The organism is Picosynechococcus sp. PCC 8807 (genome assembly GCF_001693295.1).
Lineage (GTDB): Bacteria > Cyanobacteriota > Cyanobacteriia > Cyanobacteriales > MRBY01 > MRBY01.
In genome coordinates this window covers 855,373-1,309,554 of record NZ_CP016483.1, presented here as the reverse complement: position 1 = coordinate 1,309,554, position 454,182 = coordinate 855,373, and the positions used below count along the sequence as shown (strand labels likewise).

Sequence of the window (454,182 nt, the reverse complement as noted above, 5' to 3'; positions counted from 1 at the left end):
ATTCCCAGGGCTGTTGGGCGTTCACGGTTTTCAAAATCTGTTCAAAGATCGACCGACAATGGTTATCGGTATGGAGGGGGAGTTCTTGGTTTTTCGCCACAAAATCCACTTGCAGTTTGCCATCTTGAACTTTGTTGCGGTCAAATAGGACTTCAAGCTCCACAAGTTTGGTGAAAGAGACGTTGCCGGGTTTTTCTTTGGCCATGATGTAACCTCCCGTCTCATAGGTGAGGTTGAGGTCGCATTCCTGGATGATATCCCTGAGGGAAGCGAGCATCTCTGGTTCGGAGAGTCCAACGAAGTAGGAGCAAGTATAACGCGCCATAAAAAATATCTTTCAACCATGCTGAAGCATTCTTTTTTATATTACCGAACGGGAGGCCCCTAACCGAATGATTTCTCTCGATCAGGTTCTTGGTCAACCCCAAGCCGTCTCACTCTTGCGTCAGGCGATCGCCCAGGATCGTCTGGCTCCTGCCTACCTATTTGCGGGGCCAGAGGGCATTGGTCGCAGTTTGACAGCCAGGGGTTTTACGACGGCCCTTATGACCCAGGAAGTACCAGAAGCAGCCCAACGTCTGATTCGTTATAAGCTCCTAAAAAATAATCACCCCGATTTGCTGTGGGTAGAACCCACCTACCAGCACCAAGGCAAACTCTACACCCCAGCCCAGGCCCAGGAAGCTGGCTTAAAACGGAAGGCACCGCCCCAGATTCGCATTGAACAGATCCGCCAATTGGGGGAATTTCTCAGTCGTCCGGCCCTGGAAGCTCCTCGTTGTGTGGTGGTGATCGAGGCGGCCCAGACCATGGCAGAGGCTCCGGCCAATGCTCTTTTAAAAACCCTAGAGGAACCCGGCAACGCGACGTTAATTTTACTGGCCCCCAGTGGCGATAGTTTGTTGCCGACCCTCGTTTCCCGCTGCCAAAAGATCCCCTTTTATCGCCTTTCCCAGGACGATGTGGCGCAAATTTTAACGGCCCAAGGTTATCAACACATTTTGGCCGATGAAACGATTTTGGCGATCGCCCAGGGAAGTCCCGGTGCCGCGATCCAAATTTATGAGCTACTGAGTAATGTCCCCCAGGACTTATTACAAAGCCTCCAGCAACTCCCCCAAAACCCCCTTGGCGCTTTTAGCCTCGCAAAGGAAATTCACAATGCCCTTGATATAGAAGTGCAATTGCAACTTATTGATTACCTCCAATATCAGTACTGGCAACGGTTTCACAATGATCAACTGATCCAGCGCCTCGAAACCACCCGAAAATACCTCCGTAGTTACGTTCAGCCCCGTCTTGTGTGGGAAACTTTCTTCTTAGAATTTTGCCAAACTAGCCCTTAACACCACTGCTGCTGTCACTGGGGATGATGTAGCGCTGTAGGAAAACAAACAGGATCATCACCGGCAGGATAGAGATAATCGAACCCGCCGCGATCAAGCGCCAATCAAGGGAAAATTGGCCCGCCAAGGTTGCTACTCCCAGGGGCAAAGTATAAAATTCCGGACGGTCAATGACGATCAGCGGCCAGAGGAAATCGCTCCAGGCACCGATAAAGACAAAAATTGCCAGGGTAATCAAAGCCGGACGCACGGCAGGCACCATAATGTGCCACCAAATGCCCAGTTCCGAACAGCCATCAATGCGGCCCGCTTCTTCTAATTCCTTGGGCACCCCTTGAAACGCCTGTCGCAGCAAGAAAATCCCAAAGGCAGAGGCCAGACTGGGAAAAATAATCCCTAAGTAGGTATTACGCAGACCAAGCTGCACTGTCAGGACATACAGGGGAATCATCACGATCTGAAAGGGGATCATGATCGTCGAGACGATGGTGGCAAAAATAGCATCCCGGCCCCGGAAGTCCAGACGCGCTAGGGGATAGGCTGCCAAGGCACAAAAAAGAAGATTGAAGCCCACGGTGAGAACCGCAACAAGGGTGCTATTGAAGAGGTAGCGGCCAAAGGGATGTTGTTGCCAGACGGTGACGAAATTATTCAGGGTCGGCGCTTGGGGAATGAGTTGGGGTGGAAAGCTAAAGACGTTTTCGGTGGGGGATTTGAGGGCGGTGCTCAACAACCAGAGCAGGGGAAAAAGCATCACTAGGGCGATCGCCCCCAGAAGGAGATAAGTGGCAGCGGTTTTCAGGCGATTCATGGAGGGCCGACAGAGAAGATTGCAGCCTTATTTTGTCACATTCGGCTGGGAATCTCGGCAAGGAAAACGTTAGGCAAAGTGTTGAAAAGTTTGGGTTTGGCTTAAGGACATAGTTTCACCTGCATGATTGACGATCGCCACCATTGGTTCTGCGGTAATGTGGCCGATAATCGCCCCTTGACCTGAAAGCTTGGCCAGGAGCTGTTCCGCCGCCGTCGGGGGGAGACAAAGCACCAGTTCAAAATCCTCGCCACCATACAAAGCCCACCGTAAAGCCGTTTCTGGATCTTGATAACGCCGGAGGGCCGGGGACAGGGGAATTTTCTCTGCTTCCACTACGGCACCGACACCACTGCGTTGACAAATTTGCAGCACGGCATCGGCTAAACCATCGCTACTATCCATCCCTGCTGGGGGCGAATCTGAGGGGTTTAAATGCGGCAGTACATCCAGGCGGGGTTGGGGCGTTTGGTGGGCGCGGATCAAAGCTTGGCGATCGCCTGTCGATAAAGTTGGGGCGTGAGAATCACCATGAAGCAGCAATTCCAGACCCGCACGGGAATCCCCATGGCAACCTGTGACGAGAATCATGTCGCCTACTTTTGCGGTACTGCGTTGAATCGTGCGGTGCGGTGACACGACCCCAAAGGCCGTAATGCCAATGGTTTTGATGGGCGATCGCGTCAAATCTCCACCGACTAGAAGCGTACTATAACGACCCAAACAGGCGGCCAGTCCTTGATAAAGCTGGTCGAGCCAAAGGATCGGTGTTTCTGGGGGCAGAGATAAACCCACGGTAATGCCGATTGGCGTTGCTCCCATCGCCACTAGATCCGATAAATTCGCCGCCACTGCGCGCCAGCCCACTTTCTCTGGAGACATTGTGCGATCGCCAAAGTGCACCCCATCCACCAGCACATCCGTCGTCACGACCAAATTCTGACCAGGGGGAAACCCTAAAACCGCTCCATCATCGCCGATAATTTCTGCCGGACAAAACCGCTGCAGCCGCTGGAGAATCTCCGCTTCCCCAAAATCCTTGAGACATTTCATTTCTGCCATGGTTCTTTAGCCAAGCCCTCCATCATGAACCGTTTACACCTCGAAAAAGTATAGTAATTGACTAAATCCATTACTTGTTCTGTAAAATCGAGGAAAGAGTAATGGACTATGACAACATGGGTACCAAAAATAAAGCCGTCACCGCCTATCTCCCCGAGGAAATTGAAGCACGTCTGACCGCTTTTTGTTTGGAAAATGGTCTGTCCCGCCAAGGCAAAAAAAGCGGCAAAGAGAAGCCCGCCCTGGGCACAGGCATTATCGAAGTGCTGCGGATCTTTTTTAGTGCTGACCTTAATGGCAACACCCCTACCCCTGTTTTAGACAAAGATGAACTCCAGGCCATTGTCTCTAAAACCCTCCCCAGTAATGTACCAACCCAGGAATGGGTACAAACGGAAATTCAACAGGCGATCGCCCAGCTCAAGTCCGAATTAAACGGCCCGGCCCAAACCACCGAAACCCAGCCCAGCCCCGAAAAAAAAAGTCCTCTTGTCCTGAAACAAGCTGATCTCGCCCGCCGCCTCCGTTCCAATCCCTCGACCCTGAGTCGCCACAATCAAAAAGGGGGCCAACATTTTGCCCAGTGGTCGAAGGCCAAAGACCCCGAATCTGTCGCCTGGCAATACCGTGGCGTCGAAGAAAATAGCAAAATGTATGAAACAATTGAGCTTTGAACTAGATGTCTTTCGCGTTTTGATGTTTTTCTAAGCGATAACTTTGGACTTTCCAAGGTTGAATCGGTATGTCAATTGTTTGTGAAATCGTATCTTCTAAGCCATTCACTCGCTCTGCGATGGTTAACCCCAAAGTATTACGGTAATTTAATTTGGTTGTTTGGCCACAAGCTTCATAGAAACGAAGGATATAACCTTGAGTTGATTCTGCCTGTTTCAAAGCTAATAAAACCAAATTATCTGAGCCTAATGTCAAAAAAGAATGGTGGGGCAACAAATCGTTTTGGGTGGTCGTAATGTCGGGAACCAATGCCCGTAAAGGTGAATTAAAATTCCGTGCTAAATTAACGGTTCTCGCCCTTTGCCATGGGCCACTATGGGGATATAGAGCATAGGCTAAATAGTGTGTTCCCCGATCTGCTTGAGGGTCAGGCCAGAGAGGACTTTTTAATAACGTTAGGCGCAATTGACCGGATTTTGCATCGTAGCCATGGTGATTTTTGGTGAGAATACTAATGCCATACTTCTCGTTATGAAAATCAGCCCAGCGTAAGGCTGGCACTTCCCATTTTGCGGAATCAATTTCCGGTTTTCGTTCAATGGCACCACAAGAAGTTTCATAGGTACAAGTAGCCCCATCAATGGCTAAGGGAAATGCCACTTTTAAGACAACTTGATCTTCCTGCCAATTTACGGTGCTGTAAATCCTTAGCATTTTTCCCTGGTAATCGAGTTGATAATCCTGGCTAAAAGTGGATTGATTTAATTGCTTTTTCACACGGATAATTGAGCGCACAGCATTTTTTTCTCGCCAGTAAATTGAAACTACTTCAGGGGAATGGAGAGGTTTGCTTTCATAATCAGGGGCAATATCCCAGGCGTCCCAGTATTGGCCTTTATCTTCAAAGGCTTGCAGTTGATTGCCCGCATCAAAAAAGATATTTTTTTTATTTATTTTGTCAAAATATTGGGCAATATTTCCTGTTTTCGGGGCGATTTCAATACGAAGAAAATTATTCTCTAAAATAAAGTCTGGTTCATTATGTAAATCGCCTTCTCTTTGGGTTGGTGCTTGCGGATCGGGACACAACCAGTAGAGGGAATAACCGACGGATGGCACTGTCGCGAGAAAAGATAAATATTTTTTGTCGTTGTGATCTGCCTGTAAATCTTCAACAATGATTTGTGGCTCGACTTTGTTGCCGTTCCAGTCGTAAACTGTCACTAAATCTGGAATACTTAAACTAACAACCTCTGTGCGCTCCCAGTTGAGGTCATTAAAAAGAAGTAGTGGTTTAGCCGCCTTTTCTAAGGGGCAATCATAGGTGATTTGCGAGGCGATCGCCTTAAAGCTTTGGGATAACATCGCTTCCCCAGTATTAATCACTTCCTGCCATTGTTGGTTAGCTTCTGTAAAAACTTCAGGAATCGAGGTGCCGGGCAAAATATCGTGAAATTGGTTAAATAAAACTTTTTTCCAGAGGTCTTTTAATTGGTTTTGAGATATTTCTGATCTCAAGGAATCTGTGTGAGGTAAATTGTTGGCGATCGCCGACCAAATTTCAACTTGACGTAGTAGGGTTTCACAGCGATTATTAAAGATTTTTTGATCCCGGTGCACGCTATAGTACCCACGATGCAATTCTAAATAAAGTTCATCCTGCCAAACTGGTAAATTGGGGGTTTCTTTAACATGATTGAGGTAACTTTCTGCGGTGGAAAATTCTAATTTAGGAAAAAATGGCGACTGTTGCCACTTGCGAGCCACCTGCAACATATCCTTTGTGGGGCCACCACCATGATCACCTACGCCCGGCAACCAAAAAATATCTTTTAAATGGGTTTGTGCTTCCCATTTTTGGGCATAACTGGCCATCGTCAGCGGATTGGTATCCATAATTCCGGTGACATTGGGAGGAGTCATAAAGGTTAACAGTTCTGTGCCATCGGGCGATCGCCACCAAAATAAACCATGGGGAAAAGGAGCCGTATCATTCCAGTGGAGCTTTCCGGTGCCAAATGCTTTAATACCGCAATGCTGGGCCAGTTGAGGAAATTGATTGGGAAACCCAAAGGAATCCGGTAACCAAGCAATGGTTGAACGTCGGCCAAATTTTTCTAAAAAATATTGTTGACCATAAAGAAATTGACGGATAATAGATTCCCCAGAAACCAAATTTACATCGGGCTCGACCCACATTCCGCCCAATAATTCCCAACAATTATTATTAACCGCCTGTTGAATTTTCTCCCAAAGATCAGGACGATTTTTTTCAATCCAATCGTAGAGGGCTGGGGTGCTATGGCCAAAAATCAATTCAGAAAATTCCCCTTGGAGATTTAAAACCGATTGAAATGTGCGTTGTCCCACTTCCCAGGTTTCAGCCGTTGTCCAGAGCCAAGCCATATCTAAGTGGGCGTGACCCAAAACATGAAATTTTCGTGTTTTAAGGCAACTGGCAACTGGTATTAGGTTTGTCCGAATTTCTGCTAACGCTTGATTAAACGCTTGTGTATCTGTGACTTGTGCCCAAGGGATACGATTTAAGTGCGCTTCTACAAAATTTATTTTTTCCGGATCATAACGCGCTAAATAGTCGGTCAAAATTTGTAATTCTGTGGCAAAACTCCCCGCTTCTAAAATGTCTAAGGTAGGTGATTCAAAAATCAATTCAGATTTCATCAATGCGCCAATATCATGGCCCGGACTAACGAGGGCGATCGCCACCTCAAAAATCTGATTCGCTTGGGCCTGATCCGTTAATAGCAGCCGCGTTGAAGAATCAAATAAATCGCCTTCACAAACTAATTTGCCGTTGACAAAAATTGCAGCAATTTCGGCCCACCAAGTAAGATTTAAGCGGGCATTTAATCCGGAAATATTATAATTATTAATACTTTCAGGGAGGGTGATTTTTTGGTGAAACCAAGCGAGCTTTAACCCCTTTTCAAAAACGAGATAACCATTATTATTTGGTTGAATTGCTGCGAGCTGAGTGGGTTGAAAGGTTGCTAAATCTGAGCGAAATGTTTTCGGAACAGCGGTCTCCGCTTGGTAAAATTGCCATGTTGTTTGGGTCGGCGATGTAACAAAACTTTTTAGGCGCTCGATAGTCGCTTGGATAATAGGGAATGCCATGGGGGATTTTCAGCCAGAGAACTGACTTTTATCTTAAACCCCAAGAGATACTGGCGTTTTCGATGAAATTGAGCAAGTGTTACCAGAATCGAGTTGGGCGATCGCCTGCCAGTTGATCACATCTTGAAAGAGCATCGCATAGCCTCCGCTGTTGGGGTGGAGACCGTCGGCGCTGAGGTGCTCATTGACCCAGTGGGTGCCGCGACTGAGCCACAAATCAAAAATATCCAGGTACGGAATTTGGCGATCGCCGCACAGCCTTTTTGTCAATTCTTTGTAACGATATTGTTCGCTGTGACTGTAATATAGGCAGTCAAGAAAAGGCATTTTGGCTTCATTAACGGGCACTTGACCGATAAAAATTACCGGACAAAATTGTTGCGCCTGTTCTAACAAATTGTCTAACTGGCTTTGGAAAAGGTCAAAATCCGTAAAACTTTTCCCATCGGGACGCCCCAGGCGCGGCGAATCATTGACCCCGACGGACAACAAAATTAAATCCGGCTGTTTATTACGCAATTCACCCCGTTGTTGGTACTCGGCTCCGAGGCGATCGCCTACCAATTTCACCGTATCACCCCGCACACCGAGGTTATAGAGCACATGGCCTTGGGGATTGCCCATCCAGTGGAGCCGTAATTGCTCGACCCAACCACCCCGGACTGGATCGCCAAACCCATACACCAAACTATCCCCGAAAGCGACCACCCGCAGCGGATGACGTTGGGCGTAGCTGGGGTTGATGTGGGTAGGACTAAGGGCAGTCATGGCAGATGTATTGGCAAAATTAAGCTTGCTTCATAAATCTACATCAAAAATGCGACTTCCTCCTTTACTGATAGCGATTTTCAATCATTTGACGGAGTTTGATTCGGTTTAACTTTCCCTGGGCATTGCGCGGCAATTGTTCAACCAGCAACCAATGTTTTGGCTGTTTATAAGGGCTTAATTGCTTGGCGATCGCCTTTTTAATTTTGTCTAAACCACTCGGATTTTTCAAACTCAGCACAGCAATGACAACTTCTCCCCAGTAAGGATCTGGCAAACCTAAAACCGCCGCATCCTTAACGAATTTTGTCCCCAGAATTACCGCTTCAATTTCCGCTGGATAAATATTTTCACCACCACTAATAATCTTCTGGCTTTGGCGTCCCAATAAATGTAAATAGCCCGCTTGATCAAAGGCACCAACATCATCTGTTTTTAGAGTTTTAGGATGATCAAACTTGGGGTAGTAACCGAGAAATAACGATTGGGCCGCAATGGAAATCAAGCCTGTTTCTGATAAAGATAAATTGGCATGGGGCAAAACTTGGCCCGCACAATCTTTGCCGTCTAAAAAGTCTGCGGGTTTTAGGGCTACCACCTGGGAAGCGGTTTCCGTCATGCCATAGGTCAGAGCAATCCGGAGCTGCAATTGCCGGGCTTGCTCAAGGAGCGATCGCCAAGGTGGTGCGCCACCGAGTAATATTAAGCGGAACTGGGCTAACCATTGGGGGCAAACTTGGAGCAATACTTGTAATTGAGTTGGTACTAGGGATAGACAAAAATTACTCATATCCCCCTCCGGTAAAATGCCACGTTTTAACGCTGGATAATCGCCGAGTTTAAAGTCACCCCCACTCAAATGCGATCGCCACCATTGCATCAAGCCGCTGACATGGTAGAAGGGCAAAATACAAAAACAATTTACCCGTTCTAAAGCGAAGAAACGTTGGAAAGCCTGGGCCGAAGCAGACAAGGTTTCAGGGGTATGAATTGCTAACTTTAGTTGTCCTGATGTGCCGCCGGTGGGAATTAAAATGTGGGATTTTTTTGTTAGAAGTTCTGGCCTTTGATCTTGCCCTAAGAGTGATTTAATTTGTGTCCGTTCTGAAGTTTGCCAAGTAGAATTGACTAGCAACACGGATTCGTGACGGGCGATCGCCTTTTGAAACGCTTCAATAAAGAAGGCTGGATTTTTTTGATCAATAATTTGGAGCGACGACATCGAAGCAAATAGGCAGAATCCTTTAAAATACGGAGACAAACGCCCCTTGGTTGCTGATTATTCCATAATGTTCTCCAAAGAAACTTTTTTTGCCCTGTCCCTGTTTCCCTATCTCGGTTTTTTATGGTTCCTGACCAAATCCGGGAAAACGCCAAAACTGGCCCTGATCGGCTTTTACGTCCTCCTCGTTTTTGTGGCGATCTCCATTCCCGCCGGCATTTACGCCCAGGTGCAATATGGCGAAGAGTTGGCAAATGTGGACTGGCTCCATGGCAGCGCTGAATCTTTTTTGACCCTCTCCAACGTGCTGGTAGTCTTGGGTTTTGTCGGGGCGATCGCCAAACTCAAACAGACCAAATCTGAATAATTTAGATTTTAAAAACCCCCTCCGGATTCACCGAGAGAATCGGCCGCCGCTGTATCCCTTCCCGCTGGAGAATGCCATTGGCGGCGAGCAAACCGCTACTGATTGCCCGTTCCATCAAGCCACAGGGGAACGGCATTTTTACCCAATCCCCGGCATACATGAGATTGCTAATTTCGCTTTCGGTGGTGGGGCGATCGCCATAGCTATTGGGGGGATAGCCAGAGAAATTCTTTTGGTTCACCAGTTGCCGATGGAGCACCGTCGCTCCCTTGAGTTCCGGTACAATTTCGTATAGTTCCTGCTCAAAGGTGGCCAACAGTGCCTCTTGGGTCGGAAATTCTTTTTCTTTATAACAGTAAGCATGGAGCTCCACCACACTACCCCCGGTACGGGCGGCCCAATCCTTAAACTGGGTCTGGATTTGGTGATATAGGGTAATGCTATCGGTCAAGGCATAGCCCGACAATGATGCAAACTTACTGTGCTCCCAGGGGAAATCTCGATCCAACCAGAACCGTCCCACCGCAAAGGGATCAGACACCACCAATTGATCAACTTTACGTTCTGCCTCTGGATCCCGGTCTCCCACTAAGCGGGTAAACAAATGGCGAGTTCCGGGCACGTCCGTCGCCAGCACCACATAATCGGCGGCAAGGGTGCCCCGCTGGAGTTCATCACTGGGATTTTCGGCTACTAACTGTACCTGATCAGCTTCACGGGCCTGGACTTTAAAGGGAGCTAAATCCCGTTGGGCGGGGCCACTCAGACGTTTACCATTGGCATCGTAGCGCGCCCCGTGGCAGGGACAGAGAAAAGAGCCATCCGCTTGCCGACCAACGGTACAACCCTGGTGGGTACAGGTTAAGGACAAGCCTTCCTCCGTTGCCGGATTGACCGCATACATTGCATCCCCAGCGCCGTAGTATTCCAGACTGTCATCGGTAATCAATTCATTCTGCTTCGTCCAGAAAGGTACATCCGTTTGCTCGTCTCCCTGTTGGTAGGCGATCGCCTGGATTTTGTTGTCCTGACATTGAATTTCGCTGACGGACACATCGGTCAAAATTTGGCCCCCTTTCGCGCGGATGGCATCGGCAATGGGTTGAACGAGGCTCGTGCCCATGTCATCTACGGTGCCGTTAAACGCTAGGCCCTCTGGGTTCCCGAAAAAGTAGAAGTGAAAAAATTGCAGCAATTCCCCTGTGCTCAAGGTATCGGGGGCATTGAGGCTAGATTTGGCGAAGGGTAAAAAGTAGAGGTCATAAAGGCCCTGGGGAAATTCACCCCGGACCCAATCCGCCACGGTAATAGTGTCGTAGGTGTCGTAGGTACGGGGGATTTTAAAGCCCGTGATCGCGTGAAAAACCTCTAAATGCTTAATTTTCGTGAGGTTAATGCCCCAACGGAGTCGGTTCGGCGAAGAAATGGCGAGATCCACGATATTCCAAGGAAAGGCGGTATTACTGGGACGAAATACCTCTGGGCGATAGCGGTCTGGGTCTTTGAAAACGAGGGAATAAAAATCTAAGGATTGAAAATTGTCGTTGATGCTCAGTTCACTGACCAAGCTCTTGAGGTTGTAATACTGGGGGAAAAAGCCGTGGAAGCCGTGTTCCATCATGAACTCATCTTCACCGACATTAATTTTCCAACTGGCGACCTTGCCACCGAGTTGGGGGGCTTTTTCTAACAGCGTGACCTGAAAACCCCGTTGGCTTAATTCGTAGGCGGCGGCCAGCCCTGCTAAACCGCCCCCAATGACAACGACTTTTTTCCCCTGGGTGTGATAGTGGGGTAAATCCAAGGATTCTTGCTGGTGGATCGTCGGGTGGGGTTTGGCGAAGCGGGTGTACCCGACCATCGATCCGGCGGCTCCCACCCCAAGGAGTTTGAGGGCGCTACGGCGGGAAATGGGGGGAAGGGAAGTGTTGTCACTCATGCCATTCAGTTTAATTGCACATCTAGTGTCAATTATTATGAACTGATTTGCTGGGGGTGGGTTGTTTTTTTCGGCACTTTGTCACATTTGCGCAAAAAGACTTAGTTTCGGCGGATATTGAAGCAACACCATTCGTCTTTCTTCCAGAGGGCGGCGATCGCCCAGCCATTTTGCTCGAGGGTATCGGCGATGGGTTGAATCTGTTCGATCAGAATGCCGCTGAGGATTCCCCAGGTGTCCGGTTTGGCGATCGCCGACATCTTGGGGATTAGCTCAATAATAATTTCCGCCAGGATATTACAAACAATCCCGTCAAAGGGCTCTGGGTACATTTGGGGGAGGGTATCGATGCTACCCTGGGCGACGACCATGCGCTCTGGTTCGATGTTATTGAGCGCCCGATTACTGTTGGAGGCAGTCACCGCCAAAATATCCGTATCCACCCCAAAGGTTTGCTTCGCCCCCAAAAGGAGAGACCCGATGGAAAGAATCCCCGAACCACAGCCAATATCCGCGATTACCTGGGTTTCTGGTTGCTGCCCTAAACGCATTTCTAGGGCTTCGAGGCACAGTTGGGTGGTCTGGTGAGCGCCAGTCCCAAAGGCAGAACCCGGATCGAGGCGCAATAGGAGGCGTTCTGAATGGGTGGGCACTTCTAACCAGGCTGGGTAAATCAACAGGCGATCGCCAATTTCTTGGGGTTGCCAATGGCTCTTCCAGCTACTTGACCAATCTTCCTCATCAATGAGATGCCACTTAACCGCGGGTTTAGGCAAACGGGCAAGTAAAGCATCCTGTTTCAGTAGCAGCGCTAAGGCCGCAAGATCCAAATGATCAAACTCCGCCTGGGGACTGTAGGCACGAATCAGGTAGGACTGCCCCTTCTGCTCCCCCGCCATTCCCCGACAGCCAAAATCATCTAAGCGCCAGAAAATCGTCTCTTCTAAACTCGGGTCGCAGAGGATCTGTAATTCCCACCAGGTTGTTGTCATCTTTTTCCCCTTGTCATTGGCCAGGGGAAAGTATCCAGAGACCTTTCCCCTGTAGCTTAACCTTACAGCTTAACCGTATAGGCATCCCGGATGCCGGTTACCTTCGTAATCTCACTCAGAACGCCTTCTGGCAGCGGATCATCCAAGCTCAGTACCATCACGGCATCACCCCGGACAATCTTGCGGCCCACCTGCATACTGGCAATGTTCACATTAAAGCTGCCCAGCAGAGAACCGATTTTTCCGATAATCCCCGGCACATCCCGGTGGAGCGTAAAGAGCATATAGCCCGTCGGCGGCACATTGATGGGGAAACCATTGATACTGGTAATGCGGATATCCCCATCACTCAACAGCGCCCCATTGACGGAGTGTTCCCCATCGGCCCCAGTGGCTTCTAGGTGAATAGCCCCGGTGTAATCACGTACCGATTCATCACGGGTTTCAATGATCCGGATGCCCCGTTCCTTCGCTTCAATTTCTGCGTTTACATAGTTGACCCGTTCCCGCAATGCTGGAGAAAGTAAGCCTTTAAGAGCAGCTACAACCAAGGGCTTGGCTTCTTTTTCGGCTAAATCCCCTTGGAGGGTCACATTTAATTTTTCGATGCGGCCCCCGGCCAACTGACCGACCATGTTCCCTAGGGTCTCCGCCAACTGGAGATAGGGACGCAGTTTTTCCATGACGTTAGCATTGAGGCCAGGAATATTCACCGCAGAGCGTGCTGGCAACCCTAAAATGACATCCCGAATTTGCTCGGCAACATCAACGGCAACATTTACCTGGGCTTCAGCGGTAGAAGCACCCAAGTGGGGCGTAAGGACGACGTTATCCAAGGCCCGGAGTTCGGATTCACCCAGGGGTTCTTCTTCAAAAACATCCAAAGCGGCCCCACCAAGGCGACCTTCTTGGATCGCTTTAGCAACGGCGGCTTCGTCAACAACGCCACCGCGAGCACAGTTAACAATTCGGGTGGTGGGCTTCATTTTGGCGATGGACTCTTCGCCAATCAAGTGAGTGGTTTCGGGGGTTTTGGGGACGTGGAGGGTAATGTAGTCGGCTTCCCGGAACAGGTAATCGAGATCGACGAGGCGACAACCCAATTGTCCGGCCCGTTCTTCGGAGATAAATGGATCGTAGGCGAGGAGCTTCATGCCTAGGGCTTTACCGACGCTAGCTACGTGGGCACCAATTTTGCCGAGACCGACAACGCCGAGGGTCTTTTTGTAAACTTCTGCGCCGATGAATTTTTTCCGGTTCCATTCTTTGGCTTTGACGGACTGGTTGGCATCGGGGATGTGGCGAGAGAGGGACAACATCATCGCGAGGGCATGTTCGGCGGCGGCAATGGTGTTTCCTTCGGGGGAGTTGACGACGATGATCCCTTGGCGGGTGGCGGCGGGAATATCGACATTATCAACACCGACTCCGGCACGGCCAATGATTTTGAGGTTTTTACCGGCTTCGATCACTTCTTTGGTGACTTTGGTCCCGGAGCGAATCATCAGGGCATCGTATTCGGGAATAATGCTGATGAGTTCTTCGAGGGGTAATCCGACTTTAACGTCTACTTGGGCGACCTGGGAGAGGATATCGATTCCGGCTTGGTCGATAGAGTCGGAAACAAGAACTTTAGCCATAACAATTCGATTAAATATAAATGTTTCGTTTGGGTCGGATACTGCGGGTCGTGTCGCCGGGGGCGGGGTTTGGGGGAAGTTCCCGTGGGCACGAGGGCTACAGATCCTTAAGTTTTTGTATAGAACAAAGGATTATTCTATCCTGACTGCTCACCCTGGACGGATTTTTCCCTGGGGGCGATCGCCTTTTTTCTAGATTTACAGGCGGAGTTTTGGTACTTAAATCTCAAAAAGTCCGGGAGGGGCATCCACTTCCAGGCGATTTTCTACTAGATCAACGACGGGGACAATGGCCTTCACGAAGGGGACAAGGTGCTTTTTCTGGTTGGCATCGGTGACTTCGAGGACGTCCTGGGCCGCCATGTAGAGATCGCTGACAATCCCTAGTTTGGCTTGGGTGTTGTAATCAAATACCTCAAGGCCAATCAGGTCGCTGACATGGTATTCGTCGGCTTCAAGTTCGGGGCGATCGCCAGCCCGCACCAGAACTTTAGCACCCCGGATATTTTCTGCTTGGGTGCGGTCTTGGATATGTTCAAATTTCACGACAAATAAATTTTTACCAGGGATTTGTCGGCCCCGTTCGAGTTCTACCGATTGGGGGTCTTGGTTGGGTAATTGTAACCACCGTTGACCGGGCACTTCGAAGCGTTCGGGAAAATCAGTGCTGGGATTAATCCGCACTTCTCCTTTAAGACCCTGGGCGGCCACCACCTGGCCAATGATGATCCAATCCTGTTCTGCCATGTTGCGCCTCGATGCCTTTTTTAGAGCAATGTGAAAAATGTGGGTTAAAAACTCAGGCTTCTTACTTTATCGGATTTTTCTGACGGAACGCGCCCTTTACAATACTTATAAGTTTTACTTGGAATCTGGCCCTTAGCTATGACTGACACAAATTCTGGACAAAATAAACTCAAAGGTCTCGTAATTGGTTTGGTGGCGATCGCCCTGGCGGTATCCCTCGCCCTGGGGATCAAATTCCAGCCCCCTGCCGCTACCCTCGAAGCCCAGGCCGCCGAAGCTGTGCCCCTCACCGTCGCCCTCGACAATGGTCGCCCGACTTTGATGGAATTTTATGCGGATTGGTGTACCAGTTGTCAGGCCATGGCCCCGGATCTTCGGCAAATCAAACAAACCTACGGCGATCGCCTTAATTTTGTGATGCTCAATGTCGATAACGGCAAATGGCTCCCGGAAGTGCTGAAATACCGCGTTGATGGGATTCCCCACTTTGTTTTCCTTGATGAAACTGGTGAGGCGATCGCCGAAACCATTGGCGAACAACCGCGCAGTATTTTAGAAGCCGACCTCAATGCCCTCCTCGCCCACAACGACTTACCCTACACCTACGACCAAGGCCAAGTTTCTAAACTCGATCGCCCCAATCAACAACCTCGCCAGAGTGATCCCCGTAGCCACGGCGCCCAGGTTAAGTCCTAGGTTTTGGGCGAAAAACTTGCCTCACAAATTTTCCCAGAAAGGTTGGCTATAATTGAAGCCAATTTTAAGGCCCTGGCCCGTTCGTGCTGGTGCCTCAGTTTTCTAAATACCCTAGGTTTCAGGTTACGCCCTGTTTCAGTAAAGTACCTATGAATATTAAGTCTCTCCTCACCACCATCACTTGCTTGTCAGTCGGCTGTCTCGCCCCCAAAGCAGCCCTGGCCCACGCCATTGAAACGAATTTCCAAGTGCGCTTCGATAACTTTGAGCTCCAAAGCACCTTTGGTGATGGCGAAGTTTTCCCCAATGCCCCCGTTACGGTTTACTCTCCAGAAAATCCTGACCAACCGATCATGATTGGTCGCACCGATGAAAACGGGAAATTTAGCTTCAAAGCCGACACTACCAAAGCCGGAGACTGGGCCGTAGAAATTGGTTCCGCCGACGATAGCCACTGGGATCGCCTAATTGTGCCCGTCCAAGCAGAGGGGATCGACGCCAACGCCATTAGCGAACTGCCCCAACCGGAACACAGCCATGATTACTTTGCCTATTCATTCCTAGCGGGAATCGTCGGCTTGGGCCTCGTCTTTGGGATGCGCCAAAACCAAGACCGCGCTTAAACACAAATTATTTTTTACAAATTAAGGCTCACTGCCCCTTGACGGAGAATGCGCCAGCCGGAGCCTGTCCACTGGGCCACCGTCGAGGGCTGTCCACTGCCAATTTTGCTTGTTCGTTCCTGGGTTGTGCAATCAAGCACTGGGATTTCGGGAAATTCTTTGGCGATCGCCGCCATCCATTCGAGGGGGTCGCTACCGGAACGGTTGGCGCTGGTGGTGGCGAGGGGGCCTGTTTCTCGCAAAATCCCTTGGGCCAAGGCCAAATCGGGGACACGCACGCCAATGGTACCGGAATTAGTCGGATTCATTGCCGCTGAAACCTTTTCAGAAGCGGGCAGGACAAGGGTCAACGCCCCTGGCCAATATTGCTGGGCGATCGCCTGCCATTGTGCTTTTTCTGTTTCACTACCCACTACATAGTCCCAAATCTCTGGCAAGGAAGCCGTCATTAGGATCAACGGTTTGTCGGGCGATCGCCGTTTCAATTGATAGATCAGGGGGGCGGCGTCGGGTTTTGCCGCGAGGGCAGGCACGGTATCCGTGGGGAAGCTCACCACTTGGCCATTGTTTGCCTGGTCAACCAGGGCAGCAGCAGTAACGAGGGGCATTAATTATTGGGTTTGTTTGAGATGGTCAAATACACTTTTATCACCAATATCATCGGCGGGCTTTTGTGTAAATTTCCGGGCCGCAAAAATCACAAACAAAACGCTCCACAGACTGAACCCAATTTGGGCAACTTCTAGAGGTAAAAGCTGGGTTAGATGACCGAGTAACAGGAATGGCACCAAAGGCGTCAAAAGCATTGTTTCCAAACGCCGAAAACAAAAACCCTCCTTAAAGAAAATTCCCGTCAAGGCGGCAAAAAGAAAGCCAATGCCCCAGAGGGTTTGGGGTTTTTCTAAAGCGGTGACGAATAGCGGTTCTGGAAAAATGAGACCAAAGACGATCGCCGCACCACAGCCCACAAGCCAAAAGCCCTGGAGCAGTCGGTGTAGAGGAATTAGATAAATATGAATCTTTGCCAAACTGAGACCCAGACCACCACAAAAGGCGACGAATAGTCCAGAAATTAATCCCTGCGTCCAACCCTGATCGTCTAAAGCAATAGCTAAAACAGTACCAAAGCTAAAGGCACCAGCGGCGATCGCCAACCCCAGACGATAAAGAAAAACTTCCTGGCGATCGGCAGCGGTGATCGTAAATTCGCCGTAGTAACCTGTGTAAACTTCCGGGGTTTGGGGTGATAAAGAGGCATCAGACATCGTTATTTCCAGTCATCCATTTCCAAAACAGCTACGTTTATCGTTTCAAATTATTCAGTTCTGCTTGGAGAGATTCCACTTCCCGTCGGAGCCGTTCCGCTTCGTCCATGGCGTCGGTGTTTTCGGGTTCGTCATCGTCAAGGATTTCAATGCGGCGCGGCTCTTTGGTCTCGCTGTTGGAGCTTGTTGTCGTTTCTGGGCTTTGGGGCACCCGCTGTTGGGCCTGCTTGACCATTTCATTGACAAATTTTTTGGCCTCCTCGGCGTTCATCTCCCCTTTTTGCACCATCTCATCGGCGATGACCTGGGCCTGTTCGCGCAGATCATGGATCGTTGCCCCTGCTTTTTCGGCAGCGAGGGAAGCGGCCCCGACCCCAAGGTAAAAAGCTTTTTGTACTAAATCACTGAAGCCTGCCATAGTCTAAAGTCCTGTGTCATCAAGCGTGCTGTTTTAAGCATAGTCGATAAATTTGAGGCTTGGGCTGGGGGCGATCGCCTGTCCCCGTAGCGAAGAGCAATATTCCGGAGCATCCTTTGGGGAGAAATAGCGAAACGTTGATCTTCTTGCAAGGAATCGGTTACAAACAGTAACAACAAGCAGTACATCTTTGAGGAAAAACCCTTGCCCCATTCCATTGTGACTGACGTTTGCGAAGGCATCGCGGATTGTGTCGAAGCTTGCCCTGTGGCTTGTATCCATGATGGCCCCGGTAAAAATGCCAAAGGTACCGATTGGTACTGGATTGACTTTGATGTGTGCATCGATTGCGGCATTTGTATTCAGGTTTGTCCCGTCGAAGGGGCGATTATCCCAGAAGAAAATGCCACGTTACAGCGTACTCCCTAATTGTTGGGACTTGATCTAGATTGTTTTGAGACATAACAAATCCCCGCAGCAGGGGATTTTTATTAGCTGTATTAAATCTCTATTACCTTGAGCCAAGAGTCTTGATAAAGCTCTGAATGTCAGCGGCGTTTAACCCATTGAGGTGAATGGTTTGTTGGGGTTGGCGAAAATGACGGGGCAGCGATCGCCGATAGGTGGGGTCATAATGCGCTTCGAGGATTGCCTCCACAAATTCTGGCCATTGTTGAGCATCGATTAAGTTGTACCAGGCTTGGATTTTGCCCTTGCCATATTTGGGTACGAGGTGACTGAGCAATTGTTTCAGGGTCGCTGGATGTTCGATGAGGTGGGGATATTCCGCGATGAGTAACTTAACCCGTTCGGCCATCGGTAAAACCACTTCCACCACAGGCGATCGCCGCATATTTTCCCAGAGGGGTTTCGGCACATGGATTTTGCCAATGGTCTTACTTTCTGACTCCACCCAAATCGGTCGCCTGGGATCAAAGGCTTGGAGCTGGGCCACCAGTTGCGACTCAAACCACTTTTGCGCAGGCTGTTGCTGGGGGGTTTCTTGCCACATTTGTCCCAACAGAGATCCCCGGTGGGCGGCGAGGGCTTCTAAATCTAAAACCTGAAACTGTTCTGCCTGTAATGCTTGGAGTAATTTGGTTTTGGCGCTGCCCGTATAGCCGCAGAGTACCCGCAAAGACAGGGTCGTTCCGAGATGGGCAAGGGCTTGGCGCACATACTGACGATAGGTTTTGTAGCCCCCCGTTAACAGGGTTGTCTGCCAACCGATTTGGCTCAGTACCGTCGCGAAACTGTGGGAACGCTGGCCGCCCCGCCAACAGTAAATAAGGGGATGAAAGTCCTTGGGCTTCTCTAAAAAATGCGTTTCTAAATGACGGCCAATATTTTGAGATACGAGGGCGGCCCCAATTTTACGGGCTTCAAAGGGTGATCGCTGGGTGTAGATGGTGCCCACCAAGGCCCGCTCTTCGTTACTTAATACCGGAAAGTTGACGGCACCGGGAATATGATCCTCGGCAAATTCCGCTGGCGATCGCACATCAATAATGTCTGTGTAGGGTTGAAAATTCTGATCCCAAGGATTTGTCGTGCTGTGAATCGGAGGAGCCATCGCCACCTAACTTTACGTTGTGAATCAAGCCTTCACCATAACAAAAAGACAGCCACGGGGCTGCCTTGGGGGTTTAGGTTTTAGCACAAGTCTAGGGAGATCTAGAACAGAGGAGATAGGGGCGCGCTAAAGAAGATTGCGGCGAGGGCAAAGGCGACACCACCGGCTAACAACACATTGTTATAGAACCAACCAATTTCTTTTTCTTGGCCAAAGAGGTTTTCTTCTTGACCCGCCGAGAAGAAGAGAGACCAAGCTTGGGTCGCGGAAATGGTGGCGTTGCTGAAGTCCTTACGGAAAATAACGGGGGTGAAGAGATTTTCGGGTTTGTAATTAAAGTTGGTAACCATAAAATTGCCTGTTTTGTTTGTCTATATTAATAATCTTAACATAAGTTTACGAAATATTGCAAATTGTTACAAAGGCATTGACTTTTGTTTGAGCCTTCAAAAATTAATTTCCTAGCCAGTTGGGTTCAAGGTAATTACACACAGAACAGGGCTGGAGGGCATCGAGGATTTGTTGACCGTAGGCGCGGTGGTTGATGCGGTTGTCGAGGATGGCGATTACACTTTGCTCTTGGTGGAGGGGATAGGTAGCCCGTTGCATTTCCTGGAGGGCCGTGGGGAGTAGGTACAGGCGAAACCAATCTTGGCGTTTTTGTTTGTATTGGGCGACGCGGGCTGCCACCAGGGGATTTTCTAGGGACGGGAGAGGGAGGGTGGCGATCGCCATCAGTTGAGGTAACGGGAAGCCCACGGATTGACCATAGAACAAGGGATCCGTGAGCCGCCGCCAAAAGGCCCAACCACAGATCAAAATGCTATCGGCTTGGGGATTTGCTGTTTCTACCTTGACCCGCGACCCAAACTCAGCGGCGAGGGCCGCCCCCATCTGTGCCTGGAGGGGCACGTCGTTAATTAATAAAACAATGGGACGCTTCTGGTGAGGGTGGCGGCGAATTAGATGACGCAGTTGGTGCAATAGTTCCCCTTGGAATTCTGGGGTATTGGGTAAGGGAAGGCGCTGTTCTGGTAGATAAACGCGCACTTGATCCTGTTGACGGGGGGGCGCAAAGTCTACGCAAGTGAGCTGGTCTGGGTTGAGGCCAATTTGTGTACAAAAGCTTGGGGCTTCTCGTTGGGGTTCGAGAAAGCTTCCAATCAATAAAGTCGGCTGCCGTTGCCAGAGGGGTGCAAGGCTTTGGTTAAGGGTTTGAGGAGCTACTTGGAGAGAAAATCGGCCGTCCCGTTGGTGGAGGTGCGCCCAGCAGAGAGGTGACTGGTGACGGTGTTGCCAGGTGGCCGCAAAGGTACGCCAAGCTGCGGGGAGGTGGGGGAGTTGAAAACAGGTGGCCAAACGGCGTTGATTGTCTGGGTCGAGGGGATAGCAATGGTAGGGATTCGGCGATCGCCGCAGTAGTTGTGCCTTTAATTGGTCGTGCTGGCTCTGAATAAAATCCTGCTGGCCGGGGTTTTGTTGCTTGAGCATTTCCCAATCGGCAAGTTGCAGCTGGCAACGGTAAAAATCTTGGGCCCACTGCCATAGCTCATCGACAGGATTAAGAATCGTTGTCACGGGGGCCGGGGGGCGATCGCCAGTCATTCTTCCGAACCATTGGGGAGGGGTTAAAAGCGTAATGGCGCTGGGCTGGGTTTGGTCTCCGGTTTCAAGGATGGCAATGGGGCGCTCGGTTCCCAGTAAACGCTGTAGGCGAGGGATTTCCTCTGCCTGGAGCCAAGTTAACAATAGCTGAGGGACAACGATGGTGACAGGCTCTGAACTCAAGAGGGCAGGGGTCAGATAGCTGAGGGCATAGTCTTCGATACCCGTTCTGGTTTGAATTAGAGCAGAGCGACCTAAGCGTAATCCCCGCGCCACTAACCGGGCCAGGGTTAAATGGTGGGGCCAGGGGCTAGTATTTTGCTCACGGGCGATCGCCACCAGGATTTGGTGTACCTGTGCTTCCATCATGGCGTCACTTTTCCCATTAACACAACAACCCAGAATTTCCTAAGCAAGAATTGATCCCCCCGCAAAAACGCTTTCTAGCCTATCAGAACCCTATTGCAGCGGTAGTGATGGGTCTGGTATATCCATGGATATGGATCAAAAAACCCACTTACGACAAACCTTTAAACAACGGCGGCGATCGCTGCTTGAATCAACTTGGCAACAGGCCAATGCCGCCATCTGTCAGCAACTCCAGGACAGCTTGCTCTGGCAAAATTCCACAACAGTTTTGGGCTACCTATCCCACCACCGAGAGCCCTGTTTACAAGCCTTACTGAGTGCTCCTAAAACCTGGGGATTACCCCGCTGTGTCGGGGACGATCTCGCTTGGCACCATTACCAAATGGGCGATCGCCTGATACCGGGCAAATTTGGCATCCGCGAACCGGAAGCCACGGCTCCTTTAATTGATCTAACGACCATTGATCTAGTGCTAGTACCAGCCCTTGCCTGTAGTCAAACGGGCGATCGCCTCGGCTACGGCGCTGGATTTTATGATCGATTTTTTGCCACCCTACCCCAACCCGTCACCACAGTGGGCATTGTGTTTGAATGTTGCTTTGTGCCAACCCTGCCCAACGATCCCTGGGACGTGCCCTTAGACTATGTTTGTACAGAAAAACGACTGATTAAAATTGCCCAGGAGCTTTCCCAATGACCAGCGTCATCCTCAAATCTTTGCTGTATTTTGTGCTGGCGGGGCTGTTTGAAATTGGTGGCGGTTATCTCGTCTGGCTCTGGCTTAGGGAAGGAAAAAGTTTACCCGTCGCCCTTTTGGGCTGGCTACTGCTGATGGTTTACGGCGTGATTCCGACCCTGCAACCGGCTCACTTTGGTCGGGTCTATGCGGCTTACAGCGGTATTTTTATTGTTTTGTCGTTGCTGTGGGGCTGGCGTATCGACCAAGTTCGTCCCGATAACTACGATTGGCTGGGCTGTGGTTTGGCGATCGCCGGGGTTTTGGTCATGATGTATGCTCCCCGCAATTAAGCGCCGTTAGGATTTTTCGCCCCTGACTTTTGCGAACCCATCAAAAAGCCCCCCAACCAGCTAGGGATTGAGGAGCCAAGTGCTAGGCGATCGCCAAATGATTAGTTAGCGGTTTCTTCGCCTTCAGCAGGTGCTTCTTCAGTCGCTTCACCTTCAGCGGGAACTTCTTCTTCAGTTACTTCACCGTCAACGGGAGCTTCTTCGGTAACTTCACCTTCAGCGGGAACTTCTTCCGTGGTGGTTTCATCGGTGGGTGCAGTGGTCTCAGGGCCGCAAGCACCTAAGAAACCAAGGCTCATAACAGAGGCGATCGCCACCAAGAGAAAACGTTTGATGTACATAATATAAATACTCCTTAATCTAAATTAAGACCAAGTTAAAACAGCTACTAATTATAGCGACGGAAAATTGCCCTTGAGTAGCCGTCAAGTCAAGAACCATAAAGGTTTGAACAAAAATAAAGCTGATCATCAGAAAGGCTAATCAAAACACTATTGCTTTTCTGGTTTTTTCCGCCTGGAGGATCATGATCTTTTTAGCTAACCTAAGCTAAAGCTTTAACAAACGTTTTAGTGAACCGAATCCAATTCTTTCGCTATTAATTCTCAACAACAATTATTGATAAGTAAAACTACTTATTCCCACCAGCCCCGAAGCCCAGAAATTAAGATCAAGAGCCAGTGCTGTTTCGGGTTTTGCAAAAAATGTTGATGGCTCTGGGTAAAAATGATGCGAGTCTCTCAAATTGTCTCTGATATTACCAATATTTTAATTGTGAATTTTAAGAGAATGATTGGTGTTCCAATGTGCCTATTTTCATCAAGGTAATGCTACATTCTAAATAATGACCATGGCTTTCTTAAAATAAAAATTCGAGAAAAATGATTGGATTATTATTGGGACTAAGTGCTTTCTTTTTGGTTACAACCTATGTCACAACTCAATTTGCTGTGATTTATGGCTACTGGGGGTTCAACTCCCTCGTTCAATTTAGTCAACAAGCAATATTTTGGGTCGGGGTTCTCTTCGTGGTTTGGTGCTTTGCAGAAGATTAACCTTAAACTCATGATTACATTTTATTTAACTACCTCCTTTATCCTGGGCAAAGTTTCAATAATTCCTTAACCAAAATTATCTTTTTCAGCAATTATTATTGGCCCAATCTTTGACTTGTGTAAGCCCATGGACGCTGCGGAAAAAATTTGCCATTCTTTCCTCCGGGGTCAGGTGATTCCCCGCTATTCCCAGGATATTTGGCAGGTGGAACGGGGCGTGTTGCAGCTCCGGAGCCATACCCCCGAAGGAACGGTGACGGTATTGGGTTGGCTGCAAAAGGGCAGTTTTTGGGGATCATTTATGACCAAACTGGAAGGGATTGAAGCGATCGCCCTTGTGGACAGTCGTCTGGTGCGCCACTCCGCCAAAGCCGTGAAACAGTCTCCCAGCCTCCAGCAGGAATTACTCCAACAAACCCTCCAGCGCCTCCGTCAAGCCGAATATCTTTTGGCGATCGCCGGTCTCAAACGCATTGAAGACCGCTTAATTTCTTTGCTGCTGCTCCTCAAGGACGAAATGGGCAAATCAGAAGCAACCATCACCCGGCTCCGTTATCGTTTCACGCACCAGCACCTCGCCGATACCATTGGGACGACCCGCGTCACCGTCACCCGACTTTTTAAGGAATTTCAACAGCAAGGCTGGCTAAAAATTGATGGCGATCGCCACATTTTATTATTAGATGATCCTCAAGGCGATCGTCTCCCCCTGCCTCGACTCTAGGTGCTTGCCCTAACCCGAACATTGTTGACGCCACATCACATCGCCAATTTCTCCGCCTCCCGTGCGGGAACCACCCTCCACATTAAAGTAATGATCATAGGAGCCAAACCCTGAGATTACCGCATACTCTGATTTCACATCCCCATAGGTCGGCATTAAACGACCATCGAAAAAGTAAATGGGAAAGCTAGGGGGATCTGTCGGCGTTGTACTGTTTTGCAAAATGAGATTGGCCCTGGGATAGCCCACCGAAATTGAATATTCAAATCGGGCCACCTCTCCCCGCTGCTGATGATTAATAACGCCAATGTAGGGAACAGTCACAAAGCCTTGGGCTGGCTCAAAGCGCAATGACACTTGGGGATTGCCAATGGCTTGAAAGGTCACATTGCCGTTGCGACAAGCTTGGGCATTGTCACCCAGTTGAAGCGTACCTCCAGGCCCAGGCTGAAACAAATCGGGACGATTACCAGGGGGCACCCGCACTGGTTCCGGTGATGCCGCCACAGACCCAATGGCACCAATGGCATCAATATCTGGGCCACCGTAGGGACTACCACTTGTTCGCCAGTCGGGATAATCACGTAAGCGCACGAAGCGATATTGGGCACCAGGGGGCAAATCATTAAACCTCGCTAAATCCACAGAACGGGTAGCGCCTTGAATACGCCCCAACTCGTACCATTGCTGTCCATCTATAGAAATCGCCACGTTGGTGGCCTCCACCGCTGGCCCCACTTCAAAAATGTAAAGATCTGGCCCTAGCACGTCCACCAGGCGATTATTTACGAACTCCACAATCAACGCAGAAGAATTCATTTCATCTGAGGCATTACCGAGGGAGACGTGGTTACCATCTGGAATGCCTAGGGCGCGGGAGCTGTCACGATATTCACCACTGACATTGGTGGCCCCGTTGTATTCCAAGCTCACGACTCGATCTGCAAAGGAGCTGGCCCCCTGGGGAAAATCAATCCCTTGGTAAACTTCGGCTTTCACGGAAACGGCGAGGGGAAGGCTCAAAAATAAGGCACTGCTGAGGCAGATCTTGACAGATGATGGTATCGAACTTTGGTTTTTGGTTGGGACATCCATGGTGGCAATAAGACGGGCACACCACTTCAGTATAGTGAAATAATTCGCCACTACCATCCGCCAAAACTCGGAAAATAACGATAGTAATAGTTAGCGGTATTTTTGCTGTTGTTGAAATATTTTTTGTGGTCAAAGGAGACAAATTTCAATTAAACAGTATTAATCGCTGGGGACTGGAAATTTAATACTTAATTGGCCGTCGATTTGCTTGGAAATACGGGGGATCAATAGGTAATGTCAGTTTCAATGGTTACTTCTAGGGTCTCTTCATCGACCGTAATAAACAGGCGGTTCGGCTGACAACAGACTTGGCAATCTTCGATATAATTTTGGGAAAAACCACCACTGAGATCTACAAAAGTAATGCTTTCTTCGCCACAATAGGTACAAAAATAGTTCGCTGTATTTTCCATAATGAATTGCCCGCTTAGTTTGTTTTTCTGTCACTAAATGTTTCTCAATATTTTCTGGGGGAGCACCTCAAGTTTTATGAAGGCTAAGGGAGGGGATTTCGTCTCCTAAGACACAATAAAAGTAGTTAGATACTGTATATGGGACGTAGGAAAGATGGTCATGTTTCAGCAGCGATCGCCAAAGACAGGATTAGCAGAGAACTGCGCGGCAGACCAGCCCCGGGACCGAATTTTAAAGGCGGCACTACAGTTATTCGCCCAAAAGGGATACGAAAAAACCACAACGAAGGAATTAGCCGCCAAGGCCCAGGTGGCAGAGGGAACTTTGTTCCGTCACTTTAGCAACAAAAAAACCATCCTCGTGGAAGTGGCGACCCTCGGCTGGATGGATCTCCTCACGGATTTTTTAACGGAAATGAGTGAGATGGGCAGCTACAAGGCGATCGCCCAGGTGATGCGCCATCGGATGCTGAATATGCACAAAAATAAAAATCTGCTCAAGGTTTGTTTTATTGAAACCCAAGCCCACCCAGAACTCCAGGAAAAAATCCAGGCAGAAGTGATCGATAAAATGACGGGTATTGCAGAGGCGTTTTTCGAGTCGGCCATGGAAAAGGGCATTTACCGGAAAATGAACCCCCACATTGTCGCCCAGGTCTTTTTGGGGATGTTTGCGATCGCCGGCTTTTCTGACGTGACCATCGCTGACCCCCACGCCACCCCAGAGTCACTCCGGGAAATGGCAGAAGGCATCGCCGACATCTTTCTCCATGGTGTTTTGGCCTAGAACCCAAAGCAAGGGGCGCATCCCAATAAGAACACGCCCACCCTTAAACATTGTCAATTTACAGCACTCTATTTGTAAGCTTTGACGCACTCTTCCACGAGGGGCGCAACGGCATCGATGTCTTTCCAGCCTAAAATTTCCACTTCTTTTTTCTCCAGATTCTTGTAGGAGGCAAAGAATTCGGCAATTTCATCTAGGCGGTGCTGGGAGATCTGTTTGATGGATTTAATGTCGTTGTAACGGGGATCTTCGGCGGGAACACAGAGAATTTTTTCGTCGCGATCGCCACCGTCGATCATTTCCAACATCCCAATGGGGCGGGCAGCGATGACACAACCGGGGAAGGTCGGTTCGTCCATAATCACCATCCCATCGAGGGGATCGCCATCATCGGCGAGGGTATTGGGCACAAAGCCATAGTCGTAGGGATATTTCACCGAAGAAAAGAGCACCCGGTCGAGGGCAAAGGCATTCATATCCTTATCGAACTCATACTTGTTTTTGCTGCCGCCGGGAATTTCGATCAAAACATTAATCAAACCAGCTTTCGGTTGGGCAGGAATCCGAGATAAATCCACGGGTAATTTCTCCAAATATATCCAGAACAAAGGGTTGAGGCGGCCCTAAAACACTCTAAAAAAGTGCGAGGCGATCGCCCTCAAGCATTCTACACAGAAGCGGTTCCTTTGCCCGCAGGATTATTCCAATAACACAGAGGAGGTGAGATCCGGTGCGAGGTTCTGGACAGGTCGGTCGGAGTAATACCCAATAATCAGTAGGGGAATGGTCAAGGTCAAAAGGGCGATCGCTGTACCAAGCAGATCAGACCATCGGGGGGAAGGGTCGGCAGGTTTGCCGGGAGAGCCACTGGAGTCCATAGGTGTCAGGGCCTGCTAACACAATTGTTAGGAAGCCAATGTTTTTAAAAAACTAAAAAATTAAGTGGTTAAAGAAGGTGCTGTTATTCTAACTAAGAATTGGCCCAGAACTGTGTTGGGTTTGACGATTTTCGCTACCCTTAAGATTTCTTTAATCGTTGGGGTCTTTTCATCACAGGCTATTGGGACGAATTCAAGGCTTGTTCTGCCACCAAAAAATCAACAAATTGGCGGGCGGTTCGGCCGGAACGACCATTGTGGCGGGTGGCCCATTGCTTCGCTTGAAAATCCAACTCAGCCGGAGCCAAATTTAAACTAGCTCTTTGGGCTAAATGGTGGACGATTTCTAAATAGGTGGCCTGATTAGCCGGGGCAAAGGTCAGGGTCAACCCAAAGCGATCACTAAAGGATAATTTCTCTTGAACCGTATCCCAGTGGTGAATTTCTTCTGCTTGACTGGGTCGGGGCCGTTCCTCAAAGAATTCCCGCACCAGATGACGGCGATTGGAAGTGGCATAGACGACCACATTACTTGCCTTAGCCCGGATACTGCCTTCGAGCACCACCTTGAGGGACTTAAACACTTCATCATCCTCTTCAAAGGACAGATCATCAACGAAAATAATGAATTTTTGGGGTTGTTGCCGGAGGATCTCCACAATTTGCGGTAAATCTCCCAGACCTGTTTTGTCCACTTCAATTAGTCTAAGGCCCTGGTCATAGTAGGCCCCTAACAAGGCTTTTACCAGGGAAGATTTACCAGAACCACGACTCCCGTACAGGAGGACATTCAACGCCGGTAAACCCTGGAGCAGGGCTTCGGTATTACGAATCAAGGCAGTTTTTGGCTCAGGGTAGCCCACAATGTCGGCGAGGGGGAGCCATTCGGGATCAATGACAGGTTGCAAACTTCCTTCAGCCCAGCGGAACGCACCATATTGGCTAAACTGGCCTGCGCCATGGCGATGGTAATAACCAGCCAACTGCTCCAGGGAGTCGGGCCAAGCGTCGTGGGAATGGAGAAAAGCAGAATCTTTGATGGGCGATCGCCGCCAAGGGGTGAGGGTTGTGGCGACCTGGGTCGCAACGGTGACCCAATAGCGGACGGTTTCGGGTTCGCACGAATACACTTGGTGCAAAATCGTCAGGTCATGGCGTACCGCTTCCTGGAGGGAACGGCTCATTTCCCCTAGGGATTTCACCTGGGCCTGACGACTAAAGGGATTATCGTCCTGGAGAATGCGCCCCACAAGCCAATCTTGCCAACTCACATCGGCGATCGCCAAAGCTTGAAACCAGCGCCCATAGCGTCGCAAGCACTGAATACTGGCCGTTGACCCGGAGGATTGGGCTGCTTGATCTGAATATAAGCTTTCTAACAACGCCAAAAAGGTCTGACCAACTGGATCCGCAAACACCCCCTGAAAAATCAGTAAAGATGCAATTTGCGGATAAAGTAGCCTGGTGGAAATTGTGTTTGAAGCGGGAGCAACCATAAAAATATCTGCCGATGTAATGGGCTAGAAGAATCCAGATGAACTGTGCTGATAGCGCTATACCATTCTGCTAAGAATTTACCGCATTGGGGAAATGGCGGTATTGTATTCCTCAGCATCCTTTACATTTTCTCAATCTGGATCAGATGGCATATTGGCTTTTTCAAGGGAACCCCCGCTATCATCGTGTACTTGATGCCATCCGTGAACAAACGGAAATGCCCTGGCTTGTGACCCGCTACAAAAACAAAATTCAAGTCGGTGATGGCGTTTTAATTTGGATGGCCGGTGAAGCTGCCGGCATTTATGCGATCGCCGAAATCATTAGTCTCCCCACAGTTATTTCCCCCAAAGACATTCAAGACCGCGACTATTGGACGGATCCCAAGCGACTCCGGGCCGATAAACCCCGCAGCCAAATCCGCTTTATTCGCAAGCTCCTCGGTCAACCCCTACGCAAGATAGAATTGCGATTTGATGGCATCCTGCGCGATCTCGATGTTATCCACACGCCCAGCAGTACCAATTTCAAAATTACCCCCGAACAATGGCTGCGGGTGCACCAACTGAAAGGCTGATTTCCCCTAACTTCCCCAAAAACCTCCGTTAAAATAAAACTCTGCTGTGCACCTTTCTTCACCATGACCTCGACCCAAAGTAAAATGCCCCCAACCGAGTCCCCAGATCCCATGCGGGAGATCCCCGATGAAGCAGAAATGTCCTTTTTCGATCACCTCGAAGAACTCCGCTGGCGCATTTTTTATTCGCTGATTTCCGTTGTTGTCGGTTGGGTCGGTTGTTTCTTTTTTGTCAAACCCATCGTCCAGATCTTAGAAGCGCCTGCTGCTGGGGTGAAATTCATCCAGGTGGCCCCCGGCGAATTTTTCTTTCTCTCGTTTAAAGTAGCGGGCTACACCGGCGCTTTACTGGCGAGTCCTTTTATCCTGTACCAAATTATTCAGTTTGTTTTGCCGGGGCTAACCAGGGGAGAACGGCGTCTTCTCGCTCCCGTTGTCTTGGGGTCTGGTGTGCTATTTTTTGCGGGCTTGGCCTTTGCCTACGTGGCGCTGATTCCAGCGGCTTTGAATTTTTTCATTACCTATGGTGCTGATGTCGTAGAGGCGGCCTGGTCCATTGAGCGATATTTTGAGTTGGTGCTGGGTCTAATGTTTTTTACGGGGCTAGCGTTTCAGGTGCCTGTGGTGCAAATGATCTTGTCTTGGCTGGGGATTGTTTCTTCGAGCCTGATGCTCAAGGGTTGGCGCTTTGTCGTTCTGGGGGCAGTGGTGCTCGGCGCGGTGATTACGCCCTCGACAGATCCGATGACCCAATCGCTCTTGGCTGGGGCCGTCCTGGGCTTATATTTTGGCGGCATTGGCATTGTGAAACTTTCAGGACGCTAGGGGCTTGGCGATCGCCTGCAGTACAGCAGCCATTAATTCGGGGCGACCAAAGGGTTTACGGAGAAAAGAATCGGGCTGTGGCACAGAATATTCTGGTAAGGCATCGGCACTGATCAAAATAAACGGAATTTTTTCGGTGGATTGATCATGGCGCAATTGACCAAAAATTTCTTGGCCATCGAGACAGGGCAAGCGAAAATCACAAATAATCACGTCTGGTGTTAGTCGCCGCGCTAAATTAACCCCCAGGGCACCATTTCCTACGCCCGTCACTGCATAGCCTTCAACGATTAAAGAAATCACCAAGCTACCTCGCAGATCAGATTCATCTTCGATCACTAAAATTTTCGGAATCATGATGTGTCACCAAGGGAAACAATGATTTTTGAGGAGAAAATTCAAGACTCTTTAGTGAGCCTAAATCAGGGAAAAATACGACGGATCTCAATAGTCAATAAAAGTTGTAATAGGTCGGTCTGGCTGAGAAAAAATATGATTGCTCAAGAGAAATTTGGCAGAAACAGCTACGGCAGAAAAAGTAATTTTGCAGCGTTGACCTAACTTGCTTACGCTACTGATCATAGAGGCGACCTTGCTTGGAAAAAATAAACCCTAATGAACATTTAAGGTTTCCCAGAAGCAAACTTAATGAATTTTGCTTTTTTTAACTTGCCTGTGGTTTTGTAACTAATTTTCTAAAAAAATATTGCGATTTGCTGAGAGCCTATCTATAAAGTAAATCTTTAGGTAACCAATCGCCGTAGCATTAAGCGAGTCATGCAAGCATAAATTGCCGCCTCCGATACTTCGGGGAATTTTTCATATTCCTTACTCAGACGACGATACCAATTCAACCACCCAAATGTTCGCTCCACAATCCACCGTTTTGGTAGCATCTGAAATTCTCGCCCCTCTCTTTTGATTACTTCTACTGTCGCCTGTATCATCAGCCAAATCCCCAGTCCAAAGACCTCGCCACGATATCCGGCGTCGACCCACATTAATTTCACTCTCTCTAACAACTTTGGCTGTGTTTCTAATAACTCCATCACCGCCGCCTTTGCTAAGGTTCGTTCTGAGGCATTCCCCTCTGCCACCATGGCTTTATAGACCAGACCTAAGCTATCCACCAACAGGCCCCGGCATCTTCCCTTTACTCTTTTGCCTCCATGGAAGCCAAATACCTCCCCCTTTTTTCCGTCGTTTTTATCGACTGAGCATCTACGATTAACACACTTGGTTGTACTGATTTACCTACTTGTTGTCGACATAGGCCGCGCAGAGCATGGTTAATGCTTTCCCATACCCCTTTCCTTTGCCATTTTCGATAGTAGTAGTACACCGTTGGGGAGGGCGGGAAATCCTTTGGTAAATATTGCCACTGACAGCCTGTTTTGAGGAGATAAAAGATACCATTGCAAACCCGTCTCATGTCAGTAGTCCGAGGATGACCACCGGGTTTGGCGGGGGGAATCAAGGGTTGGATTAAGGCCCATTCTGCATCGCTCAGGTCGCTAGGATAGACTTTATCTGTCATGGGTCAAAGCCTCACCACAACGCTCAGTTACCAACCAATCTAGCCTCTATCTTTTCCAATTTTCATCTTTTTTATCTTTACTTTATAAATACCCTCTGAGAGTTGCATCGAAATCAGAGTTTATTTTTAGGTATTTTGTCTTACTGCCTGAAATGATCAATTAAAAATATTTTTAGCTTGTTTGATCTCTGTGATCGGGCGCTATCTGAAGTCAAACAAAATTCGAGCTAATTTTCACGTTCGTTTTCACTAGGGGATTTTTAATTTATGACTTTGACAGCGGCAGCCGTAATTGAATATTTGGGCCTAGAACCCCATCTGGAAGGGGGCTATTTTCGGGAAACTTACCGCTCAACACTCTCCATGGCCACCGAAAGACCGGGAGGCGATCGCCAATTGTTAACCTCGATTTACTATCTGCTCAGTCAATCGCGGCCCATGGACTATCTGCACCGCAACCAATCGCCAATCATGCACTATTTCCACGGCGGTGCGGCGATCACCTACCATACCCTTTCTCCGGAAGGCCAGTGGCAGACCACAAAGCTCGGCTTTGACTTGGCGGCGGGAGAAGTGCCCCAACTCCTGGTACCAGGGAGCTACTGGAAAACGGCCATTTTAGAAGCGGGCGAATTTGGTCTTTTGGGGGAAGCGGTGGCCCCAGGATTTGACTACCAAGATTTGGAAGTTGCCCAGGGGTCAGTGCTCCAAGAACTTTATCCGGAGCATTGGCCGCAACTCAAAGCTTATATTCATCCGAGCCATTAACGAAAGGAAATCATTGCCTCGTTTTGGCGATCGCCCAGGGAAACCCGTTACACTTTGGCTAACGGATCGGCAACCGAGGGAAACACAATGGCAATTTGGGATTTCGGTCGCTTTATGCAGACCCTTATTCAGTTCGATGTTATGCCGGGGAGTCAACTGATTAAGCCTTGGTTGGGTCAAGAAAACGTGGCAGCGGATAATGAAACATTTGGAGGCAGCGCCCAGATGGGAAAAATTTTAGTGGTGGGTGGCGATCGCCCAGAAAATCGAACCCTTGTGCAAGCTCTTTTGGATCGTAGTTACCAAACCCATTGGGCACAAGATGCTGATGAATCTCTAGGTGGCGCGGCCATGCTTATTCTTTGTGCTGATCTCGCCGCCACAACCAGAGACTCTCTCCTCGCCCAGGTGAGCCAAGATCCCCAATGGCGATCGCCCCAGTGGGAACTGTTTAATTTTCGCCAAGCGACCCCTGCCCTCGCCCAACTGTGGGGGGCAGTAGACGACGTGGTGATGGGAGGTGTTAGCCAAAGTCAATTGCGGTTAACCCCGACTGGGGCGCTATTTACAGGTAATGTCTCCACCGATAACAATGGCGGTTTTGCGTCGGTACGCACCAAAAGTTTGGCAAATCCCTGGGATCTATCTAAATATGCGGGGTTCCGGCTCCGGGTAAAGGGCGATGGCCAACGCTACAAATTTATTGCCCGCTGCGAAAACCGTTGGGACGGCATTGGCTATAGTTATTCCTTTGAGACCACCGCAGATCAGTGGTTGAGCGTGGATATTCCGTTTAGCGAACTTGTGCCTGTTTTTCGGGCCAAATCCGTACCGCAAATGGGGCAATTTCAAGCTGACCGGGTCTATGCGTTGCAGTTGATGCTCAGTAAGTTTGAATATGATGGGCAACTCAATCCCAGCTTTCAGCCGGGGTTATTCCAACTAGCCATCGAGGCGATCGCCGTTTATGGTGGTGAACCTTTCCCCCAAATTATTGCCCTGAGTCAAACCACCGCCCCCCAGGAAGCGCTCCAGGAAACGGGGCTCCCCTATTGTCTAATCCATTGTCCCCAGGGTTTTACCGCAGAAAATTTGCAAACTGTGATCAATGTCATTGGCGATCGCCAAGCCGTTAACCAAATTATTACCTGTGCAGCGTCACAGTAACCAACAACTGGCCACCCATGGCAAAGAATTGCGGGGTATCCGGTTAGATATTTAGCATAAACAAGTAAGATCGAAAGCATAAATACTTTGGCTGCCTTAATCCTGTCCCCTTAAACGCTGGTTTCCCGTGGGAATTGTTTCTCAACCTATGACTCCCCCTGTCTCTCTCCAAGCCATCATTCGAGAGTTAGAACAACACCCAGATGCCCAACGCATCAAAAAGTTGTTAATTTATACTGCTGTCAATCGGTGGGAAAGTAATCCCCAGTTACTCCAACGTCTCTCCCTGGAGCGCATCGTCAAAAAAAATCTTGACCAGTTCTTGAGTTTCAAAGAACTCCAGCGGGCCTTTAGTACCTCTGTCAGTACCCTCAGTCGGCCTGCTACCTATGGTCGCCTTGCCAACGACATCTTGACCCAGTTAAGCCCCCTCTACGAAAGCGAAGATCAAGATCTTTCGACGGGTATTGTTGCTGCTGGCCAGAATAGCCACCAAAGCATTACAGAAATTCACCTAGAAGTTGCGGTGCAAACCCTCGAAGAACACCGCGAGAATATTCGCATCAAAAAATTGCTCTATGCCCTTTGTTTTAAGCGTTGGGAAAATAGTTTTCAGGTTTTAGAAGAATACAGTTTGGCTAACCTGTTACGCCAAGTCGTTGTTAACTACCCCACCCGCAACCAATTTGAGACGATCCTGCGCAAATTAGTGTCTCTGCTTAACCGCCAACAAATCTATGGCCAATTGGCTGATGTAATTCTTGGGGCGATCGCCCCCCTATACAAATCTGGTGATTCTGCCACGGGTTTAACCCAACCCACCGCAGACCCCCCAGCGCCAGTTTCCACCCCAGTGGTGCCGCCCCCTCCCCCTGCCCCAAGTCCAGCACCAGAGTCTGTGAACTATAAGCAGACCATGGCTTTTAATATTGACGAGCTCCCCATTCCCAAGCCTGCCAAGTCGATGGATCTTGATTTCAGTGAAAATCAAACCCTGGCGCTAGATCCAGAGACCCAGATGACCCAGACGATGTTGCTCAACACCGGCCCCCCTCGACCAATGCCGGCCCCTACGCCTGCTCCAGTACCGAAAAAAAAGCATTTTGCGGCGGCTCTCAACATCTACGAACTTAAGCTGGAGGTGATGAAATATGCGAATCCCCTCCGCACGAAAATTTTGCTGTTTTCCGTCGTCCATCATCCTTTTGACCTCAGTGGCAAAGACTGGTCAATGTTGCGTACCTGTGATTTTGATGAGTTATTATCCGAAGTGCTGCGGGATGCCTCTAGTCTCAAGGCCCTGGAAATCAAACTTTCGGCGATCGCCCGGTCACTCTTTGACGCCAACGAACATCTCCAGGCCGCCGGAGCCATTGTTCAAGCCGTGACGACTTTCACCAATCCCCCCGTCCATGACCTATGACCCCCCAAGAACTCATTGCTAAATATGCGCTTGGAGAAACCCATTTCCCAGAAGCCCAACTCGATGGCGCGAACTTTTGGGGGGCAGATCTCATCGGCATTAATCTCCAGGATGCTGACCTCCACAACGCAATTTTGATTTTTGCCTATCTCAGCCGGGCCAATCTAAAACAAGCCAATTTCATTAATGCCAACCTCAGCGGCGCTAACCTCAACCAAGCCAATTTAACCTTGGCAGAACTTCATAACGCTGATCTCCATGGTGCTGTTTTAATTGGTGCTAACTTAACCAACGCCGACCTGACCCTGGCAAATTTACTCGACGCCAACCTGATGGGAGCAGATCTCCGGGGGGCAGACCTAAGCGGAGCGAATCTTTCTGGGGTCTGTTTGCGGGAAGCCAATCTTCGGGAAGAAAAGCGAGTTTATAATTCCAGTCTGCGGGGCACCATCCTCCGGAAAGCCGATCTACAGGGGGCAAACCTCCAAGGTGCCGACCTCGCCCGGGGCGAATTAAGTGGTGCCAACCTCAAGGGTGTTAATTTCCGACGGGCCGATCTCCATGAAGCCGATCTCAGTGGGGCCAACTTAGAAAACGCAATCTTGACCGAAGCGAATTTGATTGGGGCAAACCTCGTTAAAGCTAATCTCAAAAATGCGAAATTTGAGCGGGCGTTGATGGAGGATGCTGATCTTCGCCTAGCCAATCTTACCTGGGCTAATCTTCCTGGTGCCCGCCTCAATCGCGCCAAACTCAATAAAGCCAATTTGACCAATGCCCGTCTCAACCGGGCGGATCTCAGTCGCACCAACCTCTCCCAGGCCAAATTAATCGATGCTGAAATGATTGATACTTACCTTGCCCGCGCCAATCTGATGGGAGCAGATTTAACCCGGGCGAACTTGATCCGTGCTGAAATTAGCAGCACAAATCTTGCTGGGGTCATTCTGACTGGGGCGATGATGCCCGATGGCTCTGAACACCGCTAGGCTAACAACCAATTACGCCAACACATAAAAAAACCAGCCTAAGCTTCAGGGCTGGTCAGTTTGAGCTTGCTGTATGAGAGGAGAAACTCAATGTCAAGACGGCGCATGGTACTTTGCCGACAGATCCACTGGAATGGAAATCTGTAAAATCTTGGAGTGAGCTTTGTTAAAAATTGTAACAAGCACCGTCGATTTTTGCAACATTTCTTTACAGATGGCGTAATTTTTTGTCCAGGCCTTGATTTCAGATCTGGCGATCGCCAGCAAGATTAATCACGGAGAAATTGATTCTCTTAAAGATGAGTTGTTTTATTTTTGATGTGAGAATAGATATTTAAGTCCTAGAGAATAGGTAATTATACTCAATTGTTTTATCTAAACTTTTCTTTCTTTGGCGATCGCCTTTGGTTTTTCAGTTGATAGGATGAAATTCCATTCTTCAAGACGTTCTGTGTTTGGAATTGTCTTTGGGAATGAACAGATAAAACAACATCAAATCTTAAATAATTGTTTATTGTTTGCCAGATCAATAGACATTACAGAATTAATCAGCAGGAACAAATGAGTATGAGGCATTATTGCGACGAGTGGATTCAAGAGTGGTGTGATGGCAATGGCTGGACAGATCCAACGTTAGTCAGTACCAATTTTTATTGGGCTTTTCCGCCAAATGGCGTGATGCCCGAACCCATTCCTGGAGAAATTCTCCGCCTCATTAAATCGGAAAAAGGTTTTACCCAAGATGAAAAACGTTGGTTGGCTTTTGCCGCCGGGGTGACCTTAGTTTCAGGTATTTTTACTTATTATTGGCATTGCCCTTTACCGTTGGTGATGGCCTTTGCCTTTAGTGCTGTCACAGCGGCACGTTTGGAGGTTGAAATTCCGGCAACGGCTTAGGAAAAAAAAGAGTCATTTCTCTTGAATCGGTATTTGTCACCCAATAGCCTACGGTAAGCAATATCAAAAATTCATCAATAAGTTTGCAAAAAAGTCCAGGAGAAGCAACCCTAGGATCGAGCATCCTTTGCGATAATAGGGAAGCATTTTTTACCCTTAAAACGTGTTGGCTAACAAAGATCTCCTCCACCATTTTTTGACGTATTTTACTGAGGTTAAGCATTGGGCCTTGGAGGCAAGGTTGTTGCGATGGTTGACTTTGTTGTGGCTTGGGCTTGGATTAGTCACCCTCTTTTCCGCTTCTTATCCGGTGGCAGCCGTCGAAAATGGTGATGGTTGGTACTATGTCAAGCGGCAAATCGTTTGGGCGATCGCCGGTTTGATCTGTGCTGGGGCGATCGCCCGCGTCCCCCTGAAAAAAATTCGCTTGATTTCGTTCGGCGGTTTAATAATTTCTTTTGTACTCATTCTGCTGACGATTGTCGGTTTTGGTCGGGGCAGTGAAGAATGGGGCGCTTCCCGTTGGATTGGGATTGCCGGATTTGCCCTACAACCCTCGGAGTTTGCAAAGCCTTTTTTGGTCTTAGAAGCCGCAAATGTCTTTAGTCGTTGGCGTCAGTTAAAAATTTGGCACCGAGCTGTTTGGTTGAGCTTATTTGCTGGGATTTTATTGGCAATTTTGAAGCAACCCAACCTAAGTACCACCGCCCTTTGTGGTATGACGATCTGGTTTATTGCCTTGGCCGCAGGTATTCCCTGGCTATTGCTGGGGGGAGCCGCTGGTGTCGGGGGATTGGCGGCCTTAGCGAGTATTAGTGTTAATAGTTATCAACGGGAGCGATTGACGTTTTTCCTTGACCCTTTCCGCGCTGCACGGGATGAAGGTTACCAGTTGGTGCAAAGTTTGCTGGCGGTTTCCTCCGGTGGTGGTTGGGGCTTAGGCTTTGGCGAATCCCAGCAAAAGTTATTCTTTCTGCCTATTCAACACACGGATTTTATTTTCGCGATTTTTGCAGAGGAATTTGGTTTAATTGGCTCTTTGGGACTATTGGGGTTACTCTTCGCCTATGCCTCTTTGGGGAGTTATGTGGCTTGGCGATCGCCTGTGCTCCGTCACCGACTGATTGCCATTGGGGCCACCTTTATTCTCATTGGTCAATCTTTGCTCAACATTGGCGTGGCAACGGGAGCTTTACCGACGACGGGTTTACCCTTGCCCCTCTTTAGCTATGGTGGCAGTTCAATTATTTCTAGTTTGATGCTGACGGGACTTTTGGTGCGGATCGCCAGGGAAAACGGCGAAGCAACAGTCATTTCCCTCGCAGAACGACGGCAGCAGCGACAAGAAAATCCAACATAAACGCTCAACATTGAACGAACCAATCAGGAGTCAGACAATTTCTGTTCCAGGGCTTCTAGCTGCTCTCGGCGTACCTCTAGTTCGAGTTGACGACGGGTAAAGTCTTGGCTTTGGGCCGTCATTTCTTGCCGCCAAGTTTCTATTTTTTTTGTTCTTGCTGGACAAACTCCGGGGTGATTTTGCCTGGGACAAAATAATGGTGCACCACATTCAAGAGCCAGTCCGTCGCGTCTTGGATGCTGGCCAATTGTCGCTGTTTATCAAGTTGAATTAAAACCAGTGCCCCCACAGCAAATTCCGTTTGGGAATAAACCATGGAGGGGCGATCGCCTTGGTCATGGATGAGCCAACTCCCGTCAGGCTGCTCTTGCGCCACAAACACAAGTTGAAGCTGAGTCGATTGGGGATGACGTTGAATTTGAGCAAGGTGACGCATCACAGGTAAAGGAAACGCATTACTGAAGTCGTTGTAAACGTTCCGTCAAAATAGATTGTTGTGCTTCAGCTTCGGTAAGGGCAGACCGGGCACCTTCGATCACCTCTGCTGGAGCTTTATTGACAAAGCCAGGGTTATTCAAACGTCCACTGAGGGATTGAATTTCCTTATTCACTTTTACGAGATTCTTCTCTAATTTTGACCGCAGTGCAGGAATATCGACAAGGCCTTCGAGGGGAATTAAGACCTGAATCGTCCCCACGACTCCGGCGATCGCCTGTTTGAGGGCATTATCGACGGTATTGGTCAATTTTAAAGTTTCTACCTTGGCTAATTTAAGAATATAGGCTTCCCCTTTCGCCAAGATGTTGAGTTCCGTTTCCGTTTCACTTTGGAGGATCACGGTGACCGTTGCCCCCGGTTTAATGTCCGCTTCTGCCCGCAGGTTCCGGATCGTGCGGATGGCTTCGATGAGCAGAGCAAATTCATCCTCTAGGGAGGTATCGACTAACTGATCATTTTCGGCGGGGAAAAGCTGCGTCGCGAGGAATGTTTGGCCGTCCGCTTGGGTAAGGGTCTGCCAAATTTCCTCGGTGATGTGGGGCATAAAGGGATGGAGTAATTTCAGAATGTCCTCTAAGACCCACGCCAAAATCTGTTGGGCAACGGTGCGGGAAGCTTGATCTTGCGCTTCCTTGGCATAGAGACGGGGTTTGACCAGTTCGATATACCAGTCGCAGAAATCGCCCCAGATAAATTCGTAGAGGGCTTTGGCGGCTTCCCCTAAGCCATACCCTTCGAGGTTTTTGTGGGTGTCGGCAATCACTTGGTGCAGACGGGAGAGAATCCAGCGATCGCCTAATTCGAGATCCTGCATTTCAGGACGACCCAAATCGGTGGGGGTTTTCCCATCGAGGTTCATCATCACAAACCGCGCCGCATTCCAAAGCTTATTGGCGAAATTCCGGGAGGCTTCTACAGACTGGGATTCATCGGTTTTGCGGTCGTATTGCAAACTGATATCCTGACCTGCCCCAGCGACCTCACGGATCAGGGTATAACGCAACGCATCCGTCCCGTAGCGATCGCACATCAGCAGGGGATCGATGCCGTTATTGGCAGATTTCGACATTTTTTTGCCATTTTCGTCTCGGACTAGCCCGTGAATGTAAACATCCTTAAAGGGAATTTTTCCGGTGAAATGGCTGGACATCATCGTCATCCGCGCGACCCAGAAAAAGATAATGTCAAACCCCGTCACCAGCACGCTATTGGGGAAATATTTCTGGAAATCTTCGCTATTGTCGGGCCAACCCAAGGTCGAGAAGGGCCACAAGCCAGAGGAAAACCACGTATCCAACACATCGGGATCCTGTTCTAGCTGGCAATCTTCGCCGTATTTGGCGATCGCCTTTTGTTTCGCTTCGGTTTCATCATGGGCAACGATAAAGGGCGTGTGATCCTGAATTTCGCCATTGGTTTCACTAACCACATACCACGCCGGAATTTGGTGGCCCCACCACAACTGCCGCGAAATACACCAATCATTCAGCTTCACTAACCAATCCCGATAGACCTTACGCCACCGTTCCGGCACATAGTTCGGTTGATTGTCCTCATCCAAAAAGGCGAGGGTTTTCTCTGCTAGGGGGTCAATTTTGACAAACCATTGGGTGGAAAGGAGTGGTTCTACGGGAACCTTCCCGCGATCACTGTGGGGAACACTGTGGCGATAATCCTCCGTTTTGACCAATACACCATCCTCTTTTAATTTGGCGACAAGATTTTTCCGCGCCTCAAAGCGATCCTGTCCTGCAAACATCCCCGCATTTTCATTTAACGTACCATCGCGATTCATGATGTTAATAAATTCGAGGTTGTGGCGTTTCCCCATCTCAAAATCATTCGGATCATGGGCGGGCGTAACCTTCACACAACCTGTCCCAAATTCAGGGTCTACGTGCTCATCGGCAAACACCGGAATTTCCCGCCCGACAATCGGCAGCGTTAACGTTTTTCCAATTAAATTTTTATAGCGTTCATCATTGGGATTCACCGTAACGCCCGTATCACCGAGCATCGTTTCTGGGCGAGTCGTTGCCACTTCCACATAGCCACTGCCATCGCTCAATGGATAGCGGAAATGCCACAGATGTCCGTCTACTTCTTTGTTTTCCACTTCGAGATCGGAGACGGCGGATTGAGATTCGGGACACCAGTTCACCAAATAATTGCCGCGATAAATTAAACCTTCTTCGTAGAGGGTAATAAAGGCTTTTTTAACGGCTTCGCAGAGATTTTCGTCAAGGGTAAAACGCTCCCGCGTCCAGTCGGCGGAGAGTCCCAGGCGTTTAAGTTGGTTGACGATCGCCCCACCAGATTCTGCTTTCCATTCCCAGGCTTTTTCGAGGAATTTTTCGCGACCGAGATCGTAACGGGTTTTGCCTTCGGCTTTAATTTGTTTTTCGACGAGGGTTTGGACAGCGATGCTGGCATGGTCTGTGCCGGGGAGACAGAGAACATTTTCCCCCTTCATGCGGTGATAACGAACGACAGTATCGATCAGGGAGGTATTGAAAGCGTGGCCCATGTGCAACTTGCCCGTGACGTTGGGGGGCGGAATCACGATGCAAAAGGGATCGCCTTTTTTCTGGGGGTCGGCCCGAAACACTGACCGTTCAAACCAAGTCTGTTGCCACTTATTCTCGGTGTTGTGGGGATCGTACTGACTGGGAAGATTGGGGATATCGGTAGTCATTGGGCCGTCTTGGAGAAATAAAAAAACTTGAGAGCTGCTTCATTGTAAATCGATCTTCGCCCTAGATTGTGCCATGCTGGGTTAGTTCTCCCCAAATTTGTTTGGGGACGGCGATCGCCTAGGATGTTAATCGGCAAATTTGGCGCGACACCGAAACACGGAACAATGTGCTAGAAGGAAGATGAGTTCGCACTATATCTGAACAAGATGGCAAAGAAAGAATATTTTTTATATGGTGGTTTGTTCCTGGCTGGGGCAATTTTGACGCCAGCGGCAGTTGGTTTATTCGGTCAAGGCGATCGCCCCGCTGAAACAACGGAAACAGCCGCTAATGAAACCTTTGGCAATGGCGACTCCGAGCCAAGTTTTATGGCCGACGAACCCACTACGGCCACCTTTGCCGAAAACGACAGCCGCGAACAGATCCTCAAAGATTACGAAACGGTCTCCCCCGAAGCACTCCGCAACATTCCGACGGCGATTCCCCAGTACGCCACCAACCAGCCTTCCGTGCCGCCCTATCCCAACTATTGGGCAAATATCAGAATTCCAAACTTCGCCAGTCAGCCCCTCAACCCCAATCCCAGTGCGGGTCAACCCAGTGGGCAAACAGCAGGCGATCGCCCCCCTAACAATGTCGCCAGCGTACCGACCCTCGATTCGCAAACACCCCCAGACGCTTTTCAGCCTGACCCAGCAACGTCCGCCCAGGAGAATCCTAATTTCCAGGGCCAAGACACGATCCAAGCCCCAAGCTCTGTCAATCTCCGGGATTTTGTGAACTCCGCTCCGGCCCGGGAGCTTACGCCGCCCTAGCTTGCAGAAAATCACGCACAATTTGCAAGATTTGCGCGGAACTGGTGCCATCCCCAAAGGGATTTACCGCATTGGCCATTTGCTCATACTTTTCCCGGTTTGTGAGCAAGAGTTGGGTCGCTTGGAAAATATTGTCCTGGGCGGTACCAATTAATTGGGCCGTACCGGCGGCGATCGCCTCTGGTCGTTCGGTATTTTCTCGCAAAACTAACACCGGCTTACCCAAGCTCGGTGCTTCCTCCTGGAGCCCCCCGGAATCCGTGAGTACCAGATAACTCCGTTGCATCGCCCCGACTAACTGCGGGTAATCTAGAGGTTCGGTGAGAAAAATTTGGGGATGTTGGCCTAGGATTTGCTGAATTGGCTCCCGAACCGTGGGGTTGCGGTGCATCGGTAATAAAATCGCCACATCTGGAAACGCCGTAACAATCTTATGTAACCCCTGCAAAATGTCCTGGAGCGGTTCACCCCAATTTTCCCGGCGGTGCACCGTCGAAAGAATCACCCGTTGCCGTTCCCAATCTAAACCGGGAATGTCACAGGGGGGATTTGCCGCTGCGACGGCTAAAAGGGCATCAATCACCGTATTCCCTGTGCAATAGGTGCCCCCTAAAATGTCCGCTTTTTTCAGGTTGGCGATCGCCTGGGGAGTCGGTGCAAAATGCAACTGAGCAATCTGAGAAATTAGGCGTCGGTTTGCTTCCTCTGGGAAAGGATTCATTAAATTATCCGTTCGTAAGCCCGCTTCCACATGACCTACCGGAATCTGCTGATAAAACGCCGCTAAAGCTGCCGCAAACGCCGTCGTTGTGTCCCCTTGCACCAGCACCATATCCGGGGATAACTTTTGGTAAATCGCCTGTAAACCCGCCAAGCTCCGGCAGGTAATGTCCGATAAGGTTTGTCCCGGTTGCATAATTTCGAGATCATCATCGGCCCGTAGATCAAACCACTGCATCACCTGATCAACCATTTCCCGGTGCTGCCCCGTCAAAATCACATGGGTTTTAAAATCAGACTGCTGGCGAAATTGCCGGATCACAGGCGCGAGCTTAATCGCTTCCGGGCGGGTACCAAGAGTGATACAAACTGAGGGCATAAAACACTCACCAAAAGATCTTATCCATTCTACAGATTCCCTTGCCGGTCACGAAAAAACCCGGCAAATTACCGGGCAGACACAAGCATCTTTTTTTAGATCACTATGAACTTTGGAAAACTCTAATCAACGAGGCAGTGTACAGGTGTGCCTCTAACTAACTTCACAGGTTAAAGGGCAGGCTGCAAAAATAGAATCCGATGCGACCTCTGCATTTCCATGGAGCCAAGTTAACCAAGTCACTTCTTGGGGGTGAACTCCCTTGGCTGTTAGCATTGCCGCTGCGACCAAAATGCCCATCAAGGTGCCGCCAATAATCGTTCCGGCAACAACGAGCACTGCACTAACCGGCAAAATAGACTGGAGCACAATGGCCATGAGCGAACCAATGGTCATCATTAAAACAACAATTGGAAAACCGACAACCAAAAGGCAAACCAGTAGCGTAAAACTCCAGATCAAAAAGCTTTTTAATAGTACAGATAGGTAAGCTGAATCCCAACTGCGCGTCGATGAGTAGTCCATAATCTGTCCCCTCCCAGGGATATGTTTAGTTGTCAAAAAACTTAAATGGAAGCATCAATATTTCTGGGTGTTGATGCCCTTCGATAGTAAATAGTATAAACAGGAATTAGGTGAAAATGAGAATCCCTTTACATAAATTAATTTCTAAAGCTTTTTTTATGGTAGAAATTCAAGGAAAAATATCGAAACCACTGATTATTCAAGTCTTTTGCTCCCTCTAGGTCATTAGAAATAGTTATTTATACTCAGGTAATAAAAAGCCGTTTCTGGACTGCTATTAAACGCTTTTTTGTCGTCAAAACTTTGCCCTAGCACCTGAGATTCTGTTACATTAATTCACATCAAGTCATGGGTATTTATGCTCGGTTTAAAAGAGATTGTTTCCCCCTTGGGGACTGCCCCAGAAAACAGTAGAAATGTTGTGGCAAAAGATCCCTAGATAGAGCTGGAGATTGTGTTGGTGGCAAATCGTTAAAGATGAAGGGCGCGATCTTTGATTTTTGGGTCAAGACAAATGGCGATCGCCCGCAGCATTTCCCCTTTAGCAGAGCGAAGATTTCAAGTTACCATAGGGAAAGTCAGCCAATAAATTTAGGCAAAATTCCCCGGTTAAACCCACACAACACCAGGGTGTCCCCTCATTTTCAGTCCCCTCCATTGCGGAAAGATACCTATGAGTGATTCCATGCCTCCGAACCGTTCTGCGGGCTCCCGTCCTCCCGTTCCCCCTGCCAGCGAGGCAACCCAAATTATCTCTGCACGGCCCCAACCTGCTGTTTCGGCGGATGAAACACAAATTGTGATGCCCCAACAGCGGCGTCCCCAGCCCACGGCCCAACCCAAACAACGTCGCCCGGCCTCTCCGCCACCGCCACCGCCGCTGCAACGGATGCCGCCGCCACCGCCTTTACCTACGCCACCTCGACAATATTTAGGGGCCAATGCCGAACGAATTCCCCAACGGGGGCCAGGGCAACCGAGTTTAAAGGAACTGGTCACCAGGGCTCACAAAGAAGGATTTTCTGATGTGCACCTTGGGGTCGGGGAAGTGCCTCGGTATCGTGATCGGGGGGAAATGGTGATCACTGAATATCCGGTGACTGACCAAGATACGTTTTATGCTTGGCTGCATGAAGTGCTTAAACCACAGGAAATCCAACGCTTTAAGGACACCCTTGATTTTGACGGTGCAACCCAATACGAGTTCGCGCGGGTGCGGATCAATATTTTTGATTCTCTAAATGGCCCCTCTTTGGTCTTGCGTTTGATTCCACTCAAAATTTTGACCATGGAACAGTTGCGCCTACCACCCATCTTTAAGAATATTTCTGATGCAGAAAAAGGCCTCGTTCTGGTTACAGGGCCAACGGGTTCGGGTAAATCCACAACCATGGCGGCAATGGTAGATTACATCAACAAAACCCACCCAAAGAACATCATCACCATTGAAGATCCGATTGAATTTGTTCACCAAAGTCGGAAATCTCTAATCAAGCACCGGGAAGTGGGGATGCACACCCTAAAGTTTGATAATGCGCTCAAAGCGGCCCTCCGGGAAGACCCAGACATTATCCTGGTTGGGGAAATGCGGGACAAAGAAACGGTGAATACCGCCCTCAAAGCCGCCCAAACGGGGCACCTTGTCATGGGAACGCTCCATACCAACAGTGCGATTAAAACCATTGAACGGATTCTTAATCTCTACAGTGCAGATGAGCAGAATGCGATGAAGGTGGCGATCGCCGAATCCTTGGTTTCTGTTATCGCCCAAGGTCTATGCCGTACCACCGATGGAAAGCGGGCGGCTTACCATGACATTTTGGTGAATACCGAAACCATGAAAGATTACATCGTCAGCGGTCAGTACGACAAAATGCTCGAATTGATGCAAAATGGTGAATTTGATGGCATGGTCACCATGAATCAGTCGTTGTTTAACCTCTACCAAGAAGGCCGGATTACAGAGGAAATCGCCCTAGAAAAATCGCCGACGCCCAACGAAATGGCGATGATGCTCCGGGGACGGATCTAGGCAGAGACCCGTTTCTTGGTAAGCTTGTAACGAATTGTAACGATCAAGAAGTTATGTCCGATTTTCATTCCCTCTTTTTGGCAGTTGCTGGCCAACCCTTTCCTTTATACTTCACCCTCGTTTACGTGGTGGGCTTTGTGGCGGCGGTATCCATTGGTCTGATCGCCTTTTTTAATTCCAAGCGGCCTTCGGGTTGGGAAGATGCCAAACGCCCGGATCTGATTCCAGATTTGCAGAAAAAAGAGTCCCAGGATCAGTCTTAGTCGGTTCCGCCGCTGGGTTTAAAGTCGGGGCCAAGGATTTCTTCCATGTCTGGATGATCCTCTGGCTCTGGAGGAAAATCAAATTCGGCGATCGCCTCAATATCAGAGGGGTCGCGGGTGATCTTGACCTGTTGGAGGCGGGGGCCATCAATGCCCATCACTTGAAATTTCAGGTCTTCAAAGTGAAAGACTTCACCCGTTTCTGGGATTTTTTGCCATTGGTAGAGCAAAAAGCCACTGAGGGTTTGATAATCGTCGGTGTAGGGCAATTCAACATTTAGCAAATCATTGAGTTCTTCGAGATCAATTTGGGCATCGACCAGGAAAGTCTGTCGATCTAAAGCTTTGAAATGGAGTGGCGCATTGGGATGACTGTCGAGTTCATCGCCAATAATTTCATTAATAATATCTTTGAGGGTGACAAGCCCGGCGGTACCCCCAAATTCGTCTACTACCATGACCATCGGTTGTTTGGTGCGCTGCATTTTCGGCAAGAGGTCGGCGATCGGGGTACCCTCGGCGACGAAGGGAATAGGCTTTACCCAGCGATTAATGGCCGTATTGAGATTCATCCCCCCGGCGGCTAGGGGTTTAGCAAAATCCCGGAAGCGCACAAAACCGACAATGTCATCGATGGATTCTCCATAAACGGGATAGGCGGAGTGATTGGTCTGGCTGACTTTTTGCAACAGTTTGCCGAGGGTCGCGCCATTGGCGATCGCATGGATTTTGGTGCGGGGCGTCATAATTTCTTCGGCAACCACATCACCAAATTCAATGACATTACTTAAAAGCTCCCGTTCCTCCGCCTCTAGGCCCATGGATTCTTGTTCGGTGGTGATAATCAGTTGGAGTTCTTCTGGTGTCAGTCGGTCATACCAAAGCCCCTGCTGAATCGGCGCAATGCCCCCAAGGCGCAACAGGAGACGGTTAGATTGATTCAAGATCCAAATAAACGGTTTAAAAATTCGGGCGATCGCCAAACTGGGAGGGGCCAACCAGCGGGCCATTTCTTCGGCATGGGAGAGGGCTAAGGATTTAGGACAGAGTTCCCCCAAGACGATCTGCAAATAAGCAATTAAGAAAAAAGCAAAAGGGATCGAAATAGAAACAGCAAAGGGTTGAATCCAGTCGTCGGGGAGAGGCAATCCCACCAAAAATTGAGCAATAACCGTCGCCATGGTATCTTCCCCAATCCAGCCCAGGGCCAAACTAGAGAGGGTAATCCCCAACTGGGTCGTCGAGAGGAGGCGTTCCAAGCGGGACTGGAGGGCTTGCACCATCTTGGCCTGGAGATCCCCCTCCGCAATTAGTTGACTAATGCGCGATCGCCGCACCGAGACAATCGAAAATTCTGCGGTCACAAAAAAAGCATTAATTGCGATCAACAACAACACAGACAATAATCGGACTAAAATTTCACCGCTCGATAACATGGAATTGCGCTATAACCCTTGCAGGCGTACTGTTTCTACCTAACGTATCACTGGAATCTGAGAAAGTTCTAGGGAAATTTCCCGGTCTGGATAGTCCTGAAGTTGGAGCGACAGGGTTTGCGTCTCATCCAGGATCACCGCCGGAATCCGGATGGTGCCAGCATACTTTTGCCGATTTGCAGGGATTTCGTTGGGGAGACCGTCCATTTGGGTACTTAACAATCGTCCCGTTTCGGTTTTAATTTCAAGGAAGTTATACAAAAAATTCACCGCTTCCTGGCCATTATTTTGCAGATTTACTTCCATGAGCCAATCGTTGCCAGAAAGTTGGCCGCTTACAATTTCTAAAGTGACATCGTCTGCACTGGTGCTGAGGGGAAAGGTTTTTTGGTCGGCGGTTTCTGCAGGTTGTTCCTCAATAAAGGCGTCCTTTTGCGGTGCTGCTGCCGGGGTGGCCTTTTGGAGTTCCTTTTCTTGGGCCTGGATCTGATCGTAAACAGACACAATAATTGATCGCTCGGACACAAATTCTAAATTTTCGGCGGGATCTGCTTCACCATTATCGGGCTGACGGCTACGAATCAGTTGCTGACTCGGATTTCCTTCGGGCTGCTTGACACCTTTTAGGGCTTCGTAACCGACGGTAAAGCCATAGAGGGCACTCACGGTTCCAGCACCAAACATCGCCAGTAGGAGCAGGAAAGTAAAAGCCAGGGTCGTTTGAAACTTCATGGGCGATCGCCGAGGGAACAGTTAAGGAAAAGAAGAAATTGTACTATGATAGCCTGTGGGCAAAATCGCCCCAACAAATTTGCCAGGGTTGGCCGAGCGGTTTAGGCAACGAACTCATAATTCGTCCCAGGCAGGTTCAACTCCTGCACCCTGGACTTTCAGATAAATTTTCGAGCTTCAAATTTGCAAATTTAAGGTTGCGAAAAAAAACGCCCCAAAGGCGATCGCCTTTCGTTTGGGAGCATTACCGCTTGGGTGAATGTTATTGCGCCCTAATAACCCATGTTGTAGTCGAAGGCAGCTTCCGTTTGCAGGGAAGAGTTAAACGGATTCGGCAAATCTTGGGTGCGCAGCACCGGGTCACTGTCTACCTGTTGCAACAAAATATCCCGGTAAAGAATATCGATTTTCTTGATATCTCGTTTTGCCCGTTGTTCGGGATAGCCTGCCCCATTCAAGCCAAAGGGAGAAACACCAAAATAATCATTGAGTACTTGGCCCGTGCTAAAGCTCGCAAAGGTATCCTGCAACTCGTAGTAGAGGGCGCGGGTAAATACATCATTTGTATGTTCTGGGTAAGTGGGGTATCTTCCCTCTAGATACGTTTGGGCGATCGCCCCTTGGCCAATTCCCTGTACCGCCGCACCTACCACAAAAACTGTGGTTAAATGATGAAACCATTTTTTCATGGCATTACATCCATAAGTCAAATCTTTACCAGCATCTTTGCTCACAAAACCCAATTGGTCAAGTTTTCTCTGTACTGAACTTCATATACAACCATGCCTGCCCTTTCTGACCTCCTGACCGCTGATCAAGCCACCCTCAGACAAACACTCCTCAATCAAATCGCCACAGATGCGTATAAAGAAGGCGACTTCACCCTCTCTTCCGGACAAAAAAGCACCTACTATATCAACGGTAAATTGGTCACCCTCACCCCAATGGGAGCGCTCCTCATCGGTCGTCTGATCCTTGCTCAGCTCGATCAAGACGTTGCTGCTGTCGCTGGTTTAACCCTAGGGGCTGACCCGATTGTTAGCGCCGTCAGTGTTGTGTCAGCCTACGAAAATTGTCCCATTCCGGCTCTGATTATTCGCAAAAAAGCAAAGGGCCACGGCACCCAAGCCTATATCGAAGGGCCATCCCTTACCCCAGGCGCGAAAGTGGTTGTCCTTGAAGATGTTGTGACCACGGGACAGTCCGCCGCCCAAGCCGTTGAGCGTCTCCGGGATGCCGGTTACCAAGTAGAAGAAATTATTGCCCTTGTTGACCGTCAGCAGGGAGGGGCCGAATTTTACGCTAGCCAAAATCTCAAATTTTCTAGCTTGTTTACGATCACCGAAGTACAAGCCGCCTACCGCGCTTTAAATGCTTAGTCCCAGACATTGAATCTAATCAAAGTCCTCACTCAATCTGGTGGGGACTTTGGGAATTGGCCCCTGCGTAATGTTTGGTAAATGCTCCCTTGGCTAGGTTGGTGCGGCAGTGCTATGACTGAGGCAAGTGGCCATGGTGGAGCTTAGGATAATGGCGAATCGCTACCCGACACAGATCAACGCCCTTTGGATGGCTTTTCTTTTGGGAACCTTGTTTCATACGGACTTGGGATTGATGCCTCTGTTCCACGACCAGGCGGTGGAGCATTCCCATGCTGGAGGTAACCTAGATCTCGTTTTCGGGTTTATGCTTTTTTTCTTCACCATCCCCATGATGTTGATCATTTTGACGACTTTCACCAATAGTAAAGGGTTTCGGCGACTGCATTTTCTGGTGACTGTATTATATTCAGTGCTAAATGTTGGCCATTTGATCGCAGACATTGTGGTGCAAGCTCCCTGGTATCAGCTTGTGTTGATGACGTTACTCCTGGGGATTGGTCTTTTATTGAATTTGGTGTCGTACCAGTGGCTCCAAAAACGTTACCATCGGATCAGAAAAACAATTCCTGCCGCCTAGGGTTTTTGTGTTGTGAGCGGCAATTGTGCAGTGTAATCAATGAAAATTTTATGTATTCACGGCCTCAGCCGGACGCCCTTTTCTCTCCTGGGGTTAGCTCAATATTTGGAGCGCCATGGTTGGGCAACGGAGCAATTTGGCTATTTTGCGGCCACGGAAAGTTTTGAACAGATTGTGGTACGGCTTCGCCAAAAAATTCAGGCGATCGCCAAAACCGGAAAATACAGTATCGTGGCCCATTCCTTGGGAGGAGTCCTGACGCGGGCTGCCCTCACTTGCCCGAAAACCCCAGACCCAGAACATGTAGTGATGTTGGGCACCCCGAACCAACCACCTCGTTTAGCGGCTTGGGCTTGGCAATTGCCTCCTTTTCGCTGGTGGACAGGCCAATGTGGGTTTAATTTAACAGATCCGGCTTTTTACAAAGCTCTCCCCAATTTAGATGCACCCTACACGGTGATTGCTGGCGTTGGTGGCCCCAGGGGGAGCTTAAGTCCATTTGGCGAAGAATTTAATGATGGCATTGTTGCCTTAGAAGAAACACGCCTTTCTCCAGCAGATCCTGTGATCCAATTACCGGTACTGCACACTTTTATGATGAATCACTTGCCCCTCCAACAGACTGTCCGCGACATTTTGCGCCCCCACTCTCCCGCGTCTTGGTGAAGATAAAAAAAGACGCACTCCGGTGCGCCTCAAAAGATCAACAGCAAATTTTTTAACTCAACGTTTAGAAATTACTAAATTCCTATTGGAATGCCGTTGTGATCCGTTTCATTGCTTCGAGCACGTTTTCACGGCTATTGAAAGCAGAAATACGGAAATAGCCTTCCCCAGCGGCCCCAAAGCCAGATCCAGGGGTACCAACCACATTACAGTTGATCAAGAGCTTGTCAAAAAAGTCCCAACTCGATAAACCAGCAGGGGTTTTGACCCAGACATAGGGCGCATTCACGCCGCCATAGACATCAAAACCAACCGCTTGGAGTTCCCGACGAATAATGGCCGCATTTTCCAAGTAAAAATCGATCAGTGTTTTGATTTGGGCTTGACCCGCTTCGGAATAAACGGCCTCTGCCCCCCGTTGGACGATGTAAGAAACGCCGTTAAATTTGGTGGACTGACGGCGGTTCCAGAGGCTCCAGAGTTGCACGGCTTGGCCATTGCTCGCAGTAACAGTCAGATTTTTCGGCACAACGGTAAAGGCACACCGAGTCCCTGTAAAGCCTGCATTTTTAGAGAAAGAACGGAATTCGATGGCGCAATCCTTCGCTCCTTCTAGTTCGTAGATCGAGTGAGGTAGGCTTTCGTCGGTAATGAACGCTTCATAGGCAGCGTCAAAGAAAATAATCGAACCATTGGCTTTGGCATAATCCACCCAAGCTTGGAGCTGTTCTTTCGTCGCCGTTGCCCCGGTGGGATTATTCGGAAAACAGAGATAGATCAGATCGACTTTTTCTGTGGGGATTTGGGCCACAAAGTCATTGTCAGCGGTGATGGGGATGTAAGTCAGGCCACCATATTTACCAGACTCATCGGCTTCCCCGGTATGTCCTGCCATCACGTTAGTATCAACGTAAACGGGGTAAACGGGGTCAGTGACGGCGATGGTGTTGTCTTTGCCAAAGATATCAAGGATGTTCCCGGTATCGCATTTGGCACCATCAGACACAAAAATTTCAGAGGCGTCAATGTCACAACCGCGGGCCTGGAAGTCGTGGACAGCGATTTTTTCCCGTAGCCAAGCATAGCCTTGTTCTGGGCCATACCCTTTAAAGTTGGCGCGATCGCCCATGTCGTCAATGGCCTTTGCCATCGCTTCTCGACAGGCAGCGGGTAATGGTTCGGTGACATCACCAATCCCTAATTTGATAATGGGCGCATTGGGGTTTTCTGCTAGAAACCCATTCACTCGCCGGGCAATTTCGGGAAAGAGATAACCTGCTTTAAGTTTGAGGTAATTTTCGTTAATTCTAACCATAGAAAAATCAGGGGCAAAAGACCGTAAGACAGCTTAACCTATCATCCCATGCCCCAGGGAAGCCGCTAGATCTTTTTGGGGTGAAGAGGCCGGAAAAATTATCCATCGCTACTCACCTGACCAATCCATCGCACCGGGTTACAAAAATCGAAACGCCATCCCATCACGGCACAAATTCTGCAACCCTAGGAATAGATCTTGATCCAAAGGCGATCGCCACCTCGGTTTCCTGGACTAACAAGGACATTCTGTTATTTTTGAGAAGGATTATCAACCGTTGATTTTTAGGTGAAATCCCTGGCTTGCCAAAATACTTCTATGTTCTCCATTTCTGGCCTAAATGCCCTTAGTTTTGCCGAGATTATCTTTTTCCTAAAGGTATACAAAGCGCCTTTTTTTGAATAAACTGGACTTATTGGTCAAAAAAATATTCTTTTTCAATCTTTTAAACGGTAGTGATCATCACAAGGGATACTGCAACCATGGGCAAAAAAGTCTATCCCTGGGTGGAGTTAACCCCACCGAACTTGATCTTATTCGCGCGAGAAGATACACTATAAGAAGTGAAAAGTCTTAACTGATGGGCGTCTCCCTGTACCTCTACTGCAATAGAGGTCTTATTTTTGAGAAATGTTTTCCCCGAAAGGGCCACCCTTATCGCATTGAATAACATATTGCAACGACACTATATTTTTAATTGAGTCTGTCGATATTCCAAGTTCGGTAATCCCGCATCTTTTCCCCTTTTCAAGCTCTTGGTCAATCAAGGAGAATTAAGTATAGAACGCCGATGAATTCCCCATCCCTGAGATTTTAATGAATCGTTGAACCTTTTTCGATTGTTGCCCGTCTAAAGTAGTGAGCGCTCAATTAAAAGTTATAAAGCGTAAGAAAGTTAAAGGGTATGTCGTTTATTTTTTAGAAAAATTCTTTGTGTTCTAGATTGTGACCTACATGATGATTGTTTTGTAAAGTATCTGCCCCCCTGGGCCGCACCATATAGTTCTTCGTTCTTTAGATTTAAGGAGTTAAAGCGTAAATGCCTAAAGTAAATCTTCAACAAGCCCCCAATAACGGCAAAAGTTCTGCGGATATGGTGCGTACCTATCTCCGGGAAATCGGTCGGGTGCCCTTGTTAACTCACGAAGAAGAAATTGTCTATGGGAAACAGGTTCAGCGCCTGATGGCCCTCCAGGAAAAACGCCAAACCCTAGAAGAATCCCTTGATCGCGAAGCAACCCGTGAAGAATGGGCCGAGGCCGCTCAACTGACACCAAAGCAACTCCAACGGGATCTCCAAATCGGGGAACGGGCAAAGCGCAAGATGATTGAGGCAAATCTCCGGCTTGTGGTGGCGATCGCCAAGAAATATCAAAAGCGCAACCTAGAATTCTTAGATTTGATCCAAGAAGGCAGCCTTGGTTTAGAACGGGGTGTTGAGAAGTTTGACCCCACAAAAGGGTATAAGTTCTCCACCTATGCCTACTGGTGGATTCGCCAGGCGATCACCCGGGCGATCGCCCAACAGGGTCGCACGATTCGACTCCCGATCCACATTACCGAAAAGCTCAACAAAATTAAGAAAACCCAGCGGCAACTGGCCCAAGACTTAGGCCGGGCGGCTACCATCGCTGAAATCGCCGAAGCCCTCGAATTAGAACCGGCCCAGATCCGTGAATATTTCCGTGTTTCCCGGCACCCAATCTCCCTCGATGTCCGAGTTGGTGACAACCAAGATACCGAGTTAATGGATTTACTCGAAGACAGCGGCGAATCCCCCGATAACAACGTCACCTATGAGTTGCTCAAACAGGATTTGCGCGACCTGATCGCGGATTTGACCCCCCAGCAACAGGAAGTAATTATTCTGCGCTTTGGCCTGAACGATGGCAAAGAACTATCCCTGGCAAAAATTGGCAAACGCATGAACCTCAGTCGGGAACGGGTGCGCCAGCTAGAACGCCAGGCTTTGAATCATCTGCGGCGCCGGCGATCGCAAATTCGTGAATATCTGGTTGCCAGCTAAATTTTTTAACTTTTCACCACGACTTAGGCATTCTGAGATGGGGCATTCTCCCCATCTTTTTTTTGTCCATCTGGACGGCTAATAAAAAAGATTTTTAATATTGTTGACTTAATTTATCAACTAAGGGTATTCTAAAGATGGTGTTTTTCTCTCAAGGATGTACAGGGTGGGTGGTCCCACCTTTTTTATTGCCAAAAATGCCAGCACACAGCACTGGTAAGCACGCTTGCAAAGGCAATGAATGATTTTCTAGGCAACAATAGACAAAGATTCGAGGGCAATGCAGGGGGTATAACAAGAACCCTGCCAGCGGCGATCGCCTCCCACTTGAATAACTTGTTTGAGGGCCTCATAAACGTTGCCAGTGACCATCGTATCCTTAATCCGTCCGGTGATCTGCCCTTGTCGTACCTGGTAGCCCAGGTCAATATTGACGGAAAAGTCTCCTGAAAGGTCTGCGTCTCCTCCCAAGATTTGATCGACGACAATTGCCGTATCTAATTGCGAAATAATTGTGTTAAGACTGCCTACGCCAGGGGCAACAATCAAATTAACAAGCTCCGGGGTTGGATAGCGCCCGAGGCTGGCCCGAAATCCGTTGCCTGTCGGTCGCATCCCAAGGCTTCGACTTGTTTGGCGATCGCCGTAGATGTCTTGGGCAGAACCTTCCCGCACCAGGGACAAAGAGCGGGTCAGGGTGCCTTCGTCATCAAAGTGGCAAATGTAGGGTTTGGCGGTGGGGTCTTGGTAGAGGCTGATCTGGGATGAGGCGACCCGTTGGCCAAGGGCTTGGCTCCAAGGAGAAGACTTTTCGAGGATATTTTTCCCATTGAGGGCGGCGGCAACCGTTGACCATAGCAGGGGCGCAGCATTACTGGTGAAAATTACTGGTATTTTGCCCGTGGTGGCCGGACTATTTTGCTTCGCCCAGTGGAGACGCTCCAGAATCCTTTGTACCGTTGCCTCTGGATCGAGGGAATCCTGGGTAATATCCCCATCATAAATGCCCAAGAAGTCATCCCCCCGCACCCACTCCACCTCTAGGCCATAGCTGAGGGAAATATCGGCGGCAGTGCAATAGAGACCTTCGGAATTGACCAGGAGTGTATGGCTCGATTCGCAGTCGAATACACCGCTACAGAGAATATCGGGATAGTGATCGCGCAGTTGGGCGATCGCCGCTTTGCCTTTCTCGACTAGAGTTTCCACGGCCATGGCAGAGCCAATGGGAGGATTGATATCACGGCGCGGCTCACAGACTTCTAGAGGCGTCGGTTCCTGGAGTTGGCTCAAGGCGATCGCCTTTTCTACTAATAGTTGTGGTGCGACATGACCATAGGCCACCGCGAGCCCAGGCCGCCCTTGGTACCAAAGCCGCAGTGCCGTACCGATGGATTCAGCCGTTTCTAATTGTTTGAGACGATTCGCCTCAAAGGTGACGGGGTGGGAAACGGAACTTCCCTGGTAAACTTCCGCAAACTCGGCTCCTTGCTGGCGCGCCAGATCCAGGAGCTGCTGGGCAAAATCGCTCATAAAATTTTCCTACCGATACCCTACAAACTATAAATAACGCCACTTAGCGGAAACTTTCGATTCAATCCTAGTGTCCCTAAAAGACTTTCGCCTCAGGCAAAATGAGCATCGCATCTCCAAAGGAATAGAAACGATATTCCTGGGCGATCGCCACCTGGTAAACGTCGAGCAATCTTTCGCGCCCGATCAACGCACTAACTAGCATCAGCAAGCTCGATTTTGGTAAATGGAAATTTGTGATCAGCCCATCCACCACCTGCCACTCGTAACCCGGATAGATAAATAAATTGGTTTGTCCCTGGAAAGACTGTAATTCCCCAGGAGAAGCGGCGGCCATTCCCTCTAGCGATCGCACAACCGTTGTCCCGACCGCAATGACCCGACCGCCCTTTGCTTTCGTTTCCCGGATTTTTTTCACTGTTTCCTCCGGCACGTCAATCCACTCATAGTGCATATCATGGGCGGTGATATCTTCTACTTCCACCGGGCGGAATGTGCCCACCCCCACATGGAGGGTCACAAAGGTTTTTTCAATGCCTTTTGCTTCTAGTGCTGCAAATACCTCCGGCGTAAAATGTAGCCCTGCTGTCGGTGCCGCCACAGCTCCAGGGGTATCAGCATAAATCGTTTGGTACTGGTCGGGTTTCGCCTCAGAATCTGTCACATAGGGAGGAAAAGGTATTTCTCCAAAATCGTCTAACACAGACCAAAGGGTTTGGTTTGGCCGCAATTGAAATTCGAGTAAGCGCCCCCCTGTCTCTGGGTCTCGATCAACCACCGTTGCTTTCAGAGTTTGGCTCAAATCATGGGGCGCGGTGAATAAAATTTCTGACCCTAGGGTAAAACGTTTCCCCGGTTTCACTAAAGCCAGCCAAGTATCCGCTGAACGTTCTTCCAAGAGGAGGACTTCTACCGGAGCGCCCGTTGTCTTACGACCATGGAGCCTTGCTGGGATCACTTTCGTATTGTTCATCACCAACAAGTCATTGGGCTGTAGCCAATCAACCAGGTGGTAAAAATGCTGATGCTGGATGCTATCGGCAGAATCAAGCACTAACAGACGGGAACGATCACGGGGAGTGACAGGGGTTTGGGCGATGCGTTCCGGCGGCAGGTCATAGTCATAACTTGAAAGGCTTTGGTCTGGGTTCATAGCTCACTGAAGCGAATAAAAATCTCCGATATAATGAACACAACTTTGAGGACGGCACAGCAAAATTTTTTTATTCCAACTATACCGACACAAGTGCAATGGTTGAATCTAGCTTACATTACCCTATTTTTGGTGCTGAAATTCCCTGTCCCCATTGTCGTCAAATGATTCCAGCGTTAACTTTGACGGATAGTTATCTCTGCGATCGCCATGGTGCTTTTGAAGCAGATCCAGAAACGGAAACCTTAGTCCATCTCCAGTCCAGTCGCCAATGGAAACGCTGGGAGGAAAAATGGTACCGTCAACATACCCATCCTGACGGCATTCGCTTTGAGATCCACGAAGCCCTTGATCGCCTTTACACCCAGGGGTTACGGGCCACAAAAATTACTATCGCCCAACGCTACCAAACCTTAATGCGGCGCACCCTCGATTTTAAATCGACTCCTGGACGGGGAGACATAACCCCAACGGACTATGCTGCTCCCCCTTCAGTGCCCCACCTATACGGCCTCCCTGTGTTTTTCCATGATGCTGGCGATCGCCAAGACCGTTGGCAGATTGTCAACTTCGAGCTTGAAACCGAACCCGGCTCCCCCCGGCGTTATCCCTACCATTACCTGAGCCGAGAATAATCCCCATCAAACCCTTATTTTTGACCTGATTCTAGACCCTGGGGCATCAGCTCACTCAAATCAAACTTTTTCAACTGATTGGCAAATTGGGGCAAAATTTCGAGACAAAAGGCTTCCGCTGCCTTGGAGCGATAACGGTTTGGATTGACGATCACACTTAAAATACGCCGCACTTCCACATCTTCAATGCGCGCCCGGTGCAACACGCCCATCCGTAGTTCTTTCTCAATGGCCGTCACTGAGACAAAGGAAGCCCCTAGACCCGATTGCACAGCATTTTTGATCGCCTCGATGGAATTAAGTTCCATTTCAATCTTGAGCCGTTTGGTATCGATATCGCAGCGGGTTAAGACTTGATCAATAACCTTGCGGATCGTCGATTGAGAATCGAGGGCAATGAATTTCAGTTTGTACAAATCATCTCGATAAATGGTTTCTGCCTTGGCGAGGGGATGACTCACGGGCAAAATTAGGGACAGTTCATCCTCGGCATAGGGAACAATCTTTAACGTATCTTGCAACTCCGAAGGAACTTCGCCGCCAATGATTGCGAGATCCACTTGACCGTTAGCCACTCCCCAGGAAGTGCGTCGCGTCGAATGTACTTGCAACTGGACTGCCACATCGGGGTATTTCTGCCGGAAGCAACCAATCATCCGGGGAATGAGGTAGGTACCCGTGGTTTGGGAGGCGCCAACAATCAGGGTGCCCCCCTGGAGATTTTGTAAATCTTCAATGGCCCGACAGGTTTCTTGGCAGAGGGTAATAATTTTTTCGCCGTAATCGAGGAGAAGATAGCCGGCTTCGGTGAGTTGGGCGCGCCGTCCACCCCGGTCGAAGAGGGGGACATTGAGCTGTTTTTCGAGGTTTTGTACCTGGAGGCTGACGGCAGGTTGGGAGACGTAGAGACTATCTGCTGCCCGTTTAAAGCTTCCTTCGGTGGAGATGGCTTTGAGGATACGGAGTTGATCCAGGGTAAATGGAATGTCAGACATATAGCCTCGGCAAAAAGGGACGACAAAGAGGGATCACGGCTGGTTTTATGATTGACAGTACCATAATAAGGGGATCGTATCTCTTTTCATGGATAATATAGCCTGTACTAATTTTAAGCAAAATACTTCGATCGACGGAATTATGACGGATTTGAGCTGGTTTTCGACAAGTCACTGGATTATGGCGGGTCTTTTGCTCGGTTTTGCGATCGCCCATAGTGGTTTGGCGGCGTTGCGTCCCTGGGGCGAACAAAGAATCGGTTCTCGCCTATACCGGGTGCTCTTTGCCTTGGTGAGTATTCCCTTCGCCACTGGTTTGATTATTTACTTCTTTAACCACCGCTACGATGGCCTAGTGTTGTGGCAAGTCCAGGGGGACGTTTGGGTGAAACCGACGGTGTGGTGGTTATCGGCGATTTCGTTTTTCTTTTTGTATCCTTCGACATTTAACTTGCTCGAAATTGCGGCGGTCAAGCAACCCCAGGTGCATCTCTACGAAAAGGGGATCATTCGCATCACCCGTCACCCCCAGATGGTCGGTCAGCTGATTTGGTGCGTGGCTCACACCCTCTGGATCGGCAGTTCTTTCACGCTGCTCACTTCCATTGGTTTGATGGCCCACCATATTTTTGCGGTTTGGCATGGCGATCGCCGTCTGAGATCCCGTTATGGACAGACGTTTCTGGCGGTGAAAGAACGCACCTCGATCATTCCCTTTCTGGCGATTCTCCAGGGACGTCAACAGCTTAAACTAGAAGAATTCCTCAAGCCTGCCTATGTCGGTGTTACAGCCTTTATTGCCCTGCTCTGGTGGGGACACCCCTGGTTGATGGTGATGACGGCTAAAGTGCCCTGGTAACGGAAAAAAAGATGATCCCCAGGACCGATACAGGTAAGATAAGAGACCACAGATAATATTGAGTATGTGAGCGAAAAGAACAGGCAATTATGGTTCTATCAATCACCGAAGCGGATTTTACCCAGACTGTTTTAGAAGCCAATCAACCTGTTTTGGTGAACTTTTGGGCACCCTGGTGTGGTTTGTGTCATTTGCTCCATCCCTTTTTGGTGAAGTTGCAAAAGGAATGGGAAGGACAATTTCTTTTGGTCGATGTTAATGCCGACGATAACCTAAAGCTCGCCAATACCTATCGCCTCAAAACCCTCCCGACTTTGATCTTGTTCAACGATGGCACGATCGTCGAGCGCATCGATAAGTTCCAAAACCGCGATCGCCTTAATGCCCAGCTCGAACAACTCCTCCAGGGCGTGGTGATCCCCTAAATTTTTTATGACTGCCCCCCTCATCGTCATCTGTGGTGCCACCGCGACGGGTAAATCCGGTTTGGCCCTCAAACTTGCCGAAAAACTGGACGCGGTAATTCTTAGCGCCGATTCGCGTCAAATTTACAAAGAATTCGACATCGGTACAGCGAAACCAACCCCTGCAGAGCAGCAAAGCATTCCCCATTACCTGATCGATATCTGCGAACCGACAGAAACGCTCACCTTGGCGGAATATCAAGCCCAGGCCCAAGCACTAATCGCGCAATTTCACGCCGAACAGAAACCCGTTTTACTCGTCGGCGGCACTGGCCTTTACATTAAAGCGATTACCAAGGGCTTAAAAATTCCTCGGGTTTCGCCTCAACCGGATCTGCGCCAGCAATTTACCGACCTGGGCCAAGTCTATAGCTACCAATTGCTCCAGCAGGTTGACCCAGAAGTTTGTCAAAAAATTCATCCCAATGACCAAGTGCGTACCCTCCGTGCCCTAGAGGTTTTTTATGTCACCGGGGAACCGATTAGCGGCCAACAGGGAGAGAATCCGCCGACTTATTCGATCCTCGAAATTGGTCTCGATTGCGCTCCCGACCACCTCGATCAACGGATCCGTCAACGCACCCAGCAGATGGTTGACCAAGGCTTTGTTGCTGAGGTTGAACATCTCGGTAAAAAATATGGCTGGGATTTACCGCTCCTGAATACCCTGGGTTATGCAGAATTTCGGGATTATGTACGCGGTCAAGGGACATTAGAGGAGGCGATCGCCAACACTGTCCTCCACACCCGCCAATTTGCCAAACGCCAACGCACTTGGTTCCGCGCCAATCCAGATATTCACTGGCTCGATAACACCGCCCCAGATCTCCTGGAGCAAGCCCTCAATCTCATTACTCAACAATAGAGATTTGAAAGATTTTCCACATAAAAAAGCACCCTTTCGCGAGAAAGAATGCTTCAACGAATTTAAGGTTGAAAAATCAGACAAACATTAAGGACGTTCTTCAATTACCTTATCGATCAGGCCATATTCCAACGCTTCCTGGGCTGACATAAAGTAATCCCGATCCGTATCCTTCTCAATTTTTTCGATGGATTGACCCGTGTGGGCCGCCATCAATTCATTAAGTTGATGCTTAATGCGGATAATTTCCTTGGCTTCAATGTCAATATCTGTCGCTTGACGACGGCCTTGAATCCCACCGAGGGGCTGGTGGATCATAATCCGGGAGTGGGGCAGGGCCAGACGCTTCCCTTTCGTGCCCGCAGACAACAAAAACGCCCCCATAGAAGCCGCTAAGCCCACACAAATGGTGACTACTTCCGACTTGATGTGTTTCATCGTGTCGTAAATCGCCAGACCCGCCGTCACCGAGCCACCGGGGGAGTTGATGTAGAGATAGATCGGCTTGCTGGGATCTTCAGAATCGAGGTAAAGCATGATGGCAATAATCTGGTTTGCCAAAGCATCATTGACACCCCGACCGAGGAAAATAATCCGTTCACGGTACAAACGGTCATAGATATTGATCCAGTCAGAATAGGGCTGACCGGGCATTTGATAGGGAACTTTGGGTACACCGATGGGCATGGATTTTGTTTACCTTGATCTGAACAACGGGAAAAAATGGGGTGATTTTAAGCAATCACGAAGGCTACATAGCCGGTACGGGGGACGGCAAATCCTTCGAACTTTCGAGCACTTTATCGATAATGCCGTATTCGAGGGCCTGCTGGGGTGTCATGTAAAACATCCGGTCAGTGTCCTTTTCGAGTTTTTCGAGGGGTTGACCAGTATATTTAGACATCATTTGCAGGATTGTCCGTTTGTTTTCGATCACTTCCTTCGCCCGAATTTGAATATCGGAAGCTTGGCCCTGGGCTCCTTGGCGCGCTTGGTGAAGAATAATCGTCGAGTGGGGTAGGCTCGCGCGGCAGCCCTTCGTGCCAGCAGCAAGGATCATGGCCGCTGTTCCCATCGCTTGACCGAGGCAAATGGTGTGCACTGGCGGCGTGATGTAGTTGAGGGTATCGCAGATGGCAAAGGCTTCTGTTTCAAACCCAATGGAATCACCACCGTACCAAGAAGTCCCAGTGGAGTTGATGTACATATAAATCGGTTTATCGGGATCATCAAACTGTAAAAATAACAGTTGGGCGATGATCAGTTCGGTCACATCGACGCCAATTTGATCTTTATACTCGTCGGGAGAGACCAGGGGAAGGCCGAGATAAACGATGCGTTCTTTTAGCAGTAGGGAAGGGAGATCTGGCGGTGGTGTCCTGTAGGTGGAGCCGCCACCTCTGTAGGGTGCTTGTACAGCCTGAATCGGTGAGTTCATAGATCTTTTAATGCGTTGGGTAACGTGTTGGCGTTACGGTTGCGGGGTGTTTTTGTCTGATTTTGTCTTAGCATCTAATTTTAACGCAAGGTTTGACGGTGGTTTAGGGCGATCGCACATGGGAAAAGTATTTTTGCTGGGAGCGGGTTTAGGGACAAAGGACTATTTAACGGTGCGGGGTTGGGAGATCCTCCAACGGGCGGAAGTGGTGATTTACGACGCCCTGGGTTCCCAAGAACTGTTGGATCTGCTGCCCCAGGACTGTTTACGGTTATTCGTCGGTAAGCGAGGCGGCCAAAAGAGTACGCCCCAAGAAGAAATTAATCGCCTTTTGGTTGAGCATGGACAATCGCCAAAACGGGTGGTGCGCCTGAAGGGGGGAGATCCGTATATTTTTGGGCGATCGCACCCAGAGATTTTGGCACTCCAAGAGGCGGGCTGTGATTTTGAAGTGATTCCTGGCATTTCATCGGCCTTCGCAGCACCTTTGCTAGCGGGAATTCCCCTTACCCACAAGGATTTGGGGCGCGGCTTTTTTGTAGGGACAGCCCATGATCTAGAGGCCTTTGATTGGACAGCCCTAGCCCAATTGGAAACTTTGGTTTTTTTGATGGGGGGACGCAATTTAGAAGACATTTGTCGGCGCTTGATGGCAGCGGGGCGATCGCCTCATTTACCAGTGGCCATTGTGCGGGCAGCGGGATTACCAGAGCAGCAGGTCTGGACGGGAACGTTACAGACCATTACGAAGCAAACGGCGACGGTTCAAAAACTTTCGCCCTGTGTGATCATTGTGGGTCAGGTAGTTAGTCTCCGGGAGGATTACATGGATCGGGCTCCATTGGGTGGCAAAACAATTCTGATTACCCGCGCTGCGTCGCAATCCAGCGAATTTACTAAACTTTTGGCGGAAACTGGCGCAAAGGTCTTGGAAATGCCCGCTTTAGAGATTCGTGAGCCCTCCACCTGGGAACCCCTCGACCAGGCGATCGCCACCCTAGAAACCTTTGATTGGCTGATCCTCACCTCGGCCAACGGCGTTGAATATTTTTTCCAGCGACTCGCAACCTTGGGCAAAGATGTCCGCGCCTTAGGTAAGCTCAAAATTGCCGTCGTCGGTAAAAAAACAGAAAAATTCTTGCGCCAACACGGCCTAAAAGCAGACTATATTCCCCCTGATTTCATTGCGGATTCTTTGGTGGAAAACTTTCCCGATCCGCTGCAAAATCAAAAAATCCTTTTTCCCCGGGTCGAAACAGGCGGGCGAAAAATCCTGGTGCAAGAACTCGCCCAACAGGGTGCTCATGTGGTTGAAGTGCCCGCCTATGAATCGGGTTGTCCACGGCAAATTCCGGCGGCGGTCTGGCAAGCTCTCGAAGCACAAACCATTGATCTGGTGACCTTTGCGAGCTCTAAAACAGTGCGCAACTTTTGGCAGTTGATCCAGCAGCAGGGGGGGGATTTAGCGTTGTTAAAACCGCTGAAAATTGCCTCCATTGGCCCCCAAACTTCCCAGACTTGTTTAGACCTTTTCCAGCGGGTTGATCTCGAAGCCGAGGTCTACACCCTAGAAGGCTTACGGGATGCTATTCTGGCCCATTACATATAATTCACAATCCCGAAGAGCGGACTTGATAGGGGATTTCTTCGATGGGGAGATTGTCTAAATTCCAGTCGGCGTAATGTAATTGGAGGCGTTTTTCGCCCGCATATTCAACGATTTTGCCGCCATATAAACGGGCATCGGTGCCGAGGCTTTGGATTTTGATGCTGCCGTTAAAGACCGTGGCCCGGGCGAGATAAATCACCAAATCGTCGCGGGAAGGGCGATTGACCGTGGTACTGGCAGTGAGGTGGGCTAAACCCCGTTCGTCTAATTCTTGGGCGATCGCCACCGCTGTATTGCGAATGCCACGAATCGCCACAATATTAGCCGCCACCGCCATCGTAATGTCAATTTTTTTTGTATCCGTCAGGACGGCATTGTGGGCTAAAAAATGGAAATTTTCTTCCCCTAAATCATTGCGAATGCGGCGATGGATCGGATTATGGGCGTTGTAATTTTTCAAAGTACCGACAATTGCACCACAGGCGTTGCGGGGTTCGCGCCACGGCGATTCACGGGTTTTGCCATAAACCTGTTTGCCATCCTGACGCAGTCGGCCCACATGGGTTTTGAGATCAATGGCCACAAGGGAAATGGACTGGGGATTGCCTGCGTACACACGCCGCTTTAAAGATTCATCTAGCTCGTGGGCCACGGTGACATGGGCTAAGGTTTCGCCGTCATCGGTGCCCCCACCCGCCGGGAAAAAGGCCTCTAATTTTAATTCGCCAATTTCCGAGAGGGTGGCAAAACGGGAAGCAACGACATCTCGATAACGCTTTGTGGCTTCCCCCTGGTGAATGCGATCGCCGCAGTTGGTGTAGGCGAGGGTCGTCACCACACTGGGCAAACTCATATCGGCCCCGCAAGCTTTAATATCCGTTGAATCGGAGGCAACAAATTGCAATTCATCCCGCAAAATCTGGAGGCCGCTGATCAGGGCATAGCGATCGCTGACGATTTCGTTCAGGTAATTATGATAGGCATTACGCTCCATCCCAAAACTGGCCGCGAGTTGCCAAAATTGTTTAACCCGTGCTTCGGTGGGGGCCGCATTAAAGGGTAGAGTCATAAAATTTTATCTGGAACGTTGATGTGATTGATTGTGGCGTCTTGGGGGAGATGACTATGGTCAGTCTATTTAACGACCCATAATTGCGGTGCGGCCCATTGCTGATCATGATCTGTGACAGTTTTGCTTGGATTTGGAGGAAGCAGGGCGATCGCCTTTTTATTCTAGCGAACCACGGGTCACCCCTAATTGATTTTGGAGCTTGAGGGTTTGCCAAAGCTGTGCCCCAGAAATTTTTCCTGTGAGTAATTTTTGGTAAAGATCAATGGTTTTGGTAATCTCTGCGGGAGATTCATCCACAAATTCAACGCGGAAGTGCTGCACTCCCAAATCCATAAAATGCTGCATATATTCTGCGCCAGTCTGGGCGGTGCCATTAAACACCGTATTCCGACAGCCCGCATCAGCAACTAAAACATGCTCAATACCCGTGCGATCGCCTAATTTCACTTCATGACTTTCGCAGGGGCGACCACAATTAGTGAAATCGGTTCCATCGGAGAGAAACGCGCAGAAAACACAATGTTCCATGTGAAACATCGGCATATGTTGGTGGATCGTGATTTCAAACCAATTGGGGGGAGCTTTTTTAAGGAGCGATTCTAACTGGTGAATATTGAGGTCATAGGAGGCCGTGAGACGTTCTAGGGGAAAAGTTTGTTTAAAATAATTGGCACTGATTGGGTTGGAAATATTTAACGAAAAATCAGCGGTAATCCGTTCATTTTTAAAGAATTTGAGCTGGTCATAGTTCCGAATCAAATAGCCATCTGCTTGACTAGACAGCACTTGCTTGAGAATGTATTGTTCCTTGGGTTTGATGATTCGGGGCGGTGCCACCCAAATTTCCGGTTGCTGCTCAGTTTGTTGCGCCAGTTTAACTGCTTCACGGTAGTTAATCGGATTTTCAAACTCACAATAAATGGTCTGGATATTAGCCTTTAAAACAGCTTTTAATTGCGTTAAATTACGCACTAAGACAATAATTTGTGCTGCCTGTGGTGCTATTTTTTCGACAGTCGGCAATAAACTTTGATAGGATGCATCGCGATTCGATTGCCAACGCTTTGGTTGAGCGCGTAAAGTTTCTAGTTGACTGACCATTTCCCGCCGCATTCGATTTAGTTCGCTCACGGGAAGAATGGCCTCACCAAGCAGATTATTCTCTAAATCCTGGAGATAAAAAGGGGTATTTCCTAAGCGGCCAAATTGTTCCGTTAAACGTTCCGTTGTTAGGGGTTTCTTGATCGCTATGTCGAGAAGAATTTCTGAGGCGACTTGGACAATGTTGCCCTGCCCATCGCGGGCGATCGCCGTCAATTTTCCGCCAATTTCTCCGTGAATTTCTATTGTAATCGGCCGCTGGAACTGAATTTTTTCACTGGTAAAGGTTTGACGTAATTTTTTATCCAGTTCTGGATCGCTGGTTTTCCAGAGGCGATCGCCCACCCGCACCCTACGCAAATCCACATCCCGCCGCCCAAAAGTAACAATCGTATCTTTTCCCTGGGTTTCAACGGCGTAAACTCGCCCCCCTTGTTCACGATCTGCGGGTTTCCCCTGATCAAAGACCACCCCATCCCCAGCCTTTAGGGGCGCTTCTAAGTGCAAAATCACTTGTTTATCGCGACCATCACGAATTTGCTTGATTTCACCAAGGAATACACCTCTTTTCTTGCCAAAGCGACCATGAACAAGGCTTTGATTATCGATGCCGTCGAGCCAACCCGTGTACAACCCACGCGAAAAGGCCATTTCTAATTGATATTTTTCCTGGTCTGAAACCTCTTGCTCAATGCCCTGCACCGCCCGATCAATGGCCTGGCGATAAACCTGGGTGACACTGGCCACATATTCCGGTTGTTTTAAGCGTCCTTCGATTTTTAGCGACACGACGCCCGCTTTAATTAAGTCCGGCAAAACAGGTAATCCCGCCAAATCTTGGGGGCTTAGTAGGTAACGTCTGTCACCCAGATCAAATGGCTTACCATCGACAATCATTTCGTAGGGCATCCGGCAAGCTTGGGCACATTCCCCCCGATTTGCCGACCGTCCACCGAGGGATTCACTCGTTAAACATTGCCCGGAATAGGCGACGCACAACGCCCCGTGGACAAACACTTCTAGCGGCATTGAGATCTTTTGTTGCCCCAATTCCTGCTGAATTTTATTGATTTCCTTGATCGAACATTCCCGCGCCAATACCACCAAATCACAACCCAAATTTTGCGCGAACTCGACCCCTACGGCACTGGTGACGGTCATTTGCGTTGAACCATGAATCGGAAAATCGGGCGACAATTGCCGAATTAATTGGCACAGCCCCACATCCTGGACGATCGCCGCATCGACTCCCGCCGCAATAATCGACCGCAAATATTGTTCGACTGCCGCCAATTCCGAGGTGAAAATCAGCGTATTTAATGTCACATAGCCCTTCACGCCGCGCCGATGTAAGTATGCCATCAACTCCGGCAAATCTGACTCGACAAAGTTTTGTGATCGCATCCGGGCGTTGAATTTATCCAGCCCAAAATAAATCGCATCGGCTCCATTTTCTACGGCGGCGATCGCACAGTCCCAATTTCCCGCCGGAGCTAACAATTCAGGGGTGTGTAGTCGGGCGGTAGATTCTACGGATATAACAGGAGGAGTAGACATAGGAGTATCAAAATAGAGAGGCGATCGCTCCAGTAGTATAGTGGCATCCCGCCTAGGAAGGATGGGGAATAATTGGGGTGATAATCAAGCAGTGACAGCCAAAGTCAATCCACAGTTACTGATGAACGATAATTTGTGTACGGTTTAGTTCAATGTAGCGATGTTGCACAAAAAGTTGGCTAATTTGTTGAATATTTTGGGAAATAATATCTTCTAAATCTTTATTTTTGATATTGCCTGTCGAGATTAAAAGTAGTTTATAGGGCTTATTTTGGAGAAAAAAAGATTCGACAAAATCCGCATCTTTCGTAATGACAATCCTTTCTTCTTGGAGGGACAGATCATTGATGAAAGAATCAGGTGTTGCGTTTTGGGCAGGCAGATCACTCGTATGTTTCGCATCGTACCCTGCTTGATTTAAAAAATTCGCAAGTCGCTTGGGAAGTTGGGCATCGACAAGGAACTTCATGAAGCCAGACGAGTGATGGTTTTAACTTGGCTCAGTTGAGCAGCATAGAGAAGAACCGCAAAAATATCTGGTTCTTCTAAATCTTGATAATCTTCTAGAATTTCTGCATGGGTCATACCTGAACTCAGTAGTTCTAAAATGAAGGTCACAGGATAACGTAAGCCGCGAATACAAGGTTGCCCATGACAAATATTTGGGTCAATGGAAATTCGTTGGAGTAGTGAAACGGAGTGGTTATCCATCGGTATACAGTAAATTTTCTTAAGTGTATCAAGTCTCTCTAAAGGTAGGCGATCGCCTTTTATGGATATTGCAGATGGGATAACGGTAGCTAAGCTATTCCGGTACAGTACACTCAATGCTATCTGCTCCTCCAAGCATAGCGACAGAGCCTGACTTGTGCAGCAACTAAGGTCTTCACCCAATTCACTTCCCCCGGCAGGGCTATATCCCCTAACCGCATTACCAGAACCCTATCAAACCGCCTTTCGTCAGGGAAGCGTCCACCATCTGCCAGGACGGTTTTTACGTGCACAGACAGATTGGTTTGTCCAAATCTGCTTACTGCCCTTCATGATTATGTATGCATTGCCCATTCTGGGACTGGTGCCAGCTTTAATTTCCCAGGCTATCTATCAGCCCAGCAGCTACGAACGACTTTGGCAAACCCTGACCCAACAGAACTTACCGGAATTGGGGTTTACGCTTCTATTGTTCCTAATCTTGGCGGTTTTGATCGGCTATTGCACCTATCTTGCTTGGGATCTGGCCCAATCGTTCTACCGTACCTGGCATTGCTCTCGATTGCGCAAACGGAAAGAAGAAGGCTACGGGATTGTGTTGTTGTCCCATGGGCTGGTGGGCCGCTTGATTGATAATCTAGGGCGACATAATTGTCTGTGGTTACCGCGCCAGGCGATCGCCGATATTGCTTGGCACCGAATGCGCGAAGAAGGAGCGAAACGAGCCTACTGGGTAAATCGAACGCGCATCTGCTACGTTTCTGCCCAGGGGAAAAAGCACTGGCTCACCCTAGAAGGTCGCATCGTAGATCTGGGGTATTCCAACCATGGACATACCGATGACCGCGCCGATCGTGCTCTTTATGAAGTCTTAGTGAAATGGTGGAAAGGGCGATCGCCTCAATAAATACAATCTCAAAGGGAAGGCGATCGCCGTCTTTGCTGCTTGTTTTGGCGAATAATCAAGAATCCCATCGCTAGCCAGAAAATCAACAGCCCGCCCGTGAGTAATAGCACCGGCACCAGGCCAAATCGAACAACAAGCGCCGGAGCTGCCGCTGTGAATAATCCGCCGCCGACAATCGGCTCAAAGAATAATTGTTTATAAGCAAAACTCTCAAACGCACCGGTGCGGTTCTCCGGATCGACCATTCTCAATAATAAAATTCCCGTGGCCGTCACTCCCATCGACTGACCCATATCGCCGATTCCTTTTTCAAACCAATGACTCGGAAAAATGCGTGGGGCGAAATAAAGAAACATCACCACATTCCAAGTGATGCCTACGACACTCAAAATGGTAAATACACCCAAGTTGGAACCAATTACACTCAGGGAAATGGATGCCAATGCTGTCACCACCACCACATCCAGAGCTAAACCCGCAATGTTACTCATCAGCGAGCGAATAATCAAAGGCGCTAACCCCAGACGTTCCATCACCAACTGCACAATGATGCCGCCAATCAGAGCCATCGGGAATAACGGCACATAGGAGATGACTTCAAATCCCGTTTGTCCCCAGGTGACCGACTCCACCCAAACCAGTGCTTCTAGAATGAGCCAACCAATCACAATCGCCACACCGACAATCCCAAAATTGATCGACAGAGGATCAATCAGTAGATTACGCATGAGTTGGGCGCGACGACGGCGTACCTCAGGGGATTCCGTTTCTGTCAGTTCTGGCACACCGTCTAAATCTTCTACAGCTTTCTGAAAAGAAGTCACATGGCCCTTACGCCGGCCCCAATCTGCTAGCGCCGTACCAGCAACAATTCCGCCAACAATGCCCACCGTGGCAATGCCCAAGGCCAGATCCGCACCTGCCTCAAAGCCCAGTTCAGTAAACGTCTCAGCCATCCCGCCGGCGGTGCCATGCCCTCCTTCAAAGCCAATCTCGATCAAGCAAGCAGCAATGGGATTTACGCCAAATAGCGGCATCAAAATCAGCAGGGTTACCAGGATTCCCACCACATATTGACCCCAGGCCAACGTTTGCCCAAAGACGACTTGAGGGGCTGTTTTTGTCCAAATATCTTTTGGTCGTGGAATAGTCTCCCCAAGGAACAAGGCCGCAAAAACGATATTGATAAAGATCCCTGGGGATTGTGACCAAACGGCGCGAATCGGTTCTGAAAAAAGCCCCTCTGACAGGATCGAGGTTCCCCCAGAAATAGCAGTGGCGATCGCCCCCAAAACTTGAGGCCCCAGAAGTAGTGCTAATACACCAGCCACAATGGATTCCGGTAAATAAAGCCTCTGGATCCAGCGCACTTTTTGTTTGACGTACCGCCCCGCTAAAACCAGTAACGCAATTAGGATAAAGGCAAAAAAAACATCTCTGAGAGTAAACATGACCCCGTTTCGTCCACTAAATAAATATCCTGGACAGGAAAGTAATAGACTGTGCAACAGGCATGAGTACAACAAAATTCATCCTGTTTTTCCTTAATTTCATGGATGAGTTGTGCGCTAACTTACTGTTTCACTGACCTGAATAGGATTGACTTGCATCATAGGGAAAGTTTGGAATTACGGAGTGATTAGAGTTACAGAACTCTACAGAACCGCTTATCTAATGTGCCGTGTTTTACACATTGCCGTTACTGGCGAGACTGGCGAGGAACAACTCCCTTGGTCTGGCTCTACGTCGTAGGGAGTTGCGATCAGATGGCGGCACAATTTCGCCTGTTTCAGAAGGCGATCGCCCTGACCCAATTGCCCGCCGGAGTAAAGAATTCAAGGAGATTTCAAGGAACAACATCAAAAGGTTGATTTCCGGGAAGGCGATAAATGTAAAAATCTCGGTCAAGGGTAAAAATTGTCTTTTGATTCAAAACTTCAGCCGCAGTGACTAAGGAAGCATCCGCCAAATCCATCGGCACATCCCGATACTGTTCCATTAGCTGTTGCATTCGTCTCTGTTCTGCCTCGTTAGATACGTGCAATACAAGAAGCTCGTCGGCAATATAACTCCATAATTCCTGCTGCGCGAGCCATCCACCATACCGACCTAGCAAATGCATCGCCTCAGTAAAACAAGACCAAGTTGTGACCAATGGAGCTTGAAGTCTTGAAAGTACAGCCGCACAACGACTTTGATTGTTATCGTTCCGGTTAATCAGGGCAATCAAAGCCGAAGCATCGCATAGAGTCATGAAGGATGACCCCATGACTGATTTTTATCTGCCAACATATCCGCAAAAGCGTCCTTTGTCCGTGCAGATAGATCAGAGGGCTGAAACTGAACTCGGCCAATTCTATCTTGTAGTGTCTGTTCTAAGGTCATTGGCTGCTGAGGCTGTAATGCTTTAGGAGATAAAACCGTTAACCTTACTTGCTGTCCAGTCAACTCAGATGCATGCTGTAAGATCTCTTCCCAAGTTCCTTCAATCGTGCGTTGATTCATAAAAGATAGCTCTAAAAAGATATACCCACAATTATGCCAAACCTTTGATAAGCGACTTTTATCTACATCTTGATGGTGGGCGATCGCCGACGGGAACGATCAATAATAGAAGGCTGCCCATTCTACGATTCCCATGGCAAAACTCCGCGAAATCACCGTTTCCCCCCAACTGAAAAAGCATCTCGTGCAAGGCCATCCTTGGATCTATCGCGATAAATTGCCGAAGAGTCTCCGCTTTGAAACAGGGGAATGGTTGCGAGTTAAATGTGGCAATTGGACGGGATTCGGCCTTTGGGATAACAAAAGTCCCATTGCTGTGCGTATTTTCTCCCAACGGCATCTGCCTGACCGCCGCTGGTTACAACAGCAGGTACAAACGGCCTGGGATTTACGGGAACCCCTGCGCCAAAGCAGTTGCACCGCCTATCGCTGGCTCTTTGGGGAAGGCGATCGCCTGCCGGGAATTACGGTGGATCTGTATGGGGAATACGCCGTCGTGCAAACTTATATGGAAGCGGCCAATGTACTGCTCGATTGGCTCGTGCGATCGCTGCGGGAAGTCGCCCCACTACAGGGAATTTTATGGCGCACCAAACATTTAGAAAATTTAGAAGATCGCGATACAGACAGCAAAACCCAAGTGCTCTGGGGCAAGGAACCCAAGGGCGATATTACCGTGACCGAACATGGTCTGGTTTTCCAGGTAAACTTGCAAACGGGCCAAAAAACAGGCCTATTCCTTGATCATCGGGAAAATCGTAAATTTATTGGCGAAATTAGCCGCGATAAAACCGTTCTCAACTGTTTTTCTTACACCGGAGCCTTTTCTCTCTACGCCCTGCGCGGTGGTGCTAGCCAGGTGACCAATGTCGATGTGGGCAAACAATTAGCGGAAGTCGCCAACACCAACGTGCGCCTCAATCAGTTTGACCCAGGTAAACACACCTTTGTCACCGCCGACTGCTTTGATGTTCTCAACCGCTACGCCCAAGCAAAACAAACCTTCGATCTTGTAATTCTCGATCCACCCAGTTTCGCTAAAAGCAAAAAAAATCGGTTTGCCGCCATCCGTGCCTATACCAAACTCAATGCCCTCGCCCTCCAATGCGTCGCCCCTAATGGATTATTGGTTTCTGCCAGTTGCACTAGCCAAGTCAGCCCTGAAGCCTTCCGAGAAATGCTTGCCAGTGCCGCCGCCGCCGCCAATTATTACCTGCAAATTATCCACGAGGCCGGACAACCCTGCGATCATCCGGTGCCAGCCGCTTTTCCAGAGGGACGCTATTTAAAATTTGTTGTTGCGAAGGTCAGCCCCATTATTTAGCGATTATTTAACTCATGCCTTTGGGTGCAAAATTCCAAACACGGAAGTGTAGCCATGCAAAAAGGTGCGATCGCCGACGGGGCCAATTTCCCCATTGCAGAAAAATCCCCCTAAATTGGGTGTTGGCAAGGCCGTAGAAAAGAGGGTCGAATCAAAATTTGGCTCCCCATAGAGTCCCTTCCCGCGACCGAGACAGGCAAACATCAAGGCTCCAAAAGGAGGTTCCAGCGGATCATTTGCTTGGAACTGTTGTAACAGCACCGAGAGATCTTCCGCTGAAGTCTCTGCATCCCGCAGGTGAAACTGTACCCTTTGGCCCGCCCGAATGCGATCGCCCACGGCGATCGCCCCAGCCCTAGGGTCTACCCCAAGTAAGTTGCGAATGAGAAAATCCCCGTGGATAAGCTTTTGTTTAAAGGCATCCATCGCAATGCCGATAAAAAGAGAATCCTGGGCGAGGGCTTGATCTTCTTCATCCAACTCGGCGATCAACTCCTGCAAAAATCGTAGGGGGGAGCCATGGCGGAGCTGTTCACCCTCGGCCACCGATAATTCCGTGATGATATTGCGATCGCATTGGGTAATTTGATACACCTCACCGATGGGCCGACATCCCTGGGCGACAACGGTCTCCATCTGGATATTTCCAGCCAAAGCCACCCCCACTGTGCCAGACCGCAACAGGGTTGGTTCTTGGTCGGCTTCGTAGTAAAACAAACCGCTGGCTGTTCTGCCGCCGGAGCTTGTTAGTCCTCCTACCTTTGCCGCATTTGGATAGGCAAAATCAAGGCCCGCCAACAGATCCGTAATACTCGACGAAAAGGGATCCGCCAGCAAAATAAAATTCGGTTCCGCCTCGGGGCTAACCCCAAAAATGTCGATCCAAGGGTCTGGGGCGCTATCTAAATCAGGTAAATCTTTCTCGGTGACATGGAAAGGCACGACTTCCACATCTGGTAAATGGGCCACCGTTAAACTAAGGGCGGGTTGTCCTTCACATTCTTGGGTTTCTCCGGTTGCGTCGGTGCCAATAATACTCACGCCACCGCAACCAATCACTACTTTGCAGGCTAATTTTTCAGTCAAGAGCGGCAAGATCCGGGCATATTCGCTGGCAAACGCGGCTGAAATGAAGAGAATGGCCAGATCTGCACTACCAGAGAGATTTTCTTGGATTTGGGCAACGGCTTCATCAATGGCTCCTTCTAGGGACGCTTGGGTCGAGAGGGCATTTAGCCACTGAAAAGGATGGGTATCGACTGCGGGTTGTGCCCCAGTGATTCCTAATTTTTTCCACAATGCCTTAAGCATACTGACACATCTTGAATCGGTTGCGGTTTTTGAGATTCTCCCAAAGTCTTTAGCTTACAGGGAAAAGGCCAGAGAAAACCAGGGTCTACCCCCAGACAGATGGCAATTTCCTCACAGTGGCAATCGCCTAGATTTTGTAACGGAATATTACAAAAAAGACGGCATAACGCTATGGCAGCTTGACGGTCTCCGGTGGGCTGGGTACAGTAGGGCGGTATACCCCATCGGGTAAAGCTTCCATTAGTTGTATGCAAGATAAGCAAAAAGTCACCCTCTATCTGCCTGCGGCGATCCATCGTCAGCTCAAAATCAAGGCAGCCCTCGATGCAGATTCCATGTCTGCTTTAGTGGAAAAAGCCGTGGCCTTCTATCTACAACACCCTGAAGTGGTAGAAGAAGTACAAGAAACCTATGGCCAGACCCACCGTGTCCACATTTGTCCCGATTGCGAAGGGGCGGTGGTACTCCGGGATGGACAACTGGTTTCCCTCAAGAGGCAGCCAACGGTACTCCTTGATGAAGAGATTGCACAGGATCTGCAAAGTGCAAAGGGTGCTGCGGATGGGGCAGAACTAGTCACTTGCTAGCTGTCCGATTGGCGATCGCCGTTTATTTTTCTCCCGATTTACCTCCACTCTGGTCGATGTGGTGCCGCCTAATTCCCCCTTTTAGAACGTCAGGACTAAACCCATGAAAGAAGAGCTCAATACCCTCATTCAAGCTCAATACCCCCTGATCTACCTCATCACCCCCGAGGAGGAACGGGCCGAGGCGGCGATCGCCCACATTGCGCAACTGTGCGAATACCAAAATGTTTTCGTCTGGACGATGACCCATGGCTTGGTGGAATATGGTTCCGACCGAAAGCCCCAAACTCGCACTCTCTCAGCAGAAGCGGCCATTCGTGAAGTCATTCACCATAACGACTCTGGCATTTTTATCTTTAAGGATCTACATCCATTTTTAGATGATCCCAGCACCGTCCGTTGGTTACGGGATGCGATCGCCAGCTTTAAGGGTCAACAGAAACACATCATTTTAATGTCCCCTTACCAAAAGGTGCCCCTCGAACTCGAAAAAGACATTGTTGTCCTCGATTTTCCTTTCCCGACCCTTGACGAACTCGATCAAGTGCTCGCCCAGTACCTCAATCCCCGGCACCCCATCTCCCCCGTCGTGCGAGAAAAACTCCTCAAGGCAGCCCTGGGGTTGACCAAGGACGAAGCGGAAAAAGTCTATCGCAAGGCCCAGGTTAAGGCGAAGAAACTGACCGCCTCGGAAGTAGAAATTGTCCTCTCCGAGAAAAAACAACTGATTCGCCGTAACGGTATTCTCGAATTTATCGAAGAAGACGAAACCATTGACGCCATCGGCGGCTTAGAGGAACTCAAGCGCTGGCTTAAACAACGCTCCAATGCCTTTACCGAAGCAGCACGGGAATATGGACTACCCCAACCCAAGGGAATGTTGATTCTTGGTGTACCGGGTTGTGGTAAATCACTCCTGGCTAAAACAACTTCTCGGTTATGGGGTCTTCCCCTCCTGCGTCTCGATATGGGGCGGGTATATGATGGCTCCACCGTAGGCAAATCCGAAGCAAACCTCCGCAGTGCCCTTAAAACCGCCGAGTCCATTTCTCCAGCGATTCTCTTTATCGACGAATTAGACAAAGCCTTTGCCGGTTCCTCTGGATCTGCGGATTCCGATGGAGGCACCTCCAGCCGTATCTTTGGCTCGTTTCTCACCTGGATGCAAGAAAAAGAATCCCCCGTTTTTGTAATGGCCACCGCAAACCGAGTGGATCGGCTACCAGGGGAATTTCTTCGGAAAGGACGATTCGACGAAATCTTTTTCGTGGATCTCCCCAACCCCAGCGAACGAGAAGCGATCTTTAATATCCATCTCCACAAACGTCGGCCAGTCGGCGATCGCTTCGACACAGAACAACTGGCAAAAATTTCAGAAGGTTTTTCCGGTGCGGAAATCGAACAGGCGATCATTGCCGCCATGTACGAGGCCTTTGCCCAAGATCGCGAGTTTACCCAACTCGACATTATCGCCGCGATCAAGGCAACCTTGCCCCTTTCCCGCACCATGACTGAACAGGTCAATAGTCTCCGCGATTGGGCCAGACAGCGCGCCCGACCTGCTTCAGCCTCCGTCGCCGAATACCAGCGATTGGAGTTCTAACAGGCTTAATCTGTCCCGGATTAAGGTCAACAAGATTCCCAGCTTGTTGGCATTTAAAAAACCACTTTATTAGTGGTCTTTACACAAAAAAACTCAAATGTTGTTGTTTTTGGAGAATTATTCCAATGTCCCACTTTAGCACTCTCCGCACTAAAATTACCGATGCCGCAGTTCTCAAGACTTCCCTGCAAGACCTCGGAATTTCTGTGAATACCGATGCTGCAGTTCGTGGCTACAACGGCCAACAGATTCAAGCAGACATCGTGGCTACTCTCGAAGGCGATTATGACCTCGGCTGGACTCGCAATGCCGACGGCAGCTTTGACCTCATCGCCGACCTATGGGGTGTCGCGAAGAAGCATAACCAAACTGAACTGATCAATTCCATCAACCAGAAGTACGCTATCAATAAGACCCTCGCTGAAGTTAAGCAACGTGGTCTCAACAATGCGAACGTCAAGCTGGTATTGCAAAAGTAACGACTAAATGCGTTCCCACGAAGAGCTAGGGTTGGTCTCATCGCAGAGATCAACCCTTTTTCATTGGGTCTTGTGCTGGGGTCTGAGGGTAGATCAATATTTCAGCAGCGAGACTCAATTAAGTAACATTAAAAGAAGTGCATCTCCTTAGTCTAAATGTTTAGGATTGCAGAAAGCGGCCCATCGTTTTGTGCCTCATTATTTTTGGCATGGAGAAGGTCACGGGCTCAATTTAAAATGTTGGTCTAAAATTTTATGAAATCTAAATTTTTACTTTTTTTGAGTGTCGCAACGCTTCAGGCTGCTCTATTCGGCTGCGGACTCGTTGGCAATAATACGTCCGGTGAGCAAAATACTTCAGGTACAGAAGAAACAACCAGTGAATCAACCGCGACGAATGAGTCCACCAACGTCACGGCAGATTGGGTTGATTTTCAAACGGAAAATGGCAAACTCGCAGTTAAATTTCCAGGCACGCCTCAAACGGAAAGTCAAACAACTCCCTCTGATCTGGGTGAACTACAGTTCACGATGACTTCCTACGCGGACGACGCCAACACGCAATTTTTTATGGTGAGTAGTGTTACGTATCCGGTTTCTCCTGATCAATATGATGCGGCCCAGGGACTTGAAGCGGCCAAGGAAGGGGCGGCCAGCAACTCAGGTTCAACGATTGTTTCCGATGAGCCGAGTGATAAGTTTGGGATTCCGGGGAAAAAACTGGTGATGAACGCAGCCCAGGATAATGGCGAAGTTTATACCACCCGCGCTGAAATCTACATCGATCCCAACGGTCCCACCCTCCACCAGATTTTGATGGTGACGGAAGGCGATCGCGTGGATAGTCCAGAAGCCAACGCATTTTTTGATTCTGTCAATATTACGCCTATCTAAACTTTTCGGTTGGTAAAAGCCTGATATAGCAATAGCCCCGATGGATAAACACCAGGGCTATTTTTTTATGGTCTTTTTATGGCCAAGATTTAAAGGGAAAATTTATCGCACGCTACATTGGAGTGTCCGGAGGGTGGCAGCGGCGGCATAGTTCCGTTGGGAGGCAGTATCGGGGAAAAAGCGATCGCCACTTTCATTCAAAGGAGAAGCGACGCGACAGTAAGTAGACATCTGGGCAGCCAAATCATTGGCCCAGTGACCCGCTGTATCACTAAAAGCAATGGGGCCATTGGTGGCCACGAGGGTCATCGGTTGACCTTGGGCGGCCTTGGCATATTCTGCGGTGCGACGGAGAACAGCTAACAGTTCGGCCCGGGTGACGGGTTGAGTAGGTTGGAAAGTCCCATCGGGATAGCCACTGACAATATTGTTCGCCTGGGCCCAGGTAATTTTCGCCGCACTCCAACGGTCGGCAGCCACATCAGGATAGGGGGCATTCGCAACTTGGGTGGGCACAGCCAGGGAAGCATTGGGAAGAGCTTGGAGACCTTCAATGGCCATGGAAACCAACTGTTCGCGGGTCAGGACATCGGTGGGCCGGAAGGTATTGTCGTTAAAACCAGCAATAAAACCGACATTCACCGCTTGGGCAATTTCGTTACGGTAAATATCACCACTGATATCAGTAAATTGGGCCACCGTACTGCCGGGATCAGGCGTTTCAGAGGGATTTGTAATTTCTGGTGGGGAGATTGCCAGACCGGGGAGACTATCGACCGTCACAATTGAACTCTGCGTAATGCCCGCAACTAAGTCATCAATGGTGGGTTTTTTAAGGACGGCGAACTGGCGGCCCTCGTTAGAAAAGTAAAAGTGGCCCAGGGGTCGCTCTTCAAAGGTACGGCGGGTAAATTCCCAACCGGGGAGGAGGTTGAACTTAAGGAAGCCTTCGGTGAGACCATTACTACGGCCAATGACAATTTCTTCTTGATCGTTATCTTTGGGAGTGGCGACCAACAAAATTTCATTTTCGAAGCGAGTGATGCGCAATAGGTGGCTCTGGCCAAAATCTTGCCCATTGATCCGCATGGAGTAGCCATTACTATCGGTGCTGCGGCGACAATAGCCAGTAAAGTCAAAGTTCAGCAGCAGGGGATCAATGCTGGTCGGATTTGCGCCACTTTCGGCCCAACATTCTTTGCGGTCTTCCCGTTCGAGCTGTTCGACCACGAGGAGGTTATAGCCACCGTTACTGAGGGGGACGGCGATCGCCGCCATGGATTCGGGGTTGATCTCTGCTTCTCCAAAAACAGTTTGGGCTTGGGCGCGTCCCAAAGGTACAACACTACTGAGGGTTGCAAGGGCGATCGCCAACATTTTTCCGGATAAGGCAGCTTTAGACATGACAAATAATCTTGGATTTTAGACAACTACTGCTCCCATTAGACTGAATTTCGCCTATTTTGAGCCCAGCTATTACAAAAGTCTTACATATTTTCCGAATCTCGAAGTGAATCGAGGTCAGGGGCTTCATTTTTGAAGATGAGTACACGGCGGGCAAAGGGAATTTCGATCTGTTCGCGGTCGAAGGCTTCTTTGATTAACTTCCGCAGGAGACGCTGCACCGGTAGATGTTTTCCTGGTTTCACCTTGGTAACCGTGCGGATGGTGAGTTCAGATTCGGCAAAGTTATCGAGGCCATCAATGCGGGTCGGTTCGAGCACATCAGGGTGTAAGCCTTGAATTTGGTGGCCCACATCCCCTAGAACCTGATACACATGGTCTAAATCTGAGTCGTAAGCGACCCCAACATAAACCACCGAATACACATAATCTTTGGAGTAATTCACAATGGTCTTGATGTCGCCATTGCGGATGATATGTAGCCGTCCCCCTGTATCGCGGATGCGTGTGACCCGCAGATCCATTTCTTCGACAAGGCCTGTGGCATTATCCGTTTCGACAAAATCACCGACAAGGTAGTAATTTTGCAACAAAATGGAAAAGCCATTGACGAGGTCATTGATTAAATTTTGCGCCCCAAGCCCCACTGCTAAACCCAAGATCCCGGCCCCGGCGAGGATCGGTGTCGGGTCAATGTCAAAGACATAGAGAATTGAAACGCCACTCACAAAATAAATGCAGTAGCGTACGGTGTTTTGCACCAGGGGGATAAAGGTTAAACGACGGCGTTGTTGGACAGGACTGAGGTTTGGCGATCGCAACAATAATTTTTCGACAATGATATTGCTCAGTTCGATCACCAGGGCCGCGATGAAAATAATCAGGATAATTTGATTCGCCGGGATCGCATAGGGGGCAATGTGATCGAGTAGGGGAAATTGGGCACAAATCACTCCGGCGATCGCCAGATAAATGCCCGTTTCTAAACAACGTTTTGTGAGGCCCAATAAATAACGAAACCGGGGGTAAAATCGCAGGGGAGACCGGGGATGTTTGGCAATAAATTCCGTTGATAAACCATCTAAAGTATCCAGCAAAGAAAACGATGCCCGCACAGCAATGATCCCAAAGCAAAGCAAAAAATAAACTTTGATCGCGAGATAAAAATATTGGGTAATGCTCGGAGGGACAAACAAAAAATTGAGGCACACCACCAGGGCCAAAATCCAAAGACCATTGGCGATCGCCAAATCAATGGCCTTAAAGAGCGTATCTAAGCTGTGGTTATTGCCTTCGATATTTTTCCAAGCTTTGAGGCGATCGCCAGCCCGTTTCAAGCGTGGCCGCAGAGAAGCGATCATTAAACTCACGAGCAACAGAAGTAAAACACTTTTTAATAAACCGAGGGCGAGCCTTTGCCACTGTTCCGGAGAGATGCCGTTAATTAAATCAAGGAGATAAAGGTAAGGGGATTTTTGTTGAAGGAATAAATAACCATTTAAGGCAGCAATGATTATGGCCCCGGTGATCTTAATGACGAAGAGGGATTTATTAAGGATTTTTTGGGTTAAATTTAGGGGATTTTGTCCTTGTTTTTCTGGCACCCATTGGGCTAGACGTTTCAGGGTCAAAATAATTAAAAATTGTCCCACAGTGATCGCGATTAAAAAGAGAATAATCTCGGCGATCACCACACCAAGATCGAGGAGGATCCCATTCATGTTTTCTGTCTTTGCACCGTTTTTGACTGAAATTCGAGATTGCGGTTAGTTCTTTTTTTTAACAATCTCGGCTTCAACTTAGCAAAAACACCATCCCATACCGCAGCCCAAAAATAAATTACAAAAAAAATTAACCTACTGTATTTACCAACGGGCAGCAACCATCATTTTTTTCCTTAACGCTCCAAAGATCAAGCTAAACCATCGCCTGGGATCGCAATGCGAGTCACGATCTAAACTTTTTTGGGGTGGTGAAAGTTCAGCCAAAAAATCACTGTGGATAGAGTCGGAGTTGTTTTCTGTGATCAAGATTCAATTTACTCCTTGCCATGGTGATTAAGCGGCTATTAGTAACGGCTTTTGGGTGAGGAAATTTGCGGGAAACAGAGGGAGATTTTGGCGTAAAACCAAGGGAAGCACCCCGATTAGGAAAGGAAAACTCTAGAATAAGAACAGTTTCTCTGTCGTTGTCCCTCCGAAATATGAAGCACTATCGTCACCTCCTTCCGAGCAAGCAGAAGCATCAGGCCAAACCTCGTTTTAAGTGGCGAGCTGGGATGGCTAATTTTCTTTTGAGCCAAGCCTTACTGTGGGGAGGGGGAACGGCGACGATCGCTCAGACAGAATCAACGGAATCGACGGAGACCTTGAACTACGGAGAGCTGCTCCAGGATATCCGACAAAACCAGGTGGATCGCTTCGTCCTTGACCCAGAAACCAATACGGCCCAGGTCACACTCCGGGGGCAAACTGAGGAAGAAGCCCAGACCATCCAGCTCCTTAACAATAACCAAGAACTCCTCGCCGCTCTCCGGGAAAATAATGTTGACTTTGAGGTGGTGCCTTCCCAGGATCATTCGGTGGCGATCGCCATTTTTACCAATCTCCTGCTTTTTGGGATTCTGATCGGGGGGCTAGTGCTGATTATCCGCCGCTCGGCCAGTATGCAGAATAACGCCATGAACTTTGGTCGCTCTAAGGCGCGTTTTCAGATGGAAGCGGAAACGGGGATCATGTTTAAGGATGTGGCTGGGGTCGAGGAAGCCAAGGAAGAACTCGCCGAAGTGGTCACTTTCTTAAAAGAACCGAATAAATTTACGGCAATTGGTGCGAAGATCCCCAGAGGAATGCTCCTCATTGGCCCACCGGGGACGGGTAAAACGCTCTTAGCAAAGGCGATCGCCGGGGAAGCTGGGGTGCCATTTTTTAGTATTTCCGGCTCTGAATTTGTGGAAATGTTCGTGGGGGTTGGCGCGTCACGGGTGCGGGATCTCTTCCGCAAGGCCCAGGAAAACGCTCCCTGTCTTGTTTTTATCGATGAAATTGATGCGGTCGGTCGCCAACGGGGCGCAGGCATTGGTGGGGGAAACGATGAGCGGGAGCAGACCCTAAACCAATTGCTCACAGAAATGGATGGTTTTGAAGGAAATTCCGGAATTATTGTGATCGCCGCCACCAACCGCCCTGATGTCTTAGATCAAGCCCTCCTGCGTCCCGGCCGCTTTGATCGCCAGGTGACTGTGGATTATCCAGACCGTTTGGGGCGTTTAGCGATCCTCGAAGTCCATGCCCAAGATAAAAAAGTCGCTGAGGATGTTGATCTAGAGGCGATCGCCCGGCGTACCCCTGGTTTTTCGGGGGCAGATCTAGCAAACTTACTCAACGAAGCCGCCATTTTCACCGCCCGCCGCCGCAAGGAAGCAATTACCACTAGCGAAATCAATGACGCTATTGATCGGGTCGTAGCAGGGATGGAGGGGACAGCCCTCACCGATGGCAAAAGTAAACGTCTCATTGCCTACCACGAAGTGGGCCATGCCATTGTTGGCACCATCCTCAAAGACCACGATCCCCTCCAGAAAGTCACCATTATTCCCCGGGGCCGCGCCCAAGGCCTAACCTGGTTTACCCCCAACGAAGAACAGGGTCTGACCACCAAAGCCCAATTCCGCGCCCAAATCGCCGTGGCCCTGGGGGGACGTGCCGCCGAGGATATTGTCTTTGGCTACGATGAAATCACCTCTGGAGCCTCCCAGGATATCCAAATGCTCACGAACATTGCCCGTCAAATGGTGACAAAGTTTGGGATGTCTGAACTGGGTCACTTTGCCCTAGAAACCAATCGGGGTGAAGTTTTCCTCAGAAATGATTGGTTTGGGGAGCGGCCTGAATATTCCGAGGCGATCGCCCAGCGCATTGACCTCAAGGTGCGCGAAATTATCAACGAGTGCTACGAAACTGCCAAGCAAATCATTCGGGACAATCGTCAACTTGTCGATCGTCTGGTGGATCGTCTCATCGAAGAAGAAACCATCGAAGGCGAAGACTTTAGTCGTCTCGTCAACGAAGCCCTTGGTCAAACCATCGACCTCCAAAAAACCGCTTCCGTTGCCTAAATGCCATGAAAAGCTTAGTCCTCTGGAGCATCAAAGGCTACCGTCGCTGGATTTCCCCCCTATTCCCCCCTAGTTGTCGCTTTCAGCCCACCTGTTCCCAATATGCCCTCGAAGCCGTGGAACGCTTTGGTGTACTCCGGGGCAGTTGGCTCGCCCTGAAGCGCCTTGGCCGCTGTCACCCGTTTCACCCTGGGGGTTATGATCCGGTGCCCCATCTTTGCCATCACGATTTAGACAACACGCCCTAGGACATTTGTTCCTCATTTCGGTTTTATCCATCGCTCACCATGACCATTACTTCCCCCGCTCATCCCCATACCGATTACAGCTGGCAATGGCACGGCTTCAGTATTAACTATCGTCAGTGGGGCACCCAGGGGCCGCCCGTTCTTTTCGTCCATGGCTTTGGGGCCTCGGCCGGTCATTGGCGCAAAAATCTTCCGGTTTTAGGGGAACAGTACCGCTGCTATGCCATCGACTTACTGGGCTTTGGGAAATCGGCAAAACCCCAACCGGAGGTTGAAGCGGACTACACTTTTGAAACTTGGGCCACCCAGATTAAGGCGTTCTGTGCTGAAATCATTGGTGAACCGGCTTTTCTAGTTGGTAATTCCATTGGTTGTGTCGTTGTCATGCAGGCGGCTGTGTCCTATCCCCACTGGGTGCGGGGGGTCGTGGCACTCAATTTTTCCCTGCGGCTGTTCCATGAGCGCAATCTTTTAAAAGCACCTTTTTATCAACGCTGGGGCGTTCCCCTCTTCCAAAAACTCTTGACCCAAACCCCCCTCGGTTCCTTGTTCTTTAAGCAATTGGCCCAGCCGAAAACAATCCGCAAAATTTTAGCCCAGGCCTACCGAGACAAAGCAGCGATTACCGATGAGTTGGTGGAGCTGATCCTGACCCCCGCCCAAGACCCAGGGGCTGCGGCGGTTTTCCTGGCCTTTACGAGTTATTCCCAGGGGCCACTCCCGGACGACCTGCTGCCCCAGTTGCATTGCCCCACGGCAGTTTTATGGGGAACAGCCGATCCATGGGAACCGGTTGATCTGGGCCGTGCCCTTGTCGCCCAATATCCTCAGATTGAGTTTATTCCCCTCGATAATGTCGGCCATTGCCCCCAAGATGAAGCTCCGGCATTAGTCAACGGCTATTTACTCGATTGGTTAGGGCGACAACAGTCAGCGTAGCCTGGGGCTTTTACACTCAAATCAGTTGAAACCAGGCCCTCCATAATCGAAGGCACGGCTGATTTTGGGAGGATTTACCGTGGGGAGGGAACTCACGGTTTAATATGGTTAACTAGGCTATAGCCCGTGGGTATTCGTAAAAATTGCTAGGATACGGAGTCCAGAATTTCCATTCACAGGAGTTGCTAAGGCATACATGGTTGGTCAATTTGCAAATTTCGTCGATCTGCTCCAGTACAGAGCTAAACTTCAGGCGCGGAAAACCGTGTTTAGTTTTCTGGCTGATGGCGAAGCGGAATCTGCGGCCCTGACCTACGGAGAATTAGACCAAAAAGCCCAGGCGATCGCCGCTTTTTTGCAAGCTAACCAGGCTCAAGGGCAACGGGCATTATTACTTTATCCACCGGGTTTAGAGTTTATCGGTGCCTTTTTGGGATGTTTGTATGCTGGTGTTGTTGCGGTGCCAGCTTACCCACCACGGCCGAATAAATCCTTTGACCGCCTCCATAGCATTATCCAAGATGCCCAGGCAAAATTTGCCCTCACCACAACAGAACTTAAAGATAAAATTGCCGATCGCCTCGAAGCTTTAGAAGGTACGGATTTTCATTGTTTGGCTACAGATCAAGTTGAATTAATTTCAGGAAAAAATTGGCAAAAACCGAACATTTCCGGCACAGATCTCGCTTTTTTGCAATACACCAGTGGCTCCACGGGCGATCCTAAAGGAGTGATGGTTTCCCACCACAATTTGATCCACAACTCCGGCTTGATTAACCAAGGATTCCAGGATACAGAGGCGAGTATGGGCGTTTCCTGGTTGCCGCCCTACCATGATATGGGCTTGATCGGTGGGATTTTACAGCCCATCTATGTGGGAGCAACGCAAATTTTAATGCCTCCCGTGGCCTTTTTGCAGCGACCTTTTCGGTGGCTAAAGGCGATCAACGATTATCGGGTTTCCACCAGCGGTGCGCCGAATTTTGCCTATGATCTCTGTGCCAGCCAAATTACCCCGGAACAAATCAGAGAACTCGATTTGAGCTGTTGGCGACTGGCTTTTTCCGGGGCCGAACCGATCCGCGCTGTGACCCTCGAAAATTTTGCGAAAACCTTCGCTACAGCAGGCTTTCAAAAATCAGCATTTTATCCCTGTTATGGTATGGCTGAAACCACCCTGATCGTTTCCGGTGGTAATGGTCGTGCCCAGCTTCCCCAGGAAATTATCGTCAGCAAACAGGGCATCGAAGCAAACCAAGTTCGCCCTGCCCAAGGGACAGAAACAACGGTGACCTTGGTCGGCAGTGGTGAAGTGATTGGCGACCAAATTGTCAAAATTGTTGACCCCCAGGCTTTAACAGAATGTACCGTCGGTGAAATTGGCGAAGTATGGGTTAAGGGCGAAAGTGTTGCCCAGGGCTATTGGCAAAAACCAGACCTCACCCAGCAACAATTTCAGGGAAACGTTGGTGCAGAAACGGGCTTTTTACGCACGGGCGATCTGGGTTTTTTGCAAGGTGGCGAACTGTACATTACGGGCCGTTTAAAGGATCTCCTGATTATCCGGGGGCGCAACCACTATCCCCAGGACATTGAATTAACCGTCGAAGTGGCCCATCCCGCTTTACGACAGGGAGCCGGAGCCGCAGTATCAGTAGACGTTGACGGGGAAGAACAGCTAGTCATTGTCCAGGAAGTGGAGCGTAAATATGCTCGCAAATTAAATGTCGCGGCAGTGGCCCAAGCTATTCGTGGGGCGATCGCCGCCGAACATCAACTGCAACCCCAGGCCATTTGTTTTATTAAACCCGGTAGCATTCCCAAAACATCCAGCGGGAAGATTCGTCGCCATGCCTGCAAAGCTGGTTTTCTAGACGGAAGCTTGGCTGTGGTTGGGGAGTGGCAACCCAGCCACCAAAAAGAAGGAAAAGGAATTGGGACACAAGCCGTTACCCCTTCTACGACAACATCAACGAATTTTCCCCAGCCTGACCAGCACCAACAGCAAATTGAAGCCTGGCTTAAGGATAATATTGCCCATCGCCTCGGCATTACGCCCCAACAATTAGACGAAACGGAACCCTTTGCCAGTTATGGGCTGGATTCGGTACAAGCAGTACAGGTCACAGCCGACTTAGAGGATTGGCTAGGTCGAAAATTAGACCCCACCCTGGCCTATGATTATCCGACCATTCGCACCCTGGCTCAGTTTTTGGTTCAGGGTAATCAAGCGCTAGAGAAAATACCACAGGTGCCGAAAATTCAGGGCAAAGAAATTGCCGTGGTGGGTCTCAGTTGTCGTTTTCCCCAAGCCGACAACCCCGAAGCTTTTTGGGAATTATTACGTCAAGGTAAAGATGGAGTTCGCCCCCTTAAAACTCGCTGGGCCACGGGAGAATGGGGTGGTTTTTTAGAAAATATTGACCAGTTTGAGCCGCAATTTTTTGGCATTTCCCCCCGGGAAGCGGAACAAATGGATCCCCAGCAACGCTTACTGTTAGAAGTAACCTGGGAAGCCTTGGAACGGGCAAATATTCCGGCAGAAAGTTTACGCCATTCCCAAACGGGGGTTTTTGTCGGTATTAGTAATAGTGATTATGCCCAGTTGCAGGTGCGGGAAAACAATCCGATCAATCCCTACATGGGGACGGGCAACGCCCACAGTATTGCTGCGAATCGTCTGTCTTATTTCCTCGATCTCCGGGGCGTTTCTCTGAGCATCGATACAGCCTGTTCCTCTTCTCTGGTGGCGGTTCATTTGGCCTGTCAAAGTTTAATCAATGGCGAATCGGAGTTGGCGATCGCCGCCGGGGTGAATTTGATTTTGACCCCCGATGTGACCCAGACTTTTACCCAGGCGGGCATGATGAGTGCAACGGGCCGCTGCCAGACCTTTGATGCCGAGGCTGATGGCTATGTGCGGGGCGAAGGTTGTGGGGTCGTCCTCCTCAAACCCCTGGCCCAGGCAGAACGGGACGGAGATAATATTCTCGCGGTGATTCACGGTTCGGCGGTGAATCAAGATGGACGCAGTAACGGTTTGACGGCTCCCAACGGGCGATCGCAACAGGCCGTTATTCGCCAAGCCCTGGCCCAAGCCGGTATTACCGCCGCCGATTTAGCTTACCTGGAAGCCCATGGCACCGGCACCCCCCTGGGTGATCCCATTGAAATTAATTCCCTGAAGGCGGTTTTACAAACGGCGCAGCGGGAACAGCCCTGTGTGGTGGGTTCCGTGAAAACAAACATTGGTCACCTCGAGGCAGCGGCGGGCATCGCGGGCTTAATCAAGGTGATTTTGTCCCTGGAGCATGGGATGATTCCCCAACATTTGCATTTTAAACAGCTCAATCCCCGCATTGATCTAGACGGTTTAGTGACCATTGCGAGCAAAGATCAGCCTTGGTCAGGCGGGTCACAAAAACGGTTTGCTGGGGTAAGTTCCTTTGGGTTTGGTGGCACCAATGCCCACGTGATTGTGGGGGACTATACTCAACAAAAATCTCCCCTTGCTACCCCGGTTACCCAAGACCGCCCTTGGCATCTGCTGACCCTTTCTGCTAAAAATGCCCAGGCCTTAAATGCCCTGCAAAAAAGCTATGGAGACTATCTAGCCCAACATCCCAGCGTTGACCCTCGCGATCTCTGTTTGTCTGCCAATACCGGGCGATCGCCCCTCAAGGAACGTCGTTTTTTTGTCTTTAAACAAGTCGCCGATTTACAACAAACTCTCAATCAAGATTTTCTGGCTCAATCTCGCCTCAGTTCTCCCGCAAAAATTGCCTTTTTGTTTACGGGGCAAGGTTCCCAATACTACGGCATGGGACAACAACTGTACCAAACCAGCCCAGTATTTCGGCAGGTGCTGGATGAGTGCGATCGCCTCTGGCAGACCTATTCCCCCGAAGCCCCTGCCCTCACCGACCTGCTATACGGCGACCATAACCCTGACCTCGTCCACGAAACCGTCTATACCCAGCCCCTGCTCTTTGCCGTTGAATATGCGATCGCCCAACTATGGTTAAGCTGGGGCGTGACGCCAGACTTTTGCATGGGCCATAGCGTCGGCGAATATGTCGCGGCCTGTCTGGCGGGGGTATTTTCCCTGGCAGACGGCATGAAATTAATTACGGCCCGGGGCAAACTGATGCACGCCCTACCCAGCAATGGCAGTATGGCGGCGGTCTTTGCCGATAAAACGGTCATTAAACCCTACCTATCGGAGCATTTAACCGTCGGAGCCGAAAACGGTTCCCATTTGGTGCTATCAGGAAAGACCCCCTGCCTCGAAGCCAGTATTCACAAACTCCAAAGCCAAGGGATCAAAACCAAACCCCTCAAGGTTTCCCATGCTTTCCACTCCCCTTTGATGGCCCCCATGCTGGCAGAGTTTCGGGAAATTGCTGAACAAATTACTTTCCACCCGCCGCGTATCCCGCTCATTTCCAATGTCACGGGCGGCCAGATTGAAGCGGAAATTGCCCAGGCCGACTATTGGGTTAAGCACGTTTCGCAACCCGTCAAATTTGTCCAGAGCATCCAAACCCTGGCCCAAGCGGGTGTCAATGTTTATCTCGAAATCGGCGTAAAACCAGTGCTCCTGAGTATGGGACGCCATTGCTTAGCTGAACAAGAAGCGGTTTGGTTGCCCAGTTTACGTCCCCATAGTGAGCCTTGGCCGGAAATTTTGACCAGTCTCGGCAAACTGTATGAGCAAGGGCTAAACATTGACTGGCAGACCGTGGAAGCTGGCGATCGCTGCCGGAAACTGATCCTGCCCACCTATCCCTTCCAACGGCAGCGGTATTGGTTTAATCAAGGCTCTTGGCAAACGGTTGAGACCGAACCTGTACACCCAGCCCCTGACGATCTCAATGATTGGTTGTATCAGGTGGCGTGGATGCCCCTGGACACTTTCCCCCCGGCCCCTGAACCGTCGGCTAAGCTGTGGTTAATCTTGGGAGATCGCCATGATCACCAGCCCATTGAAGCCCAATTTAAAAACGCCCAGCGGGTGTATCTCGGCCAAAGCAATCATTTTCCGACGAATGCCCCCTGGGAAGTATCTGCCGATGCGTTGGATAATTTATTTACTCACGTCGGCTCCCAAAATTTAGCAGGCATCCTTTACCTGTGTCCCCCAGGGGAAGACCCAGAAGACCTAGATGAAATTCAAAAGCAAACCAGTGGCTTCGCCCTCCAACTGATCCAAACCCTGTATCAACAAAAGATCGCGGTTCCCTGCTGGTTTGTGACCCACCAGAGCCAACGGGTGCTTGAAACCGATGCTGTCACCGGATTTGCCCAAGGGGGATTATGGGGACTCGCCCAGGCGATCGCCCTCGAACATCCAGAGTTGTGGGGGGGAATTATTGATGTCGATGACAGCCTGCCAAATTTTGCCCAGATTTGCCAACAAAGACAGGTGCAGCAGTTGGCCGTGCGGCACCAAAAACTCTACGGGGCACAGCTCAAAAAGCAACCGTCACTGCCCCAGAAAAATCTCCAGATTCAACCCCAACAGACCTATCTAGTGACAGGGGGACTGGGGGCCATTGGCCGTAAAATTGCCCAATGGCTAGCCGCAGCAGGAGCAGAAAAAGTAATTCTCGTCAGCCGGCGCGCTCCGGCAGCGGATCAGCAGACGTTACCGACCAATGCGGTGGTTTATCCTTGCGATTTAGCCGACGCAGCCCAGGTGGCAAAGCTGTTTCAAACCTATCCCCACATCAAAGGAATTTTCCATGCGGCGGGTACCTTAGCTGATGGTTTGCTGCAACAACAAACTTGGCAAAAGTTCCAGACCGTCGCCGCCGCCAAAATGAAAGGGACATGGCATCTGCACCGCCATAGTCAAAAGCTCGATCTGGATTTTTTTGTGTTGTTTTCCTCTGTGGCAGGGGTGCTCGGTTCACCGGGACAGGGGAATTATGCTGCCGCAAACCGCGGCATGGCGGCGATCGCCCAATATCGACAGGCCCAAGGTTTACCCGCCCTGGCGATCCATTGGGGGCCTTGGGCCGAAGGGGGGATGGCCAACTCCCTCAGCAACCAAAATTTAGCGTGGCTGCCGCCGCCCCAGGGACTAACAATCCTCGAAAAGGTCTTAGGCGCCCAGGGGGAAATGGGGGTCTTTAAACCGGACTGGCAAAACCTGGCCAAACAGTTCCCCGAATTTGCCAAAACCCATTACTTTGCCGCTGTTATTCCCTCTGCTGAGGCTGCGTCCCCAACGGCTTCAATTTTTGACAAATTAATCAACCTAGAAGCTTCTCAGCGGGCTGACTATCTGCTGGATTATCTGCGGCGGTCCGTGGCGCAAATCCTCAAGTTAGAAATTGACCAAATTCACAGCCACGATAGTTTGTTGGATCTGGGTATGGATTCGCTGATGATCATGGAGGCGATCGCCAGCCTCAAGCAGGATTTGCAACTGATGTTGTACCCCAGGGAAATCTACGAGCGGCCCAGACTGGATGTGTTGACGGCCTATCTAGCGGCGGAATTCACCAAGGCCCATGATTCCAAAGCAGCAACGGCGACAGCAGCGATTCCCTCCCAAAGCCTTTCGGTCAAAACGAAAAAACCGTGGCAAAAACCTGACCACAAAAACCCGAATCCCATTGCCTTTATCCTCTCTAGCCCCCGGTCGGGTTCGACGTTGCTGCGGGTGATGTTAGCTGGACATCCGGGGCTATATTCGCCCCCAGAGCTGCATTTGCTCCCCTTTGAAACCATGGGCGATCGCCACCAGGAATTGGGTCTATCCCACCTCGGCGAAGGGTTACAACGGGCCTTAATGGATCTAGAAAACCTCACCCCAGAGGCAAGCCAGGCGAAGGTCAACCAGTGGGTCGAAGCGAATACCCCCATTGCCGAAATCTATGCCTATCTCCAACGGCGAGCAGGACAGCGTTTACTCATTGACAAATCTCCGAGCTACGGCAGTGATCGCCACATCCTAGACCACAGCGAAATCCTCTTTGATCAGGCCAAATATATCCATCTGGTACGCCATCCCTACGCGGTGATTGAATCCTTTACCCGACTGCGGATGGATAAACTGCTGGGGGCCGAGCAACAGAACCCCTACGCCCTCGCGGAGTCTATTTGGCGCACCAGCAACCGCAATATTCTAGACCTAGGTCGCACGGTCGCTACGGATCGATATCTCCAGGTGATTTACGAAGATCTCGTTCGTGACCCCCGCCAAGTTTTGACAAATATTTGTGATTTCCTGGGGGTTGATTTTGACGAAGCCCTCCTTAATCCCTACAGCGGCGATCGCCTCACCGATGGCCTCCACCAACAATCCATGGGCGTCGGGGATCCCAATTTCCTCCAGCACAAAACCATTGATCCGGCCCTTGCCGACAAATGGCGCTCGATTACCCTGCCCGCTGCTCTCCAGCCGGATACAATCCAGTTGGCCGAAACGTTTGCTTACGATCTCCCCCAGGAACCCCAGCTAACGACCCAGAGCCAATCCTTGCCCTCCATGGTGGAGCGGTTCGTGACCGTGCGCGGTTTAGAAACCTGTCTCTGTGAGTGGGGCGATCGCCACCAACCATTAGTACTGCTCCTCCACGGCATTCTTGAACAGGGGGCCTCCTGGCAACTCATCGCGCCCCAGTTGGCGGCCCAGGGCTATTGGGTTGTGGCCCCAGACCTACGCGGTCACGGCAAATCCGCCCATGCCCAGTCCTACAGCATGCTCAATTTTTTGGCTGACGTAGATGCCCTTGCTAAACAATTAGGCGATCGCCCCTTTACCTTGGTGGGCCACTCCATGGGTTCCATCATCGGTGCCATGTATGCAGGCATTCGCCAAACCCAGGTAGAAAAGTTGATCCTCGTTGAAACCATTGTCCCCAACGACATCGACGACGCTGAAACCGGTAATCACCTGACGACCCATCTCGATTACCTCGCCGCGCCCCCCCAGCACCCGATCTTCCCCAGCCTAGAAGTGGCCGCCCGTCGCCTCCGCCAAGCCACGCCCCAACTCCCCAAAGATCTTTCGGCGTTCCTCACCCAGCGCAGCACCAAACCCGTCGAAAAAGGTGTGCAATGGCGTTGGGATGCCTTCCTCCGGACCCGGGCGGGCATCGAATTTAATGGCATTAGCCGGCGACGTTACCTGGCCCTGCTCAAAGATATCCAAGCGCCGATCACCCTCATCTATGGCGATCAGAGTGAATTTAACCGCCCCGCTGATCTCCAGGCGATCCAAGCGGCTCTCCCCCAAGCTCAACGTTTGACGGTTGCCGGCGGCCATAATCTCCATTTTGAAAATCCCCAGGCGATCGCCCAAATTGTTTATCAACAACTCCAGACCCCTGTACCCAAAACACAATAAAAAATATTGCAAAGTGCAGTCCGAAAACCCGTAAATATTAGATCCTAAACATCTATGGAACCTTGACCAAGATTCCCACACAACCCCACGGGATCATCCAGACTAACCGGGATCTTCTGATTAAAATTGTTAGACCTGATATCCTGAGAACTAGACCCCTTTATAAGATCGCTCTCTAGAAACACCCATGCACCTGAGTGAAATTACCCATCCGAACCAACTCCACGGCTTGACCGTCCGTCAGTTGGAAGAGATTGCCCGGCAAATTCGCGAAAAACACCTCCAGACGATTGCCGCAAGTGGTGGCCACCTCGGCCCTGGTTTAGGGGTGGTTGAACTAACCCTCGCCCTCTACCAAACCCTTGATCTCGATCGCGACAAGGTGGTGTGGGATGTCGGTCATCAGGCTTACCCTCATAAGTTGATCACTGGACGCTACAACGAATTCCACACCCTCCGGCAAAAAGATGGGGTAGCTGGCTACCTTAAGCGCAGTGAAAATGTGTTTGATCATTTTGGTGCTGGCCATGCCTCGACCAGTATTTCCGCAGCCCTAGGGATGGCATTGGCACGGGATGCCAAGGGAGAAGATTTTAAATGTGTGGCAGTCATTGGTGATGGTGCCTTGACCGGTGGCATGGCCCTCGAAGCCATCAACCATGCAGGTCATTTACCCGACACCAACTTGATGGTGGTTCTCAATGACAATGAAATGTCTATTTCCCCGAATGTAGGAGCCATCTCGCGATACCTCAACAAAGTTCGCCTCAGTGATCCCGTTCAGTTTTTGACCGATAACCTCGAAGAACAGGTTAAGCACCTCCCGTTCCTTGGGGACTCCCTCACCCCAGAGATGGAACGGCTCAAGGACAGCATGAAACGCTTGGCTGTCTCAAAAGTTGGCGCCGTCATCGAAGAATTAGGCTTTAAATATTTTGGCCCCGTGGATGGCCACAACCTCGAAGAGCTGATCCGCACCTTTAAACAGGCCCACAAGGCTAAAGGTCCGACCCTCGTCCACGTCGCCACAGTTAAAGGCAAAGGTTATGCGATCGCCGAAAAAGATCAAGTGGGCTACCATGCCCAGAAACCCTTTGACTTGGCCACAGGCAAGGCTTTCCCCTCGAAGAAACCAACCCCACCGAGCTATTCCAAGGTCTTTGCCCATGCCCTGACCACCCTCGCTGAAAACAATCCCAAAATTGTCGGGATTACAGCGGCGATGGCCACTGGTACCGGGTTAGATAAGCTCCAACAGAAATTACCAAAACAGTACATCGACGTCGGCATCGCCGAACAACACGCCGTTACCCTAGCAGCGGGCCTCGCCTGTGAAGGGATGCGGCCAGTGGTGGCGATTTACTCGACCTTCCTGCAACGGGCCTACGACCAAATCATCCATGATGTCTGTATTCAAAAGTTACCAGTCTTTTTCTGCCTTGACCGGGCGGGCATCGTCGGTGCTGACGGGCCGACCCACCAGGGGATGTATGACATTGCCTATCTCCGCCTGATTCCCAATATTGTGGTGATGGCACCCAAGGATGAAGCTGAACTGCAACGGATGCTCGTCACCGGTATTGAATACACGGACGGGGCGATCGCCATGCGGTATCCCAGGGGGAGTGGCATTGGCGCACCGTTAATGGAAGACGGCTGGGAACCCCTGCCCATCGGTAAAGGAGAAATCCTGCGCAATGGTGACGACATTCTCCTGATCGGCTATGGTGCCATGGTGCACTCGACCCTCCAGGTGGCCGAAATTCTCAGTGAACACGGCATTAGCGCCACGGTGATCAACGCCCGTTTTGTGAAACCCCTGGACTCTGAACTCATTGCGCCCCTCGCCAAGCAAATTGGTAAAGTGGCCACCTTTGAAGAGGGTTGCTTAATGGGTGGTTTTGGGTCTGCGGTCTGTGAAGCGCTCCAGGATCATGATGTACTGGTTCCCGTAAAACGCTTTGGCATTGGAGATGTACTCGTGGATCATGCAACTCCAGCGGAATCAAAAGCGGCCCACGGGTTGACCCCAGCCCAGATGGCTGAATCCATTCGGGCGGCATTTTTCCAGAAAGATGCCGCCAAGACAACCACCACCGTTTAAGCAAAATTGACTGTGCTTTGACTTTGATCCCCAGTGCTCCTCGCTGCCCTGGGGATTTTTTGATGGTGGAACCGTCACAGAAAATTGCGATCGCCAAACCGAACCCGTAAAATTTGGGAGCCTCCCTGTATTTTTGCCTATGAAACGCCGCCACCTGCTCAAATACGGAACCTTTGCTGCCTGGGGTTATGGTCTCACTGCTTGCAATCGACTCCCAGATACCGTTCGTCTGCCAGGAAGATCTGCGAAGCAAGCTAACTTAGAATCAACTCCGCCGGTATTAGATCTGAGTGCCCCGGAAAAGCAAACCCTCACCCTGGGTTATGTGCCAGACTTGGCGATCGCCCCCTGGCTGATGGCCCTCACCCAAGGCTTTTTTGAGCAGTATGGCCTGGAAGTTGAGCTGTATCCCCAGGTGGATCAACAGGCCGTGGAGCAGGGGCTACTAGAATCGCGTTTTGATGCGGCAATTACCTCTTTTTCGACACCACTGATTTATCAGCTCAAAAGTCCTAGGGTTGATCTAGTCGCGTTGATGCAGATCCATCGCCACGGCGGTGTTTTTTGTGGCCGCCAACAGACCTGGGTTGATAATATTCGTTCTGGCATCGACTATGCGAATTTTGCAGAATTTGCGGCGGCCTACCGGGACTATGTGCGGGCTTTACCGGAAAAAACCTTTGGGGTAGACCACGACTACAGCACAACGGCTTATCTTTATCGCTATTGGTGGGCGGCCCTGGGTTTCCATCCAGATCGAGATTTAGAATTGGTGACTTTTGCGCCCACGGAGTTGCGTCATAAATTGCAGGCAGGGTTGATCCAAGGTTACTGCAGCCAAGAACCTTGGGGACAAGAGGCGATCGCCACCGATTCTGGTTTTATCCAATATCTCTCAGGGGATATTTGGCAGGGCCATCCGGGGCCGGTGATTACCACCAGTGCAGGCTGGCTAGAAGAAAACCCAAATACAGCTAAGGCTCTCATTGCCGCCACCCTCCAGGGTTGCCAATATTGCCAAGATCCCACCAACGCGGCTACCATTGGCCCTCTCCTAGCCAGTAACCTTGACCTTGATCCCGCCGCCCTCACCGCCCTCTTCAGTGGCCAATATTTCTACGGGGGAGACGGCGATCGCCCCATTGCCCGGCGGGATAGTCCCATTTGGTTCGATCAAGGGCGACGGATTACGGCCCCCGACCAGGCTAATTATTGCTGGCAATCCCATGGCCTGTGGCTCCTCACCCAGATGGTTCGCTGGCGACATTTTGAGCTGCGGCAATATCCTCAAAATGCCCGTGAATTGGTGGCAACAGCCTATCCCTCGGAACCCTACGGGGCGATCGCCCAGGGATTTGGGTTACGTTTACCGCCTGAGTCTTTTAAGTCAGAGATTCACTTCATCGATCAACGGGCTTTTTTGCCGAACCAAGGGGCCAGCTATCTCAACCAGTTTAAAATCCGCACCTGACCCTATTTCCCGATACAAAAACGGCTAAAGATCCGATCCAAAACCGATTCAGTCACCCCTTCGCCGGTAATTTCCCCTAGGGCCTGGATCGCACTGCGTAGATCGATTGTCCAAAAGTCCAGGGGCAGCCCTTGGGCAATAGTTTCTCGTACTTGGATGAGGGCCTGTTGCGCCTGGGTTAAGGCTGCGGCTTGCCGTTGATTAATCGCAAAATCGAGAGCGGCGGCTCCCACTTTTCCCGCTTGCACCAAATTGGCGATCGCCGTTTCCAATTCATCCACACCCTCATGTTGGGCTGCCGCTGTTTTGACGACCCCTTGTACTTGGGGCGGAATTTCAATGGCTTCTGGTTGGCCAATATCAATTTTATTGAGGATCAAAATTAAGGGTTGATTGGCTTTTGTGGCCACAATTCGCTGAAAAATTTCTTGATCTGCCGCTGTCCATCCCACCGCCGCATCGATGGTAAACAAAATCAAATCCGCCTGCTGGGAAGCGGCGAGGGAACGGGCAACACCAATTTTTTCGACGGCATCCTCTGTATCCCGGATGCCCGCCGTATCCAATACCTGTACCGGGATACCCTGCACCACAAGCTGGGACTCTACCACATCCCGCGTTGTCCCTGGTAAATCCGTGACGATGGCGCGATCGCTGCGACTCCAGGCATTTAACAGACTCGATTTCCCCACATTGGGACGGCCCACAATCGCTACCTTTAACCCCGTGCGCAATAGTTCGCCCCGGTCAGAGGTCTGGAGAATTTGTGCCACTTTTTCGAGCACCTGGGTCAGATCCCGCTGAATTTGCGGCTCATCGAGGGGAGGTAAATCGTCTTCAAAATCAATGCGGGCTTCCACTTCCGCCAAAATATCTAAACATTGACCCCGGAGTTGTTGGATCGGTTGGGCCAGTTTCCCTTGGATGCCTGCTAGGGCCACTTGGGCCGATTGGGGTGATTTTGCCCCCACCAATTCCGCGACACTTTCGGCCTGGGTGAGATCAATGCGACCATTCAAAAAAGCGCGGAGGGTAAATTCTCCTGGCGTCGCCAACCGCGCCCCAGCCCCCAAACAAAGCTGTAGCACCTGCTGCACGGGAATAATGCCCCCATGGCAGTGGAACTCCACCACATCTTCAGCAGTGAAGGAACGGGGGGCCAGCATCAGCAGGAGCAGCGCTTCATCGACAATCGTTTGGGTTTGGGGATGACGGACATAGCCGTACAGAATGCGGTGACTCTCCCAGGTCTGCTGACCAGGGGCTTGAAAGAGTTGACGGGCAATGGGGAGAGCCGCTGCGCCAGATAGACGGACAATGCCAATGCTGCCTTGGTTTGGGACGACGGCACTGGCGATCGCCACAATGGTATCGCCTAGGTTCACAGTCTAAAACGGGATGTCATCGAGGTTCGGTTCCGGTTCGCTGGGAGCCGGGGCAGGATTAGGAGCGGGAGCCATGGGGTTGATGGGCACCACATTACTGGGGGTAACGGGTGAAGTCGAAGCAGAAGGGGTCATGGTCGTTCCAGGAGAGGTGGAGCCTAGACCAGCACCAATAGCTTGGATTTGCGAAATCACCAACTCTGCCTTCTTTTCTTTAAAGCCTTCGGGTCGTTCGATGGTGTTCATCGTCAGTCGTCCCGTCAAGATCACTTGATCACCGTCGTGGTAATTTTGCTGGATGTCTTGGCTGAGGTTATCGCCCCAACCTACAGCCTTGAGTCGGCAAGCGGGGTCTCCCTCCCGGAGCGCCGGAAATTCGATGGTGATCTGAGCCAGGGGGGTATTGTCGGGGGTATAGCGCAGTTCTGGTTCCCCTAGGATGCGCGCCATTAATACACAACTATTCATTTTGTCTCGGTTGGCGATCGCCTAATATACGGTTCAATTGTACTTTTTTAAAGCCACAGGTTGCCGTTTAGAAGCGGAGACCTAACCCTCCTTGGAGCGCAACGGCCTTTTCATTTTTACCTTCATAGGCATCAAAGGCAAACACCGCATTGGTAAAGAGCACCGTGTTGCCATTGGGTAGTGCATAATCAAGTCCCGGTTGAATCACCAAGGTGTTTCGATCGCCGACGGGGGAAGGGTTGTTTCCGGTTGCGAAGGAATAACCAGCACCCACATAGGCATCGAGTTGCCAGGTTAGGGGCACATCATAGGAAATGGTCGGCACAATGGCGGTACTACCAGAACCGATAAAGGCTTGGGTCCGGAGGGAAATAGGTAATTTCAGAAACTTATAACGGGCAGCAAGCACGGCACTCAATTGCTGTCCCTCACCGTTCCAGTCGGAGGAAACGCCAACGCTCGCCCCAGCACCCACATAGCTACCATAGGCGGCCTGGGCCTGGGCTGTGGATTGGTAAATCGCGCCAGTGAGTCCTGTTAGTAAAGTCGTGGCGATCGCCAAGTGACTTAAATGCTGTCGGCCGATGCAAGCAAGGCTCATGTTTATACTCCTCAAAACCAGGGGACGGAAATTGTCCAGAATTGCTGCTATTTTAAGGTAAATTTTAGCTTTCTACCACAGAGTTTCGGGGGCGCAAAGGACTTATTAGGGGCCGTTACTAGGTTGAGTAAATATTATTTGTCCAAATGATTTCGTCTAAAACTTAGGCTAAAGATTCAACGTTTTCTAAAACAACAATGCCCGGTTGAACCAATTCCCAAAGATTGTCTTGATCTGTGGTGGCAATGCGAGCGGGTTTGAGTAATTTAATCGTCTGTAAATCCGGCTTTTGGTTACCGTAGCAGATAAAAGTTTGCTGGAAAAAAGCGTAATTGTCAGGGGTAATTTTAAGCTGGGCGCGGGGCACAAGGTAATACTGATTTTGCACTTCGATGGCCCAATAGTCCCCTTGGTCATCGGTTTGGAATAATAACCCGCTCAGGAAATTTTCAGTTTCTCCGTCAGTTTCGGGATCTTGGGTCACAGGCGGTTGGACAGCCAAGGCGATCGCCTCTGGGGCCAGGCCCATGGCATCGGCATTATAGGTTTCCACTAGGGCATCGTAGACATTGAGAAATTGCACCGGAAAATCAGCGTCTGTGTCTGTATCAATTTCTGTTTCTACGGGGTTCGGATCTAGGTGATCGAGCGTTTGTGAAGCTGGATTGAATGCTTCTGGGTCGTCTAGGGTGTTCGCGGCTAGGGGCTGTGAATGCGGTGTTTTGCTGAGGGGAATAGTGGCGGGTTGGGTTGTTACTGGCGGCGGGGCGATCGCCGCAAAATTTTCCTTGGGCGAAAGATCGTAGGTGTTTTGGAGTCGCTTGATAAGCTTTGCTTCTAGCCGATCAAGATCCAAGGAATCCGGTTCCGCATCCGGGAAATAGCGATTGACAGGCGAAGCTGCTGGGGTCGGTTTCCGTAGATAAAACAGGGCAAGGGTCGCGGTGCCTAACAGAAGGAGCAGCCCCAGGAGAAAATTGGTGGTACGCAGGCGTTGTCGCAGGCGCTGATTATCCCGCTGGAGGGTTTGGATCATTGCCGAAAAAGTCGTGCCATCATCCACAACGGTATTTTCCAGGCTTAGGCTCGTGTAGAGATAATCAATCGAGGTGGCCAGATCCGGGGCGATCGCCCCTTGGGTTGTGGTTTCATTCAGGGTTTTGAGGGTTTCGCTGAGGTCACTTAACTGTTGTGCAAGATATTCTTCGAGTTCCGTTTGGGTAACGCTACCGTAGAAACCATAGTCCGCTTCACTGAGGTTGCGCCGTTCAAAAAAATCTAAAAATTCCTGGAGCCGCTGGATCGTTTCCGGATTAAAGCCATCCGTAAAGGGTTCAATCAGGTTGGCGAGATTATTGAGCTGCTGATCAAGGTTGGCGATCGCCGTTGCTAAAGCTTCCCGTTGGGCCGGGTCTTGAATCGTTGCCAGTTGCCCTTCCAGCAACCGGATCTGTTCTTGGAGTTGTTGCAGGCCAGCCCGATCATTCCGAAAAATTTCTGCATCGAAGGCCGCTGTCCCAGTGTTGAGCGCCGCCAAATTGTCAGGGAACTCTTCTAGTTCAGGCCGGAGACCAACAAAACCTTGGTTTAATAACCACAACTCCGCAAGGAATGAACGCCCTTGGGTAGTGGAGGTGGCTTCTTGGGCAAAGGTTGGAGGTATTAGGACAGGTGAGAGCAGTGCCGATCCGCCTGTGCCCAGCAGTAAACTCCCCAGGATTAAACTGTGCCAGCCTTGCCTCATTGCCATACTTTTTTCCTGCGATAGGATTCTTGAACCAAAAAAATTGTGCTCAGAATGTGTGAACTTACTTAAGGTGATTCTAAGGCAGCTTTCCCCCAGAAATTAGCTTAGCCTCAGAAATTTATCGCCGTCACACCCAGAAAATAAAAAGAGATATGCTACCCTAACCAGTGACTTTATGCCCGCCCCTAACTCCTATGAAAATCCGCATTGGTAACGGTTACGATGTCCACCGTCTCGTGCCTGGTCGTCCCCTCATTTTGGGAGGCATTCAGCTAGAACACCACCTCGGCTTAGATGGCCATAGCGACGCAGATGTTTTGACCCATGCGATTATGGATGCGATGTTGGGTGCCCTCAGTTTGGGGGATATTGGCCATTATTTTCCGCCTACGGATCCCCAGTGGAAAGGGGCTGACAGCATTGAATTGCTCAAGCAGGTACATCAACTCATCCAAGAACGGGGCTGGCAAATTGGCAATATTGACTCGGTGATTGTCGCTGAACGCCCGAAACTGAAATCGCACATCCAAGCCATGACTCAATGTCTTGCTGAAGCCCTGGGAGTTGATCCAGATCAGGTGGGTGTTAAGGCCACAACCAATGAAAAACTAGATGCCATGGGTGAGGAAAAGGGAATTTGTGTCCATGCTGTCGCCCTGTTAGTGCAAGTATGAGTCATGGATAATGAAAGTTAAAGAAATTATCAAACTTATAGAACAAGATGGTTGGAGCCTCACTAGAACTCGCGGAAGTCACCGTCAGTACAAGCATCCAACTAAACTAGGATTAGTAACAGTTGCAGGAAAATTCAGCGATGAACTAGCTCCTGGAACCCAAAATAGTATTCTCAAACAAGCTGGTTTAAAGTAATAAAGTAGAAATGATGCGCTATCTAATCGTCATCGAAAAAACCGATACGGGTTATTCAGCTTATTCTCCAGATTTATCTGGTTGTGTCGCAACAGGGGCAACAGAAGTTGAAGTGACGCAAAATATGCAAGAGGCGATCACCTTTCACCTTGAAGGATTGCAATTAGAAGGCTTAGAAATTCCACAGCCTTCTGTTTCTTCTGCCTATGTTGAAATTGCAGCGTGAAAAATAAATGCAGCAACAAAAAAGAGGAGACATTATTGGCCTCCTCTTTTTAAGGATTGATTTAAGAAATAAAGCTATTACAGCAGATAGACAAGGCCGAACAGGATAATCCAGACCACATCCACAAAGTGCCAGTAGAGTTCCGCTGCTTCGACACCAAAATGGGCTTGGCCACTGTAATGACCGGCTTCGCGCGATCGCCACAACACTGCCAAGGTAAATAACAGCCCTGCCGTCACGTGGAGACCGTGGAACCCCGTCAGCACATAGAAACAACTGCCAAACAGATGCTCCGTGAGGCCAAACTCCATGTGGGCATATTCATAGACCTGGCCACCGAGGAAGACCGCCCCCATCAATGCCGTAATCCCGAACCATAGCTGCAAACCTTTAACATCGTCGTTTTTGATCGCGCTTTGGCCCTTGTGCATCACAAAGCTACTGCTGACCAGGATGATCGTATTCACCGTGGGCACGAGCAATTCTAATTCCTTTGTGAAACCAGGCATCGTCGCCTTATAAATCAAAAAAGCGGCGAACAGCCCCAGGAAAATCATACTTTCTGCGACTAGAAACATCACGAGGCCAAACATCCGGTAGTCAGGATGACCATGGTGTTCCGTCGGAGGCGTTTGATAATCGGTGGCGATCGCCGTATTGGTGGTTGAACTTTGCATTTTTGCGACTCCTCTAACTCATTTCTGCCACTTCAGCGAGCATCTCTTCAATGGAATCCTCATCTCTGGGTTCTCCATCAATGCCATATTCATAGGGGCCAGCCCAAAGGACGGGTGGCTCATCAAAGTTTTCGATACTCGGCGGTGAGGTCGTTTGCCATTCCAGGGTGAGAGCACGCCACGGATTCCGTCCGGCCGCTTTCCCATTGACTAACCCCAAGATGATTGAGACCAAAAACGGCAACGTTGATAACGCCAAAATGTAAGACCCTAGGGTACAAACTTGGTTTAGGGGCTGGAACTGGGGATCATAGAGGGCAATGCGGCGGTTCATCCCCTGGAGACCCAGATAGTGCATCGGCAAAAAGGTCATGTTAAAGCCGATAAAGGTCATCGCAAAGTGAATTTTGCCCCAGGTTTCGTTGTACATTTTGCCCGTCATTTTCGGGAACCAGTGGTATACCGCCCCAAAGAGGGCAAAGACAGAGCCACCGAAGAGGACATAGTGGAAGTGACCCACGACGAAATAGGTGTCATGGACATGGATATCAAAGGGAGCTGCTGCCAACATCACCCCTGTTAAACCGCCAATCAGGAAAGACGAAAGAAATCCAATGGCGAAGAGTAACGCGGAGTTGAGTTGTAACTTGCCACCCCAGAGGGTCGCACACCAGCTAAAGATCTTGATCCCCGTCGGTACGGCTACGAGCATCGTTGTTGCCATAAAGAACATCCGCAGCCAGCCAGGGGTGCCACTGGTAAACATGTGGTGCGCCCAGACGATTAAACCGAGAAAGCTAATTGCTAAACCGGAGTAGGCGATCGCCCGATAGCCAAAGATTGGTTTGCGGGAGTGGACTGGGAGAATTTCTGAAATGACCCCAAAGAAGGGGAGCACCATAATGTACACTGCCGGGTGGGAATAGAACCAAAAGAGGTGCTGATACACAATCGGATCGCCACCGCCCGTGGGGTTAAAAAAAGCTGTGCCTGCCATCAGGTCAAAGGACAGCAAGATCAAAGCTGCGGCCAAGACCGGAGTCGAGAGCAAAATTAACGCCGAAGTCGCCAACATCGCCCAACAAAACAGCGGCATACTGTGGATGTCCATATCCGGGGCGCGCATCTTAAAAATCGTGGTGACAAAATTAATCGCCCCCAAAATCGAAGCCGTCCCCAAAATCAGCAGACATAAAATCCAGAGTTCTTCGCCCCACTTTCCAGAGATCAAACTCAAGGGCGGATAGGACGTCCAACCCGCCTGGGGTGCGCCTACAAAGAAGCTCAGAATCAGAAGAATACCGCCGACGGGCTGCATCCAAAAGGCCACGGCATTTAACCGAGGGAAAGCCATATCATCCGCACCGATCATCAGCGGGATCAAGTAATTGGCAAAGGCGGCTCCGGCGGGCACAATCCACAAGAAGATCATGATCGTGCCGTGCATCGTAAACATTTGGTTATAGACTTCGGGGGAAACAAAGTCTGGGTCTGGGGTCGCAAGTTCTGTGCGGACAATCTCTGCTAATGCACCACCAATGAAGTAAAACAAGAAAGCCGTAACGAGATATTGAATCCCGATTACTTTGTGGTCAGTACAAAAGGTGAAGTAGTCCGTCCATTTGCGATCGCCCGCATGGTGTATTGTCGCGTCACTCATGGTTGATCGTTGATTAGTTATCGTGCGTTTACTAAAAAATTAGTTACAGGTTTAGTTGGTTTAATTGTTGGAAAAAGCCTGACCTTATTGGGCCATCGACATCATTCCCAAAGGATTATGGGGAATCTGCTCTAGGGTATTTTCAATAATCCCCATCTCCTCGGCGTAGGCCTGGAGAAATTCTGCATCGGTTAAGGCCGTAGAATCGACGGGTAGCGGTTGACCCTCGCCATCTTGCAGCGCCACTGTGCGCGACTGCACCCATTGGTCATAACCCTCTGCCGTTTCAACGGTCATCGTAGTTTTCATGCCGCCATGGTAAGAGCCGCACAATTCTGCACAAATCACCGGGTAGGTGCCTTCTCGGTTGGCCACAAAGCTCAATTGTGAAACCTGGCCGGGCATCACATCTTGTTTAATGCGAAATTCTGGGAGCCAGAAAGCATGGATCACATCCGCCGCTTTCATATTGAGTTGAATCGGACGATCCACAGGCACATGGAGATCCCCGGAGACAATGCCCGTATCGGGGTAGGTGAAAATCCAGGCGTATTGCAGGCCATTCACGTCAACCACTAAAGGATCTTCATCATTGGCCGACATGGATTTACCAATGCCAATGGCAATTTTAGAATCTGGTTCCATTGCCACCATGTTGTCCATGGTATTGGGGTTATGTTGATGATGGTGGGCCATGGTCATACCGCCCCCAGAAACCATCGGGTCGAGGCCGCCCATTTTGTTATAGATTTCAAAGCTATAGATCGCCAAGATAAAGACGATGACGGTGGGGATCGCTGTCCAGACAATCTCTAGGGGAACATTGCCTTCGATCGCCGGGCCATCGGTTAAATCCCCCTGTTTGCGGCGAAATCGAATTAGACAAATCACCAAAACCCCTTCAATCAAGATAAAAAGACCAGTGGCAATGGTCATCATCAGATTAAACAATTCATCGACATCATTGGCGTCGGCGGAGGCGGCAACGGGTAGTAAACCATGGTTTTGACCGTACCAGAGACTGATGAGGGTAATGGCAATTCCAGCGATCAAGGTCGTGATGCTATTGGGAATATTCACGGGAAATGTTGGAGCTTTTTTGGAATAACTGCTGGTTACCACGTTAAAACAAACTGTTTGGAAATGCCTTTGGTTTGTCACAATCTTCATGGTTGACTGATGACAAATCTTGATGATTTTGTATCAAGGTTATTTAAAACTCAATTATGTAATCTATCTGGCCAAAAACTTAAGATTATATTTAGATTTCCTCGGTTATTCGTTGCTTAAATGTAAAGAATTTGTACAGGATAGGTCGCTAAACAGCAGCGTCTAAATGGGTTCACTACAGTGTTAATTAACGAGATTTAGCTATTTTTCTTAGCCTAAAATCTAATTTGTGTAGCTATTTACATCTGTGGCAGTTCTGACTCCGTAGATTGTTAAGCGTTTTGTGAGGAGGCTTCATGGCTCATTCCATTTCATCTCCAAATTCTTTTTCGCCAGCGAGTGATCAGGTGAAAACATGGGTTCGTCGTTTGGTTTGGAAAATGGCGATCGCCACCTTGTTGTTAATGGCGATTGGCAGTGCAACACGGGTGATGAATGCGGGACTGGCTTGTCCGGATTGGCCCCTGTGCTACGGGCAACTGGTGCCGACCCAACAGATGAATTTACAGGTTTTCTTGGAGTGGTTCCACCGTTTAGACGCGATGTTGATCGGTCTCTCGGCGATCGCCTTGGTGGGACTCACCCTCTGGTTCCGGACGGCACTACCCCGTTGGCTGCCATGGGCTGCGAGCTTTGCCCTATTTTTGATTGTGTTTCAAGGGATCCTAGGAGGATTAACCGTCACCGAACTGCTACGCTTTGATATCGTCACAGCCCACCTAGGTACGGCCCTCTTCTTTTTTGTTACCCTGCTCACCATTGGCAGTTGTTTGAGTGATTATCGCGGCAACGGCACTGCCGGAAAATTACCTTGGTTTGGTCTGACGGCAGCCATTTTTATTTATCTCCAAAGCCTGTCTGGAGGTTTAGTCGCCTCCCAGTGGGCCTTGCACCAGTGCTTTTTCCAAGGGGATATGTGTGTGGTGATGGACAGTCACATCGTCGGTGTTGTCCCTGCTACCCTCGCAACGCTCGTCACTGTGATCATGGCTTGGCGGACACCAGCGCTCCACCCTGCTCTCCGCAGCCTGGCCAATGTCGCCATGTTACTGGTGTGCTTACAAATTCTCATTGGGGTAGCCACCTTTAAACTGCATCTGCAAGTGGAGCCTCTCACCGTGACCCACCAGGCCGTTGGGGCGAGCCTCCTTGGGACTTTGGCGATGTTTTCTGTCTTTGCATTCCGCGATCGCCAGCCCCACACCAGTTAAGTCAAACCCCATCTCTCCATTCCTCTGCGTCTTTAATTAAATTCAGGTATTTTTATGCTCGGCACCAGCCTTTCTCCGCACCATGAAAACTTTTGGGCGGTTATCAAAAGCTATTACCAACTCACCAAACCCCGCATTATTCCCCTACTGCTGATTACCACCGCTGCTTCGATGTGGATTGCCTCCCATGGTCACATTGACCCGGTAAAGTTGCTGATTACGTTATTGGGGGGGACCCTCGCCGCCGCCTCTGCCCAAACCCTCAACTGCATCTATGACCAGGACATCGATTTTTCGATGCAGCGCACCCGTAAGCGGCCCATTCCTTCTGGTCGCGTTCAACCACGCCATGCCTTAATTTTTGCGCTGGTTTTGGGGAGTTTGTCTTTTTCCCTGTTAACGGTATTTGTGAACCTGCTCAGCGCCTGTTTAGCGTTATCGGGCATTGTGTTTTATATGCTGGTTTATACCCACTGGCTGAAACGGCACCACGTACAAAATATTGTGATCGGTGGGGCCGCAGGTTCGATTCCGCCCCTGGTGGGTTGGGCGGCGGTTACGGGTCAGTTGGATTGGTCAGCCTGGATTTTGTTTGCGCTGATTTTCCTCTGGACGCCGCCCCATTTCTGGGCCTTGGCCTTGATGATCAAAGAAGATTATGCAGAAGTTGAGGTGCCGATGCTGCCCGTGGTCAAGGGAGAGAAAATAACCGTCGATCAAATTTGGATTTATACATTAATCGTTGTGCCCTTTAGTCTGTTGCTGGTGTTCCCGTTCCAAGCGTCTGGGCTGTTTTATGCGATCGCCGCTTTAGTGCTGGGAGCCATTTTTATCCAAAAAGCCTGGGAATTGAAGCAAAATCCCTTTGATCAGCCCCTAGCGAAGTCAATGTTTAAATATTCGATTCTTTACATGATGTTGCTTTGTACAGCGATGGTGGTGGATAGTTTACCTGCGGTGCATGATGTCACTGCCCTGGTGACCACAACCTTAGCTTCCCTGACTTAAATTAATGACGCCCCTGTTTTCGCGCCTGCTCGCCCTCGCCCACGATAACCATGCAGCCTTCTATGCCCCCGGTCACAAAGGTAGTCAGGGGGTTTTTCCTGGGTTGGCACAGGCCTGGGGAACGGCGGTTTTTCGGGCAGATTTACCGGAACTCCCTGGTCTTGATAATTTGTTTGCGCCAGAAGGGGCGATTTTAGAGGCTCAAACCCTAGCTGCCGAAACCTTTGGAGCTGATCAAACCTGGTTTTTGGTCAATGGTTCCACCTGTGGGATTATCGCCGCCATTTTAGCGACGGTGGAGGAAGGGGAAAAAATTCTCTTACCCCGCAATGTCCATCAATCGGCAATTTCTGGCTTGATTTTGTCTGGGGCGATGCCAGTTTTTGTGAATCCTCCCTACGATCCCCAATGGGATTTGAGTTATGGTTTAACGCCAGAATCTGTTGAGCAAGCCTTGCAAATTCATCCTGATATTAAAGCGGTTTTTGTTCTTTCTCCCACCTATCAAGGGGTTTGTCCAAATTTAAAGGAGATCGCCGCCATTACCCAGCGCCACAATATTCCGCTCATCGTTGACGAAGCCCACGGTAGTCACTTTAAATTTCATCCTAATTTCCCGCCCCCTGTCCTCGAACTCGGTGCTGATCTGGTGATCCAATCGACCCACAAAACTCTGGGAGCGATGACCCAAGCTTCGATGCTCCATCGACAAGGAGCCAGGGTTGATCCCCAGAAAATCAACCGTGCTTTGCAACTTGTCGAATCCACCAGTCCCAGCTATTTACTCCTGGCTTCCCTGGATGCGGCCCGCGCCCAAATGGCAGCACAGGGCGAAACCCTTTGGTCAGAAACACTCGCTTTGGCGCAACGAGCACGGCAAGCTTTGACCTCGATTCCAGGATTAAAAATTTTTGATCCCCAACCCCAGGCAGGCATCGAATATTTTGATCCCACCCGCCTCACCGTTGATGTTTCGGGTTTAGGGTTAACAGGTTATGCCGCAGATGAAATCTTAACGGAAACTTTGGATGTGATTGCAGAACTCCCCCTGGGGCGATCGCTCACTTTTATCCTCACCTTTGGCAATACAAACCAGGATATTCAGCGGCTAATCGATGCGTTTCAAACCCTTAGTCAAAACAATCAAGCACAACAGCCTTTAAACAAGCCAAACATTTCAACCGATCAGCCTAAAACCTGCTATGGACTGCCACAACTCTCGCCGCGCCAAGCTTTTTTTGCCACCAGTAGAGCCATTACCCTTGAAGCCAGTCTCAATCAAATTTGCGCGGAGTTGATTTGTCCTTATCCCCCTGGAATTCCGGCGATCATGCCCGGCGAAAAAATTACGGTAGCCACCCTCGCCAGCTTGCGCCAGACGTTACAACTGGGGGGAGTGATCACCGGGGCTAGTGATCCGAATCTAAAAATGATTCGTGTGATTGATTAACTTAAAGCAAAAATTTGGCGATCGCCTCGGCGACCCCATCCTCTTCGACGGAGGTTGTCACAGCGTCCGCAACGGCTTTGAGGGCAGCAGGAGCATCCCCCATGGCTACGCCAAGCCCCGCATATTCAAGCATTTCCCGGTCGTTAAAATTGTCGCCAATGGCCATCACGTTAGTAGCCTGCAACCCCAGAATTTCTTCAGTGAGAAATTTTACCGCTTGGCCTTTCGTCGCCGTCGGTGAGGTAAATTCTACATACACAGCCGTGGACTGGGTACAGTAAATTTGCTGCTGGGTGTAGCGTTTTTGCACGAGGGGCAAGAGGGTTTTCGGTACCGTTTCTGTGTGGCAAACCGCAAGAATTTTTGTGGGAGCCTGGGCCACAATATCCCGCAAATCGGTGAGCAAATTTGCCTTGCAACCCGTTCTCTCTTGGTAGGCCGCAGTCCGCTCATTGAAATCATCGACATATAACTCGTCGTTGTGATAGACGTGCAAATGGAGCTGCGATCGCCAATTCTTAGTGCTAAGAAAATCGAGAATATCAAGGGCAATATCGGCTGGCACTGAAAGCTGTTGATGGGGGAGAGTTTGTAGCGGGTCTTGAATCCAAGCGCCGTTATAGGCAATCAAAGGAACATCGGAGGCAATGGCTTCGTAAAATCGCTTGGCCGAACAAAACATACGCCCGGTGGCGATCGCCACTTTGATCCCTTTCCGTTGGGCCGCTTGGATCGCCTCTAAAACCTGGGGACTCACTTGGTTTATTTTCCCGGAAATCGTGCCGTCAATATCCAACACCAGTAGGCGAATGTCCTGCATTGTTTCGGTCAAAATGGTTGCCCCTAAAGCATAGAAGAGTTCCCCTATCCCGGCAACGACCCAAACCCCAAGGCCGGATTGCCACTTTGTATAATAAAAAACACAAGTACAAATTATTGCTGCATTCAAGTTTTAGAGAATTTCACCATGACCACCGAGCGGGAATTTGCCGAATGGCCCGAAAAAATTAGACGGGTTCGTGGCCAAGCGCCCCAACGCCAAACCCAGCGTTCAACCCAAGCGCCCCGTTGGTTACCGATTCTGCTGTTCTTTTCGAGTTTGGCGATCGCCCTTTGGTTCAACCAACAACTCCAGCAACGTCCGGTACAGTCCGGTGGGGAATCGTCCGCAGTAAGACAATATCGGCTCTAGGGAATCAATTTTCTGTTCGTTTTCCCTGGATTTAATGTAGGTGCAAGCTGTTGCTAAGGTTTTTACGCCAAGGCTTTCAACTAAGGTCTACTTTTTGCAAGCTTAAATCACTATCTGAGTTACCCTGTGCTTGCTGAGTTACCCTGTGCTTGGTCTACGAGAGGATAAAAATCCGGTACTGACTGAAAAAATGTCCCCTGGGATAGGCTGTGAGGGAACCCTGACTTCGGTTATAAAATTGTTTAGATTTGAGAGGGCGAACGAGGGGACTCGAACCCCCGAGTGGCGGAACCACAATCCGCTGCCTTAACCACTTGGCTACGCTCGCCATAATCACGATTAATAATGTTATCGAATTGATTTTATTTTGTCCAGGTTTTTTATGAAATTTTCTCAAATTAGCGGTGTGGTCAGCGGCTTCGGCGTTGTTGTCCTTGGGGCGATCGCCTACTTAACCAATCCTCCCCTGAGCCAGTATCGCAATTATGCGGGCGAACAGATTGCCATCTATCTTAAGGATAATGTCTGCCAAAATTCGGGTGATGATCTGCCCCTCGGTTTAGGCAATCTCCAAAGCGATTTGCTGCGCAACTACTGCAAAACCCTAGTGGACGCGAGCCAGGCCCAATTGGGCGAAATCGTCAGTCGGCAAACCAGCGTCAATAATTATTTTTTCTTTAGCATCTACCAAACGGATATCGTTTTGCCGGAGCCCTTTCCACGGTACTCCTTTGAGACGGTGGGCATCTTTCAGCAGTTCTACACCTACCGAGCAGAAAAAAGCTAGGGGGAGCATTGCGCCCAGGCCTGATGGGAGAGTTTCAAACGGGCGATCGCCTCATCCACCGACCCAACACACACAGGAATTTCAAAATCCACTGCATCGGCCATCTGGGGCACCATGGTTTGTTCGGCCCACTGGACTAATTCTGTCCACATGTCGCCCACCAAAATAAACGGCATATTATGGATCGAACGCACCTGGAGCAACTGCCAAATCATCAACGCTTCGAGGGTTGTCCCAATTCCCCCCGGCATCACCACAAACGCATCGGAAACCAAAACGAAATGGTGCAGGCGTGAGAAAAAAGTCTGGTGCTGAAACACCTCTTCGACAAAGGGATTAACCTCCTGTTCAAACCCCAAATCCACGCGAATACCAATGGATTTTGTCCGGTCATGGGGATCTGCTAAAACACTGCCTTCGTTCGCTGCTTCCATCAAACCAGGGCCACCCCCCGTCACAATGTCACAGCCGAGGGTCGTCAACTCACTGGCTAAGCGGCGCACGTCTTGGTAGAGGGGCGAGTCGCGGGTAATCCGGGCCGAACCAAAAATTGTCACGCGATAGTGATCGCGGCGGGGCGGCTGAATACTACTCAGGCCATTGACCACTTGCCAGAGGGATAACACGGCTTCTTGCACAATGTCATAGCTCATGGTCTGTTCGCTGAGGCTGACAGGAAAGCAAGGGGAAGGTTGGCCGTTCGCTTCGTTTTTCATGGTGATTTTTGCCCGGTAATGGGAGCAATCTTACAATATTTCCGGGAATTTCCTCGATGGCGACTGGGCGGATTGATGGTTTAGGGGGCCACCTTGATGCCTGGGTCTGTCAGAAAATCAGTCTCATTTTGCCGTTGCCAGAGCCAGCGATCGCCAAGATTAACCAGTTGATTGAGGGCACACACATCGGGGCTCATGGTGTGGTTTGTTCCCAGTAGATAATTTAGACAAATGCCCAGGGGAATTTTGTGGCCGATGAAAAGCAAGTTGCCGGAATAGGATTTTAGTAACTGCTTGAGGGTCTTAATCGTCCGTCGCTGCACCTGGGCGGCATTTTCGGGGTAGTCGGGAAAACATTTTTCCTGGTAGTGCCAGTCGATATTGCTGTAGTTTTGACGCAAAAATGCTTTGGAGTGAGTTTTGGGCGGGCGAGTCATCCAATGGGGATTTTGCCATTCCCCCAGGCCCGGTTCTAGCTTCAGAGGAAGGTTTAAACGTTGGGCGCAATAGTGACCCGTTTGGATCGTGCGCAGGAAAGGAGAAGTGAAAATATGGTGGATCATTTCTGGGGCGAGGCGATCGCCCAACTCCTGGGCTTGGCGGTGGCCAGCGGGACAAAGGGGCGGATCATAGGGATAGAGGGCCGTGGTAAACCAAGCCGGTTGCACAAAATCCAAGCGATTTCCGTGGCGCACAAACCACAACTGTCGGCCCCAGGCGCTATGGGAAACGGGCTTAAACAGCATCTCTAGACGTGGAGATTTTCCGGCAAGATCACTTCCAAAGCCTCTGCCCAAACCGGGAGATCATTACGCACCAGATCCCAGACAAAGGCAATATTGACCGCCTCGTAATCTTCACTCATGGTTTTGGCGATCGCCTCTAGTTCAAACCAAGGCACTTGGGGGAGTTCTGGGTGCATCACCTTGGGAATATTTCGCGCCGCCAGACCCATAATTTCGATCCGCCGAATCACCGCATCCTGAACCACAATATTGCCGAGGAATTCCGTCCAACTCAGATCCGCTAGATAATTAATCGCGAGCCGCGCCGAAATGAGAATATCCAATAAAACTAATGTGTGCCGATCCGCCATGGAAAACCTCGAGATAAGCTCCGGGTGGAGTAGTAAATCGCTATAGTGGATAGAATGATCACTTAACAAAGTATCGTATCGACTTGATGGAGCCGCTGTTCCCCATAGATATCCGCTGATGAAACGTCAAACTCGTTCACGTTACGATCGCTCTCCCTACGACCGTCCGAGGTATCCCGAACGGGAACCCAAAAAGTCCCTCTTTAACTTCAACTATGCAACCCTGGCACTGTTTGGGGGAATTTTTGTCCTAGGGGTGACGGTGGGCATCGGCTTTAGCTCCAGTACCAATCTTAACCCGACAAGCATTGATTCTCGCCTGGAAATTGACCGTCAAGCTCCGGATGCTGAACTTTGCCAACAATTTGGTGCGAGTGCCATTGTGACGGACATGAAAATCTTTGTGACCCTCAACCCCTTCAACGTTTTTGTCACTCAGCCGCAGATGGAACCAGGCTGTGTGATTCGGCAAAATAACTGGGCCATTCTCGAACGCCAAAACCTGGTCACCTCAGAACAGGTCAACGACTGCAAACGGCGCATGAATACCTTTGGCTATACCGGCAGCCTACAAGGGTCACCGAGTATTAACTGTATCTATCAAAATGATGCGGCAGGGAATCTCTTCCTCAATCAACCCGGAACGACCTCAGTTCCAGAATCTGACCGCTTCTAGGGAACAAAAACAAAAATTCAAGGTTAAAGACTATAGGATAGTAACGGCTCATTTTTCGTGTAGGGAGACCTGATTTTATGTGTGGCATTGTGGGATATTTAGGCACGCAAGCGGCAACAGATATTCTGGTCTCAGGCTTAGAACGGCTAGAGTACCGGGGTTATGATTCGGCGGGCATTGCGACGATCTGGCAAGAAAAACTCCACTCGGTACGGGCCAAGGGCAAACTATATCGTCTCCGGGAAAAATTAGAAGGAAACAGTACCCCCGCCACCATTGGCATTGGTCACACCCGCTGGGCAACCCATGGGAAACCAGAGGAACACAATGCCCATCCCCATTTGGACATGGCGCAACGGGTGGCCGTGGTTCAAAATGGCATCGTGGAAAATTACCGGGAGCTACGGGAAGAACTCCAGGGCAAAGGCTATACTTTCCTGTCGGAAACAGATACGGAAGTCATCCCCCATCTGATTGCGGATCTGCTCCAAACGACGAAATCTGAACCGGAACCCCTCCTCGCTGCGGTACAAAAGGCTGTGCAACGGTTAGAAGGAGCCTTTGCGATCGCCGTTATTTGTGTGGACTATCCCGATGAATTGATCGTTGCCCGGCAGCAAGCGCCCTTGACCCTGGGGTTTGGCCAGGGGGAATTTTTCTGTGCCTCGGATATTACGGCATTAATTCCCCACACCCGGGCAGTCCTAACCCTTGAAAATGGCGAAATGGCCCGGATGACGCCCCTGGGGATGGAAATTTATAATTTTGCGGGCGATCGCCTCAAAAAAGCCCCCCGCACCCTCGACTGGAACCCCGGCCAAGTGGAAAAACAAGGCTTCCGGCACTATATGCTCAAGGAAATCTATGAGCAGCCGGCGGTGGTGCGCACCAACCTCGAAGTTTATCTCAATCCAGAAGCAGCCCAGCCGATCAACCTCGGTATTAATGACCCCATATTTCTCGACAACATCGACCATATCCAAATCGTGGCCTGCGGTACCAGTTGGCACGCCAGCCTCGTGGGGAAATATTTACTCGAACAACTCGCCGGCATCCCCACCTTTGTGCACTATGCCTCGGAGTTTCGCTATTCCCCTTCACCGATCATGCCCAATACCCTGACCATTGGCGTGACCCAGTCCGGTGAGACCGCCGATACGATCGCCGCCCTGGAAATGGAAAAAGAGCGTCGTCTCCACCATAACGACCACCTCAAGGCCCGACTTTTAGGCATTACGAATCGTTCGGAAAGCACAATCACCCACATCGTTGACCAAGTGCTCTATACCCATGCCGGCATTGAAATCGGCGTTGCGGCCACCAAAACCTTTACGGCGCAACTGATGAGCTTTTATTGCCTGGCCCTGGAGTTGGCGGCCCGACGTCAAGCCCTCGCCCCTGAAAAACTCCAGCACATTGTCACCGGATTACAGCAGATTCCGACCCAAATTGAGTCAATCCTGGCGGATCAAGAAAAGAGCATCGAAGAATTGGCCCATAATTTTACTGATACCCAGGACTTTATCTTTATTGGTCGGGGGATTAATTTTCCCATTGCCCTAGAAGGTGCCCTCAAACTCAAAGAAATCAGCTACATCCACGCCGAGGGTTATCCTGCTGGAGAGATGAAACATGGCCCTATTGCCCTCCTGGATGCGAAGGTGCCTGTGGTGGCGATCGCCATGCCAGGGGATATTTACGAAAAGGTGATTTCCAATGCCCAGGAAGCGAAGGCGCGGGATGCCCTTTTGATCGGTGTGACAGCCCTAGATGATACGGAAGCGACCCAGACCTTTGATGAGGTGCTACCTGTAGCGGCGGTGGACGAAATTTTGTCACCCCTATTGGCGGTGATTCCCCTCCAGCTCCTTTCCTATCACATCGCCGCACGACGGGGCTTAGATGTGGATCAACCGCGCAACCTCGCCAAATCTGTCACGGTGGAATAAAGGAAAAAATAAAGGCGATCGCCCCATATCTTCAGTCCGGGGAGAGCAATCATGTTCTCCCCAATTTTTTGGGAACCAATGCCTATTTATTAAACGGATCATATTCCGCCAACAATTTCTCGAGTTTAGCCTCATCAACCCGATTAAAGATTCGTTTTGATTCTTCTAAGTCCCTAGTCGTCTTTGCCAGGCTAATGGTAGAGCTAATCGAAAACACAAACCCCATGCCCAGGTAGCTTTTCATCCAACCGTTGAGGGGCAACAAATAAATGCCGATCCCCATGGCACTGAGGGACAGAATAAACGCTAACCAGGTTTGAAAAATCCAAGCGTTGGTGTGGGTGGCTGGGGCATCAAATTTAGGAGTGGCCATGATCTTGAACCTCAATGAAGACTTGTCGTTGCTTACTTTCATTGTCGGGAAAGATTTTCTGTAGTCGCAATGAGCAAACCCAAGCCCGTAGAAGTAAGGTGAAGTAGGATGAAGTAATTAGACTTCCAGAGAAAGCCATGATCACCCTCCAGGAGCTTGAGCACTGGTTCCCTGCTACCCAAAAGCAGGCCTTGCTGACCCAGCTAAAGCAGGTGGTGGGCCTCACGCGGGTGCGGGCTGAATATTTTTTGCGTCTTTGGATCTATCTCCTGGTGAAGGCGAAACTAACGCAACAGCCTCAACTACGGCCCCCCTTAACGGAACTGCAAACCCAATTTGGGGCGATTATTTGTACCCATCGGGAGGCGGCAGAATTGTTCTATGGCGATCAAGAAAAAGGGGGCGATCGCGCCGCAGGCATGATGTTAGATAAGCTGGCAGCCTTGGGGTTAATTCGCAAATATTTCGACGGCAACACCACCTGCATTGAAATTTTGCCGTTACCGCAACAGGTTTTGAGTGCTGAAACCGACGAGGTTGTTTCCCTAACCTTGGCGGAGTTTAATCCCCGTTGTGATGCGATCCCCGTAGCGAATTTGCTCGCAGTCAATTACAACTGGATGAACAAAAATAACGATGCCGTGCCCCACCGGATTGCCAGACTGTTGCGCCAGTGGGGACAACAATATCCCAGGGGAATGCGGGTGTTAAGGCGTGTGGATAATCAAAATCCGTTGGGCTTTTATCTGCTCTATCCGACCGCCGCCCGCTCCGATGTGAATTTTTTTCGGCCTGCAAAAAAGGCATTGCACCTCAGTACGATGGCGGCAATTGATCCGTTTACCCTGGCCACCGTGGGTGACGAAACCTGTGTATCGGTATTCATTCGCAGTTGGGTGATTGATCCGACATATTTAACGGCTTATCGACTGACCTTTCTGGTGGATGCCCAGCAAACCTTACGGAAAATGCAAGGGGATTTTCCTAATCTCTGTGATCTGCATACTCTAATCATCCATCCGAGCTATGCCCAACTAGCCACAGCCCTGGGTTTTCAGCCGACCCAACAAGGGGATTTAGGTTCGATCCACTGGATGTACCAAGCCCTGGATCGGTTTTTAGCTTTGGATATTGCCACGGCGATCGCCTCCCTTGGGTAAAACTAATCCTTTGCCTTTTCAATTGGCGATTGATTATGATCAGTGGGTTCCATTGTGTTTAGGAAGCAACCCCCTGTGAAACTGGCTTTTATCCTCGATCCCATTGCCAACCTTGACCCCTGCCATGATACGACGGTGGCTTTTATGGAAGCGGCCCAACTCCTCGGCCATGAGGTTTGGATTACGACCATGGAGCAGTTGAGTGTGGTTGACCACCAGGCCTGGGCAACGCTGCAGGCAGTGCAATTAGAGCCAGTGCGTTTGGAAAATGGTCTCTGGGTTGCTGAGGAACATTGGTTTCGCCTCGGAGAACGGAAATTGTTGCCCCTCACGGAGATGAATGCGGTCTTTATGCGCACCGATCCGCCTGTGACTTCGGCATATCTCTATGCCACCTACATTTTAGATTTGCTCATCCCCACCAAAACCCTGGTGTTGAATAATCCCCAGGGGATCCGCGCCGCCAACGAAAAACTCTACGCTCTCCGGTTTCCCACGGTGATTCCCGCCAGCATTATCACTACAGAAAAGGCAGTGGCACGACAATTTATCGAAGCCAAAGGAAAAGCCGTTTTAAAGCCCCTCGGTGGGAAAGCAGGGGAAGGGATTTTGTTAATCAAAAAAGGCGATCGCAATTTTAATTCCCTCGTAGAAATCAGCACCAAACAGGGGAAAGAGCCGGTGATGGTGCAGGAATTTTTGCCCGCTGCCCAGGCAGGCGATAAGCGTCTGATCGTCTTGGATGGAGACCCGATTGGGGCCGTAAACCGCATTCCGACGGGGGACGATTTCCGGGGCAATATGGCCGTTGGTGGTCGCATCGCCCAGGTGGATATTACGGAGCGCGACCGGGAAATTGCCGCAACCTTAGCTCCCCAACTCAGGGCCGATGGGTTATATTTTGTCGGCCTCGATATTATTGGTGGCTATGTGACGGAGGTGAATGTCACCAGTCCCACAGGTGTCCGGGAAGCCGATCGCCTCGATGGGGTCTCCATCGGTAAACAGGTGATTGAATGGGTGGCAGATCGATAAACAGGTGATTGAATGGGTGGCAGAGCAGACATCCCCCTAAATTTCTAGCAGAGGGCGGGTGCTAAAACGTCGGTGATCAGGTCGGCGCTGACTTGATCGGTGATTAAGACCTCCCCAATTTTGGTCGGGAGGACAAACCGCACTTTCCCCGACTTCACTTTTTTATCGCTCTGGAGGGTCTCCAGAATCGCTTCAATCGCTAAATTATTGGGGCATTCGGTGGGAAGACCCGCTTTTTTAATCAAGGCATCTTGGCGTTGGGTCTCAGCCGTCGTCCAGAGATTCATCCGGGTGGCGATCGCCCCTGCCAGGGCCATCCCAATGGCAACCCCTTCCCCATGGACAAAGGTTTCGTAGTGGGTCAAACTTTCGACGGCATGACCGAGGGTGTGGCCGTAGTTCAAAATGGCCCGCAAACCCGATTCCCGCTCATCTTGACTGACGACTTCTGCCTTCGCCCGGCAAGAACGTTCGAGGATGAGATCCAGCAAATCGGGGTCAATGGTTGCGTAGCTATCAATCTGCTCAGCGGCTTCGAGTTTCGTAAAGAGATCGGCGTCCCAAATCACACCGTACTTAATCACTTCCGCCATGCCCGCCCGGAATTCTCGCACCGGCAAAGTCTTGAGTACCGTCGGGTCGATGAGGACAAATTTCGGCTGGTAGAACGCCCCGATTAAATTCTTGCCTTGGGGATGATTGACCCCTGTTTTACCGCCAACGGACGCATCGACCATCGCCAATAGAGTTGTGGGCACCTGCACAAAGTTAATGCCCCGGAGCCAGGTGGCCGCTGCAAACCCAGTCATGTCGCCGATCACACCACCCCCAAGGGCGAGCAGTGTCGAGGAGCGTTCAAGGCGATTTTTAAAGGCTGTGTCGTAAATTTTTTCGATGGAGGCCAGATTTTTATATTGTTCTCCAGCAGGGATTAGGTGGGTATCAACGCTAAAGCCAGCGGCCTGGAGAGAATTCACCACCGTTTCGCCGTAGTGGCCGTAAATTTCCGGGTTGGAGACGATTAAGACCTTCTGACCCAAGTCGAGGGGACGGAGAAAAGTCCCGATTTGTTGGAGGCTTTCTTTGGCGATCGCAATATCGTAGCTATTTTCTCCCAGTTCTACCCGCGTTGTTGCGTCCATAATGCTTTGAGGTTGCTTGCTGCTAAAAAACTCAATGGTTAAGTGGGTATTTTACAAGGTGGCGATCGCCTTTTGGGGCACTCTGGAAATCCCGAAGCCCAATTTATTGCAGTCGCCACACCACATTGCCCGCATCATCCTCAGCGGTTACTGCCACAGAAGCCGAATTACCAGAGTTATCCGTGGCTGTGCAGTTAAAACTTTCGCCGGTGAGCAAGATCCGATAGGGAGCACCGCAATCGATGGTCGCTTCGACGTTCAGTTGTTCAGCGATACCCTGGGCGATTTGTGTTTCTAAAGTCTCACTGGAGATTAATCCCCGGAGATTTGCGAGGCCCTCATCGGCACTCCAGTTAACATTACCCTCGTCATCACTTTGGGTGACTTGAATGGCGAGGGTCTGACCTCCTTCCAAAGCGGCCTCACAGCTAAACACATTGCCCGCTTCGATGGCTTTATCTTCAGGGCAAGTCACTGCTGTCGTCGCCAATCCCGTTTGGGTGGTAAGTCCTTGGGAGATTTCTGTTTCGAGTTTTTCAGCATCGAGGGTTCTGTTCCCGAAACCAAAGGATAAGCCCTCGACGGAAAAAGAACAGCCAGCGAGGGTCAGCACCGTGAGGGGAGCAACGGCCCGTAGCATCGGTTGTAAAAAAGAATTTGTGAAACGAACCATGATCAATCAGTTAAAAAATCGACAATAAAGAAGGGCGAATTTTAAAGCAACCTCAAATAAACTGCCTTTTTTGGGGCGGTCTCAACCGATCGAAAAACGTTTGCTTAGGGTAAGATTTGAATTTTTTGAGGTCTTTTGCAGCACCTTGAAATATTTGTCATTGTAGTGACGATTTATGCTTGACAGTCGTTGCTTATTGTTTCTTAATCGCCAGTGGATACAAGGGCTGGGCGATTCAGGCGAGCAATGAAAATCAGAGTTTCGCAACACCTGATAAAACCAGTGGTGTATTTGACAAAACATGGCGTATTTAAGACCAGCAGAACTAACCGCTAAAAATTTAACAACCCTCTGGCTGCTCAAGGGCCTTGAATCTGCCTGGTTTCCCATTCCGGTAATTGTGCTGTTTTATGAATCCCAGGGATTGTCCATTGCCCAGGCGATCGCCCTCAAGGCGATTTTGTCAGCGGCGATCTTTGTGGGGGAAATTCCTTCGGGTTATTTTGCCGATCAATTTGGCCGCAAAAATAGTTTGGTACTGGGGGCGAGTTTGTGGTTGGTGGGTTGGCTGATTTATTGTACCCAGGGCAGTTTTAGTTGGTTTGCCTGGGCTGAAATTTTAGCGGGGCTTGGTGGCAGTTTAATCTCTGGGGCCGATAGTGCGATCGCCTATGAGAGTTTACTTGCCCTTGGCCGGACTGACAAATATGCCGCCTGGGAAGGGAAAGGGGTGGCGATTATGGGCATTACAGAAGCGGTTTGTGGTCTCATGGGTGCTTGGGTCGCCCAGTGGGATCTGCGCTATCCGTTTTATTTGCAAACTTTCTGTATTGGCGCTTATCTGGGGTTGGCGTTGACGCTCCGGGAACCGCCCCAGCAGCACCCAGAAAAAACACCGGGCTGGCGTACTTTGTTGCCGCAAATTCGGGCAATTTTTCAGGAAAGGCGATCGCTCCGGTGGCTGCTGCTCTTTTCGGCGTCCTTAAGTTGTGGTTCTTTTCTAGTGGTGTGGGTTTCCCAGGAATATCTTGTAGACCGGGGTCTGGGTTTGACCCAACTGGGCTGGGCTTGGTTACTCTTCCACGGGGCAATGGCCCTCATTTCTTGGCGCATTCACACCCTTGTCCGTTGGTTTTCCTACCGACGTCTGTTTGCGCTCCTGCCGGGCTGTATGGCGATCGCCTACATTGCCATGGGCCTGATTGAAAACCTCTGGGGGTTTTTATTCATTGTCGTGATTTATCTGGTACGGGGCTGCAACACCCCGCTGGTTTTGAGCTATCTCAATGAGCGAATTCCCTCAAACCTGCGGGCGACTCTGATTTCCCTGAATAGCTTTGCATTTCGGTTGCTATTTATTGGACTGGCGGCGATCGCCAATGGGGCAACGTTGCTGTGGGGTCTTAATGGCAGCTTGATTGTCGTTGGCATTGTGGTGGGCGTAACTGCTTTGTACGGCTATTTAAAATTACGCCCGGCTTTCTAACTAAACTAAGAGGTCAGCCAGGGGCTTAAAGGAAAATTGGCGATCGCCCCCCATTTCGATGACGACCTTAATTTGAGGATTTTCTTGGGTCAGGCTCACAAGGTATTCCTGTTCCTGGCGGGAGAGCACAAACCCTTCAATGATCCAGAGAATAATTCCTTTGCTCTTTTGGGGGAGATTTTCTAACTGGTAGCTCGCAATTCCCGGCACATAATACCGGAGGCCCACCGCCGCCCCACTGCCAGCAATGTCCTTTTTACCCAGGTGGGGAGGACGAATCCCGTGGTATTGCGTTAAATAAGCGGCCACATCTCCCAAACCCCGCGCCGTCAAATTCACCACCGAATAGCCAGAACTACGCAAACGACGCATATAGCGACCTTCGAAACCACCCTCAAGGGGAGCATAGACTGCAACTGCGCCAGACTTTTCTACGGTGCGGGTAAAGCTTTTGCCGGTGGTCAGAAGTGCCATGGTTTTACGATCTTGAGATGGATTGAACTTGCCAAAAAATTATATCGGATTCCCCTGGCCCCTGTCGCTAAACTTCTGGGCAGATCCATAGTGCCATGCCCCATTTGACCCTACTCCCAGCCCATCGATACAAATGCTTAATAATCCTCATAGCGAGAAATATCTTCTTCGAGGCCCGGACGTCCCAGGGGTTTAGTTGCTTGGGTTTGGCTCCAGAGGGTAAGTCCTTCTAGCGATCGCCGGGGCGGAATTTGACCCAGCAGAGAGATTCCATAGCCCAGCACAATCCCCAGGGGAGCCGCGATCGCCGATCGCCAAATGCCAGGGAAGGTCAGCCAACCCGCATTTGAGCCAATAATCACCAAAATGACTGCGGCCACCGTCCCATAGAAAGCACCCGTGCTGTTTACCCGAGGAAATAAAACCCCCATTAAGAAAATACCGAGCAAGGGCCCTAGGAACATGGTGGTGTAGCTCACCAGAAATTCCAGTAAATCTTTCCCGGTTGAAGCCACATAAAACGCCGCTCCAATGCCCACCAAGCCCCAAATCACGATCAAGATCTGCGCAATGCGTAGAGATTGTTTTCCGCCGGCCCTCGGTTGACGATAGCGGTCATAAAAATCGACGGTAATGCAAGTCGCGAGGGAATGGAGGGCCGAGTCAATGGAGGACATGGCTGCGGCAAAAATAGCGGCCACCAAAAACCCAGAAGCCCCTGGGGGCACCTGATTGATAATGAAATGGGACAAAATCCCATCGGCGGGCACTTCGGCAGGTAACCCCCCGTTGATGTTGTAAAAACTAAATAGCAGCACCCCTAGTAAAAGCGTGGCCGCCACCCCCACAAGACCGGAAAACCAACCGAGGAGAATCGCCTTGCGGGCAGAGGTTTCATCGGCACAGGAAACATAACGCTGGACAGATTGCTGATTAGTGCCAGCCACGGCAAACGCCAAAATCCCGTAGGCAAAGAGGGCCGTCGGTAAAGTTCGAATCGAGCCTGGATCCCAGGCAAAGTTAAAGACGGCGAGCTTATCATTGGCCGCCGCCACTTGCCATAGTTCCCCGAAACCGCCGGGAACCCCGGTCACAGCCGTCCAGATCCCCGCGCCAATCCCGACAAAAATCATCGCAAACTGCAATACATCTGTCCAAACGACGGCGGTGATTCCCCCAGCGACGGTATAGACAATCGAGACGAGCCCCACCAAAAGAATGGCGAGGCCTGTGGGAATATCGGTCACCGTGGCGACCACCAGAGAAGCGGCATAGAGCAATCCTCCTAACCGGGCAATGACAAAGAGCAAGAAGCAGAAGGAGCCAAGGGAGCGGGTTTTGGCATCGAAGCGTTTTTCGAGGTATTCGTAGGCGGTGGTGAGGTTCAACCGCACGAAAAATGGGAGGAGCAGAGCAATCACGAGGCCATAGCCCAGGAGATCCCCCAGTTGGAGTTGGAGGTACAAAAAGCCATTGGTATAGCCTTCCCCTGGCCCCCCTAATAGTGAGGCAGCAGAAAAGGAGGTGGCGATGATCGAAAAGGCGATCGCCCACCAGGGGATTTGCCGTGCGCCCCGAAAATACTCGTCTGTATTGGTTTGTTTGCGGCTGGCAATAACGCCGATGGCAATGACAATCAAGCCATAGATCGCCACAATAACCCAGTCAATCACACCCATTGTTGTTGCACCTCACAATTCGTTCGTCGGGGAGCCAATCAGGCTTGAACCATTGTATTGACTGGTTGGCCTGGCTCTATCGTTCTTGTAACAAAATATTTTTTAGGGACGAGAATCCCCTCCAGTTGACCTTGGCGATGACGTTTGATGCTGGATAAACCAACCAAAGGCCGCACTGGTGATGAACATCAGCAAAGAATAAATCGCGGCGGGGATTGCCATCGTCGGCGCATTTAAAAGGGTCGGGGTACTGGCAATGGCGATCGCCAAGGTGCCATTTTGAATCCCGACTTCCACACTAATGGACTTGGCACTGGGGCCATCTAGCTTCGTTCCGAGGGCGATCGCATAGCCCAGGAGCATCATCGTCACATTGAGCGCCAACATCACCCAGCCCACCTGAAGGAAGAAACTCACCACATTGGCCCGCTCTGCCAACAGTAAACCCGCAACGACCAAACCCAAGAAAAAGAGCGATAACCATTTCACATAGCCCTCGACCGTGGCCGCAAATTTCGGGGCGTAACGATGGAGCGTCATGCCAATCCCAATGGGAATCAGGGTAATCACCGCAATTTGGATCACCGTTTTGAGGAATGGCAATTGGAGGGTGGCGCTGGCCCCCAGAAAATATTGCATTGCCCCATTAATCACCAGGGGAATGGTAAAAACTGTGATCAAGCTGCTGACCGCCGTGAGGGTAATCGAAAGGGCCACATTCCCCCGCACGAGATAGGTAATTAGATTAGACGTTGATCCTCCAGGACAGGCCGCTAGTACCATTACCCCCACGGCCAATTCCGGGGTGAGGGGAAACAAATTTGCGAGGCCAAAGCCCACCAAGGGCAGCAGTAACAATTGGGCGATCGCCCCGACAATCACCCCCCTAGGTTCAACTAAGACCCGTTTAAAATCAGTGGGGGTCAAACCTAGGCCCATGCCCAGCATAATCACGAAAAGAGCCAGGGGAAGTAGCACCGCAGTCAGAAAATTGGCATTCATCTGGAATCGTTATTGGTCTTTGGCGAAGGAATACTCGAAATTTTAGGCTGATCTTACCCCTGTTCTAGAAGATAAATCTGGAGTCTTTGACGCATCAGTGAAGCCAGACCCATCGCCCTGGCAGCTTAAAAATATTGCAATCCATTGCCTAACGCCGAGAACCCAGAGGGGATTCTGTACAATTTGGGGAGCTTAAACCTTGCCTAACCCATGACTGACAGCACCCAAGTTCGTAAAGCCGACCATATCCGCATTTGTCTCGAAGAAGATGTCCAATTTCACCACAATCGCGCCGGTTTTGAACGGTACCGTTTTGAGCACTGCTGTCTGCCTGAATTGGACTGCGCCGATATTGACTTGAGTACCTCTTTTTTCGGGAAAAGCCTCGGTGCACCGATTCTGATTTCTTCGATGACCGGAGGGACAGCCCAGGCCCAGCAGATTAACTTTCGCTTGGCAGAAGTTGCCCAAACCCATCGCCTCGCCATGGGGGTTGGTTCTCAACGGGTCGCCCTCGAAAAACCAGAGGTGGCGGCTACTTTTGCAGTCCGTCAAAAAGCCCCCGATGCTCTCCTGTTTGCAAATATTGGCGCAGTGCAGCTCAATTATGGCTATGGCGTAGAAGAATGCCGCAGAATTGTTGATTTGCTCAAAGCCGATGCGTTAATTCTCCATCTCAACCCCCTCCAGGAATGCATCCAACCCCAGGGGGACACAAATTTTAAGGGGCTATTGGGCAAAATTGAACAGGTCTGTCACCAACTGCCCGTACCTGTAATCGCGAAGGAGGTGGGCAATGGCATTTCCGTCAAAATGGTGCAACGCCTCCGGGAAGTAGGCGTGCAGGTCATTGATGTGGCTGGGGCGGGCGGCACCTCCTGGGCGAAGGTAGAAGCGGCGCGATCGCCAAACCAACTCTTGCGCAATCTGGGGCAGACCTTCGGGGATTGGGGAATTCCCACGGCGGACTGTCTCGCGGCGATCGCCCATTACGATCCTGAAATTCCCCTCATTGCTTCTGGGGGTCTGCGGAACGGTTTAGATGGGGCCAAGGCGATCGCCCTGGGGGCTGATCTTGTTGGCTATGCCCAACCCTTTCTCAAGGCGGCGAGTGAATCCCCAGAGGCTTTGGCCGAGTGGGTCGAACTGCTGCTACTGGAATTGCGGACGGTGCTGTTTTGTACGGGCAATGCTAATTTTCAGCAACTGCAACGGGCGAATTGCCTGCACAAGTTCTAAGGTAAAAACTAAGACCTCTCTCCCGAATGCTCCAACCATGAAAGATTTTTTTAAACAGGTTTTTAGCAGTTGCCTCGGTACCCTGATCGCCCTCAGCCTTCTATCGACCCTCTCTCTGTCAGCGTTTATTGCCCTGATTGCCCTCTTCTCTGCCCAGGAAGGCGGCGGCAGGCCCAAGGAAAACAGTATTTTGATCTTCAATATGGGCACGATCATCCAAGACCGGGATCCCTCTAGTTCCATTGGTAATGTCATTGCCGGAGATTTTCCCGAAACCCTCAGTCTGCGGGATGTCACCGAGAGTATCCGCGCCGCCGCCGAGGATGACAAAATTACGGGTCTATTCCTCGATGGTCGCCAAAATAGCTTGAATGGTTATGCCACATTGCGGGAAGTGCGCCAAGCTCTCCAGGACTTTAAAGCCGCCGGGAAGAAAATCTATGCCTATGACGTGGAAATGACGGAGCGGGAATATTACCTGAGTTCCTTGGCCGATGAAATTTGGCTCAATCCCCTGGGGGTTGTGGAAATGAACGGTTTGGGTAGTGAGCAGCTTTTCTTTAAGGGAGCCCTGGATCAATATGGGATCGGGGTGCAGGTGGTGCGGGCCGGTGATTATAAAAGTGCGGTAGAACCCTTTACCCAAGAGGAATTCAGTCCTGAAAATCGCCAACAAACCGAGACCCTGCTCAGTGATCTCTGGACAGATTTTAAAGATACGGTAGCTGGCGATCGCCCCTTTGCCGCAACCCTACCCCAGAGCCTGGCTGACACCCAGGGGATTCTTTTGCCAGAGGTGGCCCAACAGGAGCAATTGGTGACGCGCTTGGCCTATTTCGATGAAATTCTGGCGGAACTTAAAACCTTTACGGACACAGAACTTGACGAAGATTTACCCCAGGTGGATCTGGCCGATTACAGTCTGGAACAGGATTTAGCCCAGATCGGGGTCACCTCGGAAAATACCGTGGCGGTGGTCTATGCCGAGGGCAATATCGTCGGTGGGGAAGGGACGCCGGACACCATTGGCGGGGATTCCCTCTCGCGACAACTGCGGGAGTTGCGTCAGGATCCTGAGGTCAAAGCCGTCGTGCTGCGGATTAATAGTCCTGGGGGTAGTGCGATCGCCTCAGAAATTATCCTGCGGGAACTAAAACTGATCCGCGAGGCAGACAAACCCGTGATTGTTTCCATGGGGGATCTGGCGGCTTCTGGGGGCTATTGGATTGCCACCGAAAGCGATCGCATTTTTGCCCAGCCCAATACCATTACTGGCTCGATTGGGGTGTTTGGCATTTTGCCCAATATCCAAACCATTGGGAATAATAATGGCCTCACCTGGGATAGCGTCCAAATGGGAGAACTGGCGAATTTAGGCACGGCGTCTCGCCCGAAAACCGAAGCGGAAATGGCGATTTTTCAAAATTTTGTCAATGATATTTACGGCAAATTTTTAGACCGGGTCAGTGCGGCGCGGGGTCTTACGGAAGCTGAGGTGCGCCAAATTGCCCAGGGACGGGTCTGGTCTGGGGAAGATGCCCAGGCGATTCGGCTCGTGGATGAGTTGGGGGGGCTATCGGCGGCGATCGCCTATGCCGTGGACACCGCAGAATTAGGGGAAGATTTCACTGTTCAAGAATATCCCCGACCCCAAACTTGGGAAGAAGAAATTTTTAGTAATCTATTTGGGGCTCAGATCGAAGCGAGCGATCCCCTCTCCCAAGAATGGCTCCGGCTCCAGGCCAGTATCAAACTGTGGCGATCGCTCAATGATCCCAAGCAGGTCTATGCCCTCATGCCCTGGCAACCCCAGATCGATTAGGTCGTATATTCGGCGTTAATGCGCACATAGTCATAGCTGAGGTCACAGCCCCAGGCCGTACCTTTACCAGAACCATTGCCCACACAAACAGCAATCAACACCGTATCGTCTGTGAGATAGGCTCCGGCAGCACGATCCACGAGGTATTGACTGGCTGCTGCCCGATCAAAAGAAAGAGGTTGCCCCTGATCCATGAGTTGAAAATCCCCCAGGGAAATTTGCAGCTCTTCTTGGTTAAAGGTCACCCCAGCCCGGCCAGCGGCGGCGGCGATGCGCCCCCAGTTAGGATCTCGCCCAAAAATCGCTGATTTCACCAAAGACGATCCGGCAATGGTACGGGCAATTTTCCGGGCCGCTTGATCATCTACGGTGCCAGACACTTGAATTTCCATTAAACAGGTGGCCCCTTCCCCATCTCTGGCGATGCACTTGGCGAGATACTGGCACACTTCCGTGAGCATCGCCTCTAGTTGTTGGGCACTTTTGGACTGGGGATCGGTGATCGCCGTGGTGCGGGACTGACCGTTGGCCAGGGCAATGACGCAATCGTTGGTGCTGGTGTCGCCATCGACGGTGATTTGGTTAAAACTTTTGGCCACGGCCCGGCTCAACATCCCTTGCCACAGTGGTGTCAAAACCGCCGCATCACAGGTGATAAAGCCCAGCATTGTTGCCATGTCGGGGTGGATCATCCCGGAGCCTTTACAAATGCCGCCGATCCGCACAGGCCGCCCTTCAATTTCTGTTTCCAGGGCGATCGCCTTTGGCACAAGATCCGTGGTCATAATCGCCTGGGCTGCTGCATCGCCTCCCTCTGGGGAAAGGGCAAATACCACCTGGGGGATTCCCGTTTCTAGGGCAGCCATCTTGATCCGTTGACCGATCACCCCTGTGGAGGCCAGCAAAATACTTTCTGGAGGAACATTGAGGGCTTTGCCTAACCACTGGGCCGACTGGATCGCATCTTGCCAACCGGCTTCTCCAGTGGCGGCATTGGCTTGCCCGGAGTTACACAAAATCGCCCGACTGCTGGGTTTTTCCTGGAGGCGTTGACGGCAATAATCGACACAGGCGGCGCGCACTTCTGACTGGGTAAAAACTCCGGCGGTAATCGCTTCGGTGTCAGAAACAATCAGCGCCAGGTCTGGTGCCCCCGAAGGTTTGAGTCCGGCGGTGATCCCTGCGGCCCGGAAGCCCTTGGGAGCCGTCACACTGCCAGAAATTTTGTGCCAATTTGCCATGGTTTTCGTCAACGCTAGATGGGTTGCAAGCCATTATACAGGGGGCCTCCGGGATTTTTCGCGGCAATTGTGGAGAATTGCTCACGCTGCCCTGGTTTGCTTGGGATTACCCTAGGATAAAAGGCGATCGCCTTGCCGTTGCAACTGTTGGGGTAGAGGATCGATGGGATTAATGATGAGACCCGGACAATGGCCCCCGGTCACCGTTTGTTCAGGCGCTCCTTGGAAAAAGAGCCAGCGGTTGCCGGGGTTTAACTCCAGGAGCGTTTGGGGGTTTTGGGTTAACCACAATAATGAACCTTCCGGGCGGGATAGAGACGTATTTTCTCCCAATGGCTCAGGATTAATCCGGGCCAGGGCTTCGAGGATCGTCGCGCGGCTGTTGAGCAGACCACTCTGGGCTGTCCAAAATTTCACATTCAGTTGCGATCGCCGGGCATAAAAATAAAGAGAAGCCGCTGCACTGGCCGCCTGTTCAAAACTATCGGCCTCCCAAGCAAAATGATGATCCAGGCAAATAATCAGTTCTTCGCCGCTCGTGGTGATTTCTAGTTCTCGTACCTTAAATTCCCCAAAGCGGGCACTACTGCGCCAGTGGATCAACCGCATTGGGTCGCCCATGCGATAATTCCGAATCGCCTTCGTCATCCCTTCGGTGGCGTTTTGATAGAGATTTTCACTCTGAAATTTGGTGCTGTCTTCACTGCCGATGTGGTCAATGATTGGGCAACTACTCAGGGGAAAAATTTGCGGATAAACCACAACCCGGCCCGGTACTGAACGCCGCCGCCGACACCAAAACAAGCCCAAGGGGTTTGCGGTGCGCAACTCGACTCCCTCCCACTGAAATACACCGCGTTTTTGGGCGTCTAGCTCGTAGACCCAATCTAAACTTTCCTGGGGTGCGAGGGTTTCTAGGACTGTCCGCCGGGGTGCCCCCAAGCCAGACGAAATTTGATCTGTGACAGCAATGAGGGTTTTGGCGTTTTTACTGTTATTGGTCAGGGTTAGATGGAGGCTTAAAACTTCCCCAACGCTAACCGGGGCCGTGGGCGATCGCCGAATTTCAAGTTGCCTCAAAGCTCGCACTGGCAGGATTGCCCCTAAACATAAAATGGCGAGGATCGTACCGCTGAGGACATATAGCCAGCCCGCCATCGTATTTGTGGCGGCCCCAAAAAAACAGAGGGCAATGACAAATAAAATGCCACCCCCATAGGCGGGAGCGACCCAACGTCGTTCGAGGCTGAGGTAAAAATTATGCTGCGGTTGTGCCATAGGTTGAAGAGAAAACCATTAAGGATGTTTACGATCGCCGCTCTCCGGGGGACGGCCTTACCTAGGATCAATAGTAATGCCCCTTTCCATTGTTCCCAATTGTCTATGTCTTTGCCCAAACTCGCTGAGTTAGACTTTCTGCCCTATATCGATGCTGATGGGGCGATCGCCCCGACCCTGGGGGGCAAAATTGGCCTCTATGGAATCTTCGATGGGAGCCAGACCCTCTGCTATGTTGGTTATTCCCGTGATGTGTCCAAAAGCTTGCAGCAGCACCTTATTCGTTGTCCGGAACAATGCCATTGGGTGAAAATTTTTCAATGCGATCGCCCCAGCCGGACTCTCCTAGAGGAAATGCGGGCTGCTTGGTTAACAGAAAATGGCACCGTGCCCACTGGCAACGGCGAGGCAGAATCCCTCTGGACGCAACCCATCGACATTAAAGAAGATTTGTCCCCAGCAGCACGGGAAGCCCTCCAGCAGAGCACCGAATTAGAGATGGTCAAACACCTGAAAAACTATGCTCGCCAGCGGGAAGCAACCATCAAAGAATATTTAATTGGGCGGGGCCTCAAAATTGACCTCCGCTTTCAGCCCAAGCTCAAGGAACAGGGGCTCCTAGACCTGAAATAATGACGGCTACAACTGCGGAAGAATATAGCGATCAAGAATTGTGGATAGTGCTGTTTAAGTATTTAATATTGACATCACACTAGAGGCAATGAGTCCCACAAGTTAAATACTCACTTTCGGATTTATTGCGTCAAAGGACAGCCCTGGTCACGGGTGAGGGAAATAACACTATGGCGAGCATAGGGTTCTTCCCCAGAACTTTTGGCAATGTCTAACTTGACTTTCAGGGCGCTCATCTGGGGATGGTCTGCAAAAATAGATTCGGCTAAATTCCGGTTCATAATTTCCCAGTAATCTGTTTCGTTGGGGTATTCCCGCAGAAAACGCTCAATTTCAGCGGCGAGGGGCACAAAATTAATGTAGTTTGACCGCTGGGCTGTGGGTTGGTCAACGTAGCGAAAATCGACAGCGATATTGAGAATTGCCCAATCTTGGTGCTCAATGGCATAGTCATCGATGGTGAAGCCAAAACTTTCTTCCCGCAGCAGGCAGGGATCAATGGGCGTGGCGATCGCCGCTGACATCGGTGAAGTAAACAGCAGTAGGGCCACGCTGAGGGCCAGTAACTTCTGGGGTGTGAAATGCAACATCATGGTTCAACCTGATTGACCGAATAACCCCACTGCTTTTTTCCCTTAGAGATCGACAAATACAACAGGCGATCGCCCATTGCGGTTTTGCGGGGGAGATGACTGTGGGGGACGGCAATTAGGATAAGCTAACAAAAGGAAATTGGCTGAGTGAGAGCATTAAAACTTCATGAGTGAAACACAGTTTGATTATGATTTGGTGATTATCGGCGCGGGGGTCGGTGGCCACGGTGCCGCGCTCCATGCCGTGAAATGTGGTCTAAAAACGGCCATTGTGGAAGCCGCAGACATGGGCGGGACTTGCGTCAATCGTGGTTGCATTCCGTCTAAAGCGCTGTTGGCTGCCTCCGGAAAAGTCCGGGAAATGCGCGACCAGAAGCACCTCAGCGAAATGGGTATTAATGTTGGTGCGGTTGATTTTAGTCGTGAGGCGATCGCCGCCCATGCTACCGATTTGGTAAACAAAATCCAAAGCGATCTCACCAATAGCCTCAAGCGTTTGAATGTCGATATTATTCGCGGTTGGGGAAAAATTGACGGCGTCCAGAAAGTCTGTGTCATAGGCGAAGATGGTGTGAAAAACATCACCGCCAAAGAAATTATGATTTGCACTGGCTCGAAACCCTTTGTCCCCCCCGGCATCCAAGTCGATGGCAAAACCGTTTTCACTAGCGACGATGCAGTCCGTTTAGAAACCCTGCCCCAGTGGGTCGCAATTATTGGAAGCGGTTATATCGGCCTCGAATTTTCCGATGTTTACACCGCTCTCGGTTGCGAAATTACGATGATCGAAGCCCTCGATGATCTGATGCCTGGCTTTGACCCAGAGATTGCGAAACTAGCAAAACGCGCTTTAATTGATAGCCGCGACATCGAAACCTATACTGGCGTCTTTGCCACGAAAGTTATTCCTGGCTCTCCGGTCAAGATCGAACTCACCGACGCAAAAACTAAAGAAGTCGTCGAAAATCTTGAAGTAGATGCTTGTCTGGTCGCCACCGGGCGCGTCCCCGCCACAAAAAACCTCGGTTTAGATGCCGTTGGTGTAGAAACAGACCGCCGGGGTTTCATTGAAGTCAATGACAAAATGCAGGTGATCAAAGACGGTCAACCTGTACCCCACCTCTGGGCTGTGGGCGATGCCACCGGAAAAATGATGCTGGCCCATGCTGCCTCTGGCCAGGGGGTTGTGGCCGTCGAAAATATGATCGGCAATGCCATGACCGTAGACTATGCCGCGATTCCGGCAGCAGCCTTTACCCACCCAGAAATTAGCTATGTGGGGATGAGCGAACCCCAAGCGAAGGAAGCTGCTGAAAAAGGTGGTTTTGAAATTGCTACGGCAAAAACGTACTTTAAAGGCAATTCCAAAGCCCTCGCTGAAAAAGAAACCGACGGCATTGCCAAGATTATCTACCGTAAAGATACCGGGGAATTATTGGGCGTCCATATTATGGGGATCCACGCTTCGGATCTGATCCAAGAGGCTGCCAATGCGATCGCCGAGAAAAAACCCGTCCAAGAATTGGCGTTTAACGTCCACGCCCACCCGACCCTCTCGGAAGTTCTCGACGAAGCCTACAAGCGAGCGAAAGTCACCGCGTAAATTACGTTAGAATTTGGCATCAAAACAGGGGTTGTTCGCTGAATAGATTCAAAGGAAACCTCTGTTTTGCCCTTATCTCACTCTTTTTTATAATCCCCTAAACCAAATCTTTGAGGCATAAAACCATGGTTTCGATGACCCCCAAAAGTGGTGTTTTATTATTACTATGCTGCGTCTTTGCGATCGCTGCTGTGGGTTGCGTGTTTGAACTCAGTTCCGGCGAACCCGATCTCGGTGCGACCAATACCACCATTATCCTGGCCCTCAGTATTCCCCTGACCATTGCTTCTTTTTTGTGGGCCGTCCAAGACACCCGTGCCAACCAAGAGTAGGCATCCAACAGCCCGTATCAATTTACAAAAATATCTTTAAGATCCGGCAATCTATCGTTATAACTAAAGTTGAGGCGGGGCGCTCCTCCGTCTTTTGCGTTTTAGAAAAAAATTATTACGATGCAAGCTTCTGGTATTTTGCGCCAAATTTCCACTGGCGGTGTTCAAGCCCCACTGCTGCCCGATTTTTCCCTTGATCATCGTCAAGAAATTCTCATTGGCCGCGAACCCAGTTGCCAGATTGCCCTCAACCCCAATCTTTACACCGTTGTCTCCCGTCGCCACGTTCTGATTCGCCCCCAGGGTCAAGGTTGGGAAGCCGTTGATCTCGGCAGTGCGAATGGCACCTTTATCAATGGTCAACGGTTACAAGGTTCACGAATCCTGCAAGCAGGCGATCGCCTCACCCTCGGAGACAATGGCCCCAGCTTTAGTTTCGAGCTCCAGAGCCAAGGCCACAATCCCCAGGCTCTCCTCGATCCCGGTTCCCACATCCCTGTCCCCGGTCCCATTGTCAGTCCCAACTCCAACCTCACCCTGACCCAACTTTTTCCCATCGCCGCCACCGGGAAAGACCTCTCCAGCAAAGCCTATCTCGTGCCGGGGATCCTCACCGTTATTTTTGTCGTCCTCATGTTCGCCACCATTGGCGCACCTGGACTCTTTAATTTTTTACTGGGAACCTATATTGCTGGGGCCGCTTTCTACTACATTTATCAACTCTGTGGTAAGCGTAAAGCTTGGATCGCTATACTTGGTTCCGGCTTCCTTACAGCCCTCATGTTAGTCACCCCGGTTGTTGATTTATTCATTTTTGTATTTCGAGTCATTCTGCCGGGCAATATCAGTGACGCTGATGGCGTGGGTCGGCTCTTCGTCGGCATGTTTTTTGGTGCTGGCCTGATGGAAGAAATTTTGAAGGCAATTCCTATTTTTGTCGCCATGGGCATCGGCAACCTGTTTGGCCCGAAACGTCGCGAAAAAATAGGTGTCACCGAACCCCTTGATGGTATTTTGCTTGGAGCGGCCTCCGCCGTAGGCTTCACTTTAATTGAAACCCTCGGTCAGTACGTCCCCAACATCATTAACGAAGTTTCCCTTCAAGTCGATCCCGGCACAGGGGAATTACTCGGTTTACAACTGCTCATTCCCAGAATCCTCGGTTCCGTTGCTGGGCACATGGCCTACAGCGGTTATTTCGGTTATTTCATCGGCCTCAGTGTCCTCAAACCATCAAAGTCTGTACAGATCCTGATTATTGGCTGCCTTACCTCTTCGTTACTTCATGCCCTTTGGAATACCGTCGGCTCCTTCAGTAGTATCCTGTTGGCGGTGGTGGGTGTTGCCTCCTATGCCTTTCTTGCTGCGGCAATCCTCAAGGCCCGTGCCCTTTCTCCTACCCGCGCAGAGAATTTTGCTACCCGCATTGCGAAATAGTCTTTCCCATAATTTGAAAGGTAAAACGAGAATCTCCGGTACTCACCACCATTTTGTGGTGGGGAAGTTGCCATAATAGAATTTACAAAAATTCACTTTTCCTAGACCTATGGCAGATCAACTCATTCGCGGTACCGCAGCAGACAATGGCATTCGGGTAGTGGGCGTTATTTCCACAAACCTCACTGAGGAAGCCCGACAACGCCATAAATTATCCTATGTGGCGACGGCTGCCCTAGGTCGCACCATGGCTTCGGCCCTGTTGATTTCTTCAAGTATGAAAAAACAGGAAGCCCGCCTCAATCTGCGCATCAAAGGCGATGGCCCCCTGGGGGGATTATTGGTGGATGCTGGCCCAGATGGTACCGTGCGGGGCTATGTACAAAATCCAGGCGTGGAGTTACCCCCGAATGCAAAGGGAAAATTAGACGTGGGCGGCGCTGTGGGCAAAGGGTTTCTTTATGCGGTGAAAGATTTTGGCCGGGGCTACCCTTACTCCAGTACTGTAGAGTTGGTTTCTGGGGAGATTGGCGATGATGTTACCCATTATTTAGCAACCTCGGAACAAACCCCTTCGGCGTTGTTAGTGGGGGTCTTTGTTGGCGCAGAAGGAGTCACTGCCGCTGGGGGAATTTTGCTGCAGATCTTACCGAAAGCAGCCCGTGACGAGAGCTTAGTGGCCAAACTAGAAAGTCGCCTGGGACAATTATCGGGATTTACGCCGTTATTGCAGCAGGGCAAGTCTCTCCATGATATTTTCCAGGATCTCCTCGGCGATGAAGATCTCAACATTTTCCCAGAGACACAAATGGTGCGCTTTGACTGCGGCTGTACCTTTGAGCGGATGATGGGTGCCCTGAAGATGTTGGGCCAGGATGAGTTGCTGGATATGATTGAAAAAGATGGTGGGGCAGAGGCCACCTGCAATTTCTGCAACGAGGTGTACCACGCGGATGTGGATCACCTGAGTCGCTTGGTTGAAGAATTAAAGGCTGATGCCCATTAGAAAAACGCTTCCCCTGTTTATCGCCTTGCTTTTAAGAGAGAATCCTCTTTAACTTATCGCTACTTTCTCCAGGAACAGATTGTATTTATTATTCCTGGAGCATCCAGAACCCGGCAAATTGTTCTTCGTCGGGGCTTTTTTGAATGGCAAGAAAATGAATCCCTGCTGCGGCTTTTTTGGCGGCTTCAAATGATTCTGCTTCCTTGAGGGTTTGGGCGTTGGGTAGGTCGGCGACGATCCAACTGTCGCTCACCCCTGTTTCGAGGACGAGGCTACTGCGGGGATTTTTTTGGAGATGGAGAAATCCGAGTTCAAGGCCAGACATCCAACCAGCGAGGGGGACAGCCCGAGGAGAAAAAATCAAAAGGCCGGGGATCTTTGTCGTGGGGTCGAGGTGGGTCAGGGGAAAGGGTTCGCCAAAGGCAATGTCCCATTCGTCAAAATCACTGAAGGCACTAGCCTCGAGGGAAACGATCGCCCATTTGTCTCCTTTATCCCCCCGGACGGCATCGGGGAGGGCGATCGCATTAAGGGCGGGATATTGGACGGAGCTAGATTTGGCGGATTTCTCGTCGTAGTTGGCTTCCTGGGGATAGACTTCCTGTTCCCGCTGGGTGATCCAGGTCATGAGGGTATAGGTGCGACGGGAGGGGGCGGCGGGAATGCCTGCATCTTCGCAACCTTTGGTGATCATGTTATTCATCTGGCGGCGAAAGAAGCGGATCTTGGTGGGGTTTTGACCGGAGCTGGCGATCGCCTTTTCGATGGCCGTCTTGAGGGTGATCGAATTTACATCGGTGTTGCTGCAAAATTCACTGTAACGGAAAAGGGTCGTCGGATCCTGCTGGATGCGGGTGGGGGTTTCGCAGATGAGGATTTCCCACAGTTTTTTGTCGTTATCATCCAAAAGCGGGCGCGAATAAAAATCAAGTTCCCAAATAGTCACGGTAAATCTCAACTACACAACTAAACCATTACTGATTTTGCCCCATTGACCTTGCTTTATTCAATTCCAGGGGTTGCATTTTCCCCAAGAATCGTCCTTGAGTCTGAAGGCACTAAGGCGATCGCCTTCTTGATCACCGCCGGAGATGAATTTTTTTTGGTAGTCTTATACACGTTATTTCGGGGTGGAAACACAAAACCATGGCGCTTTATCGACTTATTTACGTTAGCCAGGCGATCGCCGAGCTAGAGTACCGCGATCTCATCGAAATTTTGCAAAAATCGGAGTTTAACAATCGTCGAGCTGGAATTACGGGGATGTTAGCCTTTGGCGATTTGATGTTTTTACAAATTTTGGAAGGGAGTCGGCGGGCTATTAGTGAAACTTACAATCGCATTTTGCTAGATTCGCGCCACACCAACGCCGAATTAATCGAGTTTTCAGAAATTGACCAGCGCGACTTTGGGATCTGGTCGATGAAGGTTTTGCAACTGAATAATCAGGACGAAGTGCGGCAGATTATCCTGAAATATTCCCATTCAGAGACCTTTTCGCCCGTTTCGATGACCGGCCCCCAGAGCCTTAATTTTTTGCGAGAAATCACAGCCCTCTATCACCAGGGAGGCATCCAGCAATAGCGCGGCAGCGGCGGGGATTCTTTGTTAGTTTATGTTCTGGAATGCACATTTTTTAACGATATTTTTCCGAGGCGATCGCCATGGCTACCTTTCTCCGGACTCTCAGCTACCGTTATCAATGGCTTTACGACACCATTTCCCGCCTCGCGGCCCTAACCGTCGGTGGTGAGACCCGTTTTCGGAACCTCGCCCTCCAGGGCTTAACCGGAGACAAAACCCTAAAAATCCTCGATTTATGTTGCGGTGCTGGCCAAACCACCCAATTTCTCACCCAATATAGCGACAACGTCACTGGGCTTGATATTTCCCCCCTCGCCATTGAACGAGCGAAAAAAAATGTCCCCCAGGCGAATTATGTCGTTGCCCCCGCCGAAAAAATGCCCCTGCCGGATCAGCAGTTTGACCTGGTTCATACCAGTGCCGCCCTCCATGAAATGACCCCGACGCAACTGAGCCAAATTTTCCAAGAAGTGTACCGTGTTCTTAAGCCCGGCGGCATCTTTACCTTTATCGATTTACACCAGCCGACCAACCCTTTTTTCGTTCCCAGTCTCTATACGTTCATGTTTCTCTTTGAGACCGAGACCGCCTGGCAACTGATCAAAACTGATTTAGCCGAAAAACTCACCACCACAGGCTTTGAAATCCATAAACAAGAACAGTATGCAGGCGGAAGTTTGCAGATGATCCAGAGCCGAAAACCGGGAAGTGAGCCGCTAAAATAAAAGCTTGGAAATCAACAGCAACTGAGGTGTTATGGCGCTATTTAATTCCAATCTACTGGAGCCAAACTTAATTTTAGGGAAAACCATCTTGCATCTCAGTCCAGAGATTATCCGTCATCACCGTTTAAAGGGTTTGATCCTCGATGTGGATGACACGTTGGTCTCGATGCGCCAGAGCTATGCCTCAGATGATGTGCTGGAGTGGGTGACCCAAGTCAGACGGGTGGCGGATATTTGGCTCGTGAGCAATAACCTCAGCCAAAAACGGATTGGGCGGATTGCTGAGTCCCTAGAGTTACCTTATTTGTTCGGGGCGAAAAAACCCTCTCGGAAAAAGCTCCGTAAAGCGATGGATGCCATGGATCTGCGCCCCCAAGAAGTGGCGATGGTTGGCGATCGCCTTTTTACAGATGTCCTCGCTGGCAATCGCTTGGGTTTATTTACGATTTTGGTGGAGCCGATGATTGATCCCCTCGTGGCGACACGCCAAAACCCAGTGCGGAATATCGAAGTCTGGATTTCAAAATTCCTTGGGGCCTCCTTTGATGACATGAAACAAACCTTTACAAAAGGCCACAAAAGTAAACCTCGATAAATATAAAAAAAATGTTACGAATCTGTTGAGATTGGCAATCATCAGGCATAATCTTTTACAGAAAATATAACAAGGGATCACCTGATATATATAGATCCCAACATAATAAACTACTAAAATTCTTTTCAACTTGTTTCGTTCGGGTCGATTCCTCAGGGGATCGATTTTTTGTCTGTTTTGGATAAAATAACAGTGTTTCTTCTGGTTTTCAGCGAAAATCGTTACAGACCGAAATCAAAGAAAACATTTATCAATATTCCAAAAAGCGCAACTAGCTAAAGATAGACTTATTTCGTCAGCTAAGTTTAAATACCTATTCCGCAATCCAGATTTCTTAATTTTTACCTTCTAGTGATGGGTGATTGTCTATTAAATGGGCACTAAAAATAGCCCTGACAAAGTTCCCAAAAAGCATCATAATTGAATCCCTAAAACCTGGGTATAGGCACCCCGGGCCTGGGTGACACCAATGGTGCGCTGGGAAGCTTCGATCATCGGCCGCCGTAGACTGACCACCAAAAATTGCGCCTGGGTCGCCTGCTGCTTAATCATTTTGGAGAGACGCTCCACATTCGCCCCGTCCAAAAACATATCCACCTCATCGAAGGCATAGAAGGGAGAGGGACGATAACGTTGAAGCGAAAAAATAAACGATAGGGCCGTGAGGGATTTTTCGCCCCCGGACATGGAACTGAGCCGTTGTACTGGTTTGCCTTTGGGGTGAGCCACCAAATTCAAGCCCCCCGCAAAGGGATCCGCTGGGTCATCAAGTTGTAAGTAGCCATCACCGTCGGAAAGGGTGGCAAAGATTTTTTGGAAATTTTCGTTGACGGCGTCAAAGGCTTTTTTAAATTCCTGGAAACGGCGCGTGGTAAAGCGTTCAATGCGGGCCAGGACTTCGAGGCGTTCCTGTTCGAGGGTGGATAATTTTTCAGATAGCTCCCCAAGGCGAATTTGGGTTTGTTCATATTCCTTGAGGGCGAGCATATTCACAGGCTCGAGATCTTCGATTTTCTTTTGGGTGCGACGACTGGCCCGCTGCAATTTCTCAATCTGTTCTGTGATCTCCTGGATCGCTTGGTCGAGTTTTTCGGGTACTACCTCCAGGATCAGATGGGCGGGATCAAGATCCGGCGGCAGTTCGGCCTCTTGGGCTTGGAGGTGCTGTTGCAGTTTTTCGAGCTGTTGCGCCCGTTCCTGTTGCTGGGTTTGGAGTTTTTCCAGACGCCATTGACTGTCTTGGTGCTGTTTTTGGAGATTTTTGAGCTGAATTTCCGCCTGATCCCGTTGTTTTTTTACATCGCCCATCTGGGCAGAGAGTTCCGCCAGCAGGGTTTCAGTGGTTTGAATTTCCGTATCAATTTGATCGAGTTGCGTTTGGATAACAGCGATTTGGCCTTGGAGATCTTCTAGTTGGGTTTGGGTTTCCTGGAGTCGTTGTTCGTCGTTGGTTAATTTTTCACTGAGACGAATTAGCTGGGCGTCGCGGTCTTGGATCGTCTGTTGGGTGCTGTTGAGGGTCTGGGCAGCCGCTTGGAGGGTGACTTCCTGGGCTTTGATTTCCTGTTGGATTTCTTGCCACTCCCGGTGGGTTTGCTGGGCTTCGAGTCGGGCTAGATGTTGTTGTTGAGCCGCTAATTGTTGTTCGAGTTGCGGAATTGTCTGGGTGAGATCTTCGAGGTGGGTTTCGGCGATCGCCAATTCGTTTTGAGACTGCTGTTGCTGTTGTTGGGTTTGCTCCAGTTGGGGGCGCAATTTTTCGAGGGATTTCGTGAGTTGCGCCTGGTGCAGTTGGGCTTCCCGTTCCCGTTGGCGCGCTTGGGTCAGTTGTTGGCTGAGATCCTGGAGGCGATCGCCCTTGTCGAGGAGGGCATTTTCGGTGTAGCGCAGTAGGTGCTCAATTTCTTCGAGCCGTTCCCGTAGAGCAATAATTTCTGCTGAATCCCCCGTGGCCATGCTGCCAAAATGGAGGGTCGATTTTTGGGAGAGGCTGCCCCCAGTCATCGCCCCCGTGGTTTCCAGAAGTTCTCCATCAAGGGTGACGATGCGGGTTTGCCCCATAAAATTCCGGGCGAGATCGAGGCTTTCAAAGACAGCAGTGCTACCAAAGACGTAGCGAAAAATATCCAGATAACGGCGATCGCATTGGATCAGGTTAACGGCAAAATCAACAAAGCCCTGGGCGTAGCGGGGAATGGTGTTCGTGTGCAATTTCGGGGCGCGAATTTTATTCAAGGGCAAGAAAGTCGCCCGGCCTGCCCGTTGATTTTTCAGAAGTTTGATCCCCGTCGCCGCCGTTTCGTCATCTTCGACCACGAGGTGCCCTAGGCGACCCCCAGCGGCAATTTCTAAGGCCCGTTGGTAATTTTTTTCCACTTGACCCAGTTGGGCAACTAAGCCGTGGACACCGGGTAAATTGGCGTTCAAAATCACCTTCGTCGCGTAGGTGCCCTGGGCTTCCTGTTGAGCCTGGGAACGGGCTTCGAGTTGATCGAGTTGCCGTTGTTTGTCCCGTTGTTCTCGCTGGAGGCGATCACCGGTTTCCTGGTCGAGTTTGCGACTTTCTTCCAGTTGGGTGAATTGTGTCGCAAGGGTTTGGATGGTTTCCTGCTGACGGGTAATTTCCGTTTGAGCCGTGGCTAATTCCGTTTCCTGTTGGCTGATATCGGCGCTGAGTTGGGTAATTTGCTCAGTTTGGCTGGTAATTGTTTGCTGAAGCTGGCTAAGGCGTTCTTGCAGGAGGGCCTGTTCGGTGCGTTGGGGATTGAGTTGATCCTGGATGCCTTGAATTTCCTTGGCGATCGCCGCCTGTTCCTGTACCCAAGCTTCCGAAGAACTGGCTAACTCATCGGCCCGTTGGCGACTGTCTTGGAGGATCTTTGCGGCAGCGGCTTGGGCAGCCTGGTGCTGGGGGAGGGTTTCTTCCTGGAGGGTGAGTTTTTCTTCTTCGAGGCGCAGCAGTTGTTGTTGGTTGACTTGCACCGTTGCTAAAAGTTGGCGGTGGAGCTGGAGCGATCGCCGTTGGTCTTCCTCTAGTTCCGTTTGCCGTTGGCCCCATTGGTGCCGTTTTGCCTTTTGGGTGGCGAGTTTGGACGCAACCGAAAGTTGTTCATCTTCCCCAAGGGCTTTTACTTTCGCGTTTAAACTTTCTAGGATTTGACCAGTCTGAAAAATTTCCCCATCCAAAGCATTCAGAGTTTGAGTTAACTGGGTGCGTTCCTGGGCGCTGCTGGCGAGATCCCGTTGCAGTTTTTCTTCCTGGAGTTGGAGCGATCGCCAGGTTAAAAGAACTTCTTCCTGCTGCTGGCGGGCCAGGTCAATTTTAAGCCGTTGGTATTGTTCGGCCTTGAGGCGATCGTCGGCCAGTTTTTCTAAATTGCGTTCTAGCTCCTGGCGAATAATATGGCATTTTTCTTCCCGTTCTTTGACTGCATTGAGGGTTTCTCTGGTCTGGGTAATTTTGCGGTCAAATTCTGCCACGCCCGCCAGTTCATCGATGATTTCCCGCCGCTCCCGCCCGTTCATCGTAATAATTCGCGTCACGTCCCCTTGGAGCACGACGTTATAGCCTTCGGGGTAAATACGCAGGCGATTCAGTTGTTCGTGGAGTTCCGTAGCAGTGCAGGGCTGGTCATTAATGTAATAGGTCGAGGCATAACTGCCGCTTTTGGTAACCCGGAGTTTGCGCGTCACCGTCCAATCGTGGCTCTGGAATTGCGCTAAAAATTCCTTTAATTCCGAGGCTTCTGTGGCTTCCGTTTGATATTGCTGGGCGAGATCACTGAGATCAAAGGTGACCGACACCACCGTTTCGGCAGCACCTTTCCCTTGGCTGTGTTTGTGATTGATTAAGTCTGGTAATCGTTCGGCTCGCATCCCCTTGGAACTGGCGAGGCCCAAGCAAAACAAAATGCCGTCGAGGATATTCGATTTTCCCGAACCATTTGGCCCAGAAACCACCGTAAAACCAGGACGTAGGGGCACGGCGACGGTACCACCGAAGGATTTGAAGTGGGAAAGCTCGATTTGCTTGATGTGTACCATCAGCGCCGGACGGGGGACAAAACAGAGGTTGAGTTAGAATTTTAGCGTCTAACTGCCCAGGCAAAGTGTTTTATCAGTGGCGATCGCCAAATCTTCCTGAGAACTTTAGACAAGCGCGATCAATAGCCTGCTAGAGTGGATGCTATATCTTGACGCCTAATTTTTTGTCTATTTCACTAAGGTGTTGACGTTCGTCTATGTTGACTGCTGAATCTTTTCTGCCGAGTGTCCCTGTATTTCAGGTGTTGGTACATCTACACCCCAACTATTGCCAATGGCTGACTGAGCGGATCCAGCACCATCAGGGAACGCACGTGGTCACCCTCAACGCCGAAATTGCGATGATGACTGAAAAAAGCAAGGCGATCGCCAAGGTGATTAAGCAGGCAGATTTGATTATTCCCGACGGCGCAGGGATCGTCCTCTACCTCAAGCTCAAGGGCAAAAAACAGCACCGGGTACCCGGCATCGAACTCGCAGAACAACTGTTAGCCCAGGCCGCAGCCCATGATTGGCGTGTCGTCTTTTTTGGTGGCTCCCCTGGGATTGCTGACCAAGCAAAAGAAAATTGGCTCAAGCGTTATCCCAATTTAGATATCACGACCCAGCACGGTTATCTCACCCCAGAAATGGCAGCGGACTGGCAAGGTCAACTTAAACAGTTACAACCCCAACTTATTTTCACTTGCCTCGGTGTCCCGAAACAGGAATTTTGGATCGAAGAGCATCGGCACCTCTGTCCCCACAGCACTTGGATTGGTCTAGGGGGAAGTTTTGATGTGTGGGCTGGGGTAAAACAGCGGGCACCAAAACTTTGGCAAAAACTCCATTTAGAGTGGCTTTATCGTCTTTATCAGGAACCCTGGCGCTGGCGACGGATGTTGGCGTTACCACAATTTGTTTGGCGCGCTTTGTGGTCTTAGTCAATTCAAATGCTTGAAGTCAAAAGCAACATCTGCAGAATTGAGTAGGATTAAAGAAACATCATCAACGAATCAAGGTGCTTGGTATGGTAGACACCCTCGCCCAAAGACTAACCCTCCAAGCTTTTTTACAGCAACCAGAAACAACACCTGCCAGCGAATATATTGATGGAGAAGTCATTCAAAAGCCGATGCCAAAAGGAAGGCATAGTCGTTTACAAGGAAAGCTTTGTGCTGTGATTAATCAGGTTGCAGAAGACCAAAAAATTGCCTATGCTTTTCCTGAATTAAGATGCAGCTTTGGTACACGCTCCATCGTGCCTGATATTGCAGTTTTTCGGTGGGATCGAATTCCCTTTACCGCAACTGGCAGCGTTCCCGATAATTTTGATCTCGCACCAGATTGGACGATCGAAATTCTTTCCCCAGATCAAAGAGCGAATAAAGTGCTTGGTAATATTCTCTATTGCCTGGAACATGGCAGTCGTTTGGGATGGTTTATTGACCCAGATGATCTTAGTATTTTGTTTTTAGAACCCCAGCAACAACCCATCTTATTCCAAGGGGATCAAGAGGTTCCTGTCTTACCAGAGTTAGATATCAAGCTCAGTGTCGATCAGATTTTTCATTGGCTAAAAATGATCTAATTTAGAATCCTCTTTTTAGAGGCGATCGCCCCTAGTTTCTCAAGGTACTATCTGTACAAAATAGACTGAGGAATTGTTTTCAAAAAATCCACATCAAAATAGAACAACTTCCAAGCCATTCTTCTTGACCAAATGGAGTAGCTTTAATGCCATTCCACTTGGCTTTTTTTTGCCAATTTCCCACTTTTGTACAGTAGAAACACTAATATTTAGCAGCGCAGCGAATACAGCTTGACTGACTTGACAAGTTTCTCGGATTTCTTTGATTTCTTCGGGATTTAATGACGGTACTGGAGGCAAACAAAGCTGTTCAAATTCTCGTAACGTCATTTGATCCATCACTCCTGCTTGATGCAAACCATCAACGGTTTCATGGATCGCTTCAAGAAGTTTAGATTGTTTCATTACAAATTACCTCAACTAATTCACCTGCATCCTGGGCTATTTTTAAATCTTGTTTAGGCAGTGATAGATAGAACCGAGCCAATTTTTTTAAAGCTTCTTTCTCTCGCTCATCGATATTACTCCGTTCACTTTTAGAAAAACCATAGATAAAGAAACAGCGATCACCCTGATTAATGGCCAGCAATGTGCGAAAACCACCGCGTTTTCCCTGGCCTCGACGAGCCACCCTTTTCTTGATTAAGCCACTGCCTAAATCTCCATCATGCAGACCCGATAAAATTTCTTGTACCGCCCGACACAGATTTTGATCCGCAATATTTTGCTTTTTTGCCCAACGCCAAAATGTACGTGTTTGATAAATAATCATAGCGTTCCCCCTTGGCTAAGTATAGCACCAAGTACTAGCTTTTATAGAGGCTTTAATCGTTGATGTCTGATCCCTGTTTCCCGAATAAACCCGTTAAGCTATATTACGTACTCATTTTCAGACGGCAGACATGGCACGGGATTTACGCACATTTATCAAATTGGTAGAAGAACGGGGGCAACTGCGCCGCATTAAGGCTCTGGTGGATGCGGATCTAGAAATTGCCGAGATTGCAAACCGGATGCTCCAGGTGGGTGGCCCGGCGTTGTTATTTGAGAATGTGCGGGGGACTTCCGTTCCGGTAGTGGTAAACCTGCTGGGCACAGTGGAGCGCATCTGTTGGGCGATGAAAATGGAAAAGCCCGAAGAATTGGAAGATCTAGGCCGAAAATTGGCAATGCTCCAACAGCCGAAGCCCCCGAAAAAGATTTCCCAGGCGATTGATTTTGGCAAAGTGCTGTTTGATGTCCTGAAGGCGAAACCCGGTGGGAGTTTTTTCCCTCCTTGTCAACAGGTGGTGATTGAGCAGGAAGAACTAGATCTGGGTTTGATCCCGATGTTGCGTCCCTACCCCAAGGACGCAGGAAAAAATATTACCCTCGGTTTGGTGATTACAAAGGATTGTGAAACGGGTGTGCCCAATGTGGGGGTTTATCGTCTGCAATTGCAATCGAAAAATACGATGACGGTGCATTGGCTCTCGGTGCGGGGTGGGGCACGTCACCTGCGGAAGGCGGCAGAACATGGCAAAAAATTAGAGGTGGCGATCGCCGTTGGTATTGACCCAATTTTGATCATGGCGGCGGCAACACCGATTCCGGTGGACTTGTCAGAGTGGCTGTTTGCGGGGCTATATGGTGGTTCTGGGGTGGCATTGACCAAATGCAAAACTGTCGATCTCGAAGTACCCGCCGATGCGGAATTTATCCTCGAAGGGACAATTACCCCCGGCGAAATGCTCCCCGATGGGCCGTTTGGCGATCACATGGGCTATTACGGCGGCGTCGAGGATTCCCCCCTAGTGCGCTTCCACTGCCTAACCCACCGCAAAGATCCGATTTATCTGGCCACCTTTAGCGGTCGCCCCCCTAAAGAAGAAGCGATGATGGCGATCGCCTTGAACCGGATTTATACGCCGATCCTGCGGCAACAGGTTTCTGAGATTGTCGATTTTTTCCTGCCGATGGAGGCCCTCAGTTACAAGGCCGCGATTATTTCCATCGACAAAGCCTATCCTGGCCAAGCCCGTCGCGCTGCCCTTGCCTTTTGGAGTGCCCTGCCCCAATTTACCTATACGAAATTTGTGATTGTGGTGGATAAAGATGTAAATATCCGCGATCCCCGTCAAGTTGTCTGGGCGATCAGTTCTAAAGTTGATCCCGTGCGGGATGTGTTTATCCTGCCGGATACCCCCTTCGATACCCTCGATTTTGCCAGCGAAAAAATCGGTATGGGCGGCCGCATGGGCATTGATGCGACGACAAAAATCCCCCCCGAAACTGACCACGAGTGGGGTGAAGTCCTTGAGTCCGATCCTAAGATTGCCGAAAGGTGCGATCGCCGTTGGGCAGAATATGGCCTCGCTGATATTGATTTAACCGCCGTTGATCCCAACAAATTTGGCTACGAAATGTAGAAAACAATCCCGATCAAACCCAAAAATATCCTCAAAATTTCAGGGGCTAAACTCATACTTTGCCCAGCGAACAATCTGCCTTGCCTTGATAGAATATTGAATCCCTAGTCCTAACCCATCATTCCCCAAAACAAAACAATGCTGCGAACCCCCGTTGATTTTCAAGATGAGTTTGATGTCATTGTCATTGGTGCTGGCCATTCCGGTTGTGAAGCGGCTTTGGCCTCGGCCCGTTTAGGCTGCCGCACGCTGATGTTGACCCTCAACCTCGACAAAATCGCCTGGCAACCCTGTAATCCCGCCGTGGGCGGCCCCGCAAAATCCCAGCTAACCCACGAAGTGGATGCCTTGGGGGGGGAAATCGGTAAGATGGCAGACCGCACCTATCTCCAAAAGCGGGTGCTCAATGCGTCCCGGGGGCCAGCCGTCTGGGCCTTGCGCGCCCAAACCGATAAACGCGAGTATGCTGCGGTGATGAAAAATATCGTTGAAAACCAAGATAATCTTGTGATTCGCGAGGGGATGGCGACGGATCTTGTGTTAGGCGACAACGATGAAATTTGTGGGATTCAAACCTATTTTGGGACTTGTTTTGGGGCAAAGGCCGTTGTCCTGACAACGGGGACTTTCCTCGGCGGCACGATCTGGATTGGGAACAAATCGATGCCTGCGGGCCGGGCTGGAGAATTTGCTGCTGTAGGCATGACAGAAACCCTAAACGAGTTGGGGTTTGAGACGGGGCGTTTAAAAACGGGAACCCCCGCCCGGGTGGATCGTCGTTCGGTCGATTACAGCAAAATGGAAATTCAACCGGCGGACGAAGAAGTACGGTGGTTTAGCTTTGATCCTGAAGCCTGGGTAGAGCGTGAACAAATGCCCTGTTACCTGACTCGGACAACCCCAAAGACCCATCAATTGATTAAAGATAATCTGCACCTGTCTCCCATCTATGGTGGCTTTATTGATTCCAAAGGCCCCCGTTATTGTCCGAGTATTGAAGACAAGATTGTCCGGTTTGCTGATAAGGATTCCCACCAAATTTTTATTGAACCGGAAGGGCGCACGATTCCAGAGCTTTATATCCAAGGTTTTTCGACGGGACTGCCCGAAAGTCTCCAGTTACAAATGCTCCAAAGTCTGCCGGGGATGGAAGATTGTGTGATGCTCCGCCCAGCCTATGCGGTGGAATATGACTACTTACCTGCAACCCAGTGTTACCCCACCTTGATGACCAAGCGCGTCGAAGGTTTATTTTCAGCGGGACAAATTAATGGCACCACGGGCTACGAAGAAGCAGCAGCCCAAGGGATCGTGGCAGGCATCAACGCGGCGAAATTTGCCCAGGGTCAGGACATGGTTGTTTTCCCCCGGGAACAAAGCTATCTAGGCACTTTGATTGATGATCTGTGTACAAAGGATTTACGGGAACCCTACCGGATGTTGACTTCCCGTTCGGAATATCGCTTGATTCTCCGTTCTGATAATGCCGATCAGCGGTTAACGCCCCTGGGCCGGGAAATTGGTTTAATTGACGATCGCCGTTGGGCCTTGTACCAAACGAAGCAGGAAAATATTGCTGCCGAAAAAGAACGACTCCACACGGAGCGGGTCAAAGAATTGGATCCCTTGGGTCAGAAAATTGCGGCGGATACAGGCCAAAAAATCAAAAGTTCTGTGACCTTAGCGGATTTATTGCGGCGACCCAAGTTCCACTATGCCGATCTCGCCAATTATGGCTTGGGGAATGAGGCGCTCACCCAGGCAGAGCAAGCAGGGGCAGAAATTGATATTAAATATTCTGGCTATATCAAGCGGCAACAAAACCAAATTGACCAAATTAGCCGCCATGCGAATCGGAAGTTGCCGGAAGGTTTGGATTACTTGACGGTGGAAACCCTGTCGATGGAAGCCCGGGAAAAATTAAATAAGGTGCGCCCCCTCACCATTGGTCAGGCCACACGCATTGGTGGCGTCAACCCGGCAGATATTAATGCCTTGCTGGTTTATTTGGAGGTACAACATCGTCAAAAAAACGCCCAGGAAGCCGTTACCTCCTAAATCAACGATCCTGGGGGATGAATTCTGGGGTTAAGTTTTGCTCGCACGGGGTTAGCGATATTTCGATGCCCTAGGGGATCGCCTTGGTGGAGCGCGGCACAAATATGGGGCACATCGGCAGGAGTTACCTGGCAATACCACACCTCTGTGGGGACCAGGCGCACGGTCACACCCAAGTGGCATTGGCCTTGGCAGGGACTGGCGATCGCCAAGACCCGTGGCGGTAGGGATGCCCGCTGAAAAGCTTGGAGGACTGAAGCACTTCCCCGCTCACGACAACTCCGGTGCTGGCAGATCAACAGATGGCGATCGCCGGGCTGACCGGGTGGAATAATGGTCAAACTTGTTTGGGACATGGCGAAACAGGACACAGCAGGGGGCAGCGGGCAATTTTTAAATTAGGCGCGACAATGGGGATGAGCACTGATCTATCGCAACCGGGCCAATGACCTATCTTCCGCTGGCACAAGCATCAACCCTGACAAAGTCATTACTCCATATTTTGATTGTAGGGGAAGATTTAGGGCGATCGCCCCTGGAGGATTGCCTAGAGCAAATTTCTCGGTGGGATCTGAGTTGGCGATCGCAACCCTTTGTGACCCCCCTAGAACCCGCCGATTTGATCATTCTCTTTTGTCCTGAAGCACTAACCGAAATATGGCTTGATCAAAGCTTGGCCCTGGCACTCCCGGTGGTGGTGATTACCGCAGCTCCGCTCCCCAAGCAACCTGGCTTGATCGCAATTCCCCCCGGAGAGCTATCGCCGTTGACCCTAGAACTCGGTTTTCGGGCTGTGCTCCAGGAAAAATCCTCCGACTTGGTGCGTCAGCCAGCCCCCCGTCCCCTAGAAACCCATCTCCAGCTCACCACCATTCTGGTCAAATTTTCCCAGGCTCTTTTCCGCCCTGAAGCCACCCTAGATAAGGCCTTGGGAATCCTGGGACGCCACCTCCAGATGGAGCGGATCACTATTTTTCAATGGCATTGGGATGGAGCGGGTCAGATTAATTCGCCCCCCAACATTGTTGAACAATGGTCCTATGACGGTTCTCCCCCTTGCCAAAAAAAGGTCGCAGAATTTCCCCTCCACTGGTGGCAACAACTCCTAGAGCTTGGTGATGTCGTGGCGATCGCCCACCAGCACCAAGACCCAAAATTAGTTCCCTTATTGGAATTTTTAGATGTCAAGGCATTTTTGGGACTACCGATTTTTGACCACCAAGGCCACCACTGGGGTCATTTAATCTTTACCAGCGAAGTAGCCCGCACCCATCCCTGGTCAGCCCTAGAGATTCAAGCCCTAAAGATGGCGGCGGAACTGCTCCACCACAATTTGATCCGCACTGCTACCCAACGGGAACTAGAAGCCTCCGAAGCACTCTACGCCGGGATTGTGACCCATTCTGCGGAGGCCATTTTTTTGATCCGTGTCCACCGAGCGATCGCCATTACTGCTGCGGCTCCCGTTGACCTGACCGAATTGGTGACTGAGTTTACCTTTGAAATGGTCAACCCCACCTACTGCGAAAAAATGGGGGTTTATCCCCGGCAAATTATCGGGAAATCGCCCCAAACCGTCTTTCCCGAAAAGCTGGCGCAACAACTGTGTGATTCTTTCCAGGGTTGCCTCGAAATTGGTGAAACGCTGTTGTTTGAAGAAGTGCTCGAACTTCCCGACTGCACCCAAATTTGGCGAACTTGTCTGATCCCGATCCGCGATCGCCAGGGCACCATCCAACAGATCCAAGGCAGCGCCCGGGATGTCACCGAAGAGCGTCAACTGGAACTGACCAAAATGCGCTACAGCCGCCATCAACATATGTTGGCCTCCTTGACGGTTAAAATTTTGCGCTCCTGGGACATGGACAAAATGTTAACCACGACGGTGCAGGAACTCCGCAAAACCCTCCAAGCCGACCGGGTGATTTTTTGGGAGATCTTGAATGAAACTGAAGGTAAAGTGACGGCGGAGGCGACTCACCCCAATGTCCGCTCGATGCTCCACCATCGGTTTCCCCTGGCGGCTTTTAACCGGGGTGATTTTGATCTATTTCGCCAGGGGGAACTCCAGACCTGCATCGACGTAGAAGCCGCGAAGTTTCCCCCGGCCCACGATGCTATGCTCCGGGAATATGGCGTTGTCGCCTACGCTGTTTTACCCGTCCTCGTGAGCGCCATGGATGATCCCGAAGGAGAACCGCGGCTAAAGGGTTTGATTTGTGTCCAGCAGTGCCATTTTCCTCAAATTTGGAATGCCGATGAATTGCATCTTCTGCGCCAGCTCATCAATCAAATTTGCATTGCCCTCAACCAGGCGGAACTACTGCAACGCCAACGCCATTACACCAATGAACTGGCCCGTTCTAACCAAGAACTCGAACAGTTTGCCTATGTGGCTTCCCATGACCTCCAGGAACCGCTGCAACTGGTGGCCAATTATGCCCAACTGCTAGCCCGTCGCAATGGCGATCGCCTGGATGAGCGTTCCCAGCGTTATCTCCAGCACATCACCGCGGGCACCCGCACGATGCAAACGCAAATTCAAGACTTGCTGCGTTATTCCCGCCTGAATACCCGTCAAAGTAAACCGGAACTGGTGTCTATGGAGGATTGTCTCCAACGGGCGATCGCCAACCTCAAGCTCAAACTCAAGCGCACCCACACCCAACTCCACTGCCCCAAAACCCTCCCAGAAGTCCTGGGTGATGGGAGTCAACTCCAGAGCCTCTGGCAAAATCTCCTCAGCAATGCGATTAAATACCGGGGCGATCGCCAACCCAAAATCACGATCAACGTCACCGAGACCGAACACCACTGGCAGTTTATGGTCGCAGATAACGGCATTGGGATCGATCCCAAACATCAGCAGCGCATTTTTCAAATTTTTCAGCGGCTCCACACCCAGGAAGAATATCCCGGCACTGGAATTGGTCTCGCCATTTGTCACCGCATTGTCAAAATCCATGGGGGTGATATTTGGGTCACCTCCCAACCCCAGGCGGGGGCAACTTTTTACTTCACGCTGCCCATTTATCACCATTGAGTGATTAATCAACAGCAAGTTGAGGGGCGATCGCCTTTAGCCGCAAAATAACAGAAAAATTTAAGGCATCCGCAGGGTCATGCCCCTAGGTAGGTTCGATACCATTGAGATCGGTAGTATATTTTGAAAAATTTAGAGTCATCGTAGCCTAGACCCTTTCTTTGGCTTCTAACCCCAACGCCCTTGACCCAAACGCCCAACGCCCCCATTTATTCTGCTTGTTCCTTGACCGCCATCCAACGCTCCATTCTGATGGTGGACGATCAACCTGGCTATCTAGAGTTGATGGCAGAAGTCGTCGAAGAATACTTTCCAGAATTGCACCTCCAAACAGCCCCCAATGGTGAACAAGCCTGGCAGTTTCTCAATCAAGGACAAGCCCTCGCGCCGTCGGCAGCCGAGAGCCAGAGCCATTGGATTTATCCCTCCCTAATCATTTCAGACTTAAATTTACCCAAAATATCCGGCGTGGATCTCCTCCATCGCATCAAACAAGATCCCTACCTCCAGGCGATCCCGGTGATTATTTTTAGCACCTCCCAGGCTGAACAAGATATCCTCCGTTGCTACCAGGCCCAGGCCAATTGCTTTATCACCAAACCTAGTAATGTGGATGATTTTTTTACCGTGGTGCAGCAAATTATTGCTTTTTGGCTAAATTTAGTGACTTTGCCCCATTTTTCTCCTCAACAGATCCCTTGAGACCGTTTTGACGTATAGTTTTAGGTCTATTTCTCGGTTATCGCAGTTAGGGAATGTCCATGTCTCAATTTGTCTTACAAGATTTCATTGGTTCTGAAGTGGAACGGAGCTACGCAGAATCTCCGGTGGTCATTTTACCCATTCCCTACGAAGCGACAACCACCTATCGCAAAGGTTGTGAATGGGGGCCAGATGCCTTGTTAGAAGCATCCCACCAATTGGAATGTTATGACGATGAGTTGCGCCGGGAAACTTGCTTTGATGTGGGGATTTTTACCCACGGGGCGATCGCCGATACGCGCCAGAATCCGGAGCTATCTGCCGAGGAAATGTTAGCGGTCACCAGCAAGACCACCCAAAACCTCCTGCAAGATGGAAAATTTGTGATTGCCCTGGGGGGTGAACACGCGATCACCACAGGGGTGGTGCAAGGTCATCTGGAGTTTTACCAAGCACCCTTTACGGTGGTGCAAATTGACGCCCATGCGGATCTGCGCCAGAGCTACGAAGGTTCTGAACACAACCATGCTTGCATTATGCGACGGGTGATGGATTTAGGATTGCCGAGTTTGCCTGTGGCGATCCGGAGCCTCTGTCGGGAAGAAGCGGATTTATTGGCAGCGAAGGAAATACCAGTGATTTGGGCGTGGGAGATGCAAAATGATCCCAACTGGATCGAAACGGCGATCGCCAATATTAAAACGGAAAAAGTTTTCCTTACCATTGACCTCGACGGCATTGACCCGACCCTCATCGCTGGCGTCGGCACCCCTGAACCCGGTGGCATGGATTGGTACAGCACCCTGCGCTTTTTGCGTCGCCTGTTTCGGGAAAAACAAGTGATCGGCTGCGACATCATGGAACTGGCCCCCTTAGATGACTCTGTGGTTTCTGAGTACACCGCCGCCAAGCTGGTGTATAAACTCATCGGCTACTGGTACGAAAATCGCTAGACTTTTCCCAAGGATTGGGTCGTCTGGAAAAATCTTGGGGCAATGTAGGGCTTCGCTCAAAGCTCACTCTAGAGATCTGCTTTGGCCTAAGGAATAATACGATTATAAATTTTCAAGTGAACGCCTAATTCCATGACGACCCTGACGATTGGCCAAGCAGCCCCTGATTTTGCCCTTACCAATGCCCAAGGTGAAGCCCGTACCCTGGTGGACTACGGCGGCAAATGGCTTGTTTTTTATTTTTACCCCAAGGACAATACCCCCGGTTGCACCACCGAAGCCCTAGACTTTACGGCCCTTGTCCCCGAATTTACCGCCTTAGATACCGTGATCGTAGGCGTGAGTCCCGATTCGGAAAAATCCCATGGCCGCTTCATTGAAAAAAAAGAGTTAGCCATCGAACTGTTGAGCGATCCCGACCATCAAACCGCCGAGGTCTATGGGGTCTGGCAACTGAAAAAATTTATGGGCAAAGAATATATGGGGATTGTTCGCAGTACGTTTTTAATCGATCCCCAGGGTCAAGTGGCGGCAATTTGGTCAAAGGTGAAGGTTAAAGGCCATGCTCAAACGGTACTGGAGACGCTCCAAACCCAACTGTCGGGAAATTAGGGAAGAGCTTGGTGATCCCGCTGGCGACGGGCCTCGTAGAGCATCAAGGCACAGGCGATCGCCACATTGAGAGATTCTACCCCCGGCCCCATGGGAATCTGTACCGTTTCGTTGGCGAGGCTGGCGATCGCTGGGGACAAACCCGCCCCTTCATTGCCTAATAAAATCAAACTCGGTTGCCGCCAATCCACATCCCAGTAGGTTTTAGTTGCCTGGGGGAGCGTTGCCACAATCTGTACCCCCTGGGCGCGATACCGTTGTAGTTGTTCAGCAAAGGTGGATATAACCACGGGCGTCGTTTGGAACCAAGCCCCCACCGAAGCCCGCAGCACCTTCGGATTACTAGGATTGACGCTGTCAGGACTCAGCAACAGGCCATCGACCGCCGTCGCCGTCGCCGTACGAATGATTGTCCCCAGATTGCCCGGATCCTGGAGTCGCTCCACGGCTACCCCCAATTGGAGGGTTTGGGGTGGGGTCTGGGAAATGAGCGCCTGGTCGAGGGTAGCCACAATGCCATCAGGATTCACCGTGGTTGCCACCTTTTGCAGCACCTCTTCTGAAACTAAGGTTTGGCGATCGCCGTTGAGTTGACTAGCCAATGCCGGATATTTTGTCCGCCAAGCTGCCGTAAACAGTATCGTCTGGAAAGAAAATCCCTTGGCGATCGCCGCCTCGATTAGATTGGTTCCCTCCAATAACAAACGACCCTGTTTCTGCCGCTCCCGCCCTTGGTGCAGCTTGCGAATCTCCTTAACCAGTGGATTTTGTAAACTTGTGAGCATCCTTGCCCCCATCGACCTTACCGTTGTCGTCAAAAGGCTTCAGGCAAGGCAAATAATTTTTGCCAGGTAGATGCGGAACGCGAGACTTGAACTCGCAAGGGATAAAACTCCCACTAGAACCTGAATCTAGCGCGTCTACCAATTCCGCCAGTTCCGCAGGTAAATATGTAATTACACAATCAACAATTATTACTTAAAGAACGAAAAGCGTCAAGCCAATTGCCAAAAGATTATCTATTACCAAGAAACCCATTCTAAACCGTGAACAAAAAAGTGTAATTCTGAGCAACATAGACCAAGACTTTCCGGTAGAATCAAGACGAAAATTTGACAAAATTTCCCCCATCTTCTTTCCATTTGTGGAGGATCGACCCATTAAAACTTCTGCCCCCCTCACCCCCACCCGTGCGACCGCTGAAACCATCCTCAAAATTGAAGGGCGACATCCCCTCAGTGGCGAGGTTAAAATCAGTGGCGCGAAAAATTCTGCCCTGGCGATCATGGCGGGAACCCTACTCTGTAGCGATCAATGCCGTCTGACAAATATCCCGGATTTAGCGGACATTAAACGGATGGCTGAAGTCATTGCCGCCCTTGGGGTACAAATCGTCGCTACCCCTGGCAGCCTTGATTTCGATGCTCGCCACCTTAGGACAGCAGAAGCGCCCTACGAATTGGTTTCCAAGCTGCGGGCGAGCTTTTTTGTCATTGGCCCACTCCTGGCCCGCCTTGGGGAAGCAAAAGTGCCGATGCCGGGGGGCTGTGCCATTGGTGCTAGGCCCGTAGATCTCCATGTGCGAGGTCTCCAGGCGATGGGGGCCGAGGTAATTATTGAACATGGGGTTGTCCAAGCGACAGTCAAGGGAAATCGACGACGGCTCCAGGGGGCCAAAATCTACTTAGATTATCCGAGCGTTGGGGCGACCGAAACCCTGATGATGGCGGCAACCCTCGCTGAAGGGGAAACAATTATTGAAAATGCCGCCCAGGAACCAGAAATCGTTGATCTGGCGAACTTCTGTCGGTCTATGGGGGCACACATTAGCGGAGATGGCAGCAACAAAATTGTGATTCAAGGGTGCGATCGCCTCCACGCTACCGACTACCCGATTATTCCCGACCGCATTGAAGCCGGGACTTTTCTCGTGGCCGGGGCCATTACCCAGTCAGAATTTAGCGTCTTTCCCGTCGTCCCAGACCATCTTTTACCGGTGATTGCCAAACTCGAAGCAACGGGGACAAAGGTGATTGCCGAAGGGCCGAACCGTCTGCGGATCAAACCCCAAGGAATTCTCCGGGCGACGGACATTGAAACCCTACCCTATCCCGGCTTCCCTACAGATATGCAAGCCCAGTTCATGGCGTTGCTCACCCTCTGTGAAGGGAGCAGTGTCGTCACGGAAACGGTTTTTGAAAACCGGATGCACCACGTCGCAGAATTTAAGCGCATGGGGGCGGATGTCAAAATCAAGGGCAATAACGCCATTATTAAAGGGGTACCTTTCTTGTCTGGGGCTCCCGTAATGGCGACCGATCTCCGGGCTTCAGCAGCGTTGGTTTTGGTTGGTTTGGCGGCTGAGGGCACAACCATCATGCGCGAGGTACACCACATGGATCGGGGCTATGATGACCTTGAAGGGAAGTTTAAAGCTCTAGGGGCAAGGATTGAGCGTCTGACCGCGACCCTCTAACCAATCTTTCAATTTCTACTCAGTTTAAAAAAAGCAAGGAGGTTCAGCCCCAGGGTTGGGCCTCTTTTGTTGTGATTATCTACCAACATTGATACAGGCATTTCAAGCATTAAGAGACTGACCATTCACTACCCAGGGGGCGATCGCCATAGTGATTTTCGTGATTCGGGTGCAGTTCGGAAACTTTGTAGAATACTAAGCGCGATGTTTCAGGGCCTGGACTAATTGGGCCAGTTGGGCTTCGCTAAAGGCACTGTTCAAGATTTGGGCCGCCTCCTTGGGTTCTGTGGGAATCAGAATGTAGGGGAGTTGGGCGATCGCCAAATTTTTTAAATCCGTTGGCAGGCTAATGAGCTCTGGTTCGTTGCGTTCCAGATGGTCAGCAGCTTCTTTGATGCTTTTAAGCACAATGGGGGCAAGGGTCGAAAAACGATGGGCCGGATTTGCGATCGCCTTATGACTTGCCTTGAGTAATTTTTGCCAAGGTTTCGCTTTTTTATTCAGTTTAGCCAGTTCAATACAGAGCTTTTGGAGTTGCTGGCGGCATTCTGGGGTGGCATCCTGGCGAAATAGTCCCAACATTTGCTGTAATAAGCCACGAACTTGCGGCCCAAAAGAAAACCCCGTCGCCGTTGGTGATTCCATAGGGGCAGGCGTTAGCGGCGGCGGCGCAACCTCTGGAGAAACGACAGGATTACGGTTATCGCTGACGGCGAGACGATCCAAATACTTTTGTAATTCGCTGAATTGAGGGTCAGCCTCCGCCATGATTTTCTCAATTTCTTCTTCCTGGAGGCCAAAGGGACTTTGTAGCTTTTCGAGGAGCTCTTGGAGCACATCGTAGGCATTGAGAAAAAGAGACTTTAGGGTTTCATCGACGGTAATCGTATTGTCCTTAAAGACCTTGAACGCATCTTCGAGGCGGTGGGCCGTTTTTTGGATGCTCGTGTAGCCCAACATCGCTGCCCCCCCTTTTACTGAGTGGGCGGCCCGGAAAAGTTCATTGACCCGTTCGGTATCATCGACCACCTCCGACAGCTCCAGGATGCCCTGTTCTAAGGTTTCAAGGTGTTCTTTGGCTTCTTCAATGAAATAGCCGAGAATTTTTTGTTGACTGGCGGCATCCACAGTAGATTCTCCTCACACTTTAGGGCTGGGGTAGAAGGGATTGAGAGGCGTCTTAATCACCCTGTTTTAACGTTATCAAGGAACGGTGATTTCAGCTTAGATCAATGGTTGGTTTGGGGGAATTTTTATTTTTGCCAATATTCTAAGGATGATAAATCATATCGAGGAGGTTGTTCTGCACTTCGTACTGCATTGCGTCTGTGAGTTGCTGCAGGGTGTCCTGGCGATCGCCTTTATATTGGGCCACATAATCCTGGAGATTAATCGGCGTGCCTACCCGGAGCCAGCCTTCGTGGAGTCCCTTGGGCGCGGGAATTTCCACCCGAAACACCTCCCGTTCTAGGCGAGTGAGGGTATCAATAAACCGTTCAGGGCTTGGATGATCCCCCACATAGCCATCGTAGATCGCATCGAAGTTCAGCAAACGCACCGTTGTTTGGTAGAGGCTTTCGTAGGTGTCGAGGTCGAGGGCCATCTCTCCATCGGCTTTTTCGATGAGGAGCGCCTGCATTTTATAAACCCGTTCCCGGAGCGGGAAATCCTCTGGAAAATTTAGGCCCAATTCCGTTTCACAGAGACTGAGGGCCCGGTTCCGAATGCGCTCAATTCGGTCATTCCAGTCATCATCGGCCGCCGGAGTGAGGTTATATTCTGCTTCTAGTTGCTGCATCACCACCTGGGCGACCCCCCGCAGACGGCCATAGGGTTCGGGGTCACTAGGGGTAATTTCTAGTTTCTGCTCTAGGGTTTTGAGGCTCTGCTGAATAATCAGTTCAGGGGCCTTGAGGTAGCGATATTTGATGCTAATGGGCACCAGATAACAGGGGGGAAATTGACCCTCTTGTTTGGCGATCGCCAACATCGCTTGCATGGGCAACTGGATCGCCCCGGTGCGAAAGGGCATGATCGCATCATTTTGAAAGGAGCAGCCCCCCTCCGGAAAAATTACCATCCGGGAGCGTTCCTGTTTCAACAGATCTAACGTGTGGGCAATACTGCGGCGATCGCCAAGGCCCCGACGAATGGAATAACAGCCCATCTTTTGCAAAAACCCGGCGAGTTGCGCCGTAAAATTTTCGTAGGCCACCAGGTAATGGAAGATTTCTCCCAACTGGGCCGAGAGCAAAAATAGCACCAAACCATCGTCAAAGGTGGGGTGATTGGGCATAAAGATCACGCGCGCATCTCCCAAATCCCGAATCTTACCGAGATCTGCCTCGCTCACCCGCAATTTCAGTTGATATTTAAAACGCCCCACCCAATAGGCAATACTTTGCACTAAACGCACGAGCATCGGCTCAGTTTGGGTCGGGAAAAAATCAGGTTTAGACATAGAGACAGAATTATTTTCAGGCAAGCGCTTCCCATTATTTTGCCTAAATCCATCGCCCCGGCGCAGGAAAATATCCCAAAAATTTTATTTATTCACAAATAGAGGAACCGGCAATTGGGGCGACGACAGTCCGCTATTTGAAAAAATGAATTAAAAAATCTGTACGGAGAGGGGGGGATTCGAACCCCCGTCCGAGTTGCCCCGAAACCTGATTTCAAGTCAGGCGCATTCAACCGCTCTGCCACCTCTCCAAAAGTGATGAGCAGGAATATCATAGCGTGAATCTCGACTGCTGATCGGAAAAATTCTAAGAAAACCTGTGTGGCCAAGGCTGGCGACTAGAACGATAAAAAGGGTGTAACGGCGATCGCATCTAGGGGGAGTTGGCGTTTTTCGGCGGTGTGGCTATTCACTTGATAAATTTGGCGCTGATCAATATCAAAGGCTGTTAACCAGCCGCTTTTGGTGTGGTAGACCCCGGTGTCAATGTCCAACCAGCCCGGCCCCTGTACCACCTGTCCCGGTTGTACCCCCGGAAAGGTGAAGGTGATCGTATGGCCGACAATAATTAGCTTATTGGCAAAGTAGGGCTGGGTCATGGAATGAAACTCACTGCGCACCCAACAGAATTGTTCCGCCCCCTGTTCCTCGATGGGTAGGTGGGGAGAAAGACCCGCATGGACTAACCAAACATCCCCTAGATCGAGGTGGGTGGGCCGCTGTCGCAACCATTGCAAATGTTCGGCCGGGATGCGGTGGTTATAACTCTGGAGGGTATTGGCACCGCCGCTATGGTACCAGGCGATAAAGGTTTCTTGCTGGACGCTGCCATCGTTGGCGATCGCCTCTAGCATCATCATTTCATGGTTGCCGAGGAGAGACTGATAGGAACTACGGCGCACAAACTCAATAATGTCTGCACTTTTGGGGCCTCGGTCAATCAAATCACCGAGGAAGTAAACCGCATCTTCTGTTCCGGGCGCAACCAGCTCCAGCAGGGCCATCAACGTATCGTAATGACCATGCACATCTCCTATACAGATTCGTCGCTGACCCATGTGTCCCCTATCCCCGTCACTTGGTAGCCACTAGTACACCCATCATATCGCCGACGATGCCGTAGTGAATTGCGTTCCGAAAGCCCGCTTCTTTAGCCAGTTTTTCTTGGGTTTTTCCGGTGGGAAACCGTTCGATACTGGGTTGAATGTAGGCGTATTCGGGGGTGAGCTGAAATCGTTCTGCGAGGGGCACCACAAAGCGATCCAGATACCATTGTTGAAACACTTGTTTCCCAGGATTATCCGGACGGTGAAAATCTAAAATAGCCACTTTTTTACCTGGTTTTAACACCCGCTGTAATTCCCGGAGTGCCTGGGGAATATCGGTAACATTCCGCAGCCCGTAGCCCATAGTCGCCCCATCAAAATGATTGTCGGGGTAGGGTAAAGCCAGAGCATCTCCTTCCTGCCACTGGATATCGAGGTGAGGACAAAGACGGTTTTGTTTTTGGGCGGCGATCGCCAATTGTTGGCTCGCAAAATCAATGCCAACGGTTTGACCGTAAACGCCGACGGTTTTCGCTAGCAGTAAAGTTAAATCGCCACTGCCGCAACACACATCCAGGGCAAGATCGCCTCCGGTAACGCCACTCCATTTCACCGCCATTTTTTTCCAAATGCGATGCTGACCGAGGCTAATCCATTCATTGAGCGCGTCATACTGGGGCGCAATGCGATTAAAAATTCCTTGGATTTCAGTGGCAGCGTTCGGTTTGGACATGGTTGGGGGGCGATGGCTCTCCCTGGGAGCAACAATGGGGGATGTTCAGGGGATTCAGTTGAAAATTTTTAAGCTAATGTAGCAAGCGTTAAAGACATTCAGCCATTGTAAAGAAATACGGGTAGAGATGTCTTGTTCTAGCGCTGGGATTTGCGAAAAAAATGAGGCGATCGCCTTAAACTGGGGAACTAGATTGTCAATTTTTTCCACCCTGATTATTCAATCATTGAACTTGCCCCTGGAACTGCCAATGTCCCAAACCACGACAGAACCTTTTAAACCCCAGCAGATTGTTTGCTTAGCCGCTGGCGATCGCCGCTTATATGGTGCTGTTATTCAATTTATTGAAGCCCAGGCTAGCTATTGGCTACGGCCGCTTTGTTTGTTAAGCGCAACCGCCGAGGCCCCGACCCCCCTCCACCGCAGCGCCGATATCATTATTGCCGCCCCAAAAATTCGTGCCGCCTTGGATACTGAAATTCTCGATTGCTGGTCAGTGCTCTATGATGACTCCGGGGACTATGGCGACAATGTGGCTGGTCGCAAACTGGTGCAAGATTTTCTGCGTAGTCTGGATTGGGGTACAGCCACCCAAGGATAGCGGGCTCAAAAAATTAATCCGCTTTTGCGGTGTTGACGACAGTACCATCGCACCAAAAAAGTATGTCAAAATCCTAGGGAGTTTTCCTTGGGGTTGAATGTATGTGGCATTGGCGATCGCAACCGTTAGCACAACGCACTGGTGCAGAAATTTTCACGCGACTATACGGCCAAGCCAAGATTGCCACCCTCCTCGAAAGCCCCTACCCAACCCCCAAGGATTATCCCCAGCTTTCCCGCTACTCCATCTGTGCCGGGGCACCGAGGGCCAAACAGCTATTTACGCCCGCCCTAGGGGAAATTACTGCTTGTTTAAAGCAGCTCCTCGCCACAAAAATAGATCCCCCGGCGGCGATCGCCCATTTGCCCTTTACGGGGGGATATCTAGGCTGGCTCGGCTATGACTTTGCCTGGGAGATTGAAACGCTCCCCTACGAAAATCCAGATCCCCTGCCTTTTCCCGTGGCCTATTGGTACCAGCCCGATTCCTTTGCGGTGCTTGACCACCACCAACAGGTGCTTTGGCTGGCGGCGGCCACCGTTGCGGATCTCGATCGTTTAACAACTCAACTCAGTCAACCGCGTGCATCATCCGACCTTGATCAATTCCAAGTCAGCTCTGAAGCTCCTTCCCTTGAATTCCTCAGCGATCGCCAAGCCTACACCGACGCTGTGCGCCAGGCGAAACAATACATCCAGGCGGGAGACATTTTCCAGACCAATCTTTCCCTGCGCTTCCGTACCCAAACCGCCCATAGCAGTTGGGCCATTTATCAGCACCTCCAGCAGATCAATCCGTCCCCCTTTGCCAGCTATTGGCGATCGCCCTGGGGGGAGATGATCAGTTGCTCCCCAGAACGTCTGATCCAAAAACAGGGACGCTTTGCCCAGACCCGTCCCATCGGCGGCACCAGACCCAGGGGACAAACCCCCAGCGAAGACCAAGCCCTCGGCGAAGAACTGTTGCGGAACACCAAGGAACGGGCCGAACACGCCATGTTGGTGGACTTAGAGCGGAATGATCTTGGCCGGGCCTGTATCTGGGGCAGCGTCGTGGTGGATGAGCAATTTGTCCTAGAACGCTATAGCCATGTCATTCACCTCGTTAGTAATGTGGTGGGGGAACTGGCCGCCGATAAGGATGCAGTGAATCTAATTCGGGGAATGTTTCCAGGGGGCACGATCACCGGTTGTCCGAAGGTGCGTTGTATGGAAATTATCGAAGCCCTAGAACCGGTGCGGCGCAGTTTATTTTATGGTTCCTGTGGTTACCTAGATCAACGGGGAAATTTAGATCTCAATATTTTGATTCGCACCTTACTTTATGTGCCGAATACCCAGGGGTCAGCCACCGTTTACGGGCAGGTGGGGGCCGGTATTGTTGCGGACAGTGATCCAGAGCAAGAATGGGCCGAGTCGTTACAGAAAGCGAAAGCCCAACGCCAAGCCCTCAATTGCTAAGGGGTTTTTCCGGGGCGATCGCCTATCGCAATCCCAATCTCCGCCATTTTCACGAAATCTCCATTAATCCGAAAAACGCCGTTTAAATTCGTTATAACAGTCAAGACATCATTTTCGACATCCCTTGAGAAACAATTATGGAACGCCGTCAATTTGTAGGTTTATTCGGTTTAGGTTTACTTGCGAGTTCTTTTCCGACAATTTTAGCCGCCTGTTCTGGTGGCTCGGAGTCAACAGCAGTCAACGAGGCAGAAGAAGCTGCGGCCAATGATGGGGCGATCGCCGAAGCAGAAGATGCCGCGAATCTTGTGGCTGATTTCACCGCTGTGGGGAGTCTCGATGCTAATGGTGAACTTTCCACAGAGGTCAATGGGCAGAAAGTCTATGTTTTCCGCAATCCTAATGACCAGAGCCTTGTGGCCGTTGACCCCACCTGTAACCATCGGGGTTGTCCCGTAAAACTCGCCGATGCTGACCTGGTTTGCGATTGCCATGGTTCGCGGTTTGCTTTAGATGGGGAACTGATCCAGGGGCCAGCTACCGCCGGATTGCCCCGCTACGAAGTCCGCGAAGAAGGCGAGAATATTTTCGTGAAAGTGGCCTAAATTTCCATTTTCTGACCCGGCACATGATACTGCACTTGATGGGTTGTCATTGTTTGGAGGGGGCGGGCGTTCGGTGCATACAAGTTCTGGTAATGTTCGATTTGCGCTGCCCCCAGGAAAATAGGTTGTGCCACAACCAACCAAGCAATCCCTTCCGTGCAAGGGGGAGTCGTCAAGGAGCCAAAATAGCGAAAATAAGGGCGATCGCCTTGGGGGAGTAATGCTGCCGGGTTGAAATGAATCACCTGATTAGGATGGGTCTGGGTTGGCCACCGTTGCAAAATGTGGGCAAACGTCGGATTCATTGTTCCGGATTCAACCAGCACCGCCAAAACCGCGACTTCTTGGGGAGCGCGCCGATGGACAAAGTGAACTTCCATGGCATATTGTTTTCCCTGGACATGGTGCTCACTGGGATAATGAAAATGAATTTGCTCAAGCTTGTAGCGGTCAGCGCCGAGCTGTAGGGTATTATTCCCCGTCACTTGGATTTGTAGAGTGGTACTGGTCGCCTGGATAAGCCCGAGACTTGGTTGATACTGCCAAGACACTGACGCCCCCGAAACTGGAGTAGACGATTCAGGAAAAAGCGCCAAGGGTGATTGGGTTTCGCCAACGGCACAGGTCTGGAACTCTGGTTGCAACTCGCCCCACCGCTGGGGGCCAAGATCTGCGTAATTCCAAGGGGTTGCGACGATTTTTGCGATTGTCAAAAACTGCGATTGAGGCGCCGCCCAAACAACCCATAGACCCCACCATAAGGCAATGGCGATCGCCAAAATCACTCGCCTTAACATGATTCCAAATCCTTTCCCTGAAACCTCTAAACAATAAAAAAGAGCCATGGTGACCACAGCTCCCATCAAAATTAGCCAAAAATAGCTTTAAAAATTAAGCAACAGATTACCCGGAATCTCTACCTGTGATTTGTGCATCAACCGTAGAATTTTGTCGGAGAGAATCCATTTAAGGCAGTTGATTTCTTCTAAATATCAACCCGTAGATTTAGTAAACCCCAGGAATGAAATCAGGCGTGTCAAGGAGGGACGCTAAAAAATCGCCAAAAGGCTTGACTATTGTTGCCTTTTTAGCCTTCGTTGATCTGTTTTAGGTGAATGTGCTTGTAGCCAATTTTAATTTCAAATTCATCCCCTGGTTTCAGGTTCATTTGATTCGTGTAAGTTGAACCAATGACAATTTGGCCATTTTTGTGAACACTCACCCGATAGGTCGGCTCTCTCCCGCGGCCATCTTGACTGCCACCGGGGTCTAGGGGGAGTCCTTTTGCTTCAAGGACAGCATCATAAAAACCCGTCAAATTGACACGAGTCGAGCCATTTTTCGTACTGCTATATCCACAAAGCTTTGCTGTTTCTCGCCGGGGCAAATGGGATAATTCCTTTACTTTACTCAGCAGAGCCTTTCCTTTCAAAGGAGTTGTCGGGATGTCACTCATATTTCTAAAACGCTTGTTTTTTGAGTCTAAATTTTTGTCGGCAATAAACTTACCACATTTGTAAATATAACTGCAAAAATTCTGTTTTGCGCAGTTTTTTTAAAAAGTTTTTTAAAAGAGGCCCTGGGATTTTTTAAAGTTTTCGTAGTGGCGCTGATTATTTGTTAACTTTATCGACAATGGTTTTAACTGCCGAATTCATCCCGATAGACTAGGAAGGGAAGAAATTTGTGGCAAAAAGAGGTTGGCCATGGACATCGCCTTCAATATTTTGCGCCAACGGCAACGAAACGTCGCACCAGAATTTTTCACTTATCAGCTTTCTGTGCCAGAAAGTACAACAATTTTAGATTGTCTAAATCAGATCAAATGGCAGCAGGATGGCAGTTTAGCTTTTCGCAAAAATTGTCGCAATACCATCTGTGGGAGTTGTGCCATGGGGATTAATGGCCGGGCGGCCTTGGCCTGTAAAGAAAATGTGCGCCAAGAAATTACCCGTCTACAAGGCACCGATTCTGATCCTGGAGCCATTCCCAAAATTACGATTACCCCCCTGAATAATTTTCCGGTGATTAAGGATTTGGTGGTAGATATGACCACCTTTTGGCAACAGCTAGAAGCGGTAGTTCCCTATGTCCAAAGGCGATCGCCCCAGGTTCCCGAAACAGAATTTCGTCAGTCTCCCCAGGAGCGCGAAGCCCTCAACCAAGCCGGCAACTGCATCCTGTGTGGCGCTTGCTACGCCGAATGCAATGCCGTCACTGTCAACCCCGAATTTTTAGGCCCCCACGCCCTCGCCAAGGGAGAACGGCTGCTCAAGGATTCCCGGGATGATACGACTTCCGCCAGGCTAGATCACTACCACCAACCAGCAGTCGGCGTCTGGGCCTGCACCCGCTGTTATCAATGCAACTATGTCTGTCCCCAGGAAGTTGACCCCCTCGACCGCATTACCCAAATCAAAAGTACCCTCCTCCAGCAAAAAGATCCCGCTGAAAGTCGTGCAGTACGCCACCGGAAAACTCTCCTTCACCTGGTGCAAGCAGGGGGATGGATCGATGAACGGCGTTTTGCCTTGATGGTGATCGGACTCCAGAGCGTTGGTGAGATTTTTCCGTTGGGTTGGCGGATGCTGTGGCATGGCAAATTTCCCGTGACCTTCGAAGCTTCAGAAGGTACCGCAGCCGTGGCAGATCTGATGGCCCAGGTAATGGCTTCCAAGCAGGGAAGTCAAGATTATCCAGTAAAATGAGGGGGCTTAAATTAAATAAATTTTCTACAAAAAACGTTTATGGCAGCACAGGTGACAACTTCAACGGATAAAGTTTTGCGGCAGCCGATCCTCGGCTCTCGTCGTTTTAGTAATATGCTTTGGGCCAGTGTTTCTGCCATTGGTGGCATTGGTTTTCTGTTAGCTGGTCTTTCGAGTTATTTTCACAAAAATCTGCTGGGGGTGAGTGACCCCAGTAATATCCAATTCATTCCCCAAGGGGCTGCCTTAACGTTCTATGGCGTTGCCGGAACGCTATTGTCTGCCTATCTCTGGTTTGTATTTTTCCTTGATGTGGGCGGTGGTTACAACGAATTTAATAAAGAAACGGGCAAGGTGACTATTTTCCGGAATGGCTTTGTGGGCAAAAACCGGATTATTAATTTCCAGTATCCCCTCAAGGATATTTTGTCAATTCGAGCAGAGATCAAAGAGGGTCTAAACCCCCGGCGAGTGCTTTATCTCCGGGTAAAAAATCGGGGTGATATTCCCCTCAACCGAGTCGGAGAGCCGATTCCCCTTGCGGAACTGGAGAATCAAGGGGCTGAGTTGGCCCGCTTTTTAACCATTCCCCTGGAAGGTCTCTAGATCTTTCTAAGCACCTGAGACGAAAAAAAGACAGTGGGCGATCGCCTTCGCTGCTTCCTATAATTTCTCCAGGTTTTATCTAAAACAAAAGTACGACTAAATTTCTATGGAACGACCTTGGCAGCTATTATGTCTCGCACTCTTGGTGGGCAGTCTCAGCTTGAGTGGCTGTGCGCCGACAACGGAAACATCTTCCAATAATCCAACGGCCTCCCCACCCAGTGCCGAAAATTATAAGCCCCGTTTAAATTGCCCGGATCCAGCTTCTACCGAGGCCACCCCAGAAGATAGCTGTACAGCGGTGGTCGAAATGGTACTCCAGAGCCAATCTGAAGCAGTGGATGGCCAAACGATCCGCATTGAACTCAATGGTGCAGATGCGCCAGTGACGGCGGGGAATTTTGTGGATTTAGTCAGCCGTGGCGTTTATGATGGCACCGCTTTCCACCGGGTAATTCGGACGCCAGAACCCTTTGTTGTCCAAGGGGGAGACCCCCTCAGTAAGGACAGCCAAGTGCCCCTCAATGCCCTCGGTCGGGGTGGTTTTACGGATCCGGAGACGGGCATTCGTCGGGATGTCCCCCTAGAAATTAAGCTCCAGGGTGAAGAGCAGCCCGTTTATGGCAAGGCAGAACTTGATCCAAATCAGGTGGTGCTTAAGCATGACAAAGGGGCGATCGCCATGGCCCGTTCCCAACTGCCGAACTCCGCCTCGTCTCAGTTTTATTTTTCCTTGGGGCCGAATGATTTCCTCAATGGGAACTATGCAGTGTTTGGCCAAATTACCGAGGGTCTTGCGGTGATCGACAAAATTGAAATGGGCGATCGCATTCAATCGGCGCGGGTGATTGAAGGAGAAGATCTCCTCGTGAAGTAAAGGGACTGGGTCGCGTTTGAGCATTACCACGTCCCGTAACAGTTCAAAATATTGCCAGTGATCCAAATCTATCTGGGTCACTTTTTTGTTGGCAAATACAAAGGCGATCGCCCCTGCGCCCCCCTAGAAAAAAACGATACACTGTTGGGCATAGGTTTTCTCTGTCCCGTCGCCATCCATGAACAATTCTCCCACTACCTTTTGTCCCGTCCCGGAAGAGCAACAGCCCCTCAACGAATATGACCAACTTAAGGAATCCTGGTTTTTTAGTTGGGGCAACATGGAAATGGTCTGCTACATCCGCAAGGTAGCCTGGGTGTGGTTTTGGGCGACCCTCATCTTTACCCCCATTGCTTGGGCGAGTTTTCCCTTCGACCGCTATCCGATTAAATTGGTCTTGAGTGCCAATCTCGGCGGGATGTTTTTATTGAGTTTGGTTTTACTGCGCCTTTACTTGGGGTGGCGCTACATCCGCGATCGCCTCCAAACCGAGAAACTCACCTACGAAGAATCTGGCTGGTACGATGGCCAAATTTGGCGTAAACCCGAAGCCGTCCTCCAACGCGATCGCCTGATTGTGTCCTACCAAATTGCGCCGATCCTCGCCCGTATCCAACAAACCAGCTTGATTGTCGTGGCGATCGCCATCGGTTTGATCAGCGGTCTGTGGCTGCTATAAACCCTTAAATCTTCACAATCATTCCCGCCACCCCCATACTTTTCCCCTATCCTTTTACTGCTGAACTTTTACCCCCAATCGTTATGTCCAGAGGCAAACGCGTCCAAGCTCCCCCCCTTGAAATTAATCTCCTCCGGGAAGGTCTCAAAGAATCCACCCACATTGCCGAAGCCGTGGTGTGTGACACCAAAGGCCGTGTCCTGTCCATGGCTGGGGATGCCGAAAGCTCTGCCTTTATCCGGTCAGCCCTTAAACCCTTCCAAGCCCTCGCCGTGATTGGCACCGGGGCCTTAGATCATTACAAACTTTCCGATAAAGATTTAGCCGTCATTTGTAGTTCCCACCAAGGCACCAAGGAACACGCCCGTCAGGTGTTTCGCATCCTCTGGCAGGCGGATCTAGAATCTGACGTTTTGCAATGTCCGATTCCCCACGGCAAAGACAGCGCCCTCGAGCACAATTGTTCCGGAAAACACGCAGGGATGCTGTTGACCTGTAAGCATTGCAACTGGGGCCTCGGTAGCTATATGGAAAAGTCCCATCCCGTCCAGGCTCTGATCCTTAATAAGATTGCCGAATTACTCCAGATGCCCGCCCAGGAATTTATCGGCGCGCGGGATGATTGCGGTGTCCCCACCTATTTGATGCAGCTTAGCCAAATGGCTACCCTTTATGCCCACCTCGCGTCTGGCGATCGCCTAGATGTTGAGCGAGTTGTGCGGGCGATGACCTACCACCCCACCATGGTGTCTGGCCGGGGCGGCTTCGACACAGAATTAATGCGCCTCTCCGAGGGAGAAATTGTCAGTAAATCGGGTGCCGAGGGAATTCAATGCATTGGTCGCGTCGGTGAAGGGCTAGGTTTGGCAATCAAGGTCAAAGACGGCGCGAAACGGGCTAAATATGCCGTCGCCCTCTATCTTTTGACCCGTTTGGGCTGGATCACCCCGGCGGTCTCCGATACTTTGGCAGAACAATTTTTATCCCTCAGTCCCTATAAGCGTTTAGATGTGGTAGGCGAATTGTCACTGGTCTAAGCTGGAGATGCCTTTGCCGTTGCCCCCAGGAAACCCGATACAATAGCAAACAGTCTTTGGGCACGGCACCATGTGGGAAAATTTCAGTCTGCAACTGTATCACCTCCAGCAATTTAGTGACAGCCTAGTCAATGAGCAGCTGAGCCATTGGAGTTTGTTGAGTATCTTTTTGGTGTTTGGGGCGGGCCTCCTCACCAGCTTGACCCCCTGCACCCTCTCCATGTTGCCCATCACCATTGGTTACATCGGCGGCACCCAGGATAACGATCGCCTCCAAGCCTTTTTCCAATCCCTGTGGTTTTGTTTGGGGCTCGCGACGACCCTGGCGGGCCTGGGAATCGTGGCGGCGGGCTTTGGCCAGATCTACGGCCAGGTTGGTATTGGCTTACCAATCATCGTCAGTGCGATCGCCATTTTAATGGGTTTAAATTTGCTCGAAATTGTCCCCCTGCGTTTTCCTTCCCTGGGGGCGACCGACTGGATCAAGCCGGATTTCCCAAAAGCTGTGCGGGCTTATCTCATGGGTTTAACCTTTGGTTTGGTGGCTTCCCCCTGTAGTACCCCGGTGCTGGCGACCCTTTTAGCCTGGGTTAGTACCACCCAAAACCTCGCGTTGGGGGCGGCGCTCCTCCTTGCTTATACCCTTGGTTATGTGGTGCCTGTTTTGATTGCCGGAATTTTTACCGCTTCCCTCAAACGCTTGCTGTCCCTGCGGCAGTGGTCGGGCTGGATTAACCCCGTGAGTGGTGCTTTGCTCCTGGGATTTGGGCTATTTTCGCTTCTCATTCGCCTGCCCATTGGCCTCGCTTAGATTTTCCCTAACCCTGAACGGGCTTTTTTCTTGTTAATTTTTCTTTTCTCATCCCCTAAACCATGACAGTTTCTGATTCTTCTCCTAATTCTCCGTGGCACAGTTTTCCCCGCAAAGTCTGGCGCACGGGTTTAAAGTGGATTGCGGATCTCCGGGTGGCGATCGCCATGCTGTTGCTCATTGCGGTATTTAGCATTTTAGGAACCGTCATCGAACAGGGCAGTACCATCCAGTTTTACCAAGAGAACTACCCTGAAGATCCGGCGTTGTTGGGGTTTTTGTCTTGGAAAGTTCTATTAGGGTTGGGACTGGATCATGTTTATACAACTTGGTGGTACTTAGTTTTACTCCTCGCCTTCGGAGTGAGTTTGATCGCCTGTACCTTTCGGCGGCAACTGCCTGCCCTGAAAACAGCCCAAAATTGGAATTACTACAGCCAAGCCCGGCAATTTAATAAATTAGCCCTCAGTACGGAATTGGATCATGGTTCGCTCCAGAGCCTAAAACCCCAACTCGAAAAAAAACGCTACAAAATTTTTCAGGACGGCGAAAAGCTCTATGCCCGGAAAGGGATTGTGGGGCGCATTGGGCCGATTATTGTCCACATCGGCATGATCGTTACCTTGGTGGGTTCTATTTGGGGAGCCTTTGGGGGGTTCATGGCCCAGGAGATGATTCCCAGCGGCGTGAATTTTAAGGTCAATAATGTGTTTAAGGCGGGGATTTTTTCCGAGAGCGATCGCCCTTGGTCGGTGAACGTCAATCGTTTTTGGATCGACTACACCCCCACGGGTGACATTGATCAATTCTATTCAGATCTATCAGTGGTTGATAAACAGGGCCAGGAGCTTGAGCGCAAAACGATTTCGGTAAACCACCCCCTCCGCTACGATGGCATCACCTTTTATCAAACCAGTTGGTCTATTGGCGGCGTCCAAGTTCAACTGAATAATAGCCCGATTTTTCAATTACCCGCCGCCCAAATCCCCACGGAGAATGGAGCGAAACTCTGGGGCAGTTGGGTCCCCATTAGGCCAGATATGAGTGCTGGGGTCTCGATTTTGATGCAGGATCTCCAGGGCAGTGCCATTGTCTATAACGAGCAGGGAGAATTGGTCGGAGCGGTACGGGTTGGCGATCGCCTAGATGTGGGGGACATTAGCTTGAAACTGGTTGATCTCGTTGGTAGCACTGGCCTCCAGATTAAGGCTGATCCCGGTGTTCCCGTGGTATACACAGGCTTTCTGTTGGTAATGCTTGGTGTCGTGATGAGCTACGTTTCCTATTCCCAAGTGTGGGCCCTGGCCGCTGGCGATCGCTTTTATCTGGGAGGGAAAACCAATCGCGCCCAGGTGGCCTTTGAGCGGGAACTCCTGGAGATTATTAACACCCTCGAAACATCTTCTGCCCAAGCAACCCCAGCAAATACCTTGACATCAATTGAGCAATAAAATAACCGATTGGGCTACACCAACAAGGAAGCCTAATACTCCCCCCAAATTAACGATGGCTTGGAGTTCATTTTTGACAATGCCCTGGATGGCGCGTTCTAGTTCCCTGGGGCTGGTATTGTTCACTCGCTCAATGATTACTTGATCAATGGCGAGGATCGGGATCACCTGACTGATAATTTTTTCGAGGTCTTTTTCTAAATAGCGGTCCAAAAGCAAAGATAATTCTTGGCTAACGACACCCAGGGAACTATCTAAGACTTGAGACGCTTGGAGCCGCCGTAAAATCACCACCGACAAATTATCCCAATCCACCGACTCCCCAATATATTCCATCAAGCCCGCCCCTTTATCCTGGAAATACTGCCGGATCGTTTGGTGAAAACTTTTACGGAGTTGCCGCACCGTAGACACAGGCAAATTTTGGAGGGACAAACCCTGGAGCCAGAGGCGCAATTTAAGGCGAATTTCGAGGGTGAGGATTAACTCCTGGAGACGGGCATTGGCAATTTCTCGCTCCTCTAAACAGAAGGCTCGGAGGCGGGTCAGGCTATTTTTAACGCCAAATAGGTTCGCAACGACCCAATAGGTACCGCTGGTTTTTTCCCGGAGGCTGGTGTCGATAATTTCAATATTTTTGTCGGTAAGAAAATCAATGGTCGCCTGACGGAGAATATCGGGGGTTAGAACGGTACGCAACAGCCAATCGGTAAGCTGGCGGGCTTGGGCCTCCGTAAGTTTAAAGTCCAGCAGCAGTTGATCAAACAGTTGGTAAACCTGGGCCTCTAAAAAGGTATCTTCCCGAGACCAAACTTTAATGAGGCGGGGCAAAGATTCGCTGGCTAAGTCTCGCAGAATTGCCGCCAGAATCCCAGCGGTTTTTTGTTCTTGTTCCCCTTGGATTTGTGCAAAGGCCAATTGCAGCAGCCACCGGATCGCGGCTTCGATGCGTTCGGTTTGGAGCAGTTTTTGGGCGAGCTTTTGGATTTCTTCGGGGGTGAGCAGCGACCCCATAATAATCCGGGAAATATTGCGGGCGAGGCGGTCTTGGTTGGCGGGGATCAGGCCTGGGGTGAAGGGTAAACGGCGATCGCCAAGGTAGATGGCCTTGTAGGGACGAAACAGCATATTGATCGCAATGTCATTGGTGAAATACCCAATCACAGTGCCAGCCACAGGGGGTAACAGTAACGTCCAAAAATTCAAAGCTGTGGGTCATTTTGTACTCAACATCTCTGATTTTAGGGCTTTTAGTTGGGCGATCGCCTGGATTGAGATGTAACTTTATTGATTGCTAGGGCACAAAGGCTTCGCTTCCTTGGACTGACGGAAAGGGGTTAAAGGTTACTTCTGAATTGCTGGGTTCCTTACGCCACAGCTTTTGGAGACCATTGGCGGCGATGGTGATATACAGGACATCCTGGGGTTGCAGTTGCCGTTGCAGGAGGGGCCAACCGTGCACCGCTTCCCCCTGGGACTCGAGGTAGAGGGGGACAAAATTTTGGGCGATCGCCGCATCTTGAACCCGCTGTCCACAGAAAGGATGGTTTGGGGTAATCAAGGTTGCCAGGGCAATCCACAGCAGATCATCAGTCATGCCGTTGCCAAGAATGCGTCCCCCTAGGGCGGCAGCAGCAAAAGAATGGGTCGCCAACTCCGTCGGGGAAAGCACCAGATCAAAGGAAAAGACTTCCTGGGCCGACTGAGCAAAATTCGTATCTTGAATGCGGACAATCACATTGACCTTGGGGGCGATCGCCTTGGCACTCAGGGCAATTTCGACGTTGGTCATGTCCTGGCTGGTGGCGGCAATCAGGGCCGTTGCTTTGGCAATCCGTGCATCCCGTAAACTGCTGGTCACGCTGGCATCGGCAAGAATGACCGGAATCCCCAAGGTTCTGGCGGTGCGTAAAAAGCGGTTGTTGTGGTCGGTTTCAAGAACAACAACGTCATAGCCCTGGTGGTGCAGCTGGCGGGCGATCGCCATGCCCATCCCTCCCAAGCCACAGATCACGTAATGGTTTTGGTGGGGAATTTTTGTCGCATCCCAAAATTGGCGAATTCGACTTCCCAAAATGAAATCATTGATCAACGCATAGCAGATCCCCACGACTCCGGCGCCGACCACCATCATCACCGCCGTGAAAACCTTGACCCAATCGGGGGCGAGTTCCGCGACTTCTTCTTTTCCCCCGGCCCCGGTGATCATCCCCACTGAAAAATAGAGGGCATCCACCAGGGACAAATTAAAATTCACACAAACATAGGTAAAGGTGGCAATGCAGATGGTCACCAACAACGCCACCGTCACCAGGGTCATCGGCCGCACGTGATGTTGGTACTGCCGTAGATTGGCGATCGCCTTCCGAAATTTTTGCCAGAGGGAATAACGCTGACTTTTAACCTGGGGCGGCGTCCCTAAGATTAAATGATCCCCCACCTGGAGGGTTTGGTCGGCCACCACCGCTGACACCAAATCCATTTCCCCCTGGGCTGGTAGGTAGTGGATAAACATCCGCTCCGGATTTTCCCAAAGCTCACTGAGGGGTTGGCCTAACCAGGGATGATCCGTAGTGATCACTTCCTCATAGATCGGCCAGGTTTTTTCGTAGAGACGCAGTTGGCCGATGGCTTTATTGCCCAGGGCGGCAAAGGCAAAAATGGGGGCGGCCAGGGCCGAAACACTCATGGTCACATGATCCGGCAGGGTTTGATCGAGGCGATCGCCCAGGGCTTGGTTATAGATACGATTGACAATGCGAATATTCGGATTTAGCACCCGCGCTTGGGTCAGCACCGCAAGATTGAGGGCATCATCATTACTGGCGAGGACGAGGGTTTGGGCCGCATGAATGCCCGCCCGCACGAGGAGTTGTCCCTGCCTGGGGTCTCCCACAATAATTCCGGATGCTCGCTGATGGGTCGGGCGATCGCTAATGCCGATCACCTCAGCCCCTTGATTTTGCAGTAGACGAAAAATCTTATATCCCGTTCGTCCTAAACCACAGACAATAATTTTTGGTTGCATGGAAACTGGGCCTGGGTTGATCAGGACTTATCTCAACAGATCAATTACCCTTCCTGTTTTAAACCCAAACGTTCCCGGCGAGTGTAATGAACCACACAGAGCAAAACAACTTCACATTTAGAGGCCAGAATTAGCACCCCTCTGCAAGCAACCCAGGATGATTCCCCCAGACTTGCCCCCAAAGCCCTGTAGAATATTCTTGAAAAAATCAACAGTTTTCCAAACGTAGCTATGGTAGTTGCAGACGCTCACACCCAGGGCTTTTCCCTCGCGCAATATCTCCAAGAACAAAAGACCATCGTCGAAACCGCCCTTGACCAATCCTTAGTTATCACTGAGCCTGTCACCATCTACGAAGCCATGCGCTATTCCCTCCTGGCTGGGGGGAAACGGCTACGCCCGATTCTTTGTCTTGCCGCCTGTGAAATGTTGGGGGGCACCGCCGCCATGGCGATGAATACGGCCTGCGCCCTGGAGATGATCCACACCATGTCTTTGATCCATGATGATCTGCCCGCCATGGACAATGACGATCTCCGTCGGGGCAAACCCACGAACCATAAAGTTTATGGGGAAGATATTGCCATTTTGGCGGGGGATGCCCTGCTCTCCTATGCCTTTGAATATGTGGCTCGCACCCCGGATGTTCCGGCGGAACTTCTGTTGCAGGTGATCGTACGCCTCGGCCAGGCAGTGGGGGCTGAAGGCCTCGTCGGTGGCCAAGTGGTGGATCTCGAATCGGAAGGGAAAACCGATGTTGCCGTAGAAACCTTGAACTTTATCCACACCCATAAAACAGGGGCATTGCTGGAAGTGTGCGTTACGGCGGGGGCAATTTTAGCCGGGGCGAAACCGGAAGAAGTGCAATTACTCTCCCGTTATGCCCAAAATATTGGTCTGGCTTTTCAGATTGTCGATGATATTCTCGATATCACTGCCACAGCGGAGGAACTAGGTAAAACGGCGGGCAAAGACCTCGAAGCCCAGAAGGTCACTTATCCGAGCCTATGGGGTATTGAAAAATCTCAGGCTGAGGCCCGCAAGCTGGTGGCAGAGGCGATCGCCTCCCTCGAACCCTATGGTGAAAAGGCCAATCCCCTTAAAGCCCTGGCGGAATACATCGTTAACCGTAAAAACTAACCCGCGTCACGGCCAAGCACCATGGATAATTTCAGCGCAGTTTTCCAAAATCACATCCTGATTGTGGCATTAGTGGCCTGCATTACGGCACAGTTGCTCAAAATTCCCATTGATTTGATTCGTTATCAAAAAACCAGCCTCCGTTCCCTTTTTAGTGCTGGGGGGATGCCCAGTGCCCACTCTGCTCTAGTGGGGGCTTTAGCGACAGGGGTTGGTCAGGCGAAAGGGTGGGATAGTTCTGAGTTTGCGATCGCCTGTTTGTTTGCGGTGATTGTGATGTACGATGCGGCCGGAGTGCGCCAAGCTGCGGGTAAGCAAGCGCGTATTCTCAACCAGATCATTGATGATATGTTCCAGGAAAAAGAATTTAGCGAAGAACGGCTCAAGGAATTACTTGGTCACACACCAGTACAGGTATTTGTGGGGCTTTCCTTGGGCATTGCGATCGCCTTTTTCGCCAATAGCCAACTGGCCTAGACCCAGATCCTGACCTTCATCCCTAAACGAATTTCTTCTTATTTCTAAGCTTCATGATGCAATCTACGACTTATTTTTTCGGGGCGATCGCCCTGGCTTTTTCCCTGGGCGCCTGTACCCAAAACAGCACCACCCCAGAATCTAACGCCACTGGGGGCGGAACTGTTGCGCCCCCAGAAGCAGCACCGGAAACCCCAGCGTCGCCCCCAACCCTCCAATTCACTACCCTGGAATGGGAAGCCAGCCCCGTTAGCCTCGAAATCCAAGACCAGGTGGGACAGACCTTCGAGTTTTCCTGTCCGCCGGGGGATCCCAGCCAAAGGATTTGGGGCACGGGTGTTTACACCAGCGATTCTTCCATTTGTGCCGCCGCTGTCCATGCAGGTCTATTCGCCGCAGAGACCGGGGGGAATTTAACTTTAGAAATCCTCGCGGGCCAAGACCTCTACACCGGTAGTCAACAAAATGCAGTGACCAGTCGTGATTACGGCGCTTGGGATGGGAGCTTCCGTTTTCCGGAGGCTAGTGACAGTGCTGCGGCGACAACGCCGAATATCCAGTGGGATTCGACCCCAGGCTCCTTCGGGATTGCCGAAAATGTTGGCGATCGCTACAGTTTCAATTGCCCACCCAACGGTGAACTAGGGGCCTCGGTCTGGGGGACGGATATTTACACCAACGATTCCGCAATCTGTGTGGCGGCAGTCCATGCCGGAGAAATTGACCTAGCTACGGGCGGCCCGATCACCATCGAAATTGCCCCCGGTCAGGACAGCTACACCGGCGGCGATCGCAATGGCATAGTTACTGCCGACTATGGCTCCTGGGGCGGCAGCTTCATCTTTTTAGACGAATAAAGCAACCAAAGACGGTTCCCTAGGGTTCGGGGTAAGCATGGGTCACATAGGGAACCGCGACGACTTTTCCAGTCACTTCTCCTACTGTCACTTCTAACTCTTCTCCACCCACTTTCGTACGGATATAACCAAGGGCAAAGGTGTTATCCGGGTCAATACTGGTGATGACGCCGGCCCGTTCTTCACCCACAAAAACTTTGCAAGGGACTGCTACGGGGGCAGAAAGTTGAATCCCAAAGAGGCGCTGTTTAACGCCTTTGTAGGTATTGAGGCGGGCAATGGTTTCCTGGCCGATATAGCAGCCTTTATCAAAGGAAATGCAATCCCAAAGCCCTGCTTCCAGGGGATTATAGTCTTCGGTGAGTTCTTGGTCGGGGGCGGGTCTGCCTTGGTGAATGCGCAGTTTCTCCCAGGCTGCTTCGCCACAGGGGATCATTCCTAAATTCATCAGAGCCTGCCAAATTTCGACACCAGCCTCGGCGGGAACATACAGGGTATAGCCCGGTGATTTCAAACTGTTCCCCGTCGCACAGAGAATGTTTTGTCCCTGGATTTCTAGAAATTGATGGCCACCATTCGGAAAGTCAGTTAAGGTTATGCCAGTGAGTTTTTCGAGAATTTCTTTGGCCTGAACACCCATCAAAGACAGAATATTAAACTGCCCAGAAAGATCACTAATTTCTACTTTGTCCATCGGAAAGAGAAACCGATCAAACCATTCCAGGAGAAAGGTCTTTTTCTGGGGTGAGACCTGCACCCAGAGGGCATCATCCAGAATATGCACCGTGGCGAGATCGATGGTGCGGGCCGTGGAATTAACGAGGACAGTGTCACAGCTTTGGCCCGGTTGAAGCTGCTGGATTTGATTAGTGCTTTGGTTGTGGAGGTAGCGTTGACGGTCAGCGCCCGTAAAGTTGAGGAGACCCCAATGGCTTTGGTCATAGAGCAGACAGCCATTGCTGAAATCTTGGGAAATGTCGGCGTCGTTCCCAAAGGTTACAACGGCCTCACCGGAAGCTGTTAAAGGAAAGCCTTGGTGCTGGTGGTATTGCAAAAGGGGGGTCATGGCAGTGGTCATGGATACTCAATTTGGCACAGATTTCATTATGCCAAGGGGAGAGGTTACACTGACAGAGATATTTTCTATGTGTTGTTTGGGATCGCCACCTATGGACTTATTTCGTCAACAGATTCTGCCGTTCTTAATTTTGCTGGTCTTCCTCTTGGCTTTAGGGATTGTCAGCGCCCGGATTTTTCTCCCCACCGATATGCTCGCCCCAGCACCCATTGGTTTTTTGGGCTAGGTCAATGCTACCAGCGGGCTTTTCTCTGAGACGGGGTGCGATGATCGACCGACCGTTATTGTTAAAGTTTTTGCACCGCAGTTACCAGGAACTTTATCCGGAAACGGGCTTCGATCACCTCCGTACAACCTTGAACCATTATTTCACAGTGGATACGCCCCTCTGGTGGGTACGGACAGAAACGGAGCAAGTGGTGGGTTGTCTCTGGCTGGGCAATAGTGTTGATCAGATTAGCGGCGATCGCCACAGTCATATTTTTCTGTTGTATGTGATGCTGGAGTATCGCCGTCAGGGGCTGGGTTCGGCGCTTATGGCCACAGCGGAACGGTACGCGAAAACCAAAGGCGATCGCCAAATTACCCTCCAGGTTTTTACGAATAACCAGACGGCCCAGAGCTTTTACCAAAGCCTCACTTACCAGCCCCATGCAATCTTGATGCGAAAAATCCTCCCCTAAAGGATCTATGGCTCAATCTCGACTCCAAGTTTTTTGCGATCGCCTCGAACAGGAACTCCGACCCCACCTCGATCTCACCAGCGAGCATCCCCACCATCCTGTGATCGTGCGCCATTGTCCCAGCCCTTGGTATTGCGTGGGCACCGGGAACTATGCTGCGGTTGTCGCCCACCCTGATTTTCCGGCGTGGGTGGTAAAGGTCTATGCCCCCCACCGGGAAGGATTTGCCGCAGAAGTGGAAGTTTATCGTCGCCTAGGGACCCACGCTGCGTTTTCGGAATGTTACTACGCCAAGGATGGCATTTTAGTACTGCGGCGTTTGCATGGCACGACCCTCTACGACTGTGCCCACCGGGGGATTCCGATTCCGAGAAAAGTTATTGAAGATATTGATCAAGCCTTGGATTATGTCTATGCCCAGGGCCTCAATCCCCATGATGTCCACGGGAAAAATGTGATGCTGGGGGTCGATGGTCGGGGGCTTGTGGTGGATATTTCAGACTTCCTCAAACCAGAGCCCTGTTATGCCTGGAAAGATCTTAAACGGGCTTATTATTGCCTTTATCGACCCCTGATTGCTGGTCTCAAATTAAAAATACCCTATGCTTTTTTAGACCAAGTACGCACAGTCTATCGCGTTTATCGTCAGGTTGGCGATCACCTTTTTTTGAAACCTTGAAACCCTAGAGGCCGTGGCGTAACTGACGTAAAATCTGTTGGGTTTTCGGATCAAGACTATTTAAGAGTTGCCCCCGTCGCTGCTGGCGTTGACGTTTGCGATGATCCCGAGAACGTCGATTGGCGGCGGCCACATCCGATTGCAACTTTAAAGAAGACATCCATTCCGCCCCATAACCCACCACCGTATGCCGTTGGGCCTGGTCAGAGGTCACCACAATTACCCGTCGGGGCGTATTATAGTCGTGCCGAAAAGCGGCGCAGGCTTTTTCGATGTAAGTATCGGCAGTTTCCGAGAAAGCGGTGTAGTAAGCGGAAACAAATTGCGTATGTTCTTCTTCTTGGCTAGGGGTCTGCTGGTAATGGGCGTCAAAAACGACTTTTGTCTGGTAGCAGTTGTGGGAGGCGTAGTTAATTAAAACTTCAATCAATTCGTCCCGTGCCATCTCAAGGCCGTGGTGATCGCGGGTTGCCTTAAGCTCCTGCCAAGCACCAATGACGTTATAACCATCCACTAATAGTAGCGCTTCGGGGGATTGGGACTTCATGACTCACTCGTAACCTCCATGGTGAAAAAACAAAAGGATTTTAATGGATAAAAACCACATCCTAACAAGTTTTGTCACGCTTCTGCCATCGTCGAAATTATCGCTGCGGTCTGCTAATATCGTTCACCATTGCGAGAAGACAAAGACTTCCTTGGGGTTGCATCCCCTTGCCGTTCATTTTAGTTAAGGCTTTATTTTTAAGTTGCAATTCTTTTTAAATACCTCCCCAAAAAATATTATTTCAAGCAAAACGTTGCCCGTTTTTTTATTATGGTTTTGGGTAATTTTAGGCGGGATTATTCGCCTGACAAACCTTGGTGCAAAACCCTCTTGGACCGATGAATTTGCGACCCTCCTCTACAGTCGCGCCGAAAATTATAATCAACTGCCCTACGACGAAATTCTCACGGGGAAAGAGCTTTTAGCGCCCCTGCTCGGCTATCCAGACCAAGGGGTCACTGAAGCGGCCCATTTTTTGATCCATTACGATAACCACCCGCCGTTGTATTTCATGGTGGTTAACCTCTGGCAGCGCCTATTTCCCCTAGAGATGGGGGGGTACATTTCCATTGATGGGGTGCGTCTCCTCTCGGTGCTGCTTAGTTTGTTAGGCATTGGATCGCTTTATGGTTTGGCAAAGTGGCTCTTTCAGTCGGAAAAAATTGCCCAACTTACGGCGGCTTTGATGGCTTTTTCGCCCTTTGATATTTACCTGGCCCAGGAAGCTCGTCACTATACATTAATTGGTCTGTTTGTGATCGCTTCCTTGGGATTTAGTTTCCTAGTGCTGCGCCAAATTAAGACCCGGCAGGCGCTGTCCTGGGGGCAAGTTTTTGTGGGGATTGTCCTCTGTGGGGCGGGGCTGTTAGTGCATTACTTTTTTGTTCTGACGCTTCTGGCCGAGGCGATCGCCCTGGGGTGGTGGATGGTGACCTACCGCAAATATCCGATTCCGAAGCAATGGTGGCGTTTAGGAACGATCATTCTGACAGTGGGGCTTTTGGGGCTGATCTGGAAAACCCAAGTACTCCCCGACAGCTATGGCACGAGTATGACTAGCTGGATTCGCCTTGATCGCAGTGATTGGCTGGCATGGCTCAGTCCGGTCTTTCAGTTGTTGGCGACCGTTGTCACGATGGTGATGCTGTTGCCCATTGAGGTGGATTTTTTGCCGACGGTAATTGTCTGTGGTGCGGTGATGATCGTGGTGGGTATTCGTTTTTTGACCCTGTGGCGACAAGGCATCAAGGCCCAGAGCACAGTGCCTCAGTTTCAGGATGAGTTATTTTTTCTCTGTCGTTTTGTGGGGGCTGCCTGGGGGCTCTTTGGGGTGCTCAGTTTTGGCCTCGGCATCGATATTACCCGTGGTGCCCGTTACAGTTTTGTGTATTTTCCGGCGGTAATTCTCTTGGGAGCCGTTGGCCTGAGCTATTTTTGGCAGCGGGAGAATATTCGCTGTCTAGGGGGTGAAACGATGGGGACTCGGTTTCCCCAGGTGAAATCTGGGACAAAGGCGATCGCCTTTATGGTGTTGATTAGTTTTTGTAGTGCCTTAACTGTCGTCCATGATTGGGGCTACCAAAAGTACTACCACCCCGACAAAATCGTTGACCGACTCGCAACAGCAACCCAACCTGTACTGATGGTGCTCCCCCGGGAAAGCACCGTGCAAATTGGCGAAATGATGGGGATCGCCTGGGAACAGCAACGACGTGCCCTAGAACGTCCTGTATTTTTTGCTTTTGTACCAAAACAAGATACGCCAGCAGCTTACACTGACGATTTAGACAGAATCAGCGCTCAATTTTCCCAAACGCCCTTTGAATTATGGTCGATTAACCTCTTTGAACCGATTCCTCTGTCAAACTGCCGCGCTTCTGAACAAGTTTGGGTTTCTGGCTACTACAGTGATGTTTATCAATGTGGTGCCCCCTGATCTGCCATTTCCCAGGGGATAAATTTGAGCGGTTTTTCTCAGTGAATCTTCTCAGCAAGATCCAACCGCAAAGCACTTTTGTTAACGACTGTCCCTAACCCTGGGCCTCTAGCTTTTGGTTCGTGCGACTTAAACGCTCGGCTAAGGTTTTCATGATTTCGATGGCAAAGTAGGGATTTTGCTGGATGAGAAACGTAAATCGCTTTTGGTCAATCACCACGAGGCGACAATCCGTTTTGGCGATCGCCGTCGCACTGCGGGGGGAACCCGGCTCAATGACGGCCATTTCTCCTAAAGCTTCCCCTTCACCGAGGACACTCAAGGGTTGCCCTTGAAACTGAATTTCCACTTCCCCGGTTTGGATAATGTAGAGCAGATCGCCCGGGGTGCCTGCGCTAAAAATTACAGTGCCCGCCGCGAAATCCTGGGTGTCGTGGTCATGTCTAAATAAGTCAAAATGCGCCATCATGATTTAGTTCCTTCTGAACTCTCGAAATAAATTTCTAAAAACGAGCCAATGCCCGCCTATTCACGATCATAGTGGAGCTAAGGCCGCTTTTTTGCGTATTTCTTTGGGCTTATCGCGAATTTAACTTCCCCTTTACCAAGGCTGTTTTTAGCGGGGCGCTTCGGTAAAAGCCTGGACACGACCATCGGGATTTAAAACTAGGCGAAATGTCCGACTTTCAGCAGGAAAAGAAGCGCCAACATTGCGACCCACAGAGAGAAAAGCAAGTTGGGATTGATACAGTTCGGCGGCTTTACCAATGGGAAAGACCGTTTCAATGGCCCCTTGTTCACTGAGCTTTAAACGATATTCCAACACTTCACCGAGGTCAGCGGGACTCTGCCACTGGGTTTGAAAATGACGTTCAACTCGCTGTTCGGGGTTTAGCCTTGGGGCATTGGCGGGAGACAGGGTGATCGCCTCTTGCTGGGGCGCATCAGCAAATTGTTCTGCTTGATCGGCAGCGGTGGTTTTGGCCATTTGTCCCCCAAAGCTGGGGGCGACGCTCAGGCTGGTGTTCTCCCTGGGGGCAGTAGCTGTGATCGGGGCCGGAGCATTACTAGGGGGACTAGGGGGGGATGCGGCTGGGGGAGCCGGATTTGCAGTCGTGGTTTCCCCTGGCGTCGGTTGAGTCAGATCAACGGTTTGGGGGGCAACTCGTGGGTCATCTAGGGGCGCATCGGCTGCGGATGGCACTGGCGAGAAGGTATAGGAGGCGTGGGGATCCGGAGGGATAAGCTCTACTTGGTTGCCCGCTTCATCCGTAGCTTCGAGGTTTAGGGCACTACTGGTTTCCGGGATTTGTTGCTGTTGCCAAACGGCGTTACTAATCCCCACCACGAGGAGAAAAGACGCGGCGATCGCCCCCCAGCGAGTGACAGTCCGGCGTTGTTGGTTAGCAGTGAGGCTGGGTAAGGCCACCATGTCCGTCTGGTAGGTTTCGAGGGCCTCCGCCAGGTCATGGAGTTGGGTAGCGTTGAGTTGGAGGGTCGGGCCAGATTCCTTGGTTGCTAGGCGACCTAGGTGGAGGGTATGGGACAAAAGCCCCTGGGTGACAAGCTGGGGTTGGGGCAGGGTGGCGACGGTCTGACCAGGGGTGTTGTGGTAGCCATAGGCAGAGGCGGCTTGGGGCAGCCATTCTAAGTCGGGACTGAGGTCTTGGAGAAACCCTTGGACATAGTCATTGACGGCGGTGGCGAGGGCATCCAATTGGGGGCGATCGCCTTTGATGACGATGCGCTGGTCGGGGCCAAGGCGCGGATCATCAAAACTCAACTCAAAATTCAATTCTTTAATCAGCGGCTTCCCTGTCCACTGGGAGAGGGCCGAGGTTTTCGCTGCCACTTCCAGGCTACAGGTGGGGGGAGTATAGCGACGGGTGAGGGTGGGAGAGAGCATAGGAACCATCTAAGAACGAAAACAAACTACGGGGGAATTGAGTAAAAAAGAGAAAAAATCAAGGGTGGAGTTTAGGTCAAGTCTCTAGGTTTTGCCTTGATCGATTAATGCTAACCAGAGGCGTCGATGTCCATTTTTTGCCCCATAGAACAGCAAATCAATCAGTAATTTCAGAGCGAGTCCCACTAAAGAGGCTGAGGCGATCGCCTCCCCTTCCTCCATGCGTTCTTGGTAGGTATTGCTAAAGTTATCGAGGTAATCCCCTAAAAGGGCGGCTCGGTGGGGTTCCTGGCCTTGTTCGGTCATCTGTTCCAGGAGAGCGCAGGCGCGGCGAATGTCATCCTGCTGCTGGCGGGCTAAATGGCAGATGATCAACACCAAAGAGCGGGCTTCTTCGACGTCTAATTTTTTGCGGCCCCCACTACTTTTCCGGAGGGGGTTGGACTGTCGCAGTCGCCATAAGGTAACGCGATCGCCGATGACTGCCTCTAAATTTAGCTCTTTGGCCGCCTGTAACATCGCCTCTGAACTCAGGCCCGCTAAGGACTCCAACGCCAATAAGACCAAGTCCAGATGACTTTTAATATTCTCTAGCTGCTGACCATCGGGGGGCTGGGCCAGGGGCAAATCCGCAAAAGACGCAGGGATAGGAACGGCTTGGAGACTAGGGCGCATAGTTACAGCTTAGGTGAGAAAAATAGAGACCAGCGTTGGGTTACAGATTTTGCAACTCCCTTGTGGCAACCCCGTGATGGGCAACATATCCCCAATATTATGCCCCACCCCTAGGACGCGGCTCGGTCGTACTCAAGATGTAATGGTGGAAAAGTGGAGGTTTATGGTTGCCAAACCCCATGCTTGTCGGTCTTAACGGCGCATTTTCCCACACGGTCAAAAATGGTCATATTCACAAGGGAAAACAACGTTCAAATGTTGCCGATATGGATGACCGTTCATTGAACACTCCAGTAAAAAGTTGACATACTTTCCCGCCGTAAACGGTTGAAAATTTCTTGATACTTAGCTGGGTTGCAACACAATTAGCCTTATCATCTCTCCATGTCCGTTTAGGGTCTCCCAATGCTCTTTACCAGAAAGCTGTCCTAGAAGGTGACTGAACTTGCTGAAGTTAAGACGGGGCTTTAGAGCCATTCTTCTGGTCATTAATCAACGCCTTCAATAGGAGCAAAGCCTTGACGCTGAACATTTTCCGTCACATGGCGCGGCTCTAGGAATTGCAGGAGATAGTCAGGGCCTCCCGCCTTAGAACCTACACCGGACATCTTAAAGCCCCCAAACGGTTGACAGGCCACGATCGCCCCCTTCTCTCTCTCCACATGACTGAACTTCCGTTTATTTACCAAAATCTGCAAAGTAATCCTTGTTGGTTGCTAAGTCTTCTGGAGCCTCAACGCAGCCAACAATATCTCCAGCAAGTTCGAGGGCACTGACCTCTTTTTCTAAATTCTCTAATTTCTGTACTAAATCGACTGTCTCAGTTTGTTTTTGTCGCCGTTGTCCACGTGCCACAATCGGCATCTGTGTGAAGTCATATTCAGGACGCAAGTCGTCATTTATTTCCGAATTTTGAGGCATGTATTTTATGATGAGCAGTTTCAGTAAATCTATATTAGTATCTGGATTAAAATAATGTTATGTCAGTAGTTTGAGTCGTTATTCGCAAGGTTGCCTGCCTTACAGAAGGAGTTTCCCCATGTCCCAAGTCATAAAAGCCGTTTATCGAAGTGGTACGTTTATCCTTCAGACAGATTGTGACTTGCCTGAAGGCGTTGAAGTGGAGCTTTTGGTGCAATCCTCTCAAGTTATTCCTCCTAAAATCACTGACCTTGCCGCTCGACAAAACTTTCTAATGCAACTTGTAGAACGGATGCAAGAAACTCCTATCCCTTCTGATGCTCCTCGGTTTACGCGGGAGATGTTGCATGAACGCGGTTGATACGAACATTCTTATTTACGTTAACGATCCTCGTGACCCGCAAAAACAGGCGATCGCTTTTCTCTCTACACTCCTGAACGGCGATCGCCCCCATTTTCCGCATCAAAAGTAGAATGTGTTAGCGCAGTGTAACGCATCAATCACAATAATAAAAAGCGTGTTGTATTTTATTTAATACACTCTACAAGATTAGTGGTTGCTAATACAATTTTGCTAATTGGGAAAAATAAAATAAATTTTATGGAAATTTCAAGCAGGATGTTACAAAATATTGGATTTAGTCGATTTTCTGGAAATCACGAAATCGAGGCATCTTTCAAATCATTGAGGATCTACGATATCCAAGGAATTACACTAGAAGAAAATTTATCTTATGAACCTCAATCACTTCTTCAGTCTGTAGGACAAATCTCATTTAGTATTTGTAGTGGGAAAACTATCAATGAAATTATCTCTAGCCTGGTCTGCGACAAGTCTTTCTCTTTGGGTTTTGATCCAAACTCGTCTTCGACTTATCTTTTAATATTAAATTCATCTCCTGAATATGAAACGTGTAATCGAGGTTATTGGAAAGAGGAAGAAGGAAAAATAATTACATATAATTGCTTTGTTGATGCCAGAAAAAATATTGATGCTCATGACAAAGAGTATATCCCAGAATTATTAACAACATTAACTACTGCTTTTTCACCGCCCAACTCTTCTATTAGCTTGAAATTTCTATCTAGAGAAGTTTTCGCTCATACAAGAGATCAAAAAATATTAATTGATCTTTCATTGAAAATGAGTGGAGAAGGTTACTCCGCTTACAGGATTGTCCCTGAGGAAATATTGCGAACAATCCAAAATCTAGGTCCCATAAGTCAAAATCTATATGGTAATGTTGCACATTTTTTTGATCTTGGAACACAAGAGAAAGATAATTAAAAAAAATTTCTTTATTACTACCTTGCTATTGAGAGTCACATACATCAAACTTTCAAAAATATTGCTCAACCTCAATCTACTCAACTATCAAGTTACATTTCAGATAGATTCCAACAATCAGCCAATCAATTTCTTTCTAAAGAGAGAGACCCTAATCAGCAAAACAATGAATATCAAAATGCAAAATCTATATATTCACGTTTTATATGGTGCATCGCTCTTAAATGGGAAAACATTAACGATGACGACATTCAGGTGTTTAATGAATTAAGAAAAAATAGAAATAAAATTTCTCATGGGGAGAAAATCGATGAAAATTTGCTTCCAATACATAAGGCTCGCGTGTTAATAATTAAAATTCTGCAAAACTATCGCCCTCCCACTTATTAGTAGAAGGACGATATAACTTTTATGAATTAATCAACGCCTTCGATGGGTGCAAAGCCTTGACGCTGAACATTTTCCGTCACATGACGTGGCTCTAGAAATTGCAGGAGATAGTCAGGGCCGCCCGCTTTAGAACCTACACCAGACATCTTGAAGCCGCCAAAGGGTTGACGGGCCACGATCGCCCCCGTGATGCCTCGGTTGATATAGAGATTTCCCACTTCAAATTCCTCCGTTGCTCGCTCGATGTGTTGCGGTGTCCGGGAATAAAGGCCCCCGGTTAATGCGTAGTCCGTACCATTGGCAACTGCTAGGGCTTCATCGAAAGAACTGACTTTAATCACCGCTAATACTGGCCCAAAAATCTCCTCCTGGGCGATCGCCTGATCCGCTTGTACATCAGTGAAAATAGTTGGGGACACATAATAACCATTGTTGGGAACTGCCGTTTCAAAGGCGACTTTTGATTGTTCCTTGCCCTTCAAGATGTAGTCCTTAATTTTCGCTTGGGCTGCCTCGTCAATCACCGGCCCCATCTTGACGCTCGGATTATCCGTTTCACCGACCTGGATTGATTTCACCGCCTCCACCAAACGTTCCACAAAAATATCGTGGATTGCTTCCATCACAATGGCACGGGAACAAGCCGAACATTTCTGACCGCTATAGCCAAAGGCCGAATGAAGCACACCCGCCACCGCTTGGTCGAGGTCGGCACTATCATCGACGATAATTGCATTCTTGCCGCCCATCTCGGCAATGACCCGCTTCAAGTGCTTTTGGCCCGGTTGGACGATCGCCGCATTGGCATAAATATTACAACCCACTTCACGGGAACCCGTAAACGCAATCAGATGCACATCGGGATGTTTAACCATCGCTGCGCCTACGGTGGATCCACGTCCTGGTACAAACTGAAAGACACCCTTAGGAATCCCCGCTTCAATGAGGATTTCCGCGATCTTTGCGCCGATCACACTAGAGGTTTCAGCGGGTTTGAGGAGGGTACAGTTGCCCGTCACCAAGGCTGCAACGGTCATCCCCGTGGCGATCGCAAAGGGGAAATTCCACGGAGAAATCACCACCGCAAGGCCGCGCGGTTGGTAATGGTAGCGGTTGGTTTCGCCGCAAACATCGTATTTTTTGAAGCCCTGTACCTGGGATAAATCATCGGGTTTAACGGTATAACCCTGGTGCAAACGCTCCATTTCGTCGGCGTAGTAGCGACAAAAATCAATGGCTTCGGAGACTTCTGGATCCGCTTCCTTAAGGATTTTGCCCGTTTCTAGACAAATCCACGCATTCAACTCGTGGCGACGGGCTTCCATGATGTCGGCAGCTTTGCGGAGAATTTTGGCCCGTTCCGAGACTGGGGTTTTCTTCCAGGCGGGAAAAGCGGCTTTGGCGGCAGCGATCGCCTCCGTTGCTTGCTCTAGGGAAATTTGACCAACTTTACCAATGAATTCTGTGGAACGGGAAGGATTCACCGAGTCCACAAAATTTTCGGTTTGTACATATTCTCCGTTGATGTAGGGCAGATAACGTTTGTCAAACTGTTTTTTCACCTCGGCGATCGCAAATTGGGACTTATCCCGCAGTTCTGGCTCGGCATAATCAACGTTGGCAGCCCCGGCAAATTGCAGATGACTACTATCAAGGTCGTGAATCGTTGCCTTGAGATCACCAGTGGGGGGCGCGATTAATTCTTCAACGGGACGCTCTTCTAGGTTCTGGCGGAGGAAAGAACTGTTGGCGGTATTCTCCAACAAACGCCGGATTAGGTAGGCCATGCCCGGTAGAATTTTGCCGTAGGGACAATATACCCGCACCCGATAACCTTCTTTTACCAACGCCTTCGCAATTTGGTCGCCCATGCCGTACAGCACTTGACATTCAAAATTACGCCGGGGAATATTCAGTTCTTTTGCAATCGCACAGGCCACCGCCTGGGAACGCACATTATGGCTGGCGATCGCCCCGTAGAGAAATTGATGATTTTCCAACAGCAGCCGGGTCATGCGTTCGTAATTAATATCCGTCGCGCCCTTTTCGTTGAAAACTGGCTGTTCCCAGTGGTTTTGCAGCGCCGTAATCGTTTCTTGATCCCAGTAAGCCCCTTTCACAAGACGGACAGTGACAGGGGTACCCCGTTCCTTGGCCCACTCAATTAAACCCTCTAAATCTGCATAGGAATCCCGCAAATAGCCCTGTAAAGTCACGCCAATGTCACTGCGATCACGGAACTCCTCCTCCAGCAAAACCTCTTTCAAAATTTGCAGTGTCAGCGTTTTATATTCGTAATGCTCCATGTCAAAGTGCACCGCAACCCCCAATTCCTGGGCATGGCGTAACAATAGCCGCACCCGTTCCGCCACATTCTCCTTGCTGCCCGCCGGATCGAGGGGATCAAACTGGGAATAAAACGCTGTCAATTTTACAGATACTTGCACCTTGGCGAGATCATCACCGTCCGCCGCATCAATGGCATCGACCTTAGGCCAATGTTTTGCCGCTGCCGCCAAATCCGCCATTAAATCGAGGTAAGTTTGCTGATATTTCTGGGCTTCTGATTCGGTGATCACTGCCTCGCCTAAGAGATCAATGGTGAACGCCATTTTGTCTCGACGCAGACGTTCAACGGTTTTTAGCACCTGCTTGACGTTTTCCCCCGAAATATATTTAAACGCGAGGGTTTCCACGGATTTACTAATGGTTGCGGCCGCAATCTGTGCCGGAGGAGAATGGGGTTCGGTGAAATTGAGGATTTTTTTTAAGGCTCCGGGTAACTCCACCGACTCATCCCCTAGATACTGTTGGAGATGCTGGGCGATCGCCGTATTGTCCTTGAGGGCTGGCAACACATCAATGAAGCGAAACAGTTGCACCCGCAAATGGGGATTTTCCATGGCCCAGCCCAGCAATTTATCGTCCAGGCGCATCTGGTCTTGGATTTTCGAGAAAAATGACCGTTTTTCCCTGGTGGCAGCGATTAACTCCCTAGCAATTTGTTGGGTACGCGCTTCGTAACGATCCTGAGCATCGATGACCACAGCTAACAATTCTCCGAAAAGACCTATGGTTTAATTTTCCCGGAAAAAGGCAGGCCCAGGGGTAGAGGCTTTGTCAGTGTTTCAGGACTTGGTGAATTTATATTTTCAATCGCTCCAATCTGCGGCAACTGGCTGATTTTCACTGGGGGCAATGTTGATAGCCTGCACTTGTGTTAAAAATTCCCCAAAGCTGGTGGTGGCGATCGCCATGTGGGTGATTTCGGCCATGGTCAGCGCCGGGGGCAAATCGGGTAATTGTCCTTGATAGGTGAGGCTCGGTTCCCCAAACCGCTGCTGGAAAATTTCTCCAAGTACCGCCTTCAGGGTCGTTTGTTGTTGCTGCTGTAGTTGTTCGAGGGCCGCTGTTTGCTGGTTAATGGTCTGGAGCAACTGTTGGAGGGAGCGGCCTAAAATGCCCAATTCATCGGGGCGATCGCCAAAACTGGCAAACAAATCTGGGTCAAAATTTTGGTGCTCAATGGCGGCCACGGCCATTGCGGTGATTGTATAAAGTTCCTCTAGAGATTCGGCATTTTCCCGGTGATTTTGTTCCAGGGCGTCGATCACTTGGTTGTAACGAGTGGCAATGTGGCCAATTTCCGTAAAGGGTTCCACGGGTACCCGCAGGGTCAAGTCTTGGGTGGCGGCCTGGTGATCCATTACCTGAAAGAGTTCGTAGGCATCGGTTTTGGCCCCATGTTCAGAAATATTCAAACCCAGGGCTTCGGCTTCCGGGGAAACCCGCAAAGGATACCACCGCTGCAATAGTTGCAAAATTAGCCAAGTCAGCCCCGTCCCCCAAGCAAGGGCGATCGCCACCCCCAAGAGTTGTACCAACAGTTGACTATGGCGCGCTTCAACATTGCCAAATAACCCGACACAGAGGGTGCCCCAGAGTCCGGCCCCCCCATGGACGGCGATCGCATCCACCGCATCATCAATTTTGTAGCGCTTTAAAAGACTCGACACCCACCGGGCCACCCCCGCCGCCGTTATCCCCACCACCACCGCTAAGGGACTCGACACCAGATCGCAACAAGCCGTAATCGCCACCAGTCCCGCCAGGGAACCGTTAATAATTTCCTCGACCTCTGAGCGCTTGAGGTACCATTGGCTGAGGAGCATCGCCGTCACCATCCCCGCAGTTCCTGCCAGCACTGTATTGGTAATAATTTGGGGCACCTGGTCATTAAAAGCGAAGGTACTTCCCCCGTTAAATCCCAGCCAGCCCACCCACAACAGCAACGCCCCCAAAACGGCAAAGGGCAAGTTCGATCCTTGGATTTTTTGGGTTCCTGTGGGGGTAAATCGCCCTTCCCTAGCCCCGACTAAAAGCAAGGTGCCCAGGCTCACCCAAGCCCCCATGCTATGCACCACCGTACTGCCCGCAAAATCCAGAAATCCCAGTTGTCGCAACCAGCCCGCTTCGTTCCAGGCCCAATGTCCAAAAACCGGATAGATAAACCCCGACACCAGGATCACAATGATGATGTAGGCTTCAAACTTGAGGCGTTCGGCGATCGCCCCCGAAATAATCGTTGTGGCCGTACCGCAAAACATCGCCTGGAACAAGAAAAAAGCCGCTTCTTCGGGGTTCCCAGTCGTGCCCAAAAAGAAATTGCTCCCACCGATCCCCCCCCACTGAGATAACCCAAACATCAGACCATAGCCAATTCCCCAGAACAGCATCACTGACAGACCAAAATCGGAGAGGTTTTTAACAGCCACATTAATGTTATTTTTTGTGCGGGTCAGGCCAGATTCGAGGCACATAAAGCCAGCTTGCATCAACAGCACCAAACCAGCACAAATTAGCAACCACAATTGATCAATCATAAAGTAATGGGTTTCCTTAGGAACGGATAATTCATCGAGATTAAATTAATTTTGCTGAGGAAAAAAGCTTATTTAGGTTGAAATAATTGATAAAACCGGGCAAATTTAGGAATGTCTTCTTCGTGACCCAAAACCACTAAAATATCCCCAGAAGTTAACATTAAAGTTGGACTCGGATGGGTGATAAAATCGCCTTGAAATCGCCGTAAAGCCACCACAATAAAAGCCCCTTTGCCGCGAATTTCTAGCTCCCGGACTGTTTTCCCCACGAGGGATGATTGGGGGGCGATCGCCAACTCGATCATCTGCACATTAATTTGTTGCAAAAGATCATTCAGTTGTTCCTGTTGAGAAGACTGACTAAAAAAATCCGTTGCGGGTGGTGTCGTAATCAAATTAGCCATCCTTGCCCCACTGACACTGGCGGGCAAAATGACGTGGTTTGCCCCTGCTAACCGGAGCTTTTTTTCGGTACTGGGCACTTCCCCCCGCGCCAAAATCATTAACTCTGGGTTCAATTCCCGGGCAGTCAAAGTAATAAATACATTGCTGGCATCGCTATCAAGCACCGTTGCTAAAGCCTTGGCCCGCCGAATGCCTAACCCCTGCAAAATCAGCTCATCTGCCGGATCTCCCTCCTTGGTTAGATAACCCCGCTGTTCGGCGATCGCCAACTGTTCTGGATCAATACTGAGCACCACAAAAGCTTGCCCCGAATCTTCGAGTTTTTGGGCTAGAATTTGGCCAATATAACCAAAACCACAAATAATAATGTGACTTTCTAAATTGGAAATGCTTTTACGTTGTCTTTCTGCCTCAAACGCCCGATTAATCTCTCCCTCTGTCACCATTTGCACAAATCCTCCCACCCCATAGATGGCCGCTGATGTCCCCGCTAAGATGACAAAAATCGTAAATAGTTTTTCCGGCGTCGTCTCCAGGGGTTTGACTTCTCCATATCCCACCCCAAACACCGTGATCACGACCATATAAAACGATTCTAGGGCCGTCCAACCAAACAGCATGTAGCCGCAGATCGCAATCACAATGGTGATTAAAAAAAAGATCGACCCAGTTGTCACCCGTTGAAAAGGGGTTTGAGAAAATTGAGGTGCAGCGCGGGGACGATCCATACTCTGAATAACTTTAAAGCGATCGCGATGGTTACCCTAGAGTATGGCAGTTTCTTTTAATCTAGCTTGTATCTAATTTAGCTTCCCTGAAAATCGTAGTTTTCTGGAATCTAGTCTTAACTTTTTGTTCGGGATTTCTTACTCCGGAGAAAATTGATTAATTTATTCTTCTGGTGATTTTACAGGGATAGATAATGGTATTAAATAAAAAAAGACCCCAGGCCGCTTGAGGATTTTATGTTAAGTAAAAACTCTGAAAAATGACAGTATTTATCCTGAATTCTGCAGCTAAACTTAGGGGATAAAATGTAGAAAATTGGGCTCAGTTTTGGCAGCGGGTAGACGAGGCTGCCAGAAACAATTCCTTTAACTCAAAATGAATGACATCAGTCATTTTTTTAGAAGTATAGAGACGATTTCATAAGACATGTTTAATCACTTCTACCACCACCTAATAACCACATTAAATTAAAACCAACGCTCACATCATCATCAGATTGACGAATTAGGCTACCAATATTTCCTTTGCCTGAGGTGTTGGTACCATAAACTCCTAAACCAAAATTGGATTTGGGAAATAAATAACGCGCACCAGCTGCCCAAACAAAGGGATCATCACTAAGCATAGGAGTTACTTCCCCAATTAACTGTAGGCCGGGAGACAGCTGTAAATTAACACCTAAACCTGCACCAACAATGCTCTCGTCAGAAAATAACGCTACTTTCGGATTTAACGTAAAACTAATCATATCATTGGGAGAATAAGCAAAAGATAAATCTCCTAAAAAGGAATCGGTACCATCTTGAAATACAAGTGCAATTCTCGAACCTAAGGAAAAGGGATCACCTTGGGCCTGATTCAAAAAATTAAGTTTAGTCGCAACACCAGATTTAAAATTATTTTGTAACGGCTGATCATTATCTGCTAATTGCGAAGCTAGAAATTCTATTTGAGCAGTATCACTGAGACCAAAACTAAGCTGTGCGCCACCACTATCTCCATCAGTAGTAATGCCACCATCCAAAAGAATCATGCCTTTACGAACAGTGGTGGGACTACTAAGAAGAATGCCATCAAATAGTAATTGCTTCTCTCGATACGTCATAGGAGGAAAAGGGTTATCTCCAAAGTTCCCCCGATAGGTTTGAGCAAGATCAGGTGTATATCTAAGCTTAAATAGAGCTCCTACTTCATCACCATTGGGTGGAAAGGTTAGTAACTTAGTTGCTGGCGTGGTGCCTAGCCGGTTGGTCACTGAAAAATCCAAGGCGAGGTTCGGACTATGCAAATAACTAAAACCAGCATTCCAAACCACTTTTTCGCTAATACTACCGTCTGTATTGACGCTATTGCCGCCAGAAGAGCCAATCGGAAAATTAATGTCCGCTAGCAAACCAAATCTTTCGCTTAATTGAAGAGTTATCCCTGTACCAACATTAAAGAAAGTACCGTAGAAATCTCCCCCATTAACGGTCTCAGGGAAAATCGTCGCTCCAGCCACTGCATGCCACTGAGCATTTTCGGAGATATTATATGTCACTGGTAATTGAATGGTACCAGCCAGAACATTATCTTTTTGGCGGGCAGAAGTACCTTGTTCACTGAATAAACCATTTTCGGAACGGACTTGTATCCATTCAAGTGAACCAACAATTCCAAGACTATAGGAAGGCTCTTCGATCAGTTTGTATTTAACATTTGGTGCTACAGATGAAAAAGTTAGATTAGTTCTTTCTCCATTAAATCTATCACCTAAAACATCATCAAAAAATGAGACATCCGCACCTATTTGTAATCTGTCCGTAACACCATATTCAATAGAACCATAATATACTTGTAACCCCACACCAGTGGATTCTGAATTAGTAGGATAGACAATAAATCCAGAACTAAGATCAAGAACGCCTGAAGGCAATGTAGTTGCTGATTCTATAGTTGCAGGCTCTAAAAAATTAGCCTCGAAAGGACTGGTCGAATATTCAATGACTCGATTCCCTGTGACTGTTTCTTCTTGAGTATCGGCATCTTCCTGCTCAACAATATCTGAAATCAGTATCTGAGCACTATTTTCTAAGTCGAAAGCATTGGCATCTGTAGAATTTCCTATCAGAGATTCGTTGACTTCATCTGCTGCAGCCACAGCAAAAAAACTAGTCACTAAATTGATAGAGAAAAGATATAGGCTTAGTTTTTTTACATTCATGGCAACAGCTAATTGATTAATTCACACAATGATAACGCCTTAAATCATATCCAGATCTTTTTTTGAAGTCAATGATGGCCGCTGATGTCCCCGCTAAGATGACAAAAATTGTAAAGAGCTTCTCTGGTGTTGTCTCCAGGGGGTTGACTTCTCCATATCCCACCCCAAACACCGTGATCACCACCATATAAAAGGATTCTAGGGTAGTCCAGCCAAACAACATATAGCCACAAATCGCAATCACTATAGTGATTAGAAAAAAGATTGACCCAGTTGTCACCCGTTGAAAAGGGGTTTGGGAAAATTGAGGTGCAGCGTGGGGACGATCCACACCCTGAATAACTTTAAAGCGATCGCGATGGTTACCCTAGAGTGTGGCAGTTTCTAGCAAACCAGCTTGTATCTAATTTAGCTTCCCTGAAAATTACACTTGCTTAAAGTCTAATCTTAACCTTTTGTTGAAAATTTCTTACCTTGAAACAATTTGATCGGTTAATCTATTCTTCCGACCATTTGACAACGATAAATTCTGGTGCCAAACAAAAAAATCCCCCAAGTCACTTGAGGGAAATTACATTAAATTAAAACACCAGAAAATAGTGATGTTTTATATTTTTATTGAGCAGCAACCCGAGCGGCGGCCGCTTCATCAGGATGGATCCCTAGGCGGGTGAGATTAATGCGTCCTTTGTTGTCAATTTCGCGCACTTTAACCACCACTTCATCACCGACAGCAACTTCATCTTCGACTTTGCCCACGCGACCTTCTGCCAGTTGCGAAATGTGGATCATGCCCTCTTTCCCCGGCATAATTTCCACAAAGGCACCAATTTGAATAATGCGGGTGACTTTACCGAAATACACATCCCCTTCGTTGAGCTTGCGAGTCATGTTTACGATTAGGCGCTTGGCTTTCTCGGCATTTTCCGACTCAGAGGAGGCAATCGTTACGGTACCGTCATCGGCAATATCCACCTTGGCACGGGTTTGCTCGGTAATCCCTTTAATGGTTTTGCCACCAGGGCCAATGACCATCCCAATTAAATCAGGATCAATCTTAATGGTGAGTAGACGGGGAGCGGCTGGGGACAATTCCTTCGGCTCGGCAATGACATCGGTCATTTTTTCGAGGATATGGAGACGAGCGGGCAACGCTTGCTTAATCGCTTCTGCCACCACTTCAACGGCTAGGCCAGTGATCTTCATGTCCATCTGGAGGGCCGTAATCCCGTCCGCTGTCCCGGCAACCTTAAAGTCCATGTCGCCGAGGAAGTCTTCAATCCCCTGGATATCGGTGAGGATGCGGACTTCTTTGCCTTCTTTGATCAGTCCCATCGCGGCACCACTCACGGGCTTGGCAATGGGTACCCCAGCGTCCATCAGAGCCAGGGTAGAGCCACAGACAGAGCCCATGGAGGTAGAACCGTTGGAGGAAAGCACCTCAGAAACCACCCGAATCACATAGGGAAATTCCGTTTGGGGGGGGAGAACAGGTAATAAAGCTCGCTCAGCTAAGGCCCCGTGACCAATCTCTCGACGGCCAGGCGATCGCATTGGGCGAGTTTCACCCACGGAGTAGGGGGGGAAATTGTAATGGTGCAAGTAGCGCTTTTCGTCGGAGGGATGTAAATCGTCCATCTCTTGGGCATCACCGGGCGTTCCAAGGGTAGCAATGGATAAAACTTGGGTCAGACCTCGGTTAAATAAACCGCTACCATGGACGGCTCTCGGTAATACAGCAGTGCGACAGGAAATGGGGCGCACTTGATCCAATTTACGACCATCAACCCGAACCCCATCTTCGACGATTTGGCTCCGCATCAGCTTTTTCGTCAGCGCCTTGAAGGTGTTATCAATGAGCTTCGGTTCTTCTGTGGTTTTCAGCCGCAGTGGTGCATCTTCCGGCAGAGCTTCGATGGCCTCAATGATTTCTGTTGCTTTGATTCCATCGAGGGCGGCATCGCGACCATTTTTATCGAGATCAAATTGACTCAAGACTTTTTTGATCTTGTCCGTGGCGCGATCGCCAATGAATTTTTCGAGTTCCTCATCCTTAGCAGGTGGCTCAGCGCTGACCATTTCAACGCCAAGTTCCTTCATCAGCGCGCGTTGGGCTTCGATCAACTCTTGGATCGCCTCGTAGGCAAAATCAATCGCCTCGATCATGTCCGCTTCTGGCAACTGATTGGCTCCGGCCTCAACCATGATCACACCGTCGGGAGTGCCAGCAACTACGAGGTCTAAATCCCCATTCATCATTTCTCGGTAGGTGGGATTGAGGATAAAATCATCCCCCACCAGACCAACCCGGACGGCAGCCATCGGCCCGTAGAAAGGTAAACCCGCGAGCAATGTGGCCACAGAAGCCCCCGTCACAGCGAGAACATCCGGCGGCACCTCTTCATCGAGGGAGAGCGTTGTAGCGACAATCTGAATATCGTCCCGCAACCACTGGGGAAATAGCGGGCGCATCGGTCGGTCAATGAGGCGCGAAATGAGCGTTGCCCGTTCTGGGGGGCGGCCTTCTCTTCTTAGATAACCACCGGGAATTCGTCCTGCTGCGTATAACCGTTCTTCGTAATCTACCAACAAAGGTAGAAAGTCAATTCCTTGTCTGCCAGGGGCTGTCGTTGCACTGACTAAAACCGCTGTATCTCCTGATTCAATTAAAACTGACCCGCCGGCCTGAGGCGCAAACAAACCTGTTTTTAGTCGAATTTCTCGCCCATCGAAAGAAATCGACTGAATATGTTCTTGCATTATTGCGTGTTGTCCTTTTGTTTATGATCACTTTTCTTCGTTCTGTGGCAATCGTAACACTTTATGCTGGCCTCGATCCTAGACAGCATTGGCGATCGCCCCTGGTTCCTTGAACTCCCAAAAATCTCCTTCAAAGCGTCAATCTCTGTCTCAAGAATTAAGAACTGTCATGTTTTTTTGATGTGCCCCTTGCCAAGGCTCACTTTCTCCGCCTATAATGCTCGCTTGTGGCTAAATGTAACCAGTTATACGAAGTTTCCTAACGAAGCATAGAACCCCTGCCCCCTTGTTCGTCGCATCGGTTCAACCCAGAAACAGGCTTCCCTCAGGCTGCATTTTCCGGTCACAACTTTTAGGCGATCGCCTCAAGCGACAGCCCCCCTCCTGCAGTTACAGCAAGATACTGAAGCAAGCGCTTTAAGTCTTGGGTAAAACGTAGCACACCTACCTGTAGGCAAAAACCTTTCAGAGCCATAAAACACTCTGAATATCCAAGAGTAGAAGACAAGAACCACAACTCCTTCGGGAGCGGTTCATATTATTTCTACTCACCTTTTAATGTTGTCTATTAGTAGATAGAGGTCTCTGTTCCGTGTCACTCGGTATCCTCGGTACTAAACTCGGTATGACCCAAATCTTTGATAACGAAACCGGAACTGCGATTCCTGTTACCGTTGTCCAAGCAGGGCCCTGTACCGTCACCCAAATCAAAACCTCCGAAACAGATGGCTACACCTCCGTGCAAATCGGCTACGGAGACGTTAAGGAAAAGAACTTAACGAAGCCTCAACTGGGGCATCTCAAAAAAGCAGATGCTGCCCCCCTCCGCCACCTCAAGGAATATCGCCTCGATGACGTTTCTGGCTATGAACTTGGCCAAGCGATCACCGCGAATATTTTTGAGGCCGGCCAAGTTGTCGATGTTTCTGGAAATACCATTGGTCGTGGTTTCGCTGGTTATCAAAAACGCCATAACTTTAAGCGAGGCAACATGACCCACGGTTCTAAGAACCACCGTCTCCCCGGTTCTACCGGTGCAGGGACGACTCCCGGTCGCGTTTATCCCGGTAAGCGCATGGCGGGTCGTTATGGTGGAACCAAGATCACCGTCCGTAAACTCGAAGTCGTTCGCGTTGACGAAGAAAAGAATTTATTGCTGATCAAAGGTGCAATTCCTGGCAAAGCCGGCAATTTATTAAGTATTGCTCCGAGCAATATTGTGGGCCAAAAGTAATTGGGCTTGCGTGGCGATCGCCATTTGCAACCCCTTTACGAAAAACCACAACTTTATTTATTTCATTAGCTGATAACCGATAATCCGATACTTCATCACTATGGTTAACTGCGCAGTAAAAAATTGGCAAGGAGAAGAAGTTGGCCAAGCCAACCTCGACTTCAAAGTTGCCAAAGAAGAAAATGCCGCACATATTGTCCACCGCGCCCTTGTACGTCAGCTAAATAACGCACGTCAGGGAACTTCTTCCACGAAAACCCGTGCAGAAGTCCGTGGAGGTGGACGCAAACCTTGGCGTCAAAAAGGAACTGGCCGGGCAAGAGCTGGTTCAATCCGTTCCCCATTATGGAAAGGTGGCGGTGTCATCTTTGGCCCCAAACCCAAAGAGTACAATCTCAAAATGAACCGCAAAGAGCGTCGTTTAGCACTCCGTACCGCTTTCCACAGCCGGAACGAAGATCTCATCGTCGTTGAAAACTTTGCCGAGCAATTTGCCGCTCCCAAAACCAAAGAGTTGGTCAATGCCATGACCCGCTGGGGCGTCGCATCCGGTGAAAAAGTACTCCTTGTACTCGCTGAGATGACTGACAACGTATATCTCTCTGCCCGCAACATTGCTTCTGTGAAAATGGTTCCTGCCGATGGTTTGAATATTTTTGATATTCTCAACGCTGGCAAAATCGTAGTCACCTCCGAAGCACTGGCTAAAATCCAGGAGGTTTACAATGACTAGTAGAATGCCTACCGCGAGCCGGATTCCAACCCGTGACCTCGCTGATCTAATTCTCAAGCCCATTGTTAGTGAAAAGGCGACAATTCTGCTTGAAGACAACAAATATGTGTTTGATGTTGCTCTCAAAGCAACAAAAACCGACATCAAAGCAGCCATTGAAACTCTGTTTGAAGTCAAAGTTGTTAAGGTCAACACCAGTCGGCCACCCCGCAAGAAAAAGCGCGTCGGTCGCTTTATGGGCTTCAAACCCCAGTACAAGCGGGCAGTCATCACCTTGGCAGAAGGGGATACAATCACATTGTTCCCAGAAGTATAGTCGTCATTCACTTGAATAAATCATGGGTATTCGTTCATTTAGACCATATACTCCGGGAACTCGTCAGGCTACGGTCTCTGACTTTTCGGAGATTACCAAATCCAAACCGGAAAAATCTCTTACCAAATACAAACACCGCAAGAAAGGCCGTAACAACCGTGGTGTGATCACGTGCCGTCACCGGGGTGGTGGCCACAAGCGCCTTTATCGTCTGATCGATTTTCGCCGCGACAAGCGGGATATGACCGCCCAGGTGATTGCGATTGAGTACGATCCAAACCGGAATGCTCGCATCGCCCTGGTGCAGTACGAAGATGGCGAAAAACGCTATATCCTGCAACCAGCTGGCCTTGGCGTCGGTGACACGATTATCGCTGGGGAAGAAGCGCCCTACGAAATCGGCAATGCTTTACCGCTCTACAAAATCCCCCTTGGTACTGAAATCCACAATATCGAGCTTTATGCTGGTCGTGGTGGCCAGATGGTTCGTTCTGCGGGTGCTTTTGCCCAATTGGTCGCTAAAGAAGGTGATTATGTCACCATCAAGCTGCCTTCCAAGGAAGTCCGGATGGTTCGCAAAGAGTGCTACGCCACCATTGGCAAAGTGGGCAACGCCGAAGCTCGGAACTTAAAGCTTGGGAAAGCGGGGAGAACCCGTCACCTGGGACGTCGGCCCCAAGTCCGCGGTAGTGTTATGAACCCGGTAGATCACCCCCATGGTGGTGGTGAGGGTAGAGCACCCATTGGTCGCAGTGGTCCTGTGACGCCTTGGGGTAAACCTGCCCTCGGTAAGAAGACTCGCAAGAAGAAGAAGCAAAGTAGCTCTTTGATTGTGCGCCGTCGCCGTTAATTATCTATTTTTGTTCATTACACGCTGTAAGAAACTATGGGTCGTTCACTGAAAAAGGGTCCGTTCATCGCGGACAGCCTCCTAAAAAAAATCGAGAAGCTCAATGCTTCCGGTGATAAACAAGTTATTAAAACTTGGTCACGGGCATCGACAATTTTGCCTCAGATGGTGGGTCACACGATCGCCGTTCACAACGGTCGCCAACATGTGCCTGTTTTTGTGTCTGAGCAAATGGTAGGTCACAAGCTGGGAGAATTTGCCCCCACACGGACCTTCAAGGGCCATGCCAAGAGTGATAAGAAAGCACGTCGATAAGGGTTAAAGAAAACAATGACTATCGATACTCAAACTGAAGTCAAGGCGATCGCCCGCTATATTCGGATGTCTCCGATTAAGGTCAGACGAGTCCTCGATCAGATTCGTGGCCGTAGCTACCGCGAAGCCTTGATCATTCTCGAATTTATGCCCTATCGCGCTTGTGAACCTGTACTGAAGGTTTTACGATCTGCCGTTGCCAATGCGGAACATAACGAAGGGTTAGACCCCGCCGATCTCGTTGTCAGTGCAGCCTTTGCTGATGCTGGCCCCGTGTTGAAGCGGTTCCGCCCCCGGGCCCAAGGACGTGCTTATCAAATTCGTAAGCCCACCTGTCACATCACCGTTGCTGTGGCCCCTGGTGCTGCCGAATAGTACTCCTAACCTGTCGTAGATCGTAAACATCAAAAGGAACAAACCGTGGGACAGAAAATTCATCCAGTTGGTTTCCGTTTGGGGATTACAAAAGAGCACCTCTCCCGTTGGTACGCCGACCCCAAACAATACCCTGCCCTCGTGCAGGAAGACTACAAAATCCGCCAGCACATTGATGCAAACCTCAATAATGCTGGTATCTCCAAAGTTTTGATCGAGCGTAAAGCCGATCAAGTTGACCTAGAGATTCACACTGCCCGGCCCGGTGTTGTCGTTGGCCGTGGTGGTTCTGGTATCGAAGCCCTCAGAACGGGTCTCCAGGATGTCCTTGGCGATCAGCGCCAAATCCGCATCAACGTTGTCGAAGTTAACCGTGTTGACGCCGACGCTGCCCTCATCGCTGAATATATTGTTCAGCAACTTGAGCGACGGGTATCCTTCCGTCGGGTTGTTCGCCAAGCCGTTCAACGGGCCCAAAGAGCGGAAGTTCAAGGGATCAAAATCCAAGTAAGTGGTCGCTTAAACGGTGCAGAAATTGCCCGAACAGAGTGGGTACGTGAAGGACGTGTTCCCCTACACACACTCCGCGCTGACATCGACTACTCTTACAAAACTGCCCAAACCATTTACGGAATTCTTGGGATTAAAGTTTGGATCTTCAAAGGCGAAATTATTCCGGGTCAAGAAGAAACTTCTGCCGCTAATGCTGCCCCTCTGCCCCGTCGTAAATCCCGACGTCAGCAGTTTGAAGACCGTAGCGAACAATAAATTGCCCAACTACTGGCAATTTAATTTTCTACCCTCACTGTTTACCCTTTAGGAAACAATGCTAAGTCCAAAACGTACAAAATTCCGGAAGCAGCATCGCGGTCGCATGCGGGGAATGGCGTATCGCGGCAACAACATTCAATTTGGTGACTACGCGCTCCAAGCCGTTGAACCCAGTTGGATTACCGCCCGTCAAATTGAAGCCGCCCGTCGTGCGATGACCCGTTACATCAAGCGGGGTGGTAAGATTTGGATCCGAATTTTCCCCGATAAGCCCATCACCATGCGTCCGGCAGAAACCCGTATGGGTTCTGGTAAAGGTAACCCTGAATTCTGGGTTGCTGTGGTTAAGCCTGGCCGGATCATGTTTGAGATGAATGGTGTCGCTGAGCCGATCGCCCGTGAAGCCATGCGCCTTGCGGCCCAAAAGCTGCCGATTAAAACCAAGTTCATCACCCGCAACGAGGAGTATATCTAAATCATGCCTTTACCCAAGATTGAAGATGCTCGCAAACTCAATGACCAAGAGCTTGCTGACGAAATCGTTGCCGTCAAGAAACAATTGTTTGACCTCCGTCTCCAACAAGGTACTGGTCGCCTGGAGAAAACCCATGAGATCAAGCATGCTCGTCACCGTCTCGCCCAGTTGATGACAGTCGAGCGCCAAAGACAACTCCAAGCTCAGTAAAAGTAGGAGACAGAATCTCGTATGGCTACGAAAGAAAGAGTGGGAATGGTCGTCAGCGACAAGATGGATAAAACCGTGATTGTGGCTGTAGAAAACCGCTCTCCCCACCCGAAATACAAAAAAATCGTGGTTAAGACTAAGCGTTTTAAAGCCCACGACGAGGAAAATAAGTGCAAAGTTGGCGATCGCGTTCGTATTCGCGAAACCCCTCCCACCAGCAAAACCAAGCGCTGGACCATTGCCGAAATCCTCAACCAATAGTTTTCACTAACTGTTGACCCTAATCTATTTTCTTTACCCTTACCGTAAAGCCGTGATTCAACAACAAACCTATCTTAATGTTGCCGATAATAGCGGTGCTCGTAAACTGATGTGCTTACGGGTTCTGAGTACAGGGAATTGTCGTTATGGTGGCATCGGCGATCAGATTATCGCTGTTGTTAAAGAAGCAATTCCCAACATGGGTGTCAAAAAGTCTGATGTCGTTCGAGCCGTTATCGTGCGGACGCGTCAACCACTCCGCCGTGCTAGCGGTATGAGTATTCGTTTCGATGACAATGCTGCTGTCATTATCAATGCAGAAGGCAATCCGAAAGGCACCCGTGTTTTTGGTCCCGTCGCCCGTGAGTTACGGGATAAAAACTTCACCAAAATTGTTTCCCTTGCACCGGAGGTCATCTAACCATGGCAGGACGCAAAAGTTCCACCCCCACACGTCACAAAATGCATGTGAAAACGGGTGATACGGTTCAAGTCATTTCTGGTCGCGACAAAGGCAAAGTAGGCGAAGTCATTAAGACTCTGCCCAAATCCAGCAAAGTCGTAGTCAAGGATGTCAATATCCGCACCAAGCATGTCAAGCCTCAACAGGAAGGTGAGTCGGGTCAGATTCAAACCTTTGAAGCACCGATCCACAGCTCCAATGTGATGCACTATTCCGAGAAGGAAAAAGTCGCTAGTCGCATTGGCTACCAGCTGACTGAAGATGGCCGTAAAGTGCGTGTATTAAAGAAAACCGGTGAAGTGATCGACTAATCGGCTTTTCTTGAAATTTTTATCTACATTTAGTTTTTCCCTGACCAAGCCCAGGGAGGTTAAACGTAAAATCTATGTCTCAAAGACTCAAAACCCTTTATCAAGACAATATTGTTCCTAAATTAACGGAGCAGTTTGGGTACAGCAATGTCCATGAAGTGCCCAAGCTTGTCAAAATTTCAGTGAACCGGGGTCTCGGGGAAGCTTCTTCTAATGCCAAGGCGATGGAGTCTTCCATTAAGGAACTGTCAACCATCACTGGTCAACGCCCCGTAATCACCCGTGCGAAAAAGGCGATCGCCGGCTTCAAGATTCGTGAAGGGATGCCCGTCGGCGTGATGGTGACGCTGCGCTCCGAAAAAATGTATTCCTTTTTGGATCGTCTCATCAGCTTAGCCCTGCCCCGCATCCGCGACTTCCGTGGCATCAGCCCTAAAAGTTTCGATGGACGTGGCAACTACAGCTTAGGGATTCGTGAGCAACTGATTTTCCCTGAAATTGACTACGATTCCATTGATCAAATCCGAGGAATGGACATTTCCATCATCACCACCGCGAGAACCGATGAAGAAGGTCGTGCGCTGCTGAGAGAAATGGGTATGCCCTTCCGTGAAAGCTAAATCTTAGGAGAGATTAAAGGTAATAATGGCGGCTAACGATACCATTTCCGATATGCTCACCCGCATCCGTAATGCGTGCATGGTGCAGCATGACAACACAAAAGTCCCGATGACTCGCATGACCCGGAGCATTGCTGAAGTGCTGAAGGACGAAGGTTTCATTGACAACTACACCGAAGCAGGTGAAGGGATTGAAAAACACCTTGTTATTTCCCTGAAGTACAAAGGTCGTAATCGTCAACCGATTATCCAAAAACTTCAACGGGTAAGTAAGCCGGGGCTTCGGGTATACAGTAACCACAAAGACTTGCCTCGCGTGCTCGGTGGGATTGGAATTGCGATTATTTCAACTTCCAAAGGCGTGATGACAGATCGCCAAGCCCGTAAAGAAGGTATTGGTGGTGAAATTCTTTGCTACGTCTGGTAATCGTGGCTGAAGTTGATATCAGGAGAAAAACGAATGTCTCGTATTGGTAAAAAACCAATTCCCATCCCCGACAAAGTGACCGTTACCCTCAATGGTGCCAATGTTGCGGTTAAGGGCCCGAAAGGTTCCCTTGAGCGGACATTACCCGAAAAAGTAACTGTCACCCAAGAAGACAACACCGTTGTTGTTTCCCCCGTGGATAACTCTCGGACGGCCCGCGAACGTCATGGTTTGTGCCGCACCCTTGTGGCTAACATGATTGAAGGCGTTTCCCAGGGTTACTCAAAACAACTCGAAATTATCGGTGTTGGTTATCGGGCCCAGGTACAGGGAAATAAGCTCACCCTTAATGTGGGCTACAGTAAGCCTGTAGAAATGCAAATGCCTGAAGGCGTGACTGCGGCTATGGGTGAAAAAAATACTCAAGTGATCATCTCTGGTATTGATAAAGAGGTTGTGGGTAACACGGCTGCTAAAGTTCGTGCTGTCAGACCTCCTGAACCCTACAAAGGTAAAGGGATCCGCTACCAAGGTGAATACATCAGACGTAAAGCTGGTAAGGCAGGTAAGAAGTAGAGATGAAAGCAACTCGCAAACAACTCACGCAGCGTCGTCATTTCCGTATTCGCCGTCGTGTCGAAGGGACTGGCGATCGCCCCCGTTTAGCAGTATTCCGCTCCCACAAGCATATCTATGCCCAGGTGATTGACGATGAGAAGCAACATACCCTAGCGGCTGCTTCTACCCTAGACAAAGATCTCAAGGGCGAACTCGCATCCGGTGGTAACATCTCAGCTTCCACTGCAGTCGGTAATCTCATTGCCAAGCGCGCCCTCGAAAAAGGCATTACCAAAGTCGTCTTTGATCGCGGCGGTAACCTTTATCATGGTCGTGTCAAAGCCTTAGCAGATGCCGCTAGAGAAGCCGGTCTGGACTTTTAAGCTGTTGATGAAATCATTAGGAAAATAATTATGGCAAAGCGTCGTAAATCATCAAAGAACAAAGAAAAAGAAACAAACTGGCAAGAGCGTGTGATCCAAATCCGTCGCGTTAGCAAAGTTGTCAAGGGTGGTAAGAAACTCAGTTTTCGCGCCATTGTTGTCATTGGCAATGAGACCGGAAAGGTCGGCGTTGGCGTCGGTAAAGCAGGAGATGTCATTGGTGCTGTTCGCAAAGGTGTCTCCGATGCGAAAAAACACGTTGTCGATGTTCCTTTAACAAAAACCAACACCATTACCCACCGGATCAATGGCGTTGCTGGTGGCGCAAAAGTAATGATGCGTCCCGCTGCTCCCGGTACCGGTGTAATTGCTGGTGGTGCTGTGCGGACTGTACTCGAACTCGCTGGTGTGAAAAATATTCTCGCCAAACAATTGGGTTCTAGTAGCCCCCTGAACAATGCTCGGGCGACCGTTGATGCATTGGGTAACCTCCGGAGTTTCTCTTCCGTTGCCCAAGAGCGTGGCGTTTCTATCGAACGGATCTATGCCTAACCCTAATTTGGCGGGCTAAGGACATTAGTAAAACGTTTACTCAAAAAAACCATGAAGTTATCCAATCTATCCCCTAAAGCGGGGTCAAAGAAGCGTCGTCGCCGTGTCGGCCGTGGCATTGCTGCTGGTCAAGGCGCAAGCTGTGGCTTCGGCATGCGGGGTCAAAAATCCCGTTCTGGTACTGGTACAAAAGCTGGATTTGAAGGGGGACAAATGCCCCTTTACCGCCGTGTACCGAAGCTAAAGCACTTCACCATCGTGAATCCGAAAAACTTCACCATTGTGAATGTTGCTCAATTAGCTGATCTGCCAGCCAACACAGAAGTTACCCTTGAAAGCTTAATGGCAGCAGGCATTGTCACCACTAACGATGGCCCCCTCAAGGTTCTTGGTGATGGTGAATTGTCCGTTGCTCTCAAAGTAACTGCAGCGGCGTTTTCTAACGGCGCTAAAGCAAAAATCGAGGCGGCTGGCGGCAGTTGTGAAGCCTAGAAAAATTCGGGAACAAAGCACTAAGTTAGAATTTATCAAGGTTGCTTAATACTTCTTAGAACTGTTCATTACGTAAACTCCCGAAGAGAACATCACTATGGTTGTCAGTCGCGAAAAAACACCAACCGCCCAGGAAACCTTTATGCAAATGGCACAAGCCGCTGGCCTTCGGGGTCGTCTGCTTGTCACCCTTGGTCTTTTGGTTCTTGTTCGGTTTGGCGTTTTTATTCCAATCCCCGGCATTGACCGGGTGGCCCTAAGTGAGGGGATCCAAAATTCTCCTCTCTTGGGCTTTCTAGATGTATTTGCCGGTGGTGGTCTTTCCGCTGTCGGCATTTTTGCCCTAGGGATTCTCCCTTACATCAATGCCTCAATTATTATGCAACTCATGACGGCAGCAATTCCTGCCCTTGAGGATATGCAAAAGAATGATGGTGAGGCTGGGCGTCGTAAAATTTCCCAGATTATCCGTTATGTGACGGTGGGCTGGGCGGCTTTACAAAGTTTTGGGATTACGCTGCAAATTCTGCGCCCCTATGCTTTAGATCCTGGTTTTACTTTCGTGTTGGAAACCACATTAGCACTGACGGCAGGTTCTGTCTTTGTGATGTGGATTTCTGAGCTGATTACCGAAAAAGGTTTAGGCAATGGGGCTTCTCTGTTGATTTTCGTCAACATTGTGGCCGTATTACCAAGAACTTTAGGCAATACTATTGAATTTGCCCAGACTGGTGGTCGAGCAGTGATTGCTAAAGTCATTTTGCTGCTGGTCGTTTTTCTGATCATGATTGTCGGGATTGTGTTTGTGCAGGAAGGGACACGCCGGATTCCGATTGTTTCTGCCCGTCGTCAGGTGGGTCGTAAGCTCTATCGGGAACGCACAAGCTACTTGCCCCTACGGCTCAATCAGGGTGGGGTGATGCCGATTATTTTTGCCTCGGCTGTTCTGGTGCTGCCTTCTTCTTTGGCGGGTCTGGCTGGCTCAGGGGAAGGGTTCTTTGGTCAAGTGATCGCCACAATTTCGACACTGCTACAACCGGGCAGAATTCCCTATGTGTTGGTCTATCTCGCTTTGATTCTCTTTTTTAGCTATTTCTACGCGTCCTTGATCGTGAATCCGGTAGATATGGCCCAGAACTTGAAGAAGATGGGGTCTAGTATTCCTGGCATTCGTCCTGGTCGGGCCACGAGTGAATACCTCGAAAAAGTGATCAATCGTTTGACCCTATTGGGGGCAATTTTCCTTGGCTTAGTTGCAACGGTTCCTACTTTTGTCGAAGGGGCAACGGGGGTCACAACTCTACGGGGTTTTGGGGCCACTTCCCTACTCATCTTGGTGGGGGTTGCGATTGACACAGCCAAGCAAATTCAAACCTATGTTATTTCCCAGCGTTATGAAGGCATGGTTAAACAATAGTGTTTTTAGCAGGGTTTAGATATTAGCTGGAATATCTAAACTCTTTGTTGATTTAGTAAGCAATTTGGATGGGAATAGAGGCGTTATGGCTCAGGGAGTAAGGTTGATTTTTTTGGGGCCCCCAGGGGCTGGAAAGGGCACTCAAGCTCAGGTTTTGGCAGAGTCTTGTGGAATCCCCCACATTTCTACTGGCGAAATTCTCCGGGCGGCGATCGCCAACCAAACAGAACTTGGCCAACAGGCCCAGGGGTTTGTGGATCGTGGTGAATTAGTGCCCGATAGTCTAATTCTGAATTTAATTCGCGAAAGACTACAGGAGCAGGATGCCCAGCAGGGTTGGATTTTGGATGGTTTCCCGCGCAATGTGAGCCAAGCCGAGTTCCTCAACACCTTACTCACTGAGCTGAAGCAGCAATGTGACGTTGCCCTTAACTTGGAAGTTCCCGATGCCACATTGGTAGAACGCTTACTAAGTCGTGGCAGAAAAGATGACAACCAGGAGACCATTCGGCGTCGTTTAGAAGTTTACCGGGAGCAAACAGCCCCAGTTATTGACTTCTACCAAAAACAGGGTTCTCTGAAATCCGTCGATGGCGATCGCTCCCTCGAAGAAGTTACCGCCGCCCTAGAGCAGGCGATCGCTTCATAACTCCTGGTTAGAATTCGATGCCGATTGATGAAATTTATTAGGAGATCTATTTGTTTTGTCTAAACAAGATCTAATTGAAATGGAAGGTACCGTCACCGAGTCCCTTCCCAACGCTATGTTCCGGGTTGACTTGGACAATGGCTTTAATGTGCTTGCCCACATCTCTGGCAAAATTCGCCGGAATTACATCAAAATTTTACCGGGCGATCGCGTCAAAGTAGAACTGACCCCCTACGACTTAACCAAAGGGCGGATCACCTACCGACTCCGAAAAAAATAAGCCAATCCCATCCGTTTCTTATATTCAATAGCAAAAAAACTTGCTATGATGATAAGCTTGCGGAGTTTTGTGCTAATCGCCAATCGGTTCATAGCAGAATCAATATATAGAAAATTGCTAAATCTAACCTGAAAACCTATGAAAGTTCGAGCATCCGTCAAAAAAATGTGTGATAAATGTCGCGTGATACGCCGTCGCGGTCGTGTCATGGTGATCTGCGCCAATCCCAAACACAAGCAACGTCAAGGGTAAACCGTAGAAGTCGCTGAGGCATTTATTCCGTAACTTATAAATTATTGAAATTGTTCATTTAGGGAGAAAAAATCGTGGCACGAATTGCAGGTGTTGATCTTCCCCGCGATAAACGCATTGAAATTGCCCTGACCTATGTGTATGGCATTGGTTTATCAAGAGCCCAGGAGATCATCGCAAACACCGGGGTAAACCCCGACACCAGAGTAAGGGATCTATCTGACGAAGATGCTCTTAAGCTCCGGTCTTACGTTACCGATAACTACCAAGTTGAAGGGGATCTCAGACGTCTAGAGTCCATGAACATCAAGCGTCTGGTGGACATCGGCACCTACCGGGGCCGTCGTCATCGCCAAGGTTTGCCCGTACGTGGTCAAAGAACCCGGACCAATGCCCGCACCCGCCGTGGTCGTCGCGTCACTGTTGCCGGTAAGAAGAAAGCACCGCGTTAATCCCTTGAGTTTTACCTCACAAAGCTACGCATTTATCCTATCTTCTACAGATTAAAATTATGGCACGACAAAAGAAAGGCAGCCCTAAGAAGGTTAAAAAGAATATCCCCAACGGTGTTGCCCACATTCAATCCACCTTTAACAACACAATCGTCACCATCTCCGATACCAAAGGCGATGCCGTGTCCTGGTCTTCTGCCGGTGCAAGTGGTTTTAAAGGGGCAAAAAAAGGGACTCCCTTTGCTGCCCAAACTGCCGCTGATAACGCAGCTCGCCGCGCAATGGAACAAGGAATGCGCCAAATCGAAGTGATGGTGAGTGGCCCCGGTGCGGGTCGTGAAACTGCGATTCGTGCTCTACAAGCCGCTGGTTTGGAGATTACCTTGATTCGCGATGTTACCCCCATTCCCCACAATGGTTGTCGTCCGCCCAAGCGTAGACGGGTATAAATCCTCTGCGACTGAATTCTTGACAACAGGAAAATCAGTCCAAGTAAATATCCATCTTGTCTGAAGGCTTGGTGCCTGGCTCAGATCGCGAAAAACGGGAGATCAGAAAAAGCGTGACACAGTTTCAAATCGAGTGTGTAGAAAGCAAAACACACAAAAATCAAAGTCAATATAGCAAGTTTGTCTTTGAACCCCTAGAGCGGGGTCAAGGAACAACCCTCGGCAATTCCCTCAGACGAATTCTACTGTCTAACTTAGAAGGAACCGCCGTAACAGCGCTGCGGATTGGTGGCGTGAACCATGAGTTCGCGACGATCCCTGGTGTGCGGGAAGATGCCCTTGAGATTATCCTCAACATGAAGGAAATCATTCTCAAGAGCTACACCCATCAGCCCCAGATTGGCCGTTTAACAGCCACTGGCCCTGGTCAGGTGACTGCGGCTCAGTTTGATCTGCCTTCTGAGGTGGAGGTCGTAGACCCGACCCAGTATATTGCGACCCTCGCTGATGGTGCAAAGCTGGAAATGGAGTTTCGGATCGAGAAGGGGAAAAGCTATCGCGCCGTTCAGCGGAATCGGGACGAGGCCACTGCTTTAGATTTTCTACAGATTGATGCGGTGTTCATGCCAGTCACTAAGGTGAACTATAGCGTCGATAGTATCCATAGTGAGGGAGACGCGGTTCGCGATCGCCTAACTCTCGAAATCTGGACAAACGGCAGTATTAAGCCAGAGGAAGCATTATCCCAGGCAGCGGCGATCGCCGTTGAACTGTTTAATCCCCTCAAGGATCTCACCCTCGAAGCCATCCAAGATGAGTTGCAAGAGGACGAAGACCCCACCAGCCAAATTCCCATCGAAGAATTACAGCTATCGGTACGGGCTTACAACTGTCTCAAGCGGGCGCAAATCAACTCTGTCGCTGATCTTTTAGACTATAGCCAAGAAGATTTGCTAGAAATCAAAAACTTTGGTCAAAAATCAGCAGAAGAAGTGATCGACGCCCTCAAAACCCGTTTAGGCATTACTTTACCGGAAGAAAAAACGGCGAAGTAAGTTTAAATTTATTTGATTTTTCATTGACTGTACTGTTTACATCCTAGGGAGGAAGAAAAAATGCGTCACGGTTGTCGCGTTCCCGAATTGGGGAGACCGGCGGATCAACGGAAGGCCCTCTTACGTGCCCTCACCACTCAACTGATTCGCCATGGCCAAGTAAAAACCACCAAAGCGCGGGCTAAGGCGGTTCGTTCTGAAGTGGATCGCATGATCACCTTGGCAAAAGATGGTTCTTTGGCTGCCCGTCGTCGGGCTTTGGGCTATATGTACGACAAAGATCTTGTCCATGCCCTGTTCGCCCAAGCAAAAGATCGCTATGGCGATCGCCAGGGGGGTTATAGCCGCGTTGTGCGCACCGTTCGGCGTCGCGGTGACAACGCAGAAATGGCAATTATCGAATTAGTCTAACCCAGATTAATCTGCTAACTGTCCATGCCCATGTCCCAAGCCAACCCCAGAAAACGCATCGCGTTGGTCATCCAATATATCGGAACTCACTTTTGTGGTTGGCAACGGCAAACAGCAGAAAGAACAGTGCAAGCCGTCATTGAAGAGACGATCTCCACCGTTGTCGGCCAAAAAATCACAATTCATGGTGCCGGCCGAACCGATAGTGGTGTCCATGCCGCCGGACAATTCGCCCACTTTGAATGTGAAAGCCTAATCCCTGGTTATAAATGGGCCAAAATCCTCAACGATCGCCTGCCACCCGATATCAATATCCGTGGTGCTTGCGAAGTTCCCCAGGATTGGCACGCACAATTTTCTGCCCAATGGCGACGGTATCGATACACCATCTATACCCACCCAACCCCAAACCTGTTCATTCAGCCCTATGCTTGGCATTATTACCAAGCCCCCCTCGATGAGACTCTCATCCAAGCAGCCCTGACGCCCCTATTGGGTGAACATCACCTCGCTGCTTTTCAACGGACTGGTTCCAAGCGATCCCATGCATGGGTCAATGTACAGGCAGCAGAATGTTCCCGTCGAGGCTCCTTTATTCATATAGAAATTCAAGCCAATGGGTTTTTGTATGGGATGGTTCGCCTACTGGTCGGGATGCTAGTGGACATTGGACAAGGTAAACTTTCTTTAGCGCAATTCCAAGATATTTGGAAAAATGAGAAGCGACACCTTGTAAAATATTCAGCCCCAGCAAAAGGCTTATGTTTACTTAGGGTTGGTTATCCTGAGCCTTTGTTTCCACCCCATATTTGGTTTGATACCCAGCCAACTTTTCTACTAACTCATTAGTTGAATTCCTTATGCGTCATCTAGCGCAAAAATTTTATGATTAAGACACCTTTACCGAAACAAGAAACCCTCGACCAGAAATGGTACGTGGTCGATGCTGCTGACCAACGCTTGGGTCGTTTAGCCAGCGAAGTTGCCAAAGTACTCCGGGGCAAGAACAAAGCGGAATACACTCCCCATATGGATACTGGGGATTTTGTGATTGTCTTGAATGCCGAAAAAGTGGTTGTGACGGGTCGCAAGCCTGAGCAAAAGCTCTACCGTCGTCACTCCGGTCGTCCTGGTGGGATGAAAGTTGAAACCTTTAATCAGCTGCAAGACCGGATTCCTGAGCGCATTATCGAAAAAGCAGTGAAAGGAATGCTGCCGAAAAATGCCCTCGGTCGTCGTTTGTTCACCAAGCTAAAAGTCTATGCTGGGACTGAACATCCCCATGCCGCCCAACAACCCGAAGTTCTGACCATCAATACTATTCCCAGAGGAGATAACTAATGAACGCAACCGCTACTCAAGATCGCCCTATTTACTGGGGAACAGGTCGTCGTAAGGCATCCATTGCCCGGGTACGCCTTGTACCTGGTTCTGGCAAAGTTGTTGTTAACAACCGCTCCGGGGAAGATTATTTCAACCGGATTCCTGGTTACCTTGCGGTGCTAAAGTCTCCCCTGGAAACCTTGGGCCTAGAAAGCGAGTATGACATTCTTGTGAATGCCCATGGTGGTGGCTTGACTGGTCAAGCAGATGCTGTGAAGCTGGGTGTTGCTCGTGCGCTGTGTGAATTGGATCCAGACAACCGCCAGCCTTTAAAAATTGAAGGCTATTTGACCCGTGACCCCCGCTGTAAAGAACGGAAAAAGTACGGTTTACACAAGGCCCGCAAAGCGCCTCAGTTCTCCAAGCGTTAATTTATTTGGTCTGGCGTTCGTTATGGCTACTGTGGCGATCGCCTTTATGCATTTTATTAAACTAAATTGATTAGAGAATAATTCCCATGCCCAAAGCTGATATTCATCCCGAATGGTACCCAGACGCCAAAGTCATCTGTAACGGTGAAGTTGTGATGACGATTGGTTCTACCCAACCTGAAATCAACGTTGAAATTTGGTCTGGTAACCACCCCTTCTACACCGGAACTCAAAAGATTATCGATACCGAAGGTCGTGTAGACCGTTTCCTCCGGAAGTACGGTATGCTCAGCAACAATTCCGACGACCAGAAATAGGTATTTCCTTGAGTTTTCCCAACCCGGCAGCCCCCTGCTGGGTTCCTTTGTTTTTTAGGGATCTCTTTCCTTCCCCTAGCGTAAAAACGTTCTGTGCATTATGGCTGAAGCATACTTACTCGATAAACTAAAGTCCGTCGAACAAACCTTCCAGGAAATGACCCGACGCCTGGCCGATCCCGACATCGCGACGAACCCCGATGAGCTACAACGGGTGGCAAAAATTCGCTCCTCCCTCGAAGAAACAGTAAATACCTTCAATCAGTGGAAAGAAGCACAAGAAGAACTCCGGGGTGCCAAAGAAATTCTCAAAGAATCCGCTGGAGATCCCGAAATGAAGGAAATGGCGGCTTTAGAAGTCGAGGAACTCGAAAATACCATTGATACCCTCGAAAATCGTCTGAAGATTCTGCTGTTACCCAAAGATCCCAACGACGAAAAGAACATCATGTTAGAAATTCGCGCCGGAACAGGGGGCGATGAAGCGAGCATTTGGGCTGGGGATCTGCTCCGCATGTATTCTCGCTATGCCGAAGGTCAAAACTGGCGGGTGAAACTCCTGAGTGAATCGGCCGCCGACATGGGGGGCTTCAAGGCCGTCATCCTAGAAATTCAAGGGGAACAGGTTTACAGCAAATTAAAATATGAAGCTGGCGTCCACCGAGTCCAGCGGGTACCTGTTACCGAAGCTGGGGGGCGGGTTCACACCTCCACAGCAACCATTGCTGTGATGCCAGAAGTTGATGATGTCGAAGTAGAAATTGATCCTAAGGACATTGAGATGACCACCGCCCGTTCCGGTGGGGCCGGGGGACAAAACGTCAACAAAGTAGAAACGGCCGTTGACCTGTTCCACAAACCGACGGGAATCCGCGTCTTTTGTACAGAAGAGCGATCGCAATTACAGAACCGAGAGCGGGCAATGCAAATTCTCCGGGCAAAGCTCTATGAGATGGAACTCCAGCGGCAGCAAGAGGAAGTCAGTTCCATGCGCAAATCCCAGGTGGGTACCGGAGCCCGTTCCGAAAAAATTCGCACCTACAATTACAAAGATAATCGCGTCACAGATCACCGCCTAGGCCAAAACTTTTCCTTAGCCCCGGCCCTAGAAGGAGATATTGAGGATATGCTCCAGGCTTGCATTTCCCAAGACCAACAGGCTCAACTCGAACAACTCGCCGCCGAAAGCTAATAAATCCTTCCCTGGGGAAGGTGGCCGCAGGCCGGAAGGGGTTCTGCCCTGGGAAAGGTGGCCATAGGCTGAAAGTACTTCTTCCTTGGGAAAGGCGATCGCCGCTCGGCAGAAGTTCCTTCCCTATGGTTGAACCTCACTGCAAACCTGGTAAAAATCTGTTTCTGGCGGTTCTGCAAAGAGAGGATTCATTTTCGCCATAATTTTTTGGCTAAGCTCCGTCTGATTTTTATCCATATCCTCGATGTTGTCCCAAAGGATCATCGCAATGCCTTGATCACTGTTTGGCCCCATTTTTTGCAGCAAAAAAGCCCCTTGGAATCCCTCTGAATAGCTGGACACAATTTTTTCATAGAGGGTTTGGGCCTGGGCAAACCGTCCAGGTTTAAATTCACCGATCGCCACATACGCAACCTTATGGCGGAGACAGTCGTTAAGTCCTTGCATAGTTGAATTTCCCATTGTCTAAAATTACATGGCCTGGGGCGATCGCCTGTCGCCTCTGCCAATAATTTCACTGTAGCGAGAGAATCCCCCTAGAAAGCCTCTTTACGCATTTTCTTAACCGCTTTCGTGTTTATGTCAACTTTTTTGTCACATTTCCAACACACCACCGTCCGTCTATTTTTGAATCTTTAACCTGCCATTAATCCAACATCAAGGCGATATTAATCCTCCTTTGGTTCACTAGAGGTGCATCAAACCATAAACTAGCCCGTATCCAACTTTACAGATATTGAAAGTTGTGAATTTCTGGTGCTATACTGCTAAGCGGCGTTTTGAAAATGATTTGCAGTAATAAAACATGCTTATCAATAACATAAATGCCCAAGCTCAAAGTCAAAAAATATCTCAGGTGTGAGGTTCAATCGAATATGTCTAAAACAGTGAGAACTTTTCTCAGTGGCGCTTCCGTTGCCCTAGGTGCAACCGTAGCTTTTTCTGGCACTGCCCAAGCCAACACTGAACTTCTCGATCAAATCAACAGCTATAGCCAAGACGACATCGCTCAGGTTAATAGCGTTTTCCAACTCAGCGATGTTTCTCCTTCTGACTGGGCCTTTGACGCACTGCGCAACCTAGTCGAAAACTACAACTGTATCGTTGGTTATCCCGATGGCACTTTCCGTGGTAGCCGTCCCCTCAGCCGTTATGAATTTGCTGCTGGTCTAAACGCTTGTTTACAGCAGATCGAGCGGATGATTCAAAGTGGTACTTCTGAAGTAACCCCCGAAGATCTCGCTGCACTCCGTCGTCTCGTGAACGAATTTGAGGCCGAACTTGCGACCCTCGGTGCTCGTGTTGATGACCTTGAAGGCCGCGTTGAATTCCTTGAAGACAACCAATTCTCCACTACCACCAAACTCGGCGGGGAAGTGCTCTTTAACCTTGTTGGTGCCTTCGGTGAAGAGAAAGCTGACAGTGATGGCGAAGACATTGATGATCAAATTACTTTCAGCAACCGTGTTCGTCTAAATCTCGACACTAGCTTCACTGGCAGAGACCGCCTCCGTACTCGTTTGGAAGCTGGTAATGTTGCTGAGTTAAATGATGCGACTGGAACTCGTACTGCTCGTCTTGGTTTTGACGGTGATAACGGGAATGATGTCGAAATTTCTAAGTTGTATTATCGGTTCCCTGTCGGTTCCAGAGCCCGTGGTTACGTAGGTGCCATTGGCATGGGTATCGATGATGTCTTTACTGCGACTAACCCTTATTTTGAAAGCAGTGGTGATGGTGCTTTGTCTCGTTTTGGCCGCCGTAACCCGCTCACTTTACGTGGTTCTGACGGTGCTGGTGTCGGTTTCAACTACAATCTCAGTGATAGATTTACTCTCTCCGGTATTTATTTGACTGACGATGGCGACGTCAATAATCCAGAAGAAAAGAATGGTCTCTTTAATGGTAGCTATGTCACTGGGGCTCAGCTAGCATTCTCTCCCACCGACAAGATTGATCTGGCGTTTACCTATACCAACACATACCAGAAATCTGATGCGGTTAACCTCAGCGCTAGTACTATCGATGGCCTGCCCAGACGTCCTTTTGGGAATTTAGCGACGACTGCTAACAATTTCGGCATTGAAGGTAGTTGGATGGTTGGTTCTCGTTTTAATCTTGCTGGTTGGGTTGGCTACACCAAAGCCGACTTTGAATTAGGAGATGGCGAGGCAGACATCTGGAACTGGGCTGTTAATGCGGCTCTCCTCGATGTCGGTGGCGATGGCAACGTTCTTGGCTTCATCTTCGGTCAACCGCCTAAGGTAACTAGCGCTAGTGGCGTTGATGCGCTTGGTGAAAATGATGACACTTCTTACCTTGCTGAGCTCCAGTATCGTTATAAGTTGAACGACAATATCACTATTACTCCTGGTGCTTATGTCATTTTCAACCCCAACAATAACGATAATAATGACACCATTGTGGTGGGTGCAATTCGGACTAGATTTAGTTTTTAAATTGAGATTTCCGAGAATTGTTGTTCTTCACAACTAAGAGTATTTAGAGTGGGTCGATTTCGGCTCACTTTTTTTTGAAGTTATTAAGCTTTTAAATTTAGGGAACTGAGTTTTATTTTGACTTTAAGTTGTATTGTACATATACTGATAAATTGTGAGTTTTTTGAAAAACCATGAACGCTGAAGCAATCATTCGCTCCATCGAAGCGGAACAGCTCAAGGATGATCTCCCGACCATCCACGTGGGCGACACCGTTCGAGTCGGAGTCAAAATCAAGGAAGGTACCAAAGAACGGGTTCAGCCCTACGAAGGTACCGTTATTGCCATGCGCAATGGTGGGATTAACGAAACCATCACTGTGCGTAAAATCTTCCAAGGGATTGGTGTTGAACGGGTCTTCCTGTTGCACTCTCCCCTCGTTGATAACATCAAAGTTATCCGTCGTGGTAAAGTCCGCCGGGCTAAACTGTATTACTTGCGCGATCGCGTTGGTAAGGCAACTCGGATCAAGCAACGTTTCGATCGCCCGATCTAGGCTTTTTGTAATCCATTTGATTCGCTCAAAATGTTTTGCACAAAGCTTGCCACCTGTGCTAAGATTGCTAAGGCTTGTTAAGAGCAAGTACCCAAGCGTCCTTAGTTCAGTTGGTAGAACGCAGGTCTCCAAAACCTGATGTCGGGGGTTCGAGTCCTCCAGGGCGCGTTTCAATTTACATTAAACTTTAGTTGAAGTATTGCAGTGGCTCTGGGAGGAGTTTCTGATTGTGGCCAAAACAAAGAAGACCGTCGAGACTGAAGCCAATAAGCCCGAAGGTTTCGATGTTACGAAATACGCCAATGAAACAAAAGAAGAATTAGCTAAGGTTGTTTGGCCCTCTCGCCAGCAGCTCATTAGTGAATCTGCCGCTGTCATTTTGATGGTGATTCTTGTTGCGACTGTTATCTACGTCGTAGACAATCTCTTCATTTTCGTTTCAGGTGCTGTATTTTAAAAGACTCTTTAACTTTCTATGGAACATTCAGAAGAATACACAGGAACGCAAGCTGGACCCAAACCGCGTTGGTATGCCGTCCAAGTTGCATCTGGGTGCGAACAAAGAGTCAAAGCAAACCTTGAACAACGGATTCATACTCTCGATGTGGCGGATCGGATCTTTCAGGTTCAGATTCCCCAAACCCCAACCGTCAAAATCCGTAAGGATGGCAGTCGGCAACATGGAGAAGAAAAGGTTTTTCCTGGTTATGTCTTGATTCAGATGACCCTAGATGATGAAGCTTGGCAGGTTATCAAAAATACGCCCCATGTGATTAATTTTGTTGGGGCCGAACAGAAGCGTAGCTACGGTCGGGGACGGGGCCATGTTAAACCCGTGCCTCTCAGTAAGTCTGAAGTAGAGCGCATCTTTAAACAAGCTCAGGTTGTTGAACCGACTGTCAAAGTCGATATGGCCATTGGCGACAAAATTCTTGTGCTTTCTGGTCCTTTTAAGGATTTTGAAGGCGAGATCATTGAAGTCAGCCCTGAGCGCAGCAAACTGAAAGCTCTATTGTCGATCTTTGGTCGAGATACGCCAGTAGAACTTGAATTTACTCAAGTGGAAAAACAGAGCTAGCGATGGCAAAAAAAGTTGTTACGGTAATTAAATTAGCCTTGCCTGCGGGTAAGGCCAACCCTGCACCTCCTGTTGGGCCAGCCCTGGGTCAGCATGGGGTCAACATCATGGCCTTCTGTAAGGAGTACAACGCAAAGACTTCTGACCAGGCAGGTATGATTATTCCGGTGGAAATTTCGGTATATGAAGACCGGAGTTTCACCTTTATCCTGAAAACGCCCCCCGCTTCTGTCTTGATTCGTAAGGCAGCCGGGGTTGAGAAAGGTTCTGCCCAGCCTAATAAGCAGAAGGCGGGTTCTATCTCCCGGGCACAACTCCAGGAAATCGCCCAAACTAAAATGCCTGATTTGAATGCGAACGATATCGAAGCAGCAATGAACATTGTTGCCGGTACAGCGCGGAATATGGGCATTACAGTTACGGATTAGTAACTGCTTGGAAACTGAATACAACAGTTAAGTTTTTAATCTTTATGTTTGGGGAGAGGCGTGTGTCTCGTTATGTACCCAAGGAGTAAGTATGGCAAAAAAATTATCTCGTCGGCTTCGTGAGGCGCTTGAAAAGGTTGAAGATAGAGCCTATGAGCCTCTAGAAGCTTTGACCCTTTTGAAAGAAACTGCCACAGCTAAGTTTGATGAAACGGCTGAGGCCCACATCCGTTTAGGGATTGATCCGAAGTACACGGATCAGCAGTTGAGAACGACTGTTGCTTTTCCGAAAGGTACTGGTCAGTCTGTGCGGGTCGCCGTCATTACTAGCGGTGAACAGGTAAAGGTTGCAGAGGAGTCCGGTGCGGATCTTGTTGGTTCTGAGGAACTCATCGAAGATATCCAGAAGGGCATGATGGACTTTGAAGTCTTGATCGCAACGCCGGATATGATGCCGAAGGTGGCTCGTTTGGGTCGTCAGCTTGGCCCCCGTGGTTTGATGCCTTCGCCCAAAGGTGGCACTGTGACTACGGATGTCGCCACGGCGATCGCCGCATTTAAGGCTGGTAAACAAGAGTTCCGGGCTGACCGTGCAGGGATTGTCCACGTGCTTTTTGGTAAATCCTCTTTCGCTGCGGAAGATCTTCTGGTAAACTTAAAGGCTCTTCAGGAAACCATCGACCGGAATCGTCCTTCTGGGGCCAAAGGTCGTTACTGGCGGAGCATTTATGTCTCTGCTTCCATGGGACCTTCAATCCAGGTGGATATCAACGCCCTCCGGGATCTTTCCATTGAAGAAAAAGCCTAGGTCGTCTTAGGTAAAACAATTAAATAGATTTGTATTCATGCCAGAGACAGCAGGGGCGATCGCTTAATATCCTGCCGAGGTAAAACGCTACAAGACTAAACAAGTTTTTTTCCAAGTTTGCTTGGAAGAAGAGCGTGACCCTGGCATTGTCGCTGGGGTCTATTTTTTGTCCCTACTTTAATAACCTTTCCCCAAAAAGGAGGTGAGAACAGAATGGGAAAATCGCTAGCAGATAAGCAAGAATTGGTTGCTGAGATCAAGGATCTGCTCAAGGATGCACAACTTACTTTTGTGATTGATTACAAGGGTTTAACCGTTGCGGAAATCACTGATTTGCGTAACCGTCTTCGTCCTGCCGGGGCATATTGCAAAATTGCGAAAAACACGCTGATGCATATTGCCGTTGATGGTGACGAAACGTGGCAACCCGTGCAATCTCTCTTAAAAGATTCCTCCGCATTTTTAATTGCTGGAGAAGATGTTGCCTCCGCCGTTAAAGCTTACAAAGAATTCCGCAAAGCAACGAAGAAAACCGAACTTCGTGGCGGCGTTATGGAAGGTCAAGCTTTAACCAGTGACCAAATCGAAGCCCTCGGTGATCTGCCCACCAAAGACCAACTTTACGGTCAGATTGCAGGTGCGATCAATGCAGTTACTGCAAAAATCGCCATCGGCATCAACGAAGTACCGGGTTCTTTGGCCAGAGCCATCAAAGCTGTTTCCGAAAAAGAAGCAGCCTAACCCTCAACGTCGCGTGATTTATGTCATGGCGGCTTAATTTTCTCGTTGTTCTAAACGTAATTTTTATTCACTAAGGAGATAGATTAAATGTCTGCTACTACCGATGAAATTTTGGAGAAGTTGCAATCTCTAACCCTGCTTGAAGCAGCTGAATTAGTTAAGCAAATCGAAGAAACCTTTGGCGTTAGCGCTGCTGCTCCCGTTGGTGGCATGGTAATGGCTGCCCCTGGTGCTGCTGCTGCTGAGGAAGTTGAAGAGAAGACTGAATTTGACGTTATTCTCGACGAAGTTCCCGCTGACAAGAAAATCGCTGTTCTTAAGGTTGTTCGTGGCATCACTGGCCTCGGTCTTAAGGAAGCCAAAGAAATGGTTGAATCTGCGCCCAAGCCCATCAAAGAAGGTACTGGCAAAGAAGATGCTGAAGCCATCAAGAAGCAGCTTGAAGATGCTGGTGCAAAAGCAAGCGTTAAGTAATTTATATCAACTTGCCTATTGCTAGATAGGTATAGCTTCAATTTATGTTTAGTTGATTGATTAGCGAACAGGTCATCTGTTCGCTTTTTTTATCTTGATGATTGGGGCTCTGCTGCGGCATTTACGGCATAAAAAAATCCCCCTGCAGTGATTGAGGGGGACTGATAAGTTGAATTTGTTAAATTTGTTTTGTGTAAAGGCTTTTTAGAGTTGGGGTTCTTTCTGGTGCCAAGCCGTTGCCTGTTCATAGACATGGGCCACCTGAAGTAAGAGATCCTCTCGAAGAACATTGCCGATCAGTTGCATCCCGATGGGGAGTCCCTGGGCATCAAAACCACAGGGCAGATTCAGGGCGGGCAGACCAGCCAAATTGACAGGAATAGTCATCAAGTCAGAAAGATACATACTGAGGGGATCGTCGGTTTTTTCGCCAGCTTTGAAAGCGGTGCTGGGGGAAGTGGGACAAATGAGCACGTCCACTTTGGCAAAGGCTTGATCGAAGTCTTCTTTGATTAAAGTGCGTACTTTCTGGGCTTTGAGGTAGTAGGCATCATAGTAACCAGCGGAGAGGGTATAGGTGCCGAGCATAATCCGGCGCTTTACCTCGGGGCCAAAACCAGCGGCCCGGGTTTGGGTGTACATATCAACAAGGTTATCGGCTGCAGCATTACGGGTGCCATATTTGACGGCATCGTAACGGGCCAAATTTGCAGAGGCTTCGGACGGGGCAATAATGTAGTAGGCGGGTAAGCCGTAACGGAAGCGGGGACAGGAAATGGTTTCGACTTCGGCACCGAGTTCCTGGAGTTGGGCGATCGCCTTTTGAACCGCTTCAGCCACTTCTGGATCGAGCCCTTCCCCAAAAGTTTCTTGGATGATGCCAATCTTGAGGGGCTTATCCTTGGGGAGTTCCGGCTGGAGTAACTGACTATATTGGGGAATATCCACATCTAAACTGGTGGAATCTTTGGGATCATGGCCGGCGATCGCCTCTAAAAGAATTGCTGTATCTTCCACCGTCCGCGCAAAGGGGCCAATTTGATCCAGAGAAGACGCATAGGCCACCAAGCCAAAACGAGACACCAGGCCATAGGTCGGTTTAAGGCCCACAACCCCGCATAGAGACGCCGGTTGTCGAATCGAGCCGCCAGTATCTGAACCCAGGGCGATCGGCGCTTCTCCCGCTGCCACTGCCGCCGCTGACCCCCCGGAGGATCCCCCCGGTACCCGCGTTACATCCCAAGGGTTACCCGTCACTTGATAGCCAGAATTTTCCGTCGAACTCCCCATGGCAAACTCATCCAAATTGGTTTTGCCCACCATGATCGCCCCAGCTTCCTGCAACTTCTGGGTGACTGTCGATTCATAGGTCGGCACAAAGCCTTCGAGGATGCGCGAAGCACAGGTCGTCTGAATGCCTTTCGTACAGAGATTATCCTTAATCGCAATGGGAATGCCTTCTAGGAGGCCAATGGTTTCCCCCGCTGCAATTTTTGCATCCACTTGTGCCGCCTGGGCCAAGGCCTGCTCCTTAGTCAGGGTCAAAAACGCTTTAACCTTGGGTTCCACCGCTTCGATATGGGCAAACGTTTCCGTCAAAATTTCGACAGCAGAACGTTCCTTTGAAATGAGTTGTTGGTGTAGCGTGCGGATGGCTGACATGCTTTATATATTCTCTGAAATACCCCAATCAGTTTATCCACTTGCCTTCCTCCCTGACAATCATCTCTAAAAAATTATTTTTGCGGCGATCGCCTCGGAAGGGAACCAGCATCCGATACAATAAACTCCAGCTTATGTTAATTTAATAAGTCTATTTTTAGTCAGCACAACAAAATGCTAAATTTATGAGCGCTCATATTCTTTAACAAAGTATGGGAACCGCTCAGGTAGATTTTTAGGAATCATCAATGAACCAGGAAATTTTTGACAAAATTAAAAATATTATCGTTGATCAGCTGGATGTCGATGCTGACTCCGTAAGCCCCGAATCAAACTTCATCAGTGACCTTGATGCAGACTCCCTCGACACAGTCGAGCTGGTCATGGCCTTCGAAGAAGAATTTGATATCGATATTCCCGACGATGTTGCTGAAAAAATCACTACGGTGGGAGAAGCAGTTAACATCATCGCTGAAAAAACTGGCGCCAACTAAGCCATTTAGTCTAGTCAGTTTAACCTCAACTTCCAGAGCTGCGAACTTCCAAAAGTTATCGCGGCTTTCTCGCTAGTTTTTATGATTGATTGTCGCTTCCTTTGGATGCACAAGCCTTTTTTCCCACTGCAAAACCACTCAAATCAGCCATGGCACACTCATCTCCGTATCGCGTTGTAATCACCGGTTTAGGTGCGATCACCCCGATTGGTAATACCCTAGAGGAGTATTGGGAAGGACTCATGACCGGTCGCAATGGCATTGACCTCGTGACCGCATTTGACGCTTCCCAACATGCCTGTCGCATTGCAGGTGAAGTAAAAGGCTTTGATCCCCTCGCATTCATCCCGAAAAAAGAAGCGAAACGCATGGATCGGTTCTCCCAGTTCGCCGTGGCTGCCAGTAAACAAGCCCTCGCCGATGCTGGCCTAGAGATCAATGCTGACAATGCCCCCGATATCGGCGTAATGATCGGCACTGGCGTCGGCGGGATTAAGGTGATGGAAGACCAGCAGGAAATTTACCTGGAGAAAGGCCCCAGCCGCTGTAGCCCCTTCATGATTCCGATGATGATTGCTAATATGGCGGCGGGATTGACGGCGATCCATACCGGTGCCCAAGGCCCCAATAGCTGTACTGTGACGGCCTGTGCCGCAGGTTCCAATGCGGTTGGGGAAGCTTTCCGACTCGTCCAACAGGGTTACGCGAAAGCGATGATTTCTGGGGGCACCGAGGCAGCTGTAACCCCCCTCAGTTTTGCGGGATTTGCCTCGGCCCGGGCGTTATCGACCCGTAATGATGATCCGAAACACGCTTGTCGTCCTTTTGATCAAGATCGCGATGGCTTTGTGATGGGTGAAGGGGCGGGCATTTTAATCCTGGAAGAGCTAGAGCATGCCCTGGCACGGGGGGCAAAAATCTACGGGGAAATCGTTGGTTATGGCATGACCTGCGATGCTTACCACATGACGGCACCAACCCCCGACGGCGCTGGGGCAACCCGGGCGATTGAATTGGCGCTCAAGGATGGCGGCTTGGCTCCGAACCAAGTGAACTACGTGAATGCCCACGGCACCAGCACTCCAGCCAATGACATCACAGAAACGAAAGCCATTAAAAAAGCCCTCGGTGACCAGGCTTACAAAATTTTAGTGAGTTCGACAAAATCTATGACCGGCCACCTTTTGGGTGGCTCTGGGGGCATTGAGGCGGTGGCCACAGTGATGGCGATCGCCAATGATCGCGTTCCGCCGACGATCAACCTCGAAAATCCCCAGGAAGGTTGCGATTTAGATTACGTTCCCAACGAAAGCCGTGAACACCCAGTTGAAGTTGCCCTTTCTAACTCTTTTGGATTTGGCGGCCATAACGTTACCCTTGCGTTTAAGAAATATCGCCCGGAATAAAAATTTAGTCCGAGTAAATGTTAGCGATTTGACAGAATCATTCTTGCCCAGTGATCCTAACAGTGGGATGATGGGGGGGATTTTGAGGAGGGCAATTTGCGCTTCTTGATGGTCTAACAACTCCCTATAGTTTTTCTTTATTTGTCGTTTACTGTCAGAAATTTTCACTATGACCGTTGCAACCCAATCTATAGATCAGCTTTGTATTAATGCAATTCGCTTTCTAGCAATTGATGGCGTCGAGAAGGCAAAATCTGGTCACCCCGGTTTACCGATGGGCGCCGCTCCCATGGCCTACACCCTCTGGGACAAATTTATGCGGTTCAACCCCAAAAATCCGAAATGGGTTAACCGCGATCGCTTTGTTTTGTCAGCGGGTCACGGTTCGATGCTGCAGTATGCCTTGATGTACTTGGCTGGCTATGACAGTGTTTCCCTCGAAGACATCAAGCAATTTCGTCAATGGAAATCGAAGACCCCTGGTCACCCTGAGAACTTCGAGACCCCTGGTGTAGAAGTTACGACTGGCCCCCTCGGCCAAGGGATCGCCAATGCCGTCGGCCTTGCCCTCGCTGAAGCGCACCTCGCAGCCCGCTACAACAAGCCCGATGCCAAAATTTTTGACCATTACACCTATGTGATTATGGGTGATGGTTGCAATATGGAAGGAATCTCCGGGGAAGCGGCATCCATTGCGGGTCACTGGGGTCTTGGCAAATTAATTGCCCTCTACGACGACAACCATATTTCCATCGACGGCTCCACGGACATTGCTTTTACCGAAGATGTGTGTAAGCGCTATGAGTCCTACGGTTGGCACGTGCTCCATGTCGAAGATGGCAACAATGACATTGAGGCGATCGCCAAAGCCATTGAAGCGGCTAAGGCAGTGACTGACAAGCCCTCTTTGATCAAAATCACAACGACCATTGGTTACGGTTCCCCCAACAAAGCAGATACCGCTGGTGTACACGGGGCAGCCCTCGGTGCCGACGAAATTGAACTGACCCGTAAATCCCTCGAATGGAACTATGGGCCTTTTGAAGTGCCTGAAGATGCCCTCAACCATTTCCGGAAAGCCGTTGAACGGGGTGCCAGCGCCGAAGCAGAGTGGAACCAAGTATGGGCCACCTACAAAACAAAATATGCCGAGGAGGCTGCAGAATTAGAGCGGATTCTTTCTGGGAAGCCCCCCGCAAACTGGGCTGACGCTTTACCCACCGCAACGCCCGCCGATAAAGGTCTTGCGACCCGTAAGCACTCCGAAGTAACCCTGAATGCGATCGCCCCGGTATTACCAGAATTGATCGGTGGTTCTGCGGACTTGACTCACTCCAACCTGACAGAAATCCATGTTTCTGGCGATTTCCAAAAAGGTGCCTACGAAAACCGCAACGTCCACTTCGGCGTCCGGGAACACGCCATGGGCGCGATCTGTAATGGCATCGCCCTCCACGGTACAGGTTTAATCCCCTACGGAGCCACTTTCCTTGTGTTCTCCGACTACATGCGGAATTCCATCCGTTTATCGGCCCTGTCCGAAGCACGGGTCATTTGGGTAATGACCCACGACTCCATTGCCCTTGGAGAAGACGGCCCTACCCACCAACCGATCGAGCATGTTGCTTCGCTGCGGGCGATGCCGAACCTCTATGTTTACCGTCCGGCAGATACCAACGAAACCTCCGGTGCCTATAAAGTTGCTGTGGAAAGTGCGACAACGCCGACCCTATTGGCCCTCACCCGCCAAGGTCTCCCCAACCTCGAAGGCAGTTCCATCGAAAATGCTGAAAAAGGTGGCTATGTCCTTTCCGATAGCGAAGGCACCCCTGATCTGATTTTGATTGGTACAGGGAGTGAAGTGCAGCTTTGTGTCGAAGCAGCAAAAGCACTCCGGGCAAACGGCAAAAATGTCCGTGTTGTTTCCATGCCCTGTGTGGAACGCTTTGAAGAGCAAGATGCCGCTTACCAAGAGTCCGTCCTGCCGAAAGCTGTAACCAAACGGGTTGCCGTGGAGGCTGGTGCCACCATGAGCTGGTACAAGTACGTTGGCTTTGAAGGCGCTGTCATCGGGATTGACACCTACGGTGCTTCCGCTCCTGGTGGTGTGGTCATGGAGAAATTTGGTTTTACCGTGGACAACGTTGTTAAAACCGCTGAAACAGTACTAGGTTAAAACCCTGGGTCTGGTCATAGACTGATTCTTTTCAGTAAAACGTTTTGGAGGTAGGGGATAAACCTACCTCTTTTTTGTTTGCGACAATATTGCCTAGCCTGTCCGCCAGAGAATTGTCCCTGCGGCCACTAACCCCAATAGATTAGGAAACCACGTCCCCATAAACGGCGTAATCGTTCCCCAGACTCCCATGGAGCTGGAAATCACAGAAATGAGATAGTAGGCAAAAACGATGGCCACCGATAGGCCAACACTGGTCGCTCGGCTTGAGTTTTGCGGGCGCAGGCCAATGGCCGAGCCGACCATCGCAAAGACAATACAAACGAAGGGGACGGAAAATTTTTCTTGTTTTCTCACCTGGAGCGTCCGGATCCGCCTTTCATTACGACTTAACTTGAGGCTCTCTAAACAAACATCAATCACCTGGAGGGTCATTTCATTTGGGCGTTGACAGCGGGTGGCGAGGATCAAAGGGGCATCAGACAGATTTAAAAAGTTGGTTTCAAACTGCTCGATGTCACTAAAGGAACCATTGGCCCCAATTTGATAAATACTGCCATCCTGCACCAGCCAACCCTGTTCATTGGCATTCCACTGGGCGGCGGCGGCGGTGATAATTCTTTGGGTATCGACGGCGGCTCGATCGAGGATGGTGAGATTGTTCATTTGGGTGCCATCGAAGGTCTCGGCATAAAAGAGGGTTTTGAGGATTTCGCGGTTACCAGTGGCCGTTTTTACCCGTTGATATTCGGGGTAGATGATATTTTTTTCTTGGTAGTCAATGGTTGCTTCGCCCTGAGCAATGTTGGCAATGGTGCTGGCTTGTTTCGTGGTCTGGGGGACAATCCAATCGTTGAGGCCAAAGGTGATGCCCGTGATCAGTAACCCCAAAAGCAGACCGGGCAACATCAGCCGCAAGGGGGGCAAACCAACGCTCCGTAAGGCGATAATTTCACTAAAGGAAGATAGGCTGCTGTAGGCGGTGAGGGTACCCAGTAGGGTTGCCATAGGGAGGCCGAGGACGAGAAATTCTGGGAGACGGAGAGCGAGAATTTGGAAGGCGATCGCCCAGGTGATTTCATTGGCGACCACGTTGCGCATTACCTCAAAGAGAACGCCGATGGTGAGGCCCAAACTCGTGAAAATTCCTAACCCAAACAGGAAAGGCCCCACAAGTTGCGCCATAATGTAGCGATCTAATAGTGAAAATACCCTTAAAATTCTCAACATTGTGGTCTAGTCTGATTAGAGTGGAGAGTTTTAGAAACTGTTTAGCAATTAAAATCCCTAGCCCATCATGCCAAAGAAGTTACGGTTTTGTCTGAAATTGTGCCCCTTGACCACTGATTGATCACCGCGCGTCGGGAACTTAGAGCCGCGATAATGATTCAGTGCCACTGCACTTCGGTTTATTCTAAATTTACTTTTTTTGATAGAGTCCATGTTTGACCTGTTTGCTTCTTTGCTCATTGCCCAGGAATCTGCCCCTTTATTGGTGGCCCAAGAGAACAGGTCGAAGGAAGAGTTACTCCCCCACCAAGTACCACAACCAGGGGAGGATCAGGGGTCTTCTGTGGGGCGATCGCCGGCGGCCATCGTGACGGAACCCCAAGAGGTGCGCCCTTTGCCGGGGAGTCTCAATGAAATTCCGGTCTTTAACAGCAACAGCCCTGAAGTCATTGCCCAGGAAGGCATTTTATTATCGACCTTCCCGAAGGCTGGAAAAAGCCAGGCGATCGCCCACCTCGAAACCCCCCTCGAAGGACGCTTTGATATTTTTACCCATCACATTTCCCGTCCCGCCACGGAGCAGCGCACCCTGTACCAAGGCTTGTTGGTCAACAATCCGACCGGAAGCCCCCGCACCCTCAAAATTCTCCAAGGCATTAGTTACCTCAATAGTAAAGATGCCCCCTTCCGCGAACTATTACCCTTCGTTGAGGATCCCCAGGGTCATGTCTATTCCGGCCCTGGCTCCCGACTGGTGAGCGATACCCTCCGGGGCAAAAGCCAAACGCAATTCCCAGAGATTCTACGCATTCCCCCCTACAGCACCGTGGTTTTGGCGAACCTCCCGATCCCGGTTAGCGGTGCTCGCTCTACCTACTTACAAGTGGAAACGGATGGTAGCGTTTACTTGGCAAATTTAGCGAAATATGAAGTCCGCGAAGAAATTGCCACCAGCAGTATTAGCAATAATGGCAGTATTGTCGAAGGGAAAGCTGTCCGCTCCCGTCCCCCCAGCCTCAATGAATGGCGATCGCTCCTCACCCAAGGTCAGCTTGTAGAACCCCGGGATCTGCCCCCAGTTCCCAGTAAAGATCCCGGTCGCATCATTTATGGCCGGGTTGCAGGTATTTCCGTCGGTAGTCAGTGGGAAGCCACCGTCACCGATCCAGACGCAGAGAGTTTAGCAATCCCCGCCCCCGGTGAAGCGATTTCTTTCCCCATTAGCACCACCAGCACCGGCACCTTTGGCACCGACCAAGTTCAAAGCGCCCCCATGCTCACCCGTTACCCTGATACCGCACTCCAGGGCCATGGTAACTATTTAGTGCATTACAAACTGACTTTCCCCCTTGAAAATACAAGCGATGAATATCAGTGGACGTCGCTAACGTTTCAAACGCCGATTAAGGATGATCTCCATAGCGATCGCCTTTCCTTTTTTGAATCGCCCCCCAACCGTGTTTTCTATCGAGGCACTGTCCGCATCAACTATCCCAACGAATATCGACGCCAGATTACCCGCTATGTCCACCTAGTACAACATCGGGGCCAACGCTCAGAACCCCTTGCCACCCTGGAAATTCCCCCTGGCACAAGTCGCACCGCCGAAATTGACTTTTTCTATCCCCCCGACGCAACGCCTCCCCAGGTGATTACCGTGAGGACCCTCGCCCCAGAGGAGCGTTAAATCCAGAGGAGCGTTAAATATTGTTGAATATTCTCAAAAGAATGTAGCGATCGCCCTAGGCGCGTTTCGGGGGAAACAGTTGCCCCAACGGTAAGCCCCAACAGGCAAAATCGCGCCGGATACTCACGGTGGGATGGGGATCAATGGCCTGGGCCGTTGTTTCAGAAATAAAGAGTGTCGGCAACAGGGTCAAGGGAATTTGTAACAGAATATTCCCCAAGAAGAACAGCAGGATCGCGGCGAATAAGCCCAAAATATGCCATTGGGGGAGACCCGCTGTCAGTCCCACCGCAAGGGGCGCATAGTGGGCTACTTGCCACAACAAAATCACCATGGCGATCGCCCCCAGGACATTTAAAATCGGCTGCCGAGTTCCCTGCACGAGCCGTAAAATTTGTCGTTGCCGTTCATCAAGGCGTTCTGGCGGAATTTGAAACACAAAGAGACTGAAGGGCTGCCAAGGCCGGAGGATTTGCAGGAGCCACACCGGGACTCCCCCCAAGAGCACAATTAAGCCCAATTCAATATTGGCCACGGGAAACGGGATGCCAATCGCCAAGGCGATCGCCAACAAAGACCAGATCAAAGGCAGCAAAGCCAAGCCCGCAACATGCAACCAAAAATAAGGCTCAAACAACATTTTTCCGTCGCTCCAAGACTTAAACGACCAACAGCATAATGCCCTGAATATCCCACGGTGCCCCCTGAAAGTAAAGTGGCCCGAAGCGCCAGGTAGACGACAAATCAGCTTTTCTCCAATGGTCACTACAAATGTCAAGGAATATGACAAAAAATTAAGTTTGGTTTATCAAATTGTGTCAGAATGGCCAGCCTTTCCTAGGCCAACCAGCATTTTTTGCTAAAACTCTTTAAGTGCCTTCAGCTTGCTCACTCTCAGAACAGCAGCTTCTGCTCCATATAATGTGATGATGAGCAGGAGAATAGTTATAAATTTTTAATATCCATCTACTTGTCCAAGTAAAGGAGACTCACCATTTATGTTCACTAACGTCAAGTCCGCCATTCGCCACATCAAACCAGATGACATCAATAATCGCACGTTAGTGAAGGTGGTCTATGTCGTGTTGGAGTCCCAGTACCAGAGTGCCCTCTCTGCTGCGGTAAAAGCGATTAACGCGAACCACCCAAAGATTGCGGTTGAAATTAGTGGTTATCTGATTGAAGAACTGCGTGACCCCGATAACTACGAAGAGTTCAAACGGGAAGTCGCCCAAGCCAACTTATTTATTGCCTCCTTGATCTTCATTGAAGACCTCGCCCAAAAGGTGGTTGAAGCTGTGACGCCCCACCGGGATAACCTTGATGCGGCGATTGTTTTCCCTTCCATGCCAGAAGTGATGCGCCTCAACAAAATGGGCACTTTTTCCATGGCACAGTTGGGACAATCCAAGAGTGCTATTGGCGAGTTTATGAAAAAGCGGAAGGAAAAATCCGGTGCTTCCTTCCAAGATGCCATGCTCAAGCTGCTCCGGACATTGCCGAAGGTTTTAAAATATTTGCCCGTTGAAAAAGCCCAGGATGCCCGCAACTTCATGCTGTCTTTCCAATATTGGTTGGGTGGTTCCCCCGATAACTTGGAAAACTTCCTGTTGATGATGACCGACAAGTACATCCTCAAGGGGGCTGAGAAGCTCGATAAAGCCGATTATGCCGAGCCGGTAGTCTATCCCGACATGGGCATTTGGCATCCCCTCGCCCCGAAAATGTTTGAAGACACAAAAGAATATCTCCAGTGGTACAACAGCCGCGATGATATTAGTGACGAACTGAAAGATCCCCTCGCCCCTTGTATTGGCCTCGTGCTGCAACGGACACACCTTGTCACCGGGGATGATGCCCACTATGTCGCCATGCTCCAGGAGTTGGAATATCGCGGCGCAAAGGTAATTCCCATTTTTGCGGGGGGCCTTGATTTCTCGAAGCCAGTCGATGAATTTTTCTGGGATAACACGGTCGCCGGGGTCGAAAAATTACCTCTGGTGGATACGGTGGTTTCCCTAACTGGTTTTGCCCTCGTCGGTGGCCCGGCACGTCAGGATCATCCCAAAGCCATTGATTCTCTCAAGCGGTTGAACCGTCCCTATATGGTGGCGCTGCCGTTGGTCTTCCAAACCACAGAGGAGTGGGAAGAAAGTGATCTCGGTCTGCACCCGATCCAAGTGGCGCTCCAAATTGCGATCCCTGAACTGGATGGGGCGATTGAACCAATTATTCTCTCTGGTCGTGACGGAGCCACAGGTCGGGCGATTACGCTACAAGATCGCGTCGAGGCGATCGCCACCCGTGCTTTGAAATGGACAAACCTCCGGAAGAAGCCCAAGCTAGAGAAAAAACTCGCAATCACAATTTTTAGCTTCCCCCCCGACAAAGGCAACATCGGTACCGCCGCTTACCTCGATGTCTTTGGCTCGATCCATGAAGTAATGAAGGGTCTCCGGGACAACGGCTACGACATTCAAGATATTCCTGAAACTCCCAAAGAGCTGTTAGAGCTGATCATCCATGATGCCCAGGCGCAATACGCTTCCCCTGAGTTAAACATCGCCTATCGCATGGGTGTGCCGGAATATGAAGAACTGACCCCCTATTCCAAACGCCTGGAAGAAAATTGGGGCACCCCTCCCGGTGAACTCAACAGCGACGGTCAAAACCTGCTGATCTATGGGAAGCATTTCGGCAATCTGTTTATTGGTGTCCAGCCCACCTTTGGCTACGAAGGCGACCCGATGCGCCTGTTGTTCTCCCGTTCTGCCTCGCCTCACCATGGCTTTGCTGCCTACTACACTTACCTTGAGCGAGTTTGGGGCGCAGATGCGGTGCTGCACTTCGGTACTCATGGCTCCCTCGAATTTATGCCTGGTAAGCAAATGGGGATGTCTGGTGACTGTTACCCCGATAATTTGATCGGTAATATTCCCAACATCTACTACTACGCCGCCAATAACCCCTCCGAGGCGACGATCGCCAAACGGCGGAGTTATGCGAATACCATTTCCTACCTGACTCCGCCGGCGGAAAATGCGGGTCTGTACAAGGGCTTGAAAGAACTCAGCGAATTGATCGGCTCCTACCAAACCCTCAAGGATGGGGCGCGGGGCGTGCAGATTGTGAATACGATCATGGATCAAGCGCGGATCTGCAACCTTGATAAGGATATCGAGATCCCTGAAACAGATGCCGCCCAAATGTCTCAGGATGAACGGGACAACATGGTGGGCATTGTCTACCGGAAGCTGATGGAGATTGAATCCCGCCTGTTACCCTGTGGCCTTCATGTCATCGGTAAGCCTCCCACCGCCGAAGAGGCGATCGCCACCCTGGTGAACATTGCCAGCCTAGACCGCGAAGAAGAAGGTATTTGGAGTCTCCCCACGATCATCGCCAAGAGCATCGGGCGCAATATGGAGGAAATCTACCGCAACAGTGATCAGGGCATCCTTGAAGATGTGAACCTGCTTCAAGACATCACCGAAGCGACCCGTGCTGCCGTTCGTGCGCTGGTGATGGAGCAAGTCAATGCCGAAGGTCGTGTGTCTCTGGTTTCTAAGCTCAACTTCTTCAACATGGGTAAAAAAGCCCCTTGGGTCGAAGCTCTCCACGAAGCAGGTTACAAAAACGTCGATCAGGAACTCCTTAAACCCCTCTTCGATTACCTTGAATTCTGTCTCGAACAGGTTTGTGCCGACAAAGAACTTGGCGGTTTACTCAAAGCCCTCGAAGGTGAGTATGTCCTTCCCGGCCCCGGTGGCGACCCGATCCGCAACCCCAATGTCCTCCCCACGGGCAAAAATATTCACGCCCTCGATCCCCAATCAATCCCGACCCTTGCGGCAGTTCAATCCGCAAAAGTTGTGGTGGATCGCCTGATTGAACGACAAAAGCTCGATAATGGCGGCGAATATCCCGAAACGATCGCCTGTGTTCTTTGGGGAACCGACAACATCAAAACCTACGGTGAATCCTTAGCGCAAATCATGTGGATGGTCGGTGCAAGACCCGTCCCCGATGCCCTCGGTCGCGTTAACAAGTTGGAATTAATTCCCCTAGAAGAACTCGGTCGTCCCCGCATTGACGTAGTAGTCAACTGTTCCGGCGTCTTCCGTGACCTGTTCATCAACCAAATGAACCTCTTGGATCAAGCCGTCAAAATGGCCGCCGAAGCCAATGAACCCCTCGAAATGAACTACGTGCGCAAACATGCCCTCGAACAAGCCGAGGAAATGGGCATTAACATTCGCCAAGCCGCGACCCGTATTTTCTCCAATGCGTCCGGTTCCTACTCCTCCAACGTGAACCTCGCCGTTGAAAATAGCTCTTGGGAAGAGGAAAAAGAACTCCAGGATATGTACCTGAACCGGAAATCCTTCGCCTTCAACTCCGATAATCCCGGTGTGATGGACGAAAACCGTAAGGTGTTTGAATCTTCCCTGAAGAAAGCCGATGTTACTTTCCAAAACCTGGATTCTTCGGAAATCAGTTTGACGGACGTATCCCACTACTTCGACTCTGATCCGACCAAGGTTGTTGCTTCTCTGCGGGATGATGGCAAGAAACCCTCTGCTTACATTGCCGATACCACCACTGCCAACGCTCAGGTACGGACATTGTCTGAAACCGTGCGTCTCGATGCGCGGACAAAACTCCTTAATCCCAAGTGGTACGAGGGCATGCTCTCCCACGGTTATGAAGGGGTGCGAGAACTGTCTAAGCGCCTGGTGAATACGATGGGTTGGTCGGCAACCGCTGATGCAGTAGACAACTGGGTCTATGAAGATACCAATGAAACCTTCATCAAAGACGAGGAAATGTGTAAGCGTCTGATGGATTTGAACCCCAACTCCTTCCGTCGGATGGTCAGCACCTTACTCGAAGTAAATGGTCGGGGCTACTGGGAAACCAGCGATGAAAACCTTGAGCGTTTACAACAGTTGTATCAAGAAGTTGAAGATCGTATTGAAGGAATTGACGGCTAAGTAAGACTCTTAAAATTCTTCAAGATTGGGTGGGTTCGTCCCACCTTTTTTTGATTAAAATTTAGTATATTTTCATGGTAGAAAGTATGTCAGAGATAAAATTCATCAAAGGAAGTACAGTAAAAGAGAAAGAAAATAATATTGAATATAAAGGTATTTATTCAAAAGATCCCTACAGTAACAAAGGTCAAGAATCAATTAAATCAACTATTTTAGATGACTATTTAAAAAAATATGTTGTGGGTTTTTTAAATGCAGCAATCGAAGGAAAACTATTTCTCGGAATTAGTGATGCAAGAAAAGTAGAAGGAATTTATTTGACAGCGAAAACATATGATCATATTTTTGCACGATTTAGCCAAAAAATTCGAGAAATAGATCCTCCTAACGTTCCGGAAAGCTGCTGCAAAATCATTTCGCATCCCCTCTTTGATGAATCTCTCAATGAAATTGCTGATTTTTATATTTTAGAAATACAAACTTCACAAATATTAAGACAGAAATTTTTATACCGCACTTCTAATTCAGGTAAATTTTATTTTAGAAATGGAGCTTCTACTGAAGAACTGAAAGGAACGAGATTAACGGATGAGATAGATTACAGAAACAATCAATCCCTCCTGCAAGATTTAAATAAGATTGATGTAGAGTTACAAAATAAGCCCAAAAGTATAAAACTCAGGGAATGGAAAATAAATATACTTAAACATTTGGGTCGCACTGATGAATGTCTTCAGATTCAAGAAGAGTTATACAAGGATCAACCCAACAACAACAAAGTTAGAAAAGAATATGCGGCATCTCTTGAAGAGAATGAAAAACTGGAACAAGCGCTTGTCATTTTAGGGTTTGAAAAGCCCAACCCAGATGATTTAAAAGATCCTCAATGGTGTACTTTAGTAGGTATTTTATTAAGAAAAGAAAAGCGTTACAGGGAAGCGATTAACTTTTTCAAGCTAGCTCTTAAAAATGATCCTAAATATAGAAAAGCTAGTTACGAGAAAAATATTACTTATAAAGTACTTTACAACCAAAAATATTCTAGCTAGACTAACTGGAAGCACTTAATTAGTAAATATTGATTCCTGTCGTTGATACAGCGACGGCTAGACATAAAGCACCATATATGGCGCAATGGTCTTGTACTATCAGGTACACTGTGATCTGCCGAAAAGTAGAATATCCTAATTAAGTGCTTTTTATTCTCAAATAATCAAAATTATATATGTTGTCATGAGGAATCAGAAGACTATATTTCTAGAGGGAAAAACTGATGATCTTCAACAAGATTTTCTCAAAGTCCTCAATAATAGAGACTTAGCTAAGCTTCTGGAAATTTCTTATCCTCAACTTATTTATTATTCTCTCAAGACAATCAACTCTGATACTCGATATCGTACCTTTCAGATTCAGAAGAAAACAAAAGGAACTCGAACAATTTGTGTTCCAAATAAATCGTTAAAAATTCTTCAAACTAAAATTAGTCAAATTCTATATTCAATATATACACCCAAATCTTGTGTTCATGGATATGTTTTTGGCAAAAATATGATTACTAATGCAGCGGCTCATCGTCGTAAAGCTTTTGTTCTGAATTTAGATATCCAAGATTTCTTTGGATCAATCAATTTAGGCAGAGTACGAGGTCTGTTAATGGCAGAACCTTTTTCTTTATCCAACACAGTAGCTACGACAATCTCGAATTTATGCTGCTATCAAAATAAGTTGCCTCAAGGATCACCATCATCTCCCATTTTATCTAATCTCATTTGTCAGAAATTAGATCGAGAACTTTCACATTTTGCAAAGAAGCATCGTTTTTACTATACAAGATATGCAGATGATATTACTTTTTCTTCAAAATCTTTAGATGCCTTACCGTTTCTCATAAAAAATTTAGATTTAGTCAAAGAAAAATATCCGATACTCTTAAGTGACGAATTAGAATATATTTTCACAAGCAATGGTTTCACATTAAATCAAAATAAAATTCGGATTCTATACCCTCATCAAAAACAACAAGTTACAGGTTTGGTTGTCAACAAGAAGTTAAATGTTAATCGAAAATATATTCGTAATCTTCGTGCAGCACTATATGCTTGGGAAGAGTTCGGATTAGAGAAAACAAGTCAAGTTTACCTGGAAAAATATGCAAAAACTCCTACACTAAAACAAAAGAAAAAATCACCTTTTGTTGAAGCAATACGAGGAAAAATAGAATTTTTGAAGAATGTTCGCGGAAAAAGTGATCCGATAACTCAAAAGTTTTTGGATAAATATAGTGAACTTTACTCTAGAGATGTTACTCAAGCAAAAGATGACCAAGATAGTCAATCAACTTAAGCAAAAGAATTTTTAATTATAATCGCCGAAAAATTATTACTGGAATGAGGGACGGAGGATCGCCTTAATAATCTTTTAGCCACGACTGTAAACCGTCGCCAAATAGGGTGCTACGATGGGCAACAAAACCCTCTGCCATCCTGGAGAAGCTGAGCGTCATGGCCAAATCCATTGTCACCCTTGTTGATAATCTGCCGGAAAACAACATCACCACAAAAGTTTTGACGGCTCTCGATACCCTATTTCCAGGGGAATGGATAAATTTTCGGGGATTTGACGATGCAATCCGCCAAATTACCCAAGAGACCAATCCAGAGGTGTTGCAACGAATTCGAGACAAGGCGATCGCCCTCTATGATGACCCCAAAAACGGTTACCAGAGTGCGATTTTTCTGTACCAAACCGTTGATCGGGCTGACGCTGCCCTGGGGACTGCCGCCCTCGCCGACAAAATTGGTGAAAAAATCGGTCTTTTGGGCTTTCTCAGTAAATTGACCCCCAAGGCCGACACGAGCCAAACCATCGATCTCGTGCTGAAAATTTCCGTTGAGGCGATCGCCTACTGCAAACTAAACGGTCTCCCCCAGGCAAACCCCCAGGTTCTCGCCCAGGCCCTCCAAGAAAACTATCGGGGTGCCGCCCTGGTGCGCATGGGAACCCTCGTTTGTGTTGATGGCCTTTTACCCCTGGGGCCGGATTTCCTCGAAAAAGTCCACAGCATCATTGGCCAGGTCGATCAAACCGAAGTCCAAAATAATAGCGGTTATACGGTACTTGGTTCGGCTCTGCCAGGGGAAGATACTGCTTCCAAGCTGGGCTTTTTAAGCGAAAATTTCGAGGCTGTGCGGGGCTGGATGCAAAACTGGATCGCGAAAACCGGTGTGTCCCGTAGCTCTGTATTTAGTCAGTTGGGGCGATTTATTGAATTTGCCGACGACAATCTCGATTTAGTGGCTGCTTTTTTGGATCAAACCACCAATTACTTTACCCATACCGGCATTCAAACGGTGGCGACCCACCTCATTAAACGGGCTTACCAGGACGTACAAACAGAAATGGGTTTACTCCCTGAGACGGTCGCACCACCAGAGCCAGTACCCACCGACGCCGGGGCGACGACCCTACAGCTACCCCAACCCCAATTTCGCCATGTGCAAACGGATACGGTGCTGGCGATCCCAAAAGTTTCCATTGTTCACATCGGAAAGCCGAATCCCCAATATCCCCCGGAAGTCGATTTATCGCCGTTGCCCAATAGCGATGTTGTCTCCCGGCTCCACGCAAATTTGTGGAGTGATAATGGTTTTGAGTATTACATCCTGGATGTGGGGAGTTCCAACGGCACTTACCTCAATGGCGTTTTGTTGGAACCTAAGGAAAAACATCTGCTACAAAATGGCGATCGCCTCGATTTTGGCCGGGGCGAAAAGGTCAGCCTCATCTTTGAAATGGGCTAATTGAGAGGCTAATTAAAGATCAAAGTCTGTTGTGAAACTGTCACGGGTCATGGGTTGAGCAATTTCTAGCCCCTCGCCCCCCAACACTTCCAAAGGTTCCCCTTCGATTTGGAACCACACTCCGGCGGTGGGATCAAGGCTAGTGGCCGTATAGAGCACCTGGGCAACGCGACCAATCATCGAGGCACTGCCGCCGCCAAACTGGAACTCTTCGGACAAATTCACGACGATGCCATCCCCTTGGATAATCAGGCTTAATAGTTTGGTACCGGGGGGAATCGTGCTGCTAAGGCCATCCCCTGGGGTTTCTGTGAGTAATTGGGTAAACAGGCTTTCGAGTTGGCCTGTGGGGGTTTCTGCGGTGGGGGTCACTTCGACGGGAGCCAAAGCCAGGCGATCGCCTTCATCTTTAAGCCAGTACACCGTCGGCTGGGGCGTCGTTTCCCCAGGATTTGAATCTGGATTATTGTCGGTGGGATCTTCGCCTTCTGGGGGCTGATTATTCTCAGCGGGAGGCTGTTCATTCACCACCGGGGGCTGATTATCTCCATTGGGAACCTCGGTGCAAGCGGTCGTGAAGGCGATCGCCAAGGCCACTGTACCCAACCCTTGCCAAACGCGTCGTGTCCAGATCATTTGTTTTACCATTGCAAACTTACAGAGCAAAATCCTATACCTCATCCTTTGACAGTCGGTGACCCAATAAAGATTCACTCAGGTAAGTCACCAAAATATACAAAATCGGCACCACAAACAAACTCAACAAAGTCGCCACTAGCATTCCCCCAAAGACCGTCGTCCCCAAAGACTGACGACTGGCGGCCCCAGCCCCCGTTGCCAATGTTAAGGGAAAGATCCCCGATAAGGTCGAAATTGCTGTCATCAAAATTGGTCGGAGTCGTTCCCGGGCGGCCTCAATGGCGGCTTTGGTAATCGATAGCCCTTCGCCACGCAAATGGTTTGCAAATTCCACAATCAAGATCGCATTTTTACTCGCCAAACCAATCAACATCACCAGCCCCACCTGGCAATACACATCGTTAGGGAAGCCCCTAAGCACCAATGCCGTCAAAGCACCACAGATCGCTAACGGTACCGAAAGTAAAATAATCGCCGGATCCAAGAAATTTTCGTATTGCGCAGCTAGAACCAAAAAGACAAAGACTAACCCCAAACCAAAGATAATCGGCGCTTGGCCGCCAGACTCAATTTCCTCTAAGGCTGTACCCGCCCACTCATAACCAAAACTGCGGGGTAACGTTTGCTGGGCGATGCGTTCCATCGTTTGTAAAGCTTCACCAGAACTGACCCCCGGAGCCGCAGAACCATTAATTTCAATGGAACGCAACAGATTGTAGTGGTTAATGGTTTGCGCCCCAGAGCCGGGTGTGACGGTGAATAACTGCCCCAGGGAAACCATTTCGCCCGTGTCGGAGCGGGTATAAACCTGACCAATATCCGCTGGATTATCCCGAAATAGGCCATCCATCTGAACATAGACCCGATAATTATCCTGACCCAAATCAAAGTCATTGACATAGGTAGACCCAAAGGCCGTTTGTAATGTGCCATAGACCTGGGCAATATTGATATTTTTCGCCTTTGCAAAATCCCGTTTAATCTCAAGGTCATACTTGGGATTATTGGCGGCATAGGTACTAAACACCCCTTGGAGGGCAGGATCTTGGTTCGCAGCACCTAGCAGTTGTCCCATGGCTCCCACCAAATCCTGGATGGCAGCGCGTCCACTGCGGTCTTGGAGTTGGAACTGGAAACCACCAAAGTTACTGAGGCCCTGAATCGGCGGTGGATTCACAGGAAAGACGCGGGCTTCAGTAATTTGCGCAAAGGTCGGAAATAGGCGACCGATGATCCCTTGGGCTGTTTGTTCGGGTCGAGTCCGCTCTGACCAAGGTTTCAGGGGACAAAAAATAACGCCAGAATTGGCTTGACTACCGCCCCCAAAACTAAAGCCACTAATGGCAAAGGTGCCGTCAATTTCGGGGATTTTGAGGAGTTCGGCTTCGACCTGCGCCATCACAGCATCGGTGAACTGCATTGAAACCCCCTGGGGGGCCTGGACAAGGGTGATGATGTAGCCCTGGTCTTCTTCGGGCACAAAGGCGCCGGGGACAATTTGGTAAAGCCAGGCGGTTATCACCAGCAGGACAGTAAAAAGACTCACCACGACATATTTCATGCGGGTCAGTTGGAAAAGAATTTTTTGGTAGCGGCGACGGAGCCAATTTTGAAAGCGATTGAATTGGTTAAAGACTTTTCCCAAAGCACTGGTGGGTTCGGGGCGATCGCGCAACAAAACCCCAGCGAGGGAAGGCGTTAGGCTCAGGGCAATAAAGGTTGAAATCGCGATAGAGAAGGCAATGGTGAGGGCAAACTGCTGATACAAAGCTCCTGTTGTCCCTGGGAAAAAAGCCACCGGAATAAATACAGCCATCAGCACTAAGGAGGTGGCAATAACGGCCCCGGTCAACTCTTGCATCGCGGCGATCGCCGCCTGTTTTGGGGCCATGCCTTTCTCGTGGATGAGCCGGGCAATGTCTTCGACGACCACAATCGCATCATCGACCACTAGACCCGTCGCGAGGGTCAAACCAAAGAGGGTCAGACTGTTAATCGAAAAATTGAAGAGTTTAATGAAAATAAACGTCCCAATCAAGGCAATGGGAATCGTCAAGGTCGGCACGAGGGTTGTGCGCCAATCTTGGAGAAAAAGGAAAATCACAAAAATCACTAAGGCGATCGCCGTGATGAGGGTGATCACCACTTCCCGCATCGATGCCGCCACATAGTCGGTCGTATTAAAAGCAATCCGATAATCCAACCCAGGCGGAAACTGTTCCGAAAGGACTTCCATCTCCGCAATGACGCGATTTGCCACATCCAGGGCATTACTCCCCGGCCGCTGGAAGATCCCGATCCCGACAGCCTGGTTGCCCCGGTAGCGGACAGTGGTGTTGTAGCTCTCCGCTCCCAGCTCAACGCGGCCCACATCCCGCAGTTTGATAATCTGACCCTGCTCATCAACCTTGAGAACCAGTTCTTCAAACTCTGGCACTGTTCCCAGGCGTCCCCCTTGAATTTCTAAGTCAAACTGATACTGTTGTCCGGCGGGAGCGGGGGATTGGCCCAACTGTCCAGCCCCCACCAGGCGATTTTGTTCTTGAATTGCGGCGACTACGTCCTGGGGGATGAGGCGACGGGCCGCCAGACGATTGGGATCAAGCCAGACCCGCATCGCATAGCGACGTTCCCCAAAAATTTGGACATTACCGACCCCTTCTAGTTTGCGGAGGGCATCGAGCAAATAATTATCGGCATAGTTACTGAGAAAGACATCGTCATATTCGCCCGCCTCAGAGTACAAACCGACCCCAAGGACAATGTTATTGCTGCTTTTCGCCACCCTGACTCCGTTTCGCTGAACTTCTGCGGGCAGTTGTGAGGTGACGGCGGCAAGTCGGTTTTGGATATCGACGGCGGCCAGGTCTTCATTACGACTCGCATCAAAGGTGGCCACAATCGTGCTCAGACCGTCGTTACTACTGGTGGAGGAAAGATATCTGAGACCTTCGATCCCGTTGAGTTCTGCTTCAAGGATATTAGTAACGGTTTGCTCTACCACTTCAGCACTGGCCCCGGTGTAGCTGGCGGTGATGCTGATTTGGGTGGGACTAATTTGGGGAAACTGGGCAACTGGGAGGCTGGGAATCGTAATGAGACCGACCAGTAAAATAATCACACCACAAACCAGGGCAAAAATAGGCTTCTTGATGAAGAGCTTAGAAAACATTGGGAGAATCTGAGAAAAGCATCTCCCTATCGTAAGAGTTTTTTTCCAGAAAGGCCGGTAATTTTCTGGGTTTCGCGTCAAATTCTTTGTTTTTGTGTTTCAAATCAGAAAATCTTTAATGGGGAAAGGCTTGGCGTTAAAATTGGAATTCACCCCTGCTCACCCTAAACCCTCCACAGCAATGACTTCTGCTTCTCCGTCCCCTCAGCTCAGCGATCAACTGCCGCCAACGGTGGAATTACGGCCTAGCTATAACATTCCCCTGGTGCTGATTATTAGCGGGATTCCCCTGGCCCTCTGGCAAATTTGGGTGGGGGCGATCGCCTCTTTATTTGGTCTATTTTTACTTTTTCAAGCAGTAACCCTGCGACTAGAATTCACCGCCACGGATTTAGATGTTTATCGCAGCGGCGATCGCATTCGGCGTTTCCCCTATCGCGAATGGCAAAATTGGCGCATCTTTTGGACAAGGGTTCCCATCCTGTTTTACTTTAAAGAAATCAATAGCATTCATTTTTTACCGATTATTTTTGACCCCCGCACCCTCCAGCAGGTTCTCGAAGCGCGCTGCCCCCGCCAAGACTAAAACCCTTCATTAATGACGCTTTCCCCTGCGTTGTCACCCGTTGCCCCTAAGGACAAACTTTTATGAGTTCAGACCCCCAACAAGACCGACCCAAATTAGATCTGCAACCCACTCCCAAAGAACCCTTAAATTTGCCCTCTGAAGCGAGTGGTACCGAGACTGATGCCAGTGCTTCAACTCCTGCGCCAGACCAGGCCCCAGAGACCACGACAGACAACACTGAATTAGAACAATTACGGGCAGAGAAAGAAGCTCTCTTGGCAGAGATTGCCGCGCTTAAGGCAGAAAAAGAGGCCCTCTTACAGGCGGAAACAGGGGATCTGCAAGCTCAACTAGAACGGTTGATGGCCACAGGACTCCAAACCCTCGAAGACAGACAGGCAAGCTTGCAAAAATCTGTTGCCCAGTTGGAGCGACGCCGGGACAAAATTCGTGAGGAAATGCGCACCACTTTTGCGGGCACGTCCCAAGAAATTGCGGTGCGGGTACAAGGGTTTAAGGATTATCTCATTGGGAGCTTGCAGGATTTGGCGATCGCCGCCGAGCAGTTAGACTTACCCAGCTTTGATCAAGATTGGTCTGCGGCACCGTCACCAGTACCAACCCCGGAGCCTCCTCCTCAAAAATTAACTCCACCCCAGTTTTCGGAGCAAAGTTTTGCAGCTAAGGCGCGTCGAATCCAGGAAATGCTGGATCAATACCGGATGTCGCCGGACTACTATGGCCCCCCTTGGCAACTGCGTCGCACCTTTGAGCCGATCCATAGCGAACGGGTGAAGAAATGGTTCTTTGACCAAGGCGGACGGGGCGCGATCCGAAGCATGGGTAGCCGTCTGCAAAATATTCTTGTGGCTTCGGCCAGTTTATCGGTGCTCTACAGTCTCTATGGCGATCGCCTCCGGGCCTTGATTTTGGCTAATACCCCAGAACGCCTCGGCGAATGGCGGCGGGGCTTACAGGACTGTCTCGGCATCTCCCGCAGTGACTTCGGGCCAAACTCTGGGGTCATTTTATTTGAAAGTCCTGATGCCCTCGTCCAAAAGGCGGATCGACTCGTAGAAGATGATAGACTACCGCTAATCATTATTGATGAGGCTGAGGACAATATTAATCTGTCGTTGCTGCAATACCCGTTGTGGCTTGCATTTGCGCCGGAACCCCAGTCCGATTCTTCTTACTTTTTCTAAGTTTTTGCACGTGTTTTCTGCATCGGAGTAATGGGTTATGAATCTTTCGTTGGCGATCGCCCCCTTCTGCATCGGAGTGGCCTATTTATTGGGCGCTATTCCCACGGGCTACCTAGCTGGCAAGTGGCTCAAGGGAATTGATATCCGCGATTATGGTTCCCGTTCCACAGGGGCGACCAACGTCCTCAGAACCCTCGGTAAAAAAGCGGGGATCACGGTGTTGCTTTTCGATGCGCTCAAGGGAGTTGCGGCGATTTTATTTTTTAAGCTGCTTTATACCCACCCCGAATGGATTGCCTTTCCTGCCAACTATGACCAATATTGGCTCACCATGGCCGTGGCGATCGCCGCTGTCTTAGGCCACAGCAAATCTATTTTCATTGGCTTTAACGGCGGCAAATCCGTTGCCACCAGCATCGGCGTCCTTTTGATTATGGCTCCTTGGGTTGCCCTGGGCACCATCGTCACCTTTGCGGCGGCAATCACTTTAACCCAAATCGTTTCCCTGAGTTCGATCAGTGGGGCGATCGCCGTGATGCTTTTGATGATTGTTTTACAGCAGCCCCTCCCCTACATTCTCTTTGGGGCGATCGCTGGTATTTATGTCATTGTGCGCCATCGCAGTAATATCCAAAGAATCATCGCTGGTACCGAACCTAAAATCGGGGCTAAAGCGACAAACTAAATTTTGAAATTAATGCCCAAAAAATCAAACTCTGTTTGCGGAGATCGGGAAAGGGTTGTCTGCGTTTTTGATTGACTTTTCCGGTCTAATTTGTGAAGGTGTCGCTTTATTGAAGAGCCAGAATATTTGATGATTTTAAGGTTGTGTAGTCTTTGTTTATGGGCATAATCTTTTCAAATAAAGAGCTGAAATGACGGCTTTTTCCTAATTCGATTCGGGTCAATTTCCTTGATTACTTTTCTGCCGCCACAAAGTAAAAAATCAAGTCGAACCAATTAAAAAAGCACTGAGACTATTCCCAGTGCTGTTGTTTTATTAGATTATTAAAACCAAAATCCCAGTGATGTTTTATTTAAACCTACGGGTGGAATAAAAGATCAGGGAAGAAACGGTTGAACTCAATTAATAGTCCGGCCGTAAAAACCATCATTGCGGTCAACAACACCGGCGCAGAAGATAAGAACTTATCCATTTATTTACTCCAAAAAGAATGATAAATACTTAAAAATGAAAACCTAGCGAGGAGAGATGGGGACATCCGCATCCTTCACGACTAGCTCACCGGAAGTAAATTCTTTCAGAGCAGCCAAAGGCCAAGCAAAACCAGCCAACATCAAACTAAATGCCCGGGGGACATTGATGATGACTTCTTGCATTGCCGCATCTTTTTCATCACGGACTGCGATCAGATAAGCGCGACCAGCCCAGCCGATCCAACCAGCAATGTAGAGAAAGAGAATACTTGGAATTAAAAATTCACCGGCATGATCAAGACGGCCGTCCACGATGAGGTGGGGCAAACCTTCGGGGCCACAGAGGGCTTCAGAGTAAGCAGCGGCACGGTTTTGACCGGAGTTCGGGTCTGCGGTGGTGTTGCGGAAGTTCTTTGCTCTTTGTTTATAAGCGGCGGACTCACTACAGGGGGTTAAGTGAGACAAAGAATCTGCTTTCACGGGGGAAGCAAAACCCAGCCACAAAGTTAAAGAGAGAGCAAAGGCGCAAACAACAGCTACGAAACGTTGCATAAGTTTGTTTCCTTTTGTTACAAAATAATTAAGTTTTTTGTACAAAAGATACGCCAATCCATTTGTACTTTGGAAGCAATATTACTGTGACCAGCGTATCGAGTAAAGGCAAAAAAGGTTAAAGTTGTTAACTTAAATCTAAGTTATACCGATATATGAGCATTGTTTTAGCAATCGAAACAAGTTGTGATGAAACTGCCGTTGCAATTGTTAATAATCGTAAAGTTCTTGGCAATGTGGTTGCTTCACAAATCGACATTCATCGGGAATTTGGCGGCGTTGTGCCAGAAGTAGCATCGCGGCACCATTTAGAAAGTATCAATGCTTGTATTGACACGGCCTTTGAGCAGTCGGGGCTGAGCTGGTCTGAAATTGAGGCGATCGCCACTACCTGTGCGCCGGGCTTAGTGGGGGCTTTGTTGGTGGGAGCGGCCGCCGGAAAAACGTTAGCGATGGTGCATAACAAGCCTTTTATTGGCGTTCATCACCTAGAGGGACACATTTATGCCAGCTACCTCAGTCAACCGGAGTTAGAACCGCCTTTTCTCTGTCTCTTGGTTTCTGGGGGGCACACGAGCTTCATTGAGGTGCGCGGTTGTGGGGAATATGAACTGTTGGGAGAAACCCGTGATGATGCGGCTGGAGAAGCCTTTGATAAGGTGGCACGGTTGCTGAAGGTGGGTTATCCGGGGGGGCCAGTGATTGATCGTCTGGCTAAAGCAGGAGATCCCCAAGCCTTTAAGTTGCCAGAGGGGAGAATTTCCTTACCGGGCGGGGGTTACCATCCCTACGATTGCAGTTTTAGTGGTCTAAAAACGGCGGTGCTGCGTTTGGTGCAGCAATTTGAAACCGAAGGGAAAGCCGTGCCTGTAACAGATATTGCGGCCAGTTTTCAATACACTGTTGCCCAGGCTTTGACGAAACGAGCTGTGCGGTGTACAGGCGATCGCCAACTGCAAACCATTGTGGTCGGTGGTGGTGTGGCAGCAAACAGTGGTTTACGAGAAATTTTGACGGCGGCGGCGGCGGAAGCAGGAATTCAGGTTTATTTCCCGCCCCTCAAGTTCTGTACGGATAATGCGGCGATGATTGCCTGTGCGGCGGCGGAACATTTCCAGAAAGGCGATCGCTCCCGGCTAGATTTGCCTGTGGCCTCCCGGTTGCCGATTACCCAGGTGCAAACTCTATACGCCCCTCTAGTTCCCCTCAAGGGGAAATCTTAAGCTGCGCCACCTCCCTCCAGGGACACACCCCCTCTGGCCTATCGGCCACCTCCCTCAAGGGAGGATTTTTAGGCGAAGACGGCGGTGCGGTTGCCGTAAACTAAAACGCGATTTTGCAGATGGAGGCGGACGGCGCGGGATAAAACAATACGTTCTAAATCTTTGCCTTTGCGAATTAGATCTTTCACGTCATCCCGGTGACTGACCCGCACCACATCCTGCTCGATAATCGGCCCTTCGTCGAGATCCTGGGTGACGTAGTGGGCCGTGGCACCAATGATTTTTACGCCTCGGTCGTAGGCGCGGTGGTAGGGTTTCGCCCCCGCAAAGGCCGGTAAAAAAGAATGGTGGATATTGATCACCTGGTTAAACTGGCCGAGAAAATCAGGACTAAGCACCTGCATATATTTGGCGAGGATCACCAGATCGATGTTGTATTCCTGCAACAGGGCCAATTGTTTCGCTTCTTGCTCCGCCTTGGTAGCTTTGGTGATCGGGATATGGTGAAAATCAATCTTAAATTGTTGGGCGATCGCCTCTAGTTCCTGGTGATTGCTAATAATCAGGGGAATCTCTGCTTTGAGTTCTTTGGCCTGTTGTCGCCAGAGAAGATCCAGCAAACAGTGATCCTGTTTTGTGACCCAAATGGCCAACCGGGGAACCTGATCAGAAAAATGTAGGCTGTAGGTCGCCCCCAACGGTTTGGCGATCGCCCCAAAGGCCGGTTCAATGACCTCCCGTGGCAGGTTGAATCCGTCTAGCTCCCACTCGATGCGCGTCAGAAATAAACCAACGCTAAGATCCGTATGTTGGTCGGCGTGGATAATATTGCCGCCGTTGGCATAGATAAAGTTGGCAATTTTCGCAACCAGACCTTGTTGATCCGGACAGGACACTAGCAGAGTAGCAGTGGGCATTGCTTTTGTAGATTCTTAAAGGTTCGCAAAACTCCATTATTGTACGGGTTTCGCCTTGAAAATGAACGGTGTAGCGAGAAACTCACGAAAAAATGACACAGACTTGGGCGCAGGTACAGCACACTTTCCAACAAATTTGGGGCTACGATGACTTTCGGCCACCCCAGGATCAGATTATCCGCAGTTTACTCGCCGGACAGGATGCTTTGATTATCATGCCCACCGGTGGCGGCAAATCCATTTGTTTTCAACTGCCAGCTATTTTACAAACGGGTCTGACCCTGGTGGTTTCTCCCTTGGTCGCTCTCATGGAAAATCAAGTGCAAACTCTCCAGGCAAAACGCCTCCCGGCCCGACTCCTCCACAGTCAGTTGTCAAAATTAGAGCGGTGGCAAACCCTGCAGGCAGTAGCCAAAAACCAGTTGCGCTTGCTGTATCTATCGCCAGAAACCCTTTTAAGTCCCCCGGTTTGGGAAATACTGATTCAACCCCAGCTCAAGGTGAATGGTTTAATCCTCGATGAAGCCCATTGTTTGGTGCAGTGGGGGGATACCTTTCGTCCGGCCTACCGACGCTTAGGGGCTGTGCGTCCCGCCTTACTACGCCACAAACCCAAGGGCACAAAAATGGCGATCGCCGCTTTTACGGCCACCGCTGATCCCCAAGCTCGAAAGAGTATCAGCCAAACCCTCCAGCTCAAGAGTCCAAAAAAATTTGTCGAGAGTCCCTATCGCCCCAATTTACAGTTAGCGAGCCGCACCGTTTGGAGTCCCAAGGGCAAACGAGACCAGTTGCACCGATTGCTACAAACCAATGCCAAGGCGTCGGGGTTGATTTATGTCCGGTCGCGGCGGGAGGCGGAAGCCCTAGCCATGACCCTGGGGCAACAAAATTATCAGACAGCGGCCTACCATGCGGGTCTTAGTCCAGGCGATCGCCGCCAACAGGAAAAAGATTGGCAAACGGGGCGCTTACAATTTGTCGTTTGTACTAATGCCTTTGGGATGGGCATTGATAAAGCTGATGTGCGCTGGATTCTTCACTACCATCCCCCTAGTCTGCTGGCGGAGTATCTCCAGGAAATTGGTCGCGCCGGCCGCGATGGAAAAAAAAGCACAGCCCTAAGTTTGGTCAGTGAACCCACAGGCCTTTTAAACCCGGAGGATAAAAATCGCACGCGCTTTTTCCAACAAAATCTCCAAAAGCAGATCCGCCACGCCGCAAAATTGGCCCAGACCCTTCCTCTCCAGGGCAGCATTTTAGAACTCGATCACCAGGCAGAATTAAGCCTAGGGATTTTACACAGCACCGGACAACTCCGCTGGCGGGATCCGTTTACCTACGAACGTCAGCCAACCTTAGACCCGAAAGCCTTCACACTTCTGAAACAGCAACAAATCCACGCTGTTCGCCAGCTACAAACCTTTTGGCGACAAAAAACCTGCCGCTGGCAATTTTTAATCGACAGTTTTGGTTTCCATGACCAGGCCAAAGACTTCCGCTGTGGCCATTGCGATCGCTGTCAGAACTCTTCATGATCAAGGCAAAAGGCGATCGCCTTTTTTCCAGTTACCAAGGAGAAACCCCATGTACGTTTTAATCGGTGGTGCCGGGATGATGGGACGAGATCTCGCCAAAACCCTCCAACGAATGAACCACACCGTTGCGATCATTGATACCGATCCGGCCGCTTGTCAGGATGCCCGCGAAAAAATTGGTGTCATGGCCTTTGAAGGAAGTGCCGTTAAAACCAGTGTCCTCATCGAAGCTGGCATCCGCAAAGCCAACGCCGTCATTGCCACGCTCCGGGACGATGCCCTCAATCTCGCTTTGGTGACTCTCTGCAAACACTATGGTGTCCCGCAAATCATTGTTCGGATGCGCGATCGCGACTTTATCGAGCCCTACAAACTCGCGGGGGCAACCCACATTATCAGCACCACAGAACTGGCCCTCAATCGCGTGGTCAATGCCATCGAATATCCCGAAGTCGATGCGATGATGCATTTTGAACAGGGACAAATCGAAGTTTTAAAGCTCTCGATTCCTGAAAATTGCGCCATTGTTGGCCGGAGCGTCGCAGAACTGGCCCAGGATCATCGGTTTCCTGCCGGGACATTAGTAATCGGCTACCAAGCGCACCCCCACGAAGAATTACAAATCCCCAATGGCAGCACCCTCCTAGAGAGCGGTTCGACAATCCTCGCTGTCACCAAACCAGAACTGGTACACCAGTTGGTGGACTTTATGGGGTTGTGTGTCGTTTAGGGATCCCGCAAGGCGAGAATTTTTTGGTTCAACTCCTGTAAATAGGGCCGGGCCGTCTCATCACTGATTAAACCCTTGAGAATCGCTTCGTTGATGGCACTTTTTTCCGCGAGAAAGAGGCGATGGCGCAACCCTTCTAAATAAGCTTGGTTTTCAAACTGGCTCAGTTTTTGGGTGAGGCGCTGATTATAAAGTCCCCGCAGCTCTTCCTCGGCGTTGGCAATGCGGGCCTGGTAGCTGGCAAAGAGTTCTTCGTAGAGGAATTTTGGCAAACTGCCACTCTGCAACAGTTCCTTCAGTTCCTCCTGGGCAGATTTGGCGGCGATTAGATTAAGTTGCAAATTTTCGAGATGTTGGCGGACGGGGGAAGGCTTGGCGAGTTGGAGCTTTTTCACGAACCAAGGCAAGCTCAAACCTTGACCAATCAGGGAAACTAGGACGGTACTAAACACGAGGGTAATCACCTGCGATCGCCCTTGGAGGGTTAAAGGCAAACCGAGGGCGAGGGCCATGGACAAAGAGCCTTTCACATTACCGAAAATGAGTACGTGCTGCCAGCGGAGGGGCAAGGGGCGGTCAAAAAATTTCAGCACCGATAGCAGAGGATAAATCGAACAAATTCGCCCCACTTGATAGGCCACCACCGCCAGTAAAGCTGCCGGAATTGTCTGTAACAACGATAAAGGTGCGACCTCAATCCCCACAAACAAAAAAATGAAGGTATTCACCCCAAATCCCGCATATTCCCAGAAATTCAGGAGCGTAATTGTTACGGAGCCGGAGCATTCTCGCAGCGCCACGTTGCCGATCAAAAGTCCCGCGATCAACACGGCGATCGCACTAGAAACCCCCAAGGCTTGACCAATTTGAAAGGTGCCCAGAGAAACCGCCACCGTCAACAAAATATTACTGAGGGGGTCATCCAACTGCCGGAACAAGCCAATGCACAAATAACCCAGACCCAGGCCCAGCAAGCCACCCCCCACAAAGGCAATTAAAATTTGTTCAACCCCTTCCCCGACGCTAAATGAGCCTTGTAGATGAATGGTGGTCACGATATTTAGCAGAACAAGGGCAATCCCATCGTTAAACAAACTTTCTCCTTCCACAATGGTCGCCAGTCGCCCTGGTACTGGCACCGTCCGAAACGCCGCAATCACCGACACCGTATCTGTAATCGTGAGAATAACGCCCACCGCACAGGCCGTTAGCCAAGCTAAATCTAAGCTGACCTTCAGGAAAAAAGCGGTGATTGTCGCCGCCAAAAGCACCCCAGGCCCCGCTAAAAGGGCAATCGGTTTAATGGTGCTCCGCAAACGACTGATATCGGTATTGATCGCCGCCTCAAAAATTAGAATCGGCAAGAATAAATTGAGAATAACCTCAGGATTCAAGCCAATGGCATCGGAGAGAATTTGTTTGGGGATCAACAACCCTGCCAGCACCAGACCAATCACGTAGGGAATCCTCAACCAGCGGGTCACCAGTGCCACGACCGTCGCCACCAACAGCAACAAAATTAAAGTATTCACCAATCCGGTAAAGGCATTGGCCGGCAAAGAAACCGCTTGTCCGAACAGGAAGATGTGGCGCACAATGATCAGGGGAGGATTGGGCACGGTGGTAAGTTTCCTTGGTGAGAATAATCGGTTGCAACATCCTACGGTAACGGCGATCGCCAGAAATCGACAGGCTGACGCAAAATTTTTGATGCTTAGTGACGGGATATTGATATGGTGCGGGTAATGATAACGGGCCTGGGTTTACGCTGTGCCCTGGGCGATCGCCACCAGGCTTGGCAAAAATTACAACGGGGAGAAAGCGCGATCCAATTGCGGCAACCGTTTCGGGATTTACCCGTTATTCCGGTGGCGATGTTGGGGAAAGAACCTATAGATTTAGAAACACTCCGGCGATCGCTCGTTGAGGCGACCCTCGTAGATGCTGGCTTAGAACCGCCTTTAGAACATTGCGGGATTGTGATCGGCTCTAGTCGGGGCTTTCAGGGGCAGTGGGAAAAGCTGCGGTACGACGACCAACAAGGACATCAGAGGGGATTAGAGAATTGGTTAACTTATTTGCCCAACCAATTGGCGATCGCCACGGCCCAGCAAGTTGGCTCCCAAGGGCCAGTTTTAGCACCGATGGGGGCTTGTACCACCGGATTATGGGCGATCGCCCAGGGCTTTGAACTTTTGCAACGGGGCGATCACCCACAGGTGTTAGCCGGAGCAGTGGAATCTCCCGTCACACCTTTAAGCATTACGGGGTTCCAGAAAATGGGGGCTTTAGCGACGACGGGCTGTTTTCCCTTTGACCAGCGGCGGGAAGGCTTGGTTTTAGGGGAAGGGGGGGCGATCTTTCTGCTCGAAACCCTAGAATCGGCCCAGCAACGAAACGCCAAAATTTACGGGGAAATCCTCGGCTGGAGCTTTACCTGTGATGCCCACCACATGAGCGCGCCCCAAGGTAATTATCAGGTCGCAATGAAGGCGATCGCCCAATGTTTAGAGCGTTCCGGCTTGGAACCCGAAGATATAGATCACATTCACCCCCACGGCACCAGTACCCGTTTAAATGATCAAGCCGAAGCAACGATGATCGAAACGCTATTTCCCCACCGTCCTTTTGTCAGTGGTAGTAAAGGGGCAACGGGTCATACCCTCGGCGCATCGGGAGCTTTGGGGGTTGCGTTCTCGCTGTTAATGTTGCGGGAGCAACGGCTTTTTCCCTGTGTAGGCTTAGAACAATCAGAATTTGACTTGAATTTCGTCATGAAAGCCCAGAATACTCCACTCCAGAATGCTCTCTGTTTTAGCTTTGGGTTTGGTGGTCAAAATGGGGCGATCACCCTTCAAAAATATTTTTGAGGGATTCAGAATTTATGTACCAAACTAATCAAATCTTGGTAAACCACTCGGCATCAACATCGACTGACTCAATCAAATTGATTTTGACCCCTAGGCCAAGTTCTTTAAGTCGTTGAACTAACTGCTCACCATCTATTAAATCAATGGGCGGTGCACCATCACGAGTTGCTTCTTTGATTGCGTCTCGCGTAAAAGTTCCTGTTGTAATCATCAAGCCTTTATCAGTTCTCCCTTGCATTGCGCCTCGGAAATCTCGGATTTGACTTGCCGTCACTGAGCCTTGATAGCGCTTGCATTGAAAGAGTACATGAAAACTCAGAAATCCATTAATTCTTGCAATGCCGACCCCATCAATTCCCCCATCCCCTGATTTACCTGTAACTTGTACCTGAATAAAACCAGACTCACGCAGCAACCGTTGAGCTAATCGCTCGAAGGCGGCGGGGTCTAATGACAAAAGAATTTCGTGAAGCTGTTGATGCCAAGTGCTTTCATCTAAATTTTCCGTAGTTTCAGTTGATTGGTTTGGTAAATCTATCGAGGCTTTATTCTTCTTGTCTACTTCTCGAACAAACCTAACAACTTCCCTAGGATCGAGATCGTCGGGGTTGATCGTCGTTGAGGTTAAAGACCAAACGCCCCGTGCTGAATTTTCTAAAAGACCATATTTTTTTAGATAAGTCCGACTCCATGCCAGTCTATATTCGACTTCACTCTGGGATGTGTTTCCATGAATAATTTCAAGAATCTGATCTGGCAGATTTAATAACTGGATGACCTGTTCATAAATTTCTTCAATGGTGCCAGAGCCTCCTAATGTTTGCAGAGCTTGAACAGTAGGAACCAGCAAAGCATCAAAAGTAGGTACTGGGGGAGCTGAATGATTCATAAAAAGCGTGTGCTAATTTCTATGTCCATGATCAACACCCTAAATCTTAAGGGATTAAGCTTCTTACAAATCTTTGGAATCTTGTCTCAATTAAGTTGTAATTCCTTCTAAAACATCGTCCGTAAGGTCATAAAGATCACTTAGTTTTTGCAATTGTTCATCGGAAGCTTCCCAGAAACCGCGCCCATGGGCTTCCAGCATCCGCCCGACAATATTACGAAAAGCTTCGGGGTTGGCCTCTCGCAATTTTTGCGCCATGGCGGCATCGAGGGCATAAGTCTCTGCGGCTTGATCATAGACCCATTGATCCTGGAAATCGACTGTACCGCCCCAACCGATTAAAGCTGTCATTCGCTGGGAAATTTCGTAGGCTCCACCCGAACCCTGATCCGCCATCGCCTCGGCCCATTTGGGGTTGAGCAGCTTAGAGCGATATTCCGTGCGCAATACAGATTCCAATTTGCGGGGCGTTGTATCTTTTGAAAAACTTTCTACAAAGCTGGCCGTAACCGTTTTGCCGCTGGCATTTTCCGCTGCTTTTTTCAGACCCCCGGTATTGGCGTAGTATTCCTGGATATCTGTGAGGCCATATTCCACCGAGTCAATTTCTTGCACAAGGCGATCGCCTGTTTGGAGTAATTTTTTCAAGACCTCCGGGCGTGCCTGACCCTTATCATTGCGGCCATAGCTGTACTGGTTGCGGCCTTCCCAGGTTTTCGCCAGTTCATCACTGTTGTTCCAGTTGCCTTCGACGATTTGATCATTCACCAGGGAGCCGAAATCTCCGGCAGGATTGGAAAACAAGCGGGCGGTGGTATTTTCAACCCCTTCGGCCTGAAGTTCGAGACTGTGTTTGCGGATAAAATTTTGCGCGGGATCTTCGTCTATGGTGGCGGCCCGGTGGAATAGATCATCGAGTAGTTCAATGATGTTGACAAAGCTATCCCGGAAAATCCCCGATAGGTTCGCCAAAATATCGATGCGGGGGTGGCCGACGACCTCCAGGGGCAACAACCCATAACGGACAATGCGCCCCGTGCCCTCCTTAATCGGTTCTGCGCCCACCAATTCCAGCAGAATGCCTAAAGATTCCCCCTTTGTTTTAATCGCATCCAAACCCCAGAGCATCACCGCTACCGTCTCTGGATAATTGCCCGTTTCTTCAAGGTGTTGCTGGATGATTTTTTTGCCAATTTCTCGACCGCGAGCATAGGCCGCCGGGGAAGGCATCCGGTAGGGATCGAGGGCATGGATATTCCGTCCCGTGGGCAAAACCCCCAACCCATCCCGCAGCAAATCGCCTCCAGGGGCAGGGGGGATATATTCGCCGTTCAAACCCTTGAGCAAACTCACTATTTCTTCGTCCGTTTGCAGCAGGCGATCGCCAATTTCCCGCGCCTCTGTGAGTAAATCTGGTTGATCGCAAATAATTTCCTGCTCTCCCTGGGCGACCTTAGCGAGGACATTTTCCGAAAGGCGATCGCCAAAGTAAGCCGTAAGATAACTTTGGATAATTTCGGGACTAGGTTTTTCTCCCAGGACATGGAGACCAGAAGAGAAGAGCCGTTGCTCTAGGGTTTGCAGGTATTCATAAATGTGGACGAAATAATTTTGCAGGGCGTTTTTACTGAATAAGGAAGCATTTTCGACCGTAAACGCGATCCCCTGTTCTTGCCCCACCGTAAACGGACAATCTTCCGGCAGACCGAGATCGACAATTTTTTGGATAATGTCGGGGCGGAGAGCGTCATTTTTCTCTGGATCTTCGCGATATTCCCCAATCAGATCCCGCAGCACCAACAGTTCTTTGTATAAACCGGCCCGACCATAGGGGGGCACATTGTGGGAAATCAGGGTGCCGTAACCGCGCCGCTTCGCCAAAATCGACTCTGAAGGATTATTCGCCGCGTAAATATATAAATTTGGCAGATTTCCCAACAAAATATCCGACCAAGAATAGCTGGTATTCCCCAGGGGTGAACCAGGCAACCATTCCACCGTGCCATGCATCCCGAAGTGAATCAGGGCATCGGCGCGGAACTCATTTTGAAGCCATTTATAAAAGGCGGCATATTGGGGATGGGGCGTGAGGTCTTTTTCAAACATTAACCGCATCGGATCGCCAGAAATGCCCAGGGGCGGCTGCACGCCGATCCACACCTTCCCGAACTGGATCCCCCCCACCTGACATTTGCCGCCAAAGGTTTTCAGGCCCGTATTCGTTAAACTCTGCCACTGTTTTTCAATTTTCTGGGTCAGAAGATAGCCCAACCAACGATCCATGGTTTTGAGATCGATATTTTCCAGGGTCTGCTGGGGCGCCAAGGCAGGATCAAGGCGATAGGCTTCGTCAGCCGCTTTCACCAAGCGAATGATTTCTTCGCCATCTTCTGGAAAATTCCCCACGTCATAACCCGCCGCCTGGAGCACTTTGAGGAGATGCACTAAACTTTTTGGGACATTTAACAACGCCGCTGTGCCCGTCGCCCCGTAGCCCGGCGGAAAGCCATAGAGCAAAATGGCCAATTGGCGATCGCCTGGGGCGGTATTTTTCAGGCGAATCCAATTTTTTAGTCGTCCTGTGAGCCGTTTCACCCGTTCGGGGATCAGGTAAATTTCTTCCCCGACGAGGCCACCGAGGGGAATCGTATCAATTGCCCCATCCAGTTCTGGCAGGGCATAGAGCACCACACTTTGGAGGCCACCGATCCCTTGTCTCGTCCAGGAATGGAGGTCTTGGATTAACAAGGGAGCCGCAACGAGGTAGGGAATATTTTTCGCGCTCAAGATACTTTTCGCCACTTCCACCTGCCGCCCTGCTTCCATGGAACCGGCCGGGCCACCCACCAGGGGAAACCCAATCGTCGAAACAATGCCCTCGACCTTTACTGCATCAGCTTTAAGGGATTTAATGGCCACCTGACCATGCAAGCGTTGGTGCTGTTCGTAGTCAGTGGTCAGCCAATCCCGGACGATCACATGGGCCTCGACACCGTTGATAAAAATCGGCAGGGGCACCAACCCGTCGGCCTCAAATTTACGGATCAGTTGGGGAATGTAGGGTTGCTTTGTGACAACGTGCTTGCGGTAGAGGAGGACAGCAACGACGGGGTTTAATTTTTGTTCCGGGAAGCTTTGGCGATGCCAGTCGAGATATTTTTGGGGACTGAGAAAATAGCCTTCGTGGTCGGGATGAAGCAGGCCCAGATTTGGCGTTTCTACCACAGCCGGCAATTCCCCGATTTCTAAACCCAAATAATTTTCGGCGATCGCCCAACACATGGCCGCCACATTGTCCGTTCCGCCCGCATTCCAATAGCCATAGATAATCAGCCAATTGCGCAGATCCTGAACCTTTTTGGCGGGAATATATTTCAGCAGCTTCGGCCCGGTCTTGAGGAAACTTAGGTAGCCAGCGAGCTTATCTTCTTCTTTGCTGTTGGTGAATTTGCTGAGGATAAATTTAATCGGCTTCGGCATCCCCTTGGGTTGCTCGCCGATGACAAACTTGCCCAACCGAGTCAGGGCCATCAGCTCCAGGGCCGACTCAAACACAAGGCGCACCGGAATATTTTCGACCCGTTCCCGCAGCCAAATCACCTGGTCATAGTCAAAAATCAGACTGGTGAAAAAAACATCGGCCCCCTGTAAAGCTTGGGCCACGGCCTCTGGTTGACTAGCCAAATCCCGGTCATTAAAGGTCAACACCTCCAGGTCGGGACAACGGGCGATCGCCTTTTGGGCAGCATCCCGATACAAGCTGGCATTAAACGCTTCAAACCCGGTGATGATCACAATGCGCTTCATGGGAGCGGCCTTTACTTTCCGTTACACTGCGATCTTAGCAACTTTTCCTGGGGGAAAGTTCAGGTCAGGGCTTCCAAAAGGGAGGTCAATTTTAACTGGACTTCGGCATATTCCCGTTCCGGCTGGGAACCGGCGACAATTCCGGCCCCACCGTAGAGTCGCGCATGGTTACCCCGAATTAAGGCCGACCGAATCGCCACGATAAATTCACTATTGCCCTGACTATCGAGCCAACCGATAGGAGCGGCATAAAGGGTACGGTCAAAGGTTTCTGCTTGGCGAATTTCCGCACAGGCGATCGCCCTGGGGACACCGGCCACCGCTGGTGTCGGATGTAAATGGGCCACTACCTCTAGGGGATGAATTTGCGGCGGTAGGATTGCATGAATCGGTGTCCAGAGGTGCTGAATATTAGAAAGTTTAAGGAGCTTACGGGGAGCTGCCTGGGGATCGAGACCAAGGCTCTGGAGTTGTCCTAGTAGAAAATCTGCCACGGCTTGGTGTTCCCGTTGTTCCTTTTCACTGTGGAGTAGGCTTTTGGCAAGACGCTGATCTGTGAGCAAAGATTCCCCCCGGGGCGCAGATCCGGCGAGGGCATCGGTCACCAATTGTCCCTGTTGTACCGCTAACAAACGTTCTGGACTTGCACCGATAAATGTGTCACCCCGCTGATTTCGCAGCGAAAATACACAACAGTCCGGGTGGCGATCGCGCAGATTATCCAGGGCATGCACCACATCAAAAGCTTGATTGGCCGTGACATCGAGGGCATGGGCCAGAACGATTTTACTGAGTTTACCTTGGTCAATGAGTCGGAGGGCTCGCCGGACAGCCTGGGTAAATCCCGTTGAGGCGGTGCAGACAGTGCCCCGAATCCCTAGGGAGGGGACGAGTTCCTGGGGCAGAGTCGCGAGGAACTGGCGCAATTGTTGAGCGATTTGGCGTAAAAGAGTACGCTGTTGGCGATCGCCATTGAGCACTAAAAAATAATCCTGTTGGTGTTGCACCAGTTGCAGTCTAGGAATGGTGACCAAGCCAGCCGGAAAAGGCGCTTCGGGGGTTTGGGCACTAAAAAAAGTGAACCCACAGGAAAAGTAGGGAATCGGAACGTTGATATTGCGCTGAATTCTCGGTTGCCAATGGGTGATAAATTGCTGGGCTTGGCGAAAACGATCCTCTCCCTGGGGCACTAATTCGCTTAGGGTGCCAAAGTTGAGGCTCGCCCGTTGCTGTTGGCGATTTTCCCAATAGAAGTGATTGAGAGGACTGGGCAGAATTTGTTCAATGGCCCGGAGCACCACCAGACTATCCACCGCTGGAATTTTAGTGATTTCGCTGACAATTTCCCCAGATGGTGCGGGGGTTCTTTGGGTGAGCCATTGTTGCCAGGTTGATGGGGACAGTTGACGCCGTTGGCAGGAAGTTCCCATTCCCTCCCCCAATGCCGAACCGTGACTTTGATCCGGCTCTAGGCGATCGCGCCAAAGCGTTTTTCCCACAATTCAGATCCCTCTAGGACGATGGACAACGAAAAACAAAGATGTGCAATCAGTCGATGGTGCAGTCACTCAGGCCAGCAATGATGTCTTCCCAGTGACCATTCGGCTGTAGCGGGCTTACCACTCCAGAATTTTACAATCAAGACCTCAAGCTTATTTTATGTATGGTAACGAAACGCAGACTAACTTCATAGGTTCCGGGCTTGATTTGGCCGTGCTTTCCGGAAAAAGTCCCCTATTTTAGACATTTTTTACTTTTTCTTAAGTTTTTTCTTGATTTATTGGGCATTCTTTCATTTTGTGCTTCCCAAAAGATTGCTCCAGTATGGTTTCTGGAGCGGTTGTTTTCGCTATCAGCAATTTCCTGCAAGGGACTCTTTCCCAAGCAGTTACAGGGAAATAACCAGATATTGATTTTGAAATTTTGCCCCCTTTACAGGAGCACCTTTGAGGGGAGGCGGCAGCAGAATATTACGCCGTTGATCCCCTGCTTCGATGGTGATTTCGGGGCCATATTGGGTGAGCTTAACCTGTTTTTTGTCAAAGGTGGGGAGGAATACTTTCACCTGACGGGCAGCGGTATCGATGATCAGGGGCCGAGGAGCCTGGGCCGCTTGGCTAAAGTCAGGTAGATGGGAAATGAGGTCTTCCCAATGATCAGCCTCTACTGTGGGTAGGGCGGTATTTATCAGGGGTTCAAATTCAGGGCCAACATCTGCATCGCTACGATTGACGATGACACCACCGACAGTCACATTCACCTGTTGGGCACTGCCCCAGAGATATTTCGCTTTGGCGATCGCCCCAGCACTGGCATCGGTGACGAGGTATGCGGCGAAACGGTTGGGATCAGCCATCGCTTTTTTGCCTTCATCAAGGACTTGGTTTGCCTCTTGGGTAGGCTCAGCAGCAAAGTTATCAAACGTCCAGGACACATTCAGAATGGCGCTGGTCACGGGTTGAATAAAAGGTGAAACGGCACGACCTAGGTCAGAGGCCTGGAACACTTCCCGGAAGCGGCGGATGTACCAGCTTAAAATTTCGGGAGTTCCCAACAGTCGTAGGGTATTGAGGTCGCCATCGCCATCAAAGATAATCACATCGTACTGGCCACTTTTGTCGTAGTCCCAAATTTCCTTGAGGATTACAGCGCTATCCATCCCCGGCAAAATTCCTAATTCCTGACCATAAACGTTTTTCAGGGTGGGCGATCGCAGATATTTTGCTTCTAATGCTTTGACCTGCTCCCAGCCGGATTCGAGGGCAGCAGTGGCCATGATCTGCACGGCATCGAGATTATTTTCGAGGTTAACGGGACTAAAGCTCGGTGACATCCCCAGGGCGAGCCCCCAGGCGGGGCTCGGATCTTGGCCGATGAGTAAAACCCGCTTACCTGCTTGGGCATATTTTTTCGCGGCGGCGATCGCCACAGTGGAACGACCGACCCCACCTTTACCAAGGAATGTCAAAATAAAAGCCATAGTTCTCCATTGCACAAAACGATGATCTAACAGAAATTGTAGCGATTCTGCTGGATTATCTTGCGAGGCTATTTTGAATTAGTGCTAGGACTCCACCTAAGTCATTAATTGGGTGAGTTTAAGGGTTAGGGCAGCGGCGATCGCCTGATAGTCTTGCCCTAGCTGCTGTAAGAGAGTTGCCACGAGAGTCCAATCTTGGGCATGGGCTGCCCCCTCTAGGGCCTGGCATTGGCAAGCAAATTGCTCCATCTGAAATAGCCGACTACTGGATTTGAGGGTGTGGGCATTGCGCACAAGCTCCGCCTGATTGTGTTGTTCGTAACCCGTCTGCATCGCCGCAATCAGTAGGGGAGTATCTCCTAAAAAAGTTTCAACGAGGTCTTGTAATGTTGCTAAGTCATAGCTGACCATTTCAGCTAGTTGTTCTAAATTGACTTCGTCGGCAGCGGATGAAGAGGCCATAGACTTTAATCAGAAGAAGACTGGGTAGTGGAGAGGGACTGGTGGTAATGGTAGGCGACCTTCAGGGCATGGAGGAGCTTTTTTACTTGAATCGGTTTACTCAGGTAATCATCCATTCCCGCATCTAGACAAACTTGGCGATCGCCCTGCATCGCATTGGCGGTCATAGCAATAATCCAGGGACGCTTCCCCTGGGACTGGGGCGACCGGGCATCACGCTGGCGAATTTGTCTGGTGGCTTCGAGGCCATCCATCGCAGGCATTTGTACATCCATCAAAATGACATCATAGTTATCGCTTTGTAAACGGCTCAGGACTTCGAGGCCATTGGTCGCCACCTCTACACCATAGCCGAGGCGGGCCAAAATATTGAGGGCAACTTTTTGGTTCACAATATTATCTTCCGCCAACAGAATTTTGAGGGGGTAGGCTTGCCCCAAGGTCGCATCAAAGGGAGAGGCAGGCTCCATGGCCGTTGTAGGTAGGGCCTCGGCGATCGCCAAGGATAGGCAATGGTAGAGGGCTTCCTGCTTGATGGGCTGACGTAATTGTAGCTGCTGGGAGATGGCTGGATAATGAGTCGATTCGGCAGTACTTAGGGGCGGGGCGATCGCCACAATTGCCAGGTCAGGATTTTGACTAGATTGCTTAATTTGTCGGAAAAAATCTGCGGAAACAAGATCCGTTTTCATCTCCATCATCAACAGATCAATGGGACGTTGATGCAAGATATCCAAGGCACCGGAGGCCATGGTTGTATGGGAAACCGCTGCTCCAGTTGCTGTCAATAAATGGGAAATGCTGCGGGCAAATAAAGGACTCGGATGGAGGATCAGGAAGTTTTTCTCCTGGAGTTGGGGCGGGAGTTCGTGGAGGGTGATTTCTTTTGCGGAAATCGGGGCAATGGTAAAGGGAATTTGCGTATAAAATACCGTTTGCCGCGCCACGGATTGGAAGATTTTTGGCGGATCAGGGGACATTTCCTGGGGAAATTGACCAGCCATGATTCCACCACTTTCGACCCAAAGTTGCCCCCCCATCAACTCCACCAGTCGCTTGCTAATTACGAGACCCAACCCCGTCCCACCATAGCGGCGCGAAGTGGAAGCATCCCCCTGGCTAAAGGGTTGGAACAACCGGGTCATCTGCTGTGCCGGAATGCCGATCCCCGTATCTAGAATCGCAAATCGCAGGCAGACTTGATCCCCGTCACCCATCGCTGTGGGGACTTTTTGTACCCAGAGGGAAACATCACCACGATTGGTGAATTTGACGGCATTGCCCAAGAGATTGAGCATGATCTGTTGAAAGCGCGTCACATCTCCCATTAAGTAGTGGGGCACATCGGGATCAAGGATATAGCTCAGGTAAATGGGCTTAGCGATCGCCCGGGTCGACATCAAATCTAAACAGTTTTCTAAACAGGTTTGCAGGTTAAAGGGCTGCAACTCTAACTCAAATTTTCCCGATTCAATTTTCGAAAAATCCAGAATATCGTTAATGATCGCGAGGAGATTGCTACCACTATTACGAATAATGTCGATAAATTCCTGTTGTTGGGCCGTGAGGTTTGTATCCCTGAGAAGTTCCGCCATCCCAATCACAGCATTCATCGGCGTCCGGATCTCGTGGCTCATGGTTGCCAGAAACTCGCTTTTGGCACGGTTGGCTTGTTCTGCGTCTTCCTTGGCAAGCTTCAGTTGGATTTCGGCTTCCACTTTGTCTGTAATGTCGGTGATTGTGCCGACAATGCGGTAAGGGTTGCCCTGTTCATCTTTGAGGCACTTCGCTTTACTCAAAATCCACCGGTATTGGCCATCACAATGGCGTAGACGATGGACGTTTTGATAACTTGCGGTCAATCCCTGGAGATGGTTTGTCATGGCGGCCTGGGCTTGAGCTAGATCATCGGGATGAACGAGATCGGCCCACATTTGGCGACCTGTAATCCGAGGCCGTAGGTTGGATTCTTTGTAGCCCAGAAGACGAAACCAAGACCGGGAGCGATAAACCTGATCTGAACGGAGATCCCAATCCCAGATACCGTCATTGGTGGCGGCGATCGCCAACTCGTAGCGTTCTTCACTCTGCCGTAATTGCTGTTCAATCAGTTCTCGCTGTCGTACTTCTTCTGAGAGGGCTTTCGTTCTTGTTTCTACCTGTTCTTCGAGGTTGAGGGTTGTCGCCTGGATCGCCTGGAATTGTTGTCGTAGGGTATTGAGCATCACCTCAAAGTTTTGGCTCAGACGATTAAATTCACTGATATAGCTCTTGAGAGGAAGAATCGGTTCCTGCTGCTGCAGCTCCTCTTGAATATCGGCGGTCATCGCACTCAGTTGATTCAGCGGTGCTGTCAGCCAACGACTCATTTTTTCCGCCGTCACCACTGCCAACAACAGCAAAATCAGGACGATCGCCAGACTGCGAATGTAGTAACGTTCTAAGGCATCCATGTCCTCCGCCAGTCCCATGGTCAGCCATAACTGAGCCGGAAATCGCGTTCCTTCTAGGGGTTGAACAATAACTCCAAAGGCTTCTTGCCAGCGGGCGATCGCCGATTTACCAATGACAGTCTCCGGTAAGGAAATAGACGTTTCACTAAGTAAGGGTTGGTTGTCCCGTTCGTCGTACCAAACCCAGGGCTCCCCCGCAGCGATCTGTTTGGCAGAATCTGCAATCACTAAATCGTTTGCTTGGGTTGTGGCGATCGCCCGGAGCGGATATTGTCGTACCGCTTGTAGTTTTCGTTGCAAAAAATCCGCTAAAAAATCAACATCAACATCAAGATAAAATGAACCCAAATCACCCGGAATTTGCAAGAGGTAATCGATATGTAAATGTTCTTGGTCTTTGTGAATTGTCGCAACAATGCCGTTTTGTAAAAACTGGCTACTTTGGCGATAAGTTTGAATCGACTGGGTTATTTCTCCATTCACTTCCTGGAACACAAAATCAGAACGATCATTAAGGGCAAGCACTGAATTATTCGCCGCATCAAACACTTCGATATAAGCTAATTCCGGATAAACTCTTTGGAGACCTCTGAGAACATTGTCAAGTCTCTCTACTGGCAAACCATCCTTGGCAATACTATTAATGGCATATCGGCTTGCTTCTAGATAAGAGGCTTCCCAAAGTTTTAATTCTGTTGTTAGGGATTGACTAGACGTAACTAAAACATCATGAATTTCCTGTTTGATCGCTTCAAATCTTTCTTGAGCATTTAAAATCATCAACGTCAAAATGGGAAACACCACAAAGGCCAGGAGGACATCAAAGGCAATCTTTTGGAGTGAATTGTCACGTCGGTAGCGTTGGGGAATTACCCGCTGTAAAAAAGGTAGATAGTTAACAATTAAACTAGCAATTTCAGCATTAAAAATTCCATTCACAAATTGCTTTAGGGCAACTGTTGTTACGGCTTGGACATCCATTTTTAAAACTAAAAAATAAATGCTAAAAATTAGAATGCTACCAATCGTCAACCAGTAAATCGCGTCATAGAAAGGAATATTGATATTGCGGCGTTTTTTTTGCCAAAAAAAGCTCACAAAAAGCACTTCACTGACAAAAATCACCACGGCATAGGGATGGTGCCAGATAAAAAATGTATGCAGACTGGCGATCGCCCCAGCGATGATCGCCCAAAAAGGCCCATAGAAAAATAAAATTATCCAAACTGCAATAGAACCAAATAAAAAGTCAATACCAAAAAATAAGCTTAGTTTAAAGTAATTACCCAGGTAGCTAACGACGATCAAAGTTAACAACAACCAAGGGTACTCCACCTTTAAATTAAGGAGCTTGGATATAACTTTATTGAGTGTTTTTTGGAACTGAAACAGCATCACACTCAGAAAATTTTGTTAAAAACTCTATACTCATTAATCGTAATAACACTTGCCATCTAATATCAATCAAACGATATGATTCTTGACTAAGATAACGAAGGCATCCGGATTCTTTTTTTACTTTTTGACTAATTTGTCCGGCGATCGCCTTATCTACCTTAAAGGCCGTTTCTCCTAAACTGGCGACTAAGGGAGGCTTGTCAGATATCCTGTTTGCCTAATTAATTAACCTTTTGGAGATTGCCCGCTTTTACCCAGGCTTCTGTACCGTTCGCTAGGCGAATTTGCTGCCACACTTGATCGTCGCTCATGCCGAGCACTGTCACTTCGGCGTTATAATCAACACCCCCCAAGCGAGCGGAGTCTTGGGAAGGCTCTGCCCGTAAACTTAAGCCACTCGACCAAGTGACCGTCGCTTTATAGCTATCCGTCGATGTTTCAGACACCTCTGGTTCTGGGGCTTCCTCTTCCTCTGCTTCGGCCTCGGTTGCCTCTGGATCATTATTGGCAGCGGTGGCAGTGGGTTCAGGCTCGGTCTCCTGGGATTGAGGTGATGTTGGGGTGGTTTCTGGGGGATCAGCGACGGTCTCAGAAAACACCGGTTTAGGCGGGGCAGCGGCCATGCGGTTAAAGAAATAATAAGCAGCCCCAACACTGCCTACCGCCAACAAAAATACCCCAAGGATAAAACCAAGAATAAATTGAAAAAGATTAGAAATATTCATAAAATCTGCTCTCTGATCGGGACACCAACAACATCAAAGGAACGGCCCATAGAAAGCATTATAGTTGACCGCTCCCTGGGTCTTAGGGGTTCAAAAAATTTTGTTGTCGCGAGGCGAGGCGGGCCTTTCCAGAGGTCGCCCAATGTTGCAAAAACTCGATTTGCTCTTTCGCGGTGCGCGCCAGGGGAATGATTTGGCTCGCGGCTTCTAAAATGTCGTCGGTGGTGAAGTCTCGATTTTGGCTAAAGCCCAGGTGCATGGCCTCGATCAAGGTTTGTTCAATTTCAGCCCCAGAAAAATCAGGTGTCTCGTAGGCCAAACGCTTTACATCGTAGTTTTTGAGGTTATGGGGCCGCAGGCGGGAAAGATGGACATTGAAAATTGCTTCCCGTTCGGCCTGGCTGGGTAAACCCACAAAAAAGATTTCATCAAAACGACCCTTTCGCAGCATTTCGGGGGGCAGGGTGTGAATTTTATTGGCCGTAGCGACCACAAAAACGGGGCTTTGTTTTTCCGCCAACCAGGTGATGAAAGTGCCAAAGACACGGCTGGTTGTTCCCCCATCGCCTCCCCCATCAGCCCCAGCAAAAGCCTTATCAATTTCATCAATCCAGAGGATGCAAGGGGCAAGGGCTTCTGCGAGCTGGATCATCTGCCGGGTGCGGGATTCGGATTCACCCACTAAGCCCGCAAAGAGACGTCCTACATCAAGGCGCAGCAGGGGTAAATGCCAATGGTGGGCGATCGCCTTAGCGGTGAGGGATTTACCTGTGCCTTGAATGCCAACGAGCAACAGTCCCCGTGGGTGGGGCAGACCATATTCCCGTGCTTTTTCACTGAAAGCTCCCCCCCGACGTAATAGCCATTCTTTTAATCGATCGAGGCCGCCAATGTCAGAAATTTGCTCCGTGGCCGGATAGAAGTCCAAAATTTGCGTTTGGCGAATAGACTGGCGCTTTTCAGCGAGGATAAGTTCTACGTCTTCTGCTTGGATTTGGCCATGGTTCGCCAGGCTGAGGGTAAGCACACGGCGAATCCGTTCCAGGGAAAGTCCCTGGGCGGCCCGGACTAATTCATTCAGGAGTTGGGCTTCGGGGGTTTGGCCGACGCCCTGGAGGAGGCGTTCAATTTCGGTGCGGATTTCATTCGCGGTGGGCAGGGGAAATTTCACGATGGTGAGTACCTCCGCCAGATCCGCCGGAATTTTTATCTCTGGGGCCACAATCACAATATTTTTCGGTTCTGCCTTGAGGCGACGGGCAAGGTTGCGCAATTTCCGGGCGATCGCAATGTCTTCGAGAAATCGCTGAAAATCTCGCAGGATAAAAATGCCACCGATATTGGGGGGGAGTTTTTCGATGAATTCGAGGGCTTGGAGTGGATTCCGTTTACCAAAGCCGGTGTTATTGGGGTTGTCCTGGTAGCCATCGACAAAATCCCAGGTGTAGACCGTCCGCTGTCCTAGGGTCGCGGCACATTGGGCGATCGCCCCTTCAACCCGCTCTTCTTCGAGGGTGGGGATATACAGCAGCGGATAACAGGCACGGAGAAGGAGGCTAAATTCTTCGCGGAAGGTCATAGGTAAAGCGCTTTCAGCACAGGGCAACTCAATTAATGTTTAAGCTTAGGGGGAAATTTCCCTAAAACCAAGGGTCATCATCCTTGTGCGACTGCCTCTTTTGCTAGGAAGAGAGCTGTTGTTTGAGGTCAGCCAGCTTGGCCCAACGGGCATCGATTTGGGGCGTCGCATCGTCTGGGTTCGTTTCTGCCCCAGGACAACGTTGGGGATCGCAGACTTTCCGCAGGGGCATTTCTAAACAAAATTGTTCATAGAGCCAGGTTTCTGGTTCAAAGTAGCCATGGGGATCTAAAGACTCATCCAAATCTTCTAGGCTGACTTCCCGTTCTGCGGGGAGATCTTCGCCAAGGTTACTCTGGAGCCAAATCAGTTCGGTGCGGTCTATGGTGAGGCGGGTATTGTAATGCTGGAGGCAGCGATCGCAGGTGAGGGTCACAATCGTTTCGGCCTGGGCCGTGACTTCGAGGTAAGTTTGACGGTGGGCGATCGCCATTTCACCCCGCACTGGGGTCAAGGTCTCCAAATCCGCGAGGGTTTCCGCAAAAGCAAATTGCTCCTGTTGCTGGGGGGCCTTTAATAGTCGGGGAATAAAAATCCGATCCATCACCTCAAACCTCCGATGACGCGGCATTTATCAGCCCCATCCTACCGTAAAACTCCCACAAAAAAGACGGGACAAAGCCCGCCTCTTGGGAAATATTCAGGGTGAAGCCCCGTTATTGAGCCAATTGCACAATGAGTTGGCGGTGGGGTTCTTGACCTTGGCTTTCGGTTTTTAGGAGCGGAAATTCCTTAAAAAAGCCGTGCATTTGCCGCCGTTCCGCCGAGGATAAATCGCCAATCGCTTCTGCCTCCCCCGTGGCTTGGACCCGGAGGGCAATTTCAGTGGCGATCGCCTTGAGTTCATTGAGGCGGTTTTCGCGGTAGCCCCCTAGATCAACGGTGAGGGGATATTGCTCCTCCTTCGGCAGATCATGGTTCAGGGTGATGTTGGCTAAATATTGCATCGCATCGATTAAGTGACCGCGATCGCCAATTAATTTTTCCCGCTGGGCCTCAGATAGTGCTTGGTGATCAATGGTCAACCAGAGAGAATCTTCCCCATCAAGGCCTTGTTTCACCGCCGCAGTGACCGGAGCCGGAAGCGCCATCAACTCAAGCAGTGTCGCCAGCCAGGTTTCACCCCGTTGGATTTTGGTCTCGTTCATCTGCTCTTAACCTGAAGTTTTCTCTTTTTTCTTGCTACCTTTGCGCTCAAAGGGAAGCTTGTCGCGCCCTTTCTCCGACTTCTCCTGTTCATCCACCAGTTTCTGGAGATTTTCCGGTAAAGGTTCCTTCGTAAGGATGAACGTCTGTACCGTTTGGAACGCGTTGGCGATCGTCATATACATCAACACCCCAGCCGGTAACGGGAAAAACAAGAACATCCCTGAGAAAATCAACGGCGTAATTTTGTTCACCGTTTGTTGGGCCTGCTGCTGTTGATCGCCGCCGCTGTTGTTATTGCTGCTAGGAGCGCCCCCAGAAATAGTCTGGTTAATGTAAAGGCTCACCCCAAAAAACAGCACCATGCCGAGAATATCCCAGTGGATACCATCGTCACCATTGACCCCAATGCGGCCTAGGGCTTCAATGAAGAGAAATCCTTTATCAGCGGCGATCCCCGGCACAGTTACCTGGATGCTGACATCCCCAGGCGCAAGGGCCACGAGGGAACCATCGGGTTGAATCTCTACTCGTTCTTGACCTTTGGTAACTTCAAAGCTGGGCTTGATGTTACTGTCTGGATATTCGGCAGCCAGGGCCGCAAAGTCCTTCCCGGAGTCACTCTGGAGAACAAATTGGGTAGTTTCTCCAACACCGACTTTATTCCCAGCGGGTAAAGACAAGGTGATTGGGTAATGGATGCCGCTATCAAAATAAACATTTTGGGTTTTAACATCGACCGCCTGGGGCTGTACCTGCTCCATTTTCTCGCTGGGGAGAATTTGCAGATTAGCGGTGTAGTTGATGTTGGCAAATGGCGATCCCCGCAGGGTGGCGAAGAGGGCAAAGAGGATGGGCATCTGCAACAGAATCGGTAAACAACCGGCGAGGGGATTCCCAAATTCTTTGTAAACCTCTGACATCGCGGCTTGTTGCTTTGCCGGGTCATTTTTGTAGCGCTCTTGGATTTCCTTGACCCGTTTTTGCATTAGGGGCTGGGTAATCTTCGTGCGTCTCATGCTGCGGATCGATTTGGCGCTTAGGGGATAAACGGCAAATCGAATCACAAGGGTCAGGGCGATGATTGCAAAGCCGTAGCTCGGCACAATGCCATAGAAAAAATCTAGGATTGGCAACATCACGTTGTTTGATAAAAATCCGATCCCAAAATCCATGCGTCTGAAGTTCGTCTAGCTATGAGTTGTTTAAGGGTTAGTTTATCGGGTTTAGTTCTTATTTTTAATGGTTTCTTTTAAAAAAGCGATGGGAGAAATGGGATTAGGGGTCGCGTTTCTCCCGACTAACCACTGGGATTTCACCCAGAAAATAATCGATAAATAATTTTTATTGGCGCCTAGGCGGCGATCGCCTCTAGGGGAACCCCGGTGCGGTCGGCTGCCTTTTCGGCGATGTGACTGTAGATATCACGGAAGTTGGGCATGGAGCGCAACTCTAGGCGGCTACCATCCTGGAGGGTCACAACTAGATCTCCCCAAAGGCCAAATCCCCGGGGAATCTTGACGATTTTTCTAACTTCGCTGTAAATAATATCGGTGCGATCGCGCCCCTGCCAGCCCCCAGTAATCGAGATACGCCGACTGGTAATGCGATAGCGGAGCCACAACGCTCGGACAATCGCCCCGACGGTCAGCGGCAGACAGATCACCGTGAACCCCAGCAAGATATTGAGGATTAGATCCCCAATATGGGGGCCGCCCTCATAAATCACATCTTCTTTAATGCCCATGGAATACCTCGGCTTGTATGAGTAATCTTTTTAATTCTTGCAAAAAATGCTCATATTCGCATTCTCTGGCGTTGTACCGCACAGTAATGACGATGTGCCAACCGGGTTGAATCTGGGGCAGTAGCGTGCGACAGGCGTGGCGAATACGGCGTTTGATTAAATTCCGAACCACTGCTTTTTTACTGACTTTGCGGCTGATGCTGATGCCAATTTTGGTTGGGGCCGCTGGCTGGGGTAAGAGAATGATTGCTAGGGCATCTCCCCGGAAGCGTTTCCCTTGACTGTAGATCGTTTTAAAATCGCGCCAGTGTTTTAGACGGTGTTCTTTTGGCAGTCCCACAAAGAAAATGAGAGTGAGGTAGACGGCAAGTCCCCTCACCAAAATAATGGTTTGCGCGCTGGATTAGACAGTAAGGCGATGACGGCCTTTTTTTCTGCGGGCGCGGATAACATTCTGGCCAGTGTGGCTGCGCATACGAGCCCGAAAACCAGAAGTACGTTTTTGCTTGCGGACGGTGCCGCCTAGGGTCCGTTTAGTCATGGAAGTCCTCCTTATATTCCTTTGAAAATAGGTGCTCTCTCCGGAGGCGATCGCCGCCTTGCCGAAAAAATTAGAAAATGACAGTCTCTAATTATACCGTGTCCGTCAAGTTAACCAAGGGCTCTGGCGAAATTGATCGCATTTACCCCGGTCAGTACCCAGGAAGTAAAGAAACTGGCAATCCCTAAAAATCCACATCCAATAACCAAGAGCCCAAACGGCTGGGGAGAGGTGCCCCTTGGCTACGGGCAAAGGCCGTTATCAAGTACATGCCCCCACGGGAAGGATTGTTGACACTATCGAGGATAATCTCGACGTCGCTTTCGGGGCTGAGGGGTTCAGCAAGGGTAATTACCAGGGAGCGACTGCGAGGGCCTTCATCTTCTGGCTCTTCGGCAATCTCTGGTTCCGGAGCAGGATTATTGTTGTTGGTGTTGTTACTTTGGCTGGCCTGTTGGGCGGCGAGGGTTTCTGAATCGAGGAACACCAATTCGCCGTTGACCAGGACTAATTCACCCCCACGATCCGGTGTGGTTGTACTGGCGGCAATGTTACCGAGGATGGTTTGGCTCTGTTGGGCCGGATCGGTGGGTAAGCTATCGGGATCCCAGGCGGTAGCGGCTTCGTTGAGGGCAACTTCTCGGCCATTGACTCGGACCCGAATTTTTGCGTCATCGACCCGACCGTCAAAGTCTTCCGGGAAGCTCAGTTCAAAGGTTTGGAAGCGGTCAACAATTTTACTTTTTTTGATTTCTAAGTAGTAGCGATCGCGGCGGCGGGCACCGGAATTATATTCAACGGCACACTTGAGAATGTCCCCTTGGGGAATCGTTCCCCCCCAGTTGATCGTAAAAGACCCACAGGGTTGGCGGGCTTCAGCCATTTGGGGCATGAAAGTCAGGCTACTGCTTAACAGGGTGGTGGCGATCGCCAAACGGGAAAGGGGAGAACGGAAGAGTTGCATATTCACAGGCGCCTTCAAAGTCTGTAACCGATTGTGACTAAAGTTTGCGTTTTCAGCAACTCCCCTGACGAAATCCTGACGAAGAAGTGCCAACGCAACAGAGATTTACAAAAACTGATAAGACACATTACAGAGGGTGTCCGCCAAGGAAAAGATAGCACTACACTGCGAAAAGACGCCGTAACAGCCTTATGGGGATGGCCGACGGCCCTGGGTTCTCAAGGTTTTGCCACTGAATTGCTCTACATCTACCGTTCAGTCTGTTGCTATTGTTTCGTTAAGGAGTTTCTATGAAAATTGCTGTTGCTCGGGAAACCGTTGCCGGAGAACGTCGGGTAGCCCTGACACCGGATCAGGTTTCTCGTCTTGTTAAAAAAGGCTGGGAAATCCATGTGGAGGCCGGGGCTGGTGAGGCATCTCTCCTTCCCGATGCTGCCTATGAGGAAGCTGGGGCAAAAGTCGTTGGCGATCGCCAATCCCTCTGGAAAGAGGCTGATCTCCTCGTCAAGGTGGCTGTACCCACAGAAGAAGAGGTTGCCCTCCTGCCGGAAGGGTCAATGGTGGCGAGTTTGCTGAATCCCCTGGGACAACCAGAGATTATTCAAAAATTAGCAGATAAAAAGATCACCGCCTTGGGCATGGAGTTGATCCCCCGCACCAGTCGCGCCCAAAGTATGGATGTGTTGTCTTCCCAGGCTGGGGTGGCTGGCTACAAAGCGGTTTTACTTGCCGCCGCTGCCCTACCCAAGTTTTTCCCAATGTTAACCACAGCCGCTGGCACCATTCGTCCAGCTAAGGTGTTTGTAATTGGGGCTGGGGTAGCGGGTCTCCAGGCGATCGCCACAGCCAGAAGACTCGGCGCGGTGGTTGAGGCCTTTGACATCCGGCCCGCCGTCAAAGAAGAAGTCCAAAGCCTTGGGGCTAAATTTGTCGAAGTGCAACTAGAAGAAGAAACTGCCACGGCCGGTGGGTATGCCAAGGAAGTTTCCGAAGACTCGAAAAAGAAAAGCCAAGCCCTCATTTCAGACCATGTGGCCACCGCCGATGTGGTGATCACGACGGCCCAAGTTCCTGGTCGCCGTGCGCCCGTGCTCGTGACCGATGACATGATTGCCCGGATGCAAACCGGATCGGTTTTGATCGATCTCGCCGGCGAACAAGGGGGTAACTGTGAAGGCTGTGAGGCAGGCCGCGAAGTCCAAGTCCACGGAGCCACGATCATTGCTCCCATTAATCTTCCTTCCACGGTGCCTGTCCATGCGAGCCAAATGTTTGCCAAGAATATGGCGACCTTGCTACAACTGCTCATTCCCGAAGGCGCGATTAATCTCGATTTTGCCGACGACATCCTGGATTCTGTTTGTGTAACCCACCAAGGGGAAATTCGCAATCAACGGGTCAAAGACGCCCTGCAACAAATGGCTGTTACTGCCTAAGAAACAGACATTTTCTCAGTTTTGAACCTAAATCTATTCATCTTATCTAAAGGAGTTTTGACTGTTCATGACAACAGCAACACTGCTCAGTAGCCTATTCGTATTCGTATTGGCTTCCTTTGTGGGCTTTGAAGTAATTAATAAAGTCCCACCCACGCTACACACACCACTCATGTCCGGGGCCAACGCCATTTCTGGTATTGCCTTAATTGGTGCCCTTTTAGTTTCTGGCGAAGAACACTGGAATTTAACGGTCATCCTCGGTCTCATCGCGGTGGTCTGCGCCACAATCAATGTTGTCGGCGGTTTTTTGGTCACAGACCGGATGCTGCAAATGTTTAAGAAGAAGGAGGCCTAAGTGATGGATAGCTTACTTACCAATGGCATCGAACTGAGTTATCTCGTGGCGGCCTGTCTGTTTATTCTGGGCTTAAAGAAATTAGGCTCCCCTGCAACGGCCCGTCAAGGCAACTCCATTGCAGCGGTGGGCATGTTACTGGCAGTGGTGGCGACTCTGCTCAATCAACAGGTTTTAAACTATGGCCTGATCGCTGGGGGGATCGTCATCGGCAGTATCATCGGTGTGATCACCGCGAAAAAAGTCGAAATGACCGATATGCCCCAATTGGTCGGCCTCTTTAATGGTCTGGGGGGGGCGGCTTCGGCTCTGGTGGCGATCGCCGAATTTTGGCGACTCCTATCCCTCGGAGAAACCCTCTCTATCACCACTAGCCTCACGATTATTTTGGGGGTACTCATTGGCGGCGTCACCCTAACAGGAAGCCTCATTGCCTTTGGCAAATTACAAGGGATCATGCCCGGTCGTCCGGTAATTTTCCCGGCCCAACAGATCATTAATTTCGCCATTCTGGCAGGATTCCTCAGCGGCAGTATCTATCTGTTCGTGAATCCTGATCCGAATATTTTTCTCGGCTTAGTGGGGATCTCCCTTGTGCTGGGCGTTCTCTTTGTGATCCCCATCGGTGGCGGCGATATGCCCGTGGTGATCTCTCTTCTCAATTCCTACTCTGGTCTAGCTGCCAGTGCCGCCGGGTTCGTGGTGGGCAACAACATGCTCATTATTGCCGGGGCTTTGGTGGGCGCATCGGGGATTATCCTCACCCAGATCATGTGTAAAGCCATGAACCGCTCCATTACTAACGTCTTGTTTGCGGGCTTTGGGAGTGATGGCGGTGCCCCAGAAGGAGACAGTGGTGCGGCCATTGATGGCGCCATTAAAAGCGTAGATCCTGAAGAAAGCGCCATGATGCTTGGCTATGCCCGCAGTGTTGTCATTATTCCGGGTTATGGGATGGCTGTAGCCCAGGCGCAACATTCCGTCAAAGAGTTGGCCGATATGCTGGAGAAAAAAGGCGTAGAAGTCAAATACGCGATTCACCCTGTGGCTGGTCGAATGCCGGGGCATATGAATGTGCTCCTCGCGGAGGCCAATGTCCCTTACACCCAGCTTTATGACATGGACGATATCAATCCCCAGTTTGATAATACGGATGTGGCCCTAGTGATTGGTGCCAACGATGTGGTTAATCCGGCGGCGCGCCACGACAAGGGTAGCCCCATTTATGGAATGCCGATTTTGGAAGTAGATAAAGCCAAAACCACCATTGTGATCAAACGGAGTATGAGTACAGGCTTTTCTGGGGTACAAAATGAGCTGTTCTTCAAAGACAAAACAATGATGCTGTTTGGCAGTGCCAAAGACATGGTGGAAAAAATTTCTTCTGAAGTAAAAGAGCTTTAGGAAACTAACAGTATTCTTTGAAGTTGTTAGTGAATTAAAGATTGTATTTATGATTAGGCCCTAATTGTTAAGCGATTAGGGCTTTTGATTGATTTAGCTTTGTCTTTTTTTACATATACAGGAGTATTTACTTTTTTCGACTTTCAGAACCCTAACGCAATTTCAAGAATCGCAACTAAGCGATCCCCCAAGGGGACTGACCCCTAATAATAGTCATATAGAGCTGAATGACAAATCTCAGCGATAGACAAGCTTAAAGTGCAGTGGCAAACCCGGTTTGTTTCGTGGTTCTAACCATTGTATTTCAAGTGATTAGACGTGACGAGGCACAGCAACCATGAAAACGTTAGAAAAGCTTTTTCAGTATGTTTTACAGGGCATCAATCGGATTTTTTCACCGAATGAAGAACCTGTGCCAGAGGTAGGGGTACAACCCTTTGATGGGGATCCCTATGATGGATCATCAGATTTAGATTAGTTAGTTGGCAACTTGGTTTTAGGTTGTGGGCATCAACAACTAAACGGTATTGCAAGTATCGATGGGTACCAGAGTCCTTGGGCTGGTACTCTTTCTTTTTGGGCAAGTCTTGTTTCATCCTTGAGAAACTTGCTCCAAGGATGGGGATCAACGATCTTTTTCGGGAAAACCGTTTACAGTCCAACATTCACGACCTTGGCAACATAGCGCTCCATTTCTGGGCTTTCGTCACCATAGATGCTATCGATGTGCTCGAGGCAGCAATCAATGGCAAATTGTTGTAACTCTTCGGTGGGCACATCAAACATTTCGGTAAACGTTTCTGGAAGAACACGGCAAAAGCGGGGACGTTCGGTGTAGATCGTGCATTTGCGATGGGCTTGGTCGTAGTTGATGCACCAGCCGTCGGGGCCAACCATAGCGAGATATTGCTCTAGTTGAGCGGGGGTGAGGTAGTCCTCAAGGTCGGGGCGATCGCCGGGTTCGAGGTGGCAGCAGGCACCACAATTTTCAATGCATTGCCAAGTGGGCATCGGGATCCGTCTCCGGGGCGTTACAAAACTTCATTGATTTTTGCCTATTCTCAGCAAAGCAAGGCAGGCTTGACGGGGTATGATAGACATTGATTTTTAGGAAAAAAAAATTTACCCTGTTTTTTGCATTAACTCAGGAATAGGAGAAATATGGATTTTATCACAGGTTTTTTTGGTAGCCTCAACTTTGAAGTGATTTTTCAGTTGACTTTTGTCTCTTTGATCCTCATTTCGGGGCCTGTTGTTATCTTTTTGTTGGCCATTCGTGGCGGCGATATGTAATTTTTTCTCACAAACAAATTGTGCGCAGGGGCAACAAACCGACGGGGGAGTTGTCCTTTTTTGTGCTGATTTAGTTGGCTTGTTCGAGGGTGGCGATCGCCGTTTTGATCATCTGAAAAAAAGGGGGTTGGGTAACATCAACGGTTTGCTCACCGAGTTTGCCCTGCCGTTGACCTTTTTTGATCGCCAATAACTTACCTTGATCATTGCGAATTCTGAGGGTCAATCCCTGATCCGCGAGGGTACAGAAATACGTCCGGTCATTAAACAGAAAAGTCTTTTCTGAGTGCTGAGGTTGAGCTTGGGGAGACATTTCCTGGTCTGGAACCGCAGGACGCGGGGCTTCACTGGGACGCGCCCCGACTAATTCTAGCTCTAGGCTCACCTCACCATTCCAGCAATTTTCTTTGAGTTTGTAAGCAATGTCCAGGGTTGGGGGAAGTGGCAAATAGTCTCCCCATTGCCAGGCGATCGCCTTAATGGTGAATGTTTGACCGGCGATGGTTTGGCCGAGGCTGAATTTTAGGTGATTTTTGCCAATGGTACGTTGCTCTAGAATTTGTACATTTTTTGTCCAGAAAATCGGTTCTGGATTGCCGATGCCCCAGGGATGGAGTTGATCAATCTGTTGGTAAAACTCTGGGGTTAAATCCGTGAAATTTACCGCCCCGTCAATTTTCACCAAGGGTTTCAGGTGTTCGGGTTTGAGCAATTGGTGGGCAAATTCACTGAGCTTTTCGGTAAACGCAGCTAGGTTATCTCTGGCAAGGGAAAATCCCCCTGCCGCTTTGTGGCCCCCAAATTTACCCAGGAGATCTTGGCAATAGTTCAGCGCCTCAAACACATTAAATTCTTCGATGCCCCGGGCGGAGCCGCGAATTTTGCCATCTTCCTCAGCGGTACAGATAAAAACGGGCACGCCATAGCGTTCGACCAACCGGGAAGCGACAATGCCGATCACGCCATGGTGCCATTCTTCTTTGCAAACCACCAACACTCGCTGTCCTTGGTAATCGATGGGGGTTTCTTCTACTAGGGCGATCGCCTCCGCTTCGATCTGGGTGCACATTTCCTGGCGCTGCTTATTGATCTGCTCACATTGCATCGCCCGCTCTAGGGCCAAACCCGGTTCGTCGGTAGTTAGCAGTTCAATTACTTTTTGGGGATCATCAATGCGACCAACGGCGTTAATGCGGGGGCCAAGGCGAAAGCCAATATCATCGGGCTTGAGTTGTTTCTTTTGGTCATCGACCCCGGCAAGTTGCATGAGGGCCTGCACCCCTGCCAACTCCGACTGGGGTAAAAGCTTGAGGCCACGCTTCAACCAGCGACGATTCACCCCGGTTAAGGGCGCCAGATCAGCGATGGTCCCCAGGGTAAATAATTCTAAAATTTGGCTGGTGAGCCCTTCTAGCTTGTCTACAGCCTGGGCGAGGGACACCGCCAGCACATAAGCTACCCCAACCCCGGCTAAACCAGCATAAGGAGACATGGTCGGCAATAACTTTGGATTCAGAATCGCATTGGCGGGCGGCAGCTGATCCGGCAAGTCATGGTGGTCAGTGATAATCACATCTAGACCCAGATCCCGTGCCAAATTGATCGGCTCGTAGGCGGAAATGCCGTTGTCTACCGTGAGAATTAAGCCCACCCCTTCCTCGGCGAGCTCGGTGACGATGCGCTCATTGATCCCGTAGCCATCCTTCATGCGACTGGGGATCGCGTAGGTTACCTTGGCTCCCACATGGCCCAAGGCCCGCAACAACAACGCGGTACTGGTCATGCCATCGGCATCATAATCGCCACAAATGGCAATGAGAGTCTCTTCGGCGATCGCCTCCTGGAGAAGCTCGACACTGAGGGCCAGATCCTCAAATTCCACCAAGGGTGCAGGTAATCGCTGGGATTCCGGCTGGATGTAGATCTTTGCCTGCTCTGGCGTGCGAATATTGCGATTTACTAAAACCTGGGCCACAAGCGGATTAAGGCCCATCGCTTCAACCAATGATTGGGTGATGTCCGGTTGGCGATCGGCAATGTGCCAGCGCTGTTGGGGGAGGCGAAAATTCATGGCAAAGGAGATAGTTTGCAGCAAAAAAGTTAGTGGGTATAGAAGACGGTTCGTCGTTTAGAGACCTTGCGTCAGATCTAGCATCCCCAGTCAAAATTTAAGACCACGGTCAAACATTCATCCCAACCATGATCTTAAAAGTTTATCCGTACAATTCTTGGGGTTATTCATCACCCGGTTCGAGGATCCGCTGAAACAGATAACCTGTACCTCTGGCTGTCAAAATAAGTTCGGGATTGCTGGGATCATCTTCTAGTTTGGCGCGCAGCCGGGAAATATGCACATCCACAACGCGGGTATCCACATGGCGCTCTGGGGTGTAGCCCCAAACTTCTTGGAGGATTTCTGAACGAGAAAAAGGTTCCCCAGAGCGGCTGACCAGTAATTCCAATAGGCTAAACTCCATCCCTGTGAGTCGAATACGTTCATCGCCTTTGTAGACCTGGCGCTTATTGGTATCAATGCGGATCGAACCCACATGGATAACCCCAGAGCTGGGAATGCCCGTACCACCATTTTTTTCAACACGCCGCAGGACAGAACGGATGCGCGCTTCTAGTTCTTTGGGGGAGAATGGTTTTACGACGTAGTCATCGGCCCCAAGCTCCAAACCTGTGATGCGGTCCGCCACATCCCCAAGGGCTGTGAGCATAATAATCGGCACATCGGATTCTTTGCGGAGTTCTTGGCAAACGCCATAGCCATCGAGCTTGGGCATCATCACATCAAGAACTACAAGATCGGGGTCTGCTTCATCAAATGTGGCGAGGGCTTCTTCACCATCAGCGGCGGTCACAACCTCGTAACCAATCATGGAAAGGCGGGTTTCGAGGATGCGGCGGATGCTGGCTTCGTCGTCAACGACAAGAATTCTTTCTTTATGATTTTCCAAGTTCCTTCACGCTCCTGTTGACTTTCGGTAAGTGTTGTTGAAGTTTATTAAGTAGGGTTATCTAGATATAAGAATATCGCTTTCCTGAAATCTGATGGGAGTCTGAGGTCGGGTTTTCGGGAAAATGAGAAGTTTTTTAAGATTTATTTTGGAAAGTGTGCGGTTTTTCGGGGTGATGCTGCCACCGAGGGCAATTCATTGTGATGGGGAGATGACAAGTCATGGCTAAGGCAAAAACGGTTTATGTGTGTCGTGAATGTGGGGCAGAGGCGCGGCAATGGCTCGGTAAATGCCCAGATTGTGGGGTCTATGGGTCGTTGCAAGAAGAGATCCGCGAAAAGGAAAGCAGTACTGGTGTGAGTCGTACCTGGCACCATAAGCCGAAAACAACAAGAAAAGCCGCCAGTCCAGTCTCCCGCACTGCGGTGAAATTTACAGATATTGATACTCGCCAACGGATGCGCTTTGGGTCTGGGTTTGGGGAGTTAGACCGGGTGCTTGGCGGAGGGTTAGTCCCAGGTTCCTTGGTGCTGATTGGGGGCGATCCGGGCATTGGGAAATCGACATTATTACTCCAGGTGGCCTATCAACTCAGCACAAGTTTACCAAGAATTTTGTATGTGTCGGCGGAGGAATCGGGCCAGCAAATCAAACTCCGGGGCGATCGCCTCCGGGATGCAGCCCACCCCCCAGAAGAAAATTTATATGTACTAACGGAAACGGGCCTGGAAACGATTTTGGCTGAATTGGAAACTCTCCAGCCCCAGGTGGCAGTGATTGATAGTATTCAGACCTTGTATTATTCCGCCTTGGGTTCCGCCCCCGGTTCAGTGTCCCAGGTGCGGGAATGTACCTCGGCTTTGATGCAAGTGGCGAAGCGGGAAAACATTACGCTGTTTATCGTCGGTCATGTCACCAAGGAAGGGGCGATCGCCGGGCCACGGGTTTTGGAACACCTCGTTGATACGGTGCTTTATTTCGAGGGAGATAGATATGCCTCCCATCGGTTGTTGCGGTCGGTGAAAAATCGCTTTGGGGCCACCCATGAAGTCGGCATTTTTGAGATGGGTGAACAGGGTTTAGAGGAAGTGCTCAATCCCTCAGAATTATTTCTAGGTAACCGCGAAGAGGCCACCCCCGGCACTGCCACCGTTGTCGCCTGTGAAGGCACCCGGCCCCTTTTAGTAGAATTGCAAGCCCTAGTCAGTCCCACCAGCTATTCTTCCCCTCGACGTTCCACCACAGGCGTTGATTATTCCCGTCTCCAGCAAATTTTGGCGGTGCTAGAAAAGCGGGTCGGCATTCCCCTCTCAAAGCTAGATGCCTATGTTGCTTCGGCGGGGGGCTTGACGGTTTCTGAGCCGGCGGTGGATTTGGGGATTGCCATTGCTTTGGTGGCCAGCTTCCGCGATCGCCTTGTTTCACCCCAGACTGTGCTGATCGGAGAAGTGGGTTTGGGGGGACAAATTCGACCTGTTTCTCACTTGGAAACTCGCCTGAAGGAAGCAATGAAATTAGGCTTTACCCGTGCCATTGTGCCCAAAGGCCAAAAGTTACCAGACGGTTTGGATCTCGATATTATTCCCGTGGCTCGCGTGCTGGATGCAATCGTCGCTGCCCTGCCTGCCGATGGCAAAGAATAGACCCCGTTAAGGCAATTGGAGTTTGAGCAATTTAACGGACTTATTCTTTATCATTCATCGCTGTGGTGCCTTTGATCAGCATGAATAAACCGCTGGCGACGATCAAAAACGCCAAGACGCCCATCACAATATCTAAAGTTTGGGTTTCCATAATTAAAAAAAAGTAGGCGATCGCCTTCAAAATTTATCGCTAATCTGGCACTGACAAGCCCTTACTGGCAAGCCATTCTGGGTTAAAGAGGCGAGATTGATAACGGGCGCCACTGTCACACAACACCGTCACAATCGTATGACCCGGTCCCATTTCCTTCGCGAGGGCATAGGCCGCACCGACATTAATTCCTACGGAGCCTCCCATAAACAGGCCGTCTTTTTTTAGAAGCTGATACACGACCCGCACCGCTTCCTGGTCATCCACCCGAATGGCGTCGTCCATGGGCACCCCTTCCATATTGGCGGTAATGCGTCCTTGACCAATGCCTTCTGTAATTGAGCCGCCTTCCCGGTCGAGTTTGCCCGTTTTCACATAGCTGTAGAGCACACTGCCCATGGGATCGGCCACGACACATTTGATGTTAGGATTTTTTTCCTTGAGGTAGAGGGCAGTGCCAGCATAGGTGCCCCCAGTGCCCGTAGCAGCCGTCCAAGCATCAATTTTGCCGTCGGTTTGGGCCCAAATTTCCGGGCCAGTGGTTTCGTAGTGGGCGCGGCGGTTGGCCAGATTATCAAACTGATTGGCCCAGATCGCATTTTCTGTCTCTGCGGCGAGCCGTTGGGAATATTTCACGTAATTGTTGGGGTCGGCATAGGGCACCGCCGGAACCGTAATCACTTCGGCCCCCAGAGTGCGGAGCAAATCGATTTTTTCCTGGGATTGAGTTTCGGGGATCACAATGATGCATTTGTAACCCTTGGCATTGCAGATATGAACCAGACCAATGCCTGTGTTGCCAGCAGTGCCTTCAACAACGGTGCCACCAGGTTTGAGCAGGCCCCGTTCTTCGGCGTCTTTGATGATGTAGAGGGCGGCCCGGTCTTTGACGGAACCACCGGGATTGAGAAATTCTGCTTTGCCTAAAATTTCACAGCCCGTTGCTTCACTAAAACTGTTTAGGCGAATGAGGGGGGTGTTGCCAACTGCACCAACAAAACCGTCTTTGATATCCATAGGTTGATTCTGTTTCTTCTGTCTTTTGCACTGTGGGTCGCAATCCCCCTATTGTGACATGGGCTGGTTCGATTCCTGTGGTGAATTATGGAGGCGATCGCCTTTTCTTCGGGGAAACAAAATTTTGGGGAGGCCTGCCCCTGATATACTAATTTACGCCCTATCCCAAGCCTGCAAAGGTGACGAGGCATCGCTCCTGTGGGAGTGACCCTGTACAAACGAACGTAAAGAAAATCAGTGGATCTCAAACATCTTTTCCAGACCGAAAATCCCATCCTTGGCGTTGTTCACCTGTTGCCTTTGCCCACCTCTGCCCGTTGGGGAGGTGACTTTCGTCAGGTGATGGACCGCGCGGAACAGGAAGCAACGGCCCTCGCTGCGGGGGGGATTGACGGCATTATTATCGAAAACTTCTTTGATGCCCCCTTCACAAAAGACCGGGTTGATCCTGCCACGATTAGTGCCATGACCCTGATCATGGATCGTCTTGCGGGGTTGGTGACTGTCCCCCTGGGGCTTAATGTCCTCCGCAATGATGCTAAAAGTGCGATGGCGATCGCCGCCTGTACTGGCGCCCAGTTTATTCGTGTGAATGTACTCACCGGGGTAATGGCCACCGATCAAGGCTTAATTGAAGGCAATGCCTACGAACTACTGAAATACCGCCGCGAACTCGATGCAGACGTAGCAATCTTGGCAGATGTCTTAGTAAAACACGCCCACCCCATCAGTACGCCCAATCTCACCGCCGCCATCCACGACACCGTAGAGCGGGGTTTAGCCGATGCGGTAATTCTCTCTGGTTGGGCGACGGGTCAAGTGCCGAAAATGGACGACTTGAAAGATGCCCGTGCCAATGCAGGGGATACGCCGATTTTGATTGGTAGTGGTGCAACCTGGGAGAATATCGGCAACCTCCTCCAGGTGGCAGACGGGGCCATTGTCGCCAGTTCCCTCAAACGTCACGGCAAGCTCAGTGAACCCATTGATCCATTGCGGGTGTCGCAGTTTATGGAATCGGCCCAACAGGGGATTAAAATTCGCCAGATGCGCCAGAAACAATTTGCCTAATCCTGTGTGCGGGCACGGGTGCTGTATTTTTTAAAAGTTCTGGCTTGATGTTGATGCTTTGCGGACAGTGTGGTGCTTGCTGTTTTTTACCTGAAAAAATATTGTCCAATCCCCAGGGCTTAGTAGGGTCGCTGACCCCGGTAATTACCGGGGGGATCATAGTTGCAGACCCAAACTTCCCAACCATTATCCTTACGCACCATGCCACAACCGACGTTCTCCGTATCACGCCACACGATTTGGGTATAGTGGCCACACACTTTACCTGGTTGGCAGCGGTTAGTGCCGTAGTCATAGTCTTGAATTTCGTTGCCCCAGAGATTGACCACCGCCGTCGGCGAGAGCACTAGATTATTAGACTTTGCGATATTTTCACCGTAGTCATCGCTGGTATTGTGTTCTACCCTTTCCTGGGCGGCTAAACGTTCGGCCCAAGTTTGGGCATGGTTGGCGAGGGTTTCTGACCAAACTAAATCTGGCAAATTGTGGGGCGATCGCCACTCATTATGGGCTGCTAACATCTGTTCAATGCCAGCCTGGGTGGAGAGATCAAATTCACTCACTTCAATCCCGGCGGCTTTTGCCTCTGCCACTGAACGCACCCGTTGGGCCACAACATCCGTTTCAAGGCGGCCATTGTCGCGATATTGCACCGTAAAGCGATTTCCCGTGCGGGAGCTGTAGCTATAACTCCGAATACTGGCTTCGACCCAAACGCCATCCCGTTCGACATAAATGGGTTCACTGACGCTATTGATTTGGGGTAAGCGGCCCGCTACAGGTTGAGTAGCGACGGTTGGCCGTAATCTTTCTGGGCTGACATTGTCCTCCACGAATCCCACGTCCAAATACCGCACTTGATAACGCACGGCTGCTTCAGGAGCACTTTGGATAGCAAGGATTTCACCGGGCCGCCAACTCCCTTGTCGCTCGATGTCAACTTTATCACCCACCTCAAAGATAGTCGCCTGGGCCAGGAGAATTAGGGTTGGCCCCTGGGGAACTGGATTGCTGTTACTAGCTGCCCCCTGGAACCAAAAGAGGCCCAATAAGGCGATCGCCGTTGCATTGCGGATAAACATGGTGTGACCGAGGAAATAAACTGCCTACACCATCACATTTCCTGTTTAATCTCCTGGAGGAGTCCTTGGCAGGCATCGAGGAGCAAATCAATCACATAGTCAAAACCCGATTGGCCGCCGTAGTAGGGATCTGGCACTTCGCTGTCGGGAAAATTCGTGGCGTAGTCACACATCATTTTAACTTTTTCGCCATAGATATCCGCCCGGTCTAGGGACAAAATGTCACGATAATTAGCGCGATCCATTGCCAGGATCAGGTCAAATGCTTCAAAATCAGCGCGGGAAAATTGCCGGGCGCTACCCACCAGACGAATATCGCGCTTTTGGGCCGCTGCCTGCATCCGTCGGTCTGGGGCGGCTCCTATGTGATAGCTAGAAGTCCCGGCCGAATCGCAGAGAATTTTATTGCTTAAACCTTCTTGTTCCAGGAGATGCCGCATAATATTTTCGGCGGAGGGGGAACGGCAGATGTTACCGAGGCAAACGAATAATAATTTATAGGCCATTGTCAATTTTTTTCAGCTAAGGGGCGATCGCAATTTTGCAGTGTACCCCAAATTCCTCCCCGGAAAAGCACAAATTCCCCATGACAAATGGGCCATCTCCCTTGAAAATAGTTGGAAATTCTCTCGTAAAAGGAAAGCGTACATGTTTAGTCGCGGTCGCCGTCGTTACTCGTCCCTCGGTCGAAGAAAAAAGAAAAAATCCGTTTCTCCCTGGACGATCCTGGTGGCTGTACCGGTGGTACTGCTCGGCCTCGAAGTGGTGGCTCGGCTTGGGTCTAGCTATTTTGAAGGACAGGATGATCAGCTCTCCCAGGAGGCGATCGCCTACAGCCTAAAATTTGTCGATGACGATCAAAACGTCTACCAAGGGTTAGACAATCGCGGTGAACTTCTTGCCCAGAAAGCCATTGCCACGGGCTATGAACTGGTCGGCAGCCAAGAGAGTGAATTTTTTAGCCTCAACGAACAAGGTTTCCGGGACGAAGAACCGCTGCCTGTCGCCAAACCCCAAGATGAAATTCGTGTGTTTATCCTTGGCAATTCCACCGCCTTTGGTCGGGGTGCCCAGACAAACCAAGAGACGATCGCCGCTTTCCTCGAACAACGTCTCCAAAACCGTGTCCAAGACCAACGACAATCTCCCGGCACCTATCGCCCGGACGTTTTCCCTTTCTTTCCGCCGACCCGCAATCGCTTGGCCCAACTGCCCGCCAAAATTCGAGAGGGAAACTACCGTGTGGTGAATGTGGCCGTACCTGGCTATAGCTCTGGCAATGAGTTGGCCCAGCTTGCCCTGAAGATTTTGCCCTACCAGCCGGATTTAATTGTTCTTCTCAACGGCTATGAAGATCTCCTCCTCCCCAGTGACCAAGCGGCCACGGAGATTCCAAAATTAGCAGAATTTGCCAAAAATCCCGATGCCTACTTCCACCAATACCTCAAGGAATCCTTCCGAAACAAGGCCGAACAAAGTGCTTTAATGCGGGCCGTTTTTGCCTTGACTTCCCCCCGCAAAGCAAACCAGGGGGGCGAAGTGTTTAGCATCCGCGAACGCAACACAACGGGCTTGGCACAACAACTCCCTAACTCCGATGCAGAATTTCAGGAACGCCTAGGGCGCTACCAGGACAATCTGGCGCAGATGGTGGGGCTGTGTGGTGCGGCCCAAATTCCGTTGTTGGTGGCCCTCCAACCAGAAATCACTGGACGCCCTGAAGCTCAACTTGATCCGACGGAAGCAGCGATTCGCCAGCAGCTTGGGGATAACTACACAGAAAAAATGACCACCTATTACCCCCAGTTTGCTGAGACACTGCAACAACTGGCCCAGGACTTTCCGAATAATCTAGAGTTTATTGATTTTTATCGCCTTGATAATCAGTTCCCCACACCGACTTTTATCGACCCGATCCACATTAATGCTGCTGCAAATGAGGTGATGGCCGAGCAACTCTACGGGGCGATCGCCAATTTACCAAAGATGCAGATTATCCCGGAAAATTTCTTCCTGGATTAAGGACGACGTCGGGGGGGAATGCCAGCACTGGTGAGGACATCACTCAGTTTTGGGCAGGCGGATTCTAAACCGAAGCTGCGGGGATTGTAGGTTTTGCCGTAGGTGAAATGGCGGTAGTCGATGCAAAAGCGATCCCAGGCCGCCAACTGAATCCGAAAAACTTTGATGATGAAATTCGCCAACCACAGGGACAGGGGGATTTTAAAGTAAATTTTTTGGCCCATGTGCTCACACAATTCGGCGATCGCCCTGTCGGCGGTTAACGGTTCATTGCCCAACACAAACTGGCGATCAGGGTCTAATTCTCCGGGGGGCAAATCAAAGTGAATGGTTGGTGGATTTTCTGCCAGATGGCGCACGACCCGCGCAATATCTTCACCGTGGATAAAGTGGAAACTGCCGTCAGCACTGAGGAACTTGGCGATGGATAGCCATTTAATGTGATCCCGCAGGCCCCCAGACAGGTGGGAAAAGGGTTTATTTTCACCGCCCCCCGCCACCAGGGTGGGGAAAACCACGGAAATTTTCGGTGCTAATTTTAAGGTGCCCAGTTTTTGGTAACACTCGTATTTCGTGCGGATGTAGTCGGTGCCAAAGTCCCGGGCCTCCGTGAGCACTTCATTGTTGCGCCCCAGAATACTCGCCGTGGAAAAATAAATCACCTGTTCACAAATTTCTGGATCGAGCAGATCAATAAGCTGGGCTGTTTTTACCACGTTGGTCTCAAAGGATTCTTGGGCACCACCCCAGGCTGTGGCCGCCAAGATCGCCACGTTGATCGTTTTTAGGAGATCTGCCTGCTGCTCAATATCTAATAAATCCCCCTGCACCACATGAATGCCGCCCCGGGCCTCGGTGTTGAAGCGTAATTTTTCGGGCGATCGCACCAACAGATAAAGCTCGTAATCGGTGTGGTAAATAAACGTTTCAGCAAGGTAATGGCCAATGCAGCCACTAGCGCCAGTGATAAAGACCTTTTTCGTCATGGGTGGGCGGGATGCGCGATGGAAAGTTGCCCCTTAGTTTAGTATGTGGGGGCCTGTCCCGAAAAATTTTGACCGAGCCTACCTCTGCTCCCCGTCGATCCCCGATAATGGAAACTGTCGTAATAATTCGTAATCATCACCATGGCTTTACCCACAGCGTTAAAAACCCTAGACGGCGCGCCCCTCAGCCCGGAAACCCTCGAAAATAAAGTCGTTTTATTCGTGAATGTAGCGAGCAAATGCGGCTTGACGCCCCAGTACAGTGGCCTGGTTGCCCTCGATCAAGAATATGGCGATCGCGGTTTGGTGATTGTCGGCGTTCCTTGTAATCAGTTCGGCGCCCAGGAACCCGGCACCCCTGACGAAATCAAAGATTTCACCAAGACCAAATATGACGTAGATTTTACGCTCCTTGAAAAGCAGGATGTCAACGGCGCCAACCGCAGCCCTCTGTACCAGTTCCTCGTGGGGGATGGCCCCGACATCGCCTGGAACTTCGGCAAATTTCTCGTCGGCCGTGACGGTGAAGTCATCGAACGCTTTGAGCCCCAGACGGCCCCCGATGATGCAAACTTAAAAGCGGCCATTGAAAAAGCTTTGGGTTAATACATCCCCCTAGATCCCCCTTTGTAAGGGGGACTTGAAATTGGCGATCGCCCCTTCCCGCACTTCTGTTTTTCTTCAGATAAAGTTGCGAGAATTCTGGGGGCGATTTTCCTTATTTTTCCTCCATTCTCTACAACTTTTTTTTGACCATGAGCCACGATTTTGACCTGCTTTTTGAGCAAATTTCTACCTTAGTCATGCACCATTCCCCCAGTGGCCAAGAAACAGAAATTGACCATTATCTCCTCGCTCTATTCGCCAAACTTGGAGTGAACCATTGGCAAGACCGGGCGGGCAATATCATTGTCAAAATTCCTGGTCAGAATCCGGAAGCAGGGGCGATCGCCATCACCGCCCACAAAGATGAAATCGGGGCGATCGTTAAACAGGTGGATGAACGCACGGGTCGCGTGGAAATTCGGGCCTTGGGTGGGGTTTATCCCTGGATCTACGGCGAAGGGGTTATGGATATCCTCGGTGATAACACAACGATTTCCGGGATTTTGAGCTTTGGGTCGCGTCACGTTTCCCATGAGTCCCCCCAAAAACTGCTGCAAACGGAAAAACCTGTCCAGTGGCACCAGGCTTGGCTGGAAACAAAGTGTCATAGTAGTGAACTGCTCGCCGCTGGGGTTCGTCCGGGGAGTCGGGTCGTAGTCGGGAAACACCGCAAAAAACCGTTCCGCCTGAAAAATTACATCGCCAGCTACACCCTCGACAACAAAGCCTCCCTCGTCATTCTGATTGAACTGGCCCAACGGCTCAAAAATCCACCCCAAGATGTTTATCTGGTCGCCTCAGCGAAGGAGGAAGTGGGGGCTGTGGGAGCGCTCTACTTCAGTCAAAATACTCAACTCGATGCTTTGGTTGCCCTGGAAATTTGTCCCCTGGCGCGGGAATATGCGATCGCCGCTGGGGATCGGCCCGTGTTACTGTCCCAGGATGGTTACGGGATCTACGATGAAGGCTTGAATCAAGAAATTATCACTGCCGCCGCTGGCATTCACCGACCGCTCCAACAGGCGATTATCCAAGGATTCGGTAGTGATGCCTCCATTGCGATGAAATTTGGCCATGTGTGCCGGGGCGCTTGCCTCAGTTTCCCCACGGAAAATACCCATGGTTACGAGATTGCTCACCTTGGGGCGATCGCCCACTGCATTGATATTTTGTTCGCCTACTGTCAGCATCCGAAAAGTCGAGCTTAACGAAAGACCTGATCAATGGCGATCGCAAAATCGGGTAATAAAGGTGAAGTGAGAGCATCATCACCCAGTAAAGTACAGACCAACTCCAACTGCGCCTGATTGCGCCGATAGACCTCAATGGCTTTCAGTCGCCAATCCACCACCCAATATTCCTGCACCCCATAGAGCGAATACAATTTACGCTTTGCCTCTTTATCCCGCTGCTCATTCAATTTGCCCGCCGAGAGAATTTCGATCATTAGTTCCGGCGCAACGGTAAAATGCCCCGACTCATCCACACCCGTTTCGAGACGCGCATTGCTCACCCACACCACATCTGGAATCACGCCATCATTCGGAGAGAAGACCACCCCTGGAGCCTCAAAAACACGACCAAGACCTGATTGGTCTGACCAATTACCTAGGGCGATGTGAAGCCGACTGGCAGCACTTTGATGAAAAATATGGGGCGCGCGGGTCACGATTAATTCTCCATCAATAATTTCATAGCGTTTCCAGCCGCCATCGTCGGGCATGGCTTCGAGATCCTGTACTGTCCAGCGAACTGCATTGGCAACCATGGTTTTCCTGGGAGTATTGATATTTTTAGTGTAGTCGATGTCTTCTGGAGCGATCACCCACTGCTCAGCGCCGAGAATATGGCAACTCAAAAATCAGGGCAAATAATCTAAATCAAGACTTTCTGGGATTGTAAAGGGTGAGATCTTGGGAAAATTGCCAATAGAAATTCCTATTTCATCAGCAGCTAAACGGCGGGCATTTTGATAACAGCGTTCAAATTCTTGTTCAAAAAATCCTTTTAAACTCGGACTGATTTCTAAACTGTCTAAAATTCTTTGGCGGTGTTTCGTAATCGTGTAACGCCAACTATTGGTTTTTTTTTGGGCTGAAACTGATATTTGAGAAGATGCATCAGGAGTATTTTTAGATTGCTTTTAAGGGCATTTTTCTCGCTCCGGCCCATGGTTTCTAGTTCCTCAATCAAATTTCCATAGTCAATCTCCGACAATTTTCCTTCCTTGAGAGAACGTACTGTTTCCGCAAGCCAAAGATTAAAATCTTGGTCATATAAAACTTGCATGGATATTTGAGATTGTGCATTCACCATTATTTAAACCACGATGCTTAACCAAAGAATAATATTTGATATTTATCAAAAACGTAGCGCCATAAGAACTCTAATCTAGCTTTGATTTTTTATTGTCGCCAGCCTCCCATCTAGAAAACTCGCTTTTCTCAAGATCTATCACTGCCTGAATTTCTTGTTAGCCTATGGAAATGACCCCAAACATTGATGGAGAGCGATCGCCGATGACGACCACAACTGAGTTACCAAGCATTTTGCAAACAGGCCAAGGTACGACCCAGGAAGCCCTTGAACTCTTTGACCGCCTCGAAACTGTTGATCTGGACTTTATGTGGGGACGGTGGCGAGGACGGGGAATTTATACAGGGCACCCGATGGATGGTCTGCTGGAGCTAGGTAACTGGTACGGCAAAGAATTTATCGACCCGGAAACCGTACATCCCCTACTTTTTTCTGGTCGTCAGGGAGAAATTTTTAAAGTAGCTCCCAACCTCAAAACCATGGCGATGGTCTTGAAATTGCCTATGCCCCAAAACCCGGTCTTTAAACCGTTTCTGGGGTTGCTCAATGGCCTATTTAAAACCGAAAAAAGTCAAGCCAGACTCCGAATGATGGAATATCGCGGCAAAGTCAGCGCCACCATGATCTATGACTGCCTGCCCATCAACGATTCCTTTAGGAAAATCAACGAAAATCAGGTGTTTGGTGTGATGGATTTCAAGCAATCTACCCAGCCATTTTTCTTTATCCTGGAGCGCGTGACAGGTCAGCCATAGCTTGAATGTGAGACATTCTGAACTTAGAGACGACTAATCTTTAGCGCACTAGGTTGAGCCGGATTGCCCTCTAATTTCAAGGCGCGACCATTGGCAGCCAGATGACGAACAATTTTGTAAATCACCTCAATTTGTTCAACTGCCCCGACTTTAATCGCTAGACTATCGAGGGTCAGAGGGGACTCACTCGTCGTTACCGCATCCACCACTTTTTTCTGGAGATCGAGCACTGATGCGGCTGCTTTTTTCCCAGCTTCGACGCCAGGTTGGTGGTAAGCGTTGATATTCACCAAAGACGCATAGATCGTGACAGCCCGTTCATAGAGGGCAATCAGGGCACCGACAGTACGGGCATCGACATCGGGAACGGTAATGGTGATCGAGTCCCTGCCATTGTCATAGAGGGCTTCGCGGGTGCCGAGCAAAAAGCCGGAGAGAAAATCACCGCTAGTTGCGCCATTTTCGATATCGATAGAGTCACCTTGGCGATCGCCTAACACTTCGATAAAGGTCGCGAAGAAATTGGGAACCCCTTCTCGCAGTTGTTGCACATAGGCGTGCTGGTCAGTGGAACCTTTATTCCCGTAAACAGCAATTCCTTGGTAGACCTTATTGCCATCGAGATCCTCTTCTTTGCCGAGGGATTCCATGATCAGTTGCTGCAAATAGCGACTAAAGAGCAATAAACGGTCTTTATAGGGCAAAATCACCATATCCTTCTCGCCCCTGCCATTGCCGGAGTAATACCAAGCCAGAGCCAATAATGCCGCCGGATTTTGTTTTAGTTCAGGAATGCGGGTGGCATCGTCCATAGTTTTTGCGCCGTCAAGCATTGCCCGAATATTAATCCCTTGTAACGCGGCGGCAACTAAACCCACGGCTGACAATTCGGAAGTCCGACCGCCCACCCAGTCATGCATCGGGAAGGTGGTCAGCCAATGCTCGGATTTCGCCACATTTTCGAGTTTGGAGCCAATTCCGGTAATCGCTACTGCATGGGAAGAGAAATCAATTTTGTGGGCTTTGTAGAAATTTTTTACCTCAACCATGCCGTTCCGGGTTTCGGGGGTACCGCCAGATTTAGAAATGACGATCGCCAAGGTGGTATTCAGTCGATCTTTGACCTGGGCGAGGGTGCGGTCAATGCCGTCGGGATCGGTGTTATCGATGAAATGGATCTTTAACGGCGCATCCACATCGGCGAGGGCTTCGGCGACAAATTGGGGGCCGAGGGCAGACCCGCCAATGCCAATGGAGAGAATATCTGTAAACGGCACACCACCGGGAGCCGTAATTTCTCCCGCATGAACTGCCTTGGCAAATTTTTCGACTTTTTCGAGGGTGTCAACAATATCTGCTTTTAGTTCCGCATTGGGGGCGAGATCAGGGTTACGCAACCAATAGTGACCCACCATTCTGCCTTCATCGGGGTTGGCGATCGCCCCGGCTTCGATCGCTTTTAAATCTTGAAATGCCTTTGCAAACTTCGGTTGTAAACCTTGTACAAACGCCTCATCAAAGCCCATCCGACTGATATCGACGTAAAATTCGAGTTCCGGATGGTAGTAGAGCCAAGCTTGGTAACGTTGCCAGAGTGCGGCGGTATCCATATATAAACTTCTCAACCTGTTTTTTGATGATTTACGTTAAGTTTAACTAGAGGCTGGCGCCGATTTATGTAGCAATTCACATTGTTTAGTATTCAGTTTTGGGTTAAGAGCGGGAGATCATGGGGAGATTTAGGCAAAAACGGTCACTTTTTGGGATATTCACCCTCGGTTTGACGGTTTTTGGGGGATTTGAAGGGGCGATCGCCCAGGACTTTAATACCTCTATCGGCGACAACGGGATCCAAGCCACCACCCTCCACAGTGAACCCTACGATCTACTGGGCCGCAAAATTGCTATTGGCCAGGTAGAAATTGGTCGCCCCGGCAAATTTGGCCTCGATAAACGGGCCGTCTGGCAACCCCAACTGGGACTCTCCCAACTGTTTTTCCTCAACGAAAAGGCAACCCCCGATGATCACGTCGATGACCACGCGGGCATGGTAGCGGGAATTATGGTCGGACAAGACAAACGTCAACTGGGAGTCGCCCCGGAAGCCCGTCTGTTTTCCTCGGCGATCGGTTCCACTGACGATTCGGCCCAACCAGAGGAATGTCTCGCGACCCAACACATTGCCCGACAAAATGGCGGCGACGTGCGGGCGATCAATTTCAGTTTTGGGGAATCCCTCAGTCGCGATCCCAGGCCGAATCCAGCCTTAGATGGCAATGCCCTTTTGACCCAATGTTTAGACTGGACAGCGCGGGTTTATGATGTCCTCCATGTGGTAGCCGGAAACCAAGGCACTGGTGGTATCCCGATTCCGACGGATCATTACAACGGCATTACTACCGCCTACACCACCCGGTTTCAAGGGGATACGTTTAATAAAATTGATTTTGCTAATCTCAGTTCCCTGCCTGTGGGCAGTGGCAGTCGTTTGATTCGCCAGGAAATTAATACGGGTTCCCGCCGGGCCATTAGCCTCAGTGCTCCCGGTAGTCAGCTCAATCTGATCACCACCTTTAATAAAATCGACCGGGTGAGCGGTACGAGTTTCGCTGCCCCCCACATCACTGGCACCGTTGCCTTGTTACAGGAATTTAGCGATCGCCAACTGAAAACCCAGGCCGACCCATGGAGCCTCGCTGCCCGTCGCCATGAAGTGATGAAAGCGGTATTGCTCAACAGTGCCGATAAAATTGCCGATACCGGGGACGGGAAGTCTCTGGAAATGACCCGCACGATTCTCAGTAAACAAAATCGTACCTGGCTCGAAGGGGATGCTTACAAAAATCCCGACATTCCCCTGGATATCGAAATGGGTACCGGTCAACTCAACGCCCAACGCGCTTACCAACAATTGGCCGCCGGACAATGGTCAACAACAGCGCCTGTGCCAAGTCGGGGTTGGAATTACGACAAAATTAGCGCCCAAGAGTTTCAGGACTATCATTTCGCCATGCCCCTACAACGGGATTCTTTTGTAGCCCTGACCCTCACTTGGGATCGTTGGGTGGACTTGAATGACCAGAACAATAATGGTCTGTATGATGTGGGAGAAAGTTTTACGGATCGCGGCTTGAATGATCTCAATCTCTATCTCTTGCCAGCGGATGCTGACAATTTAGGCGATGCGGTATGTCGCTCTACCAGTCCCGTTGATAGCGTTGAACATATTTTTTGCCCCGTACCACAAACGGGAAAGTATAAAGTGCGGGTTGTCTATGCCGAGCAAGCTAATCAAGCAACCCAGGATTATGCGATCGCCTGGTGGACAGCGACAACGCCCTAATTTTTTCTCATGTGGCGATCGCCCAATCAAATTTTCAACATCGACGTTGAGCAGAGAGAGCTTTGGAATTTTGCGCTAGAATTCGTTGTTAGAAGTTTGATTTTTTCAGATCACGATAAAAATTTTCGTGGACGCCAAGTGCAATAAGAATTCTTTTTTCCGCATCCCACTTATAAGCAAGCAGATTTTCCTGTTTTGCCATTTTAAATTTGTAGACCCACACATCAGCTAAATCGCCTTTTTTTTGAACACCAATTTCTGGGTTCTCAATAATCGCTTTAACAGCATTATCTAGGTCTGCAATTTCAGTTTTACGAAGCTTCTTTTTTTTCTTGGTAAAGGAGGGAGTTTGATATACTTCGATTTTCTTATTATTGGAACTCATAAGGTGTTAACTCAGAGTTCTCAGCCTCTTCTTTACCGATGAGGATTTCTTGTACAAAAGCAAAAGACAAATCAGGGTTATCTTCGAGAATTTCACCCATTTTCGCCCAATACTCGATTTGGCCAGCAACTGAACGATGCATGGCTTTGGAACGCATTTTAGCCTTTGTCGCCAAAGAGTTAGAGATACGAACGGCAACAGACATACTATTTTCCTAACTAGGTGATTGCATTATGCGCCATAAAGTTGCGTTTTGCAACAAAAATTCCAATAAGCGCCTGGTGGACAGCGACAACACCCTAATTTTTCTTGTCAAATACTGTATTTCAGCATGGTGAAGTTAGCGTGCTTTGACTTGTGATGTGATGGTCGCTCAACTTGGCAACCCTTTGAATTTTGGCAGTTCCCCTAACGCTCTATCCCAAGCAGCTTTGCTCGATGTAAAGATATGGGCAGTTGGCGACATAGAAACTTCTGTGTCCAAACACCCTGCGGGAATGACGAGAAAATCAGCGATCTGAGTGCTTGGCAATGCTGAACCACAGAATTTACAAAAGCTTTTGTTGTGGCGAGTACCTGGAAGCGTAAATGTAGTCACTGCATCCACACCAGCCAGCCAAATCAATTTAGCAGACCGCGAAAATAAATTTGCCGAGTGAGCCGACCCTGTATCTTTTTGGCAATGCTGACAATGACACAGGTAAAAGCTGTCGAACTCCCCTTGTACTTGAAATTTCGTGGTTCCACACAGACAAGAACCAAAGTAATCAGTCATCTTTCTTTTTCCTATGACCTCTAGGTGATGCACACATAGATTATGTATTATGCAAAAAATTCCTGTATAGTGCCCTCTCTGTTATTTTTACATAGAAACTTTTTTCTCCGCCAAATATAGGGTGTTATGCAAAAAAATCTGTCCAAAATTAGGCGATCGCCAAAACTTACCAACGCAGGATGATGCGATCGTCTATCGCCTAGTGGACAGCAGCGACAATCTCTAATTTTTTCTCATGTGGCGATGCTCCAAAAATTTCAACCACCCCGTTCACTCGCCGCTAGAAACATCTCGAACTCAATACAGTTGGTGTGCAAGGGGATTGTTGTTGGGCCTTTTTCAATGAACATTATTCAAATGTTATCAATTTATTTTTATCTGCGACCCAAATACTAGATACGCCTTCATCAATTGCATCATTGATAGATTTTTGGCTTAAGTCTTCGAAAATCTCAATTTTCTCTGGAACATTATTCTTTTGTCCCTTTTTATTTTTAATAACCCCTAAAGGCATATGGATCTCAGTAAAGTATGGAGAGAGAAAATCCATCAGAAAATGTCGTTGAAGTTCGTACATATCATGATCAAATTTTCCATGCTTATTTCTATGACCATCTATATTAAGGAAGAAAAATCTTTTCTGATTAGGAGTATTGTCTTGAGCATTTCTGAGAGCCTATCTATAAAGTAAATCTTTAGGTAACCAATCGCCGTAGCATTAAGCGAGTCATGCAAGCATAAATTGCCGCCTCCGATACTTCGGGGAATTTTTCATATTCCTTACTCAGACGACGATACCAATTCAACCACCCAAATGTTCGCTCCACAATCCACCGTTTTGGTAGCATCTGAAATTCTCGCCCCTCTCTTTTGATTACTTCTACTGTCGCCTGTATCATCAGCCAAATCCCCAGTCCAAAGACCTCGCCACGATATCCGGCGTCGACCCACATTAATTTCACTCTCTCTAACAACTTTGGCTGTGTTTCTAATAACTCCATCACCGCCGCCTTTGCTAAGGTTCGTTCTGAGGCATTCCCCTCTGCCACCATGGCTTTATAGACCAGACCTAAGCTATCCACCAACAGGCCCCGGCATCTTCCCTTTACTCTTTTGCCTCCATGGAAGCCAAATACCTCCCCCTTTTTTCCGTCGTTTTTATCGACTGAGCATCTACGATTAACACACTTGGTTGTACTGATTTACCTACTTGTTGTCGACATAGGCCGCGCAGAGCATGGTTAATGCTTTCCCATACCCCTTTCCTTTGCCATTTTCGATAGTAGTAGTACACCGTTGGGGAGGGCGGGAAATCCTTTGGTAAATATTGCCACTGACAGCCTGTTTTGAGGAGATAAAAGATACCATTGCAAACCCGTCTCATGTCAGTAGTCCGAGGATGACCACCGGGTTTGGCGGGGGGAATCAAGGGTTGGATTAAGGCCCATTCTGCATCGCTCAGGTCGCTAGGATAGACTTTATCTGTCATGGGTCAAAGCCTCACCACAACGCTCAGTTACCAACCAATCTAGCCTCTATCTTTTCCAATTTTCATCTTTTTTATCTTTACTTTATAAATACCCTCTGAGCAATTTCTGAATATGCCCAATACTATCCTCAAAACCTTCCTCTTCCAATACTCTATGATAGAGCGCAATTCCTTTTGACCGAAGCACTTCTTCCCAGTTTTTATCTGTTGAAACCTCGCAAAATTTGTCTATGTCAAGTGTTTCTGTAAGATTTTTACGTCTCTTCTCAATCAAATCCCACCAATAATCCCTCATTTGCCGAATCGTCTTTCTTTTCTCTGGATTACCTCCATAAAGATCGTGACAAGAAGAACACAAAGGGGCCGCATTATCTAGTTTATCTGCTCCACCTGCTGCTTGAGGAATGATGTGGTGGATCTCGACAAAGGGCTTATGGCAGAGACAGCATCTAAATGCCGACTTATGTTTTGCAATCAGTTTTGTCTTTTCGCTGAAACCCATAAAACTACGTTTTGAAAAATAATTTCATTATATTTTGGATGTCTAACTATGTATTATTTTGAATTTGCTAGAGTGAAGATGCCGTATTTCAGACAAAGGGAGATCGCCTAGTGGACTGCTGGGTAAACTAGAAACTAAAAAGGTTTCTAGCCCGTCACGGAGTGATATCCGGGCGGATAAATCAGGGGTCAAACGCAATGAAGTGGCACCATTGGGTGGGAATTGGCAGCGTTGTGGTCGGGATAATTATGGTCGGGGCGATCGCCCCTGGGGTTTCCCAGCATTATCCCTATTACAACAACTCCTTCTCGTGGGGACAGACGGGTCGCGATGGTCGTCCTGGCCGCGATGGTCGCTCCGGTAGCAGTGCCCAAGATCAAACGATCATTACCGATGGCACCGCCCGCACCTTTAACCTAAAAGGTGGCGATGGCGAACCAGGCACCGACGGCGAATATGGCGAAGCAGCCCGCTGTTCTAGCTATTGGCGACGACCAGAACACAATATTCGGGGCGCCGATGGGGGCGATGGCGGTCGAGGCGGCAACGGTGGTAATGGAGGCGATGGCGCGGATGTGACAATTTTCTATCAACAGCCCCAGGATCTCAGCCTAATTTTTATCGATAATCGCGGTGGCGAAGGTGGACTAGAAGGACGAGGCGGTTATGGGGGTCGCGGCTGTGGTTGTCCCTATTCCTCTTGGGTCGTCGAAACTTGCCATCTGGAGGAAGTGGCCAGCAACAATCCCGAAGAAAAACCTAGAAAAGAAGAGCGATGTACTCAACAACGCTATTACTGCACCCCCGGTCGCAATGGTCGTAACGCTCCCGATGGTAACCCTGGCAGAGATGGAACTCCTGGCACCATGACCCTCATTCAAAATTTAACCACCATTCCCACCGACAATCCCAACACCACCATTTCTCTCGCCGCATTGGAGCGATCGGTGACGACCCTCAGTAAAAATATTTGGCGATCGCCTACAGGATTACGCAGCAAATTAGCCAGCGGTTCCCAGGTTCCTGATACCTATCGCGAATATGTCGAACTTTTCACTGCGCCGATTCAACTGGTTTGGGCCGCTGATCAACCCCAAACTGCTTTTAACCAAGCACAATTTAGCCTCAGCCTGGGAGACAGTCGGCAGTTAGCAGTACAACAATCGGGGGAAGCTTGGTTAGATTACACCGTTCAACCCCAGGGTAACGGTTTCCAAATCCAAGTTAACCGGGCAATGCAGGCAGATGAAGCTACCCAATTGATCCGCCAGGGTTTGCGGGGAACTGACCGCGATCTAACTTTTAGCATCCTCGATCTAGGGCCTCGGAGCGATTGGTTAGACACGCAATTTATGGTCACCTACCGCACCCGTAATCCCACACCCCAATTTCGAGAGGGCTACACCTACGAAACCCGTTATAGCGGACGCCTCTCCCCAGAAGCAGTGCAGCAAATTGGTTCAGAATATCAACTACGCCTGGGAGATCTCCCCTTGGCTCAAGAGTATTTCCAGAGCGGAATGGTGGTGGATTTAGAAATTACGGCGGAGAGGCGTTTCGGTGAACATCAGACTCAGCAGGTAATCCAGTGGCGGGGGGCGCTTCCCTAGGCCCGCTGCCGCAAAAATCGCAGTAACTTTTCAAATTCTGGAGGTAAAGGGGCGATCGCCTCGATCGTTTCTCCTGTCACTGGATGTTTGACGATTAACTTACGGGCATGGAGTGCTTGGCCCGTGAGTTTGACCTTATCGAATTTATTGCTGGTATAGAGGGGGTCCCCGATGATTGGATTTCCCATGTGGGCACTGTGAACGCGGATCTGGTGGGTGCGGCCCGTTTCGAGCTTGTAATAGAGCAAGGAATAATTGCCCAGGCGTTCCATGATCTCCCAGTGGGTCACTGCCGGACGCCCCGTTTCATCGACGGCCATTTTTTTGCGATCGCCTTTATGCCGCGCAATCGGTGCCTCAATTGTCCCAGCATCGTTCCGGGGGCAACCGTAGACAATGCCCATGTATTCCCGTCTTGCTGTTTTGGCCTTGATTTGCGCCTGTAGATGTTGGTGGGCCTGGTCTGTTTTTGCAATGGCGATCGCCCCGGTCGTGTCCTTATCCAAGCGGTGCACAATGCCGGGCCGCTGTACCCCACCAATGCCTGCTAAATTTTCGCCGCAGTGGGCCAACAAACCATGGACAAGGGTGCCGGTATAGTTTCCCGGTGCCGGATGTACCACCATCCCAGCGGGTTTATTAACGATTAAAAAATGCTCATCTTCAAACAAAATATCCAGATCCATTGCCTCCGGTGCGAGGGCCATGGTTGCTGGGGCGGGAATCTTGAGTATTAGGCGATCGCCCACTTTTAATTTTGTCTTTTTCGATTGGCAAGGGGCTTCATTGAGCTGTACTTGACCCTGCTCAATCAATCGCTGCAAACGAGAGCGTGACAACTCTGGGAGCTGCTGGGCCAACCATTGATCCAGGCGTTCCCCTGCTCCTTCAACTTTTAATTCTAAAATTTGTTCCGTCATCCCCTAGCTGTGCCTCGAATAGTCTGCAAAAATCTTTTCCCCAGGCCCCCAAGAATCCATATTTTTCCCAAACGGGGTAGAAAACGTTAAAAAACTTAAAATCTCAATTATCAATAAAACCCCAACTGAGGATCCGAACAAAAAAATGTTAAAGTGAAGCAAAAGTTCAAAACCCAAGGATTTTTTAAAAACATGGATAGTGTTGCTTACATTATTGTGCTAGCGATGGCGTTATCGGTTCTCTTTTTCGCGATCGCCTTCCGCGAACCCCCCCGTATCGAAAAATAAATTTTGATTTTCTCATACCAACCTTTGAAGATCATCCCTGAACTAAAGCGAAAAGTTTGTCTTTTGGGGCAGATTTTTTCTTGGTTCAGGCTTTCTCCATTTTCCCCCAATCATTAGGATGCACCGATCAACGGCTGCCATATTTCGCTCAGATCGGCCAACTTTTTTCTGTTCCAATCGTTATGCAATGCCCCTATTGTCAACATACTGATAGTCGCGTTTTAGAGTCAAGATCCACTGGCGCTGGACGGAGTATCCGCCGTCGTCGGGAATGCCTCAGTTGCAAACACCGTTTCACCACCTACGAGCGGATCGAATTTGTGCCCATCTCTGTGATCAAGCGCAATGGTCAAAGTGAAGCCTTTGATCGCTCTAAAATTTTGCGGGGTATGGTGCGGGCCTGCGAAAAAACAACCGTTTTACCCTCGACCCTAGAGGCGATCGCCGAAGAAATCGAAGCCCAACTCCAACAGAAACCCAAGCGCAGCATTAGCACAGCCCAAATTGGGGATTTGGTATTGCATCGGCTCCGCCAAGAAAGTGAAGTCGCTTACGTGCGTTTTGCTTCCGTGTACCGTCAGTTCCAAGGAGTCGATGACTTTATCGAAACCCTCAGTCATCTCCAGGACAACGCCGAGCAAGCCAACCTCTGGATTCAAACCCTCAATGAAGACGAAGAATCAGAAGATTTGACTTCTCCCTCAGTCCTAACGCCCTCTGCAAACTAGATTAAACGAGATTTATTTTGTTGATCCCGTTCCCCTGCAGTGACAGCCGAAAAAATAAGCCTGGGAACTTATGGATCTGCGCCATTTTTTGAGATACTATTGATATCCTGTATCTTAATATATTTAACTTTTACATTTTAAGATATGTACCCTGCCATACTGCCTTGATCGTAGTACGGTTTTTCTTGCTGCTGTAAATTACTTATCAAGATGTCATCAAGCATTCAAATTTGAAGACATCCAAGGCTCCCGTAATTTACCCAAAGCTAGTCGAGGCGATGCTTTCCCATCCCTAGACTATTTCTCCCACCAAACATATGTTATGAAAAAGCCATTTTGGGTTGTGCCTTAAATCCCAAAGGTCGGTCGCGTATCGAGGTTGGAGGTCAGCAACAAAAGTTCAGGAGATTAAACACTAGGAATAGAAACACACATGGTCAGTCAGAACACAGCTACAGTAGATATTGGTTTTACCCATGACGATTTTGCCGCTCTCTTAGACAAATACGATTATCACTTCAGCCCTGGAGATATCGTTCCCGGCACCGTATTTAGTATGGAGCCAAGAGGTGCATTGATCGACATCGGCGCGAAAACCGCAGCATATATTCCCATCCAGGAGATGTCCATTAACCGTGTGGATACTCCCGATGAGGTTCTTCAATCTGACGAAACCCGTGAGTTTTTCATTCTCACCGATGAGAACGAAGATGGTCAGCTTACCCTCTCCATCCGCCGCATTGAATACATGAGAGCGTGGGAACGTGTCCGTCAACTCCAAGCAGAAGATGCGACGGTTCGCTCTTTGGTATTTGCCACCAACCGTGGTGGTGCTTTGGTTCGTATTGAAGGGTTGCGCGGCTTTATCCCCGGTTCTCACATCAGCACTCGCCAAGCGAAAGAAGATCTCGTCGGCCAGGAACTGCCCCTCAAATTCCTCGAAGTCGATGAAGACCGCAATCGCCTCGTCCTCAGCCACCGTCGAGCACTGGTTGAGCGGAAGATGAACGGCCTAGAAGTCGGCGAAGTTGTTGTGGGTTCTGTCCGTGGGATCAAGCCCTATGGTGCGTTTATTGATATCGGCGGTGTCAGCGGCCTGCTCCACATTTCTGAAATCTCCCACGACCACATTGATACCCCCCACAGCGTCTTCCAGGTGAACGACGAACTGAAGGTAATGATCATTGATCTCGATGCGGAACGGGGTCGGATCTCCTTGTCGACGAAGCAGCTTGAACCCGAACCGGGCGATATGCTCAAGAACCGTGATCTTGTGTTTGAAAAGGCCGAGGAGATGGCAGAGAAGTACCGCGAAAAGCTCCGGGCTGAAGCGGCTGGTCTGACCGTTGAAGATCAAGTGGACGAGAGTGAAGATCTCGATACTGATGATGAATACATGAGTGCAACAGAGTAGGGTGAAGTGGTTGCGGAAACCAGGTATTTTCCTTTGGGTTCCACAAGCTTTTTCTATAAACTGCACAACTGATTGCAAATTTTAATGATGAAGAGAGGTACTGCAAAGGCCTCTCTTTTTTTATCGAAACTTTCGCCTGGGGTTAGCGGGAGACAATTCCTGACCATTGCACGTTTTTTTGGTTGCTGCGGCGATAGGAAAAGAAATGTTCGGGCTGTTGGTAGGTGCAGTGGGGGGCGATCGCCATTTGCCCAAGATCTAGACCCAACTGCTCAAGCTGTAATTGATTGACGCGACGGACATCAAGGCGCACTTTTTCATGTTCATCATCGGGCAGAATCGGTGAATCCAGGAGATTTTCCAGAGCGAGGAGCATCCCATCGAGATCATCTGCAAGATCCTGCAAGCCTAAACTGACTCCCATCTCGACGGCAACATCGGTGGAGACTTGGTAAACTTCGCCACTGATGGCCGGGCCAAGGGCAACTAGCAAATCTTTTATTTCAGAACCCGCATCGAGAAACTTTTGAATCGCTTCGGGGATAATCCGTTTTGCTGTGCCCCGCCAGCCGGCATGGATGGCCGCCACTTGTCCGGTGCGGCGATCGCCAATCAGTGCAGGCGTACAATCTGCTGTGGCGACAAAAACAGCCTGTTGGGAAGCCGTTGAAACAATCCCATCCGCTGGCGAAAAATGCTCCCCTTCCCAATTAATTTCGTGGGGCGTGAGGACGGTATTCCCATGCACCTGTTTGACACGGTAGGTCGGAATTTCCGGATGGAAAATTTTCACAAGGTTTTCTGGCAGTTCCGGGGCAAAAGCTTGGGTGAAAAAGCCATGGTGCCAAGGCTCTAACAACTCACAGGTTAAATAGGGCCGCCCTTCCCATTCTTGCCAATGCCATTGATCTGCGGCGGTGACTGCGCCCATTGCCGTTGCTCCAGTGATAATTTTTGATTTAGATTCACTTTAATAATCTAAATGGTAATAAAAAATAAAATACTTTTTCAGGGCGCAAAGTTTTCTTGGGTCGGGCCGCAATTTCCGAAAAGCTGCTATTTTAATGGAGGCAAAACGCGAGTTAGATAGGAACGGGACAACCGATGGCGTACCAACGTGTTCTTTTAAAGCTGAGTGGTGAGGCTCTGATGGGGGATCTCGGTTACGGGATTGACCCGCAAATCGTATCAGACATCGCCAAAGAAATTGCGGAAGTTGTCTCCAGCGGTGTGCAAATTGTGATCGTGGTTGGCGGTGGCAATATTTTCCGTGGGGTACAGGCTTCGGCTAAAGGGATGGATCGGGCCACGGCGGATTATATTGGCATGATCGCGACGGTGATGAATGCGATGACCCTCCAGGATGCCCTCGAACAAATCGATATTCCGACCCGAGTCCAAACAGCGATCGCCATGCAGGAGGTCGCAGAACCCTATATCCGGCGACGGGCTATCCGGCATTTAGAAAAAGGCCGGGTAGTAATTTTTGGCGCAGGCTCCGGGAATCCGTTCTTTACCACCGATACCACCGCTGCCCTGAGGGCCGCCGAAATTGACGCCGAAGTGATCTTCAAAGCCACCAAAGTTGATGGGGTTTACGATAGCGATCCAGCGAAAAATCCCGCAGCAAAACGCTATGAAAGCTTGACCTATGCCCACGTTCTCGCCAATGATTTAAGGGTAATGGATGGGACGGCGATCGCCCTTTGCAAAGAAAACGACATCCCGATTATGGTGTTTAATCTATTTGAGAAAGGCAACATTGTCCGTGCCGTTAAAGGTGAACCAGTTGGAACAATCGTGGGAGGTTCCTGTGCAGTTAAGTGAACTTAGAGAAAATATGCAAAAGACCATTGAGGCAACCCAGCGGTCTTTTAATACCCTCCGGACAGGGAGAGCCAGCGCCTCCCTCCTCGACCGGATTACGGTGGAATATTACGGTGCAGAAACTCCCCTAAAATCGTTGGCGAGTATTTCGACACCCGACTCCAGCACTATCATGATCCAACCCTTTGATCGGGGTAGTTTGAGTGATGTGGAGCGGGCCATTTCCATGTCTGATTTGGGTCTGACCCCCAACAATGATGGGACAAATATCCGCTTAAATATTCCGCCGCTGACGAAGGAGCGCCGTCAAGAATTGGTCAAAACGGCTGGAAAATTAGCTGAAGAAGGAAAAGTGGCCCTCCGCAATATTCGTCGTGATGCCATTGATGATGTGCGCAAACAGGAGAAAAATAGCGACATTTCCGAGGATGAATCCCGTAGCTTACAGGACGATATCCAGAAGGTAACGGACGAGTTTACGACAAAAATCGATGACCTGCTCAAGATCAAAGAAAAAGACATTATGACGGTCTAGGGTATCGGGGTTTACCACGGTAAACCCCGACATTTTTATATATTCGCAATCAATGGGTTTTTGTGATGGGTAATGTTTTAACGTCTGATTTAACTCAAATCGATAGCCTTGAATTGGCACAGGCACTGGCGGCAAAGTTGGCGATCGCCCCTAATGATTGGCACAGATTAAAAGGCAACCGTAAAGTCCAAGCCCAACAACATTTATCTGCGGCTCTGGTTTTTTTGTTGAATGACAATCCCGCCGCCGCCCTGCAACATCTAGAACAGGCCCAAGGATGGTTAGACCGGACAATCTCCGCGCCCCCTTGTCCCGACCATGGTCGTAAAACCGCGTCCTAAAATTCTGGCATATCGCCGTTTTGTTCCCGTTCGATGAAACTCTGCACCTTGTGGCGATAATCCCGCAAGGATTCTTCGACCCATTCCCGGCTTTCACTGTTGACGTAAATATGTACTAATGGTTCCCCAGCGTCGGGCAGCACCAGCACCCAGTTATCCGAAACCGGATCAATAATTTTGACGCCATCGATCAACACCAGGCGATCGCTTTCATGGATTTCGACTAAGTGCCGCATTAAAGCTCCCTTCACCCGCCAGGGACAGCGCATCGTGTAAGACTTGTGGAAAACGATTGGTAATTCTGCCCGAATTTGACCCAGCGATCGCTCTTGGATGGTCAACATCTCAATTAATTTGGCGATCGTAAACATCGCATCAAAGCCAGGGTGCAGCTCCGGGAAAATAAAACCCATGTCTCCACTTCCCCCTAACACCACATGGGGATTATTCCGGCAGGCTTCCATAAGAGCCGTGGGGTTGGCTTTGGTGCGGATCACATGACCATCATGGCGGCGGGCAATTTGTTCTACGGCACTTGACGCATAGATGGGCACCACGACGGAACTGCGTGGACTGGCCGTGAAGAGAATGCTCGTCAGCAAAGCCGTGAGGCGTTCCCCATAGATAGATAGTCCCGATTCATCGACGAGGGTGAGTTGTTCCCCGTTGGCGGCAACCTGTACTCCCATGCTGGCGCGTAGGGCTTCTACCACATGGCCCAACTGCAACAGTAGGGATTCTTTCTCTTGGCCCACGGGGGAATTTTGCTTGAGGCTAGCGTTTAGGACAACGGCATCACAGCTAAATTTATTCAAAATAGTCGGTAAAACAGCACCAGACACAGCATAGGCGTAGTCAATGACCACCTTCGAGCCACTATTCATCAAGGCACCAATATTGAGGTGATCTTCAAAGCGCTGACTATATTGCTCAATAATTTGCGCCGGACAGGACATTTCGCCAATTTCGGCGATCGCCACCCGTCTTAAATCCTCTTTAAAATAAACCCCCTCGATTTTCTTTTCCTTCGCCTTAGAAATATTGATTCCTTGGCTGTCGAGAAATTCAATTAGCAGATGATCCGACCGTTCCGGATGGAGACGCACATGAATTCCCCCTTCCACATCTAGAATATTCGCCATGGTCCGGGCGATGGGAATTGCTGTGGCCTGGAGATTTTGCACGCCAATCCCCGCCGACATTAACCCCGCAATCAAGGAACGACTCACCATCCGCGAGACACTGCGCTGATCCCGCGACACTAGCACCATCGAGCCAATTTTTAAGGTCGAACCGTAGGCCGCCCCCAGTTTGACGGCAAATTCGGGGGTGATATCAATATTGGCGAGGCCAGAAACCCCGCGCTGACCAAACAGATTCCGCTGGGCCGTGCTGCCCCAGATGAGGTTGATATTCACAATCGCCCCCGCCTCAATCCGCTTATTGGGCCAGATCCGCACGCCGGTACCAATGTGGGCTTCTTCTTCCACGGTGGATAATGCCCCCACCACGGCCCCTTCTAAAATATGGGCACGGCGATCGACCCGGCTTCCCCGCACCACCGTACAGGCCCGCAACTGCACTTCATCGCCCAAGACCACGCCGTTCCAGAGAATAGGACGTTTGAGGTCAGAATCAGCACCGACGGTCACGTTATCGCCAATGACCGTACCGGGTTCAATGTGAACTCTAGCCCCAACGCGGCAGTTATCACCAATCATCGCTGGGGGGGAGATCGTCGCACTGTCGTCAATAAAGGTATTGTGGCCAATCCAAATCCCAGGCGATCGCTCTTCATAGGAATATTCCACATGGACTTTCCGGGCGAGGGCATCGTACTGGGCTTTACGGTAGGCATCAAGGTGTCCGACATCACACCAGTAGCCATCGGCAATGTAGCCATACATCGGTTCTCCCCGGTCGAGGAGTAGGGGAAAGAGATCCTTCGAGAAGTCGCATTCTTCGTTTTCCGGGAGATATTTCAGCACTTCTGGTTCGAGGATATAAGTGCCTGTGTTGACGGTATCGGAAAAAATTTCACTGGTGGAGGGTTTTTCGAGGAAGCGACTAATTTGTCCGTTTTCTTCGGTAATGACGACACCAAACTCAACGGGATTGGGAACACGGGTAAGAACCAGGGTGGCCTTGGAACCTTTTTCACGGTGGAAGGCGATCGCCGCCGCGAGATCAAAATCCGTAATGCTATCCCCACTAATCACCACAAAGGTTTCGGTGAGCAGTTCTTCGACATTTTTGACGCAGCCCGCCGTCCCTAAAGGTTGCTCTTCTTCCACGGCATAATGCATTTTGACACCAAACTCATGGCCATCCTGAAAATAGTCCCGCATGATGTCCGGCACATAGTGGAGCGTGGCAATCACTTCGGTAATGCGGTGGCGTTTGAGTAGATTAATAATATGCTCGGCAATGGGGCGATTGAGCACTGGCACCATCGGCTTCGGTAAATCACAAGTCAGGGGACGCAACCTTGTCCCAGCACCACCTGCCATTAAAACTGCACGCATAAAAAATCTCCGCTGTACCGCAATATCAAAATACGCGGCGGACTCAGCCAAAAAATTCCCTGGGCGATGTCGCGATCAAAGAAGTTCTCTGGTTGTCCCGCTGCCTCTCTTACTTTGGCATTGTATTGTGGAGTTCTCGGTTTGACGGCAATGGTTCGCTAACAAGAGACAATCTTTAAAATTAGAATGCTCAATACTGCCTAAAATAACAAAACCCCACCTGGAGGTGAGGCATTGCTTTCTGATTCGATTTGGTGGCGGGAGGCGGATTTGAACCACCGACCTTCGGGTTATGAGCCCGACGAGCTACCAGACTGCTCTATCCCGCGGCGCTTTTACTAGCATAAACCCCCTAAAGAAAAATGGCAACCCCCCAGGAAAGATTCTTGGGGATTTGAAGAAATCTTCGCCAGTTAAACAAGCAAGAACCAGCTTTTGGCAAAACAATCAACGGGGGAAGGCGATCGCCTAAAATGAGAACGCAGATTTTCTGCTGCTGTGTGATGTTTTGTAATTTTTGGCGTAACCCATGAGCCAAGCTGATCCCCAAGCTTCCCTGAGCCGTCTCAAACAAACCCTAGCCCAACTGCAACAAGTGGTCGCCGATCTGGAAACAGGAACCAGCCAGATTCCAACGGCGGCCCTCGATACCCTGAGCACCGATACAGAAAATTTGATTCGGCAACTACAGCAGCAACCGGAAGCGGCGATTAATCCTGTGGTAGAAGTCCCTGCGAATACTCCTGGGGTTGAAGTACCGACCGCCCCAGTGCCCAAGGTCAAACCCCGGCGTGTTGAACCCGTACCTCGTCGGCCCCGACGGCAACCCTGGTGGCAGCAACAAAAACTTTGGCTGGGTGCGGCAACGGCGGCGATCGCCTTTATTTTTCTCTGGAAATTCACGACCCAAACGCCCCAACTCAGCGAAGATATTGCCCAAACACCCCCCACTGAACCCACCGAGGAAGTAGCCCCAGAGACCCCCCAACCGGAAACGCCAACCCCAGCGCCCAAAATTTCAGAGCCAGCCCCAGCCGCCAGCGCAGAACCCCCCAAACCCCTGACCCCGGAACAGCGCTTGATCGCGGCAATCCAGGCCCAATTAGATGAAGTTACCCAACCCTATGGGGACAATATTGTGCGCACGATCCAGGCGGATTTTGACACCAATACCCTGCGGATTACGGTAGGTGATGCTTGGTATCTCTTGCGAGAGGGGTTGCAAGATCGCCTCGGCATGGAGGTTTTAGACCTAGCCCAGTTGCTTGATTTTAAAAAGATGGTTGTGGAAGATTTAGCAGGAAACTTCGTGGCGCGGAATCCGGTCGTGGGCGATCGCCTTGTGATTGTGCGGCGCTATCAAGATTTCCAGGGGGAAAGCTGAAGCTAGGTCTGAGTCGGTGCATTCAGCCCATAAACCCGTTAAGATAGGGGCAACAGCGGACTGAATTGGGGACAATACTGACCATGACAGCGGGAATGAGCAAACAAGGCAAAGTATCCATCCGGCCAGTACAGTATCGAGATCTCACGGCGATCGCCAATTTTGCCAGCGAAGCGGATCTAGATGGGCCTTCTCCCCTCGATATGCCCCTTGAGGATCACCTCGAAAATACCAAGAATTTCTATGGCCTCGTTAAGTTACTGAGTTTTTTCCCAAATCCTAATCAGTACAGTTTCCATGGTTATGTGATTGAAGTCGATGGCCAGCTTGTGGGCTTTGTGAAGATTTCTCCCTTCAACTCCTCCCAAAGTACCTGGCGCGTTGAACAGGTAATCATTGATCCCCATTTTCCCAAATTGCAATACCACGGCTCCGCCAGAGACCCCGGTTCAGCCCTGCTCCGTTATTGCTTTGACCATGTCGTGGAAGCCCGCAACTGGGTCCTAGAGGTGAATGTTAACGCCCAACAGACCCTCAGCCTCTACCGTCAAAATGGTTTCCAGCCCCTCGCGAAACTCACCTACTGGGCGATCGCCCCGGAAATTCTCAGTGAATTGGCCCTCCAGGAACCCGCCCTACCCAATTTGATGCCCGTGGGCAATGCTGATGCCCGCTTGCTCTACCAACTCGATACCGCCTCGATGCCGCCAATGCTCAGGCAGGTCTTTGATCGCCACGTTCAAGACTTTAAGAGTGCGCCCCTCAGCAATTTAATCTGCCGCGTTAAAAATTGGACGCAGCACGTGGATGTGGTCGAAGGATACGTTTTCGAGCCCCAACGGAAAGCCGCCATCGGTTATTTCGCCGTGCAATTAGCCCACCAAGACCACAAACCCCACCATGGCCGCCTCACGGTACACCCGGCCTACACCTGGCTCTATCCGGAATTGATGATCAAAATGGCCCAGATCGCCCAGATCCGACCAGAACAACCGCTTTTGACCACCTCTACGGATTACCAGCCGGAACGGGAAGAATTTTTTGAAACGGTGGGCGCAACCCCCAGGGAGCATACACTCCTCATGTCTCGCTCGGTATGGCACAAAGTGCGGGAATCCCAGCCCCTCGAAGCGTTGCAATTATCAGGGGTACTCCAGGGTTTGCAGCCGATGCGATCGCCAATCCCCAGCCGTATCCATTGGTTTAAAAATCATCCCAGCCTCAAATTGCCAAAGGAATCACCGCAACGGGATTTCTTCCCGGAAAATTAGGCACGGCAGATGAAACCAGTGGCAGCATTGGGCCTTGATATTGGCCGTAAACGTATTGGGGTGGCTGGGTGCGATGGTCTGGGGCTGTTGGCAACGGCTTTAACCACCATTCAACGCACCACCCTAGAGGCAGATTTAGCGGCGATCGCCCATTGGATCGAACAGCGCCATATTCAAGTTTTGGTGGTGGGTCTGCCCTATGCCATGGACGGCAGCCTAGGGAAACAGGCGAAACAAACTCAAAAATTTGCCCGTAAATTGGCAGAAGCCTTTGGACTCCCCATCGAGTATGTGGACGAACGCTTAACCTCCGTTGAAGCCGAAAACCAACTCAAAGCCGAAAAGCAATATGACCGCCAACAAAAGGGCCTCGTCGATCAGCGGGCAGCCCAAATTATTTTGCAACAGTGGCTAGAAACGAGACAGTGTGCCTCGAAACCTTAGGTGACAGCATCAGAATTCCCTGAAGCGAACAATTCAAAGGCTTTTTGGGAAAATCGTTGGAGGCGATCGCAGACATCTTTAGCGGGTTGATAGTCGCCGACCAGTTGCCACTGGGCAATGGTTGAGAGCCGCCAAGCTTCCCCCTGGTGATTAAAACCCGCCGTTTCAATGCCGATAAAGGTTTGCACTTGATCCAGGGGGTCTGTAAAAAAGCGAATTTGCACCAGCATACTCCGACTTTGGAAACGGGGACTCCAGCCCGGCAGGTGAAAGCCAATGTCAATGGAATCTGGGTCCATCCATTCACGGGTTTCGGGGTCATTGCGCCAGGGTTTGAGGTCGGCCCTTGCATCGGGGAATTCGGCCCGGAATAAATTCACCACCGAGGCAATTTTCGTCGCCAGCTCAACGCCTAAGGCCCGTTCTGATGCATTCACGTTTAACCTCCTCGGAATCTAGTAGACATATCTCAAGCTTAACGAGTTGTGTTCTACGCTAAGGGAGAAATTCGCAGTTTTTTGACAATTGGTTTACAATCTCGCGAAAATTTGTCTCTTTATAGTTGTTTTAGCATCTGGGCAAGCCGTTGTCGGAGGGTTTCAAAACCGAGGCGATCACTGGCAGAAATATAAACCGCGTTCGGATGGCGTAACTTCGCCTCCTGGAGTGCTTCACTAGAAACTTGATCCAGCTTATTAAAAACCAATAGGGCTTGGGCTGGCATAATCGGCATTTCCCCTAGAATTTTTTCGACGGATTCTAACTGATGCTGCCACGCAGGATGGGACAGATCCACCACATGGATCAACGCGTCGGCTTCGGTGACTTCTTCGAGGGTCGCCCGAAACGCATCCACCAGGGCCGGGGGTAACTCATGGATAAAACCAACGGTATCCGTTAGTAGAATCGTCTGGGTTTGAAAGGCTTCATCGGTGAGGGTCAAGCGCCGAGTTGTGGGATCGAGGGTCGCAAACAGTTGATCCGCCGCATACACTTCAGCATTGGTGAGGGCATTAATCAAGGTCGATTTGCCCGCATTGGTATAACCGACGATCGCAAAGGTGGGCACATCCTGCCGTTGCCGTTGACTGCGCATCCGCGAACGGTGGGCTTGCAGTTGATCCACTTCCTTTTGCAAGCGGCTGAGGCGACTTTGGATTGTGCGCCGCTCCGTTTCTAATTTCGTTTCTCCAGGGCCACGGGTGCCGATCCCCCCCCCCAAACGGGACATGGCTTGACCCCGACCCACCAAGCGTGGCAAGAGATACTCCAATTGCGCCAGTTCCACCTGGAGTTTCCCGGCGCGAGACTGGGCCCGCTGGGCAAAGATATCAAGAATCACTTCCGTGCGATCGCAAACCTTCACCCCCAGTTGTCGTTCCAGGTTGCGCCCCTGGGCAGGGGACAGATCCCGGTCAAAGACCACAAGATTCGCGCCGAGGGTTTGTACCTGGAGGGCAATTTCTTCGACTTTCCCGGTACCAACCACGGTTTGGGGATGGGGTGTACTGCGTTTTTGCTCCAGGGTGAGCAGCACTTCCCCCCCGGCGGTATCCACCAAGCGGGCCAGTTCCGTCAGTCGATCCTGGAAAGGGCGATCGCCAATATCTGATGTTTGTAAGCCGACGAGAATCACCCGGTCATGGCTTTGATCGACCTGTTGGGCCGTAAATTCCCGGCGAAATTCTGCTTCTAGTCCTTCGACCAGATCCAGAAAATCCTGTTGGGAAACCTCTTCTAGGGCTTGGGACTCAGAAACAAGCCAATAGGCATGGCTGGGGTGGGTCTGGGGGAGGAGGTGGGCTACATAGGCATTTTTCACGTAGCCAGCGGCCCCCCGGCCCCGCTTCGTCGTCCCCGTTCCTGTCAAGGTAAAGCTCACGAGGGCGTCTAACCGCTGTAGTACCATCGCCATTAAACTCGATTCCTTGGGCGGTTCATCCTTCGGGCTGGCGGTCAAGCAGCGGATACCCGATAAACGTTCGGCACCATAACGGGGCAATTCTAGGGGGGGAATTTGGGTTTGTCGGGGTGAACCAACCCCCACCCGGATCACCTTGCCCCGGCGATTGAGATAGACACAAACCGCTTGGTTTAGCTCTGTGCTGAGGGCCGCGATCCGTTGGGCTAATTCTGGAGTCGTGAGGCGATCGCCAGGCACAGCCTGTTGATACAGTCGTTGCAACTGCTTGAGTTGACTACTTTTAAGACCTTTGAGATTACCGTGAATAGTATCGATGGGCAGCTTCCTAGAACGAAATGAATGCTAAATAATCATTAGAATATCGTGTCGAAATGTTTTCTATTCGTCAAGGCGAGGGGCCGCCGCCGTATCGGTGCGACCATTGCCGCAAACAAAGTCTAGGAGGCTAGCCCCTGTCGAACCGGGGGAGACCGTATTCACTTCCCCTTGATCGCCGTAGTTTTTGTAAAAATCAGTGTTTTCGCCGTTGAGGATAAACACCGAAATTTCCCGTAGACGGGTGACCCGCCGGGAGCAGTCCCCGGAATAATAGGCCCGGGCATGGTAGCGCAATTCCTTCGAGGTGCTATCTCGGTTGACCGCTTCTACTTCCCACCAAGCAAACGGCCCCTGCCGTCTGATGGTTGTGGGGTTGACGTACAGCTCTTTTTCCATGTACTGGCCATAGTCTTCGTCGTAGCTGCGACTGGCTACCACTTGTACCAGTTCTGCCTGGGCGACTAGGGGAATCGCTAAAATCCCCGTGGCGATCGCCAACGTGCGCCAAAATTTTGAAAAATTACCCATTGCCCGTCCTCCGCAAGGCATCAGCATCAAAGATTGGGGAAGGGTTTTGAGGCGATGTTTTAAAAAATATGCGATCGCCATCTATTCTACTAGCTGGGAACTTCCCCGAATTCCTCAACCAGCAAGCCAAAACACTATTGATAGCGGTCGAGCAGCGTTTGTAGGCCCCCTTGGTAACCATCACCCACTGCATTGAGGCGCCATTCGCCCCCTTCGTTAACGACCTCTGCCATAATCAGGGCCGTCTCACTGGAGAAATGTTCCTGGAGAGAATAGCGCAATACCTCTGCTTTCGTTTCCACGTTCACCAAGCGCACATAGGCATTTTGCACCTGGCCAAAGTTCTGCCGCCGCGCTTCCCCGTCATAGATCGAAATCGCGACCACAATTGTGGCGACATTTTCCGGCACTTTCCGAAAATCAATGATCATCACTTCATCGTCACCTTCACCAGCCCCCGTGCGATTGTCCCCCATTAATTTGACGGCTTGTTCAGGATCGGGACTCGTCAAGTTATTGTAAAAAATAAAATGCTGGTCTGAAATGAGCTTGCCATTATTCCCCAGCATAAAAATAGAAGCATCAAGGTCAAAGTCTGCCCCTGTGCCCTGTTGCTTTATATCCCAACCTAAACCAATAAAAGCGGCGGTGAGGCTTGGTGCAGCTTTCTTGAGGGAAATGCCTTGGCCCTTGTTTAGATTAATCGTCATTTTCTATAGCTAAAATTCGATGAACGTTTCTGAATTAATTCAAGTTTTAAAGTCTGATCTCATTATCGATCATTCCCTCGGAAGTGACCCGGAGATTACGGGGGTCGCCGCCATTGATGCCGCAAAATCCCAGGAAATCAGCTACATCGAAGGGGGGAAATTTGCCGCAAGGGTCGATACAACGGCAGCTTCGGCGTTAATCTTGCCAGCGGATGAAGATTTGCAACAACGGGCGACGGCTCGCGGTTTGGCTTGGCTTAGTACCAAGGAACCGCGTTTGTTATTCGCAGCGGCGATCAAGGTCTTTTATCAACCGTTTCGTCCGGCACCGGGGATTCATCCCACCGCTGTTATTGATCCGTCGGTGCAGTTGGGCGAGGCTGTTTCAGTGGGTGCCCATGTGGTGCTTTATCCGGGGGTGAAAATTGGCGATCGCACTTGCATTATGGCCAATGCGGTGATTTATCCCGATGTGGAAATTGGCGCGGATACCTTACTCCATGCCAATTGCACGATCCACGAGCGGGTCAAGATTGGTAATCATTGTGTAATCCACAGCGGCGCGGTAATCGGGGCAGAAGGATTCGGCTTTGTGCCCACGGCCCAGGGTTGGTTCAAGATGGAACAGTCGGGAATTGTTGTCCTCGAAGATGGCGTTGAAATTGGCTGTAACAGTGCGGTGGATCGGCCCGCCGTCGGAGAAACGCGCATTAAAACCCAAACCAAACTGGATAATCTCGTCCATGTGGCCCATGGGGGAACCATCGGCTCGAACTGTGCCCTCGCCGCCCAGGTGGGTTTAGCAGGGGGCGTCACCGTCGGGAATAATGTGCTCCTTGGGGGTCAGGTGGGCGTCGCGAACCAGGCAGTGATCGGTGATGGGGCGATCGCCACGGCCCAAACCGGGATTAATAATCGCGTTGCCCCAGGGGAAATTGTCTCTGGTAGTCCAGCAGTACCCAATGCGGTTTACCGGAAAGTTTCGGCCATCTACAAGCGTTTACCGGAAATGTACGAGGTGTTTCGTAAACTCAAAAAGGGTTAAATCACCGCCAGTTGGGGTGTTTTGACGGCGGGAATGCTGGCTTGGTTTTGTACCTGCTCAATGGCTTCATCGAGGAGGGCCTGACCTTCGGCGACGGTGTTGATTTTATTAAGGCGATCGCGAAAATCTGCGGCTCCGGGAAAATCGCGACAATACCAGGTCAAATGTTTGCGGGATTGGTAAATGCCCTTTTGTCCTTTGTAGGCCCAGAGCCCGTCCAAATGTTCCTTGGCGCACTGGAGTAACTCCACCACGGTTGGTTGGGGCCGCCGCTGTCCCGTTTTGAGGAAATGATCAATTTCGCCGACTAAAAACGGATAACCGAGGGTGCCCCGGGAACACATCACCCCATCAGCTCCTGTTGCTTCCAGGCAGGCGATCGCCGCATCCACGGAAAAAATATCGCCGTTGGCAATCACCGGAATCGAGAGGGCTTCTTTGACTTTTTTAATCCACTGCCACTGGGCTTTCCCGGTGTAACCCTGGGCCCGGGTGCGACCGTGCACCGTCAGCATTTGCGCTCCGGCATCTTCTAACCGGCGGGCAAAGTCAACAATCACGATTTCGGCATCCGCCCAACCAATGCGGGTTTTAACGGTCACAGGCACATCGACGGCTTCCACCACTGCTTTAACGATCGCCACCGCCACCTCTGGTTGCCGCAGGAGAGAACTACCGCCTCCCTTGCGGGTAATTTTATTCACCGGACAACCCATGTTGATGTCGATGGTTTGGGCGCCCTCGGCCACGGCTTTTTTTGCTGCTTCCCCCATAAAATCAGGGCGACAGTCAAACAGTTGAATGCTGATCGGCTGCTCCCCCGGGTCAATCTCCATGAGCCTCGGTAAGGTCTGGAGGTGGTGAACTTCCTGGGCGCGCACCATTTCGGTGTACATCATTGAACTGGGGGCGTAGCGACGTACCAGGCGACGAAATACTAGATCCGTGACCCCCGATAGGGGCGCTTGGAGGACACGGCTCTGGAGGGCAACGTTACCAATTTTTAAGGGGCTATCTGGCAGGGAGATTGGCGGCGATCGCCTTGGGTCAGAATTCACTGAATTTACTGGGGCCGTGGTGTTAGGGGTCAGGGGCATCAAAGATTACCGAATCATGGGGAAATATTGTCTTGGACAAGAGTAGCTGTTCTAGTTCTGGGACGCTCATCGGATAGCCCAACAAAAAACCCTGGGCGCGATCGCAGTTGAGTTGCTGCAAACACTCTAATTCTGTCTCGTTTTCAACCCCCTCCGCAATCACTAAGCGTTTCTGTTGGTGGGCCGTGTTAATTAGCGATCGCACTACTGTCTGTTGTGCCGATTTTTGGTGGATGTTGCGGATTAAGCTGGGGTCTAGTTTGAGGAAATCAAAGGGAAATTTTTTGAGGTAAGTCAAAGAGCTATAACCCAGACCAAAATCATCCAGAACAATTTTGACACCGAGGGTTTTAATCGCCTTGAGGCGGCGAATGGTTAACGGGGCATTGTCTAAGAGGGTTGACTCCGTGAGTTCTAACACGAGGTTTGCTGGGTTTAAGCTATTTTCAATCAGTAAGTGGCTGAGATCTTGGTGGAAGTGGGGTTGATTAAATTGAGTCGCCGAGAGGTTGACCGCCATTTGGAACGTTTGATGGTCTTGGTTTGCCCAGCGGCGGAGCTGACGACAGGCTTGGGTCAGCACAAATTGATCGAGAAGTTCGAGTAAACCGATGGGTTTGGCGATCGCCAAAATTTCCTCAGTCAGAATAGAACCCCTCAGGGGATGTTCCCACCGCAGCAGGGCCTCCGCCCCCACCATCTCTTTTCCTGGCAGTTGGCATTGGGGCTGATAATGAACCGTTAACTGATGCTGGTGATAGGCATCCCGCAGATCATCGGCTAGATCAAGGCCCTTGGGGTAACTTTGCGGCGTCATTGCGTTGGCAAATTGATAGCGCGGCTCCCCTAAATTTTGGGCCTGGCGCTGGGCGGCCTGGGCCTGGGCGACTAAATCCCTGAGATTGTCGGCATCCTGGGGATACTCAGCAATCCCTAGGCTCACGGACAGGAAAAACTCCTCGGTGGCAGTGGTTAAAAATTGCTCGAAAGCAGCAAGGATTTCCTGGGCGATCGCCCCGGTATCGGCCTGGACATAGGCGCGATTTAAAACGAGGCAAAATTCCCCAGCCGCCAAACAAATGACTCTTCCTCGCCCTTGGAGCCCTTGATTTAGACGATTGATGATCGCCTGGTTGAGCGTGTCAATTTCCTGGGGTTCGAGGTCAGCACAGATCTGGGCAAACCGTTCAAAGCCAACGACAAATAGCGGTAAAAATGCAGCATCATCCTGCTGGAGGGTCAGGGCGATCGCCTCGAAGGTTTCCTGGAGACTAAAGCGATCGCCGCAATCATTTCTCAGTGCTGGGGGCGTTGTCTGGGGCGCTGCCTTTGGCGATGCATCTGGGGGGCTATAGTGCTGTTGCAAAGAAGATAACTTACTCAACCGGATGGCGATCGCCGACAATAATTCTTCTTTTGTAAATGGTTTTGTTAAATAATCATCCGCCCCCAAACGCATTCCCTGGCGAATGTCCTGTTTTTCCGCCCGGGCCGTTAAAAATACAAAGGGAATCATCGCTGTTGCCGCTTCGGCCTGGAGTTTTTGCAAGACCCCATAACCATCTATTCCCGGCATCATCACATCACAAACAATCAAATCCGGTTGGTGCGCCAGGGCTAACTGTACACCCTGATGTCCCCCGGCGGCTTCTAGGACTGCATATTGCTGCTGCGTTAGGATTTTACGGATTAGCTTCCGCACAATATCATCATCTTCAATGACTAGAATTGTCGTCATAACAAAATAGGTGATTAGGGTATGGCCCCCTTGCTACCCTCCTTTCGTTTGTCCCAAAGGCCGCCGTTTTTGGCTGGTCGTACCATGGCTCTCAAATCGATCATAGGCGCTAACGATTCTCTGGACGAGGGGGTGACGCACAACATCAGCATCCGTCAGATAACAAAAGCCAATCCCTTCTACAGACTGGAGAATCTTACTCGCCATAATCAATCCCGAAGACTGATGACTCGGCAAATCCGTTTGGGTGATGTCCCCGGTGATCACCATCTTAGAACCGAAACCCAACCGTGTCAGCACCATTTTGAGCTGGGCTGGGGTCGTATTTTGGGCCTCATCGACGATCACAAAGGAATTGCTGAGGGTGCGTCCCCGCATATAGGCTAATGGTGCGATTTCAATGCGCCCTTTTTCCATTAGTTCCGGCAGTTTCAGCGGATCGATAAATTGGTAGAGGGCGTCGTATAGAGGACGTAGGAAAGGATCAACTTTTTGTTGCAAGTCCCCCGGCAAAAAGCCTAGTTTTTCTCCAGCTTCCACCGCTGGCCGGGTTAAAATCAAACGCTCAACCTCATCCCGGAGCAGGGCTTGGACGGCTAGGACTGAAGCGAGAAAGGTTTTCCCAGTACCCGCCGGCCCAATGCCAAAGGTGATGTCATGTTTTTGAATGAGTTGGATGTATTGGCGCTGTCGAAATGTTTTGGCCCGGATATATTCGCCACGCCTGGTTTTTCCTAGGGTCTGCTTTTGGAGGTCTTGGTATTCTTCGACTTGATGGGTATCGATGGCATGGAAGGCCGTCAGGAGATCTGGTTGGGAGATGTGTTGGGCTGTTTCCCAAAAAGGTTGCAGAAAATAGAGCGCTTTAATGCAACGATTAACGGCCTTTTCGCGACCTCGCACCAGTAGCTCTTGTCCCCGTAAGACCACAGTTGTGCCGGTGTGCTGGGATAGAAATTTGAGGTTTTCTTCCTTGACGCCAGAGAGGGCGATCGCACTTTCTAGGCTGGGGAGTTGAATGGTTTGCGAGGTTTCACTCATGGGCAAAGCAAAAAAATAGATCAGCCTTAATTATAGGCAGCAGAGGGAAGAGAAAAGACCAAGATAGGGTTTCGGACCCTCACTTTTGGGTGTCTTTTCCTGTCAGATGACGCTACAGACTGGGAACTGATCAGCGGGTTTCGCTAAAGGAGTTTAATGTTGTTTCAAACATATAGCCCACACCCCGCACGGTTTTGATCGGGTTTTCTTGCTGCATGAGGTTGTCAAGTTTGCGACGAATTTGTCCGATATGGACATCCACTACCCGTTGATCGCCTAGGTAATCGTAGCCCCACACTGCTTGAATCAGTTCTGAGCGCCGCCAAACTTTGTTCGCATTTTTCGCGAGGAAGTGGAGCAGGTTGAATTCTAGGGCCGTCAGGTTGACGGGTTCTCCCTTGACAGCGACCACATGGCGCATCGGGTCAATGTTTAAATCAGCAAAATCGAGGCTTTGGTCTTGGGCTGGGGGAGCAACGGGCGATCGCTGACGGCGGAGGATCGCATGGACACGATGTTCCAGTTCAATAATGTCAAAGGGTTTAGTCAGGTAATCATCTGCCCCTTGGGTAAAACCTCGTACTTTATCGGTCGCATCGGTGCGACTGGTCAGGATCAACACGTAAGTATCCTTAGACTCCTGCATTTGCTCGCAGAGGGCATAGCCGAGGGTATCTGGCAGATTAATGTCGAGGATTACCAGGTCAGGACTAAAGGATTGAAATGTTTCTTTAGCGGATTGTCCATCCGTTGCTGCTGCCACTGCATAGCCTTTCTGCCCGAGAAATCGAACAATTAGTGTGCGAATTGCTGGATCATCATCAACAACTAAAATTTTGGCACCGGCCATAGACTCTTCAAGATACTTTCGGCGAATAGTAAATCAAGGCTTCAAACTAAAGCTTGTTTGATTAGTGTGCGATCATATTCCTCCCTAACACATTATTTTAGTGTAATTCTGCGAAAAGTCTATGGCGATCGCCCTGAGCCGCCCCAGAGTTTTTTTTTAAATTCAATTTGACCAGTGGGCAAGCCCTAAAAACGGCCTGAAGGGAGCCAGAACATAAAAAGCAACTTTTGCTGCTTCCCCAATCCCCACGATGGCTTTCCGAAGTAGAAAATTTTTCCTTCTTCTTTTCTTGATAATTTTAGACAACCTTTGCCTGTTAAATTAATTGTGTTAGAAAAAAGATGCATCACCAAGCTTTCAAAATTGAGACTTCAATTTATCCCAAGAAGTTAGAGGTGGACTAGATTCAGACTACTAAACGAAGGTCGTCAATACCCCTTTTGCCTATGCAATACTTGTTTACTATTTTTGAGTATTGAAACATATCTTGAATTTTTATTTAAGCTACGTAGTCATGTTTTCTCAAATATTGTTATCATTTAGGGGGAGAGCATCAATATTTCAATCACTCAACCTCGAATTTTTCTCATCGTAAACATAAATAATTCATAACCAAAAGCATTGAGTACAACATTAAGCACTAACAAACCCAAGAGATGTGCTTTCAGCAAAAGTTCTTTTACAAAAAATTTTACTCAAACTGATCGCTCCAATATTGATCAATTAAGTCAAGGGATGGAGAAAGCAAAATGAATAAACTGTTTACAGCAGCCCTTAGTGGTCTATCATTTATCGTTGTTCAACAGGCAAAAAGTGAACCTGTATTTATTGATTTTGATTACCAGTATCGGTATGGTTATGAATATAATTACGACTATGATGACTATACCTATTACTACCACGCCAATGTCTACACCTATAGCGATGATTCGGTTGTATTCCCAGTCAAAGTACTCGTTAATGCTGCATGTCAACAACCACAATACCCCATTGTATTAGGCTCTGAAGCAGATATAAGCAACGGTACAGATGTCTTGATCGAAGAATCTAATGTCATTATTGATAATGATTTCAGTACAAATTGCTCTGCTTTTACAGAAAAAAATGTCCTGCTACTCTGGGAAGAAAACGAGATAAAATAGGCGTCCCTTCTGGTTTTTCTTTCTGTAAAGCTGTACTGTTTAAAAATAGATCTTAAATTATAGAAGCACTTTGACTTTATTTTCTTAAGTTATTGATACAAAATTAACTCAAGAAAAATAGTGTGAACTAAAAGATACAGTAGGATATTTTAATACAGCAATTTCATGCCTATTTGACGAATTTCTAAGTATAGTAATAAAAACACTTGGAGTCAGTAAAAAAACGACTGTGTTTTAGTGCTTTAGAATGCAAAGACAGGCGTCACTGTAAGCTGAAGATTTTTTAGCCGCTCTTTTTTTATTTTCATATAGCCTTTGAGATATTTTTCCTCACTATTCAAAATATTATATTTACTCAGTTTTTAAGTAATTAGCAGACAATTCTACATCATCATCTAGCTTATTGTGAGTCGATTCATTTTGTCGGGCTTCATTTGTGCTAGAAGCCCGTCCTTGTGAAACTAACCGAACCGCAGAACATTGCCGCGCCAGTACTGGATAAACCTCTGGATCTACTTGAATGCCTGAAGAAATCATGTCAGCACAAAGTTTGACTGTTTCCGCTGAAGATTGGATTTGAAACTTTGCTAATTCGGCTTGTTCTCTTTCCAGTAGGGTAGTGCTGAAATCTCTACAGTTGCTGCCCACTTGACCACCGAGGGGCACAATAATGGCACCGGAAAGAGCGTAGGAATTTGAACTCTCCCCATCAAATGTATTGCCATTTGCAGAGCCACTGAGCACAAAGGAAGGGCGGGGACAAACGATCCCTCTAAAACCGTAGGTGGCACTTTGACCTAAGTTGTACACAGCGGTTTGGTTGACTACCCCAGTCGCACTATTCCCCAATGAATTTTCATTATTCATCGTATTACTTTGATCTTGCATCGTTTGAGCCGCTCCGTAAATAGGAGTCAGGAACACTGTGGAGACAGCCGTTAAAAGTGTGAAGAATTTTCGACCAAACATAAATAAAACCTTTAGAACTCAACGGAGAGATTGCTTTCAAAAATAAAGGTGGTGCCATAGGTCTCTGCTGAGCCTTTGACCGTTGTAGAGGAACCTCGTGTTGTAAATTCTGACGCGTACGAATATTGACTTTCGACTGTGTAATTTTCGAATTCGACACCACCATTGATGGGGTTCATCGATCCGGAAACTACATTTTGAGAGAATTCTGTTTCGAAAATGCTGGATTGCCCACGAGATTCTTCTGTAATATCAATTTCTGTGGAGCCGCCGTAGAATGGCTCAATGGAATGAAAAAAATTAGCCCGGATTGTGGGTGCAGATGCAAAAGGATCTGGCTCTATATCCAAAGATAAAGGAGCGCCTGTGTATAAACCATCATAATAAGGCTCTCCCTGGAGCAGATTACCCGCAGATGCCGGGCTGGCGATGAACAATGCCATCGCCAAACCTAGCATTCTTTTCATGATTCTATCTGTAATAGTTAGAAACTTAGCTACGTGATAAATTACCGATGAGATTATCGGTTGCCGGCAGCAGTTTCATGGCTATCAGTTGTAGATCGCATGATAGCTTCAATGGTGCCAGTAACTTTAGAATAGCCACCAAAGGTTTCATTACCAGTCTCATGGGCACCGGCAACATGGAAGGTAAAGCCGTCATAATCACTTGTTGTAGTAAAGTCAGATGCGATCGTATTTTCAGTACCTTCTAAGGAAATTGTGCCTTCTGTGGTACCAGAAAAATCATCTTCAAAAAAGTCAACGGGCCCACCACACTGGTTACATAGAGCACCGTCTTGAATGGTACCTTCAACAGTACCTTCAAAAGTTCCAGTTAATGCAATTTCACTAGAGAGTTCACCATCTACACTGGTTGTTACAGTTCCATCGTAGTATTCTTTGTAAGCATAGTTAGACCATTCACGAGAGCCGTGATACCAATCTTTGCTTTCCAGATCAAGGTTAGAAGTCGTTTTGGAAGTGCTGTGTTCGAATGTGTTGCGGACGTAGCTTTCGCCAGCCTGTGCGGCTTGACCGATGGCAGCAAAAGCGATGATGGTTGCGAATGCGATTGTAGAAGAATTGAATTTAGCCATTGTAAGGAATCCTCAATAGAATTCAGTTTGATTTCAACAAATGCGTAACTAATTAATTTAGTCTTGCTGCTAGGAAAAGGTAAGACCCAAACCATCAAGTCTAAATTTCCCGTATAAACCAAGCCTCAGAACACTTAATTTTCTTGAAATCTCAGTAGAGGAATTACTCCCTACTTCTGGGATTTTTTTGGAAAAACACGTACGTATGTCGCTTTGATCCTTGCAAGTAGAGGTTTCAAGTGCCCCAGAAGGATCTCCACGAACCTTCTCACAAAGGAGAAAGATGAATAAAATACTTCTTTTAGGGTAAAAATACGTGGTTCTACTGAGGCAGACTGTGGTTTACTCATTTTTATTACTTACGTATTTGTTTGTACTTCAGTTTTATTACCTTTCAAAAGGAAGGTCAACCCTTTAAAGCTTGATTTTTAGAAATTCTATATAATGAAGCTTTTTTCTATAAAATTAGTGCCTAATTAATCTGAGGTTAAAAGAAGCTTCATGAAACTGATAAAATTCAGGGCATCTTTAACTAATTAACATAAACTTATGTTTACAAAGCCAGATCGAAAGAAAGAGGATCCATAAAAGATCAAGCTTGAGTTTTTATGGTAGGGTCAATCGACAAAATGGACTTATTTTAATGCCGAGTGCGATCAACGGGCACGAACCACAGCCTGGGAGGATTGTATTTTTGTGCTTGTCTGTTCATTGGCCTCTACGCGATCGCTTAGTGGAGGGTCTTTGGGATGGTCTCTAAGATTTTGTACATTGCAGCGGGTTAGGGAGCCTGAGTGGTTCGAGTACCTACTCCGTTAATCAGCTAGCGCTAAGTATGGGGATGTATGCTCTCTGGTCTGGGCAAGTCTTGAGGCGATGCGATCGCCCCGGCTATCATCACCAGAAAAAATTTTGCTCTATGGAAAGCGCACCGGAAAACGCTCATAATAATAAACTGTATGATGATTGGGTTACATTAAGAATCTAAGGATGTTCCAATAACCCAGTGGCATGCTCACAGGAGGAGGAGAATGAGCGAACAAAATCCCTACGAAACCCTTGGGCTTGCAAAAACGGCTTCATTTGAAGAGATCCAAGCAGCCAAACAAAAACTAAGCGCCCAATACGAAGGCGATCGCGCCGTAGTGGACAAACTCGAAGCGGCCTACGATGCGATTATTATGGACCGCCTTAGACAACGACAACAGGGCACCCTCGATGTTCCGGATAAAATTCGCTTTGCAGAAACTTCTCAGAAGAAGGCGCAGGCGTCTCAACCGTTGGTGAAGTCTCCCGAACTGCCCCAGTGGTTGGTCAATTTACGGGATACACCAGAAACCAACACTCTATATACTGCCCTCGGTGTCAATGGGGCGATCGCCATTGCCGGAATATTCCTCGCAACGGATCTCACCTCAACTCTTTTGACTGTGGCATTGATCGCGAATATTTATTTGCTCTACCGTAAAGAACAACGCTTTGGGCGAGCCGCTCTGATTGGGATTGTTGCCCTGGTCGCAGGCATTGCCCTCGGTAGTGGTGTGAATGCCATCCTCAATAGTACTGGCGTCACCGTGGCGATCGCCCCCGAACATCTCCTATTAGTGCTCACCAGTATTGTTTTTGGCTTAGGGACGAGTTTCTTAAGATAATGATAATAACGACCTGAAGGGCATCTATTTGAGGCTGTCCTCAGCCCGGAGGCGATCGCTAACCCGGCGCAGAACACCGTTAATAAAACGATGGCCGTCTTCGTCAGAATAGCGTTTTGCCAGTTCTACGGCCTCATTGATGGCCACTTTATAGGGCGTTTCTAAAAACAAAATTTCAGCCACAGCGATGCGCAAAATATCCCGGTCTAAGCGGGGCAGACGATGGTATTGCCAATCCACTAAAGACCCGTCAATGACCTCTTTGATTTGATCATTGCGACGGCGGAGGGTTGTGAGAATCTCTAACGCAAAATTGCGCACCTCATGTTGGCGAGTCAACTGCAAAAATTCTGGCAATTCCACCACATGACCCAAACGATTAATTGCCGCACGAGTCAATTCCAGGGCATCTGCGGCCATTGTACGCGCACTCTTGACATTAACCGCTAACGTTTCACTTCTGAGTAATTGCTCCTCCGCCCGGGAAACTTCACTCGCCGCATCCTCTAAAATGTCATGGATTTCGCTACTCAGGGTCCGAACTGCTGCCAACATCAATTCATCAAGCTCTACGGCTTCTAACTTATCGGGCTTGCCTTTGATCTGACTCAAGCTCAATAGAGCAATTTCACGGGCAACACTACGGGGCTGTTTACGGGCGGGCATAGTCTAACTAGGGATAAACAATAAGGAAAATCAACGTCACTCAGAGGCACCATTAAACTACACTTCTTCCTCTAGAGAAAGCATATCCGCCTGGGGACTGTTTAATTCTTCAAGAGGACGCTCCAATTCACGGGACTTTTTACGGCGGGTGAGATTGAGGGGAATTGTGCCCCGCACTGATTTTCGTTCAGTTTCTGCCTCCGGACTCACAATGCCCCCAGAAATTAAGACTTTAAAGGCATCCTCAATGGACATTGAGAGGTTGATCACATCATCTTCTGGCACCATTGCATACCAGCCAGAGGTGGGGTTCGGAGTCGTCGGAATAAACACACTCAAGAGAGGATCGGCCACCTGGGCCTGTAATTGGGGACTGACTGTTCCTGTGACAAAGCCTAGCGTCCAAACACCAGGTCGTGGATATTCCACCATCACTACTCGTCGGAAGCGACTCTGGGAATCCCGCAAGAGAGTTTCTAATAGTTGCTTGAGGGTTTTATAAATTGCGCCTGCTAGGGGAATCCCTTGGAGAATTTGTTCCCCCACATCCAACAGCCAACGTCCGACAAAATTTCGTGCCATCAGACCGATCACCAGAATAAATGTCAGGGGAACGGTGATCCCAACGCCAATATTTAAGGCATTGGTCAAGATTGGGTCCAGGCCATCGAACGGATTAATCTGCTTAGGGATTTGCGTCAAAAAATTAATCACCCAAGTCGCAATCGTGATCGTCAACCAAATGGTGGTCGCTAGGGGGATAACAACGAGCAACCCGGCAATCAGATCGTTTTTTAAATCTTGTTTCAGACGTTCTAACACGGTAGGGCGAGGTTTCCTGGTAGGGAGATGGTGGACGAAATGGCGGGAATATGTACAGTGGGTAGTCGTTTTTGTCGGTTTAGGAAATCAGAGAAATTTTGGGGACTAGGGTAGAAAAATAAGTGAAATGTTAAGAAAAAAGACGACGTAATCTATTTTACTGAATTCTTTGGGGTTGCCAACGTGTCTGGGCGCTACTGTGCTGGGAAAAATGGGGTGACAAGTACCCGTCGAGGTCACCCCAAGCGGGAAAAATATTATTCGGAATCGGCAGGTGCTTCAGGTTGAGGGGCTTGGGATGGGCTTGTTTTATTGAACCAAGCATTGCGAACGCCAAGCCAACCCACAATCAGATAAGCAATTCCTAACAAGAGACTGCGGATAGTGGTTGGGATAATTTCCTGGAGGACACTGCGGTTGGCTTCTTGGCGCTGTTGTGTCTGGAGTTCAACAACGCTTTGTTGTAATTCTTCTAGCCGCGCATTCAGGGCTTCGGGGTCATTGACGAATGTTTGGTAGTTGAGGAATTCTTGTCTTTGGGCTTCGACTTCGGCGATCTGCTGGGGGGGAACTTGACCAGAGTTGAGGGCTGTTTCGATTTCTTGGATCTGTTGCTCTAGTTGTTGTTTAGCTTCGGGGTTTTGGGCAAGGGCCTGGAGTTGGCTGTATTGCTGCTGGACTTGTTGTTCCCGTTGTTGGGTTTCTTGTTCAATTTGGGCGATCGCCTGTTCTCGAATGCCCTGCATATTGTCGAGGTGGATAGGGATGAGGATCAAGAAAATCACCCCAAGGACGAGGGAAAAAAGAAAACTTAAAAAACGACCATCTGTAATGGAGGCGCGCAGTTTTGCTGGTTTTCCGGCATTGTCATCTAGCCAACTGCCCAGAAGCAGAGCCACAATCCCAATCAAAGGGTTAAGCCCTCTACCGACTACCTGATTTGTGAAATTAATTTGCCAAGCATTGTCCAGGGGCAGCCACGGGAAGGCGGCAATGACGTAATCAACGAAAGAAGAAATTAACAGTACGCCCCCCAAAATCTTGAGGCTCAGGGACGTAAAAGAAGCAAGGCGAACATTATTCATACTTTATGTATCAGTCAATGGGCGTTTATGGGTGTCACCACTAGAATGACGAGTAACGCTATTTTAGGGGGCATGGTTCGTCCTCTGTAAAGTTTATGACAAAATACCTGGAAATCCTGGATGACAAACCGGAACTCATTAAACGGGCGCTGCGTATTGTCATGGGCCGGATTGAGGAGGCGATCGCCCGTCGTGGTGTCTGTACCATTGCCCTTGCCGGCGGCAGTACCCCCAAACCTTTATACGAAAAATTAGCAGAGCAATCCCTCCCCTGGGCGCAACTCCACATTTTTTGGGGAGATGAACGCTATGTACCGGCCGATCACCCCGATAGCAATCAACGGATGGCCCGGCTCGCCTGGCTGGATCAGGTGCCGATTCCGGAGGGCAATATTCACCCGATGCCGACCGCAGCCGCAGACCCCCAGCAAGATGCAGCGGCCTATGATGCAACGTTGAGAAATTTTTTTGGCGATCGCCCCTGGCCTAGTTTCGATATTGTGCTGTTGGGCATGGGGGATGATGGCCATACTGCTTCGCTCTTTCCCCAAACGGCGGCCCTAACCGTTGGCGATCGCCTCATCACCGTCGGCGAAAAACAGGGAGAACCCAGGCTGACCTTTACCGTGCCCTTGATTAATGCCGCCCAGAACATTCTTTTCCTAGTTGCTGGGGAAAATAAACAGGAGGCGCTCCAGAAAATTTTCCATAGCGATGCCGATGGGTTTGCCTATCCCAGTAAACTGATCAACCCAGACCACGGTGTCCTCTGGTGGCTCCTGGATGCTGCTGCTGGCGATCGCCTCGCCCCCGATCAAGCAATCTATCAAACGAAATCTCGCCCAGAGCCTTAAAATAAAACCATTCTTTTCCCTTTGACCACCCACTGTCATGATTAGTTGTCCCAACTGTAACCACCAAAATCCTGACGGCGCTGTCCAATGCGAAGCCTGTTATACCCCCCTCCCCCAAGCATCGGCTTGTCCCCAATGTGGCGCTAGCGTCCAAAGTAATGCCGCCTTCTGTGGTCAATGTGGCTTTAACCTGCAACAGGCCGCTCCCATGGCAGTAACAGAGGAGTTACCCAAAACTGTGGTTCCCAATGCCCCCAGTGCCAGCGCCCCCCCCACAGCGCCCCCTGAGCCCACCCTGGATTTCCCAGAGATTCCCGAAGCAGATTTCCCTGATTTTCCTGACTTTTTCGAGGAAGAAGAAGCCGCTGCCCCTGCCGTTGCCGAATCTCCAGAATTGCCTGATCCTTTCACATTTGATTTTGAAGAACCAAGCCCTGCCCCAGAGGTGCCGCCAACGCCTGCTCCTGCTCCTGCCCCAACCACTGTCCAGGGATCAATGCAGGCAACCCAAATTCAAGTGCAGACCGCCAGCTTGCTCCATGTGCAAACCCAGGTGGCCTTAGAGATTCCTGAAAACCTCGATGTGATTCACATCGGCAAACCGAATGAGACCGTCCCACCAGATATTGATGTTTCTGGTTTCCCGAGTTCTGAGGTGGTATCACGGGTACACGCCGACCTGCGCCAAGAAGCGGGCCTCTACTATATCGAAGACACCGGTAGTTCCAATGGCACCTATATCAACCATGTGCCCCTCCCTGTCGGTAATCGACATCGACTCCGGGCCGGCGATCGCATTGGTTTAGGCAAAGGCGATAAGGTGACGTTTATTTTCCAAATCAGTTAAGGGCGATTTATCAATCCTGGCGTTTTGCCGTGGCCATTGACGCACCTTGGTTTAGAAAAACTTATCAATAGCCCCTAAAATTCCCTAAGAGGTTCTGATAACGGAGTTTCCCGGAACAACGATATACTAATTCAGTGATGTCACTTTTGTTGGAAATCCCTGCCTCGATACATTCCCTTAACAATCCATCGTGCAGGCCAAAGAACCCCTATGAACTCAGGAATCGATCTTCAAGGTAGTTTTATCGAAACCCTCCAATCCTTTGGGTTATCCCATGAAATTGCCAAGACTATTTGGCTACCCCTACCGTTGTTACTGATGATTATTGGCGCGACAGTGGGTGTTTTAGTCGTGGTGTGGTTAGAGCGAAAAATTTCAGCGGCAGCCCAACAACGGGTTGGCCCGGAATATGCAGGCCCCCTAGGGGTTTTACAGCCGGTGGCCGATGGTTTAAAGCTGGTTTTTAAAGAAGATGTGGTCCCCGCTAAAACAGATCCCTGGCTCTTTACCCTCGGGCCTGCTCTTGTGGTCATTCCGGTCTTTTTGTCCTATCTCATCGTTCCCTTCGGGCAAAACCTGGTGATTACGGATTTGAACGTGGGGATTTTTCTGTGGATTTCCCTCTCAAGCATCGCTCCCATTGGCCTCTTGATGTCAGGCTACTCTTCTAATAATAAATATGCGTTACTGGGGGGACTGCGTGCTGCCGCCCAATCAATCAGCTACGAAATTCCCCTGGCCCTGGCTGTATTGGCGATCGCCATGATGTCCAATAGCCTGAGCACCATTGACATTGTTGAACAACAATCCGGTTACGGCATTTTAGGCTGGAATATTTGGCGACAACCCATCGGCTTCCTCATTTTCTGGATTGCCGCCCTTGCCGAATGTGAACGACTCCCCTTTGACCTACCCGAAGCAGAAGAAGAACTCGTTGCTGGCTACCAAACCGAATATGCCGGGATGAAATTTGGTCTGTTCTACGTTGGCTCCTATGTCAACCTCGTGCTTTCGGCCCTGATTGTTTCGATTCTCTACCTAGGCGGTTGGGAGTTTCCCATTCCCCTCGATAAGCTTGCCGGTTGGTTAAACGTTGCCCCCAGCACCCCTTGGCTCCAGGTGATCACCGCCTCCTTGGGGATTATTATGACCCTCGTGAAAACCTATGCCCTGGTCTTTATTGCTGTCCTCCTACGCTGGACTTTACCGCGGGTACGCATTGACCAACTCTTGAACTTTGGCTGGAAGTTTCTCCTCCCCGTTGCCCTTGTTAACCTATTGCTCACGGCGGCCCTAAAACTTGCTTTCCCCATTGCTTTTGGGGGCTAAGGCTTCGCCGTTTCTTTCCCCTTCTTTGTTGATCTTCTCACCCTATGTCCTATGTTTAAAATCCTCAAACAAGTCGGTGACTATGCCAAGGATGCAGCCCAGGCAGCGAAGTATATTGGCCAGGGTCTCTCGGTAACTTTTGATCACATGCGGCGACGCCCCGTGACAGTGCAATATCCCTACGAGAAGCTGATTCCCTCAGAACGGTTTCGCGGCAGAATTCACTTTGAATTCGATAAATGTATTGCCTGTGAAGTCTGTGTAAGAGTTTGTCCGATCAACCTCCCCGTCGTGGATTGGGAATTTGATAAAAGCATCAAAAAGAAAACCCTCAAGCATTACAGCATCGACTTTGGGGTTTGTATCTTCTGCGGTAACTGTGTCGAATACTGCCCCACCAATTGTCTATCGATGACAGAAGAATATGAGCTGGCCACCTACGATCGCCATGAATTGAACTACGATAATGTGGCCCTGGGTCGTCTGCCCTACAAAGTCACCCAAGATCCGATGGTGACGCCCCTCCGGGAGTTAGCCTACTTGCCCCAAGGTGTCATTGACCCCCATGATCTTCCCCAAGGCAGTCAGCGGGCTGGCGAGCATCCAGAGGATATTCTCGAACGCTTACAGGCAGAAAAGCAACAAGAAACAGCAGATCAATAAAGCCAAGATAGACTAAGCAAGATTAGTGCAGGTGTGAATTTAGCAGGAGTTTTAAAAAAACTGTGAATTTAGCAGAAGGTGTTCAAATTGTTTCGTTCGTCATCCTCACGGTGATGATGCTGGGGTCAGCCCTTGGGGTTGTGCTCTTTGAAAATATTGTCTACTCAGCGTTCCTGCTGGGGGGCGTGTTTATCAGTATTTCTGGGTTCTATATTCTGTTAAATGCGGATTTCGTCGCGGCAGCCCAGGTCTTGATTTATGTCGGGGCGATTAATGTTTTGATCTTATTCGCCATCATGTTGGTGAATAAAAAAGAAGACTTCAGTCAGATGCCTGGTCGCCTCCTTCGTCAGGGGGCAACGGCTCTGGTCTGCTTGGGTCTTTTCGCCCTCCTTGGCACGATGGTTTTGGTAACTCCTTGGGAATTGTCGACAATTTCTCCGGCAGCAGTGGGCAATTCTGTGGTGGCGATCGCCAAACATTTCTTTAGCGATTTCCTCCTGCCTTTTGAACTAGCTTCAGTGCTCCTCCTCATTGCCATGGTGGGCGCGATTATCCTGGCCCGTCGCGATATTATTCCTGAGATTACAACCACAGAAGAAGGGAGTACCGGCCTCCAACTACCAGAGCGTCCCCGGGAGCTCGCTGGCGCAAATAGCCCCAAATCCAAACAAAACTAAGCTTTTCTTGACACCCATGCAAATTCAACTCGAATACATCCTGGTTCTCGCTGCCGCCCTATTTTGCATCGGCATTTACGGTTTAGTGACCAGTCGCAATGCCGTCCGCGTGTTGATGTCCATTGAGCTATTGCTAAACTCCGTCAATCTCAACTTTATGGGCTTCTCTAACTTCCTCGATCCCAGCGAAATCAAAGGACAAGTTTTTACCGTCTTTGTTCTGACTGTTGCTGCTGCCGAAGCCGCCGTGGGTTTAGCGATCATCCTTGCCATTTACCGCAACCGCAACACCATCGATATGGAACAGTTTAATTTGCTGAAATGGTAGCCCTTTAAAAACCAAGCAAAGTTAATAAACTTCATCTTTTTGAGAGGGATCAGTCCACTGGTCTCTCTTTTTTTCTTCACAAAACATAAGGTTATCAAATAATAACAAGATAAACTAAAACTTAAACTTAACTCCCAAAGGATTGAGATAACATTAAGACCACGACAGCACAAACGACCTTGTGGGATTGACCGTAGCGATCTTCAAGCATCGTCCCGTGATTGCGATAAAGATATATAAGGAAAAATACATGGTTTCGACACTTTCTCCTCAAGCAACCCAATTACCCAATATTTGCGGTCAGGAGCAGGAAATTTCAGAGATTGTCAATCATCACGAAAAAATCTTTCTCGATCGGAGTGATCTCAATCTTGATCAAGTCAAGGCTGGGTTTGCCTGTGCCCTTCATATGCACCAACCCACCATTCCCGCCGGAACCGATGGCGCACTCATTTGCAACTTGCAGCACATGATGGAAAATCCCCACGATGGTGATAACCACAATGCCACAGTGTTTGCTTGGTGCTACAGCCGCATGGGAGAGTTTATCCCTGAGCTAGTAGCTGCAGGCTGTAGCCCTCGGATTATGTTGGATTATTCTGGCAACCTGCTCTGGGGTCTACGGCAAATGGGCCGGGAAGATGTCCTCGATAACCTTAAGAAAATCACCACAGATGCCCGTTATCAGCCCTATGTGGAATGGCTAGGGACTATGTGGAGCCATGCGGTAGCCCCTTCGACGCCCATCCCCGATTTAAAATTGCAAATTCAAGCCTGGCAGCATTATTTTGCAGAAATTTTTGGGGTCGAAGCCCTGAAGCGGGTTAAAGGATTTTCGCCCCCAGAAATGCACCTCCCCAATCATCCGGATACGCTATTTGAATACATTAAAGCCCTCAAGGAATGTGGTTATCGTTGGTTGTTAGTGCAAGAACATTCCGTGGAGCGCTTGGACGGTTCTGGTTTACACCATGATGATAAATATCTCCCCAATCGCCTGGTGGTGAAAAATTCCCGGGGCGAAGAAATCAGCATTACGGCACTGATTAAAACCCAGGGGTCTGATACGAAACTGGTGGCCCAGATGCAACCTTATTACGAAGCCAAGAGTCGCGATCGCCAAGAATTAGCAGGCCAATCAGTGCCCTGTTTAGTTTCCCAGATCGCCGATGGGGAAAATGGCGGCGTGATGATGAATGAGTTTCCTGGAGGTTATCTCCCGGCTTGGCATGACATTAAAAATGACGGTAGTGTTGTCGGTTTTAATGGCACGGAATATCTTGAACTCCTAGAAGCGAAGGGTATTACCGAAGCCGATTATCCAGTGTGTCAGGCGGTGGGCCAGGCGAAGATTTGGGCAAGACTAGAGGCCGAAAATCAAGGTGTTACGCCGGAAACTGTCAATCAGGCGATCGCCTATTTAAATGAACATGACCACCAATTCCATGTGGATGGCGCTTCCTGGACAAATGATCTCAGTTGGGTCAAGGGTTATGAAAATGTCCTGGAGCCGATGAACGAACTGAGCGCCAAATTCCACGAAAAATATGACCGCCTCGTGGCCGAAGATCCCAGCGTAACGAAAACAGAAGCTTATCAACGATCTCTGTTGTATTTGCTGTTGGTAGAAACCAGTTGTTTCCGCTATTGGGGCCAGGGCACTTGGACGGACTACGCCCGGAAGCTCTACAGTGATGGGCTTGCAAGTTTGGCTTAGGGTTTGTACTAGAGTGATGTGATGGCGAAACTCTTCTGGTCTTGGACTGGGGGAGTTTTTTCTTGTTGCGGCTTTGGCTTATCCTGGGATACTCCCTTGGTCGCACAGGCTGACGGGTTGGCCCTAATTTGCGTATGCTAAGGGAACCATTGAGCGATCGCCCACCATGCAAATTTACCTTGATTACAGCGCAACAACGCCCCCCCATCCTTTGGTGATCCAGCGGGTGCAAGAAGTCTGTGGCCAAACCTGGGGCAATCCCTCAAGCTTACATGGTTGGGGCAATCGGGCTGCTACCCTCCTGGAAATGGCGCGGATGCAAGTGGCGAGCCTCATTGGCGCAGCGAACCCCGATGAAATTATTTTTACGGCAGGGGGTACCGAAGCCGATAACCTGGCAATTTTTGGCATTACAGACCAGTACCGAGAGCCGCAACATTTGATTATCTCCCAGGTGGAACATCCGGCGATCGCCAAGGCCGCAGATTTCCTCGCAACCCAAGGCTGGCAAGTGACACGCCTCGGAGTTAATCGTCGTGGCCAAGTAGATCCTCAGGATCTAGAAAAGGCGATTCAAGCCAACACGATTTTAATTTCGGTGATCTATGGCCAGAGCGAAGTGGGCACCATTCAACCCATTGCGGAACTGGGGGCGATCGCCAAAAAACATCACATTACCTTTCACACCGACGCAGTTCAGGCCGTGGGACGCATTCCCATTGATCTCCGCCAGCTTCCCGTGGATTTGCTTTCCCTGTCTGGGCACAAAATCTATGGCCTCCAGGGGGCTGGTGCGTTGTATGTGCGCGACGGTATTAAACTTCAGCCCCGACTCTACGGCGGCGGCCAAGAACACAATTTGCGTTCCGGCACCCAAAATTTACCCGGCATCGTTGCTTTGGGGATGGCCGCTGAACTCGCCGAGGAAACCATGGCCCAAGAAATTGAACGCTTGAGTCGCCTCCGCAATTTTTTGTTAAACCGAGGGAGCAGTAGCCCACATCTACAAATTACAGGCGATCGCCATGCCCGCTTACCCCACCATGTCAGTTTTGCCTTGCGCCAAGATTCGCCCCTCCTGGGCCTAACCGGGAAAACCCTCGTGCGTCAAATGAACCTCGCTGGCATCGGTATTAGTGCGGGGTCTGCCTGCCATAGCGGTAAACTCAATCCCAGCACAACCCTGAAGGCGATGGGCTATAGCGATCAAGAGGCTCTCTCTGGGATTCGCTTAACCCTAGGTGCACAAACTCAAATGGAAGATATAGAATGGACGGCGATCGCCCTCGAACAAATTTTGCAGCGACAACCTACCGTGCTTCTGGCATAACCTGACCCAAATACATGGCTTCTGACTTCTCTAAGGATCCCTCCCCGCGGCTAGATCCAAGCCCTCCCATCCACCACAAACAAAATGAATTCTATGTGCTTTATCTCTACGTTGCTGGCAGTAATAGCCATTCCCGCTGGGCGATCAACGAACTAGAAAGCATTTGCAGCGAATATCTGCCCGGACGCCACGAAATCCGGATCATTGATATTTATGAGCACCCCGACCTCGCTGAGTCAGAACGGATTGTTGCGACCCCGACTCTGATCAAAAAATTGCCGCCCCCCTTGCGAAAGTTTATCGGCGACTTATCCGATCGAGAAAGTATTCTGATTGGTTTAGATATTTGGTAAAAGCCATGGGGAGAGACCGCCCAACCGCTATACTGACAGACGTTCTGTTTTAATGTGGGCTGTTATGGCAGGGGAAAATCCTGAGGCAAAACTTTCGCGTCGCCTGGCCCTGGTGGGGGTGACGCTTACCGGGCTATTTGTGGCGATCGCCCTCGGCGCACCCTTATTAGAAAATGTCGGCTGGTTGAAAGATCCCCTCGATTCCCTCAGTTTCCCGATCCATAGTCCCCCCAGTTGGAACCATTGGTTTGGCACCAGTCGCCAGGGTTACGATGTTTTGTCCCGCACCCTCTTTGGTACCCAGGCAGCCCTCAAGGTAGTGCTGCTAGCCACGAGTCTCAGTTTAATAATCGGCGTTCCCCTGGGGATGGTGAGTGGATATTTTGGTGGCAAGGTAGACCGGGTGCTGCTGTTTTTAATGGATACGATCTATACCCTACCGGGATTGCTGTTGTCCGTTACCCTCGCCTTTGTGGTGGGCAAAGGGGTCATTAATGCGGCGATCGCCTTGAGCATTTCCTATGTGCCCCAATATTTTCGCCTTGTCCGCAACCGCACCACCAGCGCCAAAACAGAACTGTTTATCGAAGCAGCCCAGGCCATGGGGGCAACGCCGAGGCGAATTTTGTCGAAATATTTGTTTCTCAATGTAATCCAGAGTGTACCGGTACTGTTTACCCTCAATGCCGCCGATGCGATTTTAATCCTGGGGGGATTGGGCTTTTTGGGTTTAGGTTTGCCCGATGGCACGCCGGAATGGGGCCATGATTTGCGCCTCGCCCTCGATGCTTTGCCGACGGGGATTTGGTGGACGGCGCTGTTTCCGGGGCTGACCATGACCCTGATGGTGATGGGTTTATCTTTGCTAGGGGAAGGCTTAAACACCTGGCTAAATCCTGCGAACCGTCGCTAGGAACAACTTTTAGGGCGAGATTCGACCTCAGCGATTAATTGGTCTAATTCCCGTTGCATTTCCCCTAAAACCCGCTGATAGCAGGCTTCAACATAGGGGCGATCGCCAGCCGCGGCCCGGCCATATTTTTCAAAGCGAATTGGTGGACAAACCCGCGTATACATTTTTGTGGGTAAGGGAAAGTTGGGTAGGGGGCCAAAGGCGACGCCCCAGGGTAAACCGAGATAAATAGGAAAAACTTCTGGGTCGATGTTAAATAGCCACGGCAGGTTAAACGCTTTTAAAAATCCTTTAAGGGGTTCGTAGATATCTTCAATGACAAAAATACTGTCGTGGGCTCCCCAAGAAATCAGCGGCACAATGGGCACCCCCTGGCGCAGGGCCAGTTTAATAAATCCCCGTCGCTCGGCAAAATAAATCTGATTTCTTTGGGCATGGGGCCGGAAAACATCTTGGCCACCTCCGGGATAGACAAGGACATTGGCCCCGGATTTCAAAGCGGCGATCGCCATTTTCGGGTGGGCTTGCACTGCCCCCGTTTTGACCGCAATTTTCGCTAATTCTGGAAAAGCGAGCCAAATATTGCGATGCATCAGGCCATAGGTGGGCCTTTCAACTCCATACCGCCGAAACCAGTCATACATCATCATCCACATATCCGGTGCCGCAAGGCCGCCATTGTGGGAACCAACCCCTAACACCGGCTCATCTGTCGGTAAATTTTCCCAGCCACTGGTTTCTACCCGAAAATAAAATTTGTAGAGCCACTCCCAGAGGGGCAGCAAACGCCGGATAGTTTCTGGGTCACGCCCCTCAAGGGACCAGCCATCCAAGGGCGGATCCAGGGGAGGAAATGGCGGAAAAAGGGGCATAATAGCGACAAAACAAGACTTTACAATGCTTAAAATTATGGCATGGTTTGTTAAGGAGGAATTCCCTTGGTGAAAATTGCAATTATTGGCTGTGGCTATGTGGGCCAGGCGATCGCCAAGCAGTGGACAACGGCGGGTCATCAAGTGACCGTGACAACAACGACCCCCGAAAAAGTCTCCCAGTTACAAGGGATTGCTCACCAGGTGAAAGTCCTCAGCGGCGATCAACCAGAAGCCCTCCAGGAGCTTTGTGAAGGCCAAGATGTCATTCTTTTGGCGGTGGGTTCAAAGGGGCGCACCGAAGCAAATTATCGGCAGGCTTATCTGAAAACGGCCCAAAACCTCGCCCAGGCCCTCACCCATAACGACACCGTTAAACAGGTGATTTATACCAGCAGCTACGCCATCGTCGGCAATCACCACGGTGCTTGGGTTGATGAAAAGACCCCCGACAAACCACCCCATGTTTTTGCAGAAATTCTTTTGGCAACGGAACAAACCCTAAAGGCGATCGCCACCGATGCACGTCAGGTTTGCATTCTCCGTTTGGGGGGAATCTATGGTGAAGGGCGGGAAATTAAAAAAATCTTCCAACGGGCCATGGGCCAGGTTCGACCTGGTGACGGCAGCGAATATGGTAACTGGATTCATTTAGCAGACATTGTGGCAGCGATCGAGTTTGCCCAGATCCATAATCTGAGCGGTTTATTCAATCTGGTTTGTGATGAACCACTGCCCCGGCGAGAATTACTCTCTCGTTTGGCCGAAAAATATGCCCTGGCCCCAGTACGTTGGGATGCGAGCCAACCCTCTGATCGCCCCTTAAATGTGCGTGTATCTAACCAAAAATTAAAAAATTTAGGGTTTACATTCCGCCATCCGACCATTGAAGTTTAGATTGAAAGACAGAGAATTACGACTCAAGGTAGAGTTGACCCGAAAAATATGCCCATTGACTTCATTCGGGGGGCCAGTTACCCATTCCGCGCCGCGAGATTTTTTTCCCGTCACCCGAAGCTTCTCCAATATTTAGCGATTCCCCTTGGCGTCAATGTTGTGCTGGGGGGATTGCTCTATACTTTTTCTCTGCGCTGGGCGTGGCGGACGGCGGGGGCTGGCTACACTTGGATTAGCACCAGTCTGATTGGTTTAATTGATCGCTTGCCTGCCTGGTTGCAGTGGTTAGATTACGGCGCAAATTTTCTGGGGGGATTGTTAGGCCTGATTTTCATTGCGGCAGTGTTTATTGCTGTAGGACTACTGCTGGTGCAGTTTGGCGTTATTCTTGGTGCCCCTTGGTATGGCCAACTCTCAGAACAGATTGAAAAACTCCGCACCAGTCGCCTGGAAATCATTGAAGTGGGTATTTTCCGCGACATTGGCCGCGCCATTCTCTTTGAACTAAAAAAATTAGCCTTGGTTTTGGCGATCGCCCCTTTGTTGTTTGGGATCAACTTTTTGCCGGGGATTGGTAGCGTACTGTCCTCCCTGGGAGGCTTGGCGGTGACTTTAACGATCATTTGCCTTGATTTTTTCGATGCCACCCTTGAGAGAAGGCGCTTTACATTTCGTCAAAAGTTACGGCAAGTTTACTGGGCTTTGCCGGGGAGTGCGGGGTTTGGGCTGGTTTGTCTGGGGTTGATCAGTTTGCCTTTTCTCAATCTTGTGACAATTCCCCTCTGCGTTGCCTCTGGCACTTTGTTTGTGTGCGATCGCCTGTTGCCAAAGCTAAATCCCCCAGCCAGTGACTAGGAACCGAGGACAGGACACTCTCTTAAATTCTTCCCAATGCAGGAAAACCGATTGTTTATCAATCACGCCACGGAACATTAATCCTCTTAATTGTCAAACTCCGCGAGGCGATCGCCACGGAAGAAGACGATAAACTTCAGAAAGTATCCGTGGACTTGGTATTTTACAAACGCAGCGAAGCAGCAAATGGCTAGCTTGAAATTAGCCTAGAAACGTTGAATTACAAGCGTTTTTTGTTTTTTTCTAAACAGTGTTTATGACACATCAAGGTTTATGAATTAGCCTTAAGTATTGTAAACTACCCAAGGATTAACCAAATTTCACAGACATCGAGGAGAACAGGAGCTTATGACGGCGGCGGCAGCGTCATCATTGGTAATGTCAAGGGAGTATTTGCGTCCCCCTGGTGGGATGAACCCCAATGTGTGGATGGTCATCATCGCAGTAGGATTGATCGCCACCTCCGTGGGAGGCTATTGGTTTTGGGGTTGGTATGACTGGATTTGCTTCCTAGAAAACGTTTTAGCGCTGCACCTCGCGGGAACGGTGATCCACGATGCGTCCCACCGTGCCGCCCATAGCAACCGTGCGGTCAATACCATCCTGGGCCATGCCAGTGCCCTAATGCTGGGATTTGCTTTTCCGGTCTTTACTCGAGTCCATCTCCAGCACCACGCCCATGTCAATGATCCTGAAAATGATCCGGATCATTTCGTTTCGACTGGTGGCCCCCTCTGGATGATTGCAGCCCGTTTTTTCTACCACGAAATCTTTTTCTTTAAGCGTCGTCTGTGGAAAAATTACGAATTACTGGAGTGGTTCCTTAGCCGTTCCTTCTTAGGAGTCATCGTCTACCTGGGCATCCAGTATGGTTTTATTGGCTACATCATGAACTTTTGGTTTGTCCCGGCCCTGGTGGTTGGTATTGCCCTGGGTCTGTTCTTTGATTATTTGCCCCATCGTCCCTTTGAAGAACGCGATCGCTGGAAAAATGCCAGGGTTTACCCAAGCAAGCTCCTCAATCTTTTGATCCTTGGGCAAAATTACCACCTAGTTCATCACCTATGGCCCTCAATTCCTTGGTATAAGTATCAACCCGCCTATTACTACATCAAGCCCCTGTTAGATCAAAAAGGTTCTCCCCAATCATTAGGGCTGCTCCAGGGAAAAGATTTTCTCAGTTTCCTCTACGATATTTTTGTGGGCATTCGCCTGCACCACAAACCCAAATCCTAAATTTTCCTGAAGTTATGGCTGATACCCAAGCAATTCTGGCTGCCCTCCGTCCCGTTCAAGATCCTGAGCTTCAAAAAAGCCTGGTGGATCTCAATATGATCCGCAATGTTTCTGTGGAGAATGGTACGGTGAAATTCACCCTGGTGCTCACAACGCCCGCTTGTCCCCTCAAGGAATTTATCGTCGAGGAGTGCAAAAATGCTGTACTGCCTTTACCTGGGGTAAACGCTGTGGATGTGGAAGTCACCGCCGAAACGCCTCAACAGAAAGCACTGCCCAACCAACAGGGCATTGATAACGTCAAAAATATCATTGCTATCTCCAGCGGCAAAGGGGGCGTTGGTAAAAGTAGCGTTGCGGTGAATGTGGCGATCGCCCTGGCCCAAACTGGCGCAAAAGTCGGCCTCTTGGATGCAGATATCTATGGGCCAAATGTGCCGAACATGATGGGCATTGGCGAAGTCGAAATCAAGGTCGATAAAACAGGCGGCCAAGATATTCTCCAGCCAGAATTTAACCATGGGGTCAAACTCGTTTCCATGGCGTTCCTGATTGACCCAGACCAACCAGTGATTTGGCGAGGGCCGATGCTCAACGGCATCATTCGTCAGTTTCTCTACCAGGTGAACTGGGGCGAACTGGACTATCTCATCGTTGATATGCCCCCTGGTACGGGTGATGCCCAACTAACGATGGCCCAGGCGGTGCCCATGGCCGGTGCTGTCATTGTCACCACCCCCCAAACCGTTTCTCTCCTAGACTCGCGCCGGGGCCTCAAGATGTTCCAGCAAATGGGAGTGAATGTGCTGGGAATTGTTGAAAATATGAGCTATTTTATCCCACCGGATCTGCCAGATCGCCAATATGACCTGTTTGGCTCTGGGGGCGGCGAAAAAACCGCGAACGAATTGGATGTGCCTCTCCTCGGCTGCATTCCCCTAGAAATTGCGCTCCGGGAAGGGGGCGATACTGGTACACCGATTGTGGTCGCCCAACCAGAATCTGCTTCAGCCAAAGCTTTAGTTACCATCGCTAAGGCGATCGCCGCGAAAGTTTCTGTGGCGGCCCTCGCTTAAATTGAACCCCTAAATCATCCAACTGATCGGCATAAAAAAGGGGGCGTTAGCCCCCAGCTTTCTAGTGAATATTCTGAAAATCACCGTCGAAAATCGCAATGGTTCTTAACCTTTAGCGATTCATTTTCTTCGCCATGTTGCGGAACATGTCCATGCTGCTATCGACCTTCAGGTTAGGACGAGGTGCTGCCGGGGTAATGGGAGTGCTGGCGGTTTCAGAAGAAGCCTTGGTTGCTTCCGTTGCCTGGGATACAGCTTGTTGATTTTTGTTCAGTTTACGGGCGATCTCCGAGGAGACTTGAGTCACGATTGTCGCGCCCTCTTGACCTTTAACCTTCGGGAAAGTCCGCTTAATGGTTACGGATTTCTTCATCAATTCAGTATCACCAAGGGTCTGGGCTTCTTCAAAGTCGAGGAAGTAATCACCCTTAGGAGCTTCGTTCTTTTTCTTGCCGCCAAATAAGCCAAAAAGTGCCATAGGATTTAAATTTTCTTTTTTTAACAAACAACATTACTTGTTGTAAATGATATCAAAATTTTCTCATTTATGAGTTGGAACTCGCTTCTAACCCCACTTCAAAGCCCCTTGCTTTTTTTTGCATCATTTTAAAAATGTTGTAAAAACCGTTAGCCCTAGACGGCGTTAGGCTCACATTCAATCCCGTTTCTTCGATGAAGTCTGGGGTGACCGCCAGGATCTCGGCGGGCGATAAACCATTTAAACCTGTAATCAGTAGGCCCACCAATCCTTTCACGAGCTGGGCGTCAGAATCCCCGTGGTAGGTCACTTTGCCCGCTTCGTAGTCTGCTGTGATAAAAACCTGGGAAACGCAACCATGGACTTTATTGTTGGCGTTTTTCTCACTGTCGGCCATGGGCTCGAGCTTGTTGGCGTACCACAAAAGCTGTTGATATTTTTGTTTGGGATCTGTTTTTCGCTTAAACCGACTGACGATCTTTTCGAGGTTTGCAGGTAACGTTCTAGGCATAATCACTTAAAAATAAACGTCGATAAAGTTTGCAACTTCTATTGTTAAATATTGTGACAAAAAAAGATTGGCGATCGCCACTGGGTCAATCACCAACGGGGTCTTAGGGAGACCTAATATTTAGGACAGCAATTAGTTCCGTAAAAAGGCTGGTAGATCCACCACCGCTGCAGACATCGGCCGCTTCTGGCTCCGGGGACTGTTGAGGGTCGGCGCTGGCCAGTTGTGGTTGGTTTCTGCTTTGGCCGGGGTGCCCATGGGTGCACTGACCCGTCGTTTGGTCACTGGGGGGGTAATCCGTAGGGCGGCTTTTAGGCTCATGGTGGGCTTCAGGATTGAAGCGGCCCCGGCGGATTCTTCCATTTCTTCAATTTCTTCTTCGAGGGCCGCTAACTGACGATCCAGGTCAGCTTCGGTATTCGGATCTGCTTTGGCGATCGCCGGCATTGTTGGCTCGGTTGCCGCTGTTTCCGGCTCAGACCAGGGTTGAATATTCGACGCCTTGGGCATGGAGGCTTCCCCGGTCGCCAAATCGTTTTCGACGGGAATATCCGCGCATTCATCTAGGGCTGATTTGTACTGCAGAGTGTAGCGTTGTTGCCGTTGGAGTCGCACCTGGAGATCCTTAATTTCCTGTTCGGCGGCGAATAGTTTTTGCTGCTGCTCGTTATAGGCTTCCTGGAGGAGGGCACATTCGCGCTCGATTTTCGCCAACTGAGTTTGGCTAGTTTGGAATTTGTATTCTAGTTCTGCGAGCATCTCTTGGTATTGGCGGGCATTTTGTTTGGCTTGTTCGAGTTCTTGCCCCAATTGACTGAGCTGTTGCTGGCTCGTATTCAGTTCGTCACTCTGCTGGGTAATGAGGCTGTCGGCGCTGCGGGAACGGATAATGTGTGCCTGGAGTTTTTCTTGGGATTCGGCCAAGGCTTCTTCGAGTTGAACAACGGTTTTAACCAGTTCGCGGTTGTGCTGCCTTAGTTTGTGGGCAATAACATAGCCATCGGCGTTGGGATTTGGTTTCGGAATCGTCGGGCTAGGACTCGCAGACTCTGGTTGTTGTTTTTCAGAATGACCCGGATCTACGGCACTGGTCGCTTCGGTCTCGGGGGCCTGGGGCGGAGACTGATTGAGGTTCGCTTCGGTCTCGGGGGGCGTGGGCTCTGGCGAGGGGAAGTTAAAGTTGCTCATAGTTGTGCTGATGTAGACGGGACGCGAAAGGAAAACAGGAGAGGCAATGGGGTTTTGCTCTGCAGTGTAACAAGGGATTTGGCCGACTTTGACAAAATTTGCGAATTTTATCGTTTTTTTAATGGACTTGTCCCCAAGGAATCATGGTGGTGGGATAGGGTTCCCCAAAGTCTTGTCCCAAGTGTATCTGAATTGAACCATGGCGATCGCCAAATTGCATACCACTCCCGTAGGATTCTTAGGGGCTTGGGGCTAAGGCCACTTGGATCATTTCCGCAGGACTGAGGTTTGGGTGGGTAATACTGCCATCCCGGAGCCAGATAATCCGCTTGGTTTGCCGGGCCACTTCCGTTTCGTGGGTAACCATCACCACGCTCATGCCGTCGTCGTGGAGGGTCTGAAATAACGCTAAGATTTCTTGGGTAGTTCGGGAATCTAAAGCCCCGGTGGGTTCGTCCGCCAGCAGTAGTAAGGGTTTATTTACAATCGCCCTGGCGATCGCCACCCGTTGTTGTTGTCCCCCAGAGAGTTGGTTCGGACGATTATAGAGACGACTGCCCAAACCGACTTTGGTTAGAGCGGCGACGGCCCGGTCTCGCCGTTCGTGGGGAGGAACATTGCCATAAACCATCGGCAAAATCACATTTTCAAGGGCACTCATCTGGGGCAAGAGATGAAATTGCTGGAAAACAAAACCAATATTGCGATTCCGAATGGTGGCCAGTTGGCGATCGCTGAGGGTGGCGACATTTTGGCCATCGAGGAAATAATCGCCACTGGTGGGCTGATCGAGGCAACCAATGATGTTCATCAGGGTTGATTTGCCGGAACCTGACGCCCCCATAATGGCGCAATATTCCCCCGCTTGGATGCTGAGTTCTACCTGTTTGAGGGCATAGATTTGGGTGTCCCCTTGGCCGTAAATCTTGGAGAGATTATGAATTTCGATCATTGATTTTTGTTGGCGATCGCACAGTTGATCTTCATTCTAGGCCACAATCTTTGGGGTCTGCCGCTGTGGAGGTTTTCACGCTATGCCCCAAGAAATTGAACGGAAATTTCTCGTCATCGGCGATCGCTGGCGGGATCTGGCCCCAGGGATTCCCTATCGCCAAGGCTATCTCCAACGGACGTCCGAAAAAACGGTTCGGGTGCGCATTGCCGGGGAGCAGGCTTTTTTGACCATTAAAGGTAAAACCGAGGGGATTGGGCGCTTGGAATTTGAATACCCAATTCCCTTGATCGAAGCCCTAGAAATGCTAGAACATCTTGGCGATCGCCCCCAGATCGAAAAAATCCGCTACCGCATTCCCCTCGATAATTTCCTCTGGGAAGTCGATGAATTTCTCGGTGAGAACCAAGGCTTAATCCTGGCAGAAATTGAACTCACAGATGCTGATCAACCTTTCCCAAAACCCAATTGGATTGGCCCTGAAGTGAGCCACGAGCCCCGCTATTACAACGCCAACCTCGTTAGCTATCCCTACTGTCAATGGTCCCCCACAGAACAATCACCCTAGGGTTTCCCAAAGCTGCTACATTATTGGATCGATAACAAAATCCTTTAATTTTTTTTGAATCCAAAGCGCCATGACCTCCTCCCTCAATGACAAAACCATCGTCAAAGATTATTTCAATGCCAAGGGCTTTGACCGTTGGCGACGCATTTATGGTGACGGGGATGTCAACAAAGTCCAGGCTGATATCCGCGTCGGGCACCAACAGACCATTGATAAGGTGGTGGCTTGGCTTAAGGCCGATCAAAATCTCAACCTCAGAAGCATTTGTGACGCTGGCTGTGGGGTCGGTAGCCTCAGTATTCCCCTCATGGAGGCCGGTGCTCGCTCAATTTACGCCAGCGATATTTCTGAAAAAATGGTCGGTGAAGCCCAGGAACGGGCCGCAAAAATCTTTGGCAACACCCCTAATCTAAAGTTTGAAACCAAAGATCTCGAAAGCATCAGCGGCAAATACAATACGGTGATTTGCTTGGATGTGCTGATCCATTACCCCACCGAGGATGCGGCAAAAATGATTGCCCACTTGGCATCCCTCAGTGAAGATCGCTTGATCTTGAGCTTTGCGCCGAAAACGTTTTGGCTGACGATCCTCAAGAAAATCGGTGAATTCTTCCCTGGCCCTAGCAAGACTACCCGCGCCTACCAACACAAGGAACAGGATATCCGCCAAATTTTAATTGATAACGGTTTTGCGATCGCCCGCACCGAAATGACCAGTACCCGTTTTTACTATTCCCGTTTGTTGGAAGCGGTTCGCCTCCGGTAATAAATATTGCCTGAAATTTCCTAAGGAGACTTTGCATCGAACGAGGGGGCTAAATAGGAACACCAATCACTCCAGCCCCCAGGGTACAGTTTCAAATTATGGTGGCCCGTCAGCTCCAAAGACAGCCAATTGACACAGGCCGTGACTCCGGAGCCACAATACAGCACGATCTCTTGCTCAGGGGATAGGTTTTCCCAGAGGGTTTGTTGTACTTCCGGCGGTTGGGCGAACCCTTTGGCATCGGTAACTTGTTTCCAGGGGACATTGAGCGCCCCAGGAATATGGCCAGCAATTGGATCAATGGGTTCAACTTTTCCCAAATAGCGATCGCCATCCCGGGCATCGATCACCAGCCGTTGATTGTCCGTCGCGATTAACAAGTCCTGGCGATTAACCACCAATTGGGGTTGGGGATTTGGCTCAAATTGGCTGGGTTTAAACCCAGGAATATCAGTGGCGATCGGCGCTTGGGCAGTCTGCCAGGCCGGAAACCCGCCATCTAACAGGCGGGCTTTGTCGTGGCCATAGTATTTGAGCAACCACCAAAACCGCGCCCCAAAAGCACAGTGAAAGTCGTCATAGATAATCACTTCGGTGCGATTGCGCTCAATGCCGAGGCGAGAAAGTAACGAAACAAAAGCTTCTGGGTCAGGCAAAGGATGACGCCCCCCATGTTGTTGCACAGGGCCAGAGAGGTCTCGATCCAGATGCAGGTAATAGGCCCCAGGAATATGGCCTTGTTGGTATTGCGTTTCCCCCCAGGTCGGATCATTGAGCCGAAAGCGACAATCGACAATGACAAGGTTGGGATCAGCTAGGCGATCGCCCAATTGATCAACGGTGATGAAATGGGAAGATAAACGGGGCATCAGATGTTTAACGATATGTAAATAATTCTGTTGCCGCTGGGGATCACGGCGGTAGGTGAGATGATTGGCCACTTTCTGCAAAATCATCATGCCACGCCCCCCCGCATCTTCTAGGGTGGTTTGTTGGTGTTGTTGGGTGGCGTAATATTGCTCTAGGTCAAAGACAGTGGGGCTATGGTCCCAAATGCGGATTTCGAGGCTGTGGTGGCTGAGGCAGAGTTCAATGGTGATCTGGTACTGCTTGAGATCTTCGCCGTGGGCATGGCGAACGGCATTGGTAAATCCCTCAGCGATCACGATTTTACACTGGAGCCAATCTTGGCTGGCCAGGTGATGACGCAGTTGAAAAGCCTCACAGTGCTGGAGGACTTGGTCTAACTGAGCCGTATCACTGGGAATTTGGAATTGAAATTGGTCTAAGATAGCCAAAGTACAGCCATAAAAAGGGATAGTCTCCCTTGGTAGTTTAGCTTAAGTAATGCCTCAGATTCTTGTCATTGATGATGACCTTGCCATGCGGGTTCTCTTGGAACGGACCCTCAAACGTAAGGGTTATCAAGTCACCACCGCGAGTGATGGCAAAACGGGATTGGACTTGGCGATCGCCACCCGGCCCGATCTCATCATTTCCGATTGGATGATGCCGGAAATGAATGGCATTGAAGTCTGTCAAGCAGTGAAACAACACCCCGATCTCTCGACTACCTTTTTTATTTTGTTGAGTGCCCTAGATGCCGTCGAAGATAAGGTGATGGGTTTAGATGCGGGAGCCGATGATTTTCTCTGTAAGCCTATTAGCAGCCACGAACTAGAAGCCAGGGTTAGATCTGGCCTGCGAATCTGTCGTCTCACCCAGGATTTGACTGCCCAGAAACGCGCTTTAGAGTCGGAACTGACCGAGGCGGCCCAATATGTTAAATCGCTTTTACCAGACCCCCTCTATCAAGATCACTTACAGATCGATAGCTGCTTTATTCCGTCTTCCCAATTGGGGGGCGATGGCTTTGATTATTTTTGGCTCAGTCCCCAGGAGCTGGTGTTTTATCTTTTGGATGTGTCGGGCCATGGCCTCAAAGCTGCACTTCCTTCCATTAGCATTTTGAACCTATTGCGATCGCGGAATAAAACTAAAGGTCTTGACTACCGCAGCCCCCAGGCTGTTCTGAATCACCTCAACCGCACTTGCCAATTTCTCGAACAGCAAGGCCAATACTTCACCATGTGGTATGGGATTTATGACGTGGATGACCGGATTGTTACCTATGCCTGTGCGGGCCATCCCCCGGCGGTTCTGGTGAAACCCAATACTGGTGAACCGCCGCAATTATTAAAAGCCCAGGGGTTCCCGATTGGGATGTTGCCACCCGATCTCAGCATCTACGAAGAACATAGCCTTTATCTGCCGTTTAATTCCCGCTTGTATCTGTTTAGTGATGGGGTCTATGAAAATACGTCGGCGATAAGCCACAAACAGCAATGGAATCTTTTTTTGAACTTTCTACAGCGGTTCCAAGGCACTTCTCTCCAGCCTCTGGTCAAAAGCATTGGCGATCGCCTGCACCAAAATCACCTCGAAGACGATTTTTCACTGTTGCGTTTGACTCTCTAGCGTAACTTTGCCGCTGTCCGCAAAATTTGTCCCGCCAAGATCGCCGCCCCAAAGCCATTATCAATATTCATCACACCGATACCCGCCGCACAGGAATTAAGCATGGTCAGGAGAGCAGAAACGCCGCCAAAACTCACTCCATAGCCAACACTGGTAGGAACGGCAATCACAGGGCAATCGGCCAAACCCGCCACCACACTGGGCAAAGCCCCCTCCATGCCCGCCACCGTAATCAGAACGTCTGCTTGTTCGATCACATGGCGATGACTTAAAAGACGATGAATTCCGGCCACCCCCACATCCCAAAGGCGATTTACCGCAAAACCCGATAACTCTGCGGTGACAGCCGCTTCTTCGGCTACGGGGAGATCAGCGGTGCCAGCGGTCAAGATCGAAATCGTCCCCCGATGGCGTACCTGGGGCGGTGTCTGGATGAGGGCACAAATGCGGGCTTCGGGGAAATAGGTGAGGTTATGTACCTTGGGCTGCAGTTGGTGGTAGGTCTCCACATCAATGCGGGTAGCCATGACAACCGGGTGGTGATCGCCCATCGTTTGCATAATTTGGGCAATGTGATCCGGCGTTTTCCCTGGCCCCCAGATCACTTCCGGAAAGCCCGTGCGCAGTTGGCGGTGGTGGTCAATTTTGGCAAAGTCACCCACAGCTTCAAAGGTCAAATGCTTCAGCTCTGTCAGCGCATTTTGGGGACTAACTACCCCCTGGGCCACCGCTTCGAGTAACTGTTTGAGGGCCTCAGGATCGCTCATGGATAACCTTGTCGGTACAGATCGCGCCGCGCCTTAGTTGAGAACCAACCATTTTTGGCCATTGAGCCGCTGGATCACATAGCCGACCATCAAGGGAAGATTCACCCGACGTTCATCGATCATGAAAGACTCTAGGGTGCTGTGGGGGGAGCCATCCGTCGCAAAAGACCAAGCTTTCTGACCTTTGATGTCTGCATCAATGAAATAAAGGATAAATTGCCGTTTGTTATTAAGCCAACTGCCTTGAACCTGCCAGCAGACTTGGGATTCTAAACCTTTAATGGGAATATTCGTTTCGATAAATTTGAGACCCATGTCCCCAATGCCATTTTCCTTGAGGGCAGTTTGTAGATCCGGGAGGAAGTGATTCTCAATAAACTCCGCAAAGGGTTTGTCTTCTACTGCGGGGGGCTTTTCCTTTTTTTTCGCGGCGGGGGCTGCTTTGGATTTGGGATCGGTGGTTTCTGCCATAGTCTGCCGAAAAGTTGAGGGGTTCACGAAGGGCAAAGGGTTTTTGCTCTTTTTCATTTAAGCATATCCAAGTTTAGCGTGGGGGACGTGGCACAATGGGATGGCAATTTTTTTCGTTGGACATTTCTAAGGAGTGAGTTCGTGGGGCGATCGCGCGTTCGACAGCATGTCAATCCCTTAACCGATAAGTATCAACAGGTGTTTCAGATGCCAGATTGGTCAGATCTTTTTGCTGATCTAACGGCTCCTTTACACCTTGATATTGGCTGTGCGCGGGGGCGGTTTATTTTAGAGATGGCCCAACGGTTTCCAGAGCGTAATTTTGTTGGGGTAGAAATTCGCGAACCCCTCGTGGACGATGCCAACGAAATCCGGGATCAACTGGGGCTAAACAATCTTCACTACGTTTTTGCGAATATTAATACCTCTCTCCAGGTGCTGTTGGACTCCTTGCCGACGGAAACTTTGACTTGGATCACGATTCAATTTCCTGATCCTTGGTTTAAGAAAAAGCACCACAAACGCCGGGTTGTGCAACCAGATCTAGTCGATATTCTGGCGAAACATACACCCCAAAAGCTGGTTTTGTTTTGTCAGTCGGACGTTGAAGAAGTTGCTTTAGAAATGAGAGAAAAATTTCTGGAGCATGAAAAATTCATCCTCACCCATGATTCGTTTTGGCTAAAGGAGAATATTTTTCCAGTGCCGACGGAGCGGGAAGTCGCCACGGCCAACAAAGGCGAACCTGTCTACCGTTTTCTTTTGCATAAAAAATGAAGAAAGTAGCGCGTAACAGATGCCTTGGCGATCGCCCCTAAAGCGCCTAAATACCTTGGCCAAGCCCTAGCCCACTAACACAAATGATCTCGTCTGAAGCCGAACCGTTGATTTCGGTTAACCGCGTTGTATCAAAAATGTAACGATCTTTACAATGGGGGAATACAAAGCTTTCTGCGGACAACATTGCTATGAGCATCAAAGATAAACCCCCCTCTCGGACGAGGCAAATTGGCTCCATTTTGTTGTGGCTGACGGGACTTTTTTTCCTGGTGAATGCCTTTTTCCCCAATTTGTTTGGTAATCCGACCCCTCAGGTGCCCTACAGTCTCTTCATCAATCAGGTAGAAGATGGTCAGGTGGCCCGCGCTTCCGTTGGCGATCGCGAAATCCGTTACCAACTCAAAGCCGAAGGCGAAGAACAACAGGGCACAATCCTCCGCACCACCCCCATTTTTGACCTAGATTTGCCCAAGCGTCTCGAAGCCAGTGGCGTTGAATTTGCCGCACCTCCCCCAAAAAATAATTTCTTTGGCAATATCTTGGGTTGGGTGATCCCGCCGATTATTTTTGTCTTAATCTGGCAATTTTTCATTGGGCGCAGTGCTGGCGGTGCCGGGGGAGCCGGGGGAGCACTCTCCTTTACCCGCAGCAAAGCAAAAGTCTACGTTGAGGAAGAAGCCACAAAAATCACCTTTGATGACGTAGCTGGTGTCGAGGAAGCCAAAACCGAACTCACGGAAATTGTTGAATTTCTAAAAACCCCCCAACGCTACACGGCGATCGGTGCCAAAATTCCCAAAGGGGTATTACTGGTTGGCCCTCCGGGAACCGGAAAAACCCTCATGGCGAAGGCCGTTGCTGGTGAAGCTGGCGTACCATTCTTTAGTATTTCGGGTTCGGAATTTGTTGAACTCTTTGTCGGTGCCGGTGCCGCCCGGGTACGGGATCTCTTTGAACAAGCCAAGAAAAAAGCCCCTTGTATTATCTTTATCGATGAATTAGATGCCATCGGCAAATCCCGGGCCAGTGGCGGCATGATGGGGGGCAATGACGAACGGGAGCAAACCCTCAACCAGCTTTTAACCGAAATGGACGGTTTTTCGGCGGGCGATGCCACCGTGATTGTCCTAGCTGCAACGAACCGCCCCGAAACCCTTGATCCTGCCCTGCTCCGCCCAGGACGGTTTGACCGTCAAGTCTTGGTGGATCGCCCGGATCTCGGCGGACGTCTAAAAATCCTTGAAATCTACGCCAACAAAGTCCAACTCGACAATGAAGTTAATTTAAAAGAAATTGCGACCCGTACCCCTGGATTTGCGGGGGCTGACTTGGCGAACCTTGTTAACGAAGCAGCTTTGCTAGCGGCTCGTAATAAGCGTGATAAGGTAACCCAAGCGGATTTTTCGGAAGCAATTGAGCGGGTTGTCGCTGGCCTGGAGAAAAAAAGCCGGGTTTTGTCGGATAAAGAAAAGAAAATTGTCGCCTATCACGAAGTCGGTCATGCCCTTGTTGGTGCTTTGTTGCCTGGGGGAGGCCGAGTTGCCAAGATTTCCATTGTGCCGCGTGGAATGGCAGCCTTGGGTTATACCCTACAAATGCCTACAGAAGACCGTTTCTTGATGGATGAGCGGGAAATGCGTGACCAGATTGCCACCCTACTCGGAGGCCGTTCCGCAGAAGAAATTGTTTTTGGTTCGATCACCACAGGTGCCGCCAACGATCTGCAACGGGCCACGGATCTCGCCGAACGGATGGTCACCACCTACGGCATGAGCAAAGTCCTCGGCCCCCTCGCCTATGAACGGGGTTCCCAAAATAATTTCCTCGGTGAAAGTATGATGAATCCCCGGCGCATGGTCAGCGATGAGACAGCCCAGGCCATCGATGCAGAGGTGAAAGAAATTGTCGAGACTGCCCATGATCAGGCGATCGCCATTTTGCGGGCCAACCGAAATTTACTCGAAACCATCTCCCAAAAAATCCTCGATACAGAGGTCATTGAAGGCGATGAACTCCAGGAACTTTTGAACCAAGCCGTTAAGCCAGAAGTTTCAGCTTCAGCCTAGGCCCCAAACCTTGAATGTTGCCTGATTAGTAACTTAGAAATAAAAAATAGTTTCCTATGGCTTTTCCAAGGGTCATGGGAACTTTTTTATGGTGCTGTGGTTGCTGGGGGGCTCACATTTTCCACGTCTGGTAGGGTAGGAATGCTAGGTAAAGCAGGAATCCCCGCATCGGGAACTAACCCTTCGCTTGGGGTTGGGGTCGTATCTAGGCTTGGGGGTGGCGTGATTGTCTCTGGGGTTGGCGATGCTGGCGATGTTGCAGCTTCGTTACTCGCCACGGGCTGACTGAGGTTCAGGAGGACATCTACTTCGGGATAATAACTGGCCCACTGTTTGATATTGGGGTTCCGTTGCCAATCCTGTTGGGAAATACGCAGATTAAATAGAGGGGCTACCGCCACATCATTTTGACCAAGTACCAAAAGATCCAAAGTGCTGGGGGTGGGACTTTGCCTAAATAACAAAGGAATTAGTAATTCGGTGCGGTCTTCGGCTTGGCGCATAAACCAAGAATAACGGCTGGGGGGTTGGCCGGAACTTAAGGGTTCTAGGCCATTAATTTCAATGGCATCAAAACGGAGCATACAAGACATTTCTGGGGTGATCGCTGGGTCTTGGGGAGGCTCGGCATAATCACAGGTCAGTTGGGGCGGTGCTTGGGCGATCGCCTGGGGGAGCGTCAAGCTTAATAGTCCAACTAAGCCCACCAGACCCAAACAAGATCTAGAGGCGAAACCCAGGGCCAATGGGGGAATCCCTGGGACAGAGATGCGGTTTTGAAAACTATAGAACATCGGCGAAACCTACAATAGGAGCGCGAAAGGAAGGCAAAAGCCTTGTATGATATCATCCTACCGAAAAAATACCTGTCGCCAAGTCAGGCTTGATCATCCTCTGCCCTTGACACGTTTCGTTTCAAGACAAGAAGATTCTTTCAGCAACCCCTCAGCTTGCCATAAACTTTCTTTAGAAAAGCTTAGATCTAAAGCTCCCGCCAAAAATTAGGGCCATGCTAGACAGCAACGAGGTCTGTCTGATTGGTCTCTTGACGTAATTCATGATTCTTAACGCCATTACCCCCGATATTGCTTGGACTGCCCCCTGGAATGTGCTGCAACAGCTGTGTCATCTTTGGCGGCGGTTTGGCATTGGCATCGACCCCCAGGATCGCCTATACATCAGTGGTGCCCAGTTACAAGAGGCAGGGTTGGCCCTCGACTACGACGTTTTTCACCTCCTCATCGAAACGGATTTTACGGCCCTGCTGTGGGCGAAGGCTATTGATCCCGCCGCAGTTACTCCGGATACGCTGTCAGCCCCAGGGGAACAGTATGAAATTTCTATGGTGTTCGATCCCCAGGCGATCGCCCCCCTGATTGCGACCCTCCTCGGTAGTCAAGTGGACTTTCCCCAATTGAAGGCCCTGCGAAAAAAGATTTTGCCCCAACGCTCTGCGATTCCGCCGGATCTGATGGTGGGCCTCTTGGAGATTGTGCGATCGCCGTCCATCCAAGAAACTGCGCCTGACGAGGCGGTGGTGCCCAACCAACCCCTGAATATGTTGCTGAGCCAGCGCCTAGAACAGGAAAAAATCCTCAACAATGTCACCCATCGCATCTACCAAAACCAAGACCTGATGGTGACGGTACGCATGGCCCTCGAACAAGCCCAGCGCCTCTTACGGGTTGATCGGCTGCTGGTTTATCAGCTCGATTTACCGACGGCGAAGCCAGAGAAATTCGTCAATCGGGTCACCTTTGAAGTGGTGTCCTCAGACAAAGTCACTTCCCTCCTGCATTTTGACCAAGATGAATGCCTGACGAATAATCAACTGATCAAAGATGCCTATCTGAATGGGAAGCACTTGGCGGTAAATGACATCGAGACCCAACCAAACCTCAGTCCCTGTTTTAAGCAACAACTCCAAGGGATGCAGGTCAAGGCGAAGTTAGTAGTGCCCCTCATCGTCGAGCAGCGCCTCTGGGGTTTGCTCATCGCCCACCAATGCCATGGCCCCCGCCGTTGGCGCAAAAATGAAATTACTTTCCTGACCCACGTGGCGGAATATTTGGCGATCGCCATCCTCCAAGCCCGTTCTTACCAGCAATTGCAAGAACAAAAAACCAGCCTTGAAACCCTCGCCCAACGCCGCGCCCGGGAACTAGAAGATGCCCTCCTCTCTGCCCAAGTGGCCAGCCAATCGAAAAAAGAATTTATCCACATCATGAGCCACGAGCTTTTGACTCCGCTCACGTCGATCATTGGCCTCTCGAATACCCTCAGCTATTGGACAGCCGACGACAATCCGAAAAAGCTCTCCCCCGAAAAACAGCGCGTCTATCTCCAAACCATCCATGAAAGCGGCACTCGCCTGCGTAATTTACTCCAGGATATTCTTGATTTTTCCCAAACAGAAGCGGCCCGTTCTGTGTTGGATTTACAAAAATTTTCCCTCAAACAATTGTGTTATCGCGTCCTCAATGGGTTCCAAGAATTAGGCGATCGCCAGGGGATCAGCCTTAAATTCATCAATCAACTAGAACCAGAACAAGATTCCTTTTACGCCGACCCGATCCGCCTGGAAAAAATCCTCAGTCACCTCCTGTCCAATGCGATTAAATTCACCTCCCACGGTGGCGAAGTTACTTTCAGCATTTGGCGCGAAAAACACAAAGATGTCAGCTTCCAGGTCAAAGACACGGGCATTGGCATCCCTCCCCAGCAAATTCCCCTCCTGTTTGAGCAGTTCCAGCAACTCGAACCTTCCATGAGTCGTCGCTACGATGGGGCGGGTTTTGGTTTAGCCCTCGTCAAACAGCTCGTCGAAATTCACCAGGGACAAATTCACGTCACCTCCACGCCAAAAAAAGGCTCCATCTTCACCGTCCGCATCCCCAACCAAGTGCCCCGCAATCTTCACCCCGTGGGTAAGGGGAGTGTGGGCGGTAACCAAGGCGGCACCATTGTGCTGGTTTCCCAGGATGAAGAAATGGCGACCCTGATTTGTGAGTTGTTAACGGCGACGAACTACCAAGTGATTTGGCTGATCGATAGCGAAATTGCCAGCCGTCAGATTAGTGCTCTCCAGCCGATTTTAGTGATTCTCGATGCCCACCAACATAAAATTCAAATTGAAGACATTATCGATAGCCTCAAAATGGCCCCCCAAACCCAACAAATTCCCACCCTCTTGACGGGCGATCGCCTCAGCGATGACCAGTGGCAAAAACTTCAAAAACATGGTTTCCAAGATTACCTCCCCAAGCCGATCCACAGTGAAAAACTGATTGATATGGTGAACCATTACGTCACCCGTCACTATCTCGCCAGCACCCTCTAGGACAGCCAACCCATTGGCGATCGCCTGCTGTTTCTGGCACGATTCAACTACGCCCACCCCTTCACCTCGGCCATGCGCAACCTCTATCCCCCTCTCCAGCCCTACCACAGTGACAAACTCCCTGTTTCTGAGCTCCACACCCTCTATTACGAAGAATCCGGCAATCCAGATGGTAAACCCGTCGTCTTCATCCACGGTGGCCCTGGGGGGGGCTGTCCCCCGATCTATCGCCAATTTTTTGATCCGCAACAATGGCGCATTATCCTGTTTGACCAGCGGGGCGCAGGCCAGAGTACCCCCAGGGCAGAATTACGGGAAAATACCACCTGGGATCTCGTTGCAGATATCGAAAAAATCCGCGACCATCTCGCCATTGACCAATGGTTTATCTTTGGCGGCAGTTGGGGCAGTACCCTCGCCCTCGCCTATAGCCAAACCCACCCAGACCGTTGCCTTGGTCTGATCCTGCGGGGAATTTTTATGCTCCGTCAAAAAGAAATCCAGTGGTTCTATCAGTACGGGGCCAGCGAAATTTTCCCCGATGCCTGGGAAAGTTACCTCAAACCGATTCCCCCTGACGAACGTCACGATCTCGTCAGTGCCTATTACAAACGTTTAACCAGTCCCGATCCTCACATTCGCCTAGAAGCAGCCCAGGCCTGGTCTGTGTGGGAAGGTAGCACCAGTCGGTTAATTCCTTCGGCGGCCAGTAAAGTGAGTTTTGCACGCCCAGAATTTGCCGAAGCCTTTGCCCGGATTGAATGCCATTACTTCGTGAATAAAGGTTTTTTTGCCACGGAAAATCAACTCCTCGAAAACATTGATCGCATCCGCCACTTGCCGGCAGTCATTGTCCAGGGTCGCTATGATGTGGTTTGTCCGATGACCAGTGCCTGGGAACTCCATCAAGCCTGGCCGGAAGCAAAGTTTGTCCTTGTCCCGGAGGCAGGTCACTCGGCCTTTGAACCGGGCATTCAAACGGAATTATTGAACGCAACGGATGCGTTTGCAACCCTGTAGTTTTTATTTTTTAGCAGCACTTATGGCTTGGCATTACCAGACCCCTGGCATTCCGGATCACCTATTTAAACGTTTACCAGGCATTCCCCTGACGAAACGGGAAGCGCGGCTTTTGATTATCTCGGCCCTACGGATGGAGGCGGATTCTGTACTCTGGGATATTGGGGCCGGGACGGGGACAATTTCCGTTGAGATCGCCCTTTTATGCCCCCAAGCCCAGGTGATCGCCGTTGAACGGGATGAGGAGGTCGCGGATTTAGTGCGTCGCAATTGTGCACATTTTCAAACCGACAATATTACGGTGATTGAGGGGAATGCACCGGAATGTTTTGCCCAGATTGCCACGAAGCCGGATCGGATTTGTCTTGGGGGTGGCAAACCGATCAAAGTTCTGTTGAGTGAGGCTTGGCAATGCTTACGGCAAGGGGGCCGAGCGGTGGCGATGGCGACTAACTTGGAGCAGCTTTATCAGCTTTCGGAGGGTTTTTCGGAACTGCAGGCCCGGAATGTGGAAGTGGTTCAGGCGGCAATTAACCGTTTAGAAACCCAGGGAATGCGTCAGGTGTTTGCGGCGGTAGACCCGATGTTTATCTTGAGTGGGGAAAAAATCTAGGGGTAGAAAATGCTTGTAAAATAAACCCCTGCCCCTGGATGGAGAGAGACAAAACGATGCGCCCCCGAAAACGGTTTGGTCAACATTGGCTGACGGATCAACGGATTTTAGATGAGATTGTTGCGGCGGCAAACCTGCAGCCGACAGACCGGGTCTTGGAAATTGGCCCAGGGAAAGGGGCGTTAACCAGCCGTTTATTGCCTCAAGTAGAAGCCTTGCTCTCGGTAGAAATTGACCGGGATCTATGCAAGTACATGGTCAAGAATTATGGCGATCGCCCGAACTTTTTACTCCTCGAAGCGGACTATCTCCGGGCAGACATTAATGAATTTTTGGGGGATTTTCCCCAATTTCAAAACCCCCGTAAGGTGGTGGCGAATATTCCCTACAACATCACCGGGCCGATTTTAGAGAAACTCTTGGGCACCATTGACCGACCGAACCCGAATCCCTTTGAGTCCATTGTTTTGTTAATCCAAAAGGAAGTGGGCGATCGCCTCGTGGCCCATCCCTGTACCAAAGCCTTTGGGGCCTTGACTCTGCGGGTGCAATATCTCGCCGATTGTGAAACGGTTTGTGTTGTACCGCCGAAGGCCTTTTACCCGAAACCAAAGGTCGAATCCGTGGTGGTGCGCCTACGGCCCCGGCCCCTCGCCCAGCCAGCCCAGAACCCCAAACTACTCGCAACCCTGATTAAGGTGGGCTTTGCCAGCAAGCGCAAAATGCTGCGCAATAACCTTAAAAGCCTTTATAACCCAGAAATTCTCGACCCGATTTTTGCAGATCTCGACATTAGTCCCCAGGCGAGGGGGGAAGAAGTGGATCTTTTACAATGGATTGCCCTGAGCGATCGCCTCAATGATTACCCAAAGGAATAGTGCTTTTTCACAGGTTGGGTAATCTCCCAGGTACAGGTCAGGCCCGCCGCAAAGGTCACTAAATCTCCTTTACCCATGGTGACCGGGGTGCCGCCCTCTGGGGTTACAGTTACTTCCCCCTCAAGGAAATAGCAGGTTTCCGCTTCGTCGTAAGACCAGGGAAAGGTGGAGACTTCCTTCGTCCAAATGCCCCAAGTTTTGACCCCCAGTGCCGCTAATCGTTTCGGGCTGGGTTGACGTTCAATCTGAATGGCTTGCTGGTTTGTTGTGACCATGGTTTTTCTGAAAAAAACGACAAATCAAGTGCGTTTCGATTGTAAGGGAAAGCCAATGAAAGCTAGTTGCGGAAATACAGGCGACCGTCAAGATCCATGAGGCGGACTCGCACATTCATCAACTCTGCCTCTTCCCGTTGAGCAAAAGGGCCGATGGCGATGTGAGGCCCCCGGGGAGCACTTTTTGCTTCGATCAAATCCTGTTGAATGCCCATGCGCCGCAGTTGATCTTGAATATCTTGGCCTTGGCCGCGGCTGGGAATCGCCACAAAGTAACCACCATGGCTACTAGCTACTGTGGTGCTATTGGCAGCGAATGAATCTCCGGAACCCATGTCTGTAATTTGGGCAGCAATGCCACTGGCTTGGAGGTTGGCCCGCAGCGTTTCTGCATTTTCGCGCTCAGAAAACAAACCAGCCTGGATGCGATCGCCTTTCACAAAAGCAGTTGGTTCCACCTGGCGCACCGTTGCCAACATCAAGGGACTAGATCCGACTACTTCAACCCGGTAGCGGGCGCTTGACCGCGGCGCCGAGGGGACAAATGCCGGAGGGGACGCGGTGGGAGCCGGAGCCTCAAAAATGTACTCTTGACCAGGGGCCACCGTCGTTGCAGGGCCATCGTAAAACACAGGTTCCGAGGCGGGGGGGTCTTCCCAGAGGGGAATCACTGGGGGGACGGGGGGTAACGGCTCAAAGGTGAAAACTTCTTGGGCGATCGCCCCAGGAGAAAGCAGCATAAATCCCCCAAGAACAGCCAATAGGGGACACAGATTAGGGCAAGACTTCAACACCGATCCTTTCCTCCGTAAACAGACGGGGTAAATAGGCTTTTTTGACAATCTTATTAAAGATTTGGCCAAACGCAAATGTTAACCCCCAGTCCTGAAAATTCCGAACCCATCACCCGCCTAGGTCAAAAATTTAAGCAGGAATCAGAGTCAGCTTTTGGGACACAATTTTTGCCGTTAAGGCTTCTTCCAAGGGCGATCGCCCCAAACGAGCCTCCAAAATTGCCATCACTTCCCGACCGAAATCATTGGGATTTTGCCGCCAAGCCTGGAGACACACTTCCCCAAAGAAAGAACCGAGAGGTTCCGGGTTCCACAAAAGTTTTTTCGCCGTCCAGGGCATCAAACTCATCGGGTTATAGTCCGGCTTTAGCACCTCTTGATCAAAGGCATATTGTTCGAGGTGGGTATGGGGTTGGAGACCAATAAAGAAAATGGCGGGTTCTACCTTATCGACCCCGAAGATTTTTTCGAGTTCCCGGTGGTAGGCGATGGTTTGGCGGATCGTATCAAAGGTCTCATCAATAACGTTAAACGAATAATTCACCGAGACCACATCATTAAAGCCCGCCGCTTTGAGATCCCGGCAGTTTTGTAATACCCGCCGCAGGTTGTAACCCATGCGCATTTTCCGCACGAGTTCCTGGGAGCCGCTGGTGATGCCAATTTCAAAATAATTCATCCCCGTTTCTACCATCAGATCGCAGATCTCTGGGGTCAAATTATCAGCGCGGATATAGGAAGCCCAGTGAATATCGTCCATGCCCGAATCGCGGATCGCCTGGAGCAACTCCACCACATCATCCATGTACTTTTTCGCCGGAATAAACTGGGCATCGGTAAACCAAAAATTACGAATCCCTCGATCATAGAGTTGACGCATTTCTGCGACTACTTCCGCCGCCGGATTGACCCGGACTTGCTTGCCTTCGACGACGGTGTAGACGCAATAGCAACAGTTGTGGGGGCAGCCCCGTTTCGTCTGGACACCGATGTAAAAATCATTTTCCTGGAGATAATAATCAAACTCCGGCCAAATTTCAGCAATGTACTGGTAATTGCAAGCGGTTTTTTCAATGGGGGTGGGTTCTTCGTGGATCATGCCGGGGCGTAACTCTGCTTGGCCCACAACATAGCAACGTTGATCGCTAAAGTCTTGGCCCCGGAGTAGGCGTTCTAGTAGGGTCTCTCCTTCGCCGATGGAGACGATCGCCCCTTGGGGCAACGCAGTTTTCAGTTGTTCGTAGAAGACGCTGACTGCTCCGCCGCCAACGACTATCTGGGCTTCAGGATTATACTGTTGGGCTTTTTTGAGGCCGCGCTTAATGAGTCCCAGGTTGCGCCACAGTTCACCATAATAGGCCGCCATCACCTTAAGACCCCCGAAAGCTCCCCTTAGTTTGATGAAGGGATTCTTCGCGTAGAAAATCTCAAAGGAGTTTTGTAGAGGGTTGCCGCCCCGGCCGCCCACGGGGGCATAGATTTGGATATCGCGCCAGGAAAAGACCAGCAACGTCGGCTTAAAAGCGGCGATACAGTCATCAAGGGCTTTCTTGTAATCCAGAGGCGGTACTGCCCCTAGGTCGAAAATCTTTTGTTCGAGGTTTGGGAAGAGCTTATGGACATGATCTGCTAGGTACACCACGCCAATGGGAAAGATGGGATTGCAAGGGAGGCGGACGTAGAGGAGGCGCTGAGTCATGGTGGAAATGAGCAGGCGTTGTTACATAAGTTAACTCTCATTATAGGGAAAATCCGCAGCGGGGCGATCGCCTTGGGGTAGTGACGGGTGCCTGTTTGCAAAACGAGCAACCCCTGAATGCACCATAATTATCGATTTTAAATTCAATAGATCGGCTTCTTTCTTAAACGGATTGAAAGAAAATTTAAAGTTTTAACTGGTCACTCTTAATTTCTACTTAATTCCCATGGCGATAATTGTAATCGGCATCCTCTATGTCTGCCCATTTAACTGATTAGATGTTTTCTAACCACGGCTAAAGCCTTTGTTTAAAAAAATATTAAAAGGCTCTAACCACTTTCTGTTTAAGGAAATTCATTTGGATATTTGGATAAAAAAAGTGTATTTAAGGAATTGATTCGCCATAAAAAATAATGGCATAATTCTCTATGATAAACACTCAATATTCAAAACCAAAATCAGGGGCAAATTAAAATATTTCTTCCTTAAAACATCTTTGAGACGCTGTAAACTAAGCACCCTATAATCATGATTCACGACGACGGCAGAAGTAATTATTCAAATAATCGTCCTTTCCAAGATATTTTCAAGGCGCGATTCTCCCGCCGGAGTATGCTCCAAAAAAGCATGATGCTCTCCGCCGCTGGTTTTATCGGAGCGATCGCCGGCAATAGCGTCCTCAAACCCAGCACCGCCGCCACCCAAGTTGCCCAACGGCGCACCAGTCCCCTTTTGGGATTCAATGCTGTAACCCTAGCCCAAGGCAATGGCCCTGTCCCCAGTATTTCCAGTGACTACCAATACCAAGTGTTGATCCCCTGGGGCACTCCCATCCAACCCGGTGGCCCTGAATACAATGGCGACCCCAACACCCGACCCACCGCCGACGAACAGGCCCAGCAGATCGGCATCGGCCACGATGGGATGTGGTTTTTCCCCCTCGGCAACAACAATGACCATGGTTTGTTGGCAATTAACCATGAATTTGGCATCAACGAACACGTCCTGGGTAAAGCAGATCCCGCCAGCCTTGAGGATGTGCGATTGTCTCAACACGCCCATGGCGCCTCCGTCGTTGAAATCAAGAAAAATAATCGTGGCGTTTGGGAAGTGGTTCGCAGTAACTATGCCCGCCGGATCCATGCCAATACCCCCATGGCCTTCAGTGGCCCTGCAGCAAATCATCCTCTCCTAAAAACGGCAGCGGGCAATGCGCCGAAAGGGACGATCAATAACTGTTCTAACGGTTACACTCCCTGGGGCACTTACCTCACCTGTGAGGAAAACTTCAACACCTACTTCGGGGCCACGGGAGAATGGACACCCACCGAAGCCCAGGCCCGCTATGGACTCGCCAGCAGTTCTCGCTATGGCTGGGCAAACTATGACGAGCGATTCGACTTGTCAAAGGCGGCCTACAAAAATGAAGAAAACCGCTTCGGTTGGGTCGTCGAAATTGACCCGATGGATCCCAACCAGACCCCTGTTAAGCGCACAGCCCTTGGTCGTTTTAAGCATGAAGGGGCAGAAATTGTCGTTGGTCGTGGCGGTCGTGTGGTCTGCTATATGGGTGACGATGAACGCTTTGACTACATTTACAAGTTTGTTTCAGCGAACAATTGGCAGTCAATGCGGGCGCGGGGGATCAGTCCCTTCGATGAAGGGCAGTTGTACGTCGCGAAGTTTAACGATGATGGTTCTGGGGAATGGCTTCCCCTCAGCATGGATAACCCAGCCTTACAAGGAAAGTTCCAAGACCAGGCCGAAATCCTTGTGTATGCTCGCTTAGCAGCGGATGCGGCTGGGGCAACACCGATGGATCGTCCGGAATGGATCACCGTTGGTACCGAGGAAAACGTTTATTGTGCCCTCACCAACAATAGCCGTCGCACGGAAGCCGATGCCCCTAATCCCCTTGCGCCGAATCCCGATGGCCACATTATTCGCTGGCAGGATAGCGATCGCCACGTGGGGACAACCTTTACCTGGGATATTTTTGCGATCGCCCAAGATACCCATGGCACCGAAGAATCTTTTGCCTCTCCCGATGGACTATGGGCTGACCCCGATGGCCGTCTCTTTATCCAAACCGATGGTGCCCAGAAGGACGGCTTGAATGACCAACTGCTTGTGGCTGATACCAATACCAAGGAAATTCGGCGTCTCTTTACTGGGGTGACTGATTGCGAAGTAACGGGGATTACGGTGACCCCAGAGCGTCGCACGATGTTTATTAACGTGCAGCACCCAGGCGATGGCAACCCAGCCACCACCAATTTCCCGGCTCCCCAGGGGAGTGGGATGGTGCCCCGGGATAGCACCGTGGTCATCACCCGTAAAGATGGCGGCATCGTTGGTTCATAGCACTTTGATGATTTAGTTAGGATTTGGCGTTACAGTTCGGTCACCCCAACGGTTCAACTCTGGGGTGACTTTTCTCTTTTATCGGCCTAGGGGTTAAGCTAGATTTCGCTCTGTCACCACCCAATTTTTGTCCATGTCCCCAACGACCCACACCACGGGCCAAGATCCTGAAGTCCAGCTCCAACGGGTTTGTACCCAAGCCTATGGGGAGCCTCTGCAACTACTTTGGTGGGAAATTGCGGATGCCCAGGGGAGCCTCAAGGTCATTTGTCGAGAACAGCGCCGGGGGTATTACGTTGAGGTGTTACTGCACCGTACCGCCGCTGGCTATCAACCGAGTCATGGTTTGGTGGCAGCCTTTGCGACCTTGTTAAAACCTGACCCCAGTCGCTGGGAAAATTTGACCAAACGGGCTACGGCAACGGACTGGCAAGCCCTTGATCGCCTGTGGTTTTATGCTTTGACGATTCCCGATAGTGAGATTCTCTGGGGCGATGAAACGATCATTGGAATTACGGTGGCGGAAAAGGCGATCGCCCGGTTTGGTTATGCTGTGCCCGACCTGTCCTTACTCCCGGTCTTGATCTTTGAAAATCGAGCTTTGGGGTTAAATCTAATCAGCTATGTTTGCGATCCAGATCATTTTGCGGGCGAGAATCTCCTTTATGATCACCGTACCCACCGGGGGGAAGCTTACCCAAATCTGTTTGAAGCCCAAATCCGCCTAAAACAAAAGCTAGATGCGTATTTTCCCGGCTAGACCGCCGCGATCCATGGCTTGTCCTGGGGGCGAATGGCTCAGAATTTATTGGGTGCAAATAACCCTAAATAATCCGTTGAGATCCCAGATAAAACTTAATCTAAAAAACACCATTTCTTTAACTGCAATTAACTTTTTTCCCTTGTTCGCCTAATTACCCAAATACGTGAAAAAAGATAAAGCCTAATCGTTGCGCCTCGGCACTGGAACCTCTGGCCTTGATGACTAGGGTTCAGGTTTTAAGTTAGGCTTGAGTTGAGAAATATAGAGGTTGCCTCTGCGCTAATGGAATTGCTCGAATACCAAGCAAAACAACTTTTTGAACAGGTGGGGATACCCACGTTGCCGTCCCAGATTATTGCGGATCCCCGGGAACTGAAACAGTTGCAAATTCCCTATCCCATTGTGCTGAAGTCCCAGGTGCGGGCTGGGGGACGGGGTAAAGCTGGGGGCATTAAACGGGTGCAGAATACCATTGATGCGATCGCCGCCGCGCGGAATATTTTTAATTTGGCGATCGCCGGGCAATACCCTGATGTTTTACTGGCCGAGGCCCACTACGAACGCAAGCAGGAAATTTTCTTGGCGGTGGTTTTAGACTACGAATTGCAGCGGCCTGTGCTTTTGGGGTCAGCCCACGGCGGCATGGAAATCGATCAGCTTTTGGCGAACCTCCATCAAGTGGTGATCAAAGACTTTTTCTCCCCGTTCCAAGCGCGCCATCTCCTCAACAAAATGGGCATCCGGGGCGCATTGGTGCCCGCCTTGAGCGACATCATCAAAAAAATGTACGATCTGCTCCTTGCCAAGGACTTGGAATTGGTGGAAATCAATCCCCTGGGCATTAACCAAGCAGGGGAATTAATGGCCCTTGATGGTAAGGTCACGGTTCACGATACGGCCCTCCGTAAGCACCCTGAAATCGCCCTATTTTACGAGCACCAAAACCAACTCAGCTTTACCCCAGAGGCGGCCCCCCTCTCTTGGCAACATGATGTCCAGGGGGGCGCGGTGGGCATTGTTTGTTATGGGGTGGGGGCAGCGGCGGTGATTTGGGATATGCTCCATGATCTCAAGGGTCATCCAGCCTGCTGTTGGCTCCTTGGCCCCCGCGCCCAGGGTCGAGTGTTTTCACCCTACGACCTAGATGAACAGATCGAAATTATTCTTGAACAATTGGCCGCACTACCGCAGATCAAGGTGGTTTTGTTGAACTTGGTGGCGGAAGCAGAAATTAACCAACGCATTTTGGCAACTTTAACCGCACGTTTACCCCAATTGGCGATCGCCCCGGATGCTGACCCCGATCCAGAGCTACCTGAGTTGCCCCAACACATTATCGTGCGCTGTTTACCTTCCCTTGACCCGGTGATCGCGCCTGGTTGCCATTGGGAAGAAGATTTAGAGGCCGCCGTCAAACAGGCGATCGCCCTCAGTAAACCCGGAACCTAAAACGCCTTTCAACTTTTCTCACACACAGGACTTAGACACAACGGCAATGGCTTGGCACACAAATCACAATATTTTGATTCAAGGGATCCATACGCCCCTCGCCCAATATTATCTCCCCCGGATGGTCGCCTATGGCACCGAGATTATTGGGGGCGTCAGTGCTGGGGGCGGTGGTGAGACCCTTGACGGCATTCCCATTTTTGATTTGGTCATGGAAGCCAAGGCCCAGGTCGGCGAGATTACCACCAGTTTGATCTTTGTCGAACCCTTTGAGGTTTTGGATGCGGCCTTTGAGGCGATCGCCGCCGGGATTAAACAACTAATCATCGTTTCTGCGGGAGTGCCGCCCCTGGATATGGTGCGCCTGCTCTGCCAAGCCCAACAAGAAGAGGTGCAGATCCTAGGGCCAGGGAGCAGTGGACTCGTGATTCCGGGGCAACTGTGGCTGGGGACAAGCTTCGTTAATCATTTCCAACCCGGTGAAGTTGCGCTTCTCAGTCGGTTTAGTAGCCTCTCCCAGGAAGTGGCAATTCTCCTCAATCAAGCGGGTTTAGGCCAATCCTATGTGGTGGATGTGGGCAACGCTGATCTGCCGGGTTCCCATTTTGCCCAGTGGCTCCACTACCTCGATCAAGATCCCCAAACCAAGGCGATCGCCCTTTTAGGTCGTTATGGTTCCCAAGAAGAAATTGATCTAATCCCCCTAATCCGCGACCAAATCGAAACCCCCGTGGTCACTTACCTCTGTGGCAGTCACGCCCCCATCCAGCGCAGTTGCTACGATGCCGGAACCATCATCGCCAACCAACTTTCCTACTGCATCAGCGATACCTACACCCCAGCGGAAATGCACAGCGCCTTCAAACGAGAAAAACTCGCCTTTGGCCGCAATCTTAAAGAAATTCCAACCCTGATCAAAAAAGCCCTCCAGCCCCCACGCAGTCGCAGCCGTCGCCCTAAAAATACTCCCACGACCCCTTAAATTTGCACCGCTTAGATCCTATCCTCAGCATCAGATCTAAGATAAACTTGGCAACCGAAATGCTCAGCATCCCCGACATCCATGGCACAAATCCTTGACGGCAAAAGCTTTGCCCAAAAAATCCAAGCAAACCTCAAAACCCAAATCGCGGCCCTCACCCCAAAAATGGGTCGTCCCCCCGGTCTCGCAGTGCTGATGGTTGGGGATAATCCTGCTAGCGCTGCCTATGTCCGTAACAAAGAACGCGCCTGTGAACGGATTGGCATGGCCTCCTTTGGTAAGCATTTTCCCGCCGATACCACCCAAAGCGAACTCGAAGCTGTGATCCAAGACCTGAATCAAGATGAGCGAGTTGACGGGATTTTGGTGCAATTACCATTACCGCCCCACCTAGATGCTGTGGGTTTGCTGTTGACCATTGCTCCGGAAAAGGATGCCGATGGGCTGCACCCCTTGAACCTAGGCCATCTTGTGCGCTCCGAACCGGGCCTGCGCAGTTGTACCCCCTACGGTGTGATGGAATTGCTCAAGGAATATCACATCCCCCTCGAAGGGAAAAAAGCCGTGGTGGTGGGCCGGAGTATTTTGGTGGGAAAACCGATTGCCCTGATGCTTTTAGAAGCAAATGCCACGGTGGCGATCGCCCATTCTCGCACCCAAGACCTCGCTGCGGTGACCAGGGAAGCAGATATTCTCGTAGCCGCCATTGGCAGACCCGAATTTATTACCGCTGACATGATCAAGCCCGGTGCCGTGGTGATCGATGTAGGCATCAATCGTATCGTCGATACGGCAACGGGGAAATCGCGCCTGGTGGGAGATGTCGCCTACACAGAGGCCGCCCAAGTCGCCGCCCAGATTACGCCCGTCCCCGGTGGCATTGGCCCCATGACCGTGGCGATGCTCCTACAAAATACCTTCAACAGTTACCAAGCTAAGGCGAAATAAGCATCTATTTTTAGGTACAGATTTGTATGAAATTCTCTCTCCTTTCGGGGGGAGTTTTTTATGGTCTTCAGCCAGGGAAATTGCCCAGAGAAATTGACCTACTTTGGCCAATTTTTGATTAATGAAGATATTTTTCAAGGATCCTTACTGGGCTAAAGGGTACGCTAACATCACAACAGCAGTTACCTTTTGGTTGCGTTTTGCGATTCATTTTTCAACGAGAATCAAACCCCTTGCGACGGTTGATATTGGGTATGCCCCCAGAGCAACGATGATGCGTCCCCAATCTCCTCGATACATCGTTTTAATCAGTATTCACGGTCTTATCCGCAGTCAAAATTTAGAATTGGGTCGTGATGCTGATACGGGTGGTCAAACGAAATATGTGATCGAACTTGCGGCTGCCCTGGCCCAGCACCCAGACATTGAACAGGTCGATTTGATTACCAAGCAGATCATTGACCCAAAAGTGAGTGCCGATTACGGTCAGTCTTGCGAACCCATTAGCGAAAAAGCCAATATTATTCGCATCTCGGCCGGGATCGATGACTATATTCCCAAAGAAGAACTGTGGGATTACCTCGATAATTTCGCAGACAATACTTTAACCTATCTCAACCATCAACCCAGACTCCCGGATCTGATCCACAGCCATTACGCCGATGCCGGTTATGTGGGCATCCGTCTAGCGAATCATCTGGGGATTCCTTTATTTCATACAGGCCATTCCCTCGGTCGCAGCAAACGCAAGCGCTTGCTTGCCAGTGGGGTTAAAGGGGAACTGATCGAGAGTCGTTACCGTTTAACCCGGCGAATTAATGCGGAGGAAGAAACCCTTGCCTCGGCGACCAGGGTGATTACCAGTACCCAACAGGAAATCCAGGGTCAGTATGCCCAGTACGATTTTTACCATCCGGAAAATATGCGGGTGATTCCACCGGGGACGGATCTGCAATGTTTTTATCCCCCCACGGGTGATGAATGGCAAGGTTCAGTTTGGCAGAAATTGGCGGTGTTTTTGCAGGAACCCCGTAAGCCGATGATTTTAGCCTTGTCTCGTTTGGATCAGCGCAAAAATATTCTGGGCCTAATTCGAGCTTTTGGGACATCACCATCGTTGCAACAGCAGGCTAATTTGATTGTTTTTTCGGGTACGCGAGACGATCCACGGGATTTAAGCAGCAATGCCCAGGCGATCTTTACGGAATTGTTATGGGCGATTGATCGTTACAACCTATATGGCAAAGTGGCCTATCCTAAATTTTTGTCTGCCCAGGAAATTGGGGAACTGTATCGGCTGGCTAGTCTTTCCCAAGGGGTATTTGTGAATCCAGCCTTAACGGAGCCCTTTGGTTTGACGTTGATCGAGGCGGCGGCCAGCGGTTTACCCATTGTGGCCACTGAGGATGGGGGGCCAGTGGATATTTTGAAAAATTGTCAAAATGGTTATTTGGTCAATCCCCTTGAACCCCAGGATATTGCGGCGAAGATCAGCAAAATTTTAGGGGACGCCCAACGGTGGCAAAAGTTTTCGCAACAGGGGATTCGCAACGTGCGCCGGGTATATACTTGGCAGTCCCATGTGGAGCGGTATATGGAAGTGGTGCAGTCGATTTTGAACCGCACGGAGTCCCGACAGGAATTGGCGATCGCCCGTCGCCCGGCCCTATATCACCAGGGAGCGATTGTTTCGACCATTGATCAGAATTTGGTGGGGGATCCGCTTGCCCTACAAGCATTGGTAGATTTGCTCAATCAGCACCGTAAGGAAATTGCCTTTTGTATTGCGACGGGAAGGCGTTTGGATGCGGCCCTCAAGGTTTTGCGGGAACACAATATTCCCCAACCCGATGTGTTGATGACGAGCCTCGGCACAGAAATTTACTATGCTCCCCAATTGACGCCAGATCGAGCTTGGTCGAATCACATTAATTATCTTTGGAATCGTCAACGGGTGGTGGATCTTTTAGGGGATTTACCTGGGTTAGAGCTTCAACCCAAATTATTCCAAAGCACCTTTAAAATTAGCTATTTTTACGATCCGGCGATCGCCCCTAGTGTTGAGGAATTAAAACGCATTTTATTTAAAAATGATCAGACCGTAAATGTCATGTTTTCCTTTGGTCAATACCTCGACGTTGTGCCAATTCGTGCCTCAAAAGGTTACGGGTTACGCTGGTTTGCAGAACAATGGGAAATTCCCCTCAATCGTATTCTAACGGTGGGTGGTTCCGGGGCCGATGAAGACATGATGTTAGGCAATAGTTTGTCTGTGGTGGTTAAAAATCGCCACCGGGAAGAGCTTTCAGATTTAAACAATATTCAACCAATTTATTTTTCTGAAAAAGAATTTGCGGCTGGCATTTTAGATGGTTTAGCCCACTACAATTTCTTAGAATTGTGTCGTGCGACGGGACAAAATCATGACTGATCGCTTGCTGTTATGTACTGATCTAGATCGCACTTTGATTCCCAATGGTGCCGCCCCAGAATCTCCCCAGGCAAGGGCTTATTTCCGTCAATTTGTTGCCCAGCCCCAGGTAACTTTAGCCTATGTCACGGGACGCCATCTAGCTTTAATTGATCAAGCGATTTTAGACTATCAACTGCCTCACCCCCAATTTGCGATCGCCGATGTGGGTAGCAGTATTTATACTTGGCAAAATTCCCAATGGCACCGCTGGCAAACCTGGGATGATCACCTTGCGACGGACTGGCCAAAACAGGGGGCGATCGCCATCTATCACCGCCTTGCCAATCACCCTGCTCTCCAACCCCAGGAATCAGCCAAACAAAGCCACTATAAACTGAGTTATTACGTCGATCTTCAAGCAGATACTCAACAATTATTAATTGAAATCAAAACACTTTTAAAAAAACATGATTTTTCCACCCATTTAATCTGGAGCGTTGATGAAGAAAAAAACATTGGCCTCCTGGATATTTTGCCTTCCCAAGCCAACAAATATCAAGCTATTTCTTTTTTGATGGCTACCCAAAAATTTTCTTTAGCACAAACGATTTTTGCTGGGGATAGCGGCAATGATGAGGCAGTTTTAAGCAGTCCCATTCCTGCGGTGCTTGTGGCCAATGCTCCCCAAGAATTAAGAAAAAAACTTCAAGATGCCCATGATCAAGCCTCACTTTATTTTGCTCAGGGTAATTGTTTAGGTATGAATGGCAATTATAGTGCTGGAATTTTAGAGGGCATTTTTTACTATTTTCCTGAATATCAACAATGGCTTAATTCCACCTAAGGAAACGTTTGACTATGGCAAAAAATATTGTAATTTTTGGTGAAGTATTATGGGATATTTTTCCCGACAATGATAAAAAGCTGGGGGGCGCTCCCTTCAATGTGGCCTGGCATCTACAGGCGTTTGGGGCCAATCCTTTGTTAATTTCTCGGATTGGAACCGATGATCTTGGGGCGGCAATTCAAACCAAAATGCAGGCTTGGCAGATGACCCTTGCTGGTCTTCAAATAGATAAAATTCACCCCACCGGAACCGTTAAAGTCATTCTGGAAAAGGGTCAACCCCAATATGAAATCACCGCCGACTGCGCCTATGATTTTGTTGATAGTCAACAGTTTCCCATATTAGAAGATGAATTTTGGCTTTACCATGGCAGTCTTGCCCTCAGAAATGCTGTTTCTCAAGCCAGTTTTAGGGCACTACAGCAACGAGCAGACCAGATTTTTTTTGATGTGAATTTACGTCAACCCTGGTGGACATTAGAAACTATTGCTTCTGCCCTAGCTGCTAGTCAATATGTGAAATTAAATACCGAAGAATTAACGTTATTAACACCTGAGTTTTCCTCAACTAACCTTGCCATCAATCATTTATTAAATCAGAATTCGCTACGGCATATTATCCTAACAGCGGGAGAAGCCGGTGCGAGTCTCTACACCCAAGGCGATCGCCAACAAATTTCTCCTCTCCAAAATACCACTGTGGTTGATACGGTTGGAGCTGGGGATGCTTTTTGTAGTATTTGCTTATTGGGGCTTATGAATAATTGGCCATCTGCCCAAACCCTAGAACGGGCGCAAGCCTTTGCCAGCGCTATTGTGGGGATTCGTGGTGCGGTAAGTGAAGATCCCCGATTTTATCAACCTTTTATTCAGGCCTGGCGGTTATAATTGCCTGGAGTCAACTCAGCACTCATTTAATTTTCTGCAAACGGTTTTTTGCAAGCACCTTTGCTTTACTATAAATACGGTTCAATTTTCTAAACTTTAGGTTTCGGGCTATGTACGAACAGTTTTCTCACTCGATTTTAAATGAGATTTTAGATCAATTAAGGCCCGAACTCAAAGAACAAGAATTAAGTCATTTTTATACCCGTTTAGGAGCAAATTTTTACAGTCTTTTTTCCCTCTTTTATAAACTCTATGGTCGCCGCTCAGATTTTAAGACACAACTGCTGAGACTGGTCGAAGTGATGGCCTATCAATACATTGGGCGATCGCCAGAATTTAAGCAGACCGATCTAGCACGGGAAAAAAACTTTAACTGGTTTCTTGAATCCCAATGGGTCGGTATGACTCTATATGCCGATGGCTTTGCCGATGATCTCCAAGACCTAGGCGATCGCGTTGCCTATTTCAGCGAATTAGGGGTTAACTTCATCCACATTATGCCGATATTAGAGTGCCCTCGCCATGCGAGTGATGGTGGTTATGCCATTAGTAATTATCGACAAATTAACCCTAAAATTGGCACCCTCCAGGATCTCCAACACCTCGTTAAAATCTTTCGCCAAAAAGAAATTTTGTTGGCCCTTGACATTGTAATTAATCACACTTCAAACGAACATGAATGGGCGCAAAAAGCACGTAACGGGGACAAAAAATATCAAAAATATTATTACATGTTCGACACGCGGGATATTCCCGACATGTTTGAAAAAAATCTCCCAGAAATTTTTCCAGAAACGGCTCCGGGTAATTTCACCTGGGATGAAGAATTACAAAAATGGGTGATGACTGTTTTTAACAATTACCAATGGGATCTTAATTATCAAAACCCAGCGGTGCTCATTGAAATGGTCGATATTATTCTCTTTTGGGCCAACCAAGGCGTTGATGTGCTGCGGCTCGATGCGGTCGCTTTTCTATGGAAAAAGATCGGCAGCCAGAGTCAAAACGAAAAAGAAGCCCACATGATTTTGCAGATCTTCAAAGACTGCTGCCAAATTACCGCCCCAGGGGTCATTTTCATTGCTGAGGCGATTGTTGCCCCCGTAGAAATTGTGCGGTATTTCGGGGAAGATGCGATCAACGCCAAGGAATGTGAAATTGCCTACAATGCCACGCTCATGGCCCTCCTTTGGGATGCCGCCGCTACCAAGAATGCCAAACTTTTAATCCAAGGGCTCAAAAATATTCCAGCAAAACTAGACCGCGCCACTTGGCTCAACTATATCCGCTGCCATGATGACATCGGCCTGGGGTTTACCGATGCAGACATCGCTCAGGCAGGCTATGACCCAAAATCCCACCGACGGTTTCTCATTGACTATTTTTGTGGCCAATTTGAAGGCACCGATGCGAGGGGTTTACTGTTTGGTCAAAATTCTAAAAATGACGATGCCCGTATTTCAGGTACTCTGACGTCTTTAATGGGCTTAGAAACAGCTATTGAGGCCAACGACCAGCAAAAAATAGCGATCATTATCAAACATATTTTATTGCTCTACAGTATTATTTTTTCCTTTGGGGGCATTCCACTAATCTATTATGGCGATGAAATTGGCACTTTAAATGATTATTCCTACATGGGAAATTTGAGTAAAGCCAATGATACTCGCTGGGCTCATCGGCCTAAAATCAACTGGAAAAAAGCAGAACTACGACATATTGAAGGCACCATTGAACACCGTATTTTTTCTGCTTTACAACACATGATTGTGGTACGTAAAGCAATTCCTGCTTTTGCTGATTTTAATAATCGTCAACTGTTATCCATTGATAATCCGCATCTATTTGGGTTTGTGCGCATTAGTCCCAATAAACGGGATCATATTTTAGTCATTGGAAATTTTTCACCGGACTATCAAAATTTAGATCTTAGTCACTTAGCCTGTCATCCTTTTGATTGCCATGACCAGGATTTATTGATTGATTTATACAGTCAAAATGCACCGGAAATTTTTGAAAAACAACTTGTGCTGGCACCGTTCCAGTTTTATTGGTTGAGTAAAATGCAGCCGAGTCTGACCACAACTTTGCTATAGGTTATTGCGCCAATGCTTAATTGAGAGAACCATTGGCCTTACTGCTACCGATGAGATAAAGCAACGCCATCCGTACAGCGACGCCATTGGTCACCTGCTCAGAAACAAGACTGAGGGCGGGATGATCCATCACATCGGAGGCAAGTTCCACGCCACGATTCACAGGCCCCGGATGGAGCACTTTAACATCTGGTTGACAAAATTTAAGGCGATCGCCTGTAATGCCAAACCGTTGATGATATTCCCGCAAACTGGGGAGGAGATGGGCGGTCATCCGCTCATGTTGCAGGCGGAGGGTCATCACAAAATCGGCGTCTTTGAGAGCAGGTTCAATGTCCCAGTGGAGCTTGAGGCTTCCCGCGGCGTCCGTGGCAAATTCCCGAAATCCTTCTGGGAGCAAAGTGGGCGGCGCGGCTAAGTGGACATCGGCCCCAGCGGTGGTCAAACTCCAAATATTCGAGCGGGCCACCCGAGAGTGCATAATATCCCCGACAATGGCAATTTTTTTGCCCCGCAAAAGTTCACACCGGGGATTTTCGGGATCGAGTACCCGGCAAATGGTAAACAGATCCAATAGGGCTTGGGACGGGTGGGCGTGGAGGCCATCCCCCGCATTGAGAATACTGACGCCTGAATTTATCCGATCCATCTCGGCGGCGATCGCCTGGGGAACACCCGATTGCTGGTGGCGAATCACCATAATGTCTGCCCCCATGGCCAGATAAGTCTTCGCTGTATCCAAAATCGTTTCCCCCTTACTCAGGGACGAAGATCCCGGCGCAAAATTCATTACATCCGCCGAAAGCCGTTTCGCTGCCAACTCAAAACTACTCCGGGTACGGGTCGATGGCTCAAAAAACATATTTGTGACCACCTGCCCTTGCAGCGCGGGCACCTTCTTCATGCGACGAAATAAGACATCCCGTAAGCTAGTGGTCGTCTGCAGTACCGCATCCAGTTCCGCCACCGAAAAATCCATCAGTGACAGAATATGTCGCCTTGTCCAGGTGGCCGTTGCCGTTGTCATAACTGTTCCCATTCACTATCAAGCCACAAAAAAAGAGGGCACTTTCTGTGACGCCCTCCCCATCTTAACCAATCAAATTAGGTGTCCTTACGCAGCATCCGTGTGGAAAAAGCTGAGGTGTAGTAAATTCCGCTTCCAGGGGTGGGACTGGATTTCTCGCACAACTGCAGTGCCAGACCAATCGGGGGTTTTGACTTCAACTACGGTTTCGTTGGGGGTTACTTTTTTCAGCAACGTTAGGGCGTCTTTGTAGTTCACCACAAAAACATCAGAATCAGCACCCTTATGGCCATAGAGGTTGACGGGTAGGAGGCCGTCACGGCGGAGTGCACGGGGGTTAACCCCTTCAGGGCGAGCTTGACATTCAATCGTTAAAGACATGGGAAATAACCTAAATAAATAGCGTTAGAAAATAAAAAGTTAAAAAATAGCAGGCTTAGCCGATGGGTTCACCGTTACGATCCAACAAAGCCCGTTTGGGACCATGGATTGGGTCTTCGACGATGATGGTTTGTTCTCGACCTGCCCCTAGAGAAACAATGGCGATCGGCACGTCCATTAGTTCTGCTAGGAATTTCAAGTAGGCAAGCGCTTCCTTGGGCAACTCATCGAGGGAACGACAATCACTCGTGGGCTGTTTCCAGCCGGGCATTGTCTTGTAAATCGGCTGGCAACGAGCAAACAGATTAGCATTACTCGGGAAGTGTTCACAAGCTTCCCCGTCGATTTCGTAGGCCACACAGACCTTGATCTCATCGAGGGAATCGAGCACATCTAATTTAGTAATCGCTAGACAATCTAGGCCATTAATCCGTGCCGCGTAACGTCCGATAACGGCATCAAACCAGCCGCAGCGCCGCCGCCGCCCCGTGGTTGTCCCAAATTCTGCACCCACATGGCCAAGGAGTTCACCGATCTCGTCGTCGAGTTCTGTAGGGAACGGCCCTTCGCCGACCCGTGTGGTGTAGGCTTTAGCGACGCCAATCACGCGGTCAATGATGGTGGGGCCAATGCCAGCACCAACACAAGCCCCCCCAGCAATGGGGTTAGAGGAGGTGACGTAAGGATAGGTTCCGTGGTCAATATCGAGGAGTGTGCCCTGGGCGCCTTCAAAGAGGATATTTTTCTTCGCGTTGACGCCTTCAAAAACCTTCAGGGAACTGTCTACGACGTGGGGACGTAGCGCATCGGCATAGGCACGATATTCTTCGATGACTTCCTGGGGATCTAGGGGAGGCAGATCGTAGAGTTTTTCGAGAATGACGTTTTTGTATTTGATCGCCCAAACGAATTTGTCTTGGGAGTTATCAAGATCCATGAGGTCTAGAACTCGTACCCCCGTCCGTTCGGACTTATCGGCATAGGTCGGGCCGATTCCCCGTCCGGTGGTGCCAATTTTGCGATCGCCGCGCATTTCTTCGGAGGCCCCATCGATTAAACGGTGGTAGGGCATCGTCACGTGGGCGGTTTGGGAGATAAACAGATTTTCCGTCGAAACATTCAGACGGTGGAGCTGATCAATTTCTTCGAGGAGGACTTTCGGGTCAATGACCGTCCCTGAGCCGATGATACATTCGGTATCTGGATATAAAATGCCGGAAGGGATTAGATGAAGCTTAAAAGTTTGTCCCTGCACAACGACGGTGTGTCCTGCATTCACGCCCCCTTGGGAGCGCACGACAACATCGGCGGATTTGCTCAGTAAATCCGTGATCTTTCCTTTTCCTTCGTCACCCCATTGGGCACCAATGACAACTACGTTAGCCAAGGGTTTGTCTACTCTAATTCACACAAACTTCAATTATTGTGACTTTGGCGATCTTGTGTCAAGCTTTTTAAAAAAGTTTTCTAAGGGAAGTCATGGAAAATATCAACAAAATCCCAGTGGTGATCAACGGTGCCGGTGGCAAAATGGGCCGGGAAGTGGTCAAAGCAGTGGCTGGGGCAGCGGATCTAGAAATTGTCGCTGCTGTGGATAAAAATCCGGCGCTCCTCGGTCAGGATGCAGGGGAAGTTGCGGGCTGTGGTGCGATTGAAGTGCCCATTGTGAATGATTTAGAGGCTTCCCTCGTCATGGCGACCCAGAGCAAAATCCAAGGGGTGATGGTGGACTTTACCCATCCCAGTGGGGTTTATGCCAATACGCGCGCGGCGATCGCCTACGGGGTGCGTCCTGTTGTGGGAACCACAGGATTAAGCGAAGAACAAATCAATGACCTCAAGGAATTTGCCGAAAAAGCCAGCACTGGAGCATTGATTATTCCCAACTTTTCCATTGGCGTCGTCCTCATGCAACAGGCTTCATTACAGGCCGCTAAATATTTCGATCACGTCGAAATCATCGAGCTACACCACAACCAAAAAGCTGATGCCCCCAGCGGCACTGCGATTAAAACGGCGCAGATGTTGGCAGAGCTCGGCAAGCAATTCAATCCTGCTGAAGTAGAGGAAAAAGAAGAAATGCCCGGTGCAAAGGGAGCTGTCACCGAAGATAATATCCGCATCCATAGCGTCCGCCTCCCTGGTTTGATCGCCCACCAGGAAATGATTTTCGGTGCCCCTGGTCAAATCTATACCCTACGCCACGACACCAGCGATCGCTCCTGCTATATGCCCGGTGTACTACTCTCGATTCGCAAAGTAACCGAGTTGAATACCCTTGTTTACGGCTTAGAAAATATCCTGTAGTTCTTGCCAAAATTATGGCTAAATCCGCCGACATTGACAGTAAACGTCTCATTAGTCTCAACCCCGATGCCTGGGTGCAGTGGGTCATGGGGGATCAAACGCTCCAGGCCCAGGAATTTATCGATCCCCAATTCCAGTGGGTCAGCCGTGATAGCGATGTGCTGTTGCGCGTGACCTGTCCCCAAGATGGCGATTTTCTGCTGCTCAACGAATTGCAGTTGCGTTATACCGCCCAGATGCCCCGTCGGATGACGGCCTATGCAGCCCTAGCGCGGGAAAAATTCAACTTGCCCGTTTACCCAGTACTGATCAATATTCTGCCCCCGGCAAGCAAACCCCAGATCCCGACTTCCTACCAAGCGGAGTGTAAAAGGTTGCAAACGAGGCAGGATTATCAGGTGATTAATCTTTGGGAGGTGGAAGCTAATTTGGTTTTGGCCCAATCCCTAACCTCGTTGTTGCCCTTTGTCCCGATTCTTGCCGGGGGCAATGATGAAACCTTAATTCGGGAAGCGGTCTACCAACTCCGTCAAGAGGAACGACTCGATGAATTGGAGCCGCTGTTGGCCTTTTTTGCTAGCTTTGTATTGGAGCTGCCCCTTGTTCAACAAATTATGAGGTGGGATATGACTGTACTTCGGGAATCGCCTTGGTATAACGAAATTCTTAGTCGAGGTCAGCGTCGAGGTCAGCGGGAAAAAGAAATTTCAGTTGTACTTCGTCTTTTACAAAGGAATTTTTCGGTGGAGGAAATTGCCGAAATTGTCGATGATTCTGTTGAAGCGGTGACCAAAATCATTCAGGATCATCAAGGGCGATCGCCACAAGGGGGCACCCAAGATTAACCAATGCTCATTCCCATTACCCAAGAGAAATTTGAACAACTGATTCCCCTGGTCGCCAGCGCCGAGCAATACCAATATTACTGGGGGAAAACCGAAGATTTTTTACGACGCGCCCTAATCTCTTTCATTTTGGTGGTCTTGTTTTATTTACTGGGCCTCTTGCTGCGAGAAACCGATTCCCTGCGGCTCTTGACCCAAATCATTGGTGGTTTGTATTGGTTTTGGTCGCCCATCTACTCAGCCAGTCTGAAAAATGCGGAATATCGGCGGCAAGCCTACTGTTTTTTTTGGCGGGGCAAGATTCTCGATGTTTACCTCACCGAAGAAATTGTCCGTACCCAGGAAGAAGTCGATAAACTTGGTCGTTTGTTGCGGGTCGAAAATCGAGAACGCCGCATTAACTTAGAAGTCGGTGACAAAGAAGGCTATTTGGCCCGCATTCAAGCCCCAGTCGCCCCCATCCATCGCAACCTCAAACCAGGCCAAGCCGTTGAACTGTTGGTGTTATCGAATCAGCGCAATCTCGGCCCCAAACTAAAGGTGACGGATGCCTATGTACCTCGACTTAATCTTTGGGTGGGGCTATATCCCTATTTGCGACGGGATGTGTTTTGGGATGTGCGGGAACAACTGCGGGTACGCTACAGCAAAAATCCCAATAATCCTCCCCCAAGACCCTATCCAAAACGGCGATCGCCTCGACTGATGCGTAATTTTTAAACGACTCAAGAAAGCTCTTGGTATAGATTGTGGGTCTGGATATATTCAGTAACAGCGGGAATAACTGTCTTTTGTTTGCCTTCACTGCGATATTCACTGGAAGAAACCGAGGGTGGCACATAGGTAGCTGTTTCCCAGGAACCCTTGAGGGCTTCTAGTTGTTGGAGTGCTTCTGGTTGGAGAGGGTAGCCCCGGCGGGGAAAAATGAGGAGAGTAACTTGTCGGAGAAGATCCTTGGCTCGGTACCAACGGGGAATTTGACTGACTAGATCAGAGCCAATTACCAAAAAAAATGCTGTTTCTTGACCCCAAATAGTCTGGGCGCGCTGGAGGGTATGTAAACTGCGGCGATCACTGAGGCGTTCATCCACCAGAACGTTGTCGCAACCCAAATCTTCGATCACCAACTGCAACATCGCCGACCGTTGAGCCAAGGATGCCCCATGTTTTTTAAAGGGATTATCAGCAGCCCAAACCGCCACTTGATCGTAATGTTCACTGAGCCAGCGGAGGATCGCTTGGTGGCCCACCGTAGGCGGATCAGCACTGGTACCAAAGAGGGCAACGCGTGTCATGGAAACAGACATTGGTGTGACATGATGGGAGGTTAGGTTGTTCTGAGAAGTTTATATGAATTTACCCACTTGGATCACGGTTTCTCGATTGGCGGGTGTGCCTTTCCTCTTATTTCTGCTAGAAAATCCGACGCCGAGACTACGCCTCATTGCCCTAATTATTTTTCTCGTCGTGGCCCTGACCGATTGGCTGGATGGCTATTTAGCCCGCAAACTGGATCAGGTGACAGATTTAGGCAAATTTCTTGATCCCCTCGTGGATAAACTGCTAGTCACAGCGCCGCTATTATCTTTGGTTCATCTACAACAAATTCCTGCTTGGGGCGTTTTTCTAATTTTGGCGCGGGAACTGACCATTGCTGGCTGGCGCGTCACCGGAGAAAAGAAAATTCAGGGGGCAAATCTCTGGGGAAAGGCGAAAACAGTGACCCAAATTGCGGCGATCGCCTTGTTAATTTACCCAATTACCGCCCAAGGGGAAATATTGGCTTTAGGTTTATTCTGGCTGGCTGTCGCTTTGACTTTGATTTCCGGCCTGATTTACTTGCTGCCCCAAACCCCAGATCGCGCTCAGGAGGAGCCAAGTAAATAAGTTTAAACGCAAATCGAGCACCGTCACATCAAGGGTATTGAACAAAACATAACCGCCAAAAGCCATCAGATAACTAAATAGGAGGAGGCGATCGCCCCGGTCAGATAACTTGTGCCAGGCCAACACTCCCTGGGCATAGAGCCAGCCAATAGTACCGATCAATAAAGCCGCGAAGGGAATGCCAATTTCAGAAGTGAGCATCAGATAAAAATTGTGGGGGTGGCCCAGCCAACGGTTCATCGCCACTTCATAGCTGGGGGTAAAACTGCGGATGCCCCACCCCGTCAAAGGCCGCTGACGAATCATGTCTAGGACAAACTGCCATTGGGTAATGCGGAGATCTTCGATGGCACGGCCCCGGTGCATTTGATCCGATAAACGTCCCCAAAAATAGTAAGGCACAATCTGGCGCAGGGGATCGCGCCAGGGGGTTTGCCCAAAAGATGCGCCGAGAATGGCGGTACCGAAGCCCGTTGCAAAGCCACAAATCCACCACCAACCCACATAAATGGCATAGATAAACAGCCCTAAAAAGGCGATCGCCCAGACATTCCGGGAATTCGTCAAAATCAGGGCAATGCCATCCAGGAGTAGGGTCACGGTGAGATAGAGAAAAATTCGGGACTGCCGTAACTTTCCCCAGGCGAAATCCTTTAACCACAGCCCCACCCCCAATAAAAAAGCCATCAGCAGATAGGCGGCGCAAATGTTGGCATACATGAACGTGGAGGACAACCGCGTGGGGGGATTTCCTTCCCCTGTCAAACCCCAGCCAAACAGTTGCCAAATCAGAGGGGGCGTCCGCCAGCCAAACCAAAGCTCCCCTAAACCTAAAACGGCGATCGCCAAAGAAGGGGCCACAATCAGCCAAGCCAATCGCTCCAAACGCTCCAAGGTATTAAATAGGGTCGAAAAGGCTAGAAAGAACAGGAAAAACGGGACAAAGTTAGCAGCCCCCAACAAAGATTCCAAAGGATAGGGGGCGATCGCCGTTACTCCAAACAACCAAACTGAAATGGCCCCAAAAATCCAAGTCAACGGTTGCTGCCACAACTGCTGTCCGACCTGTTTTAACAGCACAATCATTTGAATCCCCAGACAAGCGACTCCCCAACCAGGGGCAATCGGCAGGAGAATCATCCCCAGTTCTGTTAGGGGTGGTAAATAGTCCAAAGTTGAGGCTGACGAATGTTTGATCATACCGAGGGGAAGGGAGCCACAGCCTTCAAATCCTACCGCACCATCCCACCATTCTTGGATTGCTGGAGATTCTAACCACCCCAAATGCCCCAACTGGTCAAGCCAATGAGACCCAAGCCCAAAGCCCACCAGAGAAATTGGTTATCCTGGGTTTCGATTTGGGACAGATCTTCAAAATCCTCGATGGCCAGTTCTTTGGTTTCCACTTTTTTCTTGCCTTCGACATAGAGCGATTTTGCCGGATCAAGGTTATCTAAGCTGGGAATTTCCGTGAGCCATTCTTTAGGTCGTTCGAGTTTGGGGGCTTCGAGGATATACAGTTGTCGCTGGGCCCGTTGGCTGGTGCTGGCAAAGGGATGGGTCATTAGTTCACGACAGAGGGCGATCGCCTTTTCCCCTTGATTATTGGCCTGGTACGCACTGACAAGCCAGAGTTGTACTTCCCCAGATTCGCGGGAATAAGGAGGTAGATTTGCAACGGTGCGCTGGAAATAGTCGATGCTTTGGCGATATTCCCCCTGAAGAAAAGCATCCTTGCCAGTTTCAAACAAAATTTGCGTCGTGGTATCCATCAAAAAAAACGGTGGCGCTGGAGAGCAGAATTTATTTTTGCTAGCCTACAAAATTTTGCGGCCCGTCAACATTTGGCGCACCTCTAACATCGCTGAATAGGTGGGCAGGATATGGAGGGTTTGCTCGGCTGGACTAAGGGCGATCGCCTGGTCGAGGGCTTTTGTTAAATCCGGTTCCACAATTAATTCGGCAGCCCCTTCGCAATAGCGCAACCGCAGGGCCATGTCGTAGGTGCGATCGCCGCTGATGATAATTTTGCCGGGGGATTGGGTGAGCTTCTCGAGATCCACATCCCAAATCCAGGACACATCGGTGCCGTCAGGGGTGCGGTCATTGAGTACGACGAGGACGGTGCTCGTTTTCCCTTGTTGCTGTAAATCAGTGACGGCGCGGACTGTTTCGTTCATGCCCACGGGATTTTTTGACAACAGAATTCGCACCGATTTTCCTTGGACGGTTAATTCTTCCGCCCGACCAAAGGCCGCTTTAAACGACTGAATCTGTTCGTTGATGATGTCCCGGTGAATGCCCAGGGTTTCCGCCAAGAGAGCGGCGGCAAGGGTGTTGTATTTGTTGTAAACGCCGATGAGGATTTGACCCCAGTCGGGGCTATGGATATCTAAGGGATTTTTGGCAAAGCCGCAACTATCGCAGTGGTAATCGCCGAGGTGAGAGAGGTAAACGCCTTTGTAGGTGAGAGGCGCACCGCAGCGGGGACAATAAATGGAATCGACAGCATGGGGGATGGCCTCTAGGTATAGGTCTGGTTCATTAAGGCCAAAAAATTTCACCGTTTGGCTGAGGTTTTGCCCCAGATCATTGAGGGTCGGGTCGTCGCCATTGACGATAATCGTGGTTTCCGGCGGGAGGGGGGCGATCGCCGTTTGCCAACGCTGACTAATGGTATCGACTTCGCCGTAACGGTCGAGTTGGTCACGGAATAAATTGAGGGCGAGGATATGGGTCGGGGAGCAGGTTTTGAGGAGGATCGGAATAATATTTTCATCCACTTCTAGGATCGCGTAGTCAATGTCGAGCTGGCCGAAAAGATTCGCGTGTTCCAGGAGGGCCGTCGTTAAACCATTGATCAAATTTGCCCCGGTAGCATTGTGGGCGAGCTTATAGCCCTGGGCCGTGAGGATTGCTTTAATCAGCAGAGAAGTCGTGGTTTTACCATTTGTGCCCACCACCAAAATGACGCCTTTTTTCGCCTGTTGGAACAGATCCGGCAGAATCTCTGGAAAAATGCGTCGGGCGATCGCCCCCGGTAAGACACTGCCCGCACTAAGCTTGAGGCCCCGTACCACCGCTGTAATTGTTTTGCCTAAACCACAGGCGATCGCCAACCGTACACTGCGCAAAATAGCCATTCCCTTCGGCTGTCTCCCAGACTGTCTAAGTCCTTAAACATAACAGAACTTGCAGTCCCTGCCTATCTCTGGGCGAGGTCTGACTGACAACTAACCAACCGCCTGGGGTAACCCTTGCCAGCCCCCGTGGGCATCGGGTGAGTGATAGGTCAAATTAGCCAGCACCGGACGATCAATCCCCGGTAAATACGCTAAATTTTCTGGCTCGAGCAGCACATTCCGCAGGTCTGCCCCTTCTAATTTTGCCCCGACGAGCTTCGCGCCCCGCAGATCTGCCTCGACTAAACAGGCGAGCTTTAGATTGGCTTCGACGAGATTACTCCCCTGAAGATTCGCCTGCCGGAGATTAGCGCCATAAAGTTTCGCCCCTGAAAAATTTAGCCCTGCTAAATCCATGCCCAGCAAATTCACATCCCGTAAAAAAGCGCGGCTAAAATTGCCATGGTGTAAATTAGCGTGCTGGAGATCCGCATGGCCTAGGCGTGCTTCCTGGGCATTAACCCAGGCTAAATTTGCCTGATTTAAGTTTGCCTGGCGTAGGTTCACCCGGGCGAGATTCGCGCCACACAAATTAGCCCGCCGGAGATTCCCGCCCCGTAGATTTGTATGGTCTAGGCTGGCCCCACACAAACGCGCTTCGATCAGTTGAGCATTGACCATAAAGGCCCCGTCTAAGGTCGCTTTCGTTAAATCTGTACCAATAAGCTGGGCATCGTTTAGTTTGGCATGGGCGAGGTTTGCCCAATTTAATGCCGCCCCAGACAAATCTGCTTTTAGTAAAAATGTTCGACTCAGATTCGCGCCCATGAGGTTGGCCCCCTGGAAGTTGACGCCAATTAATGCCTCACCCCGGAGATCGGCTCCCTGCAGGTTAATCCCGGCAAAGTTTCGTTCCCCATGTTCGTAGGCGCGTAGTAATTGTTGAACATTCATGGATTTCGACCCACAAAACAAAAAAATAGCGCTAATTCCATGCCATGACTGGACAGAATCATGGTGACAGGCTGCTATTTCAATTCACGTTTATTCTATATCTTAAAAAATTCTTAAAAGGAAATCTCCGGGGCGATCGCCAAAAAAATTCACGAAGATTTTGGGAAACTTAATAACTTTCTCTGGGGTTGGAAATGCCTTAAAAACTGAGATCTACTGTTACATTTCTTCTTAAAGAAATATTGATTTTTCACTAAGCAAAAGTCATCAACAAGCCTTGAAAAATCGTTTTTTAGCTGGGTTTAACTGTAAAGAGATAAAGCCTTTTGTGATTTCTGGGAGGAGAATTAATCGCCCCTCCATCGGAACGTCACGCAGCATTTTTCTGAGAAAATAAATGGCAAGCGTAATATATCGCAACGGCGACTAACGCACCATTGCGATCCTGATCAGAACTAATTTAATTAATTACGAGAAAGAGTCCAGGCTTTTAAAAAGATACCCTTGACGCTTCATCTCAAAAAATCTAAGGAAGGGCAGGCTCAAATTCAATGCGTTCGGCATGGCCCCAGAAGGCTTCGAGGTTATAAAATTCCCGTTCCTGGGGCAGGAAGATGTGTACAATCACTTCGCCATAATCTTGGAGAATCCACATCCCTTCACTTTTGCCCTCCATCCGTAGGGGCACTTTGCCATATTTTGTTTCTAATCTTTCTTCGATGGCATCGGCGATCGCCCGCACCTGAGTCCGCGAGAATCCTGTCACCACAACGAAAAAATCCGCCAGATAGGAAATTTGATCTACCTTCAAAATCGTAATATCTTCGGCTTTCCGGTCATCGGCCGCAGCCGCGATATCCCAGACTAAACGTCCATTTTCATGGGCTTCAAGGGTTTTCGGTAGAGTCATTAACGGTTCTGTTGTGAATATCAATAGAGCAAAAATAATTGTTCTTCTAGCTTACCGTGGAATCTCCCCCACAGCACCCCAGGGAGAACAAAGGCACTTTCCCTCGATTGTGCAAAATATCTTGCCGTTGATCGATCAAACTAAATATTCCTATGTTATGATGCAGCAGTTGAGAATAGTTCTTAATTGATTGGCGATCGCCTCTGGGAATTGTCTCAAGGCCCTGCCATTAGAGTCACCGTTAAACCCCCATGAATGATTCCCCCATCCTACGTGTCGAAAGTCTTTGTAAACGTTTCAGTGCCCAAGATCTACCAGCGGTCAAAGATATTCAGTTTCAACTCAAACAGGGGGAAATTCTCGGACTTTTAGGGCCTTCTGGTTGCGGTAAAACGACGTTACTGCGCTTAATCGCCGGGTTTGAGCAGCCCAGCGCAGGACAAATTATTCTCAATGGCGTACCCGTCAGTACCCCAGAAAATTGCCTTCCCCCAGAGCGGCGGAATACCGGGATGGTTTTCCAAGACTATGCCCTGTTCCCCCACCTCACCATCGCCGATAACATTGCCTTTGGGTTGCGCCACCGTGAACGCAAATTTTCCCGCCAGGAAATTCGCCAACGAATTCAAGAAATTTTGCATTTAGTGGGACTTGCGGGCCTAGAAAAGCGCTATCCCCACGAGCTATCTGGGGGGCAACAGCAACGGATCGCCCTCGCCCGCGCCCTAGCACCCCGTCCTTCATTAATTTTGTTAGATGAACCCCTGAGTAATTTGGATGTGCAGGTGCGCCATCACCTCCGCCATGAGATTCGCCAAATTATTAAAGCGGCGGGAATTTCGGCGATTTTTGTCACCCATGACCAAGAGGAAGCACTGGCCATTTCGGATCGGATTGCGGTGATGCGCCAGGGGAATTTAGAGCAGTTGGGCACACCGGAGGAAATTTATACCCGCCCGGCCTCTCGGTTTGTGGCGGAATTTGTCACCCATGCGAATTTTCTACCAGCCCAGTGGATCGGTGGGGTTTGGCGCACGGAGATCGGTGAATTTAAAGTGGCGATCGCCCCCCCAGAACAGGCCGCCGAGGGAGAATTAATGGTGCGGGAGGAGGAATTGGAATTGATTCCTCAGCCAGAATCCCCGGTAATTGTGAAGGAGCGGCAATTTTTGGGCCGGGAATACCGCTATTGTCTCCAGACAGATTCGGGGAAATGTCTCCATGCCCGCATGGGAGTCAACCAATTGGTTCCCGTCGGGTCGCGGGTCGAAATTAAGATCCAATCGGCAACCCCCCAAGTATTTGCTGCGTCCTAAAAATTTGGGCTAGAGCTTAAAGGAATAGAGAATTTCCCCATCGGGCGATCGCCGGGTTGTGCCGTTAAATTCTTTGGCTCTAGCATCGAGATATTTTTGCGCTTCCTTGCCGGAAAGCTGGGTACTTTGGGCAAAACGGAGTACCGTCACTTCGCCATTGGTTTCGCTGAGGGTTTGGTAGAAATTTTGCCGCAACCAGTCGGAGTCAAATTTTTCTTTCCGGACTTGGCGATTTAACCGCCACAGCATAAATGAACCTGTACCAGCAAAGGGAACCCCGAAAATAATAAAAGCGGCGATCGCCCCTTCGCGGTCCTCCTGGGGAGCATTTTCATTGACCCCTTCCACAAAACCATAGATGGCGATCGGTAGTCCCATAATCAGCAAAGACACCCCAATAAAACGTTGTGCGGCACGAAACAGAAACTTGGCCCAGTGAATTTTTGGGGGAGTAGCGAGGGGCGCTTTTCCTGGAGCGCTTTGACCCAAACCGCCACTCACCACCGTTGCTGGGACTGCTGCTTCCTGCAAATTCGTTTTTTGGAGATTAATAGCTGGCTTGGTGACGGGTTGGGCGGTACCAGTCAGGGACTGAAGCGCAGCTTGAACAGCCATGGCCGATGGGTAGCGACTGCGAAAATCAAAACAAATCATTCGGTCTAGGATCGCTGCCAATTCTGGGCTAACCTGGGCATCCTGACGCCAAAGAATCTCTGCCGTTTGGGGATCTTCGTAGAGTTCGTCGCCACTACGATAACCCATGGGAGGGAGCTTCCCGGTAAGGGCCTGGATAATGATTAAGCCTGTGGCGTAGATATCACTGCTGAGCTTGGGTTTGCCCCGGCCTTGCTCGTTGGCCATATAGCCAGGGGTGCCGATGATAGTGCCGACACGGGTTTGACCCGGAGCATTGATTTGGGTTCCCGCCAGTTCTTTCACGGCGCCGAAATCGATCAGGACAATTTTGCCGTCCTGTTTCCGTCGAATCAGGTTGGCAGGTTTAATATCCCGGTGAATCACGTTTTGGCTGTGAATAAAACTGAGGGGTTCGAGGATACTTTTTAACAGGGCGATCGCATAGGCTTCACTAAGTTTTTTGCCGACGGTGATTTCCCGCTCGAGACTATGGCCTTCAACAAAATCCTGAACCAGGAAAAATTCTTGATTGATTTCAAAATAGGCGAGCAAGTGGGGAATTTGATCATGGTCTCCCAGGCGATTGAGCAGTTGGGCTTCCGCTTCAAAAAGCCGCCGCGCCACCTTCAGGGCTTCGGGATCAGAAAAACTGGGTTTAAACTGCTTAACGACACAGGGCTTGTTGAACTGTTTGATGTCCTCGGCGATAAAGGTTTGCCCAAAGCCTCCCGCCGCCAAGGATTTGACGATGCGATAGCGGCCATCGAGTAACTGCCCAATCATAATCTCTGTAACGCTTGGCTCACACCTAAACTGATGTTCCCATTATGGAACAGGTTCGGCGAAAACATTTAGCCAATCAGGAATTGGGCGTGGTGCCGGATATGGTCAAGCATAAAAGTGGCGATGAAAAAATAGCTGTGGTCATAGCCGTCTTGGTAGCGGAGGGTGAGGGGTTGACCGACTTTTTCACAGGCGATCGCCAATTTTTCTGTCAGTAATTGTTTCTCCAAAAAACCATCGGCGCTGCCTTGATCCACCAGGATTGGGTACTTTAAAGGGCCATTTTTTTGTAAGAGAGCCGTCGCATCATAATTTTCCCAGAGGGTTTTATCCGTGCCCAGATAAGCAGTAAACGCTTTTTCTCCCCAGGGGCATTGGCTCGGCGCAACAATCGGCGCAAAGGCAGACACCGACTGGTAGAAATCAGGCTGCCGGAGAGCACAAATTAAAGCTCCATGACCCCCCATGGAATGGCCAAAAATTCCCCGTTTCGCCGTCACGGAAAAGTTCGCTTCAATGAGTTTGGGCAGTTCCTCGGTGATGTAACTGTACATTTGGTAATGGTTTGCCCAGGGCTGTTGGGTTGCATCCACATAGAAACCGGCGCCACTGCCAAGATCCCAATCTTTATCCTCGTCGGCGATGCCCGTATTGCGAGGGCTAGTATCGGGGGCCACGAGCATTAAGCCATAGTCTGCGGCATATTTTTGAGCGCCTGCCTTCGTGGTGAAATTTTCCTCAGTACAGGTCAAACCTGATAAGTAATAGAGGGTTGGTACGGGTCGAGTTTCGGCTTGGGGCGGCACAAATACCGCAAAATTCATCGGTACACCGCACGCCTCAGAATCGTGCTGGTAATACTGCACTTTGCCGCCAAAACAGAGGGTTTCTTTCGTTAAAACAAGGTTTGTCATCGTTAATTTGATCGTGCTATGGGGGCTTACCATGGTAAACCCCTACCAATTTTGATGACCTAAAAGGTGACCACGCTGCGGATGGATTCCCCGGCGTGCATCAGGTCAAAGGCTTCATTAATCCTTTCAAGGGGCATGGTGTGGGTAATCAAATCATCGATGTTGATTTTGCCTTCCATGTACCAATCGACAATTTTCGGCACATCGGTACGGCCCCTCGCGCCCCCGAAGGCTGTTCCTTTCCAGACACGCCCCGTCACCAACTGGAAGGGTCGGGTACTAATTTCTTGGCCTGCGCCTGCTACCCCAACGATGGTAGAAACACCCCAACCTTTATGGCAGCTTTCCAACGCCTGGCGCATCACCTCCACATTGCCGATACATTCAAAGGTATAGTCCGCACCGCCTTTTGTTAAATCCACTAAGTAGGGCACGAGATCACCCTCGACTTCCTTGGGATTGACGAAATGGGTCATACCAAATTTTTCGGCGATCGCCTTTTTATCGTCGTTAATATCGACGCCGACAATCATATCTGCCCCCACCATGCGACAGCCTTGGATCACGTTTAGGCCAATGCCCCCCAAGCCGAAGACAATTACCTTTGACCCCACTTCAACTTTCGCCGTATTGATCACCGCCCCGATCCCCGTGGTGACACCGCAGCCGATGTAGCAGACCTTATCAAAGGGGGCATCTTCGCGGATTTTTGCCAGGGAAATTTCTGGCACCACGGTGTAGTTAGCAAAGGTGGAGGTGCCCATGTAGTGAAACAGCGGCTTACCATTAATCGAAAAACGTCCGGTACCATCGGGCATCACGCCCCGGCCTTGGGTAAGTCGGATTGCCTGACAGAGATTTGTTTTAAAACTGAGGCAATATTCGCACTCGCGGCATTCTGGCACATAGAGGGGAATAACGTGATCGCCCGGTTTCAGACTTTTAACATCCGGCCCCACTTCAACCACAACCCCAGCCCCCTCATGGCCCAGGATCGCCGGAAAGAGTCCCTCTGGATCGGCCCCAGATAAAGTGTAGGCATCGGTATGACAAACCCCCGTCGCCTTGATTTCTACCAGCACTTCTCCAGCTTTGGGGGGTTCGAGTTGGACGGTTTCTACCTTGAGGGGTTCTTTTGCTGCATAGGCGATCGCCGCTTTCACATCCATGGGGTCAATCCTTAAATTTTGGTTTTAGTCGTTACTATTCTAAAGACAAATACCGGGGGCACAGATTTTTGCTAAATCTAGAGGTTCATCGGCAAACACAAGGCTTTTAAAATACGAGGCGACAACATTGCGATCGCCACAGGGCCTGTACCAACAAATCCAACCGCACAGGCTTGGTAATGTAATCATCCATCCCAACCTCCAAACAAGCCAAGCGATCATGCTGCATAGCATTGGCCGTCAGCGCAATAACATAGGGATGTGGCTCCAAATTTAGTTTAAGTAATGCTTTGGTTGCGTCTAAGCCGTCCATTTCAGGCATCTGAATATCCATCAAAATCACATCATAAATTTGCTTTTCAACTGCCTCTAGGACTTCTAAACCATTACCCACAATGTCCACCTGATAACCCAAATTCTTTAGGATTTTTGCGACAACCTTTTGATTCGTTAAATTATCTTCCGCTAAGAGGATCTTCAGGGGCAGTTTCGTCGCCAACTCTCGATCAAAAACAAACAAAGGATTTTGCTTTTTTTCAAGGGAGTCACTAGGTTTATTGACAATTTGAGTACAGATCATAAACTCAAATTTACTGCCGACGCCCGGCTGACTCGTCACCGAAATTTTGCCGCCCATCATCCGGACAATTTCTTGACTAATGGCGAGACCCAAACCAGTCCCTTGGGTTTTAAATTTGGCTTTACCAGTTTGTTCAAAAGGCAGAAAAATCAAGTTGAGTTTATCAGGCTCGATACCAATCCCAGAGTCTTCAACTTCAAAATTGAGCAATGTATAAGTCTCACTCAAATCGGGAAAAGAATGAAGTTTTAAACGAAAAATAATCTGGCCTTTCTCTGTAAATTTCGCCGCATTATGCAAGAGATTTAACAATACTTGCTTAAGCTTTTTTTCATCAATGCTCACCACTGCTGGCAACTTGGGGGGGAATTCACAAATGAATTCAATGGCATCGGTATTGATTTGCGCTTGAATAATGCCCTTAATCCCTTGGAGAAATTTGGGAAAATCTACTTCTTGAAAATGAAGTTCGACTCTTCCCGCTTCAATGCGAGAAATATCTAAAATATCTTCAATGAGATGGAGTAGGTGAATCCCTGAGTCACTGATGGTTTGTAAATCTCCCCGTTCATATTCGTCTAAATTATCAGAATCTTTGAGCAGTTCCACTAACCCTAAAATGGCGTTTAAAGGGGTGCGCAACTCATGGCTCATACTAGACAGAAACCGTGTTTTGGTGCGATTCGCATTTTCTGCTGCTTGTTTGGCTTCGATGAGCTCTAAGTTTTGTTGCTCTAATAAAAAAGCATTTTCTTTCAGGATTATCTTGCTTTGTTCAAGTTGCGATGATTTTTCTTGGAGGTGGAGTTTAGATTGGCGCAAATTGTTAAAGGCTTCTTTTTTTTCTCTTAAAGTCGCCATTAAGCTCAAATTAGTCACCACGATTACCACGGTGAATAACTGCAAGCGTAGTAAAGATTCGTTGATATCTTCACTGGCAAAGGAACCCAGTCCCCGCACAGTGCCGAGTGCCGCTAACATTGTCACGAGGGAAATAAGATTTGTCGCGCCAAATTGACCAAAACGAATCACGGCCCACACCAGACAGGGAATGAGCATATATTCCAAATGGAGATCTTGAGAAAAGGAAATATAACTAATCAACAAAATAATTGTAAGTAGGCTCAGGGCCTCAACAAATCTTGTTTCAAGCAATAATTTCCAGGCAAGTTTAGCGGGCTTTTTAGAATGTTTGTTAAAAGTGAAAATTGCTTTTTGAATGAGACGATTTAAGGTTTGTGGTTGAAATAGCTCATACCAACTAATTAGGGCCGGGGTAAAAATGTAGATTCCAGAAACGTTAGAAATCCACCAAGTTAACCAAGATTCTCCAAAGTTTGCCCAAGTGACTGTATTGCCGATGGCAAGGGCAAAAACTCCGGCTGTGGCATTGATTGCCGGGGTTAAAATACCGATCAATAAAAGAAACTTGCAGAGATCGTCAAGCTTTTTGAGGGGATTTTTGCGCTGAATTTTGGTATCTAGTAAGTATTTACCCAAGCCCATACCACTTGTAGTGCCTAGGGCGATCGCCAATACCTGCACAATTGAAGTAAGGGCTTGATTGAGATTTCCCCCCTGAAAAAAAGCCCAAATATTCGCCAAAAAAGAGCCAAGAAATACCCCTGGCAATACTTGATAGCCATAGATGAATGTTGCTGCCAGGGCGATGCCATCGGGGGGCCATATAGGGGTAACGGATTGAGGGGTCGAAGCAACCTGGCGAGAAATTTCTGCGGTCCCGTAATAGGCTAAGGCAAGCACAATAATGAGGATAAACCGTCGGGATAGTTTCAAGGGCGGTTGCGGGAAATGGAACATGACGATCCTGATGGAGCTTGGACAGATTCTGGCAGGTGAATCACAATGGGTAGCTGTAACTTAAATTGGGAAATGTCAACTGGCACAAAGAGCTCTAAGGAACTAATTCCTACTATTCTATTATTGTCGAAAAACCACAACTACCCAAGCATACAATTTTGCTTGAGCGTGCCCTAGCTCCCTAAATTTTCTCGGACACCGTTTGCTTGTAGGCCAGGGGCAAACCTGTAACAATAAGTAGGCAATTTGGCTGCATTTGTTGAAATCCCCTATGTATCCTTCCTTTTTACCGCCTCTGGTTAATCAGCTTACGGAACTTGATGCGATTCGCCTCGCCCAGCAGCTCCAACAGGTGGCGATCGCCACTCCGCTTCAGACAAATCCCATCTTGACGAACTTTGTCCAACAGGGCAGCGGCGACCAAGACATTCTCCTCATCCATGGCTTTGATAGCTCAGTTTTAGAATACCGCTATCTTTTGCCCAAATTAGCCCAGCAGCATCCTGTTTGGGCCGTGGATTTGCTCAGTTTCGGTTTTACGGAGCGACCAGAACAGCTTCCCTTTACCCCAGAAACCATCAAAACCCACCTCTGCCAGTTTTGGCAACAGCAAATTAATCGCCCGGTAGTGATTGTTGGTGCCTCTATGGGTGGGGCGGTGGCCCTCGAGTTTGCCCTGAGCTACCCCGACGCGGTCAAGCAAATTGTCCTCTTAGATAGTGCTGGTCTGGCCCCAAAACCCCTCAGCCGCTTTGCGATGGTACCGCCTTTGGATCGGTGGGCTACACAATTTTTAGGGAGTATGAATATCCGCCGAAAGATTTGCCAGAGTGCCTATTTCGATAAAACAAAAGTCACAACAGATGCGGTACTCTGTGGCGCGATGCATGTCCAGTGCGATCGCTGGCAGGAAGCCTTGATTCAATTTACGAAAGGCGGTGGCTATGGCTCTTTTTATCCCAAATTGAAGCAGATCCAGCAACCTACCTTAATTCTCTGGGGTGAACAAGACCGAATCCTTGGCACAAAAGCAGCCCATCGCTTTCAACAGGGCTTACCCAATAGCACCCTCCACTGGATTCCCAATTGTGGCCACCTCCCCCATGTGGAGCAAACAACCCTCGTCGTCGAACACATTCTTCGCTTTTGCCAAACTTTAATCCCAATCACATCTAATCATTAGCTTGAATCCTTGAGTTGATAGGAAATATTTTTTAATAAACTCAAGATGATATTTTTTGATTTTAATTAACTGGTGGAAGCCGAAATATTGTTTTTACTGTTATTGAACATTGGCAATCTCACAGTAAAAGTCGTTCCTTTATTGATTCGGCTGGACACATGAATATTGCCTCCAAGGAGATCCACAAACTGTTTAACGATACTTAGCCCTAGTCCTGTACCAGGAATATTACTGGTATTACAACCCCGATGAAACGGTTCAAAAAGATATTTTCGATCTTTTAAGGCAATGCCAATCCCTTCATCTTGGACTTTGATAATTAGTATTTGTTTCCACTTTCTTAAGCTCAAAGTAATTGCGCCACTCGCGTGGGTATAGCGAATCGCATTGGCAAGTAAATTTCCTAAAATTGAATAGAGTAAGCGTTCGTCAAGCTCAGTGATAATCGAATGGCTGGGGCAAATCAATTTAATGGGATCAGACTGACGAATAAATTCTCCTTCCTCTAATAACCGACGGCAAAATGCCACTACATCAACTTTTGTTCGGTTAACTTCTAGAACTTTGGCTTCAATCCTACCAATCACTAAAATATCGTCAATGATTTGAGTCATGCGCTCAACATTCGCATTAATACTGGAAAGATAACCTGCTTTTTCTGCTAAGGAAAGATGGGTGTCATAACGTTTCAGGGAAGAAACAGACAGGGTGATGTTATTAAGGGGATTACGAAATTCATGACAAACCATGGTGATGAAGCGTGAACGCATTTCGCTAAGTTCCCTTAGCTGTTGATTGGCTCGTTGCAACTTTTGGGTCCGCTCTTGAATTTTTTGCTCTAAATCTTCATTGGCCTGTTCAAGAATTTTTTCTGCCCAACGCCGCTGACTAATATCTTGAAATGTGACAACAGCCCCAATTAAAGTGCCGTCTTCATCTTTCATGGGGGTGCTGATATATTCCACCGGAAAACTGGTGCCATCTTTGCGCCAAAATACATCGGAAATCACGCGATGGGTACTACCATCTTTGAGGGCGGCATAAATTGGGCAATCTTCACGGGGATAGGGCGAACCATCCACATGGGAATGGTGCAATACCGTATGCATTGACTTGCCGACCAACTCTGTCACTGGCCAGTCAATCATCTTGGCGGCAGCGGGATTAATAAAGGTCACATTGCCATCTAAATCAAGGCCATAAACCCCTTCGCCAACGGCATTTAAAATGAGTTGGTGCTGGCGACGGAGCTGTTTTAATTCTTGGGCAAATGGTTTAGACAAGAAACGTTATTATCCTCGACATCAGTACAGTAGAAAGTATTATGACTGACTCTATCACTCGGCTGCCGTTACCCATTGAGTCAACTCAGACTGATGTGAATCAATGGGCTAATTACCGCTTGCAGATGATGGGAACGCTGAAAATTTTGTATTTATTCAGGGGAATTAATCAATCCGGGATGATCGAGGGGGCGATCGCCAGGGGCATCCCAAAAAAAGCGGCGCTCAGATTCGGCAATGGGTTTGTCGTTAATACTGGCTTCTCGGCGACGCATTAAACCATTTTCGTCAAACTCCCAATTTTCATTGCCATAGGCGCGATACCATTGCCCTGCATCATCCTGCCATTCGTATTGAAAGCGTACCGCAATCCGGTTTTCGTCGAAGGCCCACATTTCTTTGACGAGACGATAATTTAGCTCTTTATCCCACTTGCGGCGCAGAAATTCACGGATATTTTCCCGACCTTGAAAAATTTCAGCACGGTTGCGCCAAAAACTATCTTCTGTATAGGCCATGCACACTTTATCCGGATCGCGACCATTCCACGCATTTTCCGCCATCCGCACTTTGGCGATCGCCGTTTCTCGATCAAAAGGAGGGACTAACTTTTTTGGAGTCGATGTCATATTTCAAAGCCTCAACACAAATTCTGTTTAAAAAAGAGGCTGCCAGCCAATCACTAACAGCCCCGATCCATGCAAACGCCATTAATTCATAGCAGGAACTCTACTTACCATTTCTTGTAGGGCAAGAACTTACCGCACATGATCACCTTAACGCGATCGCCTTTGGGATCTTCTTCGCACTCAACATCAATGGAAAAATCAATCGCACTCATGATGCCATCGCCGAATTTCTCATGGACAACCGCTTTAATGGGCATACCATAAACCTGCATGATTTCGTAGAAACGATAGATGAGAGGATCCGTCGGAATAACAGGCTCAAGCGAACCCTTCAAAGGACATTCTGTCAACGGCTCAATTAGAGACTCATCCGCCCCAATCGCTTGCACAATCTTGGTTGCTTCTTCTAAAGAGGCACTGGCCTGACGGTAAACCACAGAAGCAATCCAAACCTCATCACAACCGACTTTCGCTTCCAAATCTGCAAAGGAAATACCAGCAGCCTTTTTCGCAGCTAAAAGCTTCTCTGTAACCTCAGAAATTGCCATTCTTTAAATCCTCTAAAAAATCAAAATTACAACGTAACCAAATCGAATCATGTCGCTTAACGACTAATTCTTGCCGCCTCAACCGCGCGGGTTTCGCGAGAAAGATGACTCTCCATTTCAACCTTTAGATCGTGATATTCCGGATACTGATCCAGCTCCTCACGATTACGAGGACGAGGGAAAGGCACATCCAAGATTTCGTCCACACCAGCAGCCGGGCCACGGGTCATCATAATGATGCGATCAGAAAGCAATAAAGCCTCATCAATACTGTGGGTAATCATGATTACCGTTTTCCGTTCCCGCTCCCAGATGCGTTCAATCTCATCCTGCAAGAACCCACGCGTTAGTGCATCCAATGCTCCGAACGGCTCATCCATCAATAAAATTTGGGGATTAATCGCCAGAGCACGGGCAATACCGACCCGCTGTTTCATGCCACCAGAAATCTGATGGGGATGCTTTTTCTCCGCACCCGTTAGACCCACAAGCTGAATATGCTCTTTAATCGTGCGCTTAATTTGCTTTTTCGGCATATCCGGATAAACCGTTTCCACCGCAAAGTAGAGATTTTCCTCCACTGTCATCCAAGGCATCAGTGCATAACTTTGAAACACCATGCCGCGATCAGGCCCTGGCCCAGTAATCGGTACGCCATTAAGACGAATCTCACCAGAAGTGACAGGCGACAAACCCGCGATCATATCCAACAACGTGGACTTACCACAGCCCGAAGGCCCAATAATCGACACAAAAGTGTTCGGTTCAATATCGAGGCTAATATCCTCGATCGCCACATAATCTCTCGATTTTTTACCAGTAACCTTACCCAATAAACTTTGTTTACCGTGAAAGACTTTGGTCAAATTACGAATTGAAAGTTGAGCCGTATCCGAAAAAGTATCTTCCGGCGTTAGGGGAGTTGCGTAATTCACAGGAGTAACACTCATTATTTTCGACCAAATGCAACAAATTTTTCGACAGCCGCAAAGCAACTATCCAGAATGAGACCAACTAAACCGATGATCAGAATCGCCACCAAAATGTTCGGAATATAAAGGTTATTCCACTCATTCCAGATGAAGTAGCCTAAACCTGTACCCAACAACATTTCTGCCGCCACAATGACCAGCCAAGCAATCCCCATACTGATCCTTAAACCCGACAAGATGTTGGGCAGAGCAGCAGGAATAATCACTTTGAAAATAGTGCGGAAACTCGAAGCACCAAGGGTTTTTGCCACATCCAAATATTCTTTACTAACATTTGCCACACCGAAAGACGTGTTGATCAAAGTCGGCCAAATACTGGAAATGAAGATGATAAAAACACCTGTTTGCTCAGAATCGCGCAAGACATATAAACCAAGAGGTAACCACGCTAGGGGAGATACGGGTTTTAACAACTGAATGAATGGGTTAAAACCTTTTCTGGCGATCGGTGAAATACCAATCAAGATTCCGAGGGGAACAGCGACACAAGAAGCCGCAAGGTAGCCGATCGCCACCCGTCGCAAACTGATTAACAAATTCCAGCCAATGCCCAGGTCGTTAGGCCCATTGTCGAAAAAAGGATTGGTTGTCCACCACCACAACTCCTTGAGAGTCAAAGAAGCAGTAGGCATATTCGCAAGGATTCCTATGCGAGCACTGATTTCCCATCCTCCTAAAAAGACAATAAGGGAAGCAACAAATAGTGCAAATGCGAGAAAATTCTCATTTTGCCAAAGGGACTCTTTCGGCCTAGCGTAAGCTGATGTTGGTAGTCGTTTACTTGTGACTGCCATAATAAAAAACCTCCTAAAAATTACACGCCATATTCATCGATTTGCTGTTGCACATAAGCCGCAGGATCAGCGGGATCGAAGGTGTCAAATTTGAGGGTCTCCTCGCGATAGATCTCAGTGGGCGGTGTCTGACCAAGCTCAGTTGCCAGTTCTCTTGCTAAATCAGTGAGGAAGACATCTGTACCAACAGTGTCATAGCCAGTCTCAGGAATAATTGTGGGAGCCAATCCGTCACCCTGAAGATCCCAACGCACAAGCTGGGAAGAAATCCAGTTTGCAAAACTCTGCCAAGGATAGGGATCAAAGCCGATTCGGTCAGGAATATCAAGGCTATTGCCATTACCATCGTCAAACTTGCCAGTGAGAACTGCTTCGACAACTTCCACAGGCTGGTTAAGGAAGGCCCGCTCGGAAATCGCTCTGGCAATTTCTGGACGATTTTCAGGGACTTGAGCGTAAGCAGCCGCTTCGATAATGGACTTGTTAAGGGCACGGAAGGTATTGGGGTTGGCGTCAATCCACTGATCACTCGCGGCAAAAGCGCAACAAGGATGACCTGGCCAAATTTCTTTAGTCAACATGTGGATAAAGCCTGCACCTTCGTACACGGCCCGCTGGTTAAACGGATCAGGCATCAAGTATGCGTCGATATCACCCGCTACCAACTGAGCAATACTATCTGGCGGGGGAACAGGACGAATTTGAACATCCACATCAGGATCAATGCCGCCCGTCGCCAGGTAGTAACGCAACAGGAGATTGTGCATTGAGTAAGGGAAGGGAACCCCAATGGTAAAGCCCCTAAAGTCGGCAGGTCCATTTACCTGCCCCTTATATTTTTCAGCAACTGTGATTGCTTGACCATTGATATTTTCAATACTTGCCAACTTCACGCCAAATGCCTCGGAACCAAGACCTAGAGTCATCGCAATGGGCATCGGAGCCAGCATGTGATAGGCATCCAATTCGCCGGCGATCGCCGAATCTCTGACGGCCCCCCAGCTCGGCATTTTGACGACCTTGGCATTAAAACCATACTTTTCGTAAAAGCCCAAAGGCTCAGACATAATAATGGGCGTCGCACAGGTAATGGGAATAAAACCAATCTGTAAATCAGTTTTCTCCAAATTACCCACTGGCGCATCTGCCGGAGTGTCTGCCGCAGGGGGCGTTGTATCCTGACCACAACTTGCTAAACTCACAAGGGCAGCACCAACGGCCATATTCCGCAGAAATTCTCGACGGGTCTGTTGACTACTACGAATTGAGTCCGCAAAAAATAGACCAGCTTGGGGCCCAAAGGCCGCCGCAAAAGCATTTTCCATCCCGCCAGCCTGCTTACAGAGGGCCAAGATCAGCTTCTCTCGCTTTGGATCACTGCGACCAATGCGCTTCAAAAATAAAGTTTTTCTCAGTTCGTAGGCATTTACTCCTTCTGCAGCCCGCAACTGATTCTCTTTATAAATCCCCATTTTTACGAGGTCATCAACCATTTCTACAGGATCTTGGGGCATCGTCTGCATAAACTGCCAGTGATCACTCGCGCCATGGTATTTTCCACAAACATGACACAAAGACTGTAAGTTCGAGCGCCTGCCACCGAAAGAGTCGGAACCCCCTAGTCCCTGTAAAGCCTGCTGTGCTGAAATCAGAGTCATAATTTATATCTACCCAAAAATAACAACTTAAACTTTCAAAACCGCAGAATTTTGAAAGAGCCCTAAAACTCAGAAAAGTACTTTTATTTATTAAGAGTTGCGGTCTATAGTAGCAGCCACTTTCGTAATAAACATTAGATTTTTTTTTGAAAAAATGTCATTTTTTTAGGCTGTTTTTTCAACTCCCTTGATATCCTGCTTTTTTTGTTAAATCAATTACAGAAAAGTCTTTTCCGAAGATGTTATTCTCAGTTGGTTTTTGTGAAAAACTGTCCTGGCAGCCCACAAGAAGACAGGCTATATTTGCTCAGAACGCCAATTTAATGGTGTTTTTCCATGGAATCGCCGGAATTGGTTGGTAAAGTAGCCCGCATCATGGTAGCCACATAATTCTGCAATTTTATGGATTGGCTTGTTTGTATTTTTCAATAGTTTGCGAGCCTGCAGCATGCGCCTTGCGATAATCCACTGTTTGACTGTGTAGCCAGTTTCTTTTTGAACTAAATTACTCAGGTAGGAAGTGGAATAGCCAACTTCCTCGGCGATCGCCTTGATTTTAATGGGTTGATGGTAATGATCTTCAATAAAATCAAACGCTCGATTTAAATTGCTGGAGTAGGGAAAAGAAAAATCACGATCGATATCTGTTAATGGAAAGTCGATTTCGGCACCAGAAGAAACAACTGTTTTATTTTTTGTCGAATCTAGATGGTGATTTTCAATCGTGTCTTGTTGTCGCTTTAGTCGAACATTAATTGCCCCTAGAAATTGTTCAACTGTGCAAGGCTTGGTCAGGTAATCGTCTGCTCCGAGCTGCATACCATAGCGAAGCTCGGCCATAGTAACTTTGGCAGTGAGAAAGATAAAAGGAATCGCGGTTGTTTTAGGTGAGCGGCGTATTTTTGACAACACGAAGTAACCATCCATGTCAGGCATGAGAATGTCACACACAATCAAATTTGGTTGTTCGTTTAATGCCAGTTCGATACCATCTAAAGCATTACTTGCAGCACAGGTTTTAAAGCCTTCAAATTCTAGGCACTTAAGGAAAACATTACGGGTTTCTGCTTCATCCTCAATAATCAAAATTTTCGTCATTGCCTTCTTGTTTCCAAAAATTGATCATTTATGCTGCCAAGTAAAGCCCCCTATTCCCTAGGGCTTAAAGAGCAAATTGATATTGTGTTCTTGTTTAGATGTAATCACTGCACTCAACTTAAGCTTTATTAGCCTTTAATTATGGTCAGCTTGATGTATCCCGCTATACAAAATAGGGGTGATCGCAATGATCAACTTGGAAAAATATTGTCGAATTAAGCACCAAGGTGTTGTGTGACCGTTCGCCCTTCGCTCCTCTGATCAGCAGGCGATCGCAGTTTGGTCGTGTAACAATTAGAGTAAAGATGCCTTAGCATTTTGGATAACCTCAATGGCGATCGCCATCTATTTCTAAGGCGAATAAACTTGGTAACAACTAAGTGTAAAAGTCTATGACAATAGACGAATAAAACGATTGAGCCATGAAATAGCGAAATGTACGACCGTGGCTTTTGTGCGCTACACTACATATTAAGAATTATTACATTAATTTCGATAAGACGAGGTTTTTACCATGGCAGCTCCAGAACCCACCGTTAAGCCCAATCTTGAAGATCCGAAGTTTGGCTTCAATCTCTATTCCGAGAAGCTCAATGGCCGGGCGGCGATGATCGGGATCATCATTGCGATCGCCATCGAATTATTCACCAAAGAAGGCGTCCTGAGCTGGTTGGGGTTGATCTAAGGCCGCTGACTAAATCTTCTGTTTATTAAGTCTGGGTCTTCCTCGCCATTGTGGGGAAGATTTTTTTCGTTTTTAATAAGAATCCCCGGCCCCAGGGATCATCACCGCTATTTTTGTCAGTAACTGCCATGCTTCGTCTTACGGAAATCAAACTGCCCCTCGACCACAGCCCAGAGGCGATCGCCCAGGCCATTTGCCAGAAGTTAAAAATTCAGCCGGATGACTTGCTGGAATATCAGATTTTTAAACGCAGCTACGATGCCCGTAAAAAGAGCAATATTTACCTCGTCTACATCTTTGATGTGCACACCACGAAGGATCAAGCTTTGCTAAAACGCTTCAAAAAAGATCCCCATGTGCTCCCCACTCCAGACATGAGTTACAAAATGGTGGCCCAAGCACCGGCAGATTGTGCGACGCGGCCCATCGTCATCGGCATGGGGCCTTGTGGGATGTTTGCGGGATTAATGCTAGCCAAAATGGGCTTTCGGCCGATTGTGTTAGAACGGGGAAAAACCGTCAATGAGCGCACCAAAGACACCTTTAATTTCTGGAAAAAGAAGGGAGAATTTAACCCCGAATCTAATGCTCAATTTGGAGAAGGAGGCGCAGGGACATTCTCCGATGGGAAGCTCTACAGCCAGGTGCGCGATCGCCACCATTACAAACGCAAAGTCCTCGAAGAATTCGTCGCCGCCGGGGCTAACCCCGAAATCCTTTACATCGCCAAGCCCCACATTGGCACCTTTAAACTCGTCGGCATCGTCCAAAGCATCCGCAAAACCATCGAATCCCTCGGCGGCGAAATTCGTTTCCAAAGTAAGGTCAAAACCCTCGAACTAGAAAACCATCAGGTCAAAGGCATCACCCTCGAAAATGGCGAATTCATCCCCAGTTCCCACGTGGTGCTGGCCATGGGCCACAGTGCGCGGGATACGTTCCAGATGCTCCATGACCAGGGCGTTTACATTGAGCCCAAGCCCTTTTCCATTGGCTTTCGCATTGAACATCCCCAACCCCTGATCGATGAATGTCGCTACGGGGAATTTGCTGGCAATAAGATTCTCGGTGCCGCCGATTATAAGCTCGTCCACCACTGTCAAAATGGGCGCTCGGTCTATAGTTTTTGTATGTGTCCGGGGGGTTTGGTGATTGGGGCCACCTCCGAGGCAGGCAAAGTCGTCACCAACGGCATGAGCCAGTATTCCCGCAACGAACGTAACGCCAATGCGGGGATTGTGGTTGGCATTACTCCAGAAGAGGATTTTCCGGGGCATCCTTTAGCCGGGATTGATCTGCAGCGACAGCTAGAAGCCAGAGCCTTTGAACTGGGTGGCGGCGATTACAGTGCGCCGGGTCAATTGGTGGGAGATTTTCTCGTGGGTTGTTCTTCTGAGTCGTTGGGCAAAGTAAAACCTTCCTATGCCCCGGGAGTTAAGCTAACGGATCTCAGCACCGCGCTCCCGGACTATGCCATTGAAGCAATTCGGGAAGCTCTACCCGCTTTTGACAAACAAATTAAGGGGTTTGCTATGGCCGAGGCGATGTTAACAGGAGTAGAAACACGCACCTCTTCGCCAATTCGCATTAAACGGGGAAAAAATTATCAAAGTATTAATACCCAGGGCCTCTATCCTGCGGGGGAGGGAGCAGGCTATGCGGGGGGCATTCTTTCGGCAGCCATTGATGGGGTCAAGGTCGCGGAGGCGATCGCCTTAGATATTGTCAATGAGTAACAATTCAGCCAAATCGCGCTTTTTTTTTAAAAACATTTTCACTACACTGACACTACAACTTTTGATATTTTGCCTCATTCCGAGGACAGATATTTAGTAAAGTCTTAAATGTAAGGGGATCAGCGAAAATTATGACTCGGGCAACTAGCACGACAGAAATGGAAGTCACCAGTATTCGCCTAGAGCGCAAACTGAAAGATAAACTCAAGGAACTCGCTGGAAACCAGGGATACCAAGCTCTAATCCGCGATATTCTCTGGAACTACGTCAATCACAACTCAGGGGATTATCGCCCCCAGTTTAGCGAAGCAGATATTCGGGCGACCCTTGAGGCGATCGCCCAAAAGGATGAAACCTGCGCCCTCACGGGTAAACGCATCCAAACCGGCGAAACCATGTGCCTCGGCCTCACTATTCATGGCGATTTTGTCCCCCTGAGTCCGACTGTCGATCTGCCCAATTCCTAGGTTTAGGCCGTCCCAGTGGCGACTGCCAGATAGGTTTCTTCAAGCAAAAAAGAGCCCCGCTCGAACTTAACCGCCCAATAACCACCAGGGCGGCGATCGCCTAGGGTGCCAACCGCCCCCACCGCCAATAAATCCGCCGGACGCAACATCGGCATCGGGTCTGCGGTCTTGAGATAGGGAGGCAACTGTGTCAGCTTTACCTGGGTTCCTTGTTTAAATTCAGCCATAATTTTTCTGCTAACCCCTGTAACAACGCCACTGCAAATCTTATCAGGAAAAATAAAACCCCTCACCACTCAGGCAAGGGGAAATTTTATCTTCTCAACTTTCGGAATATAGTGACGGCTAGGCCACACTAAAGAAAATGACGAAGCCTAGCACCGCCCCAAACACAATGAGCGCATAGAACTGGACGCGGCCATTTTCAATGTATTTCAAGCCCTCACCACTCAGGAGGGTGGCGATCCCCGTGAGGTTTACGGCCCCATCGACGACGCGATAGTCCACCTCAAGGATTTGTCGGGCCAAGCGCCGGGTACCCATCACAAAAACATTGTTGTAGATATCGTCGAAGTACCATTTGTTCAAAGACAACTGATACAACACCGGGAATTTTTCGGCCAAACGAGCCGGATCAATTTTCTGCTGGAGATACATCAGCGAGGCAATGGTAATCCCAATGAGGGCGATCCCCACAGAATTACCACCCATGATCAAAAATTCTGTCAATTCAAAACCATGCTCAGCGGCCTCTGCTGCTTCGTTGGGAGAAAAGACAAAAGCTTCAAACCGATTACCCCAGGGAACCCCCAGCAAACCGATCAATACCGACGGAACCGCCAAAGCCATCAATGGGAAAGTCATCGTCAAAGGAGACTCGTGGGGCTTAGAGCCATGGTGGCCTTCTTCGGGAGCTTGACCTGCCGCCGTCAGGAGCTTTTCTTGCAATTGATGATCGGTGCCGCGAAACTCCCCTTCAAAGGTCAGGAAGTACATCCGGAACATATAAAAAGCGGTCATGCCAGCGGTGGCCCAACCAATGAACCAGAGCACAGGATTGGCCTCAAACGCCAGGCCCAAAATTTCGTCTTTTGACCAGAAACCAGCAAAGGGCGGAATTCCACAGATAGCGAGGGTGCCAATGAGAAACGTTGTGGCAGTGATGGGCATATATTTCCGCAGGCCACCCATCAGCCGCATATCCTGGGCCAGCACAGCATTATGGCCGACTACCTCTTCCATACCATGGATGACAGAACCAGAGCCCAAGAAGAGCATCGCCTTGAAGTAGGCATGGGTCATCAGGTGAAACAACCCAGCGGTGTAGCCACCGATCCCCATGGCCATCACCATGTAGCCCAACTGGGACATGGTGGAATAGGCAAGACCTTTTTTGATGTCGTTTTGGGTTAAGGCAATGGTCGCCCCTAGAAAAGCGGTGGTTGCCCCTGTCCAGGCAATGACATTCATCGCCTCTGGGATCGGCTCAAACACGGGATACATCCGCGCCACGAGGAACACTCCAGCAGCAACCATGGTCGCCGCGTGGATCAAAGCGGAAATGGGGGTTGGCCCTTCCATGGCATCGGGGAGCCACACATGGAGCGGAAATTGGGCGGATTTAGCCACAGGGCCAAGGAAGACCAGTATAGCAAAGACAATGGCCAGGAGGGAGCTGATTTGCCCCGTTGAGACGAGATCCACCAGGCGATCGCCCATCAGATCAAACTCAAAACTGCCCGTGGCCCAATAGAGACCGAGCATCCCCAGCAAGAGACCAAAATCGCCGACACGGTTTGTGACAAAAGCCTTTTGGCAAGCATCGGCCGCCGCCTTGCGGTCATACCAGAAGCCAATCAGGAGGTAGGAACACATCCCCACCAATTCCCAGAAAATGTAAACCTGCACAAGGTTTGGGCTAAACACCAAGCCCAACATCGACGAGCTAAAAATGCTCAAATAAGCATAAAAACGGACATAACCCGGATCGTGGGCCATGTAACCATCGGTATAGATCATCACCAGCAAGGCCACCGTGGTTACGATCACCGACATCAAGGCACTCAGGTGATCCACGGTATAGCCCATCTGCAGATGAAAATCGCCTGCCGCCGCCCATTCTAGGGTGTAGGTAAAGGCTTCATGACCCTGAATTTGACTCCAGAGTAGCCCAAAAGAGAGGGCCATCGAAGTGCCGATGAGCGACAGAACAAATACCGCATTGAGTTGCCGTAGCTTGTTCGTGAATTTGTTTAAGGAGATTAAGCCGATCCCGATAACCATTGCCCCCAACAGAGGCAGCACCGGAATCAACCATGCATATTGATAAAGCGGTTCCATTACGAATGCCTAGGATTCTTGCTTTCTAAGTTACACATCCATTGATGTCAAATTTCCCAACAAATTTTGGGTGACAGCGCACAGTTGACCAAGGGCATTTTTCGGAATTGCTTGGGGCGAGTTGCTCTGTTTGGGCTGTTCTAAATAGACACCAATGGTCAAAGAGTTTCGCCCCTCATTGTGACATATCCCCCTAAATCTTCAACGGATTACCGCCGTTTGATTATATTTTGCTATCACAATTCCCCAGCAAAGGCGATCGCCCCGTTCTAATCCATTTCAAAAAAATCTAAAGAAAATCTAAAAAGATTACCTCTATGAAGATCCCCTTACAAAGCCCCAAGAAGAATGCAACAGCCATCACAAAACCCCTAGAGAAACATCCCTAAAATGTCTTTCTAAACTTCCTTGACTCACAATCTTGCACTAACTAACTCCAAGGAACCGAGCCCGGCTAAGATCGTGTTTCCAGTGGCCTTGCCATCCCAATTCTGATACATCAAAATCAGTCGCACTTCCCGCCCCATTCAGTAAAGCATGGGCAGCACAATGATAGTCTAAATGGAGTAAAGCCCTTATAATCTTGACTCTAAAGCGGGAAAAAGCGGTTTGTACCGACGATCCACCCCCTTTAAGATCAAAAAAACTGATAAATCAAAATAATTGGGAAACTGCACATAATGTACGGTATCACTAGCACAGCAAACTCTACTGGAAATCAATCCTACGCCAATCGTCTGTTTATCTACGAAGTTGTTGGTCTGGGTGGCGACGGTCGTAACGAAAACTCCCTCGTTCGTAAAAGTGGCACCACATTTATTACTGTGCCCTATGCCAGAATGAACCAGGAAATGCAACGCATTACCAAACTGGGAGGCAAAATCGTTAGTATCCGTCCCGCAGAAGATGCAGCCCAGATTGTGAGTGAAGGCCAGTCCTCCGCCCAAGCATCTGCACAATCTCCTATGGCTTCTTCGACAAAAATCGTTCACCCCAAAACCACCGACACCTCAGTTCCAGTTAATATTTATCGCCCGAAGACCCCCTTCCTCGGCAAATGTATCGAAAACTACGAGCTTGTTGACGAAGGCGGCAGCGGCACCGTGCGTCACGTAACCTTCGATATTTCCGAAGGCGATCTGCGCTACCTAGAAGGTCAAAGTATTGGGATTATTCCTCCCGGTGAAGACAAAAACGGGAAACCCCACAAGCTCAGACTCTATTCCATCGCCTCTACCCGTCATGGCGATATGGAAGACAACAAGACCGTCTCCCTCTGTGTTCGTCAACTCGAATACCAAGATCCCGAATCTGGCGAAACAGTTTATGGTGTGTGCTCCACCTATCTCTGTAATCTTCCTGTCGGCACAGATGACGTCAAGATCACTGGCCCCGTTGGGAAAGAAATGCTGCTGCCCGATGACGAAGACGCAACTGTCGTCATGCTCGCTACCGGCACTGGGATTGCACCTTTCCGGGCTTTCCTCTGGCGGATGTTCAAAGAGCAGCACGAAGACTACAAATTTAAAGGCAAGGCATGGCTCATCTTCGGTGTCCCCTATACTGCCAATATCCTTTATAAAGACGACTTCGAAAAAATGGCCGCGGAAAATCCTGACAACTTCCGCCTAACCTACGCCATTAGCCGCGAACAGAAGACCGCCGATGGTGGCAAGGTTTACGTTCAAAGCCGCGTTAGCGAATATGCTGATGAACTCTTTGAGATGATTCAAAAACCCAATACCCATGTTTATATGTGTGGTCTCAAGGGCATGCAACCCCCCATTGACGAAACCTTTACCGCCGAAGCAGAGAAGCGTGGTCTCAATTGGGAAGAAATGCGCCGCTCCATGAAAAAAGAACACCGTTGGCATGTGGAAGTTTACTAAAAACGTTGCTGTGAGCTTCTGCTAGTCACACTATCGTGCAATTTCAGCAAGTTGTTAATCTCTGCCCTGGGAGCCACTACGGTTTGTCAGGGCTTTTTTGTTCAAGACAAATCCCTTGCCAAAGCAGGTTAAAACTGGAGCGCCCTCCGAGGAAATTCATCATTAATTCCCAAAGTGAAGGAGATCTTTATAAAATCGAAGGTAATAAAACTAGCAGTCGAATATGTTTGATCGAAGTCTTAATCGAGTGAACGAGCGATTAAATCGCACCCTGACTCGTAATCAATTGCTACAACAGGCCACTGATCAAACACGCTGGCAACTCCGGGTGAGTCGGGTTGTCATTTATTATTTCTACCGGGAATGGAAAGGGCAGGTGATCATTGAATCCCTGAGCCAGAGTGAATTTTCGATTTTAGGCTCGACGGGGGCCGATGATTGTTTTAATGGTGATTATGCCCAACGGTATCTCCAAGGCAGAATCCTACAAATTACAGATATTGAGGCAAGTGATTTTGACCCTTGTCACCTGGACTTTTTGCGATCAATTCGGGTGCGGGCAGATCTGGTTGCGCCAATCATCGTCGATCAACGTTTGTGGGGATTATTAGCGGCTCATCACCATGAAGTCCGGACTTGGCTAGCGGAGGAGGTGGGGTTTGTGCGACAACAGGCACAAACCCTAGCTGGTGATTTACAACTCATGGACTAAATCCTGACCCTGGCTAAACTTGGCAGTGTGAATGTATAGGAAATCACAATGTACTAGCCAAATCTCTGCCTTTTGATGTATATGTTGGCGTAACCCTGTAAATAATTTATTTTTATGCTCTCCCTTGATTTGATGTCACATACCCTAGATGCTGAGCTATCGACGAAAGCACGGATCCTAGTAGTGGAGGACGAGGCAGTCATTCGTGACATGATTGTGATGGGTTTAGAGGAAGAAGGCTATGAGGTCTTTTTTGCGGATAATGGCCGCACAGGCTTGAATATGCTGCAAAATCCAGAATTCAATGCCCCGGATATGCCTCTGGATTTGGTGATTCTAGATATTATGCTGCCGGAAGTGAATGGCTTAGATCTATGTCGTTTTTTGAGATATCAGGGAAACACAATTCCGATTTTAGTTCTAAGTGCCAAGGCGAGTGAGACAGACCGGGTATTGGGCCTAGAGGTGGGTGCGGATGATTATTTAACCAAACCGTTTAGTCTGCGGGAGTTGGTGGCCCGGTGCCGTGCGCTGTTGCGGCGTCAGCAGTTTATCCGGAGCACGCCTAAAAATTCGGTACGTCAGTTTAAGGATATTTCTTTGTTCCCGGAGGAGTGTCGGGTGACGGTGCGGGGTGAGGAAGTGAGTTTGTCGCCCAAGGAATATCGTTTATTGGAACTGTTTATGAGCTATCCGCGCCGGGTCTGGTCACGGGATCAGTTAATTGAACAGGTTTGGGGTGCTGATTTTCTAGGGGATACAAAAACGGTAGATGTGCATATCCGCTGGTTACGGGAAAAGTTAGAGTTAGATCCGAGTCAGCCGGAATATTTGATCACAGTGCGGGGCTTTGGCTATCGATTTGGTTAGGGGAAAGCGGCCATAATTCGGTACAATCAGCGATCACATTATTTCGACAGAGATGGTATGGCTCAGGCGCTCGTCATTGGCATTGGTCGTTCAGGAATTGCGGCAGCACGGCTTTTAAAGCGACAAGGTTGGGAGGTGGTCTTAGGCGATCGCCAAACGGATGAATCCTTCGTGGCAGTACAACAGGAGCTGTCGGCCCAAGGGATTACGGTCAAACTTGGCCATACCCCCAGTTTGGAAAAAGGCGATCGCCCGGATTTAATCGTCGTCAGTCCGGGGGTGCCCTGGGATATTCCTTTTCTGAAAGAGGCGCGGGATCAAGGCATTGACACCATTGGCGAGATGGAACTGGCCTGGCGCAATTTAGACCAAAAACCCTGGGTCGGCATTACAGGCACCAATGGTAAAACCACCACTACGGCCCTGGTCGAAGCAATTTTTCAGGTAGCGGGTCGGGGTGGCCCTGCCTGCGGGAATATTGGCCATGCCGCCTGTGAGCTTGCGTTGGGAGAAGCCACCCCGGAGTGGATCGTGGCCGAAATTAGTAGCTATCAGATCGAATCTGCGCCGACCCTCTGTCCTCAAATTGGCGTGTGGACGACCTTCACACCAGACCACCTCGCCCGCCACTACACCCTCGACAATTATCACAGCATTAAAGCGTCCCTCATTCAGCGTAGTCGTCGCCAGATCTTGAATGGGGATGATCCGTTTTTGCGATCGCAGGCAGAGCAATGGCCCGACGCCTATTGGACAAGCATCAAGGGAGCAGAACATTTACCGTGCGATCCTAAACGGGGGGTATTTATCCAGGATGCTTGGGTGAAAGCCTTTGGGGAATTGGTAATTCCGGTTTCTCTACTCAAAATGGTCGGCGACCATAATCTCCAGAATTTACTCTTGGCGATCGCCGCCGCCCGGTTAGCAAATATTGACAAAGGGGCGATCGCCAAAGCCATTGCTACCTTTCCGGGTGTGCCCCATCGTCTTGAGTTCATTCGCCAGCACCAGGGGGTTGATTTTATCAACGACAGTAAAGCAACCAACTACGACGCCGCCGAGGTGGGCTTAAATGCGGCCCCTGGCCCAGTGATTCTCATTGCTGGGGGCGAACCCAAAGCAGGTAACGCGGAGGCTTGGATCGAAAAAATTAAAGAAAAGGCAGCGACGGTACTTTTAATTGGTGAGGCGGCTCCCCAGTTTGCCCAATTCCTCCAAGAGAGCGATTACACCCAATACGAAATTGTCGAAACCCTAGAAAAAGCGATCGCCCGCAGTGTTGCCTTAATTCCGACCCATCAACCGAAAACAGTGCTCCTCTCTCCCGCCTGTGCCAGCTTCGATCAATACCGCAGTTTCGAGCACCGGGGCGATCATTTTCGTCACCTTTGCCAAGCTCTATAGGGCCAAAACCCTTTAGCATTAAAGAGAATTGCAAACACTTACTGGGAGCGCACCGTGAACCAAAGGCCCCTAGCCATTGATTTGTTTGCCGGATGCGGTGGAATGTCCCTGGGGCTAGAAGCGGCGGGCTTTGATGTGGTCGCAGCGGTAGAGATTGATCCCGTCCATGCCCTCGTTCACGAAGTCAATTTTCCCTATGGCGTCACTTTTTGCCGGGATATTCGTCACCTGCAATGGCCAGAAATGCGCCAAGCTATCGAACGGCGTGGCTATCCAACGGCAGACATTGATTTACTCACGGGTGGCCCTCCCTGCCAGGGATTTTCGGTGATGGGCAAACGACAATTGGGTGACCCGCGCAATCAATTGATCTTTGAATATGTCCGTCTGTTGCGGGACATTCAACCCAAATATTTCATTTTTGAAAATGTCCAGGGCCTGACTGGGCAACGCCACCAAGGGATGCTAAAACAGCTTTGCCAATCTTTAGGGGAGGCTGGCTACCATGTTTTGCCCCCCCAGGTGCTCAATGGTGCTGACTATGGTGCTCCCCAACGACGTAAACGCTTAATTCTCTTGGGATATCGTCGGGATGTCCCCCCGGTAGCCTATCCAGCGCCGAGCCATGGCCCCGGCCTAGCACCCTATGTCACTGTCCACGAGGCGATCGCCGATTTAGAAACTATCCCTGTTTTTACAGACATTGACCGGGGCATTGTCCCCCCCGAACCTTTGGGAACCTTTGGGCGATCGCTCCATGAGCAGTTTCGCCATTGCCATTCCCGCCACCTAGAACCTAATTTTCTCTGGGGCCACCTTGGTTCTCAGCATCAACCCGAAATCCAAGCCCGTTTCCGAGCCACTCCCCCTGGCAAAAAAGAAGCCATTAGTCGCCTCTTTAAGCTGGATGCCCAGGGTCTCAGCAATACTTTACGGGCCGGCACTCCCACCGAAAAAGGCTCCTTTACGGCTCCTAGGCCGATTCATTACCAACTGCCCCGCTGTATTTCGATTCGCGAAGCTGCCCGCCTACATACCTTCCCCGATTGGTTTCAGTTTCATCGCAAGGTTTGGCATGGCTTCCGGGAAATTGGTAATGCCGTGCTGCCGCTCTTGGCCCAAAAAATTGCCCAAGAAATTATTCACACCTTAGACATTCAGCCGGATTTGCTCCCCCAAAAAACAATTCATATTACCCAAACTGATGCTTTATGGTATCCCCTTGGGCAAGCTAGTCAATATTGGGAAATTCCGCGACATTTAGTGCCACGCCGTCGCCGTCTTTCTCCACCTTAAAAACTCATAAAAATCATATTTTTTGAAACCCAATTTCTCACCTATGATAACTATATTCCTATTTCGCAGACTATCTTTTTAAGCCCCGATAACCTATTAGAAGACCGATTTTGAGCTGGTAGAAACCAGTTTCTTTTTGCTGTTTAATTCTTGTTAACGTTCCTCCCCAATTACTGGTACTATGGATTTTCTCCGACTGCTACACAGTCGATGGCTGCGATGGTTCGGCCTCAATATCTGCTTGGCGATCACCTATGCCTGGACCGCGGAAATCAGTCTAATTTTTACCACCCTGCCGGGAACCGTCGCTTCAGTATGGCTTCCTTCGGGATTGACATTGGGTTTAATTCTTCTTTTTGGCAATAAAATCTTACCGAGTATTGCCCTAGGTTCCCTTTGGGTTATTTCTTTTGATTTGATCGAACGGGATCCAAATATTAGTATTCAGGCTTTCTTTTGGGTCAACTTTGGTTGCATTGCTGGCAATTTAGTACAACCTCTGTTAGCCCGTTTTATCCTGAAAAAATATTCCCAGAGCCGACATTTTTTTAATCAAGTTCGGGGCGTTTTAACCTACATCACGGCTGCAACCCTTTCGCCAATGGCCTCTGCATTTATTGGTGTCACCAGTATTGTGTTTGCAGAACGTATGGAATGGGGACAGTATGGCTTAAATTGGTTTACTTGGTGGCTGGCGAGCACTTTAGCTCACTTGATTTTCACCCCGGTAATTCTCCTGGGGAAGGACTTTTTTAGCCGAAAAATCCCCTACCATGTCATCGAGATGTTGCTGATTTTAGCTGTTTTCATCAGTGTGAGCTGGAGTATTTTTATTCAAAGTTATCCCGTTGCTTACCTATTGCTGCTGATTTTAAATTGGACAGTGTTTCGCTACGGTGCTTTTGTGTCAAGCCTATTGGTCAGCATTGTTTCTATCTTGGCTATTTATACAACTGCCCATGGTTTGGGTGTCTTTGTTTTAGAGTCCCAAAATCAATCTTTATTGTTTTTACAGTCCTTTATGGGGGTATTTGCCCTCAGTTCTCTGCTCCTCTCAGCGGTCGTGGAAGAACGGAGCCGCGCCCAAACTTCCCTAAAGAAAGCTCTGGATAATTCCACAAAGCTCATTTTAGAAAGAACAAAAGAATTACGTCGTAGTGAAGCACTCCTCCGGCAGACCAACCAAGAATTACAAAAATTAGTCCATTTAGACGGTTTAACTCAAATTGCCAACCGACGTTGTTTTAATCAACGGCTCACGGCGGAGTGGCATCGTCTCTACCGCGAGCAAAAACCCCTCGCTTTAATTCTTTTTGATGTGGACTACTTCAAGCGCTACAACGATTCCTATGGTCACCAACAGGGAGATGAATGTCTGATTCAAATTGCCCAAGCAGTGAAACACCTCCTCAAACGACCGGCAGATTTGGTGGCCCGCTATGGGGGAGAGGAGTTTGTGGTTGTCTTACCGAACACGACTCAGGAAGGCGCAACCATCGTCGCCAAGCGGATTCGACGGACTGTTTTAGAGCTTCAGATTGCCCACAATGCAACGGAGATAAATGAGGCAATTGTTACCGTCAGCCTTGGTGTTGTCAGTGGTATCCCCCAGAGCCAGGAAAAACCCCTAACGTTTGTGAAAAAAGCTGACCAAGCCCTCTATTTAGCCAAACAACAGGGGCGTAATCGCATTGTTGTCGCCGGAGAGTCTGAGTTTCCCCATTTGCCCTAGTCGAAAGGCGCTAGTCCAAAGGCATTAGGTGGCGATCGCCTTGCCTGTAATTTGTCAGCTCCTAGGTTTTAAGCCCAGATTAACAGCGATTTATCCCTACGCTAGCCTGGATTAAAAGTCCATTAACCCCGTCCAAGATGATCTCAGGGAACGACCCAACCGTCTATAATGTGGGATGATTTCAACGATTTGCTTTAATTTCGAGCATTTTGTTTTGATCCAAATACCCGACATCCCCTTTGAAGTCATCCTTTTCTACAAACTCGGGAATATATGTATGGCGTACCATGAACCCCAAAAAATTTTCCGGGAGTACACACCATGCACACTACTTTTTAAAGCACCAAAATAAAAAACCTAAGGAGTTGAATCCATGAAAATTATTGTTCTGGGTGGAGATGGGTTTTGCGGCTGGCCCACAGCATTGCATCTGTCGAAAACAGGTCATGATGTTGTTATTGTTGATAACCTTTCCAGAAGAAACATTGATAACGAACTGGAAGTGACATCACTGACGCCGATTAGCCCAATGTCGGTCAGGCTCAGAGCATGGAAAGAACTCACTGGCAAAACAATTCAGTTCTTCAACTTCGATATTGCCCACGAATATGACCAGCTTCTCAAGCTATTCGTTGACTATCAACCGGATGTGGTCGTTCACTTCGCCGAACAGCGGGCCGCCCCTTACTCCATGAAGTCTCCTAAGCACAAGCGTTATACCGTCGATAACAATCTAAACGGAACCAATAACGTACTTTGCGCCATTGTGGAATCCGGCCTTGATATCCACGTGGTACACCTCGGCACCATGGGGGTTTATGGTTACGGTACCGCTGGGATGAAGATCCCCGAAGGCTACCTCGATGTTCAAGTGGTCACCGAAGAAGGCAAAGTGATCGAGAAGCAAATTCTGCACCCGGCAAATCCTGGCAGCATCTATCACATGACCAAAACCCAGGATCAACTATTTTTTGCCTACTACAACAAAAACGACCAAGTCCGCGTCACTGACTTGCACCAAGGGATTGTTTGGGGTACCAACACCGCAGAAACAGCAATGGACGAGCGGCTCATCAACCGCTTTGATTATGATGGTGACTATGGCACCGTGCTGAATCGCTTTTTGATGCAGGCAGCCGTAGGCCATCCGCTGACTGTCCATGGTACTGGCGGCCAAACCCGTGCTTTTATTCATATTCAAGATACGGTGCGTTGTGTTGAGCTGGCGATTAGTAATCCTCCAACGAAAGGGGAACGGGTCAAAATTCTCAACCAAATGACGGAAACCCACCGCGTCCGGGATCTGGCGCAGATGGTGGCGAATATCGCTGGGGCGGAAATTCAATATTTAGAAAATCCCCGGAATGAAGCAGCAGAGAACGAACTGTATGTGGATAATCAGTGTTTCCTCGATATGGGCCTAGAACCGACCAAGCTCGATAAGGGATTGATGTTAGAGGTCACAGAAATCGCGAAGAAATATGTGGATCGCTGCGATCGCTCCCGAATCCTCTGTACTTCTAAGTGGAACCAAAGTGCGACCGCAGAACCGCTGAAAGTTCATGCAAAGGTCTAGATTGGTTTAATTAAATATTTGGCGTAATGGGGGGCGATCGCCCCTCTTTTTTTGTGGCTTGAGCTTTTGATGCGTGGGCTGACGAGGCGAAAAAAAGATCTGAATTTTATAAAATTTTAGGAATAAATAAAGAAGACCTCCATAGCAACCCATGGAAGTCTGGTGAAAGTAATAAAGAACTGGCGTTTTTGACCTTAGAGTTTGTTAAGGTTGATACCAGCTTCTCTAGCCATGGCATCGATGCCTTTCTTTTCAAGGGTTTTGATGGCTTTGGTGGAAAGACGTAGGCGGACAAAGCGATTGCCTTCGGGCCACCAGACTCTTTTCCACTGCAAATTAACTTCTTGTAGCTTTTTCGTCCGACGGTGGGAGTGGGACACCGCCATCGCATTATTGGCTTTCTTGCCGGTAATCTGGCACTTACGGGACATACGAAAGATCTCCTAGCAATTTTTATAATAAGTAATCCAATCTACAATCATAATGCATTAACGAAGCGAGGCCAAATTCATGCAACGCGGAAAACTGACCGCTATTATTACCGGAGCGATTTCTCTTTTGTTGGCGATCGCCTATTTACTGCTCGTCCAAATTCTAGATTTTCGCGGCGAAATGAAACCCGCGCCGATGGTGGAGATGCTCCCGACAACGATCAGCGTTTTCGCTCAGCCCCATATTGATCAAGCATTTCACTCCTAAGCATTAAAGCGATTCCCCTGGGGCGACCAAGTTGGGCCGCTAGAATGAAATTATGACAACCAATGGGCGATAGTCCTCTAGTCCTCAACTTCATCCATAGGGCGATCGCTCGGCAACTGGAGAATTTTATATGGCTTTTACTGGGGAAGAAAAATCTTCCCAAAATCCAACCATCGCAACCCCCTCAACGGACAATTCCCCGCAACAAAAACAAGAGTTTAATGCCTGGCAACTGTGGAACATGAGCATTGGCTTCCTGGGAATTCAGTTTGGTTGGGGCCTGCAGATGGCCAATATGAGCTCTATTTTTGAACATCTCGGCGCCAGTGCCCACAGTATTCCGATTCTTTGGTTGGCCGCTCCCCTAACGGGTCTTTTGGTACAACCGGTCATTGGCAATTTAAGTGATTACACTTGGACTCCCCTGGGACGCCGTCGCCCTTACATTCTCGTGGGGGCTATCTTAGCGTCGATGGCGTTAGTCCTTATGCCCCAGTGTGGCAGCCTTTGGATGGCGGCGGGACTCCTGTGGATCTTAGATACCAGTGCCAATACAAGTATGGTGCCGTTTCGGGCTTTCGTTGGGGATTTACTGCCCCAGCAGCAACGGACAAAAGGGTTTGCCATGCAGAGCGTGATGGTTGGGCTAGGGGCGATCGCCGCTTCGATGTTGCCTTGGCTCCTGAGTCACTTATTTGCTGTTAATTCCACCACTGGCCCAGATCAGCAAATTCCCCAATCTGTCACCTGGTCTTTTTATATTGGTGCCGGGCTTTTTCTCACCACTGTACTGTGGACGGTGTTGACCACCTCAGAATCTCCCCCTCCGGATTTAGACCGCTTCGACCAACTCAAGGAAAAACGGGGTGGTATCCGCCAGAGCTTCAGTGAAACCTGGCAAGTGTTGGGACAAATGCCACCGACGATGTATCGACTTGCTTGGGTGCAAATTTTTACCTGGTTAGGAATTTTTTGTTTTTTTATTTACTTCCCGCCAGCGGTGGCCCGGAATATTTTTGGGGCTGTGGATATTCAGTCAACCCTCTATAACCAAGGCATTGAATGGGCGGGACTTTGTTTTGCGGTGTTTAATGCCGTCTGTATTCCTTTCTCGTTCCTGTTACCCTGGTTAACCCGTCGCGTTGGTCGCAAGGTAATCCACATCATTTGTCTTTTGTGTGGCGGCTTTAGTCTGATTGCCCTCTTAAAAATTCAGCAACCCTGGCTGCTTTTGCCTTCGATGGTTGGTTTTGGCTTGGCCTGGGCCAGTGCCCAAGCGATCCCCTATGCCATTTTGACCTACGCTTTACCGACTCAAAGACGAGGCATTTACCAGGGCATTTTTAACTTTTTTATTGTGTTACCAGAAATTGCCGTTTCCCTGGGCTTTGGCTGGATCATGGAACATTGGCTCCAGGATAATCGACTGACTGCCGTGGTCTTGGGGGGAAGTTTTCTCGTGATTGCAGCGGCTTTGATGTTATTTGTGCCGACGGAGGCAAAACAATTAGCGGGTCTACAAACATCACCACAGCAAATGGCAGAGCCTTCGGTTGTCGATTCAACGGTTTAGGAAGCTTGGGAAATTTGGGCGATCGCCTGGTCTTGGGTCAATAGATCGAGGGCGGCTTGATATTGCAGATCCGTCTCACTCCCCATCATTGCATAGCCGATCGGCTCCTGGGGCACCACCTCATCGGGCATAATCCCCAACTTGTTAATGTCATGGTGGAGGGGAGTTTCATATTTCGCGACGGTGACGGCCATGCCTGCCCCATCCGGCAATTCAAACAGCGATTGAATCAGCCCTTTCCCAAAGGTTTTTTCCCCCACGAGCACGGCCCGGCCATTGTCCTGGAGTGCTCCGGCTAAAATTTCACTGGCGCTCGCCGTTGCTTGATTCACGAGGACAACCAGGGGCGCATCAGTAAAGGGTTGGCCCACAGCACTGTAGCTTTCAAAAATCCCCTGGCGATTGACCGTGTACACAATGGTTTCTTGATCAAGCCAGAGGCGTGCAATTTCGATGCCGGCCTGGAGTAAGCCACCGGGATTATTGCGCAGGTCGAGGACATAGCGGTCAGCCCCCTGTTTTTGCAACTGATTCAGGGATTTGATGATTTCTGTTTTGGCGTTGGCACTGAATTGATTGAGGCGAATGTAACCCACTTTTTCGCCATTTTTTTCATCTAATTTGTCATAGACAGGATTTAAGGCAATGGTGTCGCGGGTCACTTTGACGGTGCGTACCGTGTCTGTTTTCGGAGATTTTACGGTGAGGGAAACGGTGCTGCCTTTTTTGCCACGCATTCTTGCCGCCGCCTCCTCAAGGCCAATATTGCGGGTGTCAATGCCATCAATGGCTAAGATTTGATCCTTGGCTTCAATGCCAGCCGCTTCTGCCGGGGAGCCAGGCAGAGGCAAAATCACTTCTAAAACATCGACTTCTGGATTGACATTGATCTGTAAACCGACCCCCGACAGTTCACCAGAGGTACTGACTTTTAGGCTGCGGTACTGCTCTGGGCGCAATAGACGCGTGTAGGGATCATCGAGGAGGGCCAACATTTCACCCACAGCTTCATAGGCTTCGTCGCGGGTTTTGAGGGGCCGCTTCAGGAATTTTTGCCGGATGAGCCACCAATTTTGGTGGTTAAAGGTTTCATCGACGTAGGCTTGACTGACGTAACGCCAGGCCTGGAGCAGTAAATCTTGTTCGTCGGTAAAGGCGATCGCCCGCTCCATAGGCCCAAAGACCAATACCAACACCAGCAAAAGACTGCAAAGACCAGCCTGTAAACGTTTTCTCAGCATCCGTCGAGTTTTATGAAAAATACTTGATTATTTTTAACACTATAGCGAAATTAACAGCCCTTTGACGGTTTTCGGGGTTATCCTGGGGCGATCGCCGTCCATAAAAATTTGCCCTGACGCCATTAGCGTCATATCCGCCAAAAAGCCCGATAATCCTGTTACTTCACCACTTGACAGAGCAAGCTGTGTTACATTTTTGTAAAGAGATTTTTCGTTTCTAATCAGGCTTCATGTTTACAAAAGAAGTTACCGACTCCAAATTATATAAGTGGTTTAACGAACGACTAGAAATCCAAGCGATCTCTGACGACATTTCTAGTAAATACGTTCCCCCCCACGTCAATATCTTCTATTGTCTGGGTGGTATTACCCTTACCTGTTTCATTATCCAGTTCGCCACTGGATTCGCAATGACCTTCTACTACAAGCCCACCGTAGCAGAGGCATTTACTTCCGTTCAATACATCATGAATGAAGTGAACTTCGGGTGGTTGATCCGTTCGATCCACCGTTGGTCTGCCAGCATGATGGTCTTGATGATGATTCTTCACATTTTCCGGGTGTACCTCACCGGTGGCTTTAAACGTCCCCGTGAGCTGACTTGGATTACTGGGGTCATCATGGCGACGATCACCGTTTCCTTCGGTGTAACTGGTTACTCCTTGCCTTGGGACCAAGTTGGTTACTGGGCAGTCAAGATTGTGTCTGGTGTACCTGCGGCGATTCCTGTCGTGGGCGACCAAATGGTTGAGTTGCTCCGGGGTGGCGCAAGCGTTGGCCAAGCAACCTTAACCCGTTTCTACAGTCTTCATACTTTTGTTTTACCTTGGTTGATTGCGGTCTTCATGTTGGCCCACTTCCTCATGATCCGTAAGCAAGGTATTTCTGGTCCTTTGTAAGGATCAGGTTTTCCGTTTGCTCAAAACAACGTTCTTGTTGAGGAGAACTTTTACTCATGTCTATCATGAAAAAGCCGGATCTTAGCGATCCAAAACTCCGGGCAAAACTGGCTCAAAACATGGGACACAATTACTATGGTGAGCCGGCTTGGCCCAATGACATTCTCTTTACCTTCCCCATCTGTATTGCGGGAACCATCGGTTTAATTACCGGCTTGGCGATTCTCGATCCAGCGATGATCGGTGAACCGGGTAATCCTTTCGCAACGCCCCTGGAAATTTTGCCGGAGTGGTACCTCTACCCCGTCTTCCAGATCCTCCGGGTACTGCCCAACAAGCTGCTGGGTATTGCTTGTCAGGGGGCGATTCCGTTGGGTTTGATGATGGTGCCTTTCATTGAAAGCGTCAACAAATTCCAAAACCCCTTCCGTCGTCCGGTGGCGATGGCTGTTTTCCTCTTTGGGACGGCAGTCACTCTCTGGCTCGGTGCGGGTGCTTGTTTCCCCATTGATGAGTCTTTGACTTTGGGCCTGTTCTAAAACCCACGCCTAATTTTTTGGACTAATTTTATTTTTCATTTCTAAACAGATTGGCGATCGCCCCCTTTGGCTCCGGCTAAACGATGGCGATCGCCTTTTGCGTGACCCCTATCAGCATTTCCAGACGGAGAAGCGTCAAGGCTAGACCCTGTGCCATGTATCATTTAGGCTGAGAAACATTCCGTGACACGACGCCTAAGCGATATGAGCAACCAGACCTCGAAAATTACCTACACTTTTACCGACGAAGCCCCCGCACTGGCGACCTACTCCCTACTCCCCATTGTGGAAGCCTTTACGACTGCGGCCAATATTGAGGTGGAAACTAAGGATATTTCCCTCGCTGGGCGGATCATTGCGAATTTTCCGGAATATCTCACCGCCGACCAACGCCGCCCCGATGCCCTCGCTGAATTGGGTGCTCTCGCAAAAACTCCCGACGCCTACATCATCAAATTGCCCAATATTAGTGCCTCCATTCCCCAATTGACGGCAGCGATCAAAGAATTACAGACTAAGGGTTACAACGTGCCGGATTATCCCGCTGACCCTAAAACCGAGGCAGAGAAGGATATTAAAGCGAAATATGCGAAAGTTCTCGGTAGTGCCGTAAACCCAGTGCTGCGGGAAGGCAATAGCGATCGCCGGGTCGCCGCTGCCGTTAAAGAATATGCCCGGCACAATCCCCACAAAGTCGGGGAATGGACAAAAGACTCCAAATCCCACGTCGCCCACATGGATGAGGGAGATTTCTATGGCAGTGAACAATCGGTCGTTATTGAACAAGCGGGCACCCTGAAAATTGAACATCAAGGCACCGATGGCACCGTCACCGTTCTCAAAGAAGCCATTCCCGTGCTTGCTGGTGAGGTGGTCGATGCTGCGGTGATGAGCGTCAAGGCCCTGCGTGCTTTCTATGAAAAAGAAATTGCTGCTGCCAAAGCCGAAGATATCCTCCTTTCTCTCCATGTGAAGGCCACCATGATGAAGGTCTCTGACCCGATTCTCTTTGGTCACGCCGTCACCGTTTACTACAAGGACGTTTTTGCGAAATATGCCGATACTTTCCAAGCCTTAGGTGTTAGCCCCAATAACGGTTTAGGGGATGTTTACGCCAAAATTGCCAATCTTCCAACCGCAGAAAAAGCGGCGATCGCAGCGGATCTCCAAGCGGTTTATGACAAGCAACCCCGTTTGGCAATGGTTAATTCCGACAAGGGCATTACCAACCTCCATGTGCCCAGTGATGTGATCATTGATGCGTCGATGGCGGCAGCGATTCGCACCTCCGGGAAAATGTGGGGAGCCGACGGGAAGGCCCACGATACGAAGGCGATGATTCCCGACCGTTGTTACGCCACTATGTACCAGGCCTGCATTGAATTCTGTCAAGAAAATGGCGCTTTTGACGTCACAACCATGGGTAGTGTCGCCAACGTGGGACTAATGGCGAAAAAAGCCGAAGAATACGGTTCCCACGATAAAACCTTTGAAATTGCCGCCGCTGGTCAAGTGCGTGTTGTTGATGGGCAGGGCAATGTTTTAATGGCGCATCCCGTGGAAAAAGGCGATATCTGGCGGATGTGTCAGACTAAGGATGTGGCGATCCAAGATTGGGTGAAATTGGCAGTTAATCGCGCCCGCCTCACAGGAAATCCCACCGTATTTTGGTTAGATGAGAACCGCGCCCACGATGCCAAAATTATCGCCAAGGTTAAAGAGTATTTACCCCAGCATGATCCGAGTGGTTTGGATATTCACATTCTCCCGCCAGTGGATGCGATGAAATTTACCTGCACCCAAATTAAAACTGGTCAGGACGTCATTTCGGTTACGGGAAATGTGCTGCGGGACTATCTAACGGATTTATTCCCCATTCTCGAACTGGGTACGAGCGCCAAAATGCTCTCGATTGTGCCGTTACTCGCTGGCGGTGGTTTGTTTGAAACGGGCGCGGGCGGTTCTGCCCCGAAACACGTCCAACAGTTCCTTGAAGAAGGTCACTTACGCTGGGATTCCTTAGGGGAATTTTTGGCGATCGCCGTTGCCCTCGAAGACCTCGCCCAGAAAACAGGCAACGACAATGCTCTCGTTTTGGCAGAAGCCCTAAACAAAGCCAACAGTCAGTACCTCAACAATGATAAATCTCCCTCCCGCAAGGTGGGCGAAATTGATAACCGGGGCAGCCATTTTTATCTGGCGATGTATTGGGCCCAAGCCTTAGCAGAACAGGACAAAAACCCTGAATTAAAGGCGAAATTTGCCCTCTTAGCCCAAGCCTTAACGGAAAACCAAGACAAGATCGTGGCGGAGTTAAATGCGGCTCAAGGTCAATCGGTTGATATTGATGGGTACTATTTTGCTAATTCTGAAAAAGCGAGTCAGGCCATGCGTCCTAGTAAAACTTTAAATCAGGCGATCGCTTCCATCTAACATTGGAGAGTCTAAGAAAAAGTAAAAGTGGGTTATGTTTGTTTGACTCACTTTACTTATTTCTGCTTTTTTTTATTTTCGCAGAATAATGACTCCTTGCATTCTTAAGATAATCTTCATTTTCCATGATTTTTTTGATTAGTTCTTCAATGCTTGCATCAGAATAATAATGATATTCCGGGTCTTTATTTTTATGATGATATAAATTGTTACTATTTCGCCACTTTAATTTTTCAATAAGAGCACGAAAGCAGTAAGTATTTATTTCATATTTTTTTGTTTTCTTATTCTGATTGACTAGATGTTTTGTTAAGATGTCTTCGGAATGTCTTTCGTAAAGTCTTTTATTGATTTCACGAATAGCAGAAGATTCTTTGTAAGGGTGAGTTAACTCTCTGTCTTTAGGCTTAGAAACGATGATTGCTTTACGCAATCCTTCAATGCCATCTTCAGCTTTAGCTAAAGTAATAGTATTTCCCTTTTTGTCTTTAGTGGCAAAAACGAGTTCTACCTCCAATGGAATGGCGAACTGTATGTCATCTTTTTGATCAACATCATCTGTTAAGTCATTGATCAAATTAAAAATCTCAGTTCCAACTTCTTTTCCATACCGGTTACACAAAGCCGTGACAGAGGGATTCTTTAGATCACCCACTAAAGAAAGTAATCCTGAATGATTAGCAGAAAAAAAAGTTTGTTGTGTAAATTTCTGAAACTCAGTTGAATAGTTTAAGACACCAGATTGAAAAACACGAGACATAATTCCCTGAGCTTCGGGCATCAATAAATGCACAGCTTGATCTCGGTAAAATTGAATACGCTCAATATTATCTCTAATTTTATCTTTAGTATCATATGAATTTTCAAGACATTCTCTGAGTGAAATGGTCTCTCTAACTCGACCTATTTTTTGTTTTTTAAAAATAAATTCTTCTCCATTTTTTTCAATTAGAATCGCTTTTAGTAATTGTTCCCACGCGATACAAAAGCATAGAACAAAACCATCAATTCTATTCTCAAGAGATGGTCGATTATATAGCTCCAATGCTAATAACATGTTGTCTTTTGACTTTCTAAGCAAAGCTTTAGAAAGTTTGGATTTACAATTATGACCTAAACCTCTTCTGTGCTTACTTTGAGACAGCAGCTGTGAAAATTCTTGTTCTGATAAGCTTATTGTATTAGAAACTTCAAAATGCTTGTCTCTAGATTCGTGTAAAAAGTCAGATAGTTGACCCTTATTTAAATAAGTCTGGAAAGTAGAAGCTTGCCATCCACTTTTTTGTAGAATTTCATCTTGTGTTATTGGCTCTTGTTGAGATTCTTTTTCTTGGAGGATTTTCAAAAGGTTTTTATGAGATTCAGGTATTTTCATATGATTAGTCTATACGGATCGGAAAAAATCAAATGATTTCTTGAGTGTTTGTATTTTTCAATATTTCCAAGAAACCACCTGACCAATTCAAAAACATATCCTCATACAAAGATAGTTTTGAGAGTTTATGTTCAAGATTTACAGTTGTTAGAATGTACCAGAATCTCTAATAATCGCCACCTTGATTACTGCTTAAAAACCCAATTTTTCAAGGAGCGGCTTCGTGGAAACAATATGTTTGCCGAGGCCGAGTTCCTTAGGGGAAATGCCCAATGCGAGAGCCACTAATTGGGGCAAATGGAGCACAGGAATCCCTAATTTCTGGCCAATGACTTTTTCGACTTCTGGTTGGCGCGAGTCTAAATTGAGATGACAGAGGGGACAAGGGGTCACAAGGCAATCTGCCCCGGCGGCGATCGCCGCTTGTAGATGTTTCCCTGCGAGACGAAACGCTTGTTCTGTGGCATAACTAGAGAGGGGCCAACCACAGCATTGGGTGCGACCATCATAGATAATTGGCGTTGCCCCAACCGCCGAGAAAACAGACTCCAGAGAATGGGGCTGGACAGGGTCATCAAAGGGAAGACTATTTTGAACCCGGAGGAGATAACAGCCATAAAAGGCGGCACATTTGAGTCCTCGGAGAGGCTTAATTACTTTTTGGGTGAGCTTATCAAGGCCATAATCTCCCACGAGCGCCCAGAGTAGATGTTTGACTTCGCTAGTGCCTCTGTAGGGTGAACAGTGGGATTCACTCAGGAGATGATTGACCTGAGAAAAATAATCTGGATTATTGTCTTTGGCTGCTTTGAGGCGTTCATCAACATGGCCGATCACCCCTTGGCAGGTGCTGCAGTGGGTTAGTAAGGGTAAATTAAGCGATTCAGCCAACGCGATGTTGCGGGCATTGACGCTATCTTCTAGGAGTTGGGATTCTTCTTTGTAGGTGCCAGAGCCACAACAGGCAGCTTGCTTGAGTTCGATTAATTCAATGTCGAGGGCTTGGGTGAGGGCCGCCGTGGAGAGGTACAGTTCCCGACAGGCTCCTTGGGCGACACAACCGGGAAAATAAGCATAGCGCAACATTTCAGCCAAACCTTAAAATCTTGGAGGATGTAGATTGATCTTATCGTTGGTCGTTTCGTAGTCTGTGAAAATAGTTATGTTTTGTTATGTCTAATGGTCCTTCTGCTTTGAATACAGATTTGGCGATCGCCCTCCAGTGGGGACAATTTCAGGCGCGGTTTTTTGGCCAAGTGGCCCACGAATTGCGATCGCCCTTGAGCACGATCATGGGGCTACAGCAGCTCATTTTGAGTGATTTGTGTGAAAATCCCGCTGAAGAACGGGCCTTTATTGCCGAAAGTTATGCCGCCAGCCAAAAATTACTGGGATTACTTGATTTGGCGATCGCCGTTTCAAAGTTAGATTATGGTCAAAGTTCTAAACAGGCGGAGTGGTTTGATCTCGAAACGCTCCTCGCAGAACTAGAAAGCCTACTCAGGGTGAAAGCTCAAAATAATAATTTGTGTTTGGCCATTGCCCATCCGGTCGGCGCTACCCTGGATATTTTTGGAGATCGCCACCACCTACACCAATTTTTCCTCACCCTCATCGACACCACCCTACAACGGGCTGAACAAGGAACAATTCACCTCAGTTACGGGCTACAACAACCCAATAAAATCACGTTTCAACTGACCTCAACCCAGACCACGGATTTTTGGCGTGAAACCCACGTGCCGGATTTAACCCTAGGCGATCGCCCAAGCCTCGAAGAAGTCCAACAACTAGCCCAAGCCCTTGAATTTTCTCCGGCTCTGAAGTGGCAACTGTGCAAAAAGCTGTTGGCGAGCTACGGGGGGACCCTGGCCCGCCATTACCAAGACCAAACTATGCAGGTAATGGGGCAGTTTCCTCAACCGCACAGGTAATCACGCTGATCGGATGCTCGTGGTTGTGGAGCACCATGGTAGTCGTCGCATTTTCTTTAAAACCAATGCGCTCATAAAACGTCTGTTGGTGGGTGGTCATCAAATAAACCCGCTCGACTCGGCACATCCGTGGGTGGCTAATCAGCGTTTCCACTAACTTACGGCCTAGGCCCAACCCTTGATAATCTGGGTGGATCACCACATCCCACACCGTCGCCCGAAAAACACCGTCTGAGGTTCCTCTGGTAAAGCCAATGAGGCGATCGCCATCCCACACCGTCACCACCGGATCACTATAGGCGATCGCCGTTTCTAGATCCGCCAAAGAGCGTTCCCTCGCCCAAAAGGCCGTCGCATTAAACAACGCCTGCAACTGCACCAGATCAACCCTGGCCTTATCCACAGAAAATAAAATATTGCTGCAATCCGAAATTTTATTCATAGCCTTTTAGACGCAGAGGGAATAAAACAAAAACACCCAGGGCAACCCTTTCCTTGTCCCACGGGAATGTTCTAGGACAGGCGGATCGCGAGTGCAAAAGAACAATAGCTAAAAAAGCCACCCATTCTAATTAACCCATTAGCAATCTTAACCTGAAAAATTTGTCCATCATTGTAACCAGTTCCGCCATACATCCGGTGATGAATTGTTGATTTTTAGCTTTTTCCCCAGAAAATAGCGATTTTCCAGACTGCGGTCCAAAAATCCTTAAATCTGCCCAAATCCCGTCAGACTCTGATCCCAGCCCCGCCATACTTCCCAAGACTTTGCTAAGGAGTGATGTTAGAATTTATTGCCATAGCTAGGGGTGTCTGTCATAGGAATCAGACTGAGATAGTCCCTTAGAACCTGAGACTGGGTAATACCAGCGTAGGGAAGCTGTTAATAGAGGATTAAAACAATATGAGAGCTGATTGGGTCGCCAAACGGCAAGGTCAAAGTAACGTCTCCCAGATGCACTACGCACGCCAAGGCGTTATCACCGAAGAAATGGACTACGTGGCAAAGCGTGAGAATCTGCCCGTTGACTTGATTCGCGACGAAGTAGCCCGGGGCCGCATGATTATCCCGGCTAATATCAATCACACCAACCTCGAACCGATGTGTATCGGCATTGCTTCGAAATGCAAAGTCAATGCAAATATCGGTGCGTCCCCCAACTCCTCCGAAATTAATGAGGAATTGGCCAAGCTACAACAGGCCGTTAAATATGGCGCGGATACCGTGATGGATCTCTCCACTGGGGGCGGCAACCTGGACGAAATTCGTACCGCCATTATCAAAGCCTCACCGGTGCCCATCGGGACTGTGCCCATTTACCAAGCCCTAGAAAGTGTCCATGGCAACATGGAAAACCTCACGGCCAATGATTTTCTGCACATCATCGAGAAGCACGCCCGGCAAGGGGTGGACTACATGACCATCCACGCTGGGATCTTGATCGAGCATCTGCCCCTCGTAAAAAACCGGATTACGGGGATTGTGTCCCGTGGTGGTGGGATTCTTGCCCGTTGGATGTTGCATCACCATAAGCAAAATCCCCTCTATACCCACTTTGACGACATTATCGAAATCTTTAAGCGTTACGATGTGTCCTTCAGCCTTGGGGATTCTCTGCGCCCTGGCTGTACCCACGATGCGTCTGATGAGGCGCAACTCGCCGAACTCAAAACCCTGGGTCAACTGACCCGTCGCGCTTGGGAACACGATGTCCAAGTGATGGTAGAAGGCCCTGGCCACGTCCCCATGGATCAGATCGAGTTCAACGTGAAAAAGCAGATGGAAGAGTGTTCTGAAGCACCTTTCTATGTGCTCGGCCCCTTGGTGACTGATATTGCGCCTGGCTATGACCACATCACCTCGGCGATCGGCGCAGCAATGGCTGGCTGGTATGGCACGGCAATGCTCTGCTATGTCACCCCAAAAGAGCACCTCGGCCTACCTGATGCAGAGGATGTACGGAATGGCCTCATCGCCTATAAGATTGCGGCCCACGCGGCAGATATTGCCCGTCATCGTCCTGGGGCGCGCGATCGCGATGATGAGTTGTCCCATGCTCGTTACAACTTCGATTGGGAGAAACAGTTTGAACTGTCCCTCGATCCGGAACGCGCCCGTGAGTATCACGATGAAACTCTTCCCGCAGATATCTATAAAACTGCGGAATTCTGTTCCATGTGTGGGCCAAAGTTCTGCCCGATGCAGACCAAAGTTGATGCGGATGCGTTAACGGAACTGGAAAAGTATTTAGCTAGTACTGCCGCCCAAGAGGAACTCGCCAAGGCTTAACTTAATTTCTGTACTTTATATTTTCAGAAGGGTGGTTAGCATAATTGTTATTCCACTCTTCTCTTTTTATATTTAGTCATTCTGATTGTTAGAGAAAAAATTGTATAATTTACTAGTTTCCTCTCAAAAATCTGCTTGGAATGGTGAACCATTTAAGCTCGAATTAAGTCGATGTATACGTGAATACACAACCAGCGAGATCACTCAAAAATATGGCTCGTTTCGAAAAAAAGAGATTGACTCTATTTGTAAATTGCCATGCATTTTTGCCTATGAATCTCGATGCAATCAAGATCCAAAATTTGGATACATCACAAATATCATTGAATTTCAGGGCATGGTAAAAATAGAATATAAAATCGTTGATATTGATAAATTTCTCTCTCATTCTCAACTCTTAGAAAAAAATTTTGAGCTTAAAATTGACACTAAACATTATGAAATGGATAGGACTCATTGGTCAATTAAAGAAGTTGATTTAGACAAAGAGCTTGGCCAACTTAATATTCAGCTTCCACTATTGATGGGAATTCAACCATTAGATAATAATATCTCGACTATTCTTACTAGTTTTGATGGCCAAAATATTCATGCTGCATGGGAAAAGGCTCTTGAACGACGCAATACTGATCCAGAGGCCGCAATTACAATGGCTCGAACATTAATTGAGTCAGTTTGTAAGCATATTTTAGATGAAGCAAATGTTGATTACAATAATCAGGATGAGCTACCTCAACTTTATAAGAAAACTGCCAAACAACTTCAAATGGCGCCGCAAGATTATCAGGAACATACTTTCAAGCAAATCTTCAGTGGTTGCCACTCAGTAATTCAAGGACTAGGAACATTACGCAATCAATTAAGCGATGCTCATGGAATAGGAAAAAAAGCAATTAAACCATCTAATCGGCATGCAGAGCTTGCGGTTAATTTAGCTGGCTCAATGGCTGCATTTTTAATCTCGACTTGGGAAGAACAAGTCTCAAAAGAACCTTAGTTATCGCCAATTATGATCAGATTATTTTTGGTAATGATGGAGCTTTGATGGCCATTCGAGAAATGGAAGCAGGAAAGGTTTTAGTTGTGATTTATAAAGAAAAAAGACCAGATGATGGTTTTGTGATTACTGCATTTCTGACTCGTCGTCTTAACTCACTCAATCAAAGGATTGAAGTATGGTCGTAGTGGAAGAAAGCCTTAGTTATTTAAAGTTTGTACCGTTGTTACAGGATTTGCAGAAGCGTCCCTTGTATCTCTTCTATGACGCTGAAGCAGATGTTCTTTACATCGATTTTTATAATCCTCCGGTGTCGAGTGATGATACTGAATTAATGGATGATGATGTGATTATTCGGTATGGAAAAATGATGAACTTGTGGGGTTAACTGTTCTCCACACAGGCGATAAGTAAAAAAGAAGTTATGATAATTAATATATTTTCTGTATAAAAATACAATGCAAATCCAACTTGATGACAGTAAAACCAAAGAACTCTTGACAGAGATTGTGATCGATCTCTTACAAAATCGTCAGGAAGTTATTCGAGAAATTCTCCTTGATGCCCTTGAAGAAGTGGGACTCGGAAAAGCAATCATTGAAGGTAGACAAAATGATTTTGTGAGCGAAGAAGAGATCTTTACTTTGTTAGATGAAGAATAATGAAAATACTGTTTGAATCTCGCTTTCAAAAAGATCTCAAAAAAATCAAAGATAAAAAAATTCGCCAAAAAGCCAAAGAAGTTATTTTGCAGTGTAAGCAGGCCGGGCAATTAAACGAAATTAATAATCTCAAAAAAATGCAAGGCTATTAGACTTTTTATCGCATCCGGCTAGGTGATTATCGTATAGGTATCGAACTTTCAGAGAATACATTGATTTTTACCCGCTTTTTGCATAGGAAAGAGATTTATCGATTTTTCCCATAGGCCATGAAAGTGGAGTGATATTTTTGGGCTACCTTGGCGATCGCCTTTTTGGGGAGTCAACGGACAACCCTGGTCACGGGTGAGAGAAACAACACTATGACGCGCATCGGGTTTTGCCTTGGAGGTCTTTGCAATGTCAATGCGGATTTTTATGGCGCTCATTTGGGGATGGCTCGCGAAAATCGACGGCAATATAGAGGATGGCCCATTCTTGGTGCTCAACGGCATAGTTATTGATTCACACAAATTTTCTACTCTGAGTCCTTCTACCGTTTCCTCACTAATTCCCATGGATAAAGTCGAGCTAAGCTTGTGGACAAGTTTTTGTACCTTTGCTTTCTTTGCCTATGGTTTTTCAGCGTGGTATCGTCCTCTGTCTTGGATATCTCATTGGTCTTGGTTTAACGGGATTTTGGGGGCCACTGAACCCGCAACCTTCTTTGCTGCAGTGGGGGTTATTGGTTGGGGCGATCGCCTTGGGGACAATCCTCGCAACAATTTTTCTTCCCCGTTATCTCTGGCAAGTGCCGCGCCGCTTCTGGCCGATGCTGGGATTGGTGATGCTGCTGGCTGTCGTTTATAGTCAAGGGCGTCTACCCCGTCCGGCGACCAATGGTCTCTATAGCCTCACCCAAAGTCAGCCCAGTTTATTACAAAGTCCCGTAGAAATCCAAGGGAAAATTTATCGCCCCATCACCACACAAGAACCAGACAAACAACGGTTTTGGTTTCGGGTGCAAAATGTAAACCTAGGGCAAAATGTTGCTTCCCAAAAAGAGAATTTATATGTCACGTTAAGCGGAGATTTTTCTCAATTTAAGCTTGGCGATCGCCTCCAGTTGACAGGGCGTTTATACAAACCCCAACCGCCCCAAAATAAATTTGCCTTCAGTTTTCCAGATTACCTACGCCAAAACAATACTTTTCTGGGTTTTAGTGCTTGGGAAGCGGTATTAATTCGGCGAGAAGAGTCGCTCACAGAAATACTACGCCAACGGATTCAACGGAGCCATCGGGAATTTTTACCAGACAAACCCGCTAGCTTGCTCAGTTCTATGGTGTTGGGACGTCAGACCACCAATTTAGACCCCGAAATTTATGATTTGTGGGTCAAAGCGGGCTTGGCCTACACCGTCGCCGCATCTGGGTTCCATGTGTCGCTGTTGTTGGGGGTCGTGCTGTGGCTCCTACGTGATCAAGAAGAGAAAACACAATTCTATGGCGCGCTGGGAACTTTACTTGGTTACGTGCTGCTGACTGGTTTCCAGGCTTCGATTCTCCGGGCGGCCTTAATGGGGATGGGGGGTTTAGTGGCCCTAGTGCTTGATCGCAAGGTCAAGCCCATTGGTCTTTTGCTAGTGACGGCAACGGTGTTGCTCCTGATTAAACCGCTATGGCTTTGGGACTTGGGCTTTCAACTCAGTTTTCTGGCAACCTTTGGCCTATTTACGACCCTAGAGCCGCTTCAAAAAAAGCTAGATTTTCTTCCCCCAACGGTGGCAACGGCGATCGCCATTCCCATGGCCGCCAGTATTTGGACATTACCCTTACTGGCCTACAAATTTAATGTGATCGCCACCTACTCGATTCCCACCAGCATTGTGCTGTCGCCCGTCATTGGCCTAGTTAGTTTGGGCGGTATGGTCAGCGGTGCTGTCGGTCTATTCATCCCAGAACTCGGTGGGGCGATCGCCTATGGGCTGGGTTGGCCTTTGCGAGGGATGATTTGGCTCGTGGAACAGGTTGTGGCGTTGCCTGGGAGCCAAGCGAGTGTGGCCGCGCTACCTTTGCCGCAACTGCTTGTTTTCTATGGGGTAATGTTGCTGATTTGGCGCTCTCCCTGGGCCCAAAAACAGGCCAGGCCCCTTATCGGCGGTTTACTAATCTTTTTTATTACGGTGCTGGTTTATCGTCACTTCAATACCACTCAAGTAACAATTTTTGGCGATCGCCAAACCCCTGTAATTGTGGCCCAAGCGGGCGGTAAAACCCTGGTAATTAATGTCGGTTCTCCTGAATTTTGGGAATATACCCTCGAACCTTTTTTACGTCGCAGCGGCCTCAATCAAATTGATGGCTTGCTTTCCCTGACGCCCCCCGACCCCGCCGCCCAAACCGTTGATTTTTCCGGTGAACTGCCTATCAAACAGCGTTTTTCACTCCCCCAATCTCCAACCGATAAGGTTACAATCCTCCGCCCCCTCGAACCGAAACGCCTCGGTCCGATCCGCTTGCAACTCCTCCAGGAAGATCTGCATATTTTAGAAATTCGTCTCCAAGGCCAAGCCTTTTATTTGCTCAGTAAACAAACCGCCGACGCCGACTTTATCGCCCAGTGGAATCCGGCCATTCTCATTGCAAAGGCCGCTGATCTCGATTTCAAAATCTGGCAGACCCTCAAACCCCAAAAGGCGATCGCCATTGGTTCTCCCCAGGGTCATTTTTTAGCGCCCAACCGCATCGTTTACTGGAGCGAAACCGACGGCACGATTCAATGGACGCCCCGTCAGGGTCTAAGCAGCCTTGCGCCCAATCTCCCCTAGGCCCAAAGCCTTTTCCTGAGCCAGTTTATGCCCCAAAGACTGTGGTAAAATGGGAGTCTATTTGACCGAAAAAATCCAGTTAAAAAACGCAAAATAATCTTCCTTAACGTCTTTTTCTCTGGTTTTTAACCTTTTTTGACCTAGCGGAGCCGAAATCCTATGACCTCCCCCCAGGAGCGCATTATTCCCACCGATTTAAGCAATGAAATGTCACGCTCGTACCTAGAGTACGCCATGAGCGTGATTGTGGGGCGGGCGTTACCCGATGCACGGGATGGCTTAAAACCCGTACACCGTCGTATTTTGTATGCGATGTATGAATTGGGTTTGACCCCAGATCGCCCTTTCCGGAAATGTGCCCGGGTCGTGGGGGAAGTCCTCGGTAAATATCACCCCCACGGGGATACAGCGGTCTATGATGCCCTGGTGCGCATGGCTCAGGATTTCTCCATGCGAGACCCGCTGATCAATGGCCACGGTAATTTTGGCTCCATTGATAACGACCCAGCGGCGGCCATGCGTTACACCGAATGTCGGCTCCAGTCCTTGGCGACCAATGCCCTGCTGCGGGATATCGAATCAGAAACCGTTGACTTTGCGGATAACTTCGATGGCTCCCAACAGGAACCCGTTGTTCTCCCTTCTCGGATTCCCCAGCTTTTGGTGAATGGTTCTTCGGGGATTGCGGTGGGGATGGCGACCAATATTCCGCCCCATAATCTTGGGGAAATTATTGATGGGGTGACGGCACTCATCCATAACCCTGAGATCACCATCAAAGAATTGATGCAATTCATTCCGGCCCCTGACTTTCCGACGGGGGCACAGATTCTCGGTCGTTCGGGGATTAAAGATGCTTACATGACGGGTCGGGGTTCGATCACCATGCGGGGAGTCGCAGAAATTGAAACACTCCGCCAAAATGGCCGGGAAAAAGAAGCAATTATCGTCACCCAGCTGCCCTACCAGACCAACAAAGCGGCGCTGATCGAACGCATTGCCGATATGGTCAACGATAAGAAAATTGATGGCATCTCTGATATCCGCGATGAAAGCGATCGCCAAGGGATGCGGATCGTCATCGAACTCAAGCGCGATGCTTATCCCCGTGTTGTTTTAAATAATCTGTATAAACACACGCCCCTCCAGGCCAATTTTGGCGCGAATATGCTGGCCCTGGTCAACGGCGAACCCCAGTTGCTCAATCTGAAGCAATTCCTTCAGGTGTTCCTGGATTTCCGGGTGGAAGTGATTACCCGGCGCACCCGCTATGAACTGCGCAAGGCCCAGGAACGGGATCACATTCTCCAGGGATTACTCATTGCCCTCGGTAATCTCGATGCGGTGATTCACTTGATTCGCCAGGCGGCGGATACGGCGATCGCCCGTCAGGGGTTGATGGACGGCTACAACCTCAGCCAAGCCCAGGCCGATGCCATTTTACAGATGCAATTGCGTCGCCTCACGGCCCTAGAAGCGGACAAGATCGAAGCAGAACACCAGGATCTGTTGCTGAAGATTACGGATCTCGAAGATATTCTCGCGCGTCGGGAACGGGTTTACGCGATTATCGAAGCAGAGCTCACCGAAATTAAGACTATCCACCAGAGCGATCGCCGCACAGAATTGGTCTTGGATGATGGTGATCTCCAGGATATTGACCTAATTGCCAATGAGCAAGCGGCTATTTTGCTCACCGAACAAGGCTATATCAAACGCATGCCCGTGGCCACCTTTGACGCCCAAAACCGCGCCACTCGCGGCAAAGCCGCCACCAAAATGAAGGAAGACGATGGCGTCGATCACTTCCTCACCTGCTGCGATCACGACCATGTGCTGTTCTTTACGGAGCGCGGCGTCGTTTATTCTCTAAACGCTTACCAAATCCCCCAGAGTTCCCGCACGGCCAGAGGATTACCAGCCATTCAACTGCTCCCCATCCCGAAGGATGAAAAAATTACAGCGATGCTGGCAGTGAGTGAGTTTACCGAGGATGAATACCTCGTCATGCTCACCCAGAACGGCTACATCAAAAAAACCGCCCTGTCTGCCTTTGCCAAAATTCGCTCGAACGGTCTAATTGCCATTTCCCTCGAAGATGGCGATGAACTCCGTTGGGTACGCCTCGCGCGACAGGAGGACAGCATCATTGTGGCCAGTAGTGAAGGGATGGCGATCCACTTCCAGGCTGACCATAACCAGTTACGTCCCTTGGGCCGTTCTACGAGAGGCGTGCGGGCGATGAAACTCAAATCCGACGATGACAAATTGGTAAGTATGGATATTGTGTCGTCTCAAATTACGGCGGCGATCGCCGCTGCGGATACAGCAGAAGACGAAGACGATAACGAAGAAGTCACCGAAAATGTTGACCAGGGGCCTTGGGTGATTGCCGTAACCACAAAAGGCTTCGGCAAGCGGGTGCCCGTGGGACGATTCCGCCTGCAAAACCGCGCTGGGGTGGGCCTCCGGGCGATTAAATTCAAATCTAAGGCAGATCGGTTGGCTTCCCTGAGAATTGTCAATCCCGAAGATGAACTGATGCTCGTCACGGGGCGCGGCATTATGATCCGTCAGGCTGTGGAGTCGATTTCGCTCCAATCCCGCAGTGCTACGGGGGTCAGGGTGCAGCGCCTTGATGGAGATGATGCGATTGTGGCAGTGGCCCTAGTACCGCCCCCAGCAGAAGAAGACGGTTTAGAAACTGTGGATATTGCCGCCGAGGAAGACAATTTAGACATGGTGGAGGTCACAGCTGAGGAAGAATAACCTCTCCCAAGGGAAAACACCCTCCGCCTACGGCACCTCCCTCAAGGGAGGATTTTTTTGTTACTTAATGCGAGGATCGAGGAAACGGTAACTTAGATCGGCGATCGCATTAAAGATCACCACCAAGGCCGCATAGATAATCGTGATGCCCATGATCACGGGGGTATCGTTGCGGTTAATGGATTCAATGAGTAGCGCGCCGATCCCTGGCACCCGAAAAATTTGCTCTGTCACCAAGGCCCCCGTCACAATGCTCGGCACGTCAATGGCAATCAGGGTGACAACGGGAATCAAAGCATTGCGCAAAATATGTTTGCGGAGCACGGCAAATTCCCCCAAGCCCTTGGCATAGGCCGTCCGCACATAATCCTGGGGCAACTCTTCGAGGATTGCATTGCGCACAAACCGAGTCAAAATCGCCGTTTGGTACAACGCGAGGACGGTGATCGGCAGGATCGATTGCTGGATCTGCTGCCAAAAACTCTGAAAATCATTAACCACCAGGGTGCTGTTGTACAGCGAGGGGAGCCACTGCAATTTCACGCTAAAGACAATGATCGCCAGCAAACCCGTGAAAAAAGTGGGCAGAGAATACCCCAAAAAAGCAAAGGTGGTGGCCAGTTGATCCAAAAGAGAGTTGCGGCGCAGGGCAGAGATAATCCCCAGGGGTAAGGCGATCGCCACACTCAAACCGTAGGCAAGACCCACTACCCAGAGGGTCGTCGGTAGGCGTTGCCAAATCAGACCCAGCACAGGACTTTTACTCGTAAAAGAATAGCCCAAATTCCCCTGGCACAGCGCCCAGAGCCATTTGACATAACGAAGATAAAAGGGCTGATCCAGGCCCAGTGATCGCCGAATATTTTCCCGCACCTCAGCCGTGATCGCCGGATTATTCGCAAATTCACTGAGGGGGTCCCCCGGTGCCAAGGCCAAAATTGTGAAAATCACAAAACTAATGGCAAGCAATGTCCCCAGGGCGATCGCCAGACGTTTTAGAAGAGCACGCATCACCATCGGCCTCCACTCTTCCCTAAAGACAACCGACCCCCGGTTCCAGTTGCCATTCCAGAGTATCCCCCACAGCAGTACCGTCGTGGTAGGCCGCCAAGAGCACTTCGCTGGTTTTTCCCCAGACAATATTGCCCCCGGCATCCAAGGCGATCGCCCCCAGATCCCGTTTATTTACCGTTGCTTCCTGGATTGATTTTTCCATGGCGGTTGGCAAACTTAAACCATCCGTGACCCGAATAACCACCTTCGCCGCAAGGCATTCGTCAATAATGTCTTCCCCAATGCCCGTGCAACTGACCCCAGCCACCTGGGTCGCGTAATTTCCCGCAGGCATCGCCGAATCACTCACCCGACCAATCCGCTCTAAACCTTTCCCGCCCGTAGAGGTAGCCGCTGCAACCCGACCATTTTGATCTAAGGCCACCACCCCAATGGTGCCGCGCCGCGCCATTTCATCCTCGGCGACAACCCCGGCCATACTACTGCGAAAATTTCCCTTACGTTCTTCCAGCCATTCTTCGAGGCGTAAATCGGTCAGAGGATCATGAATGGGGAGCTGTAGTAACCGCACCATCTCTGCCGCACCAACATCGGACAACACCCGATCATCTTCCGTTTGCAACGCCTGGGCCACTTCGATGGGATTTTTAATGCGGCCCACATTAATCACGCCGCTAAACTTTTGGGCCGTACCATCCATCAGGGAAGCGCTCATGCGAATTTGACCATCGGACTGGAGCACTGACCCTGTACCTGCATTGAAACGCGGCTCATTTTCCAATAATTTTGCCCCTAGGATAACGGCTTCCACAGCACTGCCGCCCTGTTCTAAGAAGTCATAAACCTCTTGAACAATCCTGTGGAGCGACTCCCGTACGGCGATTAAGCCCCCTTTTCCCTTGAGGGAACTGCCGGCCCCACCGTGAATAATGAGTTTTGGTTGCACTGTCATCCCGCTGATTCCCCAGAATTTTTAACTAAAAGCAAACGCTAGGAAATTCTATCGAGAAATGTCGGCCCTGCCTACGGTGTCAGCCCAATTCCCCAAAAAAAGCGCCCTAGGATTTGACTCTCCTAAAACGCTTTTTCTGAATGAAGGAATGGCTTTAAAACCTAGAGGAAACTCTGGACGTTCTTACAGGTTTCAAAGAAGAAGCGGACATTATCTTCAGGGGTGCCAACGAGAACACCATGGCCAAGGTTAAGAATATGTCCCCAATTGCCGGCTTTACGCACGGTGTCAATGATCCGCGCTTTGATGAAGTCCTGGGAACCAAACAGCACACCAGGATCAATATTGCCTTGGACTTTCATGTCTTTACCAAGGCGCTGGCGGGCATCGGCCATATCCACCGTCCAATCGACGCTGACGATATCGACACCAGATTTACCCATGCGTTCTAGGACACCGGCACTGCCACTGATGTACAGAATCAGCGGGAAGTCTGGGTATTTTGCTTTGACTTTGTCCACAACCCGTTTTTGATACGGCAGGGCAAACATATCGTAGTCTTGGGGACTGAGTTGGCCCGCCCAAGAGTCGAACATTTGGATCACCTGAGCCCCACATTCGATCTGGTAGCAAACATAATCGGCGATCGCATCGGCAATTTTTCCAAGGAAACTGTGCAACACAGCAGGCTCAGAAAAAGCCATATTTTTGATGATGGCGTAGTTCTTTGAACTCTTACCTTCAATGGCATAGGCAGCTAGCGTCCAGGGGGCACCGACAAATCCCAGTACCGTCGAGGCATTGCCCACTTCCTGGCGGAGAGTGCCAAGGATTGTTTTGATAAAAGGCAAGGATTCTGCCGGATCAAAGGGGGTCATGGCATCGACCTGGGCCTGGGTGCGGATCGGGTTTTCAATGATTGGCCCTTTGCTTTCGATGATGTCGAAGGGAATCCCCATCCCTGGTAGGGGAGTGAGAATATCCGAAAACATAATTACACCGTCAGGCTGGAATGCATGCCAAGGTTGGAGCGAAATTTCGATGGCGAGATCAGGATTTTCAGAACGTTCCCGGAAGCTCGGGTACTTCTCCCGCAGGTCGCGATAAATTTTCATGTAACGTCCGGCTTGACGCATCATCCAAACCGGTGTCCGCTCAACTTTTTCCCCCCGTGCAGCCCTCAATAAAAGAGGTGTATTATTGCTTTCCGACATGATTTATTAAAATAATTTTTGTGCATTTGTAAGCTTATCATCTCGGTTTGTGAAATAAACTTGAGGCACTATCGTAAGCAGTTAACAATTATTAAGAAATATTGTGAACGATCCTTTCTCTCGTAATATTCAATTCTCTTCTTCGGGCCTCGGCTGTTTTTTGACCTTTATTCTGATCGCGGCGTTACTGACTTCGGTGGGCCTCGGCTGGGTTGTCAACGGGTTTATTATTCTCATTCTGCTCATTCCCGTGGCGATCGCCTTGGGGGTGGTGGGCTTCCAGTGGTGGCTCAAGCGCAATTTGGTAGAGGCAGATTGTCCGGTCTGTGGCTATGAATTTACGGGTTTAAACAATTCCATGGCCCGCTGCCCTAGTTGCGGTGAAGTGGTGCAAATTACAGAAAAGAAATTCCAGCGCCAGACCCCTGAGGGGACGGTAGAGGTAGCCGCCGTGGAAGTGGACGGGCCGCAAGGAACGGATAACGCCGACGCTAAAACGGTGGATGTGCAGGTGCTAGAGCCGGGCGAAGATTAAACAGAACAGGTTATGATCTTTTGGGTATTGGCTTGATTTTCTTTGAGTATGTCCCATCCGCTAACCCGTTTATTCCGCTATGGTAGTCGCTACCGCAAACAGATCAATTTGGCGATCGCCTGTTCCGTTCTGAATAAACTCTTTGATCTGGCGCCTCCGGTGCTAATTGGGGTGGCAGTGGATACCGTAGTACAGCGGGACAACTCCTTTGTGGCCCAGTTTGGTGTCACCAGCATCATCGGTCAATTGGTCGTCATCGGCATTTTGTCTTTCCTAATCTGGAGTGCCGAGTCCATTTTTGAATATTTCTACCAACGTCTGTGGCGCAATTTAGCCCAAAAAATGCAACACAATCTCCGTCTCGATGGTTACGGCCATTTGCAGGAACTGGAGTTGGGCTACTTTGAAGAACGCAGCACCGGGGAGCTATTGGCCCTGCTCAATGACGATGTGAACCAGTTGGAACGCTTTCTCGATGTGGGCGCCAACGAAATCTTGCAGGTGATCACGACGGTGATTTTGATTGGAGGCTTATTTTTCTACGCGACCCCCTCAGCGGCCTGGATGGCGATGGCGCCGATTCCGATCATCATCTGGGGTTCTGTGGCATTTCAGAAAAAGTTGGCTCCCCGCTATGCCGATGTGCGCGAAAAGGTAGGGGTACTCAGCTCGCGCCTATCCAATAACCTCAGCGGCATCACGACTATTAAAAGCTTTACGACGGAGCATTACGAGCTAGAACGGCTCCGCTTTGACAGTGATGCTTATCTTCAAAGTAATGAGCGGGCGATCGCCTTAAGTGCCGCCTTTATCCCCTTGATCCGGATTGCGATTTTGGCTGGGTTTACGGCGATTCTCTTTTTCGGTGGATTGCAGGTGGAACAAGGAGCTTTGGCTGTGGGTACCTACAGTGTTTTGGTATTTATGACCCAGCGGTTGCTGTGGCCCCTGACCCGCCTGGGGCAAACGATGGATCTTTATCAACGGGCGATGGCTTCGAGTAACCGAGTCTTTAATCTCCTCGATACGGAAGTGCAAATTCGTTCTGGGGAGGTAGCCCTGCCCACCCATACGGTCAAAGGGGAGATCAAACTCAACAATATTTCCTTTGCCTACTTTGAGCGAGCGCCGGTTTTGCAAGATTTTTCCCTCCACATTCCTGCGGGGCAAACCATTGCGATTGTGGGGGCGACGGGTTCTGGGAAAAGTACGATTGTGAAATTGCTCCTGCGTTTCTACGAAATTAACCAGGGACAAATTACTGTCGATGGCCTTGATATTCGCGATATCTATCTCAAGGATTTGCGGCGCGCCATTGGTCTAGTGAGTCAGGATGTGTTTCTGTTCCATGGCACCGTGGCGGAAAACATTGCCTACGGCAATCCCGATGCAACTCTCCCAGAAATTATCCAAGCCGCAAAACTTGCGGAAGCCCATGATTTCATTGAAACCCTACCCCAACAGTACGACACCATCGTCGGGGAACGGGGGCAAAAATTATCCGGTGGCCAGCGGCAACGCTTGGCGATCGCCCGCGCCATTTTGAAAGATCCGCCCATTCTGATTTTGGACGAGGCTACTTCTGCTGTGGACAATGAAACCGAAGCGGCGATCGCCAAATCCCTCGAAAAAATCACCCAGCATCGCACCACTATTGCGATCGCCCACCGCCTTTCCACGATCCGCCATTCCGACTGCATTTATGTGATGGATCAAGGCAAAATTGTTGAACAAGGCACCCATGAACAACTCCTTGATCGGCAGGGTTTATACTACAGCCTCTGGCAGGTGCAAACTGGTGCAAAATTACCTGCATTCTAGGTACAATCCTGTGAGCTTGGTCATTGCCTCGCCAAAAATTCGTTACGTCAGGTCATATTCAATGGAAACAATCACCATTCAAGTCGAGTCTCATCTCGCCGAGGCCTATCAACAGATTGATCCTCAAAAACAACGGCAAATCCAAGCATTGCTGAATATTTTTCTTGCCAAAGCAATTAACCCCAAACCACTCCTAGAAGTCATGGAAACGGCGAGTCAGCAAGCTATTGCCCAAGGCATGACACCGGAGATTTTAGAAACAATTTTGGCGGATGAATAAATGCCGCATCATTATTGATACAAACGTACTTGTCAGTGCTTTGGTTTTCTCAAGTTCCAACTGTATGGAAGTTGTAACTTTCGCTCAAAAACAGGGCATTATCCTGACGTCTTTAGATGTTTTGTCAGAATTAAGTGAGGTTCTCAATCGACAAAAATTTGACCGTTATCTGACCAGAGAAATCAGAGACGATTTTTTAACAAGCTTGGCACTAGCCTCTGAAATTGTTCCCATCATCGAAAAAGTTTCGGTCTGCCGCGACCCCAAAGATGACAAATTCCTTGAACTCATTGTCAACGGCAAGGCTGATTTTCTCATCACAGGCGATCAAGATTTACTCGCTCTCCATCCCTTTCGAGACGCTTCCATTCTTACCGTCCAAGACTTCCTGCAAGCTGTTAACTAAGGAATTTGATTTGGCCTTAAGCTAATTGTGGCTGTAATTCAAGAACAGCTTGTCTGGCCCATTGATCTGCCTGCAAAATGTCGTCTAGGGTCGGGTTTGTCTTGTTGTCGTTTTGGTGGCGATCGCAAACCTTTTCGATGAGACGAGGGATATCGAGGAATTCAATTTTTTCTTCGAGGAAAAGGGCCACAGCTTGCTCATTCGCTGCATTTAAAACTGCTGGCATCGATCCCCCGGCCCGTCCCGCAGCATAGGCCAAATTCATGCAGGGATATTTATGGTGATCCGGTTCCCGGAAGGTAAGATCGCCGGCCTTCACGAGGTCAAATTGCTCCCAATCGGTGTGAATGCGTTCGGGGTAGGAGAGGGCATAGAGCAGGGGCAAGCGCATATCAGGCCAACCCAACTGGGCTAAAACCGAGGTATCTTGCAGCTCGATTAGGGAGTGGATGATGCTCTGGGGATGCACCACAATGTCGATGTCGTCGTAATCTTTACCAAAGAGATAATGGGCTTCGATCACCTCTAGACCCTTGTTCATCAGGGTAGCGGAGTCGATGGTAATTTTTTGCCCCATGGACCAGTTGGGATGTTTCAGGGCATCTTTGACAGTGACGGTGGCCAATTTTTCCACAGGCAGATCCCGGAAAGCGCCCCCGGAGGCCGTGAGAATAATCCGCTTTAAACCTCCTTCAGGCACCCCCTGGAGACATTGGAAGATCGCGGAATGTTCGGAGTCAGCGGGCAGTAGTTTCACGCCATATTTTTCGATTAAGGGTAAAACCACTGGCCCCCCAGCGATCAGGGTTTCTTTGTTAGCAAGAGCAATGTCTTTGCCGGCTTCGATCGCCGCAATGGTCGGTAAAAGTCCAGCACAGCCCACAATCCCCGTTACCACGCTTTCGGCATCACCATAACGGGCCACTTCGGCGATCGCCGCTTTGCCAGCGATGATTTGGGGTTGGTGTTCTAAATCTTGAAGGAGAGATTTTAGTTCGGGTAAAAGGCTTTCCTGGCTGGTGGCAACAATCTCTGGGTGGAACTCCCGCACCTGTTCGGCCAGCAGTTGAATGTTACGCCCAGCGGCCATCCCCACCACGCGGAATTTATCGGGGTGCGATCGCACAATATCGAGGGTTTGCGTCCCGATTGATCCGGTGGAACCAAGGATAGAGATGGCTTTAGCGTTGGTCATGATACTTGTTTGCGTGAACCCGTTTGTTGCAGACAATCATCTCATAATCGGGGCTTCGTGGGGACGACTTAAGGGGCGATCGCCGCTGGGATTTCCTCGCTTTTCTGGAAAATCGTGAGTAAAACGCCGAACATCAGATAATGGTGCGCCACGGTTTCCAGGCCAACCCGTTCTCCCATGGCGGTTCGTTCTGCCCGGGAATAGAAACGCAATCCCCCAGGCGAAAAGGGAAAACCATCCCCTTGGCACAATTCTCCTTTGCCATAATCCGCTAGATAAAATTGGCCACCCGGCTTGAGCACCCGCTGCACTTCCCCTAAAACCGTTTCGGGGTTCAGGTAATGTAAAAAACTAATGGTATTAAACGCTGCGTCAAAGGTATTCTCCGGAAAAGGTTGCGCCTCGGCATTCCCCTGGACAAAAGAAAGGCGATCGCCATGGATATTTTTCCGTTGGGCCTGGGCTAACATTTCTGGAGATAGATCCAACCCCACCCCCGTTAATTCTGGATAAAGCTTGCCGAGTCGTTTAAATAATTTGCCCGTCCCACAACCCAGGTCGAGCACATGGCCATCTCTGGGGAAATCAGCATAGGTGAGTAACCGCTTATGGACAGCCTGGTAAAAGGGCGTGGTCAATAAAATGTCGTAATTTCTCGCCCAGCGGTCAAAAAAAGTCTGCTTCCGTTGAAAAAATTGTTCGCTCATGGAGATTTAGCCCAAGAAAACCACAAAGATCCTTTTCGCAGTGTACCGAAGCCCACCAAAAACGGCAGTATAGTAGGACAAATGCGCCCTGACCGTTGACGAGGAGAAAAAATGGGGAAAACACAATTTCAACCAGTAAGCCAGATCCTCGCCCTGGTAAGTTTAGCGACCCTGGCTTTTAGCCCCCAAAGTCTGGCCCAATCCCAAAAGACCTGCGATCTCTCTGGCACTATTTCTCAGATCCTCCAGCGTCCAGAACAGCAACAAACCCAGTGGGGCATTGCGATCCAAGATCCCCAGACCGATAGTTTCTTATTTGAGCACCAAGTCGACACTTTTTTTGTGCCAGCTTCTAACCAAAAACTCCTCACCACTGCCGCTGCCCTCACCGACTTAGGCGCAGACTACCAATTCCAGACGCCCATTTCCCTCGTTCGGCATATCCACGGAGAAGTTCGTTATTTGGTGATTGAAGGTCAAGGAGACCCGACCCTAACCACGGCAAAGCTCCGCACCGCCCTCGAAGAACTTAAAAACCAAGGGATTACGGATGTGGGAGAGGTCATTATTATTGATAGTCCACCGTCCGCAACCCTGTCCCCCACCTGGGAATGGTCTGATTTACCTTGGTATTATGCAACGGCTGTAAATCAGCTTATTCTCAATGAAAATGTTGTCACTGCCACTGTGACGCCCGGAGCCGTGGGGAGTCGCGCCCGTGTCACTTGGTCGGATGCGATCGCCGCCCGCCAATGGCAACTGGATCACCAACTTTTTACAACCCCAGAAGGCGCAAATATTCCCCCAGAACCCCGCCAAACCTATGGGACAAATACCCTCACCCTCCGGGGAGAACTGGCCCCCGATGCACCACCAAGGCAATGGTTTTTATCGATTCCAAATCCTGGCCGCTATGCCCTCGAAACGGTGCAAACTATCCTGCGCAGTCAAAACATTACTTTCAAAGGAGGCCGGGTCATCGACACCGATATCCAGTCCCTACTCCCTGATCCACTCAACAAAGAAAGCCTCCTCTACAAAATTGAACCACTCACGGCGATCGCCTCTGAGCCCTTGGCTGAAATCCTCAAAACCACCAACCAAGACAGCAATAACCTTTTTGCCGAAAGTCTCCTGAAAACCCTTACTACCGCTGACCGAGACCCAGAAACAATCCTAGAATCTATTGGGGTCAATCCTGCCACCTACCGATTGCGGGACGGCTCTGGTCTTTCTCGCCATAACCTTGTCACTCCCATGGCCTTAATTCAAACCTTGGACGGTATGCTGACCCATCCCCAGGGGGAAATTTACTGGAATTCTTTGGCGATCGCCGGCCGCACAGGCACTCTCCAAAACCGCTTTCAAGATACCCCAGTAGAAAACCATTTCTTTGGGAAAACAGGCACTATGACCCACGTTTCTGGCCTCTCTGGCTACCTCGATCTACCCGATGACAGCACCTTATTGGTCAGTATTTTGGCGAACCAAACCGGCCAATCGGCCCGAATTACCCGTCAAGCCATTGATGATGTTGTCGTCGCTGTCCATGATTGGCACTCCTGTTCCACGACCCAGCCATAACCTCCGCTGTTGATCGAGTACAAGGCGAATATTCAATTTTTCCGATTCAAGTTGCAACAATGACCCCAGACGCCATCTCCGCTACCCTCACTGAATTTTTTCCCGACGCCAAAATTAACCACACAGACAACAAAACTTGGAAAGTACACAAATCCCAAGCTCGGTTTCACCTACTGGTGAGCCTGTCTAGTGATGGTCAAATGCTGCGGATCTTTGTACCTGTCGCGTCCCAGGACGACGCAGAACCCTATTATGGCCAGTTGCTCGAAAGTAACTTTAATGAAAATAAACTCGTCCGCTACGCCCTCAACCAGGGTTTACTTTGGGGCGTATTTAAATATCCCTTAGAACAACTTGACACCGCCATTTTCCAACAGGTGTTAACAGAAATGGTGGCTTTACACCAACAAAATCTCAGTCCCTTTTTTAATCAACTGGCCGAAGATAAAGTGCGAGAAATTATCCGTGCCGCCAAGTCCCAGGGGCAAAGTATCGAAAAGACGATGCAAACGATTACCCGGTTTTACCAAGAAGGGATTATGGGGGGCCTCGACCAAGAACCCAGGGAACAACAGCGGGCTTTATTGGCTTGGCAGCACCAATTAGAACGGCTCTGGGATGAAGAGGAATAGCCACGAAAAAACCCCGTTAGGGTTGAACGAGGTCTTGGAAAAAATTAAATTGCCAAAATTTGCTTGGAAACCAAACAGATTGGATTTATTCGTAGAGCCAAGCTTTGGTGGCGGGTTCCCAGTTGGCCAATTCAGATTCAGAGAACCAGAGGGCAATTTCACTGGCAGCGGTGTCGGGGCCATCGGAACCGTGGATCAGGTTACGGCCAATGTCCACACCGAAGTCACCCCGGATTGTGCCGGGTTCTGCTTCGAGGGGGTTGGTGGCACCGATGATTTTCCGGGCGGCGGCGATCGCCCCTTTCCCTTCCCAAACCATGGCGACGACGGGGGCAGAAATAATGAATTCTACGAGGCTACCGAAGAACGGTCTTTCTCTGTGAACGCCGTAGTGCTGCTCTGCTAATTCGCGGGAAACAGAAACCAATTTTAGACCGACGAGCTTAAAGCCTTTTGCTTCAAAACGATGGATAACATCGCCGACCAAACCGCGCTGAACACCGTCCGGTTTAACCATTACAAATGTGCGTTCCACAGAATTCTCCTTTGGACATATACAAAACCACAGGTCAGCGTAACATAAGTTTTACCCTTCGTTGCGCCTAAAATGGAGTGGGCGATCGCCTTTATTTTTCTAAGAATTTTTTGGGTGATGGCGCTGACTTTTTTCTAGCTGACGGAATTGTGCTTCGAGGGGATCGATGAGATCGGTTTCTGCTTCCACTTGCCACAGGGACAATTCCAAATCGGCGATCGCCGCATCCAAGCTCCCCCCCATTAATTCTTGCTGGAGGGTTTGTAACTGCTGTTGGGCGATCGCCGTCCGTAACCGCGTCACATACCAATCTTTTTGGAGTTTAATGTGATTGATTTTGTCTTCGAGGGCCTCAAGATCGTGACGTACACCTCGGATAAAGGCTTGTTGTTCTTCCCGTTGCGCCTCCAGTTTCGCCAACATTTCCCCATAGGTTTGTCGTCTGGTGATCGCCGCTTTTGCTAAGGTTTCATCGCCACAATCCAGGGCCAATTTTACCCACTGCTGCCATCGCTGTACCATTGCCGCCATAGTTTTTCGGTGTCGTTCTCCCCGTTTAGCACTCGCTACCGCCTGGGCCACGGCCCGCCGCATTTGGATCAATTTTTTTTCCATGTCCCAGAGGGTCTGCTCCAGGATGTGCTCTGGATCAGCGGCAGGTTGCCACCATTGTTGAATGCCATCCCAGGTGCGCCGGAAAAAATTCATCGTGCCCAGTGTCCCGCTTACTGACGCGTTTCAACTACTAATCTAGCCCAGGGGGCGATCGCCTCGTTTAGGAGGCCGGTGACAGTTGATGGTAATAAACCTCCGCTGCAATTTTTTGAGCCTTAAATTGACGCATCAGATCATCGGCTTTGGCTTCTGAATCGACTTCTGCCATCTGAATGGCTTGGCCCACGGGGAACTGCCGCACAAAAGCTCCATCAATCACTGCTTTAGCACGCTCCAGGGCGCTGGGACTCGTATTCCGGAAAATCACATAGTAATACCCCAACTTCAAGCCATCGGGGGTAGCCAAAGGTGTCCCCGGAAAGCCAGGCACTGGCGCAAGGGGGGTTGCTGTTGCTTGATCTGGAGTCGAGGGTGGTGTTGTGGCACTGGTAGACGCAGTGGCATCGGTATTTTCGGTGTCCGTGGCCACGCTGGGATCAATGATACTGAGATTGTCTAGGCGCAATTCGATAAATTCTTGGGAGGCTAGATTAACGGTGCTAGAGGTCGTCGGCGCAGTGGTCTCTGGCGTTGTCGCCGTGGTCTGGGCAGGGGAGGATTCTGCGGCTGTTTCCGGGGCTGGGGTTGGGGTAAATAAATCGGGAACGGCGATCGCTAAGGCCACCAATCCACCCCCTAAAATGGCTGCTCCCAAAAAAGCAAGACCTAATTTCCAACGTGGCGTAGGCGGGGTAACAGGTTGGCTGCTGGCATCTAGACTTTTGAGGAGTTCCTCCGACGATTGCAGGTAATCTTCCGGGGGGGGCGTGGACTGCTCCCAGGGGGAAAGGGGGCCAGCAACGGCAGCGATAGTGTCTGTTTCAGAAGCCTGTGCTGGTTGTTGGGCCATTAATTCGCCATCATCACCCTGATCAAGAGCTGCAGATCCTCCATCGAGGGGCGGTTCTGGACTCGGAGGCGGTGTGAATCGCTCGGATGGTGGCCGCTGTTGCCGATAACGTTGCAATTCTCGGTCTAGATCTAGGTCTAAATTGTCTAAAGCAGCCTGAAAGCTAGCATTTGCGGCGTTAGGGGGGGCTTGATTCATCCGAAAACTCCTACACTCTCAACGGAGAACAATCAATGGGATGGGGAAAGGCGATCGCTTCTTGGTCACCCCACCGTCAAACTAAGGGGTTGGGAGACTCAACTTTCTCTAAAATACTGCATTTTTTTCGGCCACCGTCAATTGTTCTAAATTGACCTTTTAGGGCTGGATCTTTTTTCCTTTTATCTTAAGGAAATGGCCCCGGCGATCGCCCCAGAATTGATCCTTACCTCACCAAGCTTTGGCGAAAAAGCAAGCTACTGCGGCCCTAGGGCGCAAGAAATAAACGTTAACTTCTGTAATATTTTTTAATCTTTCCGAGGGATAGCCCCTGACTCCCTTATGCTAATCAGTAAGAAATTTTATTTTTTAAAGTCTTCTGATATAACGGAGGTCTGGTTTGACAATTCCTTTATTACAATACGCCCCCTCGAGCCAAAACACTCGGGTAGCAGGGTATACCGTCGGTGGCGACGAGCAGCCTTTTGTGTTTACAACCGATAACGTCATTAGCGATTCTGACTTTGACGTTCTCATCAACGCTGCCTATCGTCAAATTTTCTTCCACGCTTTTAAGTGCGATCGCCAACAGCTACTCGAATCCCAGTTGCGCAACGGTCAAATCACTGTCCGTGACTTCATTCGGGGTCTGTTGCTGTCGGAAACCTTCATCGATAGCTTCTATAACAAAAACAGTAACTATCGCTTTGTTGAGCAGTGTATCCAACGGGTACTCGGTCGCGATCCCTTCAGCGAACAGGAAAAAATTGCCTGGTCAATCGTGATCTGCACCAAGGGTCTAGCGGCCTTTGTTGACCAACTCCTCAACACTGATGAGTATATGGAAAACTTCGGCTATGACACGGTGCCCTACCAGCGCCGCCGTAGCCTCGCTAGCCGTGAGCAAGGTGAGACACCCTTTAACATCAAGTCTCCCCGTTACGATGCTTACTACCGCTCCCAGTTGGGCTTCCCCCAAGTGGTTTGGCAAAATGCAGTCCGTCGTTTCCGGACTCCCGACCGGGTGCCCCAAGCTGGCGATCCCGCTCTCTTCCTCAACATGGCGCGTTCTGCCCAGATTCCCAAAGTCAACGTTCGGGTTTCCGCCGCAGACATCAGCCTTGCCGCAGTGCCTTACCGCAACTAAGACGGACAACTTTTAGCATCCCATGGGGTGTTATTGTTTTGTTCTAAAAAATTGAATTACCGTCTTTAATCTTAGTTTGAGCAATTTTATGTTGTTTGGACTGATATTAAGGGGCGGTAATTTTGTTATGGGGTATTGAGCCTTTGCCCAAGCCCCTAAGAGAACAGAAAAAATCTGATTTTGTTTTCAGTCAAAGACTTGGGAAAATAGCAAACGAGACGATAAGTATAGCAATAGGTTTTGCAACAGAGGTGATGACCATGGCGAAGGGGATTGTGATTTTTGATATCGACGGGGTGATTCGCGATGTGAGTCAGTCCTACCGGCGGGCGATCGCCGATACCGTCGAACATTACACCCAGGGGGAATATCGCCCCAGCAATGGTGAAATCGATAGTCTCAAGGCCGAGGCCATTTGGAATAACGATTGGAAAGCCTCCCAGGAACTGATCCGCCGTTGGGATGAGACGATTCCTGTCAATTTTAAAGAGCTCGTCGCTTTTTTCCAGCGCAAATACCGGGGTCACAATTTTGATGGGTATATCAACGATGAACCGTTGCTCGTCACCAAAGCCTATTTTGAGTCCCTCACCGCTGCCGATATTGCCTGGGGCTTTTTTAGTGGTGCCATGCGGGGTTCTGCTGAACACGTACTAAAAGGTCGTTTGGGCTTAGAAAATCCTGTGCTCATTGCCATGGAAGATGCCCCCGAAAAACCTGATCCCAAGGGATTACTCGCGGCGATCGCCCAACTCGAAGCCGCATCAGCCCAGACCCCCGTCGCCTACGTGGGAGACACCGCTGCCGATATGCGCACCATTACCAATGCCATCAGCCAACAGCCCCAACGACGATGGCGAGCCATTGGGGTGATCCCGCCCCATGCCCAGACTGGTGACGACAAGGAGTATATGTATGCCTCTAACTTGCAGGATGTCGGGGCCAATATTGTTCTCCCAGGAGTGCAAGAGCTATTACCTGAGGTTTTATTACAACTATTTTGACGTTTTTAAAACCCAGAATTTCGAGCAATCCCCCAAGAAAAAACAGCCCGGAGGCTGTCTGATCAACTTATTTCAAGTGCGCTAGTTGAAGTGCGTCAGATTGTGACGGTATAAAAAGACATATCAAAAAGGGTTTTATGATGACAGCGAGACTGGGGAGAAAAACAACCCAGGCATAAGAGCCATGAGGCTTGATGTTAAAGGGTAGCTGCCCGCTTAATCTTCATGATCTTCAAAGGGATCCTCAAGTTCTACCGAAGGAGGCCCGAAGGCTGTGTAAATCGAAAACCCTGTTACGGCGATCACAACCACCGCAATGCCGATGCTAAGAACTGTTGCAGAATCCATAGGTGTATCTCAGTTTATGATGACTCTTCCTCTATAATATTACGGAACATTACAAAAATCCTTTACGATACACGAATCCTATGGCACAGCGTACTCGGTTGGGAGATATTCTCAAGCCTTTGAATTCTGAATACGGTAAAGTCGCTCCCGGTTGGGGCACCACACCGCTCATGGGCGTCTTCATGGCGTTGTTTTTAGTATTCCTGCTTATTATTCTCCAGATCTACAATTCTTCTCTGATTCTCGAAGGTTTTGAAGTGGATTGGACTGCCCTTGGTTTCTAAGGATTTGCCAATCACCATTTTTGAAGCCATTTTTCTGCTGAGATCCGGGTCTACCCGGATTTTTTGTGGTTAGTCACTTACAACCAGGGCACAATTTCCCGCAGGGTATCCCGGAGCACTTCTTTCAGACTATCGGCTCCTTCTTTAAAATCATCTTGGGCTTGTTCCCACTGGAGACGCTCCTGGGCATCCTGGCGATCGCCTAAAATATCTGGGTCATTGGGCTTGTACTGGAGCGCTTCGTCGTAGGCATTGATGGCAGCTTGGTACTGACCCGTCGCTTTGTAGGCATTCCCCAAACGCGCCCAAATATCTCCATCGGCATCGTCTAGGCGGAGGGTATTTTCGTAGGCGGCGATCGCCTCGGTGTAATTTTCAGAGTCATAGAGTAAATTTCCTAGACTGCGCCAACTGGGATGATCATCGCTATTTAGGGCAACGACACGTTGGTAGGCATTGATGGCCGTGGGGCGATCGCCATTTTGTTCTGCGTTCCAGGCGAGGTGATACCAGGCCCGGTCGTTGTTAGGTTCGAGGCGAGTGACATTGGCAAAGGCATCCTGGGCTTCGGTGTAATTGCGGAGATTTTCCTGGGCCATGCCGAGGCTATACCAGGCGGGAGCGCGGTCTGGCTCCAGTTCTACTACCCGGACATAGGCATTTTTGGCGTCCCGGTACCGTTGCAGTTTGCTATAGCTGTTGCCCTGCTGGTACCAAATATCGGCGTTCCGGTCGTCAAGTTTGAGGGCCTGCTGGTAGGCGGCGATCGCCGCATTATATTCGGCACGGTTGTGGTGAATCCAGCCCTTCTCAAACCAGGCCCAGACCTGCTGAGAATCTAATCTGAGAAACGCATCGAGACTACTAAGGGCGGCATCGGTTTCTTCGCGACGGAGATGAAGTCGCGCCTTTGCTTCCCAAACCATCGCTTGCCGGGCATCTTCCTGAATAGCGCGGTCGAGAAAAGTTAGGGCTTGGTCATCCTGTTGGTGATCGCTGGCGATTTTACCTTTGCCCCACCAAGCTTCCCAACGGCGGGGATTGACCTCCAACAGCTGATCATAGGCCCCCAAAGCGGCGTCAAATCGTTCGAGGGCTTGGAGGACTTGGGCCTTTCCCAAAAGCGCTCCTTCATGGTCTGGGACAGTCTGTAAAATTTCTTGGTATTGGGCGAGGGCTTGCTCCAGTTGATTTTGAGATTGGGACAGTTGGGCCTGTTCGTATTGGGCCATCAAAGCTTGGCGCTCTGACCACCACCGCCACCCTGCATGAACACCCAGACCAGTGCCCACCAACGCCGCTAAGCCAACACCGAGAAGGGCGGCCTTGATCGCCTGGTGATTAACGCTCAAACGCTGGTATTGCTGGGAAACGACCGTTGAGAGGTAATTGAGGGGGGCGATCGCCGTTTGTTTAATGTGTTGAATGCTGCCCGTTACGGGTGACAAAACACGGGTGCTCGTTTTTGGTGACTGTGTCCCCTGGGCCGCCAATGGCTGCAAGGCTTGTTGGGCTTCTGTGGCTGTCCCGAAGCGATCGCGCCAATTATGGTGCACCATCTTAGAGAGAAAGTGCCTGACCTCTGCTGAAATTTCCACTTGATCCTGCCATTGCACTTCCCCGGTTTGGGCATCGAGGGGAATTTTGTCGGGGGCGGTACCCGTCAGAGCCGTAATCGCAATCATCCCCGCCGCATAGAGGTCGCTACAGTAACGGGGATAGCCCTGAATCTGCTCTAGGGGCATATAGCCTTGGGTACCGATGGCAATGGTGGGCCGACCGGAAGTAGTCGCAAATTGGTGGGTGACCTGTTTAACCGCACCAAAATCAATGAGGCAGAGTTTTTGATCGGCTTGGCGGCGAATGAGGTTACTGGGGTTGAGATCCCGGTGAATTACCTGGTGCTCGTGGACAAAAACCAACAATTCCAGGATTTCTTGCACAAGGGCGATCGCCCCTGCCGGAGGACAGGGAGAGAGCCGCTGTAGTTCATCCCAGAGACTTTGTCCTTCGATGTATTCTTCAACCAGATAAAATTCTTGGCCTTCCTCAAAATAAGCCAGCAACTGGGGAATTTGCGGGTGCTGACCCAATTCATCGAGAA

Annotated in this window: 448 protein-coding genes, 6 tRNA genes, 2 pseudogenes, 1 riboswitch and 1 other annotated feature (2 of these 458 cut by a window edge); of the genes and pseudogenes, 246 read left to right on the top strand and 210 right to left on the bottom strand. The window is 49.6% G+C overall.

The features are described 5' to 3' along the window. Window positions 1-325 carry the 5' portion of a hypothetical protein gene (locus AWQ24_RS06370; protein ID WP_012306878.1) on the bottom strand. The gene continues 23 nt to the left of window position 1, outside the view, so only the first 325 of its 348 coding nucleotides appear in the window; it begins with the start codon at window positions 323-325; the stop codon falls past the left edge of the window. A gap of 67 nt (window positions 326-392) precedes the next feature. Here AWQ24_RS06370 and AWQ24_RS06365 point away from each other — a divergent pair, with 67 nt between their 5' ends. Beyond that, entirely contained in the window at window positions 393-1,346 is a 954-nt protein-coding gene (locus AWQ24_RS06365) for a DNA polymerase III subunit delta' (RefSeq protein ID WP_065716304.1), read from the top strand. Here AWQ24_RS06365 and AWQ24_RS06360 read toward each other — a convergent pair. Further along, window positions 1,336-2,157, bottom strand: coding sequence for a carbohydrate ABC transporter permease (locus AWQ24_RS06360; protein WP_065716303.1), 822 nt, complete (start codon window positions 2,155-2,157; stop codon window positions 1,336-1,338). The genes AWQ24_RS06365 and AWQ24_RS06360 overlap by 11 nt on opposite strands. A gap of 69 nt (window positions 2,158-2,226) precedes the next feature. Further along, window positions 2,227-3,219 carry a thiamine-phosphate kinase gene (gene thiL / locus AWQ24_RS06355; protein ID WP_065716302.1) on the bottom strand — a complete coding sequence of 331 codons (993 nt, stop codon included), beginning with the start codon at window positions 3,217-3,219 and terminating at the stop codon, window positions 2,227-2,229. A 101-nt stretch (window positions 3,220-3,320) separates the two neighbouring features. On the opposite strand from thiL, the gene AWQ24_RS06350 reads away from it, so the two are divergent. Continuing rightward, entirely contained in the window at window positions 3,321-3,893 is a 573-nt protein-coding gene (locus tag AWQ24_RS06350) for a hypothetical protein (protein WP_065716301.1), read from the top strand. 1 nt (window position 3,894) lies between these two features. Here the strand turns inward: AWQ24_RS06350 and AWQ24_RS06345 are convergent, their stop codons facing one another. The 3 genes from AWQ24_RS06345 to AWQ24_RS06335 form a co-directional block, all read right to left on the bottom strand. After that, window positions 3,895-7,032, bottom strand: a complete 3,138-nt coding sequence (locus AWQ24_RS06345; protein ID WP_157096835.1) for an alpha-mannosidase — start codon at window positions 7,030-7,032, stop codon at window positions 3,895-3,897. A gap of 33 nt (window positions 7,033-7,065) precedes the next feature. Continuing rightward, window positions 7,066-7,800 carry a GDSL-type esterase/lipase family protein gene (locus AWQ24_RS06340; RefSeq protein WP_065716300.1) on the bottom strand — a complete coding sequence of 245 codons (735 nt, stop codon included), beginning with the start codon at window positions 7,798-7,800 and terminating at the stop codon, window positions 7,066-7,068. Between the two features lie 64 nt (window positions 7,801-7,864). Further along, entirely contained in the window at window positions 7,865-9,022 is a 1,158-nt protein-coding gene (locus tag AWQ24_RS06335; protein ID WP_065716299.1) for a 2-succinylbenzoate--CoA ligase, read from the bottom strand. 67 nt (window positions 9,023-9,089) lie between these two features. Here AWQ24_RS06335 and AWQ24_RS06330 point away from each other — a divergent pair, with 67 nt between their 5' ends. Beyond that, window positions 9,090-9,389 (top strand): DUF3593 domain-containing protein, encoded by a 300-nt coding sequence (locus AWQ24_RS06330; protein ID WP_030006473.1) that lies wholly within the window; start codon window positions 9,090-9,092, stop codon window positions 9,387-9,389. Between the two features lies 1 nt (window position 9,390). Here AWQ24_RS06330 and AWQ24_RS06325 read toward each other — a convergent pair whose 3' ends face one another. The 4 genes from AWQ24_RS06325 to rimM form a co-directional block, all read right to left on the bottom strand. Continuing rightward, a complete protein-coding gene (locus tag AWQ24_RS06325) occupies window positions 9,391-11,328 on the bottom strand; it encodes an FAD-dependent oxidoreductase (protein WP_083993503.1) in 1,938 nt (645 codons plus the stop codon). Between the two features lie 101 nt (window positions 11,329-11,429). Then, a complete protein-coding gene (gene prmA, locus AWQ24_RS06320) occupies window positions 11,430-12,320 on the bottom strand; it encodes a 50S ribosomal protein L11 methyltransferase (RefSeq protein ID WP_062433597.1) in 891 nt (296 codons plus the stop codon). Window positions 12,321-12,382: 62 nt separating this feature from the next. Next, window positions 12,383-13,960 (bottom strand): phosphoglycerate dehydrogenase, encoded by a 1,578-nt coding sequence (gene serA, locus AWQ24_RS06315; protein WP_012306867.1) that lies wholly within the window; start codon window positions 13,958-13,960, stop codon window positions 12,383-12,385. Between the two features lie 219 nt (window positions 13,961-14,179). Continuing rightward, a complete protein-coding gene (gene rimM, locus AWQ24_RS06310) occupies window positions 14,180-14,707 on the bottom strand; it encodes a ribosome maturation factor RimM (RefSeq protein WP_030006470.1) in 528 nt (175 codons plus the stop codon). Between the two features lie 138 nt (window positions 14,708-14,845). Between rimM and AWQ24_RS06305 the strand changes: the two genes are divergently transcribed. Together AWQ24_RS06305 and AWQ24_RS06300 are read left to right on the top strand one after the other, a co-directional pair. After that, window positions 14,846-15,403 (top strand): thioredoxin family protein, encoded by a 558-nt coding sequence (locus tag AWQ24_RS06305; protein WP_030006469.1) that lies wholly within the window; start codon window positions 14,846-14,848, stop codon window positions 15,401-15,403. Window positions 15,404-15,552: 149 nt separating this feature from the next. Continuing rightward, entirely contained in the window at window positions 15,553-16,026 is a 474-nt protein-coding gene (locus tag AWQ24_RS06300; RefSeq protein ID WP_012306864.1) for a hypothetical protein, read from the top strand. A gap of 14 nt (window positions 16,027-16,040) precedes the next feature. Here the strand turns inward: AWQ24_RS06300 and AWQ24_RS06295 are convergent, their stop codons facing one another. From AWQ24_RS06295 to AWQ24_RS16230, 4 genes are read right to left on the bottom strand one after another with little or no spacing between them, the layout of a single operon-like run. Beyond that, window positions 16,041-16,634: an L-threonylcarbamoyladenylate synthase gene (locus AWQ24_RS06295; RefSeq protein ID WP_065716297.1), complete on the bottom strand. Its 594-nt coding sequence runs from the start codon at window positions 16,632-16,634 to the stop codon at window positions 16,041-16,043. 3 nt (window positions 16,635-16,637) lie between these two features. Continuing rightward, complete coding sequence (locus tag AWQ24_RS06290) at window positions 16,638-17,291, bottom strand: DUF2301 domain-containing membrane protein (protein ID WP_065716296.1); 654 nt, start codon at window positions 17,289-17,291, stop codon at window positions 16,638-16,640. A 37-nt stretch (window positions 17,292-17,328) separates the two neighbouring features. Continuing rightward, window positions 17,329-17,709, bottom strand: coding sequence for a phasin family protein (locus AWQ24_RS06285; protein WP_012306861.1), 381 nt, complete (start codon window positions 17,707-17,709; stop codon window positions 17,329-17,331). A 33-nt stretch (window positions 17,710-17,742) separates the two neighbouring features. Further along, window positions 17,743-17,922 carry a hypothetical protein gene (locus AWQ24_RS16230; protein ID WP_157096834.1) on the bottom strand — a complete coding sequence of 60 codons (180 nt, stop codon included), beginning with the start codon at window positions 17,920-17,922 and terminating at the stop codon, window positions 17,743-17,745. Here AWQ24_RS16230 and AWQ24_RS06280 point away from each other — a divergent pair. Continuing rightward, on the top strand, window positions 17,914-18,138 hold the full coding sequence (locus AWQ24_RS06280) for a ferredoxin family protein (RefSeq protein WP_012306860.1): 225 nt from the start codon (window positions 17,914-17,916) through the stop codon (window positions 18,136-18,138). The two genes, AWQ24_RS16230 and AWQ24_RS06280, sit on opposite strands and share 9 nt — an antisense overlap. A gap of 82 nt (window positions 18,139-18,220) precedes the next feature. On the opposite strand, the gene mnmH is transcribed toward AWQ24_RS06280, so the two are convergent. From mnmH to AWQ24_RS06265, 3 genes are all read right to left on the bottom strand, one after another. Further along, complete coding sequence (mnmH, locus tag AWQ24_RS06275) at window positions 18,221-19,282, bottom strand: tRNA 2-selenouridine(34) synthase MnmH (RefSeq protein ID WP_065716295.1); 1,062 nt, start codon at window positions 19,280-19,282, stop codon at window positions 18,221-18,223. A 101-nt stretch (window positions 19,283-19,383) separates the two neighbouring features. Next, window positions 19,384-19,632, bottom strand: a complete 249-nt coding sequence (locus tag AWQ24_RS06270; protein ID WP_012306858.1) for a hypothetical protein — start codon at window positions 19,630-19,632, stop codon at window positions 19,384-19,386. A 103-nt stretch (window positions 19,633-19,735) separates the two neighbouring features. Beyond that, the gene (locus AWQ24_RS06265; RefSeq protein ID WP_065716294.1) at window positions 19,736-21,256 is read right to left on the bottom strand and encodes a helicase C-terminal domain-containing protein; all 1,521 of its coding nucleotides are present in this window, start codon (window positions 21,254-21,256) and stop codon (window positions 19,736-19,738) included. A 124-nt stretch (window positions 21,257-21,380) separates the two neighbouring features. Between AWQ24_RS06265 and AWQ24_RS06260 the strand changes: the two genes are divergently transcribed. Both AWQ24_RS06260 and AWQ24_RS06255 read left to right on the top strand, forming a co-directional pair. Beyond that, window positions 21,381-21,953, top strand: coding sequence for a 5-formyltetrahydrofolate cyclo-ligase (locus AWQ24_RS06260; protein WP_232318883.1), 573 nt, complete (start codon window positions 21,381-21,383; stop codon window positions 21,951-21,953). After that, window positions 21,950-22,285, top strand: coding sequence for a YnfA family protein (locus AWQ24_RS06255; RefSeq protein WP_065710523.1), 336 nt, complete (start codon window positions 21,950-21,952; stop codon window positions 22,283-22,285). The genes AWQ24_RS06260 and AWQ24_RS06255 overlap by 4 nt, the downstream gene beginning before the upstream one ends. A gap of 101 nt (window positions 22,286-22,386) precedes the next feature. Here AWQ24_RS06255 and AWQ24_RS06250 read toward each other — a convergent pair whose 3' ends face one another. After that, a complete protein-coding gene (locus AWQ24_RS06250; RefSeq protein WP_030006316.1) occupies window positions 22,387-22,626 on the bottom strand; it encodes a hypothetical protein in 240 nt (79 codons plus the stop codon). Between the two features lie 841 nt (window positions 22,627-23,467). On the opposite strand from AWQ24_RS06250, the gene AWQ24_RS06245 reads away from it, so the two are divergent. Beyond that, entirely contained in the window at window positions 23,468-24,064 is a 597-nt protein-coding gene (locus tag AWQ24_RS06245) for a Crp/Fnr family transcriptional regulator (RefSeq protein ID WP_065716293.1), read from the top strand. Between the two features lie 9 nt (window positions 24,065-24,073). Here AWQ24_RS06245 and AWQ24_RS06240 read toward each other — a convergent pair whose 3' ends face one another. Then, a complete protein-coding gene (locus tag AWQ24_RS06240) occupies window positions 24,074-25,159 on the bottom strand; it encodes a hypothetical protein (protein WP_065716292.1) in 1,086 nt (361 codons plus the stop codon). Window positions 25,160-25,383: 224 nt separating this feature from the next. Then, window positions 25,384-25,572 carry a CPXCG motif-containing cysteine-rich protein gene (locus tag AWQ24_RS06235; protein WP_065716291.1) on the bottom strand — a complete coding sequence of 63 codons (189 nt, stop codon included), beginning with the start codon at window positions 25,570-25,572 and terminating at the stop codon, window positions 25,384-25,386. A gap of 160 nt (window positions 25,573-25,732) precedes the next feature. Between AWQ24_RS06235 and AWQ24_RS06230 the strand changes: the two genes are divergently transcribed. Continuing rightward, window positions 25,733-26,359, top strand: coding sequence for a TetR/AcrR family transcriptional regulator (locus AWQ24_RS06230; RefSeq protein ID WP_012306850.1), 627 nt, complete (start codon window positions 25,733-25,735; stop codon window positions 26,357-26,359). A gap of 68 nt (window positions 26,360-26,427) precedes the next feature. Here the strand turns inward: AWQ24_RS06230 and AWQ24_RS06225 are convergent, their stop codons facing one another. The 3 genes from AWQ24_RS06225 to AWQ24_RS06215 form a co-directional block, all read right to left on the bottom strand. Next, window positions 26,428-26,937, bottom strand: coding sequence for an inorganic diphosphatase (locus AWQ24_RS06225; protein ID WP_030006311.1), 510 nt, complete (start codon window positions 26,935-26,937; stop codon window positions 26,428-26,430). A gap of 120 nt (window positions 26,938-27,057) precedes the next feature. Continuing rightward, entirely contained in the window at window positions 27,058-27,237 is a 180-nt protein-coding gene (locus AWQ24_RS06220; RefSeq protein WP_030006310.1) for a hypothetical protein, read from the bottom strand. A gap of 179 nt (window positions 27,238-27,416) precedes the next feature. After that, the gene (locus AWQ24_RS06215) at window positions 27,417-28,733 is read right to left on the bottom strand and encodes an ATP-binding protein (RefSeq protein ID WP_065716290.1); all 1,317 of its coding nucleotides are present in this window, start codon (window positions 28,731-28,733) and stop codon (window positions 27,417-27,419) included. A 146-nt stretch (window positions 28,734-28,879) separates the two neighbouring features. On the opposite strand from AWQ24_RS06215, the gene AWQ24_RS06210 reads away from it, so the two are divergent. Both AWQ24_RS06210 and tatC read left to right on the top strand, forming a co-directional pair. Next, entirely contained in the window at window positions 28,880-29,311 is a 432-nt protein-coding gene (locus tag AWQ24_RS06210; RefSeq protein WP_065710519.1) for an EVE domain-containing protein, read from the top strand. Between the two features lie 63 nt (window positions 29,312-29,374). Continuing rightward, window positions 29,375-30,136, top strand: a complete 762-nt coding sequence (gene tatC / locus AWQ24_RS06205; protein WP_012306846.1) for a twin-arginine translocase subunit TatC — start codon at window positions 29,375-29,377, stop codon at window positions 30,134-30,136. Here the strand turns inward: tatC and AWQ24_RS06200 are convergent. Both AWQ24_RS06200 and AWQ24_RS16045 read right to left on the bottom strand, forming a co-directional pair. Further along, the gene (locus AWQ24_RS06200; protein WP_065716289.1) at window positions 30,125-30,493 is read right to left on the bottom strand and encodes a response regulator; all 369 of its coding nucleotides are present in this window, start codon (window positions 30,491-30,493) and stop codon (window positions 30,125-30,127) included. The genes tatC and AWQ24_RS06200 overlap by 12 nt on opposite strands. Before the next feature lie 386 nt (window positions 30,494-30,879). After that, a protein-coding gene (locus tag AWQ24_RS16045) for an IS5 family transposase (RefSeq protein WP_157096829.1) occupies window positions 30,880-31,673 on the bottom strand; the annotation gives its coding sequence in 2 pieces (ribosomal slippage) (window positions 30,880-31,340 and window positions 31,340-31,673; 795 coding nt in all). A gap of 267 nt (window positions 31,674-31,940) precedes the next feature. Here AWQ24_RS16045 and AWQ24_RS06180 point away from each other — a divergent pair. From AWQ24_RS06180 to AWQ24_RS06155, 6 genes are all read left to right on the top strand, one after another. Beyond that, a complete protein-coding gene (locus AWQ24_RS06180) occupies window positions 31,941-32,441 on the top strand; it encodes a cupin domain-containing protein (RefSeq protein ID WP_065716287.1) in 501 nt (166 codons plus the stop codon). 87 nt (window positions 32,442-32,528) lie between these two features. Then, window positions 32,529-33,608, top strand: coding sequence for a CIA30 family protein (locus AWQ24_RS06175; protein WP_065716286.1), 1,080 nt, complete (start codon window positions 32,529-32,531; stop codon window positions 33,606-33,608). Window positions 33,609-33,756: 148 nt separating this feature from the next. Next, entirely contained in the window at window positions 33,757-35,031 is a 1,275-nt protein-coding gene (locus AWQ24_RS06170; protein ID WP_065716285.1) for a hypothetical protein, read from the top strand. Next, on the top strand, window positions 35,028-36,020 hold the full coding sequence (locus AWQ24_RS06165; RefSeq protein ID WP_012306841.1) for a pentapeptide repeat-containing protein: 993 nt from the start codon (window positions 35,028-35,030) through the stop codon (window positions 36,018-36,020). Before AWQ24_RS06170 ends, AWQ24_RS06165 begins: the two co-directional genes overlap by 4 nt. 567 nt (window positions 36,021-36,587) lie before the next feature. After that, window positions 36,588-36,917, top strand: a complete 330-nt coding sequence (locus tag AWQ24_RS06160; RefSeq protein WP_012306840.1) for a hypothetical protein — start codon at window positions 36,588-36,590, stop codon at window positions 36,915-36,917. Window positions 36,918-37,080: 163 nt separating this feature from the next. After that, window positions 37,081-38,277 carry an FtsW/RodA/SpoVE family cell cycle protein gene (locus AWQ24_RS06155; protein ID WP_065716284.1) on the top strand — a complete coding sequence of 399 codons (1,197 nt, stop codon included), beginning with the start codon at window positions 37,081-37,083 and terminating at the stop codon, window positions 38,275-38,277. A gap of 139 nt (window positions 38,278-38,416) precedes the next feature. On the opposite strand, the gene AWQ24_RS06150 is transcribed toward AWQ24_RS06155, so the two are convergent. Both AWQ24_RS06150 and AWQ24_RS06145 read right to left on the bottom strand, forming a co-directional pair. Beyond that, window positions 38,417-38,713, bottom strand: a complete 297-nt coding sequence (locus AWQ24_RS06150; protein ID WP_052349601.1) for a hypothetical protein — start codon at window positions 38,711-38,713, stop codon at window positions 38,417-38,419. 19 nt (window positions 38,714-38,732) lie between these two features. After that, on the bottom strand, window positions 38,733-41,471 hold the full coding sequence (locus tag AWQ24_RS06145) for a valine--tRNA ligase (RefSeq protein WP_065716283.1): 2,739 nt from the start codon (window positions 41,469-41,471) through the stop codon (window positions 38,733-38,735). A gap of 207 nt (window positions 41,472-41,678) precedes the next feature. On the opposite strand from AWQ24_RS06145, the gene AWQ24_RS06140 reads away from it, so the two are divergent. Beyond that, entirely contained in the window at window positions 41,679-42,287 is a 609-nt protein-coding gene (locus tag AWQ24_RS06140) for a hypothetical protein (RefSeq protein ID WP_065716282.1), read from the top strand. Here the strand turns inward: AWQ24_RS06140 and wecB are convergent. Next, window positions 42,274-43,386, bottom strand: coding sequence for a non-hydrolyzing UDP-N-acetylglucosamine 2-epimerase (gene wecB, locus AWQ24_RS06135; RefSeq protein WP_065716281.1), 1,113 nt, complete (start codon window positions 43,384-43,386; stop codon window positions 42,274-42,276). The two genes, AWQ24_RS06140 and wecB, sit on opposite strands and share 14 nt — an antisense overlap. Window positions 43,387-43,539: 153 nt before the next feature. After that, window positions 43,540-43,911: a hypothetical protein gene (locus AWQ24_RS06130; protein ID WP_012306834.1), complete on the bottom strand. Its 372-nt coding sequence runs from the start codon at window positions 43,909-43,911 to the stop codon at window positions 43,540-43,542. Window positions 43,912-44,584: 673 nt separating this feature from the next. On the opposite strand from AWQ24_RS06130, the gene AWQ24_RS06125 reads away from it, so the two are divergent. Both AWQ24_RS06125 and psb35 read left to right on the top strand, forming a co-directional pair. Then, a complete protein-coding gene (locus AWQ24_RS06125) occupies window positions 44,585-45,943 on the top strand; it encodes a type IV pilus twitching motility protein PilT (RefSeq protein ID WP_065716280.1) in 1,359 nt (452 codons plus the stop codon). 53 nt (window positions 45,944-45,996) lie between these two features. Next, the gene (gene psb35 / locus AWQ24_RS06120; protein WP_065716279.1) at window positions 45,997-46,206 is read left to right on the top strand and encodes a photosystem II assembly protein Psb35; all 210 of its coding nucleotides are present in this window, start codon (window positions 45,997-45,999) and stop codon (window positions 46,204-46,206) included. On the opposite strand, the gene AWQ24_RS06115 is transcribed toward psb35, so the two are convergent. Further along, window positions 46,203-47,642, bottom strand: a complete 1,440-nt coding sequence (locus AWQ24_RS06115; RefSeq protein WP_012306831.1) for a hemolysin family protein — start codon at window positions 47,640-47,642, stop codon at window positions 46,203-46,205. The genes psb35 and AWQ24_RS06115 overlap by 4 nt on opposite strands. 39 nt (window positions 47,643-47,681) lie before the next feature. Then, window positions 47,682-48,374 carry a hypothetical protein gene (locus AWQ24_RS06110; protein WP_065716278.1) on the bottom strand — a complete coding sequence of 231 codons (693 nt, stop codon included), beginning with the start codon at window positions 48,372-48,374 and terminating at the stop codon, window positions 47,682-47,684. Between the two features lie 82 nt (window positions 48,375-48,456). Here AWQ24_RS06110 and AWQ24_RS06105 point away from each other — a divergent pair. After that, window positions 48,457-48,529, top strand: a tRNA-Ile gene (locus tag AWQ24_RS06105). A 117-nt stretch (window positions 48,530-48,646) separates the two neighbouring features. Here AWQ24_RS06105 and AWQ24_RS06100 read toward each other — a convergent pair. Next, a complete protein-coding gene (locus AWQ24_RS06100) occupies window positions 48,647-49,063 on the bottom strand; it encodes a hypothetical protein (RefSeq protein ID WP_052349607.1) in 417 nt (138 codons plus the stop codon). 93 nt (window positions 49,064-49,156) lie between these two features. Between AWQ24_RS06100 and pyrE the strand changes: the two genes are divergently transcribed. The 3 genes from pyrE to AWQ24_RS06085 all read left to right on the top strand — a co-directional run bounded on the left by pyrE (window position 49,157) and on the right by AWQ24_RS06085 (window position 50,999). Beyond that, the gene (gene pyrE / locus AWQ24_RS06095) at window positions 49,157-49,753 is read left to right on the top strand and encodes an orotate phosphoribosyltransferase (RefSeq protein WP_012306828.1); all 597 of its coding nucleotides are present in this window, start codon (window positions 49,157-49,159) and stop codon (window positions 49,751-49,753) included. Window positions 49,754-49,901: 148 nt separating this feature from the next. Further along, complete coding sequence (locus AWQ24_RS06090) at window positions 49,902-50,333, top strand: hypothetical protein (RefSeq protein WP_315862329.1); 432 nt, start codon at window positions 49,902-49,904, stop codon at window positions 50,331-50,333. Between the two features lie 39 nt (window positions 50,334-50,372). Further along, window positions 50,373-50,999, top strand: a complete 627-nt coding sequence (locus AWQ24_RS06085; protein ID WP_062433543.1) for a triacylglycerol lipase — start codon at window positions 50,373-50,375, stop codon at window positions 50,997-50,999. 82 nt (window positions 51,000-51,081) lie between these two features. On the opposite strand, the gene AWQ24_RS06080 is transcribed toward AWQ24_RS06085, so the two are convergent. Continuing rightward, window positions 51,082-52,314, bottom strand: a complete 1,233-nt coding sequence (locus tag AWQ24_RS06080) for an LL-diaminopimelate aminotransferase (protein WP_065716276.1) — start codon at window positions 52,312-52,314, stop codon at window positions 51,082-51,084. A 1,039-nt stretch (window positions 52,315-53,353) separates the two neighbouring features. On the opposite strand from AWQ24_RS06080, the gene AWQ24_RS06075 reads away from it, so the two are divergent. Continuing rightward, window positions 53,354-54,340, top strand: a complete 987-nt coding sequence (locus AWQ24_RS06075) for an RNA polymerase sigma factor, RpoD/SigA family (protein WP_012306824.1) — start codon at window positions 53,354-53,356, stop codon at window positions 54,338-54,340. A gap of 249 nt (window positions 54,341-54,589) precedes the next feature. Here AWQ24_RS06075 and AWQ24_RS06070 read toward each other — a convergent pair whose 3' ends face one another. Both AWQ24_RS06070 and queA read right to left on the bottom strand, forming a co-directional pair. Next, complete coding sequence (locus AWQ24_RS06070) at window positions 54,590-55,873, bottom strand: TldD/PmbA family protein (protein ID WP_065716275.1); 1,284 nt, start codon at window positions 55,871-55,873, stop codon at window positions 54,590-54,592. A 76-nt stretch (window positions 55,874-55,949) separates the two neighbouring features. After that, window positions 55,950-57,026 carry a tRNA preQ1(34) S-adenosylmethionine ribosyltransferase-isomerase QueA gene (queA, locus tag AWQ24_RS06065; protein ID WP_065716274.1) on the bottom strand — a complete coding sequence of 359 codons (1,077 nt, stop codon included), beginning with the start codon at window positions 57,024-57,026 and terminating at the stop codon, window positions 55,950-55,952. Window positions 57,027-57,124: 98 nt separating this feature from the next. Between queA and AWQ24_RS06060 the strand changes: the two genes are divergently transcribed. After that, on the top strand, window positions 57,125-57,661 hold the full coding sequence (locus AWQ24_RS06060) for a TIGR02652 family protein (protein WP_065716273.1): 537 nt from the start codon (window positions 57,125-57,127) through the stop codon (window positions 57,659-57,661). A gap of 14 nt (window positions 57,662-57,675) precedes the next feature. On the opposite strand, the gene AWQ24_RS06055 is transcribed toward AWQ24_RS06060, so the two are convergent. Continuing rightward, a complete protein-coding gene (locus tag AWQ24_RS06055; RefSeq protein WP_012306820.1) occupies window positions 57,676-58,656 on the bottom strand; it encodes a LysR family transcriptional regulator in 981 nt (326 codons plus the stop codon). Window positions 58,657-58,798: 142 nt separating this feature from the next. Between AWQ24_RS06055 and AWQ24_RS06050 the strand changes: the two genes are divergently transcribed. The 3 genes from AWQ24_RS06050 to miaA all read left to right on the top strand — a co-directional run bounded on the left by AWQ24_RS06050 (window position 58,799) and on the right by miaA (window position 60,844). After that, on the top strand, window positions 58,799-59,515 hold the full coding sequence (locus AWQ24_RS06050) for an NnrU family protein (protein WP_065716272.1): 717 nt from the start codon (window positions 58,799-58,801) through the stop codon (window positions 59,513-59,515). 89 nt (window positions 59,516-59,604) lie between these two features. Next, complete coding sequence (locus tag AWQ24_RS06045) at window positions 59,605-59,940, top strand: co-chaperone YbbN (protein WP_012306818.1); 336 nt, start codon at window positions 59,605-59,607, stop codon at window positions 59,938-59,940. A 7-nt stretch (window positions 59,941-59,947) separates the two neighbouring features. Then, complete coding sequence (gene miaA, locus AWQ24_RS06040; RefSeq protein ID WP_065716271.1) at window positions 59,948-60,844, top strand: tRNA (adenosine(37)-N6)-dimethylallyltransferase MiaA; 897 nt, start codon at window positions 59,948-59,950, stop codon at window positions 60,842-60,844. 87 nt (window positions 60,845-60,931) lie between these two features. Here the strand turns inward: miaA and AWQ24_RS06035 are convergent, their stop codons facing one another. Then, entirely contained in the window at window positions 60,932-61,531 is a 600-nt protein-coding gene (locus AWQ24_RS06035) for an ATP-dependent Clp protease proteolytic subunit (RefSeq protein WP_012306816.1), read from the bottom strand. 64 nt (window positions 61,532-61,595) lie between these two features. After that, window positions 61,596-62,282, bottom strand: coding sequence for an ATP-dependent Clp protease proteolytic subunit (locus AWQ24_RS06030; protein WP_065710495.1), 687 nt, complete (start codon window positions 62,280-62,282; stop codon window positions 61,596-61,598). A 118-nt stretch (window positions 62,283-62,400) separates the two neighbouring features. Between AWQ24_RS06030 and cobA the strand changes: the two genes are divergently transcribed. Further along, on the top strand, window positions 62,401-63,891 hold the full coding sequence (gene cobA, locus AWQ24_RS06025) for a uroporphyrinogen-III C-methyltransferase (protein ID WP_065716270.1): 1,491 nt from the start codon (window positions 62,401-62,403) through the stop codon (window positions 63,889-63,891). A gap of 1 nt (window position 63,892) precedes the next feature. On the opposite strand, the gene AWQ24_RS06020 is transcribed toward cobA, so the two are convergent. The 4 genes from AWQ24_RS06020 to AWQ24_RS06005 form a co-directional block, all read right to left on the bottom strand. Beyond that, window positions 63,893-64,960 (bottom strand): hypothetical protein, encoded by a 1,068-nt coding sequence (locus AWQ24_RS06020; protein ID WP_030006286.1) that lies wholly within the window; start codon window positions 64,958-64,960, stop codon window positions 63,893-63,895. 159 nt (window positions 64,961-65,119) lie between these two features. Then, on the bottom strand, window positions 65,120-67,621 hold the full coding sequence (locus AWQ24_RS06015) for a U32 family peptidase (RefSeq protein ID WP_065716269.1): 2,502 nt from the start codon (window positions 67,619-67,621) through the stop codon (window positions 65,120-65,122). Window positions 67,622-67,736: 115 nt separating this feature from the next. Next, window positions 67,737-68,090: a DUF5615 family PIN-like protein gene (locus AWQ24_RS06010; RefSeq protein ID WP_065716268.1), complete on the bottom strand. Its 354-nt coding sequence runs from the start codon at window positions 68,088-68,090 to the stop codon at window positions 67,737-67,739. Continuing rightward, complete coding sequence (locus AWQ24_RS06005; RefSeq protein WP_065716267.1) at window positions 68,087-68,332, bottom strand: DUF433 domain-containing protein; 246 nt, start codon at window positions 68,330-68,332, stop codon at window positions 68,087-68,089. The genes AWQ24_RS06010 and AWQ24_RS06005 overlap by 4 nt, the downstream gene beginning before the upstream one ends. A 331-nt stretch (window positions 68,333-68,663) precedes the next feature. Between AWQ24_RS06005 and AWQ24_RS06000 the strand changes: the two genes are divergently transcribed. Beyond that, a complete protein-coding gene (locus tag AWQ24_RS06000; protein ID WP_065716266.1) occupies window positions 68,664-69,239 on the top strand; it encodes a hypothetical protein in 576 nt (191 codons plus the stop codon). Window positions 69,240-69,247: 8 nt separating this feature from the next. On the opposite strand, the gene AWQ24_RS05995 is transcribed toward AWQ24_RS06000, so the two are convergent. From AWQ24_RS05995 to AWQ24_RS15900, 4 genes are all read right to left on the bottom strand, one after another. Further along, window positions 69,248-70,690 carry a sodium/glutamate symporter gene (locus AWQ24_RS05995; protein ID WP_065716265.1) on the bottom strand — a complete coding sequence of 481 codons (1,443 nt, stop codon included), beginning with the start codon at window positions 70,688-70,690 and terminating at the stop codon, window positions 69,248-69,250. 235 nt (window positions 70,691-70,925) lie between these two features. Further along, window positions 70,926-71,078: a hypothetical protein gene (locus AWQ24_RS16225; RefSeq protein WP_157096833.1), complete on the bottom strand. Its 153-nt coding sequence runs from the start codon at window positions 71,076-71,078 to the stop codon at window positions 70,926-70,928. A 7-nt stretch (window positions 71,079-71,085) separates the two neighbouring features. Next, on the bottom strand, window positions 71,086-71,493 hold the full coding sequence (locus tag AWQ24_RS05990) for a type II toxin-antitoxin system VapC family toxin (RefSeq protein ID WP_065716264.1): 408 nt from the start codon (window positions 71,491-71,493) through the stop codon (window positions 71,086-71,088). Continuing rightward, complete coding sequence (locus AWQ24_RS15900) at window positions 71,490-71,744, bottom strand: hypothetical protein (RefSeq protein WP_071932318.1); 255 nt, start codon at window positions 71,742-71,744, stop codon at window positions 71,490-71,492. The genes AWQ24_RS05990 and AWQ24_RS15900 overlap by 4 nt, the downstream gene beginning before the upstream one ends. 133 nt (window positions 71,745-71,877) lie before the next feature. Between AWQ24_RS15900 and AWQ24_RS05985 the strand changes: the two genes are divergently transcribed. Then, on the top strand, window positions 71,878-73,068 hold the full coding sequence (locus AWQ24_RS05985; RefSeq protein WP_065716263.1) for a class I SAM-dependent rRNA methyltransferase: 1,191 nt from the start codon (window positions 71,878-71,880) through the stop codon (window positions 73,066-73,068). A 12-nt stretch (window positions 73,069-73,080) separates the two neighbouring features. On the opposite strand, the gene AWQ24_RS05980 is transcribed toward AWQ24_RS05985, so the two are convergent. After that, window positions 73,081-74,379 (bottom strand): FIST N-terminal domain-containing protein, encoded by a 1,299-nt coding sequence (locus AWQ24_RS05980; RefSeq protein ID WP_012306805.1) that lies wholly within the window; start codon window positions 74,377-74,379, stop codon window positions 73,081-73,083. 248 nt (window positions 74,380-74,627) lie between these two features. Here AWQ24_RS05980 and AWQ24_RS05975 point away from each other — a divergent pair, with 248 nt between their 5' ends. The 4 genes from AWQ24_RS05975 to AWQ24_RS05960 all read left to right on the top strand — a co-directional run bounded on the left by AWQ24_RS05975 (window position 74,628) and on the right by AWQ24_RS05960 (window position 77,942). Beyond that, window positions 74,628-74,966 (top strand): hypothetical protein, encoded by a 339-nt coding sequence (locus AWQ24_RS05975; RefSeq protein WP_030006276.1) that lies wholly within the window; start codon window positions 74,628-74,630, stop codon window positions 74,964-74,966. A 103-nt stretch (window positions 74,967-75,069) separates the two neighbouring features. Beyond that, entirely contained in the window at window positions 75,070-76,569 is a 1,500-nt protein-coding gene (locus tag AWQ24_RS05970; protein ID WP_030006275.1) for an AAA family ATPase, read from the top strand. Between the two features lie 125 nt (window positions 76,570-76,694). Next, the gene (locus AWQ24_RS05965) at window positions 76,695-77,048 is read left to right on the top strand and encodes a DUF1257 domain-containing protein (RefSeq protein ID WP_012306802.1); all 354 of its coding nucleotides are present in this window, start codon (window positions 76,695-76,697) and stop codon (window positions 77,046-77,048) included. Window positions 77,049-77,303: 255 nt separating this feature from the next. Then, window positions 77,304-77,942, top strand: a complete 639-nt coding sequence (locus AWQ24_RS05960; protein WP_012306801.1) for a hypothetical protein — start codon at window positions 77,304-77,306, stop codon at window positions 77,940-77,942. 102 nt (window positions 77,943-78,044) lie between these two features. Here AWQ24_RS05960 and AWQ24_RS05955 read toward each other — a convergent pair whose 3' ends face one another. Further along, window positions 78,045-79,346: a DUF3747 domain-containing protein gene (locus tag AWQ24_RS05955; RefSeq protein WP_012306800.1), complete on the bottom strand. Its 1,302-nt coding sequence runs from the start codon at window positions 79,344-79,346 to the stop codon at window positions 78,045-78,047. An 83-nt stretch (window positions 79,347-79,429) separates the two neighbouring features. Beyond that, window positions 79,430-81,067 (bottom strand): mechanosensitive ion channel family protein, encoded by a 1,638-nt coding sequence (locus AWQ24_RS05950; protein ID WP_012306799.1) that lies wholly within the window; start codon window positions 81,065-81,067, stop codon window positions 79,430-79,432. 482 nt (window positions 81,068-81,549) lie between these two features. Here AWQ24_RS05950 and ftsH point away from each other — a divergent pair, with 482 nt between their 5' ends. The 6 genes from ftsH to AWQ24_RS05920 all read left to right on the top strand — a co-directional run bounded on the left by ftsH (window position 81,550) and on the right by AWQ24_RS05920 (window position 96,584). Continuing rightward, window positions 81,550-83,463, top strand: a complete 1,914-nt coding sequence (ftsH, locus tag AWQ24_RS05945) for an ATP-dependent zinc metalloprotease FtsH (protein ID WP_065716262.1) — start codon at window positions 81,550-81,552, stop codon at window positions 83,461-83,463. A gap of 5 nt (window positions 83,464-83,468) precedes the next feature. Further along, entirely contained in the window at window positions 83,469-83,711 is a 243-nt protein-coding gene (gene yidD, locus AWQ24_RS05940) for a membrane protein insertion efficiency factor YidD (protein WP_065716261.1), read from the top strand. 39 nt (window positions 83,712-83,750) lie between these two features. Then, the gene (locus AWQ24_RS05935) at window positions 83,751-84,650 is read left to right on the top strand and encodes an alpha/beta fold hydrolase (protein ID WP_083993502.1); all 900 of its coding nucleotides are present in this window, start codon (window positions 83,751-83,753) and stop codon (window positions 84,648-84,650) included. Between the two features lie 196 nt (window positions 84,651-84,846). Further along, window positions 84,847-93,009: a fatty-acyl-[ACP] elongase/decarboxylase Ols gene (gene ols, locus AWQ24_RS05930; protein ID WP_065716260.1), complete on the top strand. Its 8,163-nt coding sequence runs from the start codon at window positions 84,847-84,849 to the stop codon at window positions 93,007-93,009. A 187-nt stretch (window positions 93,010-93,196) separates the two neighbouring features. Beyond that, window positions 93,197-95,113: a 1-deoxy-D-xylulose-5-phosphate synthase gene (gene dxs / locus AWQ24_RS05925; protein ID WP_062433464.1), complete on the top strand. Its 1,917-nt coding sequence runs from the start codon at window positions 93,197-93,199 to the stop codon at window positions 95,111-95,113. Between the two features lie 139 nt (window positions 95,114-95,252). Continuing rightward, window positions 95,253-96,584, top strand: coding sequence for a CmpA/NrtA family ABC transporter substrate-binding protein (locus tag AWQ24_RS05920; RefSeq protein WP_065716259.1), 1,332 nt, complete (start codon window positions 95,253-95,255; stop codon window positions 96,582-96,584). Window positions 96,585-96,586: 2 nt separating this feature from the next. On the opposite strand, the gene mnmE is transcribed toward AWQ24_RS05920, so the two are convergent. The 4 genes from mnmE to AWQ24_RS05900 all read right to left on the bottom strand — a co-directional run bounded on the left by mnmE (window position 96,587) and on the right by AWQ24_RS05900 (window position 100,788). Further along, the gene (gene mnmE / locus AWQ24_RS05915) at window positions 96,587-97,969 is read right to left on the bottom strand and encodes a tRNA uridine-5-carboxymethylaminomethyl(34) synthesis GTPase MnmE (RefSeq protein WP_065716258.1); all 1,383 of its coding nucleotides are present in this window, start codon (window positions 97,967-97,969) and stop codon (window positions 96,587-96,589) included. 3 nt (window positions 97,970-97,972) lie between these two features. Continuing rightward, a complete protein-coding gene (locus AWQ24_RS05910) occupies window positions 97,973-98,437 on the bottom strand; it encodes a single-stranded DNA-binding protein (protein ID WP_065716257.1) in 465 nt (154 codons plus the stop codon). Window positions 98,438-98,504: 67 nt separating this feature from the next. Beyond that, entirely contained in the window at window positions 98,505-99,038 is a 534-nt protein-coding gene (locus AWQ24_RS05905; protein ID WP_012306790.1) for a hypothetical protein, read from the bottom strand. Between the two features lie 163 nt (window positions 99,039-99,201). Continuing rightward, window positions 99,202-100,788 carry a hypothetical protein gene (locus AWQ24_RS05900; RefSeq protein WP_065716256.1) on the bottom strand — a complete coding sequence of 529 codons (1,587 nt, stop codon included), beginning with the start codon at window positions 100,786-100,788 and terminating at the stop codon, window positions 99,202-99,204. A gap of 191 nt (window positions 100,789-100,979) precedes the next feature. Here AWQ24_RS05900 and ispF point away from each other — a divergent pair, with 191 nt between their 5' ends. From ispF to AWQ24_RS05890, 3 genes are read left to right on the top strand one after another with little or no spacing between them, the layout of a single operon-like run. Beyond that, a complete protein-coding gene (ispF, locus tag AWQ24_RS05895; RefSeq protein WP_012306788.1) occupies window positions 100,980-101,459 on the top strand; it encodes a 2-C-methyl-D-erythritol 2,4-cyclodiphosphate synthase in 480 nt (159 codons plus the stop codon). Between the two features lie 10 nt (window positions 101,460-101,469). After that, a complete protein-coding gene (locus tag AWQ24_RS15895; RefSeq protein WP_071819463.1) occupies window positions 101,470-101,655 on the top strand; it encodes a type II toxin-antitoxin system HicA family toxin in 186 nt (61 codons plus the stop codon). Between the two features lie 10 nt (window positions 101,656-101,665). Continuing rightward, window positions 101,666-101,881 (top strand): type II toxin-antitoxin system HicB family antitoxin, encoded by a 216-nt coding sequence (locus tag AWQ24_RS05890; protein ID WP_232318881.1) that lies wholly within the window; start codon window positions 101,666-101,668, stop codon window positions 101,879-101,881. 77 nt (window positions 101,882-101,958) lie between these two features. Here AWQ24_RS05890 and AWQ24_RS05885 read toward each other — a convergent pair whose 3' ends face one another. From AWQ24_RS05885 to AWQ24_RS05875, 3 genes are all read right to left on the bottom strand, one after another. Further along, window positions 101,959-102,558, bottom strand: coding sequence for a heme-copper oxidase subunit III (locus tag AWQ24_RS05885; RefSeq protein ID WP_012306786.1), 600 nt, complete (start codon window positions 102,556-102,558; stop codon window positions 101,959-101,961). 13 nt (window positions 102,559-102,571) lie between these two features. Then, window positions 102,572-104,218: a cytochrome c oxidase subunit I gene (gene ctaD / locus AWQ24_RS05880; protein ID WP_065716254.1), complete on the bottom strand. Its 1,647-nt coding sequence runs from the start codon at window positions 104,216-104,218 to the stop codon at window positions 102,572-102,574. 84 nt (window positions 104,219-104,302) lie between these two features. After that, on the bottom strand, window positions 104,303-105,298 hold the full coding sequence (locus tag AWQ24_RS05875; RefSeq protein WP_062436555.1) for a cytochrome c oxidase subunit II: 996 nt from the start codon (window positions 105,296-105,298) through the stop codon (window positions 104,303-104,305). Between the two features lie 386 nt (window positions 105,299-105,684). Between AWQ24_RS05875 and AWQ24_RS05870 the strand changes: the two genes are divergently transcribed. From AWQ24_RS05870 to AWQ24_RS05860, 3 genes are read left to right on the top strand one after another with little or no spacing between them, the layout of a single operon-like run. After that, on the top strand, window positions 105,685-106,599 hold the full coding sequence (locus tag AWQ24_RS05870; RefSeq protein WP_065716253.1) for a heme A synthase: 915 nt from the start codon (window positions 105,685-105,687) through the stop codon (window positions 106,597-106,599). Between the two features lie 54 nt (window positions 106,600-106,653). Then, window positions 106,654-107,607 (top strand): heme o synthase, encoded by a 954-nt coding sequence (locus AWQ24_RS05865; protein ID WP_065716252.1) that lies wholly within the window; start codon window positions 106,654-106,656, stop codon window positions 107,605-107,607. A 4-nt stretch (window positions 107,608-107,611) separates the two neighbouring features. Continuing rightward, window positions 107,612-109,057, top strand: a complete 1,446-nt coding sequence (locus AWQ24_RS05860; RefSeq protein ID WP_065716251.1) for an aminotransferase class I/II-fold pyridoxal phosphate-dependent enzyme — start codon at window positions 107,612-107,614, stop codon at window positions 109,055-109,057. 1 nt (window position 109,058) lies between these two features. Here AWQ24_RS05860 and AWQ24_RS05855 read toward each other — a convergent pair whose 3' ends face one another. Continuing rightward, window positions 109,059-109,877, bottom strand: a complete 819-nt coding sequence (locus tag AWQ24_RS05855; RefSeq protein WP_065717320.1) for a Cof-type HAD-IIB family hydrolase — start codon at window positions 109,875-109,877, stop codon at window positions 109,059-109,061. A gap of 147 nt (window positions 109,878-110,024) precedes the next feature. Here AWQ24_RS05855 and AWQ24_RS05850 point away from each other — a divergent pair, with 147 nt between their 5' ends. Then, window positions 110,025-110,249, top strand: coding sequence for a hypothetical protein (locus AWQ24_RS05850; protein ID WP_030006256.1), 225 nt, complete (start codon window positions 110,025-110,027; stop codon window positions 110,247-110,249). A gap of 255 nt (window positions 110,250-110,504) precedes the next feature. Here the strand turns inward: AWQ24_RS05850 and AWQ24_RS05845 are convergent. Beyond that, a tRNA-His gene (locus AWQ24_RS05845) sits at window positions 110,505-110,577 on the bottom strand. Window positions 110,578-110,631: 54 nt separating this feature from the next. Between AWQ24_RS05845 and AWQ24_RS05840 the strand changes: the two genes are divergently transcribed. Continuing rightward, window positions 110,632-111,036 carry a DUF4359 domain-containing protein gene (locus AWQ24_RS05840; RefSeq protein ID WP_065716250.1) on the top strand — a complete coding sequence of 135 codons (405 nt, stop codon included), beginning with the start codon at window positions 110,632-110,634 and terminating at the stop codon, window positions 111,034-111,036. Here AWQ24_RS05840 and AWQ24_RS05835 read toward each other — a convergent pair. The 3 genes from AWQ24_RS05835 to AWQ24_RS05825 all read right to left on the bottom strand — a co-directional run bounded on the left by AWQ24_RS05835 (window position 111,033) and on the right by AWQ24_RS05825 (window position 112,848). Then, a complete protein-coding gene (locus tag AWQ24_RS05835) occupies window positions 111,033-111,752 on the bottom strand; it encodes an LOG family protein (protein WP_065716249.1) in 720 nt (239 codons plus the stop codon). The genes AWQ24_RS05840 and AWQ24_RS05835 overlap by 4 nt on opposite strands. 80 nt (window positions 111,753-111,832) lie before the next feature. Next, a complete protein-coding gene (locus AWQ24_RS05830) occupies window positions 111,833-112,498 on the bottom strand; it encodes a histidine phosphatase family protein (protein ID WP_065716248.1) in 666 nt (221 codons plus the stop codon). Window positions 112,499-112,500: 2 nt separating this feature from the next. Then, a complete protein-coding gene (locus AWQ24_RS05825) occupies window positions 112,501-112,848 on the bottom strand; it encodes a DUF86 domain-containing protein (protein ID WP_012306775.1) in 348 nt (115 codons plus the stop codon). Between the two features lie 118 nt (window positions 112,849-112,966). Here AWQ24_RS05825 and AWQ24_RS05820 point away from each other — a divergent pair, with 118 nt between their 5' ends. Together AWQ24_RS05820 and glmS are read left to right on the top strand one after the other, a co-directional pair. Beyond that, entirely contained in the window at window positions 112,967-113,524 is a 558-nt protein-coding gene (locus tag AWQ24_RS05820; protein ID WP_065716247.1) for a DUF3172 domain-containing protein, read from the top strand. A 77-nt stretch (window positions 113,525-113,601) separates the two neighbouring features. Further along, complete coding sequence (gene glmS / locus AWQ24_RS05815; RefSeq protein ID WP_065716246.1) at window positions 113,602-115,473, top strand: glutamine--fructose-6-phosphate transaminase (isomerizing); 1,872 nt, start codon at window positions 113,602-113,604, stop codon at window positions 115,471-115,473. An 82-nt stretch (window positions 115,474-115,555) separates the two neighbouring features. On the opposite strand, the gene AWQ24_RS05810 is transcribed toward glmS, so the two are convergent. Continuing rightward, window positions 115,556-115,846 (bottom strand): YiaA/YiaB family inner membrane protein, encoded by a 291-nt coding sequence (locus tag AWQ24_RS05810; protein ID WP_012306772.1) that lies wholly within the window; start codon window positions 115,844-115,846, stop codon window positions 115,556-115,558. Window positions 115,847-115,983: 137 nt separating this feature from the next. Here AWQ24_RS05810 and AWQ24_RS05805 point away from each other — a divergent pair, with 137 nt between their 5' ends. Next, window positions 115,984-117,006, top strand: a complete 1,023-nt coding sequence (locus tag AWQ24_RS05805; protein WP_083993501.1) for a hypothetical protein — start codon at window positions 115,984-115,986, stop codon at window positions 117,004-117,006. A gap of 75 nt (window positions 117,007-117,081) precedes the next feature. Next, window positions 117,082-118,041 (top strand): glutathione synthase, encoded by a 960-nt coding sequence (gshB, locus tag AWQ24_RS05800; RefSeq protein WP_012306770.1) that lies wholly within the window; start codon window positions 117,082-117,084, stop codon window positions 118,039-118,041. A 44-nt stretch (window positions 118,042-118,085) separates the two neighbouring features. Here gshB and aroB read toward each other — a convergent pair whose 3' ends face one another. Both aroB and AWQ24_RS05790 read right to left on the bottom strand, forming a co-directional pair. Next, window positions 118,086-119,183, bottom strand: a complete 1,098-nt coding sequence (gene aroB, locus AWQ24_RS05795) for a 3-dehydroquinate synthase (RefSeq protein WP_012306769.1) — start codon at window positions 119,181-119,183, stop codon at window positions 118,086-118,088. A 103-nt stretch (window positions 119,184-119,286) separates the two neighbouring features. Continuing rightward, window positions 119,287-119,856, bottom strand: a complete 570-nt coding sequence (locus AWQ24_RS05790) for a DUF4333 domain-containing protein (RefSeq protein ID WP_065716245.1) — start codon at window positions 119,854-119,856, stop codon at window positions 119,287-119,289. 301 nt (window positions 119,857-120,157) lie between these two features. Between AWQ24_RS05790 and AWQ24_RS05785 the strand changes: the two genes are divergently transcribed. After that, a complete protein-coding gene (locus AWQ24_RS05785) occupies window positions 120,158-121,342 on the top strand; it encodes an MFS transporter (RefSeq protein ID WP_065716244.1) in 1,185 nt (394 codons plus the stop codon). Here the strand turns inward: AWQ24_RS05785 and ndhN are convergent, their stop codons facing one another. The 3 genes from ndhN to AWQ24_RS05770 form a co-directional block, all read right to left on the bottom strand. Then, window positions 121,343-121,816: an NAD(P)H-quinone oxidoreductase subunit N gene (gene ndhN, locus AWQ24_RS05780; RefSeq protein WP_065713720.1), complete on the bottom strand. Its 474-nt coding sequence runs from the start codon at window positions 121,814-121,816 to the stop codon at window positions 121,343-121,345. Between the two features lie 137 nt (window positions 121,817-121,953). Then, a complete protein-coding gene (locus tag AWQ24_RS05775) occupies window positions 121,954-123,495 on the bottom strand; it encodes a sodium:solute symporter (protein WP_065716243.1) in 1,542 nt (513 codons plus the stop codon). A gap of 102 nt (window positions 123,496-123,597) precedes the next feature. After that, window positions 123,598-124,497 (bottom strand): bile acid:sodium symporter family protein, encoded by a 900-nt coding sequence (locus AWQ24_RS05770; protein ID WP_065716242.1) that lies wholly within the window; start codon window positions 124,495-124,497, stop codon window positions 123,598-123,600. Between the two features lie 210 nt (window positions 124,498-124,707). Here AWQ24_RS05770 and fni point away from each other — a divergent pair, with 210 nt between their 5' ends. Both fni and sppA read left to right on the top strand, forming a co-directional pair. Then, window positions 124,708-125,736, top strand: coding sequence for a type 2 isopentenyl-diphosphate Delta-isomerase (fni, locus tag AWQ24_RS05765; RefSeq protein ID WP_065716241.1), 1,029 nt, complete (start codon window positions 124,708-124,710; stop codon window positions 125,734-125,736). A 37-nt stretch (window positions 125,737-125,773) separates the two neighbouring features. Next, on the top strand, window positions 125,774-127,558 hold the full coding sequence (gene sppA / locus AWQ24_RS05760; protein WP_065716240.1) for a signal peptide peptidase SppA: 1,785 nt from the start codon (window positions 125,774-125,776) through the stop codon (window positions 127,556-127,558). On the opposite strand, the gene argJ is transcribed toward sppA, so the two are convergent. Together argJ and AWQ24_RS05750 are read right to left on the bottom strand one after the other, a co-directional pair. Continuing rightward, entirely contained in the window at window positions 127,555-128,799 is a 1,245-nt protein-coding gene (argJ, locus tag AWQ24_RS05755; RefSeq protein ID WP_065716239.1) for a bifunctional ornithine acetyltransferase/N-acetylglutamate synthase, read from the bottom strand. The genes sppA and argJ overlap by 4 nt on opposite strands. A gap of 111 nt (window positions 128,800-128,910) precedes the next feature. Continuing rightward, entirely contained in the window at window positions 128,911-130,077 is a 1,167-nt protein-coding gene (locus tag AWQ24_RS05750; protein WP_065716238.1) for a DUF58 domain-containing protein, read from the bottom strand. Window positions 130,078-130,182: 105 nt separating this feature from the next. Between AWQ24_RS05750 and AWQ24_RS05745 the strand changes: the two genes are divergently transcribed. Beyond that, window positions 130,183-130,710 carry a GIY-YIG nuclease family protein gene (locus tag AWQ24_RS05745; protein WP_065717318.1) on the top strand — a complete coding sequence of 176 codons (528 nt, stop codon included), beginning with the start codon at window positions 130,183-130,185 and terminating at the stop codon, window positions 130,708-130,710. A 122-nt stretch (window positions 130,711-130,832) separates the two neighbouring features. On the opposite strand, the gene AWQ24_RS05740 is transcribed toward AWQ24_RS05745, so the two are convergent. Then, window positions 130,833-131,303 carry a hypothetical protein gene (locus tag AWQ24_RS05740; protein ID WP_065716237.1) on the bottom strand — a complete coding sequence of 157 codons (471 nt, stop codon included), beginning with the start codon at window positions 131,301-131,303 and terminating at the stop codon, window positions 130,833-130,835. A gap of 166 nt (window positions 131,304-131,469) precedes the next feature. On the opposite strand from AWQ24_RS05740, the gene lpdA reads away from it, so the two are divergent. The 4 genes from lpdA (at window position 131,470) to hslO (ending at window position 135,681) form a co-directional block, all read left to right on the top strand. After that, window positions 131,470-132,906 (top strand): dihydrolipoyl dehydrogenase, encoded by a 1,437-nt coding sequence (gene lpdA / locus AWQ24_RS05735; RefSeq protein ID WP_065716236.1) that lies wholly within the window; start codon window positions 131,470-131,472, stop codon window positions 132,904-132,906. Between the two features lie 134 nt (window positions 132,907-133,040). Further along, window positions 133,041-133,238: a hypothetical protein gene (locus tag AWQ24_RS05730; RefSeq protein ID WP_030006236.1), complete on the top strand. Its 198-nt coding sequence runs from the start codon at window positions 133,041-133,043 to the stop codon at window positions 133,236-133,238. Between the two features lie 120 nt (window positions 133,239-133,358). Then, window positions 133,359-134,675 carry a PrsW family glutamic-type intramembrane protease gene (locus tag AWQ24_RS05725; protein WP_065716235.1) on the top strand — a complete coding sequence of 439 codons (1,317 nt, stop codon included), beginning with the start codon at window positions 133,359-133,361 and terminating at the stop codon, window positions 134,673-134,675. A gap of 109 nt (window positions 134,676-134,784) precedes the next feature. Beyond that, on the top strand, window positions 134,785-135,681 hold the full coding sequence (gene hslO, locus AWQ24_RS05720; RefSeq protein WP_012306746.1) for an Hsp33 family molecular chaperone HslO: 897 nt from the start codon (window positions 134,785-134,787) through the stop codon (window positions 135,679-135,681). Window positions 135,682-135,769: 88 nt separating this feature from the next. Here the strand turns inward: hslO and AWQ24_RS05715 are convergent, their stop codons facing one another. Then, window positions 135,770-136,627, bottom strand: coding sequence for a Tab2/Atab2 family RNA-binding protein (locus tag AWQ24_RS05715; RefSeq protein WP_065716234.1), 858 nt, complete (start codon window positions 136,625-136,627; stop codon window positions 135,770-135,772). A 200-nt stretch (window positions 136,628-136,827) separates the two neighbouring features. On the opposite strand from AWQ24_RS05715, the gene AWQ24_RS05710 reads away from it, so the two are divergent. The 3 genes from AWQ24_RS05710 to AWQ24_RS05700 all read left to right on the top strand — a co-directional run bounded on the left by AWQ24_RS05710 (window position 136,828) and on the right by AWQ24_RS05700 (window position 138,585). After that, the gene (locus AWQ24_RS05710; protein ID WP_012306744.1) at window positions 136,828-137,265 is read left to right on the top strand and encodes a BLUF domain-containing protein; all 438 of its coding nucleotides are present in this window, start codon (window positions 136,828-136,830) and stop codon (window positions 137,263-137,265) included. Window positions 137,266-137,345: 80 nt separating this feature from the next. Further along, window positions 137,346-137,990: a class I SAM-dependent methyltransferase gene (locus AWQ24_RS05705; protein ID WP_065716233.1), complete on the top strand. Its 645-nt coding sequence runs from the start codon at window positions 137,346-137,348 to the stop codon at window positions 137,988-137,990. 31 nt (window positions 137,991-138,021) lie between these two features. Then, window positions 138,022-138,585 (top strand): YqeG family HAD IIIA-type phosphatase, encoded by a 564-nt coding sequence (locus AWQ24_RS05700; protein ID WP_012306742.1) that lies wholly within the window; start codon window positions 138,022-138,024, stop codon window positions 138,583-138,585. A gap of 414 nt (window positions 138,586-138,999) precedes the next feature. On the opposite strand, the gene smc is transcribed toward AWQ24_RS05700, so the two are convergent. Further along, complete coding sequence (gene smc, locus AWQ24_RS05695) at window positions 139,000-142,629, bottom strand: chromosome segregation protein SMC (protein ID WP_065716232.1); 3,630 nt, start codon at window positions 142,627-142,629, stop codon at window positions 139,000-139,002. Between the two features lie 197 nt (window positions 142,630-142,826). Between smc and AWQ24_RS05690 the strand changes: the two genes are divergently transcribed. Both AWQ24_RS05690 and AWQ24_RS05685 read left to right on the top strand, forming a co-directional pair. Next, window positions 142,827-143,552, top strand: a complete 726-nt coding sequence (locus AWQ24_RS05690; protein WP_065716231.1) for a WecB/TagA/CpsF family glycosyltransferase — start codon at window positions 142,827-142,829, stop codon at window positions 143,550-143,552. Between the two features lie 86 nt (window positions 143,553-143,638). Beyond that, on the top strand, window positions 143,639-144,199 hold the full coding sequence (locus AWQ24_RS05685) for a Uma2 family endonuclease (protein ID WP_062433393.1): 561 nt from the start codon (window positions 143,639-143,641) through the stop codon (window positions 144,197-144,199). Window positions 144,200-144,292: 93 nt separating this feature from the next. Here AWQ24_RS05685 and AWQ24_RS05680 read toward each other — a convergent pair whose 3' ends face one another. Together AWQ24_RS05680 and AWQ24_RS05675 are read right to left on the bottom strand one after the other, a co-directional pair. Beyond that, window positions 144,293-144,604 (bottom strand): DNA-binding transcriptional regulator, encoded by a 312-nt coding sequence (locus AWQ24_RS05680; RefSeq protein WP_030006231.1) that lies wholly within the window; start codon window positions 144,602-144,604, stop codon window positions 144,293-144,295. Then, entirely contained in the window at window positions 144,591-144,971 is a 381-nt protein-coding gene (locus AWQ24_RS05675; protein ID WP_065716230.1) for a type II toxin-antitoxin system RelE/ParE family toxin, read from the bottom strand. The genes AWQ24_RS05680 and AWQ24_RS05675 overlap by 14 nt, the downstream gene beginning before the upstream one ends. 130 nt (window positions 144,972-145,101) lie before the next feature. Here AWQ24_RS05675 and AWQ24_RS05670 point away from each other — a divergent pair, with 130 nt between their 5' ends. Then, window positions 145,102-146,607 (top strand): UbiD family decarboxylase, encoded by a 1,506-nt coding sequence (locus AWQ24_RS05670; protein ID WP_065716229.1) that lies wholly within the window; start codon window positions 145,102-145,104, stop codon window positions 146,605-146,607. Window positions 146,608-146,745: 138 nt separating this feature from the next. After that, complete coding sequence (mnmG, locus tag AWQ24_RS05665; protein ID WP_065716228.1) at window positions 146,746-148,665, top strand: tRNA uridine-5-carboxymethylaminomethyl(34) synthesis enzyme MnmG; 1,920 nt, start codon at window positions 146,746-146,748, stop codon at window positions 148,663-148,665. On the opposite strand, the gene AWQ24_RS05660 is transcribed toward mnmG, so the two are convergent. Next, entirely contained in the window at window positions 148,662-149,021 is a 360-nt protein-coding gene (locus AWQ24_RS05660) for a ferredoxin (protein ID WP_065716227.1), read from the bottom strand. The two genes, mnmG and AWQ24_RS05660, sit on opposite strands and share 4 nt — an antisense overlap. An 89-nt stretch (window positions 149,022-149,110) precedes the next feature. On the opposite strand from AWQ24_RS05660, the gene AWQ24_RS05655 reads away from it, so the two are divergent. The 4 genes from AWQ24_RS05655 (at window position 149,111) to bcp (ending at window position 153,975) form a co-directional block, all read left to right on the top strand. Then, entirely contained in the window at window positions 149,111-151,708 is a 2,598-nt protein-coding gene (locus AWQ24_RS05655) for an ATP-binding protein (RefSeq protein ID WP_065716226.1), read from the top strand. Window positions 151,709-151,891: 183 nt separating this feature from the next. Further along, entirely contained in the window at window positions 151,892-152,410 is a 519-nt protein-coding gene (locus AWQ24_RS05650) for a response regulator (protein ID WP_083993500.1), read from the top strand. A gap of 59 nt (window positions 152,411-152,469) precedes the next feature. Next, window positions 152,470-153,363 carry an agmatinase gene (speB, locus tag AWQ24_RS05645; RefSeq protein ID WP_157096832.1) on the top strand — a complete coding sequence of 298 codons (894 nt, stop codon included), beginning with the start codon at window positions 152,470-152,472 and terminating at the stop codon, window positions 153,361-153,363. Between the two features lie 132 nt (window positions 153,364-153,495). Next, a complete protein-coding gene (gene bcp, locus AWQ24_RS05640; RefSeq protein WP_065716224.1) occupies window positions 153,496-153,975 on the top strand; it encodes a thioredoxin-dependent thiol peroxidase in 480 nt (159 codons plus the stop codon). Here the strand turns inward: bcp and AWQ24_RS05635 are convergent. Together AWQ24_RS05635 and AWQ24_RS05630 are read right to left on the bottom strand one after the other, a co-directional pair. Further along, window positions 153,972-154,760, bottom strand: coding sequence for an RNA methyltransferase (locus AWQ24_RS05635; protein ID WP_065716223.1), 789 nt, complete (start codon window positions 154,758-154,760; stop codon window positions 153,972-153,974). The two genes, bcp and AWQ24_RS05635, sit on opposite strands and share 4 nt — an antisense overlap. A 71-nt stretch (window positions 154,761-154,831) precedes the next feature. Beyond that, a tRNA-Leu gene (locus tag AWQ24_RS05630) sits at window positions 154,832-154,917 on the bottom strand. A gap of 217 nt (window positions 154,918-155,134) precedes the next feature. On the opposite strand from AWQ24_RS05630, the gene murA reads away from it, so the two are divergent. Then, window positions 155,135-156,451, top strand: a complete 1,317-nt coding sequence (gene murA / locus AWQ24_RS05625) for a UDP-N-acetylglucosamine 1-carboxyvinyltransferase (RefSeq protein WP_065717316.1) — start codon at window positions 155,135-155,137, stop codon at window positions 156,449-156,451. 195 nt (window positions 156,452-156,646) lie between these two features. On the opposite strand, the gene AWQ24_RS05620 is transcribed toward murA, so the two are convergent. From AWQ24_RS05620 to ubiE, 5 genes are all read right to left on the bottom strand, one after another. Beyond that, window positions 156,647-157,579 (bottom strand): Hpt domain-containing protein, encoded by a 933-nt coding sequence (locus AWQ24_RS05620; RefSeq protein ID WP_065716222.1) that lies wholly within the window; start codon window positions 157,577-157,579, stop codon window positions 156,647-156,649. A gap of 142 nt (window positions 157,580-157,721) precedes the next feature. After that, window positions 157,722-158,912, bottom strand: a complete 1,191-nt coding sequence (locus tag AWQ24_RS05615; protein WP_065716221.1) for a 1-acyl-sn-glycerol-3-phosphate acyltransferase — start codon at window positions 158,910-158,912, stop codon at window positions 157,722-157,724. Between the two features lie 164 nt (window positions 158,913-159,076). After that, window positions 159,077-159,163 (bottom strand) — tRNA-Ser (locus tag AWQ24_RS05610). Between the two features lie 87 nt (window positions 159,164-159,250). After that, window positions 159,251-159,970 (bottom strand): metallophosphoesterase family protein, encoded by a 720-nt coding sequence (locus tag AWQ24_RS05605; protein WP_065716220.1) that lies wholly within the window; start codon window positions 159,968-159,970, stop codon window positions 159,251-159,253. Window positions 159,971-159,986: 16 nt separating this feature from the next. Beyond that, the gene (ubiE, locus tag AWQ24_RS05600; protein WP_065716219.1) at window positions 159,987-160,691 is read right to left on the bottom strand and encodes a bifunctional demethylmenaquinone methyltransferase/2-methoxy-6-polyprenyl-1,4-benzoquinol methylase UbiE; all 705 of its coding nucleotides are present in this window, start codon (window positions 160,689-160,691) and stop codon (window positions 159,987-159,989) included. A gap of 127 nt (window positions 160,692-160,818) precedes the next feature. Here ubiE and AWQ24_RS05595 point away from each other — a divergent pair, with 127 nt between their 5' ends. From AWQ24_RS05595 to AWQ24_RS05585, 3 genes are all read left to right on the top strand, one after another. Next, window positions 160,819-161,292 (top strand): hypothetical protein, encoded by a 474-nt coding sequence (locus AWQ24_RS05595; protein ID WP_232318879.1) that lies wholly within the window; start codon window positions 160,819-160,821, stop codon window positions 161,290-161,292. A gap of 101 nt (window positions 161,293-161,393) precedes the next feature. Then, window positions 161,394-162,752 carry an anthranilate synthase component I gene (locus AWQ24_RS05590; protein WP_065716218.1) on the top strand — a complete coding sequence of 453 codons (1,359 nt, stop codon included), beginning with the start codon at window positions 161,394-161,396 and terminating at the stop codon, window positions 162,750-162,752. A gap of 137 nt (window positions 162,753-162,889) precedes the next feature. After that, a complete protein-coding gene (locus AWQ24_RS05585; protein ID WP_030006218.1) occupies window positions 162,890-163,357 on the top strand; it encodes a ubiquinol-cytochrome c reductase iron-sulfur subunit in 468 nt (155 codons plus the stop codon). Here AWQ24_RS05585 and AWQ24_RS05580 read toward each other — a convergent pair. Together AWQ24_RS05580 and AWQ24_RS05575 are read right to left on the bottom strand one after the other, a co-directional pair. Continuing rightward, window positions 163,354-164,202 (bottom strand): carbonic anhydrase, encoded by an 849-nt coding sequence (locus AWQ24_RS05580; RefSeq protein WP_198161515.1) that lies wholly within the window; start codon window positions 164,200-164,202, stop codon window positions 163,354-163,356. The two genes, AWQ24_RS05585 and AWQ24_RS05580, sit on opposite strands and share 4 nt — an antisense overlap. Before the next feature lie 242 nt (window positions 164,203-164,444). Next, a complete protein-coding gene (locus AWQ24_RS05575) occupies window positions 164,445-164,813 on the bottom strand; it encodes an AbrB family transcriptional regulator (protein ID WP_012306720.1) in 369 nt (122 codons plus the stop codon). 250 nt (window positions 164,814-165,063) lie between these two features. Between AWQ24_RS05575 and AWQ24_RS05570 the strand changes: the two genes are divergently transcribed. From AWQ24_RS05570 to AWQ24_RS05540, 7 genes are all read left to right on the top strand, one after another. Beyond that, window positions 165,064-166,065, top strand: coding sequence for a succinate dehydrogenase/fumarate reductase iron-sulfur subunit (locus tag AWQ24_RS05570; RefSeq protein ID WP_012306719.1), 1,002 nt, complete (start codon window positions 165,064-165,066; stop codon window positions 166,063-166,065). 39 nt (window positions 166,066-166,104) lie between these two features. Beyond that, window positions 166,105-166,671 carry a photosystem I assembly protein Ycf4 gene (locus AWQ24_RS05565; protein ID WP_012306718.1) on the top strand — a complete coding sequence of 189 codons (567 nt, stop codon included), beginning with the start codon at window positions 166,105-166,107 and terminating at the stop codon, window positions 166,669-166,671. Between the two features lie 106 nt (window positions 166,672-166,777). Next, the gene (locus tag AWQ24_RS05560) at window positions 166,778-167,548 is read left to right on the top strand and encodes a peptidylprolyl isomerase (RefSeq protein WP_065716216.1); all 771 of its coding nucleotides are present in this window, start codon (window positions 166,778-166,780) and stop codon (window positions 167,546-167,548) included. Between the two features lie 178 nt (window positions 167,549-167,726). After that, on the top strand, window positions 167,727-168,227 hold the full coding sequence (locus tag AWQ24_RS05555) for a CGLD27 family protein (protein WP_012306716.1): 501 nt from the start codon (window positions 167,727-167,729) through the stop codon (window positions 168,225-168,227). Window positions 168,228-168,310: 83 nt separating this feature from the next. Then, on the top strand, window positions 168,311-169,264 hold the full coding sequence (locus AWQ24_RS05550) for an asparaginase (RefSeq protein WP_012306715.1): 954 nt from the start codon (window positions 168,311-168,313) through the stop codon (window positions 169,262-169,264). 70 nt (window positions 169,265-169,334) lie between these two features. Continuing rightward, on the top strand, window positions 169,335-170,075 hold the full coding sequence (locus AWQ24_RS05545; protein WP_065716215.1) for a cytochrome c biogenesis protein CcdA: 741 nt from the start codon (window positions 169,335-169,337) through the stop codon (window positions 170,073-170,075). A gap of 62 nt (window positions 170,076-170,137) precedes the next feature. After that, on the top strand, window positions 170,138-171,526 hold the full coding sequence (locus AWQ24_RS05540; RefSeq protein ID WP_065716214.1) for a cytochrome c biogenesis protein: 1,389 nt from the start codon (window positions 170,138-170,140) through the stop codon (window positions 171,524-171,526). On the opposite strand, the gene AWQ24_RS05535 is transcribed toward AWQ24_RS05540, so the two are convergent. Next, the gene (locus AWQ24_RS05535) at window positions 171,512-172,732 is read right to left on the bottom strand and encodes a DUF445 domain-containing protein (protein WP_030006212.1); all 1,221 of its coding nucleotides are present in this window, start codon (window positions 172,730-172,732) and stop codon (window positions 171,512-171,514) included. The genes AWQ24_RS05540 and AWQ24_RS05535 overlap by 15 nt on opposite strands. 88 nt (window positions 172,733-172,820) lie before the next feature. Then, window positions 172,821-174,554, bottom strand: a complete 1,734-nt coding sequence (locus tag AWQ24_RS05530; RefSeq protein ID WP_065710435.1) for a TrkA family potassium uptake protein — start codon at window positions 174,552-174,554, stop codon at window positions 172,821-172,823. A 231-nt stretch (window positions 174,555-174,785) separates the two neighbouring features. Between AWQ24_RS05530 and crtE the strand changes: the two genes are divergently transcribed. From crtE to AWQ24_RS05515, 3 genes are read left to right on the top strand one after another with little or no spacing between them, the layout of a single operon-like run. Continuing rightward, window positions 174,786-175,694 (top strand): geranylgeranyl pyrophosphate/diphosphate synthase/geranyltranstransferaseCrtE, encoded by a 909-nt coding sequence (gene crtE / locus AWQ24_RS05525; RefSeq protein ID WP_065716213.1) that lies wholly within the window; start codon window positions 174,786-174,788, stop codon window positions 175,692-175,694. A gap of 21 nt (window positions 175,695-175,715) precedes the next feature. Continuing rightward, window positions 175,716-176,171: a divergent PAP2 family protein gene (locus AWQ24_RS05520; RefSeq protein ID WP_030006209.1), complete on the top strand. Its 456-nt coding sequence runs from the start codon at window positions 175,716-175,718 to the stop codon at window positions 176,169-176,171. Window positions 176,172-176,224: 53 nt separating this feature from the next. Continuing rightward, complete coding sequence (locus AWQ24_RS05515; RefSeq protein ID WP_083993498.1) at window positions 176,225-177,028, top strand: LCCL domain-containing protein; 804 nt, start codon at window positions 176,225-176,227, stop codon at window positions 177,026-177,028. Window positions 177,029-177,047: 19 nt separating this feature from the next. Here the strand turns inward: AWQ24_RS05515 and AWQ24_RS05510 are convergent, their stop codons facing one another. Further along, the gene (locus tag AWQ24_RS05510) at window positions 177,048-178,106 is read right to left on the bottom strand and encodes a folate-binding protein YgfZ (RefSeq protein WP_083993497.1); all 1,059 of its coding nucleotides are present in this window, start codon (window positions 178,104-178,106) and stop codon (window positions 177,048-177,050) included. A 91-nt stretch (window positions 178,107-178,197) separates the two neighbouring features. Between AWQ24_RS05510 and AWQ24_RS16660 the strand changes: the two genes are divergently transcribed. The 3 genes from AWQ24_RS16660 to AWQ24_RS05500 are packed head-to-tail and all read left to right on the top strand — an operon-like array spanning window position 178,198 to window position 179,468. Next, a complete protein-coding gene (locus AWQ24_RS16660) occupies window positions 178,198-178,332 on the top strand; it encodes a hypothetical protein (protein ID WP_254903385.1) in 135 nt (44 codons plus the stop codon). 40 nt (window positions 178,333-178,372) lie between these two features. Then, on the top strand, window positions 178,373-178,789 hold the full coding sequence (locus tag AWQ24_RS05505) for a GNAT family N-acetyltransferase (protein WP_232318878.1): 417 nt from the start codon (window positions 178,373-178,375) through the stop codon (window positions 178,787-178,789). A gap of 7 nt (window positions 178,790-178,796) precedes the next feature. After that, on the top strand, window positions 178,797-179,468 hold the full coding sequence (locus AWQ24_RS05500) for a serine/threonine protein kinase (RefSeq protein ID WP_065716210.1): 672 nt from the start codon (window positions 178,797-178,799) through the stop codon (window positions 179,466-179,468). A 4-nt stretch (window positions 179,469-179,472) separates the two neighbouring features. Here the strand turns inward: AWQ24_RS05500 and AWQ24_RS05495 are convergent, their stop codons facing one another. Next, entirely contained in the window at window positions 179,473-180,015 is a 543-nt protein-coding gene (locus tag AWQ24_RS05495; protein WP_065716209.1) for an NYN domain-containing protein, read from the bottom strand. 253 nt (window positions 180,016-180,268) lie between these two features. Between AWQ24_RS05495 and AWQ24_RS05490 the strand changes: the two genes are divergently transcribed. Beyond that, complete coding sequence (locus AWQ24_RS05490) at window positions 180,269-181,951, top strand: glycosyltransferase family 39 protein (RefSeq protein WP_065716208.1); 1,683 nt, start codon at window positions 180,269-180,271, stop codon at window positions 181,949-181,951. 94 nt (window positions 181,952-182,045) lie between these two features. Here AWQ24_RS05490 and AWQ24_RS05485 read toward each other — a convergent pair whose 3' ends face one another. From AWQ24_RS05485 to AWQ24_RS05465, 5 genes are all read right to left on the bottom strand, one after another. After that, window positions 182,046-182,420: a Crp/Fnr family transcriptional regulator gene (locus AWQ24_RS05485; protein ID WP_083993496.1), complete on the bottom strand. Its 375-nt coding sequence runs from the start codon at window positions 182,418-182,420 to the stop codon at window positions 182,046-182,048. A 147-nt stretch (window positions 182,421-182,567) separates the two neighbouring features. Beyond that, on the bottom strand, window positions 182,568-183,857 hold the full coding sequence (locus AWQ24_RS05480; RefSeq protein WP_065716207.1) for a DUF4335 domain-containing protein: 1,290 nt from the start codon (window positions 183,855-183,857) through the stop codon (window positions 182,568-182,570). An 84-nt stretch (window positions 183,858-183,941) separates the two neighbouring features. Continuing rightward, a complete protein-coding gene (locus AWQ24_RS05475; protein WP_065716206.1) occupies window positions 183,942-184,532 on the bottom strand; it encodes a DUF3038 domain-containing protein in 591 nt (196 codons plus the stop codon). Window positions 184,533-185,020: 488 nt separating this feature from the next. Further along, window positions 185,021-185,194 (bottom strand): aldehyde dehydrogenase family protein, encoded by a 174-nt coding sequence (locus tag AWQ24_RS05470; RefSeq protein WP_157096831.1) that lies wholly within the window; start codon window positions 185,192-185,194, stop codon window positions 185,021-185,023. Window positions 185,195-185,210: 16 nt separating this feature from the next. Further along, complete coding sequence (locus tag AWQ24_RS05465; RefSeq protein ID WP_152550967.1) at window positions 185,211-185,453, bottom strand: hypothetical protein; 243 nt, start codon at window positions 185,451-185,453, stop codon at window positions 185,211-185,213. Window positions 185,454-185,571: 118 nt separating this feature from the next. On the opposite strand from AWQ24_RS05465, the gene AWQ24_RS05460 reads away from it, so the two are divergent. The 3 genes from AWQ24_RS05460 (at window position 185,572) to AWQ24_RS16215 (ending at window position 186,741) form a co-directional block, all read left to right on the top strand. Further along, window positions 185,572-185,814 (top strand): antitoxin family protein, encoded by a 243-nt coding sequence (locus AWQ24_RS05460; protein WP_065716204.1) that lies wholly within the window; start codon window positions 185,572-185,574, stop codon window positions 185,812-185,814. After that, window positions 185,801-185,926, top strand: a complete 126-nt coding sequence (locus AWQ24_RS16655; RefSeq protein ID WP_257784385.1) for a hypothetical protein — start codon at window positions 185,801-185,803, stop codon at window positions 185,924-185,926. The genes AWQ24_RS05460 and AWQ24_RS16655 overlap by 14 nt, the downstream gene beginning before the upstream one ends. A gap of 80 nt (window positions 185,927-186,006) precedes the next feature. Beyond that, the gene (locus AWQ24_RS16215) at window positions 186,007-186,741 is read left to right on the top strand and encodes a hypothetical protein (protein WP_157096830.1); all 735 of its coding nucleotides are present in this window, start codon (window positions 186,007-186,009) and stop codon (window positions 186,739-186,741) included. Between the two features lie 416 nt (window positions 186,742-187,157). Here AWQ24_RS16215 and pruA read toward each other — a convergent pair whose 3' ends face one another. From pruA to AWQ24_RS05425, 6 genes are all read right to left on the bottom strand, one after another. Next, the gene (gene pruA, locus AWQ24_RS05450; protein WP_065717312.1) at window positions 187,158-190,178 is read right to left on the bottom strand and encodes an L-glutamate gamma-semialdehyde dehydrogenase; all 3,021 of its coding nucleotides are present in this window, start codon (window positions 190,176-190,178) and stop codon (window positions 187,158-187,160) included. Window positions 190,179-190,283: 105 nt separating this feature from the next. Beyond that, a complete protein-coding gene (locus AWQ24_RS05445; protein WP_065716202.1) occupies window positions 190,284-192,014 on the bottom strand; it encodes an ammonium transporter in 1,731 nt (576 codons plus the stop codon). Window positions 192,015-192,082: 68 nt separating this feature from the next. Further along, window positions 192,083-193,147 carry a TrkA family potassium uptake protein gene (locus AWQ24_RS05440; protein WP_065716201.1) on the bottom strand — a complete coding sequence of 355 codons (1,065 nt, stop codon included), beginning with the start codon at window positions 193,145-193,147 and terminating at the stop codon, window positions 192,083-192,085. Between the two features lie 431 nt (window positions 193,148-193,578). Further along, complete coding sequence (locus AWQ24_RS05435; protein ID WP_065716200.1) at window positions 193,579-195,351, bottom strand: hypothetical protein; 1,773 nt, start codon at window positions 195,349-195,351, stop codon at window positions 193,579-193,581. Window positions 195,352-195,367: 16 nt separating this feature from the next. Further along, entirely contained in the window at window positions 195,368-195,631 is a 264-nt protein-coding gene (locus tag AWQ24_RS05430) for a potassium channel family protein (protein ID WP_315862328.1), read from the bottom strand. Between the two features lie 335 nt (window positions 195,632-195,966). Further along, window positions 195,967-198,111 carry a polyribonucleotide nucleotidyltransferase gene (locus tag AWQ24_RS05425; protein ID WP_065716198.1) on the bottom strand — a complete coding sequence of 715 codons (2,145 nt, stop codon included), beginning with the start codon at window positions 198,109-198,111 and terminating at the stop codon, window positions 195,967-195,969. 592 nt (window positions 198,112-198,703) lie between these two features. On the opposite strand from AWQ24_RS05425, the gene rplC reads away from it, so the two are divergent. From rplC to prfA, 31 genes are all read left to right on the top strand, one after another. Beyond that, window positions 198,704-199,345: a 50S ribosomal protein L3 gene (rplC, locus tag AWQ24_RS05420; RefSeq protein ID WP_012306690.1), complete on the top strand. Its 642-nt coding sequence runs from the start codon at window positions 198,704-198,706 to the stop codon at window positions 199,343-199,345. 100 nt (window positions 199,346-199,445) lie between these two features. Then, on the top strand, window positions 199,446-200,078 hold the full coding sequence (gene rplD / locus AWQ24_RS05415) for a 50S ribosomal protein L4 (RefSeq protein WP_012306689.1): 633 nt from the start codon (window positions 199,446-199,448) through the stop codon (window positions 200,076-200,078). 4 nt (window positions 200,079-200,082) lie between these two features. Next, window positions 200,083-200,394 carry a 50S ribosomal protein L23 gene (locus AWQ24_RS05410; protein WP_065716197.1) on the top strand — a complete coding sequence of 104 codons (312 nt, stop codon included), beginning with the start codon at window positions 200,083-200,085 and terminating at the stop codon, window positions 200,392-200,394. 22 nt (window positions 200,395-200,416) lie between these two features. Beyond that, window positions 200,417-201,244, top strand: coding sequence for a 50S ribosomal protein L2 (gene rplB / locus AWQ24_RS05405; protein ID WP_030006190.1), 828 nt, complete (start codon window positions 200,417-200,419; stop codon window positions 201,242-201,244). A gap of 36 nt (window positions 201,245-201,280) precedes the next feature. Continuing rightward, on the top strand, window positions 201,281-201,559 hold the full coding sequence (gene rpsS, locus AWQ24_RS05400; protein WP_012306686.1) for a 30S ribosomal protein S19: 279 nt from the start codon (window positions 201,281-201,283) through the stop codon (window positions 201,557-201,559). Between the two features lie 15 nt (window positions 201,560-201,574). Further along, window positions 201,575-201,934: a 50S ribosomal protein L22 gene (gene rplV / locus AWQ24_RS05395; RefSeq protein WP_030006189.1), complete on the top strand. Its 360-nt coding sequence runs from the start codon at window positions 201,575-201,577 to the stop codon at window positions 201,932-201,934. A gap of 45 nt (window positions 201,935-201,979) precedes the next feature. Further along, on the top strand, window positions 201,980-202,702 hold the full coding sequence (gene rpsC, locus AWQ24_RS05390) for a 30S ribosomal protein S3 (protein WP_012306684.1): 723 nt from the start codon (window positions 201,980-201,982) through the stop codon (window positions 202,700-202,702). A 58-nt stretch (window positions 202,703-202,760) separates the two neighbouring features. Further along, complete coding sequence (gene rplP, locus AWQ24_RS05385; protein ID WP_012306683.1) at window positions 202,761-203,180, top strand: 50S ribosomal protein L16; 420 nt, start codon at window positions 202,761-202,763, stop codon at window positions 203,178-203,180. A gap of 3 nt (window positions 203,181-203,183) precedes the next feature. Beyond that, complete coding sequence (gene rpmC, locus AWQ24_RS05380; protein WP_030006188.1) at window positions 203,184-203,390, top strand: 50S ribosomal protein L29; 207 nt, start codon at window positions 203,184-203,186, stop codon at window positions 203,388-203,390. A 21-nt stretch (window positions 203,391-203,411) separates the two neighbouring features. After that, window positions 203,412-203,651 carry a 30S ribosomal protein S17 gene (gene rpsQ, locus AWQ24_RS05375; RefSeq protein WP_012306681.1) on the top strand — a complete coding sequence of 80 codons (240 nt, stop codon included), beginning with the start codon at window positions 203,412-203,414 and terminating at the stop codon, window positions 203,649-203,651. Window positions 203,652-203,703: 52 nt separating this feature from the next. Next, on the top strand, window positions 203,704-204,072 hold the full coding sequence (gene rplN / locus AWQ24_RS05370; RefSeq protein WP_012306680.1) for a 50S ribosomal protein L14: 369 nt from the start codon (window positions 203,704-203,706) through the stop codon (window positions 204,070-204,072). 2 nt (window positions 204,073-204,074) lie between these two features. Next, window positions 204,075-204,425, top strand: a complete 351-nt coding sequence (gene rplX, locus AWQ24_RS05365) for a 50S ribosomal protein L24 (RefSeq protein ID WP_012306679.1) — start codon at window positions 204,075-204,077, stop codon at window positions 204,423-204,425. Window positions 204,426-204,499: 74 nt separating this feature from the next. Beyond that, window positions 204,500-205,045: a 50S ribosomal protein L5 gene (gene rplE / locus AWQ24_RS05360; RefSeq protein ID WP_030006187.1), complete on the top strand. Its 546-nt coding sequence runs from the start codon at window positions 204,500-204,502 to the stop codon at window positions 205,043-205,045. A gap of 25 nt (window positions 205,046-205,070) precedes the next feature. After that, window positions 205,071-205,472 carry a 30S ribosomal protein S8 gene (rpsH, locus tag AWQ24_RS05355; protein ID WP_030006186.1) on the top strand — a complete coding sequence of 134 codons (402 nt, stop codon included), beginning with the start codon at window positions 205,071-205,073 and terminating at the stop codon, window positions 205,470-205,472. A gap of 33 nt (window positions 205,473-205,505) precedes the next feature. After that, the gene (gene rplF, locus AWQ24_RS05350) at window positions 205,506-206,048 is read left to right on the top strand and encodes a 50S ribosomal protein L6 (RefSeq protein ID WP_030006185.1); all 543 of its coding nucleotides are present in this window, start codon (window positions 205,506-205,508) and stop codon (window positions 206,046-206,048) included. Between the two features lie 2 nt (window positions 206,049-206,050). Continuing rightward, window positions 206,051-206,413, top strand: coding sequence for a 50S ribosomal protein L18 (gene rplR / locus AWQ24_RS05345; protein WP_062433282.1), 363 nt, complete (start codon window positions 206,051-206,053; stop codon window positions 206,411-206,413). 30 nt (window positions 206,414-206,443) lie between these two features. Continuing rightward, complete coding sequence (gene rpsE / locus AWQ24_RS05340) at window positions 206,444-206,965, top strand: 30S ribosomal protein S5 (protein WP_012306674.1); 522 nt, start codon at window positions 206,444-206,446, stop codon at window positions 206,963-206,965. Window positions 206,966-207,016: 51 nt separating this feature from the next. Continuing rightward, on the top strand, window positions 207,017-207,457 hold the full coding sequence (gene rplO, locus AWQ24_RS05335) for a 50S ribosomal protein L15 (RefSeq protein WP_065716196.1): 441 nt from the start codon (window positions 207,017-207,019) through the stop codon (window positions 207,455-207,457). Window positions 207,458-207,554: 97 nt separating this feature from the next. Then, window positions 207,555-208,874, top strand: a complete 1,320-nt coding sequence (secY, locus tag AWQ24_RS05330) for a preprotein translocase subunit SecY (protein WP_065716195.1) — start codon at window positions 207,555-207,557, stop codon at window positions 208,872-208,874. Window positions 208,875-208,959: 85 nt separating this feature from the next. Then, window positions 208,960-209,523: an adenylate kinase gene (locus tag AWQ24_RS05325; RefSeq protein ID WP_012306671.1), complete on the top strand. Its 564-nt coding sequence runs from the start codon at window positions 208,960-208,962 to the stop codon at window positions 209,521-209,523. Window positions 209,524-209,578: 55 nt separating this feature from the next. Further along, window positions 209,579-209,803 carry a translation initiation factor IF-1 gene (gene infA / locus AWQ24_RS05320; RefSeq protein WP_006276978.1) on the top strand — a complete coding sequence of 75 codons (225 nt, stop codon included), beginning with the start codon at window positions 209,579-209,581 and terminating at the stop codon, window positions 209,801-209,803. Window positions 209,804-209,941: 138 nt separating this feature from the next. Next, window positions 209,942-210,055, top strand: coding sequence for a 50S ribosomal protein L36 (rpmJ, locus tag AWQ24_RS15890; RefSeq protein ID WP_071819462.1), 114 nt, complete (start codon window positions 209,942-209,944; stop codon window positions 210,053-210,055). Between the two features lie 74 nt (window positions 210,056-210,129). Then, window positions 210,130-210,507: a 30S ribosomal protein S13 gene (gene rpsM / locus AWQ24_RS05315; protein WP_012306670.1), complete on the top strand. Its 378-nt coding sequence runs from the start codon at window positions 210,130-210,132 to the stop codon at window positions 210,505-210,507. A gap of 59 nt (window positions 210,508-210,566) precedes the next feature. Beyond that, entirely contained in the window at window positions 210,567-210,956 is a 390-nt protein-coding gene (gene rpsK, locus AWQ24_RS05310; RefSeq protein ID WP_012306669.1) for a 30S ribosomal protein S11, read from the top strand. 113 nt (window positions 210,957-211,069) lie between these two features. Further along, window positions 211,070-212,011 carry a DNA-directed RNA polymerase subunit alpha gene (locus tag AWQ24_RS05305; protein WP_012306668.1) on the top strand — a complete coding sequence of 314 codons (942 nt, stop codon included), beginning with the start codon at window positions 211,070-211,072 and terminating at the stop codon, window positions 212,009-212,011. 60 nt (window positions 212,012-212,071) lie between these two features. Continuing rightward, window positions 212,072-212,422: a 50S ribosomal protein L17 gene (rplQ, locus tag AWQ24_RS05300; RefSeq protein WP_012306667.1), complete on the top strand. Its 351-nt coding sequence runs from the start codon at window positions 212,072-212,074 to the stop codon at window positions 212,420-212,422. Between the two features lie 24 nt (window positions 212,423-212,446). Beyond that, the gene (gene truA, locus AWQ24_RS05295; protein WP_062433276.1) at window positions 212,447-213,271 is read left to right on the top strand and encodes a tRNA pseudouridine(38-40) synthase TruA; all 825 of its coding nucleotides are present in this window, start codon (window positions 212,447-212,449) and stop codon (window positions 213,269-213,271) included. Window positions 213,272-213,307: 36 nt separating this feature from the next. After that, on the top strand, window positions 213,308-213,763 hold the full coding sequence (gene rplM / locus AWQ24_RS05290; protein WP_065716194.1) for a 50S ribosomal protein L13: 456 nt from the start codon (window positions 213,308-213,310) through the stop codon (window positions 213,761-213,763). Next, complete coding sequence (gene rpsI / locus AWQ24_RS05285) at window positions 213,763-214,176, top strand: 30S ribosomal protein S9 (RefSeq protein ID WP_012306664.1); 414 nt, start codon at window positions 213,763-213,765, stop codon at window positions 214,174-214,176. The genes rplM and rpsI overlap by 1 nt, the downstream gene beginning before the upstream one ends. Window positions 214,177-214,262: 86 nt before the next feature. Further along, on the top strand, window positions 214,263-214,493 hold the full coding sequence (rpmE, locus tag AWQ24_RS05280) for a 50S ribosomal protein L31 (protein ID WP_012306663.1): 231 nt from the start codon (window positions 214,263-214,265) through the stop codon (window positions 214,491-214,493). A 100-nt stretch (window positions 214,494-214,593) separates the two neighbouring features. Next, entirely contained in the window at window positions 214,594-215,685 is a 1,092-nt protein-coding gene (gene prfA, locus AWQ24_RS05275) for a peptide chain release factor 1 (RefSeq protein ID WP_012306662.1), read from the top strand. A 123-nt stretch (window positions 215,686-215,808) separates the two neighbouring features. On the opposite strand, the gene AWQ24_RS05270 is transcribed toward prfA, so the two are convergent. Then, window positions 215,809-216,132: an antibiotic biosynthesis monooxygenase gene (locus tag AWQ24_RS05270; RefSeq protein WP_065716193.1), complete on the bottom strand. Its 324-nt coding sequence runs from the start codon at window positions 216,130-216,132 to the stop codon at window positions 215,809-215,811. Window positions 216,133-216,509: 377 nt separating this feature from the next. Here AWQ24_RS05270 and AWQ24_RS05265 point away from each other — a divergent pair, with 377 nt between their 5' ends. The 9 genes from AWQ24_RS05265 (at window position 216,510) to rplL (ending at window position 222,209) form a co-directional block, all read left to right on the top strand. Further along, window positions 216,510-218,144 (top strand): iron uptake porin, encoded by a 1,635-nt coding sequence (locus AWQ24_RS05265; RefSeq protein WP_232318876.1) that lies wholly within the window; start codon window positions 216,510-216,512, stop codon window positions 218,142-218,144. Window positions 218,145-218,317: 173 nt separating this feature from the next. Then, window positions 218,318-218,680: a 50S ribosomal protein L19 gene (gene rplS, locus AWQ24_RS05260; RefSeq protein ID WP_012306659.1), complete on the top strand. Its 363-nt coding sequence runs from the start codon at window positions 218,318-218,320 to the stop codon at window positions 218,678-218,680. Between the two features lie 95 nt (window positions 218,681-218,775). Beyond that, a tRNA-Trp gene (locus AWQ24_RS05255) sits at window positions 218,776-218,848 on the top strand. Between the two features lie 61 nt (window positions 218,849-218,909). Then, window positions 218,910-219,137 (top strand): preprotein translocase subunit SecE, encoded by a 228-nt coding sequence (gene secE / locus AWQ24_RS05250; RefSeq protein ID WP_012306658.1) that lies wholly within the window; start codon window positions 218,910-218,912, stop codon window positions 219,135-219,137. 18 nt (window positions 219,138-219,155) lie between these two features. Then, entirely contained in the window at window positions 219,156-219,758 is a 603-nt protein-coding gene (nusG, locus tag AWQ24_RS05245) for a transcription termination/antitermination protein NusG (RefSeq protein ID WP_012306657.1), read from the top strand. A 2-nt stretch (window positions 219,759-219,760) separates the two neighbouring features. After that, a complete protein-coding gene (rplK, locus tag AWQ24_RS05240; protein ID WP_012306656.1) occupies window positions 219,761-220,186 on the top strand; it encodes a 50S ribosomal protein L11 in 426 nt (141 codons plus the stop codon). 91 nt (window positions 220,187-220,277) lie between these two features. Beyond that, window positions 220,278-220,994 (top strand): 50S ribosomal protein L1, encoded by a 717-nt coding sequence (gene rplA, locus AWQ24_RS05235; protein ID WP_030007219.1) that lies wholly within the window; start codon window positions 220,278-220,280, stop codon window positions 220,992-220,994. A gap of 22 nt (window positions 220,995-221,016) precedes the next feature. Continuing rightward, window positions 221,017-221,169 (top strand) — a sequence feature (ribosomal protein L10 leader region). Window positions 221,170-221,207: 38 nt separating this feature from the next. After that, a complete protein-coding gene (gene rplJ, locus AWQ24_RS05230; protein WP_012306654.1) occupies window positions 221,208-221,735 on the top strand; it encodes a 50S ribosomal protein L10 in 528 nt (175 codons plus the stop codon). A gap of 87 nt (window positions 221,736-221,822) precedes the next feature. Next, the gene (gene rplL, locus AWQ24_RS05225; protein WP_030007220.1) at window positions 221,823-222,209 is read left to right on the top strand and encodes a 50S ribosomal protein L7/L12; all 387 of its coding nucleotides are present in this window, start codon (window positions 221,823-221,825) and stop codon (window positions 222,207-222,209) included. Window positions 222,210-222,413: 204 nt separating this feature from the next. On the opposite strand, the gene gatA is transcribed toward rplL, so the two are convergent. Next, window positions 222,414-223,871, bottom strand: coding sequence for an Asp-tRNA(Asn)/Glu-tRNA(Gln) amidotransferase subunit GatA (gatA, locus tag AWQ24_RS05220; protein WP_065716191.1), 1,458 nt, complete (start codon window positions 223,869-223,871; stop codon window positions 222,414-222,416). Between the two features lie 248 nt (window positions 223,872-224,119). Between gatA and acpP the strand changes: the two genes are divergently transcribed. The 3 genes from acpP to tkt all read left to right on the top strand — a co-directional run bounded on the left by acpP (window position 224,120) and on the right by tkt (window position 227,947). After that, window positions 224,120-224,365 (top strand): acyl carrier protein, encoded by a 246-nt coding sequence (gene acpP / locus AWQ24_RS05215; protein WP_012306651.1) that lies wholly within the window; start codon window positions 224,120-224,122, stop codon window positions 224,363-224,365. A 149-nt stretch (window positions 224,366-224,514) separates the two neighbouring features. Further along, window positions 224,515-225,771 (top strand): beta-ketoacyl-ACP synthase II, encoded by a 1,257-nt coding sequence (fabF, locus tag AWQ24_RS05210; protein WP_012306650.1) that lies wholly within the window; start codon window positions 224,515-224,517, stop codon window positions 225,769-225,771. A gap of 169 nt (window positions 225,772-225,940) precedes the next feature. Continuing rightward, the gene (gene tkt, locus AWQ24_RS05205) at window positions 225,941-227,947 is read left to right on the top strand and encodes a transketolase (protein WP_065716190.1); all 2,007 of its coding nucleotides are present in this window, start codon (window positions 225,941-225,943) and stop codon (window positions 227,945-227,947) included. 93 nt (window positions 227,948-228,040) lie between these two features. Here tkt and AWQ24_RS05200 read toward each other — a convergent pair whose 3' ends face one another. Then, complete coding sequence (locus tag AWQ24_RS05200) at window positions 228,041-229,132, bottom strand: LptF/LptG family permease (RefSeq protein ID WP_099241098.1); 1,092 nt, start codon at window positions 229,130-229,132, stop codon at window positions 228,041-228,043. Window positions 229,133-229,388: 256 nt separating this feature from the next. Between AWQ24_RS05200 and AWQ24_RS05195 the strand changes: the two genes are divergently transcribed. Beyond that, window positions 229,389-230,864: a DUF3370 domain-containing protein gene (locus AWQ24_RS05195; protein WP_012306647.1), complete on the top strand. Its 1,476-nt coding sequence runs from the start codon at window positions 229,389-229,391 to the stop codon at window positions 230,862-230,864. Between the two features lie 55 nt (window positions 230,865-230,919). Here AWQ24_RS05195 and AWQ24_RS05190 read toward each other — a convergent pair whose 3' ends face one another. Continuing rightward, complete coding sequence (locus AWQ24_RS05190) at window positions 230,920-231,504, bottom strand: low-complexity tail membrane protein (RefSeq protein ID WP_012306646.1); 585 nt, start codon at window positions 231,502-231,504, stop codon at window positions 230,920-230,922. Between the two features lie 358 nt (window positions 231,505-231,862). Between AWQ24_RS05190 and AWQ24_RS05185 the strand changes: the two genes are divergently transcribed. From AWQ24_RS05185 to AWQ24_RS05170, 4 genes are all read left to right on the top strand, one after another. Then, on the top strand, window positions 231,863-235,858 hold the full coding sequence (locus tag AWQ24_RS05185; RefSeq protein ID WP_065716189.1) for a magnesium chelatase subunit H: 3,996 nt from the start codon (window positions 231,863-231,865) through the stop codon (window positions 235,856-235,858). Window positions 235,859-235,932: 74 nt separating this feature from the next. Beyond that, the gene (locus AWQ24_RS05180; RefSeq protein WP_065716188.1) at window positions 235,933-236,907 is read left to right on the top strand and encodes a helix-turn-helix domain-containing protein; all 975 of its coding nucleotides are present in this window, start codon (window positions 235,933-235,935) and stop codon (window positions 236,905-236,907) included. A gap of 184 nt (window positions 236,908-237,091) precedes the next feature. Further along, the gene (locus AWQ24_RS05175) at window positions 237,092-238,201 is read left to right on the top strand and encodes a reverse transcriptase domain-containing protein (protein WP_065716187.1); all 1,110 of its coding nucleotides are present in this window, start codon (window positions 237,092-237,094) and stop codon (window positions 238,199-238,201) included. A 158-nt stretch (window positions 238,202-238,359) separates the two neighbouring features. Then, complete coding sequence (locus AWQ24_RS05170; RefSeq protein WP_065716186.1) at window positions 238,360-239,658, top strand: FHA domain-containing protein; 1,299 nt, start codon at window positions 238,360-238,362, stop codon at window positions 239,656-239,658. Between the two features lie 12 nt (window positions 239,659-239,670). Here the strand turns inward: AWQ24_RS05170 and AWQ24_RS05165 are convergent, their stop codons facing one another. Continuing rightward, window positions 239,671-240,306 (bottom strand): GerMN domain-containing protein, encoded by a 636-nt coding sequence (locus AWQ24_RS05165; protein ID WP_065716185.1) that lies wholly within the window; start codon window positions 240,304-240,306, stop codon window positions 239,671-239,673. A gap of 22 nt (window positions 240,307-240,328) precedes the next feature. Further along, window positions 240,329-243,469 (bottom strand): efflux RND transporter permease subunit, encoded by a 3,141-nt coding sequence (locus AWQ24_RS05160; RefSeq protein WP_065716184.1) that lies wholly within the window; start codon window positions 243,467-243,469, stop codon window positions 240,329-240,331. Between the two features lie 181 nt (window positions 243,470-243,650). Here AWQ24_RS05160 and AWQ24_RS05155 point away from each other — a divergent pair, with 181 nt between their 5' ends. The 3 genes from AWQ24_RS05155 (at window position 243,651) to plsY (ending at window position 245,927) form a co-directional block, all read left to right on the top strand. Then, window positions 243,651-244,055: a DUF3119 family protein gene (locus AWQ24_RS05155; RefSeq protein ID WP_030007233.1), complete on the top strand. Its 405-nt coding sequence runs from the start codon at window positions 243,651-243,653 to the stop codon at window positions 244,053-244,055. 62 nt (window positions 244,056-244,117) lie between these two features. After that, the gene (locus tag AWQ24_RS05150) at window positions 244,118-245,242 is read left to right on the top strand and encodes a DUF3086 domain-containing protein (protein WP_065716183.1); all 1,125 of its coding nucleotides are present in this window, start codon (window positions 244,118-244,120) and stop codon (window positions 245,240-245,242) included. Window positions 245,243-245,279: 37 nt separating this feature from the next. Continuing rightward, the gene (plsY, locus tag AWQ24_RS05145) at window positions 245,280-245,927 is read left to right on the top strand and encodes a glycerol-3-phosphate 1-O-acyltransferase PlsY (protein WP_012306637.1); all 648 of its coding nucleotides are present in this window, start codon (window positions 245,280-245,282) and stop codon (window positions 245,925-245,927) included. A 358-nt stretch (window positions 245,928-246,285) separates the two neighbouring features. On the opposite strand, the gene psaJ is transcribed toward plsY, so the two are convergent. After that, a complete protein-coding gene (gene psaJ / locus AWQ24_RS15885) occupies window positions 246,286-246,399 on the bottom strand; it encodes a photosystem I reaction center subunit IX (protein WP_012306636.1) in 114 nt (37 codons plus the stop codon). Window positions 246,400-246,442: 43 nt separating this feature from the next. Next, a complete protein-coding gene (locus AWQ24_RS05140) occupies window positions 246,443-246,952 on the bottom strand; it encodes a photosystem I reaction center subunit III (RefSeq protein WP_030007236.1) in 510 nt (169 codons plus the stop codon). A 155-nt stretch (window positions 246,953-247,107) separates the two neighbouring features. Between AWQ24_RS05140 and tsaD the strand changes: the two genes are divergently transcribed. Further along, window positions 247,108-248,175, top strand: coding sequence for a tRNA (adenosine(37)-N6)-threonylcarbamoyltransferase complex transferase subunit TsaD (gene tsaD / locus AWQ24_RS05135; RefSeq protein ID WP_065716182.1), 1,068 nt, complete (start codon window positions 247,108-247,110; stop codon window positions 248,173-248,175). A gap of 68 nt (window positions 248,176-248,243) precedes the next feature. Here tsaD and purU read toward each other — a convergent pair whose 3' ends face one another. Next, entirely contained in the window at window positions 248,244-249,092 is an 849-nt protein-coding gene (purU, locus tag AWQ24_RS05130) for a formyltetrahydrofolate deformylase (protein ID WP_065710403.1), read from the bottom strand. Between the two features lie 92 nt (window positions 249,093-249,184). Here purU and AWQ24_RS05125 point away from each other — a divergent pair, with 92 nt between their 5' ends. Both AWQ24_RS05125 and AWQ24_RS05120 read left to right on the top strand, forming a co-directional pair. Next, window positions 249,185-250,630 (top strand): ATP-dependent DNA helicase RecQ, encoded by a 1,446-nt coding sequence (locus tag AWQ24_RS05125; protein ID WP_065716181.1) that lies wholly within the window; start codon window positions 249,185-249,187, stop codon window positions 250,628-250,630. Window positions 250,631-250,679: 49 nt separating this feature from the next. Then, the gene (locus AWQ24_RS05120; protein WP_062433224.1) at window positions 250,680-251,360 is read left to right on the top strand and encodes a TrkA family potassium uptake protein; all 681 of its coding nucleotides are present in this window, start codon (window positions 250,680-250,682) and stop codon (window positions 251,358-251,360) included. Here the strand turns inward: AWQ24_RS05120 and AWQ24_RS05115 are convergent. Continuing rightward, on the bottom strand, window positions 251,357-252,979 hold the full coding sequence (locus AWQ24_RS05115) for a sodium:proton antiporter (RefSeq protein ID WP_012306630.1): 1,623 nt from the start codon (window positions 252,977-252,979) through the stop codon (window positions 251,357-251,359). The two genes, AWQ24_RS05120 and AWQ24_RS05115, sit on opposite strands and share 4 nt — an antisense overlap. A 117-nt stretch (window positions 252,980-253,096) precedes the next feature. Here AWQ24_RS05115 and AWQ24_RS05110 point away from each other — a divergent pair, with 117 nt between their 5' ends. Then, window positions 253,097-254,230, top strand: coding sequence for a beta-ketoacyl-ACP synthase (locus tag AWQ24_RS05110; RefSeq protein ID WP_065717311.1), 1,134 nt, complete (start codon window positions 253,097-253,099; stop codon window positions 254,228-254,230). 28 nt (window positions 254,231-254,258) lie between these two features. Here AWQ24_RS05110 and AWQ24_RS05105 read toward each other — a convergent pair whose 3' ends face one another. The 15 genes from AWQ24_RS05105 to AWQ24_RS05040 all read right to left on the bottom strand — a co-directional run bounded on the left by AWQ24_RS05105 (window position 254,259) and on the right by AWQ24_RS05040 (window position 272,981). Next, entirely contained in the window at window positions 254,259-255,119 is an 861-nt protein-coding gene (locus AWQ24_RS05105) for a restriction endonuclease (RefSeq protein ID WP_065716180.1), read from the bottom strand. A gap of 90 nt (window positions 255,120-255,209) precedes the next feature. Further along, a complete protein-coding gene (gene bchH, locus AWQ24_RS05100) occupies window positions 255,210-258,926 on the bottom strand; it encodes a magnesium chelatase subunit H (RefSeq protein WP_065716179.1) in 3,717 nt (1,238 codons plus the stop codon). A gap of 59 nt (window positions 258,927-258,985) precedes the next feature. Further along, window positions 258,986-260,425 (bottom strand): isochorismate synthase MenF, encoded by a 1,440-nt coding sequence (locus tag AWQ24_RS05095; RefSeq protein ID WP_232318875.1) that lies wholly within the window; start codon window positions 260,423-260,425, stop codon window positions 258,986-258,988. Between the two features lie 389 nt (window positions 260,426-260,814). Then, window positions 260,815-261,906 carry an ArsA family ATPase gene (locus tag AWQ24_RS05090; protein WP_065716178.1) on the bottom strand — a complete coding sequence of 364 codons (1,092 nt, stop codon included), beginning with the start codon at window positions 261,904-261,906 and terminating at the stop codon, window positions 260,815-260,817. Window positions 261,907-262,002: 96 nt separating this feature from the next. After that, complete coding sequence (locus tag AWQ24_RS05085) at window positions 262,003-262,368, bottom strand: Hpt domain-containing protein (RefSeq protein WP_065716177.1); 366 nt, start codon at window positions 262,366-262,368, stop codon at window positions 262,003-262,005. A 5-nt stretch (window positions 262,369-262,373) separates the two neighbouring features. After that, window positions 262,374-266,156, bottom strand: coding sequence for a response regulator (locus tag AWQ24_RS05080; protein ID WP_198161513.1), 3,783 nt, complete (start codon window positions 266,154-266,156; stop codon window positions 262,374-262,376). Between the two features lie 284 nt (window positions 266,157-266,440). Further along, complete coding sequence (locus tag AWQ24_RS05075; protein ID WP_065716175.1) at window positions 266,441-266,944, bottom strand: SH3 domain-containing protein; 504 nt, start codon at window positions 266,942-266,944, stop codon at window positions 266,441-266,443. A gap of 82 nt (window positions 266,945-267,026) precedes the next feature. After that, the gene (locus AWQ24_RS05070) at window positions 267,027-268,523 is read right to left on the bottom strand and encodes an AAA family ATPase (protein ID WP_065716174.1); all 1,497 of its coding nucleotides are present in this window, start codon (window positions 268,521-268,523) and stop codon (window positions 267,027-267,029) included. A 103-nt stretch (window positions 268,524-268,626) separates the two neighbouring features. Continuing rightward, window positions 268,627-269,127 (bottom strand): DUF177 domain-containing protein, encoded by a 501-nt coding sequence (locus AWQ24_RS05065; protein WP_065716173.1) that lies wholly within the window; start codon window positions 269,125-269,127, stop codon window positions 268,627-268,629. A gap of 112 nt (window positions 269,128-269,239) precedes the next feature. Next, on the bottom strand, window positions 269,240-269,731 hold the full coding sequence (locus tag AWQ24_RS05060; protein WP_062433199.1) for a R3H domain-containing nucleic acid-binding protein: 492 nt from the start codon (window positions 269,729-269,731) through the stop codon (window positions 269,240-269,242). Window positions 269,732-269,737: 6 nt separating this feature from the next. Further along, on the bottom strand, window positions 269,738-270,904 hold the full coding sequence (yidC, locus tag AWQ24_RS05055) for a membrane protein insertase YidC (protein WP_012306618.1): 1,167 nt from the start codon (window positions 270,902-270,904) through the stop codon (window positions 269,738-269,740). A 179-nt stretch (window positions 270,905-271,083) separates the two neighbouring features. Continuing rightward, window positions 271,084-271,476 carry a PH domain-containing protein gene (locus AWQ24_RS05050; RefSeq protein ID WP_065710394.1) on the bottom strand — a complete coding sequence of 131 codons (393 nt, stop codon included), beginning with the start codon at window positions 271,474-271,476 and terminating at the stop codon, window positions 271,084-271,086. Next, window positions 271,466-271,816, bottom strand: coding sequence for a ribonuclease P protein component (gene rnpA, locus AWQ24_RS05045; protein ID WP_065717309.1), 351 nt, complete (start codon window positions 271,814-271,816; stop codon window positions 271,466-271,468). Before rnpA ends, AWQ24_RS05050 begins: the two co-directional genes overlap by 11 nt. Window positions 271,817-271,879: 63 nt before the next feature. Next, window positions 271,880-272,017, bottom strand: coding sequence for a 50S ribosomal protein L34 (gene rpmH, locus AWQ24_RS15880; RefSeq protein ID WP_012306615.1), 138 nt, complete (start codon window positions 272,015-272,017; stop codon window positions 271,880-271,882). A gap of 184 nt (window positions 272,018-272,201) precedes the next feature. Next, complete coding sequence (locus tag AWQ24_RS05040; protein ID WP_012306614.1) at window positions 272,202-272,981, bottom strand: DUF2808 domain-containing protein; 780 nt, start codon at window positions 272,979-272,981, stop codon at window positions 272,202-272,204. Window positions 272,982-273,271: 290 nt separating this feature from the next. On the opposite strand from AWQ24_RS05040, the gene AWQ24_RS05035 reads away from it, so the two are divergent. The 4 genes from AWQ24_RS05035 to AWQ24_RS16420 all read left to right on the top strand — a co-directional run bounded on the left by AWQ24_RS05035 (window position 273,272) and on the right by AWQ24_RS16420 (window position 276,657). Beyond that, window positions 273,272-274,417: a Re/Si-specific NAD(P)(+) transhydrogenase subunit alpha gene (locus AWQ24_RS05035; protein WP_030007255.1), complete on the top strand. Its 1,146-nt coding sequence runs from the start codon at window positions 273,272-273,274 to the stop codon at window positions 274,415-274,417. 67 nt (window positions 274,418-274,484) lie between these two features. Continuing rightward, entirely contained in the window at window positions 274,485-274,775 is a 291-nt protein-coding gene (locus tag AWQ24_RS05030; RefSeq protein ID WP_012306612.1) for an NAD(P) transhydrogenase subunit alpha, read from the top strand. Between the two features lie 3 nt (window positions 274,776-274,778). Then, window positions 274,779-276,179: an NAD(P)(+) transhydrogenase (Re/Si-specific) subunit beta gene (locus tag AWQ24_RS05025; RefSeq protein ID WP_030007256.1), complete on the top strand. Its 1,401-nt coding sequence runs from the start codon at window positions 274,779-274,781 to the stop codon at window positions 276,177-276,179. A 337-nt stretch (window positions 276,180-276,516) separates the two neighbouring features. After that, a complete protein-coding gene (locus AWQ24_RS16420; protein ID WP_168191139.1) occupies window positions 276,517-276,657 on the top strand; it encodes a hypothetical protein in 141 nt (46 codons plus the stop codon). A gap of 173 nt (window positions 276,658-276,830) precedes the next feature. On the opposite strand, the gene AWQ24_RS05020 is transcribed toward AWQ24_RS16420, so the two are convergent. After that, window positions 276,831-277,190 carry a YkgJ family cysteine cluster protein gene (locus AWQ24_RS05020; protein ID WP_065716172.1) on the bottom strand — a complete coding sequence of 120 codons (360 nt, stop codon included), beginning with the start codon at window positions 277,188-277,190 and terminating at the stop codon, window positions 276,831-276,833. Window positions 277,191-277,340: 150 nt separating this feature from the next. Here AWQ24_RS05020 and psb30 point away from each other — a divergent pair, with 150 nt between their 5' ends. After that, window positions 277,341-277,472 (top strand): photosystem II reaction center protein Ycf12/Psb30, encoded by a 132-nt coding sequence (gene psb30 / locus AWQ24_RS05015; RefSeq protein WP_012306608.1) that lies wholly within the window; start codon window positions 277,341-277,343, stop codon window positions 277,470-277,472. A 70-nt stretch (window positions 277,473-277,542) separates the two neighbouring features. On the opposite strand, the gene recJ is transcribed toward psb30, so the two are convergent. Together recJ and rpaB are read right to left on the bottom strand one after the other, a co-directional pair. Further along, on the bottom strand, window positions 277,543-279,543 hold the full coding sequence (gene recJ / locus AWQ24_RS05010) for a single-stranded-DNA-specific exonuclease RecJ (RefSeq protein WP_065716171.1): 2,001 nt from the start codon (window positions 279,541-279,543) through the stop codon (window positions 277,543-277,545). Window positions 279,544-279,706: 163 nt separating this feature from the next. Next, window positions 279,707-280,435, bottom strand: coding sequence for a response regulator transcription factor RpaB (gene rpaB / locus AWQ24_RS05005; RefSeq protein ID WP_012306606.1), 729 nt, complete (start codon window positions 280,433-280,435; stop codon window positions 279,707-279,709). Between the two features lie 221 nt (window positions 280,436-280,656). Between rpaB and radA the strand changes: the two genes are divergently transcribed. After that, on the top strand, window positions 280,657-282,078 hold the full coding sequence (gene radA, locus AWQ24_RS05000) for a DNA repair protein RadA (RefSeq protein WP_062433174.1): 1,422 nt from the start codon (window positions 280,657-280,659) through the stop codon (window positions 282,076-282,078). A gap of 190 nt (window positions 282,079-282,268) precedes the next feature. On the opposite strand, the gene AWQ24_RS04995 is transcribed toward radA, so the two are convergent. Next, complete coding sequence (locus AWQ24_RS04995; RefSeq protein ID WP_065716170.1) at window positions 282,269-283,246, bottom strand: cysteine synthase A; 978 nt, start codon at window positions 283,244-283,246, stop codon at window positions 282,269-282,271. A 237-nt stretch (window positions 283,247-283,483) separates the two neighbouring features. Here AWQ24_RS04995 and btpA point away from each other — a divergent pair, with 237 nt between their 5' ends. Further along, a complete protein-coding gene (btpA, locus tag AWQ24_RS04990; protein ID WP_012306602.1) occupies window positions 283,484-284,317 on the top strand; it encodes a photosystem I biogenesis protein BtpA in 834 nt (277 codons plus the stop codon). A gap of 119 nt (window positions 284,318-284,436) precedes the next feature. Here btpA and AWQ24_RS04985 read toward each other — a convergent pair whose 3' ends face one another. Next, window positions 284,437-285,399 (bottom strand): CAP domain-containing protein, encoded by a 963-nt coding sequence (locus tag AWQ24_RS04985; RefSeq protein WP_083993492.1) that lies wholly within the window; start codon window positions 285,397-285,399, stop codon window positions 284,437-284,439. 32 nt (window positions 285,400-285,431) lie between these two features. Further along, entirely contained in the window at window positions 285,432-285,905 is a 474-nt protein-coding gene (locus AWQ24_RS04980; RefSeq protein ID WP_065716169.1) for a low molecular weight protein-tyrosine-phosphatase, read from the bottom strand. 142 nt (window positions 285,906-286,047) lie between these two features. Between AWQ24_RS04980 and AWQ24_RS04975 the strand changes: the two genes are divergently transcribed. Further along, window positions 286,048-287,421 carry a GDSL-type esterase/lipase family protein gene (locus AWQ24_RS04975; protein ID WP_065716168.1) on the top strand — a complete coding sequence of 458 codons (1,374 nt, stop codon included), beginning with the start codon at window positions 286,048-286,050 and terminating at the stop codon, window positions 287,419-287,421. On the opposite strand, the gene AWQ24_RS04970 is transcribed toward AWQ24_RS04975, so the two are convergent. Continuing rightward, window positions 287,418-288,407 carry an NAD(P)-dependent oxidoreductase gene (locus AWQ24_RS04970; protein WP_065710385.1) on the bottom strand — a complete coding sequence of 330 codons (990 nt, stop codon included), beginning with the start codon at window positions 288,405-288,407 and terminating at the stop codon, window positions 287,418-287,420. The genes AWQ24_RS04975 and AWQ24_RS04970 overlap by 4 nt on opposite strands. 141 nt (window positions 288,408-288,548) lie before the next feature. Between AWQ24_RS04970 and AWQ24_RS04965 the strand changes: the two genes are divergently transcribed. Both AWQ24_RS04965 and AWQ24_RS04960 read left to right on the top strand, forming a co-directional pair. Then, a complete protein-coding gene (locus AWQ24_RS04965) occupies window positions 288,549-289,013 on the top strand; it encodes a glutathione peroxidase (RefSeq protein ID WP_065716167.1) in 465 nt (154 codons plus the stop codon). Between the two features lie 149 nt (window positions 289,014-289,162). Next, a complete protein-coding gene (locus AWQ24_RS04960; RefSeq protein ID WP_065716166.1) occupies window positions 289,163-290,221 on the top strand; it encodes a M42 family metallopeptidase in 1,059 nt (352 codons plus the stop codon). Here the strand turns inward: AWQ24_RS04960 and AWQ24_RS04955 are convergent. Further along, window positions 290,218-290,781 carry a Uma2 family endonuclease gene (locus AWQ24_RS04955; RefSeq protein WP_065711635.1) on the bottom strand — a complete coding sequence of 188 codons (564 nt, stop codon included), beginning with the start codon at window positions 290,779-290,781 and terminating at the stop codon, window positions 290,218-290,220. The two genes, AWQ24_RS04960 and AWQ24_RS04955, sit on opposite strands and share 4 nt — an antisense overlap. A 93-nt stretch (window positions 290,782-290,874) precedes the next feature. Further along, window positions 290,875-291,329 (bottom strand): annotated as a pseudogene (locus tag AWQ24_RS04950) (DUF29 domain-containing protein). Window positions 291,330-291,532: 203 nt separating this feature from the next. Here AWQ24_RS04950 and AWQ24_RS04945 point away from each other — a divergent pair. Further along, window positions 291,533-292,084 carry a DUF4334 domain-containing protein gene (locus AWQ24_RS04945; protein WP_065716165.1) on the top strand — a complete coding sequence of 184 codons (552 nt, stop codon included), beginning with the start codon at window positions 291,533-291,535 and terminating at the stop codon, window positions 292,082-292,084. 23 nt (window positions 292,085-292,107) lie between these two features. Here AWQ24_RS04945 and AWQ24_RS04940 read toward each other — a convergent pair whose 3' ends face one another. Beyond that, window positions 292,108-293,694: a glucose-6-phosphate isomerase gene (locus tag AWQ24_RS04940; protein ID WP_065716164.1), complete on the bottom strand. Its 1,587-nt coding sequence runs from the start codon at window positions 293,692-293,694 to the stop codon at window positions 292,108-292,110. A 119-nt stretch (window positions 293,695-293,813) separates the two neighbouring features. Between AWQ24_RS04940 and AWQ24_RS04935 the strand changes: the two genes are divergently transcribed. Next, the gene (locus AWQ24_RS04935; RefSeq protein ID WP_065716163.1) at window positions 293,814-295,427 is read left to right on the top strand and encodes a S8 family serine peptidase; all 1,614 of its coding nucleotides are present in this window, start codon (window positions 293,814-293,816) and stop codon (window positions 295,425-295,427) included. 88 nt (window positions 295,428-295,515) lie between these two features. On the opposite strand, the gene AWQ24_RS04930 is transcribed toward AWQ24_RS04935, so the two are convergent. From AWQ24_RS04930 to AWQ24_RS04905, 6 genes are all read right to left on the bottom strand, one after another. Continuing rightward, window positions 295,516-295,812: a type II toxin-antitoxin system RelE/ParE family toxin gene (locus tag AWQ24_RS04930; RefSeq protein ID WP_065716162.1), complete on the bottom strand. Its 297-nt coding sequence runs from the start codon at window positions 295,810-295,812 to the stop codon at window positions 295,516-295,518. Further along, complete coding sequence (locus tag AWQ24_RS04925) at window positions 295,799-296,017, bottom strand: TA system antitoxin ParD family protein (protein WP_065716161.1); 219 nt, start codon at window positions 296,015-296,017, stop codon at window positions 295,799-295,801. Before AWQ24_RS04925 ends, AWQ24_RS04930 begins: the two co-directional genes overlap by 14 nt. A gap of 168 nt (window positions 296,018-296,185) precedes the next feature. Next, window positions 296,186-296,587: a GFA family protein gene (locus AWQ24_RS15870; RefSeq protein ID WP_071932317.1), complete on the bottom strand. Its 402-nt coding sequence runs from the start codon at window positions 296,585-296,587 to the stop codon at window positions 296,186-296,188. 349 nt (window positions 296,588-296,936) lie between these two features. Continuing rightward, window positions 296,937-297,137 carry a hypothetical protein gene (locus tag AWQ24_RS16415; protein WP_198161512.1) on the bottom strand — a complete coding sequence of 67 codons (201 nt, stop codon included), beginning with the start codon at window positions 297,135-297,137 and terminating at the stop codon, window positions 296,937-296,939. Between the two features lie 145 nt (window positions 297,138-297,282). Further along, a protein-coding gene (locus AWQ24_RS16040; protein ID WP_157096829.1) for an IS5 family transposase occupies window positions 297,283-298,076 on the bottom strand; the annotation gives its coding sequence in 2 pieces (ribosomal slippage) (window positions 297,283-297,743 and window positions 297,743-298,076; 795 coding nt in all). Window positions 298,077-298,158: 82 nt separating this feature from the next. Beyond that, window positions 298,159-298,578 (bottom strand): HNH endonuclease, encoded by a 420-nt coding sequence (locus AWQ24_RS04905; RefSeq protein WP_083993491.1) that lies wholly within the window; start codon window positions 298,576-298,578, stop codon window positions 298,159-298,161. A 197-nt stretch (window positions 298,579-298,775) separates the two neighbouring features. On the opposite strand from AWQ24_RS04905, the gene AWQ24_RS04900 reads away from it, so the two are divergent. Further along, window positions 298,776-300,188, top strand: coding sequence for a hypothetical protein (locus AWQ24_RS04900; RefSeq protein ID WP_065716157.1), 1,413 nt, complete (start codon window positions 298,776-298,778; stop codon window positions 300,186-300,188). Here AWQ24_RS04900 and AWQ24_RS04895 read toward each other — a convergent pair. Further along, window positions 300,185-301,108, bottom strand: a complete 924-nt coding sequence (locus AWQ24_RS04895) for an RluA family pseudouridine synthase (protein WP_065716156.1) — start codon at window positions 301,106-301,108, stop codon at window positions 300,185-300,187. The genes AWQ24_RS04900 and AWQ24_RS04895 overlap by 4 nt on opposite strands. A 192-nt stretch (window positions 301,109-301,300) precedes the next feature. On the opposite strand from AWQ24_RS04895, the gene AWQ24_RS04890 reads away from it, so the two are divergent. The 3 genes from AWQ24_RS04890 to AWQ24_RS04880 all read left to right on the top strand — a co-directional run bounded on the left by AWQ24_RS04890 (window position 301,301) and on the right by AWQ24_RS04880 (window position 303,538). Further along, window positions 301,301-301,396 (top strand): photosystem II reaction center protein T, encoded by a 96-nt coding sequence (locus AWQ24_RS04890; RefSeq protein WP_012306584.1) that lies wholly within the window; start codon window positions 301,301-301,303, stop codon window positions 301,394-301,396. A 182-nt stretch (window positions 301,397-301,578) separates the two neighbouring features. Next, window positions 301,579-302,124 (top strand): transcriptional regulator NrdR, encoded by a 546-nt coding sequence (gene nrdR / locus AWQ24_RS04885; RefSeq protein WP_065717307.1) that lies wholly within the window; start codon window positions 301,579-301,581, stop codon window positions 302,122-302,124. Window positions 302,125-302,557: 433 nt separating this feature from the next. Further along, a complete protein-coding gene (locus AWQ24_RS04880; RefSeq protein WP_012306582.1) occupies window positions 302,558-303,538 on the top strand; it encodes a 30S ribosomal protein S1 in 981 nt (326 codons plus the stop codon). A 142-nt stretch (window positions 303,539-303,680) separates the two neighbouring features. On the opposite strand, the gene pgeF is transcribed toward AWQ24_RS04880, so the two are convergent. Then, the gene (gene pgeF, locus AWQ24_RS04875) at window positions 303,681-304,469 is read right to left on the bottom strand and encodes a peptidoglycan editing factor PgeF (protein WP_065716155.1); all 789 of its coding nucleotides are present in this window, start codon (window positions 304,467-304,469) and stop codon (window positions 303,681-303,683) included. A 173-nt stretch (window positions 304,470-304,642) separates the two neighbouring features. On the opposite strand from pgeF, the gene pyrH reads away from it, so the two are divergent. The 3 genes from pyrH (at window position 304,643) to AWQ24_RS04860 (ending at window position 306,241) form a co-directional block, all read left to right on the top strand. Then, complete coding sequence (gene pyrH, locus AWQ24_RS04870; RefSeq protein WP_012306580.1) at window positions 304,643-305,365, top strand: UMP kinase; 723 nt, start codon at window positions 304,643-304,645, stop codon at window positions 305,363-305,365. Next, on the top strand, window positions 305,352-305,900 hold the full coding sequence (gene frr, locus AWQ24_RS04865; protein ID WP_012306579.1) for a ribosome recycling factor: 549 nt from the start codon (window positions 305,352-305,354) through the stop codon (window positions 305,898-305,900). The genes pyrH and frr overlap by 14 nt, the downstream gene beginning before the upstream one ends. A gap of 65 nt (window positions 305,901-305,965) precedes the next feature. Beyond that, the gene (locus AWQ24_RS04860) at window positions 305,966-306,241 is read left to right on the top strand and encodes a DUF6439 family protein (RefSeq protein ID WP_065716154.1); all 276 of its coding nucleotides are present in this window, start codon (window positions 305,966-305,968) and stop codon (window positions 306,239-306,241) included. On the opposite strand, the gene AWQ24_RS04855 is transcribed toward AWQ24_RS04860, so the two are convergent. After that, on the bottom strand, window positions 306,238-308,766 hold the full coding sequence (locus tag AWQ24_RS04855; RefSeq protein WP_065716153.1) for a mannose-1-phosphate guanyltransferase: 2,529 nt from the start codon (window positions 308,764-308,766) through the stop codon (window positions 306,238-306,240). The genes AWQ24_RS04860 and AWQ24_RS04855 overlap by 4 nt on opposite strands. A gap of 252 nt (window positions 308,767-309,018) precedes the next feature. Next, a tRNA-Met gene (locus AWQ24_RS04850) sits at window positions 309,019-309,095 on the bottom strand. Window positions 309,096-309,295: 200 nt separating this feature from the next. Between AWQ24_RS04850 and AWQ24_RS16410 the strand changes: the two genes are divergently transcribed. The 3 genes from AWQ24_RS16410 (at window position 309,296) to ruvX (ending at window position 311,865) form a co-directional block, all read left to right on the top strand. After that, entirely contained in the window at window positions 309,296-310,150 is an 855-nt protein-coding gene (locus tag AWQ24_RS16410) for a hypothetical protein (RefSeq protein ID WP_065716152.1), read from the top strand. 83 nt (window positions 310,151-310,233) lie between these two features. Next, window positions 310,234-311,421 carry a GNAT family N-acetyltransferase gene (locus AWQ24_RS04840; protein WP_012306575.1) on the top strand — a complete coding sequence of 396 codons (1,188 nt, stop codon included), beginning with the start codon at window positions 310,234-310,236 and terminating at the stop codon, window positions 311,419-311,421. Window positions 311,422-311,430: 9 nt separating this feature from the next. Further along, window positions 311,431-311,865 (top strand): Holliday junction resolvase RuvX, encoded by a 435-nt coding sequence (gene ruvX, locus AWQ24_RS04835; RefSeq protein ID WP_012306574.1) that lies wholly within the window; start codon window positions 311,431-311,433, stop codon window positions 311,863-311,865. Here the strand turns inward: ruvX and AWQ24_RS04830 are convergent. The 4 genes from AWQ24_RS04830 to AWQ24_RS04815 form a co-directional block, all read right to left on the bottom strand. Beyond that, window positions 311,862-312,302 (bottom strand): hypothetical protein, encoded by a 441-nt coding sequence (locus AWQ24_RS04830; protein WP_012306573.1) that lies wholly within the window; start codon window positions 312,300-312,302, stop codon window positions 311,862-311,864. The genes ruvX and AWQ24_RS04830 overlap by 4 nt on opposite strands. A gap of 119 nt (window positions 312,303-312,421) precedes the next feature. Continuing rightward, window positions 312,422-314,110: a GTPase HflX gene (gene hflX, locus AWQ24_RS04825; protein ID WP_315862327.1), complete on the bottom strand. Its 1,689-nt coding sequence runs from the start codon at window positions 314,108-314,110 to the stop codon at window positions 312,422-312,424. A gap of 57 nt (window positions 314,111-314,167) precedes the next feature. Further along, window positions 314,168-314,716, bottom strand: coding sequence for a surface-adhesin E family protein (locus AWQ24_RS04820; RefSeq protein ID WP_065716150.1), 549 nt, complete (start codon window positions 314,714-314,716; stop codon window positions 314,168-314,170). Between the two features lie 53 nt (window positions 314,717-314,769). Further along, window positions 314,770-315,345 carry a TerD family protein gene (locus tag AWQ24_RS04815; protein ID WP_062433111.1) on the bottom strand — a complete coding sequence of 192 codons (576 nt, stop codon included), beginning with the start codon at window positions 315,343-315,345 and terminating at the stop codon, window positions 314,770-314,772. A gap of 19 nt (window positions 315,346-315,364) precedes the next feature. Here AWQ24_RS04815 and lpxD point away from each other — a divergent pair, with 19 nt between their 5' ends. After that, window positions 315,365-316,390, top strand: coding sequence for a UDP-3-O-(3-hydroxymyristoyl)glucosamine N-acyltransferase (gene lpxD / locus AWQ24_RS04810; protein ID WP_065716149.1), 1,026 nt, complete (start codon window positions 315,365-315,367; stop codon window positions 316,388-316,390). Here lpxD and dusB read toward each other — a convergent pair. The 4 genes from dusB to AWQ24_RS04790 form a co-directional block, all read right to left on the bottom strand. After that, entirely contained in the window at window positions 316,387-317,487 is a 1,101-nt protein-coding gene (gene dusB / locus AWQ24_RS04805; RefSeq protein ID WP_232318872.1) for a tRNA dihydrouridine synthase DusB, read from the bottom strand. The genes lpxD and dusB overlap by 4 nt on opposite strands. Beyond that, entirely contained in the window at window positions 317,471-319,225 is a 1,755-nt protein-coding gene (locus AWQ24_RS04800) for an EAL domain-containing protein (RefSeq protein ID WP_065716148.1), read from the bottom strand. The genes dusB and AWQ24_RS04800 overlap by 17 nt, the downstream gene beginning before the upstream one ends. Window positions 319,226-319,258: 33 nt before the next feature. After that, complete coding sequence (locus tag AWQ24_RS04795) at window positions 319,259-320,266, bottom strand: PhoH family protein (protein ID WP_012306566.1); 1,008 nt, start codon at window positions 320,264-320,266, stop codon at window positions 319,259-319,261. 130 nt (window positions 320,267-320,396) lie between these two features. Further along, the gene (locus AWQ24_RS04790; protein ID WP_030007285.1) at window positions 320,397-321,116 is read right to left on the bottom strand and encodes a response regulator transcription factor; all 720 of its coding nucleotides are present in this window, start codon (window positions 321,114-321,116) and stop codon (window positions 320,397-320,399) included. Window positions 321,117-321,865: 749 nt separating this feature from the next. Between AWQ24_RS04790 and AWQ24_RS04785 the strand changes: the two genes are divergently transcribed. Then, a complete protein-coding gene (locus AWQ24_RS04785; protein WP_012306564.1) occupies window positions 321,866-322,258 on the top strand; it encodes a hypothetical protein in 393 nt (130 codons plus the stop codon). A 351-nt stretch (window positions 322,259-322,609) separates the two neighbouring features. On the opposite strand, the gene AWQ24_RS04780 is transcribed toward AWQ24_RS04785, so the two are convergent. The 3 genes from AWQ24_RS04780 to AWQ24_RS04770 form a co-directional block, all read right to left on the bottom strand. After that, the gene (locus AWQ24_RS04780) at window positions 322,610-323,146 is read right to left on the bottom strand and encodes a hypothetical protein (protein ID WP_143589360.1); all 537 of its coding nucleotides are present in this window, start codon (window positions 323,144-323,146) and stop codon (window positions 322,610-322,612) included. Window positions 323,147-323,238: 92 nt separating this feature from the next. Next, on the bottom strand, window positions 323,239-323,694 hold the full coding sequence (locus AWQ24_RS04775; RefSeq protein WP_012306562.1) for a hypothetical protein: 456 nt from the start codon (window positions 323,692-323,694) through the stop codon (window positions 323,239-323,241). A gap of 53 nt (window positions 323,695-323,747) precedes the next feature. Further along, entirely contained in the window at window positions 323,748-324,326 is a 579-nt protein-coding gene (locus tag AWQ24_RS04770) for a hypothetical protein (RefSeq protein WP_065716147.1), read from the bottom strand. Window positions 324,327-325,357: 1,031 nt separating this feature from the next. Here AWQ24_RS04770 and AWQ24_RS04765 point away from each other — a divergent pair. Continuing rightward, window positions 325,358-325,978, top strand: a complete 621-nt coding sequence (locus tag AWQ24_RS04765) for a CPP1-like family protein (protein WP_012306560.1) — start codon at window positions 325,358-325,360, stop codon at window positions 325,976-325,978. A 24-nt stretch (window positions 325,979-326,002) separates the two neighbouring features. Here the strand turns inward: AWQ24_RS04765 and nusB are convergent, their stop codons facing one another. The 3 genes from nusB to AWQ24_RS04750 form a co-directional block, all read right to left on the bottom strand. Continuing rightward, complete coding sequence (gene nusB / locus AWQ24_RS04760; protein WP_012306559.1) at window positions 326,003-326,644, bottom strand: transcription antitermination factor NusB; 642 nt, start codon at window positions 326,642-326,644, stop codon at window positions 326,003-326,005. A 57-nt stretch (window positions 326,645-326,701) separates the two neighbouring features. Then, window positions 326,702-327,466 carry a DUF502 domain-containing protein gene (locus tag AWQ24_RS04755; protein ID WP_012306558.1) on the bottom strand — a complete coding sequence of 255 codons (765 nt, stop codon included), beginning with the start codon at window positions 327,464-327,466 and terminating at the stop codon, window positions 326,702-326,704. A 257-nt stretch (window positions 327,467-327,723) separates the two neighbouring features. Further along, a complete protein-coding gene (locus AWQ24_RS04750; protein ID WP_012306557.1) occupies window positions 327,724-328,551 on the bottom strand; it encodes an HpsJ family protein in 828 nt (275 codons plus the stop codon). Window positions 328,552-328,646: 95 nt separating this feature from the next. Here AWQ24_RS04750 and pgl point away from each other — a divergent pair, with 95 nt between their 5' ends. The 10 genes from pgl (at window position 328,647) to AWQ24_RS04700 (ending at window position 337,565) form a co-directional block, all read left to right on the top strand. After that, window positions 328,647-329,405: a 6-phosphogluconolactonase gene (gene pgl, locus AWQ24_RS04745; RefSeq protein WP_030007841.1), complete on the top strand. Its 759-nt coding sequence runs from the start codon at window positions 328,647-328,649 to the stop codon at window positions 329,403-329,405. A gap of 37 nt (window positions 329,406-329,442) precedes the next feature. Beyond that, a complete protein-coding gene (locus AWQ24_RS04740; RefSeq protein ID WP_065716146.1) occupies window positions 329,443-330,252 on the top strand; it encodes an FHA domain-containing protein in 810 nt (269 codons plus the stop codon). Between the two features lie 210 nt (window positions 330,253-330,462). Continuing rightward, on the top strand, window positions 330,463-331,581 hold the full coding sequence (nuoH, locus tag AWQ24_RS04735; protein ID WP_030007840.1) for an NADH-quinone oxidoreductase subunit NuoH: 1,119 nt from the start codon (window positions 330,463-330,465) through the stop codon (window positions 331,579-331,581). A gap of 51 nt (window positions 331,582-331,632) precedes the next feature. Then, window positions 331,633-332,244 (top strand): NAD(P)H-quinone oxidoreductase subunit I, encoded by a 612-nt coding sequence (gene ndhI / locus AWQ24_RS04730; RefSeq protein ID WP_012306553.1) that lies wholly within the window; start codon window positions 331,633-331,635, stop codon window positions 332,242-332,244. 62 nt (window positions 332,245-332,306) lie between these two features. After that, complete coding sequence (locus AWQ24_RS04725; protein WP_012306552.1) at window positions 332,307-332,924, top strand: NADH-quinone oxidoreductase subunit J; 618 nt, start codon at window positions 332,307-332,309, stop codon at window positions 332,922-332,924. A 22-nt stretch (window positions 332,925-332,946) separates the two neighbouring features. Further along, complete coding sequence (nuoK, locus tag AWQ24_RS04720) at window positions 332,947-333,252, top strand: NADH-quinone oxidoreductase subunit NuoK (protein WP_198161530.1); 306 nt, start codon at window positions 332,947-332,949, stop codon at window positions 333,250-333,252. 250 nt (window positions 333,253-333,502) lie between these two features. Beyond that, window positions 333,503-334,969: a hypothetical protein gene (locus AWQ24_RS04715; RefSeq protein WP_062433083.1), complete on the top strand. Its 1,467-nt coding sequence runs from the start codon at window positions 333,503-333,505 to the stop codon at window positions 334,967-334,969. A 166-nt stretch (window positions 334,970-335,135) separates the two neighbouring features. Continuing rightward, a complete protein-coding gene (locus AWQ24_RS04710; RefSeq protein ID WP_065716144.1) occupies window positions 335,136-336,299 on the top strand; it encodes a cysteine desulfurase family protein in 1,164 nt (387 codons plus the stop codon). Between the two features lie 14 nt (window positions 336,300-336,313). After that, on the top strand, window positions 336,314-336,652 hold the full coding sequence (locus tag AWQ24_RS04705) for a circadian clock KaiB family protein (protein ID WP_012306548.1): 339 nt from the start codon (window positions 336,314-336,316) through the stop codon (window positions 336,650-336,652). A gap of 52 nt (window positions 336,653-336,704) precedes the next feature. Further along, window positions 336,705-337,565 carry an ABC transporter permease gene (locus tag AWQ24_RS04700; protein WP_012306547.1) on the top strand — a complete coding sequence of 287 codons (861 nt, stop codon included), beginning with the start codon at window positions 336,705-336,707 and terminating at the stop codon, window positions 337,563-337,565. On the opposite strand, the gene AWQ24_RS04695 is transcribed toward AWQ24_RS04700, so the two are convergent. After that, complete coding sequence (locus AWQ24_RS04695) at window positions 337,562-338,437, bottom strand: lysophospholipid acyltransferase family protein (protein ID WP_065716143.1); 876 nt, start codon at window positions 338,435-338,437, stop codon at window positions 337,562-337,564. The two genes, AWQ24_RS04700 and AWQ24_RS04695, sit on opposite strands and share 4 nt — an antisense overlap. 69 nt (window positions 338,438-338,506) lie before the next feature. Here AWQ24_RS04695 and AWQ24_RS04690 point away from each other — a divergent pair, with 69 nt between their 5' ends. The 4 genes from AWQ24_RS04690 (at window position 338,507) to AWQ24_RS04675 (ending at window position 342,501) form a co-directional block, all read left to right on the top strand. Beyond that, on the top strand, window positions 338,507-339,334 hold the full coding sequence (locus AWQ24_RS04690) for an SDR family oxidoreductase (RefSeq protein ID WP_065716142.1): 828 nt from the start codon (window positions 338,507-338,509) through the stop codon (window positions 339,332-339,334). 48 nt (window positions 339,335-339,382) lie between these two features. Continuing rightward, window positions 339,383-340,189: an EI24 domain-containing protein gene (locus AWQ24_RS04685; protein WP_062433071.1), complete on the top strand. Its 807-nt coding sequence runs from the start codon at window positions 339,383-339,385 to the stop codon at window positions 340,187-340,189. A 348-nt stretch (window positions 340,190-340,537) separates the two neighbouring features. After that, window positions 340,538-341,425 (top strand): beta-carotene hydroxylase, encoded by an 888-nt coding sequence (gene crtR / locus AWQ24_RS04680; RefSeq protein WP_065716141.1) that lies wholly within the window; start codon window positions 340,538-340,540, stop codon window positions 341,423-341,425. 14 nt (window positions 341,426-341,439) lie between these two features. After that, the gene (locus AWQ24_RS04675; RefSeq protein ID WP_030007833.1) at window positions 341,440-342,501 is read left to right on the top strand and encodes an Mrp/NBP35 family ATP-binding protein; all 1,062 of its coding nucleotides are present in this window, start codon (window positions 341,440-341,442) and stop codon (window positions 342,499-342,501) included. Window positions 342,502-342,613: 112 nt separating this feature from the next. Here the strand turns inward: AWQ24_RS04675 and AWQ24_RS04670 are convergent, their stop codons facing one another. From AWQ24_RS04670 to AWQ24_RS04655, 4 genes are all read right to left on the bottom strand, one after another. Beyond that, entirely contained in the window at window positions 342,614-342,979 is a 366-nt protein-coding gene (locus tag AWQ24_RS04670) for a hypothetical protein (protein WP_065710344.1), read from the bottom strand. Window positions 342,980-343,046: 67 nt separating this feature from the next. Continuing rightward, entirely contained in the window at window positions 343,047-343,490 is a 444-nt protein-coding gene (locus tag AWQ24_RS04665; protein ID WP_030007831.1) for a SufE family protein, read from the bottom strand. Between the two features lie 132 nt (window positions 343,491-343,622). Continuing rightward, window positions 343,623-344,678 (bottom strand): hypothetical protein, encoded by a 1,056-nt coding sequence (locus AWQ24_RS04660; protein WP_065716140.1) that lies wholly within the window; start codon window positions 344,676-344,678, stop codon window positions 343,623-343,625. Between the two features lie 238 nt (window positions 344,679-344,916). Continuing rightward, window positions 344,917-345,630: an ABC transporter ATP-binding protein gene (locus AWQ24_RS04655; RefSeq protein WP_062433062.1), complete on the bottom strand. Its 714-nt coding sequence runs from the start codon at window positions 345,628-345,630 to the stop codon at window positions 344,917-344,919. A gap of 82 nt (window positions 345,631-345,712) precedes the next feature. Between AWQ24_RS04655 and AWQ24_RS04650 the strand changes: the two genes are divergently transcribed. Next, window positions 345,713-346,198: a CYTH domain-containing protein gene (locus AWQ24_RS04650; protein ID WP_065716139.1), complete on the top strand. Its 486-nt coding sequence runs from the start codon at window positions 345,713-345,715 to the stop codon at window positions 346,196-346,198. 70 nt (window positions 346,199-346,268) lie between these two features. Further along, on the top strand, window positions 346,269-346,964 hold the full coding sequence (gene bchM / locus AWQ24_RS04645; RefSeq protein WP_012306536.1) for a magnesium protoporphyrin IX methyltransferase: 696 nt from the start codon (window positions 346,269-346,271) through the stop codon (window positions 346,962-346,964). 20 nt (window positions 346,965-346,984) lie between these two features. Here bchM and AWQ24_RS04640 read toward each other — a convergent pair whose 3' ends face one another. Then, on the bottom strand, window positions 346,985-347,833 hold the full coding sequence (locus tag AWQ24_RS04640) for a sulfurtransferase (protein WP_062436512.1): 849 nt from the start codon (window positions 347,831-347,833) through the stop codon (window positions 346,985-346,987). Between the two features lie 42 nt (window positions 347,834-347,875). Next, window positions 347,876-348,262 (bottom strand): annotated as a pseudogene (locus tag AWQ24_RS16695) (ATP-binding protein); the annotation flags it as partial. 49 nt (window positions 348,263-348,311) lie between these two features. Between AWQ24_RS16695 and AWQ24_RS04635 the strand changes: the two are divergent. Beyond that, window positions 348,312-349,442, top strand: a complete 1,131-nt coding sequence (locus tag AWQ24_RS04635) for a PP2C family protein-serine/threonine phosphatase (RefSeq protein WP_065716138.1) — start codon at window positions 348,312-348,314, stop codon at window positions 349,440-349,442. Here the strand turns inward: AWQ24_RS04635 and larB are convergent. Together larB and AWQ24_RS04625 are read right to left on the bottom strand one after the other, a co-directional pair. Next, on the bottom strand, window positions 349,439-350,209 hold the full coding sequence (larB, locus tag AWQ24_RS04630; protein WP_065716137.1) for a nickel pincer cofactor biosynthesis protein LarB: 771 nt from the start codon (window positions 350,207-350,209) through the stop codon (window positions 349,439-349,441). The genes AWQ24_RS04635 and larB overlap by 4 nt on opposite strands. Window positions 350,210-350,242: 33 nt before the next feature. Beyond that, window positions 350,243-350,680 carry a DUF2996 domain-containing protein gene (locus AWQ24_RS04625; protein ID WP_065716136.1) on the bottom strand — a complete coding sequence of 146 codons (438 nt, stop codon included), beginning with the start codon at window positions 350,678-350,680 and terminating at the stop codon, window positions 350,243-350,245. 141 nt (window positions 350,681-350,821) lie between these two features. On the opposite strand from AWQ24_RS04625, the gene trmB reads away from it, so the two are divergent. Further along, window positions 350,822-351,457, top strand: coding sequence for a tRNA (guanosine(46)-N7)-methyltransferase TrmB (trmB, locus tag AWQ24_RS04620; protein ID WP_065716135.1), 636 nt, complete (start codon window positions 350,822-350,824; stop codon window positions 351,455-351,457). A gap of 191 nt (window positions 351,458-351,648) precedes the next feature. Continuing rightward, complete coding sequence (gene ftsH4, locus AWQ24_RS04615) at window positions 351,649-353,526, top strand: ATP-dependent zinc metalloprotease FtsH4 (protein ID WP_012306530.1); 1,878 nt, start codon at window positions 351,649-351,651, stop codon at window positions 353,524-353,526. 86 nt (window positions 353,527-353,612) lie between these two features. Here the strand turns inward: ftsH4 and AWQ24_RS04610 are convergent, their stop codons facing one another. Beyond that, window positions 353,613-354,320 (bottom strand): hypothetical protein, encoded by a 708-nt coding sequence (locus AWQ24_RS04610; RefSeq protein WP_065716134.1) that lies wholly within the window; start codon window positions 354,318-354,320, stop codon window positions 353,613-353,615. A 263-nt stretch (window positions 354,321-354,583) separates the two neighbouring features. On the opposite strand from AWQ24_RS04610, the gene AWQ24_RS04605 reads away from it, so the two are divergent. The 4 genes from AWQ24_RS04605 to rsmA all read left to right on the top strand — a co-directional run bounded on the left by AWQ24_RS04605 (window position 354,584) and on the right by rsmA (window position 359,377). Next, window positions 354,584-356,866 carry an ATP-binding protein gene (locus AWQ24_RS04605; RefSeq protein WP_065716133.1) on the top strand — a complete coding sequence of 761 codons (2,283 nt, stop codon included), beginning with the start codon at window positions 354,584-354,586 and terminating at the stop codon, window positions 356,864-356,866. A 72-nt stretch (window positions 356,867-356,938) separates the two neighbouring features. Then, the gene (gene pip, locus AWQ24_RS04600) at window positions 356,939-357,886 is read left to right on the top strand and encodes a prolyl aminopeptidase (RefSeq protein WP_065716132.1); all 948 of its coding nucleotides are present in this window, start codon (window positions 356,939-356,941) and stop codon (window positions 357,884-357,886) included. A gap of 22 nt (window positions 357,887-357,908) precedes the next feature. After that, the gene (cbiT, locus tag AWQ24_RS04595) at window positions 357,909-358,499 is read left to right on the top strand and encodes a precorrin-6Y C5,15-methyltransferase subunit CbiT (protein ID WP_012306526.1); all 591 of its coding nucleotides are present in this window, start codon (window positions 357,909-357,911) and stop codon (window positions 358,497-358,499) included. A 56-nt stretch (window positions 358,500-358,555) separates the two neighbouring features. Continuing rightward, the gene (gene rsmA, locus AWQ24_RS04590) at window positions 358,556-359,377 is read left to right on the top strand and encodes a 16S rRNA (adenine(1518)-N(6)/adenine(1519)-N(6))-dimethyltransferase RsmA (protein WP_083993490.1); all 822 of its coding nucleotides are present in this window, start codon (window positions 358,556-358,558) and stop codon (window positions 359,375-359,377) included. Here the strand turns inward: rsmA and AWQ24_RS04585 are convergent. From AWQ24_RS04585 to AWQ24_RS04575, 3 genes are all read right to left on the bottom strand, one after another. Further along, on the bottom strand, window positions 359,362-359,652 hold the full coding sequence (locus AWQ24_RS04585; protein ID WP_065716130.1) for a cupin domain-containing protein: 291 nt from the start codon (window positions 359,650-359,652) through the stop codon (window positions 359,362-359,364). The genes rsmA and AWQ24_RS04585 overlap by 16 nt on opposite strands. A 62-nt stretch (window positions 359,653-359,714) precedes the next feature. After that, window positions 359,715-360,392 (bottom strand): SPOR domain-containing protein, encoded by a 678-nt coding sequence (locus tag AWQ24_RS04580; protein WP_065716129.1) that lies wholly within the window; start codon window positions 360,390-360,392, stop codon window positions 359,715-359,717. A 184-nt stretch (window positions 360,393-360,576) separates the two neighbouring features. Beyond that, window positions 360,577-362,145 (bottom strand): photosystem II high light acclimation radical SAM protein, encoded by a 1,569-nt coding sequence (locus AWQ24_RS04575; RefSeq protein ID WP_065716128.1) that lies wholly within the window; start codon window positions 362,143-362,145, stop codon window positions 360,577-360,579. Between the two features lie 528 nt (window positions 362,146-362,673). On the opposite strand from AWQ24_RS04575, the gene AWQ24_RS04570 reads away from it, so the two are divergent. The 9 genes from AWQ24_RS04570 to AWQ24_RS04530 all read left to right on the top strand — a co-directional run bounded on the left by AWQ24_RS04570 (window position 362,674) and on the right by AWQ24_RS04530 (window position 374,894). Next, the gene (locus tag AWQ24_RS04570; protein WP_065716127.1) at window positions 362,674-364,509 is read left to right on the top strand and encodes a PhoX family phosphatase; all 1,836 of its coding nucleotides are present in this window, start codon (window positions 362,674-362,676) and stop codon (window positions 364,507-364,509) included. A gap of 133 nt (window positions 364,510-364,642) precedes the next feature. Then, window positions 364,643-365,269 carry a hypothetical protein gene (locus tag AWQ24_RS04565; protein ID WP_065716126.1) on the top strand — a complete coding sequence of 209 codons (627 nt, stop codon included), beginning with the start codon at window positions 364,643-364,645 and terminating at the stop codon, window positions 365,267-365,269. Between the two features lie 285 nt (window positions 365,270-365,554). Continuing rightward, window positions 365,555-366,721 carry an ATP-grasp domain-containing protein gene (locus AWQ24_RS04560; protein WP_012306519.1) on the top strand — a complete coding sequence of 389 codons (1,167 nt, stop codon included), beginning with the start codon at window positions 365,555-365,557 and terminating at the stop codon, window positions 366,719-366,721. 46 nt (window positions 366,722-366,767) lie between these two features. Then, window positions 366,768-367,703 carry a succinyl-CoA synthetase subunit alpha gene (locus AWQ24_RS04555; protein WP_065716125.1) on the top strand — a complete coding sequence of 312 codons (936 nt, stop codon included), beginning with the start codon at window positions 366,768-366,770 and terminating at the stop codon, window positions 367,701-367,703. A gap of 81 nt (window positions 367,704-367,784) precedes the next feature. Continuing rightward, entirely contained in the window at window positions 367,785-368,651 is an 867-nt protein-coding gene (folD, locus tag AWQ24_RS04550) for a bifunctional methylenetetrahydrofolate dehydrogenase/methenyltetrahydrofolate cyclohydrolase FolD (protein WP_012306517.1), read from the top strand. Between the two features lie 271 nt (window positions 368,652-368,922). Beyond that, on the top strand, window positions 368,923-371,082 hold the full coding sequence (locus AWQ24_RS04545) for an HAD family hydrolase (protein ID WP_065717305.1): 2,160 nt from the start codon (window positions 368,923-368,925) through the stop codon (window positions 371,080-371,082). Next, window positions 371,075-371,908 (top strand): HAD-IIB family hydrolase, encoded by an 834-nt coding sequence (locus tag AWQ24_RS04540; RefSeq protein WP_062433015.1) that lies wholly within the window; start codon window positions 371,075-371,077, stop codon window positions 371,906-371,908. Before AWQ24_RS04545 ends, AWQ24_RS04540 begins: the two co-directional genes overlap by 8 nt. 14 nt (window positions 371,909-371,922) lie before the next feature. Further along, window positions 371,923-372,798, top strand: coding sequence for a carbohydrate kinase (locus AWQ24_RS04535; protein WP_065716124.1), 876 nt, complete (start codon window positions 371,923-371,925; stop codon window positions 372,796-372,798). Between the two features lie 110 nt (window positions 372,799-372,908). Further along, window positions 372,909-374,894 carry an alpha-amylase family glycosyl hydrolase gene (locus tag AWQ24_RS04530; protein ID WP_065716123.1) on the top strand — a complete coding sequence of 662 codons (1,986 nt, stop codon included), beginning with the start codon at window positions 372,909-372,911 and terminating at the stop codon, window positions 374,892-374,894. 16 nt (window positions 374,895-374,910) lie between these two features. On the opposite strand, the gene AWQ24_RS04525 is transcribed toward AWQ24_RS04530, so the two are convergent. The 3 genes from AWQ24_RS04525 to AWQ24_RS04515 all read right to left on the bottom strand — a co-directional run bounded on the left by AWQ24_RS04525 (window position 374,911) and on the right by AWQ24_RS04515 (window position 377,689). Then, window positions 374,911-375,921 carry an aspartate carbamoyltransferase catalytic subunit gene (locus tag AWQ24_RS04525; RefSeq protein WP_041443396.1) on the bottom strand — a complete coding sequence of 337 codons (1,011 nt, stop codon included), beginning with the start codon at window positions 375,919-375,921 and terminating at the stop codon, window positions 374,911-374,913. Window positions 375,922-376,008: 87 nt separating this feature from the next. Next, window positions 376,009-376,302, bottom strand: a complete 294-nt coding sequence (gene rplY / locus AWQ24_RS04520) for a 50S ribosomal protein L25 (RefSeq protein WP_012306511.1) — start codon at window positions 376,300-376,302, stop codon at window positions 376,009-376,011. A gap of 55 nt (window positions 376,303-376,357) precedes the next feature. After that, window positions 376,358-377,689 (bottom strand): adenylosuccinate synthase, encoded by a 1,332-nt coding sequence (locus AWQ24_RS04515; protein ID WP_012306510.1) that lies wholly within the window; start codon window positions 377,687-377,689, stop codon window positions 376,358-376,360. A gap of 92 nt (window positions 377,690-377,781) precedes the next feature. Between AWQ24_RS04515 and dapB the strand changes: the two genes are divergently transcribed. Genes dapB through AWQ24_RS04500 form a run of 3 tightly spaced genes read left to right on the top strand, consistent with a single transcriptional unit; the run spans window position 377,782 to window position 380,174 of the window. After that, complete coding sequence (gene dapB, locus AWQ24_RS04510; RefSeq protein ID WP_065710322.1) at window positions 377,782-378,609, top strand: 4-hydroxy-tetrahydrodipicolinate reductase; 828 nt, start codon at window positions 377,782-377,784, stop codon at window positions 378,607-378,609. Between the two features lie 14 nt (window positions 378,610-378,623). Then, a complete protein-coding gene (locus AWQ24_RS04505; protein WP_065716122.1) occupies window positions 378,624-379,454 on the top strand; it encodes a transposase in 831 nt (276 codons plus the stop codon). Between the two features lie 3 nt (window positions 379,455-379,457). Beyond that, entirely contained in the window at window positions 379,458-380,174 is a 717-nt protein-coding gene (locus AWQ24_RS04500; protein WP_012306507.1) for a hypothetical protein, read from the top strand. 5 nt (window positions 380,175-380,179) lie between these two features. Here AWQ24_RS04500 and AWQ24_RS04495 read toward each other — a convergent pair whose 3' ends face one another. Beyond that, window positions 380,180-380,749 (bottom strand): nicotinate-nucleotide adenylyltransferase, encoded by a 570-nt coding sequence (locus tag AWQ24_RS04495; RefSeq protein WP_030007538.1) that lies wholly within the window; start codon window positions 380,747-380,749, stop codon window positions 380,180-380,182. Between the two features lie 55 nt (window positions 380,750-380,804). On the opposite strand from AWQ24_RS04495, the gene pgsA reads away from it, so the two are divergent. Next, on the top strand, window positions 380,805-381,341 hold the full coding sequence (pgsA, locus tag AWQ24_RS04490; protein ID WP_065716121.1) for a CDP-diacylglycerol--glycerol-3-phosphate 3-phosphatidyltransferase: 537 nt from the start codon (window positions 380,805-380,807) through the stop codon (window positions 381,339-381,341). Here pgsA and AWQ24_RS04485 read toward each other — a convergent pair. The 5 genes from AWQ24_RS04485 to rsfS all read right to left on the bottom strand — a co-directional run bounded on the left by AWQ24_RS04485 (window position 381,246) and on the right by rsfS (window position 386,327). Next, the gene (locus AWQ24_RS04485; protein WP_232318871.1) at window positions 381,246-382,625 is read right to left on the bottom strand and encodes an O-antigen ligase; all 1,380 of its coding nucleotides are present in this window, start codon (window positions 382,623-382,625) and stop codon (window positions 381,246-381,248) included. The two genes, pgsA and AWQ24_RS04485, sit on opposite strands and share 96 nt — an antisense overlap. Then, a complete protein-coding gene (locus tag AWQ24_RS04480) occupies window positions 382,613-383,113 on the bottom strand; it encodes a hypothetical protein (protein ID WP_065716120.1) in 501 nt (166 codons plus the stop codon). The genes AWQ24_RS04485 and AWQ24_RS04480 overlap by 13 nt, the downstream gene beginning before the upstream one ends. Window positions 383,114-383,158: 45 nt before the next feature. Then, on the bottom strand, window positions 383,159-384,484 hold the full coding sequence (locus AWQ24_RS04475; RefSeq protein WP_065710317.1) for a Mur ligase family protein: 1,326 nt from the start codon (window positions 384,482-384,484) through the stop codon (window positions 383,159-383,161). 90 nt (window positions 384,485-384,574) lie between these two features. Further along, window positions 384,575-385,417, bottom strand: a complete 843-nt coding sequence (locus tag AWQ24_RS04470; RefSeq protein WP_232318870.1) for a pentapeptide repeat-containing protein — start codon at window positions 385,415-385,417, stop codon at window positions 384,575-384,577. Window positions 385,418-385,943: 526 nt separating this feature from the next. Beyond that, window positions 385,944-386,327 carry a ribosome silencing factor gene (gene rsfS / locus AWQ24_RS04465; RefSeq protein WP_045442200.1) on the bottom strand — a complete coding sequence of 128 codons (384 nt, stop codon included), beginning with the start codon at window positions 386,325-386,327 and terminating at the stop codon, window positions 385,944-385,946. 251 nt (window positions 386,328-386,578) lie between these two features. On the opposite strand from rsfS, the gene AWQ24_RS04460 reads away from it, so the two are divergent. Next, on the top strand, window positions 386,579-387,643 hold the full coding sequence (locus AWQ24_RS04460) for an ABC transporter ATP-binding protein (protein WP_012306499.1): 1,065 nt from the start codon (window positions 386,579-386,581) through the stop codon (window positions 387,641-387,643). Window positions 387,644-387,652: 9 nt separating this feature from the next. Here the strand turns inward: AWQ24_RS04460 and AWQ24_RS04455 are convergent, their stop codons facing one another. The 4 genes from AWQ24_RS04455 to AWQ24_RS04440 form a co-directional block, all read right to left on the bottom strand. Next, window positions 387,653-389,062 (bottom strand): serine/threonine-protein kinase, encoded by a 1,410-nt coding sequence (locus AWQ24_RS04455; RefSeq protein ID WP_065716118.1) that lies wholly within the window; start codon window positions 389,060-389,062, stop codon window positions 387,653-387,655. A 68-nt stretch (window positions 389,063-389,130) separates the two neighbouring features. Continuing rightward, window positions 389,131-389,976 carry an S-formylglutathione hydrolase gene (gene fghA / locus AWQ24_RS04450; protein WP_065717303.1) on the bottom strand — a complete coding sequence of 282 codons (846 nt, stop codon included), beginning with the start codon at window positions 389,974-389,976 and terminating at the stop codon, window positions 389,131-389,133. Between the two features lie 59 nt (window positions 389,977-390,035). Then, window positions 390,036-391,145 carry an S-(hydroxymethyl)glutathione dehydrogenase/class III alcohol dehydrogenase gene (locus AWQ24_RS04445; protein ID WP_065716117.1) on the bottom strand — a complete coding sequence of 370 codons (1,110 nt, stop codon included), beginning with the start codon at window positions 391,143-391,145 and terminating at the stop codon, window positions 390,036-390,038. A gap of 106 nt (window positions 391,146-391,251) precedes the next feature. After that, complete coding sequence (locus AWQ24_RS04440; protein ID WP_065716116.1) at window positions 391,252-393,546, bottom strand: MASE1 domain-containing protein; 2,295 nt, start codon at window positions 393,544-393,546, stop codon at window positions 391,252-391,254. Window positions 393,547-393,817: 271 nt separating this feature from the next. Here AWQ24_RS04440 and AWQ24_RS04435 point away from each other — a divergent pair, with 271 nt between their 5' ends. After that, the gene (locus tag AWQ24_RS04435; RefSeq protein WP_065716115.1) at window positions 393,818-394,729 is read left to right on the top strand and encodes an alpha/beta fold hydrolase; all 912 of its coding nucleotides are present in this window, start codon (window positions 393,818-393,820) and stop codon (window positions 394,727-394,729) included. Between the two features lie 65 nt (window positions 394,730-394,794). Here AWQ24_RS04435 and AWQ24_RS04430 read toward each other — a convergent pair whose 3' ends face one another. The 7 genes from AWQ24_RS04430 to AWQ24_RS04400 form a co-directional block, all read right to left on the bottom strand. Next, a complete protein-coding gene (locus tag AWQ24_RS04430) occupies window positions 394,795-396,012 on the bottom strand; it encodes a HAMP domain-containing sensor histidine kinase (RefSeq protein WP_030007550.1) in 1,218 nt (405 codons plus the stop codon). 152 nt (window positions 396,013-396,164) lie between these two features. Next, window positions 396,165-396,641 (bottom strand): nuclear transport factor 2 family protein, encoded by a 477-nt coding sequence (locus AWQ24_RS04425; protein WP_012306492.1) that lies wholly within the window; start codon window positions 396,639-396,641, stop codon window positions 396,165-396,167. 104 nt (window positions 396,642-396,745) lie between these two features. Further along, window positions 396,746-397,189, bottom strand: coding sequence for a cyanase (gene cynS / locus AWQ24_RS04420; protein WP_030007552.1), 444 nt, complete (start codon window positions 397,187-397,189; stop codon window positions 396,746-396,748). A gap of 56 nt (window positions 397,190-397,245) precedes the next feature. After that, window positions 397,246-398,139: an ABC transporter ATP-binding protein gene (locus AWQ24_RS04415; protein ID WP_012306490.1), complete on the bottom strand. Its 894-nt coding sequence runs from the start codon at window positions 398,137-398,139 to the stop codon at window positions 397,246-397,248. Further along, window positions 398,139-398,975 (bottom strand): nitrate ABC transporter permease, encoded by an 837-nt coding sequence (gene ntrB, locus AWQ24_RS04410; RefSeq protein WP_012306489.1) that lies wholly within the window; start codon window positions 398,973-398,975, stop codon window positions 398,139-398,141. Before ntrB ends, AWQ24_RS04415 begins: the two co-directional genes overlap by 1 nt. 20 nt (window positions 398,976-398,995) lie before the next feature. Next, a complete protein-coding gene (locus AWQ24_RS04405) occupies window positions 398,996-400,633 on the bottom strand; it encodes an ABC transporter substrate-binding protein (RefSeq protein ID WP_012306488.1) in 1,638 nt (545 codons plus the stop codon). A gap of 297 nt (window positions 400,634-400,930) precedes the next feature. Continuing rightward, on the bottom strand, window positions 400,931-401,731 hold the full coding sequence (locus AWQ24_RS04400) for a response regulator (protein ID WP_012306487.1): 801 nt from the start codon (window positions 401,729-401,731) through the stop codon (window positions 400,931-400,933). A gap of 514 nt (window positions 401,732-402,245) precedes the next feature. Here AWQ24_RS04400 and AWQ24_RS16405 point away from each other — a divergent pair. The 3 genes from AWQ24_RS16405 (at window position 402,246) to AWQ24_RS04390 (ending at window position 404,619) form a co-directional block, all read left to right on the top strand. Continuing rightward, window positions 402,246-402,416, top strand: a complete 171-nt coding sequence (locus tag AWQ24_RS16405; RefSeq protein WP_012306486.1) for a hypothetical protein — start codon at window positions 402,246-402,248, stop codon at window positions 402,414-402,416. 128 nt (window positions 402,417-402,544) lie between these two features. Next, a complete protein-coding gene (locus AWQ24_RS04395; protein ID WP_065716114.1) occupies window positions 402,545-404,152 on the top strand; it encodes an NAD(P)/FAD-dependent oxidoreductase in 1,608 nt (535 codons plus the stop codon). A 131-nt stretch (window positions 404,153-404,283) separates the two neighbouring features. Next, window positions 404,284-404,619 carry a hypothetical protein gene (locus AWQ24_RS04390; protein WP_065710306.1) on the top strand — a complete coding sequence of 112 codons (336 nt, stop codon included), beginning with the start codon at window positions 404,284-404,286 and terminating at the stop codon, window positions 404,617-404,619. A 2-nt stretch (window positions 404,620-404,621) separates the two neighbouring features. Here AWQ24_RS04390 and sipA read toward each other — a convergent pair whose 3' ends face one another. The 3 genes from sipA to AWQ24_RS16650 form a co-directional block, all read right to left on the bottom strand. After that, window positions 404,622-404,846: a regulatory protein SipA gene (gene sipA, locus AWQ24_RS04385; RefSeq protein WP_012306483.1), complete on the bottom strand. Its 225-nt coding sequence runs from the start codon at window positions 404,844-404,846 to the stop codon at window positions 404,622-404,624. Between the two features lie 118 nt (window positions 404,847-404,964). Next, window positions 404,965-406,959, bottom strand: coding sequence for an NAD(P)H-quinone oxidoreductase subunit 5 (locus tag AWQ24_RS04380; RefSeq protein ID WP_065716113.1), 1,995 nt, complete (start codon window positions 406,957-406,959; stop codon window positions 404,965-404,967). A gap of 30 nt (window positions 406,960-406,989) precedes the next feature. Further along, window positions 406,990-407,121 carry a hypothetical protein gene (locus AWQ24_RS16650; protein ID WP_254903390.1) on the bottom strand — a complete coding sequence of 44 codons (132 nt, stop codon included), beginning with the start codon at window positions 407,119-407,121 and terminating at the stop codon, window positions 406,990-406,992. A 518-nt stretch (window positions 407,122-407,639) separates the two neighbouring features. On the opposite strand from AWQ24_RS16650, the gene petH reads away from it, so the two are divergent. The 7 genes from petH (at window position 407,640) to AWQ24_RS04345 (ending at window position 416,438) form a co-directional block, all read left to right on the top strand. After that, a complete protein-coding gene (petH, locus tag AWQ24_RS04375) occupies window positions 407,640-408,848 on the top strand; it encodes a ferredoxin--NADP reductase (protein ID WP_012306481.1) in 1,209 nt (402 codons plus the stop codon). Window positions 408,849-409,095: 247 nt separating this feature from the next. Then, complete coding sequence (locus AWQ24_RS04370) at window positions 409,096-409,560, top strand: GAF domain-containing protein (protein ID WP_232318869.1); 465 nt, start codon at window positions 409,096-409,098, stop codon at window positions 409,558-409,560. Window positions 409,561-409,674: 114 nt separating this feature from the next. Further along, window positions 409,675-410,430, top strand: a complete 756-nt coding sequence (locus tag AWQ24_RS04365) for a response regulator transcription factor (protein ID WP_012306479.1) — start codon at window positions 409,675-409,677, stop codon at window positions 410,428-410,430. Between the two features lie 57 nt (window positions 410,431-410,487). Further along, window positions 410,488-411,834, top strand: coding sequence for a UDP-N-acetylmuramoyl-L-alanine--D-glutamate ligase (murD, locus tag AWQ24_RS04360; RefSeq protein WP_065716111.1), 1,347 nt, complete (start codon window positions 410,488-410,490; stop codon window positions 411,832-411,834). 54 nt (window positions 411,835-411,888) lie between these two features. Then, a complete protein-coding gene (locus tag AWQ24_RS04355) occupies window positions 411,889-413,130 on the top strand; it encodes a DNA cytosine methyltransferase (RefSeq protein ID WP_065716110.1) in 1,242 nt (413 codons plus the stop codon). A gap of 181 nt (window positions 413,131-413,311) precedes the next feature. Then, window positions 413,312-414,862: a diguanylate cyclase domain-containing protein gene (locus tag AWQ24_RS04350; protein WP_065716109.1), complete on the top strand. Its 1,551-nt coding sequence runs from the start codon at window positions 413,312-413,314 to the stop codon at window positions 414,860-414,862. A 373-nt stretch (window positions 414,863-415,235) separates the two neighbouring features. Next, on the top strand, window positions 415,236-416,438 hold the full coding sequence (locus AWQ24_RS04345; protein WP_062432942.1) for an NAD-dependent epimerase/dehydratase family protein: 1,203 nt from the start codon (window positions 415,236-415,238) through the stop codon (window positions 416,436-416,438). Window positions 416,439-416,632: 194 nt separating this feature from the next. On the opposite strand, the gene rpmB is transcribed toward AWQ24_RS04345, so the two are convergent. Then, complete coding sequence (rpmB, locus tag AWQ24_RS04340; protein ID WP_012306474.1) at window positions 416,633-416,869, bottom strand: 50S ribosomal protein L28; 237 nt, start codon at window positions 416,867-416,869, stop codon at window positions 416,633-416,635. 79 nt (window positions 416,870-416,948) lie between these two features. Here rpmB and AWQ24_RS04335 point away from each other — a divergent pair, with 79 nt between their 5' ends. Then, window positions 416,949-417,137 carry a hypothetical protein gene (locus AWQ24_RS04335; protein ID WP_062432939.1) on the top strand — a complete coding sequence of 63 codons (189 nt, stop codon included), beginning with the start codon at window positions 416,949-416,951 and terminating at the stop codon, window positions 417,135-417,137. Between the two features lie 130 nt (window positions 417,138-417,267). Continuing rightward, window positions 417,268-418,710: an MFS transporter gene (locus tag AWQ24_RS04330; protein ID WP_065716108.1), complete on the top strand. Its 1,443-nt coding sequence runs from the start codon at window positions 417,268-417,270 to the stop codon at window positions 418,708-418,710. Here AWQ24_RS04330 and ctpA read toward each other — a convergent pair. Further along, entirely contained in the window at window positions 418,707-419,951 is a 1,245-nt protein-coding gene (ctpA, locus tag AWQ24_RS04325; protein ID WP_198158693.1) for a carboxyl-terminal processing protease CtpA, read from the bottom strand. The two genes, AWQ24_RS04330 and ctpA, sit on opposite strands and share 4 nt — an antisense overlap. A 230-nt stretch (window positions 419,952-420,181) precedes the next feature. Here ctpA and petB point away from each other — a divergent pair, with 230 nt between their 5' ends. The 3 genes from petB to AWQ24_RS04310 all read left to right on the top strand — a co-directional run bounded on the left by petB (window position 420,182) and on the right by AWQ24_RS04310 (window position 423,822). After that, window positions 420,182-420,850: a cytochrome b6 gene (gene petB / locus AWQ24_RS04320; protein WP_012306470.1), complete on the top strand. Its 669-nt coding sequence runs from the start codon at window positions 420,182-420,184 to the stop codon at window positions 420,848-420,850. Between the two features lie 56 nt (window positions 420,851-420,906). Further along, entirely contained in the window at window positions 420,907-421,389 is a 483-nt protein-coding gene (gene petD, locus AWQ24_RS04315; RefSeq protein WP_012306469.1) for a cytochrome b6-f complex subunit IV, read from the top strand. A 204-nt stretch (window positions 421,390-421,593) separates the two neighbouring features. Further along, a complete protein-coding gene (locus AWQ24_RS04310; RefSeq protein WP_065716107.1) occupies window positions 421,594-423,822 on the top strand; it encodes an NADP-dependent isocitrate dehydrogenase in 2,229 nt (742 codons plus the stop codon). 52 nt (window positions 423,823-423,874) lie between these two features. On the opposite strand, the gene AWQ24_RS04305 is transcribed toward AWQ24_RS04310, so the two are convergent. Next, window positions 423,875-425,197: a DUF3644 domain-containing protein gene (locus AWQ24_RS04305; protein ID WP_065716106.1), complete on the bottom strand. Its 1,323-nt coding sequence runs from the start codon at window positions 425,195-425,197 to the stop codon at window positions 423,875-423,877. A gap of 192 nt (window positions 425,198-425,389) precedes the next feature. Continuing rightward, entirely contained in the window at window positions 425,390-426,283 is an 894-nt protein-coding gene (locus AWQ24_RS04300) for a CoB--CoM heterodisulfide reductase iron-sulfur subunit B family protein (RefSeq protein WP_065716105.1), read from the bottom strand. A gap of 86 nt (window positions 426,284-426,369) precedes the next feature. Here AWQ24_RS04300 and AWQ24_RS04295 point away from each other — a divergent pair, with 86 nt between their 5' ends. After that, window positions 426,370-427,131 (top strand): sensor histidine kinase KdpD, encoded by a 762-nt coding sequence (locus AWQ24_RS04295; protein WP_065716104.1) that lies wholly within the window; start codon window positions 426,370-426,372, stop codon window positions 427,129-427,131. Here AWQ24_RS04295 and AWQ24_RS04290 read toward each other — a convergent pair. Beyond that, on the bottom strand, window positions 427,091-427,564 hold the full coding sequence (locus AWQ24_RS04290) for a GNAT family N-acetyltransferase (RefSeq protein WP_315862041.1): 474 nt from the start codon (window positions 427,562-427,564) through the stop codon (window positions 427,091-427,093). The two genes, AWQ24_RS04295 and AWQ24_RS04290, sit on opposite strands and share 41 nt — an antisense overlap. 362 nt (window positions 427,565-427,926) lie before the next feature. Further along, window positions 427,927-428,026: riboswitch (TPP riboswitch) on the top strand. A 9-nt stretch (window positions 428,027-428,035) separates the two neighbouring features. Between AWQ24_RS04290 and thiC the strand changes: the two genes are divergently transcribed. The 6 genes from thiC (at window position 428,036) to AWQ24_RS16400 (ending at window position 431,232) form a co-directional block, all read left to right on the top strand. Beyond that, the gene (thiC, locus tag AWQ24_RS04280) at window positions 428,036-429,421 is read left to right on the top strand and encodes a phosphomethylpyrimidine synthase (protein WP_065716102.1); all 1,386 of its coding nucleotides are present in this window, start codon (window positions 428,036-428,038) and stop codon (window positions 429,419-429,421) included. A 100-nt stretch (window positions 429,422-429,521) separates the two neighbouring features. Continuing rightward, complete coding sequence (locus tag AWQ24_RS04275) at window positions 429,522-430,418, top strand: abortive infection family protein (protein ID WP_065716101.1); 897 nt, start codon at window positions 429,522-429,524, stop codon at window positions 430,416-430,418. Beyond that, the gene (locus tag AWQ24_RS16205) at window positions 430,388-430,606 is read left to right on the top strand and encodes a hypothetical protein (RefSeq protein ID WP_157096828.1); all 219 of its coding nucleotides are present in this window, start codon (window positions 430,388-430,390) and stop codon (window positions 430,604-430,606) included. The genes AWQ24_RS04275 and AWQ24_RS16205 overlap by 31 nt, the downstream gene beginning before the upstream one ends. Then, entirely contained in the window at window positions 430,597-430,806 is a 210-nt protein-coding gene (locus AWQ24_RS04270; RefSeq protein ID WP_232318867.1) for a DUF2283 domain-containing protein, read from the top strand. Before AWQ24_RS16205 ends, AWQ24_RS04270 begins: the two co-directional genes overlap by 10 nt. Window positions 430,807-430,876: 70 nt before the next feature. Further along, complete coding sequence (locus AWQ24_RS04265) at window positions 430,877-431,080, top strand: hypothetical protein (protein WP_065716100.1); 204 nt, start codon at window positions 430,877-430,879, stop codon at window positions 431,078-431,080. Further along, entirely contained in the window at window positions 431,080-431,232 is a 153-nt protein-coding gene (locus AWQ24_RS16400) for a hypothetical protein (protein ID WP_198161511.1), read from the top strand. Before AWQ24_RS04265 ends, AWQ24_RS16400 begins: the two co-directional genes overlap by 1 nt. A gap of 48 nt (window positions 431,233-431,280) precedes the next feature. On the opposite strand, the gene AWQ24_RS16395 is transcribed toward AWQ24_RS16400, so the two are convergent. Next, window positions 431,281-431,508, bottom strand: coding sequence for a hypothetical protein (locus AWQ24_RS16395; protein WP_198161510.1), 228 nt, complete (start codon window positions 431,506-431,508; stop codon window positions 431,281-431,283). Window positions 431,509-431,693: 185 nt separating this feature from the next. Here AWQ24_RS16395 and AWQ24_RS04255 point away from each other — a divergent pair, with 185 nt between their 5' ends. Both AWQ24_RS04255 and gyrA read left to right on the top strand, forming a co-directional pair. Then, a complete protein-coding gene (locus AWQ24_RS04255; protein ID WP_065716099.1) occupies window positions 431,694-433,889 on the top strand; it encodes a ComEC/Rec2 family competence protein in 2,196 nt (731 codons plus the stop codon). Between the two features lie 159 nt (window positions 433,890-434,048). Further along, window positions 434,049-436,658: a DNA gyrase subunit A gene (gyrA, locus tag AWQ24_RS04250; protein ID WP_065716098.1), complete on the top strand. Its 2,610-nt coding sequence runs from the start codon at window positions 434,049-434,051 to the stop codon at window positions 436,656-436,658. A 60-nt stretch (window positions 436,659-436,718) separates the two neighbouring features. Here gyrA and AWQ24_RS04245 read toward each other — a convergent pair whose 3' ends face one another. The 3 genes from AWQ24_RS04245 to hemE all read right to left on the bottom strand — a co-directional run bounded on the left by AWQ24_RS04245 (window position 436,719) and on the right by hemE (window position 439,838). Next, window positions 436,719-437,672 (bottom strand): ABC transporter permease, encoded by a 954-nt coding sequence (locus tag AWQ24_RS04245; RefSeq protein WP_065717302.1) that lies wholly within the window; start codon window positions 437,670-437,672, stop codon window positions 436,719-436,721. Window positions 437,673-437,691: 19 nt separating this feature from the next. Beyond that, window positions 437,692-438,624, bottom strand: coding sequence for an isoaspartyl peptidase/L-asparaginase (locus AWQ24_RS04240; RefSeq protein ID WP_065716097.1), 933 nt, complete (start codon window positions 438,622-438,624; stop codon window positions 437,692-437,694). A gap of 161 nt (window positions 438,625-438,785) precedes the next feature. Then, window positions 438,786-439,838, bottom strand: a complete 1,053-nt coding sequence (gene hemE, locus AWQ24_RS04235) for a uroporphyrinogen decarboxylase (RefSeq protein WP_012306451.1) — start codon at window positions 439,836-439,838, stop codon at window positions 438,786-438,788. 103 nt (window positions 439,839-439,941) lie between these two features. Between hemE and AWQ24_RS04230 the strand changes: the two genes are divergently transcribed. The 4 genes from AWQ24_RS04230 (at window position 439,942) to AWQ24_RS04215 (ending at window position 442,880) form a co-directional block, all read left to right on the top strand. Next, window positions 439,942-440,373 (top strand): FYDLN acid domain-containing protein, encoded by a 432-nt coding sequence (locus AWQ24_RS04230; protein WP_062432899.1) that lies wholly within the window; start codon window positions 439,942-439,944, stop codon window positions 440,371-440,373. Window positions 440,374-440,421: 48 nt separating this feature from the next. After that, window positions 440,422-442,194 (top strand): ABC transporter ATP-binding protein, encoded by a 1,773-nt coding sequence (locus AWQ24_RS04225; RefSeq protein ID WP_065716096.1) that lies wholly within the window; start codon window positions 440,422-440,424, stop codon window positions 442,192-442,194. A gap of 61 nt (window positions 442,195-442,255) precedes the next feature. Beyond that, the gene (locus AWQ24_RS04220) at window positions 442,256-442,474 is read left to right on the top strand and encodes a hypothetical protein (protein ID WP_041443377.1); all 219 of its coding nucleotides are present in this window, start codon (window positions 442,256-442,258) and stop codon (window positions 442,472-442,474) included. After that, complete coding sequence (locus AWQ24_RS04215; RefSeq protein ID WP_065716095.1) at window positions 442,467-442,880, top strand: putative toxin-antitoxin system toxin component, PIN family; 414 nt, start codon at window positions 442,467-442,469, stop codon at window positions 442,878-442,880. Before AWQ24_RS04220 ends, AWQ24_RS04215 begins: the two co-directional genes overlap by 8 nt. Before the next feature lie 16 nt (window positions 442,881-442,896). On the opposite strand, the gene dxr is transcribed toward AWQ24_RS04215, so the two are convergent. Together dxr and AWQ24_RS04205 are read right to left on the bottom strand one after the other, a co-directional pair. Continuing rightward, window positions 442,897-444,075: a 1-deoxy-D-xylulose-5-phosphate reductoisomerase gene (gene dxr / locus AWQ24_RS04210; protein WP_012306446.1), complete on the bottom strand. Its 1,179-nt coding sequence runs from the start codon at window positions 444,073-444,075 to the stop codon at window positions 442,897-442,899. 68 nt (window positions 444,076-444,143) lie between these two features. Beyond that, window positions 444,144-444,782 (bottom strand): class I SAM-dependent methyltransferase, encoded by a 639-nt coding sequence (locus AWQ24_RS04205; protein ID WP_065716094.1) that lies wholly within the window; start codon window positions 444,780-444,782, stop codon window positions 444,144-444,146. Between the two features lie 111 nt (window positions 444,783-444,893). On the opposite strand from AWQ24_RS04205, the gene dacB reads away from it, so the two are divergent. Then, window positions 444,894-446,366 (top strand): D-alanyl-D-alanine carboxypeptidase/D-alanyl-D-alanine-endopeptidase, encoded by a 1,473-nt coding sequence (gene dacB / locus AWQ24_RS04200; RefSeq protein WP_065716093.1) that lies wholly within the window; start codon window positions 444,894-444,896, stop codon window positions 446,364-446,366. Between the two features lie 59 nt (window positions 446,367-446,425). Continuing rightward, on the top strand, window positions 446,426-446,998 hold the full coding sequence (locus AWQ24_RS04195; RefSeq protein WP_030007590.1) for a hypothetical protein: 573 nt from the start codon (window positions 446,426-446,428) through the stop codon (window positions 446,996-446,998). Between the two features lie 85 nt (window positions 446,999-447,083). Here the strand turns inward: AWQ24_RS04195 and ndk are convergent, their stop codons facing one another. From ndk to AWQ24_RS04180, 3 genes are all read right to left on the bottom strand, one after another. Further along, window positions 447,084-447,533 carry a nucleoside-diphosphate kinase gene (gene ndk / locus AWQ24_RS04190; RefSeq protein WP_065716092.1) on the bottom strand — a complete coding sequence of 150 codons (450 nt, stop codon included), beginning with the start codon at window positions 447,531-447,533 and terminating at the stop codon, window positions 447,084-447,086. 99 nt (window positions 447,534-447,632) lie between these two features. Further along, window positions 447,633-448,241 carry a PspA/IM30 family protein gene (locus AWQ24_RS04185; protein WP_065716091.1) on the bottom strand — a complete coding sequence of 203 codons (609 nt, stop codon included), beginning with the start codon at window positions 448,239-448,241 and terminating at the stop codon, window positions 447,633-447,635. A gap of 67 nt (window positions 448,242-448,308) precedes the next feature. Further along, window positions 448,309-449,295 carry a hypothetical protein gene (locus AWQ24_RS04180; protein WP_065716090.1) on the bottom strand — a complete coding sequence of 329 codons (987 nt, stop codon included), beginning with the start codon at window positions 449,293-449,295 and terminating at the stop codon, window positions 448,309-448,311. 400 nt (window positions 449,296-449,695) lie between these two features. Here AWQ24_RS04180 and AWQ24_RS04175 point away from each other — a divergent pair, with 400 nt between their 5' ends. Then, window positions 449,696-450,442: a phycobilisome rod-core linker polypeptide gene (locus AWQ24_RS04175; RefSeq protein WP_030007594.1), complete on the top strand. Its 747-nt coding sequence runs from the start codon at window positions 449,696-449,698 to the stop codon at window positions 450,440-450,442. A gap of 260 nt (window positions 450,443-450,702) precedes the next feature. Next, window positions 450,703-451,446, top strand: coding sequence for a TIGR01548 family HAD-type hydrolase (locus AWQ24_RS04170; RefSeq protein WP_012306438.1), 744 nt, complete (start codon window positions 450,703-450,705; stop codon window positions 451,444-451,446). Window positions 451,447-451,662: 216 nt separating this feature from the next. Here the strand turns inward: AWQ24_RS04170 and psbN are convergent, their stop codons facing one another. Next, the gene (psbN, locus tag AWQ24_RS04165; RefSeq protein ID WP_012306437.1) at window positions 451,663-451,794 is read right to left on the bottom strand and encodes a photosystem II reaction center protein PsbN; all 132 of its coding nucleotides are present in this window, start codon (window positions 451,792-451,794) and stop codon (window positions 451,663-451,665) included. An 80-nt stretch (window positions 451,795-451,874) separates the two neighbouring features. On the opposite strand from psbN, the gene psbH reads away from it, so the two are divergent. Then, window positions 451,875-452,078, top strand: coding sequence for a photosystem II reaction center phosphoprotein PsbH (gene psbH / locus AWQ24_RS04160; RefSeq protein WP_012306436.1), 204 nt, complete (start codon window positions 451,875-451,877; stop codon window positions 452,076-452,078). Window positions 452,079-452,155: 77 nt separating this feature from the next. On the opposite strand, the gene AWQ24_RS04155 is transcribed toward psbH, so the two are convergent. Further along, a protein-coding gene (locus AWQ24_RS04155; protein ID WP_232318865.1) for a serine/threonine-protein kinase crosses the window boundary here: on the bottom strand, window positions 452,156-454,182 show its 3' portion. Its footprint extends 214 nt past the window's final position; 2,027 of the gene's 2,241 nt are visible here — the last part of the coding sequence; the start codon falls outside the window, past its right edge; its stop codon occupies window positions 452,156-452,158.

What these genes read in the sequence shown, in the direction of transcription:
- AWQ24_RS06245 (WP_065716293.1), top strand. Translation starts at nt 23,468, where the DNA reads ATGGACGCTGCGGAAAAAATTTGCCATTCTTTCCTCCGGGGTCAGGTG.
- AWQ24_RS05705 (WP_065716233.1), top strand. Translation starts at nt 137,346, where the DNA reads ATGGCTACCTTTCTCCGGACTCTCAGCTACCGTTATCAATGGCTTTAC.
- AWQ24_RS06150 (WP_052349601.1), bottom strand. Translation starts at nt 38,713, where the DNA reads ATGCGTCACCTTGCTCAAATTCAACGTCATCCCCAATCGACTCAGCTT.
- dapB (WP_065710322.1), top strand. Translation starts at nt 377,782, where the DNA reads ATGGAAAATATCAACAAAATCCCAGTGGTGATCAACGGTGCCGGTGGC.
- AWQ24_RS05550 (WP_012306715.1), top strand. Translation starts at nt 168,311, where the DNA reads ATGTCCAGAGGCAAACGCGTCCAAGCTCCCCCCCTTGAAATTAATCTC.
- murD (WP_065716111.1), top strand. Translation starts at nt 410,488, where the DNA reads ATGGCTCAGGCGCTCGTCATTGGCATTGGTCGTTCAGGAATTGCGGCA.
- AWQ24_RS16410 (WP_065716152.1), top strand. Translation starts at nt 309,296, where the DNA reads ATGAGCCAAGCTGATCCCCAAGCTTCCCTGAGCCGTCTCAAACAAACC.
- AWQ24_RS04940 (WP_065716164.1), bottom strand. Translation starts at nt 293,694, where the DNA reads ATGGATACCGCCGCACTCTGGCAACGTTACCAAGCTTGGCTCTACTAC.
- mnmG (WP_065716228.1), top strand. Translation starts at nt 146,746, where the DNA reads ATGCTGCGAACCCCCGTTGATTTTCAAGATGAGTTTGATGTCATTGTC.
- thiC (WP_065716102.1), top strand. Translation starts at nt 428,036, where the DNA reads ATGAGAGCTGATTGGGTCGCCAAACGGCAAGGTCAAAGTAACGTCTCC.
- AWQ24_RS05830 (WP_065716248.1), bottom strand. Translation starts at nt 112,498, where the DNA reads ATGCTGTTTAAGCCCGTTTCCCATAGCGCCTGGGGCCGACAGTTGTGG.
- AWQ24_RS05050 (WP_065710394.1), bottom strand. Translation starts at nt 271,476, where the DNA reads ATGGGCATTAAAGAAGATGTGATTTATGAGGGCGGCCCCCATATTGGG.
- AWQ24_RS05810 (WP_012306772.1), bottom strand. Translation starts at nt 115,846, where the DNA reads ATGGCCACTCCTAAATTTGATGCCCCAGCCACCCACACCAACGCTTGG.
- AWQ24_RS05825 (WP_012306775.1), bottom strand. Translation starts at nt 112,848, where the DNA reads ATGGCGGATCGGCACACATTAGTTTTATTGGATATTCTCATTTCGGCG.
- AWQ24_RS06250 (WP_030006316.1), bottom strand. Translation starts at nt 22,626, where the DNA reads ATGTACATCAAACGTTTTCTCTTGGTGGCGATCGCCTCTGTTATGAGC.
- smc (WP_065716232.1), bottom strand. Translation starts at nt 142,629, where the DNA reads ATGGTACACATCAAGCAAATCGAGCTTTCCCACTTCAAATCCTTCGGT.
- gyrA (WP_065716098.1), top strand. Translation starts at nt 434,049, where the DNA reads ATGACCTCCCCCCAGGAGCGCATTATTCCCACCGATTTAAGCAATGAA.
- AWQ24_RS05870 (WP_065716253.1), top strand. Translation starts at nt 105,685, where the DNA reads ATGGCTCATTCCATTTCATCTCCAAATTCTTTTTCGCCAGCGAGTGAT.
- AWQ24_RS05885 (WP_012306786.1), bottom strand. Translation starts at nt 102,558, where the DNA reads ATGCAAAGTTCAACCACCAATACGGCGATCGCCACCGATTATCAAACG.
- acpP (WP_012306651.1), top strand. Translation starts at nt 224,120, where the DNA reads ATGAACCAGGAAATTTTTGACAAAATTAAAAATATTATCGTTGATCAG.
- ubiE (WP_065716219.1), bottom strand. Translation starts at nt 160,691, where the DNA reads ATGTCCAAACCGAACGCTGCCACTGAAATCCAAGGAATTTTTAATCGC.
- speB (WP_157096832.1), top strand. Translation starts at nt 152,470, where the DNA reads ATGTCTCAATTTGTCTTACAAGATTTCATTGGTTCTGAAGTGGAACGG.
- AWQ24_RS04960 (WP_065716166.1), top strand. Translation starts at nt 289,163, where the DNA reads ATGAGCCACGATTTTGACCTGCTTTTTGAGCAAATTTCTACCTTAGTC.
- AWQ24_RS05995 (WP_065716265.1), bottom strand. Translation starts at nt 70,690, where the DNA reads ATGTTTACTCTCAGAGATGTTTTTTTTGCCTTTATCCTAATTGCGTTA.
- AWQ24_RS06160 (WP_012306840.1), top strand. Translation starts at nt 36,588, where the DNA reads ATGAGGCATTATTGCGACGAGTGGATTCAAGAGTGGTGTGATGGCAAT.
- crtR (WP_065716141.1), top strand. Translation starts at nt 340,538, where the DNA reads ATGACGGCGGCGGCAGCGTCATCATTGGTAATGTCAAGGGAGTATTTG.
- AWQ24_RS04775 (WP_012306562.1), bottom strand. Translation starts at nt 323,694, where the DNA reads ATGAAAAGAATGCTAGGTTTGGCGATGGCATTGTTCATCGCCAGCCCG.
- AWQ24_RS04225 (WP_065716096.1), top strand. Translation starts at nt 440,422, where the DNA reads ATGTCCCATCCGCTAACCCGTTTATTCCGCTATGGTAGTCGCTACCGC.
- AWQ24_RS04270 (WP_232318867.1), top strand. Translation starts at nt 430,597, where the DNA reads ATGGTCGTAGTGGAAGAAAGCCTTAGTTATTTAAAGTTTGTACCGTTG.
- AWQ24_RS04415 (WP_012306490.1), bottom strand. Translation starts at nt 398,139, where the DNA reads ATGAGTGTTACTCCTGTGAATTACGCAACTCCCCTAACGCCGGAAGAT.
- AWQ24_RS05970 (WP_030006275.1), top strand. Translation starts at nt 75,070, where the DNA reads ATGAAAGAAGAGCTCAATACCCTCATTCAAGCTCAATACCCCCTGATC.
- rplS (WP_012306659.1), top strand. Translation starts at nt 218,318, where the DNA reads ATGAACGCTGAAGCAATCATTCGCTCCATCGAAGCGGAACAGCTCAAG.
- AWQ24_RS05605 (WP_065716220.1), bottom strand. Translation starts at nt 159,970, where the DNA reads ATGGGTCAGCGACGAATCTGTATAGGAGATGTGCATGGTCATTACGAT.
- AWQ24_RS04905 (WP_083993491.1), bottom strand. Translation starts at nt 298,578, where the DNA reads ATGGGTTTCAGCGAAAAGACAAAACTGATTGCAAAACATAAGTCGGCA.
- tkt (WP_065716190.1), top strand. Translation starts at nt 225,941, where the DNA reads ATGACCGTTGCAACCCAATCTATAGATCAGCTTTGTATTAATGCAATT.
- AWQ24_RS06055 (WP_012306820.1), bottom strand. Translation starts at nt 58,656, where the DNA reads ATGTCTGACATTCCATTTACCCTGGATCAACTCCGTATCCTCAAAGCC.
- AWQ24_RS15900 (WP_071932318.1), bottom strand. Translation starts at nt 71,744, where the DNA reads ATGAATCAACGCACGATTGAAGGAACTTGGGAAGAGATCTTACAGCAT.
- AWQ24_RS06215 (WP_065716290.1), bottom strand. Translation starts at nt 28,733, where the DNA reads ATGGTTGCTCCCGCTTCAAACACAATTTCCACCAGGCTACTTTATCCG.
- ntrB (WP_012306489.1), bottom strand. Translation starts at nt 398,975, where the DNA reads ATGGCAGTCACAAGTAAACGACTACCAACATCAGCTTACGCTAGGCCG.
- AWQ24_RS04480 (WP_065716120.1), bottom strand. Translation starts at nt 383,113, where the DNA reads ATGGATACCACGACGCAAATTTTGTTTGAAACTGGCAAGGATGCTTTT.
- AWQ24_RS06100 (WP_052349607.1), bottom strand. Translation starts at nt 49,063, where the DNA reads ATGAAAAAATGGTTTCATCATTTAACCACAGTTTTTGTGGTAGGTGCG.
- ispF (WP_012306788.1), top strand. Translation starts at nt 100,980, where the DNA reads ATGAAAATCCGCATTGGTAACGGTTACGATGTCCACCGTCTCGTGCCT.
- AWQ24_RS04535 (WP_065716124.1), top strand. Translation starts at nt 371,923, where the DNA reads ATGGCAAAAAATATTGTAATTTTTGGTGAAGTATTATGGGATATTTTT.
- AWQ24_RS06340 (WP_065716300.1), bottom strand. Translation starts at nt 7,800, where the DNA reads ATGACTGCCCTTAGTCCTACCCACATCAACCCCAGCTACGCCCAACGT.
- rpmC (WP_030006188.1), top strand. Translation starts at nt 203,184, where the DNA reads ATGCCTTTACCCAAGATTGAAGATGCTCGCAAACTCAATGACCAAGAG.
- AWQ24_RS16230 (WP_157096834.1), bottom strand. Translation starts at nt 17,922, where the DNA reads ATGGGGCAAGGGTTTTTCCTCAAAGATGTACTGCTTGTTGTTACTGTT.
- AWQ24_RS04470 (WP_232318870.1), bottom strand. Translation starts at nt 385,417, where the DNA reads ATGAATGTTCAACAATTACTACGCGCCTACGAACATGGGGAACGAAAC.
- AWQ24_RS06180 (WP_065716287.1), top strand. Translation starts at nt 31,941, where the DNA reads ATGACTTTGACAGCGGCAGCCGTAATTGAATATTTGGGCCTAGAACCC.
- AWQ24_RS05775 (WP_065716243.1), bottom strand. Translation starts at nt 123,495, where the DNA reads ATGGGTGTGATTGACTGGGTTATTGTGGCGATCTATGGCTTGATTGTC.
- AWQ24_RS06145 (WP_065716283.1), bottom strand. Translation starts at nt 41,471, where the DNA reads ATGACTACCGATATCCCCAATCTTCCCAGTCAGTACGATCCCCACAAC.
- AWQ24_RS06240 (WP_065716292.1), bottom strand. Translation starts at nt 25,159, where the DNA reads ATGGATGTCCCAACCAAAAACCAAAGTTCGATACCATCATCTGTCAAG.
- AWQ24_RS06290 (WP_065716296.1), bottom strand. Translation starts at nt 17,291, where the DNA reads ATGTCTGATGCCTCTTTATCACCCCAAACCCCGGAAGTTTACACAGGT.
- AWQ24_RS06085 (WP_062433543.1), top strand. Translation starts at nt 50,373, where the DNA reads ATGAAAATTTTATGTATTCACGGCCTCAGCCGGACGCCCTTTTCTCTC.
- ctpA (WP_198158693.1), bottom strand. Translation starts at nt 419,951, where the DNA reads ATGCTGAGAAAACGTTTACAGGCTGGTCTTTGCAGTCTTTTGCTGGTG.
- aroB (WP_012306769.1), bottom strand. Translation starts at nt 119,183, where the DNA reads ATGGACGCAACAACGCGGGTAGAACTGGGAGAAAATAGCTACGATATT.
- AWQ24_RS06110 (WP_065716278.1), bottom strand. Translation starts at nt 48,374, where the DNA reads ATGAAGTTTCAAACGACCCTGGCTTTTACTTTCCTGCTCCTACTGGCG.
- sppA (WP_065716240.1), top strand. Translation starts at nt 125,774, where the DNA reads ATGAAAGATTTTTTTAAACAGGTTTTTAGCAGTTGCCTCGGTACCCTG.
- rplK (WP_012306656.1), top strand. Translation starts at nt 219,761, where the DNA reads ATGGCAAAAAAAGTTGTTACGGTAATTAAATTAGCCTTGCCTGCGGGT.
- AWQ24_RS06305 (WP_030006469.1), top strand. Translation starts at nt 14,846, where the DNA reads ATGACTGACACAAATTCTGGACAAAATAAACTCAAAGGTCTCGTAATT.
- AWQ24_RS04800 (WP_065716148.1), bottom strand. Translation starts at nt 319,225, where the DNA reads ATGACGACAATTCTAGTCATTGAAGATGATGATATTGTGCGGAAGCTA.
- AWQ24_RS16400 (WP_198161511.1), top strand. Translation starts at nt 431,080, where the DNA reads ATGAAAATACTGTTTGAATCTCGCTTTCAAAAAGATCTCAAAAAAATC.
- fabF (WP_012306650.1), top strand. Translation starts at nt 224,515, where the DNA reads ATGGCACACTCATCTCCGTATCGCGTTGTAATCACCGGTTTAGGTGCG.
- rsmA (WP_083993490.1), top strand. Translation starts at nt 358,556, where the DNA reads ATGCGCCCCCGAAAACGGTTTGGTCAACATTGGCTGACGGATCAACGG.
- petH (WP_012306481.1), top strand. Translation starts at nt 407,640, where the DNA reads ATGTACGGTATCACTAGCACAGCAAACTCTACTGGAAATCAATCCTAC.
- AWQ24_RS06230 (WP_012306850.1), top strand. Translation starts at nt 25,733, where the DNA reads ATGTTTCAGCAGCGATCGCCAAAGACAGGATTAGCAGAGAACTGCGCG.
- recJ (WP_065716171.1), bottom strand. Translation starts at nt 279,543, where the DNA reads ATGAATTTTCGCCTCCCCCAACAGCGCTGGCACATTGCCGATCGCCAA.
- yidD (WP_065716261.1), top strand. Translation starts at nt 83,469, where the DNA reads ATGAAAAGCTTAGTCCTCTGGAGCATCAAAGGCTACCGTCGCTGGATT.
- AWQ24_RS05465 (WP_152550967.1), bottom strand. Translation starts at nt 185,453, where the DNA reads ATGCCTCAAAATTCGGAAATAAATGACGACTTGCGTCCTGAATATGAC.
- AWQ24_RS05185 (WP_065716189.1), top strand. Translation starts at nt 231,863, where the DNA reads ATGTTCACTAACGTCAAGTCCGCCATTCGCCACATCAAACCAGATGAC.
- truA (WP_062433276.1), top strand. Translation starts at nt 212,447, where the DNA reads ATGCCCATGTCCCAAGCCAACCCCAGAAAACGCATCGCGTTGGTCATC.
- AWQ24_RS04900 (WP_065716157.1), top strand. Translation starts at nt 298,776, where the DNA reads ATGAAGTGGCACCATTGGGTGGGAATTGGCAGCGTTGTGGTCGGGATA.
- AWQ24_RS04545 (WP_065717305.1), top strand. Translation starts at nt 368,923, where the DNA reads ATGATGCGTCCCCAATCTCCTCGATACATCGTTTTAATCAGTATTCAC.
- rplL (WP_030007220.1), top strand. Translation starts at nt 221,823, where the DNA reads ATGTCTGCTACTACCGATGAAATTTTGGAGAAGTTGCAATCTCTAACC.
- bchH (WP_065716179.1), bottom strand. Translation starts at nt 258,926, where the DNA reads ATGAAGCGCATTGTGATCATCACCGGGTTTGAAGCGTTTAATGCCAGC.
- AWQ24_RS04890 (WP_012306584.1), top strand. Translation starts at nt 301,301, where the DNA reads ATGGATAGTGTTGCTTACATTATTGTGCTAGCGATGGCGTTATCGGTT.
- AWQ24_RS05920 (WP_065716259.1), top strand. Translation starts at nt 95,253, where the DNA reads ATGAAACGCCGCCACCTGCTCAAATACGGAACCTTTGCTGCCTGGGGT.
- AWQ24_RS05960 (WP_012306801.1), top strand. Translation starts at nt 77,304, where the DNA reads ATGAAATCTAAATTTTTACTTTTTTTGAGTGTCGCAACGCTTCAGGCT.
- AWQ24_RS05020 (WP_065716172.1), bottom strand. Translation starts at nt 277,190, where the DNA reads ATGCCCACTTGGCAATGCATTGAAAATTGTGGTGCCTGCTGCCACCTC.
- AWQ24_RS06070 (WP_065716275.1), bottom strand. Translation starts at nt 55,873, where the DNA reads ATGAGCGATTTTGCCCAGCAGCTCCTGGATCTGGCGCGCCAGCAAGGA.
- prfA (WP_012306662.1), top strand. Translation starts at nt 214,594, where the DNA reads ATGGCTGAAGCATACTTACTCGATAAACTAAAGTCCGTCGAACAAACC.
- AWQ24_RS04655 (WP_062433062.1), bottom strand. Translation starts at nt 345,630, where the DNA reads ATGATCGAAATTCATAATCTCTCCAAGATTTACGGCCAAGGGGACACC.
- fni (WP_065716241.1), top strand. Translation starts at nt 124,708, where the DNA reads ATGACTGACAGCACCCAAGTTCGTAAAGCCGACCATATCCGCATTTGT.
- AWQ24_RS05745 (WP_065717318.1), top strand. Translation starts at nt 130,183, where the DNA reads ATGTCTTTGCCCAAACTCGCTGAGTTAGACTTTCTGCCCTATATCGAT.
- AWQ24_RS05480 (WP_065716207.1), bottom strand. Translation starts at nt 183,857, where the DNA reads ATGCTCTCTCCCACCCTCACCCGTCGCTATACTCCCCCCACCTGTAGC.
- rplY (WP_012306511.1), bottom strand. Translation starts at nt 376,302, where the DNA reads ATGTCTTTAACGATTGAATGTCAAGCTCGCCCTGAAGGGGTTAACCCC.
- AWQ24_RS05975 (WP_030006276.1), top strand. Translation starts at nt 74,628, where the DNA reads ATGCAAGATAAGCAAAAAGTCACCCTCTATCTGCCTGCGGCGATCCAT.
- AWQ24_RS04540 (WP_062433015.1), top strand. Translation starts at nt 371,075, where the DNA reads ATGACTGATCGCTTGCTGTTATGTACTGATCTAGATCGCACTTTGATT.
- pyrH (WP_012306580.1), top strand. Translation starts at nt 304,643, where the DNA reads ATGGCGTACCAACGTGTTCTTTTAAAGCTGAGTGGTGAGGCTCTGATG.
- AWQ24_RS04305 (WP_065716106.1), bottom strand. Translation starts at nt 425,197, where the DNA reads ATGAAAATACCTGAATCTCATAAAAACCTTTTGAAAATCCTCCAAGAA.
- AWQ24_RS06270 (WP_012306858.1), bottom strand. Translation starts at nt 19,632, where the DNA reads ATGGTTACCAACTTTAATTACAAACCCGAAAATCTCTTCACCCCCGTT.
- AWQ24_RS16660 (WP_254903385.1), top strand. Translation starts at nt 178,198, where the DNA reads ATGGACTTATTTCGTCAACAGATTCTGCCGTTCTTAATTTTGCTGGTC.
- AWQ24_RS04440 (WP_065716116.1), bottom strand. Translation starts at nt 393,546, where the DNA reads ATGTTCCATTTCCCGCAACCGCCCTTGAAACTATCCCGACGGTTTATC.
- cynS (WP_030007552.1), bottom strand. Translation starts at nt 397,189, where the DNA reads ATGGCAATTTCTGAGGTTACAGAGAAGCTTTTAGCTGCGAAAAAGGCT.
- AWQ24_RS04650 (WP_065716139.1), top strand. Translation starts at nt 345,713, where the DNA reads ATGCCCCAAGAAATTGAACGGAAATTTCTCGTCATCGGCGATCGCTGG.
- rpsK (WP_012306669.1), top strand. Translation starts at nt 210,567, where the DNA reads ATGGCACGACAAAAGAAAGGCAGCCCTAAGAAGGTTAAAAAGAATATC.
- AWQ24_RS04395 (WP_065716114.1), top strand. Translation starts at nt 402,545, where the DNA reads ATGCTTCGTCTTACGGAAATCAAACTGCCCCTCGACCACAGCCCAGAG.
- AWQ24_RS04795 (WP_012306566.1), bottom strand. Translation starts at nt 320,266, where the DNA reads ATGAGTGAAACCTCGCAAACCATTCAACTCCCCAGCCTAGAAAGTGCG.
- AWQ24_RS05150 (WP_065716183.1), top strand. Translation starts at nt 244,118, where the DNA reads ATGAGTTCAGACCCCCAACAAGACCGACCCAAATTAGATCTGCAACCC.
- AWQ24_RS05025 (WP_030007256.1), top strand. Translation starts at nt 274,779, where the DNA reads ATGGATAGCTTACTTACCAATGGCATCGAACTGAGTTATCTCGTGGCG.
- rplQ (WP_012306667.1), top strand. Translation starts at nt 212,072, where the DNA reads ATGCGTCACGGTTGTCGCGTTCCCGAATTGGGGAGACCGGCGGATCAA.
- AWQ24_RS05140 (WP_030007236.1), bottom strand. Translation starts at nt 246,952, where the DNA reads ATGCAACGTTTCGTAGCTGTTGTTTGCGCCTTTGCTCTCTCTTTAACT.
- AWQ24_RS16405 (WP_012306486.1), top strand. Translation starts at nt 402,246, where the DNA reads ATGGCAGCTCCAGAACCCACCGTTAAGCCCAATCTTGAAGATCCGAAG.
- AWQ24_RS05075 (WP_065716175.1), bottom strand. Translation starts at nt 266,944, where the DNA reads ATGAATATTTCTAATCTTTTTCAATTTATTCTTGGTTTTATCCTTGGG.
- AWQ24_RS05575 (WP_012306720.1), bottom strand. Translation starts at nt 164,813, where the DNA reads ATGAGTGACATCCCGACAACTCCTTTGAAAGGAAAGGCTCTGCTGAGT.
- miaA (WP_065716271.1), top strand. Translation starts at nt 59,948, where the DNA reads ATGACTGCCCCCCTCATCGTCATCTGTGGTGCCACCGCGACGGGTAAA.
- AWQ24_RS04925 (WP_065716161.1), bottom strand. Translation starts at nt 296,017, where the DNA reads ATGTCTGTTGCCGTTCGTATCTCTAACTCTTTGGCGACAAAGGCTAAA.
- AWQ24_RS05685 (WP_062433393.1), top strand. Translation starts at nt 143,639, where the DNA reads ATGGTAGACACCCTCGCCCAAAGACTAACCCTCCAAGCTTTTTTACAG.
- AWQ24_RS05595 (WP_232318879.1), top strand. Translation starts at nt 160,819, where the DNA reads ATGTCTTGTTCTAGCGCTGGGATTTGCGAAAAAAATGAGGCGATCGCC.
- dusB (WP_232318872.1), bottom strand. Translation starts at nt 317,487, where the DNA reads ATGCCCCTGACCCCTAACACCACGGCCCCAGTAAATTCAGTGAATTCT.
- AWQ24_RS04295 (WP_065716104.1), top strand. Translation starts at nt 426,370, where the DNA reads ATGTCTAATGGTCCTTCTGCTTTGAATACAGATTTGGCGATCGCCCTC.
- AWQ24_RS04860 (WP_065716154.1), top strand. Translation starts at nt 305,966, where the DNA reads ATGGGTAATGTTTTAACGTCTGATTTAACTCAAATCGATAGCCTTGAA.
- AWQ24_RS05040 (WP_012306614.1), bottom strand. Translation starts at nt 272,981, where the DNA reads ATGCAACTCTTCCGTTCTCCCCTTTCCCGTTTGGCGATCGCCACCACC.
- AWQ24_RS04185 (WP_065716091.1), bottom strand. Translation starts at nt 448,241, where the DNA reads ATGAATTTTTTCCGGCGCACCTGGGATGGCATTCAACAATGGTGGCAA.
- rplM (WP_065716194.1), top strand. Translation starts at nt 213,308, where the DNA reads ATGATTAAGACACCTTTACCGAAACAAGAAACCCTCGACCAGAAATGG.
- AWQ24_RS05195 (WP_012306647.1), top strand. Translation starts at nt 229,389, where the DNA reads ATGTTTGACCTGTTTGCTTCTTTGCTCATTGCCCAGGAATCTGCCCCT.
- rpsI (WP_012306664.1), top strand. Translation starts at nt 213,763, where the DNA reads ATGAACGCAACCGCTACTCAAGATCGCCCTATTTACTGGGGAACAGGT.
- rpsE (WP_012306674.1), top strand. Translation starts at nt 206,444, where the DNA reads ATGGCAAAGCGTCGTAAATCATCAAAGAACAAAGAAAAAGAAACAAAC.
- AWQ24_RS06330 (WP_030006473.1), top strand. Translation starts at nt 9,090, where the DNA reads ATGTTCTCCAAAGAAACTTTTTTTGCCCTGTCCCTGTTTCCCTATCTC.
- AWQ24_RS05065 (WP_065716173.1), bottom strand. Translation starts at nt 269,127, where the DNA reads ATGGATCGGATTTTTATTCCCCGACTATTAAAGGCCCCCCAGCAACAG.
- AWQ24_RS05070 (WP_065716174.1), bottom strand. Translation starts at nt 268,523, where the DNA reads ATGACCTTCCGCGAAGAATTTAGCCTCCTTCTCCGTGCCTGTTATCCG.
- folD (WP_012306517.1), top strand. Translation starts at nt 367,785, where the DNA reads ATGGCACAAATCCTTGACGGCAAAAGCTTTGCCCAAAAAATCCAAGCA.
- AWQ24_RS05555 (WP_012306716.1), top strand. Translation starts at nt 167,727, where the DNA reads ATGAACAATTCTCCCACTACCTTTTGTCCCGTCCCGGAAGAGCAACAG.
- radA (WP_062433174.1), top strand. Translation starts at nt 280,657, where the DNA reads ATGGCTAAGGCAAAAACGGTTTATGTGTGTCGTGAATGTGGGGCAGAG.
- AWQ24_RS05890 (WP_232318881.1), top strand. Translation starts at nt 101,666, where the DNA reads ATGATGCGCTATCTAATCGTCATCGAAAAAACCGATACGGGTTATTCA.
- AWQ24_RS05865 (WP_065716252.1), top strand. Translation starts at nt 106,654, where the DNA reads ATGCTCGGCACCAGCCTTTCTCCGCACCATGAAAACTTTTGGGCGGTT.
- AWQ24_RS06300 (WP_012306864.1), top strand. Translation starts at nt 15,553, where the DNA reads ATGAATATTAAGTCTCTCCTCACCACCATCACTTGCTTGTCAGTCGGC.
- AWQ24_RS04445 (WP_065716117.1), bottom strand. Translation starts at nt 391,145, where the DNA reads ATGGATGTGAAAGCGGCGATCGCCTATGCAGCAAAAGAACCCCTCAAG.
- lpxD (WP_065716149.1), top strand. Translation starts at nt 315,365, where the DNA reads ATGAACGTTTCTGAATTAATTCAAGTTTTAAAGTCTGATCTCATTATC.
- AWQ24_RS04660 (WP_065716140.1), bottom strand. Translation starts at nt 344,678, where the DNA reads ATGAGCAACTTTAACTTCCCCTCGCCAGAGCCCACGCCCCCCGAGACC.
- AWQ24_RS16420 (WP_168191139.1), top strand. Translation starts at nt 276,517, where the DNA reads ATGAAAACGTTAGAAAAGCTTTTTCAGTATGTTTTACAGGGCATCAAT.
- AWQ24_RS05530 (WP_065710435.1), bottom strand. Translation starts at nt 174,554, where the DNA reads ATGCAACCAAAAATTATTGTCTGTGGTTTAGGACGAACGGGATATAAG.
- AWQ24_RS04345 (WP_062432942.1), top strand. Translation starts at nt 415,236, where the DNA reads ATGAAAATTATTGTTCTGGGTGGAGATGGGTTTTGCGGCTGGCCCACA.
- pgl (WP_030007841.1), top strand. Translation starts at nt 328,647, where the DNA reads ATGACAAAATACCTGGAAATCCTGGATGACAAACCGGAACTCATTAAA.
- AWQ24_RS05690 (WP_065716231.1), top strand. Translation starts at nt 142,827, where the DNA reads ATGTTGACTGCTGAATCTTTTCTGCCGAGTGTCCCTGTATTTCAGGTG.
- AWQ24_RS06115 (WP_012306831.1), bottom strand. Translation starts at nt 47,642, where the DNA reads ATGTTATCGAGCGGTGAAATTTTAGTCCGATTATTGTCTGTGTTGTTG.
- AWQ24_RS05725 (WP_065716235.1), top strand. Translation starts at nt 133,359, where the DNA reads ATGCAAGCTTCTGGTATTTTGCGCCAAATTTCCACTGGCGGTGTTCAA.
- AWQ24_RS04765 (WP_012306560.1), top strand. Translation starts at nt 325,358, where the DNA reads ATGAGCGAACAAAATCCCTACGAAACCCTTGGGCTTGCAAAAACGGCT.
- AWQ24_RS05965 (WP_012306802.1), top strand. Translation starts at nt 76,695, where the DNA reads ATGTCCCACTTTAGCACTCTCCGCACTAAAATTACCGATGCCGCAGTT.
- AWQ24_RS04880 (WP_012306582.1), top strand. Translation starts at nt 302,558, where the DNA reads ATGGTCAGTCAGAACACAGCTACAGTAGATATTGGTTTTACCCATGAC.
- AWQ24_RS05565 (WP_012306718.1), top strand. Translation starts at nt 166,105, where the DNA reads ATGGCAGCACAGGTGACAACTTCAACGGATAAAGTTTTGCGGCAGCCG.
- serA (WP_012306867.1), bottom strand. Translation starts at nt 13,960, where the DNA reads ATGGCTAAAGTTCTTGTTTCCGACTCTATCGACCAAGCCGGAATCGAT.
- AWQ24_RS04255 (WP_065716099.1), top strand. Translation starts at nt 431,694, where the DNA reads ATGGTTTTTCAGCGTGGTATCGTCCTCTGTCTTGGATATCTCATTGGT.
- sipA (WP_012306483.1), bottom strand. Translation starts at nt 404,846, where the DNA reads ATGGCTGAATTTAAACAAGGAACCCAGGTAAAGCTGACACAGTTGCCT.
- AWQ24_RS05060 (WP_062433199.1), bottom strand. Translation starts at nt 269,731, where the DNA reads ATGAACGAGACCAAAATCCAACGGGGTGAAACCTGGCTGGCGACACTG.
- AWQ24_RS04695 (WP_065716143.1), bottom strand. Translation starts at nt 338,437, where the DNA reads ATGCCCCTTTTTCCGCCATTTCCTCCCCTGGATCCGCCCTTGGATGGC.
- AWQ24_RS06255 (WP_065710523.1), top strand. Translation starts at nt 21,950, where the DNA reads ATGACCAGCGTCATCCTCAAATCTTTGCTGTATTTTGTGCTGGCGGGG.
- AWQ24_RS05900 (WP_065716256.1), bottom strand. Translation starts at nt 100,788, where the DNA reads ATGGCAATGAGGCAAGGCTGGCACAGTTTAATCCTGGGGAGTTTACTG.
- AWQ24_RS04985 (WP_083993492.1), bottom strand. Translation starts at nt 285,399, where the DNA reads ATGTTTATCCGCAATGCAACGGCGATCGCCTTATTGGGCCTCTTTTGG.
- AWQ24_RS05495 (WP_065716209.1), bottom strand. Translation starts at nt 180,015, where the DNA reads ATGAAGTCCCAATCCCCCGAAGCGCTACTATTAGTGGATGGTTATAAC.
- rplO (WP_065716196.1), top strand. Translation starts at nt 207,017, where the DNA reads ATGAAGTTATCCAATCTATCCCCTAAAGCGGGGTCAAAGAAGCGTCGT.
- bchM (WP_012306536.1), top strand. Translation starts at nt 346,269, where the DNA reads ATGACCTCCTCCCTCAATGACAAAACCATCGTCAAAGATTATTTCAAT.
- AWQ24_RS06325 (WP_083993503.1), bottom strand. Translation starts at nt 11,328, where the DNA reads ATGAGTGACAACACTTCCCTTCCCCCCATTTCCCGCCGTAGCGCCCTC.
- AWQ24_RS04195 (WP_030007590.1), top strand. Translation starts at nt 446,426, where the DNA reads ATGACCCCAGACGCCATCTCCGCTACCCTCACTGAATTTTTTCCCGAC.
- AWQ24_RS04970 (WP_065710385.1), bottom strand. Translation starts at nt 288,407, where the DNA reads ATGACGAAAAAGGTCTTTATCACTGGCGCTAGTGGCTGCATTGGCCAT.
- AWQ24_RS04265 (WP_065716100.1), top strand. Translation starts at nt 430,877, where the DNA reads ATGCAAATCCAACTTGATGACAGTAAAACCAAAGAACTCTTGACAGAG.
- AWQ24_RS04350 (WP_065716109.1), top strand. Translation starts at nt 413,312, where the DNA reads ATGGATTTTCTCCGACTGCTACACAGTCGATGGCTGCGATGGTTCGGC.
- gatA (WP_065716191.1), bottom strand. Translation starts at nt 223,871, where the DNA reads ATGTCAGCCATCCGCACGCTACACCAACAACTCATTTCAAAGGAACGT.
- AWQ24_RS06125 (WP_065716280.1), top strand. Translation starts at nt 44,585, where the DNA reads ATGAGTGATTCCATGCCTCCGAACCGTTCTGCGGGCTCCCGTCCTCCC.
- AWQ24_RS15870 (WP_071932317.1), bottom strand. Translation starts at nt 296,587, where the DNA reads ATGACTGATTACTTTGGTTCTTGTCTGTGTGGAACCACGAAATTTCAA.
- AWQ24_RS05675 (WP_065716230.1), bottom strand. Translation starts at nt 144,971, where the DNA reads ATGATTATTTATCAAACACGTACATTTTGGCGTTGGGCAAAAAAGCAA.
- AWQ24_RS04895 (WP_065716156.1), bottom strand. Translation starts at nt 301,108, where the DNA reads ATGACGGAACAAATTTTAGAATTAAAAGTTGAAGGAGCAGGGGAACGC.
- pyrE (WP_012306828.1), top strand. Translation starts at nt 49,157, where the DNA reads ATGCCTGCCCTTTCTGACCTCCTGACCGCTGATCAAGCCACCCTCAGA.
- AWQ24_RS04740 (WP_065716146.1), top strand. Translation starts at nt 329,443, where the DNA reads ATGATTAGTTGTCCCAACTGTAACCACCAAAATCCTGACGGCGCTGTC.
- AWQ24_RS05175 (WP_065716187.1), top strand. Translation starts at nt 237,092, where the DNA reads ATGAGGAATCAGAAGACTATATTTCTAGAGGGAAAAACTGATGATCTT.
- AWQ24_RS04635 (WP_065716138.1), top strand. Translation starts at nt 348,312, where the DNA reads ATGCCTCAGATTCTTGTCATTGATGATGACCTTGCCATGCGGGTTCTC.
- AWQ24_RS05560 (WP_065716216.1), top strand. Translation starts at nt 166,778, where the DNA reads ATGGAACGACCTTGGCAGCTATTATGTCTCGCACTCTTGGTGGGCAGT.
- AWQ24_RS06335 (WP_065716299.1), bottom strand. Translation starts at nt 9,022, where the DNA reads ATGTCGTCGCTCCAAATTATTGATCAAAAAAATCCAGCCTTCTTTATT.
- AWQ24_RS05750 (WP_065716238.1), bottom strand. Translation starts at nt 130,077, where the DNA reads ATGGCACAACCGCAGCATAATTTTTACCTCAGCCTCGAACGACGTTGG.
- fghA (WP_065717303.1), bottom strand. Translation starts at nt 389,976, where the DNA reads ATGACAAACCTTGTTTTAACGAAAGAAACCCTCTGTTTTGGCGGCAAA.
- AWQ24_RS04505 (WP_065716122.1), top strand. Translation starts at nt 378,624, where the DNA reads ATGGCTAAATCCGCCGACATTGACAGTAAACGTCTCATTAGTCTCAAC.
- AWQ24_RS04435 (WP_065716115.1), top strand. Translation starts at nt 393,818, where the DNA reads ATGTATCCTTCCTTTTTACCGCCTCTGGTTAATCAGCTTACGGAACTT.
- AWQ24_RS04975 (WP_065716168.1), top strand. Translation starts at nt 286,048, where the DNA reads ATGTTTAGTCGCGGTCGCCGTCGTTACTCGTCCCTCGGTCGAAGAAAA.
- AWQ24_RS06295 (WP_065716297.1), bottom strand. Translation starts at nt 16,634, where the DNA reads ATGCCCCTCGTTACTGCTGCTGCCCTGGTTGACCAGGCAAACAATGGC.
- AWQ24_RS04605 (WP_065716133.1), top strand. Translation starts at nt 354,584, where the DNA reads ATGATTCTTAACGCCATTACCCCCGATATTGCTTGGACTGCCCCCTGG.
- AWQ24_RS05670 (WP_065716229.1), top strand. Translation starts at nt 145,102, where the DNA reads ATGGCACGGGATTTACGCACATTTATCAAATTGGTAGAAGAACGGGGG.
- AWQ24_RS04980 (WP_065716169.1), bottom strand. Translation starts at nt 285,905, where the DNA reads ATGGCCTATAAATTATTATTCGTTTGCCTCGGTAACATCTGCCGTTCC.
- nusB (WP_012306559.1), bottom strand. Translation starts at nt 326,644, where the DNA reads ATGCCCGCCCGTAAACAGCCCCGTAGTGTTGCCCGTGAAATTGCTCTA.
- AWQ24_RS04700 (WP_012306547.1), top strand. Translation starts at nt 336,705, where the DNA reads ATGTGGGCTGTTATGGCAGGGGAAAATCCTGAGGCAAAACTTTCGCGT.
- AWQ24_RS05935 (WP_083993502.1), top strand. Translation starts at nt 83,751, where the DNA reads ATGACCATTACTTCCCCCGCTCATCCCCATACCGATTACAGCTGGCAA.
- rpsS (WP_012306686.1), top strand. Translation starts at nt 201,281, where the DNA reads ATGGGTCGTTCACTGAAAAAGGGTCCGTTCATCGCGGACAGCCTCCTA.
- AWQ24_RS06345 (WP_157096835.1), bottom strand. Translation starts at nt 7,032, where the DNA reads ATGGCATTCCCTATTATCCAAGCGACTATCGAGCGCCTAAAAAGTTTT.
- AWQ24_RS04400 (WP_012306487.1), bottom strand. Translation starts at nt 401,731, where the DNA reads ATGACGAAAATTTTGATTATTGAGGATGAAGCAGAAACCCGTAATGTT.
- dxr (WP_012306446.1), bottom strand. Translation starts at nt 444,075, where the DNA reads ATGACCAACGCTAAAGCCATCTCTATCCTTGGTTCCACCGGATCAATC.
- AWQ24_RS05180 (WP_065716188.1), top strand. Translation starts at nt 235,933, where the DNA reads ATGGTAGAAAGTATGTCAGAGATAAAATTCATCAAAGGAAGTACAGTA.
- AWQ24_RS05820 (WP_065716247.1), top strand. Translation starts at nt 112,967, where the DNA reads ATGAAACGTCAAACTCGTTCACGTTACGATCGCTCTCCCTACGACCGT.
- AWQ24_RS05520 (WP_030006209.1), top strand. Translation starts at nt 175,716, where the DNA reads ATGGATAATTTCAGCGCAGTTTTCCAAAATCACATCCTGATTGTGGCA.
- AWQ24_RS05980 (WP_012306805.1), bottom strand. Translation starts at nt 74,379, where the DNA reads ATGCTTAAGGCATTGTGGAAAAAATTAGGAATCACTGGGGCACAACCC.
- rsfS (WP_045442200.1), bottom strand. Translation starts at nt 386,327, where the DNA reads ATGACTCTACCGAAAACCCTTGAAGCCCATGAAAATGGACGTTTAGTC.
- AWQ24_RS04405 (WP_012306488.1), bottom strand. Translation starts at nt 400,633, where the DNA reads ATGACTCTGATTTCAGCACAGCAGGCTTTACAGGGACTAGGGGGTTCC.
- AWQ24_RS04625 (WP_065716136.1), bottom strand. Translation starts at nt 350,680, where the DNA reads ATGGCAGAAACCACCGATCCCAAATCCAAAGCAGCCCCCGCCGCGAAA.
- rplB (WP_030006190.1), top strand. Translation starts at nt 200,417, where the DNA reads ATGGGTATTCGTTCATTTAGACCATATACTCCGGGAACTCGTCAGGCT.
- AWQ24_RS05510 (WP_083993497.1), bottom strand. Translation starts at nt 178,106, where the DNA reads ATGACCACTGCCATGACCCCCCTTTTGCAATACCACCAGCACCAAGGC.
- AWQ24_RS06285 (WP_012306861.1), bottom strand. Translation starts at nt 17,709, where the DNA reads ATGGCAGGCTTCAGTGATTTAGTACAAAAAGCTTTTTACCTTGGGGTC.
- AWQ24_RS04500 (WP_012306507.1), top strand. Translation starts at nt 379,458, where the DNA reads ATGCTCATTCCCATTACCCAAGAGAAATTTGAACAACTGATTCCCCTG.
- AWQ24_RS06170 (WP_065716285.1), top strand. Translation starts at nt 33,757, where the DNA reads ATGACTCCCCCTGTCTCTCTCCAAGCCATCATTCGAGAGTTAGAACAA.
- rplJ (WP_012306654.1), top strand. Translation starts at nt 221,208, where the DNA reads ATGGGAAAATCGCTAGCAGATAAGCAAGAATTGGTTGCTGAGATCAAG.
- AWQ24_RS04205 (WP_065716094.1), bottom strand. Translation starts at nt 444,782, where the DNA reads ATGAGCGAACAATTTTTTCAACGGAAGCAGACTTTTTTTGACCGCTGG.
- rplR (WP_062433282.1), top strand. Translation starts at nt 206,051, where the DNA reads ATGAAAGCAACTCGCAAACAACTCACGCAGCGTCGTCATTTCCGTATT.
- petB (WP_012306470.1), top strand. Translation starts at nt 420,182, where the DNA reads ATGTTTACAAAAGAAGTTACCGACTCCAAATTATATAAGTGGTTTAAC.
- AWQ24_RS04525 (WP_041443396.1), bottom strand. Translation starts at nt 375,921, where the DNA reads ATGACAACGGCAACGGCCACCTGGACAAGGCGACATATTCTGTCACTG.
- AWQ24_RS04935 (WP_065716163.1), top strand. Translation starts at nt 293,814, where the DNA reads ATGGGGAGATTTAGGCAAAAACGGTCACTTTTTGGGATATTCACCCTC.
- AWQ24_RS05540 (WP_065716214.1), top strand. Translation starts at nt 170,138, where the DNA reads ATGACAGTTTCTGATTCTTCTCCTAATTCTCCGTGGCACAGTTTTCCC.
- AWQ24_RS06220 (WP_030006310.1), bottom strand. Translation starts at nt 27,237, where the DNA reads ATGGACTCCAGTGGCTCTCCCGGCAAACCTGCCGACCCTTCCCCCCGA.
- AWQ24_RS06130 (WP_012306834.1), bottom strand. Translation starts at nt 43,911, where the DNA reads ATGGACTACTCATCGACGCGCAGTTGGGATTCAGCTTACCTATCTGTA.
- AWQ24_RS06060 (WP_065716273.1), top strand. Translation starts at nt 57,125, where the DNA reads ATGGTTGAATCTAGCTTACATTACCCTATTTTTGGTGCTGAAATTCCC.
- AWQ24_RS05125 (WP_065716181.1), top strand. Translation starts at nt 249,185, where the DNA reads ATGACACAGACTTGGGCGCAGGTACAGCACACTTTCCAACAAATTTGG.
- AWQ24_RS04820 (WP_065716150.1), bottom strand. Translation starts at nt 314,716, where the DNA reads ATGGCGATCGCATATTTTTTAAAACATCGCCTCAAAACCCTTCCCCAA.
- tsaD (WP_065716182.1), top strand. Translation starts at nt 247,108, where the DNA reads ATGAGCATTGTTTTAGCAATCGAAACAAGTTGTGATGAAACTGCCGTT.
- AWQ24_RS04675 (WP_030007833.1), top strand. Translation starts at nt 341,440, where the DNA reads ATGGCTGATACCCAAGCAATTCTGGCTGCCCTCCGTCCCGTTCAAGAT.
- AWQ24_RS04555 (WP_065716125.1), top strand. Translation starts at nt 366,768, where the DNA reads ATGGCTTGGCACACAAATCACAATATTTTGATTCAAGGGATCCATACG.
- AWQ24_RS05475 (WP_065716206.1), bottom strand. Translation starts at nt 184,532, where the DNA reads ATGCGCCCTAGTCTCCAAGCCGTTCCTATCCCTGCGTCTTTTGCGGAT.
- AWQ24_RS05485 (WP_083993496.1), bottom strand. Translation starts at nt 182,420, where the DNA reads ATGATGGCGCATTTTGACTTATTTAGACATGACCACGACACCCAGGAT.
- AWQ24_RS04770 (WP_065716147.1), bottom strand. Translation starts at nt 324,326, where the DNA reads ATGGCTAAATTCAATTCTTCTACAATCGCATTCGCAACCATCATCGCT.
- AWQ24_RS04170 (WP_012306438.1), top strand. Translation starts at nt 450,703, where the DNA reads ATGGCGAAGGGGATTGTGATTTTTGATATCGACGGGGTGATTCGCGAT.
- cbiT (WP_012306526.1), top strand. Translation starts at nt 357,909, where the DNA reads ATGGCTTGGCATTACCAGACCCCTGGCATTCCGGATCACCTATTTAAA.
- AWQ24_RS05440 (WP_065716201.1), bottom strand. Translation starts at nt 193,147, where the DNA reads ATGGATCGTCCCCGCGCTGCACCTCAATTTTCTCAAACCCCTTTTCAA.
- glmS (WP_065716246.1), top strand. Translation starts at nt 113,602, where the DNA reads ATGTGTGGCATTGTGGGATATTTAGGCACGCAAGCGGCAACAGATATT.
- ols (WP_065716260.1), top strand. Translation starts at nt 84,847, where the DNA reads ATGGTTGGTCAATTTGCAAATTTCGTCGATCTGCTCCAGTACAGAGCT.
- AWQ24_RS04995 (WP_065716170.1), bottom strand. Translation starts at nt 283,246, where the DNA reads ATGGATATCAAAGACGGTTTTGTTGGTGCAGTTGGCAACACCCCCCTC.
- wecB (WP_065716281.1), bottom strand. Translation starts at nt 43,386, where the DNA reads ATGCCCTCAGTTTGTATCACTCTTGGTACCCGCCCGGAAGCGATTAAG.
- AWQ24_RS05905 (WP_012306790.1), bottom strand. Translation starts at nt 99,038, where the DNA reads ATGAGCCTTGCTTGCATCGGCCGACAGCATTTAAGTCACTTGGCGATC.
- AWQ24_RS05740 (WP_065716237.1), bottom strand. Translation starts at nt 131,303, where the DNA reads ATGATGTTGCATTTCACACCCCAGAAGTTACTGGCCCTCAGCGTGGCC.
- AWQ24_RS06175 (WP_065716286.1), top strand. Translation starts at nt 32,529, where the DNA reads ATGGCAATTTGGGATTTCGGTCGCTTTATGCAGACCCTTATTCAGTTC.
- AWQ24_RS05855 (WP_065717320.1), bottom strand. Translation starts at nt 109,877, where the DNA reads ATGCAGGACATTCGCCTACTGGTGTTGGATATTGACGGCACGATTTCC.
- AWQ24_RS06005 (WP_065716267.1), bottom strand. Translation starts at nt 68,332, where the DNA reads ATGGATAACCACTCCGTTTCACTACTCCAACGAATTTCCATTGACCCA.
- AWQ24_RS15895 (WP_071819463.1), top strand. Translation starts at nt 101,470, where the DNA reads ATGAAAGTTAAAGAAATTATCAAACTTATAGAACAAGATGGTTGGAGC.
- purU (WP_065710403.1), bottom strand. Translation starts at nt 249,092, where the DNA reads ATGCCCACTGCTACTCTGCTAGTGTCCTGTCCGGATCAACAAGGTCTG.
- AWQ24_RS04180 (WP_065716090.1), bottom strand. Translation starts at nt 449,295, where the DNA reads ATGAATCAAGCCCCCCCTAACGCCGCAAATGCTAGCTTTCAGGCTGCT.
- AWQ24_RS05170 (WP_065716186.1), top strand. Translation starts at nt 238,360, where the DNA reads ATGGCCAAATCCATTGTCACCCTTGTTGATAATCTGCCGGAAAACAAC.
- argJ (WP_065716239.1), bottom strand. Translation starts at nt 128,799, where the DNA reads ATGGCAAATTGGCACAAAATTTCTGGCAGTGTGACGGCTCCCAAGGGC.
- AWQ24_RS04530 (WP_065716123.1), top strand. Translation starts at nt 372,909, where the DNA reads ATGTACGAACAGTTTTCTCACTCGATTTTAAATGAGATTTTAGATCAA.
- AWQ24_RS04610 (WP_065716134.1), bottom strand. Translation starts at nt 354,320, where the DNA reads ATGTTCTATAGTTTTCAAAACCGCATCTCTGTCCCAGGGATTCCCCCA.
- AWQ24_RS06235 (WP_065716291.1), bottom strand. Translation starts at nt 25,572, where the DNA reads ATGGAAAATACAGCGAACTATTTTTGTACCTATTGTGGCGAAGAAAGC.
- ruvX (WP_012306574.1), top strand. Translation starts at nt 311,431, where the DNA reads ATGAAACCAGTGGCAGCATTGGGCCTTGATATTGGCCGTAAACGTATT.
- AWQ24_RS05955 (WP_012306800.1), bottom strand. Translation starts at nt 79,346, where the DNA reads ATGTCTAAAGCTGCCTTATCCGGAAAAATGTTGGCGATCGCCCTTGCA.
- AWQ24_RS05790 (WP_065716245.1), bottom strand. Translation starts at nt 119,856, where the DNA reads ATGGTTCGTTTCACAAATTCTTTTTTACAACCGATGCTACGGGCCGTT.
- AWQ24_RS06010 (WP_065716268.1), bottom strand. Translation starts at nt 68,090, where the DNA reads ATGAAGTTCCTTGTCGATGCCCAACTTCCCAAGCGACTTGCGAATTTT.
- AWQ24_RS04710 (WP_065716144.1), top strand. Translation starts at nt 335,136, where the DNA reads ATGCAAATTTACCTTGATTACAGCGCAACAACGCCCCCCCATCCTTTG.
- AWQ24_RS04475 (WP_065710317.1), bottom strand. Translation starts at nt 384,484, where the DNA reads ATGGCTATTTTGCGCAGTGTACGGTTGGCGATCGCCTGTGGTTTAGGC.
- AWQ24_RS16395 (WP_198161510.1), bottom strand. Translation starts at nt 431,508, where the DNA reads ATGAGCGCCATAAAAATCCGCATTGACATTGCAAAGACCTCCAAGGCA.
- AWQ24_RS05445 (WP_065716202.1), bottom strand. Translation starts at nt 192,014, where the DNA reads ATGATTGATCAATTGTGGTTGCTAATTTGTGCTGGTTTGGTGCTGTTG.
- cobA (WP_065716270.1), top strand. Translation starts at nt 62,401, where the DNA reads ATGGGAAAAGTATTTTTGCTGGGAGCGGGTTTAGGGACAAAGGACTAT.
- AWQ24_RS06000 (WP_065716266.1), top strand. Translation starts at nt 68,664, where the DNA reads ATGATTATGTATGCATTGCCCATTCTGGGACTGGTGCCAGCTTTAATT.
- AWQ24_RS04750 (WP_012306557.1), bottom strand. Translation starts at nt 328,551, where the DNA reads ATGAATAATGTTCGCCTTGCTTCTTTTACGTCCCTGAGCCTCAAGATT.
- AWQ24_RS04780 (WP_143589360.1), bottom strand. Translation starts at nt 323,146, where the DNA reads ATGCAAGATCAAAGTAATACGATGAATAATGAAAATTCATTGGGGAAT.
- AWQ24_RS05545 (WP_065716215.1), top strand. Translation starts at nt 169,335, where the DNA reads ATGTGGGAAAATTTCAGTCTGCAACTGTATCACCTCCAGCAATTTAGT.
- AWQ24_RS04300 (WP_065716105.1), bottom strand. Translation starts at nt 426,283, where the DNA reads ATGTTGCGCTATGCTTATTTTCCCGGTTGTGTCGCCCAAGGAGCCTGT.
- plsY (WP_012306637.1), top strand. Translation starts at nt 245,280, where the DNA reads ATGAATCTTTCGTTGGCGATCGCCCCCTTCTGCATCGGAGTGGCCTAT.
- AWQ24_RS04670 (WP_065710344.1), bottom strand. Translation starts at nt 342,979, where the DNA reads ATGGCACTTTTTGGCTTATTTGGCGGCAAGAAAAAGAACGAAGCTCCT.
- AWQ24_RS06015 (WP_065716269.1), bottom strand. Translation starts at nt 67,621, where the DNA reads ATGTCTACTCCTCCTGTTATATCCGTAGAATCTACCGCCCGACTACAC.
- AWQ24_RS04365 (WP_012306479.1), top strand. Translation starts at nt 409,675, where the DNA reads ATGCTCTCCCTTGATTTGATGTCACATACCCTAGATGCTGAGCTATCG.
- psaJ (WP_012306636.1), bottom strand. Translation starts at nt 246,399, where the DNA reads ATGGATAAGTTCTTATCTTCTGCGCCGGTGTTGTTGACCGCAATGATG.
- AWQ24_RS05120 (WP_062433224.1), top strand. Translation starts at nt 250,680, where the DNA reads ATGTACGTTTTAATCGGTGGTGCCGGGATGATGGGACGAGATCTCGCC.
- ftsH4 (WP_012306530.1), top strand. Translation starts at nt 351,649, where the DNA reads ATGAGCATCAAAGATAAACCCCCCTCTCGGACGAGGCAAATTGGCTCC.
- thiL (WP_065716302.1), bottom strand. Translation starts at nt 3,219, where the DNA reads ATGGCAGAAATGAAATGTCTCAAGGATTTTGGGGAAGCGGAGATTCTC.
- rplF (WP_030006185.1), top strand. Translation starts at nt 205,506, where the DNA reads ATGTCTCGTATTGGTAAAAAACCAATTCCCATCCCCGACAAAGTGACC.
- rplE (WP_030006187.1), top strand. Translation starts at nt 204,500, where the DNA reads ATGTCTCAAAGACTCAAAACCCTTTATCAAGACAATATTGTTCCTAAA.
- AWQ24_RS05160 (WP_065716184.1), bottom strand. Translation starts at nt 243,469, where the DNA reads ATGTTTTCTAAGCTCTTCATCAAGAAGCCTATTTTTGCCCTGGTTTGT.
- rpmE (WP_012306663.1), top strand. Translation starts at nt 214,263, where the DNA reads ATGCCCAAAGCTGATATTCATCCCGAATGGTACCCAGACGCCAAAGTC.
- rpsH (WP_030006186.1), top strand. Translation starts at nt 205,071, where the DNA reads ATGGCGGCTAACGATACCATTTCCGATATGCTCACCCGCATCCGTAAT.
- AWQ24_RS06140 (WP_065716282.1), top strand. Translation starts at nt 41,679, where the DNA reads ATGGCAAAGAAAGAATATTTTTTATATGGTGGTTTGTTCCTGGCTGGG.
- rplX (WP_012306679.1), top strand. Translation starts at nt 204,075, where the DNA reads ATGGCAGGACGCAAAAGTTCCACCCCCACACGTCACAAAATGCATGTG.
- AWQ24_RS05770 (WP_065716242.1), bottom strand. Translation starts at nt 124,497, where the DNA reads ATGAATGCCAATTTTCTGACTGCGGTGCTACTTCCCCTGGCTCTTTTC.
- AWQ24_RS05165 (WP_065716185.1), bottom strand. Translation starts at nt 240,306, where the DNA reads ATGGTAAAACAAATGATCTGGACACGACGCGTTTGGCAAGGGTTGGGT.
- AWQ24_RS05950 (WP_012306799.1), bottom strand. Translation starts at nt 81,067, where the DNA reads ATGAATGGGATCCTCCTCGATCTTGGTGTGGTGATCGCCGAGATTATT.
- ctaD (WP_065716254.1), bottom strand. Translation starts at nt 104,218, where the DNA reads ATGAGTGACGCGACAATACACCATGCGGGCGATCGCAAATGGACGGAC.
- psbN (WP_012306437.1), bottom strand. Translation starts at nt 451,794, where the DNA reads ATGGATTCTGCAACAGTTCTTAGCATCGGCATTGCGGTGGTTGTGATC.
- AWQ24_RS04240 (WP_065716097.1), bottom strand. Translation starts at nt 438,624, where the DNA reads ATGACAGTGCAACCAAAACTCATTATTCACGGTGGGGCCGGCAGTTCC.
- AWQ24_RS05910 (WP_065716257.1), bottom strand. Translation starts at nt 98,437, where the DNA reads ATGAATAGTTGTGTATTAATGGCGCGCATCCTAGGGGAACCAGAACTG.
- AWQ24_RS04945 (WP_065716165.1), top strand. Translation starts at nt 291,533, where the DNA reads ATGACGACCACAACTGAGTTACCAAGCATTTTGCAAACAGGCCAAGGT.
- AWQ24_RS05835 (WP_065716249.1), bottom strand. Translation starts at nt 111,752, where the DNA reads ATGAAAAACGAAGCGAACGGCCAACCTTCCCCTTGCTTTCCTGTCAGC.
- AWQ24_RS06350 (WP_065716301.1), top strand. Translation starts at nt 3,321, where the DNA reads ATGGACTATGACAACATGGGTACCAAAAATAAAGCCGTCACCGCCTAT.
- AWQ24_RS05990 (WP_065716264.1), bottom strand. Translation starts at nt 71,493, where the DNA reads ATGACTCTATGCGATGCTTCGGCTTTGATTGCCCTGATTAACCGGAAC.
- AWQ24_RS04425 (WP_012306492.1), bottom strand. Translation starts at nt 396,641, where the DNA reads ATGACATCGACTCCAAAAAAGTTAGTCCCTCCTTTTGATCGAGAAACG.
- AWQ24_RS05265 (WP_232318876.1), top strand. Translation starts at nt 216,510, where the DNA reads ATGCCCAAGCTCAAAGTCAAAAAATATCTCAGGTGTGAGGTTCAATCG.
- AWQ24_RS04705 (WP_012306548.1), top strand. Translation starts at nt 336,314, where the DNA reads ATGGCTTCTGACTTCTCTAAGGATCCCTCCCCGCGGCTAGATCCAAGC.
- AWQ24_RS05615 (WP_065716221.1), bottom strand. Translation starts at nt 158,912, where the DNA reads ATGTCTAAACCTGATTTTTTCCCGACCCAAACTGAGCCGATGCTCGTG.
- AWQ24_RS04685 (WP_062433071.1), top strand. Translation starts at nt 339,383, where the DNA reads ATGCCCATTGACTTCATTCGGGGGGCCAGTTACCCATTCCGCGCCGCG.
- AWQ24_RS05985 (WP_065716263.1), top strand. Translation starts at nt 71,878, where the DNA reads ATGGCAAAACTCCGCGAAATCACCGTTTCCCCCCAACTGAAAAAGCAT.
- AWQ24_RS04585 (WP_065716130.1), bottom strand. Translation starts at nt 359,652, where the DNA reads ATGGTCACAACAAACCAGCAAGCCATTCAGATTGAACGTCAACCCAGC.
- AWQ24_RS05585 (WP_030006218.1), top strand. Translation starts at nt 162,890, where the DNA reads ATGGAACGCCGTCAATTTGTAGGTTTATTCGGTTTAGGTTTACTTGCG.
- AWQ24_RS04930 (WP_065716162.1), bottom strand. Translation starts at nt 295,812, where the DNA reads ATGAGTTCCAATAATAAGAAAATCGAAGTATATCAAACTCCCTCCTTT.
- dacB (WP_065716093.1), top strand. Translation starts at nt 444,894, where the DNA reads ATGGGGAAAACACAATTTCAACCAGTAAGCCAGATCCTCGCCCTGGTA.
- AWQ24_RS06200 (WP_065716289.1), bottom strand. Translation starts at nt 30,493, where the DNA reads ATGATTCCGAAAATTTTAGTGATCGAAGATGAATCTGATCTGCGAGGT.
- psbH (WP_012306436.1), top strand. Translation starts at nt 451,875, where the DNA reads ATGGCACAGCGTACTCGGTTGGGAGATATTCTCAAGCCTTTGAATTCT.
- AWQ24_RS05840 (WP_065716250.1), top strand. Translation starts at nt 110,632, where the DNA reads ATGAAATTTTCTCAAATTAGCGGTGTGGTCAGCGGCTTCGGCGTTGTT.
- AWQ24_RS16655 (WP_257784385.1), top strand. Translation starts at nt 185,801, where the DNA reads ATGAACGCGGTTGATACGAACATTCTTATTTACGTTAACGATCCTCGT.
- mnmH (WP_065716295.1), bottom strand. Translation starts at nt 19,282, where the DNA reads ATGGCTCCTCCGATTCACAGCACGACAAATCCTTGGGATCAGAATTTT.
- AWQ24_RS04965 (WP_065716167.1), top strand. Translation starts at nt 288,549, where the DNA reads ATGGCTTTACCCACAGCGTTAAAAACCCTAGACGGCGCGCCCCTCAGC.
- AWQ24_RS05730 (WP_030006236.1), top strand. Translation starts at nt 133,041, where the DNA reads ATGACCCCCAAAAGTGGTGTTTTATTATTACTATGCTGCGTCTTTGCG.
- AWQ24_RS05085 (WP_065716177.1), bottom strand. Translation starts at nt 262,368, where the DNA reads ATGGCCTCTTCATCCGCTGCCGACGAAGTCAATTTAGAACAACTAGCT.
- AWQ24_RS04785 (WP_012306564.1), top strand. Translation starts at nt 321,866, where the DNA reads ATGAATAAACTGTTTACAGCAGCCCTTAGTGGTCTATCATTTATCGTT.
- AWQ24_RS05805 (WP_083993501.1), top strand. Translation starts at nt 115,984, where the DNA reads ATGATCACCCTCCAGGAGCTTGAGCACTGGTTCCCTGCTACCCAAAAG.
- AWQ24_RS06365 (WP_065716304.1), top strand. Translation starts at nt 393, where the DNA reads ATGATTTCTCTCGATCAGGTTCTTGGTCAACCCCAAGCCGTCTCACTC.
- larB (WP_065716137.1), bottom strand. Translation starts at nt 350,209, where the DNA reads ATGAGCGATCCTGAGGCCCTCAAACAGTTACTCGAAGCGGTGGCCCAG.
- crtE (WP_065716213.1), top strand. Translation starts at nt 174,786, where the DNA reads ATGGTAGTTGCAGACGCTCACACCCAGGGCTTTTCCCTCGCGCAATAT.
- psb30 (WP_012306608.1), top strand. Translation starts at nt 277,341, where the DNA reads ATGGATTTTATCACAGGTTTTTTTGGTAGCCTCAACTTTGAAGTGATT.
- rplV (WP_030006189.1), top strand. Translation starts at nt 201,575, where the DNA reads ATGACTATCGATACTCAAACTGAAGTCAAGGCGATCGCCCGCTATATT.
- AWQ24_RS04380 (WP_065716113.1), bottom strand. Translation starts at nt 406,959, where the DNA reads ATGGAACCGCTTTATCAATATGCATGGTTGATTCCGGTGCTGCCTCTG.
- psb35 (WP_065716279.1), top strand. Translation starts at nt 45,997, where the DNA reads ATGTCCGATTTTCATTCCCTCTTTTTGGCAGTTGCTGGCCAACCCTTT.
- AWQ24_RS06265 (WP_065716294.1), bottom strand. Translation starts at nt 21,256, where the DNA reads ATGATGGAAGCACAGGTACACCAAATCCTGGTGGCGATCGCCCGTGAG.
- AWQ24_RS04310 (WP_065716107.1), top strand. Translation starts at nt 421,594, where the DNA reads ATGAGCAACCAGACCTCGAAAATTACCTACACTTTTACCGACGAAGCC.
- AWQ24_RS06165 (WP_012306841.1), top strand. Translation starts at nt 35,028, where the DNA reads ATGACCCCCCAAGAACTCATTGCTAAATATGCGCTTGGAGAAACCCAT.
- AWQ24_RS06045 (WP_012306818.1), top strand. Translation starts at nt 59,605, where the DNA reads ATGGTTCTATCAATCACCGAAGCGGATTTTACCCAGACTGTTTTAGAA.
- dxs (WP_062433464.1), top strand. Translation starts at nt 93,197, where the DNA reads ATGCACCTGAGTGAAATTACCCATCCGAACCAACTCCACGGCTTGACC.
- AWQ24_RS05270 (WP_065716193.1), bottom strand. Translation starts at nt 216,132, where the DNA reads ATGCAAGGACTTAACGACTGTCTCCGCCATAAGGTTGCGTATGTGGCG.
- petD (WP_012306469.1), top strand. Translation starts at nt 420,907, where the DNA reads ATGTCTATCATGAAAAAGCCGGATCTTAGCGATCCAAAACTCCGGGCA.
- rpmB (WP_012306474.1), bottom strand. Translation starts at nt 416,869, where the DNA reads ATGTCCCGTAAGTGCCAGATTACCGGCAAGAAAGCCAATAATGCGATG.
- rpmJ (WP_071819462.1), top strand. Translation starts at nt 209,942, where the DNA reads ATGAAAGTTCGAGCATCCGTCAAAAAAATGTGTGATAAATGTCGCGTG.
- AWQ24_RS06035 (WP_012306816.1), bottom strand. Translation starts at nt 61,531, where the DNA reads ATGCCCATCGGTGTACCCAAAGTTCCCTATCAAATGCCCGGTCAGCCC.
- AWQ24_RS05700 (WP_012306742.1), top strand. Translation starts at nt 138,022, where the DNA reads ATGGCGCTATTTAATTCCAATCTACTGGAGCCAAACTTAATTTTAGGG.
- AWQ24_RS05635 (WP_065716223.1), bottom strand. Translation starts at nt 154,760, where the DNA reads ATGCTCACAAGTTTACAAAATCCACTGGTTAAGGAGATTCGCAAGCTG.
- rpsQ (WP_012306681.1), top strand. Translation starts at nt 203,412, where the DNA reads ATGGCTACGAAAGAAAGAGTGGGAATGGTCGTCAGCGACAAGATGGAT.
- AWQ24_RS04335 (WP_062432939.1), top strand. Translation starts at nt 416,949, where the DNA reads ATGCAACGCGGAAAACTGACCGCTATTATTACCGGAGCGATTTCTCTT.
- rplD (WP_012306689.1), top strand. Translation starts at nt 199,446, where the DNA reads ATGGTTAACTGCGCAGTAAAAAATTGGCAAGGAGAAGAAGTTGGCCAA.
- AWQ24_RS04580 (WP_065716129.1), bottom strand. Translation starts at nt 360,392, where the DNA reads ATGCTGCTTTCTCCTGGGGCGATCGCCCAAGAAGTTTTCACCTTTGAG.
- nuoH (WP_030007840.1), top strand. Translation starts at nt 330,463, where the DNA reads ATGAACTCAGGAATCGATCTTCAAGGTAGTTTTATCGAAACCCTCCAA.
- nrdR (WP_065717307.1), top strand. Translation starts at nt 301,579, where the DNA reads ATGCAATGCCCCTATTGTCAACATACTGATAGTCGCGTTTTAGAGTCA.
- AWQ24_RS06075 (WP_012306824.1), top strand. Translation starts at nt 53,354, where the DNA reads ATGCCTAAAGTAAATCTTCAACAAGCCCCCAATAACGGCAAAAGTTCT.
- AWQ24_RS05435 (WP_065716200.1), bottom strand. Translation starts at nt 195,351, where the DNA reads ATGAATGTAAAAAAACTAAGCCTATATCTTTTCTCTATCAATTTAGTG.
- AWQ24_RS04215 (WP_065716095.1), top strand. Translation starts at nt 442,467, where the DNA reads ATGAATAAATGCCGCATCATTATTGATACAAACGTACTTGTCAGTGCT.
- pgeF (WP_065716155.1), bottom strand. Translation starts at nt 304,469, where the DNA reads ATGGGCGCAGTCACCGCCGCAGATCAATGGCATTGGCAAGAATGGGAA.
- AWQ24_RS05090 (WP_065716178.1), bottom strand. Translation starts at nt 261,906, where the DNA reads ATGGCTTTTATTTTGACATTCCTTGGTAAAGGTGGGGTCGGTCGTTCC.
- AWQ24_RS05505 (WP_232318878.1), top strand. Translation starts at nt 178,373, where the DNA reads ATGATCGACCGACCGTTATTGTTAAAGTTTTTGCACCGCAGTTACCAG.
- rpmH (WP_012306615.1), bottom strand. Translation starts at nt 272,017, where the DNA reads ATGACTAAACGGACCCTAGGCGGCACCGTCCGCAAGCAAAAACGTACT.
- AWQ24_RS05105 (WP_065716180.1), bottom strand. Translation starts at nt 255,119, where the DNA reads ATGAATCATTCAGCTCCCCCAGTACCTACTTTTGATGCTTTGCTGGTT.
- AWQ24_RS04715 (WP_062433083.1), top strand. Translation starts at nt 333,503, where the DNA reads ATGGTTTCGACACTTTCTCCTCAAGCAACCCAATTACCCAATATTTGC.
- pip (WP_065716132.1), top strand. Translation starts at nt 356,939, where the DNA reads ATGCGCAACCTCTATCCCCCTCTCCAGCCCTACCACAGTGACAAACTC.
- AWQ24_RS04790 (WP_030007285.1), bottom strand. Translation starts at nt 321,116, where the DNA reads ATGGCCGGTGCCAAAATTTTAGTTGTTGATGATGATCCAGCAATTCGC.
- AWQ24_RS04570 (WP_065716127.1), top strand. Translation starts at nt 362,674, where the DNA reads ATGATTCACGACGACGGCAGAAGTAATTATTCAAATAATCGTCCTTTC.
- AWQ24_RS04955 (WP_065711635.1), bottom strand. Translation starts at nt 290,781, where the DNA reads ATGGTTGCCAATGCAGTTCGCTGGACAGTACAGGATCTCGAAGCCATG.
- AWQ24_RS04575 (WP_065716128.1), bottom strand. Translation starts at nt 362,145, where the DNA reads ATGACTCAGCGCCTCCTCTACGTCCGCCTCCCTTGCAATCCCATCTTT.
- AWQ24_RS05655 (WP_065716226.1), top strand. Translation starts at nt 149,111, where the DNA reads ATGACCTATCTTCCGCTGGCACAAGCATCAACCCTGACAAAGTCATTA.
- ndhN (WP_065713720.1), bottom strand. Translation starts at nt 121,816, where the DNA reads ATGGCACTTCTGACCACCGGCAAAAGCTTTACCCGCACCGTAGAAAAG.
- nusG (WP_012306657.1), top strand. Translation starts at nt 219,156, where the DNA reads ATGGAACATTCAGAAGAATACACAGGAACGCAAGCTGGACCCAAACCG.
- AWQ24_RS06080 (WP_065716276.1), bottom strand. Translation starts at nt 52,314, where the DNA reads ATGGTTAGAATTAACGAAAATTACCTCAAACTTAAAGCAGGTTATCTC.
- AWQ24_RS04460 (WP_012306499.1), top strand. Translation starts at nt 386,579, where the DNA reads ATGAATGATTCCCCCATCCTACGTGTCGAAAGTCTTTGTAAACGTTTC.
- AWQ24_RS05200 (WP_099241098.1), bottom strand. Translation starts at nt 229,132, where the DNA reads ATGGCGCAACTTGTGGGGCCTTTCCTGTTTGGGTTAGGAATTTTCACG.
- secY (WP_065716195.1), top strand. Translation starts at nt 207,555, where the DNA reads ATGGTTGTCAGTCGCGAAAAAACACCAACCGCCCAGGAAACCTTTATG.
- AWQ24_RS05680 (WP_030006231.1), bottom strand. Translation starts at nt 144,604, where the DNA reads ATGAAACAATCTAAACTTCTTGAAGCGATCCATGAAACCGTTGATGGT.
- AWQ24_RS05570 (WP_012306719.1), top strand. Translation starts at nt 165,064, where the DNA reads ATGGACATCGCCTTCAATATTTTGCGCCAACGGCAACGAAACGTCGCA.
- tatC (WP_012306846.1), top strand. Translation starts at nt 29,375, where the DNA reads ATGACCTCGACCCAAAGTAAAATGCCCCCAACCGAGTCCCCAGATCCC.
- AWQ24_RS04640 (WP_062436512.1), bottom strand. Translation starts at nt 347,833, where the DNA reads ATGCCCCGTTTATCTTCCCATTTCATCACCGTTGATCAATTGGGCGAT.
- pgsA (WP_065716121.1), top strand. Translation starts at nt 380,805, where the DNA reads ATGAATTTACCCACTTGGATCACGGTTTCTCGATTGGCGGGTGTGCCT.
- AWQ24_RS16415 (WP_198161512.1), bottom strand. Translation starts at nt 297,137, where the DNA reads ATGGATTTTCTCTCTCCATACTTTACTGAGATCCATATGCCTTTAGGG.
- AWQ24_RS05660 (WP_065716227.1), bottom strand. Translation starts at nt 149,021, where the DNA reads ATGTCCCAAACAAGTTTGACCATTATTCCACCCGGTCAGCCCGGCGAT.
- AWQ24_RS06050 (WP_065716272.1), top strand. Translation starts at nt 58,799, where the DNA reads ATGACGGATTTGAGCTGGTTTTCGACAAGTCACTGGATTATGGCGGGT.
- rplA (WP_030007219.1), top strand. Translation starts at nt 220,278, where the DNA reads ATGGCAAAAAAATTATCTCGTCGGCTTCGTGAGGCGCTTGAAAAGGTT.
- AWQ24_RS05500 (WP_065716210.1), top strand. Translation starts at nt 178,797, where the DNA reads ATGGCTCAATCTCGACTCCAAGTTTTTTGCGATCGCCTCGAACAGGAA.
- AWQ24_RS06360 (WP_065716303.1), bottom strand. Translation starts at nt 2,157, where the DNA reads ATGAATCGCCTGAAAACCGCTGCCACTTATCTCCTTCTGGGGGCGATC.
- AWQ24_RS06260 (WP_232318883.1), top strand. Translation starts at nt 21,381, where the DNA reads ATGGATATGGATCAAAAAACCCACTTACGACAAACCTTTAAACAACGG.
- AWQ24_RS04840 (WP_012306575.1), top strand. Translation starts at nt 310,234, where the DNA reads ATGACAGCGGGAATGAGCAAACAAGGCAAAGTATCCATCCGGCCAGTA.
- bcp (WP_065716224.1), top strand. Translation starts at nt 153,496, where the DNA reads ATGACGACCCTGACGATTGGCCAAGCAGCCCCTGATTTTGCCCTTACC.
- AWQ24_RS05710 (WP_012306744.1), top strand. Translation starts at nt 136,828, where the DNA reads ATGGCGCTTTATCGACTTATTTACGTTAGCCAGGCGATCGCCGAGCTA.
- AWQ24_RS04455 (WP_065716118.1), bottom strand. Translation starts at nt 389,062, where the DNA reads ATGATTGGGCAGTTACTCGATGGCCGCTATCGCATCGTCAAATCCTTG.
- AWQ24_RS05850 (WP_030006256.1), top strand. Translation starts at nt 110,025, where the DNA reads ATGACCACCGAGCGGGAATTTGCCGAATGGCCCGAAAAAATTAGACGG.
- AWQ24_RS04330 (WP_065716108.1), top strand. Translation starts at nt 417,268, where the DNA reads ATGGCTTTTACTGGGGAAGAAAAATCTTCCCAAAATCCAACCATCGCA.
- AWQ24_RS06210 (WP_065710519.1), top strand. Translation starts at nt 28,880, where the DNA reads ATGGCATATTGGCTTTTTCAAGGGAACCCCCGCTATCATCGTGTACTT.
- AWQ24_RS05035 (WP_030007255.1), top strand. Translation starts at nt 273,272, where the DNA reads ATGAAAATTGCTGTTGCTCGGGAAACCGTTGCCGGAGAACGTCGGGTA.
- AWQ24_RS05030 (WP_012306612.1), top strand. Translation starts at nt 274,485, where the DNA reads ATGACAACAGCAACACTGCTCAGTAGCCTATTCGTATTCGTATTGGCT.
- AWQ24_RS05425 (WP_065716198.1), bottom strand. Translation starts at nt 198,111, where the DNA reads ATGCAAGAACATATTCAGTCGATTTCTTTCGATGGGCGAGAAATTCGA.
- rplP (WP_012306683.1), top strand. Translation starts at nt 202,761, where the DNA reads ATGCTAAGTCCAAAACGTACAAAATTCCGGAAGCAGCATCGCGGTCGC.
- ftsH (WP_065716262.1), top strand. Translation starts at nt 81,550, where the DNA reads ATGAAGCACTATCGTCACCTCCTTCCGAGCAAGCAGAAGCATCAGGCC.
- hslO (WP_012306746.1), top strand. Translation starts at nt 134,785, where the DNA reads ATGGCAGATCAACTCATTCGCGGTACCGCAGCAGACAATGGCATTCGG.
- AWQ24_RS05460 (WP_065716204.1), top strand. Translation starts at nt 185,572, where the DNA reads ATGTCCCAAGTCATAAAAGCCGTTTATCGAAGTGGTACGTTTATCCTT.
- AWQ24_RS06030 (WP_065710495.1), bottom strand. Translation starts at nt 62,282, where the DNA reads ATGAACTCACCGATTCAGGCTGTACAAGCACCCTACAGAGGTGGCGGC.
- AWQ24_RS04815 (WP_062433111.1), bottom strand. Translation starts at nt 315,345, where the DNA reads ATGACGATTAATCTAAACAAGGGCCAAGGCATTTCCCTCAAGAAAGCT.
- AWQ24_RS05580 (WP_198161515.1), bottom strand. Translation starts at nt 164,202, where the DNA reads ATGGCTCTTTTTTATTGTTTAGAGGTTTCAGGGAAAGGATTTGGAATC.
- AWQ24_RS04565 (WP_065716126.1), top strand. Translation starts at nt 364,643, where the DNA reads ATGTCCCCAACGACCCACACCACGGGCCAAGATCCTGAAGTCCAGCTC.
- AWQ24_RS05190 (WP_012306646.1), bottom strand. Translation starts at nt 231,504, where the DNA reads ATGTTGTTTGAGCCTTATTTTTGGTTGCATGTTGCGGGCTTGGCTTTG.
- AWQ24_RS06020 (WP_030006286.1), bottom strand. Translation starts at nt 64,960, where the DNA reads ATGACTCTACCCTTTAATGCGGCCCCCACCGAAGCACGGGTTAAACAA.
- queA (WP_065716274.1), bottom strand. Translation starts at nt 57,026, where the DNA reads ATGAACCCAGACCAAAGCCTTTCAAGTTATGACTATGACCTGCCGCCG.
- hemE (WP_012306451.1), bottom strand. Translation starts at nt 439,838, where the DNA reads ATGTCGGAAAGCAATAATACACCTCTTTTATTGAGGGCTGCACGGGGG.
- AWQ24_RS05860 (WP_065716251.1), top strand. Translation starts at nt 107,612, where the DNA reads ATGACGCCCCTGTTTTCGCGCCTGCTCGCCCTCGCCCACGATAACCAT.
- AWQ24_RS04560 (WP_012306519.1), top strand. Translation starts at nt 365,555, where the DNA reads ATGGAATTGCTCGAATACCAAGCAAAACAACTTTTTGAACAGGTGGGG.
- AWQ24_RS04855 (WP_065716153.1), bottom strand. Translation starts at nt 308,766, where the DNA reads ATGCGTGCAGTTTTAATGGCAGGTGGTGCTGGGACAAGGTTGCGTCCC.
- AWQ24_RS04390 (WP_065710306.1), top strand. Translation starts at nt 404,284, where the DNA reads ATGACTCGGGCAACTAGCACGACAGAAATGGAAGTCACCAGTATTCGC.
- AWQ24_RS05155 (WP_030007233.1), top strand. Translation starts at nt 243,651, where the DNA reads ATGACTTCTGCTTCTCCGTCCCCTCAGCTCAGCGATCAACTGCCGCCA.
- yidC (WP_012306618.1), bottom strand. Translation starts at nt 270,904, where the DNA reads ATGGATTTTGGGATCGGATTTTTATCAAACAACGTGATGTTGCCAATC.
- prmA (WP_062433597.1), bottom strand. Translation starts at nt 12,320, where the DNA reads ATGACAACAACCTGGTGGGAATTACAGATCCTCTGCGACCCGAGTTTA.
- AWQ24_RS04495 (WP_030007538.1), bottom strand. Translation starts at nt 380,749, where the DNA reads ATGACACGCGTTGCCCTCTTTGGTACCAGTGCTGATCCGCCTACGGTG.
- AWQ24_RS04665 (WP_030007831.1), bottom strand. Translation starts at nt 343,490, where the DNA reads ATGCCTAGAACGTTACCTGCAAACCTCGAAAAGATCGTCAGTCGGTTT.
- AWQ24_RS05410 (WP_065716197.1), top strand. Translation starts at nt 200,083, where the DNA reads ATGCCTACCGCGAGCCGGATTCCAACCCGTGACCTCGCTGATCTAATT.
- rimM (WP_030006470.1), bottom strand. Translation starts at nt 14,707, where the DNA reads ATGGCAGAACAGGATTGGATCATCATTGGCCAGGTGGTGGCCGCCCAG.
- AWQ24_RS05515 (WP_083993498.1), top strand. Translation starts at nt 176,225, where the DNA reads ATGATGCAATCTACGACTTATTTTTTCGGGGCGATCGCCCTGGCTTTT.
- AWQ24_RS04220 (WP_041443377.1), top strand. Translation starts at nt 442,256, where the DNA reads ATGGAAACAATCACCATTCAAGTCGAGTCTCATCTCGCCGAGGCCTAT.
- lpdA (WP_065716236.1), top strand. Translation starts at nt 131,470, where the DNA reads ATGAGTGAAACACAGTTTGATTATGATTTGGTGATTATCGGCGCGGGG.
- AWQ24_RS05325 (WP_012306671.1), top strand. Translation starts at nt 208,960, where the DNA reads ATGGCTCAGGGAGTAAGGTTGATTTTTTTGGGGCCCCCAGGGGCTGGA.
- AWQ24_RS05785 (WP_065716244.1), top strand. Translation starts at nt 120,158, where the DNA reads ATGGCGTATTTAAGACCAGCAGAACTAACCGCTAAAAATTTAACAACC.
- ndhI (WP_012306553.1), top strand. Translation starts at nt 331,633, where the DNA reads ATGTTTAAAATCCTCAAACAAGTCGGTGACTATGCCAAGGATGCAGCC.
- AWQ24_RS05590 (WP_065716218.1), top strand. Translation starts at nt 161,394, where the DNA reads ATGTGGCATTGGCGATCGCAACCGTTAGCACAACGCACTGGTGCAGAA.